Raw genomic sequence first — 450,054 nt, 5'->3', positions numbered from 1 at the left:
CCGGCGTCCAGGCATCGCCCAGGCCGCGCGCCAGCGTGTGCAGCAGCGCCGCGCCCACGGGCGCGTAATGGGCGTCCGTCACGCCGTAGGCCACGTGGCGGGCGCCGAGATCCTTCACCGCGGGCAGCACCTGGTCGAGCTGGTGCAGGTTGCGCACGGCCACGCCGAGCATGCGCATCAGCTTGCTCTTCTGCTCGCGCATGTCCTCGGGGAACAGGGGACGCAGCTCCGGCGCGATCTCGAACAGGCGGGCGTAGAACATGTCCGCCGCCGCGTCGGCGATCGGCGCGACGCTCTCGAAGCTGTGCTGCACGAGCTTGACCTGATCCGGTGTCATCTCAAGATCCTCCGTGAATTCTGGACGGTGGCCCGGAGCGCGCGGCCATCCGGCCGCGCCCGTGACGGCATGGCGCGGGTGCGCTCCCCTCAACGCGTCGTGCGTGCGGCGCAGGCGGGCGCGTGCCCTGACTAAATGATAGAGAACGCGTTATCCGATCAGCTTGCGGTGCAAGCTGATCGGCGCGTGCTCTAGCTGACCGCCTCGGGCACCGGCACGGCCTTGCGCAGGCCGAGGCCCTGTCCGATGGCGTCGCCGATCGCGGTGTCGATGCGATCGAAGTGCGCGAGCATCCGCTCCTGCAGCTCGCGGCGCACCGGCATCATGAAATGCACCAGGTTGTGGAGCAGGTCCTGCTGCTCGAATTCGCTCAGCGCGTGGAAGAAGTCCCTGCACTGGCTGTAGTCGTCGCGCCGCGCGATCTTCTTGTGCGTGACGTGGCCGGCGACGAACGGCTCGTGCGGCACGCCGACGGCCGGCGCCTCGCGCAGCGCGTTGCCGCCGCTCGGCTCGTAATTGATGTGCGCGTCGACGCCGGCGGCCGCGCTGTCCACCCGATAGGCCATGGGGCCGGCGCCGTAATTGGTCGCCACCGGGCATTTCGGCCGGTTGATGGGCAATTGCAGATAGTTCGGCCCGATGCGGTAGCGCTGGGAATCCGAATAGGCGAAGGTGCGCCCGATCAGGAGCTTGTCGTTGGACATGCCGATGCCGTCCACCACCACGCCGGGGCTGAAGGCCGACTGCTCCACCTCGGTGAAATAGTCCTGCGGGTTGCGGTTCAGTACCAGCCGGCCGACGGGCAGGAGCGGGAAGTCGCGCTCCGGCCAGACCTTGGTGGGATCGCAGGGATCGAACGGCAGCTCGGGATGCTCGTCGTCGCTCATGAGCTGGACGCACAGCTCCCACGCGGGGAACTCGCCGCGCTCGATGGCCTGATGGAGGTCCTCGGTGGCGTGGTAGATGTTGGTGGCCTGCACCTGGTGCGCCTCGTGCTGGGTGAAGCCGTGGCATCCCTGCTGGCTGATCCAGGAGAAGCGCACGAGCGTCGCCACGCCCTCGGCGTTGATGAGCTTGAAGGTGTGCACGCCGAAGCCGTTCATGAAGCGGTAGCCCTTGGGCACGCCGCGCATGCTGGAGGTCATCAGCGTGACCAGAAGCGCCTCCGGCGTGTTGCTGACCCAGTCGAAGCGCCGGTTGGGGTCGAAGCGGTTGGTCACCGGGTCCGGCCGCGAGGCGTGGATCAGGTCCGGGAACTTGATGGGATCGCGGATGAAGAACACCGGATGGTTGTTGCCCACGAGGTCCCAATTGCCCTCGGGGGTGTAGAACTTGGTGGCGAAGCCGCGCGGGTCGCGCGTGGTCTCCGGCGAGTGGCCGCCGCCCACCACGGTGGAGAAGCGCACGAACACCTCGGTCTCGCGCTCCTTGTCGGTGAGCACCTTGGCGCGGGTGTAGGTCTCGGCCGGCTCCTCGCCGATGCGGCCATAGGCGCGGAAGGTGCCGAAGGCGCCCGCGCCGCGGGCATGGACGACGCGCTCGGGGACGCGCTCGCGGTTGAAGCTCGCGATCTTTTCAAGGAAATTGTAGTTCTCGAGCAGCAATGGCCCGGACTCGCCGACGCTGCGGCTGTTCTGGTTGTCGACGATGGGGTGGCCCTGGCGGTTGGTCAGGATCTTCGCGGTGCCCTGTTCGGGTGAGCCCATTTTCATTTAATTCTCCACAGAACCGAGCCTTCCGCCTGGAATGACGCTACGCCGGCGGCTGACGACTTCACTGTCGAAGGAAAATCGAATGGCGGCGGCCGGATTTTCCGATCTATACTCATTCTTAAATCAGGTCGTTTTTCGATGAAATGACAGTTATCGTCGAAAAAATGCCAAAGCCGAGGGCGTCGCGGAGCCGCTGCGCGCTCTGCGGGGCCACCCCCATGCGGCGATCGGGGGACTGCTGCGTGATTTATAGTTTGCAGGTTCATTTTCAGGCGCATGCGCGCGGCGCCTGACTGGTTCTGTTGCGCCAGGAGACAAGATTTCATGCGAGAAACAGCACAAAATGCTCGATGAATGTGCTAAGTGCGGGCTAATATTTAAGCATCTTTCGGCGTTCCCGATGGGCTGGCACCGGAGGCCATCGGTCTGATCCGCTTGCCTCATAATTGCAAATATGTATCTTTTTTATAATCCGAGGCCACAAGCCGCGGCACCCCCGCCGCGCATCGCACGTTTCGAGAAAGATCGCCCGCATGAACGAAGAGCTTTCCGGCCCGGCATCGGTCACCGGCGGCATGGCCGTCGTCAGCGCCCTGCGCGCCCATGACGTGGACCGCGTGTTCTGCGTCCCCGGAGAGAGCTTCCTCGGCGTCGTCGATGCCCTCAACGAGGCCCCGGAGATCGAGCTCGTCACCGCCCGCCACGAGGGCGGAGCCGGCCTCATGGCGGTGGCGGACGCGCGCCTGTCCGGGCGGCCGGGCGTGGTGATGGTCAGCCGCGCCCCCGGCGCCTCCAATGCCGCCATCGCCATCCACAACGCCCATGAGGACGGTGTGCCGCTGGTGGTGCTGGTGGGCCAGGTGCCGCGGCCCGACGCCGGCCTCGGCGCGTTCCAGGAGGTCGACTATGCGCGCCTCTACGCGGGCATCGTCAAGGGGGTCGTGCGGGTCGACGATCCGGCCCGGGCGGAGGCGCTGTTGGCCCAGGCCTTCCACGCCGCGACCAGCGGGCTTCCCGGCCCGGTGCTCGTCATCCTGCCGGAGGACATGCTGGAGGAGGCCCGCCCGCCCGTGACCGCGGTGCGCTTCCCCGTGGCGCAGCCCCGCGCCGGGGACGAGGACGTCGCCGCCGCCGCGGCGCTGCTGAAGGCGCAGGAACGCCCGCTCCTGATCGCCGGCATGGCGCTCAACACCGTGCGCGGGCGCGAGGCGCTGAAGACGGTGGCGGAGCGCTGGAAGCTCCCGGTGGCGGCGAGCGCGCGCCAGCCGGACATCCTCGACAACAACCATCCCGGCTACGTGGCCCATCTGGGCTACGCCACCGATCGCTTCCTGGTGGAGCGCCTGCGCGAGGCCACCGCGCTGCTCGCGGTGGGCACGCGGCTCGGCGACGTCACCAGCCAGGGCTACAGCTTTCCCGCGGCGCCACGGCCGGCGGTGCCGGTCATCCATATCCACGAGAGCGCCGAGGCGGTCGGCGCGGTCCGGGAGACGGCGCTGCCGATCCTGTCCGGCTGCGCCGAGTTCCTGGAGCGCCTCGCCGTGCTCGCGCCGGCCGAGCCGCGCTGGACATCCTGGCGCGACGACCTGCACGCGCGCTACCTCGCCTGGTCAAGCTGGCGCGCGGTCGAGGCGAGCGACGGGATCGTGTTCGGCGCGGTGGTGGAGGCCTGCGCCCGGATGGCGCCGGCCGACGCGATCATCACCGCCGACGCGGGCAATTTCGGCGGCTGGCTGGGGCGCTATTTCCGCTATGGCGGCCGCCAGCGCTTCCTGAACGCGCTGTCGGGCTCCATGGGCTACGGCGTCCCGGCCGCGGTGGCCGCGTCCCTCAGGCATCCCGAGCGCAAGGTGGTGTGCTTCGTCGGCGACGGCGGCTTCCTCATGACCGGCAACGAGATCGCCACCGCGCGCGCCTATGGGGCCAATCCCGTGGTCGTCATCTCCGACAACGGGTCGTACGGCACCATCCGCATGCATCAGGAGCGCCGCTTCCCGGGACGGGCCCTCGGGACGGATCTCGCCAATCCCGACTTCGCGGCGCTCGCCTGCGCCTTCGGCTGCGAGGCGCTGAGCGTGTCGCGGCCGCAGGAGATCGAGCCGGCGCTTGCGGCGGCCTTCCGCAGCGAGCGCCTGTGCGTCGTGCACGTCAGAACCAGCCTGCGCCACATCTCGCCCTCCTTCACGCTGGCGGCCGCCCCGGCGATCGAGGCCGCGCCGGCGTGAAGGGCAGGGGCAGGGCGCCTCAGGCGCCCCGCCCCATGGCGGCGGACGTCTCGCCGATGGGCCGGCGGCCCGCGTCGGCGATGCCCAGGTAGTGGCTGGGGCTCACCCCCATCACGGTGCGGAACATGTTCGCGAACGCGCTCGGGCTCGAATAGCCGAGCTCCCGCGCGATCTCGCCGATGGGAACGCCGCGGGCGAGCCGGCACAGTGCCTCCGAGATCTGGACCTGGTGCACCCAATGGCGAAAATGCAGGCCGGTCTCGCTGGCGAACAGGCGGATCAGCGTGCGCGTGCTGGCGCCGACCTCGTCGGCCCAGTCGTCCAGGCTGCGGTTGTCGGCCGGGTTGGCCAGGATCGCCTCGCAGATGCGCAGCAGCCGGCGGTCGCCCGGCCACGGGATCTCCACCGGCACCAGCGGCGCGCGGGCGATCTCGGAGATGATGAGGCGGGCGATGCTGTCGCCGCGGTCGCCGGGCGCGTAGTCCACCGGCTCGTCCATGAGCGCGAGCATCAGCTCCCGCAGCAGGCGGCCGACCTCGATCAGCCGGCACCTGCCCCCTTCGTCCTGCGCCGCCTCCGGCGACACGTAGATGGTGCGCATGCTGACCGGGGTGAGCATGGTCACCTCGTGCAGCATGCCGGAGGGAATCCAGAGCGCGCGCAGCGGCGGGATGATCCACATGCCTTCGGGAGAGCGCACCCGCATCACGCCTTCCGCCGCGAACAGCAGCTGGCAGCGCCGGTGCTGCTGGAAGGCGATCACGTGCCCCTGGCGGTCGTCGCGCGAGACGCCCACCACCGGCACCGGCGCGTTCTCGACCGTGTTCGCCTGCTGCACCTCGCCGAAACGGATCCGCCGGGTCATCCCTGTCACTTTTTCATCTTAAAATGTCATGTCGCTTATTAAATGCCATCACTAGGGTGAATTGGCAAGAATGATTCAGTGAGACCCGAGATGATCCCAGCACACATGGCGCGGATCGAGAGCATCGTCGAGGAAGCCGAGGACGTGAGGTCCTTCGCCTTTCGATTTGTCGGTGAGGCGCCGGCCACTCATCTCGGCCTGCCGGGCCAGTTCGCGCCTTTCCGATTCCGGATCGGCGACGGGCACCACGAGCGCTTCTACGCCATCTCCAGCCTGCCGCAGCTCGGCGAAGCGCCCTGCTTCACCGTCAAGCGCAAGCCGGACGGTCTGGTCTCGGGCCATTGCATGGACCGCCTCGCGCCGGGCGATCTGGTGGCGGTGGGGCCTGCGCGGGGCGGCTTCCGGCTCCAGCCCGGCAACGCGCCGGTGGTGTTCCTGGCGGGCGGCATCGGCATCGCGCCGATCTTCCCGCTGATCCGCTTCGCGCTCCTGTGCACGCAGCGGCCGGTCGCGGTGGTGCTGTTCGAGCGGAACGCCGCGCGCCAGGCCTTTCTCCCCGCCCTGCAGGGGCTCGCCGTGCGCCATCGCGGGCGGATGTCGCTGCACGGGGCGTTCGGCGCCGGGCCGCCGGCCATGGACCGCGCGCTCGCCGGCGTGCTCGATCCGACCAGCGCGCAGCACGTCTACATGTGCGGACCGGCCGGCTTCCTCGATGCGGCGGGCGCCTGCGTGCGGGCCGCCGGCCACCCCGCGAGCCGGATCTTCGCCAACGACCGGGACGCCTACATCGCCGGCTACCTGGCCCAGCCGCCCCACGCGGCAGCGGCCGCCGCGCTGGCGCTCTGAACCCTCAAGAAAGCCGAAGGAAAGCCAATGCTGACATTGAAGGACAAGGTCGCCGTGGTCACGGGCGGCTCGCGCGGCATCGGCGCCGCGATCGCCCGCAAGCTGGCCGAAAGCGGCGCCGCCGTCGCCGTCACGTACAAGACCCGGGCCGAGGAGGCGAAGGCGCTGGTGGATGCCGTCGCCGCGGCCGGCGGAAAGGCGATGGCGGTCCCGTGCGACGTCACCTCGGAGGAGGCGGTGCGGGCGGCGGTGAAGGCGATCGCCGACGCGTTCGGGCGCATCGACGTCCTCGTCAACAATGCCGGCATCCTGGTCGCCAGGCCGCTGGCGGAGGTGGACCGCCAGGCCTACCAGTCGCAGTTCGACACCCATGTCTGGGGCACGATGCTGTTCTGCCAGGCGGCGCTTCCCCATTTCCCGGAGGCGGGGGGACAGATCGTCAACCTGTCCTCGCTCAGGGTCTACCAGCCGGCGGCGGGCTCGAGCCTCTACTCGGCGTCGAAGGCCGCGGTGTCGGCGCTGACCCACGCGCTGGCGGTGGAGCTCGGGCCGCGCGGCATAACCGTGAACGCCATCGCGCCGGGCATCACCCGCACCGACATGACCGCCGCCATGCCCGATGCCCGGCGCCAGGCGATCGCCCAGGCGACCCCGCTCGGCCGGCTCGGCGCGCCCGAGGATATCGCCGGCGCGGTCGCGCTTCTGTGCATGCCGGAGGCGCGCTGGATCACCGGCCGCACCCTGCTCGCCGACGGCGGGCTGGTGGGGGTCTGACAGCGGCGGGGCACGGCGCCGTGCCCCGCATGCCGGCGGCACGGAAGGCCCGGGGCTTGGGAGACGGAAGATGTGGAATTCGAGCGAGGCCGCAGGGCTTCTTGCGGCGGTGCAGGCGTATTTCGACCTGATGTATGAGGGCGACCTGTCCACGTTCGAGGCCGTGTTCGCCCCGAGCGCGCAGCTGACTGGCCTGCGGGACGGGCAGATGACGGTGCTGTCCGCCGCCAGCTACCGCGAGGTGCTCGCCGGGCGCGCCGCGCCGAAGTCCCAGGGCGCGCCGCGCGAGGAGCAGGTCCTGCTCCTCGACTTCGCGTCCCCGACCCAGGCGCTCGTGAAGCTGAGGGTGCGCGTGGGGCCGACGCGGTTCGTCGATTATCTGACCTATCATCGGGTGGGCGGGACATGGCTCGTCACGTCGAAGGGCTACCATGCCGAGCCGGTTCCCGGGTGAAGGCCTGTCCGCGCCACCGTCGTGCGGAAGGAACAGGCGCGCAGGGGGCCATGCCGAGCCGGCACCGCGATCCGCTCAGAAGCGATAGTTCAGGCCGAGCTTGAGCAGGTGCAGGTCGGCTTCGTTCGCGGCCTTGCGCCCGTTCACGATGGTCGAGGAGCCGGCGTGCGGAACGTCGACGTAGATCGGGATGCAGAAGGGCACCGGGACCGGCGCGCATCCTTCGCCGCGCTCACGGGTGGTGTAGGTGCGCCCCACGCCCGCTCGGGCATTTCCGAAGATGAAGTCCTCGGCGCCGAAGAGGGCATAAAGATAATCCATCTTGATCGACCAGTTGTCGGCAAAGCCATATTCGGCGCCGGCGCCGAACGTCAGGCCGGTGCGCGTGGCGGAGCTCTTCTCGGAGAAGTACGGATCGGTGCGGAAGCCATAGATGTAGTCCGAGCTGGCATAGTCGGAGCGGAACTGCGTGCGCGTCTCGGTCTCCTTCAGGAAGGCGAAGCCGCCGGTGCCGTAGACCAGCAGTCGGTCGAAGGCGTAGCCGGCGCGGCCGCGCACGGTGGACAGCCAGTTCAGCCGGTAGTCGGTCCGCGCCTGCAGGTAGCCGGCGGCGGCCAAAGTGGGCGACTCGAGCGCCAGCGCGTCGCGCGCGCTGCGCATGGGGGTCCAGGCGAGGTCGGCCTCGATGCCGAGCACGATGTTGTTGTCGAACTCGTAGTTGAAGCCGCCCTGGATGCCGCCGAGGATGTTGGTGAGGTTCTGGTCCGCCGATTCCGAGGCGGCGGCGGGCGTGAAGGCACCGGCGGCATCGGTGGTGACGCCGTCGATCCGGGCGAAGCCGGCGCCGACATGGCCGCCCACATAGAAGCCGGTCCACGGCATGTTGCGGGCGCTGGCGGGACGCCCGAAGGGCAGCCACGGCGCCGGCTCCGATCCACCGAGCTTGGCGGTGAGGCTGCCGCGGATCACTCGGCCAGGCGAAGGCATGTCGGTGTTGTTGAGCGCGTCCACGTAGTAGACGTCGAACAGGTTCTGGACTCCCACGTCGATGGTGAGCGTGTCGTTGATCCTCCATTGGCCGAACAGGTCCACCAGGGTGTAGGGCGCCCACAGCTTGGTGGTCCAGGCGAAGAACGAGCCGTCGTCCACCACCGGCGCGAGCCGCTCGCCCATGTAGGTCAGCCGCGCGCCCAGTGTCACCTTTTCGTCCCAGAAGCGCGCGCCGGCCGTCACCGAAGCGGTGAAGCGGGGCGGGATCTGGTTGGTGAGGTAGTCCGCGGAGGGCGTGTAGTCGATGCAGGCGCCGGTGCCGCGGCACGCCTCGAAGCCGGTATAGTAGTTGAAGCCGAAATCCGTGAAGATCCAGCCGGCATCGTAGCCACCCGAAATTTCAAAGCCCTTGAACCGGACAAAATCGTAGTTGAACAGCGTCATGTGCCCATCAGCGAACTCGCGGCCGATGAAGTTGTTGGTCGTGTTGTCGAAATAGGCCACCTTCAGCCGCGCCTTGTCGCCTGGCAGGAACAGGCCGTTCTTCAGAAGATTGGTGCCGACCTCGAAATTGCTCGCTTCCTCGGGCACGAGGTCTGGGTTGAACCACTGATCGAACCGCGTCTGGCTGGTCTCGCGCACGCTCGGCGGACGGATGCCGGCGGCGTACTGGCCATAGATCTGCCAGCCGGGCAGCGGCGTGATGGTCACGCTGCCGCTGGGGCTGAGGCTGCCGCCCGAATAGCCGGTATAGTCCGGCCCGGCATAGCCGCCGAACGCGCTGCCCAGGAAGGTGGTGTTGAAGGCGAGATATTCGAGGCCGGCCTCGAAGGCGAGCCAGGAGAGCGGCTCCCACTTCGCCCGCGCGAACACGGTGCCGATCTCGCGCTCGCCGTCGGCGGGCACGGCCCACAGGCGCCCGTCGCTGATGCTGATGAAGCTGTCCGGGGTCGCGCTCTCGTAGACGTAGGTGCCGCCCACCCGCACCGACACAGGCGTGCCGGCGATCGAGAAGCGCGAGGTGTTCTCGGCATTGACGCCGAAATTGCGGGAGTTCTGCTTGCTCTCGACGCTCTCGAAGGCGAGGAGCAACTGATTGGTCTCGTTGACGTTCGAGAAGTAGGTGCCGGCCCGAAAATCGATCAGGGCGTTGTCGTCCGGCCGGTAGTGATAGCGCGCCGAGACCTGGTTCACGTTCACGGTGCTCAGCGGCAGCTGGCGCGGGTCGCGCGCGGGGTCGACGACGCTCGGCGGCACCTCGCCGAAGGCGTTGCCGTAATGGAGATAGCTGAGCTGGATCTCATGCCCGTCGGCGGGACGGAGCGTGGCCTTCATGAGGCCGGACGTCACGTTCTCGGAGGTGTTGAAGACCTGGTCGCCATAGCCGTATTCGGACAGCGCCTGCTGCTCTCCCATATAGTTCGTCGTGCTCGTCTCGCCCTGGGTGCCGGCGAAGAAGTTGCCGTTCTTGCGGCGCACGAAGGCCGCCACCAGGTCGACGTTCTGGTTGCTCACGGCGGCGGCGAGGCTCGCATTGCCGTTGTCGGCGTCCGAATTGCCGGCGGTGGTGCCGATGGCGCCGATCTCCGGCGTCACGCCATTGGAATTGAGCCCGACCCTGGCCCGCACGCCATAGGTCTCGCCGGCCCGCAGGATGTCGGCGACGCCGAGCGTCTCCATGGCGATGGTGCCGCCGATGGCGCCGCCCACTGCGCCGTCCGGGCCCTTGGTGATGGTGACGCCGGAGATGAGGTCCGGGTCCACGAAGGTGCGGCTGTCGACGCCGGCATAGCCGCGGTAGCTGGAGGTCGACTGCTGCGAGCCGTCGATTGTGGTGGCGACGCGGTTCATCCCCTGCAGGCCGCGGATGTTGGGGTCGATGGAGGCGCCGTTGTTGTTTGAGCCGGAGATGACGCCGGGCGTGCCCTGGAACATGGCGCCGGAGGTCAGGCCGGGAAAGCGCTCGATATCCTGGCTGGAGATGAAGTTGGTGGTGCCGGGGGTCTCGAACGGCCGGTCGGCGGCGGCGCCGAAGCCGCCCACCTGGAGCGTGTCGAGCGCGATCGTCCCATCCGCGGCGGCTTCCGACGCCGGGCCGGCGGCGCCGACCAGCGCGGCATTGCCGCGCCCGGCGATCCGCACGCTGAGCCCGGTGCCGGCGACAAGCCTGGCAAGCGCATCGGCCGGCGTCATGCTGCCCACCACCGCCGCGCTTTGGCGGCCCCGTGCAAGATCCGAGGAGTAGCTGATCTGCCAGCCCGTGGCGCGGATGAACGCATTGATCGCCGCGGGCAGCGGCTGGGCCGGGATCGAGAAGGCAATCGTCTGGTCGGCGGCCGGCGTCGCCTGCTGGGCTTCGGCGCGGGCGGGCACGAGCGCCCAGAGGCAGCCGCTCAGCGCCGAGGTCAGCGCCAGCGAAGCAAAGGCCGCACGAGCCCGCTTCGGCCCACATCCAGCCGGTCGTTCCATGGATTATCGCCCTCGTCATTCAGATCGAGGGCCGGATGCATTTTCGGGCCCTCGATCTGGTGACGCGGGACGGCCGCGCTTCCGGAAAAAATTTCTATGCTCAGCGCAGGAGAATGATGCCGCCGGGAAGGCTGTTCATGGTGACACCCGCCGCATGGGCGAGGGTGCGGATGGCGCCCTCGACATCGTCGAGCCGGTAGTTGCCGCTGACCCGCAGGCCGTTCGCGCGGCTGTCCATCACCAGCACCACGCCATCGCGATAGCGGCCAAGCTCCGCCAGGACGAGCGACAGCGGCTGGTCCTCGAAGACGATCCGCCCCTCCCGCCAGGCCAGCGCCTGCTCGGGGTCGACGGAGGCCACGGGAGAGAACGTGGACGCGCGCGCGAACACCATCTGGCCGGGGTGCAGAGCGACCGGGCCGCGCGGATCGTCGCGCAGGGCCACCTCGACCCGGCCGCGCTCCAGCACCACCATGTCCTCGCGCGGATCGAGCCGGACCGCGAAGGCGGTGCCCTTCACCTCCACCATGCCGAAGTTCCCGGCGACGCGAAAGGGGTGCGCGGGGTCGGGGCGGACGTCGAAGAAGGCTTCGCCCTCCAGCAGCCGGACCTGCCGCCGCCCCTGCGCGAAGTCGATCGCCACGGCGGTGGCTGAGTTGAGCAGCATGGACGAGCCGTCGGGCAGAGCCACGGCCAGGCGGCCGCCGGTCACCGTCATGTGGTCGGCCTGCCAGCGCAGCAGCAGCGCCGGGCCCTGCCAGAAGACGAGCGCAAGGCACGCGGCCGCTGCGCCCAGAACCGCCGGGCGGCGCAGCATCCGAGAAAACTTCGAGCCCGAGGCGTGCGGTCGCGCGCGACGGGACTTGTCTCGTGCCGCGGGCAGCCGGGCGGCGGCCGCGGCGAAGGCCGTGGAGCCCCACAGGGCTTCGAGGGACCTGAATTCCTCCGCATGGCGCGGGTTTCGGGCGAGCCAGGCCTCGAACGTGCGCCGCGTCGCCTCATCCGGGGCCTGCTCCCGAAGACGGCCGAACCACTCCAGCGCCTCGTCGACGACGGGGTCCTCGTGGGTGTAGCCGTCGCCGCCGGCGACGCCCTGTATTCTGTCCCGTCCCACTCACGCCATCCGATGTCGCTGCGCCCGGCGGGCGATCTGGCAGGCTCTTATAACCGAGACGCGCGCGGGCCCCCAATCCGGCAAAAAGGGGCAGGCACTCATCAGGCCCGGTCGAGCCGCGCCAGTACCGAGCGGCAATGGCCCATGGCCATCTTCAGGTCGTTGAAGACGGTCCGCTCCGAGACCCCGAGATGGGCGGCGATCCGGGCGTTGGTCCAGCCCTCGATGCGGCTCAGCACCACCGCCGACTGCACCCGGGGCGGAAGGGCCGCCAGCGCCCCGTTGAGCGCCCGCAGCCGCTCGCGGTAGATGAGCGCCGTCTCGCAGGTCGGCCGGTCGTCGGGCACCGCTTCGACCGCGTCCGCGGCGGCGTCGACCTCCACTCCGCCGCGGGTGCGCAGCCGGCGCACGTGGTCGAGGGCGAGATTGCGCGCGGTCTGGTGGAGAAAGCCCTCGGGATGCTCGATCGGCGCCGTCTCCTGGGCGCGGCGGGCGCGCAGATAGGCCTCCTGCGCCAGATCTTCCGCCACCTGGCGATCGCGGACGATGCGCATCACCCGCCACATGAGCGACTTGCGCTGCAGCAGGAAAGCGTGGGTCAGGCTCGCCGACATCAGGCCACGCCCCCGGACGCATGCCGCGGCAACGAGACATGTTGGCCGTCCGCCCGCCTTGCAGGCGCCGTGCCTGTGCGCCCGATGTGGAGCCACGCCATGGGACAGTCCGCGAAATGACCGGCCCGCGTCCGCGGACCATCGTGACTGTCTAAGGGACGCCGAATTTCCTTTCAATAACAGTATTTTAGAAGAAATCCAGAAAGCCGGCCAACATGCTCGCCGATATGGCGTAGCGGCGAAGCCATCGGCAGGAGTCGTTGCGGATATGGCACCGCGCGACAGCATTCATGTGGCGCAACGGGGCGCTCAAGGCCTGCCGTTCAGCCTGTGCTGCGGGATGCCCCCATGGCCATGCGCTGTCTTGCTTGCGTTGGAGGGGGACTTTCCGGCTCGCGCGCAGATGAAGCCGCCGTGCTCGGCGATGGCGACCTTACGGATCCAGGTGGGCCAGACCCCGATAGCTCGGCGGCAGAGTTCGCGGCACGAAATCAGGTGGCTTGCGCAGCGTGATCGACGGCGTTTCGCCGAACAGTTGGCGATACGCCGTTGCGAAGCGGCCCAGTTCCCAGAACCCATGCTCCATCGCGATCGAGGTCACGGACGCCTGGACCGGGGCCGAGAGCTGCAGAGCCCGATTGGCCAGATACATGCGCCGAAGCCATAGGTAGCGGTTCGGGCTGATGCCCAGCTGCTCCTGGAAAGCCCGGCGCAAGGTGCGCTCCGATGTGCCGAGCGCAACGCAGAGATCCATCAGATAGAGCGGCCGAGCGATGTTTCTGGCGATGAGGTCCTCCAGGTCCCGCAAAATGGCGCGGCGGTTCCTGAGACCGGCGCCGAGTTCCTTTTCCTGGCCGCTGTCGATGGCAAGGAGCATCGCATGGACCAGCGTGTGCTCGATCGCATTGGAGGTCTGGGCGTGCGCGAAGATATTGGGCGAGGATCTGGCAAGGGCGCCGACCATCTGGTGGAGCGTCGCGAGCCTGCTCATGGCGATGCCGTTCGGGCGTAGAACGCGCGTATCCGCGGGCGCGGAAATTTCGTAGCCGAGAATTGCCGAAGCGGCCCGGGCCAGCCTTTCCGGCTCCAGGGACATCGTTCCCCAGCGTATGGAAGCATCGGTTCGTTGATACTGCTCGCTTTCCGCGCCCCAGAACAGCAGGTCTCCCGGCTTGAACTCGATTCCGTTGACGCGGGTCGCGGCCTGATGGGAATCGGTCAGGAAGAAAATGGGGGATCGCTGCTTGGGTACGTAGATATGAAGTGAGCGCGCCAGACTTTCAGAGCCGCGCTGAAGCCAAAGCTGCCGGAAATCGATGCGCGCCAGTTCTCCGGCGAACTGTCCCGGCTCGAGAACAGCAGCCTGTACGTGCGCCGCCCGGATCGTTTGGGTATACTCATCGGCTGAGCCGAAGATGCGGTGCGCACTGCCAAGCACTCGATTTTCTCCGCCCCCGTATAAATTCTTTGAGTACGTGACAAAGCTTGAAATGAGTCGTCCTCTGGCTCTTTCCAAACCGCAGCGCTATTCCTTTCCGAGAGCGCTTTCTTATAGCAGGGAGATTTCAAATTGGGCAACGTCGCCATCATTAAAGAGCTCTATGAGAACTTTGCCCGTGGAAACGTGCCGGCCGTCCTGGGCGGGCTCGATCCCGCCATCGAATGGTTCGAGGCCGAGGGATACCCGAATGTCGGCGGCCGCCACACCGGGCACGCGGGCGTCCTGGATGCGCTCACGCGGGTCGGAGCCGATTGGAATCAGCTGACCTTGAAGCCGGAAGACTTCATCGGTGACGGCAGCCTGGTCATCGTTCTCGGCGCGGTCTCCGGTACCTCTCGGCATTCCGGGAAGTCCTTCCACAGCCGCTTTGCCCATGAGTGGCGCTTGCGCGATTCCCTGGTCACCCTGTGGCGGGCGCACCTCGATACGGCCTTGGTGCAGGCCGCCGCCAAGGCTGACGTGCCCCCGGCCAAGTGAGCCAAGGCGGCCCTGCCGGCCGCTGCGGGCGATTCCCGCCAATGGGCGATCTTGCCAAGGGCCGATCTCGCGGCAAGCGCTCGACGGTGCGGGGCCCCTGGAGCACGTGCGGATCAGGCAGCCATGCAGGCAGTGACGCCTTGGCTTGAGCGGCCATGCGGTGCCGAAAGCCGCCCATGGCAAGCCGCACGCCATGGGCCCCTTCTGGCCGAATATGCATAGCGAGCGCCCAAGCAGCGTGCCCAAACTGCCGCGGCAGTGGGGATCGGATCTTCGGCGGGATGCGGGCACGGCAGCGGGCGATGCCGGCCTGTTCGCGGCGCTCTGGACCGGTCATCCCACGGTCGGGGTCGGGCGGAAGAGCCCAGTCTGGAATCTGTTCTCAGGCAGGAGGCATGGCATGGCAAGGCAAACCGCGAGGGGGCGAGACGCTTCCGTTCGGAGCAGGAGGAACTGGCTCACGTCCGGCGTTACGGCTCTTGGCATCGTCGCCGCGTTTGCCGGGCCGGGCCTCGCGCAGACTTCAAAATCCTCGCGGCCGAACATCATCTTCATCATGGGTGATGACATCGGCTACATGCAGCCGAGCATCTATCATCGCGGCCTGATGGTGGGCGAGACCCCCAACATCGATCGGATCGGCCGCGAAGGGGCGATGTTCACCGACTATTATGCGGAGCAGAGCTGCACGGCGGGCCGCAACGCCTTCTTCACCGGCATGCACCCGCTGCGCACCGGCATGATCATGCCGCAGCTGCCCGGCAGCCCGACCTACCTGAAGCCCGGCACGCCTGCCGTCGCCAAGTTCCTGCTCGACCTCGGCTACGCGACCGGCCAGTTCGGCAAGAACCATCTCGGCGACCATACGGAGGCGCTGCCGACGGCCCACGGGTTCCAGGAGTTCTGGGGCTATCTCTACCACCTCGACGCCATGCAGGGCGTCAGCTTCCCCGACATCAACACCACCCCCACCAACCAGACGGTTGCGCCGCCCTGCCAGAACACGCCTGTTCCGGGGCTGGCGCCTACCCCCGGCGCCGTCGATCCGAACACCGCGGTGTGCCTGATGCCGCCGCGCCCGGTGATCGCCTGCACGTCCTCCGACGGCACGTCGGCGAAGCAGACCTGCAAGGACGAAGGGCCGCTGACGCTGAAGCGCTCCGAGACGGTGGACGAGGAGATTTCCGCCAAGGTCATCGACTTCCTCGACCGCAACAACCCCAAGAAGACCGGAAAGCCGTTCTTCGTCTGGTACAATCCCGCCCGCATGCACATCACGACCATGCTGTCGGACAAGTATCTCGGCATGATCGGCCAGCCCGGCGGCAAGGACTGGGGCGTCAACGAAGCCGGCATGAAGCAGCTCGATGACAATATCGGCTACGTCATGAAGAAGCTCGAGGAGATGGGCGAGCTCGACAACACGATCATCGTGTTCACCACCGACAACGGCGCCGAGACCATCACCTTCCCCGACGGAGGCACGACGCCGTTCAAGGGCGGCAAGCTCTCGACGTGGGAGGGCGGCATGCGCGCGCCGCTGGTCGTGCGCTGGCCGGGCCACATCGCGCCCGGGACGGTCAAGACCGACATCTTCGCCTCCCTCGACTGGCTGCCGACGCTGGTCGACATTGCCGGCGGTCCGAAGGCCAACGAGCTGAAGGCGAAGATCGAGCAGGGCGGCTATCCGGGCATCGTCAAGACGACGCTCGACGGCGTGAACCAGCGCGCATACCTGGAGGGCAAGTCGGACAAGTCCGCGCGCGATACGTTCTTCTATTATTCGGGCAAGGACCCATCCGCGGTCCGCTACAAGAACTGGAAGATGTACTTCGCGATGGTCTCCGACGATCCGTCCGGCTTCACCAAGGGCGTCGCGCCGTACCACTGGACGCAGGTGGTCAACATCAAGCGCGATCCTTTCGAAACCTCGATCGGCTCGCAGCTGAAGACGCTCTTCGGCATGGGCGGCGCTCTGGCCGCGCCGATCACCGCCTATGTCTATGACTGGAACATGCTGCCGATCGGACAGTCCCTGTGGCTGAAGGAGCTGGAAAGCTACATCAAGTATCCGCCCATGCAGAGCCCGGCGAGCTACAACCTCGACCAGGTCATGGAGCAGGTGAAGGCCGCCAAAACCACCCGCGACTAGGGCACGTGCCGCCCGGCTTGCGTCGCACGCCGGGCGGCAGCGCATTCTCGATCTTGAAGGCGGAGTGCGGTCTGCCGGGCAGATCGAGCCGTCGCTTCGGATCGGGGTCTGCAGGCGCAGGGCGCCGGCATGTGTCAGGCACGCCGGCGCCTGCCAGACCGACCGGGCGTCCTCCAGGGGAACGTCCGGTCGGCGAGGACCAGTACCATCGGGGACATCGCGATGCTTCACTCAATCGGGACCTGGATCACGCGGCGAGCGCTGGTGGCGGCGATGGTCGCCGCATCCTGCGTGCTCGCCGGCCCGCCGCCGTCCGCCGCGCAGCCGGACCCGCTCCCCTCCTGGAATGAGGGCCCGGCGAAGACGGCGATCATCGCCCTGGTGACGCAGACGACGGAAAAGGGCGGCCCCCGCTTCGTCGAGCCGGCCCAGCGCATCGCCGTGTTCGATCAGGATGGCACGACCTGGGTCGAGCATCCGGTGTACAGCCAGGCGCTCTTCGCGCTCGACCGCGTGGCGGCGCTGGCGCCGCGCCATCCGAAATGGAAGCGCACCGAGCCGTTCAAGTCGATCCTCGCCGGCGATTTCGCCGCGATCGCCAGGTTCAGCGAAAAGGAGTGGCTTGAGATCGTCGCGGTCACGCATGCCGGGATGAGCACCGCCGATTTTGAGAAGCTGGTTCGCGAGTGGCTTCCCAACTCGAAGAATCCTGTCCTGAAGCGCCCCGTGACCGAGCTCGTGTATCAGCCGATGCTCGAGGTGATGGCCTATCTGCGCGCCAACGGGTTCAAGACCTACATCGTGACGGGCGGCGGCCAGGAGTTCGTGCGCCCCTATTCCGATGCCGTGTACGGCATTCCGGCCGAGCAGGTCGTCGGCTCGAGCATCGTGACCAAGTACGAGTACCGGGATGGCAAGCCGATCCTGATGCGCCAGCCGAAGCTGTTCTTCAACGACGATTTCGACGGCAAGGCGATCGGCATCAACACCTTCATCGGCAAGCGGCCGCTGATCGCCTTCGGCAATTCGGACGGCGACCGGCAGATGCTGGAATGGACCACGGCCGGGGAGGGGGCAAGGCTCGGGCTTCTCGTGCTGCACGATGACCCGGAGCGCGAGTTCGCCTATGGGCCGGCCAACGGCCTTCCCGACACCAAGGTCGGAACCTTCAGCCCGTCGCTCATGGACGAGGCGAAGGCGAGGGGCTGGTCGGTCATCAGCATGAAGAACGACTGGTCGCGGATCTTCCCCGGGCCAAAACCATAGCCCGCGCGGCGGCGGGAAACCGCAGGGCCGGCTGCTTCCGGAACGAAATCAGGTGAGCTTCATCGAGGGCAGGCGCCCTGGAGCTGCCATCGATACAGACCAAGGACAAGCATATGCGCATCACCATCCTGGCGTCCGTTCTGGCGTTGGCGATCACCGGCCCGGCAGTCGCAAACGAGGCGAGCGATGCCACCCGGAAGGCGCAGGACGCCCTGCGCAGCTACCTTCCGTTCCAGGATCAGACCGACTTCCTGAATGCGACGCGCGGCCAGATCGCCACGCTCGAAGCGGAAAAGATCACGGCGCCCGACGGCACCGTCATCTACGACATGGCGCAGTTCGACTTCCTGAAGGGCGATGCGCCCAACACCGCCAATCCCAGCCTGTGGCGCCAGAGCAAGCTCAATGCGATCCACGGCCTGTTCGAGGTCGTGAAGGGCGGCATCTACCAGGTCCGCGGCTTCGACCTGGCTGTCATGACCTTCATCCGGGGCGACCAGGGCTGGATCGTCATCGATCCGCTCACCGCCAACGAGACCGCTGCGGCCGGCTTCAGGCTGTTGCGTGAGAAGGTCGAGGATCTGCCGGTTTCGGCGGTGATCTTCACGCACAGCCACGTGGACCACTTCGGTGGCGTGAAAGGCATCGTCACCTCGCAGGAGATCGCCGAGCGCAAGATTCCGGTGATCGCGCCGGTGGGCTTCTTCGAGGAGGCGGTGAGCGAGAACCTGATCGCCGGCAACGCCATGAGCCGGCGCGCCAGCTACATGTACGGCAACCTGCTTGCGAAGGGTCCGAAGGGCTCGCTGGGCTCGGGCCTCGGACCCACCACGGCGGCCGGGACGGTGACCATCGTCGAGCCGACGGTCACGATCTCGCAGACGCCCACCGACCTCGCCGTCGACGGCATCGACCTGGTCTTCCTGAACACGCCGGGCGCGGAAGCGCCCGCCGAGTTCATGTTCTACATCCCCAAGTTCAAGACGATGATGCAGGCGGAAGAGATCAACCATACCATGCACAACCTGTACACGTTGCGCGGTGCCAAGGTCCGCAACGGCGACAAGTTTGCGAAATACATCAACGACACGATCAATCGTTTCGGGGGCGAGGTCGAAATCAGCATCGGCAGCCACAACTGGCCGACCTGGGGCAATCTGGCGATCAATGAGTTCTGGCGCGGCCAGCGCGACACCTACCGCTATCTCCACGACGAGGCGCTGCGCCTGGCGAACAAGGGCGAGACCATGACCGAGATCGCCGAGCAGATGAAGCTGCCGGACGGTCTCGCCAAGAGCTTCGCCAATCGCGGCTACTACGGCACCGTCAACCACAATGCGAAGGCGCAGTACCAGCTCTATTTCGGCTGGTTCTCCGGCAACCCCTCGCAGCTCCACGAGCTGCCTCCGGTGGAAGCCGGCAAGAAGTTCGTCGAATATGCCGGCGGCGCCGATGCGGTGATCGCCAAGGCCAGGGCGGACTACAAGGCGGGCAACTATCGCTGGGTCGCGACCGCGCTCAACCATGTGGTCTTTGCCGATCCCGCCAACAAGCGGGCGCGCGACCTGCTCGCCGACGCGCTGACCCAGATGGGCTATCAGGCCGAGAGCGGCCCCTGGCGCAATTTCTACCTCTCGGGCGCCAAGGAGCTCCGCGACGGCGTGGTCCGTGCCTCGACGCCGGATGCCGCGTCGCCCGACATGGTGCGCGCGCTTCCGCTCGAGACCTATCTCGATTACCTCGCGGTCTGCCTCAATCACCCGAAGGCGGTCGGCAGCACCATCTACCTCAACTTCGTGCTGCCGGACGTGAAGCAGCAGTTCACGCTCTCGGTGACCAACGGGGTGATGAACTACACGATCGGGCGCCAGAACCCGCAGGCCGACGCCGTCGTGACGCTGAATCGCTCGCTTCTGGACGACATCAATCTGCGCCAGGCGAAGCTGTCCGATGCGATCGCGGCCGGCCAGGCCACGGTGGACGGCAATCAGCAGAAGGTCGTCGAGTTCGTGAGCCTGCTCGATACGTTCGACTTCTGGTTCAACATCGTCACGCCTTGACCGGCGGGCCGGTGCCCGCGGGGAAAGCGTGACATGGTGCGCGTGCCCCCGCCTGTTCCGGCGCAGCCTCGCCGCTGCGGCCGTGCCGCGCGCGGTGTTCCAGGCTGGCCGCCGTCCTGGTCGGGGCGCTGCCCATCGGCTCCGTTCAGCGGGCCGGATCGCCGTCTGGCGTGGCGCTCCGGCTTGCCGAGGCCGACGTGGCGGAGCTGTCAACCGCGCATCGAACGGGGAGTGCGATCATGGGTTTTACTCTGGACGGCTGGGATTATGCCGCGCTCCTGGGCCTGTGCATTATCGGCCTGTCGGGTCTGCTGATCGTGATCTTCGTCCTCGGCCTGCCGGGGCGCATCGCCATCGCCCGAAACCATCCCGAAGCGGACGCCGTCTATACGATGGGCTGGCTGGGGTTCCTCGGCGTCGTCCCGTGGATCAACGCCTTCATCTGGGCCTTCAAGCCGACGCAGGTGGTCGATCTGCGCTACACGCCGCGTCAGGTGAAGGCCGAAACGGAGCAGATGATCGACCGCCTGAAGGGCGCGACTCCCCTCGCCTTCGGCGCCAGGCCTGATGCCGAAGATAGCCGGGACCTCTGACAAGCAGAGCACACGCCATGATGATAGGAATACTTGTCCTCGCCATCGCCAGCATCTTGTTCTGGGCGGTGTTTCTGAAATTCAAGCTGCTGCGCCTCACGCCCGGCTGGATATTCGGGTTCAGCGTGTTCTTCATCCATCTGGCGCTGATATTCGTGATCGGCCTGCGGTTCGTCACGCCCTATTCCACCAACGCGACGATGATTCAGCACACGATCCAGCTGATTCCGCGCCTGTCGGAGCCGACCTTGATTTCCGAGGTCCTGGTGGAGGACAACACGCCGGTCAAGAAGGGAGATCCCCTGTTCCGGTTCGATCGCACCATCTACGAGGCGCGGGTCAATCAGTTGAAGGCTCAGCTTGCCGAGGCGGAGCAGAACGTCAAGGTTCTCCAGACCAATATCGATACCGCCGACGACCAAGTCGAGCAGGCCAAGGCCGCCCTTGCCTTTTCGACCACCCAGGCGAACGACTACGACATCCTGATCGAGAAGGGCGTCGGGCGCCTGGAGCAGGCAATCAAGTGGCGCGACACGGTGAAGGGGGATACGGCGCGTGTCCACGCGGCGGAAGCGGAAGCCTCGGTCGCGCGCCTGCAGTATGATTCAAACATCGACGGTGTTCACACGTCCGTCGCCAAGCTCGAGGCCGATCTGCAGCAGGCCCGGTATTACCTTGACAACACGACGCTCGTGGCGCCGGAGGACGGGCATGTGATCAACCTGCAGGTGCGCCCGGGAATGGTCTCCGGCATCCTGCGGATCGGTGGCATCGCCGTCTTGATCGCCGAGGAGAACCGCTATCTGCTGGCGACGTTCTTCCAGGAAAACCTCAAGTACGTGATGCCGGGGCAGTATGCCGAGGTGGCGTTGGATCTGTATCCCGGCCAGATCTTCAAGGGGCGGGTGGCCGGCATCTGGAAGGCGAACGGGCAGGGCCAGTTCCTGCCATCGGCCGAGATACCCAAGTTCGAGGCCGCCAATCCTGACAATCCTCAGGGCCAGTATGCCGTGAAGATCACCATCGATGATGCCGACCAGTCGAAGTTCCCCATCGGGGCGCAGGGCTCGGCCGCCATTTATGTGGACGGCGACCAGGGTGCCTGGGCGGCCCTGCGAAAGATCGCCATCCGCATGCGCACTTGGCTGGCCTGGCTTTATCCCCTCAATATTTAAGACATGCGGTGGATGCCGGAACTCGACTGGGCGATGGCGCCAAGGATCGCCGGTAGGCTGTTCGACCGCCGGCAGGACCTGCTGGACACCTCCCTGTCCCACTACGAGAAGGACGCCGAGCCGCGTGTCGATGACCGCCGGGTGATCAGCGCGATCATCCATGTGCCGAAATCCGGCGGACGCCGGGCCGATGCGCCGACCCCGCGCGAGACCCTGTACAATCGTCGTGTCCGCTGGGCAGCCAAGGGGGTGTGGAGCGGGCTGTTGCAGGCGCTCGCCGGGGCCGGCGGGCCGCCCGCGCAGGTCCTGATCGACAGTTCCGCGCTCAAGGCCCGCCGCTCGGGCGCGGGCGGGAAAAGGGGGGAGCGCAGCCACGCCATCGGCGGCTCCCGTGGCGGGCGCACGACCAAGATCCACGCGCTGACCGACCGCAACAGCCGGCCCATCGCCTTCCTGCTCACCGGCGCGGTCAGGTGGCCGACTGCAAGGCAGCGGCGACCTTGCTTCGGCAACCCGGCCAAATGGGTGAGAATGAATCGAGAGCAAAGTGCATCATTGTGTCATGCTGCTTTGGCAGCATGTTCCGCAACGGCGGTTGCGCTATGGTTGCATGTCGAACGTAGGAGGGGATTGGGATGGGCAGGGTCGGGCGAGTGATGATCATTGCCGTAATGCTGGCAGCTGTCGCCGGGTGTGGGTCGCTTTCGAACGCCAGGGTTTCCGTGAACTCGCGCTCACCCCATATGGGGCCGGTCCCACAACCGGGAACTGACATTGGCGTGCCTCGGTAAGCCTGCTCAGGCAGGAGCCTGCGACCGCCAGCGCCTGCCAGACAGCAGATTTTCGTTGATGCCAAAGGGGGCGGCCGTCAGGGACCGCGGGGCGACTTAAGGGGTGGCGGAGAGGGGGTCCGTATAATTTTGCTAAATAACATATTGAATTTAATCAAATATTTGTCGTAATAAAATCTCATTACCCCAACGTTTACCCCAACCGTTTCGCCCTCCGGGGCGGGTCTTACGACATGGTCGCTACAGTCGCGGGCATTTACCCTCGCCCATTGCCCTTGCGTTAAGTCTCGCGATTGCGCCGGGCGAACTCGCGCGGCGCCAGCCCGGTGGCCCGGCGGAAGGTCTTGCTGAAGTGGCTCAGGTTGGAAAATCCGGTGGCGAGCGCCACCTCGGTCACACTCTGGCCGCCGGACAGCATCTCGGCTGCCGCTTCCAGGCGCACCTTCACCAGGTGGGCGTGGATCGAGGCGCCCACCTGCCGGCGGAAGCCGGATTTCAGGCTCTTCTCGTTGAGGCCGACCTCGCGGGCCAGGCGGGCGATGGTCCACGGCTCGTGGAGGCGCTCCTGTAGCAGCCGCTGGGCCTCGGCGACCTTGCGGCGGTCGCGCTCCCGGCGGCCGCCGGGCGCCGCGCCGGCCTCCTGGAACAGGGCCACCGCCACCGCCAGCACTTCCAGGGCCTTGGCCCGCAGGTAGAGCCGCCGCACATCGGCCGAGCGGAAGGCGCAGGCCACGATCTGCTGCGCCGGCTGGAGCAAGGCGGACGGGGCCGGAAACCCCACCATGAGGGCGCCGATCTCCGGCACGCTCCGGTCGACTAGCAGGCCGCCGCCATAGCGCCGCCAGAGAGGACCGCCGAGGCCGGCGAGGAAGCCGGGGCCGAATCGCACATCGACGAGGCGCATGCGTGCCCCGCCCCGCACCGTGTTGAGGCCGCTGACCAGGCGGTCGGTGACGCAGACCACGGCCATGCCGGCGGTGATGGGTAGAGGCTGGCCACCATCGATGGACAGCGAGCCCTCGCCGTCGAGGAACACGCAGATGGAGAAGGTCGCCGGACCCTCCACGGCGATCTGCGCATCGCTCGCCGGAACGAGGTCGAGCATGGCGACGGAGATGTCCTCGCCCACGGCGTCGACCTTCAGATGCTCCTTCCAGCCCAACTCGCCTACGGTCGGAGCGGCGGCCGACAGCCAGTCAGCATAGGCCACTTCCGGCGGATCGACCAGCGATGCCCGCGGCTCCGTCATCCGCTCGCCTCCATCGAAAAATCCCTGAAGAGCAAAATCCGCGCCCCGAATGCGTTAGACAGCGCGCCGGCACAAGCATAGCTGATGTCGAGACTTCATATGAACTCGTAACGGATAGTTTAGAAATGCTCTTAAAAGCGCGGTCTATAATCTTCGCGGCTTCGATTTCCATGACGCCGAGCTATTCGTTCGCGCAGGACGCCCAATCCAACGACGGTGCCACGTTCAATCTTGAGGAAATAACCGTCACCACCGCCAACAAGCGCCCCCAGGAGCTGGAAGACGTGGACGGCGCGGTTTCGGTGCGGACCGCCGATCAGTTGCGCGAGGCGGGCGTGACCACCGTGGCGGACCTCGGACAGGTCTTCCCCGGCCTCGTGATCCGCACCCGCGGCAACCGCGCCTATGCCAACATCACCGCGCGCGGGATGTCCTCGCCGGACTATTACAATCCCACGGTCCAGATTTATGTGGACGGGGTGCCGCAGCTCGCATCGGCCTTCACGCAGCCGCTGGTGGACGTGGAGCGGGTAGAGTTCCTGCGCGGCCCGCAAGGTACGCTCTACGGCCGCAACGCCTATGGCGGAGTCCTCAACATCATCACCAAGAAGTCCGACACCGGCCGCGTGGACCTCAGCCTCACGGCCGGCACGCCAGAATCCTGGGGCGAGCTGGCGGGCACGCTGCCGGTGATTCCGGGCAGCACCTATATCGACCTTGCGGTGAAGGCCGAGCGCGCCTTCGGCTCAGTGGACGACGTCTCCACTGGTGCCTCCAACATCGACACCTCCACCGACATGATCGGCCGCGTCGCGCTGCGCTATGCGCCCACCGGCGGCAGCTTCGACGGCTCGCTCGCCTTCACCCGCGAGCACACCGAGAGCCACGAGGAGTTGTACCTGCTCGACCGCAACGTGCCGCGCCGGGCCTATGTGAGCACCCAGCAGGGGCCGATCCCGCTGCTCGACCGCACCGTTTCGACGATGGCGGCCACCGGCAACTGGCGCCTCGGCGATTTCAAGCTCACCAGCATCTCGTCCTACCAGGACGTGGACATGGTGCGCGACATCGCCGCCGGGCCGAACCTGCTGATGTCGTTTCCGGAGACCGACCGCGCCTTCTCGCAGGAACTGCGCGTGGTTCACGATTCCGGCGGGCCGGTCACGAGCGTGTTCGGCCTATTCTACCAGAACGACGCCTTCACCCGGGAGGCGGACGGCTATTCCTTCTACTACGGCCCCTCGCGCAACGCCGTGGACACCGACAGCTACGCGGCCTACGGCGAGGCGACCTGGCGCATGACCAGCAAGGTGGACCTCACCGGCGGTCTGCGATTCTCCTATGATGAAAGCTCCATCGACTTCACCCGATGGGGCTCGAACAGCGGCGGCTACTTTGCCGGCAGCTTCGCCAATTCGGCGAATTTCACCAGCGTGCAGCCCAAGGTTTCGCTCGGCTACCAGGTCAACGACACCACCCGCGTCTATGGCCTGATCTCGCGCGGCTACAAGCCGGGCGGCTTCAACCATGCGGTGACCTATCCCGACGATGCCGAGGCCTACGAGCCAGAAACCGCATGGAACTACGAAATCGGGCTGCGCACCGCGACGCCCGACCGGGCGTTCGAGCTGAGCACCGCGCTCTATTACATCGCCTCCAACGACAAGCAGATCTATGTGGGCCCCGTGGGCTTCCAGGTGATCCGCAACGTCGGTGCGGCGGAAAGCTACGGCGTCGAACTGGAGGCGCGCTGGCGCGCCACCGAGCGCTTGAGCTTCTCGGCCACCGCCACCTACGGGCGCTCGCTGTTCTCGGATTTCACCGACCCCACAACGGGCGAGAGCTTCGATGGCAACACGCTGCCTTATGCCCCCAACGCCACCGCCAACCTGTTCGCGCGCTACGTGTTCGACCAGAAACTGATCGACGGCACCATCGCCGCCGAAGGCGCGCTGCATTATGTGAGCGAGACCTATTTCAACGAGGCCAACACGCTCTCGCAGCCGGCCTACACCACCGTAGATGCGGCGCTCGAACTCTCCTGGCGGTCCGGGGTTAGCCTGAAGCTGTTCGCCCAGAACATCTTCGACCAGACCTACCGCGCCTACAGCTACGCCTCGGGCGCCAACGTGTTCTCCAACGTGGCGCAAGGCCGGCTCGTGGGCCTGACGCTCCGTGGCTCCTATTGATGGCGACAGCGGATATCGACGCGCCGCTCCCGCTGGCGCGGGTGCTGGCGGCCATCGGCGGCGTCTATGTGGCGCAGAGCCTCGTCGGCGGCCTCACCTTCATGGGGGTTCCCGCGGTGCTTCGAGCTGAGGGCGCCAGCCTCGCCGAGATCGGCCTCGTCTCGCTACTGATGCTGCCGTGGGCGCTGAAATTCCTGTGGGCGCCACTTGCCGAGCGCTACCGCATCCGGCCGGACGGCGCGCGCCGTTCGCGCCGCCTCGTGGCGGCTGGCCAGATCGCGTGCGCGCTTCTGCTCGGCGCGGTGGCCCTCGTCGGGCCCGACGGCGGACAGGCGCTGTTCGGACTTCTGGCGCTGGTGGCGCTGGCCTCGGCGACGGTGGACATCGCCGTGGACGCCTTCGCGGTGGAGCGGCTCGCCGACGCCAACCGCGGCTGGGGAAATGTGGCCCAGGTGGGCGGTGGCTATCTGGGCATGGTGCTCGGCGGCGGCGCCTTTCTCGTCCTCGTTCCGGCGGTCGGATGGACGGGGGCGACGGGGGCGATGGCCTGCCTCGTCCTCCTGCTGGCCGTGCCGTTCTTGTCAGGCGCCGAGCCGCCGCTGCCGGCGCCCGCGACGCCGCACCGGCCTTCGCTCCTGTATGCGCTGCGGCGCCCCGAGGTGCGGCTCGGCCTCCTCGTCACCGTGCTGTTTGAGGCCGGCGTGCGGCTGGTGCAGGTGCTCTCCGGGCCGTTCCTGGTGGACCGCGGCCTCGATCTCGCCGCGCTCGGCTTCGTCAATGGCGGCGGCGGCGTGGCCGCAGGCATCGCCGGCACGCTGATCGGCGGCCTTCTGGTGCGCCGCTGCGGCGCCCGCGTGGCGCTGCTCGTCGCTGCCGCCTTGCAGGTGCTGGCGCTGCTTGCGCTCACGGCGGGGGCGGCGGCCGAGGCCGGTGCGGAACTGCTTGCCGGCCTCGTGGTCCTGAAGACGCTCAGCATGGCGATGGGTTTTGTCACGCTCTACTCGCTGCTCATGGGCCTGTCCTCGCTCAAGCAGGCCGGCGTCGACTTCACGCTGTTCCAGTGCGCCGATGCGGCCACCGCCGGCATGGCCGGCTATGGCGCGGCGCTCGCGGCCGGCACGCTCGGCTATGCGACGACCTTCGCCGCCGCCGCGGTCGCGGCCGGGATCGGCCTAGTCCTCATCCTCTTCATTCTGCGGCGCCTCGCCGCCGTTCCGGAACCGCGCCCATGACCTCGTCCATCAACTCTGAACGAACCGTCGTTGTCTCGGGAGCCGGCGTCGCCGGGCTCGCCGCGGCATGGTGGCTCGCCCGCGCCGGCTGGCGCGTGGTTGTCGTCGAGCGCGCGGACGACCTGCGGTCCGGCGGCTACATGATGAGCCTTTCCGGCCCCGGCCACCTCGCCGCCACCCGCATGGGCCTGATGCCGAAGCTGAAGTCCGCGGTCTACCATGTGGAGGAAAACGTCTATCGCGACCGCAAGGGGCGCGAGGTGATGCGGTTGCGCTTTCACGACTTCATCAAGGGCCTGGACTATATCGCGCTGCGCCGCACCGACCTCGTTGCCGCGCTCCATGCCGAGCTACCGGAGGCCGTGGAGCTCAGGTTCGGCACCACCATCGACGCGGTGGAGAACGCCTTGGACGGCGCGACTGCGCGCCTGTCCGACGGCACGGCGATCTCGGCCGATCTAGTCCTGTTCGCTGACGGTATGCGTTCATCGCTGAGGCCGTCCATATTCGCAGCGGACGCCGAATGTCTCATCCCGTTGGGCTACCGGTTTGCTGTCTACGACCTGCCGGACCGGCTCGATCTCGGCATCGACTTCGTCTCCTATGCGGAGCCGGGGCACGTGGTGGAATACTACACGCTCACGCAGGGGCGGGTGGCCGCGCTCCATGTCTGGCACTCGCAGGAGAGCGGTCCGGTGCCCGCCGCTGATCGCTGGGCGCTGATCGGCGACGTATGCCGGCGCAGCCACCCGGCGGTGCGGGCGCAGATCGAGGCGGCGCGGGCGGACGGGGCGTTGGCTCTGGTGGACGATCTTTCGCTGGTGGAACTGCCGCGCTGGTCGCGCGGACGGGTGCTGCTGCTCGGCGATGCCGCCCACTGCCTGACGCTGATCTCGGGCCAGGGCGCCGGCATGGCGCTCACCTCGGCGGCGATCCTCGCCGACGAACTCGCCCGCGGCGACGTCCCCACGGCGCTCGCCGCGCACGAGGCGCGGCTCCGGCCGTCCATCGCCCGGCTGCAGGCGCGAAGCCGCAAGCTCGCCGGGGTGTTCGTGCCGCGCTCGCCGCTCGCCTTCGAGGCGCGCAACCTGTTCATGCGCCACGTGCCGCGCAAGTGGCTTGGGCGCTATTTCCTCAATTCCGTGAATGCGGAGATCGCGGCGGCGCAAGACATCGCCGCGGCAGGCTGAGCCGAGGCGTCCCTGCGCCGATCGGGCGGGCAGGGCGCTTGTGGATCATAATATAGCCCCCTATGCTATTTTGGCATCAAGGGAGAGCCGCGCCGCATGGCCCACACCATCCGCGACAAGGACAAGCTGATCGCCCGCGTGCGGCGCATCAAAGGGCAGATCGAGGGCATCGAGCGCGCCTTGCTGGCAGAGGTTCCCTGCGGCGAGGTGCTGCGCCAGGTGGCATCGGTGCGCGGCGCCATGAACGGCCTCACCACCGAGCTGGTGGACGATCACCTGCGCGAGCACGTGCTCGGCGCCGCGACCGATGCCGATCGGCAGCAGGGCAGCGAAGAGCTGATGGGCATCATCCGGACCTATCTGAAATGACCGCGCCGGCGACAAAGGAGGGAGGGATGGCCGAGGCCCTCGGACACGAGCACGTCTTTCTCGGCGCCGACCACCGGCGCAACGAGCGCAAGGTGTGGCTGGTCATCGCCCTGACCGCCGCCATGATGGTGGTGGAGATCACCGCCGGCACGCTGTACGGCTCCATGGCGCTGGTGGCGGACGGCTGGCACATGTCGACCCATGCCGGAGCCATGCTGATCGCCGCATTGGCCTATCTCTATGCGCGCCGCCACGCCCGCGACCGGCGCTTCACCTTCGGCACCGGAAAGCTCGGCGACCTCGCCGGCTTCGCCAGCGCCGTGGTGCTCGCTTTCGTGGCGCTGCTGATCGGCTGGGAGAGCTTCCTGCGCCTGGCGGCCCCGGTGCCGATCAGCTTCCCGCAGGCGATCGCCGTCGCCGCGGTGGGACTCGCGGTCAATCTCGCCAGCGCCGTGCTGCTGCGCGACACGCACCACCACCACGGCCACGGCCATCACCACCCCGACCATGACCATGACCATGACCATGACCATGACCATGACGACCACGGCCATGATCACGCGGCGCCGGCGCGCGACAACAATCTGCGCGCGGCCTATCTCCACGTGCTCGCCGATGCCTTGACCTCGGTCCTGGCGATCCTCGCCTTGCTGGTCGGCAGCGTTTATGGCTGGCTCTGGGCGGACCCGCTCATGGGGCTCGTGGGGGCCCTCGTGATCGCCCGCTGGTCGTGGGGGCTGATGCGCGATGCCGGCGGCGTCCTGCTCGACATGGTGCCCGCGGAGGAGGACCTGGAAGCGGATATCCGCGCCGCGCTCGCGCCCGATGACGCCCGCATCACCGACCTGCATGTCTGGCAGGTGGGGCCGGGCCACGCCGCCGCCATCGTCGCCCTGGCGGGCGAAGGCCTGCGCGACCCGGCTTTCTACAAGGCGCGGATCAGCCCGATCCGGCGCCTGTCCCACGTCACCATCGAGGTTCAGCCGGGACCGGCCGCGCCTGTCCGGTCCGCGGCGCGGGTCTGAGCTGCCGGCCCGGCGCTCAGCGGAAGGTTTCGCCGACGAGGCCACGGACGCGCGAAGGCGGCGAGGCTACTCAACCGGGTTGGATTGGTTGCTCAGGCCTCGGAGGCGACGATGCTCGGCGCCACCAACGCGCGCGCCCGCAGCATCAGCACCGGCCGCGACATGAGCAGTGGCAGCAGGAGGCGGCTGATCCCGAGCCCGAGCGCGGAGCGCGGGATGTAGCTGCGTGCGCTTGCGCGCGCATGGCGCTGGATGGCGCCGATGACGGGCCGTAGCCGCGCCTCCCAGGTCGCCAGGGCATCGTCCACCGGCGCGTGCGCCAGCGCTTCAGCGAGGAGGTGTCCTCCGGCCATGGCCATGGAGGCGCCTTGGCCGGAGAGGAGGGAGAGGCACCAGGCGGCGTCTCCCGTCAGCACCACCCGGCCGCGGCTCCAGGCGGGCATCTCGATCTGGCACACCGCGTCAAGAAAGGCGCCCTCCCAGGCGACCGGCCCGTCGATCAGTCGTTGGAGCACCGGGTGGGTTCCGGCGAACGCGGCGGCCACCGTGCCGTGGCGGGCCTGGGGCGGAACCGGATCGAGGTCGCTGTTGCGCCAGCACAGCAGAGTGGACAGCTCCCGCGGCCCGGATTGATAGAGGATCGCCTGCCTGCCGACCTCCATATAGCCTTCGTAGAGCGGCTCAAGCCGGCCCTCGAACGGCATGCGCCAGGCAGCGCCGCGATAGCCCAGCGGCCGCAGGTGTCGCTCTTCAGGGCCGAGGGCGAGGGCGCGGACGCGGCTGTGGATGCCGTCGGCGCCCACCACGAGGTCGAAAGCCTCCCGCGTGCCGTCTGAGAACGTCACCTCGGTCGCCGTGCTCGCCTGGACGATTGCCGTCACTTCGGTAGCGAAGCGCGGCGGCGGCATTCCCGCCTGCGCCAGCGCGTCCGCCATCAGCCCGACCAGCACGTCGCGCGGGACATGGAGCATCTTGCCGCCGGTGAGCTCCTTGAGGATGGCGTCGCGGAACCGGAACAATTCGCGCCCCGCGCCATCCCGATAGACCGAATCGGAGGCCGGCAACGCCGCCCGCCGTAGTGCGGGAAGGAAGCCGAGTCGCTCCGCCACGTCCCATCCGTTGGCCTGCAGGCTGACCACATAGCCGCCGGTATTGAGCTGCGGCGCGCGCTCCACCACCTCGGCCGCAATGCCGCGCCGGGCGAGGGACAGAGCGAGCGTGAGGCCGGCGGGGCCGGCCCCCACCACGAGAATGCGCATCTGCGGCGGCTCAGAAACGGGAGCGGGCCTGAACGCCGATCATGCGCGGGTCGCCGGGCGCCCCATATGGGCCGTAACCGTTGTTGGTGGCGACCGTGTAATACTCCTGGTTCAGGAGGTTGAGCGCCACCAGATAAAGGCTCCAGTCCTTTGCCTCGACGCCGAGCCGCGCATTGACGATGCCGTAGGCCTCCTGCTCGATCGTGTTGTCCACGTCGAAGTAGAAGGACGAGCGCCAGTTCCAGTCGACGCGGGCGATGCCGTTGAGCTGCGCGGTGAGCGGGCGCGTGTACTGGGCGGACAGCGACAGCGAATATTTCGAGGCGAGCGGCTGCCAGTTGCCATCCGCATTGCCGCCGGATTGCGAGGCTGGAGCATCAATGAAGCGTGCATCCAGGAGGCCGAGGCCGGCGAACAGCTCCAGTCCGTCGACCGGGCGCGCCTTGATCTCGATCTCGGCGCCGTAATTGCGCGACTTGGGCGCGTTGGCGATCCAGACCGAGTAGCCATTGAACGAGTAGATCTGCTGGTTGGTCCAGTCGAAGTAGAAGACCGAGGCGGCGACATCCAGCCGCCCGTCGAAGAGCGAGGCCTTCACCCCTCCTTCGTAGTTCCAGGCGCTCTCCGGCTCATAGGCGAGGTCGTTCGTTGGAGCGAAGGAGAGGTTGAAGCCGCCAGCCTTGTAGCCGCGCGAGATGGTCGCGTAGGCGCGCACCTTGGGCGCCACTTCGTAGGCGAGGCCGATCTTGGGCGAGAGGTCGGTACTGTCCATGGACTGGAGCAGCAATTGCGCCGGCGCCCCCAGCGTGATGCCCGGCACGTTCGAGTGATGGTCGTAGTCGATCTCGCGGCGGTCGTAGCTGAGGCGGGCACCGGCGAGGATGTCGAGCTTGTCCGTGACATGCCAGGTGGCGTCGCCATAGGCCGCCGCCGACCAACCGAAGAGGTTTGAGTTCGTGCCTTCCTCATAGCCCGCCGGCAAGGCTGGCTGCCCTGGATAGAACACGTTGGCCGGCACCGGATAGTTGAAGCCGGTGGATTCGTAGCGGGTCTCGTCGGAGCCGAAGAAGAAGGTGCCGACCGTCCATTCCAGTTTGTCATTGGGCTTCGAGACGAGGCGCACCTCCTGCGAGGCCTGGTCGTAGCTGCGGGTGAAGCCGTTCTGCCGGAACGGGGAGGGCGTGAAGTCGCCGCCGGTCCCCTCGCCGTCGGCGCCGCGCCAAGCCGTGACCGAGACCAACTCTGCGCCGCCGAAATCGTAGCTCGCCTTCACCGATGTGCCGTAGCTGGAGATGCTCGACACGTAGGGGATGGCGGCGTTGTAGCCGTCCGCCCACACGGTGCCGAAGGGGCCGCGATTGCCGCGGCTGCCCTGGTCGGTGGCGTAGTCCGCCGAGAACAGCAACTCCAGGTTTTCGCTCGGTCGGGCGAACACCTGGAAGCGGCCGCCGCCGTCCTTTGCGCCGTCATAGAGCTGGCCGTCCGCGAGGTTGGGTACCCAGCCGTTGGAATAGTCGCCGAAGGCCACGGCGCGCACCGCGAGATCGCTGCCGAGCGCGGCGTTCACCACCGCGCGGCCCTGGAGCGTCATGTCGGTGCCGAACAGGACATCGAGTTTGGTGTAGGTGGCGCCGAACTCCGGCCGCGCGCTGCGCACGTTCACCGCACCAGCGATGGCGTTGCGGCCGTAGAGCGTGCCCTGCGGCCCGCGCAGGATCTCGATCTGGTCCAGATCCACCATGGTGAGGTTGAAGCTGGCGTCGTTGCCGATGAACACGTCGTCGCGATAGATCGCCACCGTGGGGTCGGTGCCGAAGGCGGTGTTGGCGACGCCGCGGATGGAGATGACGGAGGCGTCGTTGCCGCCCCGCTGGCTGCGCATGAGCGTGTTGACGCTGGCATCGAACGCATCCTCCAGCCGCTCGATGGTGCGCGCTTCGATGTCCTTCTCGGTGAACACGCGCACGCTCGCCATTACGTTGAGGAAGGGCTGGGCGCGGCGCATGGCCTCGACGGTCAGCTCGTCCAGCTCGATGGTCGCCTCCGGCTGCTGTGCGAGCGCCGCGGACGGCGCCGCGAGGAGAGCGAAGGCGAGGGCAAAGCGACGTGCGTGGGCCATGAGCCGATATCCCCGGAACGGGCGCCGCGCCGGCGCCGAATGTCTCGTCCCGACTTTTCGCAAACACGGGCAATAGGTTGGACCGGAAAGACGTATGCCTTCGGCTCAATTGCGTATGCGCGCGGCTCAGCACGCCCGAGGCCTTTGTTCTCAGCGCGTGAGCTGCGAAGGCGCGAAGCCGAAGCGGCGGCGGAAGGCGGTGGAGAAGTTGCTGGGATGGCCGTAGCCGGCCCGGTAGGAGGCCTGCGATACCGACAGACCCTCGCGCTCGATGAGCGCGCGGCCGAGCATGAGGCGCCGCTCGTTCACGTAGGCGCCGGCACAGCTGGCGAAGGCGCTGAAGAAGTCGCGCTTGAGCTTGCTCGGGCTGACGCCGAACTCGTCGGCGAGGCCGGCGAGGCTGGCGACGGTGGCCGGATCGGCGTCGATGCGCGCACGCACCGCCATGATGCGGTCCCGGTCCCGGGCGCGCAGCGCGTCGGCGGTGGCCGGGGCGCTGTCGCCGAGACCTTCCACCAGCGCCACCAGCAGATCGAGCCCGCGGCTCTCCAACACCAAAGCGGCAACCCCGGGCGCCGCGGGCGCCTGGAGCACCTGCCACGCGACGCGCTTGAGATGGGCGTCGAGCGGCCGGCGCGTGACGCTGAGGGGGCGTTCCATGGCCTCGCGCAGCGGATCGAAAGAGGAGCCGGCATGGCGCGAGGTGGCATCGAACCATTCGGGCGTCACCACCAGTTCCACCGTGCGCACCGGTCGGTCGGCGTGGACGACGGTGCGGCAGGGCCGGCGCTCGTTGTCGGAAGCGATCCACACCTCGTTGGGGCGGAAGCCTTCCACCCCGCGGGTCTCGGAGGTCGCCTGTCCGTCAAGCACCACAGAGAGCGTGGCCGCGGGGAAGCTCTCACTCTCGAACACGAAGGGGGCATCGATGGCCATTTCGCGCGAGAGCAGGAACAGCCCTGCCTCCACCTCCACCGAGACGAGGCCTCCCGCACCGGCGCGCGTAGGGGCGAACGGGCTGTCCACGAGAGCGCGAAGCTCTGCGAGCGAGGTATGGCGATGGGCGAGGCTCATGGCGGGGGATGCTCGTCACTCGGGGACACGCGAACCAGTCGATATCGGAAGATAAGGTGGAATTTCTTCGCGATGTAGTGATTTCAGGTGCACATGATCTGGAATAATTCCAATATTAGAGAAAACAACTGCTGCATCCCCGGCCTGCGGCTTCATTTTTATGAATTCCATCCTTTCTGCCGCATGTTGCTGGGCATGGCGGCGGCTCTTGTCCGGCTTTGGACGGAGTGCGCGGCCATGGAGGTTATCGAGGCCTGCGGGCTCGCCGTGATGATGGACAGCATATCGGTCCGCGAGGGCCGGTGGGTTTAGTAGACCTTGTACGCCAGGCCGGGCGGCGCGGCGACGTACTGGCCACCAATCTTCGTAAATGCTGCAGGGCCGGTCTCCGGGATCAGCCCGTTTCCTGAGAACCGGGTGCCGGGCGGTGCATACCTGCCGTAGAGGCCCTTGGCGATCGTCACGTTTCCGGCTGCTCCCAAGATGTCGCCCAGCATGCGCGCGCTCGAACCCTGCTTGCTCGCCGCCTCCAGCTCGTAGGGCAGCACCCCGGAAGAGCCCTGCTTGAAGCCGGAGATCTGGCCGATGGTGCCGGCGTCGCGCGAGGTCGACCGGCCGATGTCGCCCAGCACGTCGCCGAACGAGCGCAGGTTGCCCAGCGCCTGGCCCTGGGCCTCGGAAAAGTTGGTCGCCTGGGCGCGCTGTTTGCCTTCCTCGGCCACCGTGATCCCGGACGCGGAGGCCGGCATCTGGGAACTGGCCATGTCGGCGGCGGCCTGCTCGTTGGCGGAGCCCTGAGCGATCTTCTGCCCGGCGAAATAGTCGCCCAGGCTGCCGGCGCGCTCACCCATCTGGTCGGTGAAGCCGTCATAGCGCTTGCGGGCGCCCGTGTTGATGGCCTGGGCCTCCTGGTCGTATTTCCGCTGCCGGATGCGCTCGGCCGCCAGCGCATCGTCGCGCGCGCCCTGCGCCTGGCTCTGGGCGTAGGAGTTCGCCGCGGTGGCGCTGGCGGTGAGCGTAAGGCCGGCGATGGTTACGGGGTCACAAATTGTCAGAGCCCTCCTTCACTGAAGCGCCGTCCCGTCTCCGATTTCCTGAGTGCCGAGCATCTCCCGCATCGCGGCCACTCGATCAGGACTGAAGCTGCACCCGACAATCTCCTGAGCACCCTGGCGCCGGGCCCAGAGGAAAAAGCCGCGCATGAGCAGATCGCTTGCATCCGTCTCGCGGGCGTCCAACGCGACGTGCTGCATCCGGACGACGGCACAGCAGCCCGAGCGCCAGTCGAAAGGAATTGTCCACCCCAACAAGAAGCCGACGACCGTGTCCTGAAGCGTGACCACCCAAATCTCAGCATCCGCTGAGTTCAGGTAGTGGCGGATTCGGGACCGGATGACTTCTTGCTCGTAGGGCTCGCCTGGCCTGGTTTCCTCAAGCATTGCGATGGCGAGACGCACCAAATCGGGTTCGTCAGCGGCGGACGCGGTTCGCGAAGAAAGGTTCATGCGCCCTCCACATAGGCAAGAGTGGACATGTTCCGCCGGGCGGCGCGCAGCTCGATGGCGGCCTGAAGGCACATGGTGCGCAGCGTGTTCTGACCGATCAACGAATGGTCAATGAGGTCTCGTTGCCGATCCTCCGGAAGCCGGCGCTGCGAAAAGTCGCGACCGTAGTGGTTGGCAAGCGCCTGTAGAGCGGAGAGCGCATCCTCGGCGTCCGCCTGTTCAGGCGCGGGCAGCTTGTGGACGTGGCCTCGGGCGGTCGCGAGAGCGTTGAAGAGCTGGTCGCGTTGGTGCTCGCTAAAGAGGAGCGACAGGCGCCGGCTACGCCGCAGATCGTGGAAAAGTCCGATGGCTCCTTCCATCGTATCAGCAATGCCAACCTGATCGGGCTGGTTGGCGATGCTCCCGAACCGGCATGCAATAACGCCGACCTCTTCGTCGAAGTCGAGTTCCGCCTTCGACGGGGGCGCCGGTCCCCAGTCTGCGTCATCGAAGCCGGAATGATCGTCGGCATGATGTACTTGTCGCTTGGCAGTCATCGACGTCAGCCTTCCGCGCGCGGTTTGCGGGAGAATAGCTCGTCGATGGTGATGCGGCAATCAAAAACATAGTATTTAATCCTCGAAAGTCGAATGCTATCTTCGCCCGCGGACAAATTTTGTATGTCATTGTCAGTCACAAGTGACATTTTGTACCCCTGATGCTCAGGAGTAAGTCGGGTGACAAATTGTCAAAACATCCGCTGGAGTCAAAATTTGTAGCGGCACCCGGCAACGTTCACGTCGGGGCGATCGGACTGACGCCGGGGGGTGGGCCAGGGCCGGCCCACTAGGCGGCGCCGGTGCCCCGCTCTCGACGCGCCATCCCCCAACCCTTCGAAACCCCGCCACAAGGACCGAAGCTATGCTCAACCTGGACATGGAGACGAATGCCCGCTGTGCGCTAGCGGCCATCGAAGTGCTCGTGCGTGAAATCGATCGGGTCGAATGTTCACCGGATACCGCGACGTATCTTCAGCGCCTCGCAGCAATGGCGCGTCAGCATGTCGAAGCTACGCTGATCGAGGGCAACGCGAAGGGCGACCCGGTGGCGGACGTGAGGTCGCGATGTCTCGGCGCAGGCGCGGCGCGTGCTGAGATTGAGCGCGAAGCTCGCCTGGCTTGGAGTGCCGCAGCCGCGCTCAGGCACGCCATCTCCGCCGTTGAGATAGGGGAGATCCGGCACCAGCTGCAGAGCGTCTTGGCGCGTACAGAGAGCCCGCGCATTCGGCGCCTCTGCCAGGCGGCGCTCCGGTCCAATCGGCTCACCTGTTGAAGCTCGCTTGGCGACCCTAGGGAGCCACCGTTGGCGTCGCTCGGATGGCTATACCGAAATCATGCGCTGAATTTGCGCCTTTCGGGCACAGATTTACGCGGGTTTGCCGAGGGCACTTGCTATATACGGAAAATTAATATAAACGGTATGTACTACGTCCCCAATTGGAGTCTGTCCGATGCCTCCGAAACCCGGCCGCCGCGTTGCGATCTATCTGCGCGTCTCCACCGATGGGCAGACCACCGAGAACCAGCGCCGCGAGCTGGAGGCCGTCGCGGCGAAGGCCGGCTGGCAGGTGGTCGCAACATTCGAGGATGCGGGCATCTCCGGAGCGAAGGGGCGGGACAAGCGCCCCGGCTTCGACGCCATGCTGAAGGCGGTCACGCGCCGCGAAGTGGACATGGTTGCGGCATGGTCCGTCGACCGCCTTGGGCGCTCCATGCCCGACCTGGTGTCGTTTCTGTCCGATCTGCACGCCCGTGGCGCCGACCTCTATCTGCATCAACAGGCCGTCGACACCACCACGCCGTCCGGCAAAGCAATGTTCCAGATGCTCGGCGTCTTCGCTGAGTTCGAGCGGGCGATGATCCAGGAGCGCGTGAAGGCGGGCCTTGCCCGTGCCAAGGCGCAGGGCAAGCGGCTTGGCCGCCCTACAGTGGGCCCCGCCGTTGAGCAGCGCATCCGCGACCTTCGCGCCGAGGGAATGGGCGTGCTCAAGGTGGCGCGCACGCTGGGTATCGGCGTGTCGGCCGTCCAGCGGGTTGACGAGCAAAATAGGTCAGGAGCGCCTAGAAGTGTTGAATTATAATGATTCCTAGGCTCTGCCAGTCAACTGTCGCGCGACACGTCAATTGGCGTATAGATTGCGGTCAACTGACAATTGACAATCTGACATCTCTAGTTTCAAACTATAATTTTGACATAACCGCAAAAATCGACTATATGGACTGCAGGCAACTGAAGGGGTTAGCTTGCGGTGCCGGGAGCTATGCGCACTCCGGGACCGCCGCCGGCAATCTCTCCGTCAGCAACGAACCTAATGCCCCCTGCTTCCAGGGCGGAGCGGATTTCGGATATGGTTTTGTCTCGAAGTGCTTCGCCCCGTTCCAGCCGCGCCACCGTATCTGGAGAAACGCGCGCCAATTGAGCTAGGTCGCGGACGCCCAAGCCCAGAGCTGCGCGGGCCATCTTGCACTGAACTGGAAGCATTTCATAACACCGTTACGATTTCTATTGACGTCCACATGGTCAGATCATATCGTAACCTAGTTACGATATTCTGACAATGGAGGTTAGGCATGTTGAAGGTATGCCACGCCGAAGCTAGCGCGAACCCTCGCAAAAGACCGTGCGTTCGCGATGCCATTGCAGCTTATTCCCAGGCCCTCGCCGATCTAGAGGCGACGCTTGAAAGATATGAGCCGTTCGAGCGAACCCCAAGATACCATGCCAGCGACATACAATCTTCCATCGAGGCCCTTCATCACAGATTGGAAAAGAGGCGTCGAAAATTGATATCGACCGCGCCGAAGAATGCTCAAGAACTTGTCATCTATATTGAGGCTCTTTTCACTCGCGGCCGCGTCACCTTTGCTGATTGCACTCCCGAGCTAGAAGAAATTGATATTTTCATACGGGCTCTTAGGAAATATGCGGGCCGGGTTGGCCGATGACAGCAGTCAGGAATGCCGGAGGGGTGCTCATCACCCCTTCGGCCGGCGAGGAGAATTGTCCATGGACAAACCCACCTACAATCTTCTGACTGAAGACGAGGCAGCAGAGCGGCTTGGGTGCTCGTTCGCCCGCATCAGATACCTGCGCCGATCCGGAAAACTTCGGCATATCCGCGGCCGTCCTGTGCTGATCCTTGAACGTGACTTGCTGGAGTACCAAGAAGAGCGAGCTGATAAGCTCCGGGCGAAGCTCGGGCCTGAACCTGGCACACCCGAATATGATGAAGAACAATCTCGACGAACCTGCGAAGCAGCACGCCGAGCGTGGATCATTCGACGGTGTCTAGAAGAGATGAAGCGGGGTCGGTAGGCCGGCCCTTACTCGAACAAATCACCTTCATCGTCATCGTCATCGTCATCGTCGCCGTTGCTGCCGTCTGAAGAATTGCCCGGATTTGTCGGCTTCAACGCTTTGGCTTCTGCTTGCAGCTGCGCAATGCGCTGGCGAATTTCTTCCGCCGTCATCTCCACGGCAGGCTTATCGTCGGCGTCGCGCCCGTCTCTATCGAACATTCCCGCGGCGCGGAGAAGGGCGGCGCCTGCTGTCGCGCGCGCTGGAGCCGGCGCGTTCGAGTCTTCGCAGATTTCGATCATGGCACGCACTGCCACGAGGGCGCCCTCGGTCTCGACCAGATCCCAGGCTTGATTGATTTCACGACGGTGCGTCATTCGAACAGATCCCTATCGTTAAACCGGTCGCTCTCGGCCTTCAGTTCGGCGATGCGCTTCCGGATCGCTTGAGCTTCAGGCGACGGGGGCGGGGAAGGTGCGTCCGCGGCCGCGCGAAAGAGAGCGGCGTCAGCTCGCTCCTTTCGAGCGGCGACGCGCTTCGCCGCGGAACCCGGCGTGTGGGTGGCGTGCCAGAGCCGGTATGCGGCCCTTTCCTCCGGCGTCATCGCGGCCAAGCGTGCAGCTCGCCGCTTCTCAGCTCGCCGTTTGTCCCTGAGCTTTCGGCTCAGCTTCGCCGAGGCATTGGCCGATGCTGGATCGGGCATCGCCATGACGTGCCAGCCGTCCCCCTTGGGCGTCCGGCCGCCATGGCGATAGCAGCGCCCATTGGCCATGGCGGGGTGCTGGCAGGGGTGCCCATCCCTTTTTGTCTTCGCTCCGCACTTCGGGCCCAGGCGACGCCGCAGGTTGAACCTCTTCATCATTGCGCGGCCAGTTTCCCGGAACCGGCTGGAGCGCGCCCATGCCTGTTGCTTAGGAGTGCGGGCGCTCGGTGGACGGCGTCTCATTGCCTGCGCTCCCGAACCACCGTCCCAGAGAAGCGGGCGATTGAACTATCGGCTTTGAGCATGCCGAGAACGTGCAGCTGCGCAGAAGGATAGGTGACAATCTGTTCCGGACGCCCATCATGTTTAAGTGCTGGGGCCACGACCCCGAACAATTGACCGGCGAGCGTGCGGGGGCTTGCAATTGGACAATTGCTTAAAGAGCAATTGTCCCAATTGCAGTGACAAGTTGTCACTTCGCTACCCGAACGCGGGTATATCGCTGACCGCAATTGGCGGCAATTGCTGCTCAATTGCGGTCTATTGCGCAATTGCGCCGCGGAGAGTGCTGAGATTTCGACAATCTGTTCCATAGTCGCCTAGCCGATCAGTCAAACAGATTTGGGGGAGCATCCTCGGACGAAGGGCTGCTGTCGCACCACTGGTCGGGGGAAGAGGGAGCCGAGCCCCAGACGATCCGCTTCCGTCGCTCGCGCTCAATTTCCCTGAAGGCGCCGCATCGCAAGAGAGCCACCACTTGCTCCTTGGTGCGGGCCTTGTCGTTCCGCTTCGAAAGGTCGAGCCCCAAAGCCTCGGCGACGGGCACACCGATCCATTCGGCATTGCCACTGCCTCGCCCGCTGTCACGCGGGCCCCATTCCAGATCACCAACCGCAGCGCGGATCCTGTCGAGTTGGTCGCGAGGGAGTGCGGGGCCGTCTCTTCCGTCAAATACCACCACGCACGACGTGACGGGGTCGCCATCGGCATCCCGTCCCAACTCGACGACGTCGAGCGAAAACCCCGATGACCACGCGCGATCCAAATCGCGCTGCTTCGTCACCATGATCCGGTTGTTCTGAATTTCGATTTCGGTGTCGGTGGCTGCGCGAAGCAAGGAATGTCCGCGGGCGCCTTTGCTGGTATCTTTCCCGCTATGATGCACGACAAGCACATGGGCGCCGGTGGCACTCCTGAGAGCGTCGAGGTGCTTCACCATCGCGCCCATATCGGTCGAGGAGTTCTCATCTCCACCGGCCATGGCGCGCGACAGGGTGTCGACCACAATCAAGCCTGGCGCCTGCGGCAGTTCGCGCAACATCGTGACCAAGGGCTGCAGGTCGGCACTTGAGCGCAGAAGGTCGACCGGGCTGATAAGGAAGCGAAATAGGTCGCCGGGATCACCGCGCCGAAGGCGGAGCGCAGCGGCGCGCTTCTTTGCACCTCTGCCACCTTCTGCAGCGACATAGACAACGGGCAACCGAGTGGTCTTCATGCCACCCCAGCTTCGGCCGGTCGCGACATGGTGGGCGATGTCCATTGCGACGAAAGTCTTTCCGACATTGCTCTCGCCATACAGGACCGTCATGGCGCCCTGGTCGAGGAGCCCCTTAATCAGCGGGGCGACGCTGTCGGTTAGGGCTCCATCGGCGGCTGCGTCAAATGGGGTCCATTGAAGCCGTCTCGTTGGCGATTGGTCCGAGCCCTTTTCCGCGGACGCCTCGCCATCTGATCGGCTGTCCAGCCAACGCGACGGATCTGCCTCATTCTGTCGCCGCGTGCGCACTTCGGCACCCTTCGCACCACCGTGCAGCCATGCCCGCACGATCTGACGTCGCCCACTGTCGCTGTCGGGCCCATGTCGATCCTGGTCGATCTTCTCGTGATCCCACCGCGCCACAAGACGGGCGAAGTCGACATGGTCGAAGCCCCCCGCCGCGCCCAGGCGGAACGCTAGCGCGTCGAGCCAGCCGGAACCGGAGGGGTCGTTGGGGGGCCGCTCCCCGGTCCAAGTCGCCGCGAGCGCGAGGTTTGCTTCGCACGCTGCGCCGAACCGGTGGTCAAGGTCGGCAAACTCGGCCTCAGCTTCGGGATCGGCAATAGCGCGGCTCGTGGTCGAATGCCGCAGTTCCTCGGTAAGAAGCGCTTCGAGCTTCGGGTCGCCGGGCATGGACGTCGCCTCGCTGCCGGCTCGAAGCTCGAATCCGTGCTGCGCGCCCATCTCGCGCACGGCGCTTTCGCAACGAGACAAGGCAGCATCGTCCAACATCGGCAATCCGTCGAACCCGACAGCGCACAGGTTGTTCTCGACGGCCTCGCCGGAGGGGTGCGAGCCGGCGACGACGATCTGTTGCCCAGTGCCTAGCAGTTCAATTTTTTGCCCTGTCGCGTCGATGTGCCAAACCATCTTGGCGCGCGGTATCTCTGTGCGTGCGAAGACAGCTCGCACGCTGCCGCCGCGGGTCCGAGTGGGGAGCCCTTTAAGCGGAACGCCAAGAGCGCCGGCGAATACCCTCGGCAGCTCGGCGGCAAAGGCGCGCAGCCGCTCGGCCTCGCCTGGTTGGGCGCGTTCGGGGTTCACGTCCAGGTCGAAGGCGACGATCCGACCGGTGCGAAGCCCGATGTTAGCGCCCCATCCCGCCCATTCGCGAATGTCGGCGGCGGTTGCATTTGGGCGTGCCGCCCAGCCGGCAAGTCCGCGCCATTTGCCATCAACGCCCTTTTCGCCGGGTGCCTTCCCGCGTGCAGCGGCTGCGAGCGAAGACCGATCCGACAAGGTGGCGTTCGCTGGAATGACAGGAATCAGGTGGGCGAGGAAGCCCGCTGCGGCGTGCCGCTGGAATTCGTCTGCTGGCGCCACCGCGGGCTGCAGTTTCACGACGTTGGCTGTTGCGCGCCGACTCGCCTCCGGCTCGCGAGGGGAGTGAAGCTTCTGAATTGCTTCCGACAGGCCAGGCTTAGAAATATCTTGGCGTGGAGCTGGGACAGGACTAATATTCGGTCTTGTCATCGAAGACCTTTCACGCCGGTTCGCTCTTCACGGGAGCGGCCGGCTTTTTCGTTCGCGACAAAGCCCGCGAATCGCGCGCGACTGCTTTCCTGGGCATTCTGGATTGCTAGGCCGCGACGCCGGAAACCTGCTTTTCGATAAAGGCGTTCAGATCCGCACGACGAAATAGCGTGCGCCCGCCAATGCGAACGCTCGGGAATGCGCCCTTCTGGTGAAGTCGCCAGACGCTCGTGCGAGAGATGCGCAAATGTGCCGCGGCTTCGGTGTCGCGAAGCAGTTCGGGGCCGTTGAAAGCCGGATGCGCGTTCTGGATCGTCATGTGCCGGGCTCCGCCGTTGTGGTGCGAGGTCGCCCGAATTGAAACACTCGACGGGAAAAGCATGACAGGGGAGGAATTCACCCCGGCGATTTATTCCCCTTGGAGCGGGTGTAGTAATCGCGCGCTTTTGAGATGGCTTCGCTCTCTAGCAAAAGCGCAGCAACCTTGTCGCCCTTGAAGCGCGTGGCGCTCCGTCGATAAGTCTCGGGTGTTACGTTGGCGCGCCCGACGGCAATCTCGGCTATCGCCCTATCCAGATCTGCCCCTGTAAGGCCCGCGGCGGTCAGCCAATGGACAACCGCCCACCGCTCTGCCGAACGACGATCAGCCTTCGGCCCCGGCTTCTGCTTTTCAATATCGAGCATGTGCTTCAGCACTGCCGCGAGCACGCCACCTTGTTTTACCGCCGCGACTACTTCGGCCGGATCTTGTCCGGCCAAGCGAGCGAGCCCGATCAACGCCGCGTAGGGATCGCGCGCTCTTGCCTCCGCCGCTCGCAGTCTCTCTCCCTCATTGTGTTGGCGCATTGCTTCGACCTGCTGCTCTCGCCGCAGTGCCGACTGTCCGGCATCGCTCAGCAGGTCGCCAAGGTCGCGAAGGTTGGGTGGCACGCGACCTCGACCCGATTTGCTGTTAGGCGCCATCTGGGGCCACCTCGGGCTGAGACGCCGCGGTTTGATCCGAACGCGGGGCCGCGCTGGGCGCGCTAAGATACGTGTCCCAAGCCTCCATCAGCTTGCGGCGCTTTGCCAGCGCGTCGGAGCGCCGGTATGCCGCTTCCGTCGCATCGCCCACCGCATGGGCCAGCGCCGCCTCGGCGACCTCTCGCGGGAAGGTCGTGTGATCGCCGGCCCAATCCCGGAACGATGACCGGAAGCCGTGGGCGGTGGCGTCCACCTCCAAACGGCGCAGCAAGGCGGTCAGGCTCATATCGGAAAGCGACGATCCGCGCTTTTGGCCAGGGAAGACGAGATCGTCGGGGCCGCGCTTCAGTTGGCCGAGCGTTTCGAGGATCTCTATCGCGCGCGGCCCAAGCGGCACCCGGTGCGCACGGCCTGCTTTCATCCGCGCGGCGGGAATGGTCCAAAGCTTCTGATCGGCATCTATCTCCGACCAGCGTGCGCCGCGCACCTCGCCGGATCGGGCCGCGGTGAAAATCGCGAATTCCAACGCAAAGGAAGACATCCCGCGCACCAGCCGCAGCCGTTTCAGGAACGCCGACACCTCGGAATAGGGCAGGGCGGCGTGGTGCCCACGCTGCAGCTTCTGTCGTTTGGGCAGCGTCAGCGCAAGGTGCCCCTTCCACCGTGCCGGGTTCTCTCCCGTGCGCAGGCCCTTCGCCTTGGCCGCGTCCAGGACGGCTTCGATCCGGCCGCGGACACGAGAGGCGGTCTCATTCTTCTCCGCCCATATAGGCGCCAGCACAGCCAGCACGTCCTCGGTGGTGACGTCCGACACCGCCTTGTCGCGGAGCGCTGTGCAATACCCGCTGGCGAGGTACCCGCCATGGTCGCCGCGCTCGACTGAGAGCGTCATTCGCCATTGGTCGATGTGCTTCGAATTGCGCCAAGCCGGCGCCATCGCCGCAATGTGGGCCTCGGCTATCGCCCCGAACGTGGGCGCCAGGGCGGCGGCTGGGCTCCGCCTCTTCGCCTCGATGGGGTCGACGCCGGCGCGGACCATCTCGCGGGCCTTCGCTGCAGCTTCGCGCGCCGACGCCAGCGATACGTCGCGAGCGGAGCCCAGCCCCATCTCGCGCAGTTTCCCCTTGCCGGGCTGCGACGGATCGGCCTTCCACCTGAACAGGAACAGCCATCGGCGCGCGCCGGATGCGTCAACCACGAGATAAAGCCCGCCGCCATCGCCATGGCGGCCGGGCTTGGTGATCGTCGCCACCTGACGGGCGTTCAGCCGATTGACGGCAAGCGCCATGTGAGGGCCTCGCAGGTTGGGGTGCCGTCCGCCCCAATAGGGTTGCCCCAACCGGCGCCCCAACCCCAGACGGAGGCCGAGAGAAACCACGTGAAACGGAATGCGCCTAGAACATGGCGCAAGCGCTGGATTTCTGCAACTTAGCGAGGCAGAATGATATCAGGAGAAACAGGGGGGTGGCGGAGAGGGGGGGATTCGAACCCCCGATACGGTTGCCCGTATGCCGCATTTCGAGTGCGGTGCATTCAACCACTCTGCCACCTCTCCGCAGAGGCGCGGCGCGAAGCGCGCGGGCGCGTGGTGGGCCGCTTCTAGCGGAGAGCGCCGCCGCCGACAAGTGGCCCATCCCTCGCCGGGCCGGCCGTCCCCACGAGGCCGCGGCGGGAGCGGGCGGACGCGGGTTCCGCCCGCTCCCTCCGCAGCAGGCCCGCGGCGGCCGTTGGCGCCGGGCGGCCCGCCGGGCTCGGATGCGGGGACGCCGGCGAAGGCCGGCCGGCGAGGAGAGCGGCCGTGGCGTTCCGCCGCCGGATCGGGTCACACCGCCCTGAGGTGCCGCAGCGGGCGGCCCGGCGCCAGCGCCTGGGCGGCGGCGAGGATGGCGGCGGTGTCCACGCCATAGTGGCGGTAGAGGTCGGGCAGGCTGCCGGACTGGCCGAAATGCTCCACCCCCAGCGCCCGCATGCGATGGCCGCACACGGCACCGAGCCAGCCCAAGGTCGCCGGGTGCCCGTCCACCACGCTGACGATGCCGCAATGGCGCGGCAGCGGCTCCAGCAGCCGCTCGATATGGCTGCGGGCGGAGGAAAGCCCGCGCTCGCGGGCGCGGCCGGCGGCGGTCCAGCCGGCGTTCAGGCGGTCCGACGAGGTGACCATCAGCAGGCCCACGTCGCGCCGGTCCTCGGCCAGCAGCGCCACCGCGGCGATGGCCTCGGGCGCCAGCGCGCCCTGCACCGCGATCACCACCTCGGCGTTGGGGCCGGGCGGCCGCAGCCAGTAGGCGCCGTCCACCATGTGGCGGCGCTGCTCCTCCGTGAACTGGCGCTGAGGCTGCTCCAGCGGGCGGGTGGATAGGCGGAAATAGACCGATCCGCCGGTCTCGTCGCGCAGCCAGTTGCGCTCGTCCTCCTCGCCGTCGCCGTCGCGCTGCACATAGTCGAGGGCGAACCGCATCAGCACCGCCAGCTCGTCCACGAAGCACGGCTCGAAGGCGGCGAGCCCGTCCTGCGCCATGCCGATGAGCGGGGTCGAGATGGACTGGTGCGCCCCGCCCTCCGGCGCCAGCGTGATGCCCGACGGCGTCGCCACCAGAATGAAGCGGGCATCCTGGTAGCAGGCATAGTTCAGCGCATCGAGGCCGCGGCAGATGAAGGGATCGTAGAGCGTGCCCACCGGGACGAGGCGCGCGCCGAACAGCGAATGGGAAAGCCCGAGCGCCGAGAGCAGCAGGAACAGGTTCATCTCGGCGATGCCGAGCTCCATGTGCTGGCCCTTGGGCGAGAACTGCCAGGCGAAGGTGGAGGGAATCTTCTCGCGCTTGAACACGTCGGACAGCTCGCGCCGCGCGAACAGGCCGCGCCGGTTCACCCACGGGCCGAGATTGGTGGAGACGGTCACGTCCGGCGAGGTGGTGACGATGCGCTCGGCGAGCGCGCCGTCGCCCTTGGCCAGCTCCTGGAGGATCAGGCCGAAGCCGGCCTGGGTGGAGAGCGTGGCGTTGGGCGGGGCGGCGATCTCCGGCACCGGCAAAGCGGGGGAGGAATAGCGCCGTCGCCCGTCGCGGGCGAACGGCACCTTCTCCAGGAAGCGCTCCATCTGGGCGGGCGGCACGCGGAGGCCCTCGAACGGGTCGAACTCGTGGCCCGGCCGCACGTTCATGGCGGCGCGCAGCTCCTCCATCTGCGACGCGGTCATCAGGCCGGCATGGTTGTCCTTGTGGCCGGCGAGCGGCAGGCCGTAGCCCTTCACCGTGTAGCACAGGAAGCAGACCGGCCGGTCGTGGGTAATGGAGGTGAAGGCATCCATCAGCGTCGAGAGGTCGTGGCCGCCGAGATTGGTCATCAGCGCCGACAGCTCGGCGTCCGAGCGCCGGGCGATGAGGGCGGAGACCTCGCCCTGGTCGCCGAGGTCGTCCATGAGGCGCTTGCGCCAGGCGGCGCCGCCCTGGAAGGTGAGGGCGGAATAGTCCGGGTTCGGGCACTCGTCGATCCAGCGCTTCAGCGCCGCGCCGCCCGGCTCGCGGAAGGCGGCCTCCTGGAGCGCGCCGTACTTGACGATCACCACCTGCCAGCCCATGGCCTCGAAGATGCCGACGAAGCGCTCGTAGAGGCCCTCGTGCACCACGCCGTCGAGGCTCTGGCGGTTGTAGTCCACCACCCACCAGGTGTTGCGCACGTCGTGCTTCCAGCCCTCCAGCAGCGCCTCGAAGACGTTGCCCTCGTCGAGCTCGGCGTCGCCGACGAGCGCGATCATGCGGCCCTTCCGGCGGCCGCCCGCGAGGCCGTGGGCGTGGACATAGTCCTGCGCCAGGGAGGCGAACAGGGTCTGGGCGACGCCGAGGCCGACCGAGCCGGTGGAGAAGTCCACGTCGTCGTCGTCCTTGGTGCGCGAGGGGTAGGACTGGGCGCCCTTGTAGCCGCGGAAGTTCTCCAGCTTGTCGCGGCTCTGGAAGCCGAGCAGGTACTGGATGGCATGGAACACGGGGCTGGCATGGGGCTTCACCGCCACCCGGTCCTCGGGGCGCAGCACGTGGAAATAGAGCGCCGTCATGATGGTGGCGAGCGAGGCCGAGGAGGCCTGGTGGCCGCCCACCTTGAGGCCGTCCTCGCTCGCGCGCAGGTGGTTGGCGTTGTGGATCATGTAGCTCGCCAGCCAGAGCGACTTGCGCTCCAGGGCGGCCAGGATGTCGATGTCGCGTGCGGTCTCGCGTGCAGTCTCGCGTGCCATGGCGCTGGTCCTCGGCCCCTTCATCACGGCCCGTCGCGGGCCTTCCGGCGCGGCGCCGGCATGGCGGCAAGTCTAGCGCGGAACCCGTGGCGCATTTCGCCGATTTGTGCTCGACAAGGGCGGGAACGTGCACGAATCTGGCGTGTGAGAGAGAGTGAGTGAAAGAAACATGCGCCTCGACCCGGCCGACCGGAAGATCGTCGCCGCCCTCCAGCGTGACGGGCGGGCCAGCATCACCGACATTGCCGGGGAGGTGGGGCTCTCGCCGTCGGCCTGCCTCCGGCGGGTGAAGGCGCTGGAGGAGGCGGGCCTGATCGCCCGCTACGTGGCGGTGCTGGACCAGCGCAAGGCCGGGCTGCCGGTGAGCGTGTTCGTCTCGATCAAGCTGGAGCGCCAGCGCGAGGACGCGCTCGACGCCTTCGCCGCCGCCATCCGCCACTGGCCGGAGGTGCTCGAATGCTACCTCATGACGGGGGCGCGCGACTACCTTTTGCGGGTGGTCGCGGCCGACCTCGACGCCTATGAGCGGTTCCTGAAGCAGAAGCTGACGCGGGTGGAGGGCATCGCCTCCATCGAGAGCTCGTTCGCGCTCGAGCAGGTGAAGTATTCCAACGTGCTGCCGCTGCCCTGAGGCGGCTGGAGGAAACAGGCCATGGCGATCCGGGTGGGCATCGGCGGCTGGACGTTCGAGCCGTGGCGCGGGGTGTTCTACCCGCCGGGCCTGGTCCAGGCGAAGGAGCTGGAATTCGCCTCACGGGCGCTGAGGACGATCGAGATCAACGGCACCTTCTACCGCAACCCGACGCCCAAGTCCTGCGCCGACTGGGCGCGCCAGGCGCCGGAGGGCTTCGTGTTCGCCCTCAAGGCGCCGCGCTACGCCACCAGCCGGCGGGTGCTGGCGGAGGCGGGGGAGAGCGTGGCGAAGTTCATCGCCAGCGGCATCGCCGAGATGGGGGACAGGCTCGGGCCCATCAACTGGCAGTTCGCGCCCACGAAGGCGTTCGATCCCGACGATTTCGGCCGGTTCCTCGCGCTCCTGCCCGCGGCGCACGGGGGCGTCGCGCTGCGCCATGCGGTGGAGGTGCGCCACCCCAGCTTCGCCTGCGCCGACTTCGTGGACCTCGCCCGCCGGCATTCCGTCGCCATCGTCTATGCGGATCACCCCACCCATCCCGCCATCGCCGACGTCACCGCGCCCTTCGCCTATGCCCGGCTGATGGCCGCGCGCGAGGCGGTGGAAACCGGCTATGACGGCGCCGAGCTGAAGCGCTGGGCCGCCGCGGCTGCGGCCTGGGCGCGGGGCAGGGCGCCCGAGGGGCTGCCCACCTTCGGCGCGCCGGCGCCGGCCGGCAAGGCGGGCAAGGCCGGCAAGGAGGGAGCGGCCCGCGACGTGTTCGTGTTCCTGATCAACGGCGCGAAGGTGCGCGCGCCGGCCGGGGCGATGGCGCTGCAGAAGCTGGTGGACGGCTGAGGCGCGGCGGCTCCCGCGCCCGCCGCCTCTCAGCTCTTGCGGGCGGCGACGAACGCGGCCGCGGCGGCGAGGGTGCCGGTGCGCGCGCCGAAGGGGGCGAGCGCGGCCTGCGCCTCGGCGACCAGGTCCGCCAGGACGCCGCGCGCCTCGTCGAGGCCGAGGGTCGACACCAGCGTCGCCTTGCCGGCATCGGCATCCTTGCCGACGCCCTTGCCCACCGCCTCGACGCTGCCTTCCACGTCGAGGATGTCGTCGGCGATCTGGAACGCCGCGCCGAGCGCCCGGCCGAAGGCGAGGAGCGCCGCGCGCGCCCGCTCGTCGGCCTGGCCCAGGATCGCCCCCGCCTCGCAGGACACCACCAGCAGCGCGCCGGTCTTCATGGCCTGGAGGTCGCGGATGGCGCCGAGCTCCAGCGCCAGCGGCGCGCCGCCGTCGAAGCGGCCTTCCGCCGCGAGGTCGAGCATCTGCCCGCCCACCATGCCGCCGATGCCGGCCGCGCGCGCCAGAGCCCGCACCAGGGCGATGCGCACCGCCGGGCTCGGATGCGCGTCCTCGCCCGCCAACAGGTCGAAGGCGAGGGTCAGCAGCCCGTCGCCGGCGAGGATGGCGGTGGCCTCGTCGAAGGCCTTGTGGACGGTCGGGCGCCCGCGCCTCAGGTCGTCATTGTCCATGGAGGGCAGGTCGTCGTGGATCAGCGAATAGCAGTGCACGCACTCCACCGCCGCCGCCGCCGTCACCGCCGCCTGCGGCGCGACGCCGAACAGGGCGGCGCTCTCCAGCACCAGGAACGGGCGCAGCCGCTTGCCGCCGGCGAGCGCGCCGTGGCGCATGGCCGCCATCAGCCGCTCCGGCCGCAGGCGCTCGCCGTCTTCGGGCGCGCCGGCAAGGGCACGGGAAAGTCGCGCCTCGGTGAGGGCGGCGGCGGCGTCGAGGCGGGGCGCGAGGTCTTGGGTCACGGAAGGGCCTTGGCGAAGGGGGAACCGGTGGCGGGGCCGTGGGTTGAGCAGGGAGCGCGGGCGTGGCGGGCGGACCGGCCCGCCGCGGCGGAGGGCCTCAGTCAAGGTTGACTTCACCGCTCCCGGTGCCTCAACCAGGGCACGAGGTCAAGACGCCGCGCGGAGCCATTGGTCCCGCCCGCCAACGGAAAGGCCCCGATGTGATCCGCCTGCTGCTGCGCCTTGCGCTGATCCTCGTCGCCGTCCCGCTCGTGCTGTCGGTGCTCTACACGGTGGTCAACCCTGTCTCGACGCTGATGATCGGGCGCTGGCTCTCCGGCGAGCGGGTGGAGCGGGTGTGGACGCCGCTGTCGCGGATGTCGCCGGCGCTGGTGCGCGCGGTGATCGCCTCGGAGGACGCGAGCTTCTGCCACCATCCCGGCGTCGACCTGGAGGAGATGCGCCAGGCGATCGAGAAGGCGGACGAGATCGAGGAGGTGCGCGGCGCCTCCACCATCTCCATGCAGGTGACCAAGAACCTGTTCCTGTGGCCGGGCCGGGACCTGATCCGCAAGGCGATCGAGATCCCGCTCGCGCTGTGGCTGGACCTGGTGCTGAGCAAGCAGCGGATGATCGAGATCTATCTCAACATCGCCGAATGGGGGCCGGACGGGGAGTTCGGCGTCGAGGCGGGGGCGCGGCGCGCCTTCGGCATCCCGGCGGCGCAGGTGAGCGCGTCCCAGGCGGCGCTCCTGGCGGTGATGCTGCCCAATCCGATCCGGCGCGACGCCGGCCGCCCCACCGCCGGCCTCCAGCGCCTCGCCGCGCGCCTGCGCGAGCGGGTGCCGAAGGAGGGGCCGGAGCTGGTCTCCTGCCTCTCGCTGGGGAAATGAGGGCGGGGGCCAGGAAGAGCGGGGAAGAGCAGGGGCAAGGTCCCTCGCGCCGGAAGCCCTCTCCCGCTTGCGAGACCTCTGCGAAACATCGCGTCACGGCTGGGATTGAGCGTTTGGCGTGTTCCGAGGGTGTTGCGCACCGAAGCGATGGGAGTGCGCGGACGCTTCGGGCGAGCGCCTGTGGCGCTCAGGCGGCCTTGCCGGTCAGGGTCCTGAGGTTGAAGGCGATGAGCATCAGGTCCAGGTGGAAGGCGTTGGCGAGAAGGCCGGTGTAGCGCATCCGCCCCAGGCCGTAGCGCCCCTTGAGCTGGGAGAAGGTGCGCTCGACGCCGGAGCGCACCCGGCCGATCAGCGTGTTGCGCACCGCCTGCCAGCGGGGCAGCCCCTTCTGGTGCTTGTTCCGGCGGTGCTGGATGCGGTCCTTGATGCCCTGCGCCTTCAGGGCCTGCCGCCGCGCCTTCTTCTCGTAGGCCTTGTCGGCATAGACCGCCCGTTCGTCGCCCAGGATCAGGCGATCGGCGACCTCGCTCTCATACACCTTGGCCGGGGTCAGGACCCGGCTTCTCACCAGGCCAGAGGTCTGGTCCACACCGATATGGACCTTGTAGCCGAAGAACAGGGTGCGCGCCGCCCCCCGCCGGGTCCAGTTCGCGTCCGGGTCCTGCGGCGAGCGGCTTTCCTGCTCCCGCGGCGTGGAGCGGGAGGGCGGCGGGCGCACCGCGCTCTGCACCAGGGTGGCGTCGATCAGGGTGCCGGTCTTGAGCACGAAGCCCGCCGCTTCCAGCTGGCGCAGCACCTCGCAGAACAGCGCCTCGCCCAGGCCCGCCTGCTTCAACGCGTTGCGAAACCGGCACAGCGTCGTCTCGTCGGGGGTGGCGGCATCCAAGGCGAGGCCGCAGAAGCGACGGAACGACACCCGGTCCAGCAGGGCTTCCTCCAGACCCGGATCGGACAGGCCGTACCATTGCTGCAGCAGCAGCGCCTTGAACATCGACAGCGGGCTGTACGGCGGACGCCCGGTCTCGCCGGGCCGCACCGCCACCACCAGCGCCTCGATCCGCGTCCAGTCGAGCAGACCGCTGATCCGCTCGAGCCGCGCATTGCGCCCAAACCCCGCAGGCAACAATGCGTCAAGGAAGCTCTGTTGATCCATCACCGCATCCCCCTCACACGCAGTGAATCACAACCCAAAGCTCACGTCATTTCGCAGAGGTCTCGCTTGCGGGGGAGGGTTGGGAGGGGGCATGGCCGGGCGCGCGGCGGCGAAGGGGGCCGGCCCGGAGCGCTGCCGTGGAGGCCGGCCCTGCGGGCCGCCCCCACCCCTCCCTCCCCCGCGAGCGGGAGAGGGCGCGCGAACGGTGGGGCCGGCGAAGACCTCCGGCGGTGGCGTCGACGATAGGACTGGTGAGGATCCCCGGCGGTGGGCGTGGACGATAGGACTGGCGAAGACCTCCGGCCGGACGGCGGGATCTGCCGCGCCGGAAGCCCTCTCCCGCGTGCGGGGGAGGGTTGGGAGGGGGCATGGCCGGGCGCGCGGCGGCGGCGAAGGGGGCCGGCCCGGAGCGCTGCCGTGGAAGCCGGCCCTGCGGGCCGCCCCCACCCCTCCCTCCCCCGCGGGCTGGAGAGGGGGCGCGAACGGTGGGGCCGGCGAAGACCTCCGGCGGTGGCGTCGACGATAGGACTGGTGAGGATCCCCGGCGGTGGCGCGGACGATGGGGCTGGTGAAGACCTCCGGCCGGACGGCGGAATCTGCCGCGCCGGAAGCCCTCTCCCGCGTGGGGGGGAGGGTTGGGAGGGGGCATGGCCGGGCGCGCGGCGGCGAAGGGGGCCGGCCCGGAGCGCTGCCGTGGAAGCCGGCCCTGCGGGCCGCCCCCACCCCCCTCCCCCGGGGGCGGGAGAGGGGGCGCGAACGGTGGGCCGGCGAAGACCTTCGTGGTGGAGCGGCGGTGGCGCGCGATGCTGGCGACACTTGATTGTCCGGCCTGCAGACGCCAAATGTGGGGCTCCGGCGGCTCGTTCCGCCACGGTTCCAGCGTTCCCGGAGACCTCACATCATGACCGAGGCGGCCGCGGCCCCGCCCCAGAAGCTCAATCCCTGGGTGAAGATCGGCCTTGAGATCGGCCCCCTGGTGCTGTTCTTCGTCGGCAATTCCTACGGCGGCATCTATTTCGCCACCGGACTGTTCATGGTGGCGACCGCGGTCGCGCTCGGCGCCATGTGGCTGCTGGCGCGGCGCATCGCCGTCATGCCGCTGGTCTCGGCATTGGTGGTGACGGTGTTCGGCGGCCTCACCCTGTGGCTCCAGGACGACCACTTCATCAAGCTGAAGCCGACGCTGCTCAACGCCATCTTCGGCCTCGCGCTGCTCGGCGGCCTGGCGTTCAAGAAGCCGCTTTTGCCCTACGTGTTCGACGGCATGGTCAACCTCACGGACGCGGGCTGGCACAAGCTGACGGTGCGCTGGGGCATCTTCTTCCTGGTGATGGCGGCGCTGAACGAGGTGGTCTGGCGCTCCGTGTCCACGGACACCTGGGTCGCCTTCAAGACCTTCGGCTACCTGCCGCTGACCTTCGTCTTCGCCATGGCGCAGGCGCCGCTGATGGCACACTTCGAGGCGAAGCCGGAGGCGCCGCCGCCGGCCGCCGGCGCCGACTGAGGTTCCTCCGGGACCGGCGCGGTCCTGTGGCGAGGTTCCGCGGCGAGCTTGCGGCGATTGACTTGAGGCGATTGACTTGAGGCGGAGGCTTCACCATAAGCCCGCGAAAGGGCGCGCGATGCTGACGAAGAAGGGGAAATACGGGCTGAAGGCGGCGGTGCACCTGGCGCGCCTGCCCCCCGGCGCGTCCACCCAGGTGGCCGACATCGCCGAGACCAACCAGATCCCGAAGAAGTTCCTGGACGTGATCCTGGGCGAGCTGCGCAACGCCGGCTTCCTCACCAGCAGGAAGGGCAAGCTCGGCGGCTACCGGCTGGCGCGGGCGCCCGAGGACATCATCGTCGGCGACATGATCCGCGCCCTCGACGGCCCGCTGGCGCCGCTGCCGTGCGCCAGCCGCAATGCCTACGAGCCGTGCGAGGACTGCAACCTGTCGCGCTGTGAGGTGCGCCTGCTCATGGTGCGGGTGCGCGATGCCATCGGCACGGTGCTCGACACCTATACCCTCGCCGAGATGCGCGACCTCTCCCAGGACGAGCTGGTCTCCTTCGTCGACTACATCTGACGCGGGCTGTCCGCCCGACCGTCCGCCGGCGACGGCCGGAGCCGGGCGGGCGCCGCTCAAATCGATTCAGATTTTCCCGGAATCCTAGAGCACGCGCCGATCAGCTTGCGTTGCAAGCCGATCGGATAACGCGTTCTCTATCACTAAAATTAGAGGGCGATTCACCGATCAAATTGATTCAATTTGATCGGATCGCGCTCTAGATGTGGCGCCACGCGCCAGCACCTCGAAGGCTGCGCGCGGCATGGGAGGACGCAGACAATGACCAAGAGGATCGCGCTGGTGACGGGGGCGGGCTCGGGCGTGGGGCGCGGGGTCGCGGTGGCGCTCGCCAAGGCGGGCTATGCGGTGGCGCTCGCCGGCCGGCGCGCCGACGCGCTCGATGAGACCGCCGCTTTGGCGCCCGGCGCCGACATGCTCGCGGTGCCCACCGACGTGACCGATCCGGCATCGGTGAAGGCGCTCTTCGACGCCACGGTGGCGAAGTTCGGCCGCCTCGACCTGCTGTTCAACAATGCCGGCACGGGCGCGCCGGCCGTGCCGCTGGAGGATCTCACCTACGCCCAGTGGCGGGCGGTGGTGGACACCAACCTCACCGGGCCGTTCCTGTGCACCCAGGAGGCGTTCCGGGTGATGAAGGCGCAGGCGCCGCGCGGCGGCCGCATCATCAACAACGGCTCCATATCGGCCCATGCGCCGCGCCCGTTCTCGGCGCCCTACACCGCCACCAAGCATGCCATGACCGGCCTCACCAAGTCGACCTCCCTCGACGGCCGCGCCTACGACATCGCCTGCGGCCAGATCGACATCGGCAACGCAGACACCGCGATGGCCCAGCGCATGAAGGCCGGCATCCTCCAGGCCGACGGCTCCACCAAGGTCGAGCCGGTGATGGACGTCGACCACGTGGCGAGCGCGGTGGTCTACATGGCGGGCCTGCCGCCGGAGGCCAACGTGCAGTTCATGACCATCATGGCCACCAAGATGCCCTTCGTCGGCCGCGGCTGACGCGCGGGCTCACAAGGCGGCGTGGTCCTTCACCGCCGCGGCGAGCGCCGGCTTCATCTGCAGGAAGCGCGCGTCGAGGGCGGCGGGATCGGTGCCGTTGAGCGCCACCATCTGGGCGCGCTGGGGGCTGAGGCGGCGCACGTCGAGGGCGTCCGCCTCCATGCCCGCGACCAGGGCGGCCGCCACCTCGTCCGCGGCCTCCTTGACGAAGCCGAGGTCGGCGCCGGCACGCGAGGTCTTCATCATCGGCGTGTCGGTGGCGCCGGGATAGAGGGTGAGCACATGCACGCCCTCGCCCAGAAGCTCGCGCCGGAGCGCCTCGCCGAAATGGGCGAGGCCCGCCTTCACCGCCGCGTAGGTGGCATAGAAGGGCACGCCCACCAGGGCGATGCCGGAGGCGACGTTCACCACCATCGCCTCCCCGGAGGCGCGCAGCGCCGGCAGCGCGGCGCGGGTGAGCAGGATGGGGGCGAGGAGGTCCACCTCCACCATGGCCCGGATCTCGGCCTCGCCGGTCTCCTCCAGCCGGCCGGCGCGCACCGCGCCGGCATTGTTCACGAGCACGTCGAGCCCGCCCAGGGCGGCCAGCGCCGCATTGAGCGTCGCCGCCCGGCCGGCCTCGCCCGCCACGTCGGCGGCGGCGCCCCGCGCGCCCGGGCCGAGCGCGTCGAGTGCGGCGGCGAGCACGTCCGGCCGGCGGCCGGTGACGAACACCCGGGCGCCCTTGTCCTGGAGCTGCCGGGCGGCGGCGAGGCCGATGCCGCTCGTGCCGCCGGTGATGAGGACGCGCTTGCCGCGAAGCTGCATGGGACTGCTCCTGTCCGCCTCAGGCGGCGTAGTTGGAGGGGAAGAGCGCCCGCTGCGTCTCCTCGTCCATGTCCTGCTTGAAGGCATGGCCGGTGCCCACGAGGCGCGCCCGCGCCACCGCCGGGCGGGAGCTGACGGCGGCGTGCCAGCGGGCGATGCTGGGAAAGGCGGCGAGCGGATCGTCGCTGCCCGGAAGCACCGCGCCGGCGCGCTCGATCCAGCCCCAGGCGGACATGTCGAGGATGGTGTAGTCGTCGCCGAGAAGGAACGGACGGCCCTCCAGCCGCGCGTCGAGGATGGCGTAATGGCGCTCCGCCTCGCGGCGGTAGCGGTTGACGGCATAGGCCGGCTTCTCCGGCGCCATCAGCTGGAAGTGCACCGCCTGCCCGGAGAAGGGGCCGAGCCCCGAGGCGATGAAGAACAGCCAGGAGAGCATCTCCGGCCGGTCCTCGGCGCGGCCGAGGAAGCGCCCCGCCTTCTCGGCGAGATAGAGCAGGATCGCGCTCGAATCGAACACCCGCGCCGGCGCGCCGCCGGGGCCGTCCTCGTCGACGATGGCGGGCAGCTTGCCGTTGGGATTGATCGCCCGGAAGGCGGCGGCGTGCTGCTCGCCCCTGCGGGTATCCACCGGCACCACCGTGTAGGGCAGGCCGGTCTCCTCCAGGAGGAGGGCGACCTTCATTGGGTTGGGGGTGGGGTGGAAGTAGAAGCGGATCATGGCGGCCTTCCCGGCTGGTGGACTTCAGGTCGCGCGGCCGTGCCGAAGCGCCACGCGGTGGCGCCTGTCGCGGCTCGACCAATTTTAGATCGGACGATCTAAAATGACTCCGGCGCGGGCTCCTGGCAAGCGGGATGGACGGGACCGCCCCGGGATTTCCGGCGTCCCGGTCCTGGTCCGATGCCGCTTCGTTGTGTTTCCAATCGTTTGCTCTAAAATTCCCGGGATGACCACGCCGCAGGATTTTCTTGTCCACGGGATGTCGTCCTGATGGCCCGGCCCCGCGCCTTCGACGAGGCGGCGGTGCTGGATGCCGCTCTCGACTGCTTCTGGTCCAGGGGCTACGAGGCCACCTCGGTGCGCGACCTCGCGGGCGGGATGGGGATCACCGGCGCCAGCCTCTACAACGCTTTCGGCGACAAGCGAGCGCTCTACGAACTGGCGTTCGAGCGCTATGTGCGCGCCGGCGTCCACGACCGCATCGCCCGGCTGGAGGCCTTGCCGCCGCTGGAGGCGATCGAGGCCTTCTTCGCCGAGGTGATCGCCAATTCCGTCGGCGACCCCGAACGCAAAGGCTGCTTCCTGGTGAACGCCACCCTGGAGCTGGCGCCCCACGATCCGGAGTTCCGCCGCCACGTGGAGGCGGTGCTCGACGCCATGCAGGGCTTCTTCCAGCGCCAGGTGGAGAAGGGCAGGGCGATGGGGGTGATTGCCGCCCCCGGCGAGGCGGACGAGCTCGCCGCCATGCTGCTCGGCCAGCTGCTGGGGCTACGTGTGCTCTCGCGCGTCGACCCCTCGCCGGAGCGCCTCAACGGCATGTTGCGCCCGCTGTTCGCCATGCTCCGGGCGCCCTGAGGCGCCGCCGCGGGAGCTTCAGCCGCGCGACAGGCCCTGGCGCTCCAGCTCGGCGAGGTAGGCGGCAAAGCGCGCCTCCTGCTCCTGACCCAGAGCGTGGAGCAGGGGCCACGTATAGATGCCGGTGCCGTGGCCGTCGTCGAACTGCAGCCGCACCGCGTAGTTGCCCACCGGCTCGACGGCGGCGATGCGCACCCGCCGCTTGCCGGGAACGGTGATCTTCTCGCCCGGCGCGTGGCCCTGCACCTCGGCGGACGGGCTCTCCACCCGCAGGTATTCCGCCGGCAGGACAAAGGCGGCGCCGTCCTCGAAGGTCACGGCCAAAGCGTGCCTGCCCTCCACCACCCTGAGCTCCGTGGGCCAGGCGTCAGCGGGGCCCGAGGGCGAGGTGGTTTCGAGGTCCGGCACGGCTTCGCGCTCCCTTTGCTGCACGGCGGCACACGATTGTGCGCGTCGCGCCTACCCATCGGCGCGGTGCATACGATATATAAGCGGGATGCGCCCGCCGCACGCTTTCTCGGCGATGGGCGCCGGACCGGCTGGATCCGGCCGCGGGACGCCGCGGGAGGAAGACACGAGGTGCCAGTGGTGGACCGCAAGGCAAGCGTGCTCAGGGACCTGATCGACCGTCCGGCCGGCGCCGCCCGCGAGAGCGCGCCGCTGATGGATACGTTCGGCCGCGCCGTCACCTATCTGCGCGTCTCTGTCACCGACCGGTGCGACTTCCGCTGCGTCTATTGCATGGCGGAGCACATGACCTTCCTGCCCAAGCAGGATCTGCTCACGCTTGAGGAACTGGACCGGCTGTGCTCGGCCTTCATCCGCCGCGGGGTGCGCAAGCTGCGCCTCACCGGCGGCGAGCCGCTGGTGCGGCGGGACGTGATGACCCTGTTCCGCGCCCTCTCGCGCCACATGGAGAGCGGGCTGCTGGAGGAGCTGACGCTCACCACCAACGGCTCCCAGCTCGCCCGCTACGCCGCCGACCTCGCCGCTTGCGGGGTGAAGCGCGTCAACGTCTCCATCGACACCCTGGACGCCGACAAGTTCCGCGCCATCACCCGCTGGGGCGATCTCGGCAAGGTGATGGAGGGCATCCGTGCCGCCAAGGCGGCGGGCCTCCACGTGAAGATCAACGCCGTTGCGCTCAAGGACGTGAACGAGCACGAGATTTCGACGCTCATGGAATGGGCGCACGGCGAGGGGCACGACCTCTCGTTGATCGAGGTGATGCCGCTCGGCGAGATAGGCGAGGAGCGGGTCGACCAGTATCTGCCGCTCTCGCAGGTGCGCGCGCAGCTGGAGGAGCGCTTCACGCTCGCCGACATCGCCTACCGCACCGGTGGCCCGGCGCGCTATGTGGAGGTGAAGGAGACCGGCGGGCGGCTCGGCTTCATCACCCCTCTGACGCACAATTTCTGCGAGGGCTGCAACCGGGTGCGCGTCACCTGCACCGGCACGCTCTACATGTGCCTTGGCCAGGAGGACGCCGCCGACCTGCGCGCGCCGCTGCGCGCGGCGGCCGACGACGCGCTGCTCGACCGGGCCATCGACGAGGCGATCTTCCGCAAGCCAAAGGGGCATGACTTCGTCATCGACCGGCAGACCCGCCAACCGGCGGTCCGCCGCCACATGAGCATGACCGGCGGCTGAGCGGGCGCCCGTGCGGGTCATCCCTGCGCGGTCCTTTTCCCCTTCCGTTGGGGCCGATTGAGGCGCCTCCATGTCGGCGCCATGCTCGGGACGCCGGGCTCGTGCCCAAGACCCATCGAACGCGCAGATCGGTTTCCGGGACAAATCGGTTAGATCAACCGAGCTGGCGCGCCGTGCCGGCCTTTGTGAAAGATTCACGTTTCCGCCCTGGGGGTTGGGATCATTGCGCGCCGGACCGGCGCCCGCATCCCGGCCGCAGCGGCGGTTCCCGTATTCCAGTGATCCCATGCGCCCCCGAGCGATCTTTCCCACCTCGCGCCCCTCTTCCAGCGCCCCGCCGCGTGCCGGGGAGGACCGGCCATGAGCGCCGCCCCCAACGTGCGGGGCATGGTTGCCATGGTGGCGTCCATGGCGTTGTTCATCACCAACGACACCCTGCTCAAGGTGGCCATGCACGAGGTGCCGCTGGGCCAGGCGCTGGCGCTGCGCTCGCTGTTCGCGGGCCTCCTGCTGCTGGCGCTGGTGGCGCGCGCGGGCGAGCTCGGGCTGGTGCTCCACGCGTTCCGGCCGCGGGTGCTGGCGCGCTCCGGCCTCGATACCCTGACCACTGTGCTCTATGTGGGCGCGCTGGCGGTGATGCCGATCGCTTCCACCACCACCATCTACCTTTCCGCGCCGCTCATGACGGTGGCGCTCGCGGTGCCCCTGCTGGGCGAGAGGGTCAGCCTGCCGCAATGGTGCGCCGTCGTCATCGGCTTCGCCGGCGCGGTGATCGTCATGCGGCCGGACCCGGCGACGTTCCAGCTGGTGGCGCTGCTGCCGCTGGTGGCCGCGCTCAGCGGTTCGCTGCGCGATATCGTCACCCGCAACATCGGCATGGAGATCCCCGGCGCGGTGGTGGGGGTATCCACCACGCTCGTGCTTGGCCTCGCCTCCACCCTGTTGGCGCCGTTCGAGCCCTGGCGCATGCCATCGGCGCTGGTGGTGGGCCAGCTCGCGGCCTCGGCGCTCACCTTCGCGCTCGGCACGCTGCTGCTGGTCTATGCGTTCCGCAACGCGCCGGTGAGCCTGGTCTCGCCGCTGCGCTACATCCTCGTGTTCGGGGCGATCGTCTCCGGCTTCGCGGTGTTCGGGGAACTGCCGGACGGCTGGGCCTGGATCGGCATCGTGCTGGTGGTGGGCGCCGGGCTCTACTCCATCCAGGCTGAGCATCGGCGCAGCCGCCGCGCCCGCCGCGAGGGGGCGCCGGGCGCGCCCGCCCATCCCACGGTCGCCCTCGCCGCACCCAAGGACTGACGCCGCCATCCGGCGGGCGGACAGGGACGCTCCGGCCGCCTCACTCGGAGGCGAGCGCCACCACCGGGTCGAGGCCGGCCGCCTTGCGCGCCGGCAGGTAGCCGAACACGAGGCCGGTGAGGAAGGCGCAGCCGAAGGCAAGCAGGGCCGGCGCGGCCGCATAGGCGACCGGCGCGCCGAGATACTCCAGCCCCATGGCCGCGCCAATCCCGAGCGCTACGCCGACGATCCCGCCGACGCCGCACACCACCAGCGCCTCGGTGTTGAACTGCAGCATGATGTTGGAGCGCCGCGCCCCGGTCGCCATGCGGATACCGATCTCGCGCGTGCGCTCGGTGACGCTGACGAGCATGATGTTCATGACGCCGATGCCGCCGACGATGAGAGAGATGGCCGCCACCGACGCAAGCATGGTGGTCAGCGTGTCGGCCGAGGCGGTGGCCATCTCCAGCATGGAGGAGGTGTTGCGGAGCTGAAAGTCGTCGGCCCGGTGGCGCCGGCGCAGCAGCGACGTGATCTCGGCCTGTGTCTCGTCGATGCGGTCGGTGTCCGCCACGGCGATGGTGATGGAATTGACGTAGCGCCGGCCGAACACGCGGATGAAGCCGGTGGAGAGCGGCATCAGCACGAAATCGTCCTGGTCGGAGCCGAAGGCGTTGGCGCCGCGCGGCGCCAGCACGCCGAGCACCTGGAACGGCACGTTGCGCACCAGCACGTAGCGCCCCACCGGGTTCTCGCCGGGAAACAGCACCCGCGCCACAGTCGCGCCCAGGACGATCACCGGCGCGTAGGCGTCATAGTCGGCCTCAGTGAACATGGCGCCGGACTGCATGCCCCAGTCCCGGGCGATCGTGAAGCCCGGCCCGGCGCCCTGCACCATGGTCGCGTAGTCGATGTTGCCGACGCGCAGGGTCGCGGTGGTGTAGCGCTCGGGCGAGACCGCGATCACGTTGCCCACCTCGTCGGCGATGGCGGCCGCGTCCTCGGCCTGCAGCGAGGCGTTGGCCCCGGTGACGCGCACGCCCGGGGCGCCGGGTCGGACGATGAGCAGGTTGGTGCCCATGGAGGCGATGCGGTTCAGAACGTTCTGCTTCGAGCCCTCGCCGATGGCCATCATGGCGATCACGGCGCCGACGCCGATCACCACCCCGAGCAAGGTGAGCGCGGTGCGGAAGGCGTTGGCGGTCATGGAGCGCCAGGCCATCTTGACGGCCTCGGAGAGGTCGGAGAGGAACGGATTGTGGGCCTTCAGGTCCAGGTGCTCGGCGCCGAAGGTGGAGGCGCGCGTTGCCGGCGCCGCCTTCTGCCGCTCATCGGAGACGATGCGCCCGTCCTGGATGCGCACGATGCGCTCGGCGTGGGCCGCCACATCCTTGTCGTGGGTGATGAGGATGACGGTGCGCCCCTCGGCATGCAGCTCGCCGAGCAGCGCCAGCATCATCTCGCCGGAATGGCTGTCGAGCGCGCCGGTGGGCTCGTCGGCGAGGATCACCGGCGCCTCGTTCATGAGCGCGCGGGCGATGGAGACGCGCTGCTGCTGGCCACCGGAGAGCTGGGACGGCTTGTGGTCCGCCCGCTCGGCGAGGCCGAGCCGCGCCAGCAGCGCGCGCGCCCGCTCGCGCCGCTCGGCCTTGGGCCGGCCGGCATAGATGGCGGGAATCTCCACGTTCTCCTCCGCCGAGATGGCGGGCAGGAGATTGTAGCGCTGGAACACGAAGCCGAAGGTGCGCGAGCGCAGCGCGGCGAGCGCGTCGGGGGAGAGCGTCGCCACGTCCCGGCCCAGCACCCGGTAGGTGCCGCGCGTCGGCCGGTCGAGGCAGCCGAGGATGTTCATGAGCGTGGACTTGCCCGAGCCCGACTGGCCCATGATGGCCACGTACTCACCCGGCATGATGGTGAGCGAGACGTCGTCGAGCGCGTGCACCACGCTGTCCCCGGAGGGATAGAGCTTGTCGACGCCCGCGAGGGCGATGAGCGGCACATCCGCCGGCGTGCCGGCCGGCGCCTCGGCCACATCGCGCGCGAGGGCTGCGGAGGGGGCGGGGGCGCTCACATGATCCCCGGCGGCGGCGGAGGCATCCGGCGCTCGGTGCGCGCCAGGTCGGCGGTGGTGACCACCTGCTCGCCCTCCTTGAGGCCCTCGCGGACCTCGATCATGGTGCGGTTCGCAAGGCCGGTGCGAACGCGCCGCTCCTTCACCGCGCCGTTGTCCAGCACCCGGACGATGGCCTCGTCCTTGGCCTCGCCCTTGCGGCCACGCGACAGCGGGCGCACGGCGGAGACCGGAACCACGAGCACGTCGCTGGCGCTGCCGAGGCGGAAGAACACCTGCGCGCTCATGGAGGTCATCAGCAGGCGCTCGGTGTTGGGCACGTCGATGAGGACGGAGTACAACACCACGTCGTTGACGGTTTCGGGCGTGGGCAGGATCTGCACCACCTTGGCGGTGAAGCGCCGGTCCGGCATGCCCAGCGTGGTGAAATAGACCTCCATGCCCACCTTCACCTTGGGGATGTCGGCCTCGGCCACCTGGGCCTTCACCTGCATGGTGTCGAGGTCGGAGACCCGCAGGATCACCGGCGCCGTCATGTTGGCGTTGAGCGTGCCGCCCTCGCGCGCATCGATGGAGACCACGGTGCCGTCCATGGGGGCGAAGATCTTGGTGTAGCCGAGATTGGCGAGGTCGCCGTCGAGCGTCGCCTCGGTCTGCTTGATCTGCGCCTTGAGCGCGTCGACCTTGGCCTCGCCGATGCGCACGGTGGCGCTGGTGGCGTCCGCCGCGTCCTGGCTGCCGGCCTTGGAGGCGAGCAACTTCTGCGCGCGGTCGTTGCGCAGGCGGTCGAGGTCGAGCTGCGCGTTCTGCTGCGCGAGCTGGGCCTTCAGGTTGTCGAGCTGGGCCTGGTCGCCCAGCACCCTCGTCTGATAGACGGTGGGGTCGATCTCGGCGAGCAGGAGGCCCTTCTTCACCTCGTCGCCGATCTCCACGTGGATCTTGCGCAAGAGGCCGGACACCTGGGTGCCCACATCCACGTAGGTCTTGGGCTCGATCACCGCGAGCGCGGTCACCTGCTGCTCGATGTCGCCGCGGGTGACAGGCTGGGTCTGGAGCGCGGGGACGGCGGCGGTCTCGCGGCCGCGGCTCCACCAGTAGGCGCCGCCGAGCACCAGCGCGGCGGTGAGCGCCAGCACGCCGAAGCGGCGCCAGAGCGGCCGGCGCGGCGCAAGGGGCAGCATGGTGCGCGCCGCGCGGGACGGATCGGCACGGGAAGGATCGGGAGGAGGCGTCTGCAACATGGATACCGCGCAAGGAGCGAAAGCCGAAACCGTCGAAATGGTTTATTGCGCCGCCAAAATCAGCTTAGCCGTTTCCGGGCGCGGGCCGAAATGAATTCGCTGTAACGTGCGCGGATGGGCCTCGCGCGGCATGGCTGCAAGGACCGGTGGTCTCAGTCCTGGCGCGGGCGGTAGGCGCCGGTCTCAGGATCGCGCTCAAGCCGCGTCACCGGCGCTTCCGGCGCGTCTTCGGCGGCGCGGCGGCGGGCCAGCGCCTCGTTCACGCGGCGGCTCTCGGATGCGATCACCTTCACCAGAGCGGCGGCGCCAAGCACTCCCAGGGCGGCGATGACGAGCGGCGGCACGAAACCTCTCCTCGAACATGCGGGCCGGCGGTATCGCCGCATCCCATCCCTTCAGGAAAGCATGCCCCTATGGCGAAATCTCGTCCGCCCCGCCGTGTGGCGGCGGGGCGCCAATCGCAAGCCGGCGGCCTGCCCATGCCGTGAGCGGGCGGAGCGAGGCGGGCGCAGGGCCTGGGGCGGGCGGCTCGGCGCCGCTCGGCGCCAGGGTCACGTCTTGGCGGCGAACACCTTGTAGGCGCGGGGCCTCAGGCCCACCACGGCGCCTGCCTCCAGCGGCAGGTCGAGCGGCACCGCCGCCTCGACCACCGTCTTGCCCGCGCCGTCGGCGATCTCCACGTCGGCGCGGCGGGTGGGGCCGAAGGTGCGCAGCGACAGCACGCGGCCCGAGAACGGCGCCTCACCCGGCGGGGCGAGATCCACCTGGTGCGGGCGGGCGAGGATGCGCGCCGGTCCGTCCGGCACGCCGGCGGCGGCAAGCCCCAGCGGCTTGCCGTCGTGGAACAGCGCGCCGGCGCGCACCTCGCCGGGCAGCGCCACGGTCTCGCCGATGAAGTCGTGCACGAAGGCGGTGGCCGGCGCGTCATAGACCTCGGCGGGCGATCCCACCTGCTCGATCCGGCCGTGGCCCATCACCACCACCCGGTCGGCCAGCTCCAGCGCCTCCTCCTGGTCGTGGGTGACGAGGACGGAGGTGACGGGCAGCTCCTCGTGCAGGTGCCGGAGCCAGCGGCGCAATTCCTTGCGCACCTTGGCGTCGAGCGCGCCGAACGGCTCGTCCAGCAGCAGCACCTTCGGCGAGATGGCGAGCGCGCGGGCGAGCGCCACGCGCTGGCGCTGGCCGCCGGAGAGCTGGGAGGGGTAGCGCTCCGCCAGCCAGTCGATCTGCACCAGCGAGAGCAGCTCGTTCACCTTGGCGCGGATGGCGGCCTCCGGCAGCTTGTCGGCGCCCTTGCGCACGCGCAGGCCGAAGGCGACGTTCTCGAACACGTTCATGTGCCGGAACAGGGCGTAGTGCTGGAACACGAAGCCCACGTTGCGCTCGCGCACCGAGCGCGCGAGCGCGTCCTCGCCGTCGAAGCGCACCTCGCCCGCATCCGGCCATTCGAGCCCGGCGATGATGCGCAGCAAGGTGGTCTTGCCCGAGCCCGACGGGCCGAGCAGCGCCACCAGCTCGCCGGTGGGGATGGTGAGGCTCACATTGTCGAGCGCTGCGAAGTTCTTGAAGCGCTTGGTGACGCCCGCGACCTCGATGGTCATCTGTCTTCCTCGGCGAGACGGTGTTCCAGGATGGTCTTCGCGACCAGCGTCACGAGAGCCAGGAGAGCGAGCAGGGACGCCACCGCGAAGGAGGCGGCGAACTGGTACTCGTTATAGAGGATCTCGATGTGCAGCGGCATGGTGTTGGTCAGCCCGCGCACGTGGCCGGACACCACCGACACCGCGCCGAACTCGCCCATGGCGCGGGCGTTGCACAGCAGCACCCCGTAGAGCAGCGCCCATTTCACGTTCGGCAGCGTCACCCGGAAGAAGGTGGAGAGCCCGGAGGCGCCGAGCGAGACTGCCGCCTCCTCCTCGGCCGTGCCCTGCTCCTGCATCAGCGGGATCAACTCGCGGGCGACGAACGGGAAGGTGACGAAGATGGTGGCGAGCACGATGCCGGGCACGGCGAAGATGATCTTCACGTCCCACGCGGCGAGGTGCGCGGCGAACAGGCCCTGCGCGCCGAACAGCAGCACGAAGGAAAGGCCCGCCACCACCGGCGACACCGAGAACGGCAGGTCGATCAAGGTGATGAGCGTGCTCTTGCCGGGGAACTCGAACTTGGCGATGGCCCAGGCGGCCACCAGGCCGAACAGCAGGTTCGCCGCCACCGAGATGGCGGCCACCAGCAGCGTCAGGCGGATGGAGGCCAGCGCATCCGGGTTCACGAGCGCCGAGACATAGGCCTCCGCGCCGCGCTTCAGCGCCTCCACGAACACCACCACCAAGGGCAGGCCGATGAACAGGCCGAGGAAGGCGAGCGCCACCAGCGTCAGCGCGATGCGCACGGCGGCGGGCTCGGTATGGACCTGCTTGCCGGTGGCGCGCCGCTCGGCATCGGCGCGCGCGAAGCCGGTGGGCAAGCCCTCGCTGGCGAGGAGGCGCCCGTCGTCGACGGCGTCGGTCATGCCTTGGCTCCCCGTGTCTCGGCCCAACGCTGCAGGCGGTTGATGACGAACAGCAGCGCGAACGCGGCCACCAGCATCACGCAGGCGATGGCGGTGGCGTCGGCGTAGCGGAATTCCTCCAGGCGGATGACGATGAGCAGCGGCGCGATCTCCGACACCCCCGGCAGGTTGCCGGCGATGAAGATCACCGAGCCGTACTCACCGACCGCGCGGGCGAAGGCGAGGGCGAAGCCGGTGAGCAGCGCCGGCCAGATGGAGGGCAGCACCACGCGCCACAGCGCCTGGGGGCGGGTCGCCCCGAGGCTGGCGGCGGCCTCCTCCAGCTCCTGGTCGAGATCGGCCAGCACCGGCTCCACCGTGCGCACCACGAAGGGCAGGCCGATGAAGATGAGGGCGACCAGGATGCCGAAGGGCGTGAACGCCACCTCGATGCCGAGCGGCGCCAGCAGCGCGCCGATCCAGCCGTTGGGCGCGTAGAGCGCGGTCAGCGCGATGCCGGCGACCGCGGTGGGCAGGGCGAAGGGGATGTCGATGAGCGCGTCCACCCCCTTCTTGAAGGGGAAGTCGTAGCGCACCAGCACCCACACGACGATGGCGCCGAACACGAGGTTGATTGCCGCTGCCGCGAGCGAGAGGCCGAACGAGATCTGCAGCGCGTGGAGCGTGCGCGTGCTGGTGACGATGGCGATGAAGCGCTCCAGCGAGATCTCGCTGGTCTTGATGAACAGCGCCGAGAGCGGCAGCAGCACGATAAGGCCGAGCCAGGTCAGCGTCAGCCCCATGGTGATGCCGAAGCCCGGCAGCACGCTCCGCGGGCGGCGGAAGCGGCGGCCGGTGGCGGTGGGGCCGGCTGCGGCTGGCGCCGTGATGGCGGAACGGCTCATGGCCGGGCTTGCCCCGGCCATACACGGCCTGCGGCCGGGCGCAACGCTGCGACGCCGCGCGCCATCGGCGCGGCGTGGATGCCCGGGACAAGCCCGGGCATGACGGTGTTCGGGAGGGGGCGCACGGATCTCTGCCGTCGTCCGTCAGTTCGAATAGATCTGGTCGAATACGCCGCCGTCGCCGAAGTGGGTCTTCTGCGCCTTCTGCCAGCCGCCGAACACCTGGTCGATGGTGAACAGGTCGACCTTGGCGAACGTGTCCTTGTGCTTGGCCGCCACCTGCTCGTCGCGCGGGCGGTAATAATGCTTGGCGGCCAGCTCCTGGCCTGCGGGGGTGTAGAGGAACTTCAGATAGGCCTCGGAAATCTCCCGGGTGCCCTTCTTCTCCACCACCTTGTCAACCACCGTCACCGGCGGCTCGGCGAGGATCGAGAGCGAGGGGGTGACGATGTCGAACTTGTCGGGGCCGAGTTCGTTCACCGAGAGATAGGCCTCGTTCTCCCAGGCCAGCAACACGTCGCCGATGCCGCGCTCCACGAAGGTGATGGTGGAGCCGCGCGCGCCGGTGTCGAGCACGGGCGCGTTCTTGAACAACGCCTTGACGAACTCCTTGGCCTTGGCCTCGTCGCCGCCGTTCTTCTTGAGCGCGTAGCCCCAGGCGGCGAGGTAGTTCCAGCGCGCGCCGCCGGAGGTCTTCGGGTTCGGGGTGACGATCTTGATGCCGGGCTTCACCAGATCGTCCCAGTCCCTGATGTTCTTCGGGTTGCCCTTGCGCACCAGGAACACGATGGTCGAGGTGTAGGGCGCCGAATTCTCGGCGAGGCGCTTCTGCCAGTCCTTGGCGATCAGGCCCTTCTCGGCGATGGCATCGATGTCGTAGGCGAGCGCCAGGGTCACCACGTCCGCCTCCAGGCCGTCGATCACCGAGCGTGCCTGCTTGCCCGAGCCGCCGTGCGACTGGTTGATCTTCAGCGTGTCGCCGGGGTGGGCCTTCTGCCATTCGGCCACGAACGCCTTGTTCACGTCCGCATAGAGCTCGCGGGTGGGGTCGTAGGAGACGTTGAGCAGCGTCGTGTCGGCGGCGAGCGCGGAGCCGGCGGCGAGGGAAAGCGCCAGCGCGGCGCCGGTGACGAGAACGCGCAGCGGCGTGGAACGGTGCGTCATGGGACCTCCTTCGGAGCCGGCGTCGGCCCCCGATTTATTCCGATCGAGCGAAACGATGGCACTCGTTCTCCGGAGGGTCAATGCATTTTTCTACAAAATCTATGGATTTAAGTAAAATATTCTCAGGCAACAAAAAACCGGCGGATGGCAAAGCCTTCCACCGGTTCCGGAACCGTTGCGGCGCTTCAGATTCCCTCGGCGATATGGATGCCGCACTCGGTCTTGGCGCGCCCCCGCCAGCGCCCCGCGCGCGGGTCCTCGCCCGGCATGACGCGGGTGGTGCAGGGCATGCAGCCCACCGAGGCGAAGCCGAACGCCTCCAGCGGATGCCGCGGCAGATCGTGAGCCGCCATGTAGCCCTCGAGGTCGGCGCGGACCATGGCGGCGAGCGGGTTGAACTTCACCCGCGCCCCGTCCGTCTCCACCACCGGAATGTCGGCCCGCGTCGCCGCCTGGTAGCGCTTGCGGCCGTTGATCCAGGCCCCGTAGGGCACAAGCGCGCGGGCGAGCGGCTCCACCTTGCGCAGGGCGCAGCAGGCGTCCGGGTTCTCCGCCCACAGCGCGTTCCCGGGGTCGCGCCCCGCAAGCTCCCGCGCGTCCGGCCGGAAGGTGACGATGCCGGTCAGCCCGAGCCGTTCCGCCAGCGCATCGCGATAGGCCAGCGTCTCCGGGAACAGGTGCCCGGTGTCGAGGAACAGCACCGGCATCGCCGGATCCACCTGGGAGATCAGGTGCAGCAGCACCGCCGATTCCGTGCCGAAGGAGGAGACCGCCGCCACCCGGCCGGGGAAGGCGTCGAGCGCCGCCGCGATGATCTCGGTGGGGCGCGCCGTCCTGAGGCGCGCATCCAGCGTCGCGGCGTCGAGCCGGGGGCCAGCCGGGTCGAAGGCGTTCATTCGGCCGCCTCGAGCACCCGCGCCGGTGCGGCCGACCGCAGGTCGCGCACCGTTGCCCGACCGTCGCCGGTGGGCTGGTAGAACACCGAATAGCGCCCCAGCGCCGCCTTGAACGCGGCGGCGTCCTCATCCTTCTCCAGCACGAAGGCGTCGAAGCCGGAGCGCGTCATGAACAGCACCTGGTCCTGGAGCACGTTGCCGGTGGCGCGCACCTCGCCCTGGAAGCCGTGGCGCTCACGCAGCAGGCGCGCCTGGCTGAAGGCGCGTCCGTCGCGGAACTTCGGGAAGGTGAGCGCCACCAGGGCAAGGCGTGGCAGGTGGGGCGCGAGCAGGCCCACGTCCTTGTCGTTCGGCCAGGCGACGCCGAGCGGACCGCGATGGGCGGCGAGCGCCGGGTCGCCCGACAGCAGGCGCGCTGCGGAGACGATCACCGCGCGCTCAGGCAGCGCTTCGCCATCGGCAGCGACAACGAACGGATCGGCCGTGACGGTGCCGGACTTAACGAGAGGCATAGGCGCGCTCCTTGAACGGGTCGAGGCCGAGACGCTCGACGGCGGCGATGAAGGTCTCGGACGGGGAGGTGCGCAGTTCGAGATAGGTGTCGACGATGCGCTCCACGGCATCGACGATCTCGCTCTGCGGGATGGCGGGACCGATCAGCTCGCCGAGGCGAGCCTTGAAGTTGCCCTTGCCGCCGAGGGCGATCTGGAAGAATTCCTCGTCCTTCTTGTCCACGCCGAGGATGCCGATATGGCCGATATGGTGGTGGCCGCAGGCATTGATGCAGCCGGAGATATTGAGGTGCAGCCTGCCGATCTCGGCCGCGCGCGCGCCATCCGAAAAGCGCTCGGAGATGGCCTGCGCGATGGGGATGGAGCGGGTGTTGGCGAGCGAGCAGTAGTCGAGGCCGGGGCAGGAGATGATGTCGCTGACGAGGCCGACGTTCGGCGTGGCGACGCCGATGCCGTCGAGCTTGGCCCACAGCTCGGGCAGGTCCTTCTGGCGCATGTGCGGGAAGGTGAGGTTCTGCTCGTGGGCGACCCGCACCTCGCCATAGGCATAGCGCTCGGCAAGGTCGGCGATGGCGTCCATCTGGTCGGCGGTCGCATCGCCCGGCGGGCCGCCGATGGGCTTCAGCGACAAGGTGACGATGGCGTGGCCCGGCGCCTTGTGGGGCGCCACCGCATTGGCGTGCCAGCGGGCGAAGGCTGGGTCTTCGAGCGCCGCCGCGAGCGCGGCGGGATCGTTGTCCAGCGGCTCGAAGTCGGGAGTGGCGAAATGCGCGCGCACCTGGTCGACGGCGGCGGCGTCGAGCTTCAATGCCCCGTCGCGGATCGCCTCCCACTCGGCCTCGACGCGGCGGGTGAATTCCTCCAGGCCGATCTCGTGCACCTGGATCTTGATGCGGGCCTTGTAGATGTTGTCGCGCCGACCCTCGAGATTGTAGGTGCGCAGCACCGCCTCCAGGTAGGAGAGCAGGTGCTCCTTCGGCAGGAAATCGCGGATGGTCTTGCCGATGAAGGGCGAGCGGCCAAGCCCGCCGCCGACGATCACCTCGAAGCCGGTCTTCCCGTCCCGCCGGTGCAGGCGCAGGCCGATGTCATGCACCTTGATGGCGGCGCGGTCGTGCCGCGCCGCCGTGATGGCGATCTTGAACTTGCGCGGCAGGAAGGTGAATTCGGGGTGCAGCGTCGACCACTGGCGGATGATCTCCGCATAGAGGCGCGGGTCCTCGATCTCGTCGGGCGCGGCGCCGGCCCACGGGTCGGTGGTGGTGTTGCGGATGCAGTTGCCGGAGGTCTGGATGCCGTGGATGCCGACCTTGGCGAGCTCGGCCATGGCGTCCGGCAATTCCGCGAGCTTGATCCAGTTGAACTGGATGTTCTGCCGCGTCGTGAAGTGACCGTAGCCGCGATCGTACTTGCGGGCGACGGCGGCGAGGGCGCGCAATTGCGTGCCCGACAGCGTGCCATAGGGGATGCAGACCCGCAGCATGTAGGCGTGGAGCTGGAGATAGACGCCATTCATGAGGCGGAGCGGCTTGAACTCCTCCTCGCTCAGCGTGCCCGAGAGGCGCCGCGCCACCTGGTCGCGGAAGTCCTCGACCCGCTCGGCAAGGAAGGCGCGGTCGAACTCGTCATGCACATACATGATGGACCCTGATCGGTTGCCGCGCGCTCAGAACGCGCCGGGCTGGAAAGGCTGGGCGACGGTGGGACCGGCGGCGCGGATGCGCTCGCGCAGGGTGGCGGGCTGCGGCACGCCCTCGCCCGACAGCGTAACGGTGGCCGGATAGGCGCCGACCGCGGTGCGCTCGTCCGCGTGGGCGATGTCGAGCAGCCGGTGGGCCGTGTCGGCGGTGGTTGCTACTTCGGCCTCGGCGAGGCGCTCGGTCCAGCGCCCGCTCTGGCTCAGCCAGACCACGGCGCCGTCCGCCAGGCGATTGGCCGTCACCACGGTGGGGCCGGTGATCTTCAGCTTGCGCTGGAGGGGAGAGGTCATTCCCGCGCTCCTCGCTCGATCCGTCTGGCTCCCATCCTGAAAACCACAGTTTGGAAGCGTTAAAACATCGTTATCTAGTGGAATTTAAAATAAATCGCATAATCAATCTGCGCAATATGAAAATAAATGCATTTTATTAACGTGAAATAATGTTCCCTTGTGGAAAGAGGCAGGCGTCTGGCGCCTTGAAAGGCCGGGTCGCCGCCAGGGGAGCCTTGTGGCAATCCCGCCGCTCGGGCAGCCTGCGCAACCCGGCCGGCAGCGGCCAGAATGAATGGTCCAGGGAGCACCCATGTCCGACAGCCCGTCCGCCGATGCCGCCCCCATACTGTTCTCGGTCGCGGATGGCATCGCCCGCATCCGCTTCAACCGGCCGGCGGTACTGAACGCCATCGACGAGCCGACGATCCTCGCCTTCAAGGATGCGGTGGACCGCACGGCGAAGAATCAGGCGGTGCGCGCCGTGGTGCTCTCGGGGGAGGGGCGGGCCTTCCTCGCCGGCGGCGACGTCGCCCGCTTCCATGCCGCGGGCAAGGACGCGCCGAAGGTGGTGGCGGCCATCATCGAGCCGTTCCACCACGCCATGGTGACGCTGGCCTCGCTCCATGCGCCGGTGATCGCCAGCGTGCAGGGCGCGGTGGCCGGGGCGGGGTTCTCGGTGATGCTCGCCGCCGACCTCTCCATCGCCGCGGACGATGCCCGCTTCACCATGGCCTATGCCCGCATCGGCACCACGCCGGACGGCTCCGGCACCTTCTCGCTGCCGCGCATCGTCGGGCTGCGCAAGGCGCTGGAGATGGCCCTGCTGAGCGAGGTGATCGATGCCCCCGAGGCACTGCGGCTCGGCCTGGTGAACAAGGTGGTGCCTGCCGTAGACCTCGCCGCCGAAACCGATGCGCTCGCCCGGCGCCTCGCCGCGGGCCCCACGCTCGCTTATGGGCGCATCAAGCACCTGATGCGCGCCTCCTTCTCCCACACCTTGTCGGAGCAGCTCCAGGCTGAGCGGGATGCCTTTGTAGCGAGCGCCGGCACGCGGGACTTCGCCGAGGGCGTCGCCGCCTTCGTGGAGAAGCGCTCTCCGAGCTTTGAGGGGGAGTGAGGCGGGATTTTCACGTTTGATAATTGGTTATTGACGATACTCACGGTAATTACATAAAATCAGTCAACTTAATTGTCTGGGGTTCAGGTCCATGATCTCCCGTCTCTCCCCGCTGGTGCGGGACGGCATCCTGTTCGCCGCCTCTTATGCGGTCATCGTGGCGGCGATCCTGTTCGGCTGATCGGCGCGGCCTTTCGCGTCTTGCGTCCCGATTGCGTGCTCCGGCCGCAGGCAGTGTGGCCCGCGCGCATCGTTGAGAATAATTCTTTCCTCAGCCGCCTCCCCGTCAAGGCGCAAGAACCCCGCTCCCGCCTGCGCCGCCGCCCCCTCCGGCCGGGGAGCGGCAAGCGCCGGGCGCGGCGCATTGTTCGGCGCGCGCGGGTGCATCTCCCTCGCCTTTGGGCATAATGGCAGGCCCGGCCGGGGGAGCGCCGCGGGGGAAGGGGTTTTGCGTGTCGGGGGCCGAGCAGCGCAGCGAGGTGTTCGAGAGGGCTGCGGTCGAGAGCGTGCTCGGCGGCTACGAGACCTTGCCCGGCATCCGCGACGAGATGATGGACGCGGAAGGCAAGCCGCGCGCCCATTGGGTGCCGTTCCTCGCCGCCTTGGCCGAACTCGGGCCGCAGGAGCTGCGCCGCCGCTTCTCCGCCGCTGACCGGTACCTGAAGGATTCCGGCGTCTTCTACCGGGTCTATGACGATGCCGGCGGCGACGAGCGCCCCTGGTCTCTCAGCCACCTGCCGCTGGTGCTCGGCTCGGCCGATTGGGATGCGCTGTCCCAGGGGCTGATCCAGCGCGCCGAGCTGCTGGAGCTGGTGCTCAGGGACCTCTACGGACCCGCCCGGCTGGTGGCCGAGGGCGATATCCCCGCCGCGGCGGTCGCCGGCAGCCCGGAATTCCTGCGCCCGCTGGTGGGCGTCAAGCCGCTGGGCGGGCGCTATCTGCGGGTCTATGCGGCGGATGTCGGCCGCGGGCCGGACGGGCGCTGGTGGGTGCTCTCCGACCGCACGCAGGCGCCGTCCGGCGCCGGCTATGCGCTGGAGAACCGGCTCGCGCTCACCCGCGCGCTGCCGGATGTCTCGCGGGCGCTGCGCATGCACCGTGTCGCCGCCTTCTTCCAGGCGCTGCGCACCTCGCTGATGAAGCTCGACCGCACCGGGGAAGGGCGCATCGGCCTGCTCACCCCCGGCCCGCTCAACGAGACCTATTTCGAGCACGCTCTGCTCGCCCGCTACCTCGGCTTCCTGCTGGTGGAGGGCGAGGATCTGACCGTGCGTGGCGACGCGCTCCACGTGCGCACCGTGGCAGGCCTCAGACGCATGGACGTGCTGCTGCGCCGGCTCGATTCCGACTTTGCCGACCCGCTGGAGCTGAACGCCCGTTCGCGCCTCGGCGTGCCGGGCCTGGTCCAGGCTGCGCGCACCGGCGGTGTGGCGCTCGCCAACGCCTTGGGGTCGGGCCTCGTGGAGGCGCCGGCGCTGCTCGCCTTCCTGCCGCGCCTCGCTCAGCGGCTCATCGGCGGCCCGCTGAAGTTGCCCCACGTCGCCACCTGGTGGTGCGGCCAGGAGGCCGAGCGCGTCCAGGTTCTGGAGCACCTGGACGAACTGGTGCTGGGCTCCGCCTTCGGCCGCCCGGTGCCCGGTCTGCCCGAGGGCGGCTCGGTGATCGGCGCCGACCTGACCCCGGCTTCCCGGCGGCGGCTCGCCACCGTGCTCGCCCGCCGCGGCGCCGACGTGGTGGGGCAGGACATCGCGCGGCTCTCCACCACGCCGGTGTGGACCGGCGACAAGCTGACGCCGCGCCCCTTCATGCTGCGCGTGTTCCTGTGCGCCACCGAGCGCGGATGGGAGGTGATGCCGGGCGGATTCTGCCGCATCTCCTCGGCCCCCGATTCGCGCGCCGTCTCCCTCCAGAAGGGGGACCGCTCGGCGGACGTATGGGTGCTGTCCGAGCACGCCGTCTCCGACACCACGCTCTTGCCGAGCCCGGACAACGTCAAGGTGCGCCGCTCCTCCGGCACGCTGCCGAGCCGGGCCGCCGACAACCTGTTCTGGCTCGGACGCTATGTGGAGCGCGCCGAGGCGACGCTGCGGCTTGCCCGCGTTCTGGTGAGCCGCCTTGCCGAAAGCGGCGACGAGGGCACCAGCCCCCTGGTCTCGCGCCTGCTCGGGCTGCTTGGCGCCTGGGGCGCCATGCCGCGCGACCTCGTGCGGGCGACGCCGGCGCGCTACGCCATCGCCGTGCTCACCCGCCACGACATCCCCGGCGCCCTGCCGCAGCTGGTGCTCGCCGCGCGCTCGGCCGCCGCCGTCATCCGCGACCGCTTCTCGCCCGACGCCTGGCGCGCCCTGGTGGACCTGGAGGCCTGCGTGAACCTGCCGGTGCCCACCGCCCCCTCCGAGGCCGACGCCCACGAGCGGGCGGACGCGGCGCTGCGTATCATCGCCGCATTCTCCGGCCTTGCTTCCGAGAACATGAACCGTCTTACCGGCTGGCGCTTCCTGGAGCTCGGCCGGCGCACCGAACGCGCCATCGGTACGCTGCGCTTCGCCCAGACCTTCGGCGAGCAGGGCGCTCCGCCGGGCTCGCTCGACGCGCTGCTGCAGGTGGCGGACAGCCGCATCACCTACCGCACCCGCTACGTGATGATGGAGGCGCGCGGGCCGGTGCTCGACCTCGTGCTGCTCGATCCCGACAATCCGCGCTCGGTGGCGTTCCAGGTGGAGCGCATGGCAGCCCATCTCAAGGTGCTGCCCGGCCGCGACATGGACGCGCCGCCGCCGCGCTGGGAGCGCCTCGTCGCCCGCATGCAGGCCGAGCTTGCCGCCGCTACGGCCGAGAGCTTCGATCCCGCCTGGTTCCAGTCCATGGAGGACCTGCTCATGGAGCTGTCGGACGAGATCTCCGCCCACTATTTCCTCCAGGGCCATTCCCCGGAGATGACCCTCACCTTGGCATTGTGAGGCGGCGATGCTCTACGATGTCCGCCAGACCACCACCTACACCTACACCGTGCCCGTGCGGGTGGCGCGGCAGGTGCTGCGCATGACGCCGGTGGACCGTGCCGGCCACCAGCACGTGATCGCCCACATGCTCGAAATCCTGCCCGATCCCGCCGAGCGCGAGCAGGGCACCGACTTCTTCGGCAACGGCGTCACCTGGGTGACGCTGGACGCGCCGCACGACCACCTGCAGATATCCACCCGCAGCCGCGTCGAGGTGATCTCCACGGCGTTGCCGGACGCTGAGGCGACGCCCACGGTCGACATGGCGCGCGCCGAGGCGCTGGAGATTCCGGACCTGTCCGCCCGCGCCCCCTGCCACGGCCTGTTCGCCTCGCGCGCGGTGCCGATCGACGGCGAGATCACCGACTGGACCGCCACCAGCTTCTCCGGCGACCGCCCGGTGCTGGAGGCCGGGCTGGAGCTGATGCACCGGATCAAGGACGCGTTCGTCTACGAGCCCGGCTCCACCATCGTCACCACGCCGCCGCACGAGGCGTTCGCGGTGCGGCGCGGCGTGTGCCAGGACTTCGCGCAGGTGATGATCGCCGGCCTGCGGGGCATCGGCCTGCCGGCGCGCTACGTTTCGGGCTATCTGCGGACCGTGCCGCCGGAAGGCCAGGCGCGCCTCGAAGGGGCGGATGCCACCCATGCCTGGGTGGAGCTGTGGTGCGGGCGTCAGGCGGGCTGGATCGGCCTCGATCCCACCAACGCCATTCCCGCCGGGGACGACCACATCATCCTCGGCATCGGCCGCGACTATGCGGACGTCTCGCCTGTGGACGGGGTGATCGTCGCCTCCGGCGACCACGTCCTTTCGGTGGGCGTCGACGTGATCCCGGTGGAGCGGTAGGGACGACCGAAGTCCCCACCCGCCGTCGCCCCCGTAGCTCTTCCCCGCGGCCGCCCCATCCACCACCGTCGCCCTTCGGCTTGACCGAATGGCCCATCCTGCGGCCGGGCGGCATGCGGGGAGGTGGCGTGGATGCTCCGGTCAAGCCGGAGCATGACGGTGGTGAGGCAGCGGCCGGTCCTCAATGCTCCCGCATCCGGCGCCACCCCTTCCGGAAGGGGTGGCCTGAACGGCGGCACCCGGGTTTACATCGCCGGCCCCATCACTTGGTCGGGCAGCCAGGTGACGATCTCCGGGAAGATGCACAGGATGATGATGCCGATGATCATGGCGATGACATAGGGCAGCGAGCCCCACAGCACCTGGGTGGTGGGCACCTGGGGCGCGATGGCGTTCACTACGAACAGGTTGAGGCCCACCGGCGGGGTGATGAGGCCGATCTCCATGTTGATGGTGAGGATGACCGCGAACCAGTAGGGGTCGAAGCCCGACGAGACCACGATCGGGAACAGGAGCGGCGCCGACATCACGATGATCGCAACCGGCGGCAGGAACATGCCGGCCACCAGCAGGAACACGTTGATGATCCCCATCAGCACCCAGCGGTTCACCTCCAGGCTGGCGATGGTGGAGGCCACCGTCTGGGTGATGAACAGCGACGACAGCGCGAAGGCGAACAGCTCCGCCGAGGCCATGATCATCATGATCATGATGCTCTCGCGCATGGTGGACGAGAAAATGTCGATGATCGGCTTCGGCCGGAACAGCCGGTACATGATGATGACGACGCCGAGCGTCAGGAAGGCGCCGGCACCCGCCGCCTCCGAGGGCGTCGCGACGCCGCCATAGAGCACGTAGAGGGTGCCGACGATGATGATGATGAAGGGCGTCACCCGAGGCAGCGCCGCGAGCTTCTGGCCGAAGGTGAAGCGGTTGCCCTTGTCGTCGAAGCGGAAGCCCTTGCGCTTGCAGTCGACCAGCGCCCAGGCCATGAACATGGCGGTCAGCATCAGCCCCGGCATCACGCCCGCCAGGAACAGGCGGCCGATGGAGGTCTCGGTGGCGATGCCGTAGACGATCATCGTCACCGAGGGCGGGATGAGGATGCCGAGCGTGCCGCCGGCGCAGATGGAGCCGGTGGCGACCGAGGCGGGATAGCCGCGCTTCAGCATTTCCGGGATGCCCATCTTGCCGATGGCGGCGCAGGTTGCCGGGCTCGACCCGGTCATTCCGGCGAAGATGGCGCAGGCGCCGATGTTCGACAGGACGAGCCCGCCCGGCACCCGGTTCAGCCACCGGTCCAGGGCCTCGTAGAGATCCTTGCCGGCTGGCGTCGCCGCCACCGCCGCGCCCATGAGCACGAACATGGGGATCGAGACGTAGGCGAGGTTGCCGATGCCGGCGAACATGGTCTCGGCCAGCACCTCGAACACGCCGACGCCGTTCGCCACCAGGAGGCCGGCGATGGCGGCGAGCCCGAGCGCGAAGGCGATGGGCATGCCGGTGGCCAGCAGGAGCAGCAGCATCCCGACGATGAGGAAGCCGGCGGTGGTGGGTGAGAGCGCGCTCATGGATGGGCTCCGAAGCCGTCCACGCCCTTCAGGCGGCGCAGGATCTCGGCGACATATTGCAGGGTGAGCAGGGCGAAGCCGATGGGCAGCGGCAGCAACGGCACCCACAGGATGATCGCCGCGGCCGACGAGGTGCGCCACTCGTTCACGTAGGCTTCGTGGAAGAAGATGTAGCTCGCGACCGTCATGGCGATGGCGAACAGCAGCCCCAGCGCGGCTCCGATCAGCCCCAGCACGCGCCGCACCGGCGGGCGCGCCATCAGCTCGATCACGTCCACCCCCACATGGCCGCGCGTGAGCAGCACATAGGGCGCGCCGAGGAAGATGGCGGCGGTGGCGGAGAAGACGACGAAGTCCGTCTGCCAGATGGTGGGCGCCCGGAACACGTAGCGCATGAAGATCATCTGGCAGATCACCAGCATGGCCGCCAGCAACATCAGGCCGGCGGCGATGCCGGCGATCTTGGACAGCGTGTCCACGGTCTTCAGATAGAGGCGGAGCATGGGTTCTGCTTTCGCAAGGGGGTCGTCGGTCTTCGGGATGCGGTTGTATGCGCACGACCTCCGCAAGCGGAGAACGGCAGGCGAAGGCGAGGGGAGAGGGCGCCGGCCCTCGCTCCGTCATGCCCCGGCTTCTCCGGGGCATCCACCAAGTGTGTGGAGCGACGGACGGCGCTGGGGGCGCTGCCCGGTCGCGGCGTGGATCCTCTGGACAAGCCGGGGGATGACGGCCGGTGAAAGCCGGGGGCGCCACTCCTCCCAACCTTCCCCCGCGGGCGGGGGAAGGCTTCGGCGACGGGAGAGCCTCCGGGCTCAGCCCATCACTGGACGGCGAGCGCCTTCTTGATCAGCTCGTCGCCGCCCTTCACCTTCTCGGCGAAGTTCTTGTACGCGCTGGCCTGGGCCACCTTCAGCCAGGCGTCGTAGTCGGACGCCGACATCTCGATGACCTCGACGCCCGCCTTCTTGTAGGTGTCGATCAGCTTCTGGTCGCCCTTGCGCACTTCCTGGGCGAACCAGTCCTGCGCCTTCTTTCCGGCGGCGAGGATCGCCTTCTGCTGCTCGGGCTTCAGGCGGTTGAACACCTGCTTCGACATCAGCACCGGCTCGTACATGAACCACAGCGCGTTGGCGCCGGGCGCGGTGAGGCACTTCGCCTGCTCGTAGAGGCGGAACGAGACGAAGCTCTCGGACGAGGTGTTGGCCGCGTCCAGGACGCCGGTCTGCATGCCGCTATAGACTTCGGACGAGGGCATGGAGGCGATGGAGGCACCGGCGGCGGAGAGCATCTGCTCGAAGGCGGGGCCGGCGGCGCGCGTCACCTGGCCCTTGATGCTGTCGGGGCCGGTGATGCAGCCCTTCTTCGAGGCGAAGCCCCCCGAGAGCCAGGCGTCGGCGATGACGATGGCGCCCTGGTCATCGATGATCTTCTTGATGTCCTTCATGAAGTCGGAATTGTTCAGGCGCTCGGCGCGGTCGAAGTTGCGCACCAGGCCCGGCATCAGCGTAGCCGAGAACTGCGGCACGCGGCCCGAGGCGTAGTCGAGCGGGAACGACGACATGTCGAGCTGGCCCTTGGTGAGCGCGCCCCACTGCTCGTTGGGCTTGAAGAGCGAGGCGCCGGGGAACACCTGGATCTTGAGGCCGACATTCGCCGCGTCCACATCGCGGGCGATCATCTGCACCATCTCGTCGCGCGGGTCGCCCTTGCCGCCCGGGAACTGGTGCGAGGCCTTCAGCGTGATGTCCTGCGCCGAGGCCGGGGTCGCGAACGCCAAGGCGGCGCTGGCGAGAGTGGCGAGCGCGAAGCCGCGCATGCCCGTGTTACGGTGCATCTTCATGGGTCTTCCTCCCTGCGGCCGCACCTGGGCGGCCGGCTTTGCGTTGCTCCCTGGTCCGCTGGGGTTCTCTCCCCGGTCGGCGCCCCTCCCTTGGCGGGGAGGGGCCGGCCATTGTGGCCTTACGCTACGTTACGATAGGTGTCCTTGTAGGTCTCGCGCAGGATGTTCTTCTGCACCTTGCCCATGGTGTTGCGGGGCAGCTCGTCGACGAAGAACACGCGCTTCGGCAGCTTGAACTTGGCGAGGCGGTTCTCCAGAGCCGCATGGATCTGGTCCTCGGTGAGGCTCGCGTCCTTGCTGCGCACCACCACCGCCGTCACGCCCTCGCCGAAGTCCGGATGCGCGACGCCGATCACCGCGCTCTCCTGCACGCCGGGAATGGCGTCGATCTCGCCTTCCACTTCCTTGGGGTAGACGTTGAAGCCGCCGGTGATGACGAGGTCCTTGCCGCGGCCGACGATGTGCACGTAGCCGGCACCGTCCACCTTGCCGAGATCGCCGGTGATGAAGAAGCCGTCGTGGAATTCGCTGGCGGTCTTCTCCGGCATGCGCCAATAGCCCTTGAACACGTTCGGGCCCTTCACCTCGATCATGCCGATCTCGTCGGCGCCGAGCACGCGGCCGGTCTCCGGATCGCAGACCCTGATCTCCACGTCCGGCAGCGGGAAGCCCACCGTGCCGGCGATGCGCGCGCCGTCATAGGGGTTGGAGGTGTTCATGCCGGTCTCGGTCATGCCGTAGCGCTCGAGGATCGCGTTGCCGGTGCGCTCCTCGAACGCGCGATGGGTCTCTGCGAGCAGTGGCGCCGAGCCGGAGATGAACAGGCGCATGCCCGCCGTCGCCTCCTTCGTGAGGCCCGGCTGGTCCAGAAGGCGGGTGTAGAAGGTCGGCACGCCCATGAGGCTGGTCGCCCCCTTGCCCATGAGCGCGAGCGCCTCCTTGGCATCGAACTTGGGGCAGAAGATCATGGAGGCGCCGGCGAGCAGCACCACGTTGGAAGCCACGAACAGGCCGTGGGTGTGGAACAGCGGCAGCGCGTGGATCAGCACGTCGCCGGCCGTGAAGCGCCAGTAGTCCTTCAGCGTCAGCGCGTTCGACAGAAGGTTGTCATGGGTGAGCATGGCGCCCTTGGCGCGGCCCGTGGTGCCGGAGGTGTAGAGGATGGCGGCGAGGTCGTCGGGGCCGCGCGCCACGTCCTCGAACGTCGCCGGCAGACCGGCGGCGGCCTCTGTGAGCGAGCCCTTTCCGTCCGCGCCCAGCGTCTCCACGGCCGCAACGCCGAGCTTTTGCGCCAGCGCCTTCGCCTCAGCGGCGATCTCGGGGCGGCAGACGAATACGGTCGGCTCGGCGTCGGAAAGGAAGTACTCCACTTCGTTGAGCGTATAGGCGGTGTTGAGCGGCAGATAGACCGCGCCCGCGCGCACCGCGGCGAGATAGAGGGCGAACGCCGGCCAGGACTTCTCCACCTGCACCGCCACGCGGTCGCCCGGCTTCACGCCGCGCGCCACCAGGAGGTTGGCGAGCTGCGCCGAAAGGGCGAGCGCGTCGCCATAGGTCTCCGCCCCGCCGGCGGGATGGATGGCGAGCGGCTTCGCCTGATCGGGAATGGCGGCGCGGATGGCGCCGAAGAGATGGTTGGTGCTCATGTTCTTCTTGTCTCAGGGAACGGGGACGAGGGCTCGGGGGGAGGGGTCCGCCCGCAGGAGCTTGCGTACGGCCGGGCTCGCCACCACCTCGCCTTTGCCGGCGAAGGCTTCGTGGTTCTTCTCGATGTCGGATAGCACGTAGCGGTAGTTCACCATCAGGCCGGCGGCCTGGGCGATGCCCTTGGGCGAGAGGTCGCCCATGGGATTGATGCGCTCGAGGCGCGCGCCGTTGCCGAGATGGAACCGCGCCACCGGGTCCACCGGCTTGCCCTTGTTGGTCTTGGCGACGAGGAAGTAGCTGGCGGCGGCGGCGCTCAGCGCCGGGATGAGATCGGCCCGCACCGCCTCGCTCTGCGCCCAGTCCGGATCGTCGAGCGCCTTGAGGGCCTCCCTGTCGGCGGCGGAGAGCGCGCGCGAGGTGTCCTGCTTGCGCTCGGCGTCCAGCCAAGCGCGGAAGCCGGGTACCGGCGAGAGCGTGACGAAGGTGGTGAGCGAGGGGATCTCGCGCGAGATCTCCTCCACCACCTGCTTGATCAGGAAGTTGCCGAACGAGACGCCGCCGAGCCCGCGCTGGCAGTTGGAGATCGAATAGAACACCGCGGTGGAGGCCTTCGTCGGCTCCAGGTGCGCGCGCTGCTGGTCGAGGATCGGCGCGATGGCGGCCGGCGGCTCGGTCATGAGCGCCACCTCGACGAAGATCAGCGGCTCGTCCACCAGCGCGGGATGAAAGAACGCGTAGCAGCGCCGGTCCGGGCTGTCGACGCGGGCGCGCAGGTCGTTCCAGTCGCGGATTGCGTGCACCGCCTCGTAGCGGATGATCTTCTCCAGCACGCTCGCAGGCGTGGACCAGTCGATGCGGCGCAGCACGAGGAACCCCCGGTTGAACCACGAGGAGAACAGGTGGCCGAAGTCCCGGTCGACGCTCGCGAGGTCGCGCCGGTGGGCCATGGCGTCCATGAGATTCTCGCGCATCCGAACCAGGGAGAGCGTGGCGCCCGGGGCGAGGTTGAAGCGGCGGAACAGCTCCTGGCGGCGCGGTTCGGAGGCGGCGTGGAGTTCGGCCGTGGCGGCATCCGATCCGGTACGGCGATAGCTCTCGATGGCCTTGTCGAGACGCTCGCGATCCGGCCCGAACTGCTCGGCGAGCCCTTCGAAGAAGGCGATGCGCTCCCCGGTCTTCATCCGGCCGTAGCGATCCAGGATGTCGGTGGCGAGCGCGACGCCGGAAGCCTCGCCCTTGCCCGAGAGCAGATCCTCGCAGCGCTCCACCAGCGTCGCCGCCTTGGTGGCGCCGCTGACCCGGCTGCCGCGGTCGAGCAGCGCACGGCCGCGGTCGGCGATGGAGGTGAGCAGCTCGCCGAAGAAGGAGGTGTTCGCGTTCATGTCCGCACTCCCGCCGTGCCCGCCCGAAGGGCCGCTCTCAAGCCATCGGACAGGGGAAGAGCAGCGATGGCAAGGGATGGAAGACCGCGAGCCGCCGCCGGGAAAAACGTTCCGGAAGCCGCGTTGCAGGCCGCGGCCTTGCACATCTGCGTCGTCCTCATGTGGGTGAACGGTGAGCGCATGACGGACCTGTGATCGCGTATTCCGTCCATGAAGCCGCACGCTGCATGCGCTGTCAATGTTCATGTATACAAATTTTTTCTTCTTGCATTTTTTGCCAAGGTCTTCTTCCTTCCCGGAGTGGGAGGCGGCGGTGCGCGGAGAGCAGACCCCCAGGCTCCGGGAGGCGCTGGAAGACGACATCGTCGCCGGGCGCCTGCGGCCCGGCCAACGGCTCGACGAGGTCGGTCTCGCCGAGCGTTTCGGCGTTTCGCGCACGCCCATCCGCGAGGCGCTCATCCAGTTGTCGGCATCTGGCCTGGTGGATATCCGCCCGCGCCGCGGCGCCCACGTGACCCTGCTCGGTCCGCGCGAACTGGTGGAATCCTTCGAATTGATGGCGGAGATCGAGGCCTCCTGCGCGCGCCTCGCAGCCGCCCGCATGGGCGAGGCTGACCGCGCTGCCATCGCCGCCGCCCATGCCGAATGCCGGGAGGCGGTGGCCGCGGGGGATGACGCCGCCTATTACCCGGCGAATGCCGCCTTCCACGCCGCCATCTACACCGCCACCGGCAACCGGGTGCTGGGCGCGGAGGCGCTGCGGCTGCAGCGGGCGCTGCAGCCCTATCGCCGTCTCCAGCTGAAGGTGCCGCGCCGCATGGACGCCTCGTTCGCCGAGCACGAGGCGATCCTGGAGGCGCTGTTCGCCGGCGACGGCGCCACCGCTGCCGAGCGCCTGCGCGCCCACGTCCTGGTCCAGGGCGAGCGCTTCATGTCGCTGATCGCCGCGCTGGAGGAGGCTTGAGGCGGGCGTGGCACATCCCGGCCGCGCTTCTGATCTGGCCTACGATCTCGCAGCCTGAGCCGCTCTTCCGCCCAATGGCGCATCGACAAGGGCTCCGCGCCGGGCCTATCTCGCCCGCATGCCGGCGCGGCCGCTCCCCTTGCCGCCCGTGGCGGGGCGCGCCACAGTCCGGCCAACAAAAAGGGAGGGACGGATGGCCGAGGCGGATATCACGCAGCCCTATGACTATGTGATCGTCGGCGCGGGCTCCGCCGGCTGCGTGCTCGCCAACCGGCTCTCGAAGGACCCGAACGTGCGCGTCTGCGTCATCGAGGCGGGCGGGCGCGACAATTGGGTCTGGTTCCACATCCCGGTCGGCTATCTCTTCGCCATCGGCAACCCGCGCGCCGACTGGTGCTTCAAGACCGAGCCGGAGCCGGGCCTCAACGGCCGCCAGCTCTCCTATCCGCGCGGCAAAGTGATCGGCGGCTCCTCCGCCATCAACGCCATGATCTACATGCGTGGCCAGGCGGGCGACTACGACCACTGGCGCCAGCTGGGCCTCGAAGGCTGGGGCTGGGACGACGTGCTGCCGCTGTTCAAGTCCCATGAGGACCATTTTCTCGGGCCGAACGCCCACCACGCCAAAGGCGGGGAATGGCACGTGGAATTCCCGCGCGTCACCTGGCCGCTGCTCGACGCGGTGCGACAGGCGGCGGCGCAGGACGGCATCCCGCCGATCCCCGACTTCAACACCGGCGACAACACCGGCTCGTGCTATTTCCACGTGAACCAGAAGACCGGCCTGCGCTGGAGCACCGCGCGCGGCTTCCTGAAGCCCGTCCTCTCGCGGCCCAATCTCGACCTCGTCACCGCCGGCCATGTGGAGAAGGTGGTGCTGGAGGATGGCCGCGCCGCGGGCGTGGTGGTGCGCACCAGGAACGGCGCGCGGCGGATCAATGCCCGGCGCGAGGTGATCCTTGCCGCCGGCGCCATCGGCTCGCCGCAGCTGCTCATGCTTTCCGGCCTGGGGCCGGCGGCGCACCTCGCCGAGATGGGGATTGCCGTCGCGCGCGATATTCCCGGCGTCGGCGCCAATCTCCAGGATCACCTGCAATTGCGCACCGTGTTCAAGGTGGAGGGCGTCGGCACGCTCAACGAGCGCTACCACTCGATCTTCGGCAAGATGGGCATGGGGCTCGACTTCGCGCTGCGCCGGCGCGGGCCGCTCACCATGGCGCCGTCGCAGCTCGGCCTGTTCACCAAGTCGTTCGCCGAAAAGGAGCGCGCCGACCTCGAATTCCACGTGCAGCCGCTCTCGCTCGACAAGTTCGGCGAGCCGCTGCACCGCTATCCCGCCTTCACCATGAGCGTTTGCAACCTGCGCCCCGAATCCCGCGGCACGCTGCGCCTGAAGAGCCCGGACTTTTCCGCCGCCCCCGCCATCGCCCCGGCCTATCTCTTGGCCGAGGAGGACCAGCGGGTGGCGGCCCAGTCGCTGCGCATCGCCCGGCGCATCGTCTCCCGCCCGGCGCTCGCGCCCTTCCGGCCGCGGGAGACCGTGCCGGACCCGCAGATTACCGACGCGGACGAGGCGGGCCTGCGGCGCGCGGCGGGCGATGTCGGCACCACCATCTTCCACCCGGTCGGCACCGCCAAGATGGGCCTTGAGAGCGACCCCATGGCGGTGGTGGACACGCGCCTCAGGGTGATCGGTGTGCCGGGCCTTCGGGTGGTGGACGCCTCGGTGATGCCCACCATCACCTCCGGCAACACCAATTCCCCGACCGTGATGATCGCCGAGAAGGGCGCGCGGATGATCCTGGATGACGCGCGATGACGCTGTTCCGCCGGCGAAAGAAGCGCGCGCTTCTTGCCGGGGAAAACGGGGCAAATTTCCGTCCCGGGGGGCGTCCGCACGTGCCAGCTCCGTCGGTTGCCCAGCTACCTGGCATGGACTATGAAGGCTGGGTCTGTTCAAAGCCTGCACCGTGGCTCCGCTGGATAGAGAGTTGCCTTCCGAAGGCATCTGTCGAGCCGGCCGATGCGAAACGTGTGAAGAAAAGCATTTTTCAATTCAATAGCTTGCAGCAGGCTGGCTCAAGGGCTTAACTTTCGCAGCAAATCCGAGTAAGCACTGCACAGGCAGCAGGCACCCGTAGCTCAGCTGGATAGAGCGCCGCCCTCCGAAGGCGGAGGCCACACGTTCGAATCGTGTCGGGTGCGCCATTGCAACTAAGGATTGCTTTGGCTTTTGCGTGGCAGGCGCCCATTATTGTCCTCGTGCTGGAAGCTGAATGGCACGCCTTGGCAGGGGCGCGGCGCGGCTCGTACCTGCATCCGAACCTGTCTGCTCCAAAATTCAACGGTGTATGAAACGCTTGGCTTGGCGACCCGTGCTGCCACGGCCTCTGGGGTGTCATGAGGTCGGTAGACGCCCGATGTCATCCCTCCGTGACGATCAGGTCTTCGTTTAAAAGCCCTAGGATAGCCTCCGTCTTTCATCATGCGGCCCAGCCCTCGCCTTCACTTCTCGCTCCTTGGTCGCCGATCTGAGTGACGTGCCCCCCCATTTTCCTGCCGGTCATAAGTTAGGCCCGGCTGGGTTTTGGTCCTCATGGGACCGACTTGCGAACATCGACGGCGAGAGGCCGCCGAGGCTCGTATGGGGTCTGACGGTGTTGTAGTCGATCCGCCAAGCCTCGATGATCCGCCGCGCCTCGACAAGCGAGGAGAAGGCGTGCTCGTTGAGGCACTCGTCCCGCAGGCGGCCGTTGAAGCTTTCCACGAAGGCGTTCTGGATCGGCTTGCCCGGGGCGATGTAGTGCCCTTTGATGGCGGTTTCCTCGCAGAAGTTCAGGATCGCCCGGCTGACCAGCTCCGTGCCGTTGTCCGACACGATCATCCAAGGCCGACCGCGGCGGACGACGACCTCGTTGAGTTCGCGCACCACGCGGGCGCCGGAGAGCGAGGTGTCCACGACCGCTGCCAGGCATTCGCGGGCGAAGTCGTCGACGATGTTCAACACCCGGAAGCGCTGGCCGTCGTTCAGGGCATCGGACACGAAGTCGCGGCTCCAGCGCTGGTTCACTCCCCGCGGGACGGCCGCATGCCCCCCTTTCATGGGGGAGGGAGCGCGGAAGCAGGTTCAGGCTCGTTGGACACATCCGGGGCGTCGTCTGGCTCGGTGGATGCCGCTTCCCGGTGATCAGGATGGAGCTTCGGCACGAACATCGGCCATGGCGATGTCTGCGATGACGCGAACACGGACCCGACGGGCATTGCCGGGAAGATAGGCAATGGGCAGATCCTCCATCTCCAGGGTCTGGAGGCTTGCCTGCTCCGCGCCGGCCGCGATCGCCCGTCGGGTGGCTTCCGCCTGTGCCCGCCCGAGGGCCTCCTCGCGGGTGAGGCCGGTGAAGATGCGGTCCACCTCGCCGCTCACCTGGGCGATGGCCGCGCCCACGGCATTGGCGACCGCATGATGGGGAACGCGCACGACCTGCGAGATGCCGGGCATCTGATCCGGCACCAGGAAGCTGCCGCCGCCCACGGCCAGCAGCGGCAGGGGCGTGGCGTCGGTGCGCATCCGGTCCACGGCGTTGGCGATCATGTGCTCCATGCGCGCGAGGCCCTGCGCCACGAGAGCAGCGGGCAGCCTTGCGACCTTTCCGCGGTGGCCAAGATCGAGCCGCCCGGCGGCCACCGCCACGTCGGATGCGGTAAGGGTATCCCCGCCGAAAACGAGAGCCTTCTCCGGCAGCCGGAACCCCACGCTGCCGGGGCCGATGCGCTGCCCATCCGGGGAGATCTCGGTGCCGCCGCCAAGGCCGATGGAGAGGAGGTCGGGCATGCGGAACTGGGTGCGAACCCCGCCAATCTCCACCGCCGCGTTCGCTTGGCGCGGAAAGCACGCCTTCAGGCAGCCGACATCGCTGGTGGTGCCGCCCACGTCCACCACCAGCGCATCCGCGATGCCGGAGAGAAAGGCCGCGCCCCGCATGGAATTGGTGGGGCCGGAAGCGAAGCAATAGACTGGATGGCTCTCCGCCACCGAGCCCTGCACGATGGTGCCGTCGTTCTGCGTGAGGAACAAGGGCGCGTCGAGGCCGCTGTCGGCGATGGCCGTGGCGAAGGCGGCCGTGGTGCGCCGCGCAAGGCTCTGCAGGCCGGCATTGAGCAGCGCCGCATTCTCCCGCTCCAGCAGGCCGATGCGGCCGATCTCGTGGGAAAGGGTGATGCGCGCGCCGCTCACCTCCTCGCTCACGATCTGGGCCGCCTCCCGCTCGCATTCATCGGTGAGCGGGGAGAAGACGCTGGTGATGGCGATGGCGGTGAGCCCGGCTTCGGCCATGCGTCGTGCCTCGGCGCGCACGGCGGCGCGGTCCAGCGGCACCAGGGATCGCCCGTCATAATCATGGCCGCCACGCACCATGTGCACGGAGCCGCCCATGGCCTCGGCGAGATCCGCCGGCCAGCCGATGAAGGGCGGCAATCCCGCATTGGCGGGAAGGCCGATGCGCAGAGCGGCCACCTTGTCGAGCGCGCGCCGCTCGATCACCGCATTGGTGAAATGGGTCGTGCCGATCATCACCGCATCGATGCGGGGCGCGGTCGGGAGGGACGCCGCCCGCGCCATCAGATCGGCAAGAGCGCGGCGCACGCCGTCCGATACATCCGCGGAGGTGGGGCTCTTGACTGCGGCCAGCACCTTGTCGCCGTCGATGAGGACGGCGTCCGTGTTGGTTCCGCCAACGTCGATGCCGATGCGGCTCATGGGCGGGCCTCCTCGTTGCCGTCGAACACGCTGCGGAACTCCACGTCGTAGCCGAAGGCGCGCGGCCCCACGTGGGCAAGGCCCTCCGGCGAGCGGTGGATCGCCGGCGCAGGCAGAGCGATTACCGTCACACGCTGGCCGAAGCGCAGGCTTTCCGTGCCGATGGCCTCGCCCGTGACGGCATCCAGCACGCAGATGAGGTCGGGGGTGGTCACCGCCACCGCGCCGTCACGCCGGCCGATGGTGAATTCGTTCTGGAACGCGATCTCGAACGTGGCGCCTTCATCCGCATCGAGATCGTCGAGGCGCACATCGCCGCGCAGAAAGCCTTCCGTCGTCTGGCGCTGCACGTCCGCCACCTTGCCTCCGAACAGCCGGATGCCGCGGGCCGCGCGCACCGTGGCTTCGACCGGGTCCTCGTGGGCGGCGCGGGCGCGGTGCACCTCGCAGCCGAGGGCGATAGCCTGCGACAGGGTGCGCAGAACGGCGAAGCGCTTGATCTCTGCCCCCGTGCGGGGCGCCTGGCAGGTGGTGGCGACCGATCCGAACTCGGTGCACACCTTCCGGCGCACGCGCTCCATCTCATGCCAGCCGGCGGCCCGGGTGATGAGCACCGCATTGTCGCGCACGTCCGCCACAGCGTGCGGAACCATGTTCAGTCCGGCGATGGAGAAGCTCTGCATCTGCGCCTCCGGATAGGCGCGGCCCATGGCATCGGCATCCACCACCGGCAGGCCACTTGCGGCCGCCACCAGCAGCGGCTGGAAGGCGTTGCACCCGCCGACTTCCACGCTCATTACCGCGCGGAACGACTGGCGAAGATAGTCCTCCATGGCGCGCACGGGCTTGAGGGCAAAGTCGGCGTCGGTCATGCGCTCCTGGAAGACGAGCGGCGCCCCCATGGTGGACACCACGGCGACAAGGTCGTCGTCGTCGAGCTCATCGGGGTCCATGAGCGTGATGCGACCGCCCTCGTCATGGAAGCGCCGCACGCCCAGATACGAGGCATAAGGCGATCCGCCGCCGCCCGTGCCGAGGATCCAGGCGCCGGTGGCGAGGAATTCCAGTTCGTCGGTCTTCAGCAAGCGAGGCAATGACCACGTCCTTTTTTGGAGGCGGGCAATTTTGGAGGCACGCAATCGCCCGTCTGCCCAAAGGAGCGGGAAGGGCGCGATGGGCAAAGGCGTCGGGCGAAAGGCTGCCCGCGATCGGCAAGCCAAGCATCCCCAGAAGTGATGACGCGAAACATGGCGGGCACCGCCTCAGCACGCGAGCTTCACGGAGATCACCAGATGTGGTGATGCCGCCCGGAGATCATCCGCCTAATGTGCGCGGGTGGGGTGGAGCGGAGCCGTTCGGGTGTCGTGCGCGCCAGCATTCGCGCCGTTTTTCCCATCAAATGGCGCCTTTGCCCGCCAGGTTTCGTTTCTCACCTTCGGGGCTTTTGAACGCGCATTATGAGCGACAGCGTCGACGTCGAACCCGATAGGCCGGTGGTCCATCCCCGAGCGATGTCGGCTGCTCTGCTTCTCCCTATCGTGGCGGTCGCTGCCGCCGGCGCGCTGATCGGGCTCGACCTGATCGCATCGCTTGGCATCACGCCGAACACGTCCGTCATCGGCGCTATGGCCGCCATGACGTTGGGGCGGATCCCGCTGGCGGCGTTCGCTGGCTACCGGTCGCCGCATGCGCAGAACCTGGTGCAGAGCGCCATGTCCAGCGCCACTTTCGGAGCAGCCAACAGCCTGCTGCTGCCCATCGGCATTCCTTTCCTTCTCGGCCGCACGGACCTCATCGCGCCGTTGTTCGCCGGCGTGGCCATGGCGATGATCATCGACGCGATCATGCTCTATCGCCTCTATGGCACCGCGATCTTTCCGGCCGAAGGAGCTTGGCCGCCCGGCGTTGCCGCAGCCGAGGTGATCCAGATGGGAGACCCTGGCCGCAGGGCAGGCCGCATGCTGGCCCTCGGCGGTGGTGTTGGCCTGGCGGGTGGGGCGATGGGGCTGCCCATGCTCGCGTTCGGGGTCGCGTTCATCGGTAGCGTGCCAGCCTTGTCAGCCTTCTGCGCCGGGCTGTTGGCGAAGATCCCCGCCGGCTGGCTCGCTGCGGGCGGGGGAGCGGCCCGGATCCAGCGCCTCGGCATCGATCCCACGCTGCTGCCGCATGGCATGATGATCGGCGCGGCACTCGTTGCTCTTGCGCAGATCATCCCCCACCTTCGCTCCGATGCCACCGGAGCCGTGGGCGCGGCGGCGTCTCGCCGTCCGGGCCGCACGCTCACGGGTGGGGCGGCGGCGTTCGTTGCCGTTGCGGCGTTCATCGCTGTTGCCGGGGGCCTCGCGGCTGAGCTCGACCCGTGGATGCTGGCGGCCTTCGTCGTGTTCGCTGCAGTGGCTGCGCTCGCCCATGAGCTGGTGGTGGGGCTGGCGGCCATGCAGAGCGGCTGGTTTCCTGCCTATGCGCTCGCCCTCGTGACCTTGATGCTGGGCCTCCTGGCTGGCTTTCCGCCCCTGGCGCTCGCCTTGCTCACCGGCTTCACTGCGGCCACGGGGCCATGCTTCGCCGACATGGGCTACGACCTGAAGGCGGGGACGATCCTGCGGGCGGGCTGTGGGCCGGCGTTCGAGCTGGAGGGGCGGCGCCAGCAGTTGCTCGCTACTCTCATCGCCTTCGCCGTCGCCATTCCCATTACGGCCCTCGCGTGGCCGAGCCTGTTCGGAAGGGGCCTCATTCCACCCATCGACCGCGTCTATGCGGCTGCCATCGACACCGGAGCGCACCCGCAGACGCTGGCGAGCCTTGCTCTATGGGCTCTTCCCGGCGCCTTCATTCAGTGGATCGGTGGTGCGCGCCGGCAGCTTGGGGTCATGCTGGCCACCGGACTGCTGCTGGGTGATCCGGGCGCCGGGCTCGCTGTCCTCACAGGCCTTGCCCTGCGCCTCATCTGGCTGAAATGTCGGCCATCCCGTCAGGAGGCGCTGCAGACCTTCGGAGGCGGCGTCATCTGTGCCGATGCTCTTGTTTCGGTGCTTCAAGGGATGTCCATCGGCGTGCTTCGCGGCCGCTGAGGCGCGCCCTGCCACGACCGCCGGCAGCGAAGGGCCATGCAAAACTTCATGTAGTTGAATGACAGTGCCGCGCGTTCCGGGATTGGCTCTCCACGAGCCTGATCACCGGAACAAGAGTCGCGATGCACGAAGGACGCCTCCGTCATGACCTGGATCCGAATGCAGCGGACGGCGATGAAGTCGGGCTCGAGCTGGAGGATTGGCTGTGGGCCGACGCCAGCGCGCTGCCCCCTGACACCCCATTTCACGGACATGGCCCCGTGGTTACGGCGATCACGCGAAACGCCGTGAGCGTACTCGGCCTGTGTATCGTCGTCGTGGATTCGCGGCTGCGGGTCCTCTATGCCAGCGCTGCCAGTCGAACCCATGCCACTCGCCCTTGCGCCGGCTTTGTCATGACGCGGCGCGTGCGTGGCGGTGGGACCTACCTTTCATTGGGAACCCGAGCGGATACGTTGGAGCTGCGGCGTTTGGTTGTCGCAGCCCTCGGGGAGGGACCGACCAGCGAGGCCTGCGAGCCGTCCAACCCGTTCCATCCCTTATGCAGCCCCCGCAGCATCTGTCTCATTTCGCCGATCGCGGACGGGTTGGTCGATCCACTGATGGGCGCACGCTTCCGAAATGCGGCACTCCTGATCTTCAAGCCGTTCGCGGCGATCCCGAAGCCGCCTCCCGTGCTGCTACGCACCCTGTTCCGCTTCACCCAAGCCGAAGCGGAAGTGGCGAGCGATCTGGTGGGTGGAATAAGTGCCGAAGAGGTCGCGCGGCTGCGCGGCGTCAGGCTCGATACCATCCGCTCACAGATCCGATCCATTCTGTCCAAGTCCGGGGCCCCGAACCTGCGGGCCTTTGAGAACAGGATCGGGAGCGTCATGGTCATGCTCCCTCCGGATTCCGCCGTGCTCCCCAAGGAGGGCTGAATTCCCAAAGAGAGGCTGACCCGCCGCAGCGCCTTTTGTTGCTGGCACGCAGGGATCGTCGGAAGGTCCGCGCGGCTTGCCTGCGACGTCGCACATCAACACTTCTGGTGATGACGGCACCTTGCTGCCCCCTGCATGTAGGCCGGGTGATCGATCTTCGCTCCAGGTCTTGCTGAACCGTGTTGCTGCACGGTCCATCAGCTGCGCTGAGCGGGACGCGCAGCAGGTGCAAACGCCGGTCTAGAGCATCGCGAGGACTGGCGCCTTGTCCGCCGTGACCTCTCCGATGTGTCGGCGCGATGTTGGCGGCGAGCGATGGCGGAGCAGGAATGATCCAGACGACGGAAGGGATTGTCGCATGGCAGGTACTTTACTGAAGGCGGCGGCCGCCGCCGGATTTCTCGTCGCTTCGGGGCTTTCGGCGGTGGCACTGCCGCTGCCCGCCTCTCCGCTCACGGGAGCGCCGGCGCTGATCACCCCCGTCGCCGATGGCTGCGGTCCGGGGTGGTATCGCGGACCGGGTGGCGCCTGCCACCGCTTCGGATTCGGGCCTTATCCGGGGGGGTATTTCGGCCCCTACAACGGCGGCGCGCCTTGGAACGGCTGTCCTCCCGGCTATTGGCGAGGCCCCTGGGGGCATTGCCGCAACACCCCCTTTCACGGCCGCCTGCCCGATGGAAACTGGCAGTAGGTCACGCGCTTTTATTGCGGAGAATGAACATGAACCTCATCAAGTCCGCCGTGTGCGTGACGGTCTGCGGCAGTCTGCTGCTGGCGGCGTCCGTGGTCCAGGCGCAGAATACCCCGCAGGAAACTCGCATCATCGAGATCTATTCCGATGCGGATGCGAGCGCGGTCCTCAATGCGCGCATTGCCGCTCTCAAGACGGTGCTGGAGCTGACGCCCGAGCAGGATAAGCTTTGGCCACCGGTGGAGGCCTCGATCCGCAAGATCGCGGCGGATTCCATGGCCCGCGGCAAGAAGCGGGCGGAGGCCAAGCCGCCAGCGGACTTTCTCGAGGCGCTCGAGCGGATCGGCGAGGCCGAGGTCATCCGCGGCCAGGACCTGAAAGACTTCGTCACCGCGACACGTCCGCTCGTCGCGTCGCTCTCGGATGTGCAGAAGCATCGGATGCCGGCTTTTCTCGGAATGATTGCCGACGCCCAGTCGCCGCTGGCGACACGCTCGCTTTGGCTGTTCGAGGAAGAAGAGCGCTGACCATAAGAGTGTGGGGGGCCTGACGCCTCCCACAACACTCATGTCGCGAAGGCATTCACGCCACGGAAATGAGCCGTAGCGCTCAGCCGTCGTTCTCAGTACGTCGACCGGGGCAAGGGTTCATGTCCCGCGCTTGGCCCGTCTTGCGACATGACGCGCACAATCACACGAAAGCTTTCCCAGGTGGCGAACCAGCGCATCGATCGAACGCTGTTGCTCAAGTTGTGTGTTCTTATTATTTTTATTGCATTGGGTAGCATTGTGTTCGTCGCCAACGAGGCAAAGGCAGCGCCCGCGCGCATCATCATCGTGCGCCATGGTGAGAAACAGAACCTGCTATCGCTGTGTGGCGTTGGCCGGCAACGTGCAGAGGCGCTCGCCGCGCAATATCTTGGTCCGACGGCATCCAGGAGTCTTCTCAATGGCGCTAGGCCGGCGGCCGTTCTCGCCATTACCTTGCACACGCTGGAGACCGCGCAGCCCATCGCGGCGGCGTGGAACATGAGCGTTGCCGCGAACCCGCTCATGCTCACGCCATTTCACCCCGAAGTCTTGCTCAATGCGAGAACCGCCGCGGTGGCCCGGGACCTATTGGACAATCCGCGTTGGCATGGACAGACGGTGGTCATGGTGTGGGAGCATCTCCATATCGCCAGCGCGCGGCTGGAAAGAGCCTTCCCGGGCCAGCAGGTCACGCTTCGGCAACTTCTGCACCTAGACCAAATGAGAGGTGCACCCCTTCGCGTGCCCGCGACCTGGCCCGATGACACCTATGATTACTTCTGGATTCTCGAATACGACAGCCCGACATTGACAGTGCCGTCGCGCTTCAGCCTGGTGCGCCAGGTCTTCCGGCCCCCTTTCGAGGACCTGCCCTCCAACGGTTGGGGGCGGCCCGAGCCGCGCTCCGCCAAGTCCGGTTGCCTCTGAGGCACGAGGCAAACTGATGTCGGCGGGGAAACGCGTATGGCGGCGTTGCCGGCGGAATAGCGGCAGTTTAGACGCTCTGAGTATCCATGGTCAGCGCTGTGAAACGAATTCCGCGCGACGCAAAACTGGGAGGCGCGATGACACTGGAACCGCTTCTTGACGCCTCGGCGGCGATCCGCATTCACGCGTTCTCCGCCGTCGCCGCATTGGCGATCGGCATTGTCCAGCTGGCTGCGCCCAAGGGAACAGCTCCCCATCGGCTCGTGGGTTGGGTGTGGGCGGCCTTAATGGCCGTTGTTGCGCTATCGTCTTTCTTCATTCATGAAATGCGATGGATTGGCCCCTTCGGCCCCATTCACCTTCTCTCCCTCTACGTTCTCTATGCGCTCCCTCTCGCCCTCCTGCATGGGCGCAGGGGCGACATCGGCCCTCATGCCAGAGGCATGCGCGGGCTGTTCTATGGCGGCCTCGTGCTGGCGGGGCTCTTCACCTTCTGGCCCGGACGCATCATGCACCAGGTCTTGTTCGGGGCACCGTGAGCTGCTCTCGCGGCCGGAGTGGCGCGCTAACGGCTCACATCCTCTCCCGGGCTGACGAGAAGGCCCGTGGTTCTGATCCGCTTTGGCAATTTCACAGACGTCATCTCCCGTTTCACCCGTTGCTTGAGGGTGGAGAGATATTGCGGCGTGATATCGAGATAGGCGGCGATCAGATGCTGGGGGATCGATCGCCATGCCTTCGGCAGTTCGCAGGAGAGCTCTGCGTAGCGCTGCCGCGCGGTCTTCGAGCGCAGCGACATATGCCGCTGTTGTTTGCGTTGGAACATCTCCTCCGTCATCCGCGTCGCCAGGCGCTCCCAACCCGCATGACGCTCCACGGCCGCGTGCCGCAGGTGATAGGGAAGCACCGTGAGCCGACAGGGAATGACGGCCTCGAACACCACCTCGGAGGGGAGGCCCTTGGTCGCGCTGTCCAGGGCCAGGGCGACGCCGCCTGCGAAGATGAAGTCCAGTAGGATTTTGCGCCCATCCGCCGATAAGGCGAACACCTGCAGGATGCCCTCATCGAGGAAGCCGATCTCGTGCTCGACCTGCCCGATGGCACAGAAGACGCCACCGCGCGGCAGCACACGCGGCTTGGCATGGGCGAGAAGCCAGTCGATCTCCGCCGGAGGCAAATCCGTTCGTCGAAGAATGAAATTATTGAGTGTAGGCATCAATCAACACGCCCTGGATCGCAGCGGTGACACCGATGCTACCCTATTACCTGAAATTAGACGACGGGTTATCTTTCGTCGCCCTGTTGCGGTCCAGAGCCTGCCGACGTGCCGAAGGGGCCGAAAGCACCAGAAGCAGCGACAGGCCTGCGACTACGATCTGATAAACAGCCGGCATCATGGGGCTGCCCGTCCGTGCGACCAGCCACGACACTGTGAGCGGTGCGAGGCCCCCGAAGACCAATACCGAAAAATTATAGCAAAGCGCCACGCCTGTGGTCCGCACTTTGACCGGGAACAGCATGGTCAGCAATCCGGGATGGCAGGCGGAAATGAAGGCGAGAAAGGCGGTCGCGACGAGCTGCGCCGCCATGAGCCGTTCGAAATCGGGCGCGCCCGTCAGCCAAGCGTAAAGGGGCCATGTCAGCACAGCGAAGATCGCGGTGGACCATAAGAAAAGGCGGAAGGGACCGAGCCGATCCCCGAGCCAACCGGCCAGGGGGTAGAGGCACACGGCCAATGCGCCGGACGCGGAGGCGCTCAGCAATGCGTCCGTCCGCGTCAGGCGAAGCTCATGCACCACATAGACCACCAGATAGCTGTGCCAAAGATAGGCGATGGCGGTGCCCACGGCGATCAGACCGATGCCGCACCGAAGCGCGGGCGCCTCGGTGCGCAATGCGCGCAGCACACTGCCAGCCGCAGGGCTCTTCGAGGCAGGGGCGCAAAATTCCGGAGTCTCTGCGACGCGCCAACGCAAATAGAGCCCGACAGGCCCGATGATGGCGCCGGCCGCGAAGGGAATACGCCACCCCCAGGCGCCGAAGGCGTCCGGCGTCAGGGTCTGCTCGAGCGAAAAAATGAAAAGCGATGCCGCCAGAATGCCGACGCCCTGCGCGCACATCTGGAAGCTACCGTAGAACATGCGTCGGCCGGGCGGTGCGTGCTCCACCAGGAAGGTTGCGGAACCGGCGAATTCGCCGCCTACGGAGAGCCCTTGCACGATCCGCGCGGCAACGACGAGAAGGGGGGCGGCGATGCCGATCTGGTCATAGGCTGGCGCCAGCGCGAGGAGCAGGCTGCCCCCGGACATCATCCCCATCATTAAGGCGAGCGCGCCGCGGCGTCCGGCCTTGTCCGCATAGAGCCCCAGCAGAACCCCGCCGATGGGCCGGACGGCAAAGCCGACCGCAAAGGTCGCGAAAGCCAGGATGAGGCCGGAACCCGGTGCGTGATCGGGAAAAAATGCGATCGCGATCGATCCTGCGAGCAGGCCGTAGCTGAGAAAGTCGAACCATTCGAGCCCGTTTCCGATGGCCGAGGCGATGATGGTGCGTGCTTTCGATCCCCCGGAGGAGAGTGAGCCGAACATGATCTACTCCCTACTTGCCGCAGGAACGAACTTGGTTCCGAGGGCGCAGCCACAAAGGTGACGCTTCCTGCTCGTGCGGCCGGCAATGGATGGTGGCAGCCCTGTGGGCATTCTGGTCCCGCCGCGCGCGGGCGCTCGTCATGGCACGCGGTAGAAGGGATTGGGCAGGAGAAAGATTTTCTCGGCATGACCACCCAGAAGATCGGAGGGTTGGTCACCCACATTGGCGATGATGGTGTAGCCATCCTTTTCCAGCCGTGCCCGGATCGGCGTCTTGAAGTCGGCCGCCGATGCGAAACGCGTGCCATCCGGCGTCATGTAAATGGCCTCGTATCCAGCAAAGCCAGCGGCTCGCAGGTTCGTCTCGGTCGCGGTCCGTTGGTTTTCCGGACGGCCGGTGATGAATACCACAGCGATACCGAGCTCCCGGGCGCGTCTGAAGAGATCCAACACCGGCGTAATGGCCACATCGGACGCCAGCATGTCCCAGGCGGCCCAGCCGCAGGGATCGGTGCCACCTGCGAGGCACGGTCCGCCGATGGGCCGGCCAAAGTCATTACGCCGGATGACCTCCCAATTCGACAGAGCCGTTTCGTCGATATCGAGCACGACAGCAGGCCGGGGGCTGTGGGGCGCTGCGTCATTGATCCAGGCTATTGCAGCACGCGTGACCGCTGACAGGTCGCGCTCATAGGCAGCGCTGTCGTGATATGCGGCAGCGGCGCGAATGGCATCGCCGACATTGAGGGGCTGCGCAGGCGGTGCCACGAACAAGCTATTCGCCGTTTGAGCGAACGCAGCCGGCGGGGGCGCTATGCTCGCGATCATCACCAGCGCGACGACGCGCGCCATCATCCATCGACCCACCAACATGCCTCCTGATCCGCAAAGATCGCCCGCGCAGCGAACGGCGCCAACATGCGGCGGCAGGGGTGAGAGCACATCATTACTTCTGGTGATGACGAGGGCCTTTCCTCAAGCGAAGGAGACAGGCGAGGCCATCCCGGCGCAACAGATTAAGCTAAAGATGCAAAATATTCTCGATACAATTTTTGGTTCCGCAGTTGTGCGGCTTGTCGCACGCGTCTTGCTGACGTTTGTCTTTTGGAGCGCTGGCCTCGCCGCGCTCTTTTCGTTCCCCTCCTGGGTAGAGGAGATGGCGCATTTCGGCCTGGAGCCGGCGCCGGTCTTTGGCGCTGCGACTGCCGCGTGGCTTCTCATTGGATCGGCCATGATCATTCTAAACCGCGCGGCCTGGCTGGGCGCGGCATCCCTCATCGTCTTCACGGTGCTGACAATACCCATCGCGCATGGGTTCTGGACGATGCCCGAGCCGGAGCGAACCGCGCATTTTCATGTGGTCATGGAGCACATTTCTCTGATCGGTGCGCTCCTGGCGGCGGCGATCCTCTGCCAGGACCAGAAAGCGAAATAATTCAGTAGAAATATACAGAGATCATCATGGATGATGTGCAGGTGAACCGTCGACGCCTCGCGGCGCTGGCCGCTGGAGCCGCAGTGCTCGGAACAGTGGGCGTCGCAACCTGCGCTGAGGCGTATCAAGGCAACATGAAGAGGGCGCTTTCATCCCTTTATGACGCCCGGGCTGCCCTGCGAGAGGCGTCATCGAACAGTCGCCGGGCGCAGACATTGTCCTTCGGCAGCCGCACACCGTGTACCGGGTTCGTTTCGATAGCCCCGGCTTCGACCGCATAGGTCACGGGAATGTGCTCGGGCCACTCGTCGGTGACGGTCCAAGTCGAAAGATCGTGCTTCGGCGGCCGGCCCGGAAAAGGCCACGGCTGACCGAGCAACGCTTCAAGCTGCTCGGATGCGGTCGGCGGGCGTTCCTTGCGAAGTCTGGCCATTGGCCTAGAATCACCGAACGACGTCCTTGAAAGAATAGCCTTTCGCTACGCCGGAAGCCTCCGAGCGCCGTGGCGCAAAAAATACTCGCGCGCGGCGGCGCGGGGCGGAAACGGCGTAGGGACGGAGGCGGTCGTCATGGCGATACCAGGCTCAACGCCGTCGTCACCGGCAGATAAAGAGTGCGCGGCCGCCGGACCAAAGGCGTGAAGCCGAAGGCGGCATAAAAGGCCGCCGCACCGTCGTCGATGGCATCGGCGAAAATCGCGTGCGCGCCGATAGGCGCGGTCGCCACCGTCTTGATGGCGTCGAACAGCAAGGCTTCTCCAAGCCCCTGTCCGGCATAGTCGCTATGCCGCCCAAGCCAGCCGATCAGCACGGCGGGGACGGTCGGATAGCGCGGCAGCTTCTTCGCCAGAGCCTCGGGAACCTCGTTCAAGGGGACGTTGCTGGATGACAGCGTGTAGAAGCCCGCCACCCGATCCGTCGCGATCTCCCTGGCGACGAAACAGGTGGCGTATTTGCGCTTCACGTCCTGCGAGACGGTCTCGCGGAAGTAGCTGTCGATCCGGTCGTTGCCGCAGCTGAAATCCGCCCGCTTGTGCGCCTTCGCCAGCGGCTCGATGGCGAAGCGGGCGCTCACCGACGTTCGATCAGCTCGGCATGACGCTTCGCCGCGCGGGCCAGCCGCGCGTTCGGCTTGGGCGGATTGATCAGCGCCTCGGCGAAGCGGATTTGATCCTCGCGTGCGAGCCGCATGATCTCGGCGTCCTCGACAACGCGCCTTGCGTCCTCGCCGGCGGTGGCGATCAGATAGCCAGTCAGGGTCAGGCCGCGTAAGCGGGCGGCGCGCTGCATCTGGTCATAGACCTGGACCGGAATACGCGCTTCCAATCGGGCGGTCTCGGCTTCAACTTGGGGCTTGGGCATGGGGGCTCCTTCAGCCCAATTATATACGGCAAAATGCCGTATTGTTCAAGGCGCTTCATGACCCCAGCCCGATCTGCCGCTTGCGGCTGAATTCCCAGTCGATGCTCTAGTCGTCGCGCCGGACGCCGCTGATATAGTGGTCGAGGCGCTTCTCCAGGGCGGGCTGCCAGGGGACGAGCTGGAAGCCGAGCCCGTCCTCGATCATGGCGAAGCGCCCGCTGGCGAGATTGGCGACGCCGGCCAGCCGGCGGCTCACATAGCCCTCGCGCTCGTTGTTGCCTGGTCGACCGGCGTTGGCGCGCCGGCTGGAACGCCTACAGCCGGGTCAGGCCGTATTGCTCGATGATGCGCACCATCTGTCCCGACGCCTTCTCGCGATGAGCGCGATAGAGCCGGGTTGCGCGCGAGGGATCGCCCGCGAGGATGGCTTCCACCATCTCCCGATGCTCCCGCGTGGAATCTGTGGGCTTCGGCCGCAGCCGCAGCGTGAACATGCGCGCGCGGTGGGACTGCTCCCACACCGCCATCACCATGGCTGCGAGCCGGCGGTTGCCGCACAGCTCGACCAGCGACAGGTGGAAGCGCTCGTCGGCTCTCGCCCAGGCGTCGAGGTCGTCGCGCTCCATGGCGGCGGCCATGGCGTCGCAGGCCTCCACCAAGGGCGCGATCTCGGCAGATGGCGGCACGCGGGTCTTGCATTCCCTGCCGTGCACCGGCAGAGGGGATGGCCGGGTCGTGTGATGCCCCGGCCTATCCAGGGAGCGGTTCATGATGCGAGTTGTGGTGAGCCTCACGGCACTTGTGGCCCTCGCAACCCCAGCGCTTGCCGATGCCGCTGCGGCGAGCCGTTGCGCTGCGAAGCTCCCCGAGGACGCGCGGGCGATCTACAATGCCAGCGTTCCGCTTCTGGTGAAGGGGGCTGACGGCCGTGCCATCGTCACCGAGCAGACCCGCAAGCTAGTTCTGTCCGGCAAGGTGAGCCACCTTTCGGCCAACACCGCGGCCATGGCTGCCGCGGACTGCCTGGTCCTGCGCTGATCGGTCCAGGACCGTGTCCGGAGGGATTGGCGCGGCGGATGGTTGTCGGGCGCGCGCGCCCTCGCTATAGAACCATTCGAAGCGCGGGCTCTGGGCTCGCGCGGGCGAGCGGGCACGGGCACATCATGGTGGCGCGCATCTACAAGCCGTCGCGCAATGCGACGCAATCGGGCGTGGCGAAGACCAAGAGCTGGGTTCTCGACTACGAGCCCGAGCATGCGCGCCTTGTGGAACCGCTGATGGGCTATACCTCCTCCGCGGACATGCGCAGCCAGATTCGCCTGACCTTCGCCACCAAGGAGGAGGCGGTGGCCTATGCGGAGAAGCGCGGCATCCCGTTCCGGGTGTTCGAGCCGCACGAGGCCGAGCGCAAGAAGATTTCCTATTCCGACAATTTCGCCTTCAAGCGCATGGGGCAGTGGACCCACTGACGGGCGTTAGGCGAGGCCCGTCGCTGCGCCGGGTGCGTGAGTGGCGTGCAGAGGTGCGGACCGGTCGGGACGGCATTATTCTCGCTGCGCTTCCATCAGCCGTGCCGTGCGACTAAAAGCACCTGCGCCGGCCCCGTAGCTCAGCTGGATAGAGCAAGTGCCTTCTAAGCACTAGGTCGCAGGTTCGAGCCCTGCCGGGGTCGCCAGCGCCAGCCGTCAGGCGATGTGCGAAACTTCGATCCTGGGCGGCCCGCGCCGGTCCTCGCTGGAAGGCGCCGATAGGCCGAAAGCCGCCACGAGCCGGGGGCGCGCCAGCTCGGCGATGGGATCGAAGACGTAGACACAGGCGCCGGCCGCCCACGCGCAATCCGATTCCGCCATCTCCAGGGCGCAGGCCAGATCGAAGCAGACGGTCTCGCCCTCCAGCAGCAACTCCCCGCGTTGGGTCATGGCGAATGTCTTGATGAGATATGCTGCGGCGCAGCCTCCCCGTGGCATGATGCACTATCCCCCGTGCGACGGCGCCGAATCTGCGGATCGGTTCGCCGCGCCTTCGCAACGGCGGAAAAGATAACGCGCCTGTGAATGTAAAGGCTACCTTATTGTTGGCGGCAAATGTGGTGCCGGAGACGCAGAGGGAACTGGGACCGGAATGGGGTCGATTGTCGTCTCAAACATCGTTCTCCTGGTGGTTGCGATCCTGGTCGTGGCCGGCACGTTGTCGAGCCTGCTTGCGGCCCGGTTCGGCGCGCCGATCCTGCTGGTCTTTCTGCTGGTTGGCGTCCTGGCCGGAGATGCCGGGCCTGGCGGGATTCACTTCGACGACTATTGGGCCACCTACATGGTGGGTTCGGCCGCGCTGGCCGTGATCCTGTTCGACGGCGGACTGAGGATGCGCGTTGCCAGCATGCGCGGCGCGCTGGCGCCGGCCCTGGCCCTGTCGACCATCGGCGTGGTGCTCACCGCCGCGCTGGTGGCCCTGGTGGCTGCGCCGCTGCTGTCGCTCTCGGCCATGGAGGCTTTCCTGGTCGGCGCGATCGTCGCGTCCACCGACGCGGCGGCGGTGTTCTTTCTGGTGCGGGCCCAGGGACTTCATCTCAGCCGGCGGGTGGGCGCGGTGATCGAGATCGAGTCGGCCACCAATGATCCGGCGGCAGTGTTTCTCACCGTGCTCCTCGTGGAGCTGCTCACGGCCAACCTGGGCGATCCCGGCGCCATGGTGGCGCTCGGCGTCGTGCGCGAGCTCGTGGTGGGGGCGGCGGTCGGCGTGGCCGGAGGCTTCGCGCTCGCCTGGCTCATCAATCGCGTGGACCTGCCGGGCGGGCTCCATCCCGTGCTCGTGGTCGCGTTCGCCGTCCTGCTGCTCGCGGTCACATCGCTGCTGCACGGCTCGGGCTTCCTCGCCGTGTTCCTGGCCGGCCTGGTCATCGGCAACCGGCCGGTGCGGGCCCTCGCGCCCATCACCGGTTTTCTCGATACCGTCACCTGGCTGTGCCAGATCGTCATGTTCGTCATGCTCGGCCTGCTGGTCTCGCCGCAGAAGCTCGCCACCTATGCGCTGCCGGCGCTTGGGGTCGCGGCCTTTCTCGTGCTGGTGGGACGGCCGGTGGCGGTGTTCGCCTGCCTCGCGCCGTTCCGCTTCTCGGCCAAGGAGAAGACGTTCATCTCCTGGGCCGGGCTGCGCGGCGCGGTCTCGATCTTCCTCGCCACCATTCCCATGCTCGCGCACCTGCCGGATGCGGAAGTCTACTTTAACGTCGCCTTCGTGGTGGTGTTCGTCTCGCTGGTGCTGCACGGCTGGACGCTGGTGGCGGCGGCGCGCCGGCTCGACGTGGCGCTGTCCGATCCCACGCCGCCGGTGCGCCGCTTCGAGATCGACCTGCCCGGCCAGTTCGACCGGGAATTGGTGGCCTATCCGGTCACCGAAGGCACGCCTGCCGCCGGCGCTGCGGCGCTGCCGGCCTGGGCGCAACTGGCGTTCGTCATGCGGGAGGGGCAGATCCTCACGCCCGAGGCCGCGGGCCCGCTGCGGCCGGGCGACTACGGCTACCTTCTGGCGCCACCCTACAAGGTGCTTGACCTCGACCGGATGTTCCGCCCGCGGGAGACGACGGTGTTTGCCGACGTGGCGGCCTTCCCGTTCGCCGGAACTGTGCGCCTTGCCGATCTCGCTGATCTCTATGGCCTGCCGGTGGCGGAGGCGGAGCGCGGGCTTTCCATCGCCGAGGCGTTCGCGGACCGCTCCGACGGGCATCCCTTTCCGGGAATGCGCATCGGCTTCGGCGACGGTGCCGTGATCGAGGTGCGCGAGGTGGACGAACACGGCGTGAAGGACGCGGTCCTGCGTCTTGAACCCGGCGGCCTCAAGCGCGGAATCGCCACGATCCGCCGGCTGTTGGGCCGCCCGGTCCAGGACGACGAGTGAAATCCCGCCACGTTCCCGCCTTGTCGGCGGGAAAGGATCGGCGCGGTGGGTCGGCGCGGTGGAAACGGCGAGCGAACCGGAGACGGGCGGGCAATGCGGCTGTTCATGAGGAGAAGGGGGCAGGACGAGGCGGATGGCCGCGACGCGGCCCGCACTCTCGCCGAGCTTGCCCGTCGCGTGCTGGATCTCGATGCGGAGGCGACGGTCTCCATTTCGGAGATCGCCTGCGGCGACCCGGCCTGCGGCGGCGCGGAGACGGTGGTATTGGTGATGCGCCCGGGGCGCCGCACCGAGGCTGCCAAGGTGAAGTGCCCCATGGCGCGGGTCACGGAAGACGATCTCAGGGCGGCCCTGCGCCCCCTTGCGGAAGCGTGACGGATACGCGATCACGGGGTTGTCAGACGGTTGCCCGTTGCCGCCCCGTGAGGTGCGGCCGATAAGGTGCCACACGCCCTTCCCGGGCCGCGGCGAAGATACGGCGCGGCCGGCCATTGCAAGCGTTTTGGGCGTCGTTTGAGGGTCATATGTCGCAGCACCCCACAGGGCCAGGCCCCGAGGACGGGACCGCTTCGCAGGCAAGACCGCGGGGCGGATCGCGCGGCCGAAGGCTGGTTCTCGCCGTCGCGCTGATCGCCGCGGTGGGCGGCGGTGCCTACGGCTGGTCCCACGGCTGGTTCTCGCCCGGCACGCCGGCGGCCAATGCCCAGGCGCCGCAGCGCCAGGCGCGGGTGGCCGTGCTCGCCGCGCAGGCGGTGCGCAAGCCCATGCCGATCCGCCTGGAGGCGCTGGGCACCGTGGAGGCGATCGTGACCGTCCCCATCCGCTCGCGGGTCGCGGCCAGCATCGATGCGGTGCGCTTCGCCGACGGCGCCTCCGTCAAGGAGGGCGACGTCCTGTTCGAGCTCGACGCGCGGGTGATCGACGCCCAGATCCGCCAGGCCGAGGCGACCCTCGCCCGCGACAAGGCCCAGCTCGACAAGGTGAAGCGTGACGTGGAGCGCTATGCCGGCCTTGCCGCCCGCAATACCGTCTCCCAGGTGCAGCTGGAGGACGCCCGCACCGCCGTCGACGTGCAGGATGCCACGGTCGAGCAGGACGAGGCCAACCTCCAGGCGCTCAAGGTCCAGCGCGGCTACTACACCATCCGCGCGCCGGTGACGGGCCGCATGGGGGTCGCCGCCGCCCGCCCCGGAACGGTGATCCGCGTCGACGACATCCTCGCCACGGTGCGGCAGACCAGCCCCATCTACGTCGCCTTCGGCGTGCCCGAACGCTACATCGGCGACCTGCGCGCCGCTCGGGACGCCAAGGTCGCCATCCTGCTCCAGGGCAGCGGCGAGCGGGTCGAGGGCGGCCGGGTCGCCGTGATCGACAACACGGTCGACCCGCAGACCGGAACGCTGATCTCCCGCGCCCTCTTCCCCAATGCGGACGAGCGGCTGTGGCCCGGCACCCTCGGCTCGGTGACCGTCACGCTCGGCGAGCAGGACGGCGTGGTCGCGGTGCCGGCCGAGGCGATCCAGAACGGCCAGAACGGCACCTTCGTGTTCCTGCTCGATGGCGACGTCGCCCGTGTGCGCCCGGTCTCCGTCGCCCGCACCGTGGACGGGCAGGCGGTGGTGACCAAGGGCCTTGAGGGGGGCGAGACGGTCGTGACCGACGGCCAGCTCTCCCTGCGCGAGGGCTCCCGCGTCAGCGTGAAGAACCAACCCCGCCCTGCTGCCGGGAGCTGAACCGCGATGTTCGCCGAGCTGTGCATCCGCCGCCCGGTCATGACGACGCTCATGATGCTGTCGCTCGTGGTGGCGGGCCTGTTCGCCTATCGCCAGCTTCCCGTCGCGGCGCTGCCGCGGGTGGACTTCCCCACCATCACCATCACCGCGACGCTGCCCGGCGCGAGCCCGGAGACCATGGCGACGGCGGTGGCGACCCCCATCGAGCGGCAATTGTCGACGGTGGCGGGCATCACCTCGCTCACCTCCTCCAGCACCCAGGGGTCGTCCTCGATCACGGTGCAGTTCGACCTGTCGCGCAACATCGACGACGCCGCGCTCGACGTGCAGTCGGCCCTGTCTGTGGCCCAGCGCCAGCTGCCGGACGAGATGACCACGCCGCCGAGCTTCCGAAAGGTCAATCCGGCCGACGCGCCGGTGCTGTTCCTCGCCATCTCGTCCGCGACGCTGCCGCTCTCCACCGTGAACGAATATGCCGACACCCTGATCGGCCAGCAGATCTCGCAGCTTTCCGGCGTCGCCCAGGTGCAGATCTACGGCAGCCAGAAGTATGCCGTGCGCATCCGTGTCGATCCGGCCGCGGCGGCGACGCGCAACATCTCGGCGGCCGACATCCAGGGCGCGGTGGAGGCGGCGGCCTCCAACACGCCGCTCGGCGTGCTCTCGGGCTCGAAGCAGACCTTCACCATCGACCTCGGCACGCCCAAGGCCGACGCCGAGATCTTCCGCCGCCTCGTGGTGGCCTGGCGCAACGGCGCGCCAGTGCGGCTCGAGGAGATCGCGAGCGTCACCAACGGTGTCGAGAACGAGCGTGTGGCGAGCTGGTTCAACGACACCCGCGCGGTGGTGGTGGCGGTCTTCCGCCAGCCGGACGCCAACACGGTCGCGGTGGTGGACGAGGTGCGCGCGCGCCTGCCCCAGTTCCGCGCCCAGCTTCCCGGCTCCATGGACATCGAGGTGCTGAACGACCGCTCGGTCTCCATCCGCGACGCCGTCGCCGACGTGCAGAAGACGCTCATGGAGGCGATCTTCCTGGTGGTGATGGTGATCTTCCTGTTCCTGCGCAACGTGCGGGCGACGCTGATCCCCTCGCTGGCGCTGCCGTTGTCGATCATCGCCACCTTCGCCGCCATGTGGGTGCTGGACTTCTCCATCAACAACATGACGCTGCTGGCGCTGACCCTGTGCGTCGGCTTCGTGGTGGACGACGCCATCGTCGTCCTGGAGAACATCTACCGTCACATCGAGAACGGAGAGCCGCCGTTCAAGGCGGCGATCCTCGGCTCGCGGGAGATCGGCTTCACCATCATCTCCATGACGCTGTCGCTGGTGGCGGTGTTCATCCCGGTCCTGTTCATGACCGGCGTGCTGGGCCGCGTGTTCCGCGAGTTCGCGGTGACCATCTCGTTCGCGATCCTGGTCTCCGGCTTCGTCTCGCTGACGCTGACGCCCATGCTGTGCGCGCGGGTGCTGAAGGCGCCGGACCACCACAAGAAGCCCAGCCTGTTCATGCGCGTGACCGAGCGCATGTTCGACAGCTGGCTCGGCGCCTACCGCGTGAGCCTCGATTTCGTGCTGCGGCATCGCCCGTACATGCTGGTGGTGACGTTCGCCACCATCGCCGCCTCGGTCTATCTCTACATCATCATCCCCAAGGGCTTCTTCCCGCAGGAGGACAACGGCTTCATCACCGGCACGGTGGAGGCGGCGACCGACAGCTCGTTCGAGGCCATGGTGGAGCGGCAGAAGAAGGTGGCGGCGGTGGTGCGGGCCGATCCCAATGTCGCCTATCTCGTCTCCACCGCGGGGGCGACCGGCATCAGCCGCACCACCAACACCGGGCGCATGTTCATCGCCCTGAAGCCGCGCAGCGAGCGCAAGCTCTCCGCCTTCGAGGTGATCCAGGACCTCAGGAAGCGCGTCGCCGAGGTGCCGGGCGTGAAGGTGTTCTTCCAGCCGGTTCAGAACATCAATGTGGGCGGCGTCGCCTCCAAGAGCCAGTTCCAGTACACGCTCCAGAGCTCCGACACCGAGGCGCTCTACGAGACCGCCAAGAAGATGGAGGAGCGCCTCGCGGGCCTGCCGGGCCTCAGGGACGTGACCTCGGACCTGCAGATCTCCAATCCGCAGCTCACCATCGACCTCGACAAGGACAAGGCGGCGGCGCTCGGCATCACCGAGCAGATGCTGCGCGACGCGCTCTACACCCAGTTCGGCACGCGGCAGGTGGCGACGCTGTTCACGCCCGCCAACCAGTACGCCATCATCGCCGAGGTGCAGCCGCGCTTCCAGCAGGATGCGGGCGACCTCTCGCGAGTCTATCTGCGCACCTCGTCGGGCTCGGTGGTGCCGCTGGAGACGGTGGCGGACATCCGCCGCACGGTGGGGCCGCTGCAGGTGGCGCACCAGCAGCAGCAGCCGGCGGTGACCATCTCCTTCAACCTCGCGCCCGGCACCTCGCTCGGCCAGGCGGTGGACGAGATCCGCGCCGTCGAGCGCGAATCGGGGCTGCCCGCCGCCATCTCCACCAGCTTCCAGGGCACCGCCCAGGTGTTCCAGGACGCGCTGTCGAGCCAGCCGTTCCTGATCCTCGCCGCGGTGGTGGTGATCTACATCGTGCTCGGCATCCTCTATGAGAGCTTCATCCACCCCATCACCATCCTCTCGGGCCTGCCCTCGGCCGGCATCGGCGCGCTGATCACGCTGATGGTGTTCGGCGTCGAGCTGTCGGTGATCGCCATCATCGGCATCATCATGCTGGTGGGCATCGTGAAGAAGAACGCGATCATGATGATCGACGTGGCGCTCGAGCGCCGGCGCAGCGGCTACGAGGCGCTGGACGCCATCCGCGAGGCGGCGCTGCTCCGCTTCCGCCCCATCATGATGACGACGCTCGCCGCCATCTTCGGCGTGCTGCCCATCGCGCTCGGCGCCGGGGCGGGCTCGGAGCTGCGCCAGCCGCTGGGCATCGCGGTGGTGGGCGGCCTGCTGGTCTCCCAGCTGCTCACGCTCTTCATCACGCCGGTGGTCTATCTCTATCTCGACCGGCTCGACGGCGTGGTGAACCGCGCGCTGGCCGGCGGCGAGGGGGCGGACCCCGCGGCCTCTGCGGCGGAGCGGACGCCCGCCGAATAGTCTTTCTTTGAGAGATTCCAATCCTTGCGGATGCCGTCTCGGTATCCGCAAGGATTTCGCATGCCTTTGCCTGGAGCATGTTGAATCGCGTGTCCAATTATATTATTCGGTAATTCAGTCAGCGGCATTTCACTGTTGAATGCTTCCAAGCTGTCGCGATTTTCTTGAGATTTCAGGGGGTCGCGCGCTTTTTAGATTTGGAGTAATTCCAGATGTCCAGGCATGAGCACGTGCGCGGTCACTGGCGTGATCTCTCGGGCGGCGAGGCGAGCCTTGTGGAGGGCGCCAAGGCGCCGGCCAGTACGGCGCGCGCCCTTCCGATGATCAACGCCCAGTTGGACAGCCGGGACCTGTTTGCGGCGGCGCGGGTCATCACCATCGCTCACGGCGACCAGGTGTATCAGCTGCGCCTGACGGCCCAGAACAAGCTGATCCTCACCAAGTGAGCGGCCGGGCGGCCCTCGGGCCGCTCGGGATGTCGTGCCCGCCGAAGCGCGCGGTGCCGGCCCTCACGCACCGTCAGGCCCGGCCTCGTGCCGGGGCATCCACGCCATGCCGCCGGCGCCCCGCTCGGATGCGCGCGCCCCGCCGCGGGGCGTGGATGGCCGGGACGAGCCCGGCCATGACGATGTCCCGGATCATGCCCCCGTCATGACGGCGATATCTCGGACCATGCCGCCCGTTCTGTCTGGCTGTATCATGATGCCATCCACCCGAGGTCGCGTGGCGCGCGGCGATTTGCGCCTTTCCTTCGCCGCCTTCCTTTGCCAGTAGCTCCGCCCGCGCGACGGGACCGGGCGCGCCGACCCTTTTCGGGGGAGGCGTTTCTGCTATTGTCCGCGCCCAATTCAAGCGGATCCAATAGAGCGCATGGCCATTTCTGAGCCCGCTTCCGGCAAGGGACGGGCCTTCGAACTCGACCTTCCGCGGCGCCTCGACCGGGCGCTCGGCGCGGCCTCCGCGAGCCATGGCCGCGCGTGCCTCGCGCTGGTCGTCGTCTGCCTTCTCGCCTTCCTGCCCGGCTTCTTCTCGCTCTCGCCCATCGACCGCGACGAGGCGCGCTTCGCCCAGGCGACGAAGCAGATGCTGGAGAGCGGCAACTACGTGGACATCCGCTTCCACGACCAGGCGCGCCACAAGAAGCCGGTGGGCATCTACTGGCTCCAGGCTGCGGCGGTGAGCGCGGGCGAGGCGGTGATCGGCCCCTCGGCGCGCTCCACCATCGGCCTCTACCGCATCCCCTCGCTCCTCGGCGCCATCGGCGCGGTGCTGCTCACCTATTGGAGCGCGCTCGCCTTCGTCAGCCGACGCGGTGCGCTGCTCGCCGGCCTGATGATGGCCACCTCGGTGCTGCTCGGGGTGGAGGCGCGCCTCGCCAAGACCGACGCGGTGCTGCTCTTCACCATCCTCGCTTCGTTCGGCGCGCTCGCGCATGCCTATCTGCGCACCGTGGCGGCGCGCGAGAAAGGCGAGGCGGCGCCCAAGGGCGATCTCGGGCTCGCCTTCGTGTTCTGGACCGCGCTCGCCGGCGGCATCCTCGTCAAGGGCCCCATGGCGCCGCTGTTCGTGGCCCTGCCGATCCTGGTGCTGGCGATCATCGAGCGCTCGGGCGCCTTCCTCAGGCCGCTGAAGCCGCTGTTGGGCCTTGCCTGGTGCCTCGTTCTGGCGCTGCCCTGGTTCATCGCCATCTATTACGTCACCGCCGGCGCCTTCTACGAGCACGCGGTGGGCGTCGACATGCTCGGCAAGGTGACGGAAGGGCAGGAGGGCCATTGGGGGCCGCCCGGCACCTATCTGCTGGCGGTGTGGGGCACCTTCTGGCCGGCGGTGGTCCTGGTCGCGCTGGCGGCGCCGTTCGCCTGGCGGGCGCGACGCGAGCCGAAGGTGCGCTTCCTCCTCGCCTTCGTGCTGCCCACCTGGATCGCCTTCGAGATCGCCGCCACCAAGCTGCCGCACTATGTGCTGCCGCTCTACCCGGCGCTCGCCATCCTGGCGGCGCTCGCCATCGAGCGCGACACCATCGCCAAGGCCGGGACGCGGCTCGCCGAGTTGGTGCGGCTGTGGCCGATCCTCGCCATCGCCATCGGCGCCGCCCTGGTCGGCCTCGGCGTCTGGCTCGGGTCGGGCCTCGGGCTCCTGGCGTGGCCGCTGCTCGCGCTGGCGGCGGTGCTCACCTGGTGGGCGGCGCTCGCCTACCGGCGCGCGGGCGCGCCGGGCGCGTTCCTTACCGCCGCCGTTGGCGCGCTGGCGCTCTATTTCGCCACCTACCAGCTGCTGCTGCCGCAGATGCGCGCGCTGTGGGTGTCCGAGCGTCTCGCCGCGGTGGCCAAGGCCGAGGGCTGCCCGGCGGCCAAGATCGCCACCGCGCCCTATCAGGAGCCGAGCCTCGTCTTCCTGGTGGGCACCGACATCAAGTTCATGCCTGCCGCCATGGCCGCGGACCACCTCAAGAAGGGCGGCTGCGCGCTCGCCTTCATCGAGGACCGGGTCATGGGGCCGTTCCAGGTCCGCGCCGCAGCCCTCGGCCTCAAGTACCGCAAGGTGACCACCGTGGACGGCTTCGCCTATAACGGCGGACGTCCGGTGGCGGTGACGGTGCTGCGCTCCGAGGAGCCGGGCTCGTGAGCACCGCGCCCGCGTCCGGAAGCCGCGCCGTCCGCGCCGTGCGCGCGGCGGGGGAGGGGCTTTGGGGCCTCGTCGGCGCCCTGCTCGGCACGCTGGCCTATCTCAAGGCCCGGCCGAAGCGGCTGCCGGCGCCGCGCCTGGGCCTTTCCAGCGCCTGGGAAGGGCTCGCCCTCGCGCTCCTCGCCGTCGGCCTGATCGCGGCGGCCATGGTGCTGGTGGACCCGCTCATCCCGGGCCTGCGCCCGCGCCTCAACCGGGACTTGGTCGCCTTCGCCGACCGCCTGACCGACCTCGGCCTCGGCACCGTCATCCTCTGGCCGCTCGGCCTCGCGCTGCTCTATGTGCTGGCGCTCCAGCCGCGCCTCGACGCCATGGGGCGGCGGGTGGCGGCGAGCCTCGTGGCGCGGCTCGGCTTCCTGTTCATGTCCATCGCCACCATCGGCCTCACGGTCGCCATCGTGAAGCATCTGCTGGGCCGGGCGCGGCCGCAGGCGGCCTTCTTCCTCCAGGGGCCGAACGCGCAGCTGACCTTCGACTGGCTGGCCTGGAAGTCGAGCTTCGCCTCCTTCCCGTCCGGCCACTCCACCACCGTGTTCGCCACCGCGGTCGCCTTCGCCGCGCTCTATCCCCGCGCGCGCTCTTGGCTGGTCGCGCTGGCGGTGGCGGTGGCCTCGACCCGGGTCGTGCTCGGCTCGCACTATCCGAGCGACGTGATCGCGGGCGCCGCCATCGGCACCGCGTTCGTGCTCGGCATGGTGAAGCTGTTCGCCGCCCGCCGGGTGGTGTTCGCCGTCGCCGCCGACGGGCGCGTCCTGCCCATGGCGGGGCCGTCGGCGCGCCGGCTCGGCAAGGTGCTCTTTTCCAAGGCGCCCGGCGCACCCAACGGCGCCTCCGGCGGCGCCCCCCTCGAAGAGGCGAGATAAGTGAACGCTCCCTTCCAAGATTTTCCGGCGGCGCCGCGGCTCTCGGTGGTCATCGCGGTGAAGGACGAGGCCGAGAACATCGCCCCGCTGGTCGCCGAGATCGACGCGGCGCTCGCCGGCCACGCCTTCGAGATCGTGTTCGTGGACGACGGCTCCACCGACGGCACCGCCGAGGAGCTGAAGAAGGCCGGCGCCACCCGCCCCCATCTGCGCGTCCTCACCCACCGGGCCTCGTGCGGGAAATCGGCGGGCGTGGACACCGGCGCGCGCGCGGCGCGGGGCGAGATCCTGCTGCTGCTCGACGGCGACGGGCAGAACAACCCCGTCTACCTGCCGGAGATGGTGCGCGCCATGGACGAGGGCGGCGTGCGGGTCGGCATCGTGCAGGGCGAGCGGCAGGGACGCAAGGACACCCGCTTCAAGCGCTTCCAGTCGCGCTTCGCCAACGGCGTGCGGCGCACGCTGCTGAACGACGATACCATCGACACCGGCTGCGGCCTCAAGGTGGTGCGGCGCGACGTGCATCTTCGCCTGCCGGTATTCGACGGCCTGCACCGCTTCATGCCGGCGCTGGTGAAGCGCGAGGGCTACGAGGTGCGCATCGTCAAGGTGGTGGACCGGCCGCGCTGGCACGGACAGTCCAAGTACGGATTCTGGAACCGGCTGTGGGTCGGCATCGCCGACCTGTTCGGCGTTTTCTGGCTGATCAGGCGGCGCCGCGTGCCGCAACTCGTGGATGAGAGTATCGATGCTCGTTGAACTCGCCAATCAGGTCGGTGACTACCTGCATGACGTCTTCGTGGCCCAGCTGGACTGGTGGGTGGTGCTGGGCTTCGTGGCGCAGATCATGTTCACCATGCGCTTCGTGGTGCAGTGGATCGCCTCCGAGCGCGCGCAGCGCTCGGTGATCCCGTTCGCCTTCTGGACCTTCTCGCTGGGCGGCGGCACGCTGCTCCTGATCTACGCGCTCTACCGCCGCGATCCCGTGTTCATCGCCGGGCAGGCGCTGTCCACCTTCATCTACATCCGCAACCTGCAGTTCGCCCTGCGCGAGCGGCGCGCCAACCGCGCGGTGACCTGAGGCGGCGGGGCGGAGCGCAGCGCAGGGCCGTTCATTCGCGCCCTTCGCGAACCCCTCCCGCCGTCATCCCCCGGCTTGTCCGGGGGATCCACATTGCGGCGTCGGCGGCGCCCGTTCTTCGAGCGCCGCGCAAACGGCTCGGTGGATGCCCCGGACGGGCCGGGGCATGACGGGTACTGGTATATTCGGTGAACCGGCCGCGCTCAGCCGGCCGCCGCAGCCATCTTCGCGAAGGCCTGGTCGATGTCAGCCTTGAGGTCGTCCACGTCCTCGAGGCCGATATGCAAGCGCACGGCCGGCCCCTCCACGTCCCAGACGGTGGCGGTGCGGTAGTCGGCGCAGTCGAAAGGGATGGCGAGGCTCTCATAGCCGCCCCACGAATAGCCCATGCCGAACAGGGCGAGGGAATCGAAGAAGACCGCCACGGCCTTTTCCGGCACGTCCTTCAGGATGAAGCTGAACAGCCCGCTCGCGCCGGAGAAGTCGCGCGACCAGATGGCGTGGCCGGGATCGGTGGGCAGCGCCGGATGGAGCACCCGCGAGACCTCGGGCCGGGCCTGGAGCCAGCGGGCGATCTCCAGCGCCGAGGCCTGGTGGCGCTCCAGCCGCACCGCCATGGTCCTAAGTCCGCGCGCGCCCAGCGCGGCATCGTCCGGGCTGATGGTGATTCCCAGCGTGCCGTGGGTCGCCTGCACCTGACGCCAGGCCGTCCCGACCGCCGAGACCGTGCCGAGGTTGAGGTCCGCGTGGCCGCTGATGTACTTGGTGCCCGCCTGGATGGAGACGTCCACTCCGAAGGCGTGTGGCTTGAAATAGAGCGGCGTCGCCCAGGTGTTGTCGATCAGCGTGGTGACGCCGCGCGCGCGGGCGACCTCGCAGATGGCCGGCACGTCCTGCATTTCGAAGCTCTGGGAGCCGGGCGATTCCATGAAAATGGCGCGGGTGTTCGGGCCGATGAGGCCGGCGATGCCGGCGCCGACCAGCGGATCGTAATAGGTGGTCGAGACGCCCAGCCGCTTCAGCACCGTGTCGCAGACCTGGCGGGTGGGCTTGTAGACCGTGTCCACCATCAGCAGGTGGTCGCCGGCGCCCAGCACCGAGAGCAGGCCGAGGGAGCAAGCCGAGAGCCCCGACGGCGTGAGCACCACGCCGTCGCTGCCTTCCAGCGCCTGGAGCGCGCCCTCCAGCGCCTCGGTGGTAGGATTGCCGCGCCGGCCGTAGCTGTAGCGGCCGCGATGGTGCACGAGATCGTCATAGGTGGGCGAGAGGACGGTGGAGCCGCGCACCACGGGCGTGTTCACGAACCCGTCGAAGCGGAACGGGTCGCGCCCGAGCCGCACCACTTCCGTCTGCGGCGCGAAAGTGCGCTCGCCGTCCCCATTATGACCCATGTTCCTACTCCGTCCCGGAATTCCACCCGCCCGGCGTTCGGCTCTATTGACCCGACCCGCGCAAGACGATGAGATGCGCAGATACGATGCCTCGGGGGTCCTCGTCGAGCCGATGCGACACGAGAGCTGGCGGCGGACCGATCCGGGACCACCAGAGAAGGGACGTTTCCGTGAAGCAATTCCTCATCGCAGCAGCTGCCGGCCTCCTCGCCATGGCAAGCGCGGCCCAGGCGGCGACCCTCGACGACGTCAAGGCACGGGGCGCGCTCAACTGCGGCGTGTCCCAGGGCCTGCCCGGCTTCTCTAGCCCCAACGACAAGAACGAATGGTCCGGCCTCGACGTGGATTTCTGCCGCGCCGTGGCCGCCGCCATCTTCAACGACCCCTCCAAGGTGAAGTATTCCCCGCTCTCGGCGAAGGACCGCTTCACTGCGCTGACTTCTGGCGCCATCGACCTCCTGTCGCGCAACACCACGTGGACCATGTCGCGCGACACCACGCTCGGCTTCAACTTCACCGGCGTGATCTATTATGACGGCCAGGGCTTTCTGATCCGCAAGTCGGCCAACATCAAGTCCTCCACCGAGCTCAACGGCGCCTCCATCTGCGTGCAGACCGGCACCTCCAACGAGCTGAACGTGGGCGACTACTTCCGCTCCAAGAACATGAAGTACAGCGAGGTGATCGCCTTCGCGACCCTCGACGAGGCGGTGAAGGCCTACGAGTCCGGCCGCTGCGACGTGTTCACCTCGGACCGCTCGCAGCTCGCCGCGGTGCGCCTGAAGCTCACCAACCCGGCCGACCACATCGTGCTGCCCGAGACCATCTCCAAGGAGCCGCTCGGCCCGCTGGTGCGCCATGGCGATGACCAGTGGTTCGACCTCGTGAAGTGGGTCGGCTTCGCGCTGATCAATGCCGAGGAGCTCGGGATCACCCAGAAGAACGTCGACGAGATGGTCAATTCCACCAATCCGGAGATCAAGCGCCTGCTCGGCACCGACGGCAAGTACGGCGAGGGCATCGGCCTCACCGCCGACTGGGCGGTGCGCATCGTCAAGGCGGTGGGCAACTACGGCGAGATCTACGACCGTAACGTCGGCCCCAACACCCCGCTCGGCATCGAGCGCGGCGTGAACAAGCTGTGGACCAACGGCGGCCTGCAGTACGGCATGCCGGTCCGCTGAGGGCTGAGGCTCGGCCACTGCCGGCTCCACCCGGGAGCCGCGACCAGGGAGGAGGGGCGTCCGCGCCCCACCTCCAATCATAAGGGGAAAATTCCCCCATCTTCTCGAGGGGCCAATGAGCGATGCGACAGATTCCGCGCCTGTGCATGGCGCGGGCCGGCGGTGGTCATGGACCGATCCCAAGCTCCGGTCGGCCGTCATTCAGATCGCGCTTGGGCTGCTGCTGCTCTTCCTGCTGTGGTCGTTCTACAACAACGCGGTGGCGAACCTCGCCCGCCAGGGCATCGCCTCCGGCTTCGGCTTCCTCGACAACCGGGCCGGCTTCGCCATCAGCCAGACGCTGATCCCCTACAATGAGGACATGACCTACGGCCGCGCCTTCGTGGTGGGCCTCCTCAACACGCTTCTGGTGGCGGTGCTCGGCATCATCCTCGCCACCATCCTCGGCTTCCTGATGGGCGTCGCCCGCCTCTCCAAGAACGTGGTGATCCAAGCCCTGGCCTCGGCCTATGTGGAGGTCACGCGCAACCTGCCGCCGCTGTTCCAGATCCTGTTCTGGTATCTTGCCGTGCTGGCGGCCCTGCCCGGGCCGCGCCAGAGCTGGGGCCTCGGCCTGCAGCCGATCTTCTCGGCCATCTCCAGCGGGCTCAACGCGATCGGCCTCGGCCTGCTGGGCGGTCCGGTCGGCTCCCTGGCCGCCGCGCTCGGCGCGCCCTCCGTGTTCGTGAACAACCGCGGCCTCGTGGTGCCGCGCTTCTTCATCGAGAGCGGCGGCACGGCGCTGCTCGCCGCCCTCGCCGTCGGCATCGTCATCGCGATCCTGTTCTCACGCTTCGCCCGCAAGCGGCGGGAGGCCACGGGCCAGATCCTGCCGGTGTTCTGGATCTGCCTCGCCATCATCGTCGGCCTGCCGCTCCTGGTTTCCGCCGCCATGGGCTTTCCCATCGGCGTGGAGCGGCCGGAGCTGCGCGGCTTCAACTTCGTCGGCGGCGTGCGCGTGATCCCCGAGTTCGTGGCGCTGCTGCTGGCGCTGGTCATCTATACCGCGGGCTTCATCGCCGAGATCGTGCGCGCCGGCATCCTCGCGGTGTCCAAGGGCCAGACCGAGGCGGCGCACTCGCTCGGCCTGCGCAACGGGCCGACCTTGCGCCTGGTGGTGATCCCCCAGGCGCTGCGGGTGATCGTGCCGCCCCTCACCAGCCAGTATCTCAACCTCACCAAGAACTCGTCGCTCGGGGTCGCCGTGGGCTACCCGGACCTGTTCTCGGTGTTCGCCGGCTCGACCCTGAACCAGACCGGGCAGGCGATCGAGATCATCGCCATGACCATGGCGGTCTACCTCACCATCTCCATCCTCACCTCCATGCTGATGGGCTGGTACAACAAGCGCGTCGCGCTGGTGGAGCGCTGAGATGGCCAAGAGCTCCGCAGGCAGCGCCCCCGTCCAGCCCTTCGTCGCGGCGCAGGTCCTCGGCTCCGAGCCGCCGCCGATCTCCGAGCGCGGCACCTTCGCCTATCTGCGCGGGCACCTGTTCGGCTCGCTGCCGCAGGTGCTGCTCACCTTGTTCGGCGCCTGGCTGGTCTATGTGACCATTCCGCCGCTGGTGCAGTTCTTCATCACCGACGCGGTGTGGAGCGGCACCAACCGCGACGCCTGCCTGCCCGACAAGGTCGGCCGCGCGGTCGGCGCCTGCTGGCCCTTCATCTGGGCCAAGTTCGACCAGTTGGTCTACGGCTTCTATCCGGCCGCCGAGCGCTGGCGCGTGAACCTCGTCTACGTGATGGGCGCGGTGCTGCTGCTGCCGCTCCTGATCCAGAGCCTGCCCTACAAGCGGCTCAATGCCAGCCTGTTCTTCGGCGTCTATCCGGTCATCGCCTTCATCCTGCTCACCGGCGGCAACATGGAGCCCAAGGGCTTCCTGTTGTCCTGGCTCGGCCTCGGCGGCGTGTTCTCCGGCTTCGGCGCGGCGGGGGGAATTCAGTTCGGCTTCTGGGCCGACTTCATCCTGTCCACCGCACTGGTGACGGTGCTGGTGGCGCTCGTCTGCCGCTTCGTGGCCGGGCCGGAGGCCATGCGGCCGGCGGTGCGCTCGACGCTGGTGACGTTCGCCGTTCTGGCGGCGATCCTGTTCGCCGCCGACATCGATCTCGGCCTCGCCCCGGTGGAGACGCGGCTTTGGGGCGGCCTGCTGGTGACGCTGGTGATCGCCGTCACCGGCATCACCGTGTCGCTCCCGTTCGGCATCCTCCTGGCGCTCGGGCGGCGCTCCAAGCTGCCGCTGGTGAAGATCGCCTCCATCGCCTTCATCGAGTTCTGGCGCGGCGTGCCGCTCATCACGGTGCTGTTCTTCGCCACCTACATGCTGCCTTTGTTCCTGCCCGGGCGCCTCACCATCGACGGGCTGCTGCGGGCTCTCGTCGGTGTCGCGCTGTTCGCCTCCGCCTACATGGCCGAGGTGGTGCGCGGCGGCCTCCAGGCGATCCCCAAGGGCCAGTACGAGGGCGCCATGGCGGTGGGCCTGCGCTCCAGCCTGATGATGCGCCTCGTGGTGCTGCCCCAGGCGCTGAAGCTGGTGATCCCCGGCATCGTCAACAACTTCATCGGCCTGTTCAAGGACACGACGCTGGTGCTGATCGTCTCGATCTTCGACCTGCTCGGCGCCATGCGCGCGGCCTTCACCGACCCCAACTGGGCGACGCCGACCACCCTGTTCACCGGCTTCGGCTTCGCCGGCATCGTCTATTTCGTGTTCTGCTTCGGCATGTCCCGCTACTCGATGGCGCTGGAGAAGCGCCTCAACCGGGCACAACGCCACTGACGTGAGGATTTCGCCGTGACCGCCGATAGCATCATCGCCGACGTGGAAAAGAGTGCCCCCGAGATCGCCGTCTCCATGACGGGGGTCAACAAGTGGTATGGCGAGTTCCACGTCCTGCGCGACATCAACCTCACGGTCCACAAGGGCGAGAGGCTGGTCATCTGCGGCCCCTCGGGCTCGGGCAAGTCGACCCTCATCCGCTGCATCAACCGCCTGGAGGAGCACCAGAAGGGCAGGATCGTGGTGGATGGCATCGAGCTCACCGACGACCTGAAGCGCATCGACGAGGTGCGCCGCGAGGTGGGCATGTGCTTCCAGCACTTCAACCTGTTCCCGCACCTCACCATCCTCGAGAACTGCACGCTCGCGCCCATGTGGGTGCGCAAGATGCCGAAGAAGGAGGCCGAGGCGCTGGCGATGCACTTCCTGGAGAAGGTGAAGATCCCGCACCAGGCGTCGAAATACCCCGGCCAGCTCTCCGGCGGCCAGCAGCAGCGCGTCGCCATCGCCCGCGCGCTCTGCATGCGCCCGCGCATCATGCTGTTCGACGAGCCCACCTCCGCCCTCGACCCGGAGATGGTGAAGGAGGTGCTGGACACCATGGTCCAGCTCGCCGAGGACGGCATGACCATGCTGTGCGTGACCCACGAGATGGGCTTTGCCCGGCAGGTGGCGAACCGGGTGATCTTCATGGACGCCGGCCAGATCATCGAGATGAACGAGCCCAACGCCTTCTTCTCGAACCCGCAGCACGAGCGCACCAGGCTGTTCCTGAGCCAGATCCTGCACTGAGGGGTGGGCACGCGACCGGGCCTTTCCCTCCCCCTTGTGGGGAGGGAAAGGGGTATCACCTGCTTTTCCGGGCGTGCATGGCGCCAGATGCAGAGGGTGCGTAACCCCCGCCCCCTCACCCTTCCCGCAAGGGGGAGGGGGGCCTGCCCCGTCTCACAGGCCGCCGTTTCTCACACTGCGCCGGGCGCCGCCTCCTCCACCGCCAGTTCGAAGGTGATGCACACGCCGTTCCGCCCGTGGGCCAGCCGGCCTTCGGCCATCACGCCGCTCATGCCCACCATGGCGATGTCGAGCCGGGCCTTCAGGCCGCCCGCGCCGTCCGGCGCGATCACGCCGTCGCGCACGAACACCTCGGTGGCGTAGTCGTCCACCGGTGCGCGGTCCTCGAAGCGGGCGCCGACGAGGCTGCCGACGCTGCCGCGCACCCGCCCGGCCGGAAAGCCGTGGCGCCGGCAGATCTCCTCCAGCGCCGCCGAGATTTCCGTGTTCGGCCGCACCCGCGCGAAGGCGATGCGCGGGCCGCCGTCCGCGGCGCGGGCCTGGTGCGGCGTGAACAGGGTGAAATTGGTCTCGGGATCGAAATCGGCGCTGGTCTGAACGTCGCCGGTGCCGTAGGCGCGCGCCGCGATGGGTTCGGCCACCACCGCCTCGTGCGGCATCACGTGCCCGCCGTGGCGGCTGCCGTCGGGCTCGATCCAGAAGGCGTGGCAATGGATGAAGGGGGACCCCTCGCGCCGGCCGAAGGTGACGTTGCCGGCTTCCAGGCGGGTGAGGCCCCGGGGTGAAAATGGCGCGCTGTACCAGGCGGCGTGCGCCGCATCCTGCGCGCCGGCCGGCATCACATAGGTGAAGGGGCCGAAGGCGCCGCCTTCCAGTTCCACCTGCGCCGCCGAGATTCCGGCCTGGAGCAGCGGTCCGGCGATGGCGGCGTTGATGGTGAGGCCCGGCTCCAGCGTGAAATCGAGGCGCTTCAGCGCTCCGACAGCGCTCTCGATGCGCTCGGGTGCCTCGGGGCCAGGCTGCGTCAGGCGGCGGATGGCATCCGGCTCGGCGTCCATGAGCGGGTCCTTGGATGTTCTTGGTGGTTGCGCCCGCAATATCACGCCGCCGGCTCGGGCGGAACGCGCCTCACCGCTCCGGCGGATAGGCGTGGACGCCGCCGCAATGGTCCCGCACCGCGAGGCGCTCGCCGTCCGCCTCCACATAGCCCGGCGTGAGCGGCACCTTTCCGGCGCCGCCGGGGATGTCGAGCACATAAGTGGGAAGCGCGATGCCCGACAGCCGGCCGCGCAGCGCCCGCATGATCGCCTGGCCCTGCGCCACCGGCAGGCGGAAGTGCGCGGTGCCGGGCGCGAGGTCCGGATGGTGCAGGTAATAGGGCTTCACCCGGCATTCCACGAGCGCGCGGAACAGGTCGGCGAGCGTTCCCGCATCGTCGTTCACGCCCTTCAGCAGAACGGTCTGCGACAAAAGCGGGATGCCGGCATCGGCGAGGCGGGCCAGCGCGGCGCGCGCCGGGGCTGAAAGCTCGCTGGCATGGTTGGCGTGGACCGCCACGTAGGAGGTCACGCCTTCGGCTTTCAAAGCGGAGACCAGGGCCGGCGTCACCCGCTCCGGCGCGGCGATGGGCACGCGGGTATGGAAGCGCAGCACCTTCACGTGATCGACGGCGGCAAGGCGCGCGGTCAGCTCCGCCATGCGGCGCGGCGCGAGCATGAAGGGATCGCCGCCGGTGAGGATCACCTCCCAGATCCCGGGATGGCCGGCGATGTAGGCGAGCGCCGCCTCCAGCCGTTCGGGCGTGAGCGCCTCGTCCGCGCCCGGCCCCACCATCTCGCGGCGGAAGCAGAAGCGGCAATAGACCGCGCACACGCTCACCGCCTTCAGCAGCACCCGGTCCGGGTAGCGGTGGACGATGCCGGGCACCGGGGAATGGGCATGGTCGCCGATGGGGTCGGCGCGTTCCTCGGGACGGACCTCCAGCTCCGCCGGATCGGGCACGAACTGGCGGGCGATGGCTTCGCCCGCGCCCGCCGCCAGGAGGTCCTGCAGCGCCGGGGGGACCGCCACCGCATAGCGCTCCGCCACCCGCGCCAGCGCGGCCTCGGCCTGCGGCGCGGCGAGGCCCGCCGCCACCAGGTCGTCGGCGGTGCGCAGGGTGCGGCGCGCGTCGTCTTGCGCCGAGAGCGGCAGGCGGTGGACGGACATGATGAAACCCAGGGAGCCCTTTGAGAAAAGGTACGCTTGCAGGCGGCCGCCGGCAGGCGCACCTATATAGGGATAAGGATAACATCGCCAACGTTCGCGCCCCATGGCCCCGACCCGGGCGCGCGGCGCAGCCGTACAGCGGCGCGCGATGGAGGGACAAGATGCCGACGCTCGACAATGACATCCTCGCCGCCGCCGAGGCCTGGAGCCGGGAGGGCCGCAAGGTCGCCATCGCCACCGTGATGGAGACCTGGGGCTCGGCGCCGCGCCCGGTGGGCAGCCACCTCGTGATCGACGCCGAGGGCAATTTCCTCGGCTCGGTCTCCGGCGGCTGCGTGGAGGGGGCGGTGGTGAGCGAGGCCGGCGAGGTCATCGCCTCCGGCCGTCCGAAGATGCTGGAGTTCGGGGTCGCCGACGAGACCGCGTGGCGGGTGGGCCTGTCCTGTGGTGGCCGCATCTCGGTCTATGTGGAGCCGGTCGCCTAGAACGCGCACCGATCATCTTGCACCGCAAGCTGATCGGATAACGCGTTCTCTGTCATTAAGTGAGAAGGCGATTCACCGATCAGATTGATGCAATTTGATCGGATCGCGCTCTAAGGCGCCGGCAGCGGAAAGGCACCTCTCATGCGGCTCGATCTCCTGGCGGCGCTCAACGCCGAGCGCACCGCCCGCCGTCCCGTCATCCTCGTCACCGAGCTCGCGAGCGGCGAAGAACGTCTCGTCACCGCCGATCAGGTGGCCACTGACCCCCGCGCCATGGCGCTTGCCGCGGCGCTCGCCTCCGGCAGGAGCGGCATGGTGGGGGAGGGGGCGGCGCGGGCCTTCCTCACCGTCCACGTGCCGCCGCCGCGCCTGCTGATCGCCGGGGCGGTACACATCTCGCAGGCTTTGGCGCCCATGGCGCGGATGGTGGGCTTCGACGTGACCATCATGGACCCGCGCACCGCCTTCGCCACCGAGGACCGCTTTCCCGGCGTGCCGATCCTCGCCGACTGGCCGGACGTGGTGCTGCCGGCCTACGGCCTCGATCCCTTCACCGGGCTGGTGGCGCTGACCCACGACCCGAAGCTCGACGACCCGGCCATCGCCGGGGCGCTTGAGGCGGGCTGCTTCTATATCGGCGCGCTGGGCTCGCGGCGCACCCACGCCAAGCGCGTGGAGCGCCTCGCCGCCCAAGGCTTCAGCGCCGAGCAGATCGGCACCATCGCCGCGCCCATCGGCCTCGACATCGGCGCTTCGAGCCCGGAGGAGATCGCCGTCGCCATCCTCGGGCAGGTGATCGCCGCCTGGCGCCGGCCGGGACGGGAAGGAGCGGGCGCGTGAGATTCGGACCGATCCCGCTCGCCGAGGCCGAAGGGGCCATCGCCGCCCATTCGGTGCGCATCGGCGGCACCGTGATCCGCAAGGGCACGCGCATCAGCGCCGCCGAGCAGGCGGCGCTCGCGGCGGCGGGGGTCGGCACCATCGTCGCCGCGCGGCTGGAAGAGGGCGATCTCACCGAGGACGCCGCCGCCGCCCGGCTCGCGGCGGTGGTGGCGGGCGCGGGCGTGACCGCCGAGGCGCCCTTCACCGGCCGCGCCAACCTGCACGCGGCCGAGGCGGGCGTTCTGGTCTTCGACGCCGACGGCATCGACGCCTTCAACGCGGTGGACGAGGCCATCACGCTCGCCACCCTGCCCAGCCTCCAGAGCGTGGCGAAGGGTGAGATGGTGGCGACGGTGAAGATCATCCCCTTCGCCGTGCCGTCGGGCCAGGTGGCGGCGGCTGCTGCCACGGGCGCCTCGATCACGGTGGCGCCGTTCGTGCGCCGACGGGTGGCGATCATCTCCACGCGCCTGCCGGGGCTGCAGGAGAAGGTGATCGACAAGACCCTCGCCATCACCCGCGCGCGGCTCGCCCCCGCCGGCGCGGCCGTGGCGGCGGACCTTCGGGTGCCGCACGAGACGGCGCCGCTTGCCGATGCCATCGGCGCGGTGGCGGGCGAGGGCGCGGAGCTGATCGTGGTGTTCGGCGCCTCGGCCATCGCCGACCGGCGCGACGTGATTCCGGCCGCCATCGAGGCGGCGGGCGGCGAGGTGCTGCGCCTCGGCATGCCGGTGGACCCCGGCAACCTGCTGCTGCTCGGGCGGCTGGGCGCCGTGCCGGTGCTGGGCGCGCCCGGCTGCGCCCGCAGCCCCAAGGAGAACGGCTTCGACTTCGTGCTCATGCGCCTCATGGCCGACCTGCCGGTGGCGAGCGCCGACATCGCCCGCATGGGCGCCGGCGGGCTGCTGAAGGAGATCGTCTCCAGGCCCCAGCCCCGCGCCGAGCTGGCGGAGGCCGGCGAGGGCTTCGCGGCGGTGGTGCTGGCGGCGGGCCGCAGCACCCGCATGGGCGGCGCCAACAAGCTCCTGGAGGAGGTGGACGGGGTTCCGGTGATCCGCCGCGTGGTGCAGGCGGCGCTCGGCTCGCGCGCCCGCCCGGTGATCGTCGTCACCGGCCATGAGCGCGAGAGGATCGAGCGCGCGCTTTCCGGGCTTTCCGTCACCCTGGTGCACAATGGCGACTATGCGAGCGGCATGGCCTCCTCGCTGCGCGCCGGGATCGCGGCGGTGCCGGCCGAGGCGGCGGGTGCTCTGGTGGTGCTCGGCGACATGCCGCTGGTCGCGCCCGCTCTCATCGACCGGCTCATCGCCGCCCATGCGGGCGATGCGGGGCGGCTGATCGTGGTGCCGGTGGCCGACGGCGCGCGCGGTCATCCGGTGCTGTGGTCGCGGCGCTACTTCTCCGACCTCTCGGGGCTCGATGGCGACACCGGCGCCCGTCAGGTGCTGGCCGCCAATGCCGCCGCCGTGGTGGAGGTCGAGGCCGAGGGGGCGGGCGCGTTCCTCGACGTGGATACGCCGGAGCTGCTCGCCGCGGCCCGGAGTGCGGTCCGAAGGCCGGAGCCCGAACCGGCACGCTGAGCCTGTCGCTCCCGTGTCTTCCGGCGCCTCAGAACGGCGCCGGCATGAGATGGGTCGGCTCGGCGTCGATGCGCTCGCACAGCCAGTCGGCGAGCATGCGCCGGTGGCAGCCTTCCACGTGGCGCTCGTAGCACAGCAGGCAGATGCGCCGGCCGCCGGCGAGATTCTTCAGTTCCTCCAGCGCCGCGCGGGCGGCGTCGGTCTGGAGATGGGCGCCATAGATGCGCGCGAGCGCCGCGGCATCGCCGGAGCGCGCGGCCTCGCGCCCCTCCTTCGGCGTGCCGAGCGCGCGCAGGTGCACGTAGCCGATGCCCTGGCTGTTGACGCTGGCCGAGAGCGCGCCCTTCGAGAAGCCCGGCCGGCGCGAGGCGGCCACCGCCCTGACATCGACGATGAGGTCGACGCCGGCGCTTTCCAGCGCGGCGGCGAAGGCGGAAGGCGTGGTGCCCTCGTAGCCGATGGTGAAGAAGGGAGCGCGGATCATGATCCCATCATGCCCGCGCTCCCGGTCGCCGTCATCTGCGGCGCAGGTTCAGTCTCATCCATAGAGCGCCTTCGGCAGCCACAGCGCGATCTCCGGGAAGATGTAGAGCAGCGCCATGGAGATGATGACGATGGCGAGGAACGGCATCACGCCGGCGAAGATCTCGTCGATGGAGATGTGCTTGGGCGCCACGCCCTTCAGATAGAAGGGGGCCATGGCCACCGGCGGCGAGAGGAACGAGGTCTGCAGGTTCAGGCCCACCAGGACCCCGAAGAAGATCGGGTCGATGCCGAAATTATCGAGCAAGGGCAGGAAGATGGGGAGAAAGATGACGATGATCTCGGTCCATTCCAGCGGCCAGCCGAGCACGAAGATGATGGCCTGGGTGAGCAGCATGAAGCCCACCGGGCTGAGGTTGAGGGAGAGGACGAACTCCTCCACCACCTGCTGGCCGCCGAGCAGGGCGAACACGGCCGAGAACACCGCCGAGCCGACGAACAGCCAGCACACCATGGCCGAGGCCCGGGCGGTGAGGAACACGCTCTCCTTCAGCTTGTCGAGCGAGAAGCTGCGATAGGCCAGGGCCAGGAGGACCGAGCCGAGCGCGCCCACCGCCGCCGCCTCGGAAGGCGTGGCGAGGCCGAACACGATGGCGCCCAGAACCGCGGAGATGAGGACCGCGAGCGGGAAGAAGGACGAGATCAGCGCCCACGCGATCTCCCAGAACGAGCCCGCCCGCTGGTCAGGCGGCAGCTTCGGCGCGCGGTTCGGATAGACCATCGCGATGACGATCACGTAGAGCATGTAGAGCCCCGCCAGCATCAGCCCCGGCAGAAAGGCGGCGGCATAGAGCTTTACCACCGACACGCCCGCCGTGGCGCCGTAGAGGATCAGCATCACGCTCGGGGGGATGAGGATGCCGAGGCAGCCGCCGGCGCACACGACGCCGGCCGCGAGGCGGGTGTCGTAGCCGGCGCGCAGCATCGCCGGGAAGGCGAGCAGGCCCATGAGCGTCACCACCGCGCCGACGATGCCGGTGGCGGTGGCGAACATGGCGCAGGTGATGAGGGTGGCGACCGCCAGCGAGCCCGGCACCCAGCCCGCGGCGAGCTGGATCGAGCGGAACAGCCGGTCGAGGATGTTGGCGCGCTCCACCACGTAGCCCATGAACAGGAACAGGGGGATGGAGATGAGCACGTCGTTCGCCATCACCGAATAGGTGCGCTGGACGAACAGCTGGAACACGGTGTCGCCGCGCGTCACGTAGCCGAAGCCCACGCCCAGCGCCATGAGCGTGAAGGCGATGGGAAATCCGAGTAGCAGGAAGACGATGAACAGCACCAGCATAAGGATGCCGAGGGCGGGATCCGACAGAAACATCACAGGCTCCCCCGGCCGATGGCCTCGGCGTCAGACTTGTTGGCGGCTTCCTCGAGGATCATCTTCTCCATCTCCTCCACGTCGTGGAGGCGCTCCGGCCACTGGCCGGTCTTGAGCGCGATGGCGCAGCGGACCACCTCGACCACCCCCTGGAGGAACATCAGCAGCCCGGTGAGCGGGATCAGGCCCTTGAACGGCCAGATCATCGGTCCGTCGGGGGAGAAGGAGGAGTGCTCGTTGAGCAGGTAGGACAGGTAGAAATAGTTCCAGCCGGAATAGATGAGAGCGATGATGCCGGGAAAGAAAAAGACAAAGTAAAGGATCAGGTCCACCAGCGCCTGCCGCTTGACCGGCCAGTTGCGGTAGAGGAAATCGCCGCGCACGTGGCCGTTCCGCGCCAGGGTGTAGGCGCCGGCCATCATGAAGAGCGTGCCGTAAAGCATGTAGGAAACATCATACGCCCAGGTGGTCGGGGCGCGCAGCGCATAGCGGCAGAACACCTCGTAGCAGATTGCCAGCGTGAGGATCACGATCGTCCAGGCGAACAATTTGCCGATGAATGTGTTCAGCGTGTCAACGGCGAGAAGGAAGCGTTGCATACGCGTGTTTCCTCGGAAAGGGCGTGTTTCTTCTTGGACCGGAGGGCTCTTGGCCGAGCCGCGTTCGGTCGAAATGGCTTGGGTCGAAACGGAGCGGGCACAGCGGTTGCGCCGGAATGCGCGAGGGGGGATGGCCCCTCGCGCGTTTCTCGGCTGGAATCTTGCGAAGGCGCCGCGGTCGAATCGTTTGAATGCGACCGCGGCGCCCTGCGCGGCTGGCCCGGCTCAGGCCTTCTTGAAGAAGTGGTTGTAGGCCATGGCGCTGTCCGGCTCGTATTCGAGGCGGAAGCCCACCACGCGCTTCGCCCACGCCATCTGGCTGTCGATGACCTTCTTGAAGAAGGGATCGGAGGAGAGATTGGCGATCACCCGGTCCCAGGCATTGAGCTGGGCCTGCAGCACCGGCGTCGGCGTGGGAATGACCTTGACGCCGCGCGACTTGAGGACTTCGAGGTCCTTGGAGTAGCGGTCCTGCGCCTTCCACATCATGTCCGAGGAGGCCGCGTCCGCGGCGCCGCGGATGATCGCCTGCACGTCCTTCGGCAGAGCGTCGAACTTGGTCTTGTTGAACAGCACCTCGAAGCATTCCAGCGCCTGATGGTAGCTGCGGACCATGTAGACCTTGGACACGTCGGGGAAGCCGAGCACCAGATCGGACGAGGGATTGTTGAACTCGGCGCCGTCGATGAGGCCGCGGTCCATGGCGGGGACGATCTCGCCGCCCGGCAGGATGGTGACGGCGACGCCCAGCTCCTTGTTGAGGTCGGCGGCGAGGCCGACCGTGCGGTACTTGAGGTTCTTCAGCTGGTCGGCGCTGGAGATCTCGTTCTTGAACCAGCCGAGCGGCTGCCCCGGCATGGGTCCGGTAAGCAGGCCGACCACGTTGAGCTTCAGGATGCCCTGCACCAGCTCGTCATAGAGCGCCTGGCCACCGCCATAGCGGATCCAGCCCATGAGCTCGTCCGCATCCCAGCCGAAGGCAGGAGCGGTGCCGAACAGCGAGAACGCCTTGTTCTTGCCGTACCAGTAGGCGGAGACGCCGTGGCCGCCGTCGATGATGCCGGCCGAGACCGCATCAGCCACCTGGAAGGCGGGCACCACGGCGCCGGCGGCGAGCAGCTCCAGCTCCACGCGTCCGCCCGCCATGGTGTTGACGTAGCGCACGAAATCGCCGGCAAACTCGTGGAAGATGTCCTTGTTCGGCCATGTGGACTGGAATTTCAGCTTGACGGAGGCCTGGGCATGTACGGCCGGGGCGGCGACAGTGGCGGCGGCGCCTGCGGCGGCACCAGCGAGAATTGCACGCCGGGACGGGCGCGCACGATCTTTCGTGCTCGTTTCCTTGGTCACGTTTTCCTCCCTGTGCGGGGGCGGCGGAGATTTTTCCGCTGTGTTGGCGCACGGCGCCCCCGTCTACGGTATGCAGAAGACGACACGAGGGTCGATCTAGGCAATAGACTTTGGTCGAATGCGTGCGAATTTTCTGCCGTAAGGGAGCCTTCGGCGTTCACGCTTGCGCGTCTGGCGCGGGAATGGGCAGCCGCAGGACGCAGGATGGAACCTGCGGGACGGTTCTAGTCTTGTGCGCACAAGCAGCGGAGGCGGGGACAAAGACACATGCGTCTGTTTCAATGCGAGGCCTGCGGGCAGCTCATCCACTTCGAGAACCGCGTTTGCGGCCAATGCGGCCATCCGCTGGGCTACCTGCCCGACGTGAACGACCTGAGCGCGGTGGAGCCGGAGCCCGAAGAGGGGATCGTGCGCTCGCTCAGCGACGGGCAGCGCTACCGCTTCTGCGCCAATGCCGCGCTCGACGCCTGCAACTGGCTGGTGCCGGAGGCGCAGGAGGGCGAATACTGCCGCGCCTGCCGCCACAACCGCACGGTGCCCGACCTCTCGGTGCCGGTGAACATGGAGAAGTGGCACCGCATCGAGCGGGCCAAGCACCGGCTCATCTATTCGCTGCTCCAGCTCTGCCTGCCGCTGGAGAGCAACGAGGACCGCGAGGGCGGCCTGTGCTTCGACTTCCTCGCCGACCGGCCGGATGAGCCGCAGACACCGCGCGTCATGACCGGCCACGATGAGGGGCTCATCACCATCGCCCTCGCCGAGGCCGACGACGTGGAGCGCGAGCGGCGGCGCACGGACCTCGGCGAGCCCTATCGCACCCTGCTGGGCCATTTCCGGCACGAGGTGGGGCACTATTACTGGAACCGGCTGGTGCGCGACCAGCACCACCTCGATGCCTGCCGCGCCGTGTTCGGCGACGAACGGGCGGATTATGGCGAGGCCCTGAAGGCGCATTATGAAAACGGTCCGCCGCCGGACTGGCAGGCGAACTTCGTCTCGTCCTACGCCACGTCCCATCCCTGGGAGGACTTCGCGGAGACCTTCAAGCACTACGTCCACATCGTCGACACGCTGGAGATGGCGCAGGCGTTCGGCATGAAGGTGCGCCCCAGCCTCGACGACACCGGCTCGCTCCAGACTTCGGTCGAGATCAATCCCTACCAGCCTTGCTCCATCGAGCAGCTGGTGGACGACTGGACGCCGCTCACCGTGGCGCTGAACAGCCTCAACCGCTGCCTCGGCATGGCGGATGCCTATCCGTTCGTGCTGACGCCGGCAGTGGTGGGGAAGCTCGGCTTCATCAACGATCTGGTTCACGGCCGCGCGGCGCTGGACCCGCCGCAGCCCGCCACGCCGCCGGAGGCCGAGGCGCCGCCGCCCACACCCGAGAGCCTCCCGGACCAGCCCGCCCCGGCCTGAGGGAGGCGGCGCCGCGCTATTTCTCCGTCTCGGTCAGGCCGCGCACGAACAGGCGCTGCATCAGCGCGATCACCAGCACCGGCGGCAGCATGGCGAGGATGGCGGTGGCCATCACCAGGTGCCACACCGGGTCGGCCTCCGATGCCGCGCGGGCGAGGCGCTGGATGCCCATGACGATGGTGTAGTAGCCGGTGTCCGTGGTCACCAGCAGCGGCCACAGATACTGGTTCCAGCCGTAGAGGAACAGGATCACGAACAGCGCCGCGATGTTGATGCGCGAGAGCGGCAGCAGCACCGACCAGAAGAAGCGCATGGGCGTGGCCCCGTCCATCAGGGCCGCCTCGGTGAGCTCGTCAGGCACGGTCATGAACACCTGGCGGAACAGGAAGGTGGCGGTGGCGCTGGCGATCAGCGGCACGGTGAGGCCCCAATAGGAGTTGAGCATCGACAGGCTGGCGACCACCTGGAAGGTGGGCAGGATGCGCACCTCCACCGGCAGCATCAGCGTCACGAAGATGATCCAGAACGCGGTGACCCGGAACGGGAAGCGGAAATAGGTGACGGCGAAGGCGGAGAGGAGCGAGATGGCGATCTTGCCGAGCGCGATCGCCATGGCCATCACGAAGCTGTTGAGGAGCATGGGCGCCACCGGCGGGATGCCGGCGGTGCTGGCGCCGGAGACCAGCACGGCGCCGTAGTTCTCCACCAGCAGGGGGCCGGGCAGCAGGCCGACGCGACCGGACAGGAAGTCCGCGCCCTGGTGGGTCGAGGCGACGAAGGCGAGATGGACCGGCAGCACCAGGACCGCGACGCCCAGGATCAGCGCGGCGTGGGCCAGGAGGCGGGGGATCAGGTCACGCCCGGCCATCAATAGGCCACCTTGCGCTCGATGTGGCGGAACTGGAACGCGGTGAGCACCACGACGATGGCGAGCAGCACCACCGACTGGGCCGCCGACGAGCCGAGCGCCAGCGCCTCGAAGCCGTCGCGGAACACCTTGTAGACCAGGATGGTGGTGGCCTGTCCCGGTCCGCCGCCGGTGGTGGCGTGGATGACGCCGAAGGTGTCGAAGAAGGCATAGATGAGGTTCACCACCAGCAGGAAGAAGCTGGTGGGCGCCAGCAGCGGCAGGACCACGAAGCGGAACCGGGCGAGCCGGCCCGCCCCGTCGAGCGCGGCGGCTTCCATGACACCGGGCGGGATCGCCTTGAGCCCGGCATAGAAGAACAGGAAATTATAGCTCACCTGCTTCCAGCTGGCGGCCAGGATGACCATGAGCAGCGCCTGCTCGCCGTCCAGGAAATGGTTCCAGGAGATGCCGACCGCCTTCAGCGCGCGGGCGACCGTGCCCACCGAGGGATCGAACATGAACAGCCACAGGATGCCCGCGACCGCCGGCGCTACCGCATAAGGCCACACCAGCAGCACGCCATAGGTGGCGCCGCGCTTGCCGAGCGCATCCGCGGCCGCCGCCAGCGCGAGGCCGAGCCCCATGGCGAGGCCGGTCACGCTCACCGAGAACACCAGCGTTACCAGCACCGCGTTGAGGTAGGAGGGATCGGCAAGGAGCGCCTCGAAATTGGCCAGACCGACGAAGGTGCGGGAGAGGCCGAACGGGTCCTCTGCGAACAGCGAGGAATACAGCGCCTGCGCCGCCGGCCACAGGAAGAACACTGCGGTAACGGCGAGCTGCGGCGCGAGCAGCAGATAGGGTGTGGCCGAGCCCCGGAACGTGACGCGCTTGGCCTGCATTGCCCCTTGCCCCCTCCCGTCGCCCCTCTCACCGCCGTCGCCCTCCGACCTGATCGGAGGGCCCATGCGCCGGTCCCGCCTCCCCGCCGCCTGGATGGACGCTCCGGTCGAGCCGGAGCATGACGGGCGTTGGCGAAATCACCGTCGCGCTCGTCAACCACCGTCGCCACAACCCACCGTCGCCCTCCGGCTTGACCGGAGGGCCCACGCACCCGTGCCGTGCCCCCGCCGCCGGACGGGTGCCCCGGTCGAGCCGGGGCATGACGGGAGACGAGGGCTCCTATCTGTTGGCCTGCTCGAAGGCGCGCAGCAAGGCGTTTCCGCGCTGCTCGGCGGTGGCGAGCGCCTCCTTGGCGCCTTTCTTGCCCGAAAGCGCGAGCTCCAGTTCCTCCTCGATCACGTCGCGGATCTGCACGAAGGAGCCGAAGCGCAGGCCCTTGGAGTTGGCGGTCGGCCCGTTGAGCGTCATCTGCAGGATCGAGACGTCGGTGCCCGGGTTCTTCTCGTAGAAGCCCTGCGCCTTGGAGAGGTCGTAGGCGGCGTGGGTGATGGGCAGGTAGCCCGTGTTCTGGTGCCACCAGGCCTGGACCTCGGGCTTGGACAGGAAGGTGAAGAACTTGGCGACGCCGCGATACTCCTCCTTCGGCCGGCCGTTCAGCACCCAGAGCGAGGCGCCGCCGATGATGGAATTCTGCGGCGCGCCGGCCACCTGCGGCCAATAGGGCATCATGGCATAGCCGACCTCGAACTTGGCGTTGGCGAGGATGCCGGCCCGCGCCGCCGAGGAGCCGATCAGCATCGCGCACTCGCCGGTGAAGAACTTCGGGTCCGCCTTGGACTGGCGGCCGCCATAGTCGAACACCTTGGTTTTCTGCCACTGCGCGAGCGAGGCCCAGTGGCGCTCCAGCAGCGGGTTCGCGATCTCCAGCACCGTGGAAAGCCCGGCCATGCCGTTCTGCTCGGTGCCGATGGCGACATTGTGCCAGGCGGACAGGTTCTCGAGGTTCACCCAGGACGGCCACTGGGTGGTGAAGCCGCAGGGCACGCCGGCCGCCTGCAGCGCCTTCGCCGCCGTCTCCATCTCGGGCCAGGTCTTGGGAGGGCTGGCGGCGTCGAGCCCCGCCTTCGCGAACAGCGCTTTGTTCACGTAGAGGATGGGGGTGGACGAGTTGAAGGGCATGGAGAGCATGTTGCCCTTGGCGTCGGTATAATAGCCCGTCACCGCCGGCAGATAGGTCTTGGGGTCGAAGGGCTCCGCAGCGTCGGCCATGAGCTGGGAGACCGGATAGACCGCGCCCTTGGCCGCCATCATGGTGGCGGTGCCGACCTCGAACACCTGGACGATGGCCGGGTGCTGCCTGGCGCGGAAGGCGGCGATGGCGCCCGTCATGGTCTCCGGGTAGGAGCCCTTGTAGACCGGCACCACCTTGTAGTCGCCCTGCGCGGCGTTGAAGTCGGCCGCCACCTTCTCCAGCTTCTCGCCGAGCGGGCCGCTCATGGCGTGCCACCACTGGATCTCGGTGGCGGCGCCGGCCGGCCCGGCGAAGGCAAGCTGCGCCGCAAGCGCCGCGGCCGCGAAGGGCGGGACCTGAAAGGGCATGAAGCGGACCATGGCGGCCTCCTGATGCGCAAGCGCGGCTGGCGGCGCGCTTCGGCGGATTCAAAACGAGAAGGTGCCATAACTGCCACAACGGCGTGACGGTGATGTTGCGCCCCTCCCGCCCGAGCGGCGCCGCGGTGCCGGGAGCGTCACTCCTTCGTGTTCCCACTGCGATTTGCAGTGGAAGGTTTTGCGGGCTATGTGCCTGCGCGGCGGGTTCGCGCCCTGGCGCCGGGATCAGGAAAGACGGATGAGTTTGTCATATCGGGCGGACATCGATGGTCTGCGCGCCATCGCCGTCGGCAGCGTTGTCCTGTTTCACGGTCACATCCCTCCGTTTACCGGCGGCTATGTCGGCGTCGACGTGTTCTTCGTGATCTCGGGCTACCTGATCACCTCCATCCTCGACCGCGACATCACCGCCCGGCGCTTCTCGCTCGTCGATTTCTACGACCACCGCATCCGCCGCATCTTCCCGGCGCTGTTCGTCGTCCTGGCGGTCGTGACGCTGCTTGCCGCTTTCGTCCTCACCCCGCGCGAGATGATGCAGTATGCGCGCTCGCTCGGCCCGTCGGCGCTGTTCTACGCCAACATCCATTTCGAGAGCGTGCTCGACTATTTCGGCCCGCGCGCGGATGAGGTGCCCCTTCTGCACCTGTGGTCGCTGGCGGTGGAGGAGCAGTTCTACATCCTGTTCCCGGTGCTGCTGTTCCTGCTCATGCGCTTCGGGACGCGCACCTTCGCGGTGATCGTGCTGGCGGTGCTCACGCTCGCCTCGCTGGTCTATTCGCAGATCACGGTGATGGAAGCGCCCTGGTCCGCCTTCTTCCTGTTGCCGAGCCGGGCGTGGGAGCTGTTTGCCGGCAGCCTGCTGGCGCTGGTGCGCTGGCCGCCCTTGCCCCACCGCGCCGCCGGCGCCATCGGCATCGCAGGCATCGCCGCCATCCTTGCGCCGGTGTTCCTCTACAGCAAGGACACCACCTTTCCCGGCCTGTCGGCGCTGCCGCCGGTGCTGGGCTCGGCGGCCATCATCTTCGCCGGCATGCACACCCAGCAAGGGATCGTGCAGAAGGTGCTGGGCCACCCCTGGTTCACCTATGTGGGGCGCATTTCCTATTCCCTTTATCTGTGGCACTGGCCCCTGCTGGTGCTGGCGGTGGACTACAAGGGCCGCCACCTGACCTATCTCCAGGCCGGCGGCGTTATCCTCGTCGCGATCGTTTTTTCCGCGCTGTCGCTGAAATTCGTGGAGACGCCGCTGCGCCGCCCCTCGGCCCTCGGCGGCATCCGGCTGGCGCGCTTCGGCGCGGGCGCGCTGGCGATCGCGCTGTCATTCGGCGTGGTGGCGCTGATCGAGTACAAGGGCGGCGGCTTCCGCACCCTCTCCGCGCGCGCCCAGGCGGCCGAGGATGTCGCCAATACCAGGGCCCGAAATGCGATTCCCAACACCTGCGTGAACTTGCGCCGCACCTGGACCGCCGAGGCTGCCGCGCGGATGGGGTGCGCCGCGGCGCCGAATGAAGCCGTGAAAAGCGCCGACGTGGTGGTCTGGGGCGATTCCCATGCCGGCGCGCTCTATCAGGGCCTTTACGGCATGCTGAACAAGGACGGCCAGACGGCGCGCATCCTGTCCATGCCCGCTTGCCCTCCGATCCTGGGGGTGGACGCGATCCACCCGCAGTATCCGGCCCGGGTCTGCACCGAGTTCAACAACACCGCCATGGAAGAGATCCGGCGGCTGAAGCCCAAGGTGGTGATCCTGGTGGGGCGCTGGTCCATGTGGACGGCCCGCGCGGGCAACCATTTCTGGCTGACCACGAAGGACTTCCCGGGCGGCGAGGAGCGGTCCGCCGAGATGACCGCGAAGGTATTCGAATATGGTATCGCGCATACCGTGCGCGAGATCAATGCGGCAGGCGCCGTCGCCTTCGTGCTGGGCCAGCCGCCGGAATTCGCCGAGGCGCCGGTGCGTTGCGTGATCCGCAAGGAGAAGTCAGGCGGCGATTCCGGCTCGTGTGAGACCATACCCGCAGCTGAGGGCATGCGCTTCGTCGCCGCCTCGAACGGCATTCTCACGCGCCTCGCCGCCACCGAGCCGGGAATGAAGGTGTTCCTTCTCAGCAGCCTGTTCTGCGACCAGTCCGTGTGCCGCGGCGGTGGCGGCAACGACTTCTACTTCATGGACGAACATCACGTCTCGTCGGTGGGCGCCCAGCTGGTGATGGAAGCGCCCGGCTTCTGGGCGGCTTTCGACCAGGCAATGGAACGCGCGCGGAAGGCTAGGTCCGCCACCAACTGAGGAGCGGTGCGGTTGCCCGCCGCGGGCAGCCGCAGGCGCCGCTCACTCCCCGTCCAGCAGCCCGGCGAGCTTGAGGGCGACGCCCTGTGAGCCCTCCACCTTCAGCCGCCCGGTGGAGAAGGCGAGCATCGGCCCAATGCGGCCGGTGATGAGCTTGTCCAGCGTATCGGACGAGAGCTTCAGCACCGCATCCGCCTCGCCGGTTCCCTCGCTCACCTCCACGCCGCCGCCGGTGGCATCCAAAAGGATCGCCTCGCCGGTGTCGGTGAGGTCGAAGCGAACCCTGTAGCCGAGTTCGGAGAGGGCATCGGCGCGCTCGCGGATGGCTTCGACGAGGGAGGAGAGATCGGCCATGGGGAATCCTTGTGAGAGGCCCTTTGGGCCCCGGAACGGTTGAACCCTCTCCCGCGTGCGGGGGAGGGCAGGGAGGGGGAAAGCGGTGTCCGCGCTCGTCCGGCCGCATCAGGTGGAGAGGCACAGCCCCTCCCCAGCCCTCCCCCGCAAGCGGCAGAGGGGGCGCAAAAGGGGAGGGCGGCGCCGCCGGTCGTCGGAACGCGGCCTCAGAACATCGCCTCGTCGAGCGCCATCATGGCGCTCTTGCCGGCCTTGATGGAACCCCACAAGGCAGCCGCGTCCGGCAGCAGCTTCTCGATGAAGAAGCGCGCGGTGACGATCTTGGCCTCGTAGAAGGCGGCATCGTCCGGATTGGCCGCCTTCTTCTCGAACGCCACCTCGGCCATGCGCACCCACATGTAGCCGAGCGCCACGAGCCCGAACAGGCGCAGATACTGCGTCGCCGCAGCGCCCGCTTCCTCCGGGTCCTTCAGCCCCTTCTCGGCGATGTGGGCGGTTGCCAGCTGGAGCGCGCCGAAGGCCTTCGAGAGCGGGCCGATCAGCGGCGCCAGATTCTCGTCGTCGAGCTTGGCGTCCATGTAGTTCAGCACCGGATGGAAGAAGGAGCGCAGGTAGCGCCCCATGTGCGCCGGCAGCTTGCGGCCCACGAGGTCCAGCGCCTGCACGCCGTTGGTGCCCTCGTAGATCATGGCGATGCGGGCATCGCGCACATACTGCTCCATGCCGTGGTCGCGGATGTAGCCGTGGCCGCCATAGACCTGCATGCCCATGGAGGTGGCCTCGAAGCCGAGGTCGGTGAACAGCGCCTTGACGATGGGCGTCATCAGCGCCGTGAAGTCCTCCGCCCGCTTGCGCTCCTCCGGGTCCTCGGCGCGTTCCATCAGATCGAGCGCGCGGGCGACCCAGCCGGCGAGCGCCCGGCAGCCCTCGTTGTAGGCGCGCATGGTCATCAGCGTGCGGCGCACGTCCGGGTGGACGATGATGGGATCGGCCGGCTTGTCGGGGTGCTTCGGCCCGGAAAGGGCGCGGCCCTGGAGGCGCTCCCTCGCGTAGGCCACCGCCGACTGGTAGGCCGCTTCCCCGAGGCCGAGGCCCTGCGTGCCCACGGACAGGCGCTCCGAGTTCATCATGGCGAACATGGCGCGCATGCCCTTGTGGGGCTCGCCCACCAGCCAGCCCGTGGCCTCGTCGAACGACATCTGGCAGGTGGACGAGCCGTGGATGCCCATCTTGTGCTCGATGCCGGTGCAGGCGACGCCGTTGCGCGGACCGACCGAGCCGTCCGCCTTGGGCAGGAGTTTCGGCACCAGGAACAATGAGATGCCCTTGATGCCCTTGGGCGCGTCCGGCAGGCGCGCGAGCACGAGGTGGACGATGTTCTCGGTCAGGTCCTGCTCGCCGGCGGAGATGAAGATCTTGTTGCCGGTGATCTTGTAGCTGCCGTCGCCCTGCGGCTCGGCCCTGGTGCGCACGAGGCCGAGGTCGGTGCCGCACTGGGGCTCGGTGAGGCACATGGAGCCGGACCAGGTGCCGTCCACCATCTTCGGCAGGAAGCGGTCCTTCAGCTCGTCGGAGGCATAGGCCTTGAGCGCCTGATAGGCGCCGTGGGTGAGGCCGGGGCAGATGCCGAAGGCGAGGTTGCCCGAGCAGAGCATCTCCTCCACCAGCTTGTTCACGCTCGCCGGCAGGCCCTGGCCGCCATATTTGGGATCGCAGGCGATGCCGTTCCAGCCGCCCTCGCGGAAAGCGGTGTAGGCCTCCTTGAAGCCCTTGGGCGTGCGCACCACGCCGTTCTCATAGGCGCAGCCCTCGAGGTCACCCGACTGGTTGAGCGGGGCGAGCACCTCGGTGACGAACTTGCCCGCCTCCTCCAGCACCGCGTCGATGAGGTCGGGGGAGAGGTCCTCCAGCCCCTTGAGCTTCGAGAGTTCCGCGCTGCCGTGCAACTCGTGGAGCACGAAGCGCATGTCGCGCAGCGGGGGGGTATAGACCTGCATGGCGTGGCTCCCGTGTCGTGTCTCCCCTCTCCCCTTGCGGGAGAGGGGTTGGGGGTGAGGGGGCGGCCGGGGTCGGAGGCAAGGCCTAAGAACCTGCGGCGCCGCACCCCTCACCCTGGCCCTCTCCCGCAAAGGGGAGAGGGAATTGCGTCGCTCCGGGCGGGAAGGCCGTTGCCGTTCTCCGCACCCGCTGCCGTCACCCTCCGGCTTGTCCGGAGGGTCCACCCGTCCGTTCGCCCCGGCGGAGGGGTGGATGCCCCGGACGAGCCGGGGCATGACGGCGTGATGTCTCGGCCCTTCCGCCGCCGCCCTGCGGTCATGGGCCCTCCGGTCAAGCCGGAGGGCGACGGCGGTTTATTCAATTCCTGAGCGGCCGGCCGGTCTCCAGCACGTGCTCGATGCGGTCCAGGGTGGCGGTGGTGCGGATGAGCTTCATGAAGCCCTCCCGCTCCAGCTCCAGCACCCGCGCGGCCGGCACCGGGGCGATGTGGTCGGCGTCGCCGCCGGTGAGCACCTCGGCGAGCGCCGCGGACACCACCTTGTCGTGCGCCGTCGCCATGCCGCGCTTGGCGAAGCCTTCCACCGCCATGTCCATGGCCACCTTGCCCGATGGGCCGGGCAGGAAGAACTCCACCGGCTTCGGCGGCTGGTAGCCCTCGACCATGGAAAGCGCCTTGGCCTTGGCATCCGCCAGCAGCCGGTCGCGGTTCATGGTGATGCCGTCGCTCTCGCGCAGGAACTTCAACTCCTTCGCCTCGGCGGCGGACTTGGCGACGGTGGCGGTGGAGACCGTCTCGAACACCTTGGAGGGGGCCGGCATCGGCCCCTTCGGGAATTTCGGGTCGCTCGTCCAGCGCTCCAGCATGGCGGTGCAGCCGCCCCAGGCGGGGAGCACGCCGACGCCGCATTCCACGAGGCCGATATAGCTCTCCGCGTGGGCCTGCACGGCGCTCGCGTGCAGCAGGATCTCGCACCCGCCCCCGAGCGCGAGCCCGGACGGCGCCGCCACGACGGGGAAGGGGGCATGCTTCATGTCCTGGTAGGTCTTCTGGCCGGCGGCGACCAGCTTCTCCACCTCGCCGAAGGCGCCGATGTTGCAGGCGAACAGGGCAAGGCCGAGATTGGCGCCCACCGAGAAGTTCGAGCCCTCGTTATAGATGAGGAGCGCCTTGTGCTTCTCCTTCACCAGCTTCAGCGCCTTGGCGAGCATGGTGATGATGCCCTCGTCCAGCGCATTGCTCTTGGAGGTGAATTCGAGGCACACCACCCCGTCGCCGACGTCCCACAGCGCCGCCGAGCCGTTCTTGGCCAGCGGCTGGGATCTCAGCTTGATGTCGGCGAGCAGCAGCACGCCCTCGGGGCGCACGATGTCGCGGTAGATGCCGTCCACCCCGAGATGCTGGCGGGCACCATTCTCCACCCGGTAGAAGGGCTGGTCCGCCGCCAGCGCCAGCAGCGGCGGCGCCTCCTGCCCGTCCGCCTTCAGCATCTCGACGAGGCGGGCGGCGCCGATCCTGTCGATCAGCTCGAACGGGCCGGATTTCCAATTGTAGCCGAGCCGCATGGCGTCATCGACGGCGACGATGTCGTCCGCCGCCTCGGGCACGAGGCGCGTGGCATAAGCGAGCGTGCGCACCATCACCGCGCGGGCATAGCGCCCGCCTTCGCCGTCGGAGGCGAGCAAGGCGGCAAGGTCCTTGCCGCCGCCATCCTCCAGCTCCGCCACCTGCGCCTTGACCTGCGGGCGGTAGCCCCCGGTCGAAAGGTCGATGGCCTCCTTCAGCTTCTGCCCGCCCTCGCGGTTGAGGCGGTAAAAGCCGCCCTTGCCCTTGCGGCCGGTGTAGCCGGTCGAGATCATCCTCTCGATCAGCGGCTCGTCGCGCAGCGTCGCGTGGAACGGGTCGGAGGCCGGCAGCGCGCGCTTCAGCGAGCCCTGGACGTGGGGCATGAGGTCGAGGCCGACGAGGTCGATGAGGCCGAACACGCCGGTCTTCGGGAAGCCGAAGGGCCGGCCCATCACCGCGTCCGCATCTTCCACCTTCATGCCGAGCGCGAAGGCCTCGCCCACGGCCAATTGGAGCCAGTAGGTGCCGAGCCGGTTGGCGATGAAGCCGGGCGTATCCTTGCAGACGACGACGGTCTTGCCGAGCTTGATGTCGGCGAAGCGCGCGACCGCCGCTGCCGTCTCGGGGTTGGTCTGCGGCCCCGTCACGATCTCCAGGAGCCGCATGTAGCGCGGCGGGTTGAAGAAGTGGGTGATGAGGAAGTCGCGCCGGAAGCTCTCCGGCAGGCCCGCCGTGAGGTCGGCGAGCGGGATGGTGGAGGTGTTGGACGACACCGCGCACCCGGGCCGGCGCGCCGCCTCGATCTTCGCGTACAGCGCCTGCTTGAGGTCGAGCCGCTCGATGATGGCTTCCACGATCCAGTCGCAGGAGGCGAGATCGGCCAGGTTGTCCTCGATGTTGCCGGTCTTCACCAGCTTCGCTGCCGCCTTGGACATGAAGGGGGCGGGATCGGCCTTCAGCAGCTTCTCCACCGCCCCTTCGGCGATGACGTTGCGGTTCGTCGCGCCCTCCGGGACGATGTCGAGGAGCAGCACCTCGACCCCGGCATTGGCCACGTGGGCGGCGATGCCGGCGCCCATGACGCCGGCGCCGATGACGGCGACCTTCCTGATCTCTCCAGCCATGGCGCGCCTCCCTCAGACGCGCTCGAGGACGGTGGCGATGCCCTGTCCGCCGCCGATGCACTGGGTGGCGAGGGCATATTTGCCGCCCTCGCGCTTCAGGAGCGAGGCCGCCTTGCCGACGATGCGCGCGCCGGTGGCGCCGAGCGGATGGCCGAGGGCGATGGCGCCGCCGTCGATGTTGAGCGTCTCGTCCCTGATGCCGAGCTCGCGCTGGCAGGCCAGCGCCTGGGAGGCGAAGGCCTCGTTCAGCTCCACCACGTCGATGGCGCCGATGTCGAGGCCGGCGCGGCCCAGCGCCTTCCTCGTCGCCGCCACCGGGCCGATGCCCATGATCTCCGGCGCGCAGCCGGCGACCGCCACGCTCTTCAGGCGGGCGAGGGGCTCGAGGCCGTTGCGCTCGGCATAGGCCTCGGTGCAGACCAGCACCGCCGAGGCGCCGTCCGTGACCGGCGAGGCGGTGCCGGCGGTGACCGTGCCGTGCGCGTCGAACGAGGGCTTCAGGCTCGCCAGCGCCTCGGCGGAGGCATCGCGGCGGATGCAGCCGTCGGTCTCGACGCTCTTGCCGTTGGCGCGGACGGGGACGATCTCGGCCTTGAAATGCCCTTCCGCCTCGGCCTTCGCTGCCTTCTGGTGGCTCTTCAGGGCGAAGGCATCCTGGTCGGCGCGGGTGATCTGCCACTTGCGCGCGACGTTCTCGGCGGTCTCGCCCATGCTCATGTAGGCCTGCGGCATGGCCTTGTAGAGCGCCGGGTTGGGCATCGGGTTGAAGCCGGTCATGGGCACGCGGCTCATGCTCTCGATGCCGGCGCACACGAAGGCCTCGCCCGCGCCCAGCTGGATCTGGCCGGCGGCCATGTGCACCGACTGCATGGAGGAGCCGCAGAAGCGGTTGACGGTGACCCCGGCGACGCTCTCGGGCAGGCCGGCGATCATGCCGATGAGGCGGGCGATGTTGAAGCCCTGCTCGGCCTCCGGGAAGGCGCAGCCGACGATCAGGTCCTCGATCTCCTCGGCCTTCATCTCGGTGCGGGCTAGAAGCGCGGCCACCACCTGGGCGGCGAGGTCATCGGGGCGCGCGCGGGCGAGGTCGCCTTTCTTGGCGAGCGTGAAGGGCGAGCGGGCGTAGCCCGCGATCACGACGTTCTGCATGGGGGCGCTCATTGGGCTCTCCTGCCTGATCTTGCTTATGTTTTTCGCGGCGGGGGCCGCGTGGGCTGAGCCGGGGCTCAGCCGGCGGCCTTCTTCCGGGCCGTCTCCCGCTCCAGCGCGCCGAGGGTCTGCTCCTCGATGTCCTTGAGCTCGAGGATAGTCTCCTCGAGCGCGAGGCGCTGGTCCTCCAGCATTTCGAGGCGCGTCTGCACCTTCTTGAGCAGCATGCGGATCTGCTCGGTCTGGGACGGGTCGATGTCGTAGAGGTCGAGATATTCCTTGATCTCGCGCAGCGAGAAGCCGAGCCGCTTGCCGCGCAGGATCAGCACCATCCGCGCCCGGTCGCGCTTGGTATAGACGCGCATGGTTCCCGCGCGACGCGGATGGATGAGGCCCTTGTCCTCGTAGAAGCGGATGGTGCGCGGGGTGATGGACAAATCCCGCGCCAGCTCGGTGACGGTGAAGAAGGTGTCTGTGAGCGAGGTGCCGGGAAGGCGCTTGCCTGTGGATGCCACGTATTCACCTATACGTCATCTATCGGCCCTGAAGATACATGCTTTGACGTGTGGCGCAAGAGGCTGGGCGTTCAAGGCTTCGTGGACTGTGGGCGCTGGCCTTGCGGCGTTGAAATGCCACGCACGCCCCATGACGCAGGGCTAATGTGGATGCGGCAGGGCCGTGATTCGAGTCGGGGACAGCGCGGCTCGGGGGCGCCCGATGCCATGCGAGAGATGGTCCCGAATCGTATGTTGCTTCCTGGACACAGCTCCCTGCTTCTCATTCTGGCTGCGACGGGAGCGCTCTCAAGGCAGTTGACGCGGATGTTCCTTAAGGCATGCTGGGTGACGTATAGGGCACCGTAAAAACGTAATGTGCGCTGCAGCGCGCCGGGCCCGGAGGAACGCGCCAAACAGGGGGACCCATGGCCACTCACCTTTCACGTTTGCGCCGCCCGCTCGCGACCTGCGCGACGGCGATGGTGCTGCCCGTCCTGGCCGTTGCCGGCGCCACGGGTGCCGCGGCCGGCGGCTTCGGCCTCAGGGAGCAGAGCGCCTATTATCAGGGCTATTCGTTCGCCGGCACCGCGGCCGGCGGCGACGGCCTCGCCTCCATGTTCTGGAACCCGGCGGCGCTGAGCTTCTCGCCGGGGCTCAACATGGAAGCCAACGTCACCTGGATCGCGCCCCATGCGTCGATCGACGTCTACAGAGCCACCGGTCCGATCTTCAACAACAACCTCGGCACCATGGGCGTCGGCGACATGGTCGACGATGGGGCGGTGCCCGCCACCTACATCACCTATGCCTGGGACCGCATCGCCATCGGCCTTGCGGTCAACGCGCCGTTCGGCCTCATCACCGACGCGCCCTGCAACTGGTCGGGCCGCTATTACGGCTGCTACAGCCGCATCTTCGACATGAACATCCAGGGCTCCATCGCCTACAAGGTGAATGAGTGGCTCACCATCGGCGGCGGCTTCAACGTCAACTACATCGACGCCCGGCTCTCCAACGCGCAGGTGCTCGGCGCCGCGCCGCTGACCTTCGGCGCCGCCCAGGTGGACGGCGATTCCATCGGCTACGGCATCAATCTGGGCGCGCTGCTCACGCTCGCGCCCGGCACCACGGTGGGCCTCGGCTATCGCTCGCAGATCGATCAGGGGCTGAACGGCACCATCACGCCGCTCATCCTCAACAATCCGGTCGCCACGCTGCCGGCCCAGGCGGGCCTGACCCTGCCGGACCAGGCGACCTTGTCGCTGCGTTCCCAGCTCACCTCCAATTTCACCGTGCTCGGAACCGTGGAGTGGACCAACTGGTCGACGGTGCAGCAGCTGAAGGTGGAGAGCATCGCTGCGCCCGCCAGCGTCCTCGATCTGAAATGGAACGACGGCTGGTTCTTCTCCGGCGGCGTCGAGTATCAGTGGGATCCGAAGCTCGCGCTGCGCGCCGGCATCGCCTACGAGCTCACCCCGGTTCCGGACGAGACGCGCTCTCCCCGCCTGCCCGACACCAACCGCCTGTGGCTCTCCGCCGGCTTCACCTATGCCGTGACCGAGAAGCTGGCGCTTGACGTTGCCTATACCCACATCTTCGGCGAGGACGCGCCGATCGCGCTGTTCCCCACCGATCCGGCGAATGCCCTGCGCGGGTCGCTGGTGGGCAGCGTGAATGACGGCTACGTGGACATCGTCTCCGTGGCGCTGCGCTACAAGTTCGACACGCCGGCGGCGGCAGCGCCGCTCTACACCAAGTAGCGCTGGCGGGAGACGCCCGGCCCGCCGCGGCACGGCACCGGCGGGCCTTTTCGTCGCTGCCCCGACCGATGCCGCGGCACAGGTTGCGGTGCCATCCGGCGGCGATGGGCTCTAAGCTGCGGCGGGGACTTGACCCAACGGCATCGGAACCGTCCGGGCAGCGCGGTGCATGCCCGGCGCACCGCCCGAGGAGGGAGGACGTTCATGCACCAGGGCACGGATCAGCAACAGGCCGCCGCCCCGGCGCTGGCCTCCGCAGTGCCGGACCTTCTGGCGGCGAGCGTCGCGCGATACGCCGATCGGCCCGCCTTGAGCTTCCTCGGCCGCAAATGGAGCTATGCCGAGCTTGGCGCGCTGGTCGACCGTGTCGCCGCGGGGCTTCAGGCCCAAGGCGTGGGCAAGGGCACGAAGGTCGGCTTGTGCCTGCCCAACACCCCTTATTCCGTGATCTTCTTCTTCGCCATCATGAAGGCTGGCGGCACGGTGGTGAACTACAGCCCGCTTTATGTGGAGCGCGAGCTCAGGCACCAGATCCGTGATTCCGGCACCTCCATCATGGTGGTGCCCGACCTCCATCTCATCCATTCCCGGGTCGCGGCGGTGGCGGCCGAGGCGGGGCTGAAGACCATCGTCGTCTGTCCGCTCGCCGGGGTGCTGCCGTTTCCCAAGGGACTGCTCTTCACCCTCTTCAAGCGCAAGGAGCATGCCCGCTACGATGCCGGCGACGGCGTGCATCTCCATTTCCGCGAGCTGCTGAAGCATGGCGACCGGCCGGCGCCGGTGGAGATCGAGCCGCTCGCCGACGTGGCGGTGCTGCAATATACCGGCGGCACCACCGGCGTCCCGAAGGGCGCCATGCTCACCCACGCCAACGTCTCGGCCAACGCGCGCCAGGTGATGGCGCACGCGGACTGCGAGCGCATCGGCGTCACGCGCGTGCTCGGCGTGCTGCCGCTGTTCCATGTCTTCGCCATGCAGACGGTCATGGTGATCCCCATCTGCCTCGGGGCGGAGATCATCCTGGTGCCGCGCTTCAGCCTCGCCGACTTGCTCGACGACATCGAGCGTCAGAAGCCGACCATGTTCCCGGGCGTGCCCACCATCTATGCCGCCATCAACGCCCACAAGGGCGTCGAGAAGCGCGACCTCTCCTCGCTCACCTTGTGCATTTCCGGTGGCGCCCCTTTGCCGAGGGAGGTGCGCGAGGCGTTCGAGCGCCTGTCCGGCTGCAAGCTGGTGGAAGGCTATGGCCTCTCGGAGACCTCACCGGTGGTGAGCGCCAACCCGCCGCTCGGCCTCGTCAAGGACGGCTCGGTCGGCACCGCCTTGCCGCAGACCGTGATCGAGATCCGCGACCTCGCCGATCCCTCCCGCCTCATGCCCACCGGCGAGAAGGGCGAGGTGTGCGTGCGCGGGCCGCAGGTGATGGCGGGCTATTTCGGCCGGCCCGACGAGACTGCGAGCGCCTTCATCGACGGCGCCCTGCGCACCGGCGACGTGGGCTATCTCGATACCGACGGCTACCTGTTCCTGGTGGACCGCATCAAGGACGTGATCCTCTGCGGCGGCTACAATGTCTACCCACGGGTGATCGAGGAGGCGCTGTATCTCCACCCCGCGGTTTCGGAGGCGGTGGCCATCGGCATCGACGATCCCTACCGCGGCCAGGCGCCGAAGGCGTTCGTCACCCTGAGGGAGGGCGAGAGCGCGACGGCGGACGAGATTCTCGGCTTCCTGTCGCACCAGATCTCCAAGGTGGAGATGCCGAAGGCGATCGAGATCCGCGAGAGCCTGCCGAAGACGCTGGTGGGCAAGCTCTCCAAGAAGGAGCTGGTGGAGGAGGAGCGCCGGCGGGCCGCGTCCTGAGGACGGCCCCGTGCCGGCCGAGGGCGGGGCGATGACACTGGCCGGCATTTGTCGGATAGAGAGCAGGTCGCGGCCTTCGCAGCGGCATGGACCCGCGCGAGGCGCGCGCGCGTTCCTGTCATCCTCGATGCGGAAAAGGGTCCTTCGATGCGGTCCGAAATCAGGCTGACGCAGCGCATCGCCCTCGCGGCCGTGGTGCTGGGGGGGCTCTATCTCGCCTGGCTTGCGGTGGACGTGATCCTGCTGGTGTTCGGGGCGGTGCTGCTCGCCCTGGCGCTGCACGCCCTCGCCGAGCCGTTCTCGCGCTACACAAGGTGCCCCGAGAGCTATGCGGTGTTCCCGGTGGCGCTGCTGGTCTTCGGCGGCACCGGACTGGTCCTCTATCTGTTCGGCTCGACCATCCGCAGTCAGGTGCTGGAGCTGGTGCAGACCCTGCCGTCGGCCTGGACCGCCTTCGAGCAGCGGTTCCATCTCGAGGGGCTGGGCGACGACCTCATCAAGCGCGCGGAAGCGGCCGCGCCCTCGAGCGATACCGTGATCTCGGTGATCCAGGGCCTGACGAGCAACGTCTTCCAGGCGATCCTCGGCGCCTTCCTGGTGCTGGTGGGCGGGCTCTATTTCGCCGTCGACCCGAAGACCTACCGCGACATGTTCCTCGCCTTCTGGCCGCGCGCGCGGCGGCCGGAAATAGGCCGGCGCCTGGACGCGATCGCGCTCGATCTGCGCAATTTCCTGAAGGCGCAGCTCATCGCCATGGTGGTGGTGGGCGTGCTCACCTTCATCGGCCTCACCGTGCTCGGCGTGCCCTCGGCGCTGGCGCTCGCGCTCTTCACCGGGCTCGCGGAATTCATCCCGATGGTCGGGCCGGTGGTCTCGGCGGTGCCGGCGCTGTTGATCGCGCTCACCCTCGGCCTGGATTCGGCGCTGTGGGTGCTGGCGCTGTTCGTGGTGGTGCAGCAGACCGAGAGCAATCTCATCACGCCGCTGCTGCAGCAGCGCATGGTCTCGCTGCCGCCAGCGGTGACGCTGTTCGCGGTGGTGGTGTTCGGCACCGTGCTCGGGCCGCTGGGCGTGCTCCTCGCCACTCCGCTCACGGTGCTCGCCTTCGCCGCCGTGCGTGACCTCGCGCTGTCGGAGGACACGCTCTTCATCGAAGAGGCGCCACCGCCGGTTGCGCCGGCCGCGCCGCCGCCAGAGCCGCCGGGTGCCGGCACCGGCTGAGGCCGACACAAGAAGGCATTTTCACACGCCGAGGAAGGATTTGGCAGCGGCGCCGGGCCGCATTCCGCGCGCGGCGCGCCCCCCGTTTGCCTCCGCTGTGCGGGCGTGTATGGTCGCCCGCCGATTTTGCTCGAAGAGACCTTTTTATGGCGCGCGACACGTTGGATGCGACACCCATTTCCTCGCGCGACGAGCTCGTCGCCTGGATGGAGAAGGGGAACAAGCCGCAGAGCGCCTTCCGTATCGGAACCGAGCACGAGAAGATTCCCTTCACCCTCTCCCGCCATGAGCCGGTGCCCTACGAAGGGCCCAAGGGCATCCGCGCGCTGCTGGAAGGCATGCGCATGCTGCTCGGCTGGGAGCCGATCATGGAGGGCGAGACCATCATCGGCCTCGCCGACGTGACCGGCGGCGGGGCGATCTCCCTGGAGCCGGGCGGCCAGTTCGAATTGTCCGGCGCGCCGCTGTGCACGATCCACGAGACCTGTTCGGAATTGAACGCCCATCTCGCCCAGGTGCGCGAGGTGGCGACCCCGCTCGGTATCGGCTTCCTCGGCATCGGCATGAGCCCGAAATGGTCGCGCTCCGAGACGCCGGTGATGCCCAAGGGGCGCTACAAGATCATGTCCGCCTATATGCCGAAGGTGGGCACGCTCGGCCTCGACATGATGTTCCGCACCTGCACCGTGCAGGTGAACCTCGATTTCTCCTCCGAGGCCGACATGGTCAAGAAGATGCGCGTCGGCCTCGCGCTCCAGCCCATCGCCACGGCGCTGTTCGCCAACTCGCCGTTCACCGAGGGCAAGCCCAACGGCTTCCTCTCCTTCCGCTCGGAGATCTGGCGCGACACCGACAACGACCGCTCCGGCATGCTGCCCTTCGCCTTCGAGGACGGCTTCGGCTTCGAGCGCTATGTGGACTATGCACTCGACGTGCCGATGTATTTCGTCAAGCGCGGCGACGCCTATGTGGATGTCGCCGGCTCCTCCTTCCGCGATCTGCTCGCCGGGCGCAACGCGATGCTCCCCGGCGAGACCGCGACGCTCTCCGACTGGGTGAACCACCTCTCCACCATCTTCCCCGAGGTACGCCTGAAGCGCTTCCTGGAGATGCGCGGGGCAGATGCCGGGCCGTGGGCGAAGCTGTGCGCGCTGCCGGCCTTCTGGGTCGGGCTGCTCTACGACCAGGAGAGCCTCGACGCCGCCTGGGAGCTGGTGAAGGACTGGACCCCCGAGGAGCGTCAGAAGCTGCGGGACGACGTGCCCCGCCTCGCCCTGGCCGCGCCGTTCCGCAATGGCACCGCGCGCGATCTGGCGCGGCGGGCGCTGGCGCTCGCCGAAGCCGGCCTGAAGCGCCGCGCCCGGCTCGACCGGCAGGGGCGCGACGAGACCCGCTTCCTGGAGCCGCTGGAAGAGGCGGTGCTCACCGGCCGCTCGCCCGCCGAGCTGCTGCTGGAGCACTATCACACCGACTGGAACGGCTCGGTGGAGCCGGCTTTCACCGCGCTCGCTTACTGAGAACGGCAGGCCGCCTCTTCCGGCGGCCTGCCGCGCGGCACCCATGCGTGATGTGCAGAGCGCGGCCGGTCCGGATGCAGCGCAGGCCGGCGCGCGCCGCGCCGCGACAGTCTAGGCTGGCGCTGCGGCATGCGCCGAATCTCATCCATGACGGCGACCGTGGTTCGGCTCCCGATCCCGCCTTCGCCGTGTCATCGCCCAGCCTCAGGCCATGCGGAACCCTTGATGTCCCATCCCTCGCGCGAGGCGCCCCTGAGCCCCACCGACTGGACGCTCTATGTGGCGAGCGTCCTCATCTTCGGCCTCGGCTGGCTGCCCATGCGGCTTCAGCTCGGCGTGGTGGCGCCGGAGATCTCCGCCTTCTGGCGCTTCGTGTTCGCGACTCCGGTGATGTTCGCGCTGGTGTTCGCCACCCGCTCGCGCCTCGTGTTCGGCCTGCGCGACCATGCGCTGTTCCTTGGCCTCGGGGCGTGCCTGTTCTCCTGCAACTTCCTCAGCTTCTACTATGCCGGCTACCACCTGCCCTCGGGGCTGATCTCGGTGGTGTTCTCGCTGGTGGCGATCATCATCCCGCTCCTGTCGGCGCTGCTGCTCGGCGCGCCGCTGCGGCGCGCGCTCTTCCTCGGCGCGCTGCTCGGGATCGCGGGGACGGCGCTGGTGTTCGGGCCCAGCGTCGTCGCCACCTTCTCCGGCGCCAGCGCGGGGGCGGAGGCGCAGGCGCATATGGGGATGGGGCTGCTGCTTGCCCTGATCGGCACCTGCTGCTTCTCCGTGGGCAGCATCCTGTCCGGCGTCGCCGGCCGCCGCGGGCTGCCGCTCCTGTCCATGACCGCCTTCAGCTTCGCCTATGGCCTCTGCGTGCTCGGCATCGCCGCGCTCGTCGGCGGCTCGCCGTTCATCCTGGAGATGACGCCGCGCTATCTCGGCTCGCTAGCCTTCCTGGTGGTCGGCCCGACGCTGTCCGGCTTCGGCATCTATCTCGCCCTGGTGCGGCGCATCGGCGCCAGCCGGGCCGGCTACGGCACGGTGCTCTACCCCTTGATCGCGCTCGCGCTCTCCACCTTCTTCGAGGACTATCACTGGACCTGGTCGGCGGCGTTCGGCATCGCGCTGGTGCTGATCGGGAACATGCTCGTCCTGCGCGCTCCCGCGCCTGCGAAAGGCGGATGACGCCGGTCGCAGGGAACGCCTCGGGACGCGCGGCGCTGCTGGCGCCGCTGGCGCCGATGCAGTAGGTTGTGCGGCAAAGGGACGGCAAGAGGCACGGTGGCGTGCCCGCATTGCCCGCCGTGCCGCTTCGGCACCATCGATGGTAGACTGCAATGTCTTTGAAGGTTGCTCTGCTCGGACTGATCGCCATCCAGCCGGCGTCCGGATATGACTTGAAGCGGACCATCGAGCGCTCGATCTACTACATCTGGAACGCCACTTCCCCGCAGATCTACAACACGCTCGCCAAGCTGCGGGAGGAGGGGTTCATCACCTCCGTGGACCTGCCCCAGCGCAGCAAGCCCGACAAGAAGATCCACGCCATCACCCCCGAAGGGCGGGAGGCGCTGGCGGCCTTCCTGAACGAGCCGATCCGCTCCTCGGTCACGCGCGACGAGGTGCTGCTGCGCATCTTCTTCGGCAATTTTGCCGACCGCGCCACCATCCACCGGGAGCTGCTCTCGAACCTGGAGCGCATCCGCGAGGAATGCACCTACCTGGAATCCGTCGAGGCGCGCATCACCGCCCATCCCGGGCCGAAGATGGAGGCGCGCAAGTTCCAGCTCCTGTCGCTGCGCATGAAGGTGGCGCAGATGCGCGCCATGGAGGACGAGCTGGTCAAGTTCCTCGCCAGCGAGAGCGCCCAGCCGCTGGAGGATTTCGAGCAGGTGTGATCCGGCTTCGACGCCGTCATGCCCCGGCTTGTCCGGAGCATCCACCGGGCCGTCTGCCTTCCGCATCAGGACCTGCCGCCAGCCTGGCCGTGAAGTGGATCCTCCGGACAAGCCGGGGGATAACGGCGGCTCTGGAGAATCCGGGCAGGGGAGAGGTTCGGCCGCGCTCCCCTACTCGCCCGCAGCCGCCGTGCCCCGCACCTCGCTCAGGGTCCTGCTGATGCGGCCCTCATAGCGCGGCCGGTTCTCCTGCGGCGCGGTGAGCGGCTTCACCGGCCGCAGCGTCGCCAGGCACCGCCGGGTCAGCTCCTGGTATTCGAGCGTGCCGCCGCGCTTCCAGCCGAGGTCCTTGTCGGCGAGGGTGCGCACGATGCGCGCGGGGGTTCCCACCACCAGGCTCTTCGGCGGCACCACCATGCGCTCCGGCACGTAGGTCATGGCGCCGATCACCGCGTCCTCGCCGATCACCGCATTGTCCATCAGCACCGCCTGGATGCCGATCAGCACGTTGCGGCCCACATGGGCGCCGTGGATCACCGCGCCGTGGCCCACATGGCCGTCCACGTCGATGATCGCGTCGCCGCCGGGAAAGCCGTGCATGATGCAGCCGTCCTGGATGTTCGAGCCCTCGCGCATGATGACCCGCGCGAAGTCGCCGCGCAGCGACGCGCACGGGCCCACATAGCAGCCGGGACCCACCTCCACGTCGCCGATCAGCACCGCGGTCGGATGCACGAAGGCGGTGGGATGGACGACCGGGACGAGATCCTCGATGGCGTAGCAATTATCCATTCTTCCTGCCCTTCATCGTCCGGATGCGCGGGTGCCGGGGCGGCGTCAGCGCCCGGAGAACACCGGCGCGCGCTTTTCGAGGAAGGCGCGGCGGCCTTCCTTGTAGTCCTCGCTGGCATAGCAGGCGCTCACCATGTCCTGGAGCCGCTGCTCCTGCGCGGCATCGACGGACGGGGTGAGGGCGAGCTTGCAGGCCTTGGCGAGGGCGAGCGTCATGGGCGCGTTGGCGGCGACGGTCGCGGCATAGGCGGCGACCGTCGCCGCCCGCTCGGCCGCCGGCACCACGCGGTTCACGAGCCCCAGCGCCAGGGCCTCCGCGGCGTCCACCTGGCGGGCCGAGAAGAGGAGGTCGGCGGCCACCGCCGGCCCCACCGCCTCGGTGAGGTTGCGCTGGCCCTCGACGCCGTAGCCGAGGCCGAGCCTCGCCGCCGGCACCGCGAAGCGCGAGCCCTCCTCGCAGATGCGGATGTCGCAGCACAGAGCGAGCGCGAGCCCGCCGCCGATGCAGACGCCGCCGATGGAAGCGACGGTGGGCTTGGGGAAGCGCTTCAGCCGGCGGTAGGCGCCGGCCGAGGTCGCGTTGTATTCCGCCACGGCCTCGGCGGTGCCGCGCTCGCGCTCGAACTTGGAGATGTCGGCGCCCGAGGCGAAGGCCTTCTCGCCCCGTCCCGTGACCACCAGGACGCGGACCTCGGGGTCCTGCGCCAGCCGGTCCAGCAGGTCGTTCGCCTGCCGCCACATGGCAAGGTCGATGGCGTTGCGCCGCTGCGGATTGTCGATGACGAGCCGCGCCACCGGCCCCTCGCGCTCCAAGACGATCTGACCCTCGGCCTCGGCCGTCCCGTTCATGCCCGAACTCCCTCCGCCAAAGGCGGTCCCGCGCTGCTCCCAGCTTTCCGCCGGTTCTGTTCTTGTCTGCCGGCGACGCGGGAGAATAGGCCCTCGGGACGGCGGTGGCGACAGGCTGGCCGTGATCAGGCCGTCAGAAAAACGCCTGGATGCCGGTCTGGGCGCGGCCGAGCACCAGCGCGTGCACGTCGTGCGTGCCCTCATAGGTGTTGACCGTCTCCAGGTTCACCATGTGGCGCATCACGTGATACTCGTCGCTGATGCCGTTGCCGCCGTGCATGTCCCGGGCCACGCGGGCGATGTCGAGCGCCTTGCCGCAATTGTTGCGCTTGAGCAGCGAGATGGTCTCCGGCGCGATCTGCCCGGCATCGAACAGGCGCCCGGCCTGGAGGCAGGCGAGCAGGCCGAGGGTGATCTCGGTCTGCATGTCCACCAGCTTCTTCTGCACCAATTGGGTCGCGGCGAGCGGGCGGCCGAACTGCTTGCGGTCGAGCGTGTATTGCCGCGCCGCGTGCCAGCAGAACTCGGCCGCGCCCATGGCGCCCCAGGAGATGCCGTAGCGCGCGCGGTTGAGGCAGCCGAACGGGCCGGCGAGGCCGGTGACGTTGGGCAGGAGCCGGTCGGCCTCCACGAACACCTCCTCCATGGCGATGTTGCCGGTGGGCGAGGCGTGCAGGCTGAGCTTGCCCTGGATCGCGTAGGTGGAGAGGCCCTTCATGCCGCGATCGAGGAGGAAGCCGCGGATCACGCCGTCGTCGGTCTTCGCCCAGATCACGAATACGTCGGCGATGGAGGCGTTGGTGATCCAGCATTTGGCGCCGGAGAGGAGGAAGCCGCCGTCGACGCTGCGGGCGCGGGTCGCCATGGCGCCGGGATCCGAGCCGGCGTCCGGCTCGGTGAGGCCGAAGCAGCCGACGATCTCGCCGGTGGCGAGGCGCGGCAGGTACCTCATGCGCTGCTCCTCGCTGCCATAGGCATAGATCGGGTGCATGACGAGCGAGGACTGCGCGCTCATGGCCGAGCGGTAGGCGCTGTCGACCCGCTCCGCCTCGCGGGCGCACAGGCCATAGATCACGTAGCTGCTGCCGGCGCAGCCGTATTTCTCTGGGATGGTGAGGCCCAGCAGCCCGAGCGCGCCGAACTCGGAGATGATCTCGCGGTCGAACCGGTGCTCCCGGTTCGCCATCAGGATGCGCGGCATCAGCCGGTCCTGGCAGTAGGCGCGGCAGGTGTCGCGCACCATGCGCTCCTCGGCCGAGAGCAGGCTCTCGAGCTGCATCGGGTCCTGCCAGTCGAACGGGGCGTACTTGTTCGACGGCACGGTCGCCACCTTGCGCGGCAGGACGGTCTCGTTGACGGCGCTTTCGCTCATGGCGCTTTTTCCGGTCAGGCTGCGGCGGGGGCGGAAAGGGCCTCGGCGCTGCGATGCGCCTTGGCGGCGAGGTCCAGCTCTCCCAGGTCGGCCAGAACCTTGCCGTATTCGCGCCAGCCGCGCCGGCCGCGCGGGAACTGGGCCACCCGCTCGGAGAGCAGGCTCCGGGCCATGGGCAGGCGGCCGGCGCGCACCGCCGCGTCGATCAGGATCTGCGCGAACAGATCGCGCTGGGCGAGGCTGCCGCCGATGGGCGCGAGCTCGTTGCGCATGGGCCAGAGGATGCCGCAGGCCTTTGCGTATTCGCCGCTCTCATAGGCGATCATGGCCTCGCACAGCGGGATCAGGGTCGCCTGGGTGGTGCGCGCGTTCCACCCCTCGCCCTCGTTGGCGAACACCGCCATGGACCGGATCTGCTCGCGCGCGGTGTCGAACCGCCCCTTGGCGGCGAGCGCGAGGCAGAAATGGGCGTCGCGGAACGGCAGAACGTGGTCGTGGATGCGGGTCGCCGAATGCTCGGCGAGGAGATCCCAGCGGTTGCCCACGTCGACGCCGGCGATCTGCAGGCGCTTGAGGAACGCCGCCTGGTTGGAGACGTCGACATAGGTCTCCGAGTTCAGCGAGGACAGCTCCTCGTCGAACACCCCGAGCGCGCGGTCGTAGTTCTCGGCGACGATGTGGAACAGGCCGCGATGCCACCACACGTGCGCCTTGAAGAAGTTCTTGCTGGCCCAGTCGTCCTTCGAATAGTCGAGCCAGTCGGCGCCTTCGTCGAAGCGGCCCTGCATCTCCATCACATGGGCGACGGAATGGATCGCCCACAAATCGTCCCGGTTGGCCTCCACCGCCGCGCGGCCCCAGCGCTCCGCATCGGCATAGGCGCCGCATTCCTCCAGCGCATAGGCGTACATGCCCTGGACGTGGGAATAGCCCGGCGTCGCCTCGTCCCAGGCGCCGAGCGCGCCCGAGACCACGGAGCGCAGCACGTTGCTGCGGCCGGTGTAGAAGGCCATGGTGTGATGCAGCTTCAGCGCCATCAGGTCCTGCGGCCACTGGTTCAGCACCTGCTCCCAGGCGAGGCAGGCGTTCATGAGGTCGCCCTTCACCCAGGCCTTGAGGGCGGCGAGGTGCCCCCGCTCGCGCTCCGTGACCTCGCCGCCGGCCTTCTCCAGCTCCGCCAGGGTCTGGCGCAGCTTCGGGAACACCGCCGGGTTCTCCAGCATCATCAGCAGGTAGCCGCGATAGCACTGGGCGAGCACGCAGGCCGGGTCTTCGGCGAGCGCGGCCTTCACCTCGGTGGAGGCGTTGGTGCCGTAGTTGAGATAGTCCGCCACCGCGCGGTCGAGATGCTCGACCGCCTTCGGGCTGGTGGTGGTCACGTCCAGGCCGCGGATATCCTGATGCATGGCGGTGTCCCTTCTTTCGCTGCGCGGCGCGGCTTCAGGCCGCGTCGTCGAGCGCGACGCCGAGGCCGCGCAGCACCCGTTCCGGCGTCGCCGGGAAGTGGAAGATGTCGCCGCCGCGCAGGCGCAGGGCGTCCGCCACGGCGCAGGAGATGCCGGCGAGCGCGCCGATGATCGAGCCCTCGCCGCAGCCCTTGAAGCCGCCCAGCGCGCCGGACGGCGTGTTGGCATGGTGCAGCTCGATGTGCGGCACCTCCAGCGCCGAGGGCACGAGATAGTCGGCGAGCGTCACCGTGCGCGGCTGGCCGTTCTCGTCATAGATCAGCTGCTCGTAGAGCGCCTCGCCCACCCCTTGCGCGATGCCGCCGATGATCTGGCCTTCGACGACCGCCGGATTGATGAGGCGGCCCACGTCCTCGGCGGCCACGTAGCGCACGATCTCGACTCCGCCGGTCTCCTGGTCCACCTCCACCACCACCACATGGGCGCCGGCGGCGAACGAGCCGTGCTTGGGATCGTAGAAGGCGGTGACCTCGAAGCCCTTGTTGATCTCGCTCGGAATGTCCTTGGCGGAGAAGAAGCTGTGCTCCGCCAGCTGGCGCAGGGGCAGGGACTTCGTGCGGTCGATGGTCTCGACCACGCTGTCGGCGACCATCAGGTCCTCGGCCGGCACCTTCATGAGAACCGCGGCCACGTCGAGGATGCGGCGGCGCAGCTCGGCCGCCGCCTGGATCACCGCGCCGGAGCCGAACACGGCGGTGCGCGAGGCGAAGGTGCCGAAGCCGTAGGGCGCCATGCCGGTGTCGTTGGTGAGGCAGGCGATGTCGTCGAGGCGGATTCCCAGTTCGTCCGCCGCCACCTGCCGCATGGCGGTGGCGATGCGCTGCCCCTGGGAGGGCAGGGCGGCGGCGATGGTGAGCTTGCCGGTGGTCTCCAGCCGCAGCGTGACCGCGTCGCGGCCGGGCTGGAGCAGGGTGCCCGGGCCGACCGCAGTGCTGGTGCCGAGCCCGGTCAGCTCGGCGAAGCAGACGACGCCGATGCCGCGCAGCCGGCCCTGGGCCAGCAGCTCCTTCTGCTCCCTGCGCAGCGCCTGGTAGCCGGACTTCGCGAGCGCCATGTCGAGGCAGGGCATGTAGCCCACATGGTCGTGCACGAGGTTGTTGCCGTTGCGGAACGGCATCGCGCTCTGGGGGATGATGTTGCGCCGGCGGATCTCGATCGGGTCGATGCCGAGCTCCGCCGCCGCCTGGTCCAGCAGCAGCTCCAGCGAGGCGGAGGCGGAGGGGCGGCCCACGGCCCGGTAGGGGCCGACCGGGGTCTTGTTGGTGGCGACGCCGCGCGTCGTGTAGCGCAGCGCCTTCACCTGGTAGGGGCCGGGCATCAGCCCGCCGGTCTGCAGCGGCTCCATGCCGGCGGACCACAGATAGGTGGAATAGGCGCCGACGTCGGTCCAGATGTCGGATTGCAGCGCGAGGATATGCCCCTCGGCATCGAGCGCCAGCTGCACCTCGATGTCGTGCTCGCGCGCATGGGTCGAGGCGACCATGTTCTCCAGCCGGTCCTCCACCCACTTCACCGGGCGGCGCAGCTGGAGCGCCAGGAAGGCGCAGACGAACTCCTCCGGATAGATGGAGGCCTTCTGGCCGAAGCCGCCGCCGGTCTGCGGCGCCACAACGCGGATGTCGGTCTCCGAGAGGCCGAGATGCTTGGCGAGATAGTGGCGCACCACATAGGGCAGCTGGTGGCTCATCCACATGGAGAGCTTGAACGAGCCGTCGCGCCAGGCGGCGACGCAGCCGCGCCCCTCCATGCACAGCGCCTGCTTGCGGCCGAGCTGGAAGCGCCGCCTGACCACGAGGCGGGCGTTCGCGAAGACGCCGTCCACGTCGCCGCTCTGGTAGTCGCGCCGGATGAGGTAGTTGTTCGGGCAGGTGTCGTGCACCAGCGGGGCGCCGTCGCGCTCGCCCGCGCGGGCGTTGGTGACCACGGGCAGGGGATCGTAGTCCACCTCGATCTGCTCGACGGCGTCCTCGGCCAGCGCCCGGCTCTCGGCCACCACGGCGCAGATCGCCTCGCCGCAGAAGCGCACCTTCTCCACCGCCAGCCAGTGCTGCGTCGACTGCCCGCCGGAGAAGCGGTTGGGCATGGATGTGAAGGGCTCGACCTTGCCCAAGAGCTCGGCGCCGGTGAGCACCTTGATGACGCCCGGCAGCGCGCGGGCGCGGCTCGCGTCCACCTTCAGGAGGCGTGCATGGGCGTGCTGGCTGCGCAGGAACGCCACGTGGTACATGCCCGCCATGGAGATGTCGTTGAGGAAGCGGGCCTCGCCCTCCACCAGCGGGATCGCCTCCTCGGGCAGCACCGAGGAGCCCACCATCCTCTCATTGACGAAGCGCGTGCCGGACATCTCAACCCCGCTGATGGTCGTGCATCGCGGCCGCCGCCGCGCGCACCGCCTCGACGATCGCCTGGTAGCCGCTGCATCGGCAGATGTTGCCGGACAGGTATTCGCGGATCTCGGCCTCGCTCGGGTCCGGATTGCGGCCCAGGAGCTCGATGGCGGTGGCGAAGAAGCCGGGGGTGCAGAAGCCGCACTGGACCGCGAAATTCTCGAAGAAGGCCTTCTGCACCGGATGCCAGGCGCCGTCCGGGTCCTTGAGGCCCTCGATGGTGACGACCTCGCGCCCGTCGGCCTGCACCGCCAGCATCAGGCAGGCGCGCGCGGTGCGCCCGTCCACCGTGACCGTGCAGGCGCCGCAGACGCCGTGCTCGCAGCCGAGATGCGTGCCCGTGAGGTGGAGCTGGTCGCGCAGGAAGTCGGCGAGCGAGGTGCGCGTCGCCACGTCCTTGGTATAGGCGCGCCCGTTCACCATGAGGGTGATGGTCTGCTGCTCAGGCATGGTGCTCTCCCCGGCTGCGCGCCAGCGCGGCGGCAAGCGCCCGGCGGGTCATCACGCCCGCGAGATGCCGCCGGTAGCCCGAGCCCGCGTGCACGTCCTCGGTCGGGTCCACCGCGCCGCGCGCGAGCTGCGCCGCGGCCTCGAACAGCTCGGGCGCGCTCGCGTCATCGATCTGCCGGCCGGCGAGAAGCGCCTCGGCGGCGGTGGCCCGCACCGGCCCCTCGCCCATGCCGACGAGGGTCAGGCGGGCCTCCTCGCACACGCCGTGGCGCAAGGTCAGAAGCGCCGCGGCGCCGCCCATGGCGAAGTCGCCCAGCCGCCGCGAGAACTCCACGAACGCCCAGCCGGTGCCGGGGCGGACCGGGGGATAACGCAGCTCGGCGATCATCTCGCCGGGTTCCAGCGCCGTGGTCATCAGGCCCTGGAGGAAGTCCTCCGCCTTCAGCTCCCGCCGGCCCTCCGCGCTGGCGACGACGACGCTGCCGCCGAGGGTCAGCAGCACGCTCGGATGCTCGGCCGCCGGATCGTTATGGGCGACGCTGCCGCAGGTGGTGCCGCGATTGCGGATGGCGGGATGGGCCACATAGGTCGTGGCCTCGCTCATGAGCGGCCAGCCGTCCCGCACCAGGGGGGAGTGCAGGATGTCCACGTGGCGCACCAGCGCGCCGACCCTGAGCGTGCCGCCGTCCACCTCGAGGCGCGCCAGCTCCTCGATGCGGTTGATGTCCACCAGGACCTGGGGCGCGACGATGCGCATGTTCATCATCGGCATCAAGCTCTGCCCGCCGGCGAGGACACGGCCGTCGGGGCCGGCGTCCCTCAGGATCGCCGTCGCCTCGCCGAGGCTCTTCGGGGCACGGTAGTCGAACACGGGTGCCTTCATCTGCCCCCTCGTTTCCCCTGGAACGGCGCGCGCGGCACTGCGGCCGATCCATTTGCTTTATGATTTGGCGCCGTTCCGCGTTCTGATATGTTAGAACTTACATATTTGATATGAGAAGCTCTAAACCGCGTCAAGCCGAACCCTCGGCCATGAGCTATCTAATTTTCCGGCCAATGACGTTCCGCGATCCGCGGTTGACGCGATATCGACCATCGATTAGCAATAGATAAGTTCATGACTATGTTGCGGCGCAATGTCGCCAACATGAAAGCCAGCGCGCATCGATCGGACGCGGAGACACGATCGAAGGAGGACCGTCCTGCGATGGTATTGACCGCTGCCGCCGTCGTTACGGCATGCCGCGCGGCCGTTCGGCGCACGGCCCTCGAAATGCCCAGGTCGCCCGCAGCCGTCGCGGAGGTCCGTTCATGAAGATGAACTTCCTCGATGGCGGGCGCGTGCGCATGCGCCGGCGCATCTTCGTGCCCGACGCGGCGAAGGAGGAGCAGATCGAGATGCCGGTCATCTCCACGCTGTTCCGCCACCCCAAGGGCAATGTGCTGTTCGACACCGGCTGCCATCCCTCGGTGGAGACCGATGCGGAGGCGCGGTGGGGCGGGCTTGCGCGGCTCATGACGCCCATCGCGCCGCCCGGCACGAACGTGGTGGCGGCGCTCGCCGAGGTGGGGCTCAAGCCCGACGACATCGACATCGTCGTGAACTCGCACCTGCATCCCGACCATTGCGGCTGCAACTGCTTCTTCCGCAAGGCCGAGTTCTTCTGCCACGCGGCCGAGCTTTCGGCGGCCGAGGCCGACGGCGCGGACGCGCAGGGCTATCGCCGCGTCGAGTGGGACCTGCCCATGCGCCTCGACACCGTCACCGGAAGCCATGACCTGTTCGGCGACGGCCGGCTCGTGACCGTGCCGCTGCCCGGCCACACTCCGGGATGCATGGGCGTTCGGGCGGAGCTCGCGGCCGACGGCGTCTTCCTCCTCGCGTCGGACGCGGTCACGCTGAAGCGCAACCTCGATCGCGACGAGGTCCCCATGAATGCGTGGGACCGCGCGCAGCTGCTCGCCTCCTACGAGACGGTGCGCGCCGAGGAAGCGCGCGGCGCCACGGTGATCTGCGGCCATGACGACGAGCAGTGGCGCGCGCTCAGGACCGGGGTGGACGGCTACGAATGACCCGGCGCGCGTGACCTGCCGCGGCGCCGGCACCGAACAATCAAGGGGAGAAAAGAATGGAAACCGGGCTCGAGGGGAAGGTCGCCATCGTCACCGGCGGCGCGCGCGACGTGGGCGGCGAGATTGCCCGCTCGCTGGCGCGCGAGGGGGTGCGCGTGGCGGTCAACTACAACAGCTCGCAGGCCGAGGCGCAGGCGCTGGTGGACGACATCGCCGCTGCCGGCGGCACCGCGCGGGCGGTCAAGGCGGACATCTCCGATTACGAGCAGGTGCGCGCCATGACCGACGGCGTGGCCGCCGACTGGGGCAGCATCGACATCCTCGTCAACAATGCCGGCTACGTGAAGTATCAGCGCTTCATCGAATCCGAGCCCGCCGACTGGCGGCGGCAGATCGACATCTGCCTCTACGGCGCGCTCAACTGCTCGCACGCCGCCGCCAAGCACATGGCGAAGCAGCAGAATGGGCGCGTCATCAACATCGTCGGCGACAGCTCGCGCATCGGCGAGGCGAACATCTCGCTCGCCGCGACAGCGCGCGGCGGCACCATCGCGCTCGGCAAGTCCATGGCGAAGGAGCTCGGGCGCTACAACGTCACCGTCAACACCATCGCCCTCGGCCTGATCGAGACCGCGCACCAGGACCCCGAGTTCCTGGCCAAGAACATGGAGCGCATCGTCAAGGCCTATCCGCTGCGCCGCATCGGCAAGCCGGGCGACGTGGCGCCGATGGTGGTCTTCCTGTCCTCCGAAGGCGCCGACTGGATCACCGGCCAGGTGATCAGCGTCAATGGCGGCTTCTCCATGGTCTGAACCGGCGCCTGGAGCGCACACGGGCCAGTGATCTGACGAACGCTCCATGGCGCCGCGGCGCCATGGAGCCCCCACACCGGCGCCACAGTGCGCAGGCAGAGATCCGGGCACGGCTCCGGATGCCCCCGGCGCCGAGGGCGCAAAGTCCCGACGCCCGGGGGAGCGACAACCACAAAAGGCAAGCCCAGGGGAAACGTCATGCAGATCAGAGGTTACAAGGTCGTTCTTGCGGCGGCATTGGCCGCGACGGCGCTTTCGGGAGCGGCTTTTGCCGCCGACCCGATCAAGGTCGGCGTTGTGACGCCGAGCACCGGCACGTTCGCGCCGATCGGCCAGCAGGTGCGCTGGGCGCTGGAGCTGGCGGCGAAGGAGATCAACGCGGCGGGCGGCATCATGGGCCGCCCGGTGACGCTGATCGTCGAGGACGAGGAGACCACCCCGGCCACCGCCGTGCAGAAGGCGGAGAAGCTGTTCCAGGTGGACAACGTGGACTTCCTCACCGGCACGGTGAACTCGGGCGCCACGCTGGCGGTGGGCCAGCTGGCCGAGCGCAACAAGAAGCTGGCCACCACCTCGGTGTCGTTCGCCGACTCGATCACCGGCGACAAGTGCTCGCCGAACGTGTTCCGGGTGAACGCGCGCGCCGGCCAGCAGTCGGCGGCGCTCGCGGCGTGGCTGCTGAAGCAGAAGCCGAAGGCGAAGATCTACTATCTCGGCCCGGACTACGAGATGGGCCGCTCGACGGTGGCGGCGTTCAAGGCCAACGCGGAGAAGCTGGGCGCGCAGTCGGTGGGCGAGGTGTTCGCGCCGAACGATTCCAAGGACTACACGCAGTTCTTCGGCCAGATCCGCGCCGCCCGCCCGGAGGTGATGTACATCTCGGTGGCCGGCAACGACACCGCGCGCCTGCTGACGCAGATGCAGGACTTCGGGCTGCTGGGCTCGCTGCAGGTGGTGGGCGCCTCGGGCACCATCACCTCGGCGAACATGGGCGCGCTCGGGGCGGCGGCGAACGGGTTCGCGACCGGGGCGGGCTACTCGCCGCAGATCGACACGCCGGAGAACAAGAAGTTCGTGGCGGCGTTCCGCGACGCCTACAAGGCGGACCCGGACCTCTACGGCGCCGACAGCTACGGCACGCTCTACGCCTACAAGGCGGCGGTGGAGAAGGCCGGCTCGACCGACACCGACAAGGTGCGCGCGGCGCTGGAGGGGCTGACCTGGAACACGCCGCAGGGCCCGAAGACGATCCGCGCCGGCGACCACCAGGCGATGCAGCCCATGTATGTGGTGCGCATCAACAACGGCAAGTTCGACATCATCGACAAGGTCTCGGCCGAGGACGCCATCGGCCCCGACAACTGCACACGCTTCTGAGCGGAGCCGCCGCGGCCTCGAAAAGGGCCGCGGCGGTCAGTCCGGCTTCGGGTCCCCGTCCTCGGAAAGGGAAGGGGGCTTGTAGCCGATCTCCACGGTGAGCAGCTGCGCCTGCAGCTTGCCGAGGAAATGCACCAGCGAGGCGCGCTCGTCGAAGCTGAAGCCGGCGGCGGCCTGCTTGTAGAACGCGAAGATCTTGTCCCTCAGGTCCGGCCACAGCCGGTGTCCGGCGGGCGTGAGGCGCACCAGGCGCGCCCGGCGGTCGTTGGGGTCGGTGGCGCGCTCGACGATGCCGCCGCGCTCCAGGCGCTTGATGACGCCGTCGAGGTTCTGGCGGCTCACCACGAGGTATTCCGCAAGGTCGCCGAACGCCATGCCCTCGGGCCGGTGCTTCTGCGACAGCGCGCCGATGACGGCCCACTGGACCGTCGTCACCCCGAGCTCCTTCACGGATTGGCGCTGCAATGTATTGCCGAGCTGAAACAGGCGAAAGAAGATCCGGTTGTTCAGCTGGTCGGTGGAGGTCTGCTCCTCGTGCTGCGCGGTCCCGCGATTTTCCGCTGAAGAGTTCACGCCGCCGGCTCCGGTTGGCACGTCATCCAGTTTCCTGTCGCCCATCGGGGCGTTCCGGCCCAGGGCCGATAAAAGCGGGCGATCATGCCTTGGGCCGCGCGCCATGAGTCATGCCGCCACCATAGTTGGCAACGCCCCCGCGCTCCAGAGCGGGCCCGGCCAAATCCGCGGCGGGCCATCCACGCGCGTTTGGGGCGGCGACAGTGGGGAGCGTGCATTATTATCAATATATTGATCTAAATGGCCAGCGATATGATGCGCGCCGGCAGTGGGTCTTTCCTGAAGATTGATGCTGCGCTGCACATATGTTTGACGCTGCGGTCACATCCCGGCCGTCGGGTGGCGTGCCGGGGCGGGTTTCCAGAAAAGGCAAAGATATTGACATTAATCCAGGCCGCCGTCTATTCATTGGAGTAATGATAATCAGGCGCCGGACGGCGCGCGAGGCTTTGGAGGAACTGCCCATGAGTGCGGCCCGTTCGGCGCTGCTTGAGCCCATCAGCCTGGGCGGGGTTTCCCTGGCCAACCGCGTGGTCATGGGCTCGATGCATACCGGATTGGAGTCCCATCCGGAGCGCTTCGACGAGCTCGGCCGCTTCTATGCCGAGCGCGCCAAGGGCGGCGTCGGGCTGGTGGTGACGGGCGGCTTCTCGCCCACCTTTGCTGGCCGCATGAAGGACGAGCCCGGCACGTTCGAGCGGCCGGATCAGGTCGAGGCCCACCGCAGGATCGTCGCCCCGGTCCATGCGGCCGGCGGCAAGATCATCCTGCAGATCCTGCATGCGGGCCGCTACGGCTATCATCCGGCCATCGTCGCCCCTTCCGCGATCCGCGCGCCCATCAACAAGGAGACGCCGCGCGAGCTGCCCGCCGCCGAGATCGAGGCGACCATCGCCGCCTATGCCAACACGGCGCGCCTCGCGCTGGAGGCGGGCTATGACGGCGTCGAGGTGATGGGGTCGGAGGGCTACCTCATCAGCGAATTCCTGGCGACGCGCACCAACCACCGCACCGACGACTGGGGCGGGGCGCTGGAAAGTCGCGCCCGCTTTCCGCTCGCGGTGGTGCGGGCTGTCCGCGCGGCGCTCGGCGCCGGGGCGATCCTGTCCTACCGCATCTCCGCGCTCGAATTGATCGAGGGCGGCCTCACCGAGGCCGACACGCTCTGGCTCGCCCGGGAAGTGGAGAAAGCGGGCGCCGACTGTCTGTCCACCGGCATCGGCTGGCACGAATCCACGGTTCCGACCATCGCCGGCGCGGTGCCGCACGCGGCGTTCGCCGAGGCCACGCGCCGCATCAAGGCGGTGGTGTCGATCCCGGTCACCGCCAGCAACCGCATCAACCTGCCGCAGGACGGCGCGCGCCTGATCGCGGACGGCGCGGCCGACCTCATCTCCATGGCCCGCCCGTTCCTCGCCGACGCCGCGTTCGTCAACAAGGTGCGCGACGGCCGGCCCGACCTCATCAATGTCTGCATCGCCTGCAACCAGGCCTGCCTCGACCACTATTTCACCAGCCAGGTGATCTCCTGCCTCGTCAATCCGCGGGCGCTGCGCGAGGGCGAGTTCTCCGACGCGCCGGCCGCCAGCGCCAAGCGGGTCGCGGTGGTGGGCGGCGGCGTCGCCGGCATCTCGGCGGCGCTGGAGGCGGGCCGGCGCGGCCACCACACCACGCTCTACGAGGCGGCGCCCGAGATCGGCGGGCAGTTCACGCTGGCCGCCCAGGTTCCCGGCAAGGAGGACTACGGCCTCGCCATCGACGGGTTCCGGCGGCAGCTCGAGGAGACGGGCGTGCAGGTCCACACCGGCGCGCGCGTCAGCATCGAGGCGCTCGGGCGCAACAATTACGACGAGGTGATCATCTCCACGGGCGTCACCGCCCGGCCGGTCGACATTCCCGGCGCCGACGACCCCCGGGTGGTGGGCTACACGCAGATCCTCGACGGTTCGGTGAAGGCGGGCGCGCGGGTGGTGGTGATCGGCGCCGGCGGCATCGGCCACGACGTGGCGCTGTTCCTTGCCCTCGGCGAGGACGGCGAACGCCAGTCGGTGGAGGAGTTCGAGCAGCGCTGGGGGATCGACGGCGGCGCGCGGCACGCCCCGGCCGCCCGCCGGCAGGTCACCATGGTCAAGCGCTCGCCGGGCAGCTTCGGCAAGACGCTGGGCAAGAGCACGGGCTGGATCCTGCGCCAGGAGCTCAAGGACCTCGGCGTGCGCCAGATCGCCGACGCGCGCTACCTGAAGATCGACGCGGACGGCCTCCATGTCGCGGTCGGCGACACGGTGGAGGTGCTGCCGGCGGACACCATCGTCGTCTGCGCCGGCCAGGACGCCGACCGCAGCCTCGCCGACGAGCTGGAGGCGCGCGGCCAGAGCGTCCATGTGGTCGGCGGCGCGCGGCTCGCCGGGGAGCTCGACGCCAAGCGGGCGATCCTGGAGGGCGCCGTGGCCGGCAACCGCATATGATGTCGCGCAGCTGTTGACGTCCGCATCCGGAGCATTCGCATCGTCCGGGAAACAAAGCGGGCGCAAGAAGGCGAGGAAAGAGAACGTTGTCCGGCCGGCTTGCGGTGCAAGCGGGTCGGCGCGTGCTCTAGAGGGAGGACGCCGTGACGCTGAACCTGGATGCCCCGTTCCTGGAACGCAGGGACGCGAACTTTAGACCCCTGACGCCGCTGAATTTCCTGTTCCGCTCCGCGGACGTGTTCCCGGACCGCGCGGCCATCGTCTACGGCAACACCCGCCTGACCTGGCGGGACTATGCGCGCCGATGTCTCAGGCTCGCCTCGGCGCTGAGGCGGGCGGGCATCGAGAAGGGCGACGTGGTGGCGGTGCTGGCCCCCAACATCCCGGCGGTGCTGGAGGCGCATTTCGGCGTGCCGCTCGCGGGGGCGGTCATCAACACCATCAACATCCGCCTCGATGCCGCCGCGGTGGCCTTCATCCTGGAGCATGCCGAGGCGAAGGTCCTGCTGGTGGACCCGCAATGGAGCGAGATCGCGCGCGAGGCGCTCGCCCTCCTGCCGTCGAGGCCGCTGGTGGTGGACATCGAGGACGACCAGGCCGAAGGCGGAGCGCGGGTCGGCGATCTCACCTATGAGGAGCTTCTCGCCACCGGCAGCGAGGACGACGAGGCGGTGTGGCCGCAGGACGAGTTCGAGACCCTCTCCCTGAACTACACCTCCGGAACCACGGGCAACCCGAAGGGCGCGCTCTATCACCACCGCGGCGCCTATCTGAACGCGCTCGGGCAGGTGCTGCACCACAAGATGGATGCGGATTCGGTCTATCTGTGGACCCTGCCCATGTTCCACTGCAACGGCTGGTGCTTCACCTGGGCGGTGGCGGCCGTGGGCGGGACCCATGTCTGCCTGCGCAAGATGGTCGCCGAGCAGGTGTTCGACCTCATCGAGGCCACCGGCGTCACCCATTTCTGCGGCGCGCCGACGGTGCTCGGCATGCTGGTGGAGGGGGCGGAGCGCTCCGGGCGCCGTCTCAGCGCGCCCGTGGCGGTGATGACGGCGGGCTCGGCGCCGCCGGCGCCGGTGCTGAAGGCGGCCGAGGACCTCGGCTTCGTGGTGCGGCATGTCTACGGCACCACCGAGATGCACGGCGTGGTCTCGCTGTGCGACTGGCACCGCGAATGGGACGAGCTGCCCGGCGCCGAGCGCTCGCGGATGATGGCGCGCCAGGGCGTGCGCACCGTCGTCACCGACGAGATGATGGTCGCCGACCCGGTCACGCTGGAGCCCGTGCCGCGCACCGGCGAGGTGATGGGCGAGGTGATGTTCCGCGGCAACATGGGCATGAAGGGCTATCTGAAGAACCCTTCGGCCACCGAGGCGGCGTTCGCCGGCGGCTGGTACCGCACCGGCGATCTCGCCGTGGTCCACCCCAACGGCTACATCGACATCAAGGACCGCTCCAAGGACATCATCATCTCCGGCGGCGAGAACATCTCCTCCATCGAGGTGGAGGAGGTGCTCTACCAGCATCCGGCGGTGGCCTCGGTGGCGGTGATCGCCATGAAGCACGACCATTGGGGCGAGCGGCCCTGCGCCTTCGTGGAGCTGAAGGCGGAAGGCACGCTCACCACGGAGGAATTGCTCGACTTCTGCCGGGGCCGGCTCGCCAAGTTCAAGGTTCCGGACCGCGTGATCTTCGGTCCCATCGAGCGCACGGCCACGGGCAAGGTGCAGAAATTCAAGCTCCGCAATCTGATCCAAGGCCAATAGGACGGCTTTGAGCCACATGGTCCCGCGAGGCGAGGCCATGTGGTGCCCACCGCGCGTCATCCCCCGGCTGGTCCGGGGGATCCACCGTCGGGCAGGGCAAGCGACAGGGTGGATGCCCCGGACGAGCCGGGGCATGAGGGCGCAGGAATGACGGTGCAGGAATGACGGGAGATCGGAACATGAGAGGGCTGAAGGACCGCGTCGCCATCGTCACGGGGGCGGCCGGCGGCATCGGCCAGGCGATCTGCCGGCGCTTCGTCGCGGAGGGCGTGCGGCTCGCCGCCGCGGACGTCAACGGCCCCGTGCTCGCCGGCCTCGCCGGCGAGCTGAAGGCGAGCGGCGGCGACGTGCTTCCGCTCGCCTTCGACATCACCCGCCTGGAGGAGGTGGAGGCGGCGGTCGCCCGCGCGCAGGAGACGTTCGGGGGGATCGACATCCTCGTGAACAACGCCGGCTGGGATATCGCCAAGCCGTTCGTGGAGACCGACCCGGCGCTGTGGGACAAGATCATCGCCATCAACCTTGTCGGGCCGCTGAACCTGCACAAGGCGGTGCTGCCGCGCCTCATCGCCGGCGGCGGCGGCAAGGTGGTCAACATCGCCTCCGACGCGGGGCGGGTCGGCTCTTCGGGCGAGTCGGTCTATTCCGCCTGCAAGGGCGGGCTGATCGCGTTCTCCAAGACCATCGCCCGCGAATGCGCGCGGGACAATGTGCGGGTCAACGTGGTCTGTCCCGGTCCCACCGACACGCCGCTCCTGCGCTCGTTCGTGGGGGAGGGGGAGTTCGGGCAGAAGATCTATGACGGCCTGCGCAAGGCGATCCCGCTGAAGCGCCTCGGCGAGCCCGACGACTTGCCCGGCATCATCGCGTTCCTGTCGAGCGCCGATGCCGACTTCATCACCGGCCAGGTCATCAGCGTGTCTGGCGGCCTGACCATGCACGGATAAGGACGCGATGGACTACCAGGACATCATCTACGAGGTGCGCGGACCGGCGGCCTGGATCACCATCAACCGGCCGGAGAAGTACAACGCCTTCCGCGGCATCACCTGCGAGGAGCTGATCCACGCCATCGGCAAGGCCGGCTGGGACAAGTCCATCGCCGCCATCGTGCTGACCGGCGCGGGGCAGAAGGCGTTCTGCACCGGCGGCGACCAGTCGGCCCATGACGGCGCCTATGACGGGCGCGGCACCATCGGCCTGCCGGTGGAGGAATTGCAGAGCCTGATCCGCGACGTGCCGAAGCCGGTGATCGCCCGCGTCAACGGCTATGCCATCGGCGGCGGCAACGTGCTGGTCACCTGCTGCGACCTCGCCATCGCCTCCGCGACGGCGATGTTCGGGCAGGTGGGGCCGAAGGTGGGCTCGGTGGACCCCGGCTTCGGCACAGCGCTGCTCGCCCGTGCCATCGGCGAGAAGAAGGCGCGCGAGATCTGGATGCTGTGCCGCCGCTACAGCGCCCAACAGGCGCTGGAGATGGGCCTCGTCAACACGGTGGTGCCGCCCGACGAGCTGGACGCCGAGGTGGAGCGCTGGTGCATGGAGATCCACGCGCTGAGCCCGACCGCCATCGCCATCGCCAAGAAGTCGTTCAACCTCGACAGCGAGAACATCCGCGCCATCTCCGCCATGGGCATGCAGGCGCTGAGCCTGTTCTACCAGACCGAGGAATCCCGCGAGGGCGTGAAGGCGTTCCTGGAGAAGCGCCCGCCGAAGTTCCGGTAAGGCGGGAAACCAGAGCGCGCCCAATTGCTTGCACGCACCGTCATCCCCCGGCTTGTCCGCGGGATCCACATGGCGGCCGGGCCCGCGATCGGGCTTGCGGCGCGGCGCAATCTACGGTGTGGATTCCCCGGGCAAGCCGGGGGCATGACGCGCTCAAGGTGGAATGCCCGCCCACCGCGAGGCCAAGCAATGGAGATCGAGGCTTTGGACTACGAATCCCAGATCAACATCGCCTTGCGCATCCCCGATCGGGAGGCGGTCGTCGCGGGATGGCACCGCGACGCCGCGGCCTACCGGCAGGCGGCGCGGGCCGAGCTCGGCATCCCCTACGGCCCGGGGGCGCGGCAGTATCTCGACATCTTCCATGGCGAAGGCGGGGACGGCAGCCTCGCCCCCGTGGTGCTGATCCACGGGGGCTACTGGCAGCGCTACGACTGCCGCGCCTTCAGCCACCTGGCATCCGGCCTGAACCGGCGCGGCATCGACGTGATGATGCCGAACTACACCCTGGCGCCGGAAGTCCTGATCGAGGACATCTACCGCGAGATGTGCACCGTCATGGCGCGCGCTTACGAGCGCTGGCGGCGGCCGGTGGTGATCGTCGGGCATTCGGCCGGTGGCAACTTCGCCGCCCGCATGCTGGCCGAGGACTGGACCACGCACGGTCTTCCGCGGGATTTCGTGCGGTCCGCCTTCTCCATCTCCGGCATCTACGACCTCAGGCCGGTGATCGACACCACCATCAACGGCGCCTTGGCGCTCGACGAAGCGCGCGCGGCCGCGCTCAGCCCGCTGCTCCAGACGTCGCCGAAGAGCGGCATCCTCGACACCATCGTCGGCGCGCTGGAGAGCGAGGTCTACCTGACGCAGGCCGACGAGATCGTCCGGGCCTGGGGCGAAAGCGGTGTGCAGACGAGCGGCGCCCATATCGCTGGCGCGAACCACCTCACCGTGCTCGCCGAATTGACCGATCCGCGGAGCCCCACCCTGCGCACGCTGATCGCGCGGGCCGGCGGCTGAGGCAGGGAAAATCAGCCTTTCGGCGTGCCTTCGGCGATGGCGGGCAGGGCGTCCGGCCCGCGCTCCGACGCCGGCGGATCGGCGAGGAAGGCCTGGAGCTTTAGCGCGCGCTCGCTGCTGTCGATCAGCCGGCCCATGATGTCGTTGAGCAGGCGGAACTCGCCGGCGGAGAGCGGGCCGAACTGGACGTCATTCACCTGGCGCTGCGCCGGCGCCAGCTCGCTGAGGCGCCGCCACCCCTCCGCCGTGATCCGTAGCTTGACGCGGCGGCGGTCCTCCGCGTCCGGCTCCTTGCTGACGAGGCCGAGGCGCTCCAGCTTGTTGGTGACGGTGGTGATGAACGGGCCGCTGAGGTGGAGATGGGTGGCGAGGCGGTTGACGCTGACGCTGCGCTCCTCCGCCTCCAGGTGGCCGATGGAGATGAGCACCGAATATTCGATCCCCGCGAGCCCGATCCGCGCCGCATGGCCGGCGCGCACCGCCTCATGGCGGGCGAGGAAGCCGAACAGGGCATGGACCAGCTGGCGGAACGCCCGGTCGCTGCCATCCTCCAGCAGCTCGGGCCGGGAGACGGTGAGCGGCACGGGGGTCTTCGACGTGTCGGCCAATGCAGTCATCTCCCACCCCGGCCGGCGCGGCCACGCGCCACGGCACGGCCTTCGCCGGCGACCGCGCGGGTTTAGCCCGCATGCCGTCCCGCGCCAAGGGACCGGGAGGCGCACAGGCTGCGGCGCGTCGCAGATATAGATTGCTATATTAGCTAATTATGTTAGCTTTTTGATCAGGAAAGTATGCGTGCGACGAAACGCGCGCCGGCAGCGGGAGAACGCCCAGATGAACACGCACACCACCCCTCTCTCCCCGGTCAAGGACGGCGCCGAGCATGTGGCGAGCGTCAATGACGGGCGCAGCGTCTATCTCGACGGCAAGGTGGTGGGCGACGTGAGCGTCCATCCTGCCTTCCGCAACGCCGTCGCCTCGGCCGGCATGCTCTACGACTTCCAGGCCGCGCCGGAGAACCTGGAGGCCATGACCTTCGAGCTCAGCCCCGGCCGGCGCGTGAACCGCGCCTGGCAGCTGCCGGAGAGCTACGAGGATCTCGTCATCCGCCGCAAGGCGCTGGTCGCCCAGGCGCAATTGACCGGTGGCTTCCTAGGCCGCTCGCCCGACCATGTGGCCTCCTCCATCTGCGGCCAGTTCATGGGCTTCGAGGTGTTCGAGCGCCACGATAAGAAGCGCGCCGCCGCCTTCCGCGACTGGTTCGAGGACGTGCGCCGCCGCGACGTGTTCCTCACCTATGTCATCAACAACGTGCAGGGCGACCGCTCCAAGGCCTTCGGCAGCCAGCAGGAGGGCGCGCAGGACATGGTGGCCCGCATCGTCGACGAGGATGCGGGCGGCATCACCATCCGCGGTGCCAAGCTGTTCGCCACCAGCTCGATCATGGCGAACGAGATTTATGTCAGCTCCGGTCAGCCGCTGGTGCCGGGCGAGGAGCACCTCGCCTTCTCCTGCGCGCTGCCGATGAACGCGCCCGGCCTCAAGCTCCTGTCGCGCAAGTCGTTCGAGGCCCATGCGGTGAGCGAGTTCGACAACCCGCTGTCCGCCCGCTACGACGAGAACGACGCGCTGGTGTTCTTTGACGACGTGAAGGTGCCGTGGGAGCGCGTGTTCACCTATCGCGACACCGACATGTGCCGCGCCCAGTTCCACGACACGCCCGGCCACGTCTACCAGAACTACCAGGCGCAGATCCGCCTCTCGGTGAAGCTGCGCTTCCTGGTGGGACTCGCGCGGGCGCTCACCGAGATCATCGGCACCTCCAACTTCCCGCAGGTGCGCGACACCCTGGGCAAGCTCGCCGCCCAGGCGGCGATGATCGAGGGCCTCGTCTACGGCATGGAGGCGGCGGGCTACCGGCGTGGGCGCTATTTCCTGCCGGATCGGCACCTGCTCTACACCGCGCAGGTGCACTCGCAGGAGCTCTACCCGCAGGTGATCGGCACCATCCGGGAACTGGCCGGCGGCGCGCTTTTGATGCTCCCCTCCTCGGTGGAGGACTTCTCCAACGACGACCTCGCCCGCATCATCCGCCTGACGCAGATCTCGCCCGCCGTGAGCGGCGAGGACCGGGTGAAGCTGCTGAAGCTCACCTGGGACGCCGTGGGCTCCGAATTCGCCTCGCGCCACCAGCAGTACGAGATGTTCTACGCCGGCGCGCAATATGTGACGCGCGGCCACAGCTTCCGCACCTACGACTGGGGCGCGGCGGCTAAGGCGGTGGACGTGATCGCGTCACGGTATGGGATGGGGTGAGGGGGGTGTTTCAAAGGATGTTCTTGTCTCGTTAAACGTCGTTGGGAGACCATTGCCTCCGGCCTCTTGCGGTGCATGCCAAGGATCTTGCATAATAGATAATTTTTATAGATTTTCCTACCGTTTTCCGAAAGTATTCGGCCGTAAATATATTTTATACAGTTATTGAATTATGATGACTTCCCACAAATCAAAATCGACAGAAATGCAAACAATATAAGTTGGCGCATCTCCCTCGGTGGCATCCAGCAGCGTCACTCCATAGGTGTAGACGCCTTCACTGACGCCCTGAAGGCCTACAGCCCAAACGGCTTCGAAGTGGAGGGGCTGCGGCAATTCCCTCGCGACGCGGTTGGGAAACCACATGCCCGTGCCTGCGTCGAGAAAAACGACCAGCGTCTTGCCCGAGGCATATGCATGGCCGCCCTTCGATCGCTTCTGCTCGATGGCGTCAAGTATCAGCGCCTTGAGGTCGCGACTATCGGCAGCGCTTCTCGGTGGAATGTACACATGCTCGGTTAGCCATGTGTCGCCGCTGGCTTCGTCGTGAATGATGCCGTCACCGCCGGTTGGATCGCTCGAAAATGTCAGCTTGCGTTGGTCGACAGCGTTTACGGTGACGCAAAGCAGCCAGTTCGCCAGCGCCTCACGCGAGCGCATCCCACCCAGGCGTTTGAACGGCCGTCCTGTGCGCAGATGCGTTCCATCCCTGATGAAGGGTTCCAACTCCTTCAGCGCTATTTCCAGTCCCTTGAACCGAGTGATGGGGAATTTGATCGTGCTGCTCCGTAGCTATCCGTGACCGCGGCCCTCGCTAGGCGCTGTGCCGGGTCTGGTATTGGCAGGCTCACGAATGCTTTTCCTCGGAAACCTGAAGTAAATCATAATGCCGATCTGTGGCGCTCAGGTTCGGGATCGTGCGTTGGGCCAGAGCCGATTGAGAACAGCCACCGGCACCGTTCAGTTCTCGTCCGGTGGCTTGGCGCGCCCTAGGGGAGTCGAACCCCTCTCTCCACCGTGAAAGGGTGGCGTCCTAACCGATAGACGAAGGGCGCTGCGGCGCCGGCCCTTATAGGGGGGACGGCAGCATGCGGCAAGGGGTGGGGCGTTGGCGCGCGCGGGACCAGGGGAAAACTCCCTTTGGCCCGGTTTCGCGCCGGCCGCGCGGGCATCCCTCTCCCCGGCGGGGAGAGGGCAGGGTGAGGGGGCTGACACGCCGGGGTGGAGCGCCGGGGCCAACATGGGCGAGGGGGGAGCCCCTCACCCCGACCCTCTCCCCGCCGGGGAGAGGGGGTTACGGCGGCTTCGTGCCATTCCGTTCCGAGCGCGCTCCCTCAGCTGCCCACCCTCACCACTTGCCCGTGTTCGGCATCGACGCCCAGGGCTCGGCCGGGGGCTTGGGACCGCCTCTGTTCAGGAGCTCCACCGAGATGTTGTCCGGCGAGCGCACGAACGCCATGTAGCCGTCGCGCGGCGGGCGGTTGATGGTGACGCCCGAGGCCATCAGCCGCTCGCAGGTGGCGTAGATGTCCTCCACCTCGAAGGCGAGATGGCCGAAATTGCGGCCCTCGTCATAGGGCTCCGGGTCCCAGTTGTGGGTCAATTCGATCTCCGCCACGCCCTCCTGGCCGGGCGGGGCGAGGAAGATCAGCGTGTAGCGCCCCTGCGGCACGTCCTTGCGGCGGACCTCCTTCAGCCCCAGCTTGTTGCAGTAGAAGTCCAGCGATTTGTCGACGTCGGTCACGCGGACCATGGTGTGCAGAAAGCGCATGGCGAGCCTCTTCGCTGTGGGCGGGACGGGAGGCCGGCGGGCAGCCGGCGGAGCGAACGTATGATCTTCGAGCGCGATCTCAAGGGTGCGCAGACGCGCCTCGCCGAACTTCTCGACGGGGCGCGGCGTGCCGTGGCGTTCACCGGCGCCGGCATCTCCACCGAATGCGGCATCCCGGACTTCCGCTCCCCCGGCGGCCTGTGGACGCAGAACAAGCCCATCCCCTACGACGTGTTCGTGGCCCACAAGGCGGCGCGCAACGAGGCTTGGCGGCGCCGCTTCGCCATGGAGGAGGCGTTCGGCGATGCGAAGCCCGGCCGCGGCCACCGGGCGTTGGCCCGGCTGCTGGGCGAGGGCCGGCTCGCCGGCGTCATCACCCAGAACATCGACGGGCTGCACCAGGCCTCCGGAATTCCCGACGACCGGCTGGTGGAGCTGCACGGCAACGGCACCTATGCCATTTGCCTCGAATGCGGCCGGCGCTACGAGCTCTCGTGGGTGCGCACGCGCTTCGAGGCCTCCGGCGGCATTGCCCCCGACTGCGAGGCCTGCGACGGCCCGGTGAAGTCGGCCACGATCTCGTTCGGCCAGGCGATGCCGGAGAAGGAGATGGCCCGTGCCGAGGCGCTCACCCGCGCGGCGGACCTGTTCATCGTCATCGGCTCCTCGCTGGTGGTTTATCCGGCGGCCGGATTTCCGCTCCGGGCCAAGCGCGCGGGTGCGCGGCTCGCCATCCTCAACCGCGAGCCCACCGATTTCGACGACATCGCAGACATGGTCACGCGTTCCGAGATCGGCGATGTGCTCGCGCCATTCGTTGACGAAGCGTGAAGAGGGTGGGCGAACCCTCGCCGACTTGCTATCGTAGGCCGATCTCGCGGAATCGAGCGGCCGCGCGCGTTGGGTCGGGGTGGATATGGGATCTGACGGACTGGGGGTGGGACCGTTCATGGACGGGACCACCGACGACGGCGTGAACGACGGGACGGAGACCCCGGTGGGGCTCGTCGAAATTGCCGGCGCCATCAAATGGTTCGACGCGTCGAAGGGGTACGGCTTCATCGTGCCCGACGGCGGTGGGCCGGACGTGCTCGTCCACGTGACCTGCCTGCGCCGCGACGGCTTCCAGACCGCCATCGAGGGCGCCCGGGTGGTGTGCGAGGCGGTGCGCCGCTCGAAGGGCTTCCAGGCCTTCCGCGTGCTCTCGCTGGACTTGTCCACAGCCGTGCAGTCCCCGGCGCCGCCCAGCCGGGCGCGCGAGCTGGTGGAGCCCAAGGGCGGCTTCGAGCGCGCCACGGTCAAATGGTTCAATCGCCTGCGCGGCTTCGGCTTCCTCACCCAGGGCGACGGCACGCCGGACATCTTCGTGCATATGGAGACCCTGCGCCGCCACGGTCTGACCGAGCTGCGTCCGGGGCAGAGCGTGCTGGTGCGCTACGGCGACGGCTCCAAGGGCCTCATGGCCGCCGAGGTCAAGGCGGACAGCGACGGCTCGGGCGGCCACTGAGCGGCAATCTGCCCCGGTGCGGGGCTGGCTTGACCGCTGCCGGATGCGCTTTGCCAAGCGGCCAGGCGGCGCCTCGGTATCCTTGCGGCTCATGTTGTCGCCACTCTCCCGAAAGCCTATGAGGAGGCGTGCGCCGGGTCGCGGCGTTCCATCCGCCGAGGGCTCCTGACGATGCATCGCCTCCGCGCCTTTATCCTTCTGCTCGCACTCGGGCTTTTCGCCCCGCTCGCCGCCCTCCGCGCCGAGAGCACGCCCCCGGCGGCGGCCATGGCGGTGGCGCCGCTGGAGATCGCCACCGCCAAGGGTGTCCTCGTGCTCGAGGTGGAGCTTGCCGATACCGACGCGCAGCGCGCGAAGGGGCTGATGTTCCGCAACTCGCTCGGCGACCGGCGCGGCATGCTGTTCGACTTCAAGGTCGACCAGCCGGTGGCCATGTGGATGAAGAACACCAAGATTCCGCTCGACATGCTGTTCATACGGTCCGACGGCACCATCGCGAGGATCGCCGCCATGACCACGCCGTTCTCCGAGCAGACCATCTCGTCCGGTGAGCCGGTGCGGGCGGTGCTGGAGATCGATGGCGGCGCAGCCCGTCGCCTCGGCATCGCCCCTGGCGACAAGGTGGCGCATCCCGCGTTCACCGGCCGATAGCGCGCGCCGATCAGCCTGCAACGCAAGCTGATCGGATAACGCGTCCTCTCTCATTGAGTTAGAGGGCGATTCACCGATCAAATTGATGCAATTTGATCGGTGAATCGCGCTCTACGCGAGACGGATGATCGGCTGTCAGGCGGCGCGGCCCGCCGTGCCGAGGAGCCGGCCGTAAAGGGCGAGGATCTCCTCGCTCATGCGCCGCGCGGTGAAGCGCGCCTCGAAGTCCCGCCGCGCCTCCATGCCCATCGCGCGAAGCTGAGGCCGCGCCAGCCCCCTGAGGCAGCCGGCGATCGCCTCGGGATCGAGCGGAAAGATCAGGCCTGAACGTCCGTGATCGATGATCTCCGGCAGCGCGCCGCGGTTCGCGGCGAGCACCGGCGTGCCCTCGCGCATGGCCTCCACCGCGACGAGGCCGAACCCTTCCCAGCGCGACGGCATCACGAAGGCATCGGCGGCAGCCATGCGCCGCGCCACCTCCTCCCGCGGCACCCAGCCGACATAGTTGACCCGCGCGCCGGGACGCGCGGGCGGGCTGGCGCCATCGGGAAGCGGGCGTCCGTCCTCCCCCAGCGGTTCGCCGAGCACGTCGAGCTCCACCGGCACGCCGTCGAGCAGCGCCATGGCGTCGAGCAGGATGTCTAGCCCCTTTTGCCGGTCGTGGCGGCCGGCGAAGAGCAGGCGGAGGGGGCCTTCCTCAGGCCGCGCCGCGCCGCCTCCCCGGGGCGCCTCGGCGATGCCGTTCCAGATCGTGACCAGCTTGCCGGCCGGCAGCCCGGCTGCGACGGCGAGGCGGCGCTCGTCGTCGGAGATGGTGGCAATGGCATCGCAGCCGGGCGCCAGCACCCGCTCAAGGCTGGAGTAGAGCTTCTTCTTCAGCGGCGACACGTCCATGGCGAAGGACCAGCCATGGGCGCAATAAAGAATCTTCGGCCGCCGCGGGCGCAGGCCGAGGAGCGCGCGCCCGACCACCCCGGCGAAGGTGCCGTGGAGGTGCACGAGATCGGGACGGAAAGCAGCCACCTCGGCGCTCAGCGCCGCGCCCAGGCGGCGCAGGGAGCCCGGATCCCGCCCGCTGCGAGGCCACCCGGCGATGCGGTGGCGCGGCAAGTCGGGCGCGTGCTCCAGTTGCGGGCCAGGCAGGAGGAAGCGCACGCGCTCCTCGCCGATCTGATCGCGCTGGAAGGCCCAGAGCTCCTGGATATAGGTCGCTGTTCCGCCCGGCAGGATTTCCGAGACGTGCAGGATGCGGGGGGGCTGGGCGCTCATCCAGGGGCTCCGGGCGGACGGGAGGCGTGGCGGGTAGCAGGTTGTGGGGCCGGCCGCGTCACAAGGCGTCGAGGCGCGCCGGCCCGAGCCGGGCGAGCTGCGCGGCCAGGGCCTCCCGCGTCTCGGGTATGGCGACCGGCGAACTATCGAAGCCGCCCAGGCGCTGGCCCAGCTTGCCGAGCCCCACCAGCCCCGCCACGAAGAAGGAGCGATCGGTTTCCGCAAGATCGAGCAGCGCGGTGGAAAAGGGCGACAGGTAGGCGATGTAGCTGAAGTCGGCGCAGTGTTCGAGAACGCCCCGGCGGTCCTCCTCGACGGCAGCAAGCCCCGCCGCCTCCCGCAGCGCCTCCACGGCAGCCATGCTCTCGCGCGGGTGCGGCAGGTAGCGCAACGGCGCGGGCAGGGCCTGGGCCAGGGCCTGGAGACCCGCCGCATAGGTCTTCAGGTCCACGAGCCCGTCGCCTATCAGAGGCTGGCCCACATAGAGTATTTCTGGGCGTTTCGTCTGCGCGCGCAGCGGGCGGCGAAAGGTGAGCGAGCCCTCCTTGAAGCGATCACGGATGCGGAACGCGGACTTGTCGAGCGTCGTGCCCGACAGCCGGCCCACATGGAAGCCGCAGAGCTTCTGCACCAGGCGCCGCTTCACCCGAAACAGCGGACCCTCCATGTCCACATAGTGCATGAGCCCGTCTTCCCAGATTTCCACCTTGCCTGTGGGCAGGTGTGGGACGACGAATTCCTCCAGCGGCTCGGTGGCAAGGAAGATGACGAGCTTCTCCAGGCGGATCGCTTCGAGCAACGCCGCGAGGTCTCGATAGTAGCGGGCATTGGCGCGGCGGATGGCGGGGAGGTTCCAATTGCCGCCGCCGATGCGCTGCTCCCGCCCGAGATGCACCACGTCCTCCCCGAAGGCAGCGGAAGCCGGAGCAAGCATGTGATCGTCACGCACGAGACAGATGTCGACGTGCTCGTCATTGTCCTCAAGGAATTTGATGTGCAGCGTGCTGCGCGGCAGAGCTGCGCGCAGGGGGCGCCCGGTCGCAACGGCATCGGCGAGCCGTGCGAGGCCCGGACCCGAGAAGCGAGAAAGGTCGGGAGCCTTCGCCATGGCTCAGTCAAAGTGGCCGGATGGGGACATCTCCCGCCATCGCGCCAGGGATTGGTCGAGGTCGTAGCGATAGGGAAAGCCCAGCTCCACGAGGCGCTTCGGCACGATGTTCGTGGAGCGGTTGAGCTTATGCATCCGCGCCCGGTTGATCGAGGTCTTCATTCCGACTGCGGCGGCGATCTCTCCGGCGAGGCCGACCCCGAGCATTACCCCCATGGGAAGCACGCGGGTGGCCGCTGGATAGCCTGCAACCCGGCTGAAGGCAGCGCAGATATCCTCCGCCGTATAGGCTCGCGGGTGGCAAAAATTGTAGGTGAGCTCCTTTTCTGGCCGGGCGAGCGCAAAGCGGAACGACGCGACGAGGTCTTCCACATATCCGCTGGCCTTGATGGTGTCCTTGCGGCCGGGAAAGACGAAGCGCCCCTTGCGAAGCAAGCCGCCGAGGCGAGTGAAATTGCCGCTCTCCGTATAGCCGTAGATGACGGCGGGCCTGACGACCGCCAGCTTGCGGGCATCGGGCTTCTCCGCGCGCCAGAGCCGGTGGATCTGCTCGGCGCCGAACTTTGAGCGGCCATAGGCGCTTTCGGGCTCAAGCACGGAATCTTCGTCCTTGGGCGCCTCGCTCGGCCCATAGACAGAGATGGAACTCGTGAACACGATCCGGTCGATGCCGTTGCGGCGCGCGAAATCGCACACGTTGACCGCGCCGAGGGTGTTGGTGAAGAAGTATTCCCAATCCTCGTGGCCGGGCGTGGTATGGACCGCGGCAAGGTTGTAAATCTCAACTTCGCCCTGCGGGCAGTCGAGCGCCACCGGCTCGCGCACGTCGCACGTGACGTAGGACACGCCATCGGTCGTGAAGCGCGGCTTGCGGATGTCTGCCGCCACCAGCTGATCATACTCTCCGGACTCCTTCAAAGTCCTGAGAAGATGCGAGCCGATAAAGCCGCAGCCACCGAAGACGATCGCAGATTTCCCGGTCATCTAAATAGCCCCATCACGGATGAGGAACGGGTCGACGGGGCATCATTGTCTTTCAGCAGCTGCATATAGAGCTCGCCGCGGGAGAGAGACGGGCTGACCGCGCGACGCTCGGCGACCGCGACTGCAAACCGCTCTAATCCAGGTCCGGTAAACGGTGTCAAATCCGACATGTCGCTCGCTAGCCCACGTTGTGCTCATAGGAACCTTGCCCTGTGCTGCCCAGGCACACAGGGGCTATTCGTTAAGCTGGAAACGAGCCCGCCGAAATCCGTGGCGTCGAATGGGCGAGGGGTTGGACGATGATGCATCGGATATATCCTGATCATCTTCAACTATTTCCAATCCTAAGAGTGCAACGAAAAAATAGTGTGCCATCACTGGGATCAGCATAATTGCCCCATCCGACATAGAGACAATCATGTATATAAACATTCCCGCAGCTGCGGCGCGATTTACGGGGGTTCGATTGCGACGAAATAATATGACAGCTATCGGTCCCCCGAGAAAAGAAAGGAACGATATCAATCCGAATAGACCGTAATTTCCGTAAATACTAGCATATATCATCTCATAAATGTTTGAAATAGGTGCAATAGGTTCAAAATGAAAGTCAAAAAAGGCCTCCAGCTGAGAGCTTCGATTGCCAAGCCCTGAATCGAATAAAAATTTTCCGACATCTCGTCCCATCAATTCAACAAGTATCGGCAGGACTCCAATAAAAACTAAGGCTAGCAAGCCAAGCCCAGCGATGCGCGCAGGTTTCAGGCCTTCAATAAAGGCGATGGTCATGAGGATCAGTACTGCAGCGACCCAAGCCGTGCGTGACAGCGTCAATAGCATGCATACAATTGCGAGGATGAAAAAAATACGTTTACGCTCGATGAAATAATAAAGTGGCAGCATCATTCCTAGGCAGACACCAAATATATTTCCATTATTATACGTAGATATAAGTTTGAATAATTCTCCGCGCGTATTATTTTTTGAACCGAGTGCATCTATATCATCAAGATTCACGGTCAAGAATGGAATTTCAACTGTATATCCAGTCAATGTCTTTACTGAAAAAACTATAAGACCAAATATACAAATAAATCTAATAGCAAAGACAAGTGTTGCTTTGATAGTATCGCTCTGAAGTAGGCGCAGTGAGGGTGCGAGAATTAACAAAAAGGCGGTGGGCATGAAGATGAACGATGTTGCTGCAACAATCAGCAGGGTAGAGCTGTCTTTGGCTACGCCCAAAGTCAGATAGGTGATGACAAGAGTAAGCTGGAACGGAACGGTAAAAAGCCATGCCACAGAGGCGTTCTGTGGTAGATTGTGCAGGTTCGTGAGGAAGCGCCCCAAACCCAGAAAAGTAACGAATCCGAGCGCTACGTAGCCTATGGTGACCGGGACATTGCCAACTTTCACCCCGCCCTTGGGGAAAGCAACCAGAAATGTGACGAGCAGGATGAAAAAGAACGTGGTGTAGGGTGCGCGGGCGAAGGCTTTGCTGGAGCTCTCGGACGCGGCCTTGAAACGCCCGAAGCTTCGCTGTGCTGTCGCGCCGGCCTGCGGCGCCACGTAGGCCTCTGCGGAGAAAGTGCGCTGCCGCCGCATGCCGTTTGTCTCCCTCAGCCCAGCGAGAGGCGAGGCTCGGACGATTGGACCCGCGCGTCCCGCCCCGCCGCAATCGCATCGCGAACCGCCTGCGGCATGGCCTCGTCCAGCAGCAGCTCGGCCATCTGGAAATCGCGAATGCCATCGATGTCCACGGCGCTGTCGGCATCCACCTCGATGGCGAAGATACGCCCTCCCGTCATGGAGCCGGACAGGATCACGTCGGAGCGAACCACATCCAGCTGACCGGTATGCCAGTAGACCGGCGGCAGCTTCTGCCTTGGCATGTTGAACGGCTCGGGCACGCCTTCGAGCGTGAGCAGGGGAGACAGCTTTCCGTCCTCCGCCTTGCACCACATCTTGTAGGGCGTGCGCTCGGCGATCGTGACCGACCGAACGCAGGTGATGGTCGGGTCCGCCCGCATCATCGTCACCGAACGGTCGATCCATTCGGGATCACGGAACGGTGTCGTGGGCCGAAGCTGAACCATCAGGTCGGGATGCTCGCCATGGTCGGCGAGCCAGCGCACCGCATGCCCGAACACGTCGAGGTCCGTGGAGAAGTCACCCGCCAGCTCTGCCGGACGCATGAAGGGCGTCTCTGCACCATACGCGCGGGCCACGGCTGCGATCTCGTCCGAATCGGTCGAGCAGATCACCCGGTCCACCGCCTTGGAAGCCTTCGCGGCTGCGACCGACCATGCCACCAAGGGATGTCCCCCAAGCGGTCGGACATTCTTGCCCTTGAGGCCCTTGGAGCCACCGCGCGCGAGCACAAGGGCATAAACATCAGCGGACGACATGCCTACTCCCTAAGGACTGCATCATTGAATGGCGGAGGTACGACGCTTCTCCCGGTCATCTTGCGCAAGACGAGGACGATGCCATGAAAGCAGATATGCCTCCCATTTTCCATGCCCGCAAACTTCGAACCCAAGAGCAGAGAGGAAGTGGCTCGCCGATAATCAACTGATGCAAATAGAAACTGCCACTCGCCGAGCGACTTGCGACGCCAAAATCAATGGTTGTCCTGCAATCATTGATTTTGGGATTGTTCATGAGCCGCCGACCGCTGGGCTACAATAGAACGTGGCGCGCAATCGCCCTCACTCAATTGCCCTGGGCCAGCCGCAGACCAGCACCGACCGCATTGCGCCCGGTGGCCTTCGTGCCCATCCAGCCTTCCAGCTTGTCGAGAGCATACCAGAATCCCGCGCCAGCGTCCTTGTGGCCCTGCCAGATCTCCGGAACGAAGGAGGCATCGGGGCAGCTCTCCTCCAGCGCGCCGGCGAGCGCCGCGAAGTCCATGGCGCCGTCACCGATCTGCAGGCCCTCGCCGTCGACGCCCTTGGCGTCAACGATGTGGAGATGAGCCGCGTAGGGGCCGACCTTCTGGCAGAACTCGCGCATGGACCAGCCGAAATGATTGCAGGCGAGCTGCGAGTGGGAGACATCGAAGCATACACGCATCCTGTTCGCGGCGCAGAAGGCGGCGATCTCGTCCGGGTCCATGAACAGGTTGTGGTAGCTCTGGCCGCCGAAATGCCACGGGAAGGGCGGCATGGTCTGGGGGATCAGCTCCACCCCGTCACGGTCAAGGGCGGTAAGGCTCTCCTCCATGCGCGCATAGAGCGCCGGCCGCGCGGAAGCGGGAAAGGCGCGCGAGGTGGAGAAGCCGCCCATATTGACAATGATGAGCGGTACGCCGGCCCGCTTGTGCCACTTCTTGAGCGCGCGGGTGACGTCGATCACCCGCTGCAGTTCGCCGATGGAATGCTGGCGATACGCCTCGTCCGGCGAGGCGAGATCAAGGATGTGGTCGCCCTTGAACAGCTCGGGGGCGTGGACCACGTAGTCGATATCCAGCGGCTCGGAGAACCAGTCCTCCAGCTTCACCTCCATGTCCTTATAGGACAAGTGGTATTCCAGGAGCGTAAGGTTGGTCCTTTCCAGCATGGCGCGGTAGTCATGCCAGCGCACGGGAATGCCCCAGGAACGCGGGAAGCGGAACGGCCGCGCCTGCGCCACCTCGTCCTGGAGATCGGATGGGAAGAAGGGCGTGCCGACCTCGATCGCCCGCCGCGCCTTGCGCCCCAGCAGGGCGCTGCGCTGGTTCGGCTGGAGGCCCTGGCCCGGGCTCTGCACCACGATCATGTCGTCGGTGATGACGGTGCCCTCGGGGATATCCCGCGCCGCCTTGAGGCTCTTGGCGAGGATCTCGCGGTTCATCATCTCGCCCTGGGTCATGGCGCGCTCACCGGACACGCCCATGGATTCCTCCACGGCGCGGATGGCGGCCATCATGTCGGCGAACTCGCCCGGCAGCAGCGACACCTTGTGGTCGTTGCCCTCCAAGCCCCGGTCGATGGTGAAGTGCTTCTCCACCACGCAGGCGCCGCGCGCCACCGCAGCCACCGGCACCACCCAGCCGCGCTCGTGGCCGGAATAGCCCACCGGCCCGCCGGCGATCTCGGCCAGGCGGTCCATGTAGCGCAATTGCACGTCCTTGTAGGGCGTGGGGTAGGTGGAGTTCACGTGGAGCAGCACGAAGGGCGCGCCACGCGCCTTAAGCAGCGCCACGCTCTCACGGATTTCAGCCTCCTGCGACATGCCGGTGGAGCACACGAGCGGCTTGTGGGTGTCGGCGAGAGCGGTGAGCAGGTCGTGGTTGGTGAGGTCCGCGGAGGCGACCTTGTAGCCGGCGATGCCATAGCGCTCCAGCGCCTCGAGGCTCGGCAGGTCCCAGGGCGTGCAGAGCGGCTCGATGCCCTTCTCGCGCGCGTGGTCGAACACACGGAACAGGTCATCCGCCTGCAGATTGAACTTGGCGAGCAGGTCCAGCGTGTACTGTGCGCCGAGGTCCTGGTTAGCGTCGGAGCTCTTGCCGCCGCCATAGAGCGAGGACAGATCGCGCATCTGGAACTTCACGCAGTCCGCGCCGGTATCCTTGGCGAGGTCGACCAGGCGCTTCGCGAGTTCCACGTCGCCTTGGTGGTTGTTGCCGATCTCGGCGATCACATAGGCGGGCTGGCCTTTGCCGATGAGCCGGCCGGCAATGGACATCTCCGCCTTGGACGGAAACGCGATGGCGACGACACGGTTGTAGTCGTCCAGCAGCGGCACGGCACGGATGCGGTCAGAAAAAAGCGTGGAGATCGCTTCCGGGGCGTCGTCGATGCGCGCCGTCTGGCACTTGGAATTGGCAACCGAAGATATCGGCGCTTCAAGATTAATCTCGGGGGTGGATGTCAGCCAGCGGCGAAAATCGCCATCGGTCAGCATGCCTTCGAGCTGACCGTTCTCGCTCACAGCCAGCACGAAGCCGGACTTGTTCGAGCTGATCTTGTTGAGCGCGCTCAGAACGGGGTCGTCATTGAGAACGATGAACCGGAGCACGTTACGGTCGATGAGCATGCGGACACTCCGCTATCAGAGCCTGCGAACCGCGTGTAGCCATCGCTGTTCGTCGGATATCATTGCATCGCACAATTCGCGCTTTGCCCGCAAGTCTGCCTGCTGCCGAAGGCGCTTTCCGGGTCGATCGCATTTCGATGTGTTTGACAGTCGGCTAAGGTCGCTATCGGTCCTGGCGAGGCCGCGTGATGGGCGAGGGTGAAGTGGCTTGACGCGATGCAGCATGGCCGCAGATACTTGGTGAAGGAAACGAGCATTCGAGCAATTGTTGTGTTTTGCCAGCGAAATCGCGTGCTGGCGACATTCGATTGAAGCGGCTCGGATTGTCGTTGGGCGACTGGTCGCGATCCGACCGGAGGGGTGAATGACGGCTGCTGGCTTAGGACACACGATAGCCGAGGCCCGCGGGCCATCCGCCGGACCGTGATCGACAGTTCCACCGTCAAGGGCCCTCCATCCGGGAGGAGGCGGGCGCCGTGCCGAAATCCCATCGATGGCCAATCGACGGTGGAAGCCTCGCTTCTGCTTTGCGCCGATCTCCACGCCAACGAGCGCGTGTTCTGCCAACTGACGGCTTCCGTCTCGCCACTTGCTGCGACTTCAACTTTCTGGCTGCTGTCTATATCGCTGCGACCACCTGCGATTGGTTGTGAGGTTGGAGCCTGGGTTCCGAATTTACGATGCAGCTCGCAGGTTCCGGTGCCAAGGTAGCGGTTCCGCTTGGAGAGGAGGAGCTTTGCCTATGGAGCCTATGGATTTGCCTTTTTGAGAATCCCGAAAGGGCATGTCAATTTTAGCCTGCTTACCGATTTTCATGCCGAATTGTGCATGGGTCATTCGGTCCGTGGATCGGACTTTCGGCGCGCGAGGATGCTGGATGAACGTGAATGTCAGGGGTTTGGGAGGGGGGCACAAATCCAGATAGGTTGGATTGGTGTTGAGGCTAGTTTCAGGCTGTAGCGAGGCAAAGGCAAAAGCGGGAAGACCCGTGGTTGTGGCTTCCGCCCCAGCTTCCCATGACATTTCCTTCAGGGGCTATCAATGGCAGTCCGAAAGTCACAATCGTTCTTGGCGCGTATGTCGACCTATTTTGGCGTCGGAGTGGTCCAAAGGCTGGCCTCTCTCGCGTTGATTCCAGCCTTCTCCTTCTTCATTACTCCGGCGGAGATGGGGGTGCTCGCTGTGCTTCTTGCCATCGAGGCCCTTCTCCTCGTGCTATTCGATGGGGCGCTTACCTCGGCGTCGGTTCCCTACTATTTCGGTCGCAGTCGTTCCACTTCGGAACGTACGATCTCCCGTGTCTTCATTATTTCGGCGGTAGTGTCAGCCATTTCCGGATTTATAATCTATGGACTCATCGAATTGACATGGAACTTGTGGACGACAGTTCCCAAGCCATCGCCTCTCATTCTCGCAATTGTCGTCGTGGGTGCGCTGACGCAGCGCATGAATATTTTCGCCCAACAGATGTATAGAAATCGTGAGCAGGCGCGTGCCTTCGCGGTCATGTCTCTTTCCCGCACCGCGGCGTTGCTTGTCGTTAGCCTGATCCTCGTGGGTGTATTCCATCTGGGGCTGCTGGGTATTGTTCTCGGGCGCTTGCTTGCCTCGATCGTATCCGGGTTCAGGGAATTGAAGTCTTTGGTCAGGCCCGCTTTGCGTCCGCATTCGGAGTCATCTCTGGAGCCATTGACCCCCCTGTTGTTCCTGGCGCTGCCGCTTCTGGTTCAGCAGCTTGCCACTTGGGCGCGCTCCTTCGCCGACAAGATTGTCTTGTCAAATCTCGTGCCGGCCGCAGATGTTGGTTTATATTTTACGGCAGCCCTTTCCGGAACATCTCTTTCTCTTATTGTTGTAAGCTTTGATTCGTCATTTGTAACTTGGTATTATAATAAAAGATATAAAAAATTATCTGATGTTCATGAAATTACTAAAATTGTCAGTCGAGTATATATAGGATGTCTTGGTATTTTATGTGTTTTTACAATGCTTTCGTGCCCGGAAATATATTTTTTGATCTTTAAGGGCGGCATTTCGGCGGCGGGCAATATCGCGCCCTTCACCCTTGCGGCTCAGTACCTCGGCGCTGCTATGGCATTTGCCGGACGGGTGCTGGTGGTGCATGGAAGGGCGCGCGTAATTCCCAGCCTCGGCGTCGTTGGCATAGTTGTTGGTTTGAGTGCAATGATTCCGCTCGTCGGTACGTTCGGCGTTGCGGCAGCGGCATCTGGGGCGGCGATTACCTTCCTCATCGTCATCGTCGGGGGATGGGCCGTGGTTCGCCGGATTGAGCCGCCTGATTTCAGCCTCTTCCAAAGCCTTGCGACGACAGCGCTGCTCGGTGTTTTCGCGATGATCATATACCGGTATGGGGAGCCATTCGTTCTCTCATCAATGGGGCTCCGGCTCGCGGCTGCCGCGCTCTGCGTGCTGGCCATTGCGGTCATCGTGGGTCCCACCGCATGGAGGAAGGGATTTGCCCTTTTCACCAGCAAGCTGCGAGGGCAGTCCAGGTCCTCCTGAAGGTGGATGCTGCCGATTTGGACGGAGCCTTCGCGCGGAGAGGGAGCACCTCAACCAACCGCCGGAACGAGCGCACCGCTGGATAAAACATGGGGCAACGTCTGCCCGGTGATGCCAACGAATATGCCAACAGGCAGATGAGGTAGGCTGCGGGATATGGGGGGATCAGGCGGGATTGAGCGGGGGGCAGCCAGCCTCTTGGCGGCGCCATGCCGCTGTTCTAAGCCCGCTGAGCCGCAGTGAGATTCGCCAGCGGGCTGGAGAGATCGGGGCTGCCGGGCGGGAAACGCCTCACGGCGGTGCTCTAAGTGGCGCTCACGGCAAGGGCGCCATGGTCGCCGGCAGCTTGGTCCAGGGCAGGTCCGATGGATCGACCGCCATCGGGCCGGGCGCCTTCGCCACCAGGATGGCGGCCGCGCAGGAGGTGAAATCGCCTCGAAAGTTCACCGAGCTCTTGACGGCGACGATCTTCATCTCCTCCGGCGCGATGCCGGTGAAGCGTAGCAATTCGCGGTCGAGCGGCTGGGTGTTGGAACTGCACACCCCGATCAGCACGCCTTCAAACTCCAGGCAGGCGCAGCGGCCGAGGTCCATCTTCCAGCCCGTATACATGGGCCCCTTGATGGTGGCTTCGCCTGCGCTCACGGCGCGCACGCGGAAGCGCCCGGCCAGCGGCTCCTCGCTCAGCGTGCCGTCGAAGGCGGGGACCGGCTCCCCGAGCTCCAGATCGATCTCCGCGCCAACGCCCGCGGCATGGGCGGCGGCGGCGACTTCCGGAGCGCAGATGAGGCCGAGGGCGACCTTGCCGGCGAACGCGCGGCCGGCGCCTTCGTCCACCAGCGCGTGAAGCAGGCCCGTGGTCTTCGAGGTGCCTCCGGCACCGGGATTATCCTGGGTATCGGCGATGATGATGGGCCGGTCGGCCGTGCGCGCCAGCGCCATCGCTTCGGACACGGCCGGGCGAGCGTCGAGCACGTCGAGGCGCCACTCGGCGCGTCGGGCCACCGCCGCCTCGTAGAGCGTGTCCACCGTCTTCTGCGCCCCGGCGCCATAGGCCCACAGCAGCGGTCCGACCTCGGGGACGTCCGCCGAGGCGAAGCCCATGGCGAAGCTCGGCGCAGTTCCTTCCGCAGTGTCGAGCGCGTCAAGCAGGGCATAGATCGAGGCTGCGGGCTCCATCATGGTGCACTGGACGTTGAGCGACAGCAGGAACGGCAGGCGCCGCATGGCCATGGTCTCGCGTCGCCCCAGCGCCAGGCGCTTCTCCAGCAGCGCGGCGGCGCGCCGTCCGGTCTCGGCCATGTCGATGTGCGGATAGGTGCGGTAGGCCGTCAATGCGTCGGCGAGGTCGAGCATGCGTCGGCTCACATTGGCGTGGAGGTCGAGGCTGGCGACGATGGGAAGCTCGGCGCCCACAACCGCGCGCAGGCGCGCGATCAACTCGCCTTCCGGATCGTCCTCGCCCTCGGCCACCGCGGCGCCGTGCAGGTCGAGATAGATGGCGTCGACGCCGCCGGCGGCGATCGCGGCGTTGAGGTCCTCAAGGATCACGCCGGCTATGTGCTCGAACGCCTCCTTCGTCACCCGGCCGGAGGGTGTAGCGCCGGCCCAGCCGGAAGGAACCACGGTCCAGCCGTTCGCCGCCGCGCATTCGATGAAGCCCTGGATGGCGATGTTGGCGCCCCGGAACCGGTCGATCAACGCCTGTCCGCGGATGAAGGGGGGGAAGTTCTCGCCCAGGGTGAAGGCATGCCAGTCCGCCTTGGAGGCGGCGAAGGTGTTGGTCTCGTGCTGGAAGCCGGCGATCAGGATGCGCATGGTTGGGATGCTCGTCAGAGGGCGGAAGCGGGGTGCTGGCGCTCGAAGAAGGCGCGTCCCGGCGCCGAGGCCAGGAGGGTGCGGGTGTAGGGCTCGCGTGGCGAGAGGAAGACCTCGCGGGTCGCGCCCTGCTCGACGATCCGGCCGGCGCGCATCACCACGATGCGGTCGCAGATCTGGCTCGCCACGTTCAGGTCGTGGGTGATGAACAGGATGGAGATGCCGAGCCGCTGCTGAACCTCGTCGAGCAGCGCCAGGATCTGCGCCTGGACCGAGACGTCGAGGGCGGAGACGGCTTCGTCCGCGATCAGGACCTCCGGCTCGCAGGCCAGCGCGCGGGCGATGCAGATGCGCTGGCGCTGGCCGCCGGAGAACTCGCTCGGATAGCGCTCCAGCGCATCGGGTGCGAGGCGCACCAGATGCATGAGCGCCCGCGCCCGCTCCCGCGCCTCGCGCGGCGACACGCCGAAATTGACCGGCCCTTCGATAATGGAGGCGCCGACCGTGAGGCGGGGGTTCAGGGAGCGGTAGGGGTCCTGGAACACGACCTGCACCTTGCGGCGCAGCGCCGAGAGCACCTTGCCGGTGGCGTGCGCCACCGGAATCCCATCCACCCGCATCTCGCCGCTGGTGGGCGCGATGAGGCGGGCCATGCAGCGGGCGAGTGTCGACTTGCCCGAGCCGGATTCCCCGACGATGCCCACGGTCTCGCCCGGCCGCACGCCGAGCGAGATGTCCTCGGCCGCGCTGACGGTGCGCGGCGGCCCGAGCAGGGAGCGGACGACGTAGGACTTGCCGACGCCGATGGCCTCGATGCGCGGGCGCGCGTGCGGCACCGGACGGCGCTCCGGGGGCGTGCGGCCCGGAACCGACGCGATCAGCGCGCGGGTATAGGCCTCGCGCGGCGCGCTCAGCACCGATGCCGCCGCGCCCTGTTCCACCATGTCGCCGAGGCGCAGCACCACCACGCGGTCGGCGATCTCGGCGACGACGCCGAAATCGTGGGTCACGAACAGCACCGCGGTGCCGTTTGCATCCTTCAGCTCGCGGATGAGGGCGAGGATCTCGGCCTGGGTGGTCACGTCGAGCGCGGTGGTGGGCTCGTCGCAGATCAACAGGGCCGGCTTCAGGATCAGGGCGATGGCGATGACGATCCGCTGGCGCTGCCCGCCGGACAGCTGGTGCGGATAAGCGCGGAAGATGCGCTCGGAGTCCGGCAGGCGCACGCGCTCGAACATGGCGAGGATGCGCGCGCGCCGCTCGCGGGCGGACAGGCGCGTGTGGCGGGCGAGCATCTCGTCCACCTGGTCGCCGCAGCGCATGACGGGGTTGAGCGCCGTGGCAGGCTCCTGGAACACCATCGCCATGCGGGCGCCGCGCAGCTCGTTGAGTCGGCCGGCCGTGGCCTGAAGCACCTCCTCGCCAAGCAGGCGCACGCTGCCCCGCGATGGGATGAGACCATCGGCGAGCAGGCCCATCACGGTCTGGCCGATCACCGACTTGCCGGAACCGGATTCGCCCAGCAGGCAGACGATCTCGCCCGCCTTCACCTCGAACGAGATGCGGCGCACCGCCTGGGGCCGGTCGCCGCCCGCCGGCAGGTCCACCGTGAGGTCGGTGATGGCGAGGACAGCCCGCGCGGTATCGGATGCCGTGCTCATGCCGCCGCGTCCCGGCGGTTGAACTTGGGATCGAGCGTGTCGCGCAGGCCGTCGCCGAGGAGGTTCACGGCGAGGATCGTCATGGCAACGAAGGCGCCCGGCACCAGCACGTTGTGGGGGAACTGGTTGAACTGGAGGCGCCCCTCCGCCATCACGTTGCCCCAGGTGGGGATGTCCGCGGGCAGGCCGACCCCGAGGAAGGACAGGATCGCCTCGATCAGGATGGCGCTGGCGCAGATGTAGGTGCCCTGGACAATCAGCGGCGCCAAAGTGTTAGGCAGGATATGCCGTGCCAGGATTTTCCAGTGCGGCGTGTCGAGCGCCACCGCCGCTTCCACATACGCCTCCTCGCGGACCGTGAGCACCACAGAGCGGACCAGCCGCGCCACTCGCGGAATCTCCGGCAGCGCGATGGCGACGACGACCACGCCGAGCGTGCCGCCCCACACCGCCACGAGGGTGATGGCGAACAGGATGGAGGGGATCGCCATCAGCCCATCCATGGTGCGCATGACGATGCTGTCCGCCGCGCGGAAATAGCCCGCGCAGACGCCGGCGAGCGTTCCCAGCGCCACCGCCGCCACGGCCACGGCTGCCCCGAGCGCCAGCGACACACGAGCGCCGAACAGGACCCGACTCCAGATGTCACGGCCGAGGCTGTCGGTGCCGAGGAGGAAGAGGCGCTCGAACGTGTCGCCGGCGAGGCTGTTGAACTCGCCATGGGCGCCCGGCAGCAGGTTGCCGCTCGCCGGGTCAATGGCCAGCGGATCGATGGTGTAGAGGAGGGGAGCCGCCGCCGCCATCAGCACCAGCAGCGCGAGCACACCGCCGCCGAGGCGCACGGACCCGCTGGCGAGCACGGCGCCGAGCCGCGAGGGCCGCCGCCGTGCGGCGGGCGGAATGTCGGCCGCGGCCGGGTCGGACAGAGGCATCTCCATCGGCGCGGCCTCAGTAGCGGACGCGCGGATCGAGCAGCAGGTAGCTGATGTCGATCAACAGGTTGATGATGACGTAGACGGCCGAGAACAGGAGCGTGACGGCCTGGATCACCGGATAGTCGCGCGAGATCGCGGCATCCACTGACAATTGGCCGAGGCCAGGGATGGCGAACACCGTCTCCGTCACCACCATGCCGCCGATGAGCAAGGCGATGCCGAGCCCGACCACGGTGACGATGGGCACTGCGGCACTGGCGAGAGCATGGCGCAGCAGCACCCGCGGCACCGAGAGCCCCTTAGCGCGCGCGGTGCGGATGAAATCCTCGCCCAGCGCCTCCACCATGGCGGCGCGCGTCACCCGGGCGATGAGGGCGATATAGACCACGGAGAGGGTCACCGACGGCAGGATGAGGTGGCGCAGCCAGGCGAGCACCGGGGCGCCGTCGCCGAGCCGCGCATAGCCCTGCACCGGCAACACGCCCCATTGCAGCGCGAACAGCCAGATCAGAACGTAGCCGATGAGGAACACCGGCACGGAAAATCCCATGACGGAGAAGCTCATGAGGATGCGATCGATGAGGCTACCCTTGCGCCACGCGGCCACCACACCGAGCGGCAGGGCGATCAGGACCGACAGCACGATGGTCACCGCCGCCAGGGAGAGCGTCGGCTCGATGCGCTGGGCCACCAGCTCCGTTACCGGCCGCTTGAGGAAGTAGGAGGTGCCGAGGTCGCCGCTCAGCATCTGCCCGGCCCAGTGGAGGAACTGCACCGGGAGGCTGCGGTCGAGCCCGAGCTGCTGGCGCACCATGTCGATATCGGCGCTGGTGCCGGCATTGCCCACCAGCGCGCCGGCCGGATCGCCCGGAGCGAGGCGCGTCATGAGGAACACGATGACGGCAACGATCACCGCCACCGGCACCGTGGCGGCAAGCCGCCGCGCAAGGAACATCAGCATGGCTCTTTCCCTGAAGGCGTGGCCCCGGGGGCGCCGCCGGGGGGCGCACTCACTTTTTCTCGATGTTCCAGAACACCGTGATCGGCGCCTTCACCACGCCGCTCACATGGTTCTTGCGCACGGCGGTGAGGGGGGTGGATTCCCCGACCGGAGCGAAGATCGCGCCGTCGAACACCTGGAGCTGGATCTGCTCCGCGAGCTTCTTGCGCTCCGCATCGTCGGCGGCGAACAGGAATTGCGTCTTCAATTCCTCGAGCCTGGCGTCGGTGGGCCAGCCGAACCAGCCCTTCTCGCCGTTGCCGGTGAGCGGGGCGAGGAACAGCGGGTTCATGGTGTCGGGCCCCCCCCAGCCGGTGATGAACATGTTCCAGCCGCCCTTGTCCGCCGGGTCCTTCTTGGTGCGGCGGATGAGGACGCTCGGCCAGTCCATGGTCTGCAGCTCCACCTTGAATCCCGCCTGCTGGAGCAACTGCGCCATCACCGGCGGGAACTTGTTGAGCACCACGAACTCCGGCGCATAGAGCAGCACGATGGGCTTGCCGTCGTAGCCGGCCTCCTGGAGCAGCTTCTTGGCCTCCGCGAATTGCGGCTTGCCAGTGAAGTAGGAGGTCTGGCCGTCGGCGAACTGCGAGCCGCATGGATAGATGGAAGTGCAGGTGCGGTAGAGCTCCTTGAAGCCGATCTGCGCCCGCATGAGCGCCTCCTGGTTCACCGCCAGGATCGCCGCCTTGGCGATCTTCGGATTGTCGAACGGCGGCACCAGATGGTTCATGTGCATGGCGTAGGAGCCCGAGGGGATGGCGTTCACGAGCTCGACGCCGGGGCTTTCCTTGAGCTTCGCGTAGTGCTCGGTGGGGATCCACTCGATCATGTCGACCTCGCCATTGACGAGGGCGTTCACCTGCGTCTGGGCGTCCTTGATCATCACCCATTCGACGCGGTCCACCTTCGCCACCTTGCCGCCGGCGGTTCCGGACGGGGGCTCGGCGCGCGGCACGTAGGCCGGGTTCTTGAGGTAGACGACCTTCTCGCCGGGGCGGAACTCGTCGGCCTTGAGCATGAAGGGCCCGGAGCCCGTCGTGTCCTCGATCTGCTTGTCGGCGGGGGTGTCGGCGACGCGCTTGGGCATGATGAAGGGCGGCACGCCCGAGGGCTTGCTCAGGGCCTCCAACGTCATGGTGAAGGGGCGCGAGAAGGTGAGGCGGAAGGTCTTGGCGTCGACCACCTCGGCCTTGTCCAGCACCGCGTACATCTTCTGCCCGAGGGAATCGCGCTTGGCCCAGCGGGCGAGCGAGGCGACCACGTCCTCGGACGTCACCGGCGCGCCGTCATGGAAGGCGAGGCCGTCGCGCAGGGTGAAGGTCCACACCGTCTTGTCCGGGCTTGCCTCGAAGGCGCCGACCATCTGCGGCTGCGGCTTGCCGGCCTCGTCCACGCCGAACAGCGTATCGTAGATCATGTAGCCGTGGTTGCGGGTGGTGAAGGCGGTGGTCCAGATGGGATCGAGGATCTTCAGGTCGAACTGCGGCACCACGCGCAGCGTGGTCTGCGCCTGCGCCTGCGCCACCAGGATGGCAAGCCCCAGCAAGGCGGCGGCGAGGGTGCGAAGACGTCCGGGCGAAGTCATGTGCGAGCCTCTGTCTGGATGGAGGTGGGCTTCTTCTGGGTGTTCGCCTCCGAGATCTGCTCTTTCGCGTAGGCTGTGAGCTTGGCGAGGCAGTTTTTCAGGATCACGTCCTCTTCCGGGGTGAGGATGGACAGCACGCCTTCCTCCCAGCTCCGGCTGAAGGCATCCGCGCGCAGGACGACATCGACGCCGCGGCGGGTAAGGAACAGGTTCACGCATCGCGCATCGACCGCGTCTATCTCGCGCTTCATGAAACCGCGGCGAACAAGGCTGGTGACGAGCTTTGAGAGGACGGTCTTCTCGATCACCGTCTGCGCCATCAGGCGCCCGAGATTGAGCCCCGGTTCCACATAAGCGAAGCGCAGGATGCGCAACTCGCGCACCGAGATGCCGAACGCATTCTCGTGCAGCGGGCTGGCCATGCTGTTGAGCAACTCGCTGAGCACGCCCAGCTGGAGCTGGAGGTAGTCCACCTTGATGGGCGGGGCGGTTCGGTCGACCATTCTGTTGCTGATCTCATTTGTTGATATGAGCAACTAAAGCAAATGGGGTGCCAGTACCGCAAAAGCAGGAGGTCCAAAGGATCGAGCTCTGGTATCTATGGCCGGGGAGGTGGGGCGAGGCTCACTGAATGATCACCTTGCCCATTTCATGAGCTGGGGCACAGCCTCATGCGCAAGGGACCCGGCCGGCGAGGCACGCTGAGGAACTGCAGATGGCCAGGTTGCGCATCAAGCTCGACGCTCATCCGTCGGAACGTCCCGCTGAACGCGGGTGAGCGCCTCCAACCTGCGTTCAGGGGTCAACTTTGCGCGCTCAACGGGCAGGCCGACAGCCGCGGGGATCTGATCCCCGCGGCCTGGATCCGCCGCCTCAATAGGCGAGCGCGTAGGCCGGGAAGACCTCGGCGCGCGTGCCGCGGGGATCGGACCCCGCCTCCATGATGCCGGTGTCGAGGTTACGCTCGGTGCCGCACAGGAAGCCCTCGGTCCAGGGCGGGGCGACATCGAGATCGTGCCCGCGATCCTCCAAGCCGGCGATGGTTTCCGCACCGACGCTCTCCTCGATCCGCAGCCGGTTGAGGAAGAAATCGTGCGGGTAGAACAGCGCCGGAAAGTGATCGGAGGAGAATTTTGGCGCCTCGATCGCCGCCTGAAGCGGCATGTCGAACAGCACGCGGTTGAGCACGAACTGGATCTGCCACTGGTCCTGCTGGTCGCCGCCCATGGAGCCGAACGCGAGCCAGGGCTTGCCGTCCTTCATCGCAAGGCTGGGGGAGATGGTGGTGCGCGGTCGCTTGAAGGGCGCGACGATGTTCGGATGGTTCGGCGGGTCGAGCCGGCAGTTGGAGAGCCGGACGCCCAGCGGAAAGCCCAGCGCCGGCACCACCTCGGAGGCCTTCAGATAGGCGCCGCTCGGCGTGAAGGCGGCGGTGTATCCGTCCTTGTCCATGGCGTCCACATGGACCGTGCCCGGCCCCCAAAGGGCACCGCCGATGCGCTCTTCGGCCGGAAGCAGAGCGACATTGTTCCAGGCGTCGCCGGGGCGCACCTCCATGTCGGCGCGCGGGCCGATGAGGGCGGAGCGGATGCGGCCGTAATCGTCGCTGAGCAGCCGCTCCATGGGCACATCGACGAAGGCCGGATCGCCGTAATACTGCTCGCGGTCGGCGTAAGCGAGCTTGATGGCCTCGACCACGGTGTGGACGTAGTCGGCGCTATTGTGACCCATGGCCGCGAGGTCGAAATTCTTCAGGATGGACAAGGTCTGGAGCAGGGCCGGGCCCTGATTCCAGGGGCCGCACTTGTGGACCACAGCGCCGCCAAACTCAACGGATACCGGCTTCTCGATCCGCACCTCGAACCGATCGAGGTCCTCGCGCGAGAGCAGGCCCCCCTTGTCCTTCACATAGTCGGCGATCTCGCGCGCCACGTCGCCTTTGTAGAAGGCGTCAAAGGCCGCCTCCAGCCCTGCCAAGCGGCTGCCGCCGCGCGCCGCCTCGGAGCGGGAGAGATACTCGAACATGTCGGCCAGCGCCGGGTTCCGGATGGTCGTGCCCTCGTCGAGTTCGCTGCCGTCCGGATTGAGGTAGAGCGCGGCCGAACCGTGCCATTCGGTGCGGAACAGGTCGGCGAGGTCGGAAACCCCGAATGCGTGCTGGCGCAGCAGGCCGGCGTGGGCGGCGAAGCCGTTGCGCGCGAGATCGAGCGCCGGGCCGACCACGTCGGCGAAGGTGAGCCGGCCGTAGCGCTTCATCGCCTCCAGCAGAGCGCCTATGCACCCCGGCACGCCGGCGGCGAAGACGCCGGACGGCGGGATTTTCTCGAACCCGAGCTGCTTGAACGCCTCCGGCGTCGCCGCGGCGGGCGCCACCATGTTGCCGTTGATGCACACCACCTCGGGATGGTCGGGGGAGGAGACGAGGATCGGGACCTCGCCTCCGATCGAGTGCATGTGCTGGTTGACGACGCCCTCCACCAGCGTCGCGGCCACTGCGGCGTCGATGGCGTTGCCGCCCATCTTCAGGGCGTCGATGCCGGCCATGGAGGCGAGATAATGCTCCGATGCGACGGCGCCGCGGTGTCCGAAGACGCGCGGATGGGTGGTCATCGACGCCGTTTCCTTGAGGCGGAAGGCGCGGTTGCTCGGGATTCTGTTCATCGCTGGTCCTCGTGAGGCGGCGCCGGCAAGGCCCGACGTCGGGCGGGCGCCTGCTGGGCGATCAGGCCGCAACCGCGCCGCGCTTGCGGCGGATGGCGGCTAGATGGACGTCGGCCGGCTCCGCAAGGCAGCCGGCGCTTGCGCCGAGTTCGAGGGACAGGCGACGCGCCTGCACCTGTATGGCGCCGGACAGGTGAGCCAGCATCTTCGCCCCGAGCCTGAGGCGGGGGCCGGCGATGCCGATGGCGCCCACAACGGCGTCGCCGGGTCCGAAGACCGGCACGGCGACGGCTGAGACATCTTCGGCCCATTCGCCCATGTTGACGGCGTAGCTGCGCCGCCGGGTGCGATCGAGGTCGGTCAGGAAGCCATCGGGGGTGGTGATGGTGCCGGCGGTGACTGCCTTGAGGCCGCCGGCGAGGAATTCCGTGACGCGCTGGCGCTCGGAAAAGGCGAGGATGGCCTTGCCGGAGGCGACGCAGTGGCCGGGCACCCGGTCGCCGCGGCTCACCACCGCGCGCACCCGGTGCGAGCCTTCGGCGACATCCACATAGACGATCTCTTGGCCATCCATGATGGCGAGGTGGCTGGTCTCGCCGGTGGCGCGCGAAAGCTCGCGCAGGTGCGCGCCACCGATGGAGAGGAAGCGGTCCTTCTCCGAGAAGCGGCGGGCCAGGTCCAGCACCTTGGAGCCGAGGGAATAGGTGCCGTCGCGCGGGTCCTTCACCACATAGCCGCCCTGTTCCAAGGCGTTGAGGTTGCGGAAGGCGGAAGCCTTGGCGATGCCCAGCCGGCGGCTGATCTCGGACAGCGAGAGCGTAGGGGTGTGCGCATCGAAGGATTCGAGGATGGCCAGCGCGTTGAGGATCGCGGGCGTGGCCGGCCCTGTCTTGCGCGCCTGATTTTCTTTGTTTCTCATATGAAACATAACTCCCTTATATGAAACATCTTGAGATGGCGGAGGCGTCGCTGTCAATCCTGACGCACGTCGAGCGCAGACATATTCAAAGTCTTCATGCGCGTTTTGCATTCAAATATGCCTCAAATTGGCGCACAATTTTGCATCAATGCTTGATGAAAATCGTGCCTTGACACCTCGCGCTTACCTCGATGAAGTCATATGAGAAATAATCGTTTCATAAATGAAACATAAGCCGAAACCTGAGAGGTGATCGGCAACCTTCCTTCCGAGAGGAGCTTGCCATGATGAAGACCATTGACCGTCGTCAGGTGCTCAAGCTGTCAGCCGGCGCCGCAGCCGCAGGGCTGATATCTCCCCACGCCGGGATCTCAGACGCGCTCGCTCAATCCGGCCAGCTCGTGGTGAGCGACTTTGGCGGCGACTGGGCAACCTGGAACAAGGCCAATATTGACGCCAAGTTCACGGAGCTCACCAAGGTGCCGGTGCTCCACGACACCGGGTCCGACAATGCCGCGCGCATCGCCAAGGCGAAGCTCGGCATTCCGCGCAGCGAGTACGACCTCATCTGCCTCGCGGATTCCTTCTTCGCCCGCGCCCAGTCCGAAGGCATCCTCGAGGCGATGAACTACAAGTCCCCCAAGCTTACGAACCTGAAGGACGTCGATCCGCGCTTCGTCACCCCGAGCTACACTTCGTTCCTCTTCAACGGCTTGGGCATGGGCTACAATCCGAAGATGGTGAAGAGCCCGCCCACCTCCTGGGCGGACATGTGGAACAAGGACTATCGCGGCAAGATCGTGCTGCCGGCCGTGGTCCATTCCTTCGGGCTCCACGTCATCCTCCTGTCGGCGCTGGCGGCCGGCAAGGACTACAAGGACACCCAGGCCGGGCTCGACAACCTGAAGCGCCTCGCCGATCTCGACCCGATCTGGACTGTGGACAGCCAGGCCAATGCCAGGAGCCTGTTCCAGGAGGAAGCCGCCATCGGCTGGCTCGGCCGCGCCGAATGGGTCCAGGTGCAGAACTGGGGTGGCGCCACCAAGTTCGTGCTGCCGAGCGAAGGTGGCTTCTTCACTTCGTGGGGTTTCGGGCCGATCCAGAACACCAAGAACATGGCGCTGATCGAGGAATACGTGAACGTCACCCTCGATCCGAAGCTGCAGGCGGCGAACGCCAAGAAGCTCGGCTTCCACCCCACCAACACCAAGTGGAAGGACTATATCGACGCCGAGAGCGCGGCAAAGATCTCCTGGACCCCCGAGGAGCAGAAGCGCTTCGTCGCCATCGACTATGCCTGGCTCAACTCCAAGCGGGCCGAGCTGACGGAAGCCTGGAACCGCACTGTCGGCCGCTGAGGGCGCGCGCAATGGCCAGTGTCGAGATAGCCGGCGTCTCCAAGCAATATGCCGGCGCCTGGGCGGTGGATCGCGTCAGCATCACGGTCCCGGACGGATCCTTCTTCTCGCTGCTCGGTCCCAGCGGCTCGGGCAAGACCACGCTGCTGCGCCTCGTCGCCGGGTTCCTGCGGCCGGATGCCGGCACGGTGCGCATCGGCCCAGCCATCGTGAACGAGGTGCCGCCGCATAAGCGCGACATCGGCATGGTGTTCCAGCAGTATGCGCTGTTTCCCCATCGGACGGTGCTGGACAATGTCGCGTTCGGTCTGGAGATGCGCGGCATGGGTCGCAAGGCGCGCGAGGCCAAGGCGCGCGAGGCGCTGGAAATGGTGCGCATGGCGGGCCGCGAGCGCGCCTATCCCAAGGAGCTGAGCGGCGGCCAGCAGCAGCGCATCGCCATCGCCCGCTCGATCGCCGCGCGCCCTGCGGTGTGGCTGCTGGACGAGCCGTTGAGCGCGCTCGACCGCAAGCTGCGCATCGAGATGCAGAGCGAATTGCGCTCGCTGCAGAAGCTGCTCGGCATCACCACCATCTATGTCACCCACGACCAGGAGGAGGCGCTCGCCATGTCCGACGGCATCGCCATCTTCCGCGACGGGCGCATCGCCCAGCAGGGCTCGGCCGAGGACCTGTACGAGCGACCCGCCGACGGTTTCGTCGCCGATTTCCTCGGCAGTGCCAACCTGATCGAGGGCGTGGTCGCTCGGGGACCGCAGGGACTTCACGTGGCGGTGGAGGGCCAGGCCTTCCGCCCGTCTGCGGATCACACCTTGCGCGAGAACGACCGGGTGCGCCTCGCCATCCGGCCCGAGCGGCTCGACCTGCACGGCGCGCCGGGCGCCGCGCCAGGCCTGCCGGCCAAGGTGGAAAGCGTCCTCTATCTCGGCAGCGACCTGCGGGTGGTGCTGCGGACCCGAGGCGGAGCTCTGCTGGTCGCCCGTGCTCCCAGCCGTGGAACCGCCCTCGCGGAGGGCGCGGAGGTCTTCGCCGCGTTCAAGCCGGAGGACGCCGCCATTGTCGCGCACTAGCAGCCTCGCCGGCACCGTCGCGCGAGCCGCCGTGGCCCGCCGGCCGTTCCGCTGGAAGCGGGCCGAGACGCTTCTGGCGCCCGCCTTCCTCTATTATTTCGTTCTGCTCGTGCTGCCTTCGGCGGCCTTCTGCGTGGTGAGCTTCTACGGCCGTTCGGACACCGGCTTCTTCGACGGCGTCTTCACGCTGAAGAACTATGTCGCCGTGCTCACCGACGGCTTCTATCTTGGCAGCCTCTGGCTCACTTTCCGCATCAGCGTGGAGACGACGCTGGCCTGCCTGCTTCTCGGCTATCCGGCCGCCTACTATCTTTCGAAGCTGTCGCCGGCGGCGCGTAAAAAGCTCGTCATCCTGCTGCTGTTTCCTCTGCTTCTGAGCACGGTGATCCGGGTCTATGGGTGGATCGCGCTGCTCGGACGGCGCGGCATCGTCAACCAGGTGCTGCTGTCATCCGGAGCCACCGACTACCCAATCGCCTTCTTGTACACGGAAGGCACGGTGCTGCTCGGTCTCGTCTCGATCCTCCTGCCGTACATGATCATCAACATCACCAACACGCTCATCACCATCGATCCGGCGTTGCGCGAGGCCGCGGCCGCGCACGGGGCGGGGCCGTTCAAGGTGTTCCTGAAGGTGACGCTGCCACTCAGCGGCGCCGGCATGGTGTCCGGCGCGGTGATGGTCTTCACCATCGCCATGAGCACCTACATCATCTCCTTCCTGCTCGGCGGCCCGAAGGTGAAGCTGCTCGGCAACCTGATCTTCGATTCCACGTCCAGCTTCAACTGGCCGCTCGCCGCCGCGCTCTCGGTGGTGCTGGTGGTGGCCACCGCGGCCGCCTGCGGCGCGATGGTGCGGCTGCTCGGCAGCAATGCGAATGGGATGGCCCGATGAGCGCTCCGAAGCTTGATCTCGATCAGCCGGCGGCGCGACCCTTGCGGCCGGCGATCGACTGGGGCGATGTGGCGCTGGCGACGGTGACGTTCGTTGCCTATGCGGTGGTCCTGCTGCCGATCGTCGTCATCATTATCTCCTCCTTCAACCCGTCCTCGGCGCTGACCTTCCCGCCGCAGCGGCTTTCGATGCGCTGGTATTTCGAGTTCTTCGAGACCGCGGACATGGTCAGCGGATTCATCTGGAGCCTGGTCATCGCGGTGATCGCGGCCGCTACATCGGTGGTGCTCGGCACGCTCGCGGCTGTCGCACTGGCGCGGGGACGCTTCCCTTTCAAAGGGGCGATCAACGCTTTCCTGCTCACGCCGCTGATCTTTCCCGGTCTTATCCTCGGCGTCGCGCTGCTGCTCTATTTCCAGATGACGCATGCGCCGATCCTGGCGCGAATCGCCACGGCGCATATCCTGCTTGGCGTGCCGTTCGTGGTGCGCTCGGTGCTGTCGAGCCTCGACCTGTTCGATATCCGCATCGAGGAGGCCGCCATCATCCACGGCGCCTCCCCGGTACGCGCGTTCTTGAAGGTCACCCTGCCGAGCATCCAGCCGGGGATCGTCGCGGGAGCAGTGTTCGCATTCGTTGTCTCCTTCGGCGAAGTGAATGCGACGTTGTTCCTGACCGGGCCGGGCCTCTCTACCCTGCCAATCCAGATCTACAGCCAGATTCAGTATGGATCGGAACAGGTCATCGTTGCGGCAGCATCGACCCTCCAGATGGGTTTGGTTGTCGCCCTCATTGTCATCCTCGAGAAGGTGTTCGGGCTCTCCATCACCACACCTACGAGATAGAGGTCTGAACCGCCCCAAGCTTCTCAGACGCCCCTCGACCGGGAAATGGTGCGGGTGAGGGGATCGAATAATTGCATTAAAATATTGATTTTACGTAATTATTTTCGGCATGAAATCCAGAAATGCCAACGAATATGCCAACAGACAGATGGGGTAGGCTGCGGGATTTCGCGGGTTCAGGCGGGATTGAGCGGGACTATCCGCCAGCCATGTCGCGACCCGGGTTCGGAGTTCCGGACCGCGAGCTTTTGTCTGCCTGGGTGACAAAGGGCACGGAACAATTCCACCCACTCCAGTTGGCGCCATTGCCGCGGGTCCCGCGCGCTTATGCCTGTCGGGTGATTTCGGCCCTCAGGCCTGACTGTTCCTTGCGGTTCATCAGGACCAAGCGGGCGCCGATGCGCTCGGCGGCTAGCGCGGCGATGGTGAGGCCGAGCCCGCTGCCCGGCGCGGTCTGTCCGCGGCCGCGGAAGAAGCGCTCGGTGGCGCGCGGCAGTTCGTCCGGCGGCATGCCCGGCCCGTCGTCCTCCACGCAAATGGCGCCGAGCGGCGCCGTCCAGCGGACCGCGCCGCCAGGCGCGGCGTGGCTGACGGCGTTCTCATGCAGATTGCGCAAAGCGAGGTGGAGCGTCTCGCGAGCCACGGTCACGGTCAGTGCGTCCAGCTCCGGGGCGATGGACACCATCAGGTCGGGAGAGGCGGGCGTCTGGGCGACGATATCGCGCAGCATGGCGCCGGCATTGACCGGCCCGGCCGCCATCGGCTGCGCCCGCGCTTCGAGCTTGGCCAGCACGAGCAACTGCCGCACCAGCCGGGTGGACCGGTCGACGGCGGCCAGCATCTGCCTCAAGGCGGCTTCCCGCGTCACCGCATCGTCCGTGGCGAGCGCGATCTGCGCCTGCGTCTTCAGGCCCGCCAGCGGCGTGCGCAGCTCGTGGGCGGCGAAGGCGGTCACGTCGCGCTCGTGACGGCGCGCCGCCTCCAGCTTCTGGAACAGGTCGTTGATGGCGCCGATCAGCGGGCGCACCTCCTGCGGCGCCTCGGCGAGCGAGACCGGCCGCATGTCCTCGCCGTCGCGCGCGGCGATTTCCCGCGCCACCGCATTGAGCGGCGCAAGGCCGCGGCCGAGGCTGATCCAGATCAGCAGCCCGAGCAGCGGCGTGATGAGGAGCGCGGGAGCCAGCAGCCCGGCGAGCAGGTCGCGCACCAGCCGGTCGCGCAGGCCGATGCGGTCGCCGACCATCACCCGCACGCCCTTCTCGGTGTCGACGATGGTGAAGACGCGCCAGGTCTCGCCGTCCACCATGCGTTCCGAAAATCCCCCGGAAGGTCCTGCCAGCGCCGCATCCGGGGCGCCGCCGGAGCGCGCCACCAGATCGCCGTCCAGTGACCAGATCTGGCATGAGAGCTGGCGCTCATAGCCCGCCTGCGGCTGGGGCAACGGCACCGCCGCGGCGGCGATGCTGCCGCCCCGCACCATGGAATGGACCATCCGCGCCGCCTCCTGCAGGCGGGCGTCAAGTACGTGCTCCAGCTCGCTGCGGCTGCCGAGGGAGATCCAGGCCATGGCGCACAGCCATATGGCGCCCGTCGCCGCCAGCAGGATCAAGAACAGGCGCCGGCGCAAGGAGGTCATGGCGCGCCTCTCACACGGTAGCCGAGGCCGCGCACGGTCTCGATCGCCTTGCGCCCCACCTTGGCGCGCAGATTGTGGATGTGGACCTCCACCGTGTTGCTCTCCACCTCCTCTTGCCAGCCATAGAGGCGCTCCTCGATCTCGCCCTTGGAGCGGATGACGCCCGGCCGCTCCATGAGCGCGGCGAGCACGGCAAACTCCCGTCGCGAGAGCGCCACCACGCGCCCGTCCACGGTGGCGCCGAGGGTCGCGGGATCGAGCACGAGGCCCGCGGCCTGGAGCGTCGGCTCCGCCCGGCCCTGGCCACGGCGGGCGATGGCGCGCACGCGGGCGGCAAGCTCGTCGAGGTCGAACGGCTTGCCGAGATAGTCGTCGGCGCCCGCATCGAGGCCGCGCACCTTGTCCAGGGTCTCGTCGAGGGCGGTCAGCAGCAGCACCGGGGTCAAGTCCTTGGCGGCGCGCAGCCCGGCGAGGATGTCGATGCCGGAGCCGTCCGGCAGCATCACGTCGAGCACCACCACATCGAAACGGTTCGCGGCCAATGCCGCGCGTGCGTCGGCGCAGGCGGCCACGCGCTCGACGCTGGCACCGGCCAGCTCCAGCCCGACTTTCAGCCCGTCCGCGAGAACCGGATCGTCCTCGACGACCAGAATGCGCATCGCTCTCCTCCTGCCACCGTGCTGTCCTACGGCCAGCTTAAGGCTGGCTTAAGGTGGGCATTGGAGGGAGCGCCGCATTCTCACGGAGGCGCTCCTTGGTGATCTCGTTCCTGTCCCGGACGATTCTTGCAGCCGGCGTGGCGCTGCTGCTCGGCGCGATGCCGGCCGCCGCTCAGTCGCCGCTGCGGGCGGAGGCGGCGTTCCGCCTTTCGGCCGCGCATGACGGCGACGGCGCCCTGGTGCTGCGCTGGACCATCGCCCCGCGCACCTATCTCTATCGCGAGAGCCTGGAGGCGCGCCACGACGGCGCCAAGGTCGAGCTGGCGACCCCGCCCGGCGAGGAGAAGGACGACCCCAACTTCGGCCGGGTGGGCATCTACCATGGCGCCATCGCTGCGCGCGCGCCGGGGCTTCCGGACAGCGGCACGCTGGAGGTGGGGTTCCAGGGCTGCGCCGAGGACGGGGTGTGCTACCCGCCGGCGCGGATGACGGTGGACCTCGCGACGCTCGCCGTCGCCGAGGCCCCGCGCGAGGCCTTCCCGGAACCGAAGGGGCTCGGCGCGGCGGCGGCAGAGAGCGGGGGGTCGACCGGCACGGAGGTGGCGGCCGCTCCTCCAGCACCTTCGCCGCCCGGCCGGGAGGGCGATGCAGCCTCCCTCACCGGGCCGCTGCCCGCATTGCTGGCGGCCTTCCTGGGCTTCGGTCTGCTGCTCGCCTTCACGCCGTGCGTGTTCCCGATGATCCCGATCCTCTCCGGCATCCTGGCGGACGGCGCGGAGAAGTCCGGCCGGAGGCGCGGCTTCGTCCTGTCGTCCGCTTATGTGCTCGCCATGGCGGCGGCCTATGGGGTGGTCGGCCTCGCCGCCGGCTGGTCGGGAGCGAGCCTTCAGGCGGCGCTTCAGACGCCGCTGGCGCTCGGCCTCATGGCGGCGGTTTTGGTGGCGCTGGCGCTCTCCATGTTCGGCCTGTTCGACCTCGCGCTGCCTCCAGGCCTTGCGGGCCGGCTGTCCGGCGGCGGGCGCGGCGGTTCGGTGGCCGGGGCGGCGCTGCTGGGCTTCGGCTCGGCGCTGGTGGTCGGGCCGTGCGTGACGCCGCCGCTCGCCGCCGCTCTGCTCTACGCCGCCCAGACCGGCGACGGCCTGCGCGGCGGCGCGGCGCTGTTCATGCTCGGGCTCGGCATGGGCCTGCCGCTGGTGGCCGCCGGCACGTTCGGCGCGCGCATCCTGCCGCGCTCGGGGCCGTGGCTCGGGCGGATGAAGGCCGTCTGCGGGGTGATGTTCCTCGCCGTGGCCGTGGCGCTGGCCGCGCGCCTCCTGCCGGGGCCGGCCGGCCTTGTGCTGTGGGGCGCGCTGGCGGTGGGCGTCGGCGTGTTCGCCGGCAGCCTCGACCGCATGAACGCGGCGAGCGGCGCCCCGTCGCGCCTCGGCAAGGCCGCTGGTCTCGTGGCTCTGCTTTATGGCGGACTGCTGATCGTGGGTGCGGCGGGCGGCGCGGGGAATCCGCTGCGCCCGCTCGGCTTTCTCGCGGCGCGCGCTCTGCCCGAGGGCTCCGGACCGCTGGAGACGCGCATCTCCTCTCCCGCCGCGCTCGACGCGGCGCTGGCCGAGGCCAAGAGTGCCGACGGACCGGTGCTCGTCACCTTCACCGCCGGCTGGTGCACGGTCTGCAAGTCCAACGAGGCGGTGATGGCCGAGCCGCAGGTGCGCGCCCGCATCGCCCGCCTGAAGGTCATCGCCGCCGACGTGACCAACTACGGCGCGCAGGAGCGGGCGCTGATGCGGCGCCATGACGTGGTCGGGCCGCCAACCCTGTTCCTCATGGATGCCGCCGGCCGCGAGGTGCCGCACTCGCGACTGATCGGCCCCATCACCCCCGACGACATTTCCGCCCTCGCGGCGAAGGCCGGCCTGTGAGCCGGAACCTGTTCGGAATCCCGCCCTCAATCCCCGGAGACATCATGCGCCGCAGGGACCTTTTCCGCCTCGCCGCCCTTTCCGCCGTCCTCGCGCTGGGCGCCGCTCCGGCGCGCGCCCAGGCGCTCGACGTGGAGGCGATCCTGAACGATCCGCAGGCGCCGACCTCCGGCAATCCGAAGGGCGACGTCACCATCGTCGCGTTCCTCGACTACAACTGCCCCTACTGCAAGAAATCCGCGCCCGACCTCGCCCGCGTGGTGAAGGAGGATGGGCGCATCCGGGTGGTCTACAAGGACTGGCCGGTCATCACCGAGGCCTCGGTCTATGGCGCGCAACTGGCGCTCGCCGCCGGCTTCCAGGGCAAGTATCTGGCGGCGCACGACGCGCTCATGGGTATTCCCGGCCGGCGCATCGGCGAGGCGCAGATGCTCCAGGCAGTGGCGGCCGTGCCGGGCCTCGACATGAAGCGCCTCCAGGCGGACATCGAGGCCCATGGTCAGGAGATCATCGCCCTGCTGAAGCGCAACCGCGCCCAGGCGGATCAGCTCGGGCTGCGCGGCACGCCCACATACCTTGTAGGACCGCTGCTCGCCTCGACCCTGGACTATGCGAGCTTCAAGCGTGCCATCGCCGAGGCGCGCCGCCGCCAGGCCGGGGAGTGAGCCCCTCCATGGCCGCGCCCGACGTTTCCCGCCGCGCCGTTCTCAGAGCCGGCCTGCGCCTCGGCATCCTTGCCGCCCCGCTGGGGCTCGCCGCGTGCGTCACCGCCACCGACGCGCCGCTGCCCACCAAGGCGCCGCCGCGCCTGTCCCCCGCCGATGCCCAGCGCTACGGCGCGCTGGAGGACAAGGGCATCCCCATTCCCGGGGTCGACCCCGACGACCTCGCGCCGCGCAACGTGCGCCAGCTCGTGCAGGACCCCACGGGCCAGCAGCCCGGCACGCTGGTGGTCGATGCGAAGAACCGCTTCCTCTATCTGGTCCAGGAGAACGGCCGGGCGCTGCGCTACGGCGTCGGCGTCGGTAAGGAGGGCCTGGAATTCTCCGGCACGGCGGCGGTGGGCTACAAGCGCGAGTGGCCGAGCTGGCGGCCCACCGATGCCATGATCGCCCGCGAGCCGGAGCGCTACCGCCCCTGGGCCGGCGGCATGGCGGGCGGGGCGCAGAACCCACTCGGCGCGCGCGCCCTCTATCTCTTCAAGGACGGCAAGGACACGCTCTACCGCATCCACGGCACCAACGAGCCATGGACCATCGGCGAGGCGGTCTCCTCCGGCTGCATCCGCATGATGAACCAGGACGTGATCGACCTCTACCGCCGGGTGCCCGACGGGGCCAAGGTGGTGGTGGTGCAGGGGTGAGACACGGATGCGGTACGGTGGCGACACCGCCGGCATCCGCGACGAGCATGCCCCCTAAGCTCCTCGGCTAGCTTGGTCCGCAGCACTGTCCACATGATGGTTGCGCCCGCAGTCTCCTCTGGGGTTTGCCGGACGCATCATGCCAGATAAATGTCTTACGTTACGCGAGATTGCGCCTGCGGCCCTGGCGAAGAGTCTCACCGACTGCCCGCACCGGGGCGTTATTCGGAAGGCGGCGGTTGCCGCAGTAAGGCGGGGATGGTTCGATCTCTGCGGTCACGCCAATGGCCCCGCGGCCGAGCCGCGGCTTCGCTCCAAACTGGAAGGCCACTGTTCCCTAGGCTTGATCGTTCATGGCGTAACCCTCCATCATGCGGGCGATGGTCACGCATCGCAGAGGTAGTGACGGATCGTTGAGCGCGGAGGCCGGGACGTATGCCCGACGGGATGATGCTGGTTACCCTCGTCGGGATGCCGTTTCTCGGGAGCCTTCTTGCCAGCCTGTTGCCGCGCGAGGCGCGCACCCCCGCGGTGCTCATCGCCGCCACGGTCACGATAGCCGGCATCGTCATCACCATCCTGTTCTACCCGCTGGTGCAGGGCGGCGCCTCGGTTGCGGCCAAGGTGGCCTGGATGCCGGAGTTCGGCCTGGAATTCGGCTTCCGGATCGACGGTCTCGCCTGGCTCTTCGCCATCCTGGTGTACGGGATCGGCGGGCTGGTGGTGCTCTATGCGCGCTACTACATCGCTGCCGAGGACCCGGCCCCGCGCTTCATCAGCTTCCTGCTCGCGTTCATGGGCGCGATGCTCGGGGTGGTGCTGGCGGGCAACCTCATCCTGCTCGTGTTCTTCTGGGAGCTGACCAGCCTCTTCTCGTTCCTGCTGATCGGCTACTGGCACCACAATGCGGGCGCGCGCGACGGGGCGCGCATGGCGCTGACCGTGACGGCGGCCGGGGGCATCTGCCTGTTCGTCGGCGCCATCCTGCTTGGGCGCATCGTCGGCAGCTATGACCTCGACGTGGTGCTGGCCTCGGGCGACGCGATCCGGGAGAGCCCGCTCTACGTGCCGGTGCTGGTGCTGATCCTGCTCGGCGCGCTGACCAAGAGCGCGCAGTTCCCGTTCCATTTCTGGCTGCCCAACGCCATGTCGGCGCCGACCCCGGTCTCGGCCTATCTGCACTCGGCCACCATGGTGAAGGCCGGCGTGTTCCTGCTGGCGCGGCTGTGGCCGGTGATGGCGGGAACCGACGCCTGGTTCTACCTCGTCGTCCCCGCCGGCCTCGCGACCCTGGTGATCGGTGCCTATTTCGCCATCTTCCAGCAGGACCTGAAGGGGCTGCTGGCCTATTCCACCATCAGCCACCTGGGCCTCATCACGCTGCTGCTCGGCCTCGGCAGCCCGCTCGCGGCAGTGGCGGCGGTGTTCCACATCCTCAACCACGCCATCTTCAAGGCCTCGCTGTTCATGGCGGCGGGCATCATCGACCACGAGACCGGGACGCGGGACCTGCGCCGGCTCAGCGGCCTGTGGCGCTACATGCCGTTCACCGCATCGCTCGCCATGGTGGCGGCGGCGGCTATGGCCGGGGTGCCACTGCTCAACGGCTTCCTGTCGAAGGAGATGTTCTTCGCCGAGGCGGTCGCCGAACATACCGGCTCGCTGCTCGACGATTCGCTACCCTATTTCGCCACACTCGCGGGCATGTTCTCAGTGGCCTATTCGCTGCGCTTCATCCTCGGCACCTTCTTCGGCCCGCCGCCGACCGACCTGCCGCGCATGCCGCACGAGCCGCCGCGCTGGATGCGCTTCCCCATCGAGCTGCTGGTGGTGATCTGCCTCGTCATCGGCATCATCCCCGGCCGCGCCGTTGGCTGGCTCCTGGCGAGCGCGGCGCAGGCGGTGGTAGGCACCGACTTGCCCTACTACAGCCTCGCGGTCTGGCACGGCTTCAACCTGCCGCTGCTCATGAGCGTGATCGCCATGGTGGGCGGCATCGTCCTCTATCTCGCGCTGCGCGGATATCTGGCGAGCGGCAGCGAGGGGCCGCCGCTGCTCCAGGACCTGAACGCCCAGCGCATCTTCGAGAACGTGATGGTGACGCTGTCCTGGAAGTGGGCGCGTACGCTGGAGCAGATCTTCGGTACGCGGCGTCTGCAGCCGCAGCTTCGTCTGCTGGTGATGGTCGCCATCCTGGCCGCATCCGTCCCGGTCCTGGTGCACGGCGCGGCCAGCGTCGGCACCCGTCCGCTCACGCCGGCGACGCCCGCCTTCATCCTCGTCTGGGCGATCGGCATCGCCTGCGCGCTTGGGGCCGCCCATCAGGCGAAGTTCCACCGGCTCGCCGCCTTGGCGCTCACGGGCGGCGCCGGGCTCGTCACCTGCCTCACCTTCCTCTGGCTGTCCGCCCCGGACCTCGCCCTGACCCAGCTTCTGGTGGAGATCGTCACCACGGTGCTAATCTTGCTCGGCCTGCGCTGGCTGCCGAAGCGCATCATCACGCAGGAGGACATGCGGCCCCCAGGCGCCGTCATTGCCCGGCGCTTCCGCGACCTCGCGCTGGCGCTCGCGGTGGGGTTCGGGCTGTCGATGCTGTCTTATGCGGTGATGACGCGGCCCTTGCCGGACACGGTGTCCCGATTCTTCGTCGAGCGCGCCTATACGGAGGGCGGCGGCACCAACATCGTCAACGTGATCCTGGTGGACTTCCGCGGCTTCGACACGCTGGGCGAGATCACCGTGCTGTGCGTGGTGGCGCTCACCGTGTTCGCCATGCTGCGCCGCTTCCGCCCAGCGCCGGACAGCGTCGAGACGCCGGAGCAGCAGCGCATCCAGAACGCCTATGACGCGGCGCGGCCCGACCGGGAGGTGGGCGACACGGTTGCCGATTACCTGCTGATCCCGCGCTTCATCATGCAGTGGCTGTTTCCGCCCATCGCCGTGCTCGCGGTCTACCTGTTCATGCGCGGCCACGATCTGCCGGGCGGGGGCTTTGCGGCCGGCATCGTCCTGTCGATCGCCTTCGTGCTGCAATACATGGCGGCCGGTGTGCGCGGCGCTGAGGCGGTGCTGCGCGTGCTGCCTCTGCGCTGGATGGGGCTCGGCCTGCTAACCGCCAGCCTGACCGGGCTCGCCTCGCTGCTGCTCGGCTACCCGTTCCTGACATCCTACGCGCGCTACGTGCACCTGCCGGTGGTGGGCGAGGTGCCGATGGCCTCGGCGCTCATGTTCGACCTCGGCGTCTTCGCGCTGGTGGTCGGCGCAACCGTGCTGATGCTTATCGCACTCGCACACCAGTCGCTGCGCGGACCGCGCGAGACCCGCAGCCTGGGAGAGCCGTGATGGAGACCATCCTCGCCATCGGCATCGGCGTGCTCGGCGGAGCCGGCACCTGGCTCCTGCTGCGCCCGCGCACCTACCAGGTCATCATCGGCCTGTCGCTTCTGTCCTATGCGGTCAACCTCTTCATCTTCTCCATGGGGCGGCTGCGGCTAGGCGCCCCGCCGATCCTGGAGAAGGGGGTGGCCGGCAATCCGGCCGCCTTCGCCGACCCGCTGCCGCAGGGGCTGGTGCTGACGGCTATCGTCATCGGCTTCGCCATGACGGCGCTGTTCCTCGTGGTGTTGCTCACCGCACGTGGACGCACCGGCAGTGACCACGTGGACGGGCTCGGCGACTGATGCAGACTCCCGCCTTCTCATTCCTCGTCGTCCTGCCGGTGCTGTTGCCGCTGATGGCCGGCGCGTTCCTGCTGCTGTTCGACGACCGGCTCCGCACCCTGAAGGTCACAGTGAGCCTCGGGACGATCCTGGCGCTGCTCGCGATGGCGGTGACGCTGCTGGTCGCGACCGATCGACAGGGCGCCATCGTCCAGGCGGTGGGCAACTGGCCGGCGCCGTTCGGCATCGTGCTGGTGGCCGACCGCCTCTCGGCCATGATGCTCGTACTCACCGCGCTGCTCGCCTGCGCCAGCTTCGTGTTCGCGCTCGCGCGCTGGCACCGGGCGGGGCCGCGCTTCTATTCCATCTTCCTGTTCCTGCTGATGGGGCTGAACGGCGCCTTCCTGACCGGCGACCTGTTCAACCTGTTCGTGTTCTTCGAGGTGATGCTGGCCGCGTCCTACGGGCTGGTGCTGCACGGCTCCGGCATCGCCCGCGTCAAGGCGGGGCTGCACTACATCCCGATCAATCTCGTCGCGTCCTCGCTGTTCCTGGTGGGCGTGAGCCTGATCTACGGCGTGACCGGCACGCTCAACATGGCCGACCTCGCCGGCCGCATCCCCGCTATCGGCGAGGAGGGCCGCACTCTGTTCGAGGCCGGCGCGGCCATTCTCGCGGTCGCCTTCCTCGTGAAGGCGGCCATGTGGCCGCTGAATTTCTGGCTGCCCACCACCTATTCCGCCGCGAGCGCGCCGGCCGCGGCCATGTTCGCCATGATGACCAAGGTGGGCATCTACGTGATCCTGCGCCTCAGCCTGCTGCTGTTCGGCGCGGATTCGGGGCCGTCCGCGGGCTTCGGGGCGCACTGGCTGCTCTATGGCGGGCTCGCCACCATCGCCTTCGGCACTGTCGGCGTGCTCGCCTCCCAGTCCATGCCGAGGCTGGCCGGCTACAGCGTCCTCGTCTCCTCGGGCACGCTGCTTTCCGCCATCGGCTTCGGCGATGCGGCGATCATCGCCGGCGCGCTCTATTATCTCGCCAGCTCGACGCTGGCGATCTGCGCCTTCTTCCTGCTGATCGAGCTGGTGGAGCGCGGGCGCGCGGCCGGCGCGGACGTGATCGCCGTCTCCATGGAGGTGTTCGGCGACGGCGAGGGGCCCGGGAAGGTCGAGGAGGAGGTGGGCACGGCGCTGCCCATGACCGTGGCGGCGCTCGGCGGAGCCTTCTTCATCTGCGCACTGCTGCTGGCCGGGCTGCCGCCCTTGCCCGGATTCCTCGCCAAGTTCGCGATGATGTCGGCGCTCATGACCCCGAGAGAGGGGATTTCCGGCAGCGCCTGGGCGCTGATCGCGCTGCTGGCGCTGTCCGGCTTCGCGGCCCTGGTGGCCATGGCGCGCACCGGCATCAACACCTTCTGGGTGCCGATGCAGGCGAGCCTGCCAAGCGTGAAGGCGGTGGAGTTCGCCCCCGTGGCCGGAATTCTCGTCCTGTGCGTTGCCATGACGGTGTTCGGCAGCCCGGTCATGCGCTTCATGACCGAGACATCGCACGCGCTCCATGAGCCCTCCGCCTATGTGGGAGCGGTGATGCCGGCCCCGCCCGCCGCCGCGGCGCCGGCCGTTCCGGAGGCTGGCCGATGACCCGCCTGCTGCCCCATCCTCTGCTGTTCCTGGCGCTGCTCGCCATGTGGCTGCTGCTGAACCAGAGCGTCTCGCCGGGGCACCTGGTGCTCGGCGCCATCGTCGCGCTCGTCGCGTCGTGGACGCTCTCGGTGTTCCGGATGGAGCCGGTGCGGCTGCGCCGGCCCCGGGCCATGGTGCGGCTCGCGCTCCGGGTGCTGGTGGACATCTTCCGGTCCAATCTCGCGGTCGGCACGATCATCCTCACCGGCAGCCGCGGAGGCGGGCGCGCGGGCTTCATGACCATCCCGCTGGATCTGCGCAGCCAGGGTGGCCTCGCCATGCTCGCCATCATCCTGACGGCGACGCCCGGCACCTTGTGGATGAACTACGATGCGGCGAAAGGCGAACTGCTGCTGCACGTGCTCGATCTGGTGGACGAGGACCACTGGACCACTCTGATCAAGCAGCGCTACGAGCGCCTGCTGATGGAGATCTTCGAATGAGCGCTCTTTCGGCCAGCGCCCCCTGGGCGACCCTCCTGCTCGGCGCCGCCCTCACGCTCGCCCAGGTGATGCTGACGGCGGCCATGGCGCTGGCGACGCTGCGCATCCTGCGCGGCCCGCGGGCGCAGGACCGCATCCTCGGTCTCGACACCCTCTATGTGAACACCATGCTGCTGTTCCTGACCCTCGGCATGCGCGAGGGCAGCGCCCATTTCTTCGAGGCGGCCTTGATCGTCGCCTTGCTCGGCTTCGTCGGCACCGTGGCGTTCGCCAAGTTCCTGATGCGCGGCGAGGTGATCGAATGACCGCGGCCCCCGATCTGCCCGCATGGGCGGCGCTGCTGGTGGCGTTCCTGGTGGTCGCGGGCGCCGCGATCACCCTCATCGGCTCCGCCGGCCTGTGGCGGCTCGACAGCTTCTATGCCCGCGTCCATGCGCCGACGCTCGGGGCGACCCTTGGCACCGGCGGCATCCTCGTCGGCTCGATCGTCTGCTTCAGCGTGCTGGAAAGCCGCTTCGTGCTGCACGAGATCCTGATCGCGGTGTTCATCACGGTGACCACGCCCATCACGCTCATGCTGCTGTCCCGCGCGGCGCTCTATCGCGACCGCGTGGAGGAGAATCCGGAGGTTCCGGGATCGGCGTTTCCCGAGGGCGAAGCCGCGGCGGACAAGCTCTGAAGCGGTCTTCCCGCCGCCGGACCCCTCACGCGGTGCTTGACCTGTGACGTAACGGAAGACTTGATGCGAGGCCGGAGAGGCCACCGGGGGAGGGAAGGCATTGGAGTCACCAAGTCAGCGGTTGTCGTTTCAGGCAATGATTTTCACGGCGGGTATTTTTCCATTCTACATCCTGGCGGCCCTGCTCTCGGATTCCGCTGCCATCCTCACCGACCTTCTCGCCACAGCCTTCGATCTCACGGCGCTCGCCTCCTGCTGGCTCGTGCTACGCCTCGCGCAGAACGCGCAGGCGGCGAAGTATGCGTATGGCCTTGGCAAGCTCGAAAATCTGGCGGAGATGCTGATCGCCGTCCTGCAGTCGATCCTGGCGATCATCGCCGGCTCGCAGGCGATCACGCGCATCCTTGCGCCGGAGCCGGTGAGCGGGGCCGCGGTCGGGATCGCCGTCACCGTGGGCGCGGTGGTCGGCAACGCCTATTTCAGCCGCAAGGCCAAGCGGCTGGCGCTGGAGACGCGGTCCCCCGTGCTGGTGGCGCAGGCGCGCGTCCACCTCATCTCCGGGGTGGGCAGCGCCGCGGTGCTGGCGGTGATCTGCATCGTCTCGGCGTTTCCGAGCGTGACGTGGCTCTATTACCTCGACCCGATCGCCTCGTTCTTCGTCATCGCATTCATGATGTTCAACATCTACGCCATGCTGAGCAATTCGGTGTCCTCGCTGCTCGACCAGGCGATCGACGAGGCGGGACAGATGCGCATCCTCAAGGTGCTCACCTCCCATTTCCACGACTTCGACGAACTGGGGGACATCCGCACCCGGCAGCTCGGCGGGAAGATGGTGGTGGAGCTGCATCTGGGCTTCGACAGAGACTGGAGTGTCGAGCAGGCACGCCAGGCGGTGGCGCGCATCGTCAAGGCGGTGAAGGCGGCCTTCGCTGAAGCCGGCGACGAGGTGGATGTCGCCGTGGTGCTGTTGCCCACCTAGATCCGCAGCTCGGAGGCTCAATCGCGCTGTATGGGCTTCACGTTAGCCGATTGAGGCCACCGTGGTGATGGGGAGCAAGACGACGTCCCACAATCGGGCCCGATGCATTTTTCCGGCCCTCGGAGTTTCAGAAGGATCAGGCAGGGGCGCCAACTGCGATCTTTCATGCGCACTTCAGGGCCACCCCTACTCTCGGGGATGCACTCTACGCCGGCCCCCTGATGACACCGCCGCTCACCTCCGCTCCTTGAGCCTGACGCCAGACCCGCCGCCATTCCTTCCACGAAGATCACGAGGCCTCGGGAAAGTCGTCCGGCTTCAGGCGCAAAGAGCCGTCTTTTTGAGCCCGCCCGCTGTCGATCGCAGTTGCAGCTCGGACGAGGATTAAGTTCATATGGCGGCCAAATGATTCCTTTAGTTGAGAGTCGTTTCTATAGTTTGCGTGATCGATATCTTCCAGAATTGTGGATGGAATAACAGTCTCGAAGATACTACCACAATAGGAAATTCTGAGATTGATCCGACCGTGAAAGCTAGAGAAGGCGACTGCCTCCAAGCGAGGCGTTGCTTGGCGCAGTCTGACGCCAGCGCCTCCACCATTCTCAGCGATGAATTCGACACCTGCAGCTTCCAGGGCAGTGCGGATGGCGCCAATCGCCTCGCCGGAGACAGCGCGTCGGCTTCGTTCGAAGTCGACGACCGTGGAAAGGCCCAGACTCGCGGCCTGAGCGAGCGCGGGCTGTGTGAGATCCAGTAGCGCACGGGCTGCGCGGCATTGTGCAGGGGTCATTGTTCCAACATTTTATGTTGACATCCATATCGTGCCGCTTCTAGCGTCTCAATATTAAATGTTGATTTATCGCTGGAGCAATCTCAATGCCAAACCCCACCGTTCCGCAAGCCGCCATCGGCTTGCCGTCCGCTCGAATACCCAGCCACCGCGATCTTCTGAAGGGTGTCGTGCCCGCCGCCGTGGCGGCAGATGCGCTCACGGTGCCCCCGCCTCGGGACGTGCAGGCGGCCGTGATGGAGGCGAGCGGATGCTGCTCCATCGATCCGTTCCTTGAGCAATCCGGGCCGGCGCTGGAGGCGCTCGACGATCTCTGCGCTGCTCATGATCACTGGATTCAGGTCGAAGCGGCCTGCGATGCCGTTGCCAATCCGTGGCCATCTACTGCAGAGTCGGAGACAGGCTCACCCCAAGATGCTTACAATGCGTGGCGCGAGCGCCGCGTGGAGGTCACGCGCAAGCTTGGCTACGCCAATGCGAATCGGCAGTGGCAGGAGGCGAGGAGCCAATTTCTCGACGAATGTGCCGCCATTCGGGAGGTGCCTGCGACCACGATCACCGGTGCTTTGGTAAAGGCCCGGCTCGCCAACGTCGACCATGCGCTCTTACCGTTCCTCATTTCTGATCTCAAGCAAATGGCAATGCATGGTGAGGAGGAGCGCCCTGAGGGCTGAGGTGGCGTATTCGCTCTCGAGCGTGAGCCCAGCGTCTCGCGCCCAGAACGTGGAGCGCAAATCCGCGCCGTCCTCGACGTCAATGCTTCGCGGTTGCGGCAACCTCTGGGGTCGCATTCGTCCTTACCAGGCTCGGCCTGTCCCACCTCGGCCACGGCATTGGCGTCGTCACCGGAGCGGCCATTTGGGAATTCCGGGCCATGGTCATTAGCACGGGCCTGGGCTTTCTCGCATGCGAGTTGGCGCTGTTGTGCGCCTCCACCGCCCAGCGGATCGCCGGGCGGCCTCGGTGGAGGCGCACCCAGCCATCGCCGCCACGCTCAGCCTGAGCGCCTTTCCGAACTCGCTCGCGTTCGCATATGCGGCAGCGGGCTGGTGGATCTATGCGGCATCGGCTCTCGGGCTCACGGTGGCTGCGCTCATCTACGCGCTCGCCCGCATGCAGCCTGTCGCCGACACGCCGTGGCACCCGTGCCACAGTGCATCCTTTCGACATGGAGGATGACCGATATGGCAGCGGCTTGGCGGATGGCGGACATGCCACTTTTTCCGAGCGAGGTCGACATTGCCCGCGCCGTGCTTGGGCCCGGTCGCGCGCAGGAATGGAAGTGCCTCGCGCCGTCCCTGGAGCGCCAGGGGATGCCGCGCATCGATCCGGTGTTCGGCGCCCGGTACTGGCCGGCGGTGCGCGCGTGGATGGACCGCCGCGGCGGGCTCACTACCATGACGGTCCCCTCCCGACCCCGCGAGGGGGATACGTCGAAGAGAGAAAGGTGGGATTGATGAGCCGAACCTCTGATGTCCCTGGCCTGAAATAGCGCAAGGGCAGAACCGCAGCCTACTGGATCGCGCGCTCCGATCTGGTCAAGAAGGGCTTCAAGCCCTCCACCGTCCGGATCCACTTCGACCCGGCCGACCCACTGCACATGCAGCACATCGCCGCCCGCTGCCGCGATCTCCAGGGCCAGATGCTCGAATGGTCGAGCGGCCATCGCGCGCCGGACCGCGCCCTCTATGATGGAACGGTGCGGAGCCTCGTCCGCCGATATCAGCTCGATCCGGAAAGCCCCTATCACGACCTGCGCCCGCGCAGCCGCGCGTTCTATGACTATGGCCTCGGACTGCTGGACAAGCACGTCGGCGAATCCGACCTCTCCGAGGTGTCCGGTCCGGACGTCCGGAGGTGGTACAAGAAGCTGAAGGAGCCGGCCAAGGACGGCGGCCCGGAGCGCGTGCGGCGGGCCTATGGCGCCATCCAGATGCTCAGGGTGATCGTCAACTATGGCCGCACCCTGAAGCTCGCCGAGTGCCGCGATCTGGCGGACGCGCTCTCGGCCATGGAGTTCAAGGGCGTGCAGCGCCGAGAAAGCCGCATGACCTATGCCCAGGTGCGCGCCTTCCGCGAGCACGCCCACTCCCTCGGCCGGCCGTCCATGGCGCTCGGGATCACGCTCCAGTTCGACCTCGGCATGCGGCAGCGTGACGTGATCGGCGAGTGGCTGCCAGACGCCACGCCCGGCGATTCCGGCATCGTCGCCGAGGGCATGCGGTGGGCCGATGGGCTGACCTTCAGCCACATCACCGGAACCGTCCTGCGCAAGCGCACCAGCAAGACCGGCAAGGTGGTCGAGCACGACCTCGCGCAACTTCCGGACACGCTCGCCGAGATGGAGCACATCCCGGCGCTTAAGCGGATCGGCCCCCTCGTGGTGAACGAGGAGACCGGGCTGCCCTATAAGCGGCGCGTCTACGTGAAGTGGTTCCGGACGATCGCGCGCGCCGCCGGCATCCCGGACGAGGTGTGGAGCATGGACGCCCGCGCCGGCGCCGTCACCGAAGCGCTCGACGCTCGGGCGATGCCCCTCGACGTCATGAACGCCGCTGGGCACACGCAGCTCTCCACGACCCAGGGCTACGACCGGAGCATGGTGCAGAAGACGGCGAGGGTGGCAAAGCTGCGCGTCGCGAGCCGCAAGAACGAGGCAGAGAATGCCGACATGGGCGCAGGCATCTAATGCATCTGTTGATGCTCGAGCCTGCCAGCCCGGCACTTCGATTTGCAGTCAATGGATCGACTTGTCGATCGTCAACTGGCTCGTCGTCTGCCTCGGCGGAGTTTGGGTGCCCCTTCCTCAATTTCCGCCTGCTGATCGGATGGAGGAACCAGGACCTCTTCCTTCTTCCCTGCCTTGCCGGTGATTGGCAGCTTCATGTGCGTCTGGTCGCGCTCGCCGACGGGTTTTGGGTGCCGCCCGTTCGTTCGCGCGAATGGTCGTACATCGTCGGCAGCGGCGCGCGACAGATTAAGTTCAAGCAGCCTGCCCAAGGCATCTTCGTCTGAGATGTCTGCGGGCCAGCCGTAGGCCGCGGCGACTGCGGCATCGAGTTCGCGATGGGCATCCACCAGCCAATGCGGGCGTCGATTGTAGAGGTTGGTCAAGGTGCGCTCGCGCAACGCAGCGGCCGCAACTGTGTCTTTTGGCAATATCCTGTCCGGAAAGCCGGGAACGATCTCGGGCTCGATGCGGATGAGGTCTGGCGGGTTTATCCAGGCGCCGCGCAGCTCGTCTAGTCGCTTCGCCGCCACGCTGATTGCCACAGCTCTAGGATCGCGCTGCACGCGGACCACCGGAATGGCAGGCGTCAAACCTTCGGGGAAAGGGAAAGTCTCGAACGTCGTTGAAGGAGTGTACCGAGGATCATTTCCGACTCCGAGCCAGGTGCCAGAGCGGAGCGACCAAGCCTCATGGAACCGGGAATGAAGAACACCGAAGGCGACATCATCGTCGCGCGCCAAGACAATGAGCTGACTATCGGGGCAGATCTCGGCTGGCTGCCAAGCAAATAACCTATATTTTGCGACGCGTGCTGTGGATATATATCTACCTATATTTCCGATAGCTCGCCACATCGCCGGGCGCGCCTCCACATGCCTCCACCAGCGTTCGCGGTAGGCGCCGCGCCTGTTCTTGGGCGAGGCGCCAGAGCTTCCCGCCAGCAGGCGTGACAAGGAGCTGAAGGCCACCGCTGTCTGACAGCTTCACCGGCTTGCTCTTCGGCTTCGCTGCGCGAACGGCTACGTCGGAAAGGGACATCGTGTTGGCATCCAGATTTGTTAGCACGACGCAGTGCCAACGATCATGCCAACGAATACGCTCGATGCCAACAGGCGCTAGCCGACGCATTCCGACGACACGCGCGAAAAAATCCAGTGTTTCTCGTGTTTCTCAGACGTCAATCGACGCCCACCGACCGAGAAATGGTGCCGGGTGAGGGGATCGAACCCCCGACCTTCGGTTTACAAAACCGCTGCACTACCGCTGTGCTAACCCGGCCCTGGTCGATATGCCGACGATTGACATCTGCGTGGCAAAATCTGCTTGCCAATGCCGAGGCGTCGCACCGGGGGAGCCATGGGCCTGCGCCCCGGAAGCACCGCATCTCGCCGTCTTATCCCTCTGCCGGGCTCCCGGCGTCAAGCGGGGCACGGCCGCTCCACGAGCGCGGCCAGGGCGGGCCGCAGGTGGAGACCGTGGTGCGGCAGCTCCCCGAGCCTGGCGTCTCGCGGCAATCCAGGAACGAAGACGGCCCCGCCACGGGGGCGGGGCCGGGATTTCCAAAGCGGACGGCCCCGAACGGGGGTCGGGGCCGTCCTGGGGCGGTTGGCGGCCCGATGATGGGCCGCCAACGCCTCAGTGCCAGTGATCGATGTTGCGATCCTTCGTCTCGGGCACGAACAGAAGGCCGATGACGAAGGTCATGAGAGCGATCACGATCGGGTACCAGAGGCCGTAATAGATGTCGCCGGTTGCCGCCACCATGGCGAAGGAGGTCGCCGGCAGCAGGCCGCCGAACCAGCCGTTGCCGATGTGGTAGGGCAGCGACATGGAGGTGTAGCGGATACGCGCCGGGAACAGCTCGACGAGCGCCGCCGCGATCGGCCCGTACACCATGGTCACGAAGAGCACGAGGATGAAGAGCAGCCCGATCACCGCCGCCACCTGTGGAGAGAAGATGTCGAACGGATGGTTCATCTTCACGACGCCAGCGGTAGCGCCCGCCTTGGGATAGCCCGCGGCGTTGAGAGCGGCCGCGGCCTGCTTGGCGAAGTCAGGCGAGTACGGAACCACCTGGTCGTTCACCTTCAGCTGAACCGGGGAACCGGCAGGGCCGGGCTCGGTCGTGTACTTCACCGAAGACTTCGCGAGGAAGTCGCGTGCGAGGTCGCAGGGGGCGGTGTAGATGCGGGTGCCGACCGGGTTGAACAGGCTGCCGCAATTGCCGGGATCGGCCACCACGGTCACACGCACGTTCTGGATCGCCTTCTCCAGCGCCGGGTTGGCGTAGGTGGTGATCATGTTGAACAGCGGGAAGTAGCTCGCGGCGGCGATCAGACAGCCGGCGAGGATGATGGGCTTGCGGCCGATCTTGTCGGAGAGCCAGCCGAAGAACACGAAGAAGCCGGTGCCGAACACCAGCGACCAGGCGATCAGGAGGTTCGAGGTGTAGCCGTCCACCTTCAGGATCGATTGCAGGAAGAACAGGGCATAGAACTGGCCCGTGTACCAGACCACGCCCTGGCCGGCGACGAGGCCGAACAGCGCGAGCAGCACGAACTTCAGGTTCGACCACTGGCCGAACGCCTCCTTCAGCGGCGCCTTCGAGGTGGTGCCCTCGTCCTTCATCTTCTGGAAGGTGGGCGATTCGGAGAGCTGCAGGCGGATCCAGATGGAGACGCCGAGCAGGGCGATGGAGACCAGGAACGGCACGCGCCAGCCCCACTCCTTGAACGCGTCCTCGCCCGTGATGGTGCGGGTAAAGAGGATGACGATCAGCGACAGGAACAGGCCCAGCGTCGCCGTGGTCTGAATCCAGGAGGTGTAGAAGCCGCGCCGGCCGTGCGGGGCATGCTCCGCCACGTAGGTTGCCGCGCCGCCGTACTCGCCGCCGAGCGCGAGGCCCTGGGCGAGGCGCAGCGCGATCAGGATGATCGGGGCCGCGATGCCGATGGACGCCGCGTTGGGCAGGATGCCGACGATGAAGGTCGACAGGCCCATGATCAGGATGGTGACGAGGAAGGTGTACTTGCGGCCGACGATGTCGCCCACGCGGCCGAACACGATGGCGCCGAACGGGCGCACCAGGAAGCCTGCGGCGAAGGCCAGCAGCGCGAAGATGTCGCGCGTCGCCGGCGGGTAGGCGGAGAAGAACTGCGCGCCGATGATCGCGGCGAGCGAGCCGTAGAGGTAGAAATCGTACCACTCGAAGACGGTGCCGAGGGAGGAGGCGAAGATGACCTTCTTCTCCTCTCGGGTCATGGGACGGCTCGCGGGGGCGGCCGTAGCGGATGCCACACTCATTTCACGTTTCCTCCAGACTTGAACCCTGACCTGCCCGGGATCTGCGACCCGGAATGCCGGAACGGTGCGAGGCGCTGCGAGGACGGCGCCATGGGGAGCCACCGGAGGCGCCCGCTCGCAAAATTGGCCGACAAGGCATGGCCGGGCGTTTCGGATGTCGCAAAAACGCGATCCGGTGCCCGGCGCGAATGCCGGTCGGCTTGATTCTTCAGGTCAGGCGCGGCTGCGCGTCAGGCGGCGGCTCCGCCGGCGCGCGCGGCACCCGGAACGCTGCCGTCCGCAGGCCTCTTCGGATGTCCAGAAAAAGCACGCGCGGTTCGGGCGCGGCGATCTTGGCGTTTCCTCCGGGGTCTGACCGGTCCCAGGTCTTGCAGCCCGGTTCGGCAGAAGGACGCTCTGCAATCGAGACTCGATCCAGAGCGTCACGCGGTCACTTTGGCGGAGGTCGCATGCCATTGCGATTGGCAATTGGTCTTACGCGCAAGGGCGGATAGGCGCCGAATTTTTCTTTCCGCAGCGTCAGTTGCGCTTGAGGGCCCGGCGCGCCATGCCGAGCGAGAGCGCTGCTGCGTTCGACACATTGAGGCTCTTGATGACGCCGGGAAGGTCGATGCGCGCAAGCACGTCGCAGGTCTCGCGCGTGAGCTGGCGCAGCCCCTTGCCTTCCGCTCCCAGGACCAGCGCGAGCGGTGCCCTGAGCGGGGTATCCTCAAGGTCGGCCGCGCCCTCGCTATCGAGGCCGACCACCAGCATGCCGTTGTCCTTCAGCTCGGTGAGGGCGCGCGCGAGGTTCTGCACCAGGCAGAACGGCACGTGCTCCAGGCCGCCGGAGGCGCTCTTCGCCAGCACGCCGGTGGCGGGGGGGCTGTGGCGCGCGGTGGTGACGATGGCACCCACGGCGAACGCCGCCGCCGAGCGCACGATCGCCCCCACATTGTGGGGGTCGGTGATCTGGTCGAGCACGAGCACCAGGTCCGCCTTCGCCACCTTGGACAAAGGCGGGGAGGGCAGGTGGTCCGCCTCCGCCAGAAGGCCCTGATGCACCGCGTCCGGGCCGAGCAGCTTGTCGATCTCGGAGGGGCGGACGATCTCGGGCGCGATGGGCAGCGCGAGCCCCTCCTCGGCGAGGCGGTTCACCGCGTTCTCGGTGGCGAGGATGCGGCGGAACTTCCGCTTGGGATTGCCCAGCGCCTCGGCCACGGTGTGCCAGCCATAGAGCAGGGCGACGTCGTCCGCGCCTTCCCATGGCGGCGGGCGGCCACCCTTGGGGCGGCGCGGCGGAAAGGCCGGGCGGCCGCCGGGACGGCCGGCGAAGGGAGGCCGGGCGCCGGGGCGGCGGGGCTCGCGGGGAGGGCGTTCGCTCATGAGCGAGGCTTTGTCAGAGGTGGGCGGCGCGCGCAAGGGCGCTCGCGCATTCTGGCCGCTGCCCAGGCCGCCGAAGCCACGCGCCGGCCTCCGGTGATGCCACGACGGCCGTGCCGGCCCTGGGCCCCGGCAGGTCATCCACAAGCGACCGCACGGACCGCTTCGGGAGGCGGAGATTTCCGGTTGACTTGGGCCGCCCGGTTTCACATAAAGCCGCTCCTCGGCGGGATTTGAGCGCACCGCTCGCTCCCGCGCGTGGCCCGATGGCGCAATCCCCATCACCGGCCAGGCCAGAAACGCCCTTCTCCATCGCGGGAGGGGCGGCGAGACGACGGGCGTCGTTTGGAGGGGTGCCCGAGTGGTTAAAGGGGACGGACTGTAAATCCGTTGGCTCTGCCTACGTTGGTTCGAATCCAACCCCCTCCACCACCCGTCGTTCGCAGCCTGGACTCCGCCGTCGAAGTGTCTTCGGAGCATCGTTGATCCCAGGCGCTTCGGCCTCGCCGAACGGGCCGCTGTGGCCTTCGGCAGGGACCCAGCGTGCAGGCCTTTTCACGCCCGCTGAGGTCGAAGAGAGGTTGCCGTGATTTCTGCGTGAGCAGGCACCTGTCGTTCGCATGTGCGAGATGGCTGGTATGGCCGCGCGCTCAATGACGCCCCCCGCCAACTGCGCGGATGGGCAAGCAGATGGCGCTGTTCAGCGAGGTGCCGGGATTCAGGCGTCCGGCGATGGGCGGCCTCGGCCGCAGGGATTCTCTGAGCCTGGACACGCGGGAGTGCCAGGCCGATCCGGGCGACGGGCCTTGAATCGCACCTCGGCGATCCTGCCAAGTCCAACTGAAGACCGGGACGCTGGGGGGGGGGGGGCGTGGATCCCCGCGGGGCCTTCCTTGTCCGATGCGGCCGTGTTAAGCGCTAGCTCCATCGCGGGTGTAGCTCAATGGTAGAGCAGCAGCCTTCCAAGCTGAATACGAGGGTTCGATTCCCTTCACCCGCTCCACGCCTCGGGTAAGCGCATCTCAGGGCCCGGCGGCGGCGCGTGCGCCTCTTGCATCCTTGCCCGAAACCCCCTATCCCACGGCGGCTTTTTTAGCGCGGCCCGTGCGGCGCGCCGACCGACTGAGAGAGAGCGATGGCCAAAGAGAAGTTCAACCGTTCGAAGCCGCACTGCAACATCGGGACCATTGGTCACGTTGACCATGGGAAGACGTCGCTGACGGCTGCGATCACGAAGGTTCTTGCGGAGTCTGGCGGGGCGACGTTCACGGCGTACGACCAGATCGACAAGGCGCCGGAAGAGAAGGCGCGCGGGATCACGATCTCCACGGCGCACGTGGAGTACGAGACCAACAACCGCCACTACGCGCACGTGGACTGCCCCGGGCACGCCGACTACGTGAAGAACATGATCACGGGCGCGGCGCAGATGGACGGCGCGATCCTGGTTGTGTCGGCGGCGGACGGCCCGATGCCGCAGACCCGCGAGCACATCCTGCTGGCCCGCCAGGTGGGCGTTCCGGCGCTGGTGGTGTTCCTGAACAAGTGCGACATGGTGGACGACGCCGAGCTTCTCGAGCTGGTCGAGATGGAGGTGCGCGAGCTTCTGTCGAAGTACGACTTCCCCGGCGACGACATCCCGATCATCCGCGGCTCGGCGCTGGTTGCGCTCGAGAACGGCGATCCGGCGCTCGGCCGCGACGCGGTTCTGAAGCTGATGGAGGCGGTCGACGCCTACATCCCGCAGCCGGAGCGCCCGATCGACCTGCCGTTTCTGATGCCGATCGAGGACGTGTTCTCGATCTCGGGCCGCGGCACGGTGGTGACGGGGCGCGTGGAGCGCGGCATCGTGAAGGTGGGCGAGGAAGTGGAGATCGTCGGCATCCGTCCGACCATCAAGACGACCGTGACGGGCGTCGAGATGTTCCGCAAGCTTCTGGATCAGGGGCAGGCCGGCGACAACGTGGGCATCCTGCTTCGCGGCACCAAGCGCGAGGACGTGGAGCGTGGCCAGGTGGTGTGCAAGCCGGGCTCGGTGAAGCCGCACACGAAGTTCAAGGCCGAGGCCTACATCCTGACCAAGGAGGAGGGCGGCCGCCACACGCCGTTCTTCACCAACTACCGCCCGCAGTTCTACTTCCGCACCACGGACGTGACGGGCGTGTGCACGCTTCCCGAGGGCACCGAGATGGTGATGCCGGGGGACAACGTGTCCATGGACGTGGCGCTGATCGTGCCGATCGCCATGGAGGAGAAGCTGCGCTTCGCCATCCGCGAGGGCGGCCGCACGGTGGGCGCCGGCGTCGTCGCCGCCATCATCGAGTGATCCGCGCGCTGGACCTCGCGTCTGGAGCGTGAAGAATGGGGCGGCGCCTTCGGGTGCCGCCTTTTTCGTTTCTGCCCTGGTCCGCTGCCGTCATGCGCCTGGATGTCCTGCGGCCCTGCGCCGTGCTCCTGCTGCTTACGCTCCTCGCCGGCGCATTCGGGGCCTTGCCCGCCACAGCGGCGTGTCCGGACCGGCCCGCCTGCCGTGGCTGCGGCTGCAAGGGTGGCCCGGGCTATCGGGGGCCGGACGGGCGATGCGTCGGCTTCAAGGACCTCGCAAAGGTGTGCGGCGAACCGCCGGAGACGCGCTGCGCGTTCGAGAACGCGCCCGGCACCGGCGCCAATCGCGATTGCGCGCTGGGCAGGCCCGCGGCTCGGGCTCCGGCGGTCCCCCCGCCGCCGGCTGCGACGCCACGATGAAGGGGTGGCGCGGCACTTGCTGGCGTCTTACGCTGACGGCCGCCCGCCCCGCCTTCGTGCCGGCACCATGGGCCAATCCCCTGATCGCGAACCATCCGGAGATGCGCCGTGTCGGCTGCCGCTCATCGTTTCTTCGTGCTCACCGGCGGCCCGGGGGCTGGCAAGAGCACGCTCCTTGCCGCCTTGTCGGCGCGCGGCTTCGCCGTCGCTCCGGAGGCGGGGCGGGCCGTCATCCGCCGGCAAGCGCAGATCGATGGGACCGCTCTGCCCTGGCGTGACCGGCTCGCCTTCGCCGAGGCCATGCTTGCCCAGGACATGCGCGCGTACCAGGAGATGGCGGCAGCGGACGGGCCCGTGTTCTTCGACCGCGGCATCCCGGACGTGGCGGGCTATCTCACGCTCTGCGGACTGCCGGTGCCTGCCCATGTCGCGCGTGCCTGCGCGGAACTGCGCTATGCGTCGCGCGTGTTCATCGCCCCGCCTTGGCGCGAGATCTATGCCAACGACGCCGAGCGCCGGCAGGACTGGGGCGAGGCCGTGCGCACCCATGCGGCCATGGCGCGGATCTACGCCGACCTCGGGTACGGCCTGCTGGCTCTGCCGCATGCGGACGTTGAGGCTCGCGTCCGCTTCGTCCTCTCCCATGCCGCAAGCGCGGCCTGAGCCGGGGGATCGCGCCGCGCCGCCCCTTTACAGCCGCGGCGCCTCACTCTAAACACGGCCATCCGCTGCGCTGGGATCGCTTCCCGGCGCGCCGGAGTCTACCCCGAACGCAGCCGGGCTTCGGCTTGCGGCCGGGTGTCAGGCCCTAGGTCAGGCCGCTCGGCGGCCCTAGGAGTGTAGCTCAACTGGTTAGAGCACCGGTCTCCAAAACCGGGGGTTGGGGGTTCGAGTCCCTCCACTCCTGCCACCTTCCGGTGGCGGGCACGAGGTTGAAGGGCAGGCTTCGGCCGACCATGTAGGCCCTGCGGACGCGCGAGGCGCGCACGCGGCCCGGTCGCCGGGACCCGAGGGCTTTCCGCCAGCGACATTCCTGATCGAGGGGGGTCGGGGCGGGGAGAGGATATCACGGCGCCGCGCGCTCCGCGGCGCGCGCGCAACGAGAGAGGTGGCGGCCACCGGGTTCTCCCAAGGGGCCGCCGGGACAGACATGGCGAAGCTCAGTCCGGTGGAGTTCTTCAATCAGGTGCGCGCCGAGACGGCGAAGGTCACCTGGCCGACGCGTCGGGAGACGCTCATCACCACCGCCATGGTGTTCGTGATGGTGTTTCTCGCCTCCATCTTCTTCCTGATCGCCGACCAGATCATCCGGTTCGGCGTGTCCACCCTCCTCACCATCGGCCAGTGAGGAGAGCCCCCATGGCGAAGCGCTGGTACATCGTCCACGCATATTCCAACTTCGAGAAGAAGGTCGCCGACTCGATCCGCGAGCAGGCCGATCAGCGCGGGCTGCAGGACCTGTTCGAGCAGATCCTGGTGCCCACCGAGAAGGTCGTCGAGGTGCGCCGCGGCCGCAAGGTCGACACCGAGCGCAAGTTCTTCCCAGGTTACGTGCTGGTGAAGATGGACCTCACCGACGAGGCCTTCCACCTCATCAAGAACACGCCCAAGGTCACCGGCTTCCTTGGCGCCGACAACAAGCCGATGCCGATCTCCGAGGGCGAGGCCATGCGCATCCTGCAGCAGGTGCAGGAGGGCATCGAGCGGCCGAAGCCTTCCATCTCGTTCGAGGTGGGCGAGACCGTGAAGGTGGCGGACGGCCCGTTCGCCTCGTTCAACGGCATCGTCGAGGAGGTGGACGACAGCCGCTCGCGCCTCAAGGTGGCGGTGTCGATCTTCGGCCGCGCCACGCCCGTCGAGCTGGAATTCGGCCAGGTGGAGAAGGTCTGAGGCATCGCCCCGGACACGATCCGATGTCGAGCGGGCGCGGGCTGCAAGGCTCGCGCCTTTTGCGTTTGCGGCGCTATAGCCGGATAACACCCGCCACCGCGGCAGCGCGCCTATTCTTCCCCTACGCCCCAATTCTGGGAGAGGGAGGATAACATGGCGGCAAAGCGCATCCTGATGATCGTCGGCGACTTCGTGGAGGACTACGAGGTCATGGTGCCGTTCCAGGCGCTGCTGGCGGTGGGCCACACGGTGCACGCGGTCTGCCCGGACAAGAGGGCCGGCGACACGGTGGCGACGTCGGTCCATGATTTCGAGGGCGCTCAGACCTATTCCGAAAAGCGCGGCCATAATTTCGCGCTCAACGCCACGTTCGCGGACGTGGACCCGGCAAGCTATGATGCGCTCGTGATCCCGGGCGGACGGGCGCCGGAATATGTGCGCCTCAATCCGCGCGCCATCGAGATGGTGCGCCACTTCTTCGAGGCGGGGAAGCCGGTTGGCGCGGTATGCCACGGCGCCCAGCTGCTCGCCGCCGCACGAGTGATCGGTGGGCGCACGGTGTCCGCCTATCCCGCCTGCCGGCCCGAGGTGGAGCTTGCGGGCGGAACCTATGCCGACATCGCCATCGACGCGGCCGTGACCGATGGCAACCTGGTGTCGGCCCCGGCATGGCCGGCGCACCCGGCCTTCCTCGCCCAGTTCCTGGCCGTGCTCGGCACTGCCATCGTCCACGGCGCCGAGCGCCGCGCCGCCTGAGCAGGCTCGCGCGACGGCGAAACCGGGCATAGGATCGGCAGGCGGGCGCCGCTGCGGCCTGCCTGCACGCCTCAAGGGCGTGCCGGAGACGCGCACGCAAGGGGCGCATCCGCGAACCGGACCAGGCAGCAAGGCCAGGGAGGCGCCCATGTGCAAGCTCTTCATCGGGGCCGATCCCGAGCTGTGGCAGACCCGGCTCCGATCGCTCCGGCTCAACGGCTTCGCCACCAGCGTACGGCTGGAGAACTTCTACTGGCGGGTGCTCGGCGAGATCGCCACCCGCGACGGCATGAGCCTGCCGCAGCTCCTGGTGCGGCTGCACGGCGAGCTGGATGCCGCTCACGGGCGGGTGGAGAATTTCGCCTCGTTCCTCAGGGTGTGCTGTGGGCGCTATCTGGCGCTTCAGGCCGAGGGGGAGGTGCCGCGCGATCTCTCGACTTCGATCCGCAGCCTGGACGCGGATGCGATCCTGTCGCGCGAGGCACGGCGGGCGGCGCGGGGCGCCTTGTCCTCCGCGGCCTGAGGCTTGCGCAAAAAAAAACCGGCTCGCCGCGAAGACGAGCCGGTGTGGAGGATGAAGACTCGGACCGCCGGCTCGGAGCCTGCTTGGGTCCGCCTCGCTTCAGGCCGCCTTCTCGGCCGGGCCGAGCGAGAGCACGGACTCGAAGCCCTCGAACTCCGGACCGCCGATATAGTTCACGCGGTTCGACGCCGCGCCGGCGTCCTTGTGCGCCAGGCGGAAGGCATCCGACTTGGTCCAGGCCTCGAAGTCGGCCTTGGAGGCCCACACGGTGTGGGAGATGTAGAGGGTGTGGTCCTCCTTCTCCGCGCCTCGGCACAGGTCGAAGGCGACGAAGCCGGGAACCGCGGCGATATAGGTGTCGCGCTCGCGCCAGACCCGCTCGAACTCCGCCTCGGACCCGTGCTTCACCTTGAAACGGTTGGTGGCGATGAACATTCTCGAACTCCAATCATGTGCCGCCTGATCGGCAAGACTATTTCACGTACTTGGCGGGCGTCGCCGCCGCAATCTCTCCGCCGCCGAGCGTCACGCGCATGCCCGCCTTGAAGGTGAGGCCGGCGCTGGGGAGGAACTGCTGGTACTGAGTGTACTGCTCGTTGAGCAGGTTCTCCACCGAGAAGGATGCGGTGGCCCACTGATTGACCTGATAGCCCATATAGAGGTTCACCAGATTGAAGCTCGGGGTCACCAGCTCGTCGATCTCGGCCTGGGTCAGGGTGTTCGGCAGCTCGCTCTCGGTCTTCGCCGCCACCCACTGCCAGCGCACTGCCAGGGTCAGCTTGTTGTCGAACATGCGCGTGCCGAGGGTGGCCGCCACATTGTTCGGCATGATGGTGATGAGCGGCTGGTTGTTGTCCACGTCGTCGCCCTGGGACACGGTCACGTTGAGGCCCGCGAACCAGACGCCGGTGTCGTACATGCTCTCCAGCTCGAAGCCCTCGAGCCGGGCGGCGGCGATGTTCTGGTACTGATAGCAGAAGGCCCAGCCGGTGGCGGCGCAGGCGGGTGAATCGCCCGCGGTCACAATCACGGTGTTGATGTAGTCGTCGACATCGTTGCGGTAGATGTTCGCCTTGGCCCGCAGCTTGTCGCCCTTCATGAACAGGTCATCATACTTGATGTTGACGCCCAGTTCCTTGTTCTTGCCGATTTCGGCCCGCAGGTCCGGGTTCGGCAGGAAGCCGAAGTTGAACCACATGCTCACCGGCGGATGCATGCCGCTCACCAGCGCCTCGGTCACCGCCGGGGCGCGATAGCCTTCCGCGTAGGTGCCGTAGAAGGTGAGCCACGAGAACGGCGTGATGCCGACCGTGATCTTGGGCGACACGCGGTCGCCGCTGGTGCCGTCGACGGTGGCGCTGGTCAGGTCGTAGGCATCCCAGCGCAGGGCGGCGATGGTCTGCAGCCACGGCGTCCAGTCGGCCTGCCACTGGGCGAAGGCGCCGCCCACGGAGCGCTCGCCCGAGGGATTGTAGCCGGCGCCGAAGCCGAAATTGTCCTCGTTGTTCACGTCGTCGTGGAAGAAGTCGCCGCCGATGGTCAAGGCATGCTTGGTCGAGGCAAGCAGGAAGCGCGACGTGTTGTTCACGTCGAAGCCGAGCGTGTCGATGGTGAAGCTGCGCGGGTCGCCCACGCATCCGGTTATGTTGTTGCAGGAGCCGTTCGATTTCACCTGGTTCTGCTCGACCTGGTTCCAGTAGGCCGACGAGCGCCAGTTCAGAAGGTTGTCGTTCGGATTGTTGTAGTTGTAGCTGGCGGTGACGGTGCGGTTGGCGACATCGGTGTCGTACAGGGTCGAGGCGGCGGTGGGGTAGTCGTTGCCGGTCGTGAAGGAGCTCTCATAGTTGAGCGCCGTCAGCTTGATCTCGTGGAAGTCCGCCGGCCGGAACGCGGCCTTGGCGATGCCGGACCAGGAATTCTGCGCGGTGTCCGGCACGGTGGTGCCGTCGCCATCCACGTAGTCGGACCGGTTGCGCACCGTGCCGCCGACGAACAGGTCCACGTTCTGGCCCACCTTGGTGGCGGCGAACAGCGAGCCGAAGCCCATGGGGCCGTTCTGCGCGAACTCCCCGTTCGCCTCGACGCCCCAGGTCTGGCCGGGCTTGATCAGGTCCTGGACATCCTTGGTGCGGAACGAGACCACGCCGCCGATGGCGCCCGAGCCGTAGATGTTGGAGACCGGGCCGCGCACCACGTCGACCCCCGCGAGCAGGCCGGGTTCCAGGAAGAAGGAGCCGGCGCCGTCATTGTGGCCGAGCTGGGTGAAGTTCTGCCGCGCGCCGTCGATGAGCACCGCGACGCGGCCGTAGTCCTGCAGGCCGCGGATGTTGATCGAGGCCTGGGTGGAGTTGCCGTTCTGCAGCACCGTGGTGCCGGGCATGCCCCAGAACACATCCTGCGTCGTGCTCGGCATGAGCTGATCGAGCTCGCCCGGCCCGACGACGCTCACGGCGGCGAGCGAATCCACGGCGCGCTCGGCGCCTGAGCGCGTGGCGACCACGGTGAGCGTGTCGAGGGCGATCTCATCGCTGGCGGCGGCGGGCGCGGCGCTTTGCGCGAAGGCGCCGGGGGCGCCGACGAGCAGCGCCGCCGACGCCGCGCCGGTGAGCAGCAGTCCGCGCAGATGAAAGGAAAAAGCCGACCGCCTCGGTCCGTCCGCCATGACCCGCTCCATTCAGGATGATCCGGCTGGCTACCGCCCAAAAAGGGGGCGTGGCGCGCCTCAGGGAATACCGCCCTGCCTTGTTTCGGCTATCGTGGCGACGCATTGCGGTCAAGTAAATAACATGCATAGTGCCAAACTTGGGAACTAATCCAAAAGCGGTGATAAGACATCGTTTATTTAGATTTGTTCCAAATTTGAATGAATCAACAGATGACGAGTCTCATGCGGGAATCAGCTGTTTATAAGCTATTTTGGAATATATCGAATGTAGCAAGTTGCGTGGTGGCGGGCGCGATCTGCGCTCTTGTGCTTGGTGGTGAGCCGGCGCTTGCCGGAGAGGTCGGGCCCAAGGACGCTGCTGCGCAGGGCGCCGCGCGAGATGCGCGGATCGTGTCGATCGGCGGCGCCGTCACGGAGATCCTGTTCGCCCTCGGCGTCGGCGATCGGGTGGTGGCGGTGGACCAGACCAGCCAGTTTCCCGCCGCCGCCCGCGCCCTCCCGCAGGTGGGCTATGCCCGTGCCCTGTCGCCGGAAGGCGTGCTCTCGGCCGGGCCGACCCTCATCATCGCCATCGAGGGCGCCGGGCCGAAATCCACCCTCGACGTGCTGAAGGCGGCGTCGGTGCCGGTGGTGATCGTCCCCGAGGTGCACACGCCCGAAGGCGTGGTCGAGAAGATCCTCGTCGTCGCCAGGGCCGTGGGCGAGGAGGCGAAGGGCCGCGCGCTCGCGGACGCGGTGCGCGCCGATTTCGCGGCCGTGGAAGCCGCCGTCAAGGCGCTGCCGAATCATCCCAAGGCGGTGTTCGTGCTCGCGGCGTCCGGCGGCTCTGCCACTGTCGGCGGCACCGGCACCAGCGCCGACGCCATGCTGAGGCTCGCTGGCGCCACCAACGCCATGGCCTCCATCCACGGCTACAAACCGGCGGTGGACGAGGCCGCCATGGCTGCCGATCCCGACGCGGTGGTGGTGATGAAGGGCGGCGGGCAGGAACTGCCGCCCGAGACCATCTTCGCGCTGCCGGCCTTCATGGGCACGCCCGCCGCGCGTGACGGGCGGCATATCGCCATGTGGGGCAGCTACCTGCTGGGCTTCGGCCCGCGCACGCCGCAGGCCGTGCTGGATCTCGCCCGCGCGCTCCATCCGGAGGCTCAGCTGGCGGATCTGCCGGCCCGCCCCTGGGCGGGTGACCAGTGAGCACCGCGCCCGCACCCGGAGCCCTGGACGTGGTCTCCCCCGGAACCGCAGAGCGGGTCCGTCCGGTCAAGGCCGGGCTGCTCCTGTTCGCGCTGCTGGCGCTCGCCGCCTTTCTCGCAGCCATCGCCATCGGCCCCCTGTCCATCGCCCCCGGCCGGGTGCTGGCGGTGATCGCCGACGCCCTGTGGGGCGAGGGCGGGGCGCTCACCGGCGCCGCCCTGCGCGAGCGCGTGGTGGTGATGGACGTGCGCCTGCCGCGCGCGGTCCTCGGCGCCCTGGTGGGCGCGGGAACGGCGGTGGCCGGCGCCCTCATGCAGGGCGTGTTCCGCAACGCGCTGGCCGATCCCGGCCTTGTCGGCGTGGCGCCGGGTGCGGGCCTCGCCGCCGTGGCCTGGGTGGTCTTCGGCGGCGCCGTTGCCCAGTTCCTGCCGCCCGGCCTGCAGGGGCTTGGTCTCTCGCTCGCGGCGTTCACCGGCGGGCTCCTGACCACGCTCGTCATCGCCCGCCTCGCCACCAGCAACGGCCACACATCGGTTGCGACCCTGCTGTTCGCGGGCCTCGCCCTCGGGGCGCTGGCGAGCGCGGGCACCGGCGTGATGGTGTTCGTCGCCAGCGAGCAGCAGACCCGCGAATTCCTGTTCTGGACCATGGGCAGCCTCGGCGGCGCCACGTGGCTGAAGGCGGCGCTCACCGCGCCGTTCGTGATCGTGCTCGTGGCGCTCACGCCCTTCCTTGCCCGCGGGCTCGACGCCATGGCGCTGGGCGAGGCGGAGGCCTTCCATGTGGGCATCGATGTCAACGGCCTGAAGCGCATCTGCGTGGTGGCGGTGGCGGCCGGCGTCGGCGCGGCGGTGGCGGCGGCGGGCGTTGTCGCCTTCATCGGCCTCATGGTCCCGCATCTGGCGCGGCTCGTGATCGGCCCGGGGCATCGCGCTTTGCTGCCGGCGTCGGCGCTGCTTGGCGCGGCGGTGGTGCTCGGCGCCGACATCCTCGCGCGCATGATCGCCGCGCCGGCCGAGCTGCCGCTCGGCGTCGTCACCGCGCTCATCGGCGCGCCGTTCTTCCTGTGGCTGCTCATGGGCCGCCGGGCATTCGCGGGCTAGGGGGCGAGGATGCGGGATTCCCTTCTCAGCGCGCGCGGCGTGAGCGTCGCCATCCGCGGCAAGCGCCTCGTCAGCGAGGTCGACCTCGACGTGGTGCCCGGCACCGTCACCATCCTCGTGGGGCCGAACGGGGCCGGAAAGTCGACCCTGCTGAAGGCGCTCACGGGCGAGATGCGCCTTGCCGCGGGCCGCGTCACGCTCGACGGCGCCGACATCCATGCCATGCCGCCGCGCGATCTCGCGTTCCGACGGGCGGTGCTGCCGCAGGCGGCGGAGGTGGCGTTCCCCTTCACGGTGGAGGAGGTGATCGGCGTCGGCCTCATCGGCGCGCAGGCGCCGGACCGCGCCGATCACGTGGCGCGCCTGCTCCAGCGGGTGGACCTGCCGGGCTTCGGCGGCCGGCGCTACGACAGCCTGTCGGGCGGCGAGCGCCAGCGGGTGCAGCTTGCCCGCGTGCTGGCGCAGATCGACTGCGCGCGGCGCGCCTACCCGGATGGAGCGGCGCCTCCTGCCTTCCTGTTCCTGGACGAGCCGACATCGAGCCTCGATCTCGGCCACCAACTCACCGTGCTCGGGCTCGCGCGCGCGCATGCGCGGCAGGGTGGCGGCGTGCTGGCGGTGCTGCACGACCTCAACCTCGCCGCCATGGTGGCGGATCGCATGGTCGTGCTGGCCGGCGGGCGCGTGGTGGCGGAGGGGGCGCCGGGCGCGGTCCTCACCGATGACGTGCTGGCGCGCGCCTTCGGGGTGAGGGTGCGTGTCGGCGCGGTGCCGGCCGGCCCCTTCGTCCTGCCCCAGAGCATCGGCGCCGAGGGGCTCAGGCCCTGAGCCGTCCGGGCGCGTAGCGCATGGTCACACGGTCGCGGCCAGCGCGCTTGGCGGCGTAGAGCGCCCGGTCGGCCCGCTCCATCACGTCACCGATGTCGCGGTCCTCGGGCGCGGCGAGGGTGGCGCCGATGCTGGCCGTCACCCGGATGCGCGCGGCGCCGACGTCGAGGTCGCGGTGGCCGATGGCGGCGCGCAGCCGCTCGGCGAGGGCGAGGAGGCCGGCGGCGTCGACGTCGCGGGTGAGGATCACGAACTCCTCTCCGCCGATGCGCGCCGCCCGGTCGGAGCCGCGCACCACTTCGGCAACGGCTGCCCCCACCGTCGCCAGAACCAGGTCGCCCGCCTTGTGGCCATAGGTGTCGTTCACGCGCTTGAAATGGTCGATGTCCACCATCAGCAGGCCGACGGTGTCGTTCGCCCGGGTTCCCGACAAGGCGAGCCCGGCCTCCGCCAGGAAGGCGCGCCGGTTGAGAAGCCCCGTGAGCGCGTCGGACTCGGCGATGCGGCGCAGGTCTCCCAGGTCCTTCGCGTGCTGCGACGACTGGGCGCTGATGCGATCCTCCGCCAAACCGACCCGGCGCAGCAGCCCCCGCAGCGCCCCTGACAGCCGCACGATCTCCCGGCTGCCGTGGCGGCGCGGCAGCGTCCCGGCATGCGCGGTGCGGCCGATTTCATCGGCGTGATCGGCGAGGTCCACCAGCGGCCAGGCGATGCGGCGCGCGAGCAGGCTCGCGGCCGCGAGCGTGAGCACCAGCGCGGCAAGCCCCACGGCGAGGACGACGCCGGCCAGAGTCCAGGCTTCGCCGAACGCCGCCCGCACCGGCTGACGGGCGATGACGATCCAGTCGATGAACGGGGCGTGATCGTCGCCATCGGCGACCGCGAAGCCGGTGAGCGCGCGATCGGTGCCCGCATCGTCGATCAGGGCGCCCGACTTCGCCGCCAGAAATTGCGCGATCCGGGCCGCGTCATAGGGCCGGCTTTCGGGACGGGGGCCGAGCAGCATGCGGCCGTCGCGGGAAAGGAGCCAGATCTCGGACGGCGTGATCCGGTCGCTATCGATAAGGTCGCGGCGCAGCGCGTCTGCATAATCAAGCGACAGCTGGGCGACGAGCGCGCCGGCGATCTCGCCCCGGTTGGGCGCTACGGGCAAGGCGAGCAGGGCCGCGGGCGGCGCCCTGCCGGTCCGTGCCGCGCCCGGTTCCGCCACAGGCGCGCCGGCCGGCGCCGTGGTCCCGCCGCCGGCGATATCGCGATAGGTCGGGCCGGCGAGCGCCTCGCGGAACCAGCTCTCCGAGGCGACGGACTGGTTCTCCAGGGCCCCGCGTGTCGCCGAGGCGACGGTACCGTCGGTGCGCACGAAGCCGATCCAGGCGCGCCGGTCCATGGAGGCCGCGAGCTGGTCGAGCACCGCCCGCAGCCGCGCCGGGTCGCCGCCCCACACATCCTTCATCTGGTCGGACGCGGCGAGCAGGGTGAGGTCGGAGAGGCGCTCGCGCATCTCCTGCTCGAGGCGTCCGGCATAGGCCCTGGCGGTATCGCGCATCTCGTCCTTGATGCGCGCGATCGCCACGTCGCGGGTGATCGCTGCGGCCACGAGGGCCACGGCGGCGAGACTGACCACGAACAGCACGCCCATGGCCAGAGCGATCTGCTGGGCGAGCGTCATGCGGTCGATAAAGGCCGCCAGGCGCCGGCGCGGGCCGTCGAGCATGGGCTACTCCCTGTCCTGCCGGGGCCGGACGTGGCGGAGGATACACTTTTTGCCGGCTGCGTTCAGGCGAGCGCCTCGGCGGCCTTCAGCACCTCCTCGGCATGGCCGGGGATCTTCACCTTCGGCCAGGTGCGCGCGACCTTGCCGTCGCGGCCGATGAGCAGGGTGGCGCGCTCGATGCCCATATATTTGCGGCCGTACATGCTCTTTTCCACCCAGACGCCATAGGCCTCCAGCATTTCGCGCGTCTCGTCCGAGCCGAGCGGGAAGTCGAGGTCGTACTTGGCCTTGAACTTGTCCTGGGCGGTCACCGGGTCGGCGGAGACGCCTAGGATGGCGGTGTCGGCCTTGGCGAAGGCGTCCTTGAGGCCGTTGAAGGCGATCGCCTCCTTGGTGCAGCCTGAGGTGTCGGCCTTGGGGTAGAAATAGAGCACCAGCTTCTTGCCGGCGAAATCGGAGAGCTTGACCGCGCCGCCGCCGTCGCGCTTGAGGGTGAAGGCCGGGGCCTTCGCGCCCACCTCGGGAAATTTGCTCATTCGCCTTCCTTTCGACGTGTTCCGCGCCATTAGGGGACGGAGACGCGCATTGCGCCGGGGAAATGACGCGCGTTGATCTACCTCATCTTTACGCCGCGCGCGCAGGATAGGTTCACAAAAGGGAGTCGCGGGGCCGAGGGCGGCGGACAGGGCGATGCTTGAAGAGAGGCCGGGGTCGGTTTGGACCTTAGGTTGCGGGAGGTGATGACAGACCCATGCGGGACACCGTGAGACAGACCCCACCGGTCCGACGGGCGCCGCGCCGCGCGCGCCGTGGATTCATGGGCCTCCTCGTTCCGCAGGGACGCGTGGCGCGAATCTACATGTTCGTGTGCCTCGGCCTGATCGCGCTCGGCGGGGTCGCGGCGGTGACGCTCTATGTCCTCGTCGCCAGCGGCGTCGTCACCGCCAACATCGCCACCCCCTACATCGCGCAGGCGCTCGCCGAGCGCATCGGCGGCGGCCACAAGGTCGTCATCGGCTCCACCACGATCGAGACCGTGGACAATGGCGCGACCGCCGTCGTGGTGCACGACATCAAGGTGATCGGGCCCGACGGCCAGCTGGTCGCCTCCGCGCCCAGCGCCGAGGTGGAACTCGAGGGCTCGCTGCTGTCGCTGGCGCCGAAGGCGCGCCGCATCGACCTCGTGGGCGCCGAGATGACGGTGCGCATCGCCGCCTCGGGCCACCTCGCTGTGGCGACTGGGCGCGGCGCCAAGCCCATTTCTCCCGCCTCCCTGCCGACGAGCGCCGCCCCGCAGGGCGCGGCCGGACAGTCCGCGCCCGCTCCGGCGCAGCTGGCCGATCCGGCGGCGCTTGGCGCCGCGGTCCCGGGCGCGGCTTCCGGCGACGGCGTGGCCGCCAATTCCGATCCGCTGGTGCTCGCGGTGCTCGCCCGCTGGACGGAGGAGCTGGAGGCGGCGGGGTTCGACGGCGGCGCGCTTGCGGACGTGGGTCTCAAGAACGGCACGCTGATCGTCGAGAATGAGAGTTCCGGCCGGCGCATCGTGTTCCAGAACATCGGCGTGCGGCTCGCCCGTCCCTCGGGCGGCGGGGCGCAGCTCACCTTCACCTCTCAGGGGCCGCACGGCATCGCCACGGCCGTGGCCCGCATCGGCCCGGCGAGGGACGGCGCGCGCGCCGTCGAGATGAAGCTCGACAACGTGTCGACCCGAGACCTGGTGCAGGCCTTCAGCCAGGATCACCGGCGCTTCTACATGGACACGCCGCTCGACGCGACGCTCTTCGCCCGCCTCGGGCTCGACGGCGCGGTGAAGGCGGCGAAGGCGGAGTTCGTTTTCGGCGCCGGCGCCGTCGGCAACGGCGAGGCGGTGGACGAGCGGTTCCACATCGACACGGCTCGCCTTGAGGCGGTGCTCGATCCGGCGCGCCGCGTCATCGCGCTCGGGCCGATCGTCGCCATCAAGGGGCAGAACCGCATCGGCCTCAAGGGCGAGATCGTGGTCCCGGCCCGGGTGGGCGATCCCTGGTCCTTCAGCCTTGGTCCGGACGGCATCGTGCTCGCGGGAGAAATGTCGGAGCCGCCCGTCACGCTCGATCGGGTCGCGGTCTCCGGCCGCTGGACCAGCCCGGACAAGCGCCTCGTCGTCGACAAGGGCTTCGTCGGCGGGCCGACCGGCAGCATGAGCTTCACCGCCGCGTTCGATTTCGGCATGGCGGCGCCGACCCTGTTCTTCGACGCCTCCACCACCCCCCTGCCGGCGGCGACGCTGAAGCGCGTCTGGCCGGTCTCGATCGCGCCGCCGGCGCGCCAGTTCGTGGTGGAGAACGTGTCCGCCGGCACCGCCGACAGCCTCACCGTGTCGGTGCGCATTCCCATGGACCTGATCGGCCAGAAGCAGATTCCGCTGCCCGACGACGCGGTGGACCTGAAGGTGGCGGCGTCGGGGGTCACGGTGCGCCCCGTGCAGGGCCTGCCCCCGGTGGCGGGCGCCAAGCTTGCCATCGCCGTCACGGGACGGAGCGTGCGCATCGCCATGCCGTCGGGCACTGTCGTGACGCCCCAGAACCGCAAGCTCGCGGTGAGCGACGGCATCATGCTGATCCCGGATTATTTCCCGCGCGAGCCCACCTCCCAGATATCCGTGAAGTTCGAGGGGCCGGCCGATGCCGGCATCGAGATTCTCGGCATGGAGCCGCTGAAGGGCCCCACCGGCACCGCCTTCGACCCTTCCACCACGCGCGGGCGCCTCTCGGCGCTGCTGCAGGTGAACATCGTCTTCCGCAAGGTGATGAAGCCGGAGGACATCGACTATTCCTTTGAGGCCTCCCTCACCGATTTCGGCGTCGACAAGGTGTTCCACGGCCAGCGCCTGGAAGGGGCCACGGTGAAGGCCTTCGCCTCGCCCGCGGGGGTGGTGCTGCGCGGCGAGGGCAAGCTCGGCGGCGCGCCGGTGGCGTTCGAGTACGAGAAGAAGAAGGACGTCGCCGATTCCGACATCCGCGTCAGCGCCAATCTCGACGACGCGGCGCGCGAGCGGCTGGGGGTGGACGTGCCCGGCGTGTTCGGCACCCTCGGGGTGCGCCTCGTGGGCACCACCAACAACAAGGACACGCGCGCCAGCATCGAGGTCGACCTCACCGCCGCGCGCATCCAGGACCTCATCCCCGGCCTCTCCAAGCCCGCCGGAAAGCCGCTGAAGGCGCGCTTCACCCTCAACGACAAGGGGCCGTCGGTGCGGCTCGAGGACCTCGTCCTCGACGGTTCCGGCACGCTGCTGAAGGGATCGCTGGAGCTGTCCGACGGCGGCGAGCTCATCGGCGCCCAGTTCCCGACCTTCCAGCTGTCGGACGGCGACAAGGCCGCGCTTCGCGCCGAACGCTCCGGCGACGTGCTGAAGATCCGCATCACCGGCGAGGTGATGGACGCCCGCGGCATCATGAAGAGCCTCGTCTCCACGCCGCCGCCCTCGAAGAAGCCGCAGAAGACGCCCGACGTGGACGTGGATGCCAAGATCGGCGCGCTCACCGGCAATTACGGCGAGGTGTTGCGCCAGTTCGAGCTCCAGACCAGCCGCCGTGGCGTCGAAATGCGGGCTTTCGTGCTCACCGCCAAGGCCGGCCGCGACGGCTCGGTCGCGGGCGAGATGCGCTCCTGGCAGGGCCGCCAGCGGGCGCTGCACGTCGCCACATCGGACGCGGGCGCCATGCTGCGCTTCCTCGACATCTACGCCAAGGTCCAGGGCGGCGAGGCCTGGCTCGTCATCGATCCGCCGCGCAGCGACCAGACGCCCCAGGAGGGGGTGCTGCACATCCGCGACTTCGCCATCAAGGGCGAGCCGGGGCTCGACCGGCTGGCGAGCGCGGCGCGCGACAGCTCAGGCCGCGCGGAGCCGGGCTCCGCGATGTTCGACAAGGCGCAGGCCCAGTTCGCCCGCACCACCGGCAAGGTGACGTTCCGCGAGGGCGCCATCTGGGGCCCCTCCGTCGGCGCCACCTTCGACGGCACGCTCGACTTCGCGCAGGACCGCATGGCCATGCGCGGCACCTTCGTGCCCGCATACGCGCTCAACAACATGTTCTCGAAGCTGCCGCTGATCGGCTTGTTCCTCGGCGGCGGCCCGAACGAGGGGCTGCTCGGGGTGACGTTCGAGATCGTCGGCCCCATCTCCAGCGGCCCGACGCTGCGCATCAACCCCATGTCGGCGGTGGCGCCGGGATTCCTGCGCAAGATCTTCGAGTTCCGCGATTCCAACGTCCAGCCGCCGACCCGGTGAGGCGGCGGCGCTGCCGCTCAGCGCTCCACGAACGCCTTCTCGATCACGTAGTGGCCGGGATCGGACGCGCTGCCCTCCTTGAAGCCGCGGCCCTCCAGCAGTTCCACCACGTCCTTCAGCATCTGCGGGCTGCCGCAGAGCATCAGCCGGTCGTTCTCCGGCGTGATCTCGGGCAGGCCGAGATCCGAGAAGATTTTGCCGGCATTGATGAGGTCGGTGATGCGCCCCTGATTGCGGAACGGCTCGCGCGTCACGGTCGGGTAATAGACGAGCTTTTCCGCCACCATCTCGCCGATGTGCTCGTCGTGGGGGAGCGCGGTGGTGAGGTAGTCGTCGTAGGCAAGCTCGGCCACTGTGCGCGTGCCGTGGATCAGGACGATCTTCTCGAACCGGTCGTAGGCTTCCGGGTCCTTCACCACCGAGAGGAAGGGCGCGAGCCCGGTGCCGGTGGAGAGCAGCCACAGGGTGCGGCCGGGCAGCAGGTTCTCCTGGATCAGCGTGCCGGTGGGCTTGCGGCCCACCAGGATCTTGTCGCCCACCTTGAGGTGCTGGAGCTTCGAGGTGAGCGGCCCGTTCGGCACCTTGATGGAGAAGAACTGCAGGTCCTCCTCATAGTTCGCGGACGCCATGGAATAGGCACGCAGCAGCGGCCGGCCCTCCAGCATCAGGCCGATCATCGTGAACTGCCCGTTGAGGAAGCGGAAGCCGGGATCGCGCGTGCAGGTGAAGGAGAACAGGTTGTCGGTCCAGTGATGAACGCTCTTCACCGTCTCTTCGTTGAAATTGCTCATTGCGAAATCCAATTCGATGTGCCGCAGGGAGAAGGCGGCGAAATACAGATATACGCTGTGGGATGCGTTAAATTCACTCTACAGGATGTGATCTGGAGGAAAAAGTGCGACGCCGTGTCTCGATGCCGGCTTTTCCGTCTCCGTCTCCGGCGCTGGGTCAGGCTCCGCCATTGGCGCGGACGCCACGGCCTCAGGTCCAGCCGAGGTCACGGCGAGCGGCGCAGGCGGGTCGGGCTCAGGCTCCTCGATCAGCTCCGAAGCCAGGGGAAGCGGCTCGGGCACGTTGCGTTCCGCCAGGAGCAGCGGCCCGAGAAAGGCGGCGAGGTCCTCGGTCTCGAACTTCGCGCAATCCACGCCTGCGGCCCGGCCGGCGCCCATGTCGCTGTCCTTGTCGCCCACCATCAGGCTCTTCTCGCGCACCACCGGCCAGTGCTCCATGAGATCGATCAACATGCCCGGCGCCGGCTTGCGCCAGCCAGTGGGGCGCCGATGGGCCTCGATGAGCGCGTCGGGATGGTCGGAGCAGTAGCGGATGTCGTCGAGATGGGCGCCGAATGCGCGCAGGTGCCGCTGGAGCGTGGCGTTGCACCGATCCACGTCCGCCTCAGTGTAGTAGCCGCGCCCGACGCCGGACTGGTTGGTGACGAGGAAGACGTAGAAGCCGAGATCGTTGGCCTGCTTCACCGCCGCCGCCGCCCCCGGCAGGAACACCAGCCGCTCGGGATCGTAGACGTAGCCGTAGTCCACGTTCAGCGTGCCGTCGCGGTCGAGGAACAAAGCGGGCCGGGGCGAGCGGATTTCCGTCGGCAGGCGCGCCGGGGGCGGCACGAGCCGCCCGCCGAGGGTGCCGGCCTCCGCCAGGCGGCGCAGGGCGGCCGCCAGCGTGACGGCGTCGCCCAGCCCGGCCAATGCGTCATGCTCCAGCAGCGCCAGGTTGGCAAAGCCGTGCCGCGGCGCATCGCCCAGGCGCCGGCCGGGCAGGGCGCGGTCCTCCTCCAGCAGGAACGCCGCATCCGCCGCGCCCTCGTAAAGCGCTGCGACGCCGGCCCGGGCGGGCGCCAGAGCCGCCATCAGATCGAGCCAGTTGAAGTCCGGCAGCGTCAGCCCGCTCGCCACCAGCACACGGGCGCCGAGCTCGGGCAGGCGCGTGCGCAGCGTGGCGAAGGGAGAGCCGGTGGCGAAGCTGTCGACCTGCGGCATCGGTTCCAGGGCCGGCAGCGAGCCGAGCGCCTCGTTCACGGCGAAGGTGCAGGCCGGCGCATGGAAGATATGGACGGAACGGAAGCCGTGGCGGCCGGCCTCGGCGATCAGCCGCTGGAGCCGCGCCGGATCACCGTCCGCCGCGGTGTCGGTCGCGCCCAGCAGCACGACCACCACGTCCGGCGCGTCTTCCGCGAAGGCGTGGCCGGCCCGCATGGCGTCACCGGCCGGCCCGGGGGAACAGGCGTGCCTCGACCCGCTCGCAGATGATGTGCGCGGTGGCGAGGTGCACCTGCTGGATCAGCGGCGTGGAGGCCGACGGCGCGGCGAGCACGATGTCGCACAGCGGGCCCATGTCGCGCGGGTCCTCGCCGGTGAAGCCGACGGCGACCGCACCGCATGCGCGGGCCATCTTGAGCCCCTCCACCACGTTGGGCGAGCGGCCGGAGGTGGAGATGCCCACCGCCACGTCGCCCGGCTTGGCGAGGCCGGCCACCTGGCGCGAGAATACCTGCTCGTAGCCATAGTCGTTGGCGATGGCGGTGAGCACCGAGCTGTCCACGGTGAGCGCCAGCGCCGGCAGCGGGGCGCGGTCGTAGCGGAAGCGCGAGAGCAACTCGCCGGCGATGTGCTGGGCGTCACCCGCGCTGCCGCCATTGCCGAACAGCAGCACCTTGCCGCCATTGCCGAGGCAGGTCACCCAGGCTTCGGTCATGGCGCTCGCGGCGGCGAGGAAGGCTGGCGCGGCAAGCGCCGCCTCCAGCACCGCGCGGGACTGGTCCAGATAGTCGGCGATGGCGTTCTGGTCGGTGGTCTTCATCTGGCCTTCATGAGGTCCGCTGAGCGGCGCGGTGCCGGAACGCCACGGCGCATGTCATTTCCTGCAGCGGTTTAGCAGGGAAGGGCGTGGGCAACAAACGGTCGCCCTTCTCGTGATGCCGTTCACTGCCAAAGCTGCTTGTCTTTTCAGGCATGGAGGCCGTGAGGAACCTAAGCCGTTGTTATATTTAACGCCGTTATGCCCCGGCTTGTCCGGGGCATAACGGGGCCGCTTGCGCCGCGCCTCGGGACATAACGGTCGGCCGCCCGCAGGGTGGATCCCCCGGACAAGCCGGGGGATGACGGAGCAACCAGGTGTCGGGGCTATTATTGAGGCCCTATTGGTTCCTAAGAGACTCTAGAGGCCCTCGTCCGCGAGGCGGGCGAGATAGGCGCCGTAGGTGGACTTGGCGAATGCCTTCGCCTGGACGCGCAGCTGCGCCACGTCGATGAAGCCGGCGCGGAAGGCCACCTCCTCGGGAGCGGAGACCCTGAGGCCCTGGCGCTTCTCGATGATCTGCACGAACTGCGCCGCCTCGACGAGCGAATCCGGTGTCCCGGTGTCGAGCCAGGCGAAGCCGCGCCCCATCATGGAGACATGGAGCTGCCCGCGCTCCAGATAGGCCTTGTTCACGTCGGTGATCTCGATCTCGCCGCGCGGCGAGGGCTTGAGGCCGGCGGCGATCTCCGCCACCTGGTTGTCGTAGAAATAAAGGCCGGTCACGGCGAGGTTGGACTTCGGCTTTGCCGGCTTCTCCTCCAGGGAAAGCACGCGGCCGGTCCGGTCCATCTCCACCACGCCGTAGCGCTCGGGGTCGGTGACCGGATAGCCGAACACGGTGGCGCCCTCGATGCGGCGCGCGGCGTCCTGCATCAGCTCCGGCAGTCCGTGGCCGAAGAACAGGTTGTCGCCCAGCACCAGCGCCACGCGGTCGTCGCCCACGAAGTCGCGGCCGACGATGAAGGCGTCCGCGAGCCCGCGCGGATGCTCCTGCACCGCATAGCTCAACGAGATGCCGAACTGGCTGCCGTCCTTGAGCAGCGCCTGGAACAGGGGCGCGTCGTGGGGCGTGGTGATGATCAGGATGTCCTTGATGCCCGCCATCATGAGCGTGCACAGGGGATAGTAGATCATCGGCTTGTCGTAGACCGGCAGCAGCTGCTTGGACACGACGAGGGTGATGGGGTGGAGCCGGGTGCCGGAGCCTCCGGCGAGGATGATGCCCTTCACTTTGCCTCCTCGGTACGCGTCCCGGCGGCTTCGGCGCCGATAAGCTGGTCCACCACCTCGCGCGCGCGCTCGGTCCATGGCGCGGCCTTGTAGCCGAAGGTGCGCTCGAACAGCGCGCTCGACAGCTCGGAATTCCTCGGCCGGCGGGCCGGGGTGGGGTATTCGGCGGTGGTGATGGGCGCCACCTCCGGCGCGCGGCCGGTGTGCCGGGCCGCCGCCGCGACGATGGCGCTGGCGAAGCCGTGCCAGGTGGTCGCGCCGGTGCCGGCGAAATGATAGGTGCCGAACCGCGCCTCGCCCCTCGCCGCCGCATCCGCCGCCACAAGCAGCGCCTCGGCGAGGTCGCGCGTCGCGGTCGGGCATCCGCGCTGGTCGGCCACCACGGTCAGGCGGTCGCGCTCGCCGGCGAGGCGCAGCATGGTCTTCAGGAAATTGTTGCCGTAGGGGCCGTAGACCCAGGAGGTGCGCACGATCACGTGCCGGTCGGTGGCGGCGCGCACCGCCGCCTCGCCCGCCGCCTTGGTGCGCCCGTAGACGCCGAGCGGCGCCACCGGGTCCGCCTCCACATAGGCGCCTTGCTTGGTGCCGTCGAAAACGTAGTCGGTGGAGACGTGGATCAGCGGCGTGCGGTAGCGCGCGCAGCGCTCGGCCATGTGGCCGGGGGCGAAGGCGTTGGCGCGGGCGGCTCGCTCCGGCTCGCTCTCGGCCTTGTCGACGGCGGTGTAGGCGGCGGCGTTGATGACGGCGTCCGGCCGGTGCGCCTCCAGGGCGCGGGCCACCGCCACCGGGTCGCACACGTCGAGCGCGGCGCGGTCGAGGGCGACGAAATCCAGCTCGCGCGCTCCGGCGAGGCCGCAGATCTCGCGGCCGAGCTGGCCGCCGGCGCCGAACAGAAGAATGCGCGTCACGAGGCAAGGCCCAGGCGCTGGCCCTGGTAGCGGGTGCGCAGGGGCTCCCACCAGTCGCGGTTGGAGAGATACCAGTCGACGGTGGCCTCGAGCCCGCTCTCGAAGGTGTGGCGCGGGCTCCAGCCGAGCTCGCGCGCGAGCTTGGAGAAGTCGATGGCATAGCGCGCGTCATGGCCCGGGCGGTCGGTGACGAACCGGATCAGCCCCTCGCGCGGGCCGATCGCTGCATCCGGAACGCGAGCGTCGAGCACCGCGCAGATGGCGCGCACCACGTCGATGTTGCGCCGCTCGCTGGCGCCGCCCACGTTGTAGCTCTCGCCCGGCCGGCCCTTGGTGGCGATCAGCACCAGCGCCTCGGCATGGTCCTCCACGTAGAGCCAGTCGCGCACGTTCTCGCCGGTGCCGTAGACCGGCAGCGGGGCGCCTTCGAGCGCGTTGAGGATGACCAGCGGGATCAGCTTCTCGGGGAAGTGGTACGGGCCATAATTGTTCGAGCAGTTCGACATCACCGCCGGCAGGCCGTAGGTGTGGAACCAGGCTCGCACCAGGTGGTCCGAGGCGGCCTTGGAGGCGGAATAGGGCGAGTTCGGCTGGTAGGGCGTGTCCTCGCGGAACAGGCCCTCCGGGCCGAGGCTGCCGAACACCTCGTCGGTGGAGATGTGGTGGAAGCGGAACGCCGCGCGCTCGCTCTCCGGCAGCGCGCGGAAATGGCGCAGCGCCTCCTGCAGCATCGTGTAGGTGCCGACCACGTTGGTGCCGATGAACTCGCCCGGCCCATCGATGGAGCGGTCCACGTGGCTCTCGGCGGCAAGATGCATCACCAGCTCGGGGCGGAAGGAGGAGAAGGCGGCGCGCACCGCGGCGGCGTCGCAGATGTCGGCCTTGAGGAAGGTGTGGTTCGCATGGCCCATCGCCCCCGCCAGGGAGCCGAGGTTGCCCGCATAGGTGAGCTTGTCGAAGGTGAGCACCTGGTGCCCGAGCCCGATCAGGTGCCGCACCACCGCCGAGCCGATGAAGCCCGCGCCTCCCGTCACCAACACGCGCATGCGATCCGCCTACCTCTGCCGCCGCTCCGCCGCTCAGGCGAAGGGGCTGTCGAAATCCTTGAACCGCGGCAGCACCAGGTCCTTGTCGGACAGCACCGCCGCCGCAGCCTCGACGCCCCAGTCGATGGCGAGGTCGGGGTCGTTCCAGATGATCCCGCGCTCGCTGTCCCGGTCGTAGAGGGCGTCCACCTTATAGGCGACGCGGGTGCCCGGTGCGAGTGTGACGAAGCCGTGGGCAAACCCCTGCGGGATGAACAGCTGCTCGCCGACCTCTGCCGTCAGCCTCGCGCCCACCCACCGTCCGTAGCTCGCCGAGCCCCTGCGCACGTCCACGGCGACGTCGAAGATCGCGCCGTCCAGCACCCGCACGAGCTTCGCCTGGGCGAAGGGCGGCGCCTGGAGGTGCAGGCCGCGGATGGTGCCGGCCGCCTCGGACAGGCTCTCATTGTCCTGCACGAAATCGGCGCTTATGCCGCCGGCGGCATAGCGCGGCTTCACATAGGTCTCGCAGAAATAGCCGCGCGCGTCGCCGAAGCGGCGCGGGGTCGCAAGGATCACCTCGGGCAGGGCGAGGGGCGTGAAGGTGGTCATGGTGCGGGGTGGGCCTGCGACATGGGGAATGCGTGAAGCTGCGCGCTTCTAGTGCGGGTTTCCGGCCGAGGGAAGGGCGAGGGCGCCCCGGTGCTCAGGCGGCGTCGGTCTCCACCGGCTTGCCGCTGGAGGCCCATTCGCTCCAGGAGCCGTCATAGAGCGCGAGCGGACGCTTGCCGATGCGCTCCAGCGCCAGCCAGAGGATGGCGGCCGAGACGCCCGAGCCGCAGGTGGGGATCACCGGACGCGACAAATCGAGGCCGGTCTGCGCGACCGCCGCGCGGATGGTGTCGGCGTCGGCAAGCCGGCCGTCCGCCACCACCGCCGAGTGCGGCAGGTTGAAGGCGCCCGGCATGTGGCCGGAGGGCAGGCCGGCGCGCGGCTCGGGGGCGGTGCCGGCGAAGCGCTCCTTGGACCGGGCATCGAGCAGCTGCGCGCCGCCGGAGGAAAGGGCGCGCTCCACCTGGGCCATGTCGGCCACGACGGTCCGGTCCAGGCGGGCGGTGAAGTGGGAGGGGAGGCGGCCGGCAGGGCCGCTCTCGGTCTCGCGCTCCTCCGCCAGCCACTTGGGCAGGCCGCCGTCCAGCAGCATCACCTCGGAGGCGCCGAAGGCCTTGAACGTCCACCACACGCGCGGCGCCGAGAACAGGCCGAGCGCGTCATAGACGACGATGCGCAGGCCGTCGCCGATGCCGAGCGCGCTCACCTCGCGGGCGAAGGTGGTGGGGTCCGGCAGCATATGCGGCAGGCTGCTGGAATGGTCGGAAATGCCGTCGAGATCGAAGAACACCGCGCCGGGAATGTGCCGCTCCAGGAACTCCGCGCGGCCGTCGCGCCCGGCGGGCGGAAGGTGCCAGGAGGCGTCCACCACCACGAGGTCGGGCGCGCCGAGATTGGCGGCGAGCCATTCGGTGGAGACGAACGGGCTGGGATCGGCAGGCATCCTGAGGTGCTCCTGTTCTTGTTCTGGGGGCCTCAGACGAGCACGTTCGGCACCTTGGCCTCGCGCTCGAGCCACCCGGGGACAGGCAGGTTCTTGCCACGAAGGAAGTCGGGATTGAAGAGCTTCGACTGATAGCGCGTGCCGTAGTCGCAGAGGATGGTGACGATGGTGTGCCCCGGCCCCATCTCCTTCGCCAGGCGGATGGCGCCGGCGACGTTCACCCCCGAGGAGCCGCCGAGGCACAGGCCCTCGTGCTCCAGGAGGTCGAACACGATGGGCAGCGCCTCCTCGTCCGGGATCTGGAAGGCGGTGTCGATGGGCGCGCCTTCGAGGTTGGCGGTGATGCGGCCCTGGCCGATGCCCTCGGTGATGGAGGAGCCCTCCGCGTGCAACTCGCCGGTGGTGTAGTAGGAATAGAGCGCCGCCCCCATGGGATCGGCGCAGGCGGTGCGGATGTTCGGATTGCGCTCCTTCAGCGCGATGGCGATGCCGGCCAGCGTGCCGCCGGTGCCGACCGCGCAGGTGAAGCCGTCCACCTTGCCGGCGGTGTCGGCCCAGATCTCCGGACCGGTGGTGTCGATGTGCGCCTGCCGGTTCGCCACATTGTCGAACTGGTTGGCCCAGATGGCGCCGTTGGGCTCGCTCTGCGCCAGCGCCTCGGCGAGGCGGCCGGAGACCTTCACGTAGTTGTTGGGATTGGAGTAGGGCACGGCCGGCACCTCCACCAGCGTCGCGCCGGCGAGGCGCAGCATGTCCTTCTTTTCCTGCGACTGAGTCTCCGGGATCACGATGACGGTGCGGAAGCCGAGCGGGGCGGCCACCAGCGCGAGGCCGATGCCGGTGTTGCCGGCGGTGCCCTCGACAATCACCCCGCCGGGTTGGAGCGCCTTGCGCGCGATGGCGTCCTGGATGATGCCGAGCGCGGCGCGGTCCTTCACCGACTGGCCGGGATTGAGGAATTCGGCCTTGCCGAGGATCTCGCAGCCGGTCGCCTCGGAAGCGCGCTTCAGGCGGATCAGGGGGGTGTGGCCGATGGAATCGAGGAGCCCTTCGCGAATGGTCATGATGAAGCCTTCAATCAAATTTCCAACGTAAATTAGCGAACGGTCCACATTCCATCAACTGAATACGGCGATAATTACGATCACACTATTTTATTGTGGATTTAAGCGCGAGCAGCGCGCGTTCCCGTGCCGCGGCATGGTCGACGACCGGCTTGGGATAGGTCACGCCGAGCCGGATGCCGGCGGCGGCGAGGGTGCCGGCGTCGGCGGTCCAGGGCTTGTGGATCAGAGTGTCGGGCAGCTTCGCCAGTTCCGGCACGAAGGCGCGGACATAGGTGCCCGCGGGATCGAACTTCTCTCCCTGGGCCACGGGGTTGAAGATGCGAAAATAGGGCGCGGCGTCGAGCCCGCTGCCGGCCACCCACTGCCAGTTGGTGGGGTTGTTGGCCGGGTCTGCATCCACCAGCGTGTCCCAGAACCATGCCTCGCCGGTCCGCCAGTCCATGAGCAGGTGCTTGGACAGGAACGAGGCGACCACCATCCGCACGCGGTTGTGCATCCAGCCGGTCTGCCAGAGCTGGCGCAGGCCGGCATCGACCAGCGGGTAGCCGGTGCGCCCGCGCTGCCACGCCTTCAGCTCCCCCGGCGCCTCGCGCCAGGGAAAAAGATCGAACGAATCCTGGATGTTGCGACGGGCGATGTCGCCGACCTCGGCGAGCAGGTGGTGGGAGAATTCGCGCCAATAGAGCTCGGCCTCGAACTTGTCCGCGTCGGCCTGCGGCGCCGCTCCCTCCGCAGCCGCATGGCGCACGGCGGCGAGCAGCTGGCGCGGCGAGATTTCTCCGAACCGCAGATGCGGCGAAAGGCGGGAGACGTGGCCGAGGTCCGGCCGGTCGCGTCCATTCGCATAGCCGGCAAGCCCCTGCTCCAGGAAGTCTTCGAGCCGTGCCCGAGCTGCGTGTTCGCCCGGCGTCCAGGCGGCGCGCAGCCCGCCCGCCCAGTCGGGCCGGCGCGGCTCCAGCTCCCAGCTGTCCAGGTCCTCGCTGGCGACACCCGAGGCAAGGCCGGTCAGGCGGCGCGGCGCGCCGAGGGGCGCGCCGACCTGAAGCTTCAGGGCGGCGCGGTGGAAGGCCGAGAAGGTGCGCGGCATGCGGCCCGCGCTCGTCGTCACGGAGCCGGGCGGGTGGAGCAGGTGTGCGCCGTCCCGCGCGACCTCCCGCTCCTCGCCTTTCAGCTGCTCGGCCACCTTGCGGTCGATCTTCGCCTCGGCGGCGCCGGGGCGGTCGTTGAAGGCCACGAGGCCGGCGCCGATCTGCGATGCCACCTCGCCGACCACCCGCGCCGCCGGACCGCGCCGCAGGATGAGCGGCACGCCGTGCCGGGCAAGGTCCGCCCGGAGCGCGCGCAGCGAGCCGGCGAGCCACCAGCGCGCCGCCCCGCCCAGCGGGCGGATGCCGGGACTGTCCTCGTCCAGCACGTAGAGCGCGGCGACCGGCCGTCCGCCGTCGGCGGCGCGGCTGAGGGCGGGGTTGTCGGCGAGGCGCAGGTCGTCACGCAGCCAGACCAGGGCGGGGGAGTGGGACGGCATGACGCATGTCCTTACGCACCCGTGGCCCGGTCGGTTCACGGGGCTCGTCGCCCGCCCTCGCCCCAGACCGTCCTCGGTCTGCCGCAGCGCACAAGATTGACACGCCACAACAAAGAGATAGCGCGTTCACCGACGGCTGTGAACCGGCCCGGCCCTGCCGGATGCGGGGAGCGCGGCACGATCTCGCCCGGGCCCATCCCTGGTGGGCGAGGCTCTTCCTCTTCCCCTCGTGGGAAGGGGCAGGGGAGGGGGCGCGACCTGTGCCGTTTTCGCCGTCATGCGCCTTTCGCCGTCATGCACCTGCTTGACCGGAGCGCCCATCCTCTCCGACGGCGATGCAGCGTGGGCCATGGGCCCTCCGGTCAGGCCGGAGGACGACAGTGCGAACAGGGGCGGCGGCGGCGCGCGGCTACCGCTTATTGCGCGGCCTCGGCCTCGGTCAGGTTGTCGAGCCCCTGGATGATGTGGTGGGCGAGCGCGTCGGCGATGGGCGAGGGCTCGTGCCGGCTGCGCAGCAGGCCGATCTCGCACGGCGGCAGCGAGGGATAGCCGTCGCCGGTGCCGAGCACCCGCATGCCGGGCCGCAGCGCCGATTCCGGGAATACCGACACCGCGAGGCCTGCCAACACGGCGGCCGAGACCGCGCCGCTGTTGGGGCTGGTGTAGAGCACGCGGTGGCTGCGCCCGGCGCCCGACAGGCGCGAGACGGCGAGCGCGCGCCACTCGCAGGTGGGCCGCCCCAGCGCCAGGGGAACCGGCGTCTCCAGGTGCACCGCATGGCGCGCCGAGGACACCCACATCAGCCGCTCGCGGCGGATCACCTGGGCGTTGCGGGCGCTGGTCTCGGTGTTGGTGATGATGGCGATGTCGATGGCGCCGGCGGCGACGCGCGGCGCCAGATCGCTGGTGGGCTCGCAGATGACCGTCAGCTCCACCGAGGGGTGGGTGCGCGAGAAGCGGGCCATGATGTCCGGCAGGTAGCGGTCGGCATAATCGTCGGGCACGCCGAGACAGACGCGGCCCGAGAGGGCGGTGTCGGTGAAGCTGGAGACCGCCTCCAGGTTCAGCTTCACGATGCGCCGGGCGTAGTCGAGCAGGCGTTCGCCGTCCTCGGTCAGGCGCGAGGCGCGCCCGTCGCGGGTGAAGATGGGCCGGCCGACCCGCTCCTCCAGCCGCTTCATCTGCATCGAGACCGCGGACTGAGTCTTGTGAACCACCTCCGCCGCCCGCGTGAAGCTGCCCGTTTCCGCGATGGCGACGAAGGTCCGCAGCTGGTCGGGATCGAGGAGGATGCTCATGATTTTCTCCCGGTCGTTTTTTAGGCGCCCGCGCCGGCGCCTTGGCGCGCCAAGGCCTGACCCGGCCGCTCCCGGCGGTCACGTCAACTCATCATTATCAATGATAAGTGAGATGAAAAACATTCGCTAGCTTGATTCATTGCTGCAGGGCACAAAGGCGCCAGATCAGCGTGGGCGCGAGATCGGGTGGCTCGGGGGCCACGGACAGCCGAGAAATTAAGGGCGGGCGCCGACACGCGGTGATGGAGATGAAGATGAGTATCCATGGTGAAATCCGCAGCTCTGCCGTCGCCCCGGTGGGCGAACTCATGGCCGTCCTCGTGCTCGCCGTCGCGCGCACGCTGGGCGCCGGCCTGAAGGCTGCGGCCGGCGTGGGCCGCGCGATGGAGCGCCGCCGCACCCTCAACGAACTCGCCGGGCTCGACGATCACATGCTCTCGGACATCGGGCTGACACGCTCCGACCTGCGCGACGCGACCGCAAGCCCGATGCTGTCCGATCCCACCCTCGCCCTGGCCGTGCGCGTCAACGAGCGCCGGACCGCGAGCCGGCTCGCGCGCGCCGTCCGCCCGTCCTGAGGGACGGCCAGCGCCTTATCCGAACCGGCGGGCACGCCCCTCGGCACCGCCGCGCCTGGCCCGCGCCGTCCGCAACCGGCGCGGGCCGCCTTTGTTTCCTGGCGCGCCGCGTTCGGCCCGAGGGGACGCCGGATTTCCAGTCCTGAAGCAGGTTGCGGCGGCGCGCGATGATCGGCCGCGCGATCCCTGCCTGCGGGGCAGGCCGCCGATTTGCGGAGAAGCGAGCGCCGGCGCCGTTCTGCACGCGCGCGGGCGCTGGCGACGGTGCTATTTGTCGGTGCCGCCCGGCTCCTTGGGTCTGCCGCCCGCCGCATCCTCTGCGGGCTGCGTCGGCGACATGATATCGAACCAGTAGTCCGGAAAGGTATAGCGCGGACGGTCGTCGTCGGTGCCGGGCAGGCGGGGCGGGAACCCCTGGGCGAACATCTGCGCGAAGAAATCCTGGAACGGCAGGGGGCTCGATGTGCCGGTCCCGGCCGCCGGCTTGGCGCCGCGCGCCGGGGCGGCGGGAGTGCCGGCGCCGGTCGCCGCCTGCCCGGCCTGTCCCATCTGTCCCACTTGCGCCATGGTGTTCGCCATCGCGTTCACCACCTCCTGCCAGGCCGCGCCGGCGCTGCGGGCGGACGTGGCCGATGCAGCCGCGGGGGCGTAGTGCATCATGGAGCGGGCGAAGGCATCGGCCCACGGATTGCCGGTGGAGGGCGCGCGGGCCTCCGGCGCCGAGAAGGCGAGGAAGGCGTCGATCCACGGATTGCCGGTGCGCGGCGGCGCCGCGCGCGGCGGCGGCTCGGCGCCCGGCATGCGGCTCAGCATGGCCGCGAGCATCTGCTGCAGCGCGCCCGAGGCCGCGAGCGAGCGCGAAAGCCCCCCCACCATCAGCGCGGCGTAGGCGGGCATCATCTGGCGCACCAGCGCCACGCCAAGACCGGTCGAGGCCGCCACCTGGTTGGCCACCGCGCGGCTCATCTCGCCCGGCCCGAACACCGCGTCGAGCGCCTGCTGTCCGGCGCGGGACAGCTCGGACGGGGCGGCCGGCTGGGCGTAGAGCGCGCCGTAGGGGCCGTTGGCCATCAGCGACATGAGCAAGCCCATGGCCTCCGGCGACTGGGTGGCATGGCGGAAGCCTTGGGCGAAGGCCGGGATCATCGCCTCGGCGGCCGCCTGCGTCTGCTGCAGCGACAGCCCGTAGGCCCGCGCGAGCGCCTCCATGCCCTTGCCGCCCTGGGCCGAACTCAACATGCGAAGAAACTCGTCCATGGCGGCCTCCGTCGGAGCGGGTTCTTCTCGAAGGCCGGTCCGCCCCGGTGCCTTCGCTCCGACCCATCTCGGAGCGCCGGGCGGCGCCCCGGCGCGGGCGGATTCGATCCGCCACCGCAACCTTACGCCATGCTTCTGCCGAAATCACGAATGGATCGCGGCGGGTGGCCGAACCCAGCCAACACCCGCCGAGTCCCGTCAAGTCCCGCCCGGCGCTGCTCAAGTCCCGCTCAGGTCCGGCTGGAATTGCCCCCGAGTCCCGGCAGGACGTCCCGGCAGGACATCCCTGGCAGGTCCCTCGTTGGCGCCGGGGCGCCCGGGCCGGCCGCCTCAGCCCGAGAACTCGGTCTCGTGGGTGAGGATGTCCTGCGCCTCCGGGTTGATGGGCCGGGCCTTCTTCTCCGGCGCGGTGAGGGGCTCGGGCTCCACCTTGCGCTTGGTCCACAGGTCGTCGGCGGCGAAGATGCCTTCCTCCAGCTGGCGCTCCAGGCGACGGCGGTCGCGCACGCGCACGTCGGCGATGCGGGCCGCCGCCGAATCGGCGGCGAAGCCGAGCGCCTCCAGCGTGCGGCCGCCGAAGGCCAGCGCCGATTCGAGCGTCTCGCGGATCTCGTAGTCGACCCCCTTGCGCAGGAGGTCCATGGAATGGACCCGGTCGTAGGCGCGCACATAGAGCCGCGCGTTGGGGATCGATGAGCGCACGATGTCGACGATGCGGTTGGCGACCTCCTTGTCGTCGACGCAGACGCAGATCACCTCCACCTGCTCCGCCCCGGCCGCGCGCAGCACGTCGAGCCGGGTGCCGTCGCCGTAATAGATATGGACGCCGAACCGGCCGGCCGACTGGATCATCTCCACGTCGTTGTCGATGATGGTGACGCTCACGCCCTCCGCCAGCAGGCACTGGGCGACGATCTGCCCGAAGCGGCCGAAGCCGATCACCAGCACCGAGCCGTCCGCCTCGGTGAAGTCGTCGGGCGCGGGCTCGGGCGGCGCGGTGCGGCGGGCGATCTTGGGGGCGAGGCGCCCCACCAGCGCGAACAGCAGCGGCCCGACGATCATGGTGAGCGCGGCGAGCGCGATCAGCAGGTCCGCCTGCGGGCCCTTGAGGATGCCGGTGGCGAGCCCGAGCGGGAACAGCACGAAGGCGAACTCTCCCGCCGGCGTCAGCGCCACCGCGGCGAGCAGCGATTCGGCCGGGGCGATGTTGTCGTGGCGGAACACGCTGAAGACCACCGCGCTCTTGATGCCGACCACCGCGAGGGTGGCGATCATCAGCGCCGGGATGTGCTCGCCCACCACGGCGAGGTTCAGCGACATGCCGACGCTCATGAAGAACAGCGCCAGCAGCAGGCCGCGGAAGCCATCGAGATTGGCCTCGATCTCGTGCCGGAAGGTGCTTTCCGAGAGCAGCAGGCCGGCGAGGAACGCGCCGAGCGCCATGGACATGCCGGCGAGCTGCATCAGGCCGGCCGCGCCCAGCACCACCAGCAGCGCCGCCGCCGTCATGGCCTCGCGGGCGCCGGAGCGGGCCAGCACGCGGAAGATCGGGTTGAGCAGGTAGCGGCCGGAGACCACGATCACGCCGATCGCCGCCGCCGCGCCCAGCGCCTTGAGCACCGTGGCGGTGGGGTCCGCCGCCGTCTCCACCGGCCCCGACGCCAGCAGCGGCACCAGCGCTAGCAGCGGCACCACCGCCATGTCCTGGAACAGGAGGATGGAGAAGGTGCGCTGCCCGTAAGGGGCGGCGAGGTCGCCGCGCTCGCCCAGGAGCTGGAGCGCGATGGCGGTGCCGGAGATGGCGAGCGCGGCGCCGCTCACCAGCGCGGCGGCGAAGCCGAAGCCGAGCCCGAACACCGCGAGCAGCGCGAACAGCGTCGTGGTGACGAGAAGCTGCGCCGCTCCGAGGCCGAAGATGTAGCGGCTCATGGAGAGGACATGGGACGGCTTCAGCTCGATGCCGATCAGGAACAGCAGCATCACCACGCCGAGCTCGGCGACGGTGGAGACCACGGTCGGATTGGCGACGTTGAAGCCCACGGGGCCGATGGCGATGCCCACCAGCAGGTAGCCGACCACGGGGGAGAAGCCCAGGCGCCGCGCCACCGGCACCGCGATCACCGCGGCGCAGAGAAAGGCCAGCGCCGCGATGAACAGCTCGTGGTCTTCCCCATGCATGCCCGCTATCCCTTCGCGCGTCGCGTCGGCCCCCGCCGACCTTTTTGGTCAGCAAGCATGTCCAAACCATGCCCGTCATGCGGCCAAGCCGAGGCTTGCGGCGCGATCGCGAAACTCACCGCCGCAGGGGCCGGGGTTTCCGGCGCGTGGCGGCGCTGGCGTGGGCCTCGGCGCGGCGCGGGCGCGTCAGGGCGCGGTCACTTCAGCTCGTCGAAGCCGCTGGCGAATCCGTTCAGCGACAGCGGCACGCCGATGCCCTCCTCGGGGGTCTGGAAGATGATGAAGATGGCCTGCTTGCCGGTCCTGAGGCGATTGACGAGCGCATCGTCCATCACCACCTCGGCGACGCAGCCGTTGGGCAGGCAGCGCACGAAGCCGGCGCGCCCCACGTCCTGGTCGTCGATCTTGAGGCCGAGGCCCGCCGGCAGCAGCACGCCGAGCGGCGCCAGCACGCGCAGCAGGCGGCTCTTCTGGTCGGCGGTGCGCAGCACGATCACGGTCAGGCCGACATTGGGCCGGTCGTCGGCGAACACCGACTGGAGCAGCACGCACTGCTCGCCCTGCGCCCCGGGCGGCGTGTCGCAGCGAATCTGCCAGTCGCCGTGCACCGATTTCACCACGCCCTGCGCCGCCGCGGGCCGCTGGCCGGCCAGAAGCACGGCGGCGGCGAGCAGGAGCAGCGCTCCGACCATTCTCCCGCGCCGCGCCGTGGCGGCACGGCCCGAAACGAAGCGTGGGCAGGCAGGGGAGGTCAGGACCATCGTGTGCTCCGGCAGGGACCCGGCGGCAGCCGGATGGTTCTGCCTTATCTGAATTTCGTGAACCAATGACTTATTGCCCTAGCCTTCCTGTCAACAATGGGGCGGCGCGGGCGGCAGGCGCCAATAGCATGGGTCCGCCGGGTGGCGCTCGCATACCGCAGGTCCTGCGCGGTATTTTGTCTCTTGTCTGGTATTTAGATAGGCCAGCGGCCCTGCGTCAGACGGCCTCATGGCCGGTCTTAAACATCGCCGATTCAATCAGTTAACCGATGGCGGCGGCGAGAGGAAACGCAGGTGCCGCGGGCGCTTGGGCGTTTTGCCCAATTGGGCCTGATCCGGGCGATTGCAAGGCGCGACCAATTGTGTTTGATGAATTCTAGGGAGAGTGGCTGCCGTCATTCGGCGCGCTCTTGCAGTGGCAAAAAGACCGGAAAAACTCGGCGCGCTTCCGCCGACCAAGGAGAGTTCCAGACCATGATGTCGCTCGTCCGCGCCGCTGGACTTTTCGTCGGCAGCCTTCTTTCGGCGGTCTTCGCGTCCGGCGCGGCCAACGCCCAGATGGGCCAGCCGGCCGACTGGCAGATCAACCTCCAGAGCGCGGCCACGCCCGTGATGGAGAAGATCCACGATTTCAACTACCTCCTGCTCGCCATCATCACCGCGATCGTGCTGTTCGTGCTGGTGCTGCTGGTGGTGGTGATCCTGCGCTACAACGAGCGCTCCAACCCGGTGCCCTCCAAGACCAGCCACAACACGCTGATCGAGGTGGCCTGGACCGTGATCCCGGTGATGATCCTGGTGGTGATCGCCGTGCCGTCCTTCCGGCTGCTGCACCTGGAGCTCAACGTGCCCCAGGCCGACCTCACCGTGAAGGTCACCGGCCACCAGTGGTACTGGTCCTACGAGTATCCGGACAACGGCGGCTTCGGCTTCGATTCGTACATGGTGCCCACCAAGGACCTGAAGCCCGGCCAGCCGCGCCTGCTCGCCGTCGACAACGAGGTGGTGGTGCCGGTGAACAAGAACATCCGCGTCCAGGTGACGGCCGCGGACGTGATCCACTCGTTCGCCGTGCCGTCCTTCGGCATCAAGATCGACGCTCTGCCGGGGCGCCTGAACGAGACCTGGTTCCGCGCCACCCGCGAGGGCGTCTATTACGGCCAGTGCTCGGAGCTGTGCGGCCGCGACCACGCCTTCATGCCGATCGCGGTGCGCGTCGTGAGCGAGAAGGATTTCGAGGCCTGGATCGCCCAGGCCAAGGCCAAGTTCGCCTCCGCCCCCGAGGGCCGGAGCCTGCTCACCTTCGCCTCGGCGCAGTGAGCGGGGCGGCAGTGAGCGGGGCGCAGTGAGCGCGGCGCCGGTGGGACCGCTCCCCGCCGGCTCGGAATGAGGAACCGCCGGACGTTTCAGCCCGGACCTGAGAAAAACGCATGCCGGGTCGGCTCCGCCAGGGCCGCGCCGGGCAACCGAGGATCAAGCGTATGGCGAGCCACGGCACCGGGACCGAAGCGATTTCCCACAACGCTCACGACGATGCGCACGACGATCACATCCCCACGGGGTGGAGGCGCTGGGTCTTCTCCACCAACCACAAGGACATCGGCGTGATGTACCTGCTCTTCGCCATCGTGGCGGGGATCGTGGGCGGCGCGCTCTCCATCGGCATCCGCATGGAGCTGCAGGAGCCGGGGATGCAGATCTTCTCAGATCCTGCGACCTTCAACGTCTTCACCACCGGCCACGGCCTCATCATGATCTTCTTCATGGTGATGCCGGCGCTCATCGGCGGCTACGGCAACTATTTCGCCCCGCTGATGATCGGCGCGCCGGACACCGCCTTCCCGCGCATCAACAACATCGCCTTCTGGCTGCTGCCGCCGGCCTTCATCCTGGCCCTGTCCTCCCTGTTCGTGGAAGGCGCGCCCGGCTCCAACGGCTTCGGCGGCGGCTGGACCATCTATCCCCCGCTGTCGTCCAAGATCGGCCATCCCGGCCCGGCCATGGACCTCCTGATCTTCTCGCTGCACATCGCCGGCGCGTCCTCGCTGCTCGGCGCCATCAACCTCATCACCACCATCTTCAACATGCGCGCCCCGGGCATGACGCTGCACAAGATGCCGCTGTTCGCCTGGTCCCAGCTCATCACCGGCTTCCTGCTGCTGCTGTCGCTGCCGGTGCTGGCGGGCGCCATCACCATGCTGCTCACCGACCGCAACTTCGGCACCACCTTCTTCGACCCGGCCGGCGGCGGCGACCCGATCCTGTTCCAGCACCTGTTCTGGTTCTTCGGCCATCCCGAGGTGTACATCCTGATCCTGCCCGGCTTCGGGCTGATCTCCCACATCGTCTCCACCTTCTCGCGCAAGCCCGTGTTCGGCTATCTCGGCATGGCCTACGCGATGGTCGCCATCGGCGTGGTGGGCTTCGTGGTGTGGGCGCACCACATGTACACGGTGGGCCTGTCCACGGGCACGCAGTCCTACTTCGTGGCCGCGACCATGATCATCGCCGTGCCCACGGGCGTGAAGATCTTCTCGTGGATCGCCACCATGTGGGGCGGCTCGATCCAGTTCCGCACCCCCATGCTGTGGGCGATCGGCTTCATCTTCCTGTTCACGGTCGGCGGCGTCACCGGCGTGGTGCTGTCGAACGCCGGCATCGACCGCTCGCTGCACGACACCTACTACGTGGTGGCGCACTTCCACTACGTGCTGTCGCTGGGCGCCGTGTTCGCCATCTTCGCCGGCTGGTACTACTGGTTCCCGAAGATGTTCGGCTACATGATCCCCGAGTTCTGGGGCAAGCTGCACTTCTGGGTCACCTTCGTCGGCGTGAACCTGGTGTTCTTCCCGCAGCACTTCCTGGGCCTCGCCGGCATGCCGCGCCGCTATGCGGACTATCCGGACGCCTACGCCCACTGGAACTTCATCTCCTCCATCGGCTCGTACATCTCGGGCGTGGCGGTGCTGATCTTCCTCACCGGCACCGCGATCGCCCTGATCCGCAAGGAGAAGGCCGCCGCGAACCCGTGGGGCGAGGGCGCGACGACGCTGGAATGGACGCTGCCGTCGCCGCCGCCCTACCACCAGTTCGAGGTGCTGCCGCGCATCAAGTGAGCGGCGGCGCCCGCCGCCGGGCAGGCGGCGGGATCGCGGGAGCCAAGCGCTCCCCGGGAAGGGCGCCGGGCCACCGGCGCCTTTCGGGTCCGCGGAAGCGGGTCCGCGGGAATCGGCGCCGGGCACGGGCGCCTGGTGGGGGCGCCTGGTGGGGGCGGGATGTTGCCGGGTCCGGTCCGGATCGAGGGTTTCGAGCATGAGTGACGTGCATGAGTGACGTGAGCGTGAGCCTGTCCAAGACCGAAGCCGCGGCGGGCGCGCCGCAGGCGGCGGGGGGGCTTGCCGGTCCGGCCGACTTCGTCGAGCTGCTGAAGCCGCGGGTGATGTCGCTCGTCATCTTCACCGCGCTGGTGGGGCTCGTGCGCGCGCCGGGCGAGATGCACCCGGTGCTCGCCTTCACCGCGCTCCTGTGCATCGCCGTCGGCGCCGGCGCCTCCGGCGCGCTGAACATGTGGTGGGACCGCGACATCGACGCGATCATGACGCGCACCGCGGGCCGTCCCATCCCCTCCGGCCGGGTCTCGGCCGAGGAGACGCTCGCCTTCGGCCTCACCCTCTCCGCCTTCTCCGTGGTGGTGCTGGGCCTGTTGGTGAACGAGCTTTCCGGCGCGCTGCTCGCCTTCACCATCTTCTTCTACGTCGTGATCTACAGCATGTGGCTGAAGCGCTCGACGCCGCAGAACATCGTCATCGGCGGCGCCGCCGGCGCGTTTCCGCCCTTGGTCGCCTGGGCCGCCGCGACCGGCACGGTGAGCCTGGAGCCGGTGCTGCTGTTCTCGATCATCTTCTTCTGGACGCCGCCGCATTTCTGGGCGCTCGCCCTCTACCGGGCCGACGACTATGCCCGTGCCGGCGTGCCCATGCTGCCGGTGACCGCCGGCCCGGACGAGACGCGCCGGCAGATCCTGCTCTACACGCTGTTCCTGGTGCCGCTCGCCATCAGCCCGGCGGTGCTCGGCTTCGCCGGCATCGTCTACGGCGTGGTGGCGGCCGCCTGCGGCGCCGTGCTCCTGCATCTCGCCGTGCGCGTCTACCGCCGCCGCGAGGGCGCCGCGGCGGTCTCGGCCGCCAAGGCCATGTTCGGCTTCTCGATCCTCTATCTGTTCCTGCTGTTCGCGACCCTGCTGGGCGAGGCGCTGGTGACGCGCCTGCTGCCGGCCTTCACGGGCTTCGGCGCGGCATGAGCAAGGACGAGGCGCCGCTTCCGCCGGAGCAGAAGGCGGGGGACGAGGAAGGTGTGGTTCTGACGCCGGAGCAGGTTCGGCGGCGGCGGGCGCGCAACGTCGCCATCGCCACCGTGCTGGGGTTCCTGGCGATCCTGTTCTACGTGGTGACGATCGTGAAGCTCGGTCCCAACGTGCTGAACCGCCCGCTCTGACGGGGGACGAGGGACCGGACGCCGCGGCGGACACGCCGGGGCGAGAGCACGGCAGGCGGGCCGGGGGCTGGAGAGAAGAGGCGGACGTGGACGCGCAGAAGGACCAGATCGCAGGCCGGACGACGGGGCGCGGGCTCGAGGGCCGGCATCGCCTGATCGCGGTCGCCTGCCTCGGCTTCATCGCCGCCATGGTGGGCGTCGCCTACGCGTCGGTGCCGCTCTACGCCATGTTCTGCTCGCTGACCGGCTTCGGCGGCGCCACCCGCGTCGCCTCCGGCGGGCCGGCGCCGACGCCGGTCGAGCGCAGCATGGAGATCCGCTTCGACGCCAACGTGGCGCCCGGCCTTCCCTGGGCCTTCCGCCCGGTCCAGCGCGCCATGAGCGTGAAGATCGGCGAGACCTCGCTTGCCCATTACGAGGCGGACAACAACGCGCCCGCCGAGACCCGCGCCAACGCCACCTACAACGTCACGCCGGCCCAGGCGGGCGCCTATTTCGTCAAGCTGCAGTGCTTCTGCTTCGAGGAGCAGGCGCTGTCCGCGGGCGAGCGGCTCGACATGCCGGTGGTGTTCTACATCGACCCGGCGATCCTGGACGATCCGGACCTCAAGGGCCTGAAGACCATCACGCTGTCCTACACCTTCTTCCCCTCCAAGGCGCCGGCGAAGCCGGTGGCGCGCGTCGAGGGGATCGGCGAGGCGAAGGGCGGCAAGCCGCTCTAGGGCGATCGACATCCGCCGCCGTCGCGCGGCAGCTTTAACGGGAGCCGCGCCTTCGGGCCGGCTCCGCTGAGATCGGGGAAGGGAGGCCGCCATGGCCGAGGCACACGTCAAGCATCACGACTACCATGTGGTGGACCCGAGCCCGTGGCCGATCATCGGCTCGGTGGCGGCCCTCATCGCCACGTCGGGCGGCGTGATCTGGATGCACGGCGGCACCAGCCTCATCGCCATCGTCGGCATCCTCGGCATCATGTACACCATGTTCGGCTGGTGGCGGGACGTGATCCGCGAGAGCCGCGCCGGCTTCCACACGCCGGTGGTGGTGCTGGGCCTGCGCTACGGCGTGATCCTGTTCATCGCCTCGGAGGTGATGTTCTTCGTCGCCTGGTTCTGGGCCTTCTTCGACGCCTCGCTGTTCGCGGGCGAGGCCATCAACTTCCAGCGCATGGAGTTCACCGGCGGCGTGTGGCCGCCCAAGGGCATCGAGGCCTTCGATCCCTGGCACCTGCCGCTGCTCAACACCCTGATCCTTCTGACCTCCGGCACCACCGTGACGTGGGCCCACCACGCCATCGTCCACGGCGATCGCCAGGGCCTGAAGTACGGCCTGTGGTGCACGGTGGCGCTGGGCTTCATCTTCTCGCTGCTGCAGGCCTACGAGTATTCGCACGCCCACTTTTCCTTCGCCGGCAACATCTATGGCGCCACCTTCTTCATGTCGACCGGCTTCCACGGCTTCCATGTGATCGTGGGCACCATCTTCCTCGCCGTGTGCCTGCTGCGCGCCTATGTGGGCGACTTCACCCCCAAGAAGCACTTCGGCTTCGAGGCCGCCGCCTGGTACTGGCACTTCGTGGACGTGGTGTGGCTGTTCCTGTTCACCTTCATCTATGTGTGGGCGACCGCGGGCACGGCGACGCACTGATGCGCATCCTCGCGCATGGCGGCGCGGCGGCAGCGCCGCGGGAAAGGCGGGCGTGATGGCAGGGCAACCCTATCGCGCGCCGGTCTCGCCGCTCGCCGCGGGCCTCGGCTGCCGCTGCCCCCGCTGCGGCCGCGGCAAGCTGTTCAAGGGCTTTCTCGACCTCGCGCCCAAGTGCGAGGCCTGCGACCTCGATTATTCCTTCGCCGATGCGGGGGACGGGCCGGCGGTGTTCGTCATCCTCATCGCCGGGACGATCGTGGTGGGGCTCGCGCTCTGGGTGGAGTTCGCCTACGAGCCGCCGCTCTGGGTCCATGTGCTGCTGTGGCTGCCGTTGATCCTGCTGGTCAGCATCGGCATGCTCAGGCCTCTGAAGGCCTTGATGGTGGCGCTGCAATACCGCAACAAGGCGGCCGAGGGCCGGCTCGACCGCGGAGCCGGCTCCTGAGGATGCCGGCCGGCGCGCCCGGCCGGCCGCGATCCGGAGCCTGACCGCCATGCGGCGCTCGCCCGTTCTTGCGTCCCTCGTCGCCTTGGCGGCCTTCGCCGTCCTGGTCGGCCTCGGGACCTGGCAGCTCGGCCGCCTGGCCTGGAAGCGCGACCTCCTCGCCACCATCGCTACGCGCGCCGCGGCGGCGCCGCAGCCGTTGCCGCCCGCCGCCGACTGGCCGCAGCTCGACCGCGCGCGCGACGAATACCGCCACGTGACGGTGCGCGGGACCTACGACCATGCCAAGGAGGCGCTGGTCTATGGCGTGGCGGGCGAGGATCTCGGCAAGCTGAAGGGCAGCCCGGGCTATTTCGTCATCACGCCGCTGGTGCGCGGCGACGGTCCGCCGGTGCTGGTCAATCGCGGCTTCGTGCCGCTGGAGCGGCGTGATGTCGCGACCCGGGCCGAGGGGCAGGTCGCGGGCGAGCAGCAGGTGACGGGCGCGCTCAGGTTTCCGGAGGAGACCAGCGCCTTCGTCCCGGCCAACGATCCGGCGCGCAACGCCTTCTACCGCCGCGACCCGCTGGAGATCGCCGCGGCCCGCGGCCTTGCGGGCGCGCCGGGCTTCTATGTGGAGCTGGACAAGGGGGCGGCCCCGGGCGGGCTGCCGGTGAGCCCCGGCGCCAAGGCGGACCTGCCGAACCGGCACCTGGAATATGCTCTCACCTGGTACGGCCTTGCCGCCACCCTGGCGGGCGTGGTCGCGGCCGTGGCATGGTCGCGCCGGCGTGGCGCGGCTCCGCCGAAAGGCTGAATGCGCCGGTCCCGTCCTTGCATCAGGATGCGCGGGGCGGCTGCGGGAGAGGGTGTCATGGCACGGACCGACGTGGTGGTTCTGGGGGCCGGTGCGGTCGGCGTGAGCGTGGCGCTGCACCTCAGGGCGCGCGGACTCTCGGTGGCCTTGCTCGATCGCGGCCCGCCGGGGGAGGGCACCTCGTTCGGCAATGCCGGCGTCATCGAGGGCAGCGCGCTGCTGCCGGTGGGATTCCCGCGCGACATTCCGGTGCTGCTGCGCCATGCGCTGAAGCTGTCGTCGGAGAGCAATTACCAGATCGCCAGCCTGCCGGGCTTCGCGCCCTGGCTCCTGTCCTACTTCGCCGCCTCCAGCCCGAAGGGCCTGGAGGCCACCGCGCGCGACCTGCGCCCGCTGCTCGACGTGGCGCGGGCCGAGCACCATGCCCTCGCCGGCCCGGCGGGCGCCATGGGGCTGCTCACGCCCACCGGCTGGGTGAAGCTCTACCGCACGGAACGGCAGTTCTCGAAGACCGCGGCCGAGCGGGCGCTCGCCGACGATCTCAAGGTGGCCTATTCGGTGCTCGACACCGAGGCCGCCTGCACGCTGGAGCCGGCGCTGCGGCCGGTGTTCGACGCCGCCATCCACTGGCACGATTGCGACAATTGCTCCGACCCCGGCGGCCTGGTGAAGGCCTATGCCGGCCTTCTGGAGCAGCGCGGCGGCCTGCTGATCCAGGGCGACGCGCGCACCCTGCGCCGCCAGGGCGGCGGCTGGCGGGTCGAGACCGCCTCGGGGCCGGTGGATGCGGACGAGGCGGTGGTCTGCCTCGGCCCCTGGTCGCTCGACGTGCTGCGCCCGCTCGGCCTGCCGCTGCCGCTGGCGCCGAAGCGCGGCTACCACGTGCATCTCGCGCCCGAGGGCGGCATGACGCTCGGCCGGGCGCTGGTGGATGTCGCCTATGGCTATGCGCTCCAGAACACGCGCTACGGCATCCGCCTGACCACGGGCGTCGAGTTCGCGGGGGTCGAATCGCGGTCGAGCCCGGTGCAGATCCATCGCGACGTGCCCCGTGCGCGCGAGCTGCTGCCGCTCGGCGCGGTGCGCGAGAGCGAGCCGTGGCTGGGCCGGCGGCCGGCGTTTCCGGATTCGAAGCCGGTGATCGGCCCGGCGCCGGGCATCGGTGGCTTGCACCTCGCCTTCGGCCACGGCCATTGGGGCCTGACGCTCGGCCCGGTCACCGGCCGCCTGCTGGCGGAGATGATGACCGGGGCGACGCCCTTCACCGACCCGGCGCCCTTCGCGCCCACCCGCTTCGGCGCGCGCGCCGCTCAGCGCACGTAATAGGCCTTCGGCCGCTCGCCCTCGGCGAAATAGCCGAACACCGCGGCCGCGGTCGCCGCCTGGAGCAGCAGGTTCGGGAACAGAGCGGCGAAGTCCATGGTGTCCACCGCCCCCTGCTGCAGCACCGAGCGGATGGAGAACTGGGCGTAGGCGGAGACCAGCACCCAGGCCACCATCAGCCACGGCACCGCCGTGAGCGCATGGCGCGAGCGCGCCACGGTCAACAGCACCATGGCGAGCGCCCATATGAACAGCACCGCCTGCGGCAGCAGCCCCAGGCGCAGCAGCTCCGCCGACAGGCCCGGCCCGCGCAGGCCGTCGAGCAGCAGCGAGGTCGCGGCCTCCACGCCCACATTGGCGATCACCGAGAAGATGAGCGCCAGCGGCACGGCGGTGATGCCGCAGGCGCACCAGAAGATCACCGCGAGGGCGCCGCCGAGGCGCCGCGCGCGGGGCTCCTGCGGGGCATGGCGCGCGGCGGGGGTGGGCAGGTGGGTCATGGGCGGGCTCCGGTGAGGTCAGGCGCCGGCGAGAGGGACGCCGAACAGGTCGCTCCAGGCGAACTGGGCATCGGGGAACGGCAGGCGTCGCGCCGCATGGACGCCGCGCGCCACGGCGCGGGCGAGCACCAGGCTCGCCACGGCGCCGATCACGGCGAGGTCGGCGAGCGGCGCCTCCAGCGGCCTGCGGCCGGTGGCGAGGGCGAACACGCAGTCGCCGTCGAGCGGCGTGTGGATGGGATAAAGCGACATGGCGAGCCCTGCCTGCGCCATCACCGCCAGCCGGTCGGCCTGGATCGGGTTCAGCACCGCGTCGGTGGCGACGACGGCGATGGTGGTGGCCATGCGGCTCGCCCGCGACTTGAGCGGCGGCGCCACCGCCTCGTCCGGAAAGTGCGCCGGCAGGCCGAGGCCGCCGAACTCGCGGTCCCGCTCGTAGGGCGCGGCGCGGAAGTGCGGCCCGGCGCCCACCAGCGGGCTGCCGACCGCGTTCACCGCCACCACAGCCCCCACCACGTGGCCAGTGGGTGTCACCGCCGAGGCGGAGCCGAGCCCGCCCTTCACCGTGGCGGTGGTGGCCCCCGTGCCGGCGCCGACGCTGCCGAGCGCGAACTCGATGTCCGCCGCGTCGAGGGCCTCGCGCCCGAGGCGGCGATAGGGCGGCTCCTCGCCCCACGCCTTGTCGCCGCCGTCGAGCAGGTCGAACAGCACCGCCGCCGGCACGATCGGCACCCGCGCCGGGCCGACCGCGAAGCCGCGCCCGCGCGCCGCCAGCCGCGCCGCCACCGCGCCGGCGGCATCGAGGCCGAAGGCGGAGCCGCCGGAGAGGGTGACGGCGTCCACCCGGTCCACGGTGGCGGACGAATCGAGCAGGTCGGTCTCGCGCGTGCCGGGACCGCCGCCGCGCACGTCCACCGCCGCGACCGCGGGCTCCTCGCACAGCACGACGGTGACGCCGGTGCCGGCAGATGGGTCGGTGGCGTTGCCCACGCGGATGCCGGGAACGTCGGTGATGAGATTGCGCACGCTCTTGCCTCCGCGTCCTTCATAGTGCGGGACGGGGCGCGAGGGAACGCGCGGCGGCCTCGGCGCGCGAAACGGGCAAGGACCGCTTTCCTCGCGCGCGCTCGGCCATTAGGGTCCGGCGCCAAAGCACGGGGAGGCTCGATATGGCTCGCACGAGGCCGAGGGTGGTGGAGACGGTGTCGCAGCTGCGCGGGGCGGTGCGCGGCTTCCGCGGCGAGGGCGCGAAGGTGGCGCTGGTGCCGACCATGGGCGCGCTCCATGCCGGGCACATCGCACTGGTGCGCAGGGCGCGCGAGATCGCCGGGCGCTCGGTGGTGTCGATCTTCGTGAACCCGACACAGTTCGGCCCGACCGAGGACTTCTCGCGCTATCCGCGCACCTTCGAGGCCGACCTCGACAAGCTCGCCGACGTGGGGGCCGACCTCGTCTATGCCCCGTCCGCGACCGAGATGTATCCGCAGGGCTTCGCCACCCGGATCGTGGTGGGCGGGCCGTCCGAGGGGCTGGAGACCGACTTCCGCCCGCACTTCTTCGGCGGCGTCGCCACCGTGGTGGCCAAGCTCTTCATCCACGCGACGCCCGACTATGCGCTGTTCGGCGAGAAGGACTACCAGCAGCTGAAGGTGGTCACCCGCCTCTCGCGCGACCTCGACCTCGGCGTCCAGGTGGTGGGCATGCCGACCATCCGCGAGGCGGACGGGCTCGCTCTGTCCTCCCGCAACGCCTATCTCTCCGCCGAGGAGCGCGCCACCGCGCCGGTGATCCACCACGCGCTCAACGGCGCCGCCGAGATGATCCGCGCCGGCGGCGATCCGAGCCTTGCCACCGCGCAGGCGAGCGAGCGCATCGCCGCCGCCGGGCTCAAGGTCGACTACGTGGCGGTGCGCAACGCCGAGACGCTGGCGCCGCTGGCGGCCTCCGGCGAGCCGGTGCGCCTGCTGGCGGCGGCTTGGCTCGGCACCACGCGCCTCATCGACAACATCCCGGTGTGAACGCCCCTCCCGCGCTCGGAGGCGGATGAGCGGCCGTCCCCGTGGCTGGGGGCGGCGCCGGCTCAGGCGCCGCGGGCGCGGAGAATGTCGAGCACCACGGACGCGGCGCGCTCGGTCGCCCGGCCGTCCGTGACGCCGCACTCGCTTTCGAGCCGTTGCTTGTCGAACGTGGGTTCGGCCCCGCCAAGGGCGGCCTGCAGCGCGGCTCCCCCCGTCTCCGGGTCACGCGCAATGGGGGCGCCGAGATCCTCGAACCAGAGCTGCTTATCGGCCTCGTCGGCGAGGCGGAAGCCCTCTGTCTCGACGGGCACGACGCAAATGCTGCGGCCCATGATCAATGCTTCAATCAGCCCGGTCGAATAATGACCGACGACGCAATTGAAATTGAACAGGACACGTTCAAGGGGCTTTTCGCTGGGATCGATCTCGTAGGGAATCTGCAAAGCGTCGAGCAAGGGACGCATCGTTTCCTTCTTCGCGCGGGGATGTATGCGCAGGGTGAGCTCGAATGGATCGAGCGCATACGCAGCGTTGAAAGCATCGGCCGTCAATTTTTGCACCGCGCGGCTGGCAGCTTCGGTCACCTTGCGATCGGCGGCAAAGGGCTGGCTGAGGAACAGTACTCTACGAGTTGTTGGGAGCGTTACATGGTCTAATGTGGCCAAATCGTCGAAACGAGGAGCACCGACAACATATATGGAGGATGGATCGGCCCCACCAGCTATCCACCGTCCTCGGTAGGATTCTGAAACACATAGGACCGCGGTGTGCCCGTTCAAGCCGTAAGGTTCGATTTTTGGGATAAATCCCAAGCGTGCCGCCCAAGTATTGGCATTGTGCCTAATCTTCGTCCAGTGATGAGTAGGATCGATATACTTGATGATACAAAATGGCCCTTCTTGGATAAAAATCGTCGGAATGCCCAGCTGTTTTGCAGCTTGAACGAAGGCATATTCAGTAAATAGGCGATCATTGCAAAGGAGAAGGGCTTTGATATCGTGTTCTTTAAGAAACTCTCTCGCGCGGTCAATCATCCTGTTCGCTGCCGCGACGCCGCCACTGACAATCAGATTGATTCTCGAATTTCGAGTCAGGGTCGAAAGGCCGAAGAAAGCCGGGTCGACGTGCGTGATTTTCAGGCTCTCATCCAATGCCACTCGACCCGGTAATCGAGAATGCATTGGCTGAATGTCAACATACAAGCAGTCAACGGACGGATCCATCAGGCGAGCAGCAGCATCAATGCGAGTCAATGTCGAGCCAGATGAACCTTTTGTCACAATTGCACACATATTCATCCGATTGTTCCTGAATTTGTATGTTACAATTACATGTTTTAGCGTGTTGTCTACGCCAGTTTCACTCAGAAACATGAAGCGGGCAGATTGGTTTTATTTTACAGGTGAATTCGGAATTGAAACTATTTTCTGAATAAACACGGCCGCGCGGCGGCTTGCCTTTCCGTCGACAAGGCCGCATTCGTCTTCTAGGCCTGATGCGAAAGAGGTTCGTGTTTCAGAGCGGATTACATCCAGGATCGTTCGGGCGCATTCATCCGAATCGTAGGCAACAGGTACTCCGATCGATTCAAACCACGCCTGCTTGTTGGCTTCTTCTTCATATAAGAATCCACTTTTTGGAACGGGAACTATTATCGTATTTTTTTCTTTTATTATCGATTCGAGCAAAGCTGTCGAATAATGGCCAATGACACAGTCGTATCGAGCGATCGACTTCTCGATCGCGGTCTTGTTGTCGTCAAATCCAAATGGGAAATCCAGGCGGGATGTCAGGGCTTGGGCCGTCTCCTCGCTCGCACGCGGATGCAGGCGGATATTAAACGTGAAGGGCTCAAGCGCATGGGCCTTGTTCAGTCCGCGAGCAAGCATTTCAAGCAGATCATCGCTTGCCCGCTGCGTTACGAACCGATCTGAAGCGAAAGGCTGGGATATCAGAACGATTCGGCGCTGCGCTGAACGGTCGGGCTCGGGCTCGGGCTCGATTGCCTCCCGCAATGCGTCGAAGCGCGGGACGCCCACGACATGTACTCGGCTCCCGTTCGCGCCGGCCCGGACCCAGATTTTTCGGTAGTGCTCTGAAGCGCACAGGACGCCAGCGTAGTCGGCCAATCCATAGGGGGCGATTGCAGGAACGATGCCAGCCGATTCAGCGAGACGGGTTGCATGCAGCCTCATCTTGGACGCGAAGCGCGTGGGCTTGTTGTCCTTGATGATCCGAAAGGGTCCCTCTTGAACGAAAATCGTTGGAATTCCCAATTGTTTGGCCGCATCTACAAAGGCCGCCTCGACGAATAGCTGATCATGGCAAAGCAAAATCGCCTGAGGGTTGACTTGAGATAAGATGTCGCGACAAGCGTGCATCATGCGAATGAAGGCAAGCCGTCCTCCATTCAGCATCATGTTCAATCGCGAGTTCCGGGTAAATGCGCGAAATTGCAGGGCGGACGGTGTAATATGCACCGTATCGTATCCGTCAACGTCAGGCATCTTTTGCGGGTTTCGTGCATGCAGAGGTTGAACGTCGATAAAGATGCTCTTGGAGCCGACATCGAGAAACTCAATTTGTTTTATGACGCTCAAAAGCGTGGATCTTGAAGAGCCTTGCGAAATTAGTGCGCAAATCCTCACGAATGCGGCTCCCGAATTAGACTTGCCTAGCGAATTGATACCACATTTCGTGGGTATCGTAGAATATATGAAGGCTGAGGCCGTCGGTCGATGCTCATTAAGCTGAAGCTGCGGCGCCTCGCGCCGGCGGGAGCCGAACCGAAGGGAAAGATCGATGGGACGGTGGCCGCAACTCAGCCGGCGGGATCTCCTTCTCGCTTCGCTCGGTATTCTGGCTGGTGTTCCGGCTGCGAGGGCTCAGCGGCCGGCGCAGGATTTCTTCTTTGCCGATCCGCACCGCGTTTTGCGGGATCGCCTTGCGGAACTCGGCAGCCTCAAGCGCAGGCCGGTGGTGGGGCCGGTCAATCTCTCCAGTCTTTACGAGGAGGCGGCCCGGCGGATGGCCAGCCCCCAAGCCGTGGATGTGCGCTCATTTGGCGCGGTGCTCGATGGGCAGGCCGATGACAGCGATGCGCTTCAGCGCGCGGTCGACTCCGGTGCGCCGGTGGTGCGTCTGCCGGCGCATGGCGTGCTGCGGCTGAGCCGAACCATCAGGATCCGCCAGCCGGTCTCCGTTCTGGGTGAAGAAGGCGGGGCCAAGATTCGGCCTGACAAAGAGGCGGGCATCGCATTTCTGGTCCAGGACGAGAGCGCGGCCGCTGACGAGTTCGTTCGCGGGCTTTGGTTCGATCGCCTGGACTTTTCCGTCGAGGCGCCAGCTTTTGGCGGTTCCGCGGTCACGGCGGTCAATGTGCGCGACCTCCGCTTCACCCGATGCAGGGTCCGGCGCATGTCTGGTTTGCGCGTCGGCCATGCACGGCAGCAGGTCTACCGGCGCAAGCAGCCGACACCCAGCGCCGACATCGACCCGGCGGTGGTCGCGGGATTTTCGCCCGACGCGCCGACCGACCTCAACGAAGATATCCTGTTCATCGACAACAATGTCGATGGCGAAGCCTATATGTTCCAGTCGCTGCGCGTCGATTTCGGACGGCGCATTGTCGCGGCGTACAACAAGGGGCGGTTCGCCAACATCAGCTGGTGGGGCGGAGGCGCCAGGTCGCTGGAGGGCGGGGGCGCGCAGTTTCTCCGTCGGGTGCAGGAATTCCTCATCGTCGGGAATGAAATGCATGGATCAAATGGGGCATTCTATGGCAACAATGGCGCAGATGTTCTTATCGAGGATAATTTCGCGCAAGATATAATTGATACATCTATAGATTTTGAAGGGTGTATCGATTGTGTCGCTCGGGGAAATATAGCCATTGACGCTGGAAATTTCTGCTATTCGACGTTTTATGCCGCCAAAAACATCCTGTTTGAGGACAATGTTGGTGTCCAGACCGGAAAGGGGGCGACGGTCGTCGAGCGCCTCGCCGCCAAGCCCATCGGCAAGCCGGGCGGGCGCTACCTGTTCGCCATGCGCAGCGCCGGCTTCTCCGGCGACGGAAAGGTCGAGATCACGTGCAGGAACAATCTCTTCGCCTATACCGGCAGTGACGGCCTCGGGGCCGTCCTGCCGAGCTACAGCTCGGCGTTGACGTTCATCGGCAATCAGTTCCTGAACACGCAGTGCAATCTCGACTATCGGCTGGCCGGCTCCGTGGTGATGGAGAAGAACCAGTTCCTCTTCGACCGTTCCACATCCGGCCCGCAGGCCCTCGTCGGTATCGGCGGATATCCGGGGCGCCGGGACTCGCGGATCGCCGACAACACCCTGGTCGTGGAGGCGCAGATGGCGCCCGGAACGGTCGCGATCAGCGCGTCGAAGATCGGGCCGGGCCTGACGGTCATCCGCAACAACGAGGTGCGCCAGCGCTCCGGATCGGCCGACCTCGCCATCGCGGTCAATGGCGTGCCCAACCGCTTCGGCGCGCCGACATTCGTGATCGCCGACAACCGGGTGCCGAAGATCGTGGACCTGTCGGCACCGGGCGGCGCCGAGATATCGGCGTCCGGAAACGAGGATGCGCAGGGCGGCGGCGTGACGGTCGGCAAGCCCTGATCCGCGAACGGCGCGGCGCGGTCCTGTCTCGGCCTCCGCCGTCAACGCCAGGCCAGCAACACCAGGGGCCTGCGGCGTACACGGTCCTGAGGCGCGGAGCAGGCGGGCGAGCCGGGCCGAGGCGCGCGGCGTGGCCTCATCGCCGCGCTCGCCGCTATTTCCCGTAATGCGCCCGGTACCAGGCGACGAAGGCCGGCACGCCGGTGCTGAGCGGGGTCTGCGGCCGGTAGCCGGTGAGGGCCTCCAGCAGCCGGGGATCGGCGAAGGTCTCGCGCACGTCGCCCGGCTGCATGGGCAGCATGAGCTTCTCCGCCGGACGGCCCACCGCCGCCTCGATGGCCTCGACGAAATCCAGCAGGCCGACGGGCTGGCCGCCGCCGATGTTCACCGCGCGCCAGGGCGCGACCGGGGAGAGGCTGTCCTCGATGCCGGCCGCGCTCACGGGGCTGCCGGTCACCGGCGGCACGTCGGCGAGCCGGACGATGGCCTCGACGATGTCGTCCACATAGGTGAAGTCGCGCCGCATCTCGCCCATGCCGTAGATCTCGATGGGGCGGCCCGACAGGATCGCGTCCACGAACTTGAACAGCGCCATGTCCGGCCGGCCCCAGGGGCCGTAGACGGTGAAGAAGCGGAACGAGGTGGTGGGCATCTGCCACAGATGGGCATAGGAATGGGCCATGGCTTCCATGGCCTTCTTGGTGGCGGCATAGAGCGTGATCGGCCAGTCGGCGCGATCGGTCTCGGCGAACGGCATCCGCTCGTTGCCGCCATAGACCGAGCTGGTGGAGGCCATCAGCAGGTGCTTCGGCCGTGCCGCCCGCGCCGCCTCCAGCACGTTGTAGGAGCCGACCAGGTTCGAATCCACATAGGTGCGCGGATGCTCGATGGAGTAGCGCACCCCCGCCTGGGCGGCGAGGTGGACGATGATGTCGGGCGCCGCCGCTTCCGTCGCCGCCGTCAGCGTCGCCATGTCCTCGAGCCGCGCCTCGAAGGCGCGAAAGCCGTTCGAGCGCGCGAGCAAAGCGTGGCGCGCGCGCTTGAGCGCCGGGTCGTAATAGTCCGTCATGCCGTCGTAGCCGACGACGAAGTGCCCCGCGTCCAGCAGCCGGCGCGCGAGGTGGAAGCCGATGAAGCCGGCGGTACCGGTGATGAGGAAACGCATGGAGGGGCTCGTCTGTGTGCGCTCGTTCGGCAGCGTTCGGGCCCTCGCGCCGCCGCCCCTCCGCGCATGCGCGGCGGGCGCGAGGAATGCCGCACTGGCTATCTGCCCTGCGATCGGGAATCAAGCCTCCGGCGCGCGCCGGCCTGCCGGCGCCGTTCCGGCGGGCAGCGCGGGACGGCCGGGAACCGGGGCGGCCCTGCTCAGAGGTAGGCCCGGTCCTGGAGATACGCCACGATCTGGTCGGCGAGGGCATCGGGCGACACCGTCCCGCCCTGGAGCACGATCTCCGCCTCCTCGGGGCGCTCGTACGGGCTGTCGATGCCGGTGAAGTTGCGGATCTCGCCGGCGCGCGCGCGCTTGTAGAGGCCCTTGACGTCCCGGCTCTCCGCCACGGCGAGCGGCGTGTCGACGAAGATCTCCACGAACTCCCCCGGCTGGAGCAGCTCGCGCGCCATGCGGCGTTCGGCGCGGAACGGCGAGATGAAGGAGACGAGCACGATCAGCCCGGCATCGACGAACAGGCGCGAGACCTCGGCCACGCGGCGGATGTTCTCCACCCGGTCGGCCTCGGTGAAGCCGAGGTCGCGGTTGAGGCCGTGGCGCACATTGTCGCCGTCCAGCATCGTGGTGTGGCGGCCCAGGAGGTGCAGCTTCCTCTCGACGATGTTGGCGATGGTGGACTTGCCGGCGCCCGACAGGCCGGTGAACCAGAGCACCACCGGCTTCTGCGCCTTCAAGGCGGCGCGGCTCTCCTTGGTCACCTCCAGCGCCTGCCAGTGCACGTTGGTGGCGCGCCGCAGGCCGAAGTCGATCATGCCCGCCCCCACCGTGAGGTTGGACATGCGGTCGATGACGATGAAGGCGCCGGTCTGCGGCGCCGCGGCGAAGGGATCGAAGGCGACCGGCGCCTGGGTGGCGAAATTCACCACCGCCACCTCGTTCAGGGCCAGCGTCTTGGCCGCGAGGTGCTGGAAGGTGTTCACGTCCACCTTGTGCTTGATCTCGGTCACCGAGGCGCCGACCGTGCGGGTGCCGATCTTGATCAGGTAGGAGCGGCCGGGCAGCAGCGGCTCCTCGTGCATCCAGATGAGATGCGCGGCGAACTGGTCGGAGAATTCCGGGCGCGCCGCGGCGGCGGCGATCACGTCGCCGCGCGAGGCATCCACCTCGTCCGCCAGCGTGAGGGTCACGGCCTCGCCCGCCACGGCCTCGGCGAGGTCGCCGTCCGCGGTGACGATGGATCTCACGCGGGTGGTGACGCCGGAGCTGGCGATCACCACCTCGTCGCCGGCGCGCACCGTGCCCGAGGCGACGGTGCCGGAGAAGCCGCGGAAATCGAGGTTCGGCCGGTTCACCCACTGCACCGGCATGCGGAATGGGCGCGCGGCGGCCGCGCTCACGACCTCCACCTGCTCCAGGTGCTCCAGCAGCGCCGGGCCGCCGTACCAGGGGGTGCGGGCGCTGCGCTCCATCACGTTGTCGCCGAAGCGGGCCGAGAGCGGGATCGGCACCAGGGTCTCGAAGCCGAAATCCTTCGCGAACGCGCGGTAGGCGGCGACGATCTCGTCGAACACGGCCTTTGAGAAATCGGCGAGGTCGATCTTGTTGACCGCCAGCACCACGTGGCGGATGCCCAGCAGCGCGGCGATGTAGGAGTGCCGGCGGGTCTGGGTGAGGATGCCCTTGCGCGCGTCCACCAGGATCACGGCGAGGTCGGAGTTGGAGGCGCCGGTGGCCATGTTGCGGGTGTACTGCTCGTGGCCGGGCGTGTCGGCGACGATGAACTTGCGCTTCTCGGTGGCGAAGAAGCGGTAGGCGACATCGATGGTGATGCCCTGCTCGCGCTCGGCGGCGAGCCCGTCCACCAGCAGCGCGAAGTCGAGGTCCTCGCCGGTGGTGCCGTGCTTGCGGCTGTCGCTTTCGAGGGTGGCGAGCTGGTCCTCGAACAGGAGCTTGGTGTCGTAGAGCAGGCGGCCGATCAACGTGGACTTGCCGTCGTCGACGCTGCCGCAGGTGAGGAAGCGCAGGAGCCCCTTGCTCTCGTGCGCGGAAAGATGGTCGAGGGCGGAGGCGAGGCCGTGGGTCTGGTCCATCAGAAATAGCCCTCGCGCTTCTTCTTCTCCATGGACGCGGCCTCGTCATGGTCGATGAGCCGCCCGGCGCGCTCGGAGGTGCGGGCGATCAGCATCTCGCGCACGATGGCCTCCAGCGTGGCGGCGTCGCTGTCGATGGCGGCGGTGAGCGGGTAGCAGCCGAGCGTGCGGAAGCGCACCATGCGCATCTCCGGCGTCTCGCCGGGCGCCATCGGCAGGCGCGCGTCGTCCACCATGATCATCTGCCCGCCGCGCCACACCACGGGGCGCTCGGCGGCGAAGTAGAGCGGCACGATGGGGATCTTCTCCAGCAGGATGTATTGCCAGATGTCGAGCTCGGTCCAGTTCGACAGCGGGAACACGCGCAGGGATTCGCCCGGGCGGATGCGGGCGTTGTAGAGGTTCCACAGCTCCGGGCGCTGGGTCTTGGGGTCCCAGACGTGGTTGGCGGAGCGGAACGAGAAGATGCGCTCCTTGGCGCGGCTCTTCTCCTCGTCGCGGCGGGCGCCGCCGAACGCGGCGTTGAAGCCGTATTTGTCGAGCGCCGCCTTCAGCGCCTCGGTCTTCATCACCTGGGTGTAGAGCGAGGAGCCGTGGTCGAACGGGTTGATGCCCTGGGCGAGGCCGGCCTCGTTGGTGTGGACGATGAGATCGAAGCCGAGCCGCTTCGCCGTCTCGTCGCGGAACGCGATCATCTCGCGGAACTTCCACGTGGTGTCGATGTGCATCAGCGGGAAGGGCGGCCTGGAGGGATGGAAGGCCTTCACCGCGAGGTGCAGCATCACGGCCGAGTCCTTGCCGATGGAATAGAGCATCACCGGATTGCTCAGCTCCGCGGCCACCTCGCGCATGATGTGGATGGATTCGGCCTCGAGCCGCTTGAGGTGCGTCAGGCGATCTTGCGACACGTTTGTCACCTTGGGTGTTGCCTCATTGCATCCGGCCGCGGTGCCGCCCTGCACGCCCGGTCGAGCCGTGCGCATTCGCAAGATCCGGATGTCGGAGCAAGAAAAAAATCCCGCGCATCGTCCTTCGGCTTTGCTGTGGAGCAAATTCTACAGCACTTATCGTGAATTGCTGCTCCCCGGAGGCCGCAAATCATGCCGGCAATGCGTCAGCTGCCTGCACGAAGACAAGGGCAGCGTAGATACACTGGCTGACGTTGCTGGGCAATGCGGCGCGATGGTCGCTTGATGCGCTGGGGCAGGCATCCGGCTGCGAGGCAGGACGGGACCGCGCGGGCGCTGGCCGCCGTGGCGACGGCGTCCCGGCGATGGCGCCCCGGCCTGGAATGCGGCTTCATATTGCACTGCAGGATGCTGGACGGGCCGGGGGGGCTGTGTCAAAGCTAGCGCTCCACGTCCGGGGGCACCGCGACGGTCGGATGGACGGAAGAGGGCAGAGATGAAGATCGTGCCTGTAATCTTGGCCGGCGGAACGGGAACCCGTCTCTGGCCGTTGTCACGCAACAGTCTTCCCAAGCAATTTCTCCCGCTCAACTCTAATTACTCCTTGTTCCAGGAGACACTCCTGCGGGCGGCGCCGGGCGCGGACTTCGCAGATCCCGTCGTGATAACGAGCCACGACTATCGCTTCTACGCGCAGCGGCAGGCGCTGGAGATCGGCATCAATCCCACCGTGATCCTGGAGCCCGCGCGGCGCGACAGCGCGCCGGCCGTGGTCGCGGCGACGGCCTACGTTGCGTCGCAGCATGGACCCGAGGCGCTGGTCCTGGTGCTGGCGTCCGATCACGTGGTGCTGGAGGCCGACAAGTTCCGCGCGTCGGTGTTCGTGGCGGCCCGCGCGGCCGCGCTCGGCAACATCGTCACCTTCGGCATCGCGCCCGACCGCCCGCGCACCAGCTACGGCTATATCGACGTGGGCGAGCCGCTCGCCGTGGAGGGCGCGTTCAAGGTGCGCGCCTTCGTGGAGAAGCCGGACGCGGCCACGGCGGAGAAGTACGTGGATGCCGGCTATCTCTGGAATTCCGGCAACTTCGTTTTCCCTGCCAACGTCATGCTCTCCGAGGCCGAGGCATTCGAGCCCGAGATCGCCCGCTGCGCCATCAGCGCGGTGGAGCAGGCGCAGGTCGACATCGGCTTCCTGAAGCTGGACGCCGCCGCGTTCGAGGCGGCGCCCGCCAAGTCCATCGACTTCGCGGTGATGGAGCGCACCTCCAAGGCGGCCGTGGTCAAGGGCGACTTCACGTGGTCGGACGTGGGCTCGTGGGACGCGGTCTATGAGATCGGCACGGCGGACGAGGCGGGCAACGTCACCAAGGGGCCGGTGACGCTGATCGACAGCGACGGCAATTATGTGCGCAGCGACGGCCCGCTGGTGGCCGGCGTCGGCATCGAGAACCTCGCCGTCATCGCCACCGAGGACGCGGTGCTGGTGATGCCCGCGAACCGCAGCCAGGACGTGAAGGCGCTGGTGGCCGCGCTCAAGAGCGCCCGCCGCAACGAGGTCGAGAGCCACAACAAGGTCTACCGCCCCTGGGGCAGCTACGAGAGCGTGTGCCGCGGCGAGCGCTTCCAGGTGAAGAAGATCGTGGTCGAGCCCTCGGGCACGCTGTCGCTCCAGAAGCACCATCACCGGGCCGAGCACTGGGTGGTGGTGCGCGGCACCGCCGAGGTGACGGTCGGCGAGAGCGTCAAGACCGTGAACGAGAACGAGTCGGTCTACATCCCCATGGGCAGCGTGCACCGGCTCGCCAATCCGGGCCGCATCCCGCTGGAGCTGATCGAGGTGCAGACCGGCTCCTACCTGGGCGAGGACGACATCGTCCGCCTGGAGGACATCTACCAGCGCGTCTGAGCATTTCCGCCTTCCGGCCGGGCCGTCCCCGGCGCCTTCGGGCGCCGGTGTGGCGGCCCGTTCCGTTTTGCCCCTTTCCCTTCGCCGCGCAAGGGCGCAAAAGGCGGACATCGGGACGTCACGATTGGTGGATTATCGCCTCACCTCCAGGCGGATGGCGGCCTTCCGCAGCGTGAGCCCGGCCGCCCGGCCCATGTCGCGGACGCGCGCGGCGCACCGGGCAGATGAATCGGAGCCGGCGGGATCGGACCATCCCGTCGTGGTCGAACCGGCTCCAGCGGACAAGTGGACGAGCGACAATGCACGTGACGATGATCGGCGCAGGCTATGTGGGGCTGGTTTCCGGGGCGTGCTTCGCCGATTTCGGCCACATCGTCACCTGCGTGGACACCGATGCGCGCAAGATCGATGCGCTGCGGCGCGGCGAGATCCCCATCTACGAGCCCGGCCTTGCCGATCTCGTCGCCGCGAACGTGAAGGCCGAGCGCCTGTTCTTCACCACCAGCCTCAAGGAGGGGCTGGAGAAGGCGGAGGCGGTGTTCATCGCCGTCGGCACGCCCTCGCGCCGCGGCGACGGCCATGCGGACCTATCGTACGTCTACCAGGCGGCGCGCGACATCGCCCGCGCGATCTCGCGCTATACCGTGGTGGTGACGAAGTCGACCGTGCCGGTGGGCACCGGCGACGAGGTCGAGCGCATCATCCGCGAGACCCGTCCGGATGCCGAGTTCGCGGTGGTCTCGAATCCCGAGTTCCTGCGCGAGGGCGCGGCCATCGCCGACTTCAAGCGGCCCGACCGCATCCTGGTGGGCACCGAGGACGAGCGTGCCCAGCAGGTCATGGCCGAGCTCTACCGCCCGCTCTACCTCAACCAGGCGCCGGTGCTCTTCACCGCCCGCCGCACGGCCGAGCTGACGAAATACGCCGCCAACGCCTTCCTCGCCACCAAGATCACCTTCATCAACGAGATCGCTGACCTGTGCGAGCAGGTGGGCGCGAATGTCCAGGACGTGGCGCGCGGCATCGGCCTCGACAACCGCATCGGCTCGAAGTTCCTGCATGCCGGGCCGGGCTATGGCGGCTCCTGCTTCCCCAAGGACACGCTGGCCCTCATCAAGACCGCCCAGGACTACAAGGCGCCGATCCGGATCGTGGAGACGGTGGTCTCGGTGAACGACCAGAGGAAGCGCGCCATGGCGCGCAAGGTCATCCAGGCCCTGGGCGGCTCGGTGCGGGGCAAGGCGGTCGGGGTTCTGGGCCTGACCTTCAAGCCCAACACCGACGACATGCGCGACGCGCCGTCCATCTCCATCATCACCGCGCTCCAGGATGCCGGGGCGCACATCACGGCGCACGACCCCGAGGGAGTGGCGCAGGCGAAGCTCGTGCTGGACGATGTCGCCTATGTGGACACGCCCTATGCGGCGGCCGAGGGCGCCGACGCCCTGGTCATCATCACCGAGTGGGACGCCTTCCGGGCGCTGGACCTGAAGCGCATCCACGCGCTGATGAAGTCGCCCATCGTCGTCGACCTGCGCAACATCTACCGCCCCGACGAGATGGCGGCGCTGGGCTTCGCCTACCAAAGCGTCGGCCGCGGCTGAGGCAGGGGCCTGCCGGCGCAGATCCCTTCATTTGGCAGAGGGCCACCCCTCCCCCTTGCGGGGAGGGGAGGGGCGGGGGTGTCGCGACCTCTGCTCTCCCCGCCGGCATGCTCCGGCCAAGCCGGAGCATCCATCCTTTCCGCTCGGGATGCACCCTGGGCCCTCCGCTCAGGCCGGAGGGCGATGGGGCGAGAAACGATGACGCTCCCGAACACCCCCACCCCTGCCCCTCCCCACAAGGGGGAGGGGCCGCCTTGAAATGGTGGCGGGCGCGTTGGGCGAGCGGGCCGGAGCCGGCCTCAGAAGAAGGCCTGGATGCCGGTGATGGCGCGGCCGAGGATCAGCGCATGGATGTCGTGCGTGCCCTCGTAGGTGTTCACCGTCTCCAGGTTCGCGGCGTGGCGCATCACGTGGAAGTCGGCGGAGATGCCGTTGCCGCCGTGCATGTCGCGCGCGACCCGGGCGATGTCCAGCGCCTTGCCGCAATTGTTGCGCTTGATGAAGGAGATGGTCTCCGGCGGCAGCTGGCCGGCATCCATCAGCCGGCCCACCTGGAGGCAGGCCTGGAGGCCGAGGGCGATCTCGGTGGCCATGTCGGCAAGCTTCTTCTGCACCAGCTGGGTCGCGGCGAGCGGGCGGCCGAACTGCTTGCGGTCGAGCGTGTACTGGCGCGCGGCGGCGAAGCACGCCTCGGCGGCGCCCATGGCGCCCCAGCCGATGCCGAAGCGGGCGCGGTTGAGGCAGCCGAACGGGCCGGCGAGGCCCGAGGCGCCCGGCAAAAGGTTCTCCTCCGGCACCACCACGCCGTCGAGCACCACCTCGCCGGTGATGGAGGCGCGCAGCGAGAGCTTGCCCTCGATCTTGGGGGTGGAGAGGCCGGCCATGCCGCGCTCGACGACGAAGCCGCGGATGGCGTTGTCGTGCGCCGCCGACTTCGCCCACACCACCGCGAGGTCGGCGATGGGGGCGTTGGTGATCCACATCTTCGAGCCGGTGAGGCGGTAGCCGTCCGAGACCTTCTCGGCGCGGGTGCGCATGCCGCCGGGATCGGAGCCGGCGTCCGGCTCGGTGAGGCCGAAGCAGCCCACCCACTCGCCGGTGGCGAGCTTCGGCAGGTACTTCTTCTTCTGCGCCTCGGAGCCGTAGGCGTTGATGGGGTGCATCACCAGCGAGGACTGCACGCTCATGGCCGAGCGGTAGCCGCTGTCCACCCGCTCCACCTCGCGCGCGGCGAGGCCGTAGGAGACATAGTTGAGGCCGGCGCCGCCATACTCCACCGGCACGGTCGGGCCGAGCAGGCCGAGCGCGCCCATCTCGTTCATGATCTCGCGGTCGAACCGCTCCTCCAGATAGGCGGAGGTGACGCGCGGCAGCAGCTTCTCCTGGGCGTAGTCGCGCGCGGTGTCGCGCACCATCCGCTCCTCGTCGGAGAGCTGGCCGTCGAGGCCGAAGGGATCGGTCCAGTCGAACACGGGCTTGGACGAGGACGGCGCGGCCATGGTGATGCTCCCAGGGGTTTTGTCGGGTCGCGAGGCGGTGGGGTGATTTACATTCCGACTGGTCGGAATATAATGATGACCGTATAGCGCAAGCCGCGCACGGAGTCGAGACGGAGGTTCGCGCCCTGTCCAGCAAGGAACAGATGCCGCATCCGGCCGCCGCGCCGGCCCGGACGGCGCCCGGCAAGGGCAGGGGGCGGCCGCGCAAGGCCCCGGAGGTTCCGGCGCGGGAGGCGGAGGAAAAGCGCCTCGGACGCCCGCCGCTGGTGAGCGACCCGCGCGAGGAGATTTTGCGCCAGGCGGCGAAGATGTTCGCGCAGAAGGGCTATGGCGCCTCCTCGCTGGCCGAGGTGGCGGCGACGCTCAATTACTCCAAGGGGGCGATCTACAACTACTTCGCCACCAAGCAGGAGATCTACGACGCCATCATCATCCGCACGCTGGAGGGCCTGAACCGGGCCGGCGCTGTGGCCGTGGCCGAGGGGCGGAGCCCGCGCGAGCGGCTGCGCCTCTTCATGGTCGGCCATGCGCGCTACCTCGCGGAGAACTACGACAGCTTCGTCACCATGCTGGTGGGCTATTCCGGCATGGCGAGCACCGCGCTCAAGGACGACGCCTTGCGCCTGCGCGATGCCCATGAGGGGCTGCTGCGGGCCATCGTCGCCGAAGGGGTGGCGGACGGCTCGTTCCGCGCCATGGACGTGGCCATGACCGGCCGCGCCGTGCTCTCGCTCCTGTCCTGGATGGCGCGCTGGTATCGCCCCGACGGCGCCATGGGCGCGGAGGAGGTGGCCGACTTCTATTGCGACCTGATCGCCGGGGGCCTGCTGCCGCGCTGAGCCCGCGCGGGAGACGGCTTGCGGCCGGGCCGTCCCGGACGGCATGGTGCCGGCGCCTTTTGCCCAAGGAGTGCCCATGCGCCAGTTCCCGGCCGCCGAGATCGAACAGGCTCTCGACTACGGCGCGCTCGCCGACGCGCTTGCCGCCGCCTTCGCTTCCCCGCAGGTGGAGGCGCCGCTGCGGCTCGCCTATGACGTGGGCGGCGCCGACGCGCCGGGCCACCTCCTGATGATGCCCGCCTGGCGCCGTGGCGCCCGCTTCGGCGTCAAGCTCGTCAACGTGTTCCCGCAGAACGGCCGGCGCGGCCTCGGCGCGGTCAACGGCGTCTATGTGCTGTTCGACGGCGAAACCGGCCTGCCCGAGGCGGTGATGGATTCCGACGCGCTCACCAACCAGCGCACCGCCGCCGCCTCGCTGCTGGCGGCGCGCCATCTGGCGCGGGAGGACGCCCGGACCCTGCTCGTCGTCGGCACGGGGCACCTGGCGCCGCACCTCGCCCGCGCCCATGCCACAGGTCGCCGGCTCGCCAAGGTGATGGTCCACGGCCGCGCGCCGGAGAAGGCGCGCGCGCTCGCCGCCCGTCTCGCGGCGGAGGGGCTGCCCGCCGCGCCGGTGGAGGACCTCGCCGCCGCGGTGGCGCAGGCCGACATCGTCACCTGCGCCACCACCTCGCGCGCGCCGCTGGTGCGCGGGGACTGGGTGAGGCCCGGCGCCCATGTCGACCTCGTGGGCGCGTTCCGGTCGGACATGCGCGAGAGCGACGACGCGCTCGTCGCCCGCGCCCGCATCTTCGTGGACACCCGCGCCGGCGCGCTGGCGGAGGCCGGCGACCTGCTGCAGGCCAAGGCGAGCGGCGCCTTCGACGAGGAGCGGGTGGAGGGCGACCTGTTCGATCTGTGCGCCGGCCGGGTGACGGGGCGGGCCGGCGCCGACGAGATCACCCTGTTCAAGTCCGTGGGCGCGGCGCTGGAAGACCTCACGGCGGCCGAGCTGGTGCTTGCCCGCGTGGTCTGACGGGCCGCGGCCCGGCGCCGATGGTGTCCCTTGGGTTGGATCGCGCGGGAACCCGCGCGGCCGGACCGGCGTTGCATTTCGCAGGGCTGGAGTGGGGCCGCAGAGGCGCGACCAAGGGAGGCTGCCATGAGCCAGAGTGCCGCCAATTCAAACACGCCCGACGCCGGGCGCGCCAAGCCCGGGACCGGCGCCTTCGCCGGCCTCACGGCGGATGAGCTCCAGCGCATCAAGCGCCGGGCCCATGCCCTGTGGCGCGAGGCCGGCTCGCCGCAGGGGCGCGACCGCGAGTTCTGGGAGCGCGCCGAGCTCCAGGTGCTCAAGGGCCAGAGCCCTGCCCAATAAGGAGGGTTCCCCCATGCCGGCGAAATCCCAGGCGCAGCAGAAGGCGGCGGGCGCGGCGCTCGCCGCCAAGCGCGGCGAGATGCCCAAGGCGAAGCTCAAGGGGGCTTCGCGCTCGATGGCGCAGAGCATGACCCGGACGGAGCTGGAGGACATGGCCTCCACGCCGCGCAAGGGCAAGCCGCAGCGGGTGGGCAGGGACTGAGCGCCCCGCGATCGGCGCCCCGCGATCGGCGTCGCGCGGCGGCGGCCCCGGCCGCCGCTCAGTCGGTGACGTCCTGCCGTGCCAGCGCGGCGGCGGTGGCCGGTGAAAGGTCGGCGGCGAGCGCGCCTTCGGTCATGTCCACCAGATTGGCGACGAACGCCGCCTTCTCGAGCCCGAGATTGAGGCGCCCGGCGGCCTTGTCCCGCTCCCAGTCGGCGAGCGCGTAGATCGCCTGGCGCAAGGCGATGGAGACGCGGTCGCGCACGAGCGCGCGCGGGAGATGCGGCAGGATGGCGTGCAGCAGGCTCACCACCCGCGACAGGCTGGCGTCGTTGCGGTCCTTGGCGATGGCCCAGATGTCGAACTGCTGGCTGGCGTAGAACTGCGCCAGGAAGCGGATGTAGTGGTTGGAGCCGCTGCCGTCGTTGAGCTGGGCGGCGAGCGGCAGGATGAAGACCTGCGTCAGCGCCCGCAGATCCCCGGCGAGCCCGGCCTCCTGCAGCGTCTTCAGTTCGGCGAGGCGGGCGACGTTCACCTCCGACATGCGCAGGTCGAGGATGGCGGTGATCAGCGCCTCCTTGGAGCCGAAATAATAGTGGATCGCCGAGGCGTTCTGCTGGTCCGCCGCGCGGTTGATCTCGCGCATGGAGGTGGCGTCGATGCCGTTCGAGGCGAACAGGCGCTCGGCCACCTCGATGAGATGGGCGCGGGTGGACTTCTCGCCGGCCGGCTGGGCCTGCGGCGCCGGGCGGGCGCGACCGCTGCCCGGGGGGCGTCCCCGGCGCTTCTCCGCTTTCGGCTCTTCCATCCTCCCGCCTCCCCGGCCAGCCTAGGCTTGCCAGTTTAAATCACTTGAATTAACGTCGCCAGCATCACTGAAGGCCCGCGCCAGCACGGGCCATATCCTGCTTCGGGGAGGAACCCAATGATCGCTGCACCCGTCATCCTCCGGCATCTGCGGCACGCCGGCCTTGCCCTCGCGCTCGGCCTGAGCGTCGCGCCCGGCGCCGCCATGGCGAGCGAGGCCTGCACCTCGGACACCATCACCCTGGTCGTTCCCTACGCCCCCGGCGGCGTGGTGGACCTCGTCGGCCGCGTGGTGGCGGACGAGCTGCGCACCAGCGTCGGCCAGAACGTCATCGTCGAGAACAAGGCCGGCGCCGGCAGCAACATCGGCACCGCCGCCGTGGCCCGCGCCGCCCCCGACGGGCGCACGCTGGTCCTCGCCAGCGCCGCCCACACCATCAATCCGAGCCTCTACAAAAAGCAGACCTTCGACGCCATCAAGGACTTCGCGCCGGTGGGCATGGTCGGCTCGGTGCCGAACCTGATCGTCGTCAACCCCGAGGTGCCGGTCAATTCCATGGCCGAGCTGATCGCCTACGCCAAGGCCAACCCGGGCAAGATCAACTTCGGCTCGGCCGGCACCGGCTCCTCGCCGCACCTCGCCATGGAGATGCTGAAGGCGAAGACCGGCATCGACATGCAGCACGTGCCCTACCAGGGCCAGCCGCAGGCGACGCAGGACCTCGTCACCAACCGCATCCAGGCCATGGCGCTGACCATGACGCTCGCCGTGCCGCTGGTGAAGGACGGCAAGCTCAAGGCGCTCGCCGTCACCTCCGACAAGCGCTCCGACGCGCTGCCGGACGTGCCGACCGTGGCCGAGACCGTGGTGCCCGGATTCAACGTCGTGACCTACCTCGCCGTGCTCGCCCCCGCCGGCACGCCGGAGAAGACCATCAAGTGCCTCAACGCGGCGCTGGTCTCCGGCCTCGCCAAGCCCGGCGTGATCGAGCGCATGAAGCCGCTCAGCGCCGTCGTCGCGTCCTCGACCCCGCAGGAGCTCGCCGCCTTCATGGTCAAGGACCGCGACCAGTGGGCCGAGGTCATCAAGGCCGCCGGCATCACGGTGCAGTGACATGCACGGCGTCGCCTCTCCCCGGAACGTCTCGTTCCAAGACTATCTCGAGGAAATCCGGACCTTCACGCGGGAGGTGCTGCGGCCGGCGGAGGACACCGTCGAGCGCGAGGACGCGATCCCGGCGGACATCGTCGACGCCATGCGGCGCATCGGCCTGTTCGGGATCACGCTGCCGCATGAATATGGCGGGCTCGGCTGGACCATGGAGCAGCAGGCGCTGCTCACCATGGAATTCACCCAGGCCTCGGCGGTCTACCGCTCGCGCTTCTCCACCACCATCGGGCTGACCTCGCAGGTCATCCTCGACTACGGCACCGACGGGCAGCGCCGGCGCTACCTGCCGGCCATGGCCTCCGGCGCCATGACCGGCGCCTTCTGCCTCACGGAAGAGGCGGCGGGCTCCGACGCGGGGGCGGTGGAGACCCGCGCGGTGCGCGACGGCGACCACTACGTGATCACCGGCGCCAAGCGCTACATCACCAACGCGCCCGATGCGGACGTGTTCATGGTGGTGGCGCGCACCGGGGAGGGGGAGGGGGCGGATGCGCTCTCCTGCCTCCTGGTGGAGCGCGGCACGGCGGGGCTCGAAACCCCGCCGCACGACCGCATGATGGGCCAGCGCGGCTCCCATGTGGGCGAGGTGCATTTCTCCGAGTGCCGCGTCCCGGCTTCCGCCCTGCTGGGGGGCTCGGAGGGCAATGGCCTGAAGAAGGCGCTGCGCGGCATCAACCACGCCCGCACCCATGTGGGCGCCACCTGCGTCGGCCAGGCGCTGCGGCTGCTGGACGAGGGCACCGCCTATCTCCTGGAGCGCCAGCAGTTCGGCAAGCCGATCGGCGAGTTCCAGGCCATGCAGGTGCTCCTCGGCGAGAGCCAGTCCGAGGTGCTCGCCGCCCGTGCTCTGGTGCTGGATGCGGCGCGCGGCTTCGACCGCGGCCCGCCCATCCCCATCGTCGAGATCGCCTGCGCCAAGCTGTTCGCCTCCGAGATCGTGTCGAAGGTGGCGGACCGGGTGGTGCAGATGCTGGGCGGGCAGGGCTATCTGGAGCAGCGCGCCGTGGCGCGGCTCTACCGGGACGTGCGCCTGTTCCGCATCTTCGAGGGCACCTCGCAGATCCAGCAGACCAACATCGCCCGCGCCGTGCTGCGCAAGGGCCGGCCGCTGCCTCTCACCGCTTGAGGGGGCGCTGCGCCGATCTTCCTCTCCAGCTCGCGGGGGAGGGAGGGGGAGAAGGCGCTCAGGACCGGTCTCGGGAAACGCCGTCCGCGCTGCCGCGCGGACGGCGTTTTTCGTTCCCGCAGCGGCGGGGGCTGCCGGAAGCTCCTGCAATCTTGCCCAAGCGGTTGGCGGTGGATGCGCAGGTCGAGCCCGGGCATGACGGCCGCTCCATTTCTGTTGACGTATGATGAAATTTCAAGAAAGTATGATCTTAGGATGCGCCGCAGGGCGGGCGGAATCGCCTGGCCACAGCTGGCGGAAGCGAGGGGGAGACGACATGGTGGATGGTCTCAACGGGGCCGCGCGGAGCGTGCTCGTCGCCGGCCTCGGGCTTCTCGCGCCGCTCCTGACGGCCGCTCCCGCCGCCGCCCATTTCCAGGAGCTTCTCCCCTCCGCCGACGTGCTGCCGGAGGGCGGTCCGGTGACGCTCGACCTGGTCTTCACCCACCCCATGGACGGCGGGCCGGTGATGGACATGAAGAAGCCCAAGCGCTTCGGCGTGAAGGCCGACGGCAAGGTGCGCGACCTCACCGCGACGCTGACCGACGCGGCCCAAGGCGGAAAGGGCGCCTGGCGCGCCACCTATGAGCTGAAGCAGCCCGGCGCCGCCGTGTTCTTCGTCGAGCCGCAGCCTTATTTCGAGCCCGCCGAGGGCAAGTACATCATCCATTACGCCAAGGTGGTGGTGGACGGCTTCGCCTCCGGCGAGGGCTGGGACGCCATGGTCGGCCTGCCGGTGGAGATCGAGCCGCTCGCCCGCCCCACCGGGCTTTGGACCGGCAACGTCTTCCGCGGCATCGTGTGCAGGGACGGCAAGCCGGTGCCGTTCGCCGAGGTCGAGGTGGAGTACGTGAACGACGGCGCCGTGAAGGCCCCCAACGACGCCTTCGTCACCCAGGTCATCAAGGCCGACAAGGACGGCGTCTTCACCTATGCCATGCCGCGCGCCGGCTGGTGGGGCTTCGCCGCCCTGGTGGAGGCCGACGCCCCCATGGCCGCGCCGGACGGCAAGAAGGTGCCGGTGGAGCTCGGCGCCCTCATGTGGGTGAAGGCCACCGACATGGCGCCTGCCGCGACGGCCGCCGCCCAGGCGAAGTGAGGCGCCGATGGCCCATATCCCCGACGGCGTGCTCTCGATGCCGGTGCTGGCCGGCGGCGCCGTGCTTGCCGTCGCCGGGATCGGCTACGGGCTGAGGCGCATCGGCGAGGAGGAGATCCCGAAGGTCGCCATCCTCGCCTGCGGCTTCTTCGCCGTGTCGCTGGTGGCGATCCCGGTGGGGCCATCGAGCGTGCACCTCCTGCTGTCGGGGCTGATGGGGCTGACGATCGGCCCGGCGGTGTTTCCCGCCGTGTTCGTGGGCCTCGTGCTCCAGGCGCTGCTGTTCGGCTTCGGCGGGCTGACCACGCTCGGCGTCAACACCGTCAACATCGCCCTGCCGGGGCTCCTGTGCGGCGTCCTGCTCGGCCCGCTGCTGCGCGGCGCCTCGCCGGCCAGGGCGGGGGGCGTCGGCGCCTTCGCCGGCGCGGCCTGCGTGGTGCTGACGGGGGGGATGGTCGCCGCCGCGCTGGCGCTCTCGGCCTCCGAGTTCGTGCCCTCGGCGCGCATCATCCTTCTCACCTATGTGCCGCTCGCCCTGGGCGAGGCCCTCGTCACCGGCTTCGCCGTCGCCTTCCTGGCGCGGGTGCGGCCCGAGGCGCTGGCGGGTTTCGCCCCGGCGCCGGTCATTCCGCCGATCATGGCGCCGGCCGTGGCACCGGCCGCCGCGCCGCCGGCCGGCGCGGCCGCTGGCAAGCGGCCGTGAGGGCGCCCCGCGCCGGGCTGCGCTTCGCGCTCGCCGCGCTCGCGGTGGCGCTGGCGCCGCTGCCCGCCGCAGCGCACCGGCTGAAGGTGTTCGCCACCGTGGAGGGGAACGCCGTCTCCGGCTATGCCTTCTTCGTCGGCGGCGGGCGCCCGGGCGGCGCCCATGTGGCGTTCCGCGACGCCGCCGGCAGGACGCTCGGCGAGGCCGTGACCGACGCCGATGGCGCCTTCGCCTTCACGCCCGCCCGCCCCGAGGCCATCACCGTGGTGGTGGATGCGGGCGACGGCCACGCCGCCGAGGCGGGCGTCGCCGCCGACCGCTTCGCCACCGCTGCGATTTCGGCCCCGATTCCCGCGCCCCCGGCCGGGGAAGCCGGCGCTTCCGCGCCTGCGCCGGCGTCGGTGGCTGCTGGGGCGGACGCTACGTCGTCCGCGTCTTCCCTCACAGGACGGGGCCCCGCTGCCGTCTGCGACCCGGCGGCGCTGGCCGGCCTGGTGGAGACCGCCGTCGCCCGGCAGATCCGCCCGCTTCTGGAAGCTGAGGCCGAGGCCGAGGGCCGGGTGCGCTTCAACGACGTGATGGGCGGCATCGGCATGATTGTCGGTCTCGCCGGCGCCGCGCTCTGGGCCTCCTCCCGGCGCGGCGCGCGCCCGCCGAAGGCGGAGGGCTAGGCGATGCCGGCGGCCCTCGGCGCCGCGGTCGCGCCGCTCCGGCTCGGCGTCGAGGCGCTCGATCCGCGCACGCGCCTCCTCGGCGCCTTCGTGGCGGTGGTGGCGGTGGCGCTCCTCTCCAGCCTCCCCGTGCTCGCCGTGGCGGCGCTCGGCGCCTTAGCGCTGGCGCTGGCGGCGGGGCCGGGGGCGGCGGCGCTGATGCGGCGGCTGGTCCATCTGGAAGGCTTCATGCTGGTGCTGCTCGCCTTCCTTCCCTTCACGGTGCCCGGAACGCCGCTGTTCGGCGCGCCGCCGCTCGCCGCCAGCGCCGAAGGCTTCGCCCGCGCCCTGCAGATTTTGCTCAAGGTGAACGCCTGCGGCTTCCTCGTCTTCGCGCTGCTCGGCGGCCTGGAGCCGGTGCGCATCGGCGCGGCGGCGCTGGCGCTGAAGGCGCCGGAGCGCCTGGTGCAGCTGTTCCTGCTGGTGGTGCGCTATGGCGGGGTGCTGAGGGCCGAGACGGCGCGGCTCCAGGAGGCCATGCGCGCGCGCGCCTTCGCGCCGCGCTCCTCGCTCCACACCTGGCGCACCTACGGCCACATGCTGGGCATGGTGCTGGTGCGGGCGCTGGAGCGCGCCGAGCGCGTCTCCGAGGCCATGCGCTGCCGCGGCTTCGCCGGCCGCCTGCCGGCGCCGGCGGAGCGCCCCGCTTTCGGTCCCGCCGACCTCGCCTTCGCCCTCCTGCTGGCGGCGGCGATCCTCGCCGCGCTCGCGGCGGAGCGCCTGCCATGAGCGCGCTCCTGGCGCTCGACGGCGTCACCGTGGCGCGCGGCGGGCGCGCCGTGCTCGCCGGCGCCGACCTCCAGCTCCATGCGGGCGAGCGGCTCGCCCTCGTCGGCCCCAACGGCTCGGGCAAGACCACGCTGCTGCGCACGCTTGTCGGGCTCGAGCGCCCGAGCGCCGGGCGCGTCGTCGCCTTCGGCGAGGAGCGCCGGGAGGAGAAGGACTTCCGCGCCGTGCGGGCCCGCGCCCAGCTCATGTTCCAGGACCCGGACGACCAGCTCTTCTGCCCCACCGTGATCGACGACGTGGCGTTCGGCCCGCTCAATCTCGGCCTGCCTCGGGATGCGGCGTTCGCCGCCGCGCGGCAGGTGCTGGAGCGCGTCGGCCTGCTGCATCTTTCGGAGCGGGTGACGCACCGCCTCTCGGGCGGCGAGAAGCGCCTCGTGTGCCTCTCGGCCCTCCTCGCCATGGCGCCGGACGCGCTGCTGCTCGACGAGCCCACCAACGACCTCGACGAGCAGAACCGCGCCCGCATGATCGACATCCTGCTCGGCCTCGACGCGGCGCTGCTGGTGGTCTCCCACGACCGCGGCTTCGTGGAGCGCATCGCCACCCGCGCGGTGCTGCTGCGCGACGGCGCCGTCCACCCGGCGCTGGTGCACCGCCATGTGGTGACGCAGGAGGAGATCCACATCCACGGCCTCGACGCCGGCCACCGCCACGCGGAGGGCTGAGGCTTTACGCGCCGCCGCCGCTGGCCTACGTCGGTCGAGGGGCGATCCGTGACAGGCCCCAATGGAGATGGCGCCATGCAGCGCGTGACCGTCACCCTGGACGAGGACCTCGTCGCCGAGCTCGACCGCTTCATCGAGAGCCGGGGCTACCAGAACCGCTCGGAGGCGGTGCGCGACCTCGCCCGCTCGGGCCTGCGCCAGGCCGCCGAGGCGGCCGGGGAGGGCGAGGACGCGGTGGGCGCGCTGGTCTATCTCTACGACCACGAGGCGCGGAACATGTCGAAGCGCCTCACCGAGGCGCACCACCTCCACCACGACATGTCGGTGTGCACGCTGCACATGCATCTCGACCACGACCAGTGCCTGGAGGTGGCGCTGCTGCGGGGGCCGACGCGCAGCCTCAGGCACTTCTCCGAGCACCTGATCGCCGAGCGCGGCGTGCGCCACGGCCGCCTCGTGCTGGTGCCGGTGGAGGCGCGCGCCGGCGGCGAGGGTCACGATCACGATCACGCGCACAGCCACGGTCCGCACGGCCATCACCACCACCACCGCGATCAGGACGCGGAGGGGTGAGGGGCGGGGTGTCTCTTGCCCTTGCCCTTGCCCTTGCCCTTGGCCGTCGGCCCTCCCGCCGCGGCAGCGCGGTCAGCTTTCCTTTACCGGTCCGGCGTCACAATCTCGCCGGGGCCGGTTAGGATAAGCTATGGCGACCGTCACTGACCTTGCCGAGAGACCTAGAGCCGTGATGCCCGGCGCCGTGAAGCCGCCCACCATCCTCGTGTTTGATTCCGGGCTCGGGGGACTCTCGGTGTTCCGCGAGATCGCCCGCGCGCGCCCGGACGCGACCTTCGTCTACGCCGCCGACGATGCCGGCTTCCCCTATGGCGACCTCACCGAGCGCGCCTTGGTGGCGCGTGTCGACGAGGTGATGGACCGGCTCATCGACGCCGTGCGCCCCGATCTGGCGGTGATCGCCTGCAACACCGCCTCCACCGCCGCGCTGCCGAGCCTGCGCGCGCGCCATGCCATCCCCTTCGTCGGCACGGTGCCGGCGGTGAAGCCCGCCTGCGCCGCCTCCCGCTCGCGGCGGGTGAGCATCCTCGCGACCCCCGGCACGGTGCGGCGCGACTACACCTCGGAACTGGTGCGCGCCTTCGCCGACGGCTGCGCCGTGGACCTGGTGCCGAGCCCGCGCCTCGCCGCGCTCGCCGAGGCCGTGCTTGCCGGCGAGCCTGTGGACGATGGCGAGATCGCCGCCGAGATCGCGCCCTGCTTCGTCTCCGAGGGCGGGCGGGCCACCGACACGGTGGTGCTGGCCTGCACCCATTATCCGCTGATCGCCGACCGGCTGGCGCGCCTTGCCCCCTGGCCGGTCTCCTGGATCGATCCGGCCCCGGCCATCGCCCGCCGGGTGGTCTCGCTGATCGGCCCGGCGCCGAAGGAGGTGGACGCGCCCGAGCCGGTGCGGCTCCTCTCCACCGGCCGGCCGCTGGAGCATGCGCGCATCGGCGCCATCATCGGCCGTCCGGTCGCGGCGGCCGATCTCCTTGCGACGCCGCTCGGCGTCCTGAGCTGAAGCCAACATGTGAGAAGGGGGAGCCATGACCCATGACTCTTCGCGCCATTCACCGCGCGGCGTCGCCGGCCTGCTGAGCCGGCGTGCCTTCACCCTGGGGCTGGCGGGCGCCGGGGCGGCGCTGCCGATGCTGGCGACGCCGGAGGCGTTCGCCCAGTCGGCCTCGCAGCCGTTCGATGCCTGGGTGCGCCGCTTCCGTGCCCGCGCCAAGCAGCGCGGCATCTCGGACGAGGTCTATGACCGCGTCTTCAACGGCCTGAAGCCCGACACCCGCGTCTATGCCCAGGACCGGGCGCAGCCGGAATTCACCGAGGAGGTCTGGCAGTATCTCAACCGCCGCGTCTCCGACTGGCGCATCGAGCGCGGCCGCCAGCGGCTGCGCGAGTATTCCGGCCTGTTCGAGCGCATCGAGCGCGACTTCGGCGTCGAGCGCTCCGTCATGCTCGGCTATTGGGGCATGGAGAGCGCCTATGGCGACATCCTGAGCAACGTCAACGCCATGCCGCCGGTGTTCCCGAGCCTCGCCGCCCTCGCCTGGGGCGAGCCGCGCCGGCGCAAATACTGGGAGGCCGAGCTTCTCAACGCCCTCGTCATCGTCCAGCGCGGCTGGGGAAGCCCGTCGCAGATGAACGGGTCGTGGGCGGGCGCCATGGGGCACACGCAGTGGATGCCCGAGGTCTGGCTGAACATGGGCGTCGACTATGACGGCGACGGCCGCATCTCGCCCTTCGGGCCGCCGGACGATGCCCTCGCCGGCACCGCCAACTATCTGGTGAAGCGCGGCAAGTACCGGCGCGGCGAGCCCTGGGGCTTCGAGGCGCGCCTGCCCATGGGCTTCAACACCGACCTCGCCGACAACAAGACCCGCCGCTCGCTCAACGACTGGTCGCAGATGGGGCTCGCCTCCGTCGACGGCCAGTCCATCGCCGGCCTGCCGGACCCGGCGCGCCTGTGGCTGCCGGGCGGCCCGGGCGGGCCGGCGCTGCTGCTGCTGCCGAACTTCTACGCGGTGCGCTCCTACAACCCTTCGTCCAACTACGCCCTCGCCGTGGTGCATCTGGGCGACCGGGTGATGGGCTACGAGGGCTTCCGCACCCCCTGGCCGGGCGGCGAGCGGGCGCTGACCCTGGCGGAGATCCAGGAGATCCAGCGCCGCCTGACCGCGCTCGGCTTCGACACCGGCGGCACCGACGGCCGGGTCGGCACCATCACCCAGCGGGCGGTGCGCGCCTTCCAGCAGAAGGCCGGGATCACCCCGGCCGACGGCTATGCCGGCCTCGTGGTGCTGAACACCCTGCGCAGGGGCATCTGAGCGCAGGGCCGTCCGGGCGCCGCGCGGCGTGGGCGCTCAGCCCCAGGTGGCGCGGAAGTTGCGGTAGAGCTTGCCGGCGGCCTCGCGGAACACCGGCATCTTCTCCCGCGTCGCCGCCTCCAGCAGCTTCTGGCCCTCGGGGCCGGTGATGGCCTCCAGCGCGCAGCGATACTCGACGATCTCGCCCCATTCCGGCACCGTCGCCTCGGTCAGCTCCACATGGTACTGGATGCCGAACGCGCGCGCGCCCACCTGCAGGGCCTGGATCGGGCAGTGGTCGTTCCTGGCCAGGATCTTGGCGCCCTTGGGCAATTCCAGGACCGCGGCGCCGTGCCACTGCAGCGTCGGGAACGTCCCGCCGAGGCCCTGGAACAGCGGCGAGGCGGTGCCGTCGGCCGTCAGGCTCACGTCGGTGACGCCCACCTCCGGCTTCGCCATGAGCCCGACCTTGCCGCCCAGCGCGTCCGCAAGCAGTTGATGTCCAAGGCAAACGCCGAGATAGGGCCGGCCCGTCGCCATCCAGTCCCGGATCGCCTGCTTCTCGGCGATCAGCCAGGGATGCTCCTCCTCCTGCCAGACGTCCATGGGGCCGCCGAACACCATCAGGACGTCATAGCCGTCGAGGGACGGGATTTTCTCGCCTTCGTCCAGCTCGACCGCGTCCCACGCCACGCCGTCGGCGCGCATGAGGTCGCGGAAGCTGCCCGGGTGCTCGGCGGCGACGTGCTGGAAGACGAGGGCGCGCAAGGGAAGTCTCCGAAACGGGGAAGGGGAAGGCGGGTCGCCGGATACTGGCGGAGCAGGGCTTCCTCTTGCAAGAATATTTCTTGTGGGTGAAACATTCGCGGCGTGAATGAATAGCCCCGGGCTCCGGCGGAGTGGCGTCGCCATTGACTTTCCCGGGCGCCGCGACTAAGAGCGCCAGACCTTGCGGGCCGGCGTCGGCCCGTTCGGCGTTTCACGCACCCGTGGCATCGCCAGGCAGCGCGCCGGGCGAGCCTGTCGGCGGGACAGGGAAGGGCGAGAGGCCCGGACCTTTTCCGCAGAGGAGGGGCGCGATCCCAACCCACTGAAGAACATCAAGGATCCGCGTTACATGAGCAAGCGCATTGCGGCCAAGCACAAGATCGACCGCCGCATGGGCGAGAACATCTGGGGCCGCCCGAAGAGCCCCGTCAACCGCCGCGAGTACGGCCCCGGCCAGCACGGCCAGCGCCGCAAGGGCAAGCTCTCCGACTTCGGCGTGCAGCTGCGCGCCAAGCAGAAGCTCAAGGGCTACTATGGCTCGATCGGCGAGAAGCAGTTCCACAGGATCTACGTCGAGGCCGCCCGCCTGAAGGGCGACACCGGCGCCAACCTGATCGGCCTGCTGGAGCGCCGCCTGGACGCGGTGGTCTACCGTGCCAAGTTCGTGCCCACCATCTTCGCCGCCCGCCAGTTCGTCTCCCACGGCCACGTGAAGGTGAACGGCAAGCGCGTGAACATCCCGTCCTACCTCGTGAAGGTCGGCGACGTGATCGAGGTGAAAGAAGCCTCCCGCCAGATGCTCCTGGTGCTTGAGGCCCAGCAGCTCGCCGAGCGCGACGTGCCGGACTATATCGAGGTGGACAGCCACAAGCTGAGCGCCAAGTTCGCCCGCATCCCGGAGCTGAACGAGGTGCCCTATCCGGTTCAGATGGAGCCGAACCTGGTGGTCGAGTACTACTCGCGCTGACCGGTTCCCGGTTCCGGAATCAAGAAGGCCGCCCTTTCGGGGCGGCCTTTTTTCGTTGGCGCCGCCGGGCGGCAGCGCCAGAGACGTGCGCGCGGCGTCAGCCGGCCGACTTCACCTCGGCCGCCGCGGCGGCGAGGAACTCGTCCATGGAGCGGCGGATCTGGTGGTCGGAGACGTCCACGCCCTTGGCGTCGAAGTCGCTGCGCAGCTTGCGGAACACGTCCTCGTCGCCGGCCTCCTCCAGATCGGCGACCACCACTTCCTTGGCATAGGCCTCGGCGGCCTCGCCGGCGAGGCCCAGCTTCTCGGCGGCCCACAGGCCGAGCTTCTTGTTGCGGCGGGCCAGCGCCTTGAAGCGGGACTCCTCGTCCAGCGCGAAGCGCTTCTCGAACCCTTCCTCGCGCTTGTCGAACGTGGTCATGGCAGTCCTCTTCCTGACGTTTGCGTGACCTGATCCCGGCACGTGCGGCGCACGGCGCGAGGCGGCTCTTGCATAGTGCGCGGCACGAACTAGATCAACGGGCGAAGACGCAGCGGCATGTCGCGGATCGTCGCTCCGCGGGCGTGACAGGAGGCCGGACGATGGCAACCGTGTTCCGCCAAGGTGCTGCCGCCCCTGGCCAAAGTGCCGGCCAAGCGGCCGCGTTGTATCGCGGCGCGTGATCGGCTAGTGTCCTGACGGGTGTGGCGCGCGTCAGCTTTCCACGCCCCGCCGAGGAGCGTCACCCGAACGGAGCCTTGGCAACAATGGATTTCCTCAAGTCACGGTATACCCCCATGAGCCGCCGCCGCCGAATCTACGAAGGCAAGGCGAAGGTCCTCTATGAAGGCCCCGAGCCCGGCACCTTGATCCAGCATTTCAAGGACGATGCCACGGCCTTCAACGCCAAGAAGCACGAGGTGATCGACGGCAAGGGCGTGCTCAACAACCGGATTTCGGAGTATATCTTCTCCCGGTTGAACGACATCGGCGTGCCGACGCACTTCATCCGCCGCCTGAACATGCGCGAGCAGCTGATCCGCGAGGTGGAGATCATCCCCCTCGAGATCGTGGTGCGCAACGTGGCGGCCGGCTCGCTCGCGACCCGCCTCGGGATCGAGGAGGGCACCCAGCTGCCGCGCTCGATCATCGAGTTCTACTACAAGAACGACGCGCTGAACGATCCGCTGGTCTCCGAAGAGCACATCACCGCCTTCGGCTGGGCCACCACCCAGGAGATCGACGACATCATCGCCCTGGCGATCCGTGTCAACGACTTCCTGTCCGGCCTCTTCCTCGGCGTCGGCATCCGCCTCATCGACTTCAAGATGGAGTGCGGCCGGCTGTGGGAGAACGACATGATGCGGATCGTGGTGGCGGACGAGATCAGCCCCGATTCGTGCCGGCTCTGGGACATCAAGTCCAACGACAAGATGGACAAGGACCGCTTCCGCCGCGACATGGGCGGCCTCGTCGAGGCCTATTCCGAGGTCGCGCGCCGGCTCGGCATCCTGATGGAGAACGACCCCACCCAGGGCAAGGGGCCGGTCCTCGTCAAGTGAGGCAGGCAGAAGGTTGAGCCGTGCGCCGGGAAGGTGTGCGGCCAAGCCCGGCGCCGGGCCGGGAAATTCGAGCGACACGGGGGCCCGCTCGGCCCCCGTTTTGCGTTGCAGCGTTCCTGTTGCAGCATTCCTTGGGCCGTGCCATCCAACCGTCCGCGGCCCGGTGGCAGGCGAAGGCCCAGAGGCCATGGAGGCGAGGTTGTCATGAAGGCGAGGTTGTCATGAAGGCCCGGGTGATCGTCACCTTGAAGTCGGCGGTGCTCGACCCGCAGGGCAAGGCCATCGAGGGCGCGCTGCGCTCGCTCGGCGTTGCCGGCGTGCAGAGCGTGCGCCAGGGCAAGGTGTTCGACGTGGAGCTGGCCGGCAACGACCGCACGAGCGCCGAAGGCGCCCTGAAGGAAGCCTGCGACAAGCTCCTCGCCAACACCGTGATCGAGACCTACAAGGTCGAGTTCGCGGAGTGATGTGATATCCTTGCGTGACGCGGCCGCAGCAGGGCCGCCGAGAGGGCGGGATGGCCGAGATCACCAACGAGCTTCTTTATGAGGTTCTGAAGTCGATGCAGACCCGGCTCGACCAGATGAATCTGAGGCTTGAGGAAGTGCGGCAGGAACTGTCAGCCATGCGCTCCCACGTATCCGGTCTGCATCAGGACGTACACAACATCTACGGCATCCTCGCGCGCCACGACGCGCGTCTCGACCGCATCGAACGCAGGCTCGACCTCGTCGGCACCCACTGAGAGACCATGAAACCAGCCGTCATCCTCTTCCCCGGCTCCAACCGCGAGCAGGACGCCGTGCGGGCGCTGAAGCTCGTCGGCGGCGCCAAGCCCCAGGTGGTCTGGCACGCCGACCACGAACTGCCTTCGGGCACCGACCTCGTGGTGCTGCCCGGCGGCTTCTCCTACGGCGACTATCTGCGCTGCGGCGCCATCGCCGCGCGCGCCAACATCATGGACGCGGTGCGTGCCCACGCCGCCAAGGGCGGGCTGGTGCTCGGCATCTGCAACGGCTTCCAGATCCTGTGCGAGGCCGGGCTCCTGCCGGGCGTGCTGGTGCGCAACGCGCGCCTCCGGTTCGTCTGCCGCGAGGTGCTGCTGCGGGTCGAGCGCGCCGATACCCCTTTCACCAAGGCCTATCGCAAGGGCGATCTCATCCGCATCCCGGTCGCCCATGGCGAGGGCAACTACACCGCCGACGAGGCCACGATCGCCCGGCTGGAGCATGACGGCCGCGTCGCCTTCCGCTACGCCCGCCGCGACGGCCAGATCGACGAGACGGACGGGCCGAACGGCGCCATCAACGGCATTGCCGGCATCTATTCCGAGAAGTTCAACGTGCTCGGCATGATGCCGCACCCGGAGAACTACATCGAGGCCGAGATCGGCCCCACCGACGGCCGCGGCCTGTTCGAGAGCCTCGCCGGCGCCCTGAAGGCGGCGTGATCCCGCGGCTTGAAAATGTGTACACGGATGTGTGCCTGTGGAGTTCGAGTGGGACGAGGCCGGAGGGATTATGGAGAAGATCGCTACATCGCGATCGGCGAAGCGGGCGGAGAGCACTTCGTCGTCGCCTTCACCCGCCGCGGCGAAAAAGTCCGCCTCATCACGGCGTGGAAGGCCGGAGCGCGAGCCCGAGCCGCGGATCAGGCGTGCTTCCCTCGATGAGATCGAGCGGATGGAGCTTGCCGGAGAACTGCTGCCGACCGCCCCCGACGCCCCCGGGTACGAGCTGCCGGAGAGCTTCTGGGAGAACGCCCGCGTGGTCTTCCCCGAGCCGCCCGGCAAGACCTCGGTTCACCTCAGGGTGGACAGCGATGTGCTCGACTGGTTCAAGGCCCAGGGAAAGGGCCACCTCACGCGCATGAATGCCATCCTGCGCGCCTATTATGACGCCCATCGCGCCAAGTGATGCCTCGTGATGCCTCACCGCAGCGACACGGCCGGGAAACCCAAATCGTGAACCTCATTCCCAACACGCCCCGCATCACTCCCGAGCTCGTGGCCGAGCACGGCCTCAAGCCGGAGGAGTACGAGCACTTCGTCAAGCTCATCGGCCGCGAGCCGTCGATCACCGAGCTCGGCATCGTCTCGGCCATGTGGAACGAGCACTGCTCCTACAAGTCGTCCAAGGTCTGGCTGCGCACGCTCCCCACCAAGGGCAAGCGCGTGATCCAGGGGCCTGGCGAGAATGCGGGCGTGGTGGACATCGGCGACGGCCTCGCCGTGGTGTTCAAGATGGAGAGCCACAACCACCCCTCCTTCATCGAGCCCTACCAGGGCGCGGCGACCGGGGTCGGCGGCATCCTGCGCGACGTGTTCACCATGGGCGCGCGGCCGATCGCGGCGCTCGACTTCCTGCGCTTCGGCGACTGCCATCATCCGAAGACCCGGCGCCTGCTGGCGGGCGTGGTGGCCGGCATCGGCGGCTACGGCAACTCGTTCGGCGTGCCCACCGTGGGCGGCTCGGTGGGCTTCCACAAGCGCTACAACGGCAACATCCTCGTCAACGCCATGGCGGTCGGCCTCGCGAAGACCGACGAGATCTTCTACGCGGCGGCGACCGGGGTCGGGCGCGCCATCGTCTATCTGGGCTCGAAGACCGGCCGCGACGGCATCCACGGCGCCACCATGGCGTCCAACGAGTTCGGCGCCGACGCCGAGGAGAAGCGCCCGACCGTCCAGGTGGGCGACCCCTTCGCCGAGAAGCTGCTGCTGGAGGCCTGCCTCGAGATCATGAAGGCGGGCTGCGTGGTGGCGATCCAGGACATGGGCGCCGCCGGCCTCACCTGCTCGGCGGTGGAGATGGGTGCCAAGGGCAATCTCGGCGTCGAGCTCGACCTCGACAAGGTGCCCTGCCGCGAGGCCGGCATGAGCGCCTACGAGATGATGCTGTCGGAGAGCCAGGAGCGCATGCTCATGGTGATCGCCGACGGCAAGGAGGCCGAGGCCGAGGCGATCTTCCGCAAGTGGGGGCTCGACTTCGCCATCATCGGCTACACCACCGACACGCTGCGCTTCGTGGTGAAGCACAAGGGGCTCGTCGAGGCGGACCTGCCCATCAAGGAACTGGGCGACGAGGCGCCGGAATATCGCCGGCCCTACGAGGAGCCCAAGGCCCGCCCGGTGATCGCGCCGGCGGATGTGCGCACCTCCTCGTCGGTGGCCGACGCGCTGGAGCGTCTCATCGCCTCGCCGGACCTGTGCTCCAAGCGCTGGGTGTGGGAGCAGTACGACCACCTCATCCTTGGCAACACCGTGCAGCGCCCGGGCGGCGACGCCGGCGTGGTGCGGGTGGAGGACGGCCCCAAGGCGCTCGCCTTCACCACCGACGTCACCCCGCGCTATTGCGAGGCCGACCCTTTCGAGGGCGGCAAGCAGGCGGTGGCCGAGGCCTGGCGCAACCTCACAGCGGTCGGCGCGCTGCCCATCGCCGTGACCGACAATTTGAACTTCGGCAATCCCGAGAAGCCCGAGATCATGGGCCAGTTCGTGGGCTGCGTGAAGGGCATCGGCGCCGCCTGCGAGGCGCTCGACTTCCCGGTCGTGTCGGGCAATGTCAGCCTCTACAACGAGACCAACGGCCAGGCGATCCTGCCCACGCCCACCATCGGCGGCGTCGGCCTGATCGAGGATCTGCACAAGACCGCGACGCTCGGCTTCAAGGCGGCGGGCGAGCCGATCCTGCTGATCGGCAAGACCCAAGGCTGGCTGGGCGCCAGCAAGTTCCTCTCCTCGATCTGCGAGCGGGAGGAGGGGGCGCCGCCGCCGGTGGACCTGCTCGCCGAGAAGCGCAACGGCGACTTCGTGCGGGCGCTGATCCATGACGGCATCGCCACGGCGGTTCACGACATCGCCGACGGCGGCCTCCTGGTGGCGCTCGCGGAGATGGCCATGGCCGGGCGCCTCGGCGCCTCGCTGGAGGCGCCGCCGGCGGGCATGGACCCGTTCGCCTGGTGGTTCGGCGAGGATCAGGCGCGCTACATCGTCACCGTGCCGAGCGGCCAGACCGCGGAGATCTCGCGCAAGGCGGAGGCGCTCGGCGTGCCGCTGGTGAAGATCGGCAAGACCGGCGGCGACAAGCTTGCAATCCCGGACGACCGGGCCATCATGGTGGAATCCCTGCGCGACCGGCACGAGACCTGGCTTCCCATCTATATGGGCGCCTCCTGAGGCCGGTGATTTCGAGGACAGCCTTATGCCCATGCACCCGCGAGAGATCGAGAAGCTCATCAAGGAGGCGCTGCCCGACGCCACCGTGGTGATCGAGGACCTCGCGGGCGACGGGGACCACTATGCCGCCCGCATCGTCTCGGAGGCGTTCCGCGGCAAGAGCCGGGTGCAGCAGCATCAGATGGTCTATGCCGCGCTGAAAGGGAACATGGGCGGCGTGCTGCACGCGCTCGCGCTGCAGACCAGCGTGCCGGAGACGCTCTGACGCTTCAGCATGCAGATCACGCGACCGGCTGCATTCAATTTGGACGTGACCGCGCACCGGCGCTGATCAACCCTCGGCTGGCCTTTCGTTCACCAGCCGGAGGAAAATTCCATGCGTTCCGCGTGGTTCATCGCGTTGACCCTCACCGCCTCCCTCGCTTCAGGCATCGCCCAAGCCCAGTCGCCCAACGGCGTCGTGACCCTGTCGCCGTCCGGTGCCATCAAGCCGACGGGCACCTGGAATCTCGGCACGAAGGCGGGCGATTTCGTGTTCGTTGCCGGCATGCGCGGCATCGATCCTGCCACCAACCAGCTGGTCGCCGGCGATGAGGCGCGCGTGCGCCAGGCGTTCCTGAACATGAAGACGATCGCCGCGGCGGGCGGGGCGACGCTCCAGGACGCCACGCGCCTCGTGGTCTACGTCACCGACATGTTCCGCTACCGTCCGATCGTGAACAAGGTGCAGGAAGAGCTGTGGGGCAAGCCGCCTTATCCGCCACGCACCATCATCGAGGTGGATCGCCTCAACCAGGACGACATCGTGGAAGTGGAAGGCACCTTCTACGCGCCGGCGAAGAAATAGCGCCGCGTCCCGCCACCGGATGCGCTGCTGATATTTTCGGCAGCGCCTGTCTCCGGGCCATCATCCGGGGCCATCTTGCACTTTCCGTTCGGGCGGCCGATCTTTAAACGGACGGTTGCCGTCCGGCGGCCCCGATTTGCGGAAGCGAGACCATGAGCGCACACGATTTCATCGATCACGAAGTCAAGAGCACCGACGTGGTGCTCTTCATGAAGGGCACGCCGCAGTTCCCGCAGTGCGGCTTCTCCGGTCAGGTGGTGCAGATCCTCGATCACGTGGGCGTGCCCTTCAAGGGCATCAACGTGCTCCAGTCGGACGAACTGCGCCAGGGCATCAAGGAATACGCCAACTGGCCGACCATTCCGCAGCTCTACGTGAAGGGCGAGTTCGTGGGCGGCTGCGACATCGTCCGCGAGATGTTCCAGGCCGGCGAGCTGGTGCCGTTCCTGGAGGAGAAGGGCGTTGCGCTCGGGGACCGCGCCGTTGGCTGAGGCCTCTACCGCGCCGACCCTGGCGCTCAAGGTCGCGATCACCCTCGGCATCCTGGCCGACGCGGCGATCGTGGTGCTGCTGATCGCCATTTCCGGCTTCGTCTTCGGCGGTCCGGAAGGGGCGCGGGGCGAGGCGTCGGCGGTGGCGGGCTGGGGCATCAGCCTTGCGGTGTGCGTGCTCTCGCCGCTGCTCGGGCTCGTCATGTGGCGGCGCGGGCGGCGCGACCTTGCGCTCGCCATGGCCTGGCTGCCGCCCTTGGCGATCCTGGTCGGGGCCGTGGTGGCGCGCTGAGCCGCACATCGGATCCGCCCACCGGACAAGAAAAAGGCCCGCTCCGGCGGGCCTTTTTCGTTTCTCGCGGCGTCCCCGCTCAGGCGTGGCCGAACACCCGCTTGAAGATGGTATCGACGTGCTTCAGGTGGTAGCCGAGATCGAACTTCTCGTTGATGTCGTCTTCCGACAGGTATTTGCGCACGTCGGCGTCGTTGAGCAGGAAGCTGCGGAAGTCGCCTTCGCCGCGCCAGACCTTCATGGCGTTGCGCTGGACCAGGCGATAGCTGTCCTCGCGGCTCGCGCCCCTCTGGGTCAGCGCCAGCAGCACCCGCTGGGAGTGGATGAGGCCGCCCAGTTTGTCCATGTTCTTCTGCATGTTGTCGGCATGGACCACGAGCTTGTCCATCACGCCCGTCAGGCGCGAGAGCGCGAAGTCCAGCGTCACCGTGGCGTCGGGGCCGATCATGCGCTCGACCGAGGAGTGGGAGATGTCGCGCTCGTGCCAGAGCGCCACGTTCTCCAGCGCCGGCGTCACATAGGCGCGCACCATGCGGGCGAGGCCCGTGAGGTTCTCGGTCAGCACCGGGTTGCGCTTGTGCGGCATGGCCGAGGAGCCCTTCTGCTCGGGCGAGAAGTACTCCTCCGCCTCGAGCACTTCCGTGCGCTGGAGATGGCGCACCTCGGTGGCGAGCCGCTCCACCGAGGAGGCGATGACGCCCAGGGTGGCGAAGAACATGGCGTGCCGGTCGCGCGGGATCACCTGGGTGGAAACGGTCTCCACGCTCAAGCCCATCTTGGCGGCGACGTGCTCCTCCACGCGCGGGTCCACATGGGCGAAGGTGCCGACAGCCCCAGAAATGGCGCAGGTGGCGATCTCCTCGCGCGCGGCGACGAGGCGGGCGCGGTTGCGCTGGAACTCGGCCGCGGCGATGGCGAGCTTCACGCCGAAGGTGGTGGGCTCGGCGTGGATGCCGTGCGAGCGGCCGACGGTCGGGGTCAGCTTGTGCTCGAAGGCGCGGCGCTCCAGCACCTCCAGCAGCTTGTCGAGGTCGGCGATCAGGAGATCGGCGGCGCGCTTGAGCTGCACCGAGAGGCAGGTGTCCAGCACGTCGGACGAGGTCATGCCCTGGTGGACGAAGCGCGCCTCGGGGCCGACGAACTCGGCGAGGTGGGTGAGGAAGGCGATGACGTCGTGCTTCACCTCGCGCTCGATGGCGTCGATGCGCTCGATGTCGAATTCGGCCGGGCCGCCCAGTTCCCAGATCTTGGCGGCCGCCTCCTTCGGCACGATGCCGAGCTCGGCCATGGCATCGGCGGCATGGGCCTCGATCTCGAACCAGATGCGGAAGCGCTGCTCGGGGGTCCAGATGGCGGCCATTTCCGGGCGGCTGTAACGGGGGATCATGGGCTCGTCGGTTCCTTCCACGTGCAAGCGGGCGATCTAGCAGATCGCGGCGCCGGTGAGTAGCGGCGCGGCATGTTTCGCCCGTTCGCCGTCACTTTGGCCCGGATTCGCTGCTCCGGCCGGGCGGCGGAGCGCCCGAGCCCGCTTTCGCCGGGCGCCCTATGCGTCTAGTCTGGCGAAGCGCACCTATCGGCATGCAATCCCAGAGGATCCCTTTGCGCTACGTGTCCACCAGGGGCGAGGCCCCCGTTCTGTCCTTCTCCGACGCCCTGCTGGCCGGCCTTGCCCGCGACGGCGGGCTTTATGTGCCCGAGACCTGGCCGACGCTGTCGAAGGACGAGATCGCCGCGCTCGCCGGCAAGCCCTATGCGGAGGTGGCCAAGGCGGTGATCGCGCCGTTCGTGGCGGATTCGATCCCGCGCCGGGCGCTCGACCTCATGATCGAGGACGCCTATGCGGGCTTCCGCCACCCGGCGGTGGCGCCCCTGGTGCAGGTTGGGCCGAACCGGTTCGTGCTGGAGCTGTCCCACGGCCCGACCCTGGCCTTCAAGGACGTGGCGATGCAGCTGCTCGCCCGGCTCATGGACCACGTGCTCGGCGCGCGCGGGGCGCGGGCCACCATCGTCGGCGCCACCTCCGGCGACACCGGTTCGGCGGCCATCGAGGCGTTCCGCCATTCGGACGCGGTGGACGTGTTCATCCTCTACCCGCACAAGCGGGTCAGCGAGGTGCAGCGCCGGCAGATGACCACCGTCGCCTCGCCCAACGTCCACGCCATCGCCGTGGAGGGCACGTTCGACGACTGCCAGGCCATGGTGAAGGCCATGTTCAACCATCACGCCTTCCGCGACCGCCTCGCGCTCGCCGGCGTGAACTCCATCAACTGGGCCCGCATCGTCGCCCAGGTGGTCTACTACTTCTATGCCGCCGCCGCGCTCGGGTCGCCGCACAGGGCGGTGTCGTTCGTGGTGCCCACCGGCAATTTCGGCGACATCCTCGCCGGCTGGGTGGCGAAGAAGATGGGCCTGCCCATCGCCGACCTCTCCATCGCCACCAACGTCAATGACATCCTGGCGCGCACGCTGGAGACCGGGCGCTACGAGGTGAAGGGCGTGAAGCCCTCCTCCTCGCCGTCCATGGACATCCAGGTGTCGTCCAACTTCGAGCGGCTGCTGTTCGAGGCGCTGGACCGCGATGCCGCCACCGTGCGCGAGCTGATGGCCTCGCTCGCCCAGTCCGGCGCCTTTTCGCTGCCGCGCCCGGCACAGGCGGCGATCGCCGCCGACTTCTCCGCCGGCCGCGCCGACGAGCCGGAGACCGCCCAGACCATCGCTCGCATCTTCGCGGAGGCCGGCTATCTCGCCGATCCCCACACCGCGGTCGCCCTCGCGGTGGCCGACAAGGTGGAGCATTCCCGCACGGCGCCGCAGGTGGTGCTCTCGACTGCCCATCCCGCCAAATTCCCAGACGCGGTCGAGGCGGCCACCGGCATCCGGCCCGGCTTGCCGCCGCACATGGCCGACCTGATGACCCGCAAGGAGCACGTGAGCGTGCTGCCCAACGACCTCGCCGCCGTGGAGGCGTTCATCTCCCGCACCGCCCGCATGGGCGCGGGCGCCGCCGCATGAGCGTGAAGGTCTCGACGCTGCCGAACGGCATCACCGTCGTCTCCGACGACATGCCCCATCTCGGCACGGCCTCGCTCGGCATCTGGGTGGGCGCGGGCGCCCGCGACGAGGCCCATGACGAGCACGGCATCTCGCACCTTCTGGAGCACATGGCCTTCAAGGGCACCAAGCGTCGCTCCGCCCGCGGCATCGCCGAGGAGATCGAGCAGGTGGGCGGCGACATCAATGCCGCGACCTCCGTGGAGCAGACCTCCTACAACGTGCGGGTGCTGGGGGAGGACGTGGCGCTCGGCGTCGACATCCTCGCCGACATCCTCACCGAGCCGGCCTTCGCCGCCGACGAGCTGGAGCGGGAGAAGAACGTCATCGTCCAGGAGATCGGCGCGGTGATGGACACGCCCGACGACCTCGTGTTCGACCATTTCCAGGAGCGCGCGTTTCCCGATCAGGCGGTGGGCCGCTCCATCCTCGGCACGCCGGAGACGGTGCGCTCCTTCAACCGCGGGCAGCTCGCCACCTACCTGCTGCGCCACTATCGCGGGCCGCGCATGGTGGTGGCGGCGGCGGGGGCGGTGGATCACGACCGGCTGGTGGAGGAGGCAGGCGCGCGCCTCGCCTCGGTGTCGGGCGAGCGGCCGGCGCTGCAGATGCCGGCCGTCTACGCCGGCGGCATCCATCTCGCCCCGCGCGAGCTGGAGCAGGTGCACCTTCTGATCGGCATCGAGGGCTGCTCGTTCAAGGACGAGGAATACCACGCCATCCAGGTGCTCTCGAACGTACTGGGGGGCGGCATGTCCTCGCGCCTGTTCCAGGACGTGCGCGAGGAGCGCGGCCTCTGCTACGCCATCTACGCCTTCCACTGGAGCTATGCCGACACCGGCCTGTTCGGCGTCTATGCCGGCACCGACGAGGGCGACGTGGGCGAGCTCACGGCGGCGGTGATCGACCAGATCCTGGAGACCGGCGACACCGTGACCGAGGTGGAGGTGGCGCGGGCCAAGGCGCAGATGAAGGTGGGCCTGCTCGCCGCGCTGGAGAGCTCGGGCGCGCGGGCGGATCAGCTCGCCCGGCAGATGCTCGGCTTCGGACGGGTGATTCCGGTGGAGGAGATCGTCGCGAAGGTGGACGCGGTGGACGTCGCCAGAGTCCGGGCGGCGGCCCGCCGCCTGATCCAGGGCGCGCGGCCGACGCTTGCGGCCATCGGCCCGCGCGCGGGCCTTGAACCGGCCGCGCGGATCGTGGAACGTCTGGCGGGATAGCGGCGGGAAACAGGCGGGGGCGGAGCGTTTGGGGAGGCGGTCTCGCAGCGGAGGCCGGGCGAGGACATGGCGGACGGAGTATCGTCCTTGGTTCGAGGTGGCGCCCCGTTGGATGGCCGGGGCGCGGCCGCTGGCCTCGTTGTTCCGGGTCCGGCGCCGGGAACCGGCGTGCCAGGATGCGGATGGTCGGCCGCGGGCCGTGGCGGGCCGTGCGCGCTACGCTGGGAGGTTCTCCCATGTGGCCGCTGACCTCGCTCTTCTCCACCGATCCCCTGCCGGCGGTCGAAGGCGAGGGGGTCTATCTGCGGGTGCCGCAGGGCTCCGACTTCCTCCAGTGGCGCGATCTCAGGGCCTGCAGCCGCGCCTTCCTGACGCCGTGGGAGCCGCTCTGGCCGGCCGATGACCTCACCCGCGCCGCCTTCTCCCGGCGGCTGCGGCGCTATGCGCGCGACATGCTCGCTGACCAGGCCTATCCCATGTTCGTGTTCCGCAGCGCCGACCATGCGCTGCTCGGCGGGCTCACCTTCTCCAACGTGCGGCGCGGCGTGTGCCAGGCGGCGAGCCTCGGCTACTGGATGGGCGAGCCGTTCGCGGGCAAGGGCCATATGCGCGCCGCGCTGGCGGCGCTGCTGCCGGTGGCGCACGAGCGGCTCCAGCTCCGGCGCATCGAGGCCGCCTGCATGCCGGCCAACGCGCCGTCGATCCACCTGCTGGAGCGCTGCGGCTTCGTGCGCGAGGGCTACTCGCGGGAATATCTGTGCATCAACGGCGTGTGGGAGGACCACCTGCTGTTTGCGCGCCTGCGCCGCGACCCCATCGCCTCCGGAACCGTGCGCGAGGCGCCACCGCGCGCCGCCCAGTAGGCGATCCGCCCCTGCGCTGCGCTCCTCCGCTGGGTGAAGGCGTCAGTTGGCGGGCGTGTTGGCGGCCGGGACGGCGCCGGGCGGGCGCGACAGGCTCTCGATGATGTCCCGCACGGCCGCCGCGCCGGCGCGGCTGCGCACCGCCTCGATCAGCGGCTGGGCGGCGCCGGAGCGCTGCAGCAGGCTCTGCGGGTCGGCGATCACCAGCGGGCTGTCCCACGGCCCCTGCACCACGAAGGGCAGGTCGAGGGGCGGCTGATCGGCGGCGTTCTGGCTCGCACTGACGAGGGCGGCGCTGCCTTTGAGGTCGAGGTCGCGGGCGCCGACGGCGGCGGTGCCGGCCAGCGACAGGCGCACCCGCTTGCCTTCGAGGGTCATGGTCTCGATGTCGGCCTTGCCGTCCGCCAGCGTGATCTTGCCGTCGAGCGTCGCGAACGCGGTCCGTCCGCCGCGCGGGTCGCCGCCGCCCGAGAGCGGTCGCCGCTCGATGCGGTGGAGCACCTGCGCCACGTCGAAGCCCACGAGGGCGCCGTCCGTGCCCGAGAGGGCAAAGGCGCCGGAGACACTCTGAGCAATGTCCTGGATGCTCCGGCCGGCGCCCTCCAGGCTCAGGGTTATGTCGCCCGTTCCCTCCAGGCGCCGGAAGCCGGCGATGTCATCCAGCGCCGGTTCCAGCGCGACGTTCGCGCACTCGGCCTCGATGCGCACCACCACCCCGGAGCGGTCGGGCGCCACAGCGGCGGGACGCGGCGCGAGCACGGCTGAGGCGCGGACGCGCCCGCCCCAGACGCGCGCCTGGCCGAGCGCCAAGGCGAGCCGCCCGCCCGAGAGCACGGCGCTGGCGGCGAGCGTGGTGATGCGCGTGCTCTCCGCAGTCGCCGCCGCCGCCGAGAGGCGCAGATCGAGGTCGAACTGCTCCAGCGCCGTGAGGTCGATGGTGCGGCGGTCCCATTCCCGGCCGCCGGCATCGGTGAAGCGCATGCGGCCATAGGGCGTGAGGTCGAGGCTGTCGGCAGCCAGCGTGCCCTGGATCAGCGGGCGTTCGCCGCCGAACTTGACCAGCAGCGCCCCCTCGGAACGGTTGCTGTCGAGATCGAGCACCGCATTGGTGAGGCCGACCTGAGATCGCTCGGTCTTCAGATGTCCGGAGAGGCTGAACGCGCCGAAGCCGCCGCTGGTGGGAGCCTCGATGCCGAGCCAAGCCATGATCTCGCGCAGCGAGTCGGTCTGGAGGCTGAGATTGCCGTCTGCGGATAGGCTGTCGCGCAGCAGCGCGGTCTCGCCGCGAAAGGTGCCGCGCGTCGCGCGCGCGGAGATCGAGGCGCGGGTCACGGTCGGCCGCCCGGCCATGAAGGCCGGCGTGTCCTCCATCAGCATCTTGGTGGAGACGGTCTTCTCGCGCCAGTCGAAGTCGAGGGCGACGGCCATGCCCTTGCCGTCGAGGATGCGGTCGAGGCTCCCGGTGATGTTGCTGACCAGCTCGCGCGTCAGCCCGTCCTCGTCGCGCAGGGCGATGGTGCCGCGCAGCACCCGCAGCTCGGGGAGGTTCTTGTCGCCGAGCAGCGGCGAGAGTGCGATGGCGGGCATCGCGTCGCGGCCCGTGAGGATGAGGGTCGGCCGGTTGAGGATGACGTCGGACACCTCGACCTTGCCGAACAGCAGCGGCCAGAGCTCGAGCTGCGCGTCGACGCTCTCGGCGTCGAGCGACTGTCCTTGCGGCAGGGGGAACTCGGCCTTGCCGAGGCTGAGGCGCGGATAGGGCAGGAGGCGCAGCGCCGGGTCGCCTGACATGCGCACCTTCTGCCCGGTGGTGCCGGTGATGGCCTGGGTCGCGGCCCGGCGCAACTCGTCTGCCGGAATCACCAGCGGCAGCGCCAAGGCGGCGACCAGAATCACGGCGGCCGTCCCGCAGCAGGCGGCAAGCGCAATGAGAAGGGTTCGTCGCGTGGGTACGCCGGGTTTCAGCATCGCCTCATCGATCGGTCAGAACGGGTCGGGCACCGTGCGCGGCGCGGAAGGCCGGGGATCGGCGCGAGCCTCCGGAAGCACAAGCAGGAGGAGGCGGCACGATTCCCCCCCTCTGTGTCCCTTTCATGGCCTCGTCGGCGCGCGGCCGAGGCGTCGCTCAGGCGCGCGCGGGACGCGAGGGAGAAAGGCGCGGCGCGGCACTGGAACGTGCCGCCGCGGCGGAGAGGCGCGCCAGCAGGATCACCGGCCCGAGACCCACCAGCACGATCAGGAGCGCCGCCAGCGCGCCATCCTCGTAGGTCCCGCGCGCCGCTTCCGCATAGATGTGGGTGGCGAGCGTCTCAAGGCCGAGGGGGCGCAGGAGCAGGGTGGCCGGCAGCTCCTTCATGGCATCGACGAACACCAGCAGCGCCGCGGTGAGCAGCGCCGGCTTCAGCAGCGGCAGATGGATGCGGGCGACGGTGGCGCCGCGGGTCGAGCCGAGGCTGCGCGCCGCCATGTCGAGATGCGGCGAGAGCTTGGCGAAGCCGGCCTCGATGCCGCCCACGGGAATGGCGAGGAAGCGGATGGCGAGCGCCAGCACCAGCGCCGCCCCGGAGCCGGAGATCAGCAGCCCGGTGGAAAGGCCGAAGCTCTGGCGCATGGCGGCGTCCACCATGTTGTCGAAGCCGGCGAGGGGGCTCAGCAGGCCGATGCCCAGGACCGTGCCCGGCACCGCATAGCCGAGGCTCGCCAGCCGCGCGATGCTGCCCGAGAGCGCCGAGGGCACGAGCCGGTGCGCCAGCGCCACCACCAGCCCGGCGCCGAGCGTGAGCACGGTCGCAGCGACGGCGATGACAGCCGTGGTCGCGGCCTCGCCGGGCAGGGTGGCGGAGGGGCCCGCCTCGGCCACGCGCCGGAATGCGGAGACCGCAAGGTGCGCCACCGGCACCAGGAAGCCCAGCGCCACCGGCACGGCGCAGGCGGCGATGGCGCCGGCGGCGGCAAGGCCCGCGAGCCGCGCCGGCGGCGCCGGCCGCGCGGTGCCGCTAGCGACGAAGCGCCGGGTCGAGCGCGCCGCCCGTTCGGCGAGGATCAGCGTCAGGACCAAAGCGAGCATGACGAGCGCGATCTGCGCCGCGCCCGGCAGGTTCGAGCGGTTGACCCAGGTGGCGTAGATGGAGACCGTGAGCGTGCGCACGCCCAGGAACTCCGAGGCACCGATATCCCCGAGAGCCTCCAGCAGCACCAAAGTGAGTCCCGCCACCACGGCGGGGCGGGCGAGCGGCAGGCCGACCTTGAAGAAGGCCTTGGTCCGGCTGGCGCCGAGCGTGCGCGCCACCTCCAGCGCCGCCGCCGACTGCACCAGGAAGCTCGCCCGCGCCGACAGGTAGACGTACGGGTAGAGCACGCACGAGAGCACGAACACGCAGCCGCCGATGGAGCGCACGTCCGGCAGCCGGAAGTCGCGCGGGGAGGCGATGCCGAGCAGGGCTCTGAGCGTTTCCTGCACCGGGCCGAGGGGATGCAGCACGTCGAGATAGGAATAGGCGACGATGTAGCCCGGCACCGCGAGCGGCATCAGCAGCGCCCACTCGAACAGGCCGCGGCCGGGAAAGTCGCAATTGGCCACCAGCCACGCGCAGGGGATGGCGAACAGGCATGAGAGGATGCCGACACCCGCGAGCAGCAGGAAGGTCTGCGTCAGCGCGCTGGGCAGGACGTTGGCGATCAGGTGCGGCCACAGGTCGCCCGAGCCCTCGGCGGCGATGGCCGCGAGGGCGATCAGCGGCAGCAGCACGGCGAGGGCGACGGCTCCGGCACCCCACACCCACAACGACGACGCCTCCCGCCCGATCAGGGGCAGGAGGCGTCCTTTGCGGCGCTGCGCGGTCGCTGCGGCGTGGGCCAAGAACCGGCCCCGCCTCAGTCGTTGAAGCCGACCTTGTCGATCAGCTCGCTGGCGCGCTTGCGGGCCTTGGCGATGGCGACGAGGGAGATCGGGTCCACCTTCAGCGGGCCGAGGCCGGCGATGATCGGGTCGGTCTCGGCGCCGGTGATCACCGGATACTCGTAGTTCATCTTGGCATAGACCGACTGCATGGCCGGCGAGACCGCGAATTCCAGGAACTTGACGGCGGCGTCCTTGTGGGGCGCGTTCTTGGCCACCGCGGCGCCGGAGACGTTCACATGGGTGCCGCCGCCCTCGAAGGTGGGCAGCAGGACGCCGATGCCGTCGCCCCACTTCTGCTGCTCGGCGCCGCCCTTTCCGGCGCGCATCAGGCCCACATAATAGGAGTTGCCCAGCGCCAGGTCGCAGATGCCGCCGAGGATGTCGCGCGCGCCCTCGCGGTCGCCGCCGGCGGGCTTCCTGGCGAGATTGGCCTTCAGGCCGCGCAGCCACTCTTCCGTCTTCGCCTCGCCGTGATGGACGATATAGGCGGCGGTGAGCGCCACGTTGTAGGGATGCTGGCCCGAGCGGATGCAGATCTTGCCCTTCCACTTGGGGTCGGCGAGGCCCTCATAGGTGATGGCGTCGATCTTCACCTGGTCCTTGGCAGTGTAGACGAGGCGGGCGCGCAGCGAGAGCGTGAACCAGTTGCCGTCCGGGTCGCGCAGGTTGGCGGGAATGGCGGCCTTCAGCACGGCGCTGTCCACCGGCTGGGTGACGCCTGCATCCACCACGTCGAGCAGGTTGCCCACGTCCACGGTCATGAGGATATCGGCCGGAGAGCTCGCGCCCTCGGCCTTCACGCGCTCGGCGAGGCCGTCCTTGATGAAGACGCTCTTCACCTCGATGCCGGTGGCCTTGGTGAAGGCCTCGAACAGCGGCGCGGCAAGGCCAGGCTCGCGGGTGGTGTAGACGTTGACCACCTGCTGGGCAGAGGCCGGAAGCGCGGCGCCTGCGACCAGCGCAGTTGCGAGGAGCGCGGCGCGCGCGGGAAACAGAAGGGCCATGGCGTCCTCTCCGCAATGCTGCGGCCCGATCAGCGTCGAGCGCAGTCGTCAGCCATGCCCCGTTAACCTTGGCGCTTACCAAAGGTCAATGATCAAGGGCGCGAAAGCCGAAGATTGGAAATAGTCCAAGAAATACTTTGGAGACGATCCAAATTAGTATGATTCCATTCTGGTATCGCGGCACGTCGCGGCCGCTATGCCCCGGCCCGGAAGGGCTGGCGAAACCGTCAGGGGCGAGGCGGGTGCGGGGCGGGGAGAGACGCACGCCGGAAGCAAGGCGCGCCACGTCATCGAACCGCCGGCGCACGAAAAAGGCCCGGCTGGTGAGGCCGGGCCTGGGTCACGCCTTGCGTGAAGACGCGCAGATCAGTCCTCGTCGAGCTCGCCGATATGGTGCTGGGCGTAGAGCTGGAGGCCGAGCTTGGAGACGAGATCAAGCTGAGTCTCCAGGAAGTCGATATGGCCTTCCTCGTCCGCCATCAGCTCCTCGAAGAGGTCGCGGCTGGGATAGTCCTTGACCGAGGCGCAATAGGTGGCGGCCTCCTGGTAGAGGGCGCGGGCGTCCACCTCGGCGGCGAGATCCGCCTCGAGGATCTCCTTCACGTCCTGGCCGATGCGCAGCGGGTCGAGGACCTGCATGTTCGGGAAGCCGTCGAGGAACAGGATGCGGTCGGTGAACTTGTCCGCGTGCACCATCTCCTCGATGGACTCGGCACGCCACTTCTTGGCCAGCGCCTTGTAACCCCAATTGTCCAGCATGCGGTAATGCAGCCAGTACTGATTGATGGCGGTGAGCTCCGAACGCAATCCCCGGTTGAGATATTCAATGACCTTCGGATCACCCTTCATGGCTCACTCCTGACGCCGACGCCGCGGCTTGTGTTTTCTCGAATTAATTTTAGATAAATTCTAATCTGATCGCAACACCGGAGATATTGCCAGATCGTCGCGCTACTCGGCGGCGACCAGTCCGGTGAGGGCAGCGACGGGGCATTCCTCGGCGCAGGAGGCGCAGGAATGCGCCTGTACCTGATCGAGGATCGCCCGGATGGTGCGGGCGCAGCGCCCGCATTGGGGGGAGCAGCCGAGGCAGCGATAAATCTCGCCGGGAGTACGGACGCTGCCGGCATTGGCGCAGGCGTCACGCACCTGATGGTCCGAAAAGACGTTGCATGAACACACGATCATGGTTTGATCCAGATCAGCTTGCTTAGAGCAATTCCAAAAAGGCCTCACTACTTGAGGCAATTTCGCAGAACGGGCGGCTTCGCGTCAACTCCGTAGAAATGCGACATGGTGGTCGCGCAGGCCTTTGAAAAGAACGAGCGGTTCTACTTTTAAGCAATTCCATTGTGGCGGCAGACAGCATGTTTCCTTCGGCAGCCCCCAATGAGGCCGAAGATGAAGCAGCCCGTCGAAAACACAAAACCGGCGGGCGCCCGCCGCGGCCGCGAGGGCGCAGCCTCGATTCTCATGGCGAACCGGGGCGCACCTGGGTCGCGTGCTATGCCGAAGAGGTGGCCCGAGGTGCGCGCGGCAGGCGCAGGCATGCGACCCTGCCGTGGTCGAGGCCGCGCCGCAGCGAAAGCGCGCCGCCCAGCGCTTCGGCCTCGTGCGCCAGCCGGACGAAGCGCAGGGGGCCCGTGTCCCGGCCGTGCCGCCCGGCGTCGTCGCCGATCGGTGCCAGCGGATCCAGCGCCCGGGCGGCCGCCACCTCGTCCACCGGCGCCCCGCCATCGGCGATCTCGATCACCAGCGCGCCGGAGTCGTCCGGCACGGGCAGGATGGCGGCGGCGATGGCTGTGTCGTCCGGGCTTGCGGCCAGCGCGTCCTCCATAAGCAAGCGCAGCAGCCGCGCGAGGCGCGGCGCATCCGCCACCACCGGCGCGGTGGCCGGCAGGTCGAAGCGCAAGCGCACACCGCGCCGACGGGCGGCGGGCTCCAGGAAGGCAATCACCTCGCGCGCCAGTTCCGCGAGGTCGCACATCAGAGGTGCGGGCGCCTCCGGCTCGGCAAGGCCGCAGAGGTCGTCGAGTTCGCCGCGCAGGGTGGTGAGCGCGTCCCGGGTGCGCGCGTCGAGGCCCACCGCGGGCGCCTCGCGTGCCGCCCCTTCCGCCGGCAGCAGCGTCTCCAGGGCGGGAGAGAGGCGCTCGCGCATCAGCCGGGCCACGGCGGCGATCCGCGCCGGTCCGAGTTCGGGAGGCGCCGACACAAGGATTGGGGGAGGAGGCGCCGGCGCGGTGTCGCCTTCTCTTGGCGCGTCGGCATCCGATGGGGGCGCGGCGGGCCGAGGCGCCAGAACCACGCAGACGAGGCGGTCCTCGTGTCCGCCGCGCGCCACCGCAGCCCGCACTGGTGCAGGCTCGGTTCCGCCCGCGTGCATCGTCAGGTCGACGGGTGAGGTCGCTCCTGGAATGGCGCGCTCCGTGGCCAGCGCCGCGCGCAGCGCCTCCGCCGCAGCTTCCCGGTCATCGCTCGCGACCAGCGGCAGAAAGGGTGTTCCGACGATTTCCCGCTCGGTGCGCTCCAGCATTTCCAATGCGGCGCGGTTGGCGAACAGCACGAGGCCGTCCTCTTCCAGCAGCAGCACGGGCCAGGGGACGAGGTCGAGCGCCTCGCGCCGCGCGCGGCTCAGGGCCTCCGCCCGCGCCTCCGCGGCGGGCGCGCCGTCCTCGATCCGGCGCGCCACATAGACCAGCGCATTGCGCCCGCCGTAGGGGGCGGCCATGAGGCGCACCTCTACCGGCAGGCGTTCGTTCGCGGCGGTGACGAGGTGCAGCACGCCGTCGCTCCCGCGCTCGATGGCGGCGGCAAGTCCGCCGGCGGCCTGGAACGCGGGGAGATCGGCATGGCCGCTCCACTTCAGGAAGGTGCGGTTGGCGTGGATCGCCATGCCGTCCTGCTCCACCAGCAACCCGACCGGAAGGCGATCGAGCAGGGCATCGGCGGCGGCGAGGGTATCGGGCGGCACCGGCCCATGCGCGTGCTCGGGCGCCTCCGTCGACAGGAAGGGCGCGTCCCCGACCAGTGCGGGAACGCGCTCATCGCCCTTTGGCCAGTCCTCCACGGCGGCGGCGAGGGTGCGGGCAATCTCGCGGAACGCCGAATGCTCGGCGGGCGAGAGGGCGCCGGCTCCGCGCAGCGGCACCACCTTGGCCTTCGCAGGCTCCGGCGCTGGTGGCGAAGGTGGCGGCAGATGGAGACGCGGGCGGCGGCGGGCAAGGCCGAAGCCGCGCATCTCGCCGCGCCGCAGGCCGGCACCGAGCACCGGCGCGGCACCGATCTCCAGCTCCAGGGGCGGGCTGCCAGCGATGGTGACGCGCGCGCCGGCAAAGCTCGCCCCACGTTCGAGCGCCGTAGCCGCCGCGGCGGTGTCGCGGGCAAGATCCTGGGCCTCGAGCTCGGAGAGCGTAGCGCCGACGAGGCGTCCCGCCATCGGGCCGAGCGCTTCGGCCAGCGCGTCCGACACGGCGAGGATGCGTCCTTCGGCGTCCGACTGGAAGGTGAAGCGCAGCGGCGGCGGGTCGGCGCTGACAGGGGGCAGCTCCGGCCCAGGAGCGGGCGGGGGAGGCGTTGCCGCGTCGAGCGCGGTGGCAAGGACACCGCCGTCGGCGCGAACCAGGCGGAAGGTCAGGGCGTGATATCCTGCCGGCGCACGCAGGCGCACCAGCGGCAGGATGGACGCCGGGCGCACGTGCGCCCGGAGCAGTCGGGCGAGCGAGATCGGCGCGACCCGTCCGGGAGCGAAGCCCAGCCGTACCGCGGCGTCGTTCGCGTCCAGGACACGCGCGCCGTCGGCATCCGCGAGGAAGGCGGCCGGCGACGGCGCGGCCAGCGCATCCAGGCGCATCCCGGACAGGTAAAGGGGACGTGGCTTCGTCTCCGTCATCGTCAGTCGTCCGCCAATACCTTTGGATTTCCCGCCAGGTGCCCGGTTCGCTTGGTCGGCTATTGTGGCGGGTAATGATTAACGCCGCCGCAATCGGGCGAAATTGACCTCTTTCATATTGCCGAAGAGCGGGCCGGGCATACTAAGATTGCTTGGGCGCGTGGCCGCCGGCCGCAGGCCCCAACCCGAGGAGTGACGCCCATGACGAAGATCGGTCCGGACTTGGAGTTGCCCGCGGAGATGCGTGCCATCGCGGAGAAGAACGTGGCCCAGGCGCGCCAGGCCTTCGAGACCCTGTTCAACAGCGCGCGCGACGCGGTGGGCGACGGGGAGGGGCGGCTGGAGGAGATGCGCACCTCCATGAAGGATCTGCGCCAGAAGACCATCGGCCTGATGGAGGCGAACGTCGCCGCGAGCTTTGACTTCCTGCACAAGCTGGTGGCCGCCAAGAGCCCGCAGGAGATGATGAGCCTGCAGGCGGAGTTCCTGTCCAGCCAGATGCAGGCGGTGGCGGAGCAGGCCAAGAGCCTCGGCGCCGAGGCCAAGGCGCTGGGCGAGAGCACGGTGCGCACCCTCGACGAGCACGCCCGCGCTCTGGCCGAGCGGGTGAAGACGCTGAGCGCCACCGCGGCCCAGAACGCGCAGGCTGCGGCCCAGGACTTCAAGTCCATGGGCGAAACCGCGATGCGTGACGCCAAGAGCGCAGCGGAGCAGGCCGTCGACCCCAACCGTCATCCATAGGGCGGTTTCAAGATACCTAAAATGTTGTGCGGCGCAAAAATGATTTTGCGCCGCACGTGCCCGTCGTTTATAAATTTTCCGGGGTCAGGGCCAGCGCCCGGAGCCGTGTCGCGTAGAGCCTTTCGCTTGCCGGACGGTCGACTGCGCCACCCGTTCCGCACGCGCCCCCGTCCTCCCAAAGCCGCCCCCGAGCGACCCGAGGATGCTATGAACGACACCTTTATCAAGGCTTATCAGGACCAGTTGGAAGCGGCCAAAAAGGCCTTCTCTGCCAATGGGGTGCCCGCCTTCGAGGTGCCCCCGGCCATGCGCGAAGTCGCGGAGAAGGGTCTCGCCGCCTGCCGCGAGAACTACGACAAGCTGAAGGCTTCGGCCGAGCAGGTGAACGCGGCCATCGAGGACAGCTGCACGACCGCCAGCAAGGGCCTGTCCACGTTCAACGTGAAGATGCTCGAGGCGCTGCAGGCGAACATGAATTCCTCGTTTGACTATTTCAACGCCCTCCTGTCCTCCAAGACCCTGGCCGAGGCCGTGGAATTGTCGACCAGCCACGCGCGCAAGCAGTTCGAGACCGTTTCCACCCAGGCCAAGGATCTCTCGGCGCTGGCCCAGAAGGTTGCGGCCGACACCTCCGAGCCGTTGAAGAACACGGTCGAGAAGGCTGCCCGCCCCGCAGCCTGATTTCGGCCGATCGTCGCGCAGGCCTGCCCGCGCGCGCATACTCGTCGCGACAATCCGGCTCGTCGCGACAATCCGGCCGCCCGCGCTTCGTTGCGCTGGCGGATTTGTTTCAGCCCGGCGCTCTCGGGACGGCCACGCCGCCTGGATCGGCCCCCCGGTATCGGGCGTCGCCGCCTCCTTGACCGGTGCGCGCCCTTGACGGGCCCTGCGCTCCTGGCGCAGGTTCCCGGCAGCCCGCGCGGCGGGCTGATCGGGCTGCGCGCGGCCCGCGACGGGATGGCAACGAAGGTCGGAACAAAGGTCCGCGCCACGCCCCCCGATGCGGGACGTGGTCCAACCGTTCCTTCTTTCAGGCCGGCCGTGCGCCGGCGATCAAGACATGCGCGCCATCGGTTCCGTCTCGCCCCTCCTTCTTGTCGGTCCCGCCTGGGTGGGCGACATGGTCATGGCCGCAAGCCTCATCGAGGTGCTTCGTCTGCGCGAGCCCGGCCGTCCGGTGGACGTGATCGCCCCCGCCGCCGCTCTGCCCATCGCCCGCATGATCCGCGGCGTCCGTCGCGCCATTCCCCTCGGCCTCGGCCATGGCGAGCTCGGGCTTCTTGCCCGCTGGCGCGCCGGACGGGCGCTGAAGGAGGAGGGCTATTCCAAGGCCATCGTCCTGCCGCGCGCCTTCAAGGCCGCCATCGTGCCGTTCGCCGCCGGCATTCCCGAGCGGGTGGGATACCAGGGCGAGCTGCGCTCGCCGCTGCTCACCGATGCGCGGCCCGACCGTGACCGCAAGAGCGCGCGCACCATCGACCGCTTCGTCGCCCTCGGCCTGCCGGAGAACACGCCCCCCGCGCCGTCGCCGCGCCCGCGCCTGTTCGTGCCCGACGGCATGGTGGACCTCGTCGCCGGCAAATTCCCGCTGCCCGGAGAGGGGCCGGTGCTGGCATTGTGTCCGGGCGCCGAGTACGGCCCCTCCAAGCGCTGGCCGGCGGAGAAGTTCGCCGCGCTCGCCGCCCGCGCGGTGGCCGTGGGCTGGCGCGTCAGGATCGTCGGCTCGCCCAAGGAGGCCGCGGCAGGCGCCGTGATCGCCGCCGCCGCCCCGGGCATCGACGACCTGACGGGCCGCACCAACCTGATGGAGGCGGCGGCCGTGCTCGCGGGCGCCAACGTGGTGGTGACCAACGATTCCGGCCTCATGCACGTGGCGAGCGCCCTCGACCGGCGGGTGGTGGCGGTGTTCGGCTCCTCTTCCGAGAAGATGACGCCGCCCACGGCGCCGGATGCCTGTGTGATCTCGCGGCCCCTGGCCTGCCGGCCGTGCATGAAGCGCGAGTGCCCGCTCGGCACGCTCGCCTGCCTCGAGGGCATCGACGCAGGCGAGGTGTTCGAGGCGGCCGAGCGCATCGCCCGATGAGGGTGCTGGTCGTCAAGCTCTCCTCGCTGGGAGACGTGGTCCATACCTTTCCCGCCTTGACCGACGCCATGCGCGCGGTGCCGGGCCTGGAGGTGGACTGGGCGGTGGAGGAGGCGTTCGCCCCCATCGCGCGGCTGCATCCGGCGGTGCGCGAGATCATAACCGTACCCTTGCGAAGGCTGAAGAAGCGCCCGCTGGCCGCGCTCGCGGGCGGGGAGGCCGCCGCCACCCGGCGCGCACTCGCCGGCCGGCGCTACGACGTGGTGATCGACGCCCAGGGCCTGGTGAAGAGCGCGCTCGTCGCCATGCTCACCCAGGGCCGGCGCCACGGCTTCGACCGCGAGAGCGCCCGCGAGGGGCTCGCCGCCGTCGCCTATCACGGCCGCCACCGGGTGCCGGAGGTGGAGCACATGGCGGAGCGCATCCGCAAGCTCTTCGCCGCCGCGCTCGGCTATTCGCTGGAGGGGCGCCCGCTCGACACCGGCCTGCGGCCGCTGCCCCTGCCGGAGGGCGATGCGCCCCATCTCGTGTTCCTGCACGGCACCACTTGGCCGACCAAGACCTGGACCGTCTCCGGCTGGCGGGCGCTGGCGGGGGAGGCGGAGAAGGCGGGCATGCACGCGCTGGTCTTCACCCAGGGCGCGGCCGAGGAGGCGCGGGCGCGCGCCATCGCCAAGGGCCGGCCGGCGGTGGAGCCGCTGCCGCCCCAGCCGCTGGAGACTCTCATTCCGCTGATCGCCTCGGCGGCCGGCGTGGTCAGCGTCGACACCGGGCTGGGGCATCTCGCCGCCGCATTCGGCGTGCCGACGGTGGGGCTCTACGGGCCGACCGACCCGCGCCTCACCGGCCTCGTGGGCGCGCGGGTGCGCGAGCTGAAGTCGACCCGAGACTGCGCTCCCTGCGAGAAGAGCCGCTGCCGCATCGCCCCCGAGACCGTCGAGGGGCCGCCCTGCCTCGCCGACTTCGAGGCCGGGAGCGTCTGGCGCACCCTGCGGGAGCTGTCGGCGCCGTCGTGAGAGGCCGTCCGCTGCCGCTTATGGACAAGCGGGGAGGCGGCGTGGCACACCGCGTCCATTCTGGGCGCGTTCATTGTGAGGGTCCTGAGCCACATGACGGTTTCGCGCGGCCTTGGCCGCGATCTGATGCTGGTGACCGGCGGGGCAGGCTTCATCGGCTCCAACATCGCCCGCGCGCTCGCCGCGGACGGTCGCCGCGTGGTGGTCGCCGACTGGCTGGAGGACGGGCCGAAGTGGCGCAACATCGCCGACATCGCGCTTCATGACGTGATCCGCCCCGAGGCGGTGGAGGGCTTTGTCACCCGCGAGGGCGGGCGGCTCGGCGGCGTCGTGCACATGGGGGCCATCTCCGCTACCACCGAGCGCGACGGCGACAGGATCGTCGCCCGCAACATCCGCGCGACGCTGGACCTGTGGGCGCAGTGCGCGGCGAAGGGCCTGCCCTTCATCTTCGCCTCGTCCGCCGCCACCTATGGCGACGGCTCTGAGGGTTTCGTGGACGCGGACGACGACGGCGCCCTGGCGCGCCTTGCCCCGCTCAATCCCTACGGCTGGTCGAAGCTGTTCGTGGACCGCCGCATCATGGCCGACGTGCGCGCCGGCCGGCCGCGCCCGCCGCAGTTCGCGGGCCTGCGCTTCTTCAACGTCTACGGTCCCGGCGAGGCCCACAAGGGCGACATGCGCTCGGTGGTGCACAAGATCCACCCCGCCGCCGCGGCGGGCGAGAGCGTGACGCTCTTCAAGTCCCACAATCCGGCCTATGGCGACGGCGGCCAGCTGCGCGACTTCATCCATGTGCGCGACTGCGTCGCCGTGGTGCAGTGGCTGCTGGAAAGCCCGAAGGTGAGCGGCATCTTCAACGTCGGGACCGGTGAGGCGAGGAGCTTCGCCGACCTCGCCAAGGCGGTGTTCGCGGCGCTCGGCAAGGAGCCGCGCATCGCCTATGTGGACATGCCCGAGCACCTGCGCGGCGCCTACCAGTATTTCACCCAGGCGGAGATGGGAAAGCTGCGCGCGGCCGGCTACGGCGCGCCCTTCACCTCGCTGGAGGAGGGCGTCGCCTCCTACGTGACCGGCCATCTCTCCCACCGCAACGAGGCGACGCCGTGAGGCGCGCAGAGGGGACGACCCGCCATGGTGCCTGACGGCGCGCCCGGCCCCATCGTCGTCATCGGCGACGTGATGGTGGACCGCTACATCACCGGCTCGGTCTCGCGCATCTCGCCCGAGGCGCCGGTGCCGGTGCTGGTGCACGGCGACGAGCGCATCGTGCCCGGCGGCGCCGCCAACGTGGCCGCCAATGCGGCCGCCCTGGGGGCGCGGGTGATGCTGGTCGGCCTCGTCGGGCGCGACCGCGAGGCGGATCTTCTCACCGAGGCGCTCGGCGCCCATCCGGGCGTGATGCTCGACCTCATGGTGCGCGACCCCGGCCGGCCCACCATCACCAAGACCCGCGTCATGAGCGGGCGCCAGCAGATCGTGCGCATCGACGCCGAGACCGTCGCCCCGCCCGAGCCGCGGATGCTGGAGGCGCTCCTCGGGGCGGTGGCGGAGGCGGTGCGCGGCGCCCGCGTCGTCGTGCTCTCCGACTATGCCAAGGGCGTGCTTTCCGACGCGGTGATCGCCGCCGCCATCGCCGCCGCCCGGGCGGCGGGCGTGCCGGTGGTGGTCGATCCCAAGCGGCGCACCTTCGAGGCCTATCGCGGCGCCAGCCTCGTCACCCCCAACCGCAGTGAGCTTGCCGCCGCCACCGGCCTGCCCGACGCCACCGACGCGGAGGCCGCCCGCGCGGCCGAGGCCGCCTCGGCCCAGTTCGGCGGCGACGTGCTGGTGACGCGCGCCGAGAAGGGCATGACGCTCTGGCGCCGCGGCGGGCGGGTGCTCCATGTGCCGGCCAAGGCGCGCGAGGTGTTCGACGTCTCCGGCGCCGGCGACACGGCGCTGGCGGCGCTCGCGGTGGCGCTTTCCGCCGGCCAGCCGCTGGAAGCCTGCGTCCACCTCGCCAATGCCGCCGCCGCGGTGGCGGTGGGCAAGCTCGGCACCGCCGTCGTCACCCGCGCCGAGCTCCTTGCGGCGCTGGAGGAGGCGGGCACGCCCGGCATCGCCCCCGGCGCGCTGCTCGGAGCGGACGATGCCGCCCGCCTCATCGCCGAATGGCGCGCGGCGGGCGCGCGGGTGGTGTTCACCAATGGCTGCTTCGACCTCATGCATCCCGGCCATGTGTCGCTGCTGGAGGCGGCGGCCCGGGAGGGCGACCGCCTCGTGGTGGCGCTCAACACCGACGCCTCGGTGAAGCGCCTGAAGGGCGAGGGCCGCCCGGTGCAGGACGAGGCGGCGCGCGCCCGCGTCATGGGCGCGCTGCGCTGCGTCGATCTCGTGGTGCTGTTCGACCAGGACACGCCGCTGGAGCTGATCGCGCAGCTGAGGCCGGACGTGCTGGTGAAGGGCGCCGACTATCGCGAGGACCAGGTGGTGGGCGCCGACGTGGTGAAGGCCCATGGCGGCCGGGTGGCCCTGGTTCCGCTGGTGGAAGGGCGCTCCACCTCGGCGCTGGTGGCCAAGGCCAAGGGTTAGGCCGCCGCGCATCCACGATCTGCATCGCGCTGCACAAAATTCCCGCGCGCCGAGTTGCCGGGCGGAGGATTTGGTCCCTATAGTCGCTCCCGGTGTCGGTGCCCGCTCTCGCGGGCCGAAAGAGGGAATGCGGTGCGGGCGCTCGTCGCCCAATGCCGCAGCTGCCCCCGCAACTGTAAGCGGAGAGTCCCCCCGCAAGGGCCACTGGAGCAATTCGGGAAGGCGCGGGGCGGGCGGCGATCCGCGAGCCAGGAGACCTGCCGCCGCCGCATCGCCCGCTCGCGGGCACATCCAGGGCGCCCTCGGTGGGAGGGCTAGGGGGTCACATGTCGAAGTTCCGCGCCGTTTCCGCATCCCTTTCCGCCGTGCTCGCGATGCTCGCGGCAGCGCCGGCCCAGGCCCATCACATGATGGACGGCGGGCTGCCCTCCAGCTTCGCGCAAGGCCTGCTGTCGGGCCTCGGCCATCCGGTGATCGGCGTCGATCATCTCGCCTTCATCGTCGGCATCGGCGTCGTGGTCGGCGCGTTCGGGCTGAACCTCGCGCTGCCGGTGGCGTTCGTCGCCGCCTCGGCCATCGGCGTCGCCATCCATGTGGCGGGCGTGTCGCTGCCGGCCTCCGAACTGGTGGTGGCGGCCTCGGTGGTGCTGCTGGGCGTGCTTCTGGCGCGCGCCGCCAAGGTTTCTCCGGCCGTATGGGCGGCGCTGTTCGCGGTCGCCGGCCTGTTCCACGGCTATGCCTACGGCGAATCGATCTTCGGCGCCGAGCAGGCCCCGCTGGTGGCCTACCTGATCGGCCTCGTGATCATTCAGAGCCTGATCGCGGTGGGCGTCGCGCTCGCCACCCGCTCGGTGAAGGAGGCGCCGGTCTCCCTGAACGCGCGCCTTGCCGGCGCCGCCGTGGCGGGCATCGGCATCGCCGCGCTCGCCGGGCAGATCATTCCGGGCTGAGGTGGCGACGCCTGAGGGCGGCCTCGTCCTCATCCTCGGCGGGGCGCGCTCGGGCAAGAGCCGGTTCGCCGAGGCGCTGGTGGAGGCCGCGCCCGGCCCCTGGGCCTACATGGCCACCGCCCAGGCGCACGACGGCGAGATGGCGGTGCGCATCGCCCTCCATCGCGACCGCCGTGCCGCCGGGTGGGAGACCGTGGACGCCCCCCTCGATCTCGCCGGCGCGCTCGCGGCGCTGCCGCCGGGGCGGCCGGCGCTGGTGGATTGCCTGACACTCTGGCTCACCAACCACCTTCTGGCCGACCGCGACCTCGATGCCGAATCCGACGCCTTGCTCGCCGCCCTTTCGGCGCGGGACGGCCTTACCGTGTGCGTCTCCAACGAGGTCGGCTTCGGCATCGTGCCGGACAACGCGCTCGCGCGCCGCTTCCGCGATGCCGCCGGCCGGCTCAACCAGCGCGTCGCCGCCGCCGCCGGACGGGTGACGTTGGTGGTGGCGGGCCTGCCGCTCGACCTCAAGACCCCCCAGGTACCCGATCGAGGAGGCGCCCCATGACCGACCCCGCGCCGACGCCCGCCGAGGCCGAGCGCCATCGCGCCAAGATGGAGAAGCGCAAGGCCGTGCAGGACGCCGAGGTGGCCGGCAAGACGCTCGAGAAGGGGCTGCTGCTGGTCCATACCGGTCCTGGCAAGGGCAAGAGCACCGCTGCCTTCGGCCTCGCCCTGCGCACGCTCGGGCGTGGTGGCCGCGTGGGGGTGGTGCAGTTCATCAAGGGCGCCTGGTCCACCGGCGAGCAGGAGGCGTTCGCCGCCTTCGGCGACCGCGTCGCCTGGCACACCATGGGCGAGGGCTTCACCTGGGAAACCCAGGACCTCGCCCGCGACAAGGCGGCCGCCGCCCGTGCGTTCGGGAAGGCGGAGCAGCTGATGGCCGACGCGGGCATCGGCCTCGTCATCCTCGACGAGCTCAACATCGCCCTGCGCTACGACTATCTCGACCTCGCCGAGGTGCTCGCCGCGCTCGCCGCGCGCCGGCCCAGCCTCCATGTGGTTGTCACCGGACGCAATGCCAAGCCGGAGATGATCGCGGCCGCCGACCTCGTCACCGAGATGGGCCTCGTGAAGCACCATTTCGCCGCCGGGGTAAAGGCGCAGCCGGGCATCGAGTTCTGACGCCATGGCCGCGCGCGCGCTCATGTTCCAGGGCACAGGCTCGGATGTGGGCAAATCGCTGCTGGTGGCGGGGCTGGCGCGCGCCTTCGCGAGCCGGGGCTTGAGAGTGCGCCCGTTCAAGCCGCAGAACATGTCGAACAACGCCGCCGTGACCGCGGACGGCGGCGAGATCGGCCGCGCCCAGGCGCTCCAGGCGCGGGCGGCGCGGGTTCCGCTCTCGGTGCACATGAACCCGGTGCTGCTGAAGCCCCAGGGCGAGACCGGCGCCCAGGTGGTGGTGCAGGGCCGGGTGTTCGCCACCGCGCGCGCGGCCGCCTACCAGTCTCTCAAGACGCAGCTGATCCCGCAGGTGCTGGACAGCTTCGCGCGCCTGAAGGCCGAGGCCGACCTCGTGCTGGTGGAGGGCGCAGGCAGCGCCTCGGAGGTGAACCTGCGCGCCAACGACATCGCCAACATGGGATTTGCGCGCGCCGCGGGGGTGCCGGTGGTGCTGATCGGCGACATCGACCGGGGCGGGGTGATCGCCAGCCTCGTCGGCACCAAGGGGGTGATCGATCCGGACGATGCGGCGCTGATCTCTGGCTTCATCGTCAACCGCTTCCGGGGCGATCCGGCGCTGTTCGCCGACGGCATGGCGCGCATCGCCGAGCTGACCGGCTGGCGCGCCTTCGGGCTCGTGCCGCACTTTCCGGACGCGGTGCGCCTGCCGGCGGAGGACGCGCTGGCGCTTTCCGCGCCGCCGCCCGCCAAGGCCGGGGCACGGCGGCGCGTCGGCGTGCCGATCCTGCCCCACGTCTCCAATTTCGACGATCTCGACCCGCTCGATGCCGAGCCCGATATCGAGGTGCGCCGCCTGCGCCCGCACGAGAGCCTGCCGGTGGACACCGATCTGGTGCTGCTCCTGGGCTCGAAGTCGACCCTGGCCGATCTGGCGGCGCTGAAGGCCGGGGGGCTCCATCACGACATCCTCGCCTTCGCCCGCCGCGGCGGGCGGGTGCTGGGCCTGTGCGGCGGCTACCAGATGCTGGGGCGCACCATCGCCGATCCCGAGGGCGTGGAGGGCGAGGCGCGCATCGCCCGCGGTTTCGGCCTCCTCGACGTGCACACGGTGCTCGCGGGTGAGAAGCGCCTTGTTGAGGTCGAGGGACAGGCGCTCGGGGCGCCGGTGCGCGGCTACGAGATGCACATGGGGGTGACCACCGGCGCCGATGCCGAGCGGCCGTTCGCGGTGCTGGCGGGCAGGGCAGGGGACGGCGTGCCGGAAGGGGCGACCTCGGCGGACGGGCGCATCGCCGGCACCTATCTCCATGGCCTGTTCGCCGCCGACGCCTTCCGCGCCGCGTTCCTCGCCGGTTTCGGCGCGGCGGCGGGGGGCGAGAACTTCGAGCACCGGGTGGATGCCACCCTGGACCGCCTCGCGGCTCATCTCGCCGCGCACCTCGACCTCGACGCTCTGCTCGCCGCCGCGCGCTGAGGGCACGGGATGGAAGCTCCGGTCCGGCCGGAGCCCGCCGGGGCGCTCCCCATGGTGCCGCCCGCGCCGCTCGCGCGCGCACTTTTGCCGTACCCTGTCGGCATTGGGCATACTCCGGCGTCCTCGGGACAGAGCCAAGGAGCGAAAGCCCATGATGTACGCCATTCTCTGCTACCACGAGGAAGACGTGGTCTGCGCCTGGACCAAGGAGCAGGACGCCGCCGTCATGGCGCGGCTCGCGGTGGTGCAGGAGCGGCTGACCCGGGAAGGCAAGATGGGGGCCTCGCTCCGCCTCCTGCCCACCTCGGCCGCCACCACCCTGCGCAAGAGCCAGGAGCCGCCGCTGGTGATCGACGGGCCGTTCGCCGAGACCAAGGAGCAGCTGCTGGGCTTCTACCTCGTGGATGCGGCGGACCTCGACGGGGCGCTGGAGATCGCGCGGGCGCTCGGCGAGGCCAATCCCGGTGGCGCGCTGGAGGTGCGTCCCGTGGGGCTGTTCCTGCCCGACATGCGGCAGGGCGCCGAGGCCTGACCCGCGCCGGCCGCAGCCGATGACCGACACGGCCATGACCGACACCACCTTCATCCACGCCGCGCTCACCGCCGCCCGGCCGCAGGCGATGGGGGCGCTGCTGCGCTATTTCCGCGACCTCGACACGGCGGAGGAGGCCTATCAGGAGGCCTGCCTGCGGGCGCTGAAGGCGTGGCCGCAGAAGGGGCCGCCGCGCGATCCCGTGGCCTGGCTCATCCTCGTCGGCCGCAACGCCGCGCTCGACGGCAAGCGCCGCGCCTCCCGCGACGCGCCGCTGCCGCCGGACGAGGCGATCTCCGACCTCGACGACATCGAGGCGCCCATGGCCGAGCGGCTCGACGGCGCCCACTACCGCGACGACGTGCTGCGCCTGCTGTTCATCTGCTGCCATCCCGAGCTGCCCCACACCCAGCAGATCGCGCTGGCGCTGCGGGTGGTGTCGGGCCTGTCGGTGAAGCAGATCGCCCGCGCCTTCCTGGTCAGCGAGGCGGCCATGGAGCAGCGCATCACCCGCGCCAAGGCCCGCGTCGCCAAGGCCGAGGTGCCGTTCGAGGCGCCCGGCGCGGTGGAGCGGGCAGAGCGGTTCCAGACCGTCGCGGCCATGATCTACCTGGTGTTCAACGAGGGCTATTCCGCTGCCGCCGACCCGGAGCGCGCGGGCCTCAGCGAGGACGCCATCCGCCTCGCGCGGCTGCTTCTGCGCCTGTTCCCCGCCGAGCCGGAGATCATGGGCCTCCTGGCGCTGCTGCTGCTCCAGCACGCCCGCGCCCGCGCCCGCTTCGATGCCGCCGGCGAGCCGGTGCTGCTGGACGCGCAGGACCGCGCGCTGTGGGACCGCGAGCGCATCATCGAAGGGCTGACCTTGGTGGACAAGGCGCTGCGCCACCGCGCGCCCGGCCCCTACCAGGTCCAGGCCGCCATCGCCGCGACCCATGCGCGCGCGGCGCGGGCCGAGGACACCGACTGGGCGCAGATCGACGCGCTCTATGCGGCGCTGGAATTCATGCGGCCCTCGCCCGTGGTCACGCTCAACCGCGCGGTGGCGGTGAGCAAGGTGAAGGGGCCGGAGGCGGCGCTCGCCATGATCGAGCCGCTGGCGGGGCCGCTCTCCGGCTATTTCCACTTCTTTGGCGCCAAGGGCGCGTTCCTGCTGCAGCTGGAGCGCTACGCGGAGGCGAAGATCGCCTTCGACACCGCCATCAGCCTCGCCGGCACCACGGCCGAGGCGGCCCAGATCCGCCGCTACCTCGACCAGGTCGCTAGCGGCAGCGCGGCGAAAAAAGACGATGGCGGTGTCGATCCTGGACCGGCCCGATCGTCATAGGTAGGAGCGCGCCGTGCGGCGCGCGACACAGGAGAGCGATCCATGGATCCGACAGCGGAGAATTTGAAGGCCGGCGCGGTGCCGGTGAAGGGCGGGGTGGTGCCTTACCTGCAGATCGACGGCGCCATGAAGGCGGCCGAGCTCTATGCCCGCGCGCTCGGCGCCGAGACCGCTGCCGCGATCCCGCCCGACGACAAGGGACGCACCATGCACGTGCACCTCTACGTCAACGGCTCCTCGATCATGATGAGCGATCCTTATCCGGAATATGGCCACGCGCTGGAGAAGCCGCAGGGCTATTCCCTGGTGCTCCAGGTGACCGACATCGACGCCTGGTGGGGGCGCGCCCGCGCCGCCGGCTTCGAGGAGGTGATGCCGGTGCAGGAGATGTTCTGGGGCGCGCGCTATGGGCAATTGCGCGATCCGTTCGGCGTGCTGTGGGCCATGAACCAGCCGCTGGGCGGCTGAGCAGGCCGGGCCGGGAGTCACATGGGATACTCCCCGCGGGCGGGTGCCGGGCGCTTTGGCGCCGCGTCATGGGATGACCCCGCCCGCCGGGGCCGGCGCGGTTTGACAAAAGCGGGCCGATCGCCTCCAAGCTCGGTCCGCGCGCATCGTCCGAAACGAGGATCGTAATGTCCACCAAGGCTGCTTCCGGCGGGGTCTGGAGCTCGAAGACCGGGAGCCTGATCGCCGAAGACCGTCCGACCCTCGACGAGATGGCGGCCGACGCGCGCGCGCGGCCGGGCCGTTTGCGCATCGCGCCGCGTGGCGATCTCGAAATCCTGTTCGCCCGCACCTTCGCCGCGCCGACCGCCGCCGTCTTCCGCGCCTGGACCGACGCGGGCCTCGTGCGCCGGTGGCTCAGCGCGCCGGACTTCCCCGTGATCGAGGCCGAGGCGGATCCGGTGCCCGGCGGGGCCTACCGCTATGCGGTGGCCGATTCCCAAGGACGCACCATGCGTTGGGGCGGCACTTTCACCGCCGTCGCGCCCGGCCGGGGCTTCCGCGCCACCGAGCGGTTCGATCCGCCCTGGCATCCGGGCGCGACCGAGGTCGTGCTGGAGCTGCGCGAGGCGGTGGGCGTCACGGTGGCGCTGCTCACCCTCGCCTATGAGAGCCTCGCCGCCCGCACCCTGGTGCTGCGCTCGCCCATGGATGCTGGCCTCGCCTTGAGCCTCGACCGGCTCGCCGCGCTGGTGGAGGGCGCGCCGCCCGGCTGAGGCGGGGGCCCTTCCTTCACCGCCCGAGGCCCACGGCGTTCGGCAGCCAGAGCGTGAGCGCGGGGATGTAGGTGATGGCGATCAGCGCCAGCAGGAGCGGCACCAGCCAGGGCAGGATGGCGACCGTTGTTCGCTCCACCGAGAGCTTCGCCACCCGTGCCAGAACGAACAGCACCATGCCGAGCGGCGGGTGCAGGAGGCCGATCATCAGGTTCAGCACCATCACCAGCCCGAAATGGATCGGGTCGATGCCGAGCTTGAGCACGATCGGCAGCAGGATCGGTACCAGGATGGTGATGGCGGCGATGGTGTCGATGAAGCAGCCGACGAACAGGATGAGCAGGTTCGCCAGCAGCAGGAAAACCCACTTGTTCTGGGTGAAGCCGAGGATGGCGTCGGTGAGCATCTGCGCCGCCTGGCTCGCGGTGAGCAGCCACGCGAAGATGGAGGCGGCGGTGACGATGAACAGCACCGAGGCGGTGGTCTCGATGGTGTCGAAGGTCGCCTTCGCCAGCGTGCGTAGGGTCATGGAGCGGTAGCGCACGAGGCCGAGGAAGAGCGACCAGATCACCGCCGCCACCGCCGCCTCGGTGGGCGTGAACCAGCCGAGCGTCATGCCGCCGATGAGGATCACCGGCGTCATCAGCGCCATCACGGCGGAGAAGTCGTAGTACCAGTCGAGGGCGATGAGCGCGGCGAGGGCGATCAGCACCGCCTGGTTGGTGGTGAGCCCGAGCTCGATCATCACATAGACCGCCAGCGGGAAGGCCAGCACCACCGCCACCTCGATGCCCGCCGAGGCGAGCCGGCGCCAGGAGAAGGCCGCGTCCGCCCCCCATCTGTTGCGGCGGGCGAAATAGGCGACGGTGATCATCATCAGGAGCGTCATCACCGCGCCCGGCACCACGCCGCCGAGGAACAGCGCGCCGATGGAGACGTTGGCGAGCATGCCGTAGATCACGAACGGCAGGCTCGGCGGGATGATCGGGCCGAGCGTCGCCGAGGCGGCGGTGACGCCGACCGCGAACTCGGTGGAATAGCCATGATCCTTCATGGCCTTGATCTCGATGGTGCCGAGCCCGGCGGCGTCGGCGATGGCGGTGCCCGACATGCCCGAGAAGATCACCGAGCCGATGATGTTCACCTGGCCGAGGCCGCCGCGCATCCAGCCCACCAGCGCCACGGCGAAGGCGTAGATGCGGCCGGTGACGCCGGCGATGTTCATGAGGTTGCCGGCGAGGATGAAGACCGGCACCGCCAGCAGCGGGAAGCTCTCGACGCCCGCGATCATGCGCTGGGCGATCACCACGTCCGGCACCGTGCCGGAGACGAGGATGTAGAGGAGCGAGGCGCCGGCGAGGGCGATCGCCACCGGAACGCCGCAGATCATGAGGGCGAGGAAGCCGCCGATGAGGATCCACATGGGCTCAGTCTCCCTTGTGCTCGAAGGGGGAGCCCTCGAAGGCCTCCGGTTTCTCAAGGATGGAATAGCCGCGGCGGATGTTGCCCCAGGAGACCTGGAGCGAGCGCACCAGCATCATCACGAAGCCGAACAGCACAGCGTAGTAGACGTAGGCCTTGGGCGCATCGACCATCACCATGGGCTCCTCGCCCACCAGCGCGATGTAGCGCACCATCAGCCACACGCCGTAGGCGATGAAGCCGGTGCGCACGAGGTCGACGCCCAGCGCCATCGCCCGCGCCGGTGCGGGCGGCAGGAAGCGGTAGAGGAGGTCCACCTGGATGTGCCGGGACAGGCGCACGCACATGGCGGCGCCGATGAAAACCACCGCCACCAGGAAGTAGCTGGCGATCTCCTCGGTCCAGGCGTAGCTGTCGTTCAGCACGTAGCGCGTGAAGAACTGGAGGAAGACCAAGCCCGCCATGATCCAGAAAGCGATGAGGGTGATCCAGTCCTCGAAGGCGTAGGAGGACAGGTCTACGTCCTCCTTGACGTCGAAGGTGTGGGCGAGCTCCTCGCCGGTGACGCGGGTGTGGGTTTCGTGGGCCATGGCGTTCCGGTGCGGTGGGATGAGGGGAAAGCTCGCTCCGCGTCGTCGGCGGTGCGCAGCTGGCGCGCTTCTCCGCGCGCGAGGGGCGGCGGTGAGGGAGCGGGGCTCCGGTGAGGGGGCGGGACTTCCGTCCGCCGTCATGCTCCGTCCTGACCGGAGCATCCATCCGGCGGGCGCGTCGTGGGCCCTCCGGTCGAGCCGGAGGGCGACGGCGGGGAGACGCTCCGGTTGCGCCGTCACCGGGGCGGTTGAACGGGCGCTTGCGCGCCCGCGCCTGTTCGCTGACGGCCCGCCCTCACATGGCGTCGCTCTTGAGCGCCTGGATGCGGTCCCAGTCCGCCTTGCGATAGCCGAAGCTCTCGAAGGTGATGTTCTTCATCACCGTGTCGCGGAACTCGCCCGTATCGACCGCGACCACGTTCAGCCCCTTCTGCTTGAACACGTCGAGCAGCTCCTTCTCGCGCGCGGCCACCTCCTTGGTCGCCCGCGCCGCGGCCTCCAGCGCCACCTCGGTGAAGATCTTGCGGTCCTCGGGCGAGAGCTGGTTCCAGAGCTTGGCGGAGATGATGGTGTTGAGGTGGTCGACGATGTGCCCGGTGAGGACGATGTTCTTCTGCACCTCGTAGAACTTCTTCGCCTCGATGGTGGTGAGCGGGTTCTCCTGCGCGTCCACGGTGCCGTTCTGGAGCGCGAGATAGACCTCGGCGAAGGCGATGGGCGTGATGTTGGCGCCGCACGCCTTGGGCATGGCCAGATAGGCCGGGGCATCGGGCACGCGGATCTTCAGGCCCTTCATCTCCGCGCAGGACTTGAACGGCTTGTTGGAGGTGGCCTGCCGCACGCCGTAATAGGTCACCGCGACGATGTGATTGCCGGTCTTGTCCTCGTAGCCCTTGGCAAGGTCCTTGAAGACGTCGCTCTTGGCATAAGCGAGCAGGTGGTTCGCATCGCGGAAGGTGTAGGGATAGTAGGTGACGCCGATGGGCGGGTAGGCCTTCCCGGCGAAGCTCGACCCCGAGATGATCATGTCCACCGTGCCCAGGGTGAGGCCTTGGTTGATGTCGCTCTCCTTGCCCAGCTGCGAGGAGGGATAGACATCGATCTGGTAGCGCCCGTTGGTGCGCTTGGCGATCTCGCCCGCGGCCCAGACCGAGGCGGTGTGGAACGGCTCGGAGGGCTCATAGACGTGGGCCCATTTGAGCTTGGTCTGGGCGTTGGCGGCGCCCGAGGCGAGCACGGCGGCGAGCGCTGCGGCGCCAACGACGGTGGCGGCCGAAAGGCCGCGGCGAAGACGGATCATCCTGTTCCTCCCGATATGATCGCGGCGTCTTTGTCCGCTTGTGCTGTAGGCGCGTGCTGTGACGTGTCCCGTGCCGGCGGGGCCTTGGCGGACCCCGTTTAAATCGTTTTGATTCGTGGGCACGCCACGCCCGCCGCAGCTGCATGGTACTATGGCAGGCGCAACCGGCAAGGGGCCTCGCGCGGGGGCGTGTCTCGTTGCATTCCGTCCGGACCAAGCTCCCTCTCCCGCGTCCGGGGGAGGGGTGGGGAGGGAGCGGTCCTCTCCTCTGGCACCGCAATCCGGCTTGGTCCGCGCCGGGACGGCGGCCGGTCGCGGCATCCGCTGCGCACGAAAAGAAAACGCCTCCCGGGAGGTCCCGGGAGGCGTTGTCGTCGATCAGCGTTCGGTTGAGCCGCGGCTCAGCCGCCGAACAGCTTGCGCTGCCACCAGCCCGAGCGGGGCTTCTGCGGCTCACCGGAGCTCTCGGCCGGGGCGGGGGGAGCCACCTCCATGGGCGCAGGTTCGGCGGCCTCGGCGGTCGCCTCTGCCACAGCAACGGGCTCGGCCGGAGCCTCCACCGAAGCACCGGGGCCCGCATCGGCGCCGGCGAGCAGGACCGGCGCCTTCTCGCGCACGGTGGAGCGGCGGCGCGGCTTGGCTGCGGCCTCAGCTTCGACCGGAGCCGGCTCGTCGCCCTCGGCCTCGGCGTGCGGCGCAGCGGGCGGGGCAGCGATCTCCGGCACGGCAGCTTCCGCAGGCGCGGGCTCGGCCGCGTCCATAAGCGGGGCATAGGCGTGAGACGGCTGCGCCTCGGCGGGGGCGTCGGGGCGCGGCTCGGTCTCGGCGACAGCAGCCAGATCGTCCGCGCCGGCCTCGTCGCTCGCGCCGTCCTCGCCTTCGGCCTCGCCCGTGCCGTCCTCCGCCGTGCCGTCCTCGCGCTCGCGCCGGTTGCGGCGGCCGCCGCGACGGCCCCGCCGCCGGCGCCGGCGCTCGCCGTTCTCGTCGTCCCGGCCGTCGGCCTCGGCGCCTTCGGCGCGCTCCTCGTCGCTGCGAGCCTCGCCTTCGGCATCCTCGCCTTCGGCGGCGCCGTCCTCGTCGTCATCCTCGCTTTCGGCCTCGCCGTCGCGGGCCTCGCGCGTGTCCTCGCGCTCGCCGCGCCGGCGCCGGCGCCGGCGCCGCTTGCGGCGGCTGCCGTCGTCAGCACGCTCATCGGATGCCTCGGCGCCCTCGGCCTCGGCCTCGGCGCCGTCCTCCTGGGCCTCCTCGTCCTCCTCCTCGCCGTAGTCCTCGTCGAGCAGGATGGAATCGGGCTGCACCACGCTGGAGGGCCGCGGCGCGGCGGGGGCCGGGGCGGCCGGCTCGCCCTTCTCGATGATGAAGGGCTGGTGGCCGGTGACGGTGTCGTCGGCGGAGATGGAGAGGGTGACGGAGAAGCGCTCCTCCAGCTCGCGCAGGTGGGCGCGCTTCTGGTTCAGCACGTAGAGCGCCACCTCGGTGCGGGTGCGCGCCACGAGATTGTGGGTGGTCGAGCGCAGCAGCTGCTCCTCGAGCGCGCGCAGCAGCTGCAGCGCCACCGAGGCGGCGGAGCGCACGTGGCCGGTGCCGCCGCAGTGCGGGCACACCTCGATGGAGCTTTCCAGCACGCCGGTGCGGATGCGCTGGCGCGACATCTCAAGCAGGCCGAAGTGCGAGATGCGGCCGATCTGGATGCGCGCCCGGTCGTTCTTCAGGCAGTCCTTGAGCTTGCGCTCCACCGACCGGTTGTTGCGCTTCTCCTCCATGTCGATGAAGTCGATGACGATCAGGCCCGCGAGGTCGCGCAGCCTGAGCTGGCGCGCGATCTCCTCGGCGGCTTCCATGTTCGTCTTGAGCGCGGTGTCCTCGATGTGGTGCTCGCGGGTGGCGCGCCCGGAGTTCACGTCAATGGAGACCAAAGCCTCGGTGGGGTTGATGACGATGTAGCCGCCGCTCTTGAGCTGGACGACGGGCGAGAACATGGCGTCGAGCTGCTGCTCGACCCCGTACCGGGCATAGATCGGCTGGCTCTCGCGATAGGGAATGACGCTTTTCGCATGGCTCGGCATGAGCATGCGCATGAAGTCCTTCGCCTCCTTGTAGCCGGCCTCGCCGGCCACGAGGATGTCGTCGATGTCCTTGTTGTAGAGGTCGCGGATCGCCCTCTTGATGAGCGATCCCTCCTCATAGACGAGGTTCGGGGCGGAGGAGTTGAGCGTCAGCTCGCGCACCGTCTCCCACAGGCGCAGCAGGTACTCGAAGTCGCGCTTGATCTCGACCTTGGTGCGGTTGGCGCCGGCGGTGCGCAGGATGATGCCCATCCCCTCGGGCACCTCCAGGTCCTGCACCACGTCCTTCAGGCGCTTCCTGTCCACCGCATTGGTGATCTTGCGGGAGATGCCGCCGCCGCGCGCGGTGTTGGGCATCAGCACCGAATAGCGGCCGGCGAGCGACAGGTAGGTGGTGAGAGCGGCGCCCTTGTTGCCGCGCTCCTCCTTGACCACCTGCACCAGCATCACCTGGCGCCTGCGGATCACCTCCTGGATCTTGTAGGTGCGGGCGCGGCGCTGCGTCGCGCGCTCGGGCACCTCCTCCAGGGCGTCCTCGTCGGCGCCGAGATTCTCGATCTCCTCTTCCTCGTCGATCTGGTCGACGTCGCTGTCCTCCTCGTCGTCCTCGTCGTCGGCCGGGGCGCGGCCTTCCGCCTCGCCGTTCTCGGCCACGGCGGGCGCGGGGGCGTCGTCCTCGTCGTCGGGCAGGATCGGGGCCGGGTGGCTCTCGCCCTCGGCGCCCTCGCGGCGCAGCTCGGCCTCGTTGTCCGTGTGGTGCTGCTCGGAGGGGGCGGGCAGGGGCGTGCCGAACTGCGAATCGACCGCGGCCTCGATCCGGGCCTCGGTCTGCGCGACCTCCTCGGCCGGGGCGACGAGCTCGGCCATGGAGCCGGGATGATCGACGACCGGCGCGGCCTCGACCGCCGCGGGGGCATCGGGCGCAACCTCGGCCGGCGCGCCTTCGGCGGCGCCATCCGCTTCGGCCGGCGCCGCGGCCTCGCCCTCGGGCGCCGCATCGACGACGATCTCGGCCTCCTCCACCTCCTCGGTGACGGTGGCATCGGGCGCGGCGCGGCGGGAGCGGCCACGCTCGCGGCGCCGGTCCCGCATCTCCTGCTCGTCCTCGGCGAGGCGGGCGGCGCGCTCCTCCTCCTCGATCAGTGCGAGCCGGTCGGCGACCGGGATCTGATAGTAGTCGGGGTGGATCTCGCTGAAGGCGAGGAAGCCGTGGCGGTTGCCACCGTACTCCACGAACGCCGCCTGAAGGGAGGGTTCGACCCGCGTCACCTTCGCGAGATAGATGTTGCCCCGCAGCTGCTTGCGGGATGCGGACTCATAGTCGAACTCTTCGACCCGGTTGCCGCGCACGACCACCACCCGGGTCTCCTCCGGGTGGGTGGCATCGATGAGCATCTTGTTGGCCATGGAAATCTCTCTTCGCGGCGCCGGAGGCTGGGCCCCGGAGCGGTCGCAGGGGCGCAGCCGCAATAAGGCCCGCCCGGACGCCGCTGGAACGCCGGATGTGATGACGTAAGGAGGTAGAGGAACGATCGCGCCCGGGCGTGTTGCGAACACCCTCGGCGTCGGGGCACACGGGGGCGCGATGAGCGCGCCGGTCGTGCGGAGAAAGATCCATGCCCTCGGCTACTCGTTCCTCGATGACGGGTCCGGCCGGACCTGGGAGCAGGCTCCCGATGCGGCCATCGTACACGTCCGCGCGATTCCCCAGATCAAGCCGAGGGGGCCGATGGACGAAGGCGGCCAGTGGGCCGACGCCCGGACATCCCAAGGATGCCCGCCGTCCGCGCACCGCCCGAAGAAGGGGCGGGAGGCGGGACAGGGCCATGACCCTCGCGGCCGGCTCCTGGCGGAGGACAGCCGCACACCGGGACATCACCCGCGGCAGCCGCGGCCGCCTGAGGCCGAAGGGCCCTGGCCGGAACGCGAACCGTGTACCATCTTTACTTACCCGGCCCGCTTCCCGCTTGGCAAGGTTCTTGCGCACCGCGGCACAGCATCGGACGCCAGATAACGGTAACATCGGGCTCCAACGCCCAGGCCGCCCCGCCGCTCCGTATACCAGCGGTTAACGTCCTGCCTCTTAACGCTTGGATCGCAGCGCACCGCGGAAGGCGGGCCGAGGGGTCCGGGACGCTGGCGCGGCCGGACCGGATTCGCTGCGGGATCCATCGCGCACCTGCGGGGCGGCTTCGGTCGCGGCACCGGGGTGCCTCCAGAGCGGGGACGCCCCATGACGGCATGCGCCGCGACCTGCCCACCGCCCCGCCGCGCGCGGCGGGGCCTGCGCGCCGCGGCGCGCGCGGCTCAGGTGCTGGTGGTGCTCGCCACGGTGACGCTTGGCCTCTCGGCCGGGAGCCTGCGGGCCGAGTCGCCGGGGAGCGGGCCGCAGGCCGCCGCGACCGCGTCCTCGGCCCACGCGACCACTGCGGACGAAACGGCGGCCCGCGACGCGCGGCTTGCCGGCGATGCCGAGCGCACCCGCCTGGTGATCGACCTCGATCGCGCCGCCCCGTTCCGCGCCTTCACCTTGGCCAATCCCTACCGGGTGATCCTCGATCTGTCGGGCGTCGCCTTCCGCTTCACGCCGGAGCCGGACCAGATGCGGCGCGGCCTTGTCTCTGCCTGGCGCTTCGGCACGCTGGCGCCCGGCAAGGCGCGCATGGTGCTGGAGGCGACCGGGCCGGTCGCCATCGACAGGGCCTTCGTCCTTGAGGCGCAGGACGGCGAGCCCGCCCGCCTGGTGGTGGATCTGGTGCCGACCGACGCCGCGAGCTTCGAGCGCTCCCGCGCCTCCGCCGCCGAACGCCGGCTCGCTCCGCCGCCGGCCCCGGCCGCCGCGGTTCCTGGAGATGCCCGTCCGGTGATCGTCCTCGACCCCGGACATGGCGGCATCGACACCGGGACCACCGGCCGCAGCGCCTTCGCCGAGAAGACCATCGTGCTGGAGACCGCTCTGGCGCTGCGCGACAAGCTGGAGAAGACCGGCGCCTACCGGGTGGTGATGACGCGCACCGGGGACGTGTTCGTTCCGCTCGGCGAGCGGGTGAAGATCGCCCGCGCCAACCGCGCCGCCCTTTTCGTCTCCCTCCATGCCGACGCGCTGGCGGCCGGCGACGGCCAGGCGCGCGGCGCGAGCGTCTACACCGCCTCCGAGACCGCGAGCGACGCCGATGCCGCCACCCTCGCCGAGAAGGAGAACAAGGCGGACATCATCGCCGGCCTCGACCTCTCCGACGAGAGCGACGACGTGGCCGGGATCCTCGTCGACCTCGCCCGGCGGGAGACGCGCAATTTCTCATCCCTGTTCGCACGCTCGCTGGTGGGCCAGCTGAAGGGGGCGGTGCGCACCCATCGCACGCCGCTGCGTTCCGCCGGCTTCAAGGTGCTGAGCGCCCACGACGTGCCTTCGGTCCTGGTGGAGCTGGGCTACATGTCCACCCCCGCCGACCTGAAGCTTCTCACCTCGGACGCCTGGCGCGACCGCGTCACGGACGCGATCATGCAGGCGATTTCGGAGTTCCTCGAGCCGCAGCTTGCCGGCGCGCCGGCACGTACCGAGCGGCATGTGCCGTAACGGAAGATGGAGGCGGTGCGCGCAAGCTTCGCGCTTGTCGCGAAGCAGCCACGTTTGGCCACCATAGAAGGCGCCGGATTCGTGTGCCGGCCGCAGGAAAGACCGGCGCATGGTCGCGCCGATGTGACGGCGCGCAAGGCCGCGGCCATCGGGGGCCGGCAATTTGTCCTTCGCAGCGCGGCAATCTCGCGCTATGGCGTGAAGGGCCGGAAGGCGGCGGGTTCGGCCCGCAGGAGGAAGGCGGGACGATGCGGCTGCTGTTGCGGTTCTTCGGGTTCATGTTCGCGCTTGGCACCCTCGTCCTCCTGGTCGGGGCAGCCGGGGCGACCTACTTCGTCTGGAAATATTCCCAGGACCTGCCCGATTACTCGCAGCTGCAGAACTACGAGCCGCCGGTGATGACGCGCGTGCACGCCGCCGACGGCGCGCTGGTTGCCGAATACGCCAAGCAGCGCCGCCTCTACATTCCCATCCAGTCGGTGCCGAAGCTGGTGATCGAGGCGTTCCTTTCGGCCGAGGACAAGAACTTCTACGAGCACGGCGGCCTCGATCCCACGGGCATCTTCCGGGCCGCGAGCTTCTTCCTCCAGAACTACGGCAAGAACGTCCGCCCGCAGGGCGCCTCCACCATCACCCAGCAGGTGGCGAAGAACTTCCTTCTCACCAACGAGGTGTCCATCGATCGCAAGATCAAGGAGGCGCTGCTGGCGCTGCGCATCGAGCGCGCCTATTCCAAGGACCGCATCCTGGAATTGTACCTGAACGAGATCTATCTCGGCATGGGCGCCTACGGCATCGCCGCCGCGGCGCTGGTCTATTTCGACAAGTCGGTGGATCAGCTCAACGTGCAGGAGGTGGCCTATCTCGCCGCCCTGCCCAAGGCGCCGTCCACCTACAATCCCTTCCGCGACCGCGACCGCGCCGTCGACCGCCGCAACTGGGTGATCGATCGCATGGTCGAGAACGGCTTCGTCACCACCGCCGACGGCGAGGCGGCCAAGAAGGCGTCCCTCACCGTCACCCCGCGCGCCACCGGCGCCCAGGCGGAGGCTGCGGAATACTATGCCGAGGAGGTGCGGCGGCAGATCTACGAGCGGTACGGCGAGCGCAAGCTCTACGAAGGCGGCCTCTCGGTCCGCACGCCGCTGCGCAGCGATCTCCAGGTGGCGGCCCGCAAGGCGCTGACCGAGGGCATGATCAAGTATGACGAGGCGCGCGGCTGGCGCGGCCCCATCACCCACATCGAGCTCGCCGGCGTCGACTGGGGCGTGAAGCTTGGCGAGGTGAAGGAGTTCGGCGACGTGCCGTGGCGCGTCGCCGTGGTGCTCGACGTGAACAAGGACAATGCCCGCATCGGCCTTCAGCCGCGGCGCGAGAAGTCCGGCCAGCGCTCCAACGAGCGCGTGGTGGAGCTGCTTCCCGCCGACGGCGTCAAGTGGACCCGCAAGGCGCTCACCCAGGTGGTGAAGCCCGGCGACGTGATCTATGTGGAGCCGTTCGCCAATCGCCCCGGCCAGTACCGGCTGCGACAGTTCCCCGGGGTCGAGGGCGCCATCGTGGTGATGGAGCCCACCACCGGCCGCGTGCTCGCGCTCACCGGCGGCTTCTCCTACGACGAGAGCCAGTTCAACCGAGCGACGCAGGCCATGCGCCAGCCCGGATCCTCGTTCAAGCCCTTCGTCTATTCCGCCGCCCTGGACAACGGCTACACGCCGTCGACCATCGTCATCGACGCGCCGTTCGAGCTGGAGCAGAAGGGCCAGGATACGTGGCGGCCGGAAAACTATTCCGGCAAGTTCTATGGCCCGCAGACCTTGCGCTTCGGTCTGGAGCAGTCGCGCAACGTGATGACGGTGCGCCTCGCCAACGACGTGGGCATGCCCATCATAGCCGATTACGCCAAGCGTTTCGGCATCTATGACGACATGGCGCCCTACCTCGCCATGGCGCTCGGCTCCGGCGAGACCACGCTGCTGCGCATGACCGGTGCTTACGCCATGGTCGCCAATGGCGGGCGCAAGGTGACGCCTTCGCTGATCGACCGCATCCAGGACCGCTACGGCCACACCATCTACCGCCACGACGAGCGCGAGTGCCGCGGCTGCGATGCCGAGAAGTGGCAGAACCAGCCCGAGCCCACCCTCGTCGACCGCCGTCCGGTGGTGCTCGATCCCATGACCGCCTACCAGATCACCTCCATGATGGAGGGCGTGGTCCAGCGCGGCACGGGCACGGCGCTGAAGGAGCTGGGCAAGCCCATCGCCGGCAAGACCGGCACCACCAACGATGAGCGCGATGCCTGGTTCATCGGCTTCACGCCGGAGATCGTGGTGGGCGTCTATCTCGGCTACGACAAGCCGCGTCCCATGGGCAAGGGCTCGACCGGCGGCATCCTCGCCGCGCCGGTGGTGCGCGAGTTCCTGCGCACCGCCATCGCCGACCGGCCCGCCATCCCGTTCCGGGTTCCGGCCGGCATCAAGCTGGTGCGCATCGACCGCAAGAGCGGCCAGCGCACGAGCGCCGGCGACGGCAATGCCATCCTCGAAGCCTTCAAGCCCGGCACCGCCCCGCCGGATGGCTACAACGTGGTCTATTCCGACGGCACGGTGACGCCGGAGGCGGATCGCGCTGTGCGTTCTGGGACCGGCGGCCTCTACTGAGGGCGAGGCCGGACCACCTCGGGGCACCTGTGGGCGCCTCGTGCCCGGCGCCCACATTTTGCCTACCGTCGCCCTTCGACGTGATCGGAGGGCCCATCCTGCGATCTGGCGCGATGCGGGGCAGGGGCGTGGATGCTCCGATCAAGTCGGAGCATGACGGCGGCTTGTGGGGCCGCCGTGCGTGCTCCCTCTCCTTCCGCGCCTGTGTCACCTTTCACCACCGTCATCCCCGGCTTGTCCGGGGATCCACCCTGCGGCCGGGCGGGCCTGCGCTTTCCGGAGCGTGGCGCAAGCGGTGCCGTGGATGCCCCGGACAAGCCGGGGCATGACGGTGGTCTTCTGAGATGCGGCGAGGCGTGCTGCCGCCAGCCGCCCGCCTTCCCGCCGTCGCCTCGTTCCCGGCGCTCCCGCTTTGTCCGCCGTCGCCCTCCGACGTGATCGGAGGGCCCATCCTGCGATCGGTCAGCGATCCTGGGCAGGTCGCGTGAATGCTCCGATCAAGTCGGCGCATGACGGCGTGAAAACCTGTGCCGCCCGCGGACCCTTGGCCTCAAGGCGGGAACCGGTCAGATTGCCGGTGCACGACAGCGCGCCGCGCCCAAGGCGCTCGACCGGGAGAGGACATGGCCTCCAGACGCTCCCTATGCCGGCTTGCGCCCCCGCGCGCGGGCGAGCGTACCATCGTGGCCCGGCTTGCGGCCGCTCTCATGTTCGCCGCGGCGTCCGGCCTGTGGCCGGCCCAGGCCCACGGCCCCGACGGCGCGCCGCCGGCGCCGGCTGCGCTGGTCGCGCCCGAGCGCCAGCTGGAGGTGCGCGGCGCCTTTCAGGGCAAGAACGAAGCGAAGGACATAAGCGCCATCGCCTGCGCGACCCCGATCGGGGCGGCCGGGCGCGCCTGCCTGCTGGTGAGCGACGGCGTGCGCCATGCGCGGCTTGCGACCGTGACGGCGGACGCCATCACGCTCGGCGCCTCGATCACGCTCGTGGCCAAGAAGGACGAAGCCGGCGCGCGCAACAAGGAGGTGGATGCGGAAGGCGCCGCCTTCGTGCGCGCGGGTGATCACGGCTTCTACTACGTCACCGGCTCGCACGGCGCCTCGCGCGGCAGCGGCAGCTACCAGAGCGCGCGCTTCGGCCTGTTTCGCATTCCCGTGGACCCGGCCACCGGCCGGCCCGCCTTCGCCGGCTTCGACGGACCGCGCCCGGCCCCGGAGGTGGCACGCACCGGCGTGCTGGAACGGCTGATCGCCGCCGTGCCGGAGCTCGGCCCCAAGGCCTGCGCGCGCGAGGAGGCATGCCCGGGGCTGGACCAAGGCGGCGTCAATATCGAGGGGCTCGCGGCCAAGGACGGCGATCTCTATTTCGGCTTGCGCGCGCCGACCCGGGACGGGCGCGCCTTCGTGCTTCGCCTGCCGGCGCAGGCCCTGTTCGATGCCACGGCAGCGCCGTCGCTGAAACCAGCCGTGCTGAAGGCGCGGCTCGGCGCCGCCTTTGGCATCCGCGATCTGGTGGCGGTGGAGGGGGGCTTCCTCATCCTCGCCGGTCTCGACGTGACGGAGCAGCCGGGCCTCACCTATCCGAGCCTGGTCCACTTCTGGGACGGGGTCGGCGAGGCGACGCGGCCGCTCGCGGTGCTGGCCTCCGCCCATCCCATGGCCAAGCCGGAGGGCCTGCTCGTGCTCGCCGACGAGGCCGGCGAGGACTACCGGCTGCTGGTCCTGTTCGACAGCGCCGAGGGCGGGGCGCCGGCGGAATACCGCGTCCCGCGCCCGTGATCGTCCCTATTTCGGCACGCCGTTGATGACGAACAGCGCGTCGAGGAACTGGTCCGGCGGGAAGGAGCCGAAGGAGCGCGCATAGATCTGCCGGATGCTCTCGGTGCGGTAGAGGCTGGCGAGCGTCGTGTCCACCAGCAGGCGGAACGCCTGGTCGCCGCGCGGCATGGCGAGGGCGTAGGTCTCGAAGGTGAAATACTGCTCGGAGAGACTCAGGCTGCCACCCTTCGCGCGGTTGCGGATCAGGTAGGCGAGGATGCCGCGGTCGCCGAAATAGGCGTCGAGCTTGCCGTCTGCCAGAAGATCGAGGCCCTGCGGGTGGTCGTCCACGAGCACGATGTCGGCCGGAATGCGCATCTGGGCGAGGGTGGAGCGCAGCGTCTCCTCGGTGGTGGTGCCCTTGAGCACGCCCACCTTCTTGCCTTTGAGGTCCTCGAGGCCCTTCACCGGCGTGCCGCGGGTGACCACGCTGGCGCCGTCGAGGAAGGTGGGCAGCGAGAAGTCGACCAGCGCCCGGCGCGACATGGTCATGGAGGTGGGATCGCACAGGATGTCGATCTGCCCGCTCTTCACCGCCTCGAACCGGTTCTCGGCGTTGATCATCACATAGTCGATCTTCAGGCTCGGCAGCTTGAGGTGCTGCTTCACCGCGCCCGCCACCTCCCGGCAGAGGTCGACGATGTAGCCTGCCGGCTGCCCGCTTTGCGCCGCATAGGAATAAGGCGGGGCGAAGTGGCGATAGCCGATGCGGAAGGTCTGCGTCTCGGCCACCCGTTCCAGCGTCTGGGCCGATGCGGGGGCGCGCGCGCCCGCCAGCGTCAGCGCCGCCGCGCACAGGACCGCGCGCACCATGTTCCGCTTCATGGCCTTCTCCCCCGACCTCTCCTCGCGGCGCGCCGTGGCGTCGGCGCTTGCCCTGCCGTCCCTTCTAGCATGCATCGGAGCGGCGCCGAACGCCAAGCTTGGCCTTATGTGGCCTGCGCGTGCCCGCCGCGGGGTCGATGCGGAACATTCCGGAGGCTTCACGCTATATTCAATCGGATATAAGAAAGGCTGCCGCTGGGGCGCCCGGCGCGCGCGATTGCGAGGATTTTTTTCATGCCGTCATTGCTTTCCCGCCGCCACCTCGTCGCCGGCATGGCCGCGCTTGGCGGATCGCTGGCCCTCCCGCTGCGCAGCTTGCGCGCGGCGCCGCTCGCCGGCCTCGAGGTGCTAGGTGCGCCCAACGCCTCCACCATCGTCCTCGTCCGCCTGATGCAGACCGGGCCGTTCGCGGCGGCGGCGCCTGGTGCCTCCTTCCGCCTCTGGCGCGACACCGACGATCTGCGCGCCGCCATCGTCTCCGGCCGCACCAGGCTCTTCACCACGCCGACCCACGTGCCGGCCAACCTCGCCAATCGCGGGCTGCCGCTGAAGCTGCTCTGCCTGCTCTCCATGGGGCATCTGTCTATCGTCACTGCCGACGAGAGCATCACCTCCTTCAAGGATCTCGCCGGCAAGCCGGTGCTGGGCTTCTTTCGCAATGACATGCCGGACCTCGTGTTCCGCGCCATCGCCAAGCGCGAGGGGCTCGACCCGGACAAGGACATGACGCTCACCTACGTGCAGACGCCCATGGAGGCGGCGCAGATGCTTGCGGCGGGCCGCGCCACCACCGCCGTGCTCTCCGAGCCGCCTGCCACCGCCGCCATCATGATGGCGAAGAAGGAGGGCCGCACCCTGCGCCGCGCCGTCAGCCTCCAGGCGGAATGGAAGCGCCTCTATGGCGGCGAGGGCATCCCCATGGCTGGGGTCGCGGTCCACGAGGCGCTGCTCGCCGACAGCCCGGAGCTGATGGCGGCCCTGCGCCAGGGCATGGTGCCCGCCAAGGACTGGGTGCTCCAGGACCGCGCGGCGGCGGCCGAGCTCGCCCAGGAGAAGATGCAGATCAAGGCGCCCATGTTCTCCGCCTCGCTCGACCACTTCAACGTGGTGGCGGTCGGGGCAAAGCCCATGCAAGGCGCGCTCGTCGCCTTCTACGAGGCGATCCTGGCGCTCTCCCCCGAGGCGCTCGGCGGCAGGCTGCCGCCCGACAGCTTCTATCTCGACCTGTGAGCGCGCGCGGGGGCGCTCGCGCAGAGTCCCGCTTGAAGCGCCACTTGGAGCCCAGGCTGGCGCGGGCGGGATGGGGCGCGCTCGGCCTCCTCGTGCTGGCGCTCGCCTGGCAGGGGGGCAACTGGGCCTTCGGCCCGTTCGTCCTGCCGTCGCTGTCCGAGACCGGTCGGGCCCTTGCGGAGCTTGTGGTCGGCGGCATTGCGGGACCGGCGCTGGCAGAGACCGCGGCCCATTCCCTCGGCGGCTTTCTCGCTGGTGGGGCGGTCGGGCTCGCGCTCGGCCTGCTCGGCGGCACGTTCATGCCGGTGGGCGCGGCGGTGCGGCCGATGCTCACCGCCATTCTCGGCACACCGCCCATCGCCTGGGTGGTGCTGGCGCTGCTGTGGTTCGGGCCCGGCGGGGGCACGCCCACCTTCACGGTGGCTGTCACCGCGGCGCCGATCGTGTTCCTCGCCGCGCTCCAGGGCGTGCGCGCCCGCGACCCGCGGCTCGCCGAGATGGCCGACATCTACCGCGCGCCGCCGCTCCTGCGCCTGACCGACCTTCTGCTGCCGCGCCTCGCGCAGTTCCTGGCGCCGGCGTTCGCCACCGCGCTCGCCTTCTCGTTCAAGGTGTCGGTGATGGCCGAGGTGCTGAGCGGCGCCGACGGGGTCGGCGGCGCCATCGCCACCGCCCGCGCCCATCTCGATCTGCCGCAAACCATGGCCTGGATCGTCCTGGTGGTGGCGTTCCTGCTGGTCGCCGACGCGGTGCTGCTCGCGCCGCTGCGCGGCTGGCTGGCGGCGAACGGCGCGCCGTCGGCCGCGGCGGGCTGAGCTATGCTGAGCCTCAAGGGGGTGCGCCTCTCCTTTGGCGACGGGCCGGTGCTCGACGGCATCGACCTTGCGGTGGCGAAGGGAACGCTGGTGGGGCTCATCGGGCCCTCCGGCTGCGGCAAGACCACCCTGCTCGGCCTTGCCGCGGGTACCGCGCGCCCCGAGGCGGGCGAGGTGAGGAACGGCTTCGCGCGCACTGCCATGGTGTTCCAGGAGCCGCGCCTGCTGCCGTGGGCGAGCGCGCTCGACAACGCCGCCTTCGGCCTGAAGGCGGCCGGCATGGCGCGTGGCGCGCGGCACGCGCGGGCGCAGGCGATCCTCCAGCGGCTCGGCCTCGCGCTGCGCGATCTTGGCAAGCGCCCCGCCGCGCTGTCCGGCGGCATGCGCCAGCGCGTCGCCATCGCCCGCGCGCTGGCGGTCGAGCCGGACCTGCTGCTGATGGACGAGCCGTTCTCGGCGCTGGACGTGGGCCTCAGGGCGGAGCTTCAGGCGCTGGTGCGCGCCGAGGTGGAGCGCGCCGGCATCGCCGTCCTGTTCGTGACGCACGACGTCACGGAGGCGGTGCGCCTTTCGGACCGGATCGTCGTGCTCTCTCCGCGCCCCGCCCGCGTGGTGGCGGACCTTCCGAGCACGCCCCTCGACGCGCCGAGCGCGGTGTTCGCCGAAGCCTCGCGGCTTCTGGCGCTGCCGCAAGTGGCTCGGGCGCTCGCCCCGCCGGCGCGCGGCTGAGGGCGCTCAGGCGCGGGGAAGGGGGGTGACCTTCATGGTGTCCTCGCCTCGATGGAGGGCGATGGACAGGCGGAAGCTGGTGCCGATGCGCTCGGCGAGGGCGACCACCCGGTTCGCGTCGGCCGGCGCGAACACGGCGTCGGCGGTGGCGCGGAACAGCGACAGCCAGCGGGCGAAGTGGGTGTCGGCAAGGTCCGGCATGCGCAGGTGCGGCGGCAGTGGCCGGCCGTCGTAGCGGCTGGTGCGCAGCAGCACCGACGACCAGAAGTCGCACATCTTGGAAAGATGCACCGGCCATGCCTCCGGCGCGATCTCGCGGGCGAACACCGGGCCGAGGAGGCCATCCTCGCGCACCGCGTCGTAGAAGCCGTGCACCAGCCGATGGATGTTCTCCTCGGTGATGGTGGCGCCGGAATCGGCCAGGAGGGAGCGCGTCGCGGGCTGCGGGGGCTGGGTGAGCTCGCTCATCGCACCATCCTTCATGCGGCGCCGGGTCTGCGCAAGCCGGCCGCCTTCGAGGCGGACATTCCTGTGGCTGCACCGGGGTGGGAGCAATGCGCCAGATCAATTCCGACGGCGGCGGGCGCGGCGGCGCGGCGCCTTGCAAATCGGGCGGCGATATGGCTCTTGAGCGCAAAGGCCGGCCCGCGGGCGCGGGGCGCGGCCATGGGATGACGGCGCGGTCGTCGGCCCGCGCCACCGCCGGAGGCATGACATGATCGATTTCGCCGAGCTTCGACGCGGCATGGTGGACGGCCAGGTGCGGACCAACGACGTGACCGACCACCGCATCATCGCCGCCATGCTGGAGATTCCGCGCGAGCGTTTCGTGCCGGCGAACCTGAAGTCGCTGGCCTACATCGACGACGACCTCCAGATCCGCGCCGCCGGCGCCGGCGCCGGCGCGGCGCCCCGCTTCCTGGTCGAGCCGATGATTCTCGCCCGCCTCGTCCAGCTCGCCGACATCGAGGCCGGCGAGCACGTGCTCGATGTGGGCGCCGGCACGGGCTATTCCTCGGCGCTGCTCTCGCGCCTCGCCCAGCAGGTGGTGGCGCTGGAGGAGGACGCGGACCTCGCCGCCGCCGCCACCTCCAACCTCGCCGACCTCGGGGTGGACAACGTGGCGGTGATGCAGGGCCCGCTCGCCGCCGGCTGGGCGCCCGAGGCGCCCTATGACTGCATCCTCCTGAACGGTGCGGTGGACGAGGTCCCCGCCGCGCTGTTCGCGCAGCTGAAGGAGGGGGGACGACTCATCTGCGTCGTGGGCGGGGGCGGTGCGGGCCGCGCCTGCGTCTTCACCAAGGTCGCCGGCCAGCCGAGCGAGCGCATCGCCTTCAACGCCGCCGTGCCCCCGCTGCCGGGCTTCGAGGCCGCGCCGCGCTTCGTTTTCTGACCCCCCTGTGGCGCGATTGCCGCGGTGCTGCGAAAAGCGCCGCACCATCGAACCGGTTGGTTCCGTCAGCGGCATCGTGCGGATATCTTTCCAGAAAGTTACCGCACGGCACAGTCCTCGACGGGGGCTGGAGCATGCCGTGTCGGACCAGGAGAACTCGATGTCGTTTGCGACGAGCATGCGCCGACCGGCCCTGGCCTCCGCCGCGGCCCTCATGGCGCTGGCCGCGTTCGCCATTCCCGCACGGGAAGCCGGGGCGCAGACGCTCGATCAGGCGCTTGCCCAGGCCTATGTGAACAATCCGACCCTCAACTCGCAGCGCGCCGGGACGCGCGCGGTGGATGAGAGCGTGCCCCAGGCGCTGTCGGGCTACCGTCCCACCCTGTTCGCCACGGCGTCCGCCGGCGTGGAATCCGCCAGGTCCAAGGCGTCCGGCGTGAGCACCAGCGGCACCCTGTGGCCGCGCCAGTTCGCGCTGACCGCCACTCAGACCATCTTCAACGGCCTGATCACCGCGAACACGACTCAGAGCGCCGAATCGCAGGTGCGTGGATCGCGGGAGACGCTGCGCAACACCGAGCAGTCGGTGTTGCTGAGCGGCGCCACCGCCTACATGAACGTGATCCAGGCGATCGCGCTGCTCGATCTGCAGAATCAGAACCTCGCCGCCCTCCAGCAGGAGCTGCGCGCCACGCGCGACCGCTTCAATGTGGGCGAGGTGACCCGCACCGACGTCGCCCAGGCCGAGGCGCGCGTCGCCGACGCGCAGTATGGCGTCAGCCAGGCGGTCGCCAACCTCTCGTCCGCCAAGGCGGTCTACCGGCAGGTGATCGGCGTCGAGCCGGGGCGCCTCATGTCGCCGGGCTCGGTGATCGAGGCCATGCTGCCGCGCAATCTCGGCCAGGTGGTCACCGCCGGCCTGGACCACCATCCGGCGGTCAAGGCGTCGCAGTTCGCCGTCGACGCGGCCATGTTCCAGGTGAAGGTGGCGGAGGGCGCGCTCGCGCCCAACCTCAACCTCCAGGGCCAGCTGTTCCAGGCCTACGACACCTCCAATGCGGTGGACAGCGCGCGGGGTGCCGAGGTGACCTTGAACCTCTCGGTGCCGATCTACCAGGGCGGCGTTGAATACGCGAACATCCGCCAGGCCAAGGAGCTGCTGACCCAGGCTCGGATCGAGGTGGACGTGAACCGCGACACCATCCGCGCCCAGGCGGTGCAGTATTGGGGCGCGCTCGAGGCGTCGAAGGCGCAGATCGAGGCGGCCCAGTCGGCGGTTGCGGCCAACACCCTTGCCCTCGAAGGCGTGCGCGAGGAGTGGCGCGTGGGCCAGCGCACGACGACCGACGTGCTGAACGCCCAGCGCGACCTCACCAACAGCCGCTCGGCCCTGGTGACGGCCCAGCGCGATCGCGTGGTGGCGGCCTATTCGCTGGTGTCGATCATCGGCAAGCTCGATGCGATCTCGCTGCGCCTGAAGGTGAACGTCTACAATCCCACCGTTCACTACAATCAGGTGCGCGACAGCTGGGCTGGTGTTCGTACCCCCGACGGCAAATAAACCCGGATACAAATAAAGCCGGATAAAGGACGCCCGCGCGGGTTGCGACAAGTATTTCGGATGCCATAATTCCCGAAGTTACAGGTGATTCTGGCGTCCGGTCGCGTTTGCCAGCGCGAGGGTCGAGTGACGTCTCCGGCCGAGGTGTCGAGACATGTCTGCAAGCCCCAAGCTCCAAGAACCTTCCATGGACGAGATCCTCGCCTCCATCCGCCGCATCATCGCCGACGACGAGCTGACCTCGTCGCAGCGCCGCGGCGCCGCCGAGGCTGCCCTTTCCCCCCGCCGCTACGACGAGGAGCCGCCGCAGCGCGGCGCGGACGTGCGGCGCTGGGAGCCGCGCGCCGAGCGCCGTCCCGCCCCCGCGCGCCAGGAGATGCGCGGCGGCGAGGGCCGCGGGCACGAGGTGCGTGGCCAAGAAATGCGCGGCCAGGAAATGCGCGGCCAGGAAATGCGCAGCTCCGAGGGGCGCGGGCCGGATCCGCGTGGCCAGGAGCAGCCGCTGGCGGATTTCGACGGGCTCGACGCGCTTCAGGAACTCGATGCCCATCTCGCCGACTTGCGCGCCTCCGAGGAGCGCGCCGCCGAGCGCCGGGCCGAAGGGCGCGCGCCCCGTCCCGCGCCGCGCGGCGACGGCGGGGAGCCCCGCCGCTACCCGTCCGATCCCACCCCCGGCTTCGACGATCGCCGCGAGGCGCGCGGCGTCGCGCGCGATGCCGACGCCGAGCGCGCGGCGCGCCGGACCGAGCGCCGGGAGATGCGCGAGAACCTTGCGCGCCCGTCCGCGGCGGAGCCTGCGCCGCAGCGGCCTTCCCTCGCCGCCGCCCGCGCCGCGGGGGAGAGCGAGGCGCCGCTTCCTCTTGGGCGCCGCAAGGACCTGCTCTCGCCCGCCGCCGATGCCGCCATCGCCTCGTCCCTGAATGCGCTCGGCGATCTCGTCCTGCCGCAGCGGGACCGCACGGTGGAGGATCTCGTGAAGGAGATCCTGCGGCCGATGCTGAAGGAATGGCTGGACGAGAACCTGCCTCACCTCGTCGAGCAGCTGGTGCGCGCCGAGATCGAGCGGGTGGTGCGCTCCGGCCGCTGAACGTGCAGCCTGCCATCCGTGTCGAGGATTATCCGCCCGCTGTCATGGCCGCGTGCCGTAAGGGCTGTCCGCCCGCGTCCTATCCTGCCTCCTGCCGATCTCACACCGGGCGTATCGCCCGGTCGCCGACGCGACCTCCGCCGCTCCCCCCTCTCCCCTGAGGGAGAGGGGACATCACGAAGCAGCACCGGCTCCTGCCGGGAGGGCGCAGCCTCGCACGCCCTCGGGGAGAGGGGCTTGAACCAGCGGTCTTCCTGAAGATCTGGGATGCCCAAACGCCGTCGCCACGGCGCAAGGGCGCGGCGACAGAGCGGCCGGCGACAGACCGGCTCAGCGGCGCTGGCGGGAGAGCCAGTTCTCGAGATAGGTCAGGGCCTGGGCACGCTCGTCGGCGGTGGCCTCGGCGAAGGCCTCCTCGTGCAGGTCCACCACCCACTTGTCCTCGGGGCGGGCCGCCGCCTCGCGGGCGATGGTGAGCCACATGAGGCCGCGCGCGCTTTGGCGCGGCACGCCGTCGTCGCCCTTGAAGAGCAGCTCGCCGAGCAGCGCCTGCGCCTTGTACTGCCCCTTCTGCGAGGCGAGGCTCAGCCAGCGGCCGGCATTGCGCGCGTCGCGCTGCATGCCGACGCCGTCGAGATACATCTTGCCGAGCAGGAACTGGGCGTCGGCGTCGCCGAAATAGGAGGCGGCGTAGGAGAACATGTCCTTGGCGCGCGAGGGATCGCGCTTCACGCCCGCCGTGGGGATGCCGATCAGATAATAGGAGCCGAGGGCCACGAAGGCATTGGCGACGAAGCGGGACTGCGCGGTGCCGGGATAGTCCTCGGCATGGGTGTTGGCGATCTTGCTGTAATACTCGAACGCCTTGGCGTCGTCGCGCTTCACACCGTCGCCGTCCGCATACATGCGGGCGAGCTTCCACTGGGCCATGGGATGGCCCTGGGCGGCGGCATAGCCGAGCGCGTCGAGCCCCTTGGCCGTCTGGCCCGAAGCGAGCGCGCGGGCGCCGGAGCGGAACGCCTCGTCCACCGGGCGCATGGGCGGCGCGAGCGGCACGTCGGCCGGCGGGGTGAGCGGGCGGGTGGCGACCGGCGCCGAGGGATTGGCGTCCGGCTGGCCGTCGAAGGCCGCCACCGGCGCCTGCGCCAGGAACGCCACGGCGCACGCCGCCACGCCAACGCGAAACGTGCGTGCGACGGAGCGGGGCATCCGCTTGCGCTCTGAAGACCTGTCGACCGACATCATGGGCAAATCCTGCCCCGGCCGGTTGGCAATATCGGGGCCGCGGAAAGGCCGCGTTGCGGCTGCCCCACGGCGGAACCCGCTCAGATCGGCCCCCAAACCGGGCCTTGTCGCCTTGATGATCACGCCGCCCATACGGACCCACCTTGAGCGCCTCGGCCGGAAATACCTTCCGGGCTACACACACCGCCGCGCGTTGCAGATTGGTTTCACGGCGTTTTGTGGCGGCTTCGCGGCGCATGGGCCGGCGGCCCCGGCGCGCGCCGCGAATGCGCCCGTCTGTGTCTTTGCCGTCACACACTTGTGACGCCAGAGCAGGCGTTATCCGCAGCGGCCTCGGCCCCCGTCAGGAGGCCGAAAGCTGGGCGATCGCCGCGCGCACCTTCTCCTTGCGGCTGAGATACTCCTCGCGCTTCTCGCGCTCCGCCTCCACCACTTCTTCGGGAGCGCGGGCGACGAAGCTGGCATTGGCGAGCTTGCCGTCGATGCGGGCCACCTCCTGGTCGAGCCGGCCCTCCTCCTTGCGCAGGCGCGCGAGCTCGGCGGCAAGGTCGACGACGCCGGCCAGCGGCAGCGCCACCACCTCGCCGCGCACCACCATCTGCACCGATTCCGCCGGCACCTTGTCCGCCAGCGCGACGTCGGAGAGGCGGGCGAGACGGCGGATGGACTCGCCCCATTCGGCGGCGCGGATCTCGGTCGAGGCGCTGGGGCTCACCAGGACCAGCGGGATCTGGGCGCCGGCCGGCACGTTCATCTCCGCGCGCACGGAGCGGATCTCGGTGACGAGGTCCACCACCCAGCCGACCTCCGCCTCCGCGTCTGGCGCATCGAGACCCGTGAGGTCCGGCCACGGCGCGAGCGCCAGCAAGCCCTCGCGGGCCGGGCCGGCCTTGCCGGTCTCGGCCCACAATTCCTCGGTGAGGAACGGCATGAACGGGTGCAGCAGCGCCATGGCCACATCGAGCACATAGGCGGTGGCGGCGCGCGTCTCCTCCTTGGCGGCGCTGTCGGCGCCGGAGAGCACGGGCTTCGCCAGCTCCAGGTGCCAGTCGCACACCACGTTCCAGATGAAGCGGTAGACCGCGCCGGCCGCCTCGTTGAAGCGATAGGCGAGGATGGCGTCCGACACCTCGCGCGAAGCCCGCGCCGCCTCGCCGATGATCCAGCGGTTCAGCGTGCCTTCCACCTTGGCGGGGTCGAAGCCCGCCTTCCGCACGCAGCCGTTCATCTCGGCGAAGCGCACCGCGTTCCAGAGCTTGGTCGCGAAGTTGCGGTAGCCCTCGACGCGGGAGGTGGCGAGCTTGATGTCGCGGCCCTGGGCCGCCATGGCGGCGAGCGTGAAGCGCAGCGCGTCGGCGCCGTACTCGTCCACGAGGTCGAGCGGGTCGATGACATTGCCCTTGGACTTCGACATCTTCGCGCCCTTCTCGTCCCGGACGAGGGCATGGATGTAGACGTCCTTGAACGGCACCTCGCCGTCCATGAAATGCAGGCCCATCATCATCATGCGGGCGACCCAGAAGAAGATGATGTCGAAGCCCGTCACCAGGACCGACGTAGGGTAGAACTTCCTCAATTCGGCGGTGTCGTCCGGCCATCCCATGGTGGAGAAGGGCCACAAGGCGGAGGAGAACCAGGTGTCGAGCACGTCCTCGTCGCGGGTCAGGAACTGGGCGCGCTTGTCCGCGTCCTCAATCAACGCCTCCGCCTCCTCGGGCGAGAGCGTCTCGTTGCCCACATTGTGCGCGATCGCCTGCTCGAAGGCCTCGTCCTCGTCCTCGGCCACGAACACGTTGCCGAACGGGTCGTACCAGGCAGGAATCTGGTGGCCCCACCAGAGCTGGCGCGAAATGCACCAGGGCTGGATGTTCTCCAGCCACTCGAAATAGGTCTTCTCCCAGTTCTTCGGCACGAACTTCGTGCGCCCGTCCCGGACCGCCGCGAGCGCCGGCTGGGCGAGCGTCTTGGCGTCCACGTACCACTGGTCGGTGAGCCAGGGCTCGATGACGACGCCCGAACGGTCGCCGTGCGGCACCATGTGGGGGTGCGGCTCGATCTTCTCGACGAGGTCGAGGCCCGTCAGCAGATCGACGATGTGCTTCCTCGCGGCGAAGCGGTCCATGCCCTTCAAGTGCGAGAGCACACCGGCGGCGTCCGGAGCGTCCACATAGGCCTCGGGGCGCTCGGCATAGTCGTCCAGGATGCCCTGCACGTCGATGCGCGCCTCGGCGTCGAGCACATTGATCATCGGCAGGTCGTGCCGCTGGCCCACCTCGAAGTCGTTGAAGTCGTGCGCCGGGGTGATCTTCACCGCGCCCGAGCCCTTCTCGGGGTCGGAATAGTCGTCGCGCACGATCGGGATGCGGCGTCCGGTGAGCGGCAGGACCACGTTCTTGCCGACCAGGCCGTCATAGCGCTCGTCGTTGGTGTGCACCGCCACGGCGGTGTCGCCGAGCATGGTCTCGGGCCGGGTGGTGGCCACCACCACGAAGGTGTCCTTCTCGCCCTCCACCGGATAGCGCAGGTACCAGAGGTGGCCCTTGGTCTCCACCTGCTGGACCTCGAGGTCCGAGATGGCGGTGACAAGCTTGGGGTCCCAGTTGACCAGGCGCTTGTCCTTGTAGATCAGCCCCTCGCGGTAGAGCTGGACGAACACCTTGAGCACCGCGCGCGAGAGCCCCTCGTCCATGGTGAAGCGCTCGCGCGACCAGTCGCACGACGCTCCGAGGCGCTTGAGCTGGCCGACGATGGTGCCGCCGGATTCCGCCTTCCAGGCCCACACCTTCCCGATGAAGGCGGCGCGGCCCATGTCGCGCCGGCCGGGCAGCTGCTGCGCCATGAGCTGGCGCTCCACCACCATCTGCGTGGCGATGCCCGCATGGTCGGTGCCCGGCTGCCAGAGCACGTCCTTGCCGCGCATGCGCTCGAAGCGGGCCAGCACGTCCTGGAGCGTGTTGTTGAGCGCGTGGCCCATATGGAGCGAGCCGGTGACGTTGGGCGGCGGGATGACGATGGAGAAGCCTTCGGCGTCCTTGCGGTCCGGCCGGCCGCAGCGGAATGCGCCCTCGTCCTCCCAGGCCTTGGCGATGCGCGCCTCCACGGAGGCGGGATCGAAGATCTTCTCGAGCATGGACGGGGCTCCGGAACCTGGTACGGCGGCCGGGCGGCCGCAGGAGCGGCGCGCGGACACGATTGAAATCTCAGGCGGCGTTAAAGCCGCATGGCGGGGCCGGCGTCAACCGCGCGCGGCGGCGCCCGCGGCGGTCCGGCCAGGCGATCGGCGTCGCGGCATCCCGCAGAGTCCCGCCGCGCCATGGACGATGGCAGGCCCGGATGCTCTATTGAACCGGTCCCGCGGCCGGGATGCGCCGTTGGCAGGCGCGTGGACGGGCGGTATGAACGAGGCGTGGGGCGACTTTTTCTCGGCGATGGTGGCCAGCGCCTCGGCGCTGCTCGGCCTGCTGTTCGTTGGGCTGTCGCTCAACCTGGAGCGCATCCTGGCCGGGCGCGGCCTCGCCAGCCGGGCGCTGCTGGCGCTGGTGCTCCTCCTGGTGGCGACCGCGCTGTCTCTGGTGTTCCTGATGCCGGCGCTGGGGCTGCTGATACACGGGCTCGTGGTGGCGGCCGCGGCGACGCCGCTCTTCATCGGCGGCAGCTGGATCTGTATCACCGATGCTGCGAGCGAACAGCGGCCGCGGCTGGTCGTCACCCTCAATCTGGTGCTGTTCGAGCTGGCGGTGCTGCCCTATCTCGCCGGCGGCGTGCTGCTGATCCGCGGCGATGCAGCAGGCATCTACTGGATCGCGGCCGCCATGGTGCTCTCCATCGTCAAGGCGGCAGCCGAGGCCTGGGTGCTCCTGGTGGAGACCAAGCGCTAGAGCTGATCGGCGCGGCGTACGAGGACCGGGTGATTATTGCGACACCGAGTATTGGCGCCTGCTTATCACCCGGCGCCGCCCCCCTCACCCCCACCCTCTCCCCGTCGGGGAGAGGGAGCACGGAGGGGAGTGGGGGCGTCGATCGGAAACGGATGTTCCGCGGCGCCGCCTTAGGCGCTCACCAGTGCGAGGGCGGGCCGGCGACGCCCAGGCCCTGGCGCGTGGCCTCGAAGTCCAGCACCGTGTCCGGGGCGACGTTGGCGACGTTCACGTCCGACCCGAAGCGCCTCACCAGAAGCTTCTTCAGCGCCTCGATGTCGCAGGTCCGCACGTCCTTGATCCAGGGGCCGGGCAGCTCGATCATGAGCCGGTCCGCGGCGATGCCGGCATTGAGCGCCGCCAGCATGGCCTCGTCGGCAACGCCGTTCTCCACCAGCTCGGCCGCCTCCACCAGCACCAGGTCGGCGCCGGCGGCGAGGCAGACGGCGGACTGCGAGATCATCTCCTCGGCCGTCGTCCGCCGGTCCTTGGCGCCGACCTCGGCGAACACCGAGAGGCCGGCCGCGCGCGCCGCCGCGATCTGGCCCGCGCGCTCGTCCTCCGTGAGGGGCACCACGTTGTCGGAGATCTCGATGGTGGCGAAGCCGATCCGCAGCGCCTCCTCGTAGAAGCGCGGCAGCGCGGCGGCGCCGAGCGTCGCGAAGACGTATTCGTGGAACTGGCCGCCGATGAAGGGGCGGATGTCCGCCGCGCGGTAGAGCGCCAGCTTCTCCTTGAGGTAGCCCTCGCTATAGAGCCGGGCGGTGCCGGTCTTGATCTTCACGAGGTCCACATAGGCCCCGGCCGCGCCCACCACGTCCGCGGCGGCGTTCAGCCCGAGGCCCTGGTCGATCATCATGGTGAGGCCGGTGCGGCGCGGCTTCTCAAGGCTGCGGCCGGCGGCGGCCGGCACGAAGGCGAAGGGGTGCGCCATCACGCCCCCTCCGGGATGAGATAGATCGGGCTCGACCAGGCGCGGTGCCCGTCCTCCAGGGTCACGGCCACCAGCAGCCGCCGCTCGGCCGCGCCCACCTCGATCTCGCGCGTGACATCGAGGCTGAAGGCGGTGCCCTCGTCGGCGAGCCGCCAGGCGGAGAGCTTGCGCGCGAGCTTGCCGCAGTCGATCTCCATCGGCTCCGGGCCGATGTCCGAGATGGCGCACTGGAGGCGGCCGACGGGGGTCTCCACCGCGATCTCGCCGGCCTCGGCATCGGCGAGGGTCAATTCCACGCCGGCGAAGTTGCCGGTGGTCACCGACTTCCAGGAGACCGTGTCCGCGTCCAGCTTCGCGGGCTTGTCCGGGTTGAAGAAGTTGATCTCCTTCATGGCGAGGATGCGGTTGCCCGTGACCGTCAGGCCGCCGTCCCAGACCACCTGGCGGAAGCGGCCGCGATACTCCGCCCCCGACCAGGCGACAACGATGCGCCGGCCCTTCGGCGCCGCGGCGGCGGGGCGGATGGTCTCGATCACCGTGGTGCCGTCGCGCAGCTCCAAGGCGGCGATGGGGCTCTGGGCCGTCACCGAGACCGAGAGCGCGGCCTTGCCCGCGGGCATCCGCACGATGTCGCCCATGATCGCCTGTGCCGCCGGCCGGCCGGCGGCACCGGGCAAAGACGGGTCGTCGCGGAAGACCTTGGCGCCATCCGGCAGCGCCGCCTTCACGGTCATATCCAGCCGGCATCCGGTGGTGCCGTAATGGTGGCGGGCGCGCATGGCGTCGAACAGGCTCGCCCGGTCGAAGCGCTCGGTGAGGAAGCAGGTGAGCCCGCCCAGCGCGCCGAACATGGAGGCGCCGGGCGGCTCGGCGCCGGGCCGGCCCTTGTGGCCGTCGGAATTGCACACCACGCCCACGCGGTAGCCGAGGCCGAAGGCGTCCGCCAGCAGCCACTCGAAGGTGCCCCAGCTGGAATGCACCTCCACCGCCCGCTCCAGGTCGGTGTCGTGGGCGAAGGTGATGTCGGCATAGCGCCCGCCGCAATGGGCCCAGCAGATCACGTCGTCGCCGGACGTGGCGAGCGCCGCGAACAGCTCGCGCGCGTCGACGCAGTCGGTGGCCTCGTCCGAGCGGTCGGGCACGAGGGCGTGGGAGGAGCGGCGGATGGTGCCGGTCTCGGTGCCGAAGAACACGTTGCGGTCGCCGCCGAGGCCGGTGTTTCCGGACCATTCGTAGCCCGGCACGGTGATGAAGCGGCCCGGCGCGTTGAAGTCCGCCATCAGGCCGTTGAGCTCGGCCCAGAACTCGCCGGTGATCTGGAAGTCGTTGCCCTGGTGGCCGACCGCGTCGATGAAGGCGATGTCGCGGGCAAAGCGCATGTAGTCGTGGGCGGACGAGGAGCCGATGGTCTCCCCGCTCTGGGCATGGAGGTCGCCCCAGATGCGCATCAGGCCGTCGGACGGCGCGATGACCAGCGGATTGGAGGCGGCGAGCAGCGCGCCTGTCCCGTCGCATACGTCGATGCGGACGATCCCTTCGCCCTCGGCCTTCAGGGCGTCGATGCGCAGCGAGGAGGCGCCCGCCGGGAAGGTGGCGGTCCGCGGCAGGCCGGCGAGCGGGCCGCTCGCCGCAAGCCGCACGGTGCGCCCGCCCACATCGGCGGGGTTTCCCCACCGGTCCTCGGCGCGGATGCCGAGCCATGCCTCCTCGCCCGGCGCGCGGCGGGTAGGCATCACCGCCGTGAAGGAGGTCGCCGGCCCGGCGACGATGGCGAAGGTGGGCTGGTTCGGGACCCGCACGTAATGCCCGCAGGCGATGGGGTCCACCAGCACCTGGAACTCGTGGAACGGGTCGGCGAAGGTCTGGAGCCGGTGCCCCGGCGAGCCGCCGCGCGGGTCGCCGAAGCGCACGGTGATGGTCTCGCCTTCCTTCAGGTAGCCCTTCACCACGCGGATCACGAGCGTGCGGTCGAAGGGGCGCACGTTCAGCTTGTAGTCGAAGCGCGCGTCGAGCACGGCGCCGTTCGAGGCTTCGACGCTGACGAAGTTCGCCGCCTTCGGGTCGTCGAACTGCGGCTGGCCCTGGTCGGTGGCGAAGCGGAAGCATACCCTGACCGTGCCGGTGTCGTCGATGCCGTAGCGCCCCGCCGTATAGGTGAGCGTGATGTGCTGCATCGAGCCCGCCGCGAACGGTCCGCGCGGGGCGATGTCCACGGTGCCGGCCAGCTCCGGGGCGATGGAGGGCGGCTGCGGCACCCAGTTCGGGCGCGCCCGCACCGGGCCGGAAGAAGGAAGAGGAGGAACGGCGTTCATCGCTGCATGCCCCACTTTCTGAGGGTGTGGGTTTCCAGGGTCCGGAACACGAGGCTCTCGATGGCGAGGCCGATGAGGATCACGGTGAGCAGGCCGGCGAAGACGTAGGGCGTCTCCAGCGCGACGCGGTTCTCGAAGATGAACCAGCCGAGCCCGCCCGAGCGCGAGGAGGCGCCGAACACCAGCTCCGCCGCGATCAGCGTGCGCCAGGCGAAGGCCCAGCCGATCTTCAGCCCCGAGACGATGGCGGGCAGCGCCGCCGGCACGAGGATGCCGAAGATGTAGCGCAGGCCCTTCAGGCCGAAGGTCTGGCCGGCCATGCGCATGGTCTCGCTCACCGACTGGAAGCCGGAATGGGTGTTGAGCGCCACCGCCCACAGCACCGAATGGACGATCACGAACACGATCGAGCCCATGCCGAGGCCGAACCACAGCAGCGCCAGCGGCAGCAGCGCGATGGCGGGCAGCGGGTTGAACATGGCGGTCAGCGTCGAGAGCAGGTCGTTGCCCACCTGCGTGGTGGCGGAGACGGAGACCAGCGCCGCCGCCAGCGCCACGCCGATGGCGTAGCCGATGAGCAGCACCTCCAGCGAGAACAGCGTGCGCTCCAGGAGCGTGCCGTGGACGAAGGCGTCCCACAGGGCGACCAGGGTCACCGAGAGCTTGGGCAGCATCAGCTCGTTGTCGAGCACGCTGGCATAGATCTGCCAGGCGAGGCCCAGCACCACCAGGATCACCACCCTGCGGAACAGCGCGTTCTGCACCAGCTTCTCGCGCCAGGTGAGCTTCCTGGCGATGTCGCCGATGGCCGCGGCGGCCTCCACCTGGCGCTCATAGTCCGGGCGCGGCGGCGGATCGCCGGCGGGAAGGGAGACGGGCGCTGCGGTCATCAGTGGGCCTCCGCCGTGTGGCCGGGCCGTCCGGCGAACAGCATGTCCTCGATGCGGGCCTGGAGCTCGGCGAAGCGCGGCGTCGCCACGCTGTCGAAGCCGAGGCCGGTGGCGTCGAGCTCGGCGCGCACCTGCCCGGGATGGGGCGAGAGCACGAGGATGCGCGTGCCGACGATCAGCGCCTCCTCGATGGAATGGGTGACGAACAGGATGGTGAAGCGCGTGTCCTCCCACAGGCGCAGCAGCTCCGCCTGCATGGTGCGCCGGGTGAGGGCGTCGAGCGCGGCGAACGGCTCATCCATGAGCAGCACCTCGGGCTCCATGGCCATGGCGCGGGCGATGGCGACGCGCTGCTTCATGCCGCCCGAGAGCGTGTGCGGATGGGCGTCGGCGAAGCGCGAGAGGCCGATCTTGTCGAGATAGCCGCGCACGCGCTGCTCGATCTCCGCCTTCGGGAAGCGGGAGTTGACGCGCATGGGATAGGCGACGTTCTCGAACACGCTCTTCCAGGGCAGGAGCTGGTCGAACTCCTGGAACACCATCATGCGGTCCGGTCCCGGCCCCCTGATGTCGCGGCCGTTGAGGCGGATGCGTCCTTCCACCGGCGGCAGGAAGCCCGCCACCGACTTCAGCAGCGAGGACTTGCCGCAGCCGGACGGCCCGAGCAGCACGAAGCGGTCGCCGGGATAGACCTTGAACGACACCCGCCAGGTGGCGGTCACCATGCGCTCGCGGGTGGTGTACTGGAGCGAGACGTCGTCGGCGGTGAGCACGGGAACCGAGGGATCCCGGCCGGCGGCCGTTGCAGCGAGGGGCGAGGTGGCCGTCATGGAGCCTCCCTTCAGGCGTTCGCGCCGGCGGCGACGATGAGCGTCGGCCGGTCCACGGCGGTGGGCAGGGTTGCCGACGGCGCGTCGCCGATGGCGCCGTCGATGGCGAAGGGCGCATCGAGCGGCACCATGCGGGCGGGGCCGTCAGCGGCGCCGAGCGAAAGCGCGGCGCCGGGCTTCGGCAGCAGGATGACGGCGTCGAGACCGTTGCCCTTCAGGACCAGCGTCCGGCCTTCGGGGCTGTCCGTGGCGGTGAGCGCCGGCACGGCGCCACCCTCGGGCAGGAAGGCCGCGAGCGCCTCCACGCAGAGGCCGGAGACGCGCAGGTTGCAGCGCCGGTCGACGAGGCCGTGGCGCACGAAATAGCCGCGGTCGAGGTCCATGAACGGGTCGAGGAACATGCCGATGGCCGGGTGGGCGAGGGCGCAGGCGTGGAGCTCCGCGGCGGCGGCGAGGATGGCGCCGTCGTCGGTCACGTTGGCCGCCGGATTGTTGGCGGCGACGCGCAGATGCAGGTCGAGGAGCGCGCCGGTGCGGGTGGCGAAGGCGTCGAGGTCGGCCGAGAGCGAAACGAGGTCGGTGCCGAGCCCGGCGCGGATGACGAAGCCGTCCACCGGCAGATCGAGGAGGGCTTCCACCTCCGGCAGCTGGTCCGGCCGGAAGCCGTGGGAGACGAACAGCTCGATCTTCGAGCCCACCTTCACGTCGTCGGCCGAGGTGGCGACGCGCGCCAGCAGCACCGGGCGGCCGAGCGCGGCGCGGAAGGCGGCGAGATCCTCCTTCGCGGCGGCGATGCGGTCGAACGGCAGGACGCACTCGAAGCGGTCGACGAGATCGCGGCTGGCCAGCAGCGCCTCGCGCGCCGCGCCCTTCGGCACGCCGAAGCCGGAGAGGGTGAAGCGGAAGCCGGTGGCGGCGAGGTCGCCCATGCGGGCGCGGGCATAGGGGTCGAGGAGGTCGTCGAGCGGCACCCTCAGGCGCCGGGTGCCGAGCCGCCAGAGGGCGGCGAGCGGATAGTCGTTGCGGGCGCGCTTGCGCACGAACTCGTCCATCGGCCCGTTCTGCGGCAGCGCCACGATCTCCGCCCAGGGATGGCGCATGAACACGCCGAGCGGCGAGCCGCCGGGCAGCTTCGGGTGCGCGCCCTTGAGCGCGAAGCGCGGGGCGACGGGCGTCGCGGCGTCGGCCTCGCTCAGCTCGCGCCCGTAGCTCGACACGTAGCGCACCACGTGGCCGTCCGCATGCACGTCCACCAGCGCGAAGCCGAGCTTCTCGGCATCGTCGCGTCCGTTCTCGGGCGCTGCCTCGATGCGGAACATCTCCGAGTAGTCCTGCCGCACGAAAGACGTTGCGGGCATCACATAGTATTCGGTGCCGGACAGGCGATGATAGAAGATGTTGTGCACGTGCCCGGCGAACACCGCCTCCACGCCGTGCCGCGCGAACAATGCGAGCAGGTCCGAGCGGGCCGGCTCGTCCACATTGTCGTAGGTGGAGGGCTCGTCGGGCGCGAGCACGAACAGCGGATAGTGCATGAAGACGAACACCCGCTTGCCCTCCGAGGCGGCGAGCACCTCCTCCAGCCACGCCCGCTGAGCCGCCTCCATGGGAAGGCCGGAATTCATCACCGGCGTGTTGAGGGTGATGACGCGGATGCCCTCATGGTCGAACACCCGGTAGCTCGGCCCGTAGGTCTTCTCGTGGATGGCGATCCAGCTCTCGCGCACGCCCTTGGCCGGCATGGCGGGGTTGGGCTTGTCGCCGATGTCGTGGTTGCCGGGCAGCACGTGCATGCGATTGTGGTGCTGGCGGAAGACCTTCTGGGTGAGGGCGACGGCCTCCTCGAAGGTCGGCAGCTCCGGCACCGGGTGCACCAGGTCGCCGAGATGGATGACGAACTGCGGCTCGTAGCGGGCGATCTCGCGGGCGATGAAGCGGGCGCGGCCGGTGGCGCGCTCATTCACCTTCCAGGGCGCGGACTGGTCGCCGCTCTCGGGCTTGACGTGGGTGTCGCCCACGACGGCGAACGTGAAAAGGCGTGTCTCGGGACGGGGCATCACGGACTCGGAAAGTTTCAGGTTTTGGATCGTTTTGTGCGGTGGGCGCGGCGCCCGGCTCATGCGGGCGCCGCGCCGGGCTCAGCTGCCCTTCTCGGAATGCACGGTCTCGAAGAAGTAGTCCTTCCAGGAGGCCGGCTTCTGCTTCAGCGCGCCGGTCTTGTACATGAACTCGGCGATCTTCATGCTTTCCTTCGGGAAGATGTCGAAGTCGTACGTCGGCGAGGCGAGGATCTCCTCGACGATGGCGCGGTCGGTCTTGTCGCCGGTCACTGCATAGTATTTGTCGATGGAGCCCTTGAGGTCCGACTTGATGAGCGCGACGGCCTTCTTCTGCGCTTCCATGAAGGCCTCGACCAGCTTCGGGTTGTTCTTCACGAAGTCGTTCTTGGCGTAGATCACGCTCAGCGTCGCCGGGCCGCCCTGGATCGAGAAGGAATCGGCCACCTTGTGGATTCCGGGCACCTTCAGCGCGCGCTCCTGGAACGGAGAGCTCGCCATGTAGCCGGTGATGCCGCCCGCCTTGGTGGTGAGCGCGGCGAACGCCTCCGGATGCGCCATGGAAACCTGGATGTTGTCCAGCTCGCCCGACTTGCCGGGCCCGAACGCCTGCTCCACGCCCATGGCGAGGACGATGGCCTGGATGGAGACCTTGATGGACGGCAGCGCGATCCGGTCGTTCGGCCCGAAATCCTTGATGGACTTGATGCTCTCCTTGTTGGTCAGGAGAAACATGGGCGAGGCGTTGATGGCCGAGAGCGCCTTCACGCCATAGTTCTTGGAGGTCTTGTCCCACAGCGTCAGCAGCGGGGAGAGGCCGGCGGAGGCGATCTGCACGGTGTCGGAGAGCAGCGCGTCGTTGAGCGGGCCGCCGCCGCCGAGGCGGGCATATTCCACGGTCAGGTCGAGGCCCTTGGCCTTGGCCGCCTGCTCCCACAGCTTATCGTGCTGCATGACGATGAGCGGCAGATAGGGCAGGCCGATCTGGGTGGCGACCTTGACGGAGGACATCTCGGCGCGCGCGGGCGCGCCGGCGAAGGCGAGGGCGGCGGCCGCGAGCAGGGCGGAGCCGGCCAGACGGCGCGGGCTGAAGGAAAGGGACATCGACAACTCCTCTGGTTGGAGCGCGGCGCCGGGGCGGTCGCCGCAGGGGGCGCCGCTTCCGGTCGTCTCCCCTATGTGACAATAAAAGCCTATGGTATGGTCAACCATCACACAAGCTTATTTGAACGCCACGGCGTTTTTCATCTAAAGGGAAGAAGGTGGACGGTGGAGCGCGCACGGGTCGTGGACCTACCCCTTGAGATGGCAGCCGGTGCCGCCGATGGCGCCCATGAGGCGGCGGAGGCGAGGAAGCGCCTGCGCACCTCGGCGGTGCCTCTTTATGTGGCACTCTCGAACCTTCTGCGGGCAGAGATCGAGGAGGGGCGGTGGGCCGTGGGCGCGCAGCTGCCGACGCTGGAGCGCCTGTCCGAGATGTACGGCGTCGCCCGGGTCACCGCGCGCCAGGCGCTGGGCGTGCTGGCGGACGACGGCCTCATCGAGCGGGTGCAGGGCAAGGGCACCTTCGTCGCCAGCGGCGCGCCCGAGCGCAAGATCATCCAGCTCGATTCGGACTGGCACAACTTCCTCAAGATGCTCGACGGCAACCTGCCCGAGCCGCTGGTGGTGGACCCGGACAGCGCGCCGCCGCGCCTCGGGCCCAGCGAGGGCCGCCCGGCACCGTCCTACCGCTACATGCGCCGCGTGCACCGCGCGAGCGCCCAGCCCTATTGCGTGATCGACGTCTATCTCGCCCAGCACGTCTATGCGCAGGCGCCCGCGGCCTTCGACACGCAGATGGTCATTCCCCAGCTTGGCAAGGTGTGCGGGCCGAAACTCCAGAAGATGGCACAGTCGTTCCGCATCATGGCGGCGGACCTCACGGTGGCGCGCTGGCTCGACCTGCCGGTGGGCGCGCCCGTGGGCGAGGTCCGGCGCGTCATTACCGACCAGGACGGCATCGTGCTCTATCTCGGCATCGGCCAGTACCGGGGCGACCTCGTGGTGTTCAACACCACGCTGGAGGTGCCGCGGGAATGAAAAAAGCCCCCGCCTGCAAGCAGGCGGGGGTTCAGTTGCGGGAGAGTTTTCAGGAAGCAGGTCCGCTCAGGCGGTGGCGCCGAGCAGCTTCTCCAGGATGACACCTTCCAGATGCGCCAGTTCCGGCGCGCCGCGCCGGCGCGGGCGGGGCAGCGGCACCTCCACGTCGAGGGCGATGGCGCCGTCCTCGATCAGCACCACGCGGTCGGCGAGCGCCACCGCCTCGGCCACGTCGTGGGTCACGAGCACGGCGGTGAAGCCCTGCTGCAGCCAGATCCGCTCCAGCAGCATCTGCATCTCGATGCGGGTGAGCGCGTCGAGCGCCCCCAGAGGCTCGTCGAGGGCGAGGATGCGCGGCCGGCTCGCCAGCGCCCGGGCGAGCGCCACGCGCTGGCGCTGGCCGCCGGAGAGCACCGCCGGCCACTCGCCGGCGCGATCGGAGAGGCCGACCTGAGCGAGCAGGGAAAGCGCCGCCGCGCGCTTCTCCTTGCGCTCGCGCACATGGGAGAGGCCCACCGCCACGTTGGCCGCCACCCGCGCCCAGGGCAGGAGCCGCGGCTCCTGGAACATCACGCGGGTGATGTCGGCGCGCTTCTCGGGGCGGGCGATGTCGAGCGTGCCGGCGGTGGGCGCGTCGAGCCCGGTGAGCAGGCGCAGCAGCGTGCTCTTGCCGCACCCGCTCTTGCCGATCACCGCCACGAACTGGCCCGCCGGCACGTGGAGGTCGAGCCCGTGCAGCACCGTCTTCGGCCCGAAGGCCTTTTCGACGCCCCGGAAGGTGAAGGCGGCGCCGCGCGGCGCGCTTGCCTCGCGCGGCGCCGGCGGATGCGCGGCGGCGGTGCCGGTTCTCGGCTCGGGCGGGAAGAACGGCGCGCCCTCGAAGCGCAGGCCCGGTCGGGGAGCGGTGTCGGTGTCGCGCACGGCGATGTTCATGGCGTCACTCCTCACTGGGGCTGGAAGGCGGGGTGCCACTTCAGGAATGCGCGCTCCAGCAGGCGCGCGGCGCTGTCCGCGAGCTTGCCCAGGAGCGCGTAGATGAGGATCGACAGCACCACCACGTCGATCAGCAGGAACTCGCGCGCCTGCATGGCCAGGTAGCCGAGCCCCGAGGAGGCGGAGATGGTCTCCGCCACGATCAGCGTCAGCCACATGATGCCGAGCGCGTAGCGCAGCCCGACGAAGATGGAGGGCAGCGCCCCGGGCAGGATCACCCGGCCGAACAGCTCCAGGCGCGACATGCCGTAGATGCGGCCCATCTCGATCAGTTGCGGGTCCACCGTGCGGATGCCGTGCAGGGTGTTGATGTAGATCGGAAAGAACACGCCGAGCGCGACCAGGAAGAGCTTCGCCTCCTCGTCGATGCCGAACCACAGGATCACCAGCGGGATCAGCGCCAGGTGCGGGATGTTGCGCACCATCTGCAGCGTGGTGTCCGAGGCGGCGCGGCTGATGCCGGACAGCCCGTTGGCGAGCCCCAGGGCGAAGCCGATGGCGCCGCCGAGGGCGAAGCCCACCAGCGCGCGCCAGGCGGAGACGCCGATATGCTGGAAGATGTCTCCCGAGCGCGTGAGCTTCCACAGCGCCGCCGCCACGTCCGATGGCGCCGGCAGCACGGTGGGCGGGATCTCGCCGAGGCGGGCCGCCGCCTCCCAGCCGGCGAGCAGCAGGACCGGCAATATCCAGCCGGCCCCGCCCTCGACGGCGCGCGTGAGGCGCGCGCTCATGATGCCGCCTTCAGCTTCGAGCCGCCGTGCGCGCCGACCGCGAACTCGTTGGCGATCTCGGTGTTGAAGCCGGCCTGCCGGCCGAGGCCGAGCGCGGGGAACAGAAGCTCCGCCACCCGGTAGGCTTCCTCCAGGTGCGGGTAGCCGGAGCCGATCACCGTGTCGATGCCGAGCTCCTGGTATTCGGCGAGGCGCTGCGCCACCTGTTCCGGCGTGCCCACGAGCGCGGTGCCGGCGCCCGAGCGCACGAGGCCGACGCCGGCCCACAGGTTCGGCGAGACCACGAGCCGGTCGCGGCGTCCGCCGTGCAGCGCCGCCATGCGCCGCTGGCCTTCCGAATCCATCTCGATCCTGAAGCGCTTCTGCGCCCGCGCGATCTGGTCGTCGGTGATCTGGCTGATGAGCCGGTCGGCGGCGGCCCAGGCCTCCTCCTCGGTCTCGCGCACGATGAAGTGCAGGCGGATGCCGAAGCGGATGTCGCGCCCGCGCGCGGTAGCCTTGCGGCGCACCGCGGCGATCTTCTCCTTCACGCCCGCCGGCGGCTCGCCCCAGGTGAGGTAGAGGTCGGTCTGCTCTACCCCCAGCACCTGCCCGGCCTCCGAGGAGCCGCCGAAATAGAGCGGCGGCGTCGGCCGCTGCACCGGTGCGAAGTCGAGGCGCCCGCCCTCGATGCGATAATACTGGCCGTCGAAGTTCACCGTCTCGCCGCTGACGAGGCGGCGCCAGACGGTGAGGAACTCGTCCGCCTGCGCGTAGCGCTCGTCATGGGCGATGAAGAGGCCGTCGCCGGCGAGCTCGGTGGGGTTGCCGCCCACGACCACGTTGAGCAGGAGCCGCCCGTTGCTCAGGCGGTCGAGGGCGGCGGTCTGGCGGGCCGCGAAGGCGGGGGTGGTCACCCCCGGCCGCAGCGCCACCAGGAACTTCAGCTTCTCGGTCACGGTCGCGAGGCCCGCGGCGGTGATCCAGCTGTCCTCGCAGCTCTGGCCGGTGGGCAGCAGCACGCCTTGATAGCCGAGGCGGTCCACCGCCTGCGCGATCTGCTTGAAGTAGCCGAACTCCGGCGGCCGCTGGCGGGTCTCCGAGCCGAGATAGGAGCCGTCGCCATGGGTGGGGATGAACCAGAAGAAGTTGATCGGATCGCGGGCCATCGGGGCCTCCTTCGCGGGTGCCGGTTGAGGGGTCAGCTCTGGGGACGCACCCACACCGCGTCCTTCACGACGATGGCGCGGGGGATGAGGCCGAGCTTGTAGAAGCGGTCTGCGGTCTGCTGCTGGCCGGCGATCACCTCGGCGGTCAGCGGCCCGACGCCGAACACCTGCCGGTCGGCGGCGCGGGTCTGGGCGGCGATGTCGACGCCCGTCACCTCGGCCAGCACTTTGGCGACCTCGGTGCGGTTCTGGTCGGCCCACTTGGCGCTCTGCTTCAGCGCGTCCTCCGCCTTGATCACCACCGCGGGATGGGCGGCGGCGAAGCTCTTGTTGGCGAGGAAGTAGGTGTTGACGTTCAATTCGTCCTTGGTGGTGGTGAGCACGCGCGGCTTGTGGCGCAGCTCGGAGATGGCGAAGAACGGGTCCCAGATCGACCAGGCGTCGATCTTGCCGGAGGCGAACGCCGCCGCCGCATCCGCCGGCGACAGGTAGACCGGCGTGATGTCCGCGAACGGCACGCCGGCGCGCTCCAGCGCGGCCACCAGCAAGTTGTGCGCGCTCGACCCCTTGGTGACGCCCACCTTCTTGCCCTTCAGGCCGGCGACCGAGGTGATGGGGCTGTCGCCGGGAACGAGGATGCCCTCGCCCGCGCCGTTGGAGGGCAGCGCTGCCACATAGACGAGGTTGGCGCCGGCCGCCTGGGCGAAGATCGGCGGCGCATCGCCGGTCCAGCCCACGTCCACGGCACCGGCGTTCAGCGCCTCCAGCAGCGGCGGGCCGGAGGGGAACTCCACCCAGCGCACCGCGATGCCTTCGGGCGCGAGCGCCTTCTCGATGATCTGCTGGTGGCGCGTGACCACCGGCAGGCCGGCCTTCTGGAAGCCGATGCGGAATTCCTTGAGCGGCGCCTGCTGTGCCCCGGCGGGCGAGAGGCCGATGACGGTGGCCGCTGCTGCGAAGAGGGCGAGCAGGCCGGCGCGGCGGGAGAGGGCGATCATGTGCGTGTTCCTTTGCGAAGGCGGGGCGGTCAGGCGCGTGCGGCCGACCAGACGATGTCGGAGACGGTGATCGGCTTCGGGATCAGGCCGAGCGCCAGGAAGGTGTCGGCGATCTCCTGCTGCTGGCGCACCACGGCGTCGGCGATGGGGTTCAGCTCGATGGGGTAGCGGTTGGTGGCGATCTTCTGCGCCTCGAGCTCGACGCCGGTGACCTCGGCGGTGAGCTGGGCCAGCTCGTCGCGGTTCCGGGCCGCCCAGGCGGTCACCTGCTTCAGCTCGTCGAGGACCGCGTGGAGCACCTGGGGCGACCTGGTCGCGGTGGTCTTGTTGGCGAGATAGAAGGTGTGGCTCGAAAGCCCGTCATTGGTGGTTACGATGGCGCGCGCGTCGTGGCGCCTCTGGGCGATGGCCCAATAGGGATCCCAGATGGTCCAGGCGTCCACGCGGCCGGAGGCGAAGGCGGCTGCGGCGTCCGCCGGGGCGAGATAGACCGGCGCGATGTCTGTGAAGGAGAGGCCCGCGCGCTTCAGCGCCTGGACCGTGAAATTGTGCGAGGACGAGCCCTTGGCGATGGCGACCTTCCGGCCCTTGAGGTCGGCGATCTTGGTGATGGGAGAGTCCTTCGGCACCAGGGTCGCGGACTGGGTCGCAGGAGCCGCTGCCACGTAGAGCAGGTTCGCGCCCGCCGCCTGGGCGAAGATCGGCGGCGTGTCGCCCACGGTGCCGATGTCCACCGAGCCCGAGCCCAGCGCCTCCAGGAGCGGCGGCCCGAACTGGAACTCCACCCAGCGGACGGTTTCGACCCCGAGCCCCTTCAGGCGCCTTTCCAGCACCTGCTGCTGGCGGGCGGCGACGAGGATGCCGCTCGATTTCTGGTAGCCGACCTTGAACTCCTTCGGCGTCTCCTGGGCGAAGGAGGAGCGCTGCGAAAAGGCGAGGGCGGCGCCGGCCGAGCCGGCGAGGAACTGGCGCTTGTTGAGCATGGACGTGTCTCCGGATCGCCGCTCAGGCGACATGGGGGATGGCGTGACGGGCCGGGGCGGCGAGCGCGCGGTCGAGCTCTGCCGCGGCCTGGGCGATGCGGGCGGAAAGGGCATGGTCGGCGACCACGCCCTCGCGGAAATCCTGGTCGCCGGCATAGATGGCGGTGGGCAGGGTCAAGGCGGAGAAGAAGCCGAACAGCGGCCGCAACTGGTGCTCGACCACGAGCGCATGGCGGTGGCCGCCGCCGGTGGCGGTGAGGAGCACCGGCGTGCCGGCAAGGGCGGTGGGATCGACGAAGTCGATCAGGTGCTTGAACAGCCCGGCATAGGATCCCTTGTAGACCGGTGAGCCGACGATCAGCGCATCGGCCTCCTCGATGGCGGAGATGATCGCGTGCGCGGCGCGGGGCAGCGCCTCGCGGCTTGCGGTGCCGATGCCGGGGCCGGCGTCCACGAGGTCGTAGATCTCCAGCGAGACGGGCCGTCGCGCGGAGATCTCCGTGCCCACGGTCTCGATCAGGGTGCGGGTGCGCGAGGGCCGGCGGGTGCTGCCCGAGAAGCCGACGATGCGGGGGATCACGGGCGGGCTCCGGCGGTGCGGCGGGAGGGATGTGCGGCAGGCATGACGGTTCGTTCGCCGGCAGGGCCGACGCCTTCTTGATGAGGGAAATGGACGAGGGAAGGGGAGACGAGCGGCAGCGGGCGCTCAGCGCCGCGGGCTGACGCTCCCACTACACGGACGGATGCGCGCACCGGCGATCATGGGGTGCCTCTTTCGAGCCGTTCCTGATGCGCGGCGACGCCGGACGAGCCGGGCGCCACCGCTGTGTCCCATCATGATTGGCCGTGGTGCCGGCGGTGTCAATATTAAATCTACTAAATCAATAGACTAATGGGAAAAATTGCATCGACCGCCTTACTCATTTGATATATAACATATTTTAGAATGAGATCGGGTCGCCGCGCTGCAGCGGCGATATCGGCGGGCAGGAGCGGGTTAGGTGCTCCGGTCGAGCAAAGATGTTCATGACGAAAGTCGCGGCGATTCCCGAAATTGCGTCGAGGATCACGATCCTCTCCCGCATGGCGGCGGGGATGGCCTCCCGCGCGGCGAACCCTCACCCCCGCCCTCTCCCTCAGGGAGAGGGAGTCCGGCCGCGGATGGGGGCGAACCCTCTCCCCGGCGGGGAGAGGGCAGGGTGAGGGGGCACGCGGTGAGGGGCAGAAGCGCGGGTGGATGGTGGCCACCGTGGGGGCCGTTGCGCCGTCGCTGGTCCGGAGGACCCGCAAGGCCGATGCGCGTGGCCGCCCGCTCGCGCGAGGGATGGCGCCCTCAGAGCTGGCGCGTCAGGTTGTCTGCGAACGAAAGGATGTGCGCGCGCGTCGCCGCCTCGGCTCCGTCGGCATCGCCCGCGCGCAGGGCGTCGACGATGGCGGCGTGCTCGTCCACCACGCGGCGGTGGTGCTCGTGGGCGCGCAGCGAGACGAACCACACGCGCTGGGCATGCTCGTGCAGGTTCCGCAGGATCTCCCCCAGCACCACGTTGCGCGCCGCCGCCGAGATGGTGGCGTGGAACTCGCTGTCGAGGCGCATCAGCGTGCCGATGTCCCGCGCTGCCGCCGCGGCGCCGCCCTGGCGCACATTGTCCGCGAGCGTCTCGATCACGCGCGGGGAGGCGCGCTCGGCGGCAAGGCGGGCGCAGAAGCCTTCGTTCACGAGCCGCACGTCCACCATGTCGCGCACCTCGTCGTGGGAGATGGGGCGCACGATGATGCCCTTGCGCGGCAGCACCTCCACCAGGCCGTCGCGCATCAGGCGGTCGAACGCCTGGCGCACCGGCGTGCGGCCGAGGCCGAGGCTGGCGGAGACCGCCGCCTCGCTCAGCGCCTCGCCGGGGCGGAAGGCGCACATGATGATGCGCCGCTTGATGGTCTCGTAGGCCTCGTCGCGCAGCGAGCGCGGCGGCCCCGCGCCCTCGCGGTCCTCGACCGCGTCGAGCTGCATCAGGTCCCGCGCGCTCTCGCTCTGCATCAGCCCAGCTCCGCCGCGCGCTTCAGGCTCGCGAACATGGACACCCGCATCAGGTAGTCCCGCATCGCCGCGGGGTCGTCCTTGACGCGGCGCATCTGCTCGGTGAAGCGCGCCCGGTCCTCGGGGGCGGCGGCCTCCAGGTTGCGCTTGTTCTGGATCGTCTGCGTCTGCACGTATTCCACCGTCACCTGCCGGCGCTGGAGGTCGTAGCGGTCGAGCTCGGCCTCGCCCGCCTCCTTGTGCCACACTTTGGCGATGCGCTGGGAGAGGCTGACCGCGTCGTGGATGCCGCCGTTCATGCCCATGCCGCCGAGCGGGTTGTTGATGTGGGCGGCGTCGCCGGCGAGGAAGGCCCGGCCGACGCGGTAGGTCTTCGCCACCCGCTGGTGCACCCGGTAGAGGGTGGCGTGGGCGATCTCGAACGTCTGCGGCCCTTGCGGGCAGGCGCGCCGCAGCAAAGACTGGCCGAAGGCGGCGGAGACCGCGTCCTGGTCGCTCATGTCGGCGTGGACCGGGAACATCACCCGCCACAGGTCCGGCACCTTCAGCAGGAAATGCCACAGCTCGGGGTCGGCCACATAGGACACGGCATCGAGGTCGGGCATCACCGAATAGAAGTCGAACGGCGTCGAGAGCACCAGGAAGCGCTCGGGCCAGGTGAAGCCCTCGAACTCGATGCCGAGCGCGTGGCGCACCTGGGAGCGCGCCCCGTCGGCGCCGATCAGCCAGCGCCCGCGCCGCGTCTCCACCGCGCCGCCCTCGCGGGCGATCTCCACGCTCACGCCGTCGGCATCCTGCGTCAGGCCCACCACGCGGCGGCCGAACTCGATCTCGAAGCCGGGCACGTCCTTGAGCTTGTTGAGCAGGATGCGGGTGAGCTTGTACTGCTCCGACTGGAGCCGGTAGGGGTGGCGCGTGGCGTCGGCGATGGCGGCGAAGTCGAAGTCGGCGATCACCTCGCCGTTCGTGCGCCGGTACTGGAAGCGCGGCGCGATCAGGCCCTCGGCGATCAGCTCCGCGGCGGCGCCCAGCTCGTCCAGCATGTCGAGGGTCGGCGGATGGAAGGTGGAGGCGCGCGACTCGGTCGCCAGCGCCATCTCGCCCTCGAACACCGTCACCGGCACGCCGCGCCGCAGCAGCTCGGCCGCCGCCACCATGCCCACCGGCCCCGCGCCGGCGATGAAGACCCGCTCTTCCATCTGCTTCTTCCTTGCTTTTGTCTTCAGGCTGCCGTCGACGCGTCGCGCCCCGACACCGAGATCCAGTGGCGGATCTCGGAGCGGATGCGGTCCACATCGGCCGGGTTGTCGCTCGCCCCCTCCGGCACCTCGATCTGATGGACGAGGCGCGCCGGCGCCCCGAACACCAGGATGCGGGTGCCGAGATAGATCGCCTCGTCGATGGAGTGGGTGACGATCAGGAACGTCATCTTCTGGCGCCGCGCCAGCGCCCGGAAGTCGGACCGCAGGCGCATGGCCGTGATCTCGTCGAGCGCGCTGAAGGCCTCGTCGAGCAGGATGATCTCCGGCCCGGTGGCGAAGGCGCGGGCGATGTTGGTGCGCTGGCGCATGCCGCCGGACATCTCGCTCGGCAGCGCCTCGGTGAACGGGCCGAGGCCGACCGCCCGAAGCCACTCGCGCGCCCGCTCGCGCCGCTCCGCCTCCGGCACGCCCTGGATCTGCAGGCCCAGCGCCACGTTGTCGGTGGCCGAGAGCCAGGGCAGCAGGCGGTCCTCCTGGAAGATGCGGGCGATGCGGCCCTTCTTGCGGATGAACTTCTCCACCGGCTCGCCGTCGATGGTGATGCGCCCGCCGTCGAGGCTCTTCAGGCCCAGGAGGCAATCGAACAGCACCGACTTGCCGGCGCCGGTCGGGCCGACGATGGCGACATATTCGTTGTCGGCCACGTCGAAGGTCAGCTCGCGGATCGCCTCCACGGCGCCGCCATTCTTCTGGATGAAGGACTTCCTCGCCTTCTCGACGCGGATCTTCACGGGGGATGATGTGGTCATGATGCGCCTCACGAGCGGTCGTGGTGGTCGCCGCGCCAGCGCAGCACGAAGCGTTCGAGGGCCTCGACGGCGTGCGTCATCATGATCGCCACCGCCACCATGATGAGGGTCCAGGCGAGCACCATCGCCATGTCGAACACGTTCTTGGCGAGGTCGAGCTCGCGGCCGATGCCGAACGAGGCGCCGACGAGCTCGGCCACGATCACCGTGCGCACCGCGTTGCCGATGTTGAGCTTGGTGGCGGTGAAGGCGAACGACTTCACGTAGGGCCACAGCAGCAGGCGGATGTACTGCTCCCGGCTGGCGCCGAACGAGAGCACCATGTCGGTGAGCTTGCGGTCGATCGACCGCACGCCGTCATAGACGCAGAAGGCGGTGATGGGCACGCACAGCATCACCAGCACGAAGGCGATGCGCAGCTCCACGTTGGAGAACCAGATCACCACGATGATGACCCAGTTCAGCGCCGGCACGCCCATGATGAACTTGATGATCGGCCGCAGGAACTCGTCCGCGCCGCGCCACAGCCCCATGGCGAGGCCGATCGGCACGCCGATGACGAGCGAGAGCAGCACCGCGAACAGCATGCGCGCGAAGGTGATCAGCCCCTGGGAGAGCATGTCCCAGGTGGTCAGGATGGTGAGGATGTTCTTCGCGATGTCGCCGAGGCTGGGGAACAGGATCGGCGGGAAGAACTGGGCGGCGGTCTGCCAGGCGATGGCGAGCACCGCGAACGGCGCGACGGCCTTCAGGAGCCGCACGGCGCCGCGCCGGAGCCGGCTCGGGGCGGGGGCCGCGACTGCGATGTCGGACATGAGCGATGCTTCCCTCGGGGTGCACGGCGCGGACAAAGGGCCGCCCCGTGCCTTGATTGTTGATTGAGACCGGTGGCTGGCGCCCTATTTCTTGGGCCACTTGTAGTAGACGCCCTCGTCCGGCACCGCGTTCAGGAAGCCGGACTCCTTGAAGCCCTTGAACAAGGCGTCGAGGTTGTCCTTCTGCTCGATGGCGGGAACGACGACGAAGGTGGTGATCTTCCGCTTGCGGCTTTCCTGGAGCGCCTCGACCGGAACCTTGGCGAACTCCGAGATGATCTTGTCAGCCTCTTCCGGATTGTTGTTGTAGAAGTCGGCCGCCTCCTGCCACATCTTCAAGGTCGCCGCGACCTTGTCCGGGTTGGCGTCGATCCAGGCCTTGTGGCCGAAGGCGCCGAGATACCAGACCGGAGCGTCGGACTTCATGCCGAGCGCGTCGCGGATCGAGGCGTTCATGTCGCCGACCAGATGGAAGCCCTTGATCAGGGTCGCCGACAGCGCCGGATCGAACAGCAGGCCGGCATCGGCGCGGTCGGCGAGCAGCATGGTCTGGACCGCCGCCGGGGCGGCGTCGACGATGTTGATGTTCTTGCGCGGGTCGAGGTCGTTCTGCTTTAGGAAGAACGAGGCCATGCCGTAGAAGCCCGACGAGGTGGTCGCCGCCACCGTCTTGCCCTTGAGATCGGCAGGCTTGGTGATGTCCGCCTTGTTCGAGACGAAGGCGTGGTTGGCGGTGGAGATGGTGAACAGCAGCTGCACCGGCATGCCGCGGGTGTAGAAGTTGGCGCCCGAGAACAGCGCGCCGAAGATGTGCGTGGTGCGCCCCGCGGCGAAGTCCGAATAGAGGATGCCGGGATTCGGGTAGAGCTTGATGTCGAAGTCGAGGCCGTACTTCTTGTCGAGCCCGCGCTTCTGGATGATCGGCACCAGGAAGGAGCCGTTGGAGGGCGGGGCGAGGCCGCCCGCGCCTGAGACAGTCTCCTGCGCGAGGGCGGGCGTGGCGAGCGCCATGGCGCCGGCCAGCAGGCCGGCGATGGTGGCGCCGCGCGCGCGAGGGCCGAAAATCGTCATCATGGCTTGGTCCCCTTCCATTTGTTTCGATGCAGGTGAGGGCGGTCCGCGGCGTCTCAGCCGAGCACCGGCAGCACCTTGACGTCGTAGCCGTGGCGGATGGTGCGGCCGAGCACCGGGTCCTCGATCTCGAATTCGAAGCGGTCGGCGGGGCGGATGCCGCCATGGGCGGCGAGCGTGCCGCAGAACATGGCGGCGCCACCCTCGAACGGGCCGTCATAGCCGGCCAGGATCTCCAGCGGCGGCAGCATGGCCGCGACCGATCCTTCCTGGTAGAGCGCGCGCTCCCCACCGGTCACCGCGTAGGAGCGCAGCACCAGCTTGTCCCAGTGGGGCAGCACCTCGTCGAGCGCCCACAGCTCGGCGGCCACCGGCTTGTCGCACATCTGCTTGGAGACGGTGATGTTGTAGGTCTCCACCTTGCGGTCGGTGTGGTCCGAGCCGATGCCGAGGAAGCGGCGGGCGCCGGTCTGAAGGATCATGAACTCCACCTCGCCGGAGGAATCCGGGCCGGTGGATTCGATGGCGTCGGCAGTGGTGAGGCGGGCGGCTGCGACGCGGTAGTAGATGGGCGTCGAGGTCGGGCGCGGAACGCCCAGCTCCTCCAGCTCCTTGATGTGCTTCTCCAGGGCCACCTTGTCGCGGCCGGTCCAGCCGGCGATCACCGCGGTGCGGACGAGGATGGTCTCCTCATAGGCGCGGCCATCGGCGTGGATGGTGAAGGTCAGGGCCTGGGCGTGTCCGGCTGCGGACATCTCGTTTCCTCCTGGGGACTTGTGGGGACTTTGTGGAGACTTGGGGTTTTGAGAAGGGGCGGATCGGCGCCACCGCAAAGGGGGTGGCAGCACGGTGGCGCCGATCCTCACGCTGCGCCGGTCAGTTGGGCGTGCGCGTGTCGAGCAGGGTCCACTTTCCGTCCTTCACCTCGATGATGTAGACGGGCTTCACCGCGTCGCCGTCGGTGAAGGAGATGGACCCCTCAAGCGCCTGGAAGTTCTTGAGCTTGCCCAGCTCGTCGCGGATCGCGGTACGCTCGGCGGCGAGCTTCGCCTTGTCGCCGGTGACGCCGGCGCGCTTCATCGCCTCGGCATAGAGGTAGACGATGTCGTAGACCGAGGCGTCCATCTGGTTCGGGTCGGTGCGGTTGTAGCCCGCCGCCTTGGTGCGCTTGGCGAACTCGGCGGTGAAGGCCTTGGTCTGCGCATTCACGTCGGGGAAGAAGGTGGTGCCGATGGTCAGCGTCTCGCCGGCGCCGTCCATGCGCTTCGGCAGCTCGGGGTCGGCGATGGTGGTGCCGCCGATGAGGCGGGTCTTCACGCCCTGGCGCTTCAGCTCCTTGGCGATGTTCACCGCGCCCTCGGGCGGGGAGCCGAGGCCGACGACGTCAGGGGCCATCTGCTTCAGCTGGGCCACCTGGGGCGAGAGATCGAAGGCGGCGAGCTGGAAGTCCACCGAGCCCTTCGAGGGGATGGCGTACTTCTCGAACATCTTCGGCACCACGCCGGTGCCGATGGACTTCGACACCACGTCGTCGGTGGCGTAGGCCGCCGCGCCCGAGGCCATGGGCAGCTTCTTGTCCTGGATGGACGCGAGCACCTGGTCGATGACCTTGCCCTCGTCGGTGGTGTTGCGGAAGCCGTAGGTGAAGCCCTTGGTGAGGCCCGGCGCCGACGAGGCCATGGACATCTGCGCGATGCCCTCGCGCTCGCCCACCGGGAAGGTGGTGCGTACTTCCGAGGACGAGAACGGCCCGATGACGGCAAGCGCGCCGGCATCCTGCGCGAACGAGCGCACCGCGGTGGTCGCCTGCTTGGGATCGCCGGCGGTGTCGAACTTCACCACCTTGATCTTCTTGCCGTTGATGCCGCCCTTGGCGTTGATCTCCTCGACCGCGAGGTCCACCGCCACCTCGTTGGTGTTGGCGAGAGACACGTAGGGGCCGCTCTTGGCCATCATGTAGCCGAGCACGAGCTCGCCGTCCGCGCGCGCCGGCCCGGCGGCGAGGAGCGCGACGACGGCGACAGCGCCGGTTGCCAGTTTCAGGGTCATGGTCTCAACTCCTCTCTGGATGGGTTCGGCGCGGGGTGGGCCCCGTCTTCGCCGAGATAGGCTTCCTGGAGCCGGGGATCGCGCGCGAGCGCGGCGGGGTCGCCCGCCATGATCACCCGGCCGAGCTCCAGCACGCTGGCGCGGTGGGCGGCGGCGAGCGCCTTGCCGGTGTTCTGCTCCACCAGCAGCACCGAGAGGCCGCCGGCATTCAATTCGCGGATCAGGTCGAACAGCTTCGAGACGAACAGCGGCGAGAGGCCGAGCGAGGGCTCGTCCAGCATCATCAGGCGGGGCTTCGCCATCATGGCGCGGCCGATGGCCAGCATCTGCTGCTCGCCGCCGGACAGGCACGAGGCGGCCATGTGGCGCCGCTCGGCGAGGTTCGGGAAGCGGTCGTAGATGGCGTCCCGCTCGCGGGCGACGGCGTCCTGGTCGGTGCGCATGTGGGCGCCGAGGAGCAGGTTCTCCTCCACCGTGAGCGAGATCAGGATGCGCCGGCCCTCGGGCACCAGCACGATGCCCTTCTGGATGCGCTCGTGAGCCGGGGCGCGGGTGATGTCGGCGTCGGCGAAGGTGATGCCGCCGCCCTTCGCCGGCACCGCGCCGAGGATCGCCCGCAGCAGCGTCGACTTGCCGGCGCCGTTGGCGCCGAGGACGGTGACGATCTCGCCCTCCTGGACCTGGAGCGAGACACCCTTCAGCGCCGCGACGCGGCCGAAGGAGACGGAGAGGTCGCAGACGTCGAGCAGCGCCATCACGCGGCCTCCTCGTCGGAGCCGATATAGGCCTCGCGCACCTTGGGGTCGCGACGCACCACGGAGAGCGGACCCTCGGCGATCTTCTCGCCGAAGTTCAGCACCACCACCTTCTCGCAGACGCTGTCGACGAAGTGCATGTCGTGCTCGACCACGATCAGGGTCACGCCTTTGCCGAGCAGGTCTTTCAGGTGATCACGCAGCGCATTGGTCTCGCTGGGATTGAGCCCGGCGGCGGGCTCGTCCAGCATCAGCACGGTGGCGCCCGCGAGGGTGGCGCGCACGAGGTCGATGCGCTTCCTCACGCCGTAGGGCAGGGCGCTCACGGTCTCGTCGGCATAGCGGGCGAGCCCCGCCTCGGCGAGCGCCGCGCGCGCCTCCCGCTTCCAGCGATGGTTGGGCACGAGGCGGAAGGGGGTGAGCAGGTCGGCGAGCGAGGAGGCCCGCACATGCTGGCCCACCAGCAGGTTCTCCAGCACGGTGAGGTGCGCCATCAGCCGCACGTTCTGGAACGAGCGGGCGATGCCGGTCGTGATGCGCTTGCGCGAGGGCATGGCGGTCACGTCGGCGCCGTTGACGCGGATGGTGCCGGCGTCCACCGGATAGACGCCGCTGACGAGGTTGAACACCGTGGTCTTGCCGGCGCCGTTGGGGCCGATCAGGGCGGTGGCGCGGCCCTTGGGAGCCTCGAAGGACAGGTCGCGGATGGCGCGCACGCCGGCGAACGACTTCGCGAGGTTGGTGACGGAAAGGGCGCTGAGGGAAGGGGCGGCGGTGCTCATGCCTCGCCCTCCGCGGTCCGGCGCCGGAACATCCGCAGCAGCGCCGCCGTGACGAGACCCTGCGGCCGCACCGCCATGAACAGGATGATGAACACCGCGAACAGGGCATAGCGCCATTCGTTGGAGGCGCGCAGCAGCTCCGGCACCAGGGTGAAGAAGGCCGCGCCCACCAGCGGGCCCCACACCGTCTGGGTGCCGCCGAACAGCACGTAGAGCACGGTGTAGACCGAGAGCAGAACGCTGAAGTGCTGGGCCTCGACGAAATTGTAGTGGTGGGCGTAGAAGGCGCCGCCGAAGCCGGCCACCGCCGCGCCCAGCGCGAACGCCGCCACCTGCATGCCGCGCACCGAGATGCCCATGAGGTCGGCGACCGTGGGATCGCTCTTCACCGCCGTCAGGTAGAGCTGGAAGCGGGTGCGCGAGATCAGCAGCATCAGCGCCACCACCCCGCCCGCCGCCGCGAACACCGCGTAGGGGCCGGCATAGTCGGTGACCGGGTAGCCGGCGGCGCCGCCCACCACCTCGAGGTTCAGGAAGATGGCGGAGATCACCTGGCCGAGGGCGAAGGTGGCCATGGCGAGGTAGATGCCGTGGGTGCGCAGCACCGGGATGCCGATCAGGATGCCGGTGAGCCCCGCCGCCGCCGCCCCCACCGGCACCGCGGCCCAGAGCGGCCAGGCATATTCGTTGGTCAGGAACGCCGCGCCATAGGCGCCGATGGCCATGAAGCCGGCGATGCCGAGGTTCAGCTGGCCCGCCGCCAAAGGCAGGTAGACCGCGTAGGCGGCGATCACGTTGAAGGCGAGGACCACCAGGACGCCGGTGAGGTAGCCGCTCATCACAGCTTCTCCCGGCTGGGCGCGCGGCCGAGGAGGCCCTGGGGCCGCACGATGAGGATGAGGAGGAGCAGGCCGTAGACGGTGATGTTCACCACGTCGGCGCCGATATAGGAGATGGAGAGCACCTCGGCGAGGCCGATCAGGAGCCCGCCCAGCACCGCGCCCCAGATGGAGCCCATGCCGCCGACGATCATGGCGGCGACGCCCTTGAAGCCGACGCCCTCGCCCATGAAGGGGGAGACCTGCTGGTAGTTCACCGCGAACAGGATGCCGGCGAGCGCGGCCAGCAGCGCCGAGGCGATGAAGAGCTGCGGCACCAGGCGCGAGATGTCGACGCCGAGGATCAGCGCCGTCTCGCGGTTCTCGGCCACCGTGCGGATGCGCCGGCCGGCATTGGTGGCGGTGAGCACGTAGGAGAGCAGCGCCACCAGCGCCAGCGAGAGGCCGAGCGAGACCATCTGGGCGATGCCGATGACGAGCCCGCCGATGCGGATGTTGAGATCCGGCAGCAGCGCCGGAAAGGCTTGCTGGTCAGAGCCGTAGGCGACGAGCATGAGGTTTTCCAGGAGCACCAGGAAGCCGAGCGAGGAGACCAGCGGCACCTCGGGGTCGCCGTTCTGCATCGGGCGGAAGGCGAGGCGCTCCACCAGCAGGGAGACGAAGGCGGCGGCGGCGAGCGCGCCGGCGAAGGCGAGGAGGGAGGGCCAGCCCTTCGCCATCAGGCCGAAGGCGAGCATGCCGCCGAGCATGAACAGGCCGGGGATGGAGAAGTTGAGGAAGTTCAGCACGCCGATGGCGAGGGTGAAGGCCACCGCCACCAACATGTAGATGGCGCCGAGCATCACGCCGTTGACGATCTGCTGGGTAAGCATGGCGCAGGTGGGAGCTCCAGAGGGGACGGAAGGCCGCCCCTGGGCACCGGCGACCGGCGCCCTTCGGACGGTTGTTGGTTAAGATACAAAGCTATCTTCGGGGGTGGTTCAAGCTGAAATTTCAGGCGGATTTCACTTGAGTGTCAGGCAGCGTCATATGGGTAAGTAAGGCTGCCTTATTTAAACAAGCCATTGTTATAAAACGAGAAATTATATGAGGCAATATGCGGAGGCACGATGCAGCGCGCGTCGGTTGCCGAAGTGGCTGGCACCAAATTGCCTAAGGATGGAGCATTCCCAGCCCCGGATTCGGGGTGCCTCTTGAATGGGCTGGCCGGCGGAGGGCCAGCGCGTCCGGCGCCAGCGCCTAAGGCGCCTCGCCGGCGTGGCGGGGCAGGCCGGAGCCGAGCGTCCGCGCCATTTCCAGGTTGGTGGAGCACCAGATGTGGTGGCTCGGGGGGAGGAGATCGGGCTGGTCCAGCGTGCCGAGGGTCACGTCCACCGCGTCCTCGCAGGCCATGTCGAACAGGATCGGGCTGCCGCAGCGGCCGCAGAAGTCGCGGGAGACCCCCGCCGAGGACGCGTATGTCGTCATAACCCCTTGAACCAATTCGAAATCCCCGCGCGCCACGCTCACCCAGGGCAGGGCGGCCGAGCCGGAGGCGCGGCGGCACATGGTGCAGTGGCACCAGTAGGCCGCGCGCGGATGGCGCAGGCGGTAGCGCACCGCGCCGCACAGGCACCCACCCTGGACGACCATGCGAAATCCCCCCTCGAAATGCCCCGAAGTCCGCCACGTCCGGCGCCAGATCCCGCCAGATCCCGGTCGGGACCGTCCCGGCCCGCCCGCTCAGGCGGCGATGGCGAGATCGGTCCAGACCGGCACGTGGTCGGACGGCTTCTCCCAGGCCCGCACGTGCTTGTCGATGCCGACCGCGATCAGCCGGTCCGCCGCCTGCGGCGAGAGCAGCAGGTGGTCGATGCGGATGCCGTTGTCGCGCTGCCAGGCCCCCGCCTGGTAGTCCCAGAAGGTGTAGAGGCGGCTCGCGTCGGAGGCGGCGCGCACGGCGTCGGTCAGGCCGAGATGGATCAGCTCGCGGAACGCCTGCCGGGTGCGCGGCAGGAACAGCGCGTCGCCGGCCCAGGCCGCCGGGTCGGCCGCGTCCGCGGGCGCGGGGATGACGTTGAAGTCGCCCGCCAGCACCAGCGGCTCCTCCAGCTTCAGCCGGTCCTGCGCGAACGCCTTCAGGCGCGCCATGAAGGAGAGCTTGTAGGGGTATTTCTCGGTGTCCGGCGGGTTGCCGTTGGGCAGGTAGAGGCAGGCGACGCGCACCACGCCGCCCTTCACCGACACCACCGCCTCGATGAAGCGGGCCTGCTCGTCGCCGTCGTCGCCGGCGAGGCCGTGGGTCACGTCCTCCAGCGGCAGCTTGGAGAGCAGGGCGACGCCGTTGAAGCCCTTCTGGCCGTGGACGCTCACATTGTAGCCGAGGCTCTCGAACGGCTCGCGCGGGAACGCCTCGGTCTGGCACTTGATCTCCTGGAGGCAGACCACCTCCGGGTCGGTCTCCTTCAGCCACGCCACCGCGTGGTCGAGCCGCTGGCGGATGGAGTTCACGTTCCAGGTGGCGATGCGCATGCGGGCGGGCTCCTCGGGCCGGCGAGGATAGCGCGCGCCGTCCGGGCCGCAAGGGCGCAGCGCGGCCGGACGAGGCGAGGGGGCGTGAGAATCAAGGCGAAGGAGCGCTCTACCCCTCAGCGACGCGGCCGGGCCTCGAAGCCTTTCGCCCTGTCGTCGCGCCGGGTGACGTGGAGGGCAAGATGCCCCTGCTCCAAGATGTCCCTACTCCAATTGGAGGATGCAACAGCCAGGGCAAAGCGCGATGCTGATCACCAGATCGAGCTGGGAGCGTTTCAATGCATCGTAAATTTCTGGTCGGGGCCATATTTTTGATGGCAACAACGATGGCCGGCATCGCGCTCCAGCCAGAAACTGCTGTCGCGCAACAAAATTGTGCAGAAACGTTCTATAACAACAATAATAGACTTGTGGTGGAGAACGCGTGTTCCGTCGCCATACAGGTTGCCATTCGTGGTAATCAGAATTGTCGAAATTGGTGCAGTTACGCGATGAGCGGCGGTCAGCAGATGCAGGTTCCGATATATGGAAACGAACGGTATTGGGTGCGCGTCTGCCCGTGGGGTAGTTTTCCGCGCGACAATCCGGATGGAACCTATTTTTGCGGCCGATAGCGCCTCGCCATTATGCATTTTGTGATGGCGCGTTGAAACTCCCTCAGGACTGGCCGGCGGCTCCAGATCGCGAGAAGGTTGAGCCGGGGCGGGGGCAAGGCAACGCTCAGATTCTTCCCCCGAGATGCGCGGGCGGGCGGCTCGTGTGGTCGCGGATCGCTCGCATGAGCATCCGGCCCATGGGTAAGCGCTGTTGTGAATCTCGGCGAAGATCGGCGGCGCGGGGACACGCTCGACGCGTGGGGCGGCGAAGGTCGCGTTGGAAGCCGACCGGCCCGGGCGGTACGTGGAGCCCTTGCCGCCAGCGGAAGCCAGCGGGGGAGAGCGCCGCGGCGTCGCATCATGTCCAACGGACTTGTGTCCCCGCCCACCCCCTCCCGGCTTGCGGGCCGCGGCAAAGAATGGCATGGACGACCCTCGCTCCGGCCACCGCGGTTCCCCCGGCATGACGTTCGCTTCGATCGAGTTCCTCTTCTATTTCTTTCCCCTGTTCCTGGCGCTGTATTTTTCCGCGAAGACGATTGCGACGCGGAACTACATCTTTCTTGCCTTCTCGGTGGTCTTCTATGCGGCGGGCTACACGCCGCACATCCTCATCCTGTTTTTCTCGGTGGCGGTGAACTTCTTCCTTGCGCAGATGATCGACCGGAGGGACGGCGCCGAGCGCAAGAAGATGCTCGTCGTCGCGGTGACGTTCAATCTCGTCCTGCTCGGCATCTTCAAGTATACCGGCTTCATGGTCCAGAACCTGAACGTGCTTCTGGAGCCCACGGGCTTCTCGTTCCAGGTGCCCGCCATCGGCCTGCCGCTCGGCATCTCGTTCTATTCCTTCCACGCCATCTCCTATATCGCTGACATCTACAAGCGGAAGGTGAGCGCCAACAAGGACCCGGCCCAGTTCGCGCTCTACATGTGCATGTTCCCGCAGCTCGTGGCGGGCCCGATCGTGCGCTACAACACGGTGGCGCGGCAGCTCTCCAAGCGCCGCACCACCTGGGGCCGCTTCTCGGCCGGGGCGCGGCTGTTCGCCATCGGCCTCGCCTGGAAGGTGCTGATCGCCGACGAGCTGGCGCGGCTCGTGGACGGCATCTTCGACACCACCACCAATCCCACCTTCGTGGAGGCGTGGCTCGGCGTCTTCGGCTACACGATCCAGCTCTATTACGACTTCGCCGGCTACTCGACCATGGCAGTGGGCCTCGGCGTCATGGTCGGCTTCGTGCTGCCGCGCAACTTCCGGGTGCCGCTCACCTCGAAGAGCATCACCGAGTTCTGGCGCCGCTGGCACATGAGCCTGTCGGCGTTCCTGCGCGACTATCTCTACATTCCCCTCGGCGGCAGCCGGAAGGGCGAGAGGCGCACCTATTTCAACCTCTGGGTCGTCTTCCTGCTGTGCGGCCTGTGGCACGGCGCGAGCTGGAACTTCGTGCTCTGGGGCGGCTACCACGGCATGTTCCTGGCCATGGAGCGCGCCTGGCTCGGGCGCATCCTGGAGCGCCTGCCGGGCGGGCTCTCCCAGCTCTACGCCATGCTGGTGCTGATGGTGGGCTGGTGCCTGTTCCGCACCAATTCCATGCCCGAGGCGGTGGAGATGTTCCAGGGCCTCATCGGCCTCAACGGCTTCTACCGCCCCTCCATGGCGCTCAGCTTCGGCCTCACCCCGCTCGCCGTCGTCGCCATGGTGGTGGGATCGGCGATCGGCTTCTGGCAGTGGAAGCGCTGGCCCATCCTGTCCGGCGAGGGGCGGCTCGCCATGGTCACGGACTACGCCTTCATCGGCGTGCTGCTGATCTTCTGCGCCATCTGGCTCGGCGGCGCCACGTCGACGCCGTTCCTCTACTACCGGTTCTGAGCCATGCCCCTGCTCTCGCGCCACCGCCGCTACATGGGCGCCATGATCGCCGGCATCTTCGCGCTGCTGCTGGCCTCGAACCTGATCCCCGATCCGCTCGGGCGCTTCACCTGGCGCACGGCGCTGCGGCCGGAGCTGGGCTACGCCCACATGGTGGAGGTGGCGTTCCGCAATCTCGGCGAGTTCATGCAGGACAATTTCGGCTTCCGCGCCTCGCTGCCGGTGCTGCGCCGGGAGCTGCGCGAGGACCTCGCCTCGCCGGACACCCGGCCGATCTACGAGGGGCGCACGGGCCAGCTGTTCTGGGGCCGCGAGAACACCCCCGAGCAGTCCGCCGGCGCCCTGGTGCGGGTGCCGGGCGTGCGGCGCTTCGCCGAGATGATCGGCGAGATGAACGCCATCCTCGCCGCCCGCGGCGCCAAGCTGGTGGTGGCGCTGCCGCCCAACGCGCAGTCGGTGGACCTCGAGGGCCTGCCGGAGTGGCACGACCGGCTCGCCTACAAGACCACGGAATACGACCTCATGCTCGGCGCCATGAAGGCGCTCGGCGTCACCGCGGTGGACCTGAGGGCGGCGCTGCGCCAGACCCCCTATCCGCGCTACCTGCTCACCGACACCCACTGGAACTTCCGCTCCTCGGTCGCCGGATTCAACGCGGCGGTGACGGCCGCCGGCCATTCCGAATGGGCGCTCGATCTCTCCAGGGCCATCGGCGACCGGCGGCCGATCGCCAGCGGCGACCTGCTGCGCAGCATGCGCATGCCGCCCGAGATCCAGGACCACAACTACCTGCTCAACGTGCCGATGCGGAAGTCGAGCCTCGACCCGCGCCTGCCGCACCACAACGTGTTCGGCCCCTTCGCCTCGAAGGTGTTCCCGTTCGGCGGCGGCGGGCCGCGCGTGCTGGTCATGGGCGACAGCTTCAGCGCCCTGGTCTGGCCGCGCCTGTTCATGAACTCCAACGTGAGCGAGGTGGGCTGGATGCACGCCTCGCGCTACGTGCTGGGCTCGTGCGACTTCAACTTCGACAACATCCTGCGCTTCAAGCCGGACCTCGTGATCTACGCCCGCGGCGAGCGCTTCTTCACCTGCGCCCCGCACGCCTGGCCGCGCAACCTGCCGCGCCCGGACGCGGCGCTGCGCGCGAAGGTCGAGGCGGCGGTGCCGGACCTGCGGTGACGCTGCGCGGGAAGAGGGTACCGGCGCGCGGCGCGCCGGCGTAAGCTGCCGGCAAACAGACAGAGCGACCGCGCGGGGGACCGGGAGAGGTGTCGGACACAGTCCTCAAGGACGCGATGGTCTATCTCATCGCCGCCGGCGTCCTGGTGCCGCTGTTCCACCGCGCGCGCATCGGCGCCGTGGTGGGCTTCATCGCCATCGGCGTGCTGCTCGGCCCGCACGGGCTGGGCCGGCTGGCGCACGAGGTGCCGTTCGTGCGCATCCTCACCATCTCCGATCCCGCGCGCGTCGCGCCGTTCGGCGAGCTGGGCGTGATCTTCCTGCTGTTCCTGCTGGGGCTCGAATTCTCCGCCGCGCGGCTGTGGGCGCTGCGCCGCGAGGTGTTCGGCGCCGGCGCCCTCCAGGTGGCGCTGTGCGCGGCCCCGCTCGCCGGCCTGCTCTACCTGCCGTTCGGCGATCCCGGCCTCGCGCTGGTGATCGGCCTGTCGCTGGCGCTGTCCTCCACCGCCGTGGTCACCCAGCTGCTGATCGCCGAGCACCGCTCGCTCACGCCCTTCGGGCAGCTGGTGATCGCGGTGCTGCTGTTCCAGGACCTGATGGTGGTGCCGATCCTGCTCGCCGTCGACCTGCTCGGGCCTCAGGGCGGCGACGTGGCGTGGCTCGCCCTGTCCGCCCTCGGCAAGGCGGCGGCGGCGGTGGTGGCGATCCTGCTCGCGGGCCGCTTCGTGCTGGCGCCGCTGGTGGCGCTCGCCGCCAGCACCGGGCTGCGCGACCTCATCATGGCGATCACCCTGGTGGTGGTGGTGGGCGCCGCCGGCCTGACCCATGCGGCGGGCCTGTCGGCGGCGCTGGGCGCCTTCCTCGCCGGCATGCTGCTGTCGGAAACCGCCTACCGGCACCAGATCGAGATCGACCTGGAGCCGTTCAAGGGCCTGCTGATCGGCGTGTTCTTCGTCACCGTCGGCATGAGCGTCGACCTCGCGGGCGTGCTGCCCAACGCCTGGCTGCTGGTGAAGGTGGTGGTGGCGGTGGTGGGGCTGAAGGTGGTGTTCACCTACGCGGCGGTGCGCCTCATGGGCACGGCGCGGCCGGTGGCGGCGGAAGCCTCGATCCTGCTCGCACAGACCGGCGAGTTCGCGCTGGTGGTGCTGGGCCTGCTCGCCGCGCGCCGGCTGGTGGATCCGGCGCAGATGAGCGCGCTGGTGGCGGCGGTGGTGCTGACCCTGGCGCTGACGCCGCTGCTCGCGCGGCTCGGGCGCCGGCTGGGGGCGCGGCTCGAGCGCGACGAGGCCCGCGGCTTGGAGGCGCCCGCGGACGCGGCCGGGCTCTCGGGCCACGTGGTGATCGGCGGCTTCGGCCGGGTCGGGCGCACCGTGGCCGCGATCCTGGCGCGCGAGAACGTGCCGTTCGTCGCGGTGGACGCCGATCCGATGCGGGCGGCGGTGGAGCGCCGGAGCGGGCAGCCGGTGTTCTTCGGCGACGCCGGCCGGCTCGATCTCCTGGAGCGCCTCGGCGGAGACCAGGCCAGCGCCTTCGTGGTCACGCTCGATGCCGCAGGACCGGCGGAGGGCATGGTGCGCGCCGTGCGCGCGCGCTGGCCGCAGGCGGTGGTGGTGGCGCGCGCCCGCGACGGCGCCCATGCGCGCCGGCTGAGCGCGCTGGGCGTCGCCGGCGTCATCCCCGAGACCGTGGAGGCGAGCCTCCAGCTCGCCGGGCGCCTCCTGGAGGCGCTCGGGCTGCCCGAGGACGTGGTCAGCGCGCGCATCGCCGAGGCCCGCGAGGCCGAGCGCGCCGCGCTCCAGGCGGACGGCGGGCGACAGGACGCGTGATTTCGCGCCAGAATCAGCATTTAAGATCGGACGGAAAGCGGGACAGGCTATGGCGCGCGCGCCGGTTCGCCTGCCGGGGAGGTGCGGCATGGATCGCAGGAGCATGCGCCGGCGGGTGTTCGACCTCCTGGAGCGCGACGTGCCGGGGGACCGCCCCGCCGACGTGCTGCATTTCGCCCTGATCGCGGTCATCCTCGTCAGCATCGTCGTCGCCGTGCTCGGCACGGTTGCCTCCCTCGGCCTCAGGGACGGCTGGGCGTTCGCCGTGATCGAGCACGCCTGCCTCGCCGTCTTCGTGGCGGAGTACGCGGTGCGGCTGTGGGTGGCGCCGGAGCATCCGCTGCGGCGCGGCATGCCGGCCTGGCAGGCGCGGCTCGCTTACGCCGTCACGCCGTTCGCCATCATCGACCTGCTCGCCATCATGCCGCTGGCGGGCTCGCTGTTCGCGGGCTACGAGCTGCACGGGCTCCTGGTGCTGCGCCTGCTGCGCTTCCTGAAGCTGGCGCGCTATTCGTCCGGCTTCAACGCGCTGTTCCTCGCCATCAAGCGCGAGCGCTACGCGCTGTTCTCCTGCCTCCTGATCCTGGTCTCGGGGGTGCTCACGGCGGCGACGCTGATGTACCTCGTCGAGCGCGACGTGCAGCCGGAGCAGTTCGGCTCCATCCCGGCGGCCATGTGGTGGGCCATCACCACGCTCACCACGGTGGGCTACGGCGACGTGGTGCCGGTGACGACGCTCGGCCGGGTGATCGGCGGCATCACCATGGTGACCGGGCTGGTCATGCTGGCGCTGCCCATCGCCATCATCGCCTCCTCCTTCTCCGAGGTGATCGCCCAGCACAATTTCGTCGTCACCTTCTCCATGGTCTCGCGCCTCGCCCCGTTCACCGATCTCGACGCCAAGGCGCTGGGCGCGCTGCTGCCGGTGCTGCACTCGCGCAGCTTCGACCGGGGCCACATGGTGGTGCGCAGGGGCGAGAAGACCGGCCACCTCTACGTGGTGCTTGAAGGCTATGTGGAGGTGGAGCATCCCGACGGCGTGGAGCGGCTGGGGCCGGGCGGGGTGTTCGGCGTCGCCTCCGGCGCGGCGCTGGAGCACATGGTGGTGCGCGCCGCCACCAAGGCGAAGGTGCTGGTGATCGAGGAGAACGAGCTGCACGCCCTGATGGCCAAGCACCCGGTGGTGGTGGCGCGGCTGTCGGGCATGGTGTTCCCGAAGGCGGGCGAGGGATAAAGCGGGCGGCCCGCCCGCCATCGTCCTCTCGCTTGAGGCGGGAGAACGCGGCGCCGCCCGGCCCCGCTTTTTGGGGCGCGAAGCCCTCACCCCCCGCCCTCTCCCTCCGGGAGAGGGGGACGCGTGGCGCGTGGGCGGAACCTTCCTGCGCTGGAGACGGGCGCCGGGGCGGGCCTGAGGGCGACGCTCTCCCCGGCGGGGAGAGGGCAGGGTGAGGGGACGGCCCGCCGATTGCCGGGCGCATCGCCGGCCGCATGGGTCCTCCGGCCGGACAACGGGCGGCGGCGGGATCTCCGGCGGGACGGTCAGTAATAGGAGGCGATCTGCTCCACCTCGGCCTTCGAGCCGAACACCAGCGGGATGCGCTGGTGGATGTGGTGCGGCGCGATGTCGAGGATGCGCGTCTTGCCGTCGGTGGCGCCGCCCTTGGCCTGCTCGGTGAGGAAGGCCACCGGGTTCGCCTCGTAGATCAGGCGCAGGCGCCCGTCCGCATAGCCCTTGCGCCTGTCGCCGGGATAGAGATAGACGCCGCCGCGGGTGAAGATGCGGAAGGCGTCGGCCACCATGGAGCCCACCCAGCGCATGTTGAAGTCCTTGCCGCGCGGGCCCTCCTTGCCGGCGAGGCAGTCCTCGATATAGCCCTTCATGGGCGCGTCCCAGTGGCGGACGTTGGACTGGTTGACGCCGTATTCCTTGGTCTCGGCCGGGATCTCCACGTGCGCGCGGGCGAGCAGGAATTCCCCGGTGCGGCGGTCCTGCACGAACACGTGCGTGCCCTCCCCGAAGGTCGCCACCAGGATGGTGGCCGGCCCGTAGGCGAGGAAGCCCGCCGCCACCTGATGCCGGCCTGGGCGCATCACCGCGTCCTTCGGGCTCGCATGGGCCGCCGGGTCATAGGGCAGGATGGAATAGATGGTGCCCACCGACACGTTGGTGTCGATGTTGGACGAGCCGTCGAGCGGGTCCACCGCCACCACGAGGCGGCCGGCGGGGTTCACCGGGATCAGGTCCTCGCTCTCCTCCGAGGCGAGGAAGGCGACCGGCGTCGTCTTCAGCGCGGCGAGGATCCGCTCCTCCGCCACCACGTCGAGCTCCTTCTGGGCGTCGCCGCCGGCATTGGGATCGACGCCGCGGATCTTGGCGAGGCCCTCTTCCAGCGGCCCGCGCGCGACCAGGTCGGCGATGCCGACGCCGGCCTCGGCGATGGCCTTGACCGCCGCGGCCACCGCGGCCTTGCCGGCGTCGCCGCCGGCCCACCGGTCGAGATAGGTCTGAAGGGTCACGCTCTCGCTCACAGCCGTCTCCTGCGCACGCCGCCTCGGCGGGATGCGGGGTCTCCTCCCCGCCGCCCGGCGCCCTTATGGCCCAGAGCGCGTCGCCGGGCAAAGCAATTGGCGGGGCGAGGGGAGGGGGCATCGCCGCGCCCCGGAAGCCGCGAGCGGGTCCAGCCGCCGGATGTTCCCCAAGCCGGCCCGAAGATCGGGCCGGGGCCCGAGGTCTGGGCCTGGGGTCTGGGCTTGAGGCCTGCTTCGGGAGTTCCCCTCCCCCTTGTGGGGAGGGGGTGGGGGGAGGGGGTGGGAGGTGGGGAGGGGGTGGGAGGGGGTGGCGGTCGCGCCGCCGTCGCCAGTCGCGCGGGCTTCACCCAGCCGCGCCGATACCCCCACCCCTGCCCCTCCCCACAAGGGGGAGGGGAGGCTAGTGACGGGCGCCCGCGCTTAGCCTCCCGCCGTCATGCTCCGGCTTGGCCGGAGCATCCATCCTCGCCGTCGCAGATGCGGCGCGGTCCATGGGCCCTCCGGTCGAGCCGGAGGGCGACGGGGCGTGGGGCGGCGATGTTGCGCGGCCTGCTTCCTCGCCGCTTCCCCGCAAGGGGAGGCGCCGCTTCCCGCAAGGGGGAAAGGAGGCGCGGGGGCCGAGGGCGGCGCGGCTGACCGTGCGCTCTCTCAGAGCTGGCCCGCCATGCCCGCCGCCGTCATGCTCCGGCTGGGCCGGAGCATCCATCCTCGCCGTCGCAGATGCGGCGCGGTCCATGGGCCCTCCGGTCGAGCCGGAGGGCGACGGGGCGTGGGGCGGCGATGTTGCGCGGCCTGCTTCCTCGCCGCTTCCCCGCAAGGGGAGGCGCCGCTTCCCGCAAGGGGGAAAGGAGGCGCGGGGGCCGAGGGCGGCGCGGCTGACCGTGCGCTCTCTCAGAGCTGGCCCGCCATGCCCGCCGCCGTCATGCTCCGGCTTGGCCGGAGCATCCATCCTCGCCGTCGCAGATGCGGCGCGGTCCATGGGCCTTCCGGTCGAGCCGGAGGGCGACGGCGCGAGAGGGGGCGGCGCACGGGGCGCGACGGCGCATGGTGCGACGGCTGGAGGGCGGGCGCGCGGCGGCGCCACGGCCGTGCGGCGGCAAGCGAGGAGGGAGCGCTCTCGCACCTCCCGCCGCGACCCTCAGCGCCGGCGCGTGATCTCCACGCCCACGTCGGCGAAGATGCCGCTCACCGGTGCGTTCGGCTTGTGGACCGTCACCACCACCTCCTCCAGGAGCTGGAAATGGTCCAGCAGGCGCGTGGCGATGCGCTCGGCCACGGTCTCGATCAGGTGCACCGGGTCGTCCTCCACCACCGCGCGCACCTGCTCGTAGATCTTCTGGTAGGAGATGGTCAGGGCCTCGTCGTCGGCCCAGGCCGCGGGGCGGGTGTCGAGCCTGCAGTCGCAATCGACGATGAAGCGCTGGCCGAGCTCGCGCTCCGCCTCGTAGACGCCATGGCGGGCGTAGAAGGGCATGCCCTTCACGAACAGCCGGTCGAGGCCATGGCGCGGCGCGGACCGGGCGTCGGCCGCCTTGGCCTCGGCCTCGGCCGCCGCTTCGGGTTCATCTGCTCTCATCGACGCCTCGCGCGGCGGCCATCCCTTGTCGCGGGCGCCGCCCTGGGGCCGGCACCCCGTCGCCCGTGCCGGGCCCGGCGCGAAGCGTGCCCCGGCGCGCCGGCCACGGCGCCTGAGGGCGCCCCATGGGAGCCCCTCAGGCGAGCAAGATCAAGACGATCGGGGAAATTCTCCCCATGGGACCGTGTCCGCGCCGGCCGGCCGGCTCAGCGCAGGTCCAGCTCCACCGGGCGCGGGCGCGGCAGATGGGGCATGGCGGGCGGCCGCCCGTCGCGGATCAGCTCGGGCAGGAAGGCGGCGGGATTGACGCCGAGCGCCGCGTGCAGCCCCGCATAGGCGACGGTCGCATGCGGGTTCACCTCCACCACCAGCGGGCCGGACGGCGACAGGATCACGTCGATGCCGATGATGCCCGACAGGCCCGGGATCGCCGCCACCACCTTCTGGGCCAGCACGGCGAGCGCGCCGTCCTTGTCGTCGATGGCGCCCACCGTGATCCCGGTGAGCGAGAGCACGCCGACGAGGTGGCTCATGTGAAGCTGGTTGGCGCAGAGCAGCGTCACGCCGTCCGGCCGCACCAGCACGCTCAGGCTCACCGGCGTGCCGTGGACGAACGGCTGCACCACCAGCCGGCCGCCGCGCGGCAGCGCGTCGCGGTTCGGCCAGGCGCGGGTGTTCTCCGCGCCGGCGCCGTCGTCGGGCTTGGTGATGAGGTCGCCCTTGATGTCCGCCGGCACCGTGTCGAGGGTGTAGGTGGGGACGTGGGGGATGAAGTTCTGCGCCAGAACCTCCGCGGTGCGCAGCTTGCTCGAGACCAGGTCGATGGCCGCGGGCGAGGCGGAGATGAGGCGCGCGGCGCTCTCGTTCATCAGGCGCACCATGCGCGCCAGCACGCCGCCTGTCTCCGGGCCCACGGGCCAGACCACGTCCGCCTCGTGGGCGAGCCCGGACCAGCAGATCCAGGGGTCGTCGCCCTTGCCGACCGGGACGCTGTCCTCGCTCGGCGCCGGCAGCCGGTCGTCATAGGCAAGGATGGTGCTGACGCCCGGGAGGGCTTCGAGATCCCGGATCAGGGCATCGCGCACCTGCAGGGCCGCGGGCAGCAGCGTCTCGGGCAGAGGCTTGTCGCGCAGTCCGCCGGATGTCACGTACTCGCAGATGAAGACGCGCATCTCGTCCCTCTTTCGGCCGGCGATCCCTGGGCAGACCACCGTGCAGCTTATTCCGGTCCTTGACCTGAAGGGAGGTCAAGTTGTTCGTGCCGTCCGGGGCCATCGCAGCGACTACCGACCCTGGCGTTCCGGCCTCGCGCGGTCCGCCGATCCGCTCCAGGTGGTCGCGCGGCTGCTGGAGATCGCCCCCTTCTCCACGCTCTATGTCGCCGATCTGGACGCCATTTCGGGCGAGGGCCACCACGATAGGGAGATTCGCGCGTTGCGTGCGCGATTTCCGCATCTCGCCCTCTGGGTTGACGCCGGCGAATCGGCCCCGGCGGCGCTCGCCGCCCGCCTGGACGCCGGCCTCGGCAGGCCAGTGGTGGGCACGGAGAGCCTGGCGGAGGTCGCGGCGGCGCGCGCGGCGCTCGCCGTGCCGGGCGTGATCCTCTCCCTCGACCGCGACGCCCAGGGGCCGCGCGGACCACGGGAGGTGCACGCCACGCCGGAGCTCTGGACCGAGGACGTCATCGTCATGACGCTGGCCCGCGTCGGCTCGGGCGAGGGGCCGGACATGGCCGCGCTGGAAGCCGCAATGGCCCTGAGGCCGGCGGGCCGCTTCCACGCCGCGGGCGGGGTGCGGGACGCGGCCGACCTCGACGCGCTGGCGCGGATGGGCGTCGCCGGCGCGCTGGTGGCGAGCGCGCTCCATGACGGGCGGATCGGCCCGGACGCGGCGCGCCGCTACGCCTGAGCCTCCTCGGCGGCGAGGAGGAGCGCCGCGAACGCGCTCGCCACCGTGAGGTCGGCGCTGGTGCCGGGATTGAGGCCGCGCGCCTTCAATCGCGCGTCGAACGCCAGCAGGCGGCGATGCCGGGCCGGGTCCGGGAGGCCGTCGATCTCCTCGCGCAGCGCCTCGGCCTCGGCGCGCACCGCCTCGGCGGTGCCGGCGCCGAACTTGCGGGCGACGTGGCTGTCGGGGAAGCCGGCGAGGAAGGCGAGGAAGGCCGCCTCCAGCCGCGCCGGCGCGAGCGGCGCCCCGGCGAGCCGCGGCACGCCGACCGCGAACAGGTCGGCAAATCCGCTGGCGTACTGCCGCGCGATCAGGTCGCGGTGGGCGGCGAGCGCCATGGCGGCGGCCAGCGTCGTCGCGGCGGGCGCGCGCACGTCGGCCTCGGGCGCGGCGCCGAGGCCGCCGGGATTGGCGCGGGCGATGGCGCCGAAGGCGGCATCGGCATCCGCCGTGTCGAGGGTGCCGAGCACCTGGGACAGCCGCTCCCGGAACGGCGCGGGCGACACCGTCAGCGCCGCCTGGGCGAGCGGCGCGCACAAGAGGACGATGCCGAGATTGGCGTTGAGCCCGGTGGCGGCGAGCGAGGCATCCACCGCGCCGGCGATGCGCTGCCCGACCGAGAGGCCCGCCGCGCCCATGAACGGGGCGGCTGCGGCGGCCGCCGCCTCGAAATGGGCCGGCTCCATGCCGTGGCCGGCGGCGAAGCGGTGCACGTTGCCGGGCTTCAGCGCGTCGAGCTCGGCCCGGCAGGCCGCCGCGAAGGCGCGGGCGATCCCGGGCGGCGTCAGCGCCATGGCCGGGCTCCGCGCGGCGGCCGGGGGGTCACGGCGCGGGCGCGAGCGCGCCGAGGCCGAGCTGGAGCCGCACGTCGCGGCTGCGGGCGGCGAGGCGCTCCTCGGCGATCTCCAGGGTCGGGCCCTGGGTGCGCACGGTGCACACCGGGGCGCCCTTGGCGATGGCGGCGCCGGCGGCGGGGCGGTCCGCCACCTCCTCCGGCCATAGGCCCGGGGGCACGATGATGTCCCGGTCGGCATAGATCACGCCCGCCGCATGGGCCTCGGACGGCTGCGGCAGGCCCGGCGGGATGCGCCCGCCGCAGGCGGCGAGGTGCAGGCCGAGCAGCGGCGGCAGCGGGTCCACGTCGAAGATGTCGAGGGTGGCGCCGAGGCGCGGATTGACCTCCACCAGGAACCAGCCCTGCGCGCCGATCATGAAGTCCATGGAGACCAGGCCCACGAGCCCGCAGGCCTTGGCGACGCGCTGGGCGGCGGCGCGCATGGCCGCGCCCTGGGGCTCCGGCAGGGCGATGGGGCCGGCGGCGCCGCCGTAGAGGAAGGGGTGCTCGAGGTCGCCGGCGCGCCACTGGCGCGAGGCGCCCACCACCACGCTCTCGGTGCCGTTCGCCAGCATCAGCAGCGAGACCGAGGTGCCGCTCACCTCGCGCTGGAGATAGTGGTCGGGCCAGGGGGGCGAGAGGTCGCCCTCGGCCCGGCGGCGGATGTGGCCGCCGCCGGCGCCGCCGATCTTCTTCTCGATCAGCGGTCCGCTCATGCCCTCGGGCGCGCCGAGGCTGACCTCCGGGAACGGGATGGCGAGGTGGCCGCACAGGGCGGCGAGCGCCAGCGGGTCCTTGATGATGCGCACGGTCTGCGGCGCGTTGCCGAGGATGGGGTTGCGCTCGGCGATGCGCACCATCAGCTCCGGCTCGTCCTCCAGCCCGCCGCCGAGCACCACCGGCAGGCCGGCGGGCGCGAGCGAGGCGAGGGCGTGGATCAGGTCGTCGCCGTCGAAGGCGAAGCCGTGCTTCTTGTGCACCTTCACGCAGCGCGCCGCATGGGCGCAGGTGTCGAGGTCGGCGAACAGGTCGAAGGTGAGGGCGGCGAGGCCGGCGCGGGCGGCGGACGCCACGAGCGGGCGCGCGGACAGCGCGATGATGGCGAGATCCATGGGCGTCAGGCCGCGCGCGGCACGCGGATGCGCGCCGGAAGGGCGCGGGGGAGCCGGGGTGCGGCTGGAGCCATGCGGGGCTTCCTTCTGGTCACGGGACGGCTGCGCCGATGGAGCCGAACGCGGCGCCCTGGTTCCGGCCGCGCACGCAATGGAATGACAGGTTTGTGAACGATGCGAAGCGCCGGCGCAAGGCCTCGGCGCGCCTTTCCGCCTGCGGCCCGTCGCCCACCACCGCGAAGCCGGTGGGCCCCCACGAGCTCTGGCCGACCCCGGCGATGCCTTCGCCGCGCAGGGCCGCGACCGCCGCGGCCACGTCCGGGCTGAGGAAGCGCCGCCCGTCCTGGGCGGCGGCGTAGTGGTCGCCGAGCCGCTCCTGCCATTCGCCGACCGCGGCGCCGAAGGCGTCCGCGTCGTGCTCGGCGAGCGCCGGCAGGAGCCGCATCAGCACCAGGTGGCTCAGATGGGCGGCGAGCGCCTGCGGGAACGGCGGCAGCGCCGCCATCGCCTCCGCCTCCTCGGCGCCGCTGAGGCCGTGCCGGGCGGCGTCGAGGACCAGGATGACGCGCCAGTGCTCCGGGAACGGCAGGCGGGCGAGGAGCGGGGGCGCGGCCGGGCCGGCGCCGCGTCCGCCGTCGAGGATCACGCCGCCGCCCGCGAACGCCTCGGTGCCGATGGCGGAGCGCCGGCCGCGGCCCATCAGGTCGGCGATGGCGCGCGCCGTCACCTGCCGCCCGGCGAGGCGCGCCACGGCGGCGCCCACGGCGAGGTCCATCTGCGTGCCCGAGCCGAAGCCGGCATGGGCGGGCAGCGCCTCCTTCACGGCGATGGCGAAGCGGTCGGCGATGCCGAGCGCGGCGCGCACCGCGTCCCGCGCCGCGCCGGCGCGCGCGGCTTCAGGTCCCTCGAGGGTGTCGCGGTCGGCGCGCGTGGCCTCGATGACGGTGGCCGGCTGCTCCAGCGTGATGCCGAGGCTGCCGAAGCGCCGGCCCAGCGCGCCGCCGAGATCGACGAAGCCCAGATGCAGGCGCCCGGGCGCCCGGACCTCGAGCGCCGCAGCCGGCGCGCCGATGCTCACGAGCCGAGCGCGGTGCGCAGCAGGGCCGCGTGCTCGGCCAGAACCTCGGGCTTCTCCATCTCCACGTGCGGCGGCTTCATGGGCACGCCGAGGTGGCGCGGAATGACGTGCATGTGCAGGTGGTAGACGATCTGCCCGCTCGCCTCCTCGCTGAACTGCTGGAGCACGATGCCGTCGGCCTTGAACGCCGCCATCGCCGCCTTGGCCACCTTCTGCGCCACGGTGGCCACGTGGGCGAGGTCCTCCGGCGCCACGTCGAGCAGGTTGCGCGACGGCGCCTTGGGGATCACCAGCGCATGGCCGGGGCAGCGCGGCATGATGTCGAGGAAGGCGAGCGCCTTGTCGTCCTCATAGACCTTATGGGCCGGCAGCTCGCCGCGCAGGATCTTGGCGAAGACGTTGCTGGGGTCGTAGGCCGGCGTGGCGCTCATCTGGGCGATCCTCCTGATGGTTCCCTCAGGACATCGCAAGGCCGGCGAGGAGGGTCAAGGGGCGGCCCCGCCGGAGCGCGAAGCGATCAGGGCGAGGGTATCGGCGAGGTTGGAGTGGATGACAGTCCAATAATAGGGGGCGTCCTCGGCGGTGAGAACCTCTAGCGCGTCGCGGTAGGCCGCTGCAGCCTGTTGCAGGCGGCTGATTCCGTTGCTGCGTGATCCGAGGGCCTGGAGCGCGACGCCCAGATTATTCCGGGTCAAAGCCCAGTCCAATGGAGCCCGGGCGCGCGTCAACTCCAGCGCTGCCGCGGCATATGCTGCGGCCGCCTGCTCGATCATCCGCATGTCCTCGGTGCGAATGCCAAGCGCAAACAGTGCAAGGCCGAGATGGTCCTGCGTTCGCGCCCATTCGATCGGGACGACTTCGCGCCGGCGCTCCTGCGTTGCTGCACGTAGTGCCGAAACAGCATCTTCGAGGTCGGCAGTGCCCAATTTGTGCTCCCCGAGGACCCGCAGCGCATTGCCGAGATGATGCTGCGCGCTGGCCCACTTGAGGGGAAGGCGCCCTCGCGGAAATTCCTGTAGCGCATCCCGATAGGCCTGGATGGCCTCCTCAAGTAACAGCGTTTCGCCGGTTCGGGAGCCAATGGTCTGCAACGCATTGCCGAGATTTTCTCGTGTCTCCGCCCAGGCTATCGGCGCGCTGTCACGGTCCCACACCTCCAGCGCGGCCCGGAAGGCGGCGACGGCGGCCTCGATGCGTGCAACGTCGGTCTCCCGCTGGCCGAGCACCATCAGGGGCAGGCCAAGATTGTTCTGGGTCGAGGCCCATTGGAGCGGCGCTATGCTCCTGAGGTCCTCGTCAAGCGCAGCGCTGTAGGCAGAGACCGCTTGCTCAAGCAGATCGGAGCTGCCTTCCATCTCGCCCTGCGAGAAAAGCGCATTTCCGAGATTGCTCTGGCTTGTCGCCCAATCCAGCGGCACGCGCGACCGCGGGCGTTCCGCTAGGGCCGTCCGATGGGCAATGACGGCTAGCTCCAACCAGTGCGCCTCGCCGGTTCTCTGCCCGAGGAGGAGGAGCGTGTTGCCAAGATTGCTCTGCGCCGTAGCCCAATAGTGCGGCTCACGTTCGCGGTCTGTGGCGCCAAGCGCTGCGCGGTTCGCCGCCAGGGCCTCTGAAAGCCGCTGTGTTCCGGTTTCGCGCGTGCCGAGCTCCTGCAGAGCGTTGCCGAGATTATTCTGGGCCGATGCCCAGATTGCGGAGGCATGGTCTTCTCCACAGGCATCCAAGGCAGCCTGAAAAACTTCGACAGCCTCATTCAGACGCTGAGGTGAACTCTCGCGATGGCCCAACTCGGACAAGGCCATGCCCAGTGCGTTGAGGGCTAAGCTTCGCTGGCTCGTCCGCCGAACCCAGTGTACCGCGCGTCGCGCCACCAGGATGGCCACTTCAAGGGCGGGGTTCACGGCGGTAAGGGTGCCGTGCTCCAGATAGCTGGCACTCAACGCTACCAGTGCATCGCATCGCTCCTCGTCTTCTTCGACCTCCAGTTCCACCGCCTCCACCAGCAGCCGGGCGGTTTCCTGCCAGTCGAGGCGGGTGAAGGCGGCGTCGGCGCGGGCGCGCTTGGTCTTGGCCTGCTCGGCGCGGCGCAGGGCGATCTCGGCGCCCACCTCCTGATGGTGGGCGAGGAGGCGGGCAAGGTTGGCCGCCTCCGTCTGGTCGATCTGCGCCAGGAGGCGTTCCGCCGTCTCCACGTCGCCGGCGGCGTGCGCTTCGGCGGCCTTGGCGCGCAACGGCGCGATGTCCGGCGAGAGATTGCGCGAGGCCTCCAGCTCGACGATGCGGCGGCCGAGGTCGTCCCAGCGCCGGGCGATCTCGAACAGGGTGGCGACCATCTGGTCGGGCGCCACGTCCCGGCCCACAATGGTCTGAAGGAAGCCGAGCACGGTGGATTGTGTGCTCGCGAACCGCGCCTGCGCCTCGGCGAGGGCCACCGCCAGCGCCTCTTTCTCCCGCTGGGTGAGGTCCAGTTGCGCGGTCAGGCGCTCCACCCCGGCGCGGATGGCGGACGTATCCTGCTGCACCGCCCCGAGCAGATCCCCGATCGCCCCCAGCCGCGCCGCGCCGATCGTCTCCAGCGCCGCGATCTTGCCGTCGCAGGCGGCCGTCAGCCGCTTGATGTCCACCAGCTCGGCGGCGAGGAAGATGGCGCGGAAGCGCACGTTGACCTTCAGCTCCTCGTTCACGAACAGGGCGAAATCATCATACCAGCCGGCGCGGCCGCTCCCCCGGAACAGCACGGTGAAGGCCGGCGGGGCGGTACCGCAGGCGGCCGCCAGCTCCGCAAGGGCGCGGTTCTCCGCCTGCGCCCTCCGGTTCCCCGCCGCCGCGGCAAATCCTTCCACCGCGCTCGGATGGACCATCTCGTCCAGCACGTGGCGCACGTCCTCGGCGCTCACTTGCTCGTGGTCGAGGGCGCTCTTGCGCAGCACCTGCTGGCGCTCGTCGAGCCAGGCGATGAGGCTGGCGTGGAAGGCGCCGTCATCCGCGGCTTTCTCCCCATCCGGCCGGTCTTTCAGCACCCGGCCATAGGCGTCGGCCACCCGGCGGACCGCCGCGAGATGGGCGGCCCGGATGCCGCGCACCAGATCATGATTTTCGGGAAGCGGAAGCCGCCCGGCCATGCGCGCGCGAACCGCCAGCATCTCGTCGGACAGGCGCGTGCCCAGCAGCGCGCCCGCGCCCGTCTGCAGCGCCTCCCCCACGGTCGTGCCAACGATGCCCAGCAGGTCCATCTTCGTCGCCCCGCCGGCGATGGTGGTGCAAGTCGCCTTCCGCGTCCAGCGGTAGGCGCGCGCTCAGCCGAACCGACCCGTGAGATAGCGCTTCGTGCGCCCTTCCTTCGGCTTGGTGAACAGGTCGTCGGTGGCGGCGAACTCCACCATCTCGCCCAGATACATGAAGCCGGTATGGTCGGAGATGCGGGCCGCCTGCTGGAGATTGTGGGTCACGATCACCAGCGTGTAGTGCTGCTTCAGCTCCTCCATCGTCTCCTCGATCCTGGCGGTGGTGATGGGATCGAGCGCGGAGCAGGGCTCGTCCAGGAGGATCACCTCGGGCTTCACGGCGATGGTGCGGGCGATGCACAGGCGCTGCTGCTGGCCGCCCGACAGGCTGAGGCCGCTCTGGCCGAGAATGTCCTTCACCTCCTCCCACAGCGCCGCCTGGCGCAAGGCGTGCTCGACGCGCTCGTCCAGCTCGGCCCTGGTGGGCTCCTTCACCTCGTTGAGGCGGATGCCCAGCGCCACGTTGTCGTAGATGGTCATGGGGAAGGGCGTGGGCTTCTGGAACACCATCCCGACCCGCGCCCGCAGGACCACGGGATCGAGGGCGCCGGACAGGATGTCCTCGCCGTCCATCAGCACCTCGCCCTCCACCCGCTGGTCCGGATAGAGCGCGTACATGCGGTTGAAGACGCGCAGCAGCGTGGACTTGCCGCAGCCCGAGGGGCCGATGAAGGCGGTGATCCGGTTGGCGTGGATCGATACGCTCACGTCGCGCAGCGCCTGCTGCCGGCCGTAATAGAAATTGACGTGGCGGGCCGCGATCTTGACCGGCGGCGGCTCGGCCCTGCGGACGAGGCTGCCGGGCGCGGCAAGCCCCCCGGTCAGGTCCGAGGCACCGGTCTCGGTCGGGATGTGCATCGACATGGCTCGCCGTCCTTCCGCTTCGTCCGCAAGGCTAGGCGGGGAAGGCGTCTTTTTCTTTGCGCGAGGTCACCGCCGGCGCATCTTTTCGTTGCGCCGGCTAAGGTCGCGCTGGCCGTCCGCTCAGTTCTGGCCCTGGCTCTGGGCCTGAACCTGCGCCTTGGGCGGGTTGCGGCCGTCGAAGGCCACCACGTGCTCGTGGATGTCGCCGCCGATGCCGCGCAGAGGGGCGACGCCGACCGCGTCGAGGCCGACGGCGAGGCGCACATAATCCTCGGTCGGGCAGAGGTTGCGGCCGCAGTCGAAGGCGATCCAGCCGATGGAGGGCACGTGCGCCTCCGTCCAGTGGCGCGCCGCCGCCTGCCCGTCCACCGCCAGGTAGCCGGAGATGTGGCGCGCCGGCACGCCGGAGAGGCGCGCCGCGGCCGTGAACAGGTGGGCGATGCCGCCCGAGCAGGCGGCGCCCTTCTCCAGCGCCGCCTCGGCGGAGAGCGGGTCGCCCATGGCGGGACCCTCGACGTCCTTCACCTCGCCGTGCACGCGCTCCATGAGGGCGTGGAGGAAGGCGAGCTGGTCCTCGGGCTGCGCCCGCACCTCGGCCGCGAAGCCGAGCACCCGCTCGGCGGGAAGCGTGAGGTCGGTCTGGCGCAGATAGAGCGAGGGGGGAAAGCGCTCCACCGTGCCGCGGACGATGCCGGTGGTGTCCTGGGTCTCCACCTCGCCCTCGGCGGCGATGGTGAAGGCGGAAATCGGCCCGTCGATGGTGAAGGCGTGGCAGAGGTTGCCGAACGCGTCCTCCTGCGGGTGGAAGCGCGCGTCGCAGTCGAGGTCGAGCGTCCAGCGCTGGACGTACTGCCCCTCATGGCCGCGCGGCGTCAGGCGCGCGATGGCGGAGGCATGACGGGCCGCGGGCTCGAACTTCTGGGTGATCTCGTGGCGGATGCGCACGCGCATGGAAATCCTCGCCGGCTGGGGCCGTCCTGCGGCCGCTCTCGGGTCAGGTCAGGTACTGCTCGCCGATCTCCGCGCCGAGCTTGTTGTTGTCGGAGATGAACTCCGAGATGAATTCGTGCAGGCCGGCCTGGAAGATGTCCTCGATGGAGCGGTTGGAGAGCCGCGCCAGCATGGAGCGCGCGAGCCGCTGGGAGGGCCCCTGCCGGCCGTAGGCGGAGGCGATGTCGTCGAGGTTGCGCGCCAGGCTGTCGTAGCAGGCGGCGAGCGAGCGCGGCATCTGCCGGTTCAGGATCAGCAGGTCGGCCACCAGCCAGGGCTTCACGCTGTCGCGGTAGACCCAGTGGAAGGCGGTGAGCGCCGACACCGAGCGCAGGATCGAGGCCCACTGGAAATAGTCGAGCGGCCCGCCGATGTGCTCCTTCTCCGGCAGCAGCACGTGATACTTCACGTCGAGGATGCGGGCGGTGTTGTCGGCGCGCTCGAGCTGCGCGCCTGAGCGGGCGAACCAGTAGCCGTCGTTGCGCAGCATGGTGCGGAAGGTGGCGCCGTCGAAGCGCAGCGAGGTCTCCTTCACGAACGCCAGGAAGCGCGAGAGCTCGTCGCGGGTCAGCGCCCGGCTGGGGAAGTTCCTGAGCTCGATCCAGGCCGAGTTGATGACGTCCCACATCTCCGAGGTCAGCGCGGTGCGCACCGAGCGCGCGTTGGTGCGCGCCACCTCGAAGCAGTTGCGGATGGAGGAGGGGTTCTCCGGCTCGAAGGCGAGGAAGGAGACCACGTGCTCCTCGGTGGCGTCCTCCAGCGCGCCGTAGCGCTCGATGTACTGCTCGGCGCAGCCGGCGGTGAGCACCGCCGAGCCCCATTCGTTGGTCGACCCGCCATAGGTCACCGGCGTGTAGGCGAGGCGCTGCGACACGTCGAGGATGCGCGCGAGGCAGTCGGCGCGCTCCACATATCGCGTGAGCCAGTAGAGGTTGTCGGCGGTGCGGGAGAGCATTTCTGGCCTATCGGAAAGGGGAGGAGGGGCAGGGGCGGGGGCGGCGCGGGGAGCGCCGCGCGTCAGGCGTCCAGGACCCAGGTATCCTTCGTTCCGCCTCCCTGGCTGGAATTGACCACGAGCGAGCCTTCCTTCATGGCGACCCGGGTGAGGCCGCCCGGCACGATCCGCACCGTGTCGGAGCCCGAGAGGATGAAGGGCCGCAGGTCCACGTGGCGCGGGGCGATGCCCTTCTCCACCAGCGTCGGGCAGGTGGAGAGCGCGAGCGTCGGCTGGGCGATGAAGTTGGCCGGGTCCGCCTTCAGCTTGTCGCGGAACTTCTCGATCTGCGCCTTGTCCGCCGCCGGGCCCACCAGCATGCCGTAGCCGCCGGAGCCGTGCACCTCCTTCACCACCAGCTCGGGCAGGTGGTCGAGCACGTATTTGAGGTGCTCCTCCTCGCGGCAGCGCCAGGTGGGCACGTTGGGCAGCAGCGGCTCCTCGGAGAGGTAGAAGCGGATGATGTCCGGCATGTAGGAATAGACCGCCTTGTCGTCGGCGACGCCCGTTCCCACGGCGTTGGTGAGGGTGACGTTGCCGGCCTGGTAGGCGCTCATCAGGCCGGGCACGCCGAGCACGCTGTCGCGCCGGAAGGCGAGGGGATCGAGGAAGTCGTCGTCGAGGCGGCGGTAGATCACGTCCACCCGCTTCGGCCCCTCGGTGGTGCGCATGTAGACCGTCTCGTCCTTCACGAACAGGTCGCGGCCCTCCACCAGGTCGACGCCCAGCTTGTCGGCCAGGAAGGAGTGCTCGTAATAGGCCGAGTTGTAGATGCCGGGGGTGAGGATGGCGACGTTCGGCTCGTGGCCGCCATGGGGCGAGAGCGAGCGCAGGGTGGCGAGCAGGTCGTCGGCGTAGTTCTCCACCGGCGCCACCTTGTGCATGGAGAACAGCTCGGGGAACAGGCGCAGCATGATCTCGCGGTTCTCCAGCATGTAGGAGACCCCGGAGGGGGTGCGGGCATTGTCCTCGAGCACGTAGAAGTTGTCCGGCCCGGTGCGCACGATGTCGATGCCGGCGATGTGGACATAGAGGTCGTGCGGCACGCGCTGGCCGTTCATCTCGGGGCGGAAGGCGGGGTTCTGGTAGACCAGCTCCTCGGGCACCACGCCGGCTTTCAGGATGTCGCGCTTGGAATAGACGTCCTTGATGTAGAGGTTGAGCGCCTTGACCCGCTGCTCCAGGCCCTTGGAGAGGCGGCGCCATTCCTCCTTCGTCAGGATGCGCGGCACGATGTCGAAGGGGATCAGGCGCTCCTGGGCGTTCTGCTCGCCGTAGACCGCGAAGGTGATGCCGATGCGGCGGAAGATGAACTCCGCCTCCTTGCGCCGGTGGTCCAGCACGTCCTGCGGCACGGAGGCCAGCCACTGCTTGAGCGTCTCATAGGCCGGCCGGATGGCGCCGTCGGTGCTGGACATCTCGTCGAACGCTTGGCGCATGGGGGCTGACACTCCGGGGAACAGGATCAGGAACCATCACTACAAACATCGTGCCAAAGAAGTGCTAAACGGGGAAGGTGGTTGCGCCGTCAAGGCCAAGTTGTCGGCGTGGCGCGAAATTAGGCAGGTGCGAGACGCCTGCCGGAGGCGAAGGCAGGAGGTCACGTCATGGGGGAGGCAGACGGCGCGCAATCGGTCACGGCGGCGCTGGTCGTGATCGGCGACGAGGTCCTTTCCGGGCGGACCAAGGACAAGAATATCGGCCATATCGCCGAGCGGCTCACCGAGGTGGGGATCGACCTCAGGGAGGTCCGCGTGGTGGCGGACGTGGAGGACGACATCGTCGCCGCCATCAACGCCCTGCGGCGGCGCTTCACCTACGTGTTCACCACCGGCGGCATCGGCCCCACCCACGACGACATCACCGCCGACGCGGTGGCCAAGGCCTTCGGCGTCCCGATCGACGTGGACCCGCGGGCGCGGGCGCTGCTGCTGGAATACATCCCGGAGAAGGACCTCAACGAGGCGCGCCTGCGCATGGCCCGCATCCCGGACGGCGCCGCGCTGGTGGTGAACGAGGTGTCCAAGGCGCCGGGGTTCCGGATCGAGAACGTGATCGTCATGGCCGGGGTGCCGCGCATCATGCAGGCGATGCTGGAGGCGGTGCTGCCGGAGCTGGACAAGGGCGTGCCGATGCTGTCCGAGACGCTGCTGGCGGACGCCAAGGAGGGCGACATCGCCGCCCCGCTCAAGGAGATCGCGGCGCGCTTCCCCGGGGCCGCCATCGGCTCCTACCCGTTCCGCGACGAGAAGGGCGCCCCCAACGCGCATCTGGTGGTGCGCTCCCGCGACCCGCAGGTGCTCGCCGCGGCCCGCGACGCGGTGGCGAAGATGCTGGCGCGGCGGGACTGGGCGGAGTGAGGGAAGGGGCGGGCGAGGGGCCGGGATTCGCAGCGCGCCGAAGCGTGCCGCGTGCCGTTCAATAGGCCTGCTTGCGCATGACCTCGATGAAGGTCTTCAAGATGATGGTGATGTCGAGCCAGATGGACCAGTTGTTGATGTACCAGAGGTCCATCTCGATGCGGCGTTCCATCAGCTCGATCTTGGCGGTCTCGCCGCGCAGGCCCATCACCTGCGCCCAGCCGGTGATGCCCGGCTTCACGTGGTGGCGGAAGGCGTAGCCCGAGATCAGCTTGGAATAGGCGTCGTCGTGGGCGATGGCATGGGGGCGCGGGCCGACGATGGACATGTGGCCGAGCAGGACATTCATCACCTGCGGCAGCTCGTCGAGGCTGGTGGCGCGCAGCACGCGGCCGACGCGGGTGACGCGCTTGTCGTTCTTCTGCGCCTGGGTGATCTGGGCCCCGTCCTCCATGACGGTCATGGAGCGGAACTTGAAGATGGTGAATTCGCGCCCGCCGAAACCGTTGCGGCGCTGGCGGAAGATCACCGGGCCCCTGGTGTCGAGCTTGATCAGCAGCGCTATGGCCGCGAACAGGGGCAGCAGCACCGTGAGCGCCAGCGACGACACGGCGATGTCGAGCGCCCGCTTCTGGGACAGCTCGATCCGCGACAGCGGCGCGCGCTGCACCTCGATCGCCACGGAGGTGCCGAACTCGACCCGCGGCGCATTGAGCAGCGGACTGACGGCGGCATCCGGCAGCAGCTTCACGGGGATGGGCATGGCGCGCAGGCGCGCGCGCACCTCGTCAAGGCGCGCCCGGTCGTTCCACGGGAGGGCGAGGACGATCTCCTCGATCTTGTGCTGGCGGGCATACTGGAGGGCGCTCTTCAGCGGGTCGGGAGCGCCGGCCGCGTCGCCGGAGGGGAAAATGAACCGGCGTCGCTCCGACAGGCCGAGGCCGTACATCATGTCGTCCGCCGTCAGCTTCGCCACTTCCTTCTCGTCGCCGATGACGATGGCGGAGCGGCCGGTCACCGCGCCGGCGGCGATGCTGCGGCGAAGCCACAGCGCATAGAACCAGCGCAGCGAGGGCAGCACGACGAAGCCGAGCGCCGCGAACGTTCCGGTCGCAAGCCGCGAGGTCTCGTTGCCCACCTTGAGGCAGAAGATCACCGTGCCCACGAACAGGACGGCGAAGGTCCAGTTGACGACCGCCGCGCTCACCTCGTCGCTGACTCGCGCGATCTGCCAGGGCTTGTAAAGCCCGCGCGCCTGGGTCGTGAGCACGAAGGCCACAGACGCGGCAAGGCTGATCCCGAATCCGCGCGCGAGATCGAACGCCTCGCCCTCGAATGCGATGGCGGAAAAGAGGAATGAGACGAGCATGTTGAGGCCGGCGATCGCCACCACGTCCGCCGTGGCGAACATCAGCGACGTCGAGCCGTAGCCGATACGCGACGCCCCGCGCGCCGCGAAGTCGCCTGCGCCGGCTCCTGCGCGTCCCTCGTTCGCCGACAATGACATCCTGCCTCCAGGCGGTCCGTCAGATGGGGCGGGCCCCCGCCACTCCCCGGCATCGTCGAGATCTCGATGCCCAAAGTGTTATCACGCAGGGCTCTCGTCTGCAAGAGAGTATTGATGTCTCTCTCAAATACCTCCATCTGTAATATAACCGTCACGGGCCGAAAAAATATAAAACAGATTTTGGTTATAATCCAAATTTTATTTCGTAATTGGTCAAGGTGCGGCGGGAAACGAAGATTGTGTTATGATTTCAAATAGCAGAAGCATATATAAATTGCGCACATTCCTCCGGGTTGATGAGGGCAGATCAGGGAGCGAGTCGGGTTTGGGCGCAAGTTGGGCAGTTGTGCATTGCAAAAAGTTCGGCGTGATGAACCCTTGAGCGTTTCAGAAGGTCCAAAAATGGTATCCTGGAACTCCTCCAAGGTGGGGGTATCCCGCGTGGAAGCTCACGATCCGGTGAAATCCGGCCGCGCGTCATGGGCGTGTGGTACGGGGCGCGGATCAGAAGGGGATGCACATGAAATTCGGGATCGGCCAGAGCGTGAAGCGGACCGAGGACGCGCCTCTGGTCACGGGCCGCGGCCGCTACGTGGCCGATCTTGCCGCCCGCGCGGAGACGCTCGCGGCGCTGGTGCTGCGGGCGCCCCACGCCAATGCGCGCTTCACGCTGGCCGGCGTCGATGAGGCGCGGGCCATGCCCGGCGTGCGCCTGGTCCTGACCGGCGCCGACGTGGCGGGCCTCGGCCCGCTTCCCGTCGTCGGAACCATCCGCGTCGAGGGCGAGCCCCGCATGTGGACGCCCGCCCGCCCGGTCCTGTGCGCGGATCGCGTGCGCCACGTGGGCGACCCGGTCGCCTTCATCGTCGCCGATGCGCTCGACATGGCGCGCGATGCGGCGGAGGCGATCCAAATTCGATGGGAGCCGGAACCGGCGGTCGCCGACCTTGCGGCCGCCCTCGCGGACGGCGCGCCGCGGGTCTGGGAAGAGCGGGCCGGCAACATCGCCTTCAGCGCCGCCGTGGGCGATGCGCGCGCCGTGGAGGCCGCCTTCGCGGCGGCCGCACGCGTCGTGAAGCTCGACCTGGTCAACAATCGCCTCGTCACCAACTACATGGAGACGCGGGGTGTTCTCGCCGAGGTGGAGGACAGCGGGCGGGTGCGCCTCACCCTGGGCAGCCAGGGGTCCCACGGCCTGCGCGATGCCGTCGCCAAGATCCTCGGCTGGGCGCGCGAGGAACTGCGGGTGATCACGCCGGATGTCGGTGGCGGATTCGGCACCAAGGCGTTCCCGTTCAGCGAGTATCCCCTGGCGGCGCTGGCCGCCCGCCGGCTCGGCCGGCCGGTGGCCTGGATCGGCGATCGCACCGAGCATTTCCTCGCCGACAGCCAGGGGCGGGACAATCTCACGACCGCCGAGCTGGCGCTCGATGCGGACGGGCGCTTCCTGGCCCTGAAGGTCGACACCCTCGCCAACATGGGCGCCTATCTCGGCTATTACGCCCCCTTCATTCCCTGGGTGGGGGCGACGATGCTGCCGGGCGTCTATGACATCCCCGCCGTCCACGCCCGCATCCGCGGCGTCCTGACCCACACCGCGCCGGTGGACGCCTATCGCGGGGCGGGCCGGCCGGAGGCGGCCTATGTGATCGAGCGGCTGGTGGATGAAGCGGCGCGCGAGACCGGCATCGGGCCGGTGGAGCTGCGCCGGCGCAATTTCGTCACGCCGGGGCAGATGCCGTATCTCACCGCCACCGGCCGCACCTATGACAGCGGCGTCTTCGACCGGCACATGACGCGCGCGCTCGCATTGTCCGGCTGGGAGGCGTTTCCCGAGCGCGCCGCGGCGGCTGCGGGGCAGGGGCTCGCCCGGGGCATCGGCCTCGCGACGTACATCGAGGCATGCGGCGGCGGCTCCCCGGAGCCGGCCTACCTTTCGCTTGATGCCGACGGCGGCGTGACGGTGAAGATCGGCACCCAGAGCAACGGCCAGGGGCACCGCACGGCCTACGCCCAGCTGGTTGCCGCCGAGCTTCAGCTGCCGCTGGAGCGGGTGCGGGTGCTTCAGGGCGACACCGACGACACCCCCACGGGCAACGGCACCGGCGGCTCGCGCTCCATCCCCGTGGGCGGCGCCGCGGTGGACGGGGCGGCACGGGCGCTGGGCGACAAGCTGCGCACCCTCGCCGCCGACGCGCTGGAGGCCGACGCCGGGGATATCGCGTTCCGCGACGGCCGCGCCGTCATCGCCGGAACCGACCGGGGCCTCGACCTCGCGGCCATCGCCGCCTTGCCCGACGCGACACCGGACCTGCTGACGGCGACCCATGCCTTCAAGCCGTCCGAGGCGACGTATCCGAACGGCACCCATGTGTGCGAGGTGGAGATCGATCCCGAGACCGGGGCGACCCGCATCGTCGCCTATACGGTGGTGGACGATTTCGGGGCGACGCTCAACCCGATGCTGCTCGAAGGGCAGATCCATGGCGGCGTGGCCCAGGGCATCGGCCAGGCCCTGGCGGAGCGCACGCTCTACGATCCGGACGGCCAGCTGCTCACCGCGAGCTTCATGGACTACGCGCTGCCGCGCGCCGCCGACCTGCCGCCCATCGTGTTCGAGACCGCGAACGTGCCGTGCGCCACCAACCCCCTCGGGGTGAAGGGCGCGGGCGAGGCGGGCACCATCGGCGCCTGCCCGGCGGTGATGAACGCCATGGTGGACGCGCTCACGCGTGCCGGCCGTCCGCCGCGCCTCGACATGCCGGCCCTGCCGCAGGCCGTGGCCGCCGCCTTCAAGGTCCGCGATTAGTTTTCCGGGGCAGGGTCCTGCACCTCAGATCGGGTGTCAAAACGCCGCGCGCGGCTCGCGCAAGCGTGAGCGCGGCGCGGTTGGGCGAGGCTGGAATTTCTGCAAAGTGGCATCTCCCGTAACGGTATATTCGGAGATCGAGATGCGATTTGCTCCCGCCGCCATCGTGCTTCTGGCCGGACTTGCCGCTGTCGGTCCGGCCCTCGCTCAAAGCGGGCCGATCGGCGAGCGCAAGCAGGCGATGAAGGCCATGCAGGATCAGGCGGAGATCGGCGCCGCCATCCTCAAGGGGCGGACGCCTTACGATGCGGCCAAGGCCGCCCTGATCTTCAAGACGTTCGGCGGGCGCATGAAGAATTACGGCACGCTGTTCCCGCCCGGCTCAAACACGGGAGATACCAAGGCCCAGCCCGCGATCTGGAGCGACCGTGCCGGCTTTGACGCCGCCATCGCCAAGTTCGGCCAGCTCGTGGCCGACAACGCGCCCAAGGCGGCGACGGCGGACGGGTTCAAGGCGGCCTTCGTCGCGGTCGCCGACGGCTGCCGCTCCTGCCATCAGGGCTTCAAGGCCCGCTGATCGCCGCGTTGGGGGCAACATGGTGAACGGCCGGTGCCTGCGCGGCGCCGGCCTTTTTTCTAGCCGAGCCGGGAGATCGCCCACACCGCGGCCGCGCTGGCAGCCAGCAGCGCGGCGGCAAGAAGCGGCGAGGCCATGCGCGGCGCCGGCACCGATGGCGGCAGCCGCTTCCATCCGAGAATCATGGGACGGACGAGATCCTCCCGCGCCACCACGGCATAGGCGAGCACCGCCGCGACGTGCAGGCCGACCGCCACGACGATCACATCGAAGAAGAAGCCGTGCCAGGACGTGGCGGCCTCGCTGGTGGCGCCATCCACGAGATGCGCCAGCGGGCCTTCGACGATGAGGCCATCGGACGAGAACAGGCCGGTGACGGTCTGCGCCAGCAGGAGGCCGAGCAAGGCGAGCACCATGAACGCGCCCGCCGGGTTGTGCCCCGGCTCGGCCCCGGCCTGGCGTCGAGGCAGGTCTCGCAGGTGGCGCAGCGCGTCGGCGGGGCGGCGCACGAACCGGGAGAACCGCGATGTGTCGCTGCCGGCAATGCCCCAGGCGATGCGGAACAGCACCAGCGTCAGGACCGCATAGCCTGACAGGAAGTGCCAGTCGATCTTCCCCATGCGCGCGCTCGCGTAGGACAAGGCCACGAGCAGGACGAGGCTCCAGTGGAACAGGCGTGTCGGCATGTCCCAGACCTGGACCTTGCGTTCCGGACGCAGGTCCGGCCGGGTGACGTCATCCATGCGGAATGGCCTCCTGCATTCATGGCTGCGGCGAGCCGGTTCCACATGCGTCGCGCGTGCTGGAAATCCCGATCCGTGCCAATGCGAGATGGTGCCGCAACGGGAGCTGGGAAGGCCAGGGCGGCACTTGGTCGCTGGATCGCAACGGCGGGGCCGTGTTGCGTTGCGAAAAAATGGCTGTGGCGGCGAGGGGGTGCGACCCTGGCGCGAGGTCGGCGAGAGCGTGCCGAGCGAGATGGTCGGTACCAAAGGACCGTCCCGAATGGCTTGGAAATGCTCGATTCTTTCCCGCGAATTTGCCGGAGCGCCATTGCATTGCCGCATGGTCCGTGGTAATTTCCCATCAGCTCAAATTGGGAGCGGAATGATGGCCAACAATGCTCGTCGCTTATTTTGCGCTGCCGCATTTGCTTCGGCATTGATGGCGGCCCCCGCGGCTGAGGCTGGTCTGCTGCAGCAGCGGATTCAGTTTCTCAGGATGAGTTCGATGCCTCTGATCAGTACCTACCAAGCCATGACGCCGTCGGCTTTCGGTTGGTTCGGTCCTGGCACGCGGACTCTGCTTGCCTACCGTTCCTACCAGTACAATCGCTACCTCAGCATCGTGTTTCGGCGGCCGGTCTCGGCATTCTGCCGCCTGTTCTGCTGAAGTCTGCGTTCCATCGCAATGATCACGCCCCCGGCTGCTTTTGCTTGAGCAATATGCGTCCGGGGGCGTAGCTTTTTGTGCTCCGTGTTCGTGGCCCCATATTCGTCGCGCCGATCGATGGGAAGGACCTGCGCTGACGTTTTGCGTTCTGGCCCGGTGGTGCGATAGGGACGGGATGCGAGGGCGGTGCGGCTGGAGTCGGGCAGCGAGCCAGGAGGTAGGAATTCCGCCATGTTGCGCGTCAATTCAGGGTCCAGAGTGGCGGCAGAAGCGGCTTATGGCGGTCAGCAGGTTATTACCGCCTTCCTATCCATTATTCGTCGGCGCAAATGGCTCATTGGAGCGATCGTTGCTGTATTCGCCGGCCTGTCGGCGCTGTATGCGATTGTCGCGACGCCGCAGTTCATCGCCGAAGGGCAGCTGCTGATGGATTCCCAGCAGGCGCGCACGCTCGATTTCGCCGAGGGTGTAGCCGCGTCCGTCGATGCGGCCATGATCGACAGCCAGGTCGAAGTCCTGAAGTCTGAACGCATCATCAAGGCGGTCATCAAGGAGATGAAGCTCGTCGAAGCGATGAAGGCGCGGCTGGCTGCCCGAGAAGCGAACGATTCGACACCCGGATTCCTGAAGGCGATCTTTCCGTTTTGGTTTCAGCCCGTGCCGTTGAGTGATTTCGAGATCGAACGCAGCGTTATCAACGCTTTCAAGGCAAACCTCAAGGTTCAGCGAGTCGGTTCATCCTTTGTTATCCTGCTCAATTACAAGTCGCCGAACGCGCAGCAGGCCGCGGACATCGTCAACCAGCAGGCCGAATCCTACATCGTCGATCAGCTGGAATCGAAGTATCAGGCGACCCGCCGCGCGAGCATCTGGCTTCAGGACCGCATCGCGGAGCTGCGTGAGCAGGCGCTCGCCGCCGACCGCGCGGTGCAGGACTTCAAGGCCAAGAACGACATCGTCAACACCGGTCGAGGCCTGGTTTCCGATCAGCAATTGTCCGAGGTGAATTCGCAGCTCGTGCAGGCGCGCGCCCAGGTCGCCGAAGCCCAGGCGCGGTATGAGCGGGTGCAGAACATCATCAAGCAGGGCACGGCGCTCGGGGCGAGCGACGAGGCGGTCTCGGACGTGCTCAGCAACCCGATCATCACCCGGCTGCGCGGCCAGTATCTGGACGCGGTCAAGCGCGAGGCGGAATGGACCAAGCGCTATGGCGAGGACCATGTTGCCGTGGTGAATCTGCGCTCGGAGATTTCCGGTCTTCAGAGGGCGATCTTCAACGAGCTGACGCGCATCGCCGAGAGCTACAAGAGCGACCTGCAGATCGCCAAGGCGAGAGAGGACAGCCTGAATCAGAGCCTCGATCAGCTGGTCTCGGAGAACAAGCTCAGCGCTCAGAAGCAGGTCGAGCTGCGGGAGCTTGAGAGCACGGCGCAGTCTTATCGCGCGCTCTATGACAGCTTCCTCCAGCGGTTCATGCAGGCGACCCAGCGGCTGTCGTTCCCGATGACCGAAGCGCGGCTGATCACGGAAGCCTCACGCCCGCTCGCGCCCTCTGAGCCCAAGTCCGGTCTGATCATCGCCGGTGGCACCATGCTTGGGCTGATGATGGGGCTTCTGGTGGCGTTCTGGCGGGAATCCATGAACCGTTCCATCCGTTCGCCGGCCCAGGTCGAGCAGCATCTCGGCCTCGACTGCCTCGGCGTCCTGCCGAAGCTGTCGGTTTCGGCGACGGCGACCTCCTCGACCCAGCCGGCGCCGTCCGGGGAACGCGCCAGCGCCTTCGACAGTGCCACCGGCATTCTGCGGCAGGTGCTGACGGACCCCTTCTCGCGCTACACGGAAACGCTGCGCGCCGTGAAGGTGAGCGCCGACATCTCGATTCTCGGCCGCGCTAAGGTGATCGGCATCACGTCGACCTTGCCGAAGGAGGGCAAGTCCACCATCGCCGCCAATTTCGCGCAGCTCATCGCCCACAGCGGCGCGCGCGCCATGCTGGTGGACATGGACCTTCGCAATCCCTCGCTCACCCGGCGGATCACGCCCAACGTCAAGATCGGCCTGCTGGAGCTGATCGTCGGCCGCGCCACGCTCGAGGAGGTCAGCCATGTCGATCCGATCACCGGCATGCATTTCGTGCCTTCGCTCGTGGCCGGCCACATCGTGCACACCAACGAGATCCTGGCCTCGGCCGAGATGGCGGCGATGATCGAGAAGCTGAAGAGTGGCGTGGACTACCTGATCCTCGACCTGCCGCCGGTCGCGCCCGTGGTCGACGTCCAGGCCTGCTCCCATCTGGTGGATTGCTTCGTGTATGTGCTCGAATGGGGCCGGACAAACCGTGATCTGGTGGGCAACATCCTCGATAACAATCCGAAGATTTCCGAGAAGGTGCTCGGATGTCTCTTGAACAAGGCGGATCTTGCTGCGCTGCGCAGCTTGGAAAACTACGGCGGAAAGTATTACTATTACCAGTATCATTCGCGTTATGGCGCAGACACCTGAGCCTAGGGGGCGTGCCGTGCCGGTTGCCCAGGCACAGCGGCGCGCTGGGCCTGCGGCGCGGGCGGTTGCATTGGCTCTGGTCGCCGCTTTCGCGGTGTGGGTATGGCGCGTGGGGGCGACCGCTTCTGATGCGGATCGACAAGTGGTTAATGTGATGGCCCAGGCCCTCATCGAAGGGCAGGTGTATTCCGAGACCGATCTGCTTGAAATCGATCGGATTATGCGTACGAGACGGGCCGATAATTTGTGCGTTCCTCTGGATCTGAGGAGCGAGATTATGGTCCGGCTTGCTTTGGTGGAGGGCCAGATCAGGTTCGGCGATGCCGTTGCTGCCGACAGAGACCTGAGCGCCACGGAGCAGGCCATCCACCGCGCGCTCGCATGTGACCCGAACATGTCGATGGCCTGGATCGCCTTGGCATGGGCCGAGTTTGCACGCAATGATCTCACGCCGCGTGCGGCAGACTTCATCCGCATGTCGATGGTGACCGGCCCCAACGAAGCTTTCAGCGTCGTCCGGCGCGTTCAGCTGCTGCTGGATGCTTTGCCCAAGATGACCGATCCAGCCCTGCGCGATCTGCTTGCCGCCGAGGTGAGGGTGCTGATGCAAGCTCAACTCAACAGCGTGCTCGCTTTCAATTTCGTTCGCGTGGAGGATCCCGAGCGCAAGTTCCTCGAGGAGATCTTTGCCACCGGTTCCGAGGCGCAGCAGGCGGGGATAGCAGCGGAGATCTGGCGCTCGGGCGAGAACATCGATCTTCCGCTGGCGCCTGCGCGTGGCGCGCGCCCCTGGAATTGATGGCCGGCCCATCTCGTGACCTGATCGGAAGGCGCGCATGCTTCAGGAAACCGCGAATCCGGAAAGTGCCTCCGCCTCCGGCGTCCTGGAGCCGCGGCACGGTCTTGGCGATCGGGTAGGGTTCGCCCTCTTCCTTGCGGCGCTCGCGCTCTGCCCGGTTCCGGATGGTTCCACCGAGCTGATATGGATCGTCATTTGGGGCGTGCTGGCCTGCGCCAGCGTGCTGCTTCTGTCGTATCGCGCGGTAAGCCGCCCGGCCGCCCTTGTCATTTTCGGATGCGGGCTGGTGGCGGCCGCCTTTGTCTTGGTCGCGCTGCTCCAGTCCCAGGCGGCGGGGCCTTTCTCCCTGCCGATCTGGCGGGAGGCCGGCCGGCTGCTGGGCATGGATCTTCCTGCGCTTGCCACGGCCGTCCGCGACGCCCCGCTCCTGGCGGTCGGCGGCCCGCTGCTGGCAGCGCTGCTGTTCACAGCCGGCGTGGTGGTCTCAGACGATGCGCGCCGCGTGGAGCTGATCTGCCGCGTGCTCATCGCCATGGCCTGCCTTACCGGACTGATCGGCTTCATCGCCCTGCTTTTCGATATCGACGCGCTGCGACCGACCCAGGCTCCCGGTTCGCTGACAACCTTCTTTCTGAACAAGAACACCACGTCCACCTATCTCGGCTCCGCCTTTCTGCTCTGCCTCGTGCTGCTCCTGCAACGGCTGCGCGTGGCGCTGCGCATGTCCGGCGGGCAACTGCGTTCGGTGGAGGCCTTGGCCTCCGGCCGCGCGGACAGGCGCGTTCTCATCGGCCTTGCCTTCGCCGCGCTGCTGCTTGCTTTTCTCATTCCGATGGCAAAATCGCGGTCCAGTTTCGCGCTGGTCCTGGTGCTCTCGTCCCTGGCGGCATTGGTGCTGTTCTGGGGCCGGGCGCACGCCTGGCGGCTCTTTGCTCCGGTGGCGCTCATCCTGTTTGCCGCCGCCTACGCGGTGGCCGGGCAGGGCATCCGGCTGCGATTTGCGCGCCTCAGTCTCGAAGATTCCGAGCGTCTTGAGGTCTACCGATCGGTGCTCGACGGCATTGCCCAGCATCCGGTGCTTGGCTTCGGCCTGGGATCGTTTCCAAGTGTGTTTCCAGGGCTGCGCAACGAAAATCTGCCGATGAGGGGCATCTGGAACATGGCCCACAGCACGCCGCTCGAGCTGGCGCTGACGGGCGGGATTCCGCTGACGGCGTTCGTCGCCCTCTTCTTTGGCATCTGCCTCGTGCTGCTCATCCGCGGCATCATCCGGCGCCCGCATGACCCCTATATCCTTGGCGCGCTCCTGGTGGGCGTGCTCGGAGCGCTGCACTCGACGGTGGATTTCACCCTGCAGATTCCCGGCTATCTGATGATCTATGCGGGCGTCACGGGCATCGGCGTCGGCCGTGCCCTGCGGCCTGCGAGCAAGGGGAGCTACGAAAGGGTCCGCCGCCAGCGTTCGTCCGCCCCCGAAAAGGCGCGGTGACGCGTCGGCCGGGCGAACGCGGCCGCCGTCCGGCCGCCCGCTCGGTCGCCGGATGCCCTTTCGGCCCGGCGGGCTTCCACGCGGCAATCTTGCGTCCACGCTGGGCCGCTCTTGCGCTCAAGCCCCCGAAAATGTAGCAAGGGCCGGCCTCCCGCGGGCATCGGAGCATAGCGCAGCCTGGTAGCGCATCTGCTTTGGGAGCAGAGGGTCGCAGGTTCAAATCCTGCTGCTCCGACCACCATGGCCTATTGATTGGGAACGATTTCTTTGATCCCTTGAGGGCGGAGGCGGTTCGGAAGGCGAGGTTGTGTCGCCACCCGCGTTGCCACGGATCAAGTTCGCCGGCGCTTGGCTGCCGGGGTTTCGAGGGCTCTCGCCCGCCCACGCCTTGCCCTCGCGGCTGCGGCAGGCGCCGGAGAAACCGACCTTCCGCCCCATAGCGCGAAGCGCTATCCGGCGCTTCCCGCATGGTTGCCCTTGCGGAATTCGGAGGGGGTGCACCCCATCCAGCGCGCAAAGGCGCGCGTGAAGCTGGCGTGGGTCTCGTAGCCGAGCGACAGCGCAATCGCCAAGACCGTCATCCGCGTTTCCAGCAGCAGCCGGATGGCGCGGGCGCGCCGCGCCTCGTCGACGATCTCCCGGTAGGTGTAGCCGATGAGCCGCAGACGGCGCTGCAAACCTTGCACGCTCAGGCCGACAAGGTATGCCGCCCCTTCGATGTCGCTGTGCCCATCGAGAAGGCGCAACGCGACCACGGCTGAGAGCGCCCGCGCCGGATCGGGCGCTTCCGCAAGGATCACGTCGGCAAGCACGTCGCGCAGGGTGACGATCCTTGCGTCGCCTCCAGCCTGCATGGCGCGGCTGCGGCTCAGCTCGCTGGCCTTCACGGCGAGGCCGGAGCCTTCCTGCCCGCAGCGCAGCTCGACTTGCAGCCGCTCCTCGACCCGCCACGCCTGCAGGTCACGGGCGTATTCGACCTCGGCCCAGTCGGGGGTCCACTCGCGGCCGAGATAGAGGCGAATGAAGGTGAGCATGGGCGGCAGGAGGTGGTCGCAATGCTGCATCTTGCCCACGTCGAACGTCGGCGTCGCAAAACGGAAAACCCGGTGGTGGCCGTTTCGGGCGAGCTCGAGCCGGGAGCCGCTTTGATGGGCCCAGCTTGTCGCGATCGCCCGGCGGAGGCCTTCGCCGAGGGTGGGGGCGGCGGCGGCATGCTCGACCCAAAGGCCGTAGCCCTTGTGGGTCATGCCCTCTCCCACATCGAGGCCGAAGGTCCGGCAGTCCAGCGCTGTGGCTCCCCGGGCGAACAGGCCCATCATCGAGCGGAGCGGCATGGGCGTGCCCGGAGCGTCCCGCAAGGCCGTGGGCAATCGCTCCCGGGCGAAAATATCCGCGAGCACGCGTTCGCCTGCCTGCCTTTCAATCAGGTCGGGCAGGCCGCCAAAGCCCTTCGCGCGCACGAGAACCGCTGAACCTGGGCTGTGCACCGAAACCTCACCGAGTGACACAAAATGAGAAGAGCGCCAGCGTACGATTATCTAGACCAAACGCACGGTCGCGTGGGTTTTGCCAACAGTGAAGGCTTCTGGAATCGTGAAGCAAGGGAGAATAACGTCTCAACTGCCCGTCTTGTGCAAGCATGCCGCACCAAGGTAGGGCGGCCCGCCTGGAGAGTTGATCTCCCTCATAGCAAGTTTTCTTTGAGGGGGAGTTTCCCCATGGCGGAAAAGAGGGGTTAAAGCATGAAGCTTTTCGCACGGGCCGTCGCGCTCACCACGCTGCTTCTGTTTCCGCTCGGCGCTGCTCTGGCGGATGCCCTTCCTTCATGGAACGACGGCGCGGCCAAGGCCGCGATCCAAAGCTTTGTCCAGAAGGTGACCGATCCGGCCAGCAAGGACTTCGTGCGCCCGGAAGAGCGTATCGCCGTTTTCGACAATGACGGCACGCTGTGGGTCGAGCAACCCATGTACACCCAGCTCGCATTCGCCCTGGACCGGGTGAGGGAGCTGGCGCCGCAGCATCCGGAATGGCAGCAGAATCCGGTGCTGCGGGCGGCCATCGACGGCGACCTCAAGACGGTCGCGGCGGCGGGTGAGAAGGGGCTGCTGGAACTGGTGATGGCGACCCACGCGGGCATGACGCCGGCGGCGTTCCAAAAGATCGTCACCGACTGGCTCGCCAAGGCCGAGCATCCGCGCTTCAAGAAGAAATACACCGATCTCGTCTATCAGCCCATGCTCGAGTTGCTTGCGTACCTGCGCGAGAACGGCTTCACCACCTATATCGTCTCGGGCGGCGGCATCGAATTCATGCGGCCATGGTCCGAGGCGGTCTACGGCGTCATTCCCGCCCAAGTGGTCGGCTCCAGCATCAAGACCAGGTTCGAGATGGTGGACGGCAAGCCGGCCCTGGTGCGTGAGCCATCCCTCAATTTCATCGACGACGGTGCCGGCAAGCCGGTCGGCATCAACCAGCACATCGGCCAACGCCCCATTGCCGCGTTCGGGAACTCCGACGGAGATCTTCAGATGCTGCAGTGGACCACGGCCGGCCAGGGGCCGCGCTTCGGGCTCATCGTCCATCACACCGATGCCGAGCGCGAATATGCCTATGACCGCAAGTCCGCGTTCGGCCATCTCGACAAGGCGCTCGATGCGGCGCCCGGCCAGGGCTGGACGGTCGTCGACATGAAGTCCGACTGGAAGACCATCTTCCCGCCGGCGAAGTGAAACGCCTCGCAAGAGCGCAGGGTCTCCGACAGGACTGGGAGCTACCATGAAAACGGCAATCTCGACCACGCTGACCGCGGCAGCCGCGGCGGCACTCCTGGGATGGGCAAGTGCGGCCCTGGCCCAGGGCGCCGCGCCGGCCGCGGCGCCGGCAAAGAAGCCGAACATCCTGCTGATCGTCTCCGACGATACCGGCTGGGGCGACCTCGGCGCCTATCTCGGCGGCCAGCGCCGCGGCATGCCCACGCCCAACATGGACGAACTGGCGTCCGAAGGCATGGTGTTCACCAGCTTCTACGGCCAGCCGAGCTGCACGCCCGGCCGTGCGGCGATCCAGACCGGGCGCATTCCCAACCGCTCCGGCATGACCACCGTGGCCTTCCAGGGCCAGGGTGGCGGCCTGCCCAAGGCGGAGTGGACGCTGGCCTCGGTGCTCAAGCAGGGCGGCTACAAGACCTACTTCACCGGCAAGTGGCATCTCGGCGAGGCGGACTACGCGCTGCCCAATGCCCAAGGCTACGACGTGATGAAGTATGCGTTCCTCTATCACCTGAACGCCTATACCTACGGCGATCCGAAATGGTTCCCGGGCATGAGCCCCGATCTGCGGAAGATGTTCGAAAGCGTGACGAAGGGGTCCCTCTCGGGCAATGCCGGCGGACCGGTGAAGGAGGACTTCAAGGTCAACGGCGAATATGTGAACACGCCCGACAAGGGCGTCGTGGGCATTCCCTTCCTTGACGCATATGTCGAGAAGGCCGCGGTGGAGTTCCTTGAGGATGCGGCAAAGTCGCCGAATACCCCGTTCTTCATTAATGTCAATTTCATGAAGAACCACCAGCCGAACATGCCGGCGCCCGAGTTCATCGGCAAGTCGACCTCCAAGTCCAAGTATGCGGACGCGGTGGTGGAGCTGGACACGCGCATCGGCAACGTGCTGCAGAAGCTCGACCAGCTCGGCCTCGCCGACAACACGCTGGTCGTCTACACGGTCGACAACGGCGCCTGGCAGGACGTCTATCCCGACGCCGGCTACACGCCCTTCCGCGGCACCAAGGGCACCGTGCGCGAGGGCGGCAACCTCGTGCCGTCCATGGCGCGCTGGCCGGGCAAGATCAAGGCTGCCACCAAGAGCGACGACATCATGGGTGGCCTCGATCTGATGGCGACGTTCGCCTCGGTCGCCGGCGTGAAGCTGCCGGAGCAGGATCGCGAGGGCCAGCCCATCATCTTCGACAGCTACGACATGACTCCGGTGTGGCTCGGCAAGGGCGAAGATCCGCGGCGCGAATGGTTCTACTTCACGGAGAACGAGCTCACCCCCGGCGCGCTCCGCGTCGGCAATTTCAAGTATGTCTTCAACTTGCGCGGCGATGACGGCGCCCACACGGGCGGCCTTGCCGTGGATACAAATCTCGGCTGGAAGGGGGCGGAGAAGTATGTGGCGACCGTGCCGCAGGTCTTCGACCTCCCGGCCGACCCGCAGGAACGCTACGACATCTTCATGACGACCTTCACCGAAAGCACCTGGGCGCTGGTGCCGGCGAACGAGGCGATGAGCAAGCTCATGAAGACCTACGTGCAGTACCCGCCCCGCAAGGCGCAGAGCGAGGCATATTCGGGGCCCATCACGCTGTCGCAGTATGAGCGCTTCAAGTTCATGCAGGACGCGCTGAAGAACCAGGGCTTCTCGCTGCCCCTGCCCACGGGGAACTGACGCCGGCCGGTGATCACGTCCGGCTCAGGGATGGCGGCGGAGCGATGCTCCGCCGCTGTCGTCTTCGGGGGAGGACGGGGGCGCCGTATGGTCCGGCGCTGACGGGCGACGTAGGGGCTCCTGCGACCGGGCGATATCGAGCGCGCCGTTTCGCGCGCGCATCGGCGGCGCCCTTCCGGGCTGAGCTGCTGTCGGCCTGGGGAAGGTTCAGGGTCCAACGGTCATGGAACAGGGCGTCCCCGCGCAGCGGCGGCGCCCTGCTCCGTGACCGGGCGGGCGTCAGCCCTGCCAGTCGTCGTAGTCCGCTCGCGCCATCATGGCGGCGAGTTCGCGGACGTCCACCTTGGGCTCCCAGCCGAGCTTCGCGCGCGCCTTGCTGGCGTCGCCGAGCAAAAGGCTCACCTCCGCCGGCCGGTAGAATTTCGGGTTGATCCTGACCGCGACCTTGCCGGTCTTCCGGTCCACGGCCTGTTCGGCCTTCGCCGCGCCGGACCATTCGAGATCGAGCGCGAGCGCCTCGGCGGCGTAGCGGACGAAGTCGCGGATCGACGTCGTCTTGCCGGTGGCGAGCACGTAGTCGTCGGCCGTCTCCTGCTGGAGCATGGCCCACATGCCCTCGACATAGTCGCCGGCGAAGCCCCAGTCGCGCTTGGCGTCCAGATTGCCGAGCTCGACCGCGTCGCCGACCCCGCGGGTGAAGCGCGCGAGGCCCCGGCTGATCTTGCGGGTGACGAACTCGGTGCCCCGCAGCGGGCTCTCGTGATTGAACAGGATCCCGGACGAGGCGTGGGTGCCGAACGACTCGCGATAGTTCACCGTGATGTAGTGGCCATAGGTCTTCGCCACGCCGTAGGGGGACCGCGGGTGAAAGGGCGTATCCTCGTTCTGGGGGATGGTCCGGACCAGGCCGAACATCTCCGACGTGGAGGCCTGGTAGAAGCGCGCCTGCGGGGCGTAGGTGCGGATCGCGTCGAGCAGACGCACCACGCCGAGGCCGTTCACTTCCGCCGCGTAGACGGGCTGGTCCCACGACGAGCCGACGAAGCTCTGGGCCGCAAGGTTATAGATCTCGTCGAAGGCACCGTCGCGAACAAGCCGGGTGATGTTGTTGACTTCCGCCAGATCGAAATAAGCGTATTCGATCTTGTCGGCGATGCCGAGCTTCTCAAGTCGAATAGTTTCGGGATGGGAGCTGCGGCGCAGGGCGCCAGTAACGTGGTATCCCTTCTCAAGCAGAGATTTGGCCAAATACGAACCATCCTGGCCACTGACACCTGTGATCAGCGCACGTTTCACCAACTTTCTCCCTCGACCCTCATCTTGCGGTTGCGATTGGTAATCGGAGTCCCCCCCACTGTCCAGCCGCTTCATAGCTTCATAGAAGGTATCATCTTGCATTGCAGGCTGCGTGCGGCAACTATGCATTCGGCGCAAAGCGTCCGAGATCGAAAGCACGCCGACATGGTGCCTGCAGGTTCCGCCACTGGATGGAAACCGCGTTTTCCATTACGGAATGTTGTGATGAGTGGGCATGGGTGCCCGGGGGGAGCGGAAGCTGGTGGTTGCGCAAGGTCGAGAGCCGAAGGCGGCTGTCATGCGGCTTGCCTCGGCGTCCAGTCGCAGCCTCAATCGCGGAATTTGGGCGTTGCGCTGCAACCGCGCGAACTGCCCGGATTCCATCTCCAAGCCCTGCTGGCTTCACGGCGCCGCGGGCGGGGGACGGCCCTTCGGCGTTGATCTGTTCGGCTACCTGCTGTCGGAGATCGGTCTCGGCGAGGCGGCGCGGCTGCTGGTCGGCGCCCTGGATGCTGCGGCGATTCCGAACCGTCTCATCAACTTTCCGCTCGTGGGCCGTCAGGCGGAGAGCCTGCTTGCGCGGCGCATCGTCGACCATGGCGGGCATGCGCTGGCGCTGACCGTGTCCGGCGCGATGGATATCCCGGCCTTCGCCTCCCGCGCCTGCCGGGGCCAGGAAAACATCCATTACACCTATTGGGAGCTGCCATCGGTGCCCGGAGGCTGGCGGCAGATGTTCGACGGCTTCGATTCCTACTGGGCGCCCACCACGTTCGTGCGGGACATGCTGATGTCGGTCCAGAAGCGGCCGGTCCATCTCGTGCCGCAGCCGGTGCTGCTGCCGGCCGCGCCTCCGGCTGTCTCCCGGTCGGGCGGGCCGCTGCGGGTGCTCACCCTGTTCGATTACGATTCCTACCTGGTCCGCAAGAATCCCCACGGCGCCGTCGCCGCCTTTCTCGCCGCCTTTCCCGTCGGGACCGAGGACGTGGAACTGGTGATCAAGGCACGCGGGAGGGGGCCGTCCAATGGTCGCGACACCATCTCCAGGCTCGCGAAGCGGGATCGCCGCGTGCGCCTCATCGATCGGACCATTCCCCGCAATGAGCTGGACGCCCTCACGGAGAGCTGCGACGTCTTCATGTCGCTGCATCGCTCGGAGGGCTTCAGCCTGGGCTGCGCGGAGGCGCTTGCGCTCGGCAAGGCGGTGGTCGCGACCGATTTCGGCGGGACGCGGGATTTCGTGACGCAGGAAACCGGCTTTCCGGTGCGCTTCCAGCCGGTCCTGGTGGGCGCCGACGACTATCCGGGCGCCGAAGGCAGCCACTGGGCGGAGCCCGACATCGAGCATGCGGCAGCGACCCTGAGGTCCATCTACGACGATCCCTCTTCGGTGGCGCCGAAGGCGCGCGCCGGCTACGCGCTTCTCAAGCGCAACAATTCCCTTCAGGCGGTGGGCGCGCGCATCCGCGACCTGATCGACGGCTGAGGCCGGCCCGCCCCCCGACACGGGAAGCGAGCCGCGTGCCCCGGTGGATCAGCCGTTGCGGAAGGCGTAGCCGTAGCCGTTCAGCGCCGGCGCGCCGCCGAGATGGGCGTAGAGCACCTTCGCGCCCTCGGGGAAGTAGCCCTTCTTCACGAGGTCGATCATGCCCTGCATGGATTTTCCCTCGTAGACCGGGTCGGTGATCATGCCTTCGAGGCGCGCGGCGAGGCGGATCGCGTCCTTGGTCTCGTCGGAGGGCACGCCGTAGTAGGGATAGGCATAGTCCTCCACCAGCACCACGTCGTCGGGCGTGATCTCGCGGCCGAGCTTCACCAGATCGGCGGTGCGCCGGGCGATCTCCAGCACCTGCGCCTTGGTCTGCGCCGGCGTGCCGGAGGCGTCGATGCCGATCACCTTCTGCGCCCGGCCGTCCTTGGCGAAGCCGACCGTCATGCCGGCATGGGTGGAGCCGGTGACGGTGCAGACGACGATGTAGTCGAAGGCGAAGCCCAGCGCCTTCTCCTGTGCCCGCACCTCCTCGGCGAAGCCCACATAGCCGAGGCCGCCGTAAGGATGCACCGAGGCGCCGGCCGGGATCGGGTAGGGCTTGCCGCCGCTGGCCTTGACGTCCTCGATGGCGTCTTCCCAGCTCTTGCGGATGCCGATGTCGAAGCCGTCCTCCACCAGGCGCACGTCGGCGCCGAGGATGCGCGAGAGCATGATGTTGCCGACCCGGTCGTAGACCGCATCCTCGTGCGGCACCCAGGCCTCCTGCACCAGGCGGCACTTGAAGCCGATCTTGGCCGCCACCGCCGCGATCATGCGGGTGTGGTTCGACTGCACGCCGCCGATGGACACCAGCGTGTCGGCGCCGGACTTGATGGCGTCGGGGACGATGTATTCCAGCTTGCGCAGCTTGTTGCCGCCGAAGGCGAGGCCGGAATTGCAGTCCTCGCGCTTGGCGAAGATCTCGACCTTCCCGCCGAGATGCTCGGACAGGCGGTCGAGCTTCTCGATCGGGGTCGGACCGAAGGTGAGGGGATAGCGTTCGAAGGCGTCGAGCATGGCAACCTCGTCTGGATGGAAGGCCATGCTTGACAGAAATGGCGTGAGAGGTGCTCTCTATTTTGATCTGATTTTTTCCATTTTAGTCCGATAGATATCGCTTGTGAGACAAGTTTATATCGATAAATATCTATTCTATGAAAGAATCTCTCACGTCGGAAACGCTCGCGCCGATCGACCTCAAGATCCTGCGTCTGCTGCAGCAGAACGGCCGGCTCACCAATGCGGAGCTGGCCGAGCAGGTGGCCATCAGCCCGGCTACCTGCCACCGGCGCACCCAGGCCTTGATCAAGGCGGGCTATATCAGCGGCTTCCGGGGCATGGTGGCGCCGGAGACGGTGGGGCGCGGCGCGCTCGTCATGGTGGGGGTGGTGCTCGACCGCTCGACGCCGGAGAGCTTCGCCGCGTTCGAGGCGGCCGCGGCGGAGCTGAGCTTCGTCCTCGACTGCCATCTGGTGGCGGGCGACTTCGACTATTTCCTGAAGATCCGGGTCGGCGACATGGCCGACTTCAACCGCCTGCACGGCAGCCGGCTGATCGCGCTGCCGGGGGTGCGCCAGACCCGCACCTTCTTCGTCATGAAGGAGGTGGTGGACAACCGGCCGCTGGACTTTTGACCGGGCGCCGGCCGCCGGCCGCCGGCCGCCGGCTCAGCCGAGGCGGCACAGGATGGCCGCGAGCGCCTGGGTGCGCGGCACCAGGGTGTCGAGGCGGCAGAATTCCGCGTCGGTATGCGCCTTGCCGCCCACCGGCCCGAGCCCGCACAGGGTCGGCACGCCGAGCGAGGCGGTGAAGCCGGAATCGGCGCAGCCGCCCGTGTGCTCGCCGCCCACCTCGAAGCCGACGTCGCGCGCGGCCGCGCGATAGAGCGCGAACAGGCCCGCCGCGTGCTTCTCCTCCAGCGGCGGGAAGCCTGCGCGCAGGGTCAGCGTCGCCGCGGTACCGGGAAGCTCCTCCTCGGCCACGATCCGCGTCACCGCCTCGATCATCGCGCTCTGCTGCGCGGGGGTGTCGAAGCGCATGTCGCATTCCGCCTCGGCCGCGCCCGCCACCGTGTTGTAGGTGATGCCGCCGCGCACCACGCCCACATTGGTGGTGATGCCGGCCTCGTAGTCGGTCAGCGCGTGCAGCTTGAGGATCTTGCGCGCCAGCGCCTCGATGGCGCTCGCCCCGTCCTTGTGGTTCACGCCGGAATGGGCGGCGCGCCCGGTGACGGCGATATGGAACGAGCAGCCGCCCTTGCGGCCGGTCACCACGTTGCCGCTGATCCGCCCCGGCTCGGTGTTGAGCACGGCGCGGGCGCCCTTCGCCTCGGCCTCGATCCGGCGCCGGCCGGAGGGCGAGCCGATCTCCTCGTCGCCGGTGAACAGCGCCACCACCGGGAAGGCGAGCCCGCCCGCGGCCTTGATGGCCCGGAGCGCGAAGATGTTGGCCACCAGCCCCGACTTCATGTCGCACACGCCCGGGCCGAAGGCGAGGTCGCCGCGCCGCGAATAGGGCCGCGACTGGACGGTCCCGATCGGGAACACGGTGTCGCGGTGGCCCATGAGCAGCGCGTGCGCGTTGCCGGAGCGGCCCGGAACCTCGGCGCGGAACACGTCGCCATAGGTGGCGTCGGGGAGGCGGGTGACGGCGATGCCGTCCGCCTCCAGGACCGTGGCGATGGCCTCGCCCACGCGGTCGACGCCGGCCTTGTCGTAGCTGTTGGAATCGATGTCCACGAGGCGCGCCAGCAGCGCCTCCATCTCGTCGAAGCGCGGCGCGAGCCAGGCCACGATCGCCGCGTGCGCGGCGTCGACGGGCGCGTTTGCGATGAGCGTGCTCATGCGGCCCTCGCCTTAAGGATCGCCATGCCCTCCTCGCCGAGGTCGTAGAACAGCCCGGCCATGAGCTGGAGCGCCTCGCGCGTCACCGAGCCGAGCAGGTGCTCGTTCGGGGCGTGCTGCGAGCAGGCGGGGTAGGAGTGCGGCACCCAGATGGTGGGCATGCCGAGGATCAGCGCGAACACGTCGTTGGGCAGCGAGCCGCCGAGGTTCGGCAGCAGCGCCGGCGCCTTGCCGGTGGTCTTCTGGATCGAGGCCAGCGCCCATTTCACCCAGGGGTCGTTCGGATCGAGCCGGGTGGCGTGGAACACCGCCGAGCGGGCCGGGCGAACCTTCACCATGCCGAGGCCGCGGGCGGCGAGATGGGCCTGCACCAGCGGGATGACGCGCTCGGGGTCGGTGCCCACCACGAAGCGCAGCTGCATGGTCGCCTTGGCGGTGGGCGGCACCGCATTGGCGGGCTTGTCCGGCGCGCCGGTCTGGAAGGCGAGCACCTCCAGCGCGTTCCAGCCATAGACCCGCTCGGCGGGCGTGAGGCCGGGCTCGCCCCAGTCGGGATCGATCTCCGGCGCGCCGAGGCCCTGTTCCAGGGTGATGCCGGACAGCGCCTGCCGCACGGCGGACGGCAGCTCCCTGGGGCGAAGCGCCTCCACCAGGATGCGGCCCCTGGCGTCCACCAGCGATGCGATGGCGTTCGCGAGCATGGTGCCGGCGTTGGCGAGCGCGCCGCCCCAGTTTCCGGAATGGTGCCCGCCCTCGCGCAGGCTCACCTCGAGCTCGAAGTTCACGGCGCCCCGCGAGCCCAGGAACACCGTGGGCCGGGCCGCCGACAGGCGCGGTCCGTCGGAGCCGATGAGGAGGTCCGCGGCGAGCGCCGCGCCTTCCCGCTGGGCCAGCTCGCGCAGCCCCGGCGAGCCGGCCTCCTCGCCCATCTCGATCAGCATCTTGCAGTTGAAGCCGAGCACGCCGCCGCGCGCCGCCATCACCTGTTCGAGGGCGGTGATGTTGATGGAGTGCTGGCCCTTGTTGTCGGCGGTGCCGCGGCCGTACCAGCGGTCGCCCTCCTCCACCAGGGTCCAGGGGGCGAGCCCCTCGCGCCAGCCGCCGTCCTGGCCGAACACCACGTCGCCGTGGCCGTAGGTGAGCACGGTGGGCAGGCCGTCCGCCTCGTGCCGCTCGGCGATGAGGAAGGGGCCGTAGCCGGGAGCGGAATTCTCCACCACCCGGCAGGAGAAGCCGAGCTTTTCGAGCGTCGGGATCATCTCGTCGGTCAGGTAGGCGCCGAGCGTGGCGAGGCTCTCACCGGTCTGGCTCTCGGTGGGCATGGCGACGCGGCGGGCGAGGTCCCGGCGGAAGTCTCCGCGGTCGAAGTAGTCCGCGGCGCGGGCGACGGCTTCTTGGCGACTCATGATGCGACGATGGCCTTCAGTGGGCGTGGAAACGGGTCATGCGGCGACGGTTCGGGCCGCGCCGCGCGGCGCGAAATGGCAGGCGGCCCAGCCGTCCGGCAGGCGCACGAGCGGTGGTGCAGCGGCGCGGCAGAGGTCCGCCGCGTCCGGACAGCGCGGGTTGAAGGGGCAGCCGGGGACCGGCGTGAGCGGATTGGGGAACACCGCGCCGAGATGGGTGTCCGGCACGCCGAGGTCGGGGTCCGGCGTCAGCACGGACTCGAGCAGCGCGCGGGCGTAGGGATGCTCCGGCCCGGCGAACAGGCCGGCGCGGCTGCGCTCCTCGACGAAGCGGCCGAGATACATCACCGCCACCCGGTCGGCGAGGTGCTCCACCACGGCGAGGTTGTGGCTGATGAAGAAGTAGGTGAGGCCGAGCTCGCGCTTGAGCTCCAGCAGCAGGTTGAGGATCTGCGCCTGCACCGACACGTCGAGCGCCGAGGTGGGCTCGTCGCAGATCACCACCTCGGGCCGCATGACGAGCGCGCGGGCGATGGCGACGCGCTGGCGCTGGCCGCCCGAGAGCTGGCTCGGCGAGGCGTTCAGCAGCCGGCGTGGCAGGCCCACCACGTCGAGCATCTCCAGCACCTTGCGGTGCCGCTCGGTGGCGCTGCCGATGCCGTGCACCACCAGCGGCAGGGCGATGAGCTGGGCGATGGACTTGCGCGGGTTGAGCGAGGAATAGGGGTCCTGGAAGATCGGCTGGATGCGCCGCGCCACCGCCACGCGGTTCTTCGCCGCGATGGGCGCGCCGTCGATCAGGATCTCGCCCGAGGACGGAGGCAGGAGGCCGAGCAGCATCTTGGCGAGGGTCGACTTGCCCGACCCGCTCTCGCCCACCAGCGCATAGACCTCGCCCCGCCTCACCTTCAGCGATACGCCCGCCACCGCGGTCAGCGTCGCCTTCGGGCGGAACATGCCCTGGGACACCTGGAACGTGCGGGTGACGTCCTTCAGTTCGAGCACGATGTCGCTCATGCCGCCACCTCGGTCGCGTCGAGCCGCGCGCAGCGCACCTCGTGGTCGGCGCCGGTGCGTACCAGCGGGATCTCGCCGGCGCATTCGGGCGCTGCGAAGTCGCAGCGGTTGCGGAAGGCGCAGCCGTCCAGCCGGCCGATCAGGCTCGGCACCTGGCCGCGGATGGCGCCGAGCGGCATGCCGGGCTGGGTGCGTCCGGGAACCGGGATGCAGTCCAGAAGGCCGCGCGTGTAGGGATGGCGCGGCTGCTTGAACACCGCGCGCGAGGTGCCGGTCTCCACCAGCCGGCCGGCATACATCACCCCCACCTTGTCGGCGACGCGCGCCACCACGCCGAGGTCGTGGGTGATGAGGATGACCGCCATGCCGAACTCCTTCTTGAGGTCGGCGATGAGGTGGAGGATCTGCGCCTGGATGGTGACGTCGAGCGCCGTGGTCGGCTCGTCGGCGATGATGAGGTCCGGGCCGCACATGAGCGCCATGGCGATCATGACGCGCTGCCTCAGCCCGCCGGACAGCTGGTGGGGATATTGCCTCAGCCGCTGGCCGGCGGCGGTGATGCCGACCTTCTCCAGGAGATGGACGGCGCGGTCCGTTGCCTCCTTCGCGCTCACCTTGCGGTGGCAGGCGAGCGCCTCCGTCAGCTGGTCGCCGATGGTGAAGGCGGGGTTGAGCGAGGTCATGGGCTCCTGGAAGATCATGGCCATGCGGTTGCCGCGCAGGCGGCGCATGCCGGCCGCGGAGATGGCGAGCAGGTCCTGGCCGTCGAAGGCGATCTTCCCCGCCCGGCGCTGCACGCGCTTGGGCAGGAGGTTCATGAGCGCCAGCGAGGTGAGCGACTTGCCCGAGCCGCTCTCGCCGACGATGGCGAGCGTCTCGCCGCGCTCCAGCGCGAAGGAGACGCCGCCCACCGCATGGAGCATGCCCATGGCGGTGGGGATGTCGATCACGAGGTTCTCGACCTCCAGGAGGGCCATGGCGTCAGTTCCTGTTCTCGGGCGCGGTGACATCGCGCAGCCCGTCGCCGACGAGGTTGATGGCCAGCACCAGGAACACCAGGGCGGTCGCGGGGATGGCGATCACCCAGGGGCTGAAGAACATGTACTGCTTGCCCTCCGAGATCATGAGCCCCCAGGACGGCAGCGGCGGCTGCACGCCGAGCCCGAGGAACGACAGGGCGGCCTCCAGGAGGATGGCGTGGGCCATCTCCAGCGTCGCCACCACGATCAGCGGGTTGAGGATGTTGGGCAGGATCTCCGAGAGCAGGATACGCGGCGTCGAGCAGCCGATGGCCTTGGCGGCGGCGATGTAGTCGGAGCCGGCGATCTGCTGGGTGGCGGCGCGCGTCACCACGGCGAAGCGGTCCCACAGCAGCAGGCCGAGCACCAGGATGACGCCTTGGAGCGAGGAGCCCACCAGCGCCGCCGCGGCGAGCGCCACCAGCACCACCGGCAGCGCGAGGCGGGTGGTGACGAGATAGCTCAGCACCGCGTCCACCCGGCCGCCGAAATAGCCGGCGCACACGCCGATGGCGGTGCCGATGGTTCCGGAGATCAGCACCGTGACCGAGCCGATGAGCAGCGAGATGCGGGCGCCGTAGATCAGCCGGCTCAGATAGTCCCGGCCGAGCTTGTCGGTGCCGAGGATGTGGTCCCAGGTGCCGCGCGCGTCCCAGACCGGCGGGATGAGGCGCCGGGCGAGGTTCTGGGCATAGGGGTCGTGCGGCGCGATCAGGGGCGCGGCGAGGGCGATCAGGATGATGGCGGCGAGCACGATGCCGCCGGCCATCAGCCCGCCATGGCCGAGGCTGCCGACGAGGAAGTTCGACAGCGCCGCGCGACGCGGCGGCGTCTCGTCGAGGCTTGCGGCCTCGATCGCGGAGGGCAGGGTCTCGCTCATGCCACGCGCATCCTGGGATCGAGAAGGGCGTTCACCACGTCCGCCAGGAAGGTGAGGGTGATGTAGATGCCGGCGAGGATCAGCACCACCGCCTGCACCACCGGGAAGTCGTTGCGGGAAATCGCCTCCCAGGCGAGGTGGCCGATGCCGTGCATGGAGAACACCGCCTCCACCACGATCGAGCCGCCGAGCATGAAGCCGAACTGCACCGCCGCCAGCGCCACCACCGGGATGATGGCGTTGCGCAGCGCGTGCTTCAGCACCACCTTCGCCGGCGACAGGCCCTTGGCGCGGGCGGTGCGGATATAGTCCTGCGAGAGCACCTCCAGCATGCCGTTGCGCGACAGGCGCATCACCGCCGGGATGGCGTACCAGCCGAGCGCGACGGAGGGCAGGATGTAGCTCTGCCACGTCGCGGTGCCGGACACCGGCAGCCAGCGCAGGTTGACCGCGAACACGATGATGAGGCCGAGGCCGAGGCAGAAGGTGGGGATCGCCTGGCCCATCACGCAGAAGCCGAGCGCGAGGCGGTCGATCAGGGTGCCGCGGTAGACGGCGGCGAGCACGCCGAGCGGCACCGCCACCACCAGCGACAGCGTCAGCGCGATGGCGCCGAGGCGCATGGTCACGGGCATGCGCTCGGAGATCAGCGCCGACACGCTCTCGCGGAAGAAGAAGGAATTGCCGAAATCGAGGTGCACGGCATTCCAGAGCCAGCCGAGATACTGGACCGGCAGCGGCCGGTCGAGGCCGTATTGCTGGCGCACCTCCTCCACCTGGGCGGGCGAGGCTTCAGGGCCGGCGATGGTGATGGCGAGATCGCCCGACAGATGGAGCAGCGCGAAGGCGATCACCGAGACGGTGAAGGCCACCGAGAGCGCCACCACGAGGCGTCGAAGCGTGAATGCGAGCATCGAGGCTTCCTCAGCGGTCCCCGCGGGCCGGACTGCGGCCGGGCAGGGGGCGGGGGCGCGACATCATAGGCCGGCACGCCGTCTTGCGGCCGGACGGATTCGCAGCAATGGCGCGTCCGGCCTGCGCGCAGGCTTCGCCGCCGGGACCGGGAGGAGCGGCGCGTGTCGCGCCGCTCCATGGGCCTACTTCCAGCGCGCCTGGAAGAAGCGCGGCAGCTCGTCGGGCTGGGAGCTGAACACGAGGTCGCTGGTGAAGGCGTAGTTGCTGGAATAGGAGAACAGCGGCACCAGATAGGCCCGCTCGGCGATTACCTTCAGGGCCTCGGCATAGGCGGCGAGCCGGGCCTCGGTCTCCACCGTGGTGTCCGCCTTCTTCAGCATGTCGGTGACCTGCTGGTCGCGGGCGCGGTCGTCGGCGTCGCCCTTGAACCACACGCCGGTGAAGGCCGAGGCATCCGCCACCGAGAACGAGCCCCAGGTCTGGAAGGTGATCGGCGTCTTTCCGGCGCGGGCCATCTCGCGCATCGCCCCGTACTTGAGGAAGTTGAGCTTGGCCTTGATGCCGACGGCGTCCAGATAGCCGATCACCGCCTCCGCATATTCGCGCTCGCGATAGGCGTAGAGATCGATGGAGAAGCCGTTGGGATAGCCGGCCTCGGCGAGCAGCTTCTTGGCCTTGGCGGGATCGTAGTCATAGCGCGGCACGCCCTTGTCGGTGCAGCCGAACTGGTCGATGAAGCAGGCCGAGTTCATGAGGCGGGCGCCGCCGCGCACGAGATTGTCCAGCATCGCCTTGCGGTCGATGGCATAGGCGATGGCCTGGCGCACGCGCACGTCCTTCAGCGGCTCGGAGCCGGGCGAGACGCCCTGCGCGTCGAGCTGGAGGAAGCCCACGCGCATGGTCTCGGCGGCGAGGACCGTGAGGTTCGGCACCGCGCCGAGCTGCTTGGCCTGGTCGGCCTGCACGCGCCAGATCCAGTCGACGCCGCCGGTCATCAGCTCGGCGATCTGGGTTTCCTGGTCGGGGATGATGCGGAACACCAGCTTGCCGATGCTCGGCTGGCCGAGCGGGCTGCCTTTCCAGTAACTGGTGTTCTTCTCCATGGTCACGCCCTTGCCGGGGGTGACGGCGGTGATCTTGTAGGGGCCGGAGCCGACCGGCGCCTTGGCGAAGCCGTCGAGGCCGACCTTCTCGAAGTATTTCTGCGGATAGATCACGACCGGCCCGGACAGATACTCGATGGCTGCCGGGAACGGGCCGTTGAGGTGGATGCGGACCTTGTCGTCGCCGATCTTCTCGGCGCTCTTGATCCAGGCGACGTTCTGCTTGGTGACCACCTTGGCCTCGGGCGAGACTGCCCAGTTCAGCGTGAACACCACGTCGTCGGCGGTCAGCGGATCGCCGTTGTGGAACGTGACGCCCTTGCGGATGGTGAGGTCCAGCGTCTGCGGGTCGACCCAGGTCCAGTCGGTGGCGAGCTGCGGCTCGTACTTGCCGGTGGCGAGGTCGTGGAAGATCAGGTTGTCGAAGGCGTGGCGGGCGATGATCACGCCCTCGCGCACGTTGTTGTGGTAGGGGCCGACATTCTCCGCCTCGGTGTCGGAAGCGTAGACCAGCGTGTCGCGGGCCTTGTCCGCATGGGCGGCTGCGGGGGCCAGGGCCATGAACGAGGCCGCTAACACCCTGGAGAGGCGGGACCGAAGAAATGCCATGTTCTCTCTCGCTCTCTGGAATTGGTTTTGGAGGCTGGATCTGATCGCCCAACATCTGAGCATGAGAGTTTATTGAGCGGTTCGCGTATCGCAATTAGAATATTGTGTGATTATCGTTGCCGAAATGGCATGTCTCGCGCCGCAGCCCGGAGGATCGAAAGGTGCACGATGCGTCGTTGCGGTATTTCCTGGAGGTGGTGAGGGTCGGCTCCATCGCCGAGGCGTCGGAGCGGCTCAACGTGGCCGCCTCCGCCATCAGCCGGCAGATCGCCAAGCTTGAGGCCGAGCTTGGCACGCCGCTGTTCGAGCGCCGGCCGCGCGGCATGGTGCCGAGCGCCGCCGGCGAGCTGCTGGCCCAGCACGCCCGGCGCACGCTGCTCGGCGCGGAGCAGGTGATCGCCGAGGTGCGCCGCCTGAAGGGGCTGGAGCGCGGCCTCGTGCGCGTGGGATGCACCGAGGGCTTCGCCACCGACTTCGTCCCGGGGGCGATCGGCCAGTTTCGGGAGACCTATCCCGGCATCTCGTTCGAGATGCACGTGAGCACGCCGCGCACCATCACCCGCATGGTGCGGGAAGGGGACATGGACATCGGCCTGTCCTACGGCTTCGCGCCGGATCCGAGCGTGCGCATCGAGCATGCCGGGTCGGCGCCGCTGATGGCGCTGATGGCGCCGGACCATCCGCTCGCCGGCCGCCCCTTCGTGACGCTGGCGGACATCGCCGCCTTTCCGCTCGGCCTGCCCGCCGAGGATACCACCGCCCGCCAGCTGTTCGACCTCGCCTGCGGCACCGAGGGGATCGTCATAGAGCCGGTCCTGATCACCAACTACATCGCCGGCCTGTGGCGCTTCGCCGAGGTGGCGGGCGGCATCACCATGACCGGGCGCATCACCGCCATTTCCCGCATCTCGCCGTTCCAGCTGCGCGCCCTGCCGCTGCGGACCAAGGCGGCCAACGAGCGGCGCTACGAGCTCCAGACCATGCTGGGCCGCGTCCTGCCGGAGGCGGTCCAGGCCTTCGCCGCCTACCTGAAGGCCCAGCTGGCGCGGATCGAGCGCGGCGGCAACCATCCGCTCGACCTCGCCGAGCGCGAGGAGGCCCCCCTGCCGCGACCTTGAGCGTCAGGGGAGCCGAAGGGCGGGCCTCGGCGCCGGGACCGGCTCACTTGGTGTCGCGGATCGCGTCCAGCGTCTTCTGCCCGAACTGCTTGGAGAACTGGGCATAGGCCGGGGCGAGCTTGGCCGCGAACTGGGCGTTGTCCACCTTGGCCTCCACCTGCATGCCCTGGTCCTTCAAGGTCTTCACCGCATTCGCCTCCAGCTCCTCGACCGCCTTGCGCTGGGCGACGATGGCCTTGGCGACGGCGTCCTTCAGGATCTTCTGCTGGTCGGGGCTGAGCTTGTTCCAGGCCGCCGGAGAGATCATCACCAGGGTCGGCGCGTAGACGTGGCCGGTGAGGGTCAGATACTTCTGCACCTGGTAGAGCTTGGCGGTGAGGATGTTGGACAGCGGGTTCTCCTCCCCGTCCACCACGCCCTGCTGGAGCGCGGCGTAGAGCTCCGGCCAGGCGATGGGCGTCGGGCGCGCGCCCAGCTCCTTGAACGCAGTGATGTGGATCGGGTTCTCCATGGTGCGGATGGTGAGGCCGGAGAGATCGGCCGGCGTCTCCACCTGCCGCTTGTTGTTGGTGAGGTGGCGGAAGCCGTTCTCGCCGTAGCCGAGGCCGATGACGCCCTTGTCCTTCACCTTGGCGAGGATGTCCTGGCCGATCGGCCCGTCCACCACGGCGCGCGCATGGGCGGTGTCGCGGAAGATGAAGGGGATGTCGAACACCAGCAGCTCCGGCACGAAGTTGGCCACCACCGAGGTGCTGGTCATAGCCATGTCGATGGTGCCGAGCTGGAGGCTCTCGACGATCTCGCGCTCGCCGCCGAGCGCGCCGCCGGGGAAGATGTCCACCCTGATCTTGCCGCCAGATTCCTTCTCCACCGTCTCCTTGAACGCTGTGGCGGCGGCGCCGAAGTGGCTGTTCATGGGATTGACGAAGGTATATTTCAGCGTCGTCTGCGCCGAGACGGGGGCTGCCGCGCCGAGCAGCAGGGCGGCACCGAGTATCCAGCTCTTCATGGGTCTCTCCGCGGTTCGCGTGGGTTCACTTCCTGGGAATGGCCCGGATCAGGCGATCCGGTACCGGTCGACGATCGTCATGTCGGGCTCGATGCCGAGCCCGGGAGCGGCGGGGACCGGCACGTGGCCGCCGACCGGCAGCATGGCCCCGCCGTAGATCTCCGCCTCGAAGTCGCAATAGAGCCGCTCCAGCAGCGGCACCGTGCGCTGGGCGGCGTTGATGTGGACGGTGGCGATCTGCCCCGGCCCGAACAGCGCGCAGTGGGGCACGAACTCGATGGCGCTCGCGGCGCAGAAGGCGGCGATCTTCAGCAGCTCGGTGACGCCGCCGGTCTTGGCCACGTCCGGCTGCGCGATGTCGATGGCGCCGGCGTCGGCCATGGCGACGAAGTCGTGCAGCGAGCCGGCGTTCTCGCCGGCGGCGATGGGGTGGTTGCCCTGGGCGCGCACGCGGGCGAGGCCGCGATAGTCCTCCGGCGGCCAGATGGGCTCTTCCAGCCAGGCGAGGCCCAGATGGGCGATGCGTGCGTCCATGGCCAGGGCCTGCGCCACCGACCAGGGGCAGTTGACGTCCAGCATCACCGTGGCTTCCCCCGCCGCCGCCTCGCAGGCCGCGGCGATCAGCGGATAGGTGATGTCGTGCAGCTTGATGTGGCGGTAGCCGCGCCCGATCGCCTCGCGCACCGCGCGGGCGATGCCGTCCTCGCTCTCGTAGCGCAAGAGGCTGGCATAGACCTCCACCTCGCGCGCGAACGGGCCGCCGAGGAGGTTCACCAGCGGCTGGCCGGCGGCCTTGGCGGCGATGTCCCACAAGGCGATGTCCACCGCCGAGATGGCGTACATGGTGGGGCCGACGCGGCCGAAATTCTGCAGCCCGAACTCCAGCTTGAACTTGATCTTCGAGATCGCGGCAGCGTCCTCGCCCATGATGAGGGGGAAGATGCGGGTCTCGACCAGGCTGCGCAGCGACACGTCCTCCGCGCGCGAGAAGGCCTCGCCCCAGCCGACGAGGCCGGTGTCGGTCTCCAGCCGCACGAGCAGCGTGTCGAAGGTGTTCTTCCCGCCGCCGGTGAAGCCCCAGACGAGCTTCACGTCGGCCTGGAACGGCACCGAGACGAGGATGCACTCCGCCTTCACGATCCGGCCCGCCGCCGAGGCGGGGGCGCGGGCGAAGGCGGCGGGCTGGGCGAGGGTCACGGGTGTTCTCCTTCTTGTGGGCCGTGGTGCCGGCCGCTGCCGGCCTCCGGCGCGCTCATCTGGCGCCGAAGGCGTCGGGCAGGATCAGGCTCACGGCGGGGACGAGGGTGATGAGGGCGAGGACGAGCAGCTGCAGCGCCAGGATCGGGTAGATCTCCCGGTTGAGCTGCGACATGGGCACCCGGGCGACGAGGCCGGTGACGGCGAGCAGGCTGCCCACCGGCGGGGTGATCATGCCGAGGTTCAGATTGACGATCACCACGATGGCGAAATGCGTCGGGTCGATGCCGAGCGAGGCCGCCATGGGCGCCAGGATCGGCGCCAGCACCAGCACGCCCGGCAGCGGCTCGATGAAGATGCCGAAGACCAGCAGGAACACGTTCACCGCCAGCAGGAAGGCGATCGGCGACAGCCCGAGCGAGCCGATCCACTGGGTGAGGGCCTGCGGCGCCTGGGCGAAGGTGAGCAGCCAGGAGAAGGCCATGGAGGTGGCGATGATGAGCAGCACCGCCGCCGTCATGTAGGCCGAGCGGGCGAGGATGCCGGGCAGCATCGCCAGGGTCAGGGTCCGGTAGACGAACATCCCGCAGGCGAGCCCGTAGAACACCGCCACCACCGAGGCTTCCGTGGGGGTGAAGGCGCCGGAATGCACGCCCACCACGATCAGCGCCGGCAGGATCAGCGCCGGGATGGCGCGCCAGGTGGCCCGCGCCGCCTCGCGCCAGCCCGGCCGGGCGCCGTCGGTGCGGAAGTCGCGCCTGTGGCTCGCATAGGCGTTGTAGCCGATGAGCGCGCCGGAGATCAGCAGGCCGGGCAGGACCCCCGCGAGGAACAGCCGCGGCACCGACACGCCGTCGTCCTGGAGCGCGTAGAGGATCATGATGATGGACGGCGGGATGATGGGTCCCACCAGCGAGGCGGCCGCGGTGATCGCCGCCGCATAGGCCGGTGGATAGCCCGAGCGCCGCATCATGCGGATGAGCAGCGAGCCGGGACCGGCGGCGTCCGCGACCGCCGAGCCGGAGATGCCGGAAAAGAAGGTGATGGTGAGGATGTTGGTGTAGCCGAGCCCGCCGCGCTTGTGGCCGACGAACAAGGAGGCGAAGCGCAGCAGCACCTCCGAGAGCGAGCCGCTCGACATCAGCTCCGCCGCGAGCAGGAAGAAGGGGATGGCCATCAGCGGGAAGGAATCCAGCCCGGCCACCATCTTCTGCACCACGACGATGGGCGTCAGCCCGGCCTCGGCGACGGCGGCGAGCGTGGCGATGCCGAGGGCGAAGCCGATCGGCACGCCCACCAGCAGCAGCACCGTGAGGCCGGCGAACAGCGTGAGCGTGATCATGACATCGGCGCCTGTTCCGGCGACAGGTCGTCCGAATGCTCGAACGTGCCTTCGGCCACGAAGCCGGCCGCCATCATGGCGAGGTGCCAGAGGGTGAGCGCGAAGCCGACCGGCGCGGCGAGCGCCACCACGGCGAAGGGCACGCGCAGCACCGGCGTGGTCTGGAACCAGGAGCGCGCCACGTAGTCCCAGCCCGCCAGCAGGAGCCAGAGCGAGGCGCCGGCGACCAGCAGGACCACCACTAGCCGCATCACCCGCTGCAAGGACGGGGACAGGCCGGCGACGAGCGAATCCACCGCCACGTGGCCGCCCACCCGCAGCACCGGGCCGATGCCGAGGAAGGCGAGCCAGACCATGATGTAGCGGCTCAGCTCCTCGCCCCAGACCAGCGCCTCGTTGGTGAGGTAGCGCAGCATCACCGCCACGAAGACCAGCACCGCCATGGTGCCGAGCGCCACGACCATGGCCCACCGGTTGGCGGCGACGATGCAGCGGTCGACGGCGCCGACCACGCGGCGCGCGGATCCGAGGCGCCCTGGGGCGAGAGATGTTCGGGGGCGATCGGGTGCGGTCATGGAAGGCTAGCCTTGGTGGGCGGAAGCGCGGTTCGGTAGATTGGTGATTGTCAACAATTGACCCAAATGGACCATCTGCTATGAAGCTGGTCAAGCCCATAATCTGATCGCCGAGCAGCCAAATAATGAGCGGAATCGGTGCGCTGGAGCGCCCCAAGAAGCAGAGCCTCGACCGCGCCGCGGCCGAAAGCCTGCGCAACGCCATCACCTCCGGCCAGATCGCCCCCGGCGCCCGGCTGACGGAAATCCGCCTCGCGGAGCAGTTCCAGCTCTCGCGGGGGACCGTGCGGGCGGCGCTGCATCGGCTGGTTTCTGAGGGGCTGGTGGTCCAGCGTCCCTATTCCGGCTGGGAGGTCACCAGCCTCACGCCGCAGGACGCCTGGGACCTGGCCACCCTGCGTTCAAGCCTCGAAGCGCTTGCGGCGCGGCTCGCCGCCGAGCGCATGGACGCCGCCGGTCGCAAGACCGTCGAGGATGCGTTCGCGGCGCTTGCCGAGGCCTGCGGCGGCGACGACTGGGCGGCGCTCGTGGCGGCCGACATGGCGTTCCACCGCGCGGTGGTCAGCCTGTCCGGGAACCGCAGGCTGGTCGAGCATTACGATCTGATCGCGAACCAGGTCCGGCTCTACATCGCCTCGTCCAACCGGCTCATCCTGCCCATGGGATCGCTGCTCGACCGGCACCGCGCGCTGGTGGAGCCGTTGCTCGCCGGAGACGCGGAGCGGGCGGAGAAGGCGTTCCGCGACCTCGCCATGCGCAGCGGGGCCGAGATCGTCGCCCACCTGGAGAAGATCGGCGCCGAGGGCGAGGGCGCCGATCACTGAACGAGGGTCGGGGCTCCTCCGGTCCGCCGCGCCTGCGCGCCGCGCGGAACAGATCGCGCCCCGCGCTTGTCAGCTGCCGATGAACTGGGGCCGCTGCTTGGCGAGGAACGCCTCGTAGCCCGCGCGGTAGTCGCGCGTGTCGGCGAAATCGTAATGGGCCTCGCGCTCGTCGCGCGTCACCGGCGACCAGTCGCGCAGCAGGCGCAGCAGCTGCTCCTTGTTGCGCCGCTGGGCGAAGGGCGATGCGGCGGCGATCCGGCCGGCGGTGGCCATGGCCTCGCCGTCCAGCGCCTCGGGCGCCACCACGCGCTGGACGATGCCCCGCTGGAGCGCCTCGGCGGCATCGAAGATGCGCCCCTCCAGCAGCAGCTCCGACACCACGCCGCGGCCGAAGAACTTGAACAGCAGCTCGGTCTCGCCGAGCGCCATGGGAAAGCCCATGCGGTTGATCGGCACGCCGAAGCGCGCATCGGCGGCGGCGATGCGGATGTCGCACATGGCGGCGATCTCCAGCCCGCCGCCCATGCACACGCCGCGGATCATGGCCACCGTCGGCATCGGCGCCGACAGGATGGCGTCGAGGGTGGGGCGCACGTGGTTCTCGTGATAGTGGGTCACCTGCGCGCGGTTCGAGCGCTCGCGCTCGAACTCGCTGATGTCGGCGCCGGCAGCGAAGCTCTCCCCGGCGCCGGCGAGGACGAGGCAGCGCGCCGTCCCCTCGGCGACCAGCCGGCGGACCTCGGCATTGAGCGTCGCCCACATCTCCACCGTGAGCGCGTTGAAGCGCCCCGGATTGTCCATCACCACCAGGGCGATCTCGCCCCGGGTCTCGACGCGGATCGCGCCCGCCGCGGTTTCCATGGTCATCGTCCAACCCCCAGAAGCAGGTCCGGCAGGCCGGTGGCGATGCCGGGAAAGATGCACATCAGCACGATGAAGCCGGTCATGAGCGCCACGAAGGGCAGCGAGCCCCAAAGCACCTCGGTGGCCGGGATGCTCGGCGCCACGCCGCGGATCACGAACAGGTTCATGCCCACGGGCGGGGTGATGAGCCCGATCTCCAGGTTGATGGTGAGGATGACGCCGAACCAGATCAGGTCCACGTCGCCGGTGGCGAGCACCGGCGCCAGCACCGGCATGCTCATGAGGATGATCGCCACCGGCGGCAGGAAGCAGCCCACCACCAGCAGGAACAGGTTGATGATCAGGATCAGGCCCCATTTGCCGAGGTCGAGCCCCACCATCCATTCCGCGAGCGTCTGGGTGATGTAGAGATAGCTCATCATGAAGGAGAACAGCGCCGCCGCGGCGATGATCATCAGGATCATCGAGGTCTCGCGGGTGGAGCTGACGAGGATGAGCCACAGCTGCGGCAGGCGCGTACGATAGATGACCACCACCATCGCCAGCGCCATCAGCGCGGCGACGCCGGCCACCTCCGAGGGGGTGGCGATGCCGCCATACATGAACACCGTCACGGCGACGATGATGCCGAGGAAGGGCAGGACCCGGCCGATGCCGTCCAGCTTCTCCTTCAGCGAGAAGCGCTCGGTCACCGGCGCGCCGCGCGCCGCCCGCCAGCTGGCGAGCCAGGCATAGGCGGAGAAGATCAGCACCAGCAGGATGCCCGGCACCACCCCCGCCAGGAACAGGCGGGCGATGGAGGTCTCCGTCACCAGGCCGTAGATGATGAAGGTGATGGAGGGCGGGATCAGGATGCCGAGCGTGCCGCCGGCGGCGATGGAGCCGGCCGCGAGCGCGCGCGGCACGCCCCGGCGCAGCATCTCGGGAATGCCCACCTTGCCGATGGCGGCCGCGGTCGCCGGGCTGGAGCCGCACAGGGCCGAGAACAGGCCGCAGGCGAAGATGTTGGCGATCACGAGGCCGCCCGGCATGCGGTAGAGCCAGCGGTGCAGGCTCTCATAGAGGTCCGTGCCCGCCCGCGACAGGCCGATGGCCGCGCCCAGCACCACGAACATGGGCACCGTGAGCAGGGCGAAGGACGAGAGCTCCGACATGAAGGTCTCGGGGATCGCCTTCAGCGCGTCCGGCCCGCCGAAGATCGCCAGGAAGGCGATCGCGACGGCGGCGAGGCCGAAGGCGATGGATACGCCCGAGCACAGGACCACGATGGTGGCGACCAGCAGCAGGGCGCCGATTTCCATCTCGCTCATGAGGCGCCTCCGCCGGCTTCGGCCGGGTTGTGGGCCGCGACGCCCTGCGGCTGGCGCAGGCGGGCGATGGCGACCACGTATTGCAGGGCCGTCACGCCGAGGCCGAGCGGCATCGTGGCGTATTTCGGCCAGAGATAGGGGGTCCACACCCCGAGCACCTTCTCGCCCGAGGCGTAGGCGCGCAGCGTCAGCTCCAGGCCCACATAAGCGAGATAGGCGCACACCACGAGGCCGAGCAGGCTGCCCACCAGCGCCAGCTTGCGGCGGGCGCCGTCCGACAGGGTCGCGTCGAGCAGCTCCATGCCGATATGGCCGTTGGTGCGCAGGGTGAAGGGCGAGGCGAGGAAGACCGCCGCCACCGCGAGGTAGATGCTGGTCTCCAGCTCCCAGCTGTTGACGCCGCCGATGGCGCGCCAGAACACCATCCAGGAGACCGACAGGATGGCGCCGAGCAGGCACAGGGCGGCGGCGCCCGCCATCACCGTTCCGGCCCCGTCGACGAGACGAGCGAACTTTTCCATGGAGATCCCCTCCCGCGCACGGGCCGGCGGCGCTCTCGCGCAGCCGGCCCGGACGTCATCAGTTGGTCTGGGCGCGCAGGATGGTGACGAGCTCCTTGGCGCGCGGGCTCACGCCCTCGAACGCGGTCCAGGAGGTCTTCCGGGCGATCGCGATCCAGGCGTCGTACTCGGCCTTGGTCATCTGGCGCACCTCGGCCCCGGCCCTCTTGAAGGTGTCGACGGTCTTCTGGCCCACCTCCAGCTGCTCGGCGAGGAAGGAGGCGTCGGAGATCGCCGCGGCCTCGTCGAACGCCTTCTGCTGGGCCGGGGTCAGCTTGTCCCAGGCGCTCTTCGAGATCACCAGCGGCTGGAGCACCATGAACACCGAGTAGTCGCCGCCGATGGTGGCGTACTTGGTCTGCTCGTAGAGGCGGGTGGAGAGCAGGGTCTCGAACGAGGTCATCAGCCCGTCGAGCACGCCGGACTGCACCGCGTTGTAGAGCTCGGTGGAGGGCATGGAGAACACCGAGGCGCCGGCGGCGGCGAGCATCAGGTCGACGGTCTTGTCCGCGCCGCGCATCTTCAGGCCCTTGACCGATTCCGGCCCGGTGATGGGCCGCACCCGGTTGGCGAAGCCGCCCTCGGTCCACCACCAGGTCAGGATGTGGAGGCCGTTGGCCTCGGCCACCTCCTGCACCTTGCTGTGGAAGGCGCCGCCCTTGAGCTTGGCGGCGTTGGCGACGTTGCCGACCGCGCCGGGCAGGATGGTGGCGGAGAATTCCGGCACCTTGCCGACGCCGTAGATCAGCGGGAACACCGACATCTCGATGGTGCCCTGCTGGAGCGCGTCCACCTGCTGGATCGGGTTCGAGATCAGCGAGGAGCCGGGATAGATGCGGAACTTGATGGAGGGATCGCGCTTCTGCACCTCCTTCACGAACTCGCGCGCGGCGCGGTCGCGCCCGTCGGTGCCCTGCTTCCACTGGTGGGTCAGCTTCAGCTCGACGGTCTGCGCCGCGGCGGCGGTCGCTCCCGCGGCCATGGCAAGGGCGACGGCAGCCGCCCGGAACGTGGTCTTCATCGGCGTCTCCTCCTTCTTCGACCCGGTTCTTGGGGCGGGTCCTCTTGTTGATCGTGCGGCCCGGTTGTTCCGGGTCAGGCGATGGCCTTCTGGCCGCGCAGGTCGGCGATCTCGCGCTCCGAGAGGCCGTAGTCGGCGAGCACCTCGTCGGTGTGCTCGCCGAAGCGCGGCGGCGGGCGGCGCACGGAGCGGCCGGCGAGCGCGGCGAGGCCCACCGGGCTCACCACCTGGCGCAGCGGCCCGATATCGGGGTGCTCCACCGTTTCCACCAGGCGCGCATGCGCCACCTGGGGCTCGGCGAACACGCCGGCCATGTCGTTGATGGGGCCGGCGGGAATGCCTGCCGTCACCAGCTGCTCGGTCCAGTGGTGCCGCGAGCCGGCGGCGAGCTTCTCCTCGATCAGGGCATCGAGGGCATCGCGGTTCGCCATGCGGCCGGCATTGTCGAGGAAGCGCGGATCGCTCTTCAGCTCGGGGGCGCCGATGATGTCGCACAGGCGCAGCCACATCTCCTGGGTGGCGGCGCCGATGTTGAGATTGCCATCGCCGGCGCGGAACACGCCGTAGGGCGCGATCACCGGATGGGCCGAGCCGGCGGGGCCGGGAATCTCGCCGGCGCTCAGATAGCGCTGGCCCTGGACGCTCAGCAGGCCGACGAGGCTCCCCAGCAGCGAGGTTTCCACGCCTTGCCCGCGGCCGGTCCGGCCGCGCTCGATCCAGGCGGCAAGGACGCCGATGACGGTCCACATGCCCGCCGTCAGGTCGCCGATGGCGGTGCCGACCCGCGTCGGCGGCGCGCCGGGCATGCCGGTGATGCTCATGAGCCCGGAATAGCCCTGGGCGATCTGGTCGAAGCCGGGCCGGTCGCCGAGCGGGCCGTCCGGGCCGAAGCCGCTGATGCTGGCGACGATGAGGTCCGGCTTCTCCGCCTTGAGCTGCTCGGGGTCGAGGCCGATGGCCTTCATGGTGCCGGGCTTGAAGTTCTCCACCACCACGTCGCTGGCGAGCGCCAGCCGGCGCAGCAGGGCGCGCCCGGCCTCGGTGCGGAACTCCACGCCGATGGCGCGCTTGTTCCGGTTGGCGGAGAGGTAATAGACGCTCTCGCCGTGGTCGAACGGACCCCAGGCGCGGCTCATGTCGCCGGCGGGCGACGGCTCCACCTTGATCACGTCGGCGCCGAGGTCGCCGAGGATCATGGTGCAGAACGGTCCCGCGAGGGCGCGGGTGAGGTCGAGGACCCTCATGCCGGCGAGCGGCAGGGTCGCGGCTGGCGCGAGCGTGTTCAAAGCGTCACCTGGACAGGCTGGGATTACTTGATGACGGTGAGGTAGGACGGCGGCAGCTGCTCCAGCAGGATGGAGACGAGGTCCGTCTGCAGCGTCAGATGCTGCTTCATGGCGCGGTCCGCCTCGGCCTCGTCGCAGGCGAGGATGGCCTGCGCCACCTGCTCGTGCTCGCCGCAGGACTTGCGCATGCGCGAGGGGGTGGTGAGCCAGAAGCGGCGGTAGGGCGCGAGGCGCTTGCGCAGGTGGCTCGCCTGCTCGCTCAGATAGTCATTGTGGCTGCCGCGATAGATGATCTCATGGAAGTTGAAGTTGGCTTCCGTGTAATCCTTGCACGCCTCTTCGCTTTCGCCCTGGCTGTGACGCTGGCAGCAGGCGAGGGCGTGCTCCAGCAGGTCGCGCTCGGCGCTGGTCATGCGGGTCGCCGCGAGGCCCGCGCACATGCCCTCCAGCGTCGCCATCACCTCGAACATCTGTACCATGCGCTGGAGCGAGAGCGGCGCGACGATGGCGCCGACGCGCTGGCGCACCTGCACGAAATCGATGGCCGCCAGCTGAAGGATCGCTTCGCGGATCGGCGTCTTCGACACGCCGAAACGCTCGGCGAGCGCGACATCGTCGAGCTTCTCCCCCGGCTCGAGGCGGCCGGAGACGATCTCCTGTTCGAGATAGCGATAGATCGCGTCGGAATGGCTGCCGCCGATCTTGGCGGGCCTGGCAACTTTCGCCTCCGGCGCAGCCTTTGTCGGCCGCTTGCTCATGGGCGCCTCCCCTCGTCGGCAGGAGAGTGGACCGCGAAAATGTGCCAATCAAGAGAAAAAATACATTTTTTCTCGAAATGGGTATCTTATATGACGTTAAATATATGATTTTTTTGCATATTCCTGCGGCCGTGGGCGCGTTCAGGCACGCCAGCCGAACTCACCGAAGCTGGGGGGCGACAGGTTTGAAGTCTGGGTGGGAGGTCAGTCGGCGAACGTATCGAGGACCCACTGGCGGAACAGCTGGGTCTTGCGCAGCTTGGCGGCGCCGGGCGGCGAGACGAGGTAGTAGGCCGCCTTCGACGGCGCCCGGATCGAGAACGGCTCCACCAGCCGCCCGGACTTGAGGTCGTCGGCGACCACCGTGGACAGGGCGAGCGCGATCCCGAGCCCGTCCATCGCCGCCTGCATGGAGGTCACGAGATAGTCGCTCGTGAACTCGAGCCCGAACTCGATCTCGGAGATGCCGGCATGGTCGAGCCAGAACGGCCAGTCGTCGGAGAGGATGGTGGAGGCGGTGCGGATGATGGTCTTGCCGGCGAGGTCCTTCGGCGCGCGCAGCCCTTCCGCGTCGCGCAGGGCGGCGCTGCACACCGGGAAGATCTCCTCCTCGCCCAGCTTCACGGCGCTGAGCGCCGGCCAGTCGCCGTCGCCGTGCCAGATGCCGATGTCGAAACCGTGCGGCCCGAACGGCTGGAACGCCTGCACCGTCATCAGCTTCAGCGCCACCGACGGATAGAGCGCCTGGAAGCGCGGCAGCGCCGGAATGAGGCGCTTGATGGCGAAGGTGCCGAGGCACTGGATGGCGAGCACGTTCTCGTTGTTGCTCTCTGCGGCGCGGTCGGTGGCGGCGGAGAGGGCGACGAGGGACTGGCGCACGGTCTGGAGATATTCGGCCGCGACCTCGGTCAGCTTCACGTTGTTGCCGCTGCGGTCGAACAGGCGGATGCCGAGCATGTCCTCCATCTTGCGGATCTGGTGGCTCACCGCCGTCTGGCTGAGGTTCAGCTCGATGCCGGCGCGGGTGAAGCTGAGATGCCGCGCCACCGCCTCGAACACGATCAGGCTCATGGTGGAAGGCAGGCGGGTGCGCGTGAGCGGGCGGCCGTGGAGGCGCAGGGACGGCACGTCGTCGCCGGAGGGTGGCGTCTGCAATACGCTCATGATGGCCGTGTCCCGTCCCTGACCGTCCGCTCCCACCGGCGTGCGGCTTGACCGGGACGTCCCGCGGGACGGCGACGGTCTGCCGCTTGTCGTCCGGTCCCGTTCGGGACCGGTGCGGCGGGGCGGGACATGGGGCCCCGGCTCCGCCGGCCGGAACGGGCAGCATAGGGGCATTGGGGGGACGGGAGCAAAGGGGCGGGCGAGGGCGCGCGGCGGCGTCACGGATCGGCGAGGGGGTGAGGCTGTCGCCGCAGAGCTTCGTCATGCCCCGGCCAAGCCGGGGCATGACGGCACGAAAAGGGGTCCTGGCGCGGGCTCTAGATGATCAAGTCAGGGGTGAGCTGGTGCGGCGGCAGGCAGATCTCGATCAGCGCCGGGCCGCCGGCCGCGAGCGCGCGCTCCAGGGCTGCCGGGAACTCGGCATCCGCCGCGACGCTCTCGCCGTGAGCGCCATAGGCGCGGGCGATATCGGCGAAGCTGGGGTTGGTGAGGCGGGTGCCGCTCTCACGCCCGGGAAACTGCCGCTCCTGGTGCGCGCGGATGGAGCCGTAGGTGGCGTTGTTCACCACGATCACCACGATCGGCAGCTTGTGGTGCACGGCGGTGGCGAAGTCGGGCGAGGCCATCTGGAAGCAGCCGTCGCCGGCGAGCGCCACCACCGTGCGGTCCGGGTGGCGCAGCTTCGCCGCGATCGCCGCCGGCAGGCCGTAGCCCATGCAGCCGGACTTGGGGGCGAGCTGGGTGCGGAAGGCGCGATAGCGGAAGAAGCGGTGCAGCCAGATGGTGTAGTTGCCGGCGCCGTTGGTGACGATGGCGTCGTCCGGCAGCGCCGCCCGAAGGTGCTGGATGACCTTGGCATAGTCGAAGCCGGCGGTCCTGGAGGGTGGCACCTGGTAGGCCTCGTAGGCGGCGCGGCCCTGGGCGCGCCAGCCGGCCCAGCGCGCCGGATCGAGCGGCGCCAGGTCCTTGAGCGCGGACGCGAACTCGGGCGGCGCGGCAAGGATGGGCAGGTCGGCATTGTAGACCCGCCCCAGCTCCTCGGCGCCCGGGAAGACATGGATCAGCGCCTGGTCCGGGTCGGGCACCTTGAGCGCGTCATAGGCCTTGCTGGTCACCTCGCCGATGCGGTCGCCGATGACGAGCAGCAGGTCGGCATCCTTCACCCGCTGGGTCAAGGCGCGGCTGGAGCCGAGGCTGAGGTCGCCCACATAGACCGGCGCCTCGTTGGAGACGATGTCCTGCGACCGGAAGCCCGCCACCACCGGCAGGTCGTTGGCGCCGCAGAAGGTGGACACGTCGGCCGCCGCCTGCGAGGTCCAGCCGCTGCCGCCGACGATGACGAGCGGCCGCTCGGCCGCCGCGAGCATCTCCCGCACCCGCGCCATGTCTCCCGGCGCCGGCACGGCGGAAACCGTCTTGAAGGCCGGCGCGTCGGCGACCGCGCTCATCTGGCTGAGCACGTCCTCGCCCACCGAGAGCACCACCGGGCCGGGCCGGCCGTGGGTGGCGACATGGAAGGCGCGGCTGAGATATTCCGGGATCGCGTCCGCGCTCGGGATGTCGGCGGCCCACTTCGCCATGTCGGCGAAGGTGCGGCTGTAGTCGATCTCCTGGAACGCCTCGCGGCCCCGGTGCGCCTGCGGCACCTGGCCGATGATGAGGATGAAGGGGGTCGAATCCTGGAACGCGGTGTGCACGCCCACCGCCGCATGCATGGCGCCTGGGCCGCGGCTGACGATGCACAGGCCGGGGCGCCCGGTGAGCTTGCCGTCCGCTTCCGCCATATGGGCCGCGTTCGCCTCGTGGCGGCAGACGATGAAGCGCACGCCGCGCGCGCCGTCGCGCAAAGCGTCGAACACCGGCAGCGCGCTCTCGCCCGGCACGCCGAAGATGCGGTCCGCGCCGTGGATGCGCAGCGCGTCCACCAGGATGACGCCGCCCGAGCGCAGCGGGGTGTCGGCGGTGGTCATGGTTCAGCCCTCACGCCGCCGGCTCGAAGACGCAGAGCGTC

At 68.7% G+C, this 450,054-nt stretch carries 396 protein-coding genes, 9 tRNA genes, 3 pseudogenes and 1 riboswitch (2 of these 409 running past the window's edge); of the genes and pseudogenes, 198 read left to right on the top strand and 210 right to left on the bottom strand.

Features of this window, described 5'->3' with window-relative positions; all coding sequences use genetic code 11:
* Both V5F67_RS17655 and V5F67_RS17650 read right to left on the bottom strand, forming a co-directional pair.
* On the bottom strand, positions 1-337 hold the 5' portion of the coding sequence (locus V5F67_RS17655) for a globin family protein (RefSeq protein ID WP_394021656.1). Its footprint begins 98 nt before the window's first position; 337 of the gene's 435 nt are visible here — the first part of the coding sequence; its start codon is at positions 335-337; its stop codon lies off the left edge, out of view.
* Between the two features lie 191 nt (positions 338-528).
* On the bottom strand, positions 529-2,043 hold the full coding sequence (locus tag V5F67_RS17650) for a catalase (RefSeq protein WP_394021657.1): 1,515 nt from the start codon (positions 2,041-2,043) through the stop codon (positions 529-531).
* A 539-nt stretch (positions 2,044-2,582) separates the two neighbouring features.
* Here V5F67_RS17650 and V5F67_RS17645 point away from each other — a divergent pair.
* Positions 2,583-4,274, top strand: a complete 1,692-nt coding sequence (locus V5F67_RS17645; protein ID WP_394021658.1) for a thiamine pyrophosphate-dependent enzyme — start codon at positions 2,583-2,585, stop codon at positions 4,272-4,274.
* 19 nt (positions 4,275-4,293) lie between these two features.
* Here the strand turns inward: V5F67_RS17645 and V5F67_RS17640 are convergent, their stop codons facing one another.
* Positions 4,294-5,139: an AraC family transcriptional regulator gene (locus tag V5F67_RS17640; protein ID WP_394021659.1), complete on the bottom strand. Its 846-nt coding sequence runs from the start codon at positions 5,137-5,139 to the stop codon at positions 4,294-4,296.
* A gap of 90 nt (positions 5,140-5,229) precedes the next feature.
* Between V5F67_RS17640 and V5F67_RS17635 the strand changes: the two genes are divergently transcribed.
* The 3 genes from V5F67_RS17635 (at position 5,230) to V5F67_RS17625 (ending at position 7,213) form a co-directional block, all read left to right on the top strand.
* Positions 5,230-5,985: a ferredoxin--NADP reductase gene (locus V5F67_RS17635; protein WP_394021660.1), complete on the top strand. Its 756-nt coding sequence runs from the start codon at positions 5,230-5,232 to the stop codon at positions 5,983-5,985.
* Between the two features lie 27 nt (positions 5,986-6,012).
* Positions 6,013-6,759, top strand: coding sequence for an SDR family NAD(P)-dependent oxidoreductase (locus V5F67_RS17630; protein ID WP_394021661.1), 747 nt, complete (start codon positions 6,013-6,015; stop codon positions 6,757-6,759).
* Positions 6,760-6,829: 70 nt separating this feature from the next.
* Positions 6,830-7,213, top strand: a complete 384-nt coding sequence (locus tag V5F67_RS17625; protein ID WP_394021662.1) for a nuclear transport factor 2 family protein — start codon at positions 6,830-6,832, stop codon at positions 7,211-7,213.
* A gap of 75 nt (positions 7,214-7,288) precedes the next feature.
* On the opposite strand, the gene V5F67_RS17620 is transcribed toward V5F67_RS17625, so the two are convergent.
* The 4 genes from V5F67_RS17620 to V5F67_RS17605 form a co-directional block, all read right to left on the bottom strand.
* Positions 7,289-10,672 (bottom strand): TonB-dependent receptor domain-containing protein, encoded by a 3,384-nt coding sequence (locus V5F67_RS17620; RefSeq protein WP_394021663.1) that lies wholly within the window; start codon positions 10,670-10,672, stop codon positions 7,289-7,291.
* A gap of 100 nt (positions 10,673-10,772) precedes the next feature.
* Positions 10,773-11,786, bottom strand: a complete 1,014-nt coding sequence (locus V5F67_RS17615; protein WP_394021664.1) for a FecR family protein — start codon at positions 11,784-11,786, stop codon at positions 10,773-10,775.
* A 101-nt stretch (positions 11,787-11,887) separates the two neighbouring features.
* A complete protein-coding gene (locus tag V5F67_RS17610; RefSeq protein ID WP_394021665.1) occupies positions 11,888-12,400 on the bottom strand; it encodes an RNA polymerase sigma factor in 513 nt (170 codons plus the stop codon).
* 433 nt (positions 12,401-12,833) lie between these two features.
* Positions 12,834-13,838, bottom strand: a complete 1,005-nt coding sequence (locus V5F67_RS17605; protein ID WP_394021666.1) for a helix-turn-helix domain-containing protein — start codon at positions 13,836-13,838, stop codon at positions 12,834-12,836.
* A 132-nt stretch (positions 13,839-13,970) separates the two neighbouring features.
* Here V5F67_RS17605 and V5F67_RS17600 point away from each other — a divergent pair, with 132 nt between their 5' ends.
* The 7 genes and pseudogenes from V5F67_RS17600 to V5F67_RS17570 form a co-directional block, all read left to right on the top strand.
* Positions 13,971-14,378: a nuclear transport factor 2 family protein gene (locus tag V5F67_RS17600; RefSeq protein ID WP_394021667.1), complete on the top strand. Its 408-nt coding sequence runs from the start codon at positions 13,971-13,973 to the stop codon at positions 14,376-14,378.
* 400 nt (positions 14,379-14,778) lie between these two features.
* A complete protein-coding gene (locus V5F67_RS17595) occupies positions 14,779-16,530 on the top strand; it encodes an arylsulfatase (protein WP_394021668.1) in 1,752 nt (583 codons plus the stop codon).
* A gap of 222 nt (positions 16,531-16,752) precedes the next feature.
* Positions 16,753-17,796, top strand: a complete 1,044-nt coding sequence (locus V5F67_RS17590) for a haloacid dehalogenase-like hydrolase (protein ID WP_394021669.1) — start codon at positions 16,753-16,755, stop codon at positions 17,794-17,796.
* 113 nt (positions 17,797-17,909) lie between these two features.
* Complete coding sequence (locus V5F67_RS17585) at positions 17,910-19,856, top strand: alkyl/aryl-sulfatase (protein ID WP_394021670.1); 1,947 nt, start codon at positions 17,910-17,912, stop codon at positions 19,854-19,856.
* A 170-nt stretch (positions 19,857-20,026) separates the two neighbouring features.
* Positions 20,027-20,449, top strand: a complete 423-nt coding sequence (locus V5F67_RS17580; RefSeq protein ID WP_394021671.1) for a DUF3302 domain-containing protein — start codon at positions 20,027-20,029, stop codon at positions 20,447-20,449.
* Between the two features lie 17 nt (positions 20,450-20,466).
* Positions 20,467-21,624 (top strand): HlyD family secretion protein, encoded by a 1,158-nt coding sequence (locus V5F67_RS17575; RefSeq protein WP_394021672.1) that lies wholly within the window; start codon positions 20,467-20,469, stop codon positions 21,622-21,624.
* 33 nt (positions 21,625-21,657) lie between these two features.
* Positions 21,658-22,130: pseudogene (locus V5F67_RS17570) on the top strand (transposase); the annotation flags it as partial.
* 565 nt (positions 22,131-22,695) lie between these two features.
* On the opposite strand, the gene V5F67_RS17565 reads toward V5F67_RS17570, so the two are convergent.
* Entirely contained in the window at positions 22,696-23,664 is a 969-nt protein-coding gene (locus tag V5F67_RS17565) for a helix-turn-helix domain-containing protein (protein ID WP_394021673.1), read from the bottom strand.
* A gap of 170 nt (positions 23,665-23,834) precedes the next feature.
* Between V5F67_RS17565 and V5F67_RS17560 the strand changes: the two genes are divergently transcribed.
* The 5 genes from V5F67_RS17560 to dmeF all read left to right on the top strand — a co-directional run bounded on the left by V5F67_RS17560 (position 23,835) and on the right by dmeF (position 29,669).
* On the top strand, positions 23,835-25,853 hold the full coding sequence (locus V5F67_RS17560) for a TonB-dependent receptor (RefSeq protein ID WP_394021674.1): 2,019 nt from the start codon (positions 23,835-23,837) through the stop codon (positions 25,851-25,853).
* Positions 25,853-27,085 carry an MFS transporter gene (locus tag V5F67_RS17555; RefSeq protein ID WP_394021675.1) on the top strand — a complete coding sequence of 411 codons (1,233 nt, stop codon included), beginning with the start codon at positions 25,853-25,855 and terminating at the stop codon, positions 27,083-27,085. Before V5F67_RS17560 ends, V5F67_RS17555 begins: the two co-directional genes overlap by 1 nt.
* Positions 27,082-28,275 (top strand): FAD-dependent oxidoreductase, encoded by a 1,194-nt coding sequence (locus tag V5F67_RS17550; RefSeq protein WP_394021676.1) that lies wholly within the window; start codon positions 27,082-27,084, stop codon positions 28,273-28,275. Before V5F67_RS17555 ends, V5F67_RS17550 begins: the two co-directional genes overlap by 4 nt.
* Before the next feature lie 96 nt (positions 28,276-28,371).
* The gene (locus V5F67_RS17545; protein WP_394021677.1) at positions 28,372-28,644 is read left to right on the top strand and encodes a metal/formaldehyde-sensitive transcriptional repressor; all 273 of its coding nucleotides are present in this window, start codon (positions 28,372-28,374) and stop codon (positions 28,642-28,644) included.
* Between the two features lie 26 nt (positions 28,645-28,670).
* On the top strand, positions 28,671-29,669 hold the full coding sequence (gene dmeF / locus V5F67_RS17540) for a CDF family Co(II)/Ni(II) efflux transporter DmeF (protein ID WP_394021678.1): 999 nt from the start codon (positions 28,671-28,673) through the stop codon (positions 29,667-29,669).
* 92 nt (positions 29,670-29,761) lie between these two features.
* Here dmeF and V5F67_RS17535 read toward each other — a convergent pair whose 3' ends face one another.
* From V5F67_RS17535 to V5F67_RS17510, 6 genes are all read right to left on the bottom strand, one after another.
* The gene (locus V5F67_RS17535) at positions 29,762-30,928 is read right to left on the bottom strand and encodes an FAD-dependent monooxygenase (RefSeq protein ID WP_394021679.1); all 1,167 of its coding nucleotides are present in this window, start codon (positions 30,926-30,928) and stop codon (positions 29,762-29,764) included.
* Between the two features lie 10 nt (positions 30,929-30,938).
* On the bottom strand, positions 30,939-33,047 hold the full coding sequence (locus V5F67_RS17530) for a TonB-dependent receptor (RefSeq protein WP_394021680.1): 2,109 nt from the start codon (positions 33,045-33,047) through the stop codon (positions 30,939-30,941).
* A 150-nt stretch (positions 33,048-33,197) separates the two neighbouring features.
* Positions 33,198-34,121, bottom strand: coding sequence for a helix-turn-helix transcriptional regulator (locus V5F67_RS17525; RefSeq protein ID WP_394021681.1), 924 nt, complete (start codon positions 34,119-34,121; stop codon positions 33,198-33,200).
* Between the two features lie 308 nt (positions 34,122-34,429).
* Entirely contained in the window at positions 34,430-34,972 is a 543-nt protein-coding gene (locus V5F67_RS17520; protein ID WP_394021682.1) for a hypothetical protein, read from the bottom strand.
* Positions 34,973-35,185: 213 nt separating this feature from the next.
* Complete coding sequence (locus tag V5F67_RS17515; protein WP_394021683.1) at positions 35,186-35,626, bottom strand: hypothetical protein; 441 nt, start codon at positions 35,624-35,626, stop codon at positions 35,186-35,188.
* Entirely contained in the window at positions 35,623-36,162 is a 540-nt protein-coding gene (locus tag V5F67_RS17510) for a hypothetical protein (RefSeq protein ID WP_394021684.1), read from the bottom strand. The genes V5F67_RS17515 and V5F67_RS17510 overlap by 4 nt, the downstream gene beginning before the upstream one ends.
* A 364-nt stretch (positions 36,163-36,526) precedes the next feature.
* Between V5F67_RS17510 and V5F67_RS17505 the strand changes: the two genes are divergently transcribed.
* Both V5F67_RS17505 and V5F67_RS17500 read left to right on the top strand, forming a co-directional pair.
* Entirely contained in the window at positions 36,527-36,937 is a 411-nt protein-coding gene (locus V5F67_RS17505) for a hypothetical protein (protein ID WP_394021685.1), read from the top strand.
* Between the two features lie 178 nt (positions 36,938-37,115).
* Entirely contained in the window at positions 37,116-37,745 is a 630-nt protein-coding gene (locus V5F67_RS17500; RefSeq protein WP_394021686.1) for a recombinase family protein, read from the top strand.
* Between the two features lie 158 nt (positions 37,746-37,903).
* Here the strand turns inward: V5F67_RS17500 and V5F67_RS17495 are convergent, their stop codons facing one another.
* The gene (locus V5F67_RS17495) at positions 37,904-38,125 is read right to left on the bottom strand and encodes a helix-turn-helix domain-containing protein (protein ID WP_509210665.1); all 222 of its coding nucleotides are present in this window, start codon (positions 38,123-38,125) and stop codon (positions 37,904-37,906) included.
* A 546-nt stretch (positions 38,126-38,671) separates the two neighbouring features.
* Between V5F67_RS17495 and V5F67_RS17490 the strand changes: the two genes are divergently transcribed.
* The gene (locus tag V5F67_RS17490; protein WP_394021688.1) at positions 38,672-38,980 is read left to right on the top strand and encodes a helix-turn-helix domain-containing protein; all 309 of its coding nucleotides are present in this window, start codon (positions 38,672-38,674) and stop codon (positions 38,978-38,980) included.
* 8 nt (positions 38,981-38,988) lie between these two features.
* Here the strand turns inward: V5F67_RS17490 and V5F67_RS17485 are convergent, their stop codons facing one another.
* The 8 genes from V5F67_RS17485 to V5F67_RS17450 form a co-directional block, all read right to left on the bottom strand.
* Positions 38,989-39,339, bottom strand: a complete 351-nt coding sequence (locus tag V5F67_RS17485) for a hypothetical protein (protein ID WP_394021689.1) — start codon at positions 39,337-39,339, stop codon at positions 38,989-38,991.
* Complete coding sequence (locus tag V5F67_RS17480) at positions 39,336-39,671, bottom strand: hypothetical protein (RefSeq protein ID WP_394021690.1); 336 nt, start codon at positions 39,669-39,671, stop codon at positions 39,336-39,338. Before V5F67_RS17480 ends, V5F67_RS17485 begins: the two co-directional genes overlap by 4 nt.
* 601 nt (positions 39,672-40,272) lie before the next feature.
* Positions 40,273-42,543 (bottom strand): AAA family ATPase, encoded by a 2,271-nt coding sequence (locus V5F67_RS17475; RefSeq protein ID WP_394021691.1) that lies wholly within the window; start codon positions 42,541-42,543, stop codon positions 40,273-40,275.
* A 238-nt stretch (positions 42,544-42,781) separates the two neighbouring features.
* Positions 42,782-42,994: a helix-turn-helix transcriptional regulator gene (locus V5F67_RS17470; RefSeq protein WP_394021692.1), complete on the bottom strand. Its 213-nt coding sequence runs from the start codon at positions 42,992-42,994 to the stop codon at positions 42,782-42,784.
* Between the two features lie 77 nt (positions 42,995-43,071).
* Positions 43,072-43,638 (bottom strand): hypothetical protein, encoded by a 567-nt coding sequence (locus V5F67_RS17465; protein ID WP_394021693.1) that lies wholly within the window; start codon positions 43,636-43,638, stop codon positions 43,072-43,074.
* Entirely contained in the window at positions 43,628-44,926 is a 1,299-nt protein-coding gene (locus tag V5F67_RS17460) for a tyrosine-type recombinase/integrase (RefSeq protein WP_394021694.1), read from the bottom strand. Before V5F67_RS17460 ends, V5F67_RS17465 begins: the two co-directional genes overlap by 11 nt.
* 177 nt (positions 44,927-45,103) lie before the next feature.
* A tRNA-Ser gene (locus tag V5F67_RS17455) sits at positions 45,104-45,193 on the bottom strand.
* 267 nt (positions 45,194-45,460) lie between these two features.
* A complete protein-coding gene (locus V5F67_RS17450) occupies positions 45,461-47,869 on the bottom strand; it encodes a thiamine pyrophosphate-binding protein (protein WP_394021695.1) in 2,409 nt (802 codons plus the stop codon).
* Between the two features lie 169 nt (positions 47,870-48,038).
* Here V5F67_RS17450 and V5F67_RS17445 point away from each other — a divergent pair, with 169 nt between their 5' ends.
* Together V5F67_RS17445 and V5F67_RS17440 are read left to right on the top strand one after the other, a co-directional pair.
* Complete coding sequence (locus V5F67_RS17445; RefSeq protein WP_394021702.1) at positions 48,039-48,500, top strand: Lrp/AsnC family transcriptional regulator; 462 nt, start codon at positions 48,039-48,041, stop codon at positions 48,498-48,500.
* A 21-nt stretch (positions 48,501-48,521) separates the two neighbouring features.
* Positions 48,522-49,340, top strand: a complete 819-nt coding sequence (locus V5F67_RS17440; RefSeq protein WP_394021696.1) for a DUF72 domain-containing protein — start codon at positions 48,522-48,524, stop codon at positions 49,338-49,340.
* 29 nt (positions 49,341-49,369) lie between these two features.
* On the opposite strand, the gene V5F67_RS17435 is transcribed toward V5F67_RS17440, so the two are convergent.
* A complete protein-coding gene (locus tag V5F67_RS17435; protein ID WP_394021697.1) occupies positions 49,370-50,296 on the bottom strand; it encodes a polyprenyl synthetase family protein in 927 nt (308 codons plus the stop codon).
* A gap of 200 nt (positions 50,297-50,496) precedes the next feature.
* On the opposite strand from V5F67_RS17435, the gene mtgA reads away from it, so the two are divergent.
* Complete coding sequence (gene mtgA, locus V5F67_RS17430; protein ID WP_394021698.1) at positions 50,497-51,168, top strand: monofunctional biosynthetic peptidoglycan transglycosylase; 672 nt, start codon at positions 50,497-50,499, stop codon at positions 51,166-51,168.
* A 187-nt stretch (positions 51,169-51,355) separates the two neighbouring features.
* Here the strand turns inward: mtgA and V5F67_RS17425 are convergent, their stop codons facing one another.
* Complete coding sequence (locus tag V5F67_RS17425; protein ID WP_509210583.1) at positions 51,356-52,321, bottom strand: IS5 family transposase; 966 nt, start codon at positions 52,319-52,321, stop codon at positions 51,356-51,358.
* A gap of 901 nt (positions 52,322-53,222) precedes the next feature.
* Here V5F67_RS17425 and V5F67_RS17420 point away from each other — a divergent pair.
* The 3 genes from V5F67_RS17420 to V5F67_RS17410 all read left to right on the top strand — a co-directional run bounded on the left by V5F67_RS17420 (position 53,223) and on the right by V5F67_RS17410 (position 55,398).
* A complete protein-coding gene (locus V5F67_RS17420) occupies positions 53,223-53,825 on the top strand; it encodes a septation protein A (RefSeq protein ID WP_394021703.1) in 603 nt (200 codons plus the stop codon).
* Positions 53,826-53,943: 118 nt separating this feature from the next.
* The gene (locus V5F67_RS17415) at positions 53,944-54,390 is read left to right on the top strand and encodes an RrF2 family transcriptional regulator (protein WP_394021704.1); all 447 of its coding nucleotides are present in this window, start codon (positions 53,944-53,946) and stop codon (positions 54,388-54,390) included.
* Positions 54,391-54,651: 261 nt separating this feature from the next.
* The gene (locus V5F67_RS17410; RefSeq protein WP_394021705.1) at positions 54,652-55,398 is read left to right on the top strand and encodes an SDR family oxidoreductase; all 747 of its coding nucleotides are present in this window, start codon (positions 54,652-54,654) and stop codon (positions 55,396-55,398) included.
* Between the two features lie 9 nt (positions 55,399-55,407).
* On the opposite strand, the gene V5F67_RS17405 is transcribed toward V5F67_RS17410, so the two are convergent.
* On the bottom strand, positions 55,408-56,205 hold the full coding sequence (locus V5F67_RS17405; protein ID WP_394021706.1) for an SDR family NAD(P)-dependent oxidoreductase: 798 nt from the start codon (positions 56,203-56,205) through the stop codon (positions 55,408-55,410).
* A gap of 19 nt (positions 56,206-56,224) precedes the next feature.
* Positions 56,225-56,923, bottom strand: a complete 699-nt coding sequence (locus V5F67_RS17400) for a glutathione S-transferase family protein (RefSeq protein ID WP_394021707.1) — start codon at positions 56,921-56,923, stop codon at positions 56,225-56,227.
* A 270-nt stretch (positions 56,924-57,193) separates the two neighbouring features.
* Between V5F67_RS17400 and V5F67_RS17395 the strand changes: the two genes are divergently transcribed.
* Positions 57,194-57,778 (top strand): TetR/AcrR family transcriptional regulator, encoded by a 585-nt coding sequence (locus V5F67_RS17395; RefSeq protein WP_394021708.1) that lies wholly within the window; start codon positions 57,194-57,196, stop codon positions 57,776-57,778.
* Between the two features lie 18 nt (positions 57,779-57,796).
* Here V5F67_RS17395 and V5F67_RS17390 read toward each other — a convergent pair whose 3' ends face one another.
* The gene (locus V5F67_RS17390) at positions 57,797-58,186 is read right to left on the bottom strand and encodes a gamma-butyrobetaine hydroxylase family protein (RefSeq protein WP_394021709.1); all 390 of its coding nucleotides are present in this window, start codon (positions 58,184-58,186) and stop codon (positions 57,797-57,799) included.
* A gap of 255 nt (positions 58,187-58,441) precedes the next feature.
* Here V5F67_RS17390 and moaA point away from each other — a divergent pair, with 255 nt between their 5' ends.
* Together moaA and V5F67_RS17380 are read left to right on the top strand one after the other, a co-directional pair.
* Entirely contained in the window at positions 58,442-59,428 is a 987-nt protein-coding gene (moaA, locus tag V5F67_RS17385) for a GTP 3',8-cyclase MoaA (RefSeq protein ID WP_394021792.1), read from the top strand.
* Between the two features lie 360 nt (positions 59,429-59,788).
* Complete coding sequence (locus V5F67_RS17380) at positions 59,789-60,724, top strand: DMT family transporter (protein WP_394021710.1); 936 nt, start codon at positions 59,789-59,791, stop codon at positions 60,722-60,724.
* Between the two features lie 40 nt (positions 60,725-60,764).
* On the opposite strand, the gene V5F67_RS17375 is transcribed toward V5F67_RS17380, so the two are convergent.
* The 11 genes from V5F67_RS17375 to V5F67_RS17325 form a co-directional block, all read right to left on the bottom strand.
* Positions 60,765-62,738: a MacB family efflux pump subunit gene (locus tag V5F67_RS17375; RefSeq protein WP_394021793.1), complete on the bottom strand. Its 1,974-nt coding sequence runs from the start codon at positions 62,736-62,738 to the stop codon at positions 60,765-60,767.
* A 35-nt stretch (positions 62,739-62,773) separates the two neighbouring features.
* A complete protein-coding gene (locus V5F67_RS17370; protein WP_394021711.1) occupies positions 62,774-63,958 on the bottom strand; it encodes an efflux RND transporter periplasmic adaptor subunit in 1,185 nt (394 codons plus the stop codon).
* A 212-nt stretch (positions 63,959-64,170) separates the two neighbouring features.
* Positions 64,171-64,362, bottom strand: coding sequence for a hypothetical protein (locus V5F67_RS17365; RefSeq protein ID WP_394021712.1), 192 nt, complete (start codon positions 64,360-64,362; stop codon positions 64,171-64,173).
* Between the two features lie 207 nt (positions 64,363-64,569).
* Positions 64,570-65,619, bottom strand: a complete 1,050-nt coding sequence (locus tag V5F67_RS17360; protein WP_394021713.1) for a sulfate/molybdate ABC transporter ATP-binding protein — start codon at positions 65,617-65,619, stop codon at positions 64,570-64,572.
* Positions 65,616-66,530: a sulfate ABC transporter permease subunit CysW gene (gene cysW, locus V5F67_RS17355; RefSeq protein ID WP_394021714.1), complete on the bottom strand. Its 915-nt coding sequence runs from the start codon at positions 66,528-66,530 to the stop codon at positions 65,616-65,618. The genes V5F67_RS17360 and cysW overlap by 4 nt, the downstream gene beginning before the upstream one ends.
* Positions 66,527-67,312 (bottom strand): sulfate ABC transporter permease subunit CysT, encoded by a 786-nt coding sequence (gene cysT / locus V5F67_RS17350; protein ID WP_394021794.1) that lies wholly within the window; start codon positions 67,310-67,312, stop codon positions 66,527-66,529. The genes cysW and cysT overlap by 4 nt, the downstream gene beginning before the upstream one ends.
* A gap of 246 nt (positions 67,313-67,558) precedes the next feature.
* Positions 67,559-68,578 (bottom strand): sulfate ABC transporter substrate-binding protein, encoded by a 1,020-nt coding sequence (locus V5F67_RS17345; RefSeq protein WP_394021715.1) that lies wholly within the window; start codon positions 68,576-68,578, stop codon positions 67,559-67,561.
* Positions 68,579-68,763: 185 nt separating this feature from the next.
* Positions 68,764-69,474 (bottom strand): phosphoadenylyl-sulfate reductase, encoded by a 711-nt coding sequence (locus V5F67_RS17340; protein WP_394021716.1) that lies wholly within the window; start codon positions 69,472-69,474, stop codon positions 68,764-68,766.
* The gene (locus V5F67_RS17335; RefSeq protein ID WP_394021717.1) at positions 69,471-69,986 is read right to left on the bottom strand and encodes a DUF934 domain-containing protein; all 516 of its coding nucleotides are present in this window, start codon (positions 69,984-69,986) and stop codon (positions 69,471-69,473) included. Before V5F67_RS17335 ends, V5F67_RS17340 begins: the two co-directional genes overlap by 4 nt.
* Complete coding sequence (locus V5F67_RS17330; protein WP_394021718.1) at positions 69,973-71,625, bottom strand: nitrite/sulfite reductase; 1,653 nt, start codon at positions 71,623-71,625, stop codon at positions 69,973-69,975. Before V5F67_RS17330 ends, V5F67_RS17335 begins: the two co-directional genes overlap by 14 nt.
* 27 nt (positions 71,626-71,652) lie before the next feature.
* Complete coding sequence (locus tag V5F67_RS17325) at positions 71,653-71,976, bottom strand: DUF2849 domain-containing protein (protein ID WP_394021719.1); 324 nt, start codon at positions 71,974-71,976, stop codon at positions 71,653-71,655.
* 292 nt (positions 71,977-72,268) lie between these two features.
* Here V5F67_RS17325 and V5F67_RS17320 point away from each other — a divergent pair, with 292 nt between their 5' ends.
* The 3 genes from V5F67_RS17320 to V5F67_RS17310 all read left to right on the top strand — a co-directional run bounded on the left by V5F67_RS17320 (position 72,269) and on the right by V5F67_RS17310 (position 76,927).
* Complete coding sequence (locus tag V5F67_RS17320) at positions 72,269-73,075, top strand: enoyl-CoA hydratase/isomerase family protein (RefSeq protein WP_394021720.1); 807 nt, start codon at positions 72,269-72,271, stop codon at positions 73,073-73,075.
* A 452-nt stretch (positions 73,076-73,527) separates the two neighbouring features.
* The gene (locus tag V5F67_RS17315) at positions 73,528-76,035 is read left to right on the top strand and encodes a circularly permuted type 2 ATP-grasp protein (RefSeq protein ID WP_445328687.1); all 2,508 of its coding nucleotides are present in this window, start codon (positions 73,528-73,530) and stop codon (positions 76,033-76,035) included.
* A 7-nt stretch (positions 76,036-76,042) separates the two neighbouring features.
* Positions 76,043-76,927: a transglutaminase family protein gene (locus V5F67_RS17310; RefSeq protein WP_394021721.1), complete on the top strand. Its 885-nt coding sequence runs from the start codon at positions 76,043-76,045 to the stop codon at positions 76,925-76,927.
* Positions 76,928-77,172: 245 nt separating this feature from the next.
* On the opposite strand, the gene V5F67_RS17305 is transcribed toward V5F67_RS17310, so the two are convergent.
* The 5 genes from V5F67_RS17305 to V5F67_RS17285 all read right to left on the bottom strand — a co-directional run bounded on the left by V5F67_RS17305 (position 77,173) and on the right by V5F67_RS17285 (position 83,367).
* Positions 77,173-78,498, bottom strand: coding sequence for a TRAP transporter large permease (locus V5F67_RS17305; protein ID WP_394021722.1), 1,326 nt, complete (start codon positions 78,496-78,498; stop codon positions 77,173-77,175).
* Positions 78,495-79,001 (bottom strand): TRAP transporter small permease subunit, encoded by a 507-nt coding sequence (locus V5F67_RS17300; protein WP_394021723.1) that lies wholly within the window; start codon positions 78,999-79,001, stop codon positions 78,495-78,497. The genes V5F67_RS17305 and V5F67_RS17300 overlap by 4 nt, the downstream gene beginning before the upstream one ends.
* A gap of 317 nt (positions 79,002-79,318) precedes the next feature.
* Complete coding sequence (locus V5F67_RS17295) at positions 79,319-80,314, bottom strand: TRAP transporter substrate-binding protein (protein WP_394021796.1); 996 nt, start codon at positions 80,312-80,314, stop codon at positions 79,319-79,321.
* Positions 80,315-80,457: 143 nt separating this feature from the next.
* Positions 80,458-81,984: a malonate--CoA ligase gene (locus V5F67_RS17290; protein WP_394021724.1), complete on the bottom strand. Its 1,527-nt coding sequence runs from the start codon at positions 81,982-81,984 to the stop codon at positions 80,458-80,460.
* A gap of 12 nt (positions 81,985-81,996) precedes the next feature.
* On the bottom strand, positions 81,997-83,367 hold the full coding sequence (locus V5F67_RS17285; RefSeq protein WP_394021725.1) for a malonyl-CoA decarboxylase: 1,371 nt from the start codon (positions 83,365-83,367) through the stop codon (positions 81,997-81,999).
* Between the two features lie 313 nt (positions 83,368-83,680).
* On the opposite strand from V5F67_RS17285, the gene V5F67_RS17280 reads away from it, so the two are divergent.
* From V5F67_RS17280 to V5F67_RS17270, 3 genes are all read left to right on the top strand, one after another.
* Positions 83,681-84,331: a GntR family transcriptional regulator gene (locus tag V5F67_RS17280; RefSeq protein WP_394021726.1), complete on the top strand. Its 651-nt coding sequence runs from the start codon at positions 83,681-83,683 to the stop codon at positions 84,329-84,331.
* A gap of 193 nt (positions 84,332-84,524) precedes the next feature.
* Positions 84,525-86,150, top strand: a complete 1,626-nt coding sequence (locus V5F67_RS17275; protein ID WP_394021727.1) for a GMC family oxidoreductase — start codon at positions 84,525-84,527, stop codon at positions 86,148-86,150.
* A 312-nt stretch (positions 86,151-86,462) separates the two neighbouring features.
* A tRNA-Arg gene (locus V5F67_RS17270) sits at positions 86,463-86,539 on the top strand.
* A gap of 355 nt (positions 86,540-86,894) precedes the next feature.
* Here the strand turns inward: V5F67_RS17270 and V5F67_RS17265 are convergent.
* From V5F67_RS17265 to V5F67_RS17255, 3 genes and pseudogenes are all read right to left on the bottom strand, one after another.
* Positions 86,895-87,416 (bottom strand): annotated as a pseudogene (locus tag V5F67_RS17265) (integrase core domain-containing protein); the annotation flags it as partial.
* A 102-nt stretch (positions 87,417-87,518) separates the two neighbouring features.
* A complete protein-coding gene (locus V5F67_RS17260; RefSeq protein WP_394021728.1) occupies positions 87,519-89,087 on the bottom strand; it encodes a hydantoinase/oxoprolinase N-terminal domain-containing protein in 1,569 nt (522 codons plus the stop codon).
* Complete coding sequence (locus tag V5F67_RS17255; protein WP_394021729.1) at positions 89,084-90,181, bottom strand: S-methyl thiohydantoin desulfurase family protein; 1,098 nt, start codon at positions 90,179-90,181, stop codon at positions 89,084-89,086. The genes V5F67_RS17260 and V5F67_RS17255 overlap by 4 nt, the downstream gene beginning before the upstream one ends.
* A gap of 363 nt (positions 90,182-90,544) precedes the next feature.
* Between V5F67_RS17255 and V5F67_RS17250 the strand changes: the two genes are divergently transcribed.
* The 6 genes from V5F67_RS17250 to V5F67_RS17225 all read left to right on the top strand — a co-directional run bounded on the left by V5F67_RS17250 (position 90,545) and on the right by V5F67_RS17225 (position 95,765).
* Positions 90,545-92,158 (top strand): OPT family oligopeptide transporter, encoded by a 1,614-nt coding sequence (locus V5F67_RS17250; RefSeq protein ID WP_394021730.1) that lies wholly within the window; start codon positions 90,545-90,547, stop codon positions 92,156-92,158.
* A gap of 122 nt (positions 92,159-92,280) precedes the next feature.
* Positions 92,281-93,078, top strand: a complete 798-nt coding sequence (locus V5F67_RS17245) for a helix-turn-helix transcriptional regulator (protein WP_394021731.1) — start codon at positions 92,281-92,283, stop codon at positions 93,076-93,078.
* A 358-nt stretch (positions 93,079-93,436) separates the two neighbouring features.
* Positions 93,437-93,769 (top strand): GCG_CRPN prefix-to-repeats domain-containing protein, encoded by a 333-nt coding sequence (locus V5F67_RS17240; protein ID WP_394021732.1) that lies wholly within the window; start codon positions 93,437-93,439, stop codon positions 93,767-93,769.
* 29 nt (positions 93,770-93,798) lie between these two features.
* Entirely contained in the window at positions 93,799-94,296 is a 498-nt protein-coding gene (locus V5F67_RS17235; protein ID WP_394021733.1) for a hypothetical protein, read from the top strand.
* 183 nt (positions 94,297-94,479) lie between these two features.
* Entirely contained in the window at positions 94,480-95,226 is a 747-nt protein-coding gene (locus V5F67_RS17230; protein WP_394021734.1) for a histidine phosphatase family protein, read from the top strand.
* An 86-nt stretch (positions 95,227-95,312) separates the two neighbouring features.
* Positions 95,313-95,765: a DUF2306 domain-containing protein gene (locus tag V5F67_RS17225; RefSeq protein WP_394021735.1), complete on the top strand. Its 453-nt coding sequence runs from the start codon at positions 95,313-95,315 to the stop codon at positions 95,763-95,765.
* A gap of 26 nt (positions 95,766-95,791) precedes the next feature.
* Here V5F67_RS17225 and V5F67_RS17220 read toward each other — a convergent pair whose 3' ends face one another.
* The 3 genes from V5F67_RS17220 to V5F67_RS17210 form a co-directional block, all read right to left on the bottom strand.
* The gene (locus tag V5F67_RS17220) at positions 95,792-96,442 is read right to left on the bottom strand and encodes a Crp/Fnr family transcriptional regulator (RefSeq protein WP_394021736.1); all 651 of its coding nucleotides are present in this window, start codon (positions 96,440-96,442) and stop codon (positions 95,792-95,794) included.
* Between the two features lie 46 nt (positions 96,443-96,488).
* The gene (locus V5F67_RS17215; protein WP_394021737.1) at positions 96,489-97,814 is read right to left on the bottom strand and encodes an MFS transporter; all 1,326 of its coding nucleotides are present in this window, start codon (positions 97,812-97,814) and stop codon (positions 96,489-96,491) included.
* Positions 97,815-97,952: 138 nt separating this feature from the next.
* The gene (locus V5F67_RS17210; protein ID WP_394021738.1) at positions 97,953-98,669 is read right to left on the bottom strand and encodes an HAD family acid phosphatase; all 717 of its coding nucleotides are present in this window, start codon (positions 98,667-98,669) and stop codon (positions 97,953-97,955) included.
* On the opposite strand from V5F67_RS17210, the gene V5F67_RS17205 reads away from it, so the two are divergent.
* Positions 98,629-99,249 carry a DoxX family protein gene (locus V5F67_RS17205; RefSeq protein ID WP_394021739.1) on the top strand — a complete coding sequence of 207 codons (621 nt, stop codon included), beginning with the start codon at positions 98,629-98,631 and terminating at the stop codon, positions 99,247-99,249. The two genes, V5F67_RS17210 and V5F67_RS17205, sit on opposite strands and share 41 nt — an antisense overlap.
* Positions 99,250-99,816: 567 nt before the next feature.
* On the opposite strand, the gene V5F67_RS17200 is transcribed toward V5F67_RS17205, so the two are convergent.
* The 4 genes from V5F67_RS17200 to V5F67_RS17185 all read right to left on the bottom strand — a co-directional run bounded on the left by V5F67_RS17200 (position 99,817) and on the right by V5F67_RS17185 (position 101,296).
* Complete coding sequence (locus tag V5F67_RS17200) at positions 99,817-100,323, bottom strand: GNAT family N-acetyltransferase (protein WP_394021740.1); 507 nt, start codon at positions 100,321-100,323, stop codon at positions 99,817-99,819.
* Complete coding sequence (locus tag V5F67_RS17195; RefSeq protein WP_394021741.1) at positions 100,320-100,610, bottom strand: type II toxin-antitoxin system TacA family antitoxin; 291 nt, start codon at positions 100,608-100,610, stop codon at positions 100,320-100,322. The genes V5F67_RS17200 and V5F67_RS17195 overlap by 4 nt, the downstream gene beginning before the upstream one ends.
* A 106-nt stretch (positions 100,611-100,716) precedes the next feature.
* Positions 100,717-100,866 (bottom strand): DUF3363 domain-containing protein, encoded by a 150-nt coding sequence (locus V5F67_RS17190; protein WP_394021742.1) that lies wholly within the window; start codon positions 100,864-100,866, stop codon positions 100,717-100,719.
* Between the two features lie 58 nt (positions 100,867-100,924).
* Positions 100,925-101,296, bottom strand: a complete 372-nt coding sequence (locus tag V5F67_RS17185) for a GntR family transcriptional regulator (protein WP_394021743.1) — start codon at positions 101,294-101,296, stop codon at positions 100,925-100,927.
* An 82-nt stretch (positions 101,297-101,378) separates the two neighbouring features.
* On the opposite strand from V5F67_RS17185, the gene V5F67_RS17180 reads away from it, so the two are divergent.
* The 3 genes from V5F67_RS17180 to V5F67_RS17170 all read left to right on the top strand — a co-directional run bounded on the left by V5F67_RS17180 (position 101,379) and on the right by V5F67_RS17170 (position 102,285).
* Positions 101,379-101,648, top strand: a complete 270-nt coding sequence (locus V5F67_RS17180; protein WP_394021744.1) for a hypothetical protein — start codon at positions 101,379-101,381, stop codon at positions 101,646-101,648.
* A gap of 125 nt (positions 101,649-101,773) precedes the next feature.
* On the top strand, positions 101,774-102,079 hold the full coding sequence (locus V5F67_RS17175; protein WP_394021745.1) for an ETC complex I subunit: 306 nt from the start codon (positions 101,774-101,776) through the stop codon (positions 102,077-102,079).
* A 129-nt stretch (positions 102,080-102,208) separates the two neighbouring features.
* Positions 102,209-102,285: transfer RNA gene (locus V5F67_RS17170), tRNA-Arg, on the top strand.
* 10 nt (positions 102,286-102,295) lie between these two features.
* Here V5F67_RS17170 and V5F67_RS17165 read toward each other — a convergent pair.
* Entirely contained in the window at positions 102,296-102,529 is a 234-nt protein-coding gene (locus V5F67_RS17165; protein WP_394021746.1) for a hypothetical protein, read from the bottom strand.
* 202 nt (positions 102,530-102,731) lie between these two features.
* Between V5F67_RS17165 and V5F67_RS17160 the strand changes: the two genes are divergently transcribed.
* The 9 genes from V5F67_RS17160 to V5F67_RS17120 all read left to right on the top strand — a co-directional run bounded on the left by V5F67_RS17160 (position 102,732) and on the right by V5F67_RS17120 (position 114,001).
* Positions 102,732-104,504, top strand: coding sequence for a potassium/proton antiporter (locus tag V5F67_RS17160; protein WP_394021747.1), 1,773 nt, complete (start codon positions 102,732-102,734; stop codon positions 104,502-104,504).
* Positions 104,505-104,597: 93 nt separating this feature from the next.
* Entirely contained in the window at positions 104,598-104,879 is a 282-nt protein-coding gene (locus V5F67_RS17155; protein WP_394021748.1) for a hypothetical protein, read from the top strand.
* A gap of 149 nt (positions 104,880-105,028) precedes the next feature.
* Positions 105,029-106,237 (top strand): efflux RND transporter periplasmic adaptor subunit, encoded by a 1,209-nt coding sequence (locus tag V5F67_RS17150; RefSeq protein WP_394021749.1) that lies wholly within the window; start codon positions 105,029-105,031, stop codon positions 106,235-106,237.
* A gap of 6 nt (positions 106,238-106,243) precedes the next feature.
* Complete coding sequence (locus V5F67_RS17145; RefSeq protein ID WP_394021750.1) at positions 106,244-109,372, top strand: efflux RND transporter permease subunit; 3,129 nt, start codon at positions 106,244-106,246, stop codon at positions 109,370-109,372.
* 212 nt (positions 109,373-109,584) lie between these two features.
* Positions 109,585-109,818 carry a hemin uptake protein HemP gene (hemP, locus tag V5F67_RS17140; RefSeq protein WP_394021751.1) on the top strand — a complete coding sequence of 78 codons (234 nt, stop codon included), beginning with the start codon at positions 109,585-109,587 and terminating at the stop codon, positions 109,816-109,818.
* A gap of 424 nt (positions 109,819-110,242) precedes the next feature.
* Complete coding sequence (locus V5F67_RS17135) at positions 110,243-111,997, top strand: ArnT family glycosyltransferase (RefSeq protein WP_394021752.1); 1,755 nt, start codon at positions 110,243-110,245, stop codon at positions 111,995-111,997.
* Positions 111,994-112,920: a phosphatase PAP2 family protein gene (locus V5F67_RS17130; RefSeq protein WP_394021753.1), complete on the top strand. Its 927-nt coding sequence runs from the start codon at positions 111,994-111,996 to the stop codon at positions 112,918-112,920. The genes V5F67_RS17135 and V5F67_RS17130 overlap by 4 nt, the downstream gene beginning before the upstream one ends.
* On the top strand, positions 112,921-113,679 hold the full coding sequence (locus V5F67_RS17125) for a glycosyltransferase (protein ID WP_394021754.1): 759 nt from the start codon (positions 112,921-112,923) through the stop codon (positions 113,677-113,679).
* The gene (locus tag V5F67_RS17120; RefSeq protein WP_394021755.1) at positions 113,669-114,001 is read left to right on the top strand and encodes a lipid-A-disaccharide synthase N-terminal domain-containing protein; all 333 of its coding nucleotides are present in this window, start codon (positions 113,669-113,671) and stop codon (positions 113,999-114,001) included. Before V5F67_RS17125 ends, V5F67_RS17120 begins: the two co-directional genes overlap by 11 nt.
* A gap of 203 nt (positions 114,002-114,204) precedes the next feature.
* On the opposite strand, the gene metC is transcribed toward V5F67_RS17120, so the two are convergent.
* Complete coding sequence (gene metC, locus V5F67_RS17115) at positions 114,205-115,392, bottom strand: cystathionine beta-lyase (RefSeq protein ID WP_394021756.1); 1,188 nt, start codon at positions 115,390-115,392, stop codon at positions 114,205-114,207.
* Between the two features lie 212 nt (positions 115,393-115,604).
* Between metC and V5F67_RS17110 the strand changes: the two genes are divergently transcribed.
* From V5F67_RS17110 to V5F67_RS17095, 4 genes are all read left to right on the top strand, one after another.
* Positions 115,605-116,576 (top strand): amino acid ABC transporter substrate-binding protein, encoded by a 972-nt coding sequence (locus tag V5F67_RS17110; protein ID WP_394021797.1) that lies wholly within the window; start codon positions 115,605-115,607, stop codon positions 116,574-116,576.
* A gap of 115 nt (positions 116,577-116,691) precedes the next feature.
* Entirely contained in the window at positions 116,692-117,987 is a 1,296-nt protein-coding gene (locus V5F67_RS17105; RefSeq protein ID WP_394021757.1) for an amino acid ABC transporter permease, read from the top strand.
* A 1-nt stretch (position 117,988) separates the two neighbouring features.
* Complete coding sequence (locus V5F67_RS17100) at positions 117,989-119,395, top strand: amino acid ABC transporter permease (protein WP_394021758.1); 1,407 nt, start codon at positions 117,989-117,991, stop codon at positions 119,393-119,395.
* A gap of 75 nt (positions 119,396-119,470) precedes the next feature.
* Complete coding sequence (locus V5F67_RS17095; RefSeq protein ID WP_394021798.1) at positions 119,471-120,187, top strand: amino acid ABC transporter ATP-binding protein; 717 nt, start codon at positions 119,471-119,473, stop codon at positions 120,185-120,187.
* A 170-nt stretch (positions 120,188-120,357) separates the two neighbouring features.
* On the opposite strand, the gene V5F67_RS17090 is transcribed toward V5F67_RS17095, so the two are convergent.
* Together V5F67_RS17090 and V5F67_RS17085 are read right to left on the bottom strand one after the other, a co-directional pair.
* A complete protein-coding gene (locus V5F67_RS17090; RefSeq protein WP_394021759.1) occupies positions 120,358-121,245 on the bottom strand; it encodes a PPC domain-containing DNA-binding protein in 888 nt (295 codons plus the stop codon).
* Between the two features lie 70 nt (positions 121,246-121,315).
* Positions 121,316-122,395 (bottom strand): lysine-2,3-aminomutase-like protein, encoded by a 1,080-nt coding sequence (locus tag V5F67_RS17085; protein WP_394021760.1) that lies wholly within the window; start codon positions 122,393-122,395, stop codon positions 121,316-121,318.
* A gap of 161 nt (positions 122,396-122,556) precedes the next feature.
* On the opposite strand from V5F67_RS17085, the gene V5F67_RS17080 reads away from it, so the two are divergent.
* From V5F67_RS17080 to V5F67_RS17070, 3 genes are all read left to right on the top strand, one after another.
* Positions 122,557-122,880, top strand: coding sequence for an XdhC family protein (locus tag V5F67_RS17080; protein WP_394021761.1), 324 nt, complete (start codon positions 122,557-122,559; stop codon positions 122,878-122,880).
* A 141-nt stretch (positions 122,881-123,021) separates the two neighbouring features.
* Positions 123,022-123,720 carry an XdhC family protein gene (locus tag V5F67_RS17075; protein ID WP_394021762.1) on the top strand — a complete coding sequence of 233 codons (699 nt, stop codon included), beginning with the start codon at positions 123,022-123,024 and terminating at the stop codon, positions 123,718-123,720.
* A complete protein-coding gene (locus V5F67_RS17070; RefSeq protein ID WP_394021763.1) occupies positions 123,717-125,342 on the top strand; it encodes an NTP transferase domain-containing protein in 1,626 nt (541 codons plus the stop codon). Before V5F67_RS17075 ends, V5F67_RS17070 begins: the two co-directional genes overlap by 4 nt.
* Before the next feature lie 28 nt (positions 125,343-125,370).
* Here V5F67_RS17070 and V5F67_RS17065 read toward each other — a convergent pair whose 3' ends face one another.
* From V5F67_RS17065 to V5F67_RS17050, 4 genes are all read right to left on the bottom strand, one after another.
* Entirely contained in the window at positions 125,371-125,826 is a 456-nt protein-coding gene (locus V5F67_RS17065; protein WP_394021764.1) for a DUF488 domain-containing protein, read from the bottom strand.
* Positions 125,827-125,880: 54 nt separating this feature from the next.
* A complete protein-coding gene (locus V5F67_RS17060) occupies positions 125,881-127,206 on the bottom strand; it encodes a TRAP transporter large permease (protein WP_394021765.1) in 1,326 nt (441 codons plus the stop codon).
* Positions 127,206-127,805, bottom strand: coding sequence for a TRAP transporter small permease subunit (locus V5F67_RS17055; RefSeq protein WP_394021766.1), 600 nt, complete (start codon positions 127,803-127,805; stop codon positions 127,206-127,208). Before V5F67_RS17055 ends, V5F67_RS17060 begins: the two co-directional genes overlap by 1 nt.
* Before the next feature lie 225 nt (positions 127,806-128,030).
* Positions 128,031-129,155, bottom strand: coding sequence for a TRAP transporter substrate-binding protein (locus V5F67_RS17050; protein ID WP_394021767.1), 1,125 nt, complete (start codon positions 129,153-129,155; stop codon positions 128,031-128,033).
* A gap of 267 nt (positions 129,156-129,422) precedes the next feature.
* On the opposite strand from V5F67_RS17050, the gene V5F67_RS17045 reads away from it, so the two are divergent.
* Positions 129,423-130,574, top strand: coding sequence for a zinc-binding metallopeptidase family protein (locus V5F67_RS17045; protein WP_394021768.1), 1,152 nt, complete (start codon positions 129,423-129,425; stop codon positions 130,572-130,574).
* Positions 130,575-130,590: 16 nt separating this feature from the next.
* Here the strand turns inward: V5F67_RS17045 and ugpE are convergent, their stop codons facing one another.
* The 3 genes from ugpE to ugpB form a co-directional block, all read right to left on the bottom strand.
* Entirely contained in the window at positions 130,591-131,442 is an 852-nt protein-coding gene (gene ugpE / locus V5F67_RS17040; protein WP_394021769.1) for a sn-glycerol-3-phosphate ABC transporter permease UgpE, read from the bottom strand.
* Positions 131,442-132,326, bottom strand: a complete 885-nt coding sequence (gene ugpA / locus V5F67_RS17035) for a sn-glycerol-3-phosphate ABC transporter permease UgpA (protein WP_394021770.1) — start codon at positions 132,324-132,326, stop codon at positions 131,442-131,444. Before ugpA ends, ugpE begins: the two co-directional genes overlap by 1 nt.
* 280 nt (positions 132,327-132,606) lie before the next feature.
* Positions 132,607-133,938, bottom strand: coding sequence for a sn-glycerol-3-phosphate ABC transporter substrate-binding protein UgpB (gene ugpB, locus V5F67_RS17030; RefSeq protein WP_394021771.1), 1,332 nt, complete (start codon positions 133,936-133,938; stop codon positions 132,607-132,609).
* A gap of 238 nt (positions 133,939-134,176) precedes the next feature.
* On the opposite strand from ugpB, the gene V5F67_RS17025 reads away from it, so the two are divergent.
* The gene (locus V5F67_RS17025; protein ID WP_394021772.1) at positions 134,177-136,225 is read left to right on the top strand and encodes an acyltransferase family protein; all 2,049 of its coding nucleotides are present in this window, start codon (positions 134,177-134,179) and stop codon (positions 136,223-136,225) included.
* A 42-nt stretch (positions 136,226-136,267) separates the two neighbouring features.
* Here the strand turns inward: V5F67_RS17025 and V5F67_RS17020 are convergent, their stop codons facing one another.
* The 5 genes from V5F67_RS17020 to V5F67_RS17000 form a co-directional block, all read right to left on the bottom strand.
* Positions 136,268-136,579, bottom strand: coding sequence for an SCP2 sterol-binding domain-containing protein (locus V5F67_RS17020; RefSeq protein WP_394021773.1), 312 nt, complete (start codon positions 136,577-136,579; stop codon positions 136,268-136,270).
* A gap of 206 nt (positions 136,580-136,785) precedes the next feature.
* A complete protein-coding gene (locus tag V5F67_RS17015) occupies positions 136,786-138,576 on the bottom strand; it encodes an acyl-CoA dehydrogenase C-terminal domain-containing protein (RefSeq protein WP_394021774.1) in 1,791 nt (596 codons plus the stop codon).
* A 358-nt stretch (positions 138,577-138,934) separates the two neighbouring features.
* Complete coding sequence (locus tag V5F67_RS17010; RefSeq protein ID WP_394021775.1) at positions 138,935-141,265, bottom strand: 3-hydroxyacyl-CoA dehydrogenase/enoyl-CoA hydratase family protein; 2,331 nt, start codon at positions 141,263-141,265, stop codon at positions 138,935-138,937.
* Positions 141,266-141,277: 12 nt separating this feature from the next.
* Positions 141,278-142,414, bottom strand: coding sequence for a thiolase family protein (locus V5F67_RS17005; RefSeq protein WP_394021799.1), 1,137 nt, complete (start codon positions 142,412-142,414; stop codon positions 141,278-141,280).
* A 77-nt stretch (positions 142,415-142,491) separates the two neighbouring features.
* Entirely contained in the window at positions 142,492-142,929 is a 438-nt protein-coding gene (locus V5F67_RS17000; protein ID WP_394021776.1) for a MerR family transcriptional regulator, read from the bottom strand.
* A 461-nt stretch (positions 142,930-143,390) separates the two neighbouring features.
* Between V5F67_RS17000 and V5F67_RS16995 the strand changes: the two genes are divergently transcribed.
* The 6 genes from V5F67_RS16995 to V5F67_RS16970 all read left to right on the top strand — a co-directional run bounded on the left by V5F67_RS16995 (position 143,391) and on the right by V5F67_RS16970 (position 151,158).
* Positions 143,391-144,671, top strand: coding sequence for an OmpP1/FadL family transporter (locus V5F67_RS16995; RefSeq protein ID WP_394021777.1), 1,281 nt, complete (start codon positions 143,391-143,393; stop codon positions 144,669-144,671).
* Between the two features lie 204 nt (positions 144,672-144,875).
* Entirely contained in the window at positions 144,876-146,537 is a 1,662-nt protein-coding gene (locus V5F67_RS16990; RefSeq protein WP_394021778.1) for a long-chain-fatty-acid--CoA ligase, read from the top strand.
* A 147-nt stretch (positions 146,538-146,684) separates the two neighbouring features.
* A complete protein-coding gene (locus tag V5F67_RS16985) occupies positions 146,685-147,758 on the top strand; it encodes an AI-2E family transporter (RefSeq protein WP_394021779.1) in 1,074 nt (357 codons plus the stop codon).
* Between the two features lie 146 nt (positions 147,759-147,904).
* Entirely contained in the window at positions 147,905-149,275 is a 1,371-nt protein-coding gene (locus V5F67_RS16980) for a glutamate--cysteine ligase (protein WP_394021780.1), read from the top strand.
* Positions 149,276-149,500: 225 nt separating this feature from the next.
* Positions 149,501-150,445 carry a DMT family transporter gene (locus V5F67_RS16975; protein WP_394021781.1) on the top strand — a complete coding sequence of 315 codons (945 nt, stop codon included), beginning with the start codon at positions 149,501-149,503 and terminating at the stop codon, positions 150,443-150,445.
* Between the two features lie 152 nt (positions 150,446-150,597).
* Entirely contained in the window at positions 150,598-151,158 is a 561-nt protein-coding gene (locus V5F67_RS16970; protein ID WP_394021782.1) for a PadR family transcriptional regulator, read from the top strand.
* A 171-nt stretch (positions 151,159-151,329) separates the two neighbouring features.
* Here V5F67_RS16970 and V5F67_RS16965 read toward each other — a convergent pair whose 3' ends face one another.
* The 7 genes from V5F67_RS16965 to V5F67_RS16935 all read right to left on the bottom strand — a co-directional run bounded on the left by V5F67_RS16965 (position 151,330) and on the right by V5F67_RS16935 (position 159,357).
* A complete protein-coding gene (locus tag V5F67_RS16965; protein ID WP_394021783.1) occupies positions 151,330-151,950 on the bottom strand; it encodes a phenylacetic acid degradation protein PaaY in 621 nt (206 codons plus the stop codon).
* Between the two features lie 45 nt (positions 151,951-151,995).
* Entirely contained in the window at positions 151,996-152,799 is an 804-nt protein-coding gene (locus V5F67_RS16960; protein ID WP_394021784.1) for an enoyl-CoA hydratase, read from the bottom strand.
* A gap of 133 nt (positions 152,800-152,932) precedes the next feature.
* Positions 152,933-154,171, bottom strand: coding sequence for an acyl-CoA dehydrogenase (locus V5F67_RS16955; RefSeq protein ID WP_394021785.1), 1,239 nt, complete (start codon positions 154,169-154,171; stop codon positions 152,933-152,935).
* 14 nt (positions 154,172-154,185) lie between these two features.
* Entirely contained in the window at positions 154,186-155,577 is a 1,392-nt protein-coding gene (locus V5F67_RS16950; RefSeq protein WP_394021786.1) for a tetratricopeptide repeat protein, read from the bottom strand.
* A gap of 34 nt (positions 155,578-155,611) precedes the next feature.
* Entirely contained in the window at positions 155,612-157,981 is a 2,370-nt protein-coding gene (locus V5F67_RS16945; protein WP_394021787.1) for a xanthine dehydrogenase family protein molybdopterin-binding subunit, read from the bottom strand.
* A gap of 1 nt (position 157,982) precedes the next feature.
* Positions 157,983-158,474: a (2Fe-2S)-binding protein gene (locus V5F67_RS16940; protein ID WP_394021788.1), complete on the bottom strand. Its 492-nt coding sequence runs from the start codon at positions 158,472-158,474 to the stop codon at positions 157,983-157,985.
* Entirely contained in the window at positions 158,467-159,357 is an 891-nt protein-coding gene (locus V5F67_RS16935; protein WP_394021789.1) for an FAD binding domain-containing protein, read from the bottom strand. Before V5F67_RS16935 ends, V5F67_RS16940 begins: the two co-directional genes overlap by 8 nt.
* Positions 159,358-159,785: 428 nt before the next feature.
* Between V5F67_RS16935 and V5F67_RS16930 the strand changes: the two genes are divergently transcribed.
* From V5F67_RS16930 to V5F67_RS16920, 3 genes are all read left to right on the top strand, one after another.
* On the top strand, positions 159,786-160,547 hold the full coding sequence (locus tag V5F67_RS16930; protein ID WP_394021790.1) for an N-acyl homoserine lactonase family protein: 762 nt from the start codon (positions 159,786-159,788) through the stop codon (positions 160,545-160,547).
* 56 nt (positions 160,548-160,603) lie between these two features.
* Complete coding sequence (locus V5F67_RS16925; RefSeq protein ID WP_394021791.1) at positions 160,604-161,359, top strand: SDR family NAD(P)-dependent oxidoreductase; 756 nt, start codon at positions 160,604-160,606, stop codon at positions 161,357-161,359.
* Between the two features lie 198 nt (positions 161,360-161,557).
* The gene (locus V5F67_RS16920) at positions 161,558-162,736 is read left to right on the top strand and encodes an ABC transporter substrate-binding protein (RefSeq protein WP_509210582.1); all 1,179 of its coding nucleotides are present in this window, start codon (positions 161,558-161,560) and stop codon (positions 162,734-162,736) included.
* 36 nt (positions 162,737-162,772) lie between these two features.
* Here V5F67_RS16920 and V5F67_RS16915 read toward each other — a convergent pair whose 3' ends face one another.
* The gene (locus tag V5F67_RS16915) at positions 162,773-163,309 is read right to left on the bottom strand and encodes a MarR family winged helix-turn-helix transcriptional regulator (RefSeq protein WP_394016638.1); all 537 of its coding nucleotides are present in this window, start codon (positions 163,307-163,309) and stop codon (positions 162,773-162,775) included.
* Positions 163,310-163,773: 464 nt separating this feature from the next.
* Here V5F67_RS16915 and V5F67_RS16910 point away from each other — a divergent pair, with 464 nt between their 5' ends.
* The 5 genes from V5F67_RS16910 (at position 163,774) to V5F67_RS16890 (ending at position 170,288) form a co-directional block, all read left to right on the top strand.
* Positions 163,774-165,774 carry an FAD-dependent oxidoreductase gene (locus V5F67_RS16910; RefSeq protein ID WP_394016640.1) on the top strand — a complete coding sequence of 667 codons (2,001 nt, stop codon included), beginning with the start codon at positions 163,774-163,776 and terminating at the stop codon, positions 165,772-165,774.
* Between the two features lie 143 nt (positions 165,775-165,917).
* Positions 165,918-167,543, top strand: coding sequence for an AMP-binding protein (locus V5F67_RS16905; RefSeq protein WP_394016641.1), 1,626 nt, complete (start codon positions 165,918-165,920; stop codon positions 167,541-167,543).
* A gap of 179 nt (positions 167,544-167,722) precedes the next feature.
* Positions 167,723-168,490, top strand: a complete 768-nt coding sequence (locus V5F67_RS16900) for a glucose 1-dehydrogenase (RefSeq protein WP_394016642.1) — start codon at positions 167,723-167,725, stop codon at positions 168,488-168,490.
* Between the two features lie 7 nt (positions 168,491-168,497).
* A complete protein-coding gene (locus tag V5F67_RS16895; protein WP_394016643.1) occupies positions 168,498-169,268 on the top strand; it encodes an enoyl-CoA hydratase-related protein in 771 nt (256 codons plus the stop codon).
* Positions 169,269-169,472: 204 nt separating this feature from the next.
* Positions 169,473-170,288, top strand: a complete 816-nt coding sequence (locus V5F67_RS16890; RefSeq protein ID WP_394016644.1) for an alpha/beta hydrolase — start codon at positions 169,473-169,475, stop codon at positions 170,286-170,288.
* An 11-nt stretch (positions 170,289-170,299) separates the two neighbouring features.
* On the opposite strand, the gene V5F67_RS16885 is transcribed toward V5F67_RS16890, so the two are convergent.
* On the bottom strand, positions 170,300-170,905 hold the full coding sequence (locus V5F67_RS16885) for a MarR family transcriptional regulator (protein ID WP_509210581.1): 606 nt from the start codon (positions 170,903-170,905) through the stop codon (positions 170,300-170,302).
* A 217-nt stretch (positions 170,906-171,122) separates the two neighbouring features.
* Here V5F67_RS16885 and V5F67_RS16880 point away from each other — a divergent pair, with 217 nt between their 5' ends.
* Complete coding sequence (locus V5F67_RS16880) at positions 171,123-172,604, top strand: 4-hydroxyphenylacetate 3-hydroxylase family protein (RefSeq protein ID WP_394016646.1); 1,482 nt, start codon at positions 171,123-171,125, stop codon at positions 172,602-172,604.
* A 162-nt stretch (positions 172,605-172,766) separates the two neighbouring features.
* Here the strand turns inward: V5F67_RS16880 and V5F67_RS16875 are convergent, their stop codons facing one another.
* The 3 genes from V5F67_RS16875 to V5F67_RS16865 all read right to left on the bottom strand — a co-directional run bounded on the left by V5F67_RS16875 (position 172,767) and on the right by V5F67_RS16865 (position 174,375).
* Positions 172,767-173,330, bottom strand: a complete 564-nt coding sequence (locus V5F67_RS16875) for a hypothetical protein (protein ID WP_394016647.1) — start codon at positions 173,328-173,330, stop codon at positions 172,767-172,769.
* Between the two features lie 254 nt (positions 173,331-173,584).
* Positions 173,585-173,659, bottom strand: a tRNA-Glu gene (locus V5F67_RS16870).
* 293 nt (positions 173,660-173,952) lie between these two features.
* Positions 173,953-174,375 carry a VOC family protein gene (locus V5F67_RS16865; protein ID WP_394016648.1) on the bottom strand — a complete coding sequence of 141 codons (423 nt, stop codon included), beginning with the start codon at positions 174,373-174,375 and terminating at the stop codon, positions 173,953-173,955.
* 60 nt (positions 174,376-174,435) lie between these two features.
* Between V5F67_RS16865 and V5F67_RS16860 the strand changes: the two genes are divergently transcribed.
* The 3 genes from V5F67_RS16860 (at position 174,436) to V5F67_RS16850 (ending at position 176,533) form a co-directional block, all read left to right on the top strand.
* Positions 174,436-175,206, top strand: a complete 771-nt coding sequence (locus V5F67_RS16860) for an SIR2 family NAD-dependent protein deacylase (RefSeq protein ID WP_394016649.1) — start codon at positions 174,436-174,438, stop codon at positions 175,204-175,206.
* Positions 175,207-175,324: 118 nt separating this feature from the next.
* On the top strand, positions 175,325-175,882 hold the full coding sequence (locus V5F67_RS16855) for a cold-shock protein (protein ID WP_394016650.1): 558 nt from the start codon (positions 175,325-175,327) through the stop codon (positions 175,880-175,882).
* Between the two features lie 171 nt (positions 175,883-176,053).
* Positions 176,054-176,533: a DUF192 domain-containing protein gene (locus V5F67_RS16850; RefSeq protein WP_394016651.1), complete on the top strand. Its 480-nt coding sequence runs from the start codon at positions 176,054-176,056 to the stop codon at positions 176,531-176,533.
* 135 nt (positions 176,534-176,668) lie between these two features.
* On the opposite strand, the gene V5F67_RS16845 is transcribed toward V5F67_RS16850, so the two are convergent.
* The 6 genes from V5F67_RS16845 to V5F67_RS16820 all read right to left on the bottom strand — a co-directional run bounded on the left by V5F67_RS16845 (position 176,669) and on the right by V5F67_RS16820 (position 184,913).
* Entirely contained in the window at positions 176,669-177,802 is a 1,134-nt protein-coding gene (locus V5F67_RS16845; RefSeq protein WP_394016652.1) for a glycosyltransferase, read from the bottom strand.
* A 58-nt stretch (positions 177,803-177,860) separates the two neighbouring features.
* Entirely contained in the window at positions 177,861-178,910 is a 1,050-nt protein-coding gene (locus V5F67_RS16840) for a hypothetical protein (RefSeq protein WP_394016653.1), read from the bottom strand.
* A 3-nt stretch (positions 178,911-178,913) separates the two neighbouring features.
* On the bottom strand, positions 178,914-179,894 hold the full coding sequence (locus V5F67_RS16835; RefSeq protein ID WP_394016654.1) for an NAD-dependent epimerase/dehydratase family protein: 981 nt from the start codon (positions 179,892-179,894) through the stop codon (positions 178,914-178,916).
* A gap of 234 nt (positions 179,895-180,128) precedes the next feature.
* Complete coding sequence (locus tag V5F67_RS16830) at positions 180,129-181,499, bottom strand: O-antigen ligase family protein (RefSeq protein ID WP_394016655.1); 1,371 nt, start codon at positions 181,497-181,499, stop codon at positions 180,129-180,131.
* A 14-nt stretch (positions 181,500-181,513) separates the two neighbouring features.
* Positions 181,514-182,302 (bottom strand): acylneuraminate cytidylyltransferase family protein, encoded by a 789-nt coding sequence (locus tag V5F67_RS16825; RefSeq protein ID WP_394016657.1) that lies wholly within the window; start codon positions 182,300-182,302, stop codon positions 181,514-181,516.
* Between the two features lie 307 nt (positions 182,303-182,609).
* Positions 182,610-184,913 carry an N-acetylneuraminate synthase family protein gene (locus V5F67_RS16820; RefSeq protein WP_394016658.1) on the bottom strand — a complete coding sequence of 768 codons (2,304 nt, stop codon included), beginning with the start codon at positions 184,911-184,913 and terminating at the stop codon, positions 182,610-182,612.
* Positions 184,914-185,990: 1,077 nt separating this feature from the next.
* Between V5F67_RS16820 and V5F67_RS16815 the strand changes: the two genes are divergently transcribed.
* Positions 185,991-187,436, top strand: coding sequence for a lipopolysaccharide biosynthesis protein (locus tag V5F67_RS16815; protein ID WP_394016659.1), 1,446 nt, complete (start codon positions 185,991-185,993; stop codon positions 187,434-187,436).
* A 315-nt stretch (positions 187,437-187,751) separates the two neighbouring features.
* On the opposite strand, the gene V5F67_RS16810 is transcribed toward V5F67_RS16815, so the two are convergent.
* The 8 genes from V5F67_RS16810 to V5F67_RS16775 form a co-directional block, all read right to left on the bottom strand.
* On the bottom strand, positions 187,752-189,254 hold the full coding sequence (locus V5F67_RS16810) for a M81 family metallopeptidase (RefSeq protein ID WP_394016660.1): 1,503 nt from the start codon (positions 189,252-189,254) through the stop codon (positions 187,752-187,754).
* A 14-nt stretch (positions 189,255-189,268) separates the two neighbouring features.
* On the bottom strand, positions 189,269-190,915 hold the full coding sequence (locus V5F67_RS16805; RefSeq protein ID WP_394016661.1) for a dipeptide ABC transporter ATP-binding protein: 1,647 nt from the start codon (positions 190,913-190,915) through the stop codon (positions 189,269-189,271).
* Positions 190,912-191,853: an ABC transporter permease gene (locus V5F67_RS16800; RefSeq protein ID WP_394016662.1), complete on the bottom strand. Its 942-nt coding sequence runs from the start codon at positions 191,851-191,853 to the stop codon at positions 190,912-190,914. The genes V5F67_RS16805 and V5F67_RS16800 overlap by 4 nt, the downstream gene beginning before the upstream one ends.
* A 10-nt stretch (positions 191,854-191,863) precedes the next feature.
* Positions 191,864-192,811 (bottom strand): ABC transporter permease, encoded by a 948-nt coding sequence (locus V5F67_RS16795; RefSeq protein WP_394016663.1) that lies wholly within the window; start codon positions 192,809-192,811, stop codon positions 191,864-191,866.
* A gap of 49 nt (positions 192,812-192,860) precedes the next feature.
* Positions 192,861-194,438: an ABC transporter substrate-binding protein gene (locus V5F67_RS16790; protein WP_394016664.1), complete on the bottom strand. Its 1,578-nt coding sequence runs from the start codon at positions 194,436-194,438 to the stop codon at positions 192,861-192,863.
* A complete protein-coding gene (locus V5F67_RS16785; RefSeq protein WP_394016665.1) occupies positions 194,435-194,941 on the bottom strand; it encodes a MarR family winged helix-turn-helix transcriptional regulator in 507 nt (168 codons plus the stop codon). The genes V5F67_RS16790 and V5F67_RS16785 overlap by 4 nt, the downstream gene beginning before the upstream one ends.
* Before the next feature lie 370 nt (positions 194,942-195,311).
* Complete coding sequence (locus V5F67_RS16780) at positions 195,312-197,048, bottom strand: gamma-glutamyltransferase family protein (protein ID WP_394016666.1); 1,737 nt, start codon at positions 197,046-197,048, stop codon at positions 195,312-195,314.
* Between the two features lie 112 nt (positions 197,049-197,160).
* A complete protein-coding gene (locus V5F67_RS16775) occupies positions 197,161-198,018 on the bottom strand; it encodes an IclR family transcriptional regulator (protein WP_394016667.1) in 858 nt (285 codons plus the stop codon).
* Between the two features lie 284 nt (positions 198,019-198,302).
* Between V5F67_RS16775 and V5F67_RS16770 the strand changes: the two genes are divergently transcribed.
* Genes V5F67_RS16770 through V5F67_RS16755 form a run of 4 tightly spaced genes read left to right on the top strand, consistent with a single transcriptional unit; the run spans position 198,303 to position 202,186 of the window.
* Positions 198,303-199,376 (top strand): ABC transporter substrate-binding protein, encoded by a 1,074-nt coding sequence (locus tag V5F67_RS16770; protein WP_394016668.1) that lies wholly within the window; start codon positions 198,303-198,305, stop codon positions 199,374-199,376.
* Positions 199,377-199,387: 11 nt separating this feature from the next.
* Positions 199,388-200,446, top strand: a complete 1,059-nt coding sequence (locus tag V5F67_RS16765; protein ID WP_394016669.1) for an ABC transporter ATP-binding protein — start codon at positions 199,388-199,390, stop codon at positions 200,444-200,446.
* Entirely contained in the window at positions 200,433-201,341 is a 909-nt protein-coding gene (locus V5F67_RS16760) for an ABC transporter permease (RefSeq protein WP_394016670.1), read from the top strand. Before V5F67_RS16765 ends, V5F67_RS16760 begins: the two co-directional genes overlap by 14 nt.
* Positions 201,338-202,186 carry an ABC transporter permease gene (locus tag V5F67_RS16755; RefSeq protein ID WP_394016672.1) on the top strand — a complete coding sequence of 283 codons (849 nt, stop codon included), beginning with the start codon at positions 201,338-201,340 and terminating at the stop codon, positions 202,184-202,186. Before V5F67_RS16760 ends, V5F67_RS16755 begins: the two co-directional genes overlap by 4 nt.
* A gap of 325 nt (positions 202,187-202,511) precedes the next feature.
* Here the strand turns inward: V5F67_RS16755 and V5F67_RS16750 are convergent, their stop codons facing one another.
* On the bottom strand, positions 202,512-203,822 hold the full coding sequence (locus V5F67_RS16750; protein WP_394016673.1) for a sensor histidine kinase: 1,311 nt from the start codon (positions 203,820-203,822) through the stop codon (positions 202,512-202,514).
* Positions 203,819-204,481: a response regulator transcription factor gene (locus V5F67_RS16745; RefSeq protein ID WP_394016674.1), complete on the bottom strand. Its 663-nt coding sequence runs from the start codon at positions 204,479-204,481 to the stop codon at positions 203,819-203,821. The genes V5F67_RS16750 and V5F67_RS16745 overlap by 4 nt, the downstream gene beginning before the upstream one ends.
* Before the next feature lie 98 nt (positions 204,482-204,579).
* Here V5F67_RS16745 and dsbD point away from each other — a divergent pair, with 98 nt between their 5' ends.
* The 10 genes from dsbD to V5F67_RS16695 all read left to right on the top strand — a co-directional run bounded on the left by dsbD (position 204,580) and on the right by V5F67_RS16695 (position 215,202).
* Entirely contained in the window at positions 204,580-206,394 is a 1,815-nt protein-coding gene (gene dsbD / locus V5F67_RS16740; protein ID WP_394017785.1) for a protein-disulfide reductase DsbD, read from the top strand.
* A gap of 44 nt (positions 206,395-206,438) precedes the next feature.
* Positions 206,439-207,059, top strand: a complete 621-nt coding sequence (locus V5F67_RS16735; protein ID WP_394016675.1) for a DsbA family protein — start codon at positions 206,439-206,441, stop codon at positions 207,057-207,059.
* Positions 207,060-207,067: 8 nt separating this feature from the next.
* Positions 207,068-207,757: a L,D-transpeptidase gene (locus V5F67_RS16730; RefSeq protein WP_394016676.1), complete on the top strand. Its 690-nt coding sequence runs from the start codon at positions 207,068-207,070 to the stop codon at positions 207,755-207,757.
* Positions 207,758-208,192: 435 nt separating this feature from the next.
* Positions 208,193-211,099 (top strand): monovalent cation/H+ antiporter subunit A, encoded by a 2,907-nt coding sequence (locus V5F67_RS16725; protein WP_394016677.1) that lies wholly within the window; start codon positions 208,193-208,195, stop codon positions 211,097-211,099.
* Positions 211,099-211,437 carry a Na+/H+ antiporter subunit C gene (locus V5F67_RS16720; protein ID WP_394016678.1) on the top strand — a complete coding sequence of 113 codons (339 nt, stop codon included), beginning with the start codon at positions 211,099-211,101 and terminating at the stop codon, positions 211,435-211,437. The genes V5F67_RS16725 and V5F67_RS16720 overlap by 1 nt, the downstream gene beginning before the upstream one ends.
* Entirely contained in the window at positions 211,437-213,056 is a 1,620-nt protein-coding gene (locus tag V5F67_RS16715) for a monovalent cation/H+ antiporter subunit D (protein WP_394016679.1), read from the top strand. The genes V5F67_RS16720 and V5F67_RS16715 overlap by 1 nt, the downstream gene beginning before the upstream one ends.
* On the top strand, positions 213,053-213,541 hold the full coding sequence (locus V5F67_RS16710) for a Na+/H+ antiporter subunit E (RefSeq protein WP_394016680.1): 489 nt from the start codon (positions 213,053-213,055) through the stop codon (positions 213,539-213,541). The genes V5F67_RS16715 and V5F67_RS16710 overlap by 4 nt, the downstream gene beginning before the upstream one ends.
* Positions 213,538-213,846 (top strand): K+/H+ antiporter subunit F, encoded by a 309-nt coding sequence (locus V5F67_RS16705; RefSeq protein WP_394016681.1) that lies wholly within the window; start codon positions 213,538-213,540, stop codon positions 213,844-213,846. The genes V5F67_RS16710 and V5F67_RS16705 overlap by 4 nt, the downstream gene beginning before the upstream one ends.
* Entirely contained in the window at positions 213,843-214,220 is a 378-nt protein-coding gene (gene mnhG / locus V5F67_RS16700) for a monovalent cation/H(+) antiporter subunit G (protein WP_394016683.1), read from the top strand. Before V5F67_RS16705 ends, mnhG begins: the two co-directional genes overlap by 4 nt.
* 136 nt (positions 214,221-214,356) lie before the next feature.
* A complete protein-coding gene (locus tag V5F67_RS16695; RefSeq protein WP_394016684.1) occupies positions 214,357-215,202 on the top strand; it encodes a cation diffusion facilitator family transporter in 846 nt (281 codons plus the stop codon).
* Positions 215,203-215,491: 289 nt separating this feature from the next.
* Here V5F67_RS16695 and V5F67_RS16690 read toward each other — a convergent pair whose 3' ends face one another.
* Complete coding sequence (locus V5F67_RS16690) at positions 215,492-215,992, bottom strand: helix-turn-helix domain-containing protein (protein WP_394016685.1); 501 nt, start codon at positions 215,990-215,992, stop codon at positions 215,492-215,494.
* An 86-nt stretch (positions 215,993-216,078) separates the two neighbouring features.
* Here V5F67_RS16690 and V5F67_RS16685 point away from each other — a divergent pair, with 86 nt between their 5' ends.
* Together V5F67_RS16685 and V5F67_RS16680 are read left to right on the top strand one after the other, a co-directional pair.
* Complete coding sequence (locus V5F67_RS16685) at positions 216,079-216,666, top strand: hypothetical protein (RefSeq protein WP_394016686.1); 588 nt, start codon at positions 216,079-216,081, stop codon at positions 216,664-216,666.
* Between the two features lie 926 nt (positions 216,667-217,592).
* On the top strand, positions 217,593-218,681 hold the full coding sequence (locus V5F67_RS16680) for a site-specific integrase (RefSeq protein ID WP_394016687.1): 1,089 nt from the start codon (positions 217,593-217,595) through the stop codon (positions 218,679-218,681).
* 71 nt (positions 218,682-218,752) lie between these two features.
* Here V5F67_RS16680 and V5F67_RS16675 read toward each other — a convergent pair whose 3' ends face one another.
* The 5 genes from V5F67_RS16675 to V5F67_RS16655 all read right to left on the bottom strand — a co-directional run bounded on the left by V5F67_RS16675 (position 218,753) and on the right by V5F67_RS16655 (position 223,391).
* Positions 218,753-219,286 (bottom strand): hypothetical protein, encoded by a 534-nt coding sequence (locus tag V5F67_RS16675; protein ID WP_509210580.1) that lies wholly within the window; start codon positions 219,284-219,286, stop codon positions 218,753-218,755.
* Positions 219,287-219,548: 262 nt separating this feature from the next.
* Positions 219,549-219,761: an integrase arm-type DNA-binding domain-containing protein gene (locus V5F67_RS16670; RefSeq protein WP_509210579.1), complete on the bottom strand. Its 213-nt coding sequence runs from the start codon at positions 219,759-219,761 to the stop codon at positions 219,549-219,551.
* Positions 219,762-219,926: 165 nt separating this feature from the next.
* A tRNA-Thr gene (locus tag V5F67_RS16665) sits at positions 219,927-220,001 on the bottom strand.
* Positions 220,002-220,358: 357 nt separating this feature from the next.
* Complete coding sequence (locus V5F67_RS16660) at positions 220,359-222,026, bottom strand: MFS transporter (RefSeq protein ID WP_394016690.1); 1,668 nt, start codon at positions 222,024-222,026, stop codon at positions 220,359-220,361.
* 519 nt (positions 222,027-222,545) lie between these two features.
* On the bottom strand, positions 222,546-223,391 hold the full coding sequence (locus tag V5F67_RS16655; protein ID WP_394016691.1) for a TrmH family RNA methyltransferase: 846 nt from the start codon (positions 223,389-223,391) through the stop codon (positions 222,546-222,548).
* A 344-nt stretch (positions 223,392-223,735) separates the two neighbouring features.
* Here V5F67_RS16655 and V5F67_RS16650 point away from each other — a divergent pair.
* The 9 genes from V5F67_RS16650 to V5F67_RS16610 all read left to right on the top strand — a co-directional run bounded on the left by V5F67_RS16650 (position 223,736) and on the right by V5F67_RS16610 (position 229,302).
* Positions 223,736-223,820, top strand: a tRNA-Tyr gene (locus V5F67_RS16650).
* Positions 223,821-224,317: 497 nt separating this feature from the next.
* Positions 224,318-224,391 (top strand) — tRNA-Gly (locus V5F67_RS16645).
* Between the two features lie 132 nt (positions 224,392-224,523).
* Complete coding sequence (gene tuf / locus V5F67_RS16640) at positions 224,524-225,714, top strand: elongation factor Tu (RefSeq protein WP_394016692.1); 1,191 nt, start codon at positions 224,524-224,526, stop codon at positions 225,712-225,714.
* Positions 225,715-226,241: 527 nt separating this feature from the next.
* Positions 226,242-226,796 (top strand): AAA family ATPase, encoded by a 555-nt coding sequence (locus tag V5F67_RS16635; RefSeq protein ID WP_394016693.1) that lies wholly within the window; start codon positions 226,242-226,244, stop codon positions 226,794-226,796.
* A 170-nt stretch (positions 226,797-226,966) separates the two neighbouring features.
* Positions 226,967-227,043: transfer RNA gene (locus V5F67_RS16630), tRNA-Trp, on the top strand.
* Positions 227,044-227,283: 240 nt separating this feature from the next.
* Positions 227,284-227,481, top strand: a complete 198-nt coding sequence (gene secE, locus V5F67_RS16625; RefSeq protein WP_121623770.1) for a preprotein translocase subunit SecE — start codon at positions 227,284-227,286, stop codon at positions 227,479-227,481.
* An 11-nt stretch (positions 227,482-227,492) separates the two neighbouring features.
* Complete coding sequence (gene nusG / locus V5F67_RS16620; protein ID WP_394016694.1) at positions 227,493-228,023, top strand: transcription termination/antitermination protein NusG; 531 nt, start codon at positions 227,493-227,495, stop codon at positions 228,021-228,023.
* A 153-nt stretch (positions 228,024-228,176) separates the two neighbouring features.
* Positions 228,177-228,779: a DJ-1/PfpI family protein gene (locus V5F67_RS16615; protein ID WP_394016695.1), complete on the top strand. Its 603-nt coding sequence runs from the start codon at positions 228,177-228,179 to the stop codon at positions 228,777-228,779.
* A gap of 148 nt (positions 228,780-228,927) precedes the next feature.
* Entirely contained in the window at positions 228,928-229,302 is a 375-nt protein-coding gene (locus V5F67_RS16610; protein ID WP_394016696.1) for a ribbon-helix-helix domain-containing protein, read from the top strand.
* Between the two features lie 99 nt (positions 229,303-229,401).
* Here V5F67_RS16610 and hmuQ read toward each other — a convergent pair whose 3' ends face one another.
* Together hmuQ and V5F67_RS16600 are read right to left on the bottom strand one after the other, a co-directional pair.
* Complete coding sequence (gene hmuQ / locus V5F67_RS16605; RefSeq protein WP_394016697.1) at positions 229,402-229,737, bottom strand: heme-degrading protein HmuQ; 336 nt, start codon at positions 229,735-229,737, stop codon at positions 229,402-229,404.
* Between the two features lie 37 nt (positions 229,738-229,774).
* Positions 229,775-231,964 carry a TonB-dependent hemoglobin/transferrin/lactoferrin family receptor gene (locus tag V5F67_RS16600; RefSeq protein WP_394016698.1) on the bottom strand — a complete coding sequence of 730 codons (2,190 nt, stop codon included), beginning with the start codon at positions 231,962-231,964 and terminating at the stop codon, positions 229,775-229,777.
* A 393-nt stretch (positions 231,965-232,357) separates the two neighbouring features.
* Here V5F67_RS16600 and V5F67_RS16595 point away from each other — a divergent pair, with 393 nt between their 5' ends.
* Genes V5F67_RS16595 through V5F67_RS16585 form a run of 3 tightly spaced genes read left to right on the top strand, consistent with a single transcriptional unit; the run spans position 232,358 to position 235,092 of the window.
* Entirely contained in the window at positions 232,358-233,161 is an 804-nt protein-coding gene (locus V5F67_RS16595) for a heme/hemin ABC transporter substrate-binding protein (RefSeq protein ID WP_394016699.1), read from the top strand.
* A gap of 29 nt (positions 233,162-233,190) precedes the next feature.
* Positions 233,191-234,264 carry an iron chelate uptake ABC transporter family permease subunit gene (locus V5F67_RS16590; protein WP_509210578.1) on the top strand — a complete coding sequence of 358 codons (1,074 nt, stop codon included), beginning with the start codon at positions 233,191-233,193 and terminating at the stop codon, positions 234,262-234,264.
* Between the two features lie 9 nt (positions 234,265-234,273).
* Positions 234,274-235,092: a heme ABC transporter ATP-binding protein gene (locus V5F67_RS16585; RefSeq protein WP_394016701.1), complete on the top strand. Its 819-nt coding sequence runs from the start codon at positions 234,274-234,276 to the stop codon at positions 235,090-235,092.
* Here V5F67_RS16585 and V5F67_RS16580 read toward each other — a convergent pair.
* A complete protein-coding gene (locus V5F67_RS16580) occupies positions 235,082-236,806 on the bottom strand; it encodes a sensor domain-containing diguanylate cyclase (protein WP_394016702.1) in 1,725 nt (574 codons plus the stop codon). The two genes, V5F67_RS16585 and V5F67_RS16580, sit on opposite strands and share 11 nt — an antisense overlap.
* Positions 236,807-236,868: 62 nt before the next feature.
* Positions 236,869-237,342 (bottom strand): peroxiredoxin, encoded by a 474-nt coding sequence (locus tag V5F67_RS16575; protein WP_394016703.1) that lies wholly within the window; start codon positions 237,340-237,342, stop codon positions 236,869-236,871.
* 308 nt (positions 237,343-237,650) lie between these two features.
* Here V5F67_RS16575 and V5F67_RS16570 point away from each other — a divergent pair, with 308 nt between their 5' ends.
* Positions 237,651-241,079 carry a YhdP family protein gene (locus V5F67_RS16570; RefSeq protein WP_509210577.1) on the top strand — a complete coding sequence of 1,143 codons (3,429 nt, stop codon included), beginning with the start codon at positions 237,651-237,653 and terminating at the stop codon, positions 241,077-241,079.
* Between the two features lie 17 nt (positions 241,080-241,096).
* On the opposite strand, the gene V5F67_RS16565 is transcribed toward V5F67_RS16570, so the two are convergent.
* The 11 genes from V5F67_RS16565 to V5F67_RS16515 form a co-directional block, all read right to left on the bottom strand.
* Positions 241,097-241,870 carry a ferredoxin--NADP reductase gene (locus tag V5F67_RS16565; RefSeq protein WP_394016705.1) on the bottom strand — a complete coding sequence of 258 codons (774 nt, stop codon included), beginning with the start codon at positions 241,868-241,870 and terminating at the stop codon, positions 241,097-241,099.
* A gap of 78 nt (positions 241,871-241,948) precedes the next feature.
* Complete coding sequence (locus tag V5F67_RS16560; protein WP_394016706.1) at positions 241,949-243,286, bottom strand: D-glycero-alpha-D-manno-heptose-1,7-bisphosphate 7-phosphatase; 1,338 nt, start codon at positions 243,284-243,286, stop codon at positions 241,949-241,951.
* A 4-nt stretch (positions 243,287-243,290) separates the two neighbouring features.
* Positions 243,291-243,890: a D-sedoheptulose 7-phosphate isomerase gene (locus V5F67_RS16555; protein ID WP_394016707.1), complete on the bottom strand. Its 600-nt coding sequence runs from the start codon at positions 243,888-243,890 to the stop codon at positions 243,291-243,293.
* Between the two features lie 357 nt (positions 243,891-244,247).
* Positions 244,248-245,120 carry a glucose-1-phosphate thymidylyltransferase RfbA gene (gene rfbA, locus V5F67_RS16550; RefSeq protein WP_394016708.1) on the bottom strand — a complete coding sequence of 291 codons (873 nt, stop codon included), beginning with the start codon at positions 245,118-245,120 and terminating at the stop codon, positions 244,248-244,250.
* Positions 245,117-246,028, bottom strand: coding sequence for a dTDP-4-dehydrorhamnose reductase (rfbD, locus tag V5F67_RS16545; protein WP_394016709.1), 912 nt, complete (start codon positions 246,026-246,028; stop codon positions 245,117-245,119). Before rfbD ends, rfbA begins: the two co-directional genes overlap by 4 nt.
* The gene (gene rfbB / locus V5F67_RS16540; RefSeq protein ID WP_394016710.1) at positions 246,025-247,074 is read right to left on the bottom strand and encodes a dTDP-glucose 4,6-dehydratase; all 1,050 of its coding nucleotides are present in this window, start codon (positions 247,072-247,074) and stop codon (positions 246,025-246,027) included. The genes rfbD and rfbB overlap by 4 nt, the downstream gene beginning before the upstream one ends.
* A 33-nt stretch (positions 247,075-247,107) precedes the next feature.
* Positions 247,108-247,665, bottom strand: coding sequence for a dTDP-4-dehydrorhamnose 3,5-epimerase (gene rfbC / locus V5F67_RS16535; RefSeq protein ID WP_394016711.1), 558 nt, complete (start codon positions 247,663-247,665; stop codon positions 247,108-247,110).
* Between the two features lie 94 nt (positions 247,666-247,759).
* Complete coding sequence (sseA, locus tag V5F67_RS16530) at positions 247,760-248,608, bottom strand: 3-mercaptopyruvate sulfurtransferase (RefSeq protein ID WP_394016712.1); 849 nt, start codon at positions 248,606-248,608, stop codon at positions 247,760-247,762.
* Between the two features lie 32 nt (positions 248,609-248,640).
* The gene (locus V5F67_RS16525; RefSeq protein WP_394016713.1) at positions 248,641-249,672 is read right to left on the bottom strand and encodes a cysteine synthase A; all 1,032 of its coding nucleotides are present in this window, start codon (positions 249,670-249,672) and stop codon (positions 248,641-248,643) included.
* An 85-nt stretch (positions 249,673-249,757) separates the two neighbouring features.
* Positions 249,758-251,200: a cryptochrome/photolyase family protein gene (locus tag V5F67_RS16520; RefSeq protein ID WP_394016714.1), complete on the bottom strand. Its 1,443-nt coding sequence runs from the start codon at positions 251,198-251,200 to the stop codon at positions 249,758-249,760.
* 416 nt (positions 251,201-251,616) lie between these two features.
* Positions 251,617-252,498, bottom strand: coding sequence for a LysR substrate-binding domain-containing protein (locus tag V5F67_RS16515; RefSeq protein ID WP_394016715.1), 882 nt, complete (start codon positions 252,496-252,498; stop codon positions 251,617-251,619).
* Between the two features lie 242 nt (positions 252,499-252,740).
* Between V5F67_RS16515 and V5F67_RS16510 the strand changes: the two genes are divergently transcribed.
* Complete coding sequence (locus V5F67_RS16510; protein ID WP_394016716.1) at positions 252,741-253,076, top strand: DUF1127 domain-containing protein; 336 nt, start codon at positions 252,741-252,743, stop codon at positions 253,074-253,076.
* A 267-nt stretch (positions 253,077-253,343) separates the two neighbouring features.
* Here the strand turns inward: V5F67_RS16510 and V5F67_RS16505 are convergent, their stop codons facing one another.
* From V5F67_RS16505 to V5F67_RS16495, 3 genes are all read right to left on the bottom strand, one after another.
* Positions 253,344-254,333: a DUF937 domain-containing protein gene (locus V5F67_RS16505; RefSeq protein ID WP_394016717.1), complete on the bottom strand. Its 990-nt coding sequence runs from the start codon at positions 254,331-254,333 to the stop codon at positions 253,344-253,346.
* A gap of 330 nt (positions 254,334-254,663) precedes the next feature.
* On the bottom strand, positions 254,664-256,511 hold the full coding sequence (locus V5F67_RS16500; RefSeq protein ID WP_394016718.1) for a monovalent cation:proton antiporter-2 (CPA2) family protein: 1,848 nt from the start codon (positions 256,509-256,511) through the stop codon (positions 254,664-254,666).
* Positions 256,512-256,708: 197 nt separating this feature from the next.
* On the bottom strand, positions 256,709-257,272 hold the full coding sequence (locus tag V5F67_RS16495; protein ID WP_394016719.1) for an invasion associated locus B family protein: 564 nt from the start codon (positions 257,270-257,272) through the stop codon (positions 256,709-256,711).
* 474 nt (positions 257,273-257,746) lie between these two features.
* Between V5F67_RS16495 and coxB the strand changes: the two genes are divergently transcribed.
* The 9 genes from coxB to V5F67_RS16450 all read left to right on the top strand — a co-directional run bounded on the left by coxB (position 257,747) and on the right by V5F67_RS16450 (position 265,977).
* Positions 257,747-258,592 (top strand): cytochrome c oxidase subunit II, encoded by an 846-nt coding sequence (coxB, locus tag V5F67_RS16490; protein ID WP_394016720.1) that lies wholly within the window; start codon positions 257,747-257,749, stop codon positions 258,590-258,592.
* A gap of 161 nt (positions 258,593-258,753) precedes the next feature.
* Positions 258,754-260,388, top strand: coding sequence for a cytochrome c oxidase subunit I (gene ctaD / locus V5F67_RS16485; protein ID WP_394016721.1), 1,635 nt, complete (start codon positions 258,754-258,756; stop codon positions 260,386-260,388).
* Positions 260,389-260,597: 209 nt separating this feature from the next.
* Positions 260,598-261,572, top strand: coding sequence for a heme o synthase (locus V5F67_RS16480; protein ID WP_394016722.1), 975 nt, complete (start codon positions 260,598-260,600; stop codon positions 261,570-261,572).
* Positions 261,569-261,766, top strand: coding sequence for a cytochrome c oxidase system small membrane protein (locus tag V5F67_RS16475; protein WP_394016723.1), 198 nt, complete (start codon positions 261,569-261,571; stop codon positions 261,764-261,766). The genes V5F67_RS16480 and V5F67_RS16475 overlap by 4 nt, the downstream gene beginning before the upstream one ends.
* A gap of 107 nt (positions 261,767-261,873) precedes the next feature.
* The gene (locus V5F67_RS16470; RefSeq protein WP_394017786.1) at positions 261,874-262,488 is read left to right on the top strand and encodes a cytochrome c oxidase assembly protein; all 615 of its coding nucleotides are present in this window, start codon (positions 261,874-261,876) and stop codon (positions 262,486-262,488) included.
* A 91-nt stretch (positions 262,489-262,579) separates the two neighbouring features.
* The gene (locus V5F67_RS16465; protein WP_394016724.1) at positions 262,580-263,413 is read left to right on the top strand and encodes a cytochrome c oxidase subunit 3; all 834 of its coding nucleotides are present in this window, start codon (positions 262,580-262,582) and stop codon (positions 263,411-263,413) included.
* A gap of 55 nt (positions 263,414-263,468) precedes the next feature.
* Positions 263,469-263,858 carry a DUF983 domain-containing protein gene (locus tag V5F67_RS16460; RefSeq protein WP_394016725.1) on the top strand — a complete coding sequence of 130 codons (390 nt, stop codon included), beginning with the start codon at positions 263,469-263,471 and terminating at the stop codon, positions 263,856-263,858.
* Positions 263,859-263,907: 49 nt separating this feature from the next.
* On the top strand, positions 263,908-264,654 hold the full coding sequence (locus V5F67_RS16455) for an SURF1 family protein (RefSeq protein WP_394016726.1): 747 nt from the start codon (positions 263,908-263,910) through the stop codon (positions 264,652-264,654).
* A gap of 57 nt (positions 264,655-264,711) precedes the next feature.
* A complete protein-coding gene (locus V5F67_RS16450; RefSeq protein ID WP_394016727.1) occupies positions 264,712-265,977 on the top strand; it encodes an NAD(P)/FAD-dependent oxidoreductase in 1,266 nt (421 codons plus the stop codon).
* On the opposite strand, the gene V5F67_RS16445 is transcribed toward V5F67_RS16450, so the two are convergent.
* Positions 265,965-266,477 carry a hypothetical protein gene (locus V5F67_RS16445; RefSeq protein WP_394016728.1) on the bottom strand — a complete coding sequence of 171 codons (513 nt, stop codon included), beginning with the start codon at positions 266,475-266,477 and terminating at the stop codon, positions 265,965-265,967. The two genes, V5F67_RS16450 and V5F67_RS16445, sit on opposite strands and share 13 nt — an antisense overlap.
* Positions 266,478-266,495: 18 nt before the next feature.
* Positions 266,496-267,503 (bottom strand): P1 family peptidase, encoded by a 1,008-nt coding sequence (locus tag V5F67_RS16440; protein WP_394016729.1) that lies wholly within the window; start codon positions 267,501-267,503, stop codon positions 266,496-266,498.
* Positions 267,504-267,646: 143 nt separating this feature from the next.
* Here V5F67_RS16440 and panC point away from each other — a divergent pair, with 143 nt between their 5' ends.
* A complete protein-coding gene (gene panC / locus V5F67_RS16435; protein ID WP_394016730.1) occupies positions 267,647-268,495 on the top strand; it encodes a pantoate--beta-alanine ligase in 849 nt (282 codons plus the stop codon).
* Positions 268,496-268,557: 62 nt separating this feature from the next.
* On the opposite strand, the gene V5F67_RS16430 is transcribed toward panC, so the two are convergent.
* Positions 268,558-269,793 (bottom strand): polysialyltransferase family glycosyltransferase, encoded by a 1,236-nt coding sequence (locus V5F67_RS16430; protein WP_394016731.1) that lies wholly within the window; start codon positions 269,791-269,793, stop codon positions 268,558-268,560.
* A gap of 93 nt (positions 269,794-269,886) precedes the next feature.
* Positions 269,887-271,095, bottom strand: a complete 1,209-nt coding sequence (locus V5F67_RS16425; RefSeq protein ID WP_394016732.1) for a CDP-glycerol glycerophosphotransferase family protein — start codon at positions 271,093-271,095, stop codon at positions 269,887-269,889.
* A 202-nt stretch (positions 271,096-271,297) separates the two neighbouring features.
* On the opposite strand from V5F67_RS16425, the gene V5F67_RS16420 reads away from it, so the two are divergent.
* The gene (locus V5F67_RS16420; protein ID WP_394016733.1) at positions 271,298-273,127 is read left to right on the top strand and encodes a right-handed parallel beta-helix repeat-containing protein; all 1,830 of its coding nucleotides are present in this window, start codon (positions 271,298-271,300) and stop codon (positions 273,125-273,127) included.
* 154 nt (positions 273,128-273,281) lie between these two features.
* On the opposite strand, the gene V5F67_RS16415 is transcribed toward V5F67_RS16420, so the two are convergent.
* From V5F67_RS16415 to cysD, 3 genes are all read right to left on the bottom strand, one after another.
* Positions 273,282-274,292 (bottom strand): NAD-dependent epimerase/dehydratase family protein, encoded by a 1,011-nt coding sequence (locus V5F67_RS16415; RefSeq protein WP_394016734.1) that lies wholly within the window; start codon positions 274,290-274,292, stop codon positions 273,282-273,284.
* Positions 274,293-274,492: 200 nt separating this feature from the next.
* Positions 274,493-276,385 (bottom strand): sulfate adenylyltransferase subunit CysN, encoded by a 1,893-nt coding sequence (cysN, locus tag V5F67_RS16410; RefSeq protein ID WP_394016735.1) that lies wholly within the window; start codon positions 276,383-276,385, stop codon positions 274,493-274,495.
* Positions 276,385-277,293: a sulfate adenylyltransferase subunit CysD gene (gene cysD / locus V5F67_RS16405; RefSeq protein ID WP_394016736.1), complete on the bottom strand. Its 909-nt coding sequence runs from the start codon at positions 277,291-277,293 to the stop codon at positions 276,385-276,387. The genes cysN and cysD overlap by 1 nt, the downstream gene beginning before the upstream one ends.
* Positions 277,294-277,789: 496 nt before the next feature.
* Here cysD and V5F67_RS16400 point away from each other — a divergent pair, with 496 nt between their 5' ends.
* Positions 277,790-279,202 (top strand): mannose-1-phosphate guanylyltransferase/mannose-6-phosphate isomerase, encoded by a 1,413-nt coding sequence (locus V5F67_RS16400; RefSeq protein WP_394016737.1) that lies wholly within the window; start codon positions 277,790-277,792, stop codon positions 279,200-279,202.
* Between the two features lie 299 nt (positions 279,203-279,501).
* Positions 279,502-280,806, top strand: a complete 1,305-nt coding sequence (locus tag V5F67_RS16395; protein WP_394016738.1) for a UDP-glucose dehydrogenase family protein — start codon at positions 279,502-279,504, stop codon at positions 280,804-280,806.
* A 299-nt stretch (positions 280,807-281,105) separates the two neighbouring features.
* Here V5F67_RS16395 and V5F67_RS16390 read toward each other — a convergent pair whose 3' ends face one another.
* On the bottom strand, positions 281,106-282,305 hold the full coding sequence (locus V5F67_RS16390; RefSeq protein WP_394016739.1) for an acyl-CoA dehydrogenase: 1,200 nt from the start codon (positions 282,303-282,305) through the stop codon (positions 281,106-281,108).
* Between the two features lie 143 nt (positions 282,306-282,448).
* Between V5F67_RS16390 and V5F67_RS16385 the strand changes: the two genes are divergently transcribed.
* From V5F67_RS16385 to V5F67_RS16370, 4 genes are all read left to right on the top strand, one after another.
* Positions 282,449-283,144 carry a TetR/AcrR family transcriptional regulator gene (locus V5F67_RS16385; RefSeq protein ID WP_394016740.1) on the top strand — a complete coding sequence of 232 codons (696 nt, stop codon included), beginning with the start codon at positions 282,449-282,451 and terminating at the stop codon, positions 283,142-283,144.
* Positions 283,145-283,220: 76 nt separating this feature from the next.
* Positions 283,221-284,159: a bifunctional Delta(1)-pyrroline-2-carboxylate/Delta(1)-piperideine-2-carboxylate reductase gene (gene lhpI / locus V5F67_RS16380; RefSeq protein WP_394016741.1), complete on the top strand. Its 939-nt coding sequence runs from the start codon at positions 283,221-283,223 to the stop codon at positions 284,157-284,159.
* Between the two features lie 126 nt (positions 284,160-284,285).
* Complete coding sequence (locus tag V5F67_RS16375) at positions 284,286-284,501, top strand: DUF2934 domain-containing protein (RefSeq protein ID WP_394016742.1); 216 nt, start codon at positions 284,286-284,288, stop codon at positions 284,499-284,501.
* Positions 284,502-284,514: 13 nt separating this feature from the next.
* The gene (locus tag V5F67_RS16370) at positions 284,515-284,703 is read left to right on the top strand and encodes a DUF3008 family protein (RefSeq protein WP_394016743.1); all 189 of its coding nucleotides are present in this window, start codon (positions 284,515-284,517) and stop codon (positions 284,701-284,703) included.
* A gap of 58 nt (positions 284,704-284,761) precedes the next feature.
* Here the strand turns inward: V5F67_RS16370 and V5F67_RS16365 are convergent, their stop codons facing one another.
* Positions 284,762-285,511 (bottom strand): TetR/AcrR family transcriptional regulator, encoded by a 750-nt coding sequence (locus V5F67_RS16365; RefSeq protein ID WP_394016744.1) that lies wholly within the window; start codon positions 285,509-285,511, stop codon positions 284,762-284,764.
* Between the two features lie 117 nt (positions 285,512-285,628).
* Between V5F67_RS16365 and V5F67_RS16360 the strand changes: the two genes are divergently transcribed.
* From V5F67_RS16360 to V5F67_RS16315, 10 genes and pseudogenes are all read left to right on the top strand, one after another.
* Positions 285,629-286,624 carry a Bug family tripartite tricarboxylate transporter substrate binding protein gene (locus V5F67_RS16360; protein WP_394016745.1) on the top strand — a complete coding sequence of 332 codons (996 nt, stop codon included), beginning with the start codon at positions 285,629-285,631 and terminating at the stop codon, positions 286,622-286,624.
* Between the two features lies 1 nt (position 286,625).
* Positions 286,626-287,807 carry an acyl-CoA dehydrogenase family protein gene (locus V5F67_RS16355; RefSeq protein ID WP_394016746.1) on the top strand — a complete coding sequence of 394 codons (1,182 nt, stop codon included), beginning with the start codon at positions 286,626-286,628 and terminating at the stop codon, positions 287,805-287,807.
* A 316-nt stretch (positions 287,808-288,123) separates the two neighbouring features.
* Positions 288,124-288,945: a DUF4198 domain-containing protein gene (locus V5F67_RS16350; protein ID WP_394016747.1), complete on the top strand. Its 822-nt coding sequence runs from the start codon at positions 288,124-288,126 to the stop codon at positions 288,943-288,945.
* A gap of 7 nt (positions 288,946-288,952) precedes the next feature.
* Positions 288,953-289,561 (top strand): annotated as a pseudogene (gene cbiM, locus V5F67_RS16345) (cobalt transporter CbiM); the annotation flags it as partial.
* An 83-nt stretch (positions 289,562-289,644) separates the two neighbouring features.
* Positions 289,645-290,319: a NikL family nickel/cobalt ECF transporter subunit gene (locus V5F67_RS16340; RefSeq protein WP_394016748.1), complete on the top strand. Its 675-nt coding sequence runs from the start codon at positions 289,645-289,647 to the stop codon at positions 290,317-290,319.
* A gap of 3 nt (positions 290,320-290,322) precedes the next feature.
* On the top strand, positions 290,323-291,087 hold the full coding sequence (gene cbiQ, locus V5F67_RS16335; protein WP_394016749.1) for a cobalt ECF transporter T component CbiQ: 765 nt from the start codon (positions 290,323-290,325) through the stop codon (positions 291,085-291,087).
* Positions 291,084-291,812 (top strand): energy-coupling factor ABC transporter ATP-binding protein, encoded by a 729-nt coding sequence (locus V5F67_RS16330; protein ID WP_394016750.1) that lies wholly within the window; start codon positions 291,084-291,086, stop codon positions 291,810-291,812. Before cbiQ ends, V5F67_RS16330 begins: the two co-directional genes overlap by 4 nt.
* A 75-nt stretch (positions 291,813-291,887) precedes the next feature.
* Entirely contained in the window at positions 291,888-292,385 is a 498-nt protein-coding gene (gene nikR / locus V5F67_RS16325) for a nickel-responsive transcriptional regulator NikR (RefSeq protein ID WP_394016751.1), read from the top strand.
* Between the two features lie 172 nt (positions 292,386-292,557).
* Positions 292,558-293,388, top strand: coding sequence for a glutamate racemase (murI, locus tag V5F67_RS16320; RefSeq protein ID WP_394017787.1), 831 nt, complete (start codon positions 292,558-292,560; stop codon positions 293,386-293,388).
* Between the two features lie 25 nt (positions 293,389-293,413).
* Positions 293,414-294,700 carry a lytic murein transglycosylase gene (locus tag V5F67_RS16315; protein WP_394016752.1) on the top strand — a complete coding sequence of 429 codons (1,287 nt, stop codon included), beginning with the start codon at positions 293,414-293,416 and terminating at the stop codon, positions 294,698-294,700.
* Positions 294,701-294,736: 36 nt separating this feature from the next.
* Here the strand turns inward: V5F67_RS16315 and V5F67_RS16310 are convergent, their stop codons facing one another.
* Complete coding sequence (locus tag V5F67_RS16310; protein WP_394016753.1) at positions 294,737-295,447, bottom strand: type 1 glutamine amidotransferase; 711 nt, start codon at positions 295,445-295,447, stop codon at positions 294,737-294,739.
* Between the two features lie 349 nt (positions 295,448-295,796).
* On the opposite strand from V5F67_RS16310, the gene rpsD reads away from it, so the two are divergent.
* A complete protein-coding gene (gene rpsD / locus V5F67_RS16305) occupies positions 295,797-296,414 on the top strand; it encodes a 30S ribosomal protein S4 (protein ID WP_394016754.1) in 618 nt (205 codons plus the stop codon).
* A 97-nt stretch (positions 296,415-296,511) separates the two neighbouring features.
* On the opposite strand, the gene V5F67_RS16300 is transcribed toward rpsD, so the two are convergent.
* On the bottom strand, positions 296,512-296,835 hold the full coding sequence (locus V5F67_RS16300) for a DUF1476 domain-containing protein (RefSeq protein WP_394016755.1): 324 nt from the start codon (positions 296,833-296,835) through the stop codon (positions 296,512-296,514).
* 326 nt (positions 296,836-297,161) lie between these two features.
* Here V5F67_RS16300 and purC point away from each other — a divergent pair, with 326 nt between their 5' ends.
* The 11 genes from purC (at position 297,162) to V5F67_RS16245 (ending at position 303,760) form a co-directional block, all read left to right on the top strand.
* Positions 297,162-297,956: a phosphoribosylaminoimidazolesuccinocarboxamide synthase gene (gene purC / locus V5F67_RS16295; RefSeq protein WP_394016756.1), complete on the top strand. Its 795-nt coding sequence runs from the start codon at positions 297,162-297,164 to the stop codon at positions 297,954-297,956.
* Positions 297,957-298,177: 221 nt separating this feature from the next.
* A complete protein-coding gene (gene purS / locus V5F67_RS16290) occupies positions 298,178-298,420 on the top strand; it encodes a phosphoribosylformylglycinamidine synthase subunit PurS (protein ID WP_394016757.1) in 243 nt (80 codons plus the stop codon).
* A gap of 50 nt (positions 298,421-298,470) precedes the next feature.
* On the top strand, positions 298,471-298,698 hold the full coding sequence (locus tag V5F67_RS16285; RefSeq protein WP_394016758.1) for a hypothetical protein: 228 nt from the start codon (positions 298,471-298,473) through the stop codon (positions 298,696-298,698).
* Positions 298,699-298,704: 6 nt separating this feature from the next.
* Positions 298,705-299,403 (top strand): phosphoribosylformylglycinamidine synthase subunit PurQ, encoded by a 699-nt coding sequence (gene purQ, locus V5F67_RS16280; RefSeq protein ID WP_394016759.1) that lies wholly within the window; start codon positions 298,705-298,707, stop codon positions 299,401-299,403.
* A gap of 15 nt (positions 299,404-299,418) precedes the next feature.
* Positions 299,419-299,625, top strand: coding sequence for a BrnT family toxin (locus tag V5F67_RS16275; RefSeq protein WP_509210664.1), 207 nt, complete (start codon positions 299,419-299,421; stop codon positions 299,623-299,625).
* 10 nt (positions 299,626-299,635) lie between these two features.
* Positions 299,636-299,869 carry a BrnA antitoxin family protein gene (locus V5F67_RS16270; protein WP_394016760.1) on the top strand — a complete coding sequence of 78 codons (234 nt, stop codon included), beginning with the start codon at positions 299,636-299,638 and terminating at the stop codon, positions 299,867-299,869.
* Positions 299,869-302,130, top strand: coding sequence for a phosphoribosylformylglycinamidine synthase subunit PurL (gene purL, locus V5F67_RS16265; protein ID WP_394016761.1), 2,262 nt, complete (start codon positions 299,869-299,871; stop codon positions 302,128-302,130). The genes V5F67_RS16270 and purL overlap by 1 nt, the downstream gene beginning before the upstream one ends.
* Positions 302,131-302,155: 25 nt before the next feature.
* Positions 302,156-302,395: a BolA family protein gene (locus V5F67_RS16260; RefSeq protein WP_394016762.1), complete on the top strand. Its 240-nt coding sequence runs from the start codon at positions 302,156-302,158 to the stop codon at positions 302,393-302,395.
* 111 nt (positions 302,396-302,506) lie between these two features.
* Positions 302,507-302,977: a RidA family protein gene (locus V5F67_RS16255; RefSeq protein ID WP_394016763.1), complete on the top strand. Its 471-nt coding sequence runs from the start codon at positions 302,507-302,509 to the stop codon at positions 302,975-302,977.
* Between the two features lie 152 nt (positions 302,978-303,129).
* Entirely contained in the window at positions 303,130-303,468 is a 339-nt protein-coding gene (gene grxD, locus V5F67_RS16250) for a Grx4 family monothiol glutaredoxin (RefSeq protein ID WP_394016764.1), read from the top strand.
* Positions 303,461-303,760 (top strand): hypothetical protein, encoded by a 300-nt coding sequence (locus V5F67_RS16245; protein WP_394016765.1) that lies wholly within the window; start codon positions 303,461-303,463, stop codon positions 303,758-303,760. The genes grxD and V5F67_RS16245 overlap by 8 nt, the downstream gene beginning before the upstream one ends.
* Positions 303,761-303,839: 79 nt before the next feature.
* On the opposite strand, the gene purB is transcribed toward V5F67_RS16245, so the two are convergent.
* Positions 303,840-305,147: an adenylosuccinate lyase gene (gene purB, locus V5F67_RS16240; RefSeq protein ID WP_394016766.1), complete on the bottom strand. Its 1,308-nt coding sequence runs from the start codon at positions 305,145-305,147 to the stop codon at positions 303,840-303,842.
* Between the two features lie 194 nt (positions 305,148-305,341).
* Here purB and thrC point away from each other — a divergent pair, with 194 nt between their 5' ends.
* The 3 genes from thrC to V5F67_RS16225 all read left to right on the top strand — a co-directional run bounded on the left by thrC (position 305,342) and on the right by V5F67_RS16225 (position 308,897).
* Positions 305,342-306,775, top strand: coding sequence for a threonine synthase (thrC, locus tag V5F67_RS16235; RefSeq protein WP_394016767.1), 1,434 nt, complete (start codon positions 305,342-305,344; stop codon positions 306,773-306,775).
* On the top strand, positions 306,772-308,034 hold the full coding sequence (locus V5F67_RS16230) for a M16 family metallopeptidase (RefSeq protein ID WP_394016768.1): 1,263 nt from the start codon (positions 306,772-306,774) through the stop codon (positions 308,032-308,034). Before thrC ends, V5F67_RS16230 begins: the two co-directional genes overlap by 4 nt.
* 236 nt (positions 308,035-308,270) lie before the next feature.
* A complete protein-coding gene (locus V5F67_RS16225; protein WP_394016769.1) occupies positions 308,271-308,897 on the top strand; it encodes a GNAT family N-acetyltransferase in 627 nt (208 codons plus the stop codon).
* A 42-nt stretch (positions 308,898-308,939) separates the two neighbouring features.
* Here V5F67_RS16225 and V5F67_RS16220 read toward each other — a convergent pair whose 3' ends face one another.
* From V5F67_RS16220 to V5F67_RS16195, 6 genes are all read right to left on the bottom strand, one after another.
* Positions 308,940-310,793 carry an AsmA family protein gene (locus V5F67_RS16220; protein WP_394016770.1) on the bottom strand — a complete coding sequence of 618 codons (1,854 nt, stop codon included), beginning with the start codon at positions 310,791-310,793 and terminating at the stop codon, positions 308,940-308,942.
* Positions 310,794-311,022: 229 nt separating this feature from the next.
* The gene (locus tag V5F67_RS16215) at positions 311,023-312,675 is read right to left on the bottom strand and encodes an ABC transporter permease (RefSeq protein ID WP_445328507.1); all 1,653 of its coding nucleotides are present in this window, start codon (positions 312,673-312,675) and stop codon (positions 311,023-311,025) included.
* Positions 312,676-312,770: 95 nt separating this feature from the next.
* Entirely contained in the window at positions 312,771-313,802 is a 1,032-nt protein-coding gene (locus V5F67_RS16210) for a Fe(3+) ABC transporter substrate-binding protein (RefSeq protein ID WP_394016772.1), read from the bottom strand.
* 366 nt (positions 313,803-314,168) lie between these two features.
* The gene (gene bfr / locus V5F67_RS16205; RefSeq protein WP_394016773.1) at positions 314,169-314,651 is read right to left on the bottom strand and encodes a bacterioferritin; all 483 of its coding nucleotides are present in this window, start codon (positions 314,649-314,651) and stop codon (positions 314,169-314,171) included.
* 102 nt (positions 314,652-314,753) lie between these two features.
* A complete protein-coding gene (locus V5F67_RS16200; RefSeq protein WP_394016774.1) occupies positions 314,754-314,990 on the bottom strand; it encodes a (2Fe-2S)-binding protein in 237 nt (78 codons plus the stop codon).
* Positions 314,991-315,306: 316 nt separating this feature from the next.
* Positions 315,307-317,691 carry a PAS domain-containing protein gene (locus V5F67_RS16195; RefSeq protein ID WP_394016775.1) on the bottom strand — a complete coding sequence of 795 codons (2,385 nt, stop codon included), beginning with the start codon at positions 317,689-317,691 and terminating at the stop codon, positions 315,307-315,309.
* A 201-nt stretch (positions 317,692-317,892) separates the two neighbouring features.
* Here V5F67_RS16195 and V5F67_RS16190 point away from each other — a divergent pair, with 201 nt between their 5' ends.
* The 14 genes from V5F67_RS16190 (at position 317,893) to V5F67_RS16125 (ending at position 330,778) form a co-directional block, all read left to right on the top strand.
* The gene (locus V5F67_RS16190; protein WP_394016776.1) at positions 317,893-318,432 is read left to right on the top strand and encodes a phasin family protein; all 540 of its coding nucleotides are present in this window, start codon (positions 317,893-317,895) and stop codon (positions 318,430-318,432) included.
* 207 nt (positions 318,433-318,639) lie between these two features.
* Positions 318,640-319,113 (top strand): phasin, encoded by a 474-nt coding sequence (locus tag V5F67_RS16185; protein WP_394016777.1) that lies wholly within the window; start codon positions 318,640-318,642, stop codon positions 319,111-319,113.
* A 379-nt stretch (positions 319,114-319,492) separates the two neighbouring features.
* On the top strand, positions 319,493-320,515 hold the full coding sequence (gene waaF, locus V5F67_RS16180; RefSeq protein WP_394016778.1) for a lipopolysaccharide heptosyltransferase II: 1,023 nt from the start codon (positions 319,493-319,495) through the stop codon (positions 320,513-320,515).
* Positions 320,512-321,531, top strand: coding sequence for a lipopolysaccharide heptosyltransferase I (gene waaC / locus V5F67_RS16175; protein WP_394016779.1), 1,020 nt, complete (start codon positions 320,512-320,514; stop codon positions 321,529-321,531). The genes waaF and waaC overlap by 4 nt, the downstream gene beginning before the upstream one ends.
* 123 nt (positions 321,532-321,654) lie before the next feature.
* On the top strand, positions 321,655-322,641 hold the full coding sequence (rfaD, locus tag V5F67_RS16170; protein WP_394017789.1) for an ADP-glyceromanno-heptose 6-epimerase: 987 nt from the start codon (positions 321,655-321,657) through the stop codon (positions 322,639-322,641).
* 24 nt (positions 322,642-322,665) lie between these two features.
* On the top strand, positions 322,666-324,105 hold the full coding sequence (gene rfaE1 / locus V5F67_RS16165; protein ID WP_394016780.1) for a D-glycero-beta-D-manno-heptose-7-phosphate kinase: 1,440 nt from the start codon (positions 322,666-322,668) through the stop codon (positions 324,103-324,105).
* Positions 324,106-324,184: 79 nt separating this feature from the next.
* Positions 324,185-324,384, top strand: a riboswitch (cobalamin riboswitch).
* Positions 324,385-324,431: 47 nt separating this feature from the next.
* The gene (locus tag V5F67_RS16160) at positions 324,432-325,055 is read left to right on the top strand and encodes a HupE/UreJ family protein (protein ID WP_394016781.1); all 624 of its coding nucleotides are present in this window, start codon (positions 324,432-324,434) and stop codon (positions 325,053-325,055) included.
* 1 nt (position 325,056) lies between these two features.
* Positions 325,057-325,608 carry a bifunctional adenosylcobinamide kinase/adenosylcobinamide-phosphate guanylyltransferase gene (gene cobU / locus V5F67_RS16155; protein ID WP_394016782.1) on the top strand — a complete coding sequence of 184 codons (552 nt, stop codon included), beginning with the start codon at positions 325,057-325,059 and terminating at the stop codon, positions 325,606-325,608.
* Complete coding sequence (gene cobO / locus V5F67_RS16150) at positions 325,605-326,225, top strand: cob(I)yrinic acid a,c-diamide adenosyltransferase (RefSeq protein ID WP_394016783.1); 621 nt, start codon at positions 325,605-325,607, stop codon at positions 326,223-326,225. Before cobU ends, cobO begins: the two co-directional genes overlap by 4 nt.
* Positions 326,226-326,229: 4 nt before the next feature.
* Positions 326,230-327,699 (top strand): cobyric acid synthase, encoded by a 1,470-nt coding sequence (locus V5F67_RS16145; protein WP_394016784.1) that lies wholly within the window; start codon positions 326,230-326,232, stop codon positions 327,697-327,699.
* Between the two features lie 151 nt (positions 327,700-327,850).
* Positions 327,851-328,231 (top strand): YciI family protein, encoded by a 381-nt coding sequence (locus tag V5F67_RS16140; protein ID WP_394016785.1) that lies wholly within the window; start codon positions 327,851-327,853, stop codon positions 328,229-328,231.
* Between the two features lie 34 nt (positions 328,232-328,265).
* A complete protein-coding gene (locus V5F67_RS16135; RefSeq protein WP_394017790.1) occupies positions 328,266-329,555 on the top strand; it encodes an RNA polymerase sigma factor in 1,290 nt (429 codons plus the stop codon).
* A 42-nt stretch (positions 329,556-329,597) separates the two neighbouring features.
* The gene (locus V5F67_RS16130; protein WP_394016786.1) at positions 329,598-330,023 is read left to right on the top strand and encodes a VOC family protein; all 426 of its coding nucleotides are present in this window, start codon (positions 329,598-329,600) and stop codon (positions 330,021-330,023) included.
* Positions 330,024-330,190: 167 nt separating this feature from the next.
* Positions 330,191-330,778 (top strand): SRPBCC domain-containing protein, encoded by a 588-nt coding sequence (locus V5F67_RS16125; protein ID WP_394016787.1) that lies wholly within the window; start codon positions 330,191-330,193, stop codon positions 330,776-330,778.
* 16 nt (positions 330,779-330,794) lie between these two features.
* On the opposite strand, the gene V5F67_RS16120 is transcribed toward V5F67_RS16125, so the two are convergent.
* From V5F67_RS16120 to V5F67_RS16105, 4 genes are all read right to left on the bottom strand, one after another.
* On the bottom strand, positions 330,795-332,201 hold the full coding sequence (locus tag V5F67_RS16120) for a TRAP transporter large permease (RefSeq protein ID WP_394016788.1): 1,407 nt from the start codon (positions 332,199-332,201) through the stop codon (positions 330,795-330,797).
* A 4-nt stretch (positions 332,202-332,205) separates the two neighbouring features.
* Positions 332,206-332,790 carry a TRAP transporter small permease gene (locus V5F67_RS16115; RefSeq protein ID WP_394016789.1) on the bottom strand — a complete coding sequence of 195 codons (585 nt, stop codon included), beginning with the start codon at positions 332,788-332,790 and terminating at the stop codon, positions 332,206-332,208.
* 295 nt (positions 332,791-333,085) lie between these two features.
* The gene (locus tag V5F67_RS16110; protein WP_394016790.1) at positions 333,086-334,090 is read right to left on the bottom strand and encodes a sialic acid TRAP transporter substrate-binding protein SiaP; all 1,005 of its coding nucleotides are present in this window, start codon (positions 334,088-334,090) and stop codon (positions 333,086-333,088) included.
* Between the two features lie 401 nt (positions 334,091-334,491).
* On the bottom strand, positions 334,492-337,563 hold the full coding sequence (locus V5F67_RS16105) for an Rne/Rng family ribonuclease (protein ID WP_394016791.1): 3,072 nt from the start codon (positions 337,561-337,563) through the stop codon (positions 334,492-334,494).
* 826 nt (positions 337,564-338,389) lie between these two features.
* On the opposite strand from V5F67_RS16105, the gene V5F67_RS16100 reads away from it, so the two are divergent.
* The 3 genes from V5F67_RS16100 to V5F67_RS16090 all read left to right on the top strand — a co-directional run bounded on the left by V5F67_RS16100 (position 338,390) and on the right by V5F67_RS16090 (position 344,168).
* Complete coding sequence (locus V5F67_RS16100) at positions 338,390-339,733, top strand: N-acetylmuramoyl-L-alanine amidase (RefSeq protein ID WP_394016792.1); 1,344 nt, start codon at positions 338,390-338,392, stop codon at positions 339,731-339,733.
* Between the two features lie 248 nt (positions 339,734-339,981).
* The gene (locus V5F67_RS16095) at positions 339,982-342,393 is read left to right on the top strand and encodes a penicillin-binding protein 1A (protein ID WP_394016793.1); all 2,412 of its coding nucleotides are present in this window, start codon (positions 339,982-339,984) and stop codon (positions 342,391-342,393) included.
* Between the two features lie 623 nt (positions 342,394-343,016).
* Complete coding sequence (locus tag V5F67_RS16090) at positions 343,017-344,168, top strand: DUF3616 domain-containing protein (protein WP_394016794.1); 1,152 nt, start codon at positions 343,017-343,019, stop codon at positions 344,166-344,168.
* Positions 344,169-344,174: 6 nt separating this feature from the next.
* Here V5F67_RS16090 and V5F67_RS16085 read toward each other — a convergent pair whose 3' ends face one another.
* Complete coding sequence (locus tag V5F67_RS16085) at positions 344,175-345,032, bottom strand: amino acid ABC transporter substrate-binding protein (RefSeq protein ID WP_394016795.1); 858 nt, start codon at positions 345,030-345,032, stop codon at positions 344,175-344,177.
* A 234-nt stretch (positions 345,033-345,266) separates the two neighbouring features.
* On the opposite strand from V5F67_RS16085, the gene V5F67_RS16080 reads away from it, so the two are divergent.
* From V5F67_RS16080 to V5F67_RS16070, 3 genes are read left to right on the top strand one after another with little or no spacing between them, the layout of a single operon-like run.
* Positions 345,267-346,262: an ABC transporter substrate-binding protein gene (locus V5F67_RS16080; RefSeq protein WP_394016796.1), complete on the top strand. Its 996-nt coding sequence runs from the start codon at positions 345,267-345,269 to the stop codon at positions 346,260-346,262.
* A 32-nt stretch (positions 346,263-346,294) separates the two neighbouring features.
* Positions 346,295-347,077: an ABC transporter permease gene (locus tag V5F67_RS16075; protein ID WP_394016797.1), complete on the top strand. Its 783-nt coding sequence runs from the start codon at positions 346,295-346,297 to the stop codon at positions 347,075-347,077.
* Between the two features lie 3 nt (positions 347,078-347,080).
* A complete protein-coding gene (locus V5F67_RS16070) occupies positions 347,081-347,806 on the top strand; it encodes an ABC transporter ATP-binding protein (RefSeq protein WP_394016798.1) in 726 nt (241 codons plus the stop codon).
* 6 nt (positions 347,807-347,812) lie between these two features.
* On the opposite strand, the gene V5F67_RS16065 is transcribed toward V5F67_RS16070, so the two are convergent.
* Complete coding sequence (locus V5F67_RS16065) at positions 347,813-348,274, bottom strand: group III truncated hemoglobin (protein ID WP_394016799.1); 462 nt, start codon at positions 348,272-348,274, stop codon at positions 347,813-347,815.
* Positions 348,275-348,521: 247 nt separating this feature from the next.
* Between V5F67_RS16065 and V5F67_RS16060 the strand changes: the two genes are divergently transcribed.
* From V5F67_RS16060 to V5F67_RS16050, 3 genes are all read left to right on the top strand, one after another.
* Positions 348,522-349,199: a protein-L-isoaspartate O-methyltransferase family protein gene (locus tag V5F67_RS16060; RefSeq protein WP_394016800.1), complete on the top strand. Its 678-nt coding sequence runs from the start codon at positions 348,522-348,524 to the stop codon at positions 349,197-349,199.
* A gap of 160 nt (positions 349,200-349,359) precedes the next feature.
* Positions 349,360-350,760 carry a TolC family outer membrane protein gene (locus tag V5F67_RS16055; RefSeq protein ID WP_394016801.1) on the top strand — a complete coding sequence of 467 codons (1,401 nt, stop codon included), beginning with the start codon at positions 349,360-349,362 and terminating at the stop codon, positions 350,758-350,760.
* 187 nt (positions 350,761-350,947) lie between these two features.
* Positions 350,948-351,847, top strand: coding sequence for a PopZ family protein (locus V5F67_RS16050; RefSeq protein ID WP_394016802.1), 900 nt, complete (start codon positions 350,948-350,950; stop codon positions 351,845-351,847).
* A gap of 330 nt (positions 351,848-352,177) precedes the next feature.
* Here V5F67_RS16050 and V5F67_RS16045 read toward each other — a convergent pair whose 3' ends face one another.
* Together V5F67_RS16045 and V5F67_RS16040 are read right to left on the bottom strand one after the other, a co-directional pair.
* The gene (locus tag V5F67_RS16045; RefSeq protein WP_394016803.1) at positions 352,178-353,056 is read right to left on the bottom strand and encodes a tetratricopeptide repeat protein; all 879 of its coding nucleotides are present in this window, start codon (positions 353,054-353,056) and stop codon (positions 352,178-352,180) included.
* Between the two features lie 379 nt (positions 353,057-353,435).
* Positions 353,436-356,222, bottom strand: coding sequence for a valine--tRNA ligase (locus V5F67_RS16040; protein ID WP_394016804.1), 2,787 nt, complete (start codon positions 356,220-356,222; stop codon positions 353,436-353,438).
* 265 nt (positions 356,223-356,487) lie between these two features.
* Here V5F67_RS16040 and V5F67_RS16035 point away from each other — a divergent pair, with 265 nt between their 5' ends.
* Positions 356,488-356,970, top strand: coding sequence for a hypothetical protein (locus V5F67_RS16035; RefSeq protein ID WP_394016805.1), 483 nt, complete (start codon positions 356,488-356,490; stop codon positions 356,968-356,970).
* A gap of 178 nt (positions 356,971-357,148) precedes the next feature.
* Here V5F67_RS16035 and V5F67_RS16030 read toward each other — a convergent pair whose 3' ends face one another.
* The 6 genes from V5F67_RS16030 to V5F67_RS16005 form a co-directional block, all read right to left on the bottom strand.
* On the bottom strand, positions 357,149-357,943 hold the full coding sequence (locus V5F67_RS16030; protein ID WP_394016806.1) for a phosphosulfolactate synthase: 795 nt from the start codon (positions 357,941-357,943) through the stop codon (positions 357,149-357,151).
* Positions 357,943-360,255, bottom strand: a complete 2,313-nt coding sequence (locus V5F67_RS16025) for a CehA/McbA family metallohydrolase domain-containing protein (protein WP_394016807.1) — start codon at positions 360,253-360,255, stop codon at positions 357,943-357,945. The genes V5F67_RS16030 and V5F67_RS16025 overlap by 1 nt, the downstream gene beginning before the upstream one ends.
* Positions 360,252-361,145, bottom strand: a complete 894-nt coding sequence (locus tag V5F67_RS16020) for an ABC transporter permease (protein WP_394016808.1) — start codon at positions 361,143-361,145, stop codon at positions 360,252-360,254. The genes V5F67_RS16025 and V5F67_RS16020 overlap by 4 nt, the downstream gene beginning before the upstream one ends.
* Positions 361,145-361,975 carry an ABC transporter ATP-binding protein gene (locus tag V5F67_RS16015; protein WP_394016809.1) on the bottom strand — a complete coding sequence of 277 codons (831 nt, stop codon included), beginning with the start codon at positions 361,973-361,975 and terminating at the stop codon, positions 361,145-361,147. Before V5F67_RS16015 ends, V5F67_RS16020 begins: the two co-directional genes overlap by 1 nt.
* Positions 361,976-361,986: 11 nt before the next feature.
* Positions 361,987-364,032, bottom strand: coding sequence for a metallophosphoesterase family protein (locus tag V5F67_RS16010; RefSeq protein ID WP_394016810.1), 2,046 nt, complete (start codon positions 364,030-364,032; stop codon positions 361,987-361,989).
* 81 nt (positions 364,033-364,113) lie between these two features.
* A complete protein-coding gene (locus V5F67_RS16005; RefSeq protein WP_394016811.1) occupies positions 364,114-365,136 on the bottom strand; it encodes an ABC transporter substrate-binding protein in 1,023 nt (340 codons plus the stop codon).
* A 183-nt stretch (positions 365,137-365,319) separates the two neighbouring features.
* On the opposite strand from V5F67_RS16005, the gene V5F67_RS16000 reads away from it, so the two are divergent.
* A complete protein-coding gene (locus V5F67_RS16000) occupies positions 365,320-366,114 on the top strand; it encodes a GntR family transcriptional regulator (protein ID WP_394016812.1) in 795 nt (264 codons plus the stop codon).
* A 66-nt stretch (positions 366,115-366,180) separates the two neighbouring features.
* Here the strand turns inward: V5F67_RS16000 and V5F67_RS15995 are convergent, their stop codons facing one another.
* From V5F67_RS15995 to xth, 19 genes are all read right to left on the bottom strand, one after another.
* On the bottom strand, positions 366,181-367,047 hold the full coding sequence (locus tag V5F67_RS15995) for an ATP-binding cassette domain-containing protein (RefSeq protein ID WP_394016813.1): 867 nt from the start codon (positions 367,045-367,047) through the stop codon (positions 366,181-366,183).
* Between the two features lie 11 nt (positions 367,048-367,058).
* Positions 367,059-367,838, bottom strand: a complete 780-nt coding sequence (gene ssuC / locus V5F67_RS15990) for an aliphatic sulfonate ABC transporter permease SsuC (protein ID WP_394016814.1) — start codon at positions 367,836-367,838, stop codon at positions 367,059-367,061.
* Positions 367,835-368,986 (bottom strand): FMNH2-dependent alkanesulfonate monooxygenase, encoded by a 1,152-nt coding sequence (gene ssuD, locus V5F67_RS15985; RefSeq protein WP_394016815.1) that lies wholly within the window; start codon positions 368,984-368,986, stop codon positions 367,835-367,837. Before ssuD ends, ssuC begins: the two co-directional genes overlap by 4 nt.
* A 32-nt stretch (positions 368,987-369,018) precedes the next feature.
* Complete coding sequence (locus V5F67_RS15980; protein WP_394016816.1) at positions 369,019-369,984, bottom strand: sulfonate ABC transporter substrate-binding protein; 966 nt, start codon at positions 369,982-369,984, stop codon at positions 369,019-369,021.
* A 29-nt stretch (positions 369,985-370,013) separates the two neighbouring features.
* The gene (locus tag V5F67_RS15975; RefSeq protein WP_394016817.1) at positions 370,014-370,967 is read right to left on the bottom strand and encodes an aliphatic sulfonate ABC transporter substrate-binding protein; all 954 of its coding nucleotides are present in this window, start codon (positions 370,965-370,967) and stop codon (positions 370,014-370,016) included.
* A gap of 22 nt (positions 370,968-370,989) precedes the next feature.
* A complete protein-coding gene (gene msuE / locus V5F67_RS15970) occupies positions 370,990-371,547 on the bottom strand; it encodes an FMN reductase (RefSeq protein ID WP_394016818.1) in 558 nt (185 codons plus the stop codon).
* Positions 371,548-372,300: 753 nt separating this feature from the next.
* Positions 372,301-372,999: a GntR family transcriptional regulator gene (locus V5F67_RS15965; RefSeq protein ID WP_394016819.1), complete on the bottom strand. Its 699-nt coding sequence runs from the start codon at positions 372,997-372,999 to the stop codon at positions 372,301-372,303.
* Positions 372,999-374,198: an FAD-dependent oxidoreductase gene (locus V5F67_RS15960; RefSeq protein ID WP_394016820.1), complete on the bottom strand. Its 1,200-nt coding sequence runs from the start codon at positions 374,196-374,198 to the stop codon at positions 372,999-373,001. Before V5F67_RS15960 ends, V5F67_RS15965 begins: the two co-directional genes overlap by 1 nt.
* A gap of 23 nt (positions 374,199-374,221) precedes the next feature.
* Positions 374,222-375,010 (bottom strand): ABC transporter ATP-binding protein, encoded by a 789-nt coding sequence (locus tag V5F67_RS15955; RefSeq protein WP_394016821.1) that lies wholly within the window; start codon positions 375,008-375,010, stop codon positions 374,222-374,224.
* A gap of 8 nt (positions 375,011-375,018) precedes the next feature.
* On the bottom strand, positions 375,019-375,825 hold the full coding sequence (locus tag V5F67_RS15950) for an ABC transporter permease (protein ID WP_394016822.1): 807 nt from the start codon (positions 375,823-375,825) through the stop codon (positions 375,019-375,021).
* A gap of 84 nt (positions 375,826-375,909) precedes the next feature.
* Positions 375,910-376,899, bottom strand: a complete 990-nt coding sequence (locus V5F67_RS15945) for an ABC transporter substrate-binding protein (protein ID WP_394016823.1) — start codon at positions 376,897-376,899, stop codon at positions 375,910-375,912.
* A 53-nt stretch (positions 376,900-376,952) separates the two neighbouring features.
* Positions 376,953-377,651, bottom strand: coding sequence for a DUF2848 domain-containing protein (locus V5F67_RS15940; RefSeq protein ID WP_394016824.1), 699 nt, complete (start codon positions 377,649-377,651; stop codon positions 376,953-376,955).
* A gap of 121 nt (positions 377,652-377,772) precedes the next feature.
* On the bottom strand, positions 377,773-378,945 hold the full coding sequence (locus V5F67_RS15935; protein WP_394016825.1) for an ABC transporter substrate-binding protein: 1,173 nt from the start codon (positions 378,943-378,945) through the stop codon (positions 377,773-377,775).
* Entirely contained in the window at positions 378,942-379,700 is a 759-nt protein-coding gene (locus V5F67_RS15930; protein WP_394016826.1) for an ABC transporter ATP-binding protein, read from the bottom strand. The genes V5F67_RS15935 and V5F67_RS15930 overlap by 4 nt, the downstream gene beginning before the upstream one ends.
* A complete protein-coding gene (locus V5F67_RS15925) occupies positions 379,700-380,482 on the bottom strand; it encodes an ABC transporter ATP-binding protein (protein WP_394016827.1) in 783 nt (260 codons plus the stop codon). Before V5F67_RS15925 ends, V5F67_RS15930 begins: the two co-directional genes overlap by 1 nt.
* Complete coding sequence (locus V5F67_RS15920) at positions 380,479-381,321, bottom strand: branched-chain amino acid ABC transporter permease (RefSeq protein ID WP_394016828.1); 843 nt, start codon at positions 381,319-381,321, stop codon at positions 380,479-380,481. Before V5F67_RS15920 ends, V5F67_RS15925 begins: the two co-directional genes overlap by 4 nt.
* Complete coding sequence (locus V5F67_RS15915; RefSeq protein ID WP_394016829.1) at positions 381,321-382,193, bottom strand: branched-chain amino acid ABC transporter permease; 873 nt, start codon at positions 382,191-382,193, stop codon at positions 381,321-381,323. Before V5F67_RS15915 ends, V5F67_RS15920 begins: the two co-directional genes overlap by 1 nt.
* 367 nt (positions 382,194-382,560) lie before the next feature.
* Positions 382,561-382,953, bottom strand: a complete 393-nt coding sequence (locus V5F67_RS15910; RefSeq protein WP_394016830.1) for a GFA family protein — start codon at positions 382,951-382,953, stop codon at positions 382,561-382,563.
* 90 nt (positions 382,954-383,043) lie between these two features.
* Positions 383,044-383,832, bottom strand: coding sequence for an exodeoxyribonuclease III (xth, locus tag V5F67_RS15905; protein ID WP_394016831.1), 789 nt, complete (start codon positions 383,830-383,832; stop codon positions 383,044-383,046).
* A 278-nt stretch (positions 383,833-384,110) separates the two neighbouring features.
* Here xth and V5F67_RS15900 point away from each other — a divergent pair, with 278 nt between their 5' ends.
* The 5 genes from V5F67_RS15900 (at position 384,111) to V5F67_RS15880 (ending at position 390,540) form a co-directional block, all read left to right on the top strand.
* Positions 384,111-384,446 carry a hypothetical protein gene (locus V5F67_RS15900; RefSeq protein WP_394016832.1) on the top strand — a complete coding sequence of 112 codons (336 nt, stop codon included), beginning with the start codon at positions 384,111-384,113 and terminating at the stop codon, positions 384,444-384,446.
* Between the two features lie 445 nt (positions 384,447-384,891).
* Positions 384,892-386,298 carry an MBOAT family O-acyltransferase gene (locus tag V5F67_RS15895; protein WP_394016833.1) on the top strand — a complete coding sequence of 469 codons (1,407 nt, stop codon included), beginning with the start codon at positions 384,892-384,894 and terminating at the stop codon, positions 386,296-386,298.
* Between the two features lie 3 nt (positions 386,299-386,301).
* A complete protein-coding gene (locus V5F67_RS15890; RefSeq protein WP_394016834.1) occupies positions 386,302-387,477 on the top strand; it encodes an alginate O-acetyltransferase AlgX-related protein in 1,176 nt (391 codons plus the stop codon).
* An 89-nt stretch (positions 387,478-387,566) separates the two neighbouring features.
* Positions 387,567-389,306 (top strand): cation:proton antiporter domain-containing protein, encoded by a 1,740-nt coding sequence (locus V5F67_RS15885; protein WP_394016835.1) that lies wholly within the window; start codon positions 387,567-387,569, stop codon positions 389,304-389,306.
* 88 nt (positions 389,307-389,394) lie between these two features.
* Positions 389,395-390,540: a cyclic nucleotide-gated ion channel gene (locus V5F67_RS15880; protein WP_394016836.1), complete on the top strand. Its 1,146-nt coding sequence runs from the start codon at positions 389,395-389,397 to the stop codon at positions 390,538-390,540.
* A 305-nt stretch (positions 390,541-390,845) separates the two neighbouring features.
* On the opposite strand, the gene V5F67_RS15875 is transcribed toward V5F67_RS15880, so the two are convergent.
* The 3 genes from V5F67_RS15875 to V5F67_RS15865 all read right to left on the bottom strand — a co-directional run bounded on the left by V5F67_RS15875 (position 390,846) and on the right by V5F67_RS15865 (position 394,583).
* Positions 390,846-391,835, bottom strand: a complete 990-nt coding sequence (locus V5F67_RS15875; RefSeq protein ID WP_394016837.1) for a class 1 fructose-bisphosphatase — start codon at positions 391,833-391,835, stop codon at positions 390,846-390,848.
* Positions 391,836-392,973: 1,138 nt separating this feature from the next.
* Positions 392,974-393,411, bottom strand: a complete 438-nt coding sequence (folB, locus tag V5F67_RS15870; RefSeq protein WP_394016838.1) for a dihydroneopterin aldolase — start codon at positions 393,409-393,411, stop codon at positions 392,974-392,976.
* Positions 393,412-393,617: 206 nt separating this feature from the next.
* Positions 393,618-394,583, bottom strand: a complete 966-nt coding sequence (locus V5F67_RS15865; protein WP_394016839.1) for an ATP-grasp domain-containing protein — start codon at positions 394,581-394,583, stop codon at positions 393,618-393,620.
* On the opposite strand from V5F67_RS15865, the gene V5F67_RS15860 reads away from it, so the two are divergent.
* Positions 394,570-395,319 carry a HisA/HisF-related TIM barrel protein gene (locus V5F67_RS15860; protein WP_394016840.1) on the top strand — a complete coding sequence of 250 codons (750 nt, stop codon included), beginning with the start codon at positions 394,570-394,572 and terminating at the stop codon, positions 395,317-395,319. The two genes, V5F67_RS15865 and V5F67_RS15860, sit on opposite strands and share 14 nt — an antisense overlap.
* Here the strand turns inward: V5F67_RS15860 and V5F67_RS15855 are convergent.
* The 9 genes from V5F67_RS15855 to V5F67_RS15815 form a co-directional block, all read right to left on the bottom strand.
* A complete protein-coding gene (locus V5F67_RS15855; protein WP_394016841.1) occupies positions 395,310-396,152 on the bottom strand; it encodes a triphosphoribosyl-dephospho-CoA synthase in 843 nt (280 codons plus the stop codon). The genes V5F67_RS15860 and V5F67_RS15855 overlap by 10 nt on opposite strands.
* 28 nt (positions 396,153-396,180) lie before the next feature.
* The gene (locus tag V5F67_RS15850; protein WP_394016842.1) at positions 396,181-397,305 is read right to left on the bottom strand and encodes an ATP-grasp domain-containing protein; all 1,125 of its coding nucleotides are present in this window, start codon (positions 397,303-397,305) and stop codon (positions 396,181-396,183) included.
* A 91-nt stretch (positions 397,306-397,396) separates the two neighbouring features.
* Positions 397,397-398,383 (bottom strand): beta-ribofuranosylaminobenzene 5'-phosphate synthase family protein, encoded by a 987-nt coding sequence (locus V5F67_RS15845; protein WP_394016843.1) that lies wholly within the window; start codon positions 398,381-398,383, stop codon positions 397,397-397,399.
* Complete coding sequence (locus V5F67_RS15840; protein ID WP_394016844.1) at positions 398,380-398,814, bottom strand: HIT domain-containing protein; 435 nt, start codon at positions 398,812-398,814, stop codon at positions 398,380-398,382. The genes V5F67_RS15845 and V5F67_RS15840 overlap by 4 nt, the downstream gene beginning before the upstream one ends.
* A gap of 54 nt (positions 398,815-398,868) precedes the next feature.
* On the bottom strand, positions 398,869-401,616 hold the full coding sequence (locus V5F67_RS15835; protein ID WP_394016845.1) for a tetratricopeptide repeat protein: 2,748 nt from the start codon (positions 401,614-401,616) through the stop codon (positions 398,869-398,871).
* Positions 401,617-401,679: 63 nt separating this feature from the next.
* The gene (pstB, locus tag V5F67_RS15830; protein ID WP_394016846.1) at positions 401,680-402,531 is read right to left on the bottom strand and encodes a phosphate ABC transporter ATP-binding protein PstB; all 852 of its coding nucleotides are present in this window, start codon (positions 402,529-402,531) and stop codon (positions 401,680-401,682) included.
* A gap of 120 nt (positions 402,532-402,651) precedes the next feature.
* Positions 402,652-403,482, bottom strand: a complete 831-nt coding sequence (locus V5F67_RS15825; RefSeq protein ID WP_394016847.1) for a transglutaminase family protein — start codon at positions 403,480-403,482, stop codon at positions 402,652-402,654.
* Positions 403,483-403,525: 43 nt separating this feature from the next.
* Positions 403,526-404,476, bottom strand: a complete 951-nt coding sequence (locus V5F67_RS15820) for an alpha-E domain-containing protein (RefSeq protein WP_394016848.1) — start codon at positions 404,474-404,476, stop codon at positions 403,526-403,528.
* A 62-nt stretch (positions 404,477-404,538) separates the two neighbouring features.
* Complete coding sequence (locus V5F67_RS15815; RefSeq protein ID WP_394016849.1) at positions 404,539-405,954, bottom strand: circularly permuted type 2 ATP-grasp protein; 1,416 nt, start codon at positions 405,952-405,954, stop codon at positions 404,539-404,541.
* Positions 405,955-406,122: 168 nt separating this feature from the next.
* Between V5F67_RS15815 and V5F67_RS15810 the strand changes: the two genes are divergently transcribed.
* Entirely contained in the window at positions 406,123-406,875 is a 753-nt protein-coding gene (locus V5F67_RS15810; protein WP_394016850.1) for a competence/damage-inducible protein A, read from the top strand.
* A 58-nt stretch (positions 406,876-406,933) separates the two neighbouring features.
* On the opposite strand, the gene V5F67_RS15805 is transcribed toward V5F67_RS15810, so the two are convergent.
* Complete coding sequence (locus tag V5F67_RS15805) at positions 406,934-408,382, bottom strand: undecaprenyl-phosphate glucose phosphotransferase (RefSeq protein WP_394016851.1); 1,449 nt, start codon at positions 408,380-408,382, stop codon at positions 406,934-406,936.
* Positions 408,383-408,902: 520 nt separating this feature from the next.
* Between V5F67_RS15805 and V5F67_RS15800 the strand changes: the two genes are divergently transcribed.
* A complete protein-coding gene (locus V5F67_RS15800) occupies positions 408,903-411,191 on the top strand; it encodes a xanthine dehydrogenase family protein molybdopterin-binding subunit (RefSeq protein WP_394016852.1) in 2,289 nt (762 codons plus the stop codon).
* A 142-nt stretch (positions 411,192-411,333) separates the two neighbouring features.
* Complete coding sequence (locus V5F67_RS15795) at positions 411,334-411,768, top strand: c-type cytochrome (protein WP_394016853.1); 435 nt, start codon at positions 411,334-411,336, stop codon at positions 411,766-411,768.
* Between the two features lie 59 nt (positions 411,769-411,827).
* Here the strand turns inward: V5F67_RS15795 and V5F67_RS15790 are convergent, their stop codons facing one another.
* Positions 411,828-412,511 (bottom strand): cytochrome b/b6 domain-containing protein, encoded by a 684-nt coding sequence (locus V5F67_RS15790; protein WP_394016854.1) that lies wholly within the window; start codon positions 412,509-412,511, stop codon positions 411,828-411,830.
* Between the two features lie 262 nt (positions 412,512-412,773).
* Between V5F67_RS15790 and V5F67_RS15785 the strand changes: the two genes are divergently transcribed.
* The 5 genes from V5F67_RS15785 to V5F67_RS15765 all read left to right on the top strand — a co-directional run bounded on the left by V5F67_RS15785 (position 412,774) and on the right by V5F67_RS15765 (position 418,188).
* Positions 412,774-413,160, top strand: coding sequence for a hypothetical protein (locus V5F67_RS15785; protein WP_394016855.1), 387 nt, complete (start codon positions 412,774-412,776; stop codon positions 413,158-413,160).
* A gap of 231 nt (positions 413,161-413,391) precedes the next feature.
* Complete coding sequence (locus tag V5F67_RS15780) at positions 413,392-415,662, top strand: Wzz/FepE/Etk N-terminal domain-containing protein (RefSeq protein WP_394016856.1); 2,271 nt, start codon at positions 413,392-413,394, stop codon at positions 415,660-415,662.
* Between the two features lie 16 nt (positions 415,663-415,678).
* Positions 415,679-416,461, top strand: coding sequence for a hypothetical protein (locus tag V5F67_RS15775; protein WP_394016857.1), 783 nt, complete (start codon positions 415,679-415,681; stop codon positions 416,459-416,461).
* Between the two features lie 37 nt (positions 416,462-416,498).
* Positions 416,499-417,950, top strand: a complete 1,452-nt coding sequence (locus tag V5F67_RS15770; RefSeq protein ID WP_394016858.1) for an O-antigen ligase family protein — start codon at positions 416,499-416,501, stop codon at positions 417,948-417,950.
* A 161-nt stretch (positions 417,951-418,111) separates the two neighbouring features.
* Positions 418,112-418,188: transfer RNA gene (locus V5F67_RS15765), tRNA-Pro, on the top strand.
* A gap of 211 nt (positions 418,189-418,399) precedes the next feature.
* Here V5F67_RS15765 and V5F67_RS15760 read toward each other — a convergent pair.
* Positions 418,400-419,410, bottom strand: a complete 1,011-nt coding sequence (locus V5F67_RS15760; RefSeq protein ID WP_394016859.1) for a helix-turn-helix domain-containing protein — start codon at positions 419,408-419,410, stop codon at positions 418,400-418,402.
* Between the two features lie 282 nt (positions 419,411-419,692).
* Between V5F67_RS15760 and V5F67_RS15755 the strand changes: the two genes are divergently transcribed.
* Both V5F67_RS15755 and V5F67_RS15750 read left to right on the top strand, forming a co-directional pair.
* Positions 419,693-420,679: an HAD family hydrolase gene (locus V5F67_RS15755; protein ID WP_394016860.1), complete on the top strand. Its 987-nt coding sequence runs from the start codon at positions 419,693-419,695 to the stop codon at positions 420,677-420,679.
* Positions 420,680-420,725: 46 nt separating this feature from the next.
* Complete coding sequence (locus V5F67_RS15750) at positions 420,726-422,396, top strand: arylsulfatase (protein ID WP_394016861.1); 1,671 nt, start codon at positions 420,726-420,728, stop codon at positions 422,394-422,396.
* Positions 422,397-422,675: 279 nt separating this feature from the next.
* Here V5F67_RS15750 and gmd read toward each other — a convergent pair whose 3' ends face one another.
* Positions 422,676-423,695, bottom strand: coding sequence for a GDP-mannose 4,6-dehydratase (gmd, locus tag V5F67_RS15745; RefSeq protein WP_394016862.1), 1,020 nt, complete (start codon positions 423,693-423,695; stop codon positions 422,676-422,678).
* Between the two features lie 295 nt (positions 423,696-423,990).
* Here gmd and V5F67_RS15740 point away from each other — a divergent pair, with 295 nt between their 5' ends.
* Complete coding sequence (locus V5F67_RS15740) at positions 423,991-425,178, top strand: glycosyltransferase (protein WP_509210576.1); 1,188 nt, start codon at positions 423,991-423,993, stop codon at positions 425,176-425,178.
* A 48-nt stretch (positions 425,179-425,226) separates the two neighbouring features.
* Here the strand turns inward: V5F67_RS15740 and V5F67_RS15735 are convergent, their stop codons facing one another.
* Entirely contained in the window at positions 425,227-426,240 is a 1,014-nt protein-coding gene (locus V5F67_RS15735; RefSeq protein WP_394016864.1) for a 1-aminocyclopropane-1-carboxylate deaminase, read from the bottom strand.
* 137 nt (positions 426,241-426,377) lie between these two features.
* Between V5F67_RS15735 and V5F67_RS15730 the strand changes: the two genes are divergently transcribed.
* Positions 426,378-426,857 (top strand): Lrp/AsnC family transcriptional regulator, encoded by a 480-nt coding sequence (locus V5F67_RS15730; protein WP_394016865.1) that lies wholly within the window; start codon positions 426,378-426,380, stop codon positions 426,855-426,857.
* 33 nt (positions 426,858-426,890) lie between these two features.
* Here V5F67_RS15730 and V5F67_RS15725 read toward each other — a convergent pair whose 3' ends face one another.
* The 7 genes from V5F67_RS15725 to V5F67_RS15695 all read right to left on the bottom strand — a co-directional run bounded on the left by V5F67_RS15725 (position 426,891) and on the right by V5F67_RS15695 (position 434,967).
* The gene (locus tag V5F67_RS15725) at positions 426,891-428,066 is read right to left on the bottom strand and encodes a M20 family metallopeptidase (RefSeq protein ID WP_394016866.1); all 1,176 of its coding nucleotides are present in this window, start codon (positions 428,064-428,066) and stop codon (positions 426,891-426,893) included.
* Positions 428,063-429,472, bottom strand: a complete 1,410-nt coding sequence (locus V5F67_RS15720) for a M20 family metallopeptidase (protein WP_394016867.1) — start codon at positions 429,470-429,472, stop codon at positions 428,063-428,065. The genes V5F67_RS15725 and V5F67_RS15720 overlap by 4 nt, the downstream gene beginning before the upstream one ends.
* 36 nt (positions 429,473-429,508) lie before the next feature.
* The gene (locus V5F67_RS15715; protein ID WP_394016868.1) at positions 429,509-430,489 is read right to left on the bottom strand and encodes an ABC transporter ATP-binding protein; all 981 of its coding nucleotides are present in this window, start codon (positions 430,487-430,489) and stop codon (positions 429,509-429,511) included.
* Positions 430,486-431,466 carry an ABC transporter ATP-binding protein gene (locus V5F67_RS15710; RefSeq protein ID WP_394016869.1) on the bottom strand — a complete coding sequence of 327 codons (981 nt, stop codon included), beginning with the start codon at positions 431,464-431,466 and terminating at the stop codon, positions 430,486-430,488. The genes V5F67_RS15715 and V5F67_RS15710 overlap by 4 nt, the downstream gene beginning before the upstream one ends.
* 4 nt (positions 431,467-431,470) lie before the next feature.
* Positions 431,471-432,388, bottom strand: coding sequence for an ABC transporter permease (locus V5F67_RS15705; protein WP_394016870.1), 918 nt, complete (start codon positions 432,386-432,388; stop codon positions 431,471-431,473).
* Positions 432,385-433,302 (bottom strand): ABC transporter permease, encoded by a 918-nt coding sequence (locus V5F67_RS15700; RefSeq protein WP_394016871.1) that lies wholly within the window; start codon positions 433,300-433,302, stop codon positions 432,385-432,387. Before V5F67_RS15700 ends, V5F67_RS15705 begins: the two co-directional genes overlap by 4 nt.
* 183 nt (positions 433,303-433,485) lie before the next feature.
* On the bottom strand, positions 433,486-434,967 hold the full coding sequence (locus tag V5F67_RS15695; RefSeq protein WP_394016872.1) for an ABC transporter substrate-binding protein: 1,482 nt from the start codon (positions 434,965-434,967) through the stop codon (positions 433,486-433,488).
* Positions 434,968-435,176: 209 nt separating this feature from the next.
* Here V5F67_RS15695 and V5F67_RS15690 point away from each other — a divergent pair, with 209 nt between their 5' ends.
* Positions 435,177-436,133, top strand: a complete 957-nt coding sequence (locus tag V5F67_RS15690) for a LysR family transcriptional regulator (protein ID WP_394016873.1) — start codon at positions 435,177-435,179, stop codon at positions 436,131-436,133.
* A 43-nt stretch (positions 436,134-436,176) separates the two neighbouring features.
* On the opposite strand, the gene V5F67_RS15685 is transcribed toward V5F67_RS15690, so the two are convergent.
* From V5F67_RS15685 to V5F67_RS15670, 4 genes are read right to left on the bottom strand one after another with little or no spacing between them, the layout of a single operon-like run.
* A complete protein-coding gene (locus tag V5F67_RS15685) occupies positions 436,177-437,142 on the bottom strand; it encodes a TRAP transporter substrate-binding protein (protein WP_394016874.1) in 966 nt (321 codons plus the stop codon).
* Between the two features lie 48 nt (positions 437,143-437,190).
* On the bottom strand, positions 437,191-438,339 hold the full coding sequence (locus V5F67_RS15680) for a mandelate racemase/muconate lactonizing enzyme family protein (protein ID WP_394016875.1): 1,149 nt from the start codon (positions 438,337-438,339) through the stop codon (positions 437,191-437,193).
* A gap of 55 nt (positions 438,340-438,394) precedes the next feature.
* Complete coding sequence (locus V5F67_RS15675; protein ID WP_394016876.1) at positions 438,395-439,681, bottom strand: TRAP transporter large permease; 1,287 nt, start codon at positions 439,679-439,681, stop codon at positions 438,395-438,397.
* Complete coding sequence (locus tag V5F67_RS15670) at positions 439,678-440,193, bottom strand: TRAP transporter small permease (protein ID WP_394016877.1); 516 nt, start codon at positions 440,191-440,193, stop codon at positions 439,678-439,680. The genes V5F67_RS15675 and V5F67_RS15670 overlap by 4 nt, the downstream gene beginning before the upstream one ends.
* Before the next feature lie 188 nt (positions 440,194-440,381).
* On the opposite strand from V5F67_RS15670, the gene V5F67_RS15665 reads away from it, so the two are divergent.
* Positions 440,382-441,080: a GntR family transcriptional regulator gene (locus V5F67_RS15665; protein ID WP_394016878.1), complete on the top strand. Its 699-nt coding sequence runs from the start codon at positions 440,382-440,384 to the stop codon at positions 441,078-441,080.
* 69 nt (positions 441,081-441,149) lie between these two features.
* Here V5F67_RS15665 and V5F67_RS15660 read toward each other — a convergent pair whose 3' ends face one another.
* The 9 genes from V5F67_RS15660 to V5F67_RS15620 all read right to left on the bottom strand — a co-directional run.
* Entirely contained in the window at positions 441,150-441,947 is a 798-nt protein-coding gene (locus V5F67_RS15660) for an enoyl-CoA hydratase/isomerase family protein (protein ID WP_394016879.1), read from the bottom strand.
* The gene (locus tag V5F67_RS15655) at positions 441,944-443,254 is read right to left on the bottom strand and encodes a TRAP transporter large permease (protein ID WP_394016880.1); all 1,311 of its coding nucleotides are present in this window, start codon (positions 443,252-443,254) and stop codon (positions 441,944-441,946) included. The genes V5F67_RS15660 and V5F67_RS15655 overlap by 4 nt, the downstream gene beginning before the upstream one ends.
* Positions 443,251-443,775, bottom strand: a complete 525-nt coding sequence (locus V5F67_RS15650) for a TRAP transporter small permease subunit (RefSeq protein WP_394016881.1) — start codon at positions 443,773-443,775, stop codon at positions 443,251-443,253. The genes V5F67_RS15655 and V5F67_RS15650 overlap by 4 nt, the downstream gene beginning before the upstream one ends.
* Positions 443,776-443,833: 58 nt before the next feature.
* Positions 443,834-444,835, bottom strand: a complete 1,002-nt coding sequence (gene dctP, locus V5F67_RS15645; protein ID WP_394016882.1) for a TRAP transporter substrate-binding protein DctP — start codon at positions 444,833-444,835, stop codon at positions 443,834-443,836.
* Between the two features lie 74 nt (positions 444,836-444,909).
* Positions 444,910-446,121, bottom strand: a complete 1,212-nt coding sequence (locus V5F67_RS15640) for a CaiB/BaiF CoA transferase family protein (RefSeq protein ID WP_394016883.1) — start codon at positions 446,119-446,121, stop codon at positions 444,910-444,912.
* Between the two features lie 23 nt (positions 446,122-446,144).
* Positions 446,145-446,879 carry a GntR family transcriptional regulator gene (locus tag V5F67_RS15635; RefSeq protein WP_394016884.1) on the bottom strand — a complete coding sequence of 245 codons (735 nt, stop codon included), beginning with the start codon at positions 446,877-446,879 and terminating at the stop codon, positions 446,145-446,147.
* Between the two features lie 204 nt (positions 446,880-447,083).
* Positions 447,084-448,043 carry a LysR substrate-binding domain-containing protein gene (locus V5F67_RS15630; RefSeq protein ID WP_394016885.1) on the bottom strand — a complete coding sequence of 320 codons (960 nt, stop codon included), beginning with the start codon at positions 448,041-448,043 and terminating at the stop codon, positions 447,084-447,086.
* 317 nt (positions 448,044-448,360) lie between these two features.
* Positions 448,361-450,013 (bottom strand): thiamine pyrophosphate-binding protein, encoded by a 1,653-nt coding sequence (locus V5F67_RS15625; protein WP_394016886.1) that lies wholly within the window; start codon positions 450,011-450,013, stop codon positions 448,361-448,363.
* Between the two features lie 10 nt (positions 450,014-450,023).
* Positions 450,024-450,054, bottom strand: partial view of an aldehyde dehydrogenase family protein gene (locus tag V5F67_RS15620; protein ID WP_394016887.1) — the 3' end only. The gene runs 1,439 nt beyond the window's last position; only the last 31 of its 1,470 coding nucleotides appear in the window; its start codon lies off the right edge, out of view; the stop codon is at positions 450,024-450,026.

Origin of the sequence: Xanthobacter pseudotagetidis (assembly GCF_043194795.2) — a bacterium.
Lineage (GTDB): Bacteria > Pseudomonadota > Alphaproteobacteria > Rhizobiales > Xanthobacteraceae > Xanthobacter > Xanthobacter tagetidis_A.
This window is presented reverse-complemented; position numbering and strand designations above follow the sequence as displayed.

What these genes read in the sequence shown, in the direction of transcription:
- V5F67_RS17650 (WP_394021657.1), bottom strand. Translation starts at nt 2,043, where the DNA reads ATGGGCTCACCCGAACAGGGCACCGCGAAGATCCTGACCAACCGCCAG.
- V5F67_RS17645 (WP_394021658.1), top strand. Translation starts at nt 2,583, where the DNA reads ATGAACGAAGAGCTTTCCGGCCCGGCATCGGTCACCGGCGGCATGGCC.
- V5F67_RS17640 (WP_394021659.1), bottom strand. Translation starts at nt 5,139, where the DNA reads ATGACCCGGCGGATCCGTTTCGGCGAGGTGCAGCAGGCGAACACGGTC.
- V5F67_RS17635 (WP_394021660.1), top strand. Translation starts at nt 5,230, where the DNA reads ATGATCCCAGCACACATGGCGCGGATCGAGAGCATCGTCGAGGAAGCC.
- V5F67_RS17630 (WP_394021661.1), top strand. Translation starts at nt 6,013, where the DNA reads ATGCTGACATTGAAGGACAAGGTCGCCGTGGTCACGGGCGGCTCGCGC.
- V5F67_RS17625 (WP_394021662.1), top strand. Translation starts at nt 6,830, where the DNA reads ATGTGGAATTCGAGCGAGGCCGCAGGGCTTCTTGCGGCGGTGCAGGCG.
- V5F67_RS17620 (WP_394021663.1), bottom strand. Translation starts at nt 10,672, where the DNA reads ATGGAACGACCGGCTGGATGTGGGCCGAAGCGGGCTCGTGCGGCCTTT.
- V5F67_RS17610 (WP_394021665.1), bottom strand. Translation starts at nt 12,400, where the DNA reads ATGTCGGCGAGCCTGACCCACGCTTTCCTGCTGCAGCGCAAGTCGCTC.
- V5F67_RS17595 (WP_394021668.1), top strand. Translation starts at nt 14,779, where the DNA reads ATGGCAAGGCAAACCGCGAGGGGGCGAGACGCTTCCGTTCGGAGCAGG.
- V5F67_RS17590 (WP_394021669.1), top strand. Translation starts at nt 16,753, where the DNA reads ATGCTTCACTCAATCGGGACCTGGATCACGCGGCGAGCGCTGGTGGCG.
- V5F67_RS17585 (WP_394021670.1), top strand. Translation starts at nt 17,910, where the DNA reads ATGCGCATCACCATCCTGGCGTCCGTTCTGGCGTTGGCGATCACCGGC.
- V5F67_RS17575 (WP_394021672.1), top strand. Translation starts at nt 20,467, where the DNA reads ATGATGATAGGAATACTTGTCCTCGCCATCGCCAGCATCTTGTTCTGG.
- V5F67_RS17565 (WP_394021673.1), bottom strand. Translation starts at nt 23,664, where the DNA reads ATGACGGAGCCGCGGGCATCGCTGGTCGATCCGCCGGAAGTGGCCTAT.
- V5F67_RS17560 (WP_394021674.1), top strand. Translation starts at nt 23,835, where the DNA reads ATGACGCCGAGCTATTCGTTCGCGCAGGACGCCCAATCCAACGACGGT.
- V5F67_RS17555 (WP_394021675.1), top strand. Translation starts at nt 25,853, where the DNA reads ATGGCGACAGCGGATATCGACGCGCCGCTCCCGCTGGCGCGGGTGCTG.
- V5F67_RS17550 (WP_394021676.1), top strand. Translation starts at nt 27,082, where the DNA reads ATGACCTCGTCCATCAACTCTGAACGAACCGTCGTTGTCTCGGGAGCC.
- V5F67_RS17545 (WP_394021677.1), top strand. Translation starts at nt 28,372, where the DNA reads ATGGCCCACACCATCCGCGACAAGGACAAGCTGATCGCCCGCGTGCGG.
- dmeF (WP_394021678.1), top strand. Translation starts at nt 28,671, where the DNA reads ATGGCCGAGGCCCTCGGACACGAGCACGTCTTTCTCGGCGCCGACCAC.
- V5F67_RS17535 (WP_394021679.1), bottom strand. Translation starts at nt 30,928, where the DNA reads ATGCGCATTCTCGTGGTGGGGGCCGGCCCCGCCGGCCTCACGCTCGCT.
- V5F67_RS17530 (WP_394021680.1), bottom strand. Translation starts at nt 33,047, where the DNA reads ATGGCCCACGCACGTCGCTTTGCCCTCGCCTTCGCTCTCCTCGCGGCG.
- V5F67_RS17525 (WP_394021681.1), bottom strand. Translation starts at nt 34,121, where the DNA reads ATGAGCCTCGCCCATCGCCATACCTCGCTCGCAGAGCTTCGCGCTCTC.
- V5F67_RS17520 (WP_394021682.1), bottom strand. Translation starts at nt 34,972, where the DNA reads ATGGGTGAGCGCGCCGGCAGCCTGGGCGACTATTTCGCCGGGCAGAAG.
- V5F67_RS17515 (WP_394021683.1), bottom strand. Translation starts at nt 35,626, where the DNA reads ATGAACCTTTCTTCGCGAACCGCGTCCGCCGCTGACGAACCCGATTTG.
- V5F67_RS17510 (WP_394021684.1), bottom strand. Translation starts at nt 36,162, where the DNA reads ATGACTGCCAAGCGACAAGTACATCATGCCGACGATCATTCCGGCTTC.
- V5F67_RS17505 (WP_394021685.1), top strand. Translation starts at nt 36,527, where the DNA reads ATGCTCAACCTGGACATGGAGACGAATGCCCGCTGTGCGCTAGCGGCC.
- V5F67_RS17500 (WP_394021686.1), top strand. Translation starts at nt 37,116, where the DNA reads ATGCCTCCGAAACCCGGCCGCCGCGTTGCGATCTATCTGCGCGTCTCC.
- V5F67_RS17495 (WP_509210665.1), bottom strand. Translation starts at nt 38,125, where the DNA reads ATGGCCCGCGCAGCTCTGGGCTTGGGCGTCCGCGACCTAGCTCAATTG.
- V5F67_RS17490 (WP_394021688.1), top strand. Translation starts at nt 38,672, where the DNA reads ATGGACAAACCCACCTACAATCTTCTGACTGAAGACGAGGCAGCAGAG.
- V5F67_RS17485 (WP_394021689.1), bottom strand. Translation starts at nt 39,339, where the DNA reads ATGACGCACCGTCGTGAAATCAATCAAGCCTGGGATCTGGTCGAGACC.
- V5F67_RS17480 (WP_394021690.1), bottom strand. Translation starts at nt 39,671, where the DNA reads ATGGCGATGCCCGATCCAGCATCGGCCAATGCCTCGGCGAAGCTGAGC.
- V5F67_RS17470 (WP_394021692.1), bottom strand. Translation starts at nt 42,994, where the DNA reads ATGACGATCCAGAACGCGCATCCGGCTTTCAACGGCCCCGAACTGCTT.
- V5F67_RS17465 (WP_394021693.1), bottom strand. Translation starts at nt 43,638, where the DNA reads ATGGCGCCTAACAGCAAATCGGGTCGAGGTCGCGTGCCACCCAACCTT.
- V5F67_RS17460 (WP_394021694.1), bottom strand. Translation starts at nt 44,926, where the DNA reads ATGGCGCTTGCCGTCAATCGGCTGAACGCCCGTCAGGTGGCGACGATC.
- V5F67_RS17450 (WP_394021695.1), bottom strand. Translation starts at nt 47,869, where the DNA reads ATGGCACGCGAGACTGCACGCGAGACCGCACGCGACATCGACATCCTG.
- V5F67_RS17445 (WP_394021702.1), top strand. Translation starts at nt 48,039, where the DNA reads ATGCGCCTCGACCCGGCCGACCGGAAGATCGTCGCCGCCCTCCAGCGT.
- V5F67_RS17440 (WP_394021696.1), top strand. Translation starts at nt 48,522, where the DNA reads ATGGCGATCCGGGTGGGCATCGGCGGCTGGACGTTCGAGCCGTGGCGC.
- V5F67_RS17425 (WP_509210583.1), bottom strand. Translation starts at nt 52,321, where the DNA reads ATGGATCAACAGAGCTTCCTTGACGCATTGTTGCCTGCGGGGTTTGGG.
- V5F67_RS17420 (WP_394021703.1), top strand. Translation starts at nt 53,223, where the DNA reads ATGACCGAGGCGGCCGCGGCCCCGCCCCAGAAGCTCAATCCCTGGGTG.
- V5F67_RS17415 (WP_394021704.1), top strand. Translation starts at nt 53,944, where the DNA reads ATGCTGACGAAGAAGGGGAAATACGGGCTGAAGGCGGCGGTGCACCTG.
- V5F67_RS17410 (WP_394021705.1), top strand. Translation starts at nt 54,652, where the DNA reads ATGACCAAGAGGATCGCGCTGGTGACGGGGGCGGGCTCGGGCGTGGGG.
- V5F67_RS17405 (WP_394021706.1), bottom strand. Translation starts at nt 56,205, where the DNA reads ATGCAGCTTCGCGGCAAGCGCGTCCTCATCACCGGCGGCACGAGCGGC.
- V5F67_RS17400 (WP_394021707.1), bottom strand. Translation starts at nt 56,923, where the DNA reads ATGATCCGCTTCTACTTCCACCCCACCCCCAACCCAATGAAGGTCGCC.
- V5F67_RS17395 (WP_394021708.1), top strand. Translation starts at nt 57,194, where the DNA reads ATGGCCCGGCCCCGCGCCTTCGACGAGGCGGCGGTGCTGGATGCCGCT.
- moaA (WP_394021792.1), top strand. Translation starts at nt 58,442, where the DNA reads ATGGATACGTTCGGCCGCGCCGTCACCTATCTGCGCGTCTCTGTCACC.
- V5F67_RS17380 (WP_394021710.1), top strand. Translation starts at nt 59,789, where the DNA reads ATGAGCGCCGCCCCCAACGTGCGGGGCATGGTTGCCATGGTGGCGTCC.
- V5F67_RS17370 (WP_394021711.1), bottom strand. Translation starts at nt 63,958, where the DNA reads ATGCTGCCCCTTGCGCCGCGCCGGCCGCTCTGGCGCCGCTTCGGCGTG.
- V5F67_RS17360 (WP_394021713.1), bottom strand. Translation starts at nt 65,619, where the DNA reads ATGACCATCGAGGTCGCGGGCGTCACCAAGCGCTTCAAGAACTTCGCA.
- cysW (WP_394021714.1), bottom strand. Translation starts at nt 66,530, where the DNA reads ATGACCGACGCCGTCGACGACGGGCGCCTCCTCGCCAGCGAGGGCTTG.
- cysT (WP_394021794.1), bottom strand. Translation starts at nt 67,312, where the DNA reads ATGGGGCTGACGCTGACCTGGCTCGGCCTTATCGTGCTGCTGCCGCTC.
- V5F67_RS17345 (WP_394021715.1), bottom strand. Translation starts at nt 68,578, where the DNA reads ATGACGCACCGTTCCACGCCGCTGCGCGTTCTCGTCACCGGCGCCGCG.
- V5F67_RS17340 (WP_394021716.1), bottom strand. Translation starts at nt 69,474, where the DNA reads ATGAACGCCTTCGACCCGGCTGGCCCCCGGCTCGACGCCGCGACGCTG.
- V5F67_RS17335 (WP_394021717.1), bottom strand. Translation starts at nt 69,986, where the DNA reads ATGCCTCTCGTTAAGTCCGGCACCGTCACGGCCGATCCGTTCGTTGTC.
- V5F67_RS17330 (WP_394021718.1), bottom strand. Translation starts at nt 71,625, where the DNA reads ATGTATGTGCATGACGAGTTCGACCGCGCCTTCCTTGCCGAGCGGGTC.
- V5F67_RS17325 (WP_394021719.1), bottom strand. Translation starts at nt 71,976, where the DNA reads ATGACCTCTCCCCTCCAGCGCAAGCTGAAGATCACCGGCCCCACCGTG.
- V5F67_RS17320 (WP_394021720.1), top strand. Translation starts at nt 72,269, where the DNA reads ATGTCCGACAGCCCGTCCGCCGATGCCGCCCCCATACTGTTCTCGGTC.
- V5F67_RS17310 (WP_394021721.1), top strand. Translation starts at nt 76,043, where the DNA reads ATGCTCTACGATGTCCGCCAGACCACCACCTACACCTACACCGTGCCC.
- V5F67_RS17305 (WP_394021722.1), bottom strand. Translation starts at nt 78,498, where the DNA reads ATGAGCGCGCTCTCACCCACCACCGCCGGCTTCCTCATCGTCGGGATG.
- V5F67_RS17300 (WP_394021723.1), bottom strand. Translation starts at nt 79,001, where the DNA reads ATGCTCCGCCTCTATCTGAAGACCGTGGACACGCTGTCCAAGATCGCC.
- V5F67_RS17295 (WP_394021796.1), bottom strand. Translation starts at nt 80,314, where the DNA reads ATGCGCGGCTTCGCGCTCGCCACTCTCGCCAGCGCCGCCTTGGCGTTC.
- V5F67_RS17290 (WP_394021724.1), bottom strand. Translation starts at nt 81,984, where the DNA reads ATGAGCACCAACCATCTCTTCGGCGCCATCCGCGCCGCCATTCCCGAT.
- V5F67_RS17285 (WP_394021725.1), bottom strand. Translation starts at nt 83,367, where the DNA reads ATGAACGCGAACACCTCCTTCTTCGGCGAGCTGCTCACCTCCATCGCC.
- V5F67_RS17275 (WP_394021727.1), top strand. Translation starts at nt 84,525, where the DNA reads ATGGCCGAGGCGGATATCACGCAGCCCTATGACTATGTGATCGTCGGC.
- V5F67_RS17260 (WP_394021728.1), bottom strand. Translation starts at nt 89,087, where the DNA reads ATGAGCCGCATCGGCATCGACGTTGGCGGAACCAACACGGACGCCGTC.
- V5F67_RS17250 (WP_394021730.1), top strand. Translation starts at nt 90,545, where the DNA reads ATGAGCGACAGCGTCGACGTCGAACCCGATAGGCCGGTGGTCCATCCC.
- V5F67_RS17245 (WP_394021731.1), top strand. Translation starts at nt 92,281, where the DNA reads ATGCACGAAGGACGCCTCCGTCATGACCTGGATCCGAATGCAGCGGAC.
- V5F67_RS17240 (WP_394021732.1), top strand. Translation starts at nt 93,437, where the DNA reads ATGGCAGGTACTTTACTGAAGGCGGCGGCCGCCGCCGGATTTCTCGTC.
- V5F67_RS17235 (WP_394021733.1), top strand. Translation starts at nt 93,799, where the DNA reads ATGAACCTCATCAAGTCCGCCGTGTGCGTGACGGTCTGCGGCAGTCTG.
- V5F67_RS17225 (WP_394021735.1), top strand. Translation starts at nt 95,313, where the DNA reads ATGGTCAGCGCTGTGAAACGAATTCCGCGCGACGCAAAACTGGGAGGC.
- V5F67_RS17220 (WP_394021736.1), bottom strand. Translation starts at nt 96,442, where the DNA reads ATGCCTACACTCAATAATTTCATTCTTCGACGAACGGATTTGCCTCCG.
- V5F67_RS17215 (WP_394021737.1), bottom strand. Translation starts at nt 97,814, where the DNA reads ATGTTCGGCTCACTCTCCTCCGGGGGATCGAAAGCACGCACCATCATC.
- V5F67_RS17205 (WP_394021739.1), top strand. Translation starts at nt 98,629, where the DNA reads ATGCTCGCGATCATCACCAGCGCGACGACGCGCGCCATCATCCATCGA.
- V5F67_RS17210 (WP_394021738.1), bottom strand. Translation starts at nt 98,669, where the DNA reads ATGATGGCGCGCGTCGTCGCGCTGGTGATGATCGCGAGCATAGCGCCC.
- V5F67_RS17195 (WP_394021741.1), bottom strand. Translation starts at nt 100,610, where the DNA reads ATGCCCAAGCCCCAAGTTGAAGCCGAGACCGCCCGATTGGAAGCGCGT.
- V5F67_RS17180 (WP_394021744.1), top strand. Translation starts at nt 101,379, where the DNA reads ATGATGCGAGTTGTGGTGAGCCTCACGGCACTTGTGGCCCTCGCAACC.
- V5F67_RS17175 (WP_394021745.1), top strand. Translation starts at nt 101,774, where the DNA reads ATGGTGGCGCGCATCTACAAGCCGTCGCGCAATGCGACGCAATCGGGC.
- V5F67_RS17165 (WP_394021746.1), bottom strand. Translation starts at nt 102,529, where the DNA reads ATGACCCAACGCGGGGAGTTGCTGCTGGAGGGCGAGACCGTCTGCTTC.
- V5F67_RS17160 (WP_394021747.1), top strand. Translation starts at nt 102,732, where the DNA reads ATGGGGTCGATTGTCGTCTCAAACATCGTTCTCCTGGTGGTTGCGATC.
- V5F67_RS17155 (WP_394021748.1), top strand. Translation starts at nt 104,598, where the DNA reads ATGCGGCTGTTCATGAGGAGAAGGGGGCAGGACGAGGCGGATGGCCGC.
- V5F67_RS17150 (WP_394021749.1), top strand. Translation starts at nt 105,029, where the DNA reads ATGTCGCAGCACCCCACAGGGCCAGGCCCCGAGGACGGGACCGCTTCG.
- V5F67_RS17145 (WP_394021750.1), top strand. Translation starts at nt 106,244, where the DNA reads ATGTTCGCCGAGCTGTGCATCCGCCGCCCGGTCATGACGACGCTCATG.
- hemP (WP_394021751.1), top strand. Translation starts at nt 109,585, where the DNA reads ATGTCCAGGCATGAGCACGTGCGCGGTCACTGGCGTGATCTCTCGGGC.
- V5F67_RS17135 (WP_394021752.1), top strand. Translation starts at nt 110,243, where the DNA reads ATGGCCATTTCTGAGCCCGCTTCCGGCAAGGGACGGGCCTTCGAACTC.
- V5F67_RS17120 (WP_394021755.1), top strand. Translation starts at nt 113,669, where the DNA reads ATGCTCGTTGAACTCGCCAATCAGGTCGGTGACTACCTGCATGACGTC.
- metC (WP_394021756.1), bottom strand. Translation starts at nt 115,392, where the DNA reads ATGGGTCATAATGGGGACGGCGAGCGCACTTTCGCGCCGCAGACGGAA.
- V5F67_RS17110 (WP_394021797.1), top strand. Translation starts at nt 115,605, where the DNA reads ATGGCAAGCGCGGCCCAGGCGGCGACCCTCGACGACGTCAAGGCACGG.
- V5F67_RS17105 (WP_394021757.1), top strand. Translation starts at nt 116,692, where the DNA reads ATGAGCGATGCGACAGATTCCGCGCCTGTGCATGGCGCGGGCCGGCGG.
- V5F67_RS17100 (WP_394021758.1), top strand. Translation starts at nt 117,989, where the DNA reads ATGGCCAAGAGCTCCGCAGGCAGCGCCCCCGTCCAGCCCTTCGTCGCG.
- V5F67_RS17095 (WP_394021798.1), top strand. Translation starts at nt 119,471, where the DNA reads ATGACGGGGGTCAACAAGTGGTATGGCGAGTTCCACGTCCTGCGCGAC.
- V5F67_RS17090 (WP_394021759.1), bottom strand. Translation starts at nt 121,245, where the DNA reads ATGGACGCCGAGCCGGATGCCATCCGCCGCCTGACGCAGCCTGGCCCC.
- V5F67_RS17085 (WP_394021760.1), bottom strand. Translation starts at nt 122,395, where the DNA reads ATGTCCGTCCACCGCCTGCCGCTCTCGGCGCAAGACGACGCGCGCCGC.
- V5F67_RS17080 (WP_394021761.1), top strand. Translation starts at nt 122,557, where the DNA reads ATGCCGACGCTCGACAATGACATCCTCGCCGCCGCCGAGGCCTGGAGC.
- V5F67_RS17075 (WP_394021762.1), top strand. Translation starts at nt 123,022, where the DNA reads ATGCGGCTCGATCTCCTGGCGGCGCTCAACGCCGAGCGCACCGCCCGC.
- V5F67_RS17065 (WP_394021764.1), bottom strand. Translation starts at nt 125,826, where the DNA reads ATGATCCGCGCTCCCTTCTTCACCATCGGCTACGAGGGCACCACGCCT.
- V5F67_RS17060 (WP_394021765.1), bottom strand. Translation starts at nt 127,206, where the DNA reads ATGTTTCTGTCGGATCCCGCCCTCGGCATCCTTATGCTGGTGCTGTTC.
- V5F67_RS17055 (WP_394021766.1), bottom strand. Translation starts at nt 127,805, where the DNA reads ATGCAACGCTTCCTTCTCGCCGTTGACACGCTGAACACATTCATCGGC.
- V5F67_RS17045 (WP_394021768.1), top strand. Translation starts at nt 129,423, where the DNA reads ATGCGTCTGTTTCAATGCGAGGCCTGCGGGCAGCTCATCCACTTCGAG.
- ugpE (WP_394021769.1), bottom strand. Translation starts at nt 131,442, where the DNA reads ATGGCCGGGCGTGACCTGATCCCCCGCCTCCTGGCCCACGCCGCGCTG.
- ugpA (WP_394021770.1), bottom strand. Translation starts at nt 132,326, where the DNA reads ATGCAGGCCAAGCGCGTCACGTTCCGGGGCTCGGCCACACCCTATCTG.
- ugpB (WP_394021771.1), bottom strand. Translation starts at nt 133,938, where the DNA reads ATGGTCCGCTTCATGCCCTTTCAGGTCCCGCCCTTCGCGGCCGCGGCG.
- V5F67_RS17025 (WP_394021772.1), top strand. Translation starts at nt 134,177, where the DNA reads ATGAGTTTGTCATATCGGGCGGACATCGATGGTCTGCGCGCCATCGCC.
- V5F67_RS17020 (WP_394021773.1), bottom strand. Translation starts at nt 136,579, where the DNA reads ATGGCCGATCTCTCCTCCCTCGTCGAAGCCATCCGCGAGCGCGCCGAT.
- V5F67_RS17015 (WP_394021774.1), bottom strand. Translation starts at nt 138,576, where the DNA reads ATGCAGGTCTATACCCCCCCGCTGCGCGACATGCGCTTCGTGCTCCAC.
- V5F67_RS17010 (WP_394021775.1), bottom strand. Translation starts at nt 141,265, where the DNA reads ATGGCTGGAGAGATCAGGAAGGTCGCCGTCATCGGCGCCGGCGTCATG.
- V5F67_RS17005 (WP_394021799.1), bottom strand. Translation starts at nt 142,414, where the DNA reads ATGCAGAACGTCGTGATCGCGGGCTACGCCCGCTCGCCCTTCACGCTC.
- V5F67_RS16995 (WP_394021777.1), top strand. Translation starts at nt 143,391, where the DNA reads ATGGTGCTGCCCGTCCTGGCCGTTGCCGGCGCCACGGGTGCCGCGGCC.
- V5F67_RS16990 (WP_394021778.1), top strand. Translation starts at nt 144,876, where the DNA reads ATGCACCAGGGCACGGATCAGCAACAGGCCGCCGCCCCGGCGCTGGCC.
- V5F67_RS16985 (WP_394021779.1), top strand. Translation starts at nt 146,685, where the DNA reads ATGCGGTCCGAAATCAGGCTGACGCAGCGCATCGCCCTCGCGGCCGTG.
- V5F67_RS16980 (WP_394021780.1), top strand. Translation starts at nt 147,905, where the DNA reads ATGGCGCGCGACACGTTGGATGCGACACCCATTTCCTCGCGCGACGAG.
- V5F67_RS16975 (WP_394021781.1), top strand. Translation starts at nt 149,501, where the DNA reads ATGTCCCATCCCTCGCGCGAGGCGCCCCTGAGCCCCACCGACTGGACG.
- V5F67_RS16970 (WP_394021782.1), top strand. Translation starts at nt 150,598, where the DNA reads ATGTCTTTGAAGGTTGCTCTGCTCGGACTGATCGCCATCCAGCCGGCG.
- V5F67_RS16965 (WP_394021783.1), bottom strand. Translation starts at nt 151,950, where the DNA reads ATGGATAATTGCTACGCCATCGAGGATCTCGTCCCGGTCGTCCATCCC.
- V5F67_RS16960 (WP_394021784.1), bottom strand. Translation starts at nt 152,799, where the DNA reads ATGAACGGGACGGCCGAGGCCGAGGGTCAGATCGTCTTGGAGCGCGAG.
- V5F67_RS16955 (WP_394021785.1), bottom strand. Translation starts at nt 154,171, where the DNA reads ATGAGCGAAAGCGCCGTCAACGAGACCGTCCTGCCGCGCAAGGTGGCG.
- V5F67_RS16950 (WP_394021786.1), bottom strand. Translation starts at nt 155,577, where the DNA reads ATGCATCAGGATATCCGCGGCCTGGACGTGACCACCACCAGCCCGAAG.
- V5F67_RS16945 (WP_394021787.1), bottom strand. Translation starts at nt 157,981, where the DNA reads ATGTCCGGCACGCGCTTCGTCAATGAGAGGATGGTGGGCTCCTCGGTG.
- V5F67_RS16940 (WP_394021788.1), bottom strand. Translation starts at nt 158,474, where the DNA reads ATGCCTGAGCAGCAGACCATCACCCTCATGGTGAACGGGCGCGCCTAT.
- V5F67_RS16935 (WP_394021789.1), bottom strand. Translation starts at nt 159,357, where the DNA reads ATGAAGGCACCCGTGTTCGACTACCGTGCCCCGAAGAGCCTCGGCGAG.
- V5F67_RS16930 (WP_394021790.1), top strand. Translation starts at nt 159,786, where the DNA reads ATGAAGATGAACTTCCTCGATGGCGGGCGCGTGCGCATGCGCCGGCGC.
- V5F67_RS16925 (WP_394021791.1), top strand. Translation starts at nt 160,604, where the DNA reads ATGGAAACCGGGCTCGAGGGGAAGGTCGCCATCGTCACCGGCGGCGCG.
- V5F67_RS16920 (WP_509210582.1), top strand. Translation starts at nt 161,558, where the DNA reads ATGCAGATCAGAGGTTACAAGGTCGTTCTTGCGGCGGCATTGGCCGCG.
- V5F67_RS16910 (WP_394016640.1), top strand. Translation starts at nt 163,774, where the DNA reads ATGAGTGCGGCCCGTTCGGCGCTGCTTGAGCCCATCAGCCTGGGCGGG.
- V5F67_RS16900 (WP_394016642.1), top strand. Translation starts at nt 167,723, where the DNA reads ATGAGAGGGCTGAAGGACCGCGTCGCCATCGTCACGGGGGCGGCCGGC.
- V5F67_RS16895 (WP_394016643.1), top strand. Translation starts at nt 168,498, where the DNA reads ATGGACTACCAGGACATCATCTACGAGGTGCGCGGACCGGCGGCCTGG.
- V5F67_RS16885 (WP_509210581.1), bottom strand. Translation starts at nt 170,905, where the DNA reads ATGACTGCATTGGCCGACACGTCGAAGACCCCCGTGCCGCTCACCGTC.
- V5F67_RS16880 (WP_394016646.1), top strand. Translation starts at nt 171,123, where the DNA reads ATGAACACGCACACCACCCCTCTCTCCCCGGTCAAGGACGGCGCCGAG.
- V5F67_RS16865 (WP_394016648.1), bottom strand. Translation starts at nt 174,375, where the DNA reads ATGCGCTTTCTGCACACCATGGTCCGCGTGACCGACGTCGACAAATCG.
- V5F67_RS16860 (WP_394016649.1), top strand. Translation starts at nt 174,436, where the DNA reads ATGATCTTCGAGCGCGATCTCAAGGGTGCGCAGACGCGCCTCGCCGAA.
- V5F67_RS16855 (WP_394016650.1), top strand. Translation starts at nt 175,325, where the DNA reads ATGGACGGGACCACCGACGACGGCGTGAACGACGGGACGGAGACCCCG.
- V5F67_RS16850 (WP_394016651.1), top strand. Translation starts at nt 176,054, where the DNA reads ATGCATCGCCTCCGCGCCTTTATCCTTCTGCTCGCACTCGGGCTTTTC.
- V5F67_RS16845 (WP_394016652.1), bottom strand. Translation starts at nt 177,802, where the DNA reads ATGAGCGCCCAGCCCCCCCGCATCCTGCACGTCTCGGAAATCCTGCCG.
- V5F67_RS16840 (WP_394016653.1), bottom strand. Translation starts at nt 178,910, where the DNA reads ATGGCGAAGGCTCCCGACCTTTCTCGCTTCTCGGGTCCGGGCCTCGCA.
- V5F67_RS16835 (WP_394016654.1), bottom strand. Translation starts at nt 179,894, where the DNA reads ATGACCGGGAAATCTGCGATCGTCTTCGGTGGCTGCGGCTTTATCGGC.
- V5F67_RS16830 (WP_394016655.1), bottom strand. Translation starts at nt 181,499, where the DNA reads ATGCGGCGGCAGCGCACTTTCTCCGCAGAGGCCTACGTGGCGCCGCAG.
- V5F67_RS16825 (WP_394016657.1), bottom strand. Translation starts at nt 182,302, where the DNA reads ATGTCGTCCGCTGATGTTTATGCCCTTGTGCTCGCGCGCGGTGGCTCC.
- V5F67_RS16820 (WP_394016658.1), bottom strand. Translation starts at nt 184,913, where the DNA reads ATGCTCATCGACCGTAACGTGCTCCGGTTCATCGTTCTCAATGACGAC.
- V5F67_RS16815 (WP_394016659.1), top strand. Translation starts at nt 185,991, where the DNA reads ATGTCGACCTATTTTGGCGTCGGAGTGGTCCAAAGGCTGGCCTCTCTC.
- V5F67_RS16810 (WP_394016660.1), bottom strand. Translation starts at nt 189,254, where the DNA reads ATGCGCATCCTGATCGCCGGCTTCCAGCACGAGACCAACACCTTCGCC.
- V5F67_RS16805 (WP_394016661.1), bottom strand. Translation starts at nt 190,915, where the DNA reads ATGAGCACGGCATCCGATACCGCGCGGGCTGTCCTCGCCATCACCGAC.
- V5F67_RS16800 (WP_394016662.1), bottom strand. Translation starts at nt 191,853, where the DNA reads ATGGAGATGCCTCTGTCCGACCCGGCCGCGGCCGACATTCCGCCCGCC.
- V5F67_RS16795 (WP_394016663.1), bottom strand. Translation starts at nt 192,811, where the DNA reads ATGCTGATGTTCCTTGCGCGGCGGCTTGCCGCCACGGTGCCGGTGGCG.
- V5F67_RS16790 (WP_394016664.1), bottom strand. Translation starts at nt 194,438, where the DNA reads ATGACTTCGCCCGGACGTCTTCGCACCCTCGCCGCCGCCTTGCTGGGG.
- V5F67_RS16785 (WP_394016665.1), bottom strand. Translation starts at nt 194,941, where the DNA reads ATGGTCGACCGAACCGCCCCGCCCATCAAGGTGGACTACCTCCAGCTC.
- V5F67_RS16780 (WP_394016666.1), bottom strand. Translation starts at nt 197,048, where the DNA reads ATGACCACCCATCCGCGCGTCTTCGGACACCGCGGCGCCGTCGCATCG.
- V5F67_RS16775 (WP_394016667.1), bottom strand. Translation starts at nt 198,018, where the DNA reads ATGAGAAACAAAGAAAATCAGGCGCGCAAGACAGGGCCGGCCACGCCC.
- V5F67_RS16770 (WP_394016668.1), top strand. Translation starts at nt 198,303, where the DNA reads ATGATGAAGACCATTGACCGTCGTCAGGTGCTCAAGCTGTCAGCCGGC.
- V5F67_RS16765 (WP_394016669.1), top strand. Translation starts at nt 199,388, where the DNA reads ATGGCCAGTGTCGAGATAGCCGGCGTCTCCAAGCAATATGCCGGCGCC.
- V5F67_RS16755 (WP_394016672.1), top strand. Translation starts at nt 201,338, where the DNA reads ATGAGCGCTCCGAAGCTTGATCTCGATCAGCCGGCGGCGCGACCCTTG.
- V5F67_RS16750 (WP_394016673.1), bottom strand. Translation starts at nt 203,822, where the DNA reads ATGACCTCCTTGCGCCGGCGCCTGTTCTTGATCCTGCTGGCGGCGACG.
- V5F67_RS16745 (WP_394016674.1), bottom strand. Translation starts at nt 204,481, where the DNA reads ATGCGCATTCTGGTCGTCGAGGACGATCCGGTTCTCGCGGACGGGCTG.
- V5F67_RS16735 (WP_394016675.1), top strand. Translation starts at nt 206,439, where the DNA reads ATGCGCCGCAGGGACCTTTTCCGCCTCGCCGCCCTTTCCGCCGTCCTC.
- V5F67_RS16730 (WP_394016676.1), top strand. Translation starts at nt 207,068, where the DNA reads ATGGCCGCGCCCGACGTTTCCCGCCGCGCCGTTCTCAGAGCCGGCCTG.
- V5F67_RS16725 (WP_394016677.1), top strand. Translation starts at nt 208,193, where the DNA reads ATGCCCGACGGGATGATGCTGGTTACCCTCGTCGGGATGCCGTTTCTC.
- V5F67_RS16720 (WP_394016678.1), top strand. Translation starts at nt 211,099, where the DNA reads ATGGAGACCATCCTCGCCATCGGCATCGGCGTGCTCGGCGGAGCCGGC.
- V5F67_RS16715 (WP_394016679.1), top strand. Translation starts at nt 211,437, where the DNA reads ATGCAGACTCCCGCCTTCTCATTCCTCGTCGTCCTGCCGGTGCTGTTG.
- V5F67_RS16710 (WP_394016680.1), top strand. Translation starts at nt 213,053, where the DNA reads ATGACCCGCCTGCTGCCCCATCCTCTGCTGTTCCTGGCGCTGCTCGCC.
- V5F67_RS16705 (WP_394016681.1), top strand. Translation starts at nt 213,538, where the DNA reads ATGAGCGCTCTTTCGGCCAGCGCCCCCTGGGCGACCCTCCTGCTCGGC.
- mnhG (WP_394016683.1), top strand. Translation starts at nt 213,843, where the DNA reads ATGACCGCGGCCCCCGATCTGCCCGCATGGGCGGCGCTGCTGGTGGCG.
- V5F67_RS16695 (WP_394016684.1), top strand. Translation starts at nt 214,357, where the DNA reads ATGATTTTCACGGCGGGTATTTTTCCATTCTACATCCTGGCGGCCCTG.
- V5F67_RS16690 (WP_394016685.1), bottom strand. Translation starts at nt 215,992, where the DNA reads ATGACCCCTGCACAATGCCGCGCAGCCCGTGCGCTACTGGATCTCACA.
- V5F67_RS16685 (WP_394016686.1), top strand. Translation starts at nt 216,079, where the DNA reads ATGCCAAACCCCACCGTTCCGCAAGCCGCCATCGGCTTGCCGTCCGCT.
- V5F67_RS16680 (WP_394016687.1), top strand. Translation starts at nt 217,593, where the DNA reads ATGCAGCACATCGCCGCCCGCTGCCGCGATCTCCAGGGCCAGATGCTC.
- V5F67_RS16670 (WP_509210579.1), bottom strand. Translation starts at nt 219,761, where the DNA reads ATGTCCCTTTCCGACGTAGCCGTTCGCGCAGCGAAGCCGAAGAGCAAG.
- V5F67_RS16660 (WP_394016690.1), bottom strand. Translation starts at nt 222,026, where the DNA reads ATGAGTGTGGCATCCGCTACGGCCGCCCCCGCGAGCCGTCCCATGACC.
- V5F67_RS16655 (WP_394016691.1), bottom strand. Translation starts at nt 223,391, where the DNA reads ATGAGCGAACGCCCTCCCCGCGAGCCCCGCCGCCCCGGCGCCCGGCCT.
- tuf (WP_394016692.1), top strand. Translation starts at nt 224,524, where the DNA reads ATGGCCAAAGAGAAGTTCAACCGTTCGAAGCCGCACTGCAACATCGGG.
- secE (WP_121623770.1), top strand. Translation starts at nt 227,284, where the DNA reads ATGGCGAAGCTCAGTCCGGTGGAGTTCTTCAATCAGGTGCGCGCCGAG.
- nusG (WP_394016694.1), top strand. Translation starts at nt 227,493, where the DNA reads ATGGCGAAGCGCTGGTACATCGTCCACGCATATTCCAACTTCGAGAAG.
- V5F67_RS16615 (WP_394016695.1), top strand. Translation starts at nt 228,177, where the DNA reads ATGGCGGCAAAGCGCATCCTGATGATCGTCGGCGACTTCGTGGAGGAC.
- V5F67_RS16610 (WP_394016696.1), top strand. Translation starts at nt 228,928, where the DNA reads ATGTGCAAGCTCTTCATCGGGGCCGATCCCGAGCTGTGGCAGACCCGG.
- hmuQ (WP_394016697.1), bottom strand. Translation starts at nt 229,737, where the DNA reads ATGTTCATCGCCACCAACCGTTTCAAGGTGAAGCACGGGTCCGAGGCG.
- V5F67_RS16600 (WP_394016698.1), bottom strand. Translation starts at nt 231,964, where the DNA reads ATGGCGGACGGACCGAGGCGGTCGGCTTTTTCCTTTCATCTGCGCGGA.
- V5F67_RS16585 (WP_394016701.1), top strand. Translation starts at nt 234,274, where the DNA reads ATGCGGGATTCCCTTCTCAGCGCGCGCGGCGTGAGCGTCGCCATCCGC.
- V5F67_RS16580 (WP_394016702.1), bottom strand. Translation starts at nt 236,806, where the DNA reads ATGCTCGACGGCCCGCGCCGGCGCCTGGCGGCCTTTATCGACCGCATG.
- V5F67_RS16575 (WP_394016703.1), bottom strand. Translation starts at nt 237,342, where the DNA reads ATGAGCAAATTTCCCGAGGTGGGCGCGAAGGCCCCGGCCTTCACCCTC.
- V5F67_RS16565 (WP_394016705.1), bottom strand. Translation starts at nt 241,870, where the DNA reads ATGAGCAATTTCAACGAAGAGACGGTGAAGAGCGTTCATCACTGGACC.
- V5F67_RS16560 (WP_394016706.1), bottom strand. Translation starts at nt 243,286, where the DNA reads ATGCGGGCCGGCCACGCCTTCGCGGAAGACGCGCCGGACGTGGTGGTC.
- V5F67_RS16555 (WP_394016707.1), bottom strand. Translation starts at nt 243,890, where the DNA reads ATGAAGACCACCGACCAGAACGCCATCGCCGACTATCTGGACCAGTCC.
- rfbB (WP_394016710.1), bottom strand. Translation starts at nt 247,074, where the DNA reads ATGCGCGTGTTGGTGACGGGAGGCGCGGGCTTCATCGGCTCGGCGGTG.
- rfbC (WP_394016711.1), bottom strand. Translation starts at nt 247,665, where the DNA reads ATGACCACCTTCACGCCCCTCGCCCTGCCCGAGGTGATCCTTGCGACC.
- sseA (WP_394016712.1), bottom strand. Translation starts at nt 248,608, where the DNA reads ATGCCTGCCGATCCCAGCCCGTTCGTCTCCACCGAATGGCTCGCCGCC.
- V5F67_RS16525 (WP_394016713.1), bottom strand. Translation starts at nt 249,672, where the DNA reads ATGACCATTCGCGAAGGGCTCCTCGATTCCATCGGCCACACCCCCCTG.
- V5F67_RS16520 (WP_394016714.1), bottom strand. Translation starts at nt 251,200, where the DNA reads ATGCCGTCCCACTCCCCCGCCCTGGTCTGGCTGCGTGACGACCTGCGC.
- V5F67_RS16515 (WP_394016715.1), bottom strand. Translation starts at nt 252,498, where the DNA reads ATGAGCATCCTCCTCGATCCCGACCAGCTGCGGACCTTCGTCGCCATC.
- V5F67_RS16510 (WP_394016716.1), top strand. Translation starts at nt 252,741, where the DNA reads ATGGAGATGAAGATGAGTATCCATGGTGAAATCCGCAGCTCTGCCGTC.
- V5F67_RS16505 (WP_394016717.1), bottom strand. Translation starts at nt 254,333, where the DNA reads ATGGACGAGTTTCTTCGCATGTTGAGTTCGGCCCAGGGCGGCAAGGGC.
- V5F67_RS16500 (WP_394016718.1), bottom strand. Translation starts at nt 256,511, where the DNA reads ATGCATGGGGAAGACCACGAGCTGTTCATCGCGGCGCTGGCCTTTCTC.
- V5F67_RS16495 (WP_394016719.1), bottom strand. Translation starts at nt 257,272, where the DNA reads ATGGTCCTGACCTCCCCTGCCTGCCCACGCTTCGTTTCGGGCCGTGCC.
- coxB (WP_394016720.1), top strand. Translation starts at nt 257,747, where the DNA reads ATGATGTCGCTCGTCCGCGCCGCTGGACTTTTCGTCGGCAGCCTTCTT.
- ctaD (WP_394016721.1), top strand. Translation starts at nt 258,754, where the DNA reads ATGGCGAGCCACGGCACCGGGACCGAAGCGATTTCCCACAACGCTCAC.
- V5F67_RS16480 (WP_394016722.1), top strand. Translation starts at nt 260,598, where the DNA reads ATGAGTGACGTGAGCGTGAGCCTGTCCAAGACCGAAGCCGCGGCGGGC.
- V5F67_RS16475 (WP_394016723.1), top strand. Translation starts at nt 261,569, where the DNA reads ATGAGCAAGGACGAGGCGCCGCTTCCGCCGGAGCAGAAGGCGGGGGAC.
- V5F67_RS16465 (WP_394016724.1), top strand. Translation starts at nt 262,580, where the DNA reads ATGGCCGAGGCACACGTCAAGCATCACGACTACCATGTGGTGGACCCG.
- V5F67_RS16460 (WP_394016725.1), top strand. Translation starts at nt 263,469, where the DNA reads ATGGCAGGGCAACCCTATCGCGCGCCGGTCTCGCCGCTCGCCGCGGGC.
- V5F67_RS16455 (WP_394016726.1), top strand. Translation starts at nt 263,908, where the DNA reads ATGCGGCGCTCGCCCGTTCTTGCGTCCCTCGTCGCCTTGGCGGCCTTC.
- V5F67_RS16450 (WP_394016727.1), top strand. Translation starts at nt 264,712, where the DNA reads ATGGCACGGACCGACGTGGTGGTTCTGGGGGCCGGTGCGGTCGGCGTG.
- V5F67_RS16445 (WP_394016728.1), bottom strand. Translation starts at nt 266,477, where the DNA reads ATGACCCACCTGCCCACCCCCGCCGCGCGCCATGCCCCGCAGGAGCCC.
- panC (WP_394016730.1), top strand. Translation starts at nt 267,647, where the DNA reads ATGGCTCGCACGAGGCCGAGGGTGGTGGAGACGGTGTCGCAGCTGCGC.
- V5F67_RS16430 (WP_394016731.1), bottom strand. Translation starts at nt 269,793, where the DNA reads ATGAATATGTGTGCAATTGTGACAAAAGGTTCATCTGGCTCGACATTG.
- V5F67_RS16420 (WP_394016733.1), top strand. Translation starts at nt 271,298, where the DNA reads ATGGGACGGTGGCCGCAACTCAGCCGGCGGGATCTCCTTCTCGCTTCG.
- V5F67_RS16415 (WP_394016734.1), bottom strand. Translation starts at nt 274,292, where the DNA reads ATGCGTTTCCTCATCACCGGTACCGCCGGCTTCATCGGCTTCCACCTC.
- cysN (WP_394016735.1), bottom strand. Translation starts at nt 276,385, where the DNA reads ATGGACCAGACCCACGGCCTCGCCTCCGCCCTCGACCATCTTTCCGCG.
- V5F67_RS16400 (WP_394016737.1), top strand. Translation starts at nt 277,790, where the DNA reads ATGAAGATCGTGCCTGTAATCTTGGCCGGCGGAACGGGAACCCGTCTC.
- V5F67_RS16395 (WP_394016738.1), top strand. Translation starts at nt 279,502, where the DNA reads ATGCACGTGACGATGATCGGCGCAGGCTATGTGGGGCTGGTTTCCGGG.
- V5F67_RS16390 (WP_394016739.1), bottom strand. Translation starts at nt 282,305, where the DNA reads ATGGCCGCGCCGTCCTCGTCCAAGCCCGTGTTCGACTGGACCGATCCC.
- V5F67_RS16385 (WP_394016740.1), top strand. Translation starts at nt 282,449, where the DNA reads ATGCCGCATCCGGCCGCCGCGCCGGCCCGGACGGCGCCCGGCAAGGGC.
- lhpI (WP_394016741.1), top strand. Translation starts at nt 283,221, where the DNA reads ATGCGCCAGTTCCCGGCCGCCGAGATCGAACAGGCTCTCGACTACGGC.
- V5F67_RS16375 (WP_394016742.1), top strand. Translation starts at nt 284,286, where the DNA reads ATGAGCCAGAGTGCCGCCAATTCAAACACGCCCGACGCCGGGCGCGCC.
- V5F67_RS16370 (WP_394016743.1), top strand. Translation starts at nt 284,515, where the DNA reads ATGCCGGCGAAATCCCAGGCGCAGCAGAAGGCGGCGGGCGCGGCGCTC.
- V5F67_RS16365 (WP_394016744.1), bottom strand. Translation starts at nt 285,511, where the DNA reads ATGGAAGAGCCGAAAGCGGAGAAGCGCCGGGGACGCCCCCCGGGCAGC.
- V5F67_RS16360 (WP_394016745.1), top strand. Translation starts at nt 285,629, where the DNA reads ATGATCGCTGCACCCGTCATCCTCCGGCATCTGCGGCACGCCGGCCTT.
- V5F67_RS16355 (WP_394016746.1), top strand. Translation starts at nt 286,626, where the DNA reads ATGCACGGCGTCGCCTCTCCCCGGAACGTCTCGTTCCAAGACTATCTC.
- V5F67_RS16350 (WP_394016747.1), top strand. Translation starts at nt 288,124, where the DNA reads ATGGTGGATGGTCTCAACGGGGCCGCGCGGAGCGTGCTCGTCGCCGGC.
- cbiQ (WP_394016749.1), top strand. Translation starts at nt 290,323, where the DNA reads ATGCCGGCGGCCCTCGGCGCCGCGGTCGCGCCGCTCCGGCTCGGCGTC.
- V5F67_RS16330 (WP_394016750.1), top strand. Translation starts at nt 291,084, where the DNA reads ATGAGCGCGCTCCTGGCGCTCGACGGCGTCACCGTGGCGCGCGGCGGG.
- nikR (WP_394016751.1), top strand. Translation starts at nt 291,888, where the DNA reads ATGCAGCGCGTGACCGTCACCCTGGACGAGGACCTCGTCGCCGAGCTC.
- murI (WP_394017787.1), top strand. Translation starts at nt 292,558, where the DNA reads ATGCCCGGCGCCGTGAAGCCGCCCACCATCCTCGTGTTTGATTCCGGG.
- V5F67_RS16315 (WP_394016752.1), top strand. Translation starts at nt 293,414, where the DNA reads ATGACCCATGACTCTTCGCGCCATTCACCGCGCGGCGTCGCCGGCCTG.
- rpsD (WP_394016754.1), top strand. Translation starts at nt 295,797, where the DNA reads ATGAGCAAGCGCATTGCGGCCAAGCACAAGATCGACCGCCGCATGGGC.
- V5F67_RS16300 (WP_394016755.1), bottom strand. Translation starts at nt 296,835, where the DNA reads ATGACCACGTTCGACAAGCGCGAGGAAGGGTTCGAGAAGCGCTTCGCG.
- purC (WP_394016756.1), top strand. Translation starts at nt 297,162, where the DNA reads ATGGATTTCCTCAAGTCACGGTATACCCCCATGAGCCGCCGCCGCCGA.
- purS (WP_394016757.1), top strand. Translation starts at nt 298,178, where the DNA reads ATGAAGGCCCGGGTGATCGTCACCTTGAAGTCGGCGGTGCTCGACCCG.
- V5F67_RS16285 (WP_394016758.1), top strand. Translation starts at nt 298,471, where the DNA reads ATGGCCGAGATCACCAACGAGCTTCTTTATGAGGTTCTGAAGTCGATG.
- purQ (WP_394016759.1), top strand. Translation starts at nt 298,705, where the DNA reads ATGAAACCAGCCGTCATCCTCTTCCCCGGCTCCAACCGCGAGCAGGAC.
- V5F67_RS16275 (WP_509210664.1), top strand. Translation starts at nt 299,419, where the DNA reads ATGTGTACACGGATGTGTGCCTGTGGAGTTCGAGTGGGACGAGGCCGG.
- V5F67_RS16270 (WP_394016760.1), top strand. Translation starts at nt 299,636, where the DNA reads ATGGAGCTTGCCGGAGAACTGCTGCCGACCGCCCCCGACGCCCCCGGG.
- purL (WP_394016761.1), top strand. Translation starts at nt 299,869, where the DNA reads ATGCCTCGTGATGCCTCACCGCAGCGACACGGCCGGGAAACCCAAATC.
- V5F67_RS16260 (WP_394016762.1), top strand. Translation starts at nt 302,156, where the DNA reads ATGCCCATGCACCCGCGAGAGATCGAGAAGCTCATCAAGGAGGCGCTG.
- V5F67_RS16255 (WP_394016763.1), top strand. Translation starts at nt 302,507, where the DNA reads ATGCGTTCCGCGTGGTTCATCGCGTTGACCCTCACCGCCTCCCTCGCT.
- grxD (WP_394016764.1), top strand. Translation starts at nt 303,130, where the DNA reads ATGAGCGCACACGATTTCATCGATCACGAAGTCAAGAGCACCGACGTG.
- purB (WP_394016766.1), bottom strand. Translation starts at nt 305,147, where the DNA reads ATGATCCCCCGTTACAGCCGCCCGGAAATGGCCGCCATCTGGACCCCC.
- thrC (WP_394016767.1), top strand. Translation starts at nt 305,342, where the DNA reads ATGCAATCCCAGAGGATCCCTTTGCGCTACGTGTCCACCAGGGGCGAG.
- V5F67_RS16230 (WP_394016768.1), top strand. Translation starts at nt 306,772, where the DNA reads ATGAGCGTGAAGGTCTCGACGCTGCCGAACGGCATCACCGTCGTCTCC.
- V5F67_RS16225 (WP_394016769.1), top strand. Translation starts at nt 308,271, where the DNA reads ATGTGGCCGCTGACCTCGCTCTTCTCCACCGATCCCCTGCCGGCGGTC.
- V5F67_RS16210 (WP_394016772.1), bottom strand. Translation starts at nt 313,802, where the DNA reads ATGGCCCTTCTGTTTCCCGCGCGCGCCGCGCTCCTCGCAACTGCGCTG.
- bfr (WP_394016773.1), bottom strand. Translation starts at nt 314,651, where the DNA reads ATGAAGGGTGATCCGAAGGTCATTGAATATCTCAACCGGGGATTGCGT.
- V5F67_RS16200 (WP_394016774.1), bottom strand. Translation starts at nt 314,990, where the DNA reads ATGATCGTGTGTTCATGCAACGTCTTTTCGGACCATCAGGTGCGTGAC.
- V5F67_RS16195 (WP_394016775.1), bottom strand. Translation starts at nt 317,691, where the DNA reads ATGACGGAGACGAAGCCACGTCCCCTTTACCTGTCCGGGATGCGCCTG.
- V5F67_RS16190 (WP_394016776.1), top strand. Translation starts at nt 317,893, where the DNA reads ATGACGAAGATCGGTCCGGACTTGGAGTTGCCCGCGGAGATGCGTGCC.
- V5F67_RS16185 (WP_394016777.1), top strand. Translation starts at nt 318,640, where the DNA reads ATGAACGACACCTTTATCAAGGCTTATCAGGACCAGTTGGAAGCGGCC.
- waaF (WP_394016778.1), top strand. Translation starts at nt 319,493, where the DNA reads ATGCGCGCCATCGGTTCCGTCTCGCCCCTCCTTCTTGTCGGTCCCGCC.
- waaC (WP_394016779.1), top strand. Translation starts at nt 320,512, where the DNA reads ATGAGGGTGCTGGTCGTCAAGCTCTCCTCGCTGGGAGACGTGGTCCAT.
- rfaE1 (WP_394016780.1), top strand. Translation starts at nt 322,666, where the DNA reads ATGGTGCCTGACGGCGCGCCCGGCCCCATCGTCGTCATCGGCGACGTG.
- V5F67_RS16160 (WP_394016781.1), top strand. Translation starts at nt 324,432, where the DNA reads ATGTCGAAGTTCCGCGCCGTTTCCGCATCCCTTTCCGCCGTGCTCGCG.
- cobO (WP_394016783.1), top strand. Translation starts at nt 325,605, where the DNA reads ATGACCGACCCCGCGCCGACGCCCGCCGAGGCCGAGCGCCATCGCGCC.
- V5F67_RS16145 (WP_394016784.1), top strand. Translation starts at nt 326,230, where the DNA reads ATGGCCGCGCGCGCGCTCATGTTCCAGGGCACAGGCTCGGATGTGGGC.
- V5F67_RS16140 (WP_394016785.1), top strand. Translation starts at nt 327,851, where the DNA reads ATGATGTACGCCATTCTCTGCTACCACGAGGAAGACGTGGTCTGCGCC.
- V5F67_RS16135 (WP_394017790.1), top strand. Translation starts at nt 328,266, where the DNA reads ATGACCGACACCACCTTCATCCACGCCGCGCTCACCGCCGCCCGGCCG.
- V5F67_RS16130 (WP_394016786.1), top strand. Translation starts at nt 329,598, where the DNA reads ATGGATCCGACAGCGGAGAATTTGAAGGCCGGCGCGGTGCCGGTGAAG.
- V5F67_RS16125 (WP_394016787.1), top strand. Translation starts at nt 330,191, where the DNA reads ATGTCCACCAAGGCTGCTTCCGGCGGGGTCTGGAGCTCGAAGACCGGG.
- V5F67_RS16120 (WP_394016788.1), bottom strand. Translation starts at nt 332,201, where the DNA reads ATGTGGATCCTCATCGGCGGCTTCCTCGCCCTCATGATCTGCGGCGTT.
- V5F67_RS16115 (WP_394016789.1), bottom strand. Translation starts at nt 332,790, where the DNA reads ATGGCCCACGAAACCCACACCCGCGTCACCGGCGAGGAGCTCGCCCAC.
- V5F67_RS16110 (WP_394016790.1), bottom strand. Translation starts at nt 334,090, where the DNA reads ATGATCCGTCTTCGCCGCGGCCTTTCGGCCGCCACCGTCGTTGGCGCC.
- V5F67_RS16105 (WP_394016791.1), bottom strand. Translation starts at nt 337,563, where the DNA reads ATGGCCAACAAGATGCTCATCGATGCCACCCACCCGGAGGAGACCCGG.
- V5F67_RS16100 (WP_394016792.1), top strand. Translation starts at nt 338,390, where the DNA reads ATGACGGCATGCGCCGCGACCTGCCCACCGCCCCGCCGCGCGCGGCGG.
- V5F67_RS16095 (WP_394016793.1), top strand. Translation starts at nt 339,982, where the DNA reads ATGCGGCTGCTGTTGCGGTTCTTCGGGTTCATGTTCGCGCTTGGCACC.
- V5F67_RS16090 (WP_394016794.1), top strand. Translation starts at nt 343,017, where the DNA reads ATGGCCTCCAGACGCTCCCTATGCCGGCTTGCGCCCCCGCGCGCGGGC.
- V5F67_RS16085 (WP_394016795.1), bottom strand. Translation starts at nt 345,032, where the DNA reads ATGAAGCGGAACATGGTGCGCGCGGTCCTGTGCGCGGCGGCGCTGACG.
- V5F67_RS16080 (WP_394016796.1), top strand. Translation starts at nt 345,267, where the DNA reads ATGCCGTCATTGCTTTCCCGCCGCCACCTCGTCGCCGGCATGGCCGCG.
- V5F67_RS16070 (WP_394016798.1), top strand. Translation starts at nt 347,081, where the DNA reads ATGCTGAGCCTCAAGGGGGTGCGCCTCTCCTTTGGCGACGGGCCGGTG.
- V5F67_RS16065 (WP_394016799.1), bottom strand. Translation starts at nt 348,274, where the DNA reads ATGAGCGAGCTCACCCAGCCCCCGCAGCCCGCGACGCGCTCCCTCCTG.
- V5F67_RS16060 (WP_394016800.1), top strand. Translation starts at nt 348,522, where the DNA reads ATGATCGATTTCGCCGAGCTTCGACGCGGCATGGTGGACGGCCAGGTG.
- V5F67_RS16055 (WP_394016801.1), top strand. Translation starts at nt 349,360, where the DNA reads ATGTCGTTTGCGACGAGCATGCGCCGACCGGCCCTGGCCTCCGCCGCG.
- V5F67_RS16050 (WP_394016802.1), top strand. Translation starts at nt 350,948, where the DNA reads ATGGACGAGATCCTCGCCTCCATCCGCCGCATCATCGCCGACGACGAG.
- V5F67_RS16045 (WP_394016803.1), bottom strand. Translation starts at nt 353,056, where the DNA reads ATGCCCCGCTCCGTCGCACGCACGTTTCGCGTTGGCGTGGCGGCGTGC.
- V5F67_RS16040 (WP_394016804.1), bottom strand. Translation starts at nt 356,222, where the DNA reads ATGCTCGAGAAGATCTTCGATCCCGCCTCCGTGGAGGCGCGCATCGCC.
- V5F67_RS16035 (WP_394016805.1), top strand. Translation starts at nt 356,488, where the DNA reads ATGAACGAGGCGTGGGGCGACTTTTTCTCGGCGATGGTGGCCAGCGCC.
- V5F67_RS16030 (WP_394016806.1), bottom strand. Translation starts at nt 357,943, where the DNA reads ATGGCGCACCCCTTCGCCTTCGTGCCGGCCGCCGCCGGCCGCAGCCTT.
- V5F67_RS16025 (WP_394016807.1), bottom strand. Translation starts at nt 360,255, where the DNA reads ATGAACGCCGTTCCTCCTCTTCCTTCTTCCGGCCCGGTGCGGGCGCGC.
- V5F67_RS16020 (WP_394016808.1), bottom strand. Translation starts at nt 361,145, where the DNA reads ATGACCGCAGCGCCCGTCTCCCTTCCCGCCGGCGATCCGCCGCCGCGC.
- V5F67_RS16015 (WP_394016809.1), bottom strand. Translation starts at nt 361,975, where the DNA reads ATGACGGCCACCTCGCCCCTCGCTGCAACGGCCGCCGGCCGGGATCCC.
- V5F67_RS16010 (WP_394016810.1), bottom strand. Translation starts at nt 364,032, where the DNA reads ATGCCCCGTCCCGAGACACGCCTTTTCACGTTCGCCGTCGTGGGCGAC.
- V5F67_RS16005 (WP_394016811.1), bottom strand. Translation starts at nt 365,136, where the DNA reads ATGTCCCTTTCCTTCAGCCCGCGCCGTCTGGCCGGCTCCGCCCTGCTC.
- V5F67_RS15995 (WP_394016813.1), bottom strand. Translation starts at nt 367,047, where the DNA reads ATGAACATCGCCGTGCGCGACACCGACACCGCTCCCCGACCGGGCCTG.
- ssuC (WP_394016814.1), bottom strand. Translation starts at nt 367,838, where the DNA reads ATGAGCGCGCGCCTCACGCGCGCCGTCGAGGGCGGGGCCGGCTGGATA.
- ssuD (WP_394016815.1), bottom strand. Translation starts at nt 368,986, where the DNA reads ATGGCCCGCGATCCGATCAACTTCTTCTGGTTCATCCCCACCCATGGC.
- V5F67_RS15980 (WP_394016816.1), bottom strand. Translation starts at nt 369,984, where the DNA reads ATGATCGCCCTCTCCCGCCGCGCCGGCCTGCTCGCCCTCTTCGCAGCA.
- V5F67_RS15975 (WP_394016817.1), bottom strand. Translation starts at nt 370,967, where the DNA reads ATGCTCAACAAGCGCCAGTTCCTCGCCGGCTCGGCCGGCGCCGCCCTC.
- V5F67_RS15965 (WP_394016819.1), bottom strand. Translation starts at nt 372,999, where the DNA reads ATGCAGAGCGAGAGCGCGCGGGACCTGATGCAGCTCGACGCGGTCGAG.
- V5F67_RS15960 (WP_394016820.1), bottom strand. Translation starts at nt 374,198, where the DNA reads ATGGAAGAGCGGGTCTTCATCGCCGGCGCGGGGCCGGTGGGCATGGTG.
- V5F67_RS15955 (WP_394016821.1), bottom strand. Translation starts at nt 375,010, where the DNA reads ATGACCACATCATCCCCCGTGAAGATCCGCGTCGAGAAGGCGAGGAAG.
- V5F67_RS15950 (WP_394016822.1), bottom strand. Translation starts at nt 375,825, where the DNA reads ATGTCCGACATCGCAGTCGCGGCCCCCGCCCCGAGCCGGCTCCGGCGC.
- V5F67_RS15945 (WP_394016823.1), bottom strand. Translation starts at nt 376,899, where the DNA reads ATGATGACGATTTTCGGCCCTCGCGCGCGCGGCGCCACCATCGCCGGC.
- V5F67_RS15940 (WP_394016824.1), bottom strand. Translation starts at nt 377,651, where the DNA reads ATGTCCGCAGCCGGACACGCCCAGGCCCTGACCTTCACCATCCACGCC.
- V5F67_RS15935 (WP_394016825.1), bottom strand. Translation starts at nt 378,945, where the DNA reads ATGACCCTGAAACTGGCAACCGGCGCTGTCGCCGTCGTCGCGCTCCTC.
- V5F67_RS15930 (WP_394016826.1), bottom strand. Translation starts at nt 379,700, where the DNA reads ATGGCGCTGCTCGACGTCTGCGACCTCTCCGTCTCCTTCGGCCGCGTC.
- V5F67_RS15925 (WP_394016827.1), bottom strand. Translation starts at nt 380,482, where the DNA reads ATGAGCACCGCCGCCCCTTCCCTCAGCGCCCTTTCCGTCACCAACCTC.
- V5F67_RS15920 (WP_394016828.1), bottom strand. Translation starts at nt 381,321, where the DNA reads ATGAGCGGCTACCTCACCGGCGTCCTGGTGGTCCTCGCCTTCAACGTG.
- V5F67_RS15915 (WP_394016829.1), bottom strand. Translation starts at nt 382,193, where the DNA reads ATGCTTACCCAGCAGATCGTCAACGGCGTGATGCTCGGCGCCATCTAC.
- V5F67_RS15910 (WP_394016830.1), bottom strand. Translation starts at nt 382,953, where the DNA reads ATGGTCGTCCAGGGTGGGTGCCTGTGCGGCGCGGTGCGCTACCGCCTG.
- xth (WP_394016831.1), bottom strand. Translation starts at nt 383,832, where the DNA reads ATGCGCATCGCCACCTGGAACGTGAACTCCATCCGCCAGCGGCTCGAC.
- V5F67_RS15900 (WP_394016832.1), top strand. Translation starts at nt 384,111, where the DNA reads ATGCATCGTAAATTTCTGGTCGGGGCCATATTTTTGATGGCAACAACG.
- V5F67_RS15895 (WP_394016833.1), top strand. Translation starts at nt 384,892, where the DNA reads ATGACGTTCGCTTCGATCGAGTTCCTCTTCTATTTCTTTCCCCTGTTC.
- V5F67_RS15890 (WP_394016834.1), top strand. Translation starts at nt 386,302, where the DNA reads ATGCCCCTGCTCTCGCGCCACCGCCGCTACATGGGCGCCATGATCGCC.
- V5F67_RS15880 (WP_394016836.1), top strand. Translation starts at nt 389,395, where the DNA reads ATGGATCGCAGGAGCATGCGCCGGCGGGTGTTCGACCTCCTGGAGCGC.
- folB (WP_394016838.1), bottom strand. Translation starts at nt 393,411, where the DNA reads ATGAGAGCAGATGAACCCGAAGCGGCGGCCGAGGCCGAGGCCAAGGCG.
- V5F67_RS15860 (WP_394016840.1), top strand. Translation starts at nt 394,570, where the DNA reads ATGAAGACGCGCATCTCGTCCCTCTTTCGGCCGGCGATCCCTGGGCAG.
- V5F67_RS15865 (WP_394016839.1), bottom strand. Translation starts at nt 394,583, where the DNA reads ATGCGCGTCTTCATCTGCGAGTACGTGACATCCGGCGGACTGCGCGAC.
- V5F67_RS15855 (WP_394016841.1), bottom strand. Translation starts at nt 396,152, where the DNA reads ATGGCGCTGACGCCGCCCGGGATCGCCCGCGCCTTCGCGGCGGCCTGC.
- V5F67_RS15850 (WP_394016842.1), bottom strand. Translation starts at nt 397,305, where the DNA reads ATGGATCTCGCCATCATCGCGCTGTCCGCGCGCCCGCTCGTGGCGTCC.
- V5F67_RS15840 (WP_394016844.1), bottom strand. Translation starts at nt 398,814, where the DNA reads ATGAGCGCCACGCCGGCCTACGACCCCAGCAACGTCTTCGCCAAGATC.
- V5F67_RS15835 (WP_394016845.1), bottom strand. Translation starts at nt 401,616, where the DNA reads ATGGACCTGCTGGGCATCGTTGGCACGACCGTGGGGGAGGCGCTGCAG.
- pstB (WP_394016846.1), bottom strand. Translation starts at nt 402,531, where the DNA reads ATGTCGATGCACATCCCGACCGAGACCGGTGCCTCGGACCTGACCGGG.
- V5F67_RS15825 (WP_394016847.1), bottom strand. Translation starts at nt 403,482, where the DNA reads ATGCGCGTGCGCATCCGCCACGAGATCACCCAGAAGTTCGAGCCCGCG.
- V5F67_RS15820 (WP_394016848.1), bottom strand. Translation starts at nt 404,476, where the DNA reads ATGCTCTCCCGCACCGCCGACAACCTCTACTGGCTCACGCGATATGTG.
- V5F67_RS15815 (WP_394016849.1), bottom strand. Translation starts at nt 405,954, where the DNA reads ATGCGCCAAGCGTTCGACGAGATGTCCAGCACCGACGGCGCCATCCGG.
- V5F67_RS15810 (WP_394016850.1), top strand. Translation starts at nt 406,123, where the DNA reads ATGGGGGAGGCAGACGGCGCGCAATCGGTCACGGCGGCGCTGGTCGTG.
- V5F67_RS15805 (WP_394016851.1), bottom strand. Translation starts at nt 408,382, where the DNA reads ATGTCATTGTCGGCGAACGAGGGACGCGCAGGAGCCGGCGCAGGCGAC.
- V5F67_RS15800 (WP_394016852.1), top strand. Translation starts at nt 408,903, where the DNA reads ATGAAATTCGGGATCGGCCAGAGCGTGAAGCGGACCGAGGACGCGCCT.
- V5F67_RS15795 (WP_394016853.1), top strand. Translation starts at nt 411,334, where the DNA reads ATGCGATTTGCTCCCGCCGCCATCGTGCTTCTGGCCGGACTTGCCGCT.
- V5F67_RS15790 (WP_394016854.1), bottom strand. Translation starts at nt 412,511, where the DNA reads ATGGATGACGTCACCCGGCCGGACCTGCGTCCGGAACGCAAGGTCCAG.
- V5F67_RS15785 (WP_394016855.1), top strand. Translation starts at nt 412,774, where the DNA reads ATGGCTTGGAAATGCTCGATTCTTTCCCGCGAATTTGCCGGAGCGCCA.
- V5F67_RS15780 (WP_394016856.1), top strand. Translation starts at nt 413,392, where the DNA reads ATGTTGCGCGTCAATTCAGGGTCCAGAGTGGCGGCAGAAGCGGCTTAT.
- V5F67_RS15770 (WP_394016858.1), top strand. Translation starts at nt 416,499, where the DNA reads ATGCTTCAGGAAACCGCGAATCCGGAAAGTGCCTCCGCCTCCGGCGTC.
- V5F67_RS15755 (WP_394016860.1), top strand. Translation starts at nt 419,693, where the DNA reads ATGAAGCTTTTCGCACGGGCCGTCGCGCTCACCACGCTGCTTCTGTTT.
- V5F67_RS15750 (WP_394016861.1), top strand. Translation starts at nt 420,726, where the DNA reads ATGAAAACGGCAATCTCGACCACGCTGACCGCGGCAGCCGCGGCGGCA.
- V5F67_RS15740 (WP_509210576.1), top strand. Translation starts at nt 423,991, where the DNA reads ATGCGGCTTGCCTCGGCGTCCAGTCGCAGCCTCAATCGCGGAATTTGG.
- V5F67_RS15735 (WP_394016864.1), bottom strand. Translation starts at nt 426,240, where the DNA reads ATGCTCGACGCCTTCGAACGCTATCCCCTCACCTTCGGTCCGACCCCG.
- V5F67_RS15730 (WP_394016865.1), top strand. Translation starts at nt 426,378, where the DNA reads ATGAAAGAATCTCTCACGTCGGAAACGCTCGCGCCGATCGACCTCAAG.
- V5F67_RS15725 (WP_394016866.1), bottom strand. Translation starts at nt 428,066, where the DNA reads ATGAGCACGCTCATCGCAAACGCGCCCGTCGACGCCGCGCACGCGGCG.
- V5F67_RS15720 (WP_394016867.1), bottom strand. Translation starts at nt 429,472, where the DNA reads ATGAGTCGCCAAGAAGCCGTCGCCCGCGCCGCGGACTACTTCGACCGC.
- V5F67_RS15715 (WP_394016868.1), bottom strand. Translation starts at nt 430,489, where the DNA reads ATGAGCGACATCGTGCTCGAACTGAAGGACGTCACCCGCACGTTCCAG.
- V5F67_RS15710 (WP_394016869.1), bottom strand. Translation starts at nt 431,466, where the DNA reads ATGGCCCTCCTGGAGGTCGAGAACCTCGTGATCGACATCCCCACCGCC.
- V5F67_RS15705 (WP_394016870.1), bottom strand. Translation starts at nt 432,388, where the DNA reads ATGAGCGAGACCCTGCCCTCCGCGATCGAGGCCGCAAGCCTCGACGAG.
- V5F67_RS15700 (WP_394016871.1), bottom strand. Translation starts at nt 433,302, where the DNA reads ATGCTCGCATTCACGCTTCGACGCCTCGTGGTGGCGCTCTCGGTGGCC.
- V5F67_RS15695 (WP_394016872.1), bottom strand. Translation starts at nt 434,967, where the DNA reads ATGGCCCTGGCCCCCGCAGCCGCCCATGCGGACAAGGCCCGCGACACG.
- V5F67_RS15685 (WP_394016874.1), bottom strand. Translation starts at nt 437,142, where the DNA reads ATGAAGAGCTGGATACTCGGTGCCGCCCTGCTGCTCGGCGCGGCAGCC.
- V5F67_RS15675 (WP_394016876.1), bottom strand. Translation starts at nt 439,681, where the DNA reads ATGATCACGCTCACGCTGTTCGCCGGCCTCACGGTGCTGCTGCTGGTG.
- V5F67_RS15665 (WP_394016878.1), top strand. Translation starts at nt 440,382, where the DNA reads ATGAGCGGAATCGGTGCGCTGGAGCGCCCCAAGAAGCAGAGCCTCGAC.
- V5F67_RS15660 (WP_394016879.1), bottom strand. Translation starts at nt 441,947, where the DNA reads ATGACCATGGAAACCGCGGCGGGCGCGATCCGCGTCGAGACCCGGGGC.
- V5F67_RS15655 (WP_394016880.1), bottom strand. Translation starts at nt 443,254, where the DNA reads ATGAGCGAGATGGAAATCGGCGCCCTGCTGCTGGTCGCCACCATCGTG.
- V5F67_RS15650 (WP_394016881.1), bottom strand. Translation starts at nt 443,775, where the DNA reads ATGGAAAAGTTCGCTCGTCTCGTCGACGGGGCCGGAACGGTGATGGCG.
- dctP (WP_394016882.1), bottom strand. Translation starts at nt 444,835, where the DNA reads ATGAAGACCACGTTCCGGGCGGCTGCCGTCGCCCTTGCCATGGCCGCG.
- V5F67_RS15635 (WP_394016884.1), bottom strand. Translation starts at nt 446,879, where the DNA reads ATGAGCAAGCGGCCGACAAAGGCTGCGCCGGAGGCGAAAGTTGCCAGG.
- V5F67_RS15630 (WP_394016885.1), bottom strand. Translation starts at nt 448,043, where the DNA reads ATGAGCGTATTGCAGACGCCACCCTCCGGCGACGACGTGCCGTCCCTG.
- V5F67_RS15625 (WP_394016886.1), bottom strand. Translation starts at nt 450,013, where the DNA reads ATGACCACCGCCGACACCCCGCTGCGCTCGGGCGGCGTCATCCTGGTG.